Here is a 461373-nt window from a genome sequence, read left to right as displayed (position 1 = left end):
GGCTGGGCCGAGCGCGGCGGCTATGACGCGATGGGCCACGGCAATTCGGTGCCGCGCTTCCATGTCACATGGGGCACCGGCCCCGGCATCGTCGAACCGTTCGAGCGCCGCGCCCGCGACGCCATGAAAAAGGGCCTGCTCACCTTCAAGTTCCGCCATCGCGTCGATGCGCTCGCTATGACGAATGGAACGGTCGACGGTGTCAGTGGCGCCGTTCTCGAGCCCGCGAATAACGAGCGTGGCGAAAGCTCATCGCGCAACGTGGTCGGAGAATTCGCGTTGCAGGCGCAGGCGGTGATCGTTGCCTCCGGCGGCATCGGCGGCAATCACGACCTGGTGCGGCAGAACTGGCCACAGCGTCTGCGCGCGCCACCCAAACGCATGATCTCCGGTGTTCCCGCGCATGTGGACGGCCGCATGATCGGTATCACCGAGGCCGCCGGCGCGCGGCTGATCAATCGCGATCGCATGTGGCACTATGTGGAAGGCATCGAGAACTGGAATCCGATCTGGCCGAAACACGGCATCCGCATTCTGCCGGGGCCGTCATCAATGTGGTTCGATGCGACGGGCGAGCGATTGCCGGCGCCGCTGTTTCCTGGATCGGACACGCTCGGGCAGCTGCAATACATCCAATCGACGGGCTACGACTATTCCTGGTTCGTGTTGACCCAGGCGATCATCAAAAAGGAGTTTGCGCTGTCGGGATCGGAGCAGAATCCGGATCTCACCGGCAAAAGCTGGATGATGACCGCGCGCCGTGCCACCAACAAAGGCGCACCAGCGCCGGTGGAGGCGTTCAAGGACCACGGCATCGACTTCATCGTCCGCGACAATCTGGATGATCTCGTGAAGGCGATGAACGAGCTCACTGGCGATGGCTTGCTGAAGCTCGATCGCATCAGGGAACAGATCGAGGCGCGTGACCGGGCCATCGCCAATCCGTTCGTGAAGGACGCGCAGGTGATGAACCTGCACAATGCGCGAAAATATATCGGTGACAAACTGATCCGCACGGCGAAGCCGCATCGCATTCTCGATGCCGAGAAGGGCCCGTTGATCGCCGTGCGGCTGAACATCCTGACGCGTAAGACATTGGGTGGTTTCGAGACCGATCTCGATGCCCGCGTGTTCGGTGCGGGCCATCAGATCATCCCCGGCCTCTACGCCGTCGGCGAAGCCGCGGGTTTCGGCGGCGGCGGCATGCATGGCTATCGCTCGCTGGAAGGGACGTTTCTTGGCGGCTGCCTTTTTTCGGGCCGGACGGCGGGGCGCGCGGCGGCGAAGGCTGTGTAGCAAAAAGCCGTCCGGGCGTTACGCCGGACGGCCTCTCGATGCGACTGCCGGTCCCCAAGACGTCCGGTTCCGTCGCACCTCCTGAAGGCTGGACCTGCATGGTTAATGCGCGGTTAAGGATTGCATCAAGGCCAGGCGGCATAGGACGGCCCATGGCGGCCCGGGCTGAGCCGCGCCCGGCGCCGATATGTCCCGGGCGATTCGTTCTGATACTTGCGGAAGAAGCGGTTGAAATAGCCGGGGTCGTGAAAACCGAGGCCATAGGCGATCTGCTCCACGGGGAGATCGAGTTGGCGCAGCCGCGCGCAGGCTTCATGGATCAGGCGCTGATGCACCACGGCGCGCGGGCTGATGCCGCGCTCGCGCTTGCAATGAGCATGCAGCCGGTCGTCGGTGACGCCGAGGGCTGCGGCATAGCGGGCGATCGGCCAGCCGTCGCGATAATGTAGTTCGACCATCTGCAGGAAATTGCCGACCAGCCGCGGACCGTCGCCGCGGCGGGAGACGTCGTCCACCGGCTCCTCGGCGATGACAGCGCGCCACAGATGCAGGCAGAGCAGCAGCAGATGCGCGGACAGCAGCGTGGCGCTGCCACGGCCCGGCATTGCCAGCTCATGGGTGAGCATGGTGCTGGCGGCTGACATGGCGGCAAAGCCCTGCGAGGCTTTGGCGTCCTCCAGCAGCACCAGGCGATCCACCGTGCGGCGCAGATGTAGCGCCTCGGCAGAGCCGGCGATGGTTTGTGTCAGGAGATCGTCGGTCACCGTGAGCAGATAACCCTGCGCGCCGGCTTCCACCTGCAAGGTGCCTTCATAGCCGCAGGGCAACCAGAGTAGCGCCGGCGCGCCGAATGCGATGGTGGAATCGCGCATGGTCGCGGTGCCGCGGCGGCTTTCCATCACCAGGAGATGCGCGCGCCGATGCTGCGTCTGGCGGAGCGACCAGCTGCGCGCCGCAAGCCCGGACGTGAAACGTTCGACATGCAGCGCAGCGGATTTTCCGGCGAGGTCGATGGCGTCAGCGAACATTGGGCCGATCTCTTGATGGGACAATCCGTCGCGCGGATTAAAGATCGTTACACGGCCTGGTGCAATCTTTCCCCGGATGCGTCCAATTCACGCGCCCCAGTGCTCAACTAGTGTTCCGCCATCGAGCGTCGTCAAGGCGTCGTCACAACTCACAGGGGAGGATGACATGGGTTCAGCAACCAAACAGCGTGCAGTGGGACTGGCTGCCGGTCTGGCCATGATGGCGGGGGCGGCGACGATCAGTTGGAGCGAGGCGCAGGCGCAGACCTCGGTCAAGATCGGCTACGCGATCTCGCGCACCGGCCCGGCCGCCGGCGGCGCGGCGGTGACGTCGATCCCGAATTACGAATTGTGGGTCAAGGAAGTGAACGCCGCCGGCGGCATCAAGCTCGGCGACAAGCGCGTGCCCATCGAGGTCGTGCAATATGACGACCGTTCGAGCGCCGAGGAAGCGGCCAAGGCGCTGGAGCGCCTGATCAACCAGGACAAGGTGGATTTCATCCTGCCGCCCTGGGGCACCGGCCTCAATCTCGCGGTCGGCCCGATCCTCAACAAAGCTGGCTATCCGCATCTCGCTTCCACCGCCGTCACCGACCGCGCGCCGGAGCTCGCAAAACGCTGGCCGAACAGTTTCTGGCTGCTCGGCACCAGCGCCGATGCCTCGAAGACGCTGGTCGAACTGCTGGTGAAGCTGCGCGGCGAAGGCAAGATCGGTGACACGGTGGCCATGGTCAGCATCGCCGACGGCTTTGGCATCGATCTCTCGGCCGCGGCGCGCCCGGCGCTGGCTGCCGCCAAGTTCAAGCTCGCTTACGACAAGACCTATCCGGTCGGCACGCAGGATCTCGGCCCGATCGTGAATGAGGTGAAGGCGCTCAATCCCGACACCTTCATCGCCTTCAGCTATCCGCCGGACACCATCGCCATCACCGAGCAGGCGCGCATCTCCGGCTTCAATCCGAAGGTTTATTACACCGGCGTCGGCACGGCGTTTCCGCTGTTCAAGGGGAAATTCGGCGCCAATGCGGAAGGCGTGATGGGCATCGGCGGCTGGAGCGGCGACAGCCCGGCCATCAAGGACTATCTCGCCCGCCACAAGGCCTCCGCCGCGAACGGCGCCGAGCCGGATCGCTGGGCCAGCGCCGTCACCTTCGCCAGCCTGCAGATGCTGCAGCAGGCGATCGAGCGGGTCGGCAAGGTGGACCGTGCCGCGGTCATCAAGGACCTGCAGACCGGCAGCTTCGATACGGTGATCGGCAAGGTGAAGTTCGAGAACAACATGCCGACCAACTACTGGTGGGTCGGCCAGTGGCAGGGCGGTGAATTCTACGGCGTCGCGCCGTCGGGCAATGCCGGCGCGCGTCAACCGATCCTGCCGAAGCCGGCCTGGAAGGCGCAGTAACCGCGGCAGGCTATCAACGGCGCATGATCCCACCGGGATCATGCGCCAGCAATCCGGAATATTTGAATGACGAACGCGTTGCTCACCGGCCTCGTGCTGGGCGGAATGTATGCGCTCATCGCCATGGGGCTGACGCTCCAATATGGCGTGGCGCGGATCATGAATCTCGCTTACGGCGAATTCCTGATCGGCTCGGCCTTTGCGTCCTATCTGCTGTTCACCGGCTGGGCGGTGAATCCGCTGGTCGGTCTCGTGGTGGTCGTTCCCGTCAGCTTCGTCGTGAGCCTCTTGCTCTACAAGATTTTCCTGACGCCCTTGGTGCGCCGCGCCCGTACGCGCGACGCGCTGGAGGTGGACAGCATTCTTGCCACCTTCGGCCTGATGTTCATCGTGCAGGGTACTCTGCTCACGATGTTCGGCGGTGCCTATTTCAGCTATTCGTTCCTCGCCATTCCGGTGACCTTGGTCGGCGAGGTGCTGGCGATGAACCGTCTGGTCGCCTTTGCACTCGCTGTCGTGCTAGGCACCGTGCTGTATCTGATTTTGACGCGCACGCGCATCGGCACCTCCATCCGCGCTGTCGCTGTCGATCCCAATGTCGCCCCGCTGGTGGCGATCAATGTCCCGCAGCTGTCGGCGCTGGCCTTTGCCGTCGGTGGCGCGCTGGTCGCTGCGGCCGGCGTGCTGATCAGCATGTTCCTCACCTTCAGCGCCACGTCCGGCGTAGTCTTCACCATGAAGGCGCTGATCGTCGTCGTGATGGGCGGCATCGGCAATCTGATGGGCTGTCTCGTCGCCGGCGTGCTGCTCGGCCTCAGCGAGGCGCTGGTCGCCACCTATATCGATCCCGGCCTGACCATCGCCGTCAATTTCGCGCTGTTCCTCGGTGTTCTCCTTGTGAAGCCCGCCGGCATTTTCGGGAGGGCGCGCCAGTGACCGGATCCCAGCTTCTCATCGGCGGCGCCGGGCTCGCCGCCATTGCTTGCCTCGCAGTGCTGCCATCGCTCGTCGATGCCTATCATCTCGCGCTCGGCATCACGCTGCTGCAATTCACGATCCTCGCCACCGCCTGGGGCATGTTTTCCGGCCCGACGCGCTACGTCTCCCTGGCGACGACAGCCTTCTTCGGCGTCGGCGCCTATACGGTGGCGGTGCTGGGCGAGCAGCTGGCATGGCCGCTTGTGCTGCTGGTCGCCGCGCTGATCGGCGCGGTGACGTCTGCCATCGTCGGTCTCTCGACCTTGCGATTGAGCGGCGTGCATTTTGTCATCTTCACCTTCGGCCTGGCCGAATTGGTGAAGCAGCTCGTGGTGTGGTTCGAGGTCAACAAGAGCCGCGTGCTCGGCCGCTACATCTTCCTCGATATCAGCCAGCAGGACATCTACTGGCAGCTCCTGGCGCTGGCGGTCATCGTGTTCGCCACGGGCTGGCTGATCGCCTGCTCGAGGCTCGGCTTCGCGCTGCGGATCATCGGCGAGGACGAGACGGTGGCGCGGCATTGCGGCATCAACGTCACCTTCGCCAAGGTCGCACTGTTCGTGATCTCGGCGGTGTTCATGACGCTGGTGGGCGCGATCATGGCGCCGCGCTGGACCTATATCGAACCGTCCATTGCCTTCAACGCCACGATCTCGTTCGAGGTCGTGATCATGGCGCTGCTCGGCGGCGCGCATCGCTTCTGGGGCCCGGCGCTCGGCGCCATCCCGCTGACGCTTCTATTCGAATTCCTGTCGGCGCGGTTTCCCAGCACATCGACATTGATCATGGGCGTGGTGTTTCTGCTGATCGTCTATGCCCTGCCGTCCGGCGTGGTTGGGTTGGTCGATCGATTCAAGGGGATGCGAAGCGGCTCCGAAAAAAAGAGGAGCGGCGCATGACCTCCACCAACACACCCGTCCTGAAAATCGAGGGCCTGACCCGCCGCTTCGGCGGTCTCGTCGCGGTCAACGAGATGGGCTTGACCGTTCATGCCGGCGAAATCGTCGGCCTGCTCGGGCCGAACGGATCAGGCAAGACCACGGCAATCAATCTGATCTCCGGCGTGCTGCGGCCCGATGCCGGCAGCGTCATGCTCGGTGATACCGACATTGCGGGATGGCCGACTTTCAAGATCGCTCGGCTTGGCGTGGCGCGCACGTTCCAACTCGTACGCGTGCTCGATGGCATGACCTGCGGCGACAATGTGCGAGCGGGGCTGTCGTTCAATCACCGTGAGGGCGGCGGATCTGTTGAAGACCTCCTCGCTCGCGTCGGCCTTGCCGGTCATAGCGATCGTCCGGCATCCGAGCTCACTTATATCGACCGCAAGCGGCTCGAACTCGCGCGTGCGCTGGCGCTGCGCCCGCGCGTGCTGTTGCTGGATGAGTGGCTAGCCGGGCTCAATCCATCGGAGCTCCTGATCGGCATCGCGCTGATCCGCTCCTTGAAGGATGAAGGCCTCTCCATCCTGATGGTCGAGCATGTGATGGATGCGATCCGTTCACTCTGCAGCCGCTGCGTCGTCATGAGCAGCGGGCGGCGCATCGCCGATGGTCCGACCGATGCCGTGCTGAATGATCCCGCGGTGATCGAAGCCTATCTCGGAGCGCCGCAGCATGCTTGAGGTCTCGGGGATCAATGTCAGTTTCGGCCAGCATCGCGCGCTCAGCGATGCGGCGCTGACCGTGAAGCGCGGCGAGATCGTTGTGATCCTCGGCGCGAATGGTGCCGGCAAATCGTCGCTGCTGAAGGCCATTGCCGGCCTCGTCAAATGCGGGCCGGGCAAGCAGGTGAGACTGGACGGCAGTGACTTGTCCGCGCTGCCTGCGCACCTGATCGTCGAGAGCGGCTTGGCTTTGGTGCCCGAAGGCCGCGGCGTGTTCGGCGAACTGACGGTGGCCGAAAATCTGCTGATGGGCGCCAATCCGAAGCGCGCGCGGGCCATCGAGGCAGCGCAGCGCGACAAGGTGCTGGCGCTGTTTCCGCGCCTTGGCGAGCGCATGAAGCAGGTGGTGCGCACCATGAGCGGCGGCGAGCAGCAGATGGTCGCCATCGGCCGCGCGCTGATGTCCAATCCGGAGATGCTGTTGCTGGACGAACCCTCGCTCGGCCTCTCGCCGCTGCTGGTGAAGGAGCTGTTCGCTGCCATCAGCCGCATTCGCGAGACCGGCATGGGACTCTTGATGGTCGAGCAGAATGCGCGCGAGAGCCTGCTGATCGCCGATCGCGGCTACGTCATCGAGAACGGCAAGGTATCCGGCAGCGGCTCGGCCGCTGAGCTGCAATCCGACGATTCCGTGCGTCGCGCCTATCTCGGCGGGCTCACTTAGAACGCCGTCTTTCATCACCCATCAACCGAGGAGATCGCCATGAACATCATCAACCTCCTGATCGAGAACGAAGACGCGCAAGCCAGCGGCGGCGCCACATTCGACCGCCTCAATCCGATCACCGGCGATGTCGCATCGCGCGGGGCCGCAGCCACGATCGCCGATGCGAAGCGCGCGGCCGATGCTGCTGCGGCGGCTTTCCCGGCCTGGTCGGCAACGGGACCGGGCGCACGGCGGGCGATCCTGCTCAAGGCGGCGGACATCCTCGCCAGCCGGGCGCCTGAATTCATCGCCCTGATGGCTGCCGAGACCGGTGCGACAGCTGGCTGGGCCGGCTTCAACGTGCATCTCGCGTCCGGCATGCTGCGCGAAGCCGCAGCGATGACGACGCAGATCTCCGGCGAGGTGATTCCGTCCGACAAGCCCGGCTGCATTTCTATGGCGGTGCGCCAGCCGGCCGGCGTGGTGCTCAGCATCGCGCCGTGGAATGCGCCGGTGATCCTCGGCGTTCGCGCCGTGGCGTTGCCGCTGGCCTGCGGCAATACGGTGATCCTGAAGGCATCGGAGATCTGCCCCGGCACGCATCGCCTGATCGGCGAATGCCTGCGCGAGGCCGGCCTGCCGCCCGGCGTGATGAATGTCATCACCAACGCGCCGGACGATGCGCCGGCGCTGATCGAAGCCCTGATCGCGCACCCGGCCGTGCGGCGGATCAACTTTACGGGCTCGACCCGCGTCGGCCGACTCATCGCGCAGACGGCGGCGACGCATCTCAAGCCGGTGCTGCTCGAACTCGGTGGCAAAGCGCCGCTGGTCGTGCTGGAGGATGCCGATCTCGATGCAGCCGTTGCCGCGTCAGCCTTCGGCGCTTTCATGAATCAAGGGCAGATCTGCATGTCCACCGAGCGCCTCGTGGTGGATCGCAACGTGGCGGACGCCTTTGTGTCCAAGCTCGCGGTCAAGGCCGAGCAGCTGGTGGCCGGCGATCCCCGCCAGGGCAATGCGCCGCTGGGCTCGCTGATCGATGCGAGTGCAGCCGATCGCATGCAGGCACTGATCAAGGACGCCGTGGGCAAGGGCGCGCGGGTCGTCGCCGGCGGGCGCGTCGAAGGCACGCTGATGTCCGCCACGGTGCTCGATCACGTGACGTCGTCGATGCGTATCTATGGCGAGGAATCGTTCGGCCCGATCGTGAGCGTGGTGCGGGTGGACGGCGTGGACGAAGCCGTGCGCGTCGCCAATGATACCGAATATGGCCTCTCGGCCTCGGTGTTCGGCCGCGACATCGCCCGTGCGCTGACAGTAGCCAAGCGCATCGAATCCGGCATCTGCCACGTCAATGGCGCCACCGTGCATGACGAGGCGCAGATGCCGTTCGGCGGAACCAAGGCGTCAGGCTATGGCCGTTTCGGCGGTAAGGCGGGGATCGCCGAATTCACGGAACTGCGCTGGATCACCATCGAAACGGGGCCGCAGCATTATCCGATCTGAAGGGGCTTGGAGCGGACGGCGGGAATCGAACCCGCGTATGCAGCTTGGGAAGCTGCCGTTCTACCATTGAACTACGCCCGCATGCCCACTGGTCTAGCCGAGGATCGGTGATCCGCCAAGGTATCTCTGCGCCGCCGGGCCGTTGCGGCCGGGGGAAACCCGGTCGCCCCGCAATTTCCGGTTGGCGAAACGCATTGGCCTGCTAACATCCCGGCCGGGATGGCAGGGCTGGGATATACGACCTTCGATACGTCGGTGGGCCGGTGCGGCATCGCATGGAGCCAGGCCGGGATTTTTGGCGTCCAGTTGCCGGAAGCACGCGAACTCGACACACGACGACGCCTGCTGCAACAGTTTCCCGGTGCCCGGGAGTTGCAGCCGCCGCCAGACGTTCATCACGCCATTGACGGCATCACCGCACTGCTGGACGGCTATGCGGTCGATCTCTCTGATATCACGCTCGATACATATGACCTGCCGGACTTCAATTGCCGGGTCTATCACGCGATCCGCCAGATCCCGCGCGGCGAAACCCGGACCTATGCCGAGATCGCGGCGAGCCTTTACACCAGCGGCGCCATCAATGCCGTGACCAACGCCGTCGCGCGCAATCCCTTCGCCATCATCGTCCCCTGCCATCGCGCCATCGTGGCCGCCGGGCAGACATCCGGCTTTGCCGGCAATGCCGGCATCGTCACCAAATCACGGCTTCTCTCGATCGAAGGCGCCATGCCCGGGCGCGCGACGAATCTGTTCGATGCATTGCTGTCGGTTGCCCCGCCGCGTCCGCAGGGTTAGCTTTCACGCATGCAAGCGCACATGCTCTTCGAAGGCAGCGGCATCACCGTGATGGACTATCGTTGCACGGCGGGACCGGACGATGTGCCATTCACCGAACAACATGCCAGTCACTCCATCTCCTATGTGCGCAAGGGCAGTTTTGGCTGTCGCTGCCGCGGGCGGTCGCATGAGCTGATCACCGGCGCCGTGCTGATCGGCGCGCCGGGCGAGGAATATGTGTGCCATCACGAACATCATGCGGGCGGCGATGAGTGCCTTTCATTCTCGTTCGCGCCGGAGGTGATCGATCTGATCGGCGACGACCTGTCGGTATGGCGGCAGGGCAGCGCGGCGCCGCTGGCGGAATTGATGACACTGGGCGAGCTGGCACAGGCGGTGGCGGAGCAACATAGCGATCTCGGACTTGACGAAATCGGGCAGGCCTTTGCGGCGCGGCTGGTTGATGTCGTGTCAGGCAAGGCGCGCAGGCAGGCCACGATCAGCACCCGCGATCGTCGTCGTGCGGTGGAGACGGCCATGTGGATTACCGCACATTCAGCCGAAGAGATCGATCTGGATGCTGCGGCCCAGCAGGCGGGCGTCAGTCCGTTCCATTTCCTGCGCATGTTCCGTGATGCGCTTGGCGTGACGCCGCATCAATATCTGGTGCGCTCGCGGCTGCGCCAAGCGGCACGGCTGCTGGCAGAGACCGACAGCCCCGTCACCGATATTGCCTTCGATGTCGGCTTCGGCGATCTCTCGAACTTCGTGCGCAGTTTCCATCGTGCGGCCGGCGTGTCGCCGCGCGCATTCCGGCAGGCCTCGAAGGGCGACCGCAAGATTTTCCAAGAACGGCTGGCGCTGCACTGATTAGGTCCTGTCCAGCCCCTCAAGGAGATGGACATGGCTGCCATTCACAAGACGGTTTCACTCGACGCACCGGCCGGCGAGGTCTGGGCGGCGGTCGCGGATTTCGGCGCGCTACATACACGGCTAGTGCCGGGTTTCGTTACGGATACCAAAGTCGAGGGCGATGTCCGTGTTGTCACATTCGGCAATGGCACGGTGGTGGAGGAAACGCTGGTCGATTGCGACCATGCGCGGCGGCGCTTCGTCTATGCTGTCAGGAACGAGCGCATTACCCAGCATAGCGCATCGGTGGTGGTGACGGCGGACGGACCGGATCGCTGCCGGCTCGAATGGGCAGCCGACCTGCTGCCCAACGAGGTTGCAGGCTATGTGAGCACGCAGATGGATATCGGGCTCGCTGCGATGGCGAACCACTTCCGGAACGCGTCCCGCTAGGACAGCGCAGGTCTCACCTCGGGCACCGGCCCCGACTTGGGGCCCCAGCGCGTCAGCACCACTGCGAGCACGGAGAGCACGCCGAGCAACACCATGGACGCTGCAGCGAGCCAGAAGAAGCTGGTGGCCGGCGCGTCGATAGACAGCAGATACCAGCCGCCGGCGCAGACGAAGCCGAGACGCGCGGTTTGCGCGAGCACGGGACCGAGCACCTTTGCGGCACCTTGCGATGAGAAATAGCTCACCGTGGCGAGGCCGAGAAACGCGTACATCGGCGCGCAGGTGGCGAGATAGGCGCGGCTGGCCTCGCGCACGCCGGGGTCATTGGTGAACAGATTGACCCAGACATGCGGATAGATCGCGATCAGCGTGCCGAGCAGGCCGACCACGGTGAACGCGATGGCGCAGCCGGTCCAGGCGATACGCCGTGCACGGGCGATGCGGCCGGCGCCGATGGCCATGCCGACAATGGGCACTGAAGCGATACCGACCGCGAAAGCCAACGTGGTCAGCATGAATTCGAGCCGCGCGCCGATGCCGTAGCCGGCCAGCACCTCGGTGCCGTAATGCGCCAGCATATGGGTGAAGATCAGCAGCGTGAGCACGCCCTGCAGCGGATTGAAACAGGCGATGGCGCCGACTTTCAGGATGTCGAAGAACATGCCGCGCTCGATCCGGAAGCCGTTCAGTGTCGGCCGCACCCGCGCGCGGCCGGAAAACACGTACCAGCCCATGACGCCCGCACCGATGGCGAAGGCCGTCAGCGTGCCGGCGGCAACGCCGGGCATGCCGAATTGCGGGATCGGGCCGAGGCCGAGGCCAAGCGTGCCGCCGAGAACGATTTGCAGGCCCGCAGATGACGTCTGCATGGCGGAGGGCATCTTCATATTGCCGGTGCCGCGCAGGATCGCCGCAAAAGTGTTCATCAGCCAGGGGATGACGCCACCGGCAAAGAAGATGGTGATGTAGCCGAGCGCCTGGCTCAGCACATTGCCGCGACCGCCCAGCAGCTGCAGCAGCGCCGAGCCGAAGATCAGCATGCCGACGGTGAAAGTGAGTCCGAAACAGACGCCAATCAGCAATGCATGGCCGGCCAGCGTATCGGCGCGCTGCTGGTCGCCGGCGCCGAGCGCGCGGGCGATGGCGGAGGAAACGCCACCACCCATGGCGCCGCCGGACATGGTCATGGTCAGCATGACAAAGGGGAACACCAACGCCATGGCGGCCAGCGCCTCGGTGCCGAGCCGGCCGATATAGGTGGTCTCGAAGATGACGACGATCGTACCGGCCGAAAGCGCGACCACATTCGGCCAGGCGAGGCGCAGCAAGGTCGGCAGGATCGCGTGATCGAGCAGCGGGTTCTTGGCGGGCGCGGTCAGCTCGGGGAGCGGTGGTTTGTCGCCATCGACCAATGGGCGTTCGGCGAGCACGACCTCGGACATGCAGTCTCCCTGATTATCCGGTCTCGAACGCCGGACACAGTCTTCCTAGCACCGTTCACGGCAGGCGCCATACGCGCGTGATGCATGGGCGCCGGGCGATTTGCACTGCAATATGGGGGAATAGCTCAGGCGCGTAGCTCGGATGGAGCGCAGCGCAATCCGGGACCGGCGTTTCAACATCTCGCCCGTCCCTGCATTACGCTGCGCTTCATGCAGGCTACGGATCAGCGCCTAGCCGATCACCCAGGTGAACGGCCGCGCACCGTTCCGCTCTGCGGTCATGGTGACGGGAATGTTGCGGCCACAGCCCGCAGCGAGGCCTTCGACGAGTCCGCGCAGAAGCTCCGCGCAGGCAGGATGGGCGTCGGTCACGCCATCCATCAGCTTCCAGGTTTTCTGCTGGACAGCGATTGAGCCGGCGGATTTGTCGATGCCGAACTCGTCATCCTGTGCGGCGAGCAGAGCCGTGAAGAACTCCACAAAGGTCGTGGCATCGCCGCGCGCCATGCCGAAGCTGGCAGCAACCTCGTCGTAATACTGCATGCCGATCAGCTTGCCGGTGAGACGCAGCAAATAGCCGGCATCATCGGGACCGAAGAGCTGCACGGCAACCGGCGCAGCGGTGCGGACATATTCCATCGCATAATTGCGATAGGCCTTTTCCAGCCGCGATTTCGGCCAGCTGTCGACGGGAAGTGCTGGCGCCTTGGCGGGATCAAAAGGCGGCGCTTCCAGATGCCGCGCGAAAACGAGGCGCTGGTCGATCTCCAGATCGTGATCGTATTCGCAGTAATAGCCCTCGAGCCCATCCTGTCCATCGACGCTCTGCTTGGTGCAGACAAAGCCGAGACGGAGATTGCCGAGCGCGACACCGTTATTCGCGTGCCAACCGCGCAGCATCGCGCGCGAGACTTCGCCGGGAATGCCGCAGATGGCGGTACCACGCCAGATCCAGCGCGGCGGCGGATAGCGGATCCACGCCTTGCGATCATTCTCGTACATGTATTCGACCGACACACCACCGATCCAGTTGGAGAGATAGTGATACTGTGCGGCGGCGACTGCGGGTGGCAAATGCGACAATCCCAGCTTGCCCAGACCGGCGATAAAGCGCTCCTGCTGCTGGCGGCGGAAGATGCGAAACACGAATTCGGCTGCATCGGGCGTGCCGCGACGTGTCACTGCAGTCAAGACCAGGCCGGTGAAAACGGCATGATAGAGATCAGCGACGCTGCGCCATCGCTTCCATGTGGCTTCGTCGCGCACGTCGTTCATCGCTTCCATCCCCTTGATCGTTGACGATCACCATAACGGCGCCCGGCTGCGGCATCACATGAATTTCATGCAGGGAGATCGAACGCTTCTGCATCGCGTGCATTGAGTTCCGTCACTCGAAGGAAATTCCATGCGCCAAAAACTTCTACTTTCCGCTGCACTTCTCATCGTGGCGCTACCGCTTGCCGGCTGTAACGAGAAGTCGACGATCGCCTCGGGCGAGGATTTCGGACCGACGCCAAAACTGGTCGAGCCGAACAAGACACTGCTGCCGACCGTGAAGGTCTCCAAGGCCGTAGGCTGGCAGGACGGCGCCAAGCCGAAAGCGGCGGAAGGCATGGTCGTCACCGCCTTCGCCAGCGGCCTTGATCATCCACGCACGGTTTACACGCTGCCGAATGGCGACGTGCTGGTGGCGGAGAGCAATGCACCGCCGAAACCGGATTCGGGCTTCAGTATTCGCGGCTTTATCATGACCAAGGTGATGGGTTACGCCGGCGCACGCGCACCTTCGGCCAACCGCATCACGCTGCTGCGCGATGCCGATGGCGACGGCGTGGCGGAGATGAAAGCGCCGTTTCTCGAAGGGCTGAACTCACCGTTCGGCATGGTGCTAGTGGGCGATCGCTTCTATGTCGCCAATGCCGATGCGGTGGTGGCCTTCCCCTATAACGAGGGCGATACGCGAATCACCGCGGCGGCCACCAAGGTCGTCGATCTGCCGGCAGGCATCAATCATCACTGGACCAAGGATCTCACGGCCAGCGCCGATGGCAGCAGGCTATATGCGACCGTGGGCTCGAACAGCAATGTCGGCGAAAACGGCATGGAGATCGAGAAGGACCGCGCCGCGATCCTCGAGATCGATCGCGTCAACGGCACGTCGCGCCTGTTCGCCTCGGGCTTGCGCAATCCCAACGGCCCCGCCTGGAATCCGCAGACCGGCGCGCTATGGGTGGTGGTCAACGAGCGTGATGAAATCGGCAGCGACCTCGTGCCGGATTACATGACATCGGTGAAGGACGGTGGCTTCTATGGCTGGCCTTATAGCTATTACGATCAACATGTGGATGTCCGCGTGCAGCCGCAGAAGCCTGAGCTGGTTGCCAAGGCAATCGCACCGGATTATGCGCTCGGCGCGCATACGGCGTCGCTGGGGCTTGCGTTCAACACCGGCGACCTGTTTCCGGAATCGATGAAGAACGGCGCCTTTATCGGTCAGCACGGCTCGTGGAACCGCAAGCCGCAGAGCGGCTACAAAGTGATCTTCGTGCCGTTCGCCGATGGCAAGCCGTCGGGCAAGCCACAGGATGTGCTGACGGGCTTCCTGAATGAGAAAGGCGAAGCGCAGGGCCGGCCGGTCGGCGTGCGGCTCGACAACAAGGGCGCGCTGCTGGTGGCAGATGACGTCGGCAATGTGATCTGGCGCGTCGCACCGTCAGGTGCGAAGGCGGCGGCGCTGTAGTCGCTTGTAGCCTGCATGGAGCGGAGCGTAATGCAGGGACCGGCGATATGTGGAAACGCTGGTCCCGGATTGCGCTGCGGTCCATCCGGGCTACGCCATCATGTCACCGGTGCCGGATTGAACAGCACCAGATCATTGTGCAGGCCCCATTTGTCCGCCCAGACCTGCTTGCGCCCGCTGGCGACATCGAGGATGAGCTGGAACAGCTCGTAGCCCGCTTCCTCGATGGTCATTTCGCCTGACGCGATACGGCCGGCATCGAAGTCGATCAGATCCGCCCAGCGCTTCGCCAGTTCGGTGCGCGTGGAGACCTTGATCACCGGCGCCTGCGCGAGCCCGTAGGGCGTGCCGCGACCGGTGGTGAAGATCTGCATCTGCATGCCGGCAGCAAGCTGCAGCGTGCCACAGATGAAATCGCTGGCCGGCGTTGCTGCGAACAACAGTCCCTTCGTCGTCGCGCGCTCGCCCGGCCCGATCACGCCGGTGATGGCCGACGATCCCGATTTCACGATGGAGCCAAGCGACTTCTCGACAATATTGGCGAGGCCACCCTTCTTGTTCCCCGGCGTTGTATTGGCGCTGCGGTCGGCGCCGCCGCGGGCGAGATAGGCGTCGTACCAGTCCATCTCACGCACCAGCGCGCGGCCGACATCTTCACTCGCCGCACGGCGCGTCAGCAATTCGATGGCATCGCGCACTTCGGTGACTTCAGAGAACATCACCGTCGCGCCTGCACGCACCAGGAGATCGCTGGCAAAGCCGAGCGCCGGGTTTGCCGTGACGCCGGAGAACGCATCGCTGCCACCGCATTGCAGGCCGATCACGAGTTCGGAGGCCGGCACGGTCTCACGCTTGCGACCATTCAATATCTTGAGACGTGCATCGGCCATGGTGACAATCGTATCCACCATGTCGCCAAAGCTCTGATTGCCCTCATCCTGCAGGCGCATCATGCTGGCGGGATCGTTGGTCGGCAGCAGCCGCTCTGGCGCGAGTTTCTCGCAGCCGAGGCCGACGACCATCACCTCCCCGCCGAAATTCGGATTCTTCGCGATGTTCTGCAGTGTTCGGATCGGGATATAGGCATCGGGCGCGTTGATGGCGACGCCGCAACCATAGCCATGCGTCACCGCGACGACGTCATCGACATTCGGATAGCGCGGCAGCAACTCGGCCTTGATCTTCTTGATCGCGAATTCGAGCGTGCCCGCGACGCATTGCACCGATGTGCTGATCGCAAGAATGTTCTTCACACCAACGGAGCCGTCAGGATTGCGAAAGCCCTCGAATGTGTAACCCGTCAGTGGTTCCTGTGCGGCAGGAACCGCCGTTGCGATATCGAGGCGATCGAGCTCCGGCGCATCGGGCATATGAATGCGCGCTTCCTCGACCCAGTCACCGGCAGCGATCGCATCGATGGCGTAACCGATAATCTCGCCGTAACGAAGGATCGGCTGATCCTTCGCGATATCGACGAGTGCGAGCTTGTGGCCCTGCGGAACAAACTGGCGCAGCGTGATGCCGTCAGCGAGCAAAGTTCCCGCGGGCAATCCAAAATCATTCGCCACGATCGCGACATTGTCGCGCGCATTCAGCTTGATGGTACGCGGCGCATATGCGTCAGCTGCCTTTGGGGTGGCCATCGCCTCGTTCATTTCCTCATATCCTCATTGGCGGCGTCACTATTGGCGGCGTCACTGCGTCACTGCAACAGCAGTAGCACATCTCGTGAGCATGCTGCACAGGTTGAGATTTACCCGATGTTATGCACGTTACGTAACACATTCGAGCACCGCGCGGGCGGAATGAGGCCGGCATGTGTCAGAAGCACGACGCGGTCGAAAAACCCGCCACACTCGTTTGAAGCGCTGTTGCACGGCTGTGACAGACATCGCTGCGCAATCGTCTAGGTTCGCCGCAATCCAGTTTGGGATTGAGAGGATTATCTATGAAGAAGTATCTGCTTTCGACCGCAGCCGTTGCCATGGTCGCGTTGGCTGCTCCCGCGTCTGCAGCCGATCTGGCAGCCCGTCCGTACACCAAGGCACCGGCCTATCAGGCTCCTGCCGCTCCGATCTACAACTGGACCGGTTTCTACATCGGCGGTCACGTCGGCGGCGCCTTCAACGGCAACAACGGCTTCGGCGGCACCTCGGACAACTCCGACGGTCGTTTCCTCGGCGGTGTGCAGGGCGGCGCTGACTACCAGTTCGCCCCTAACTGGGTGCTCGGTATCGAAGGTCAGTACAGCTGGGTTGGCAACAACAACACGACCGTCCTGTTCACCGGCGCTGGCGCAGGTTACGCCTACAACCAGAACCAGAACGGCATCGCTTCGGTGACCGGCCGTCTCGGTTACACCTGGGGTCCCGCACTGCTCTACGTGAAGGGTGGTTGGGCCTATCAGGACGTCAGCGAGACCCTGCTCGTGAGCGCTCCGGCAACCGACGCCTCGTTCGGCACCACCACCAAGTCGAACGGCTACACCGTCGGCGCCGGTCTCGAATACCTGTTCACCCAGAACTGGTCGGGCAAGGTCGAGTACCAGTACTACGACTTCGGCACCACCACCTTCACCGCCCCGGCCCCGCTGGCTGGCGTGTCGTCCAAGAACGATACCCACACCGTCAAGGTCGGCCTGAACTACCGCTTCAATCTGGGCGGCATGGGCGGCGGCTACTAATTAGTAGTTTGACCAGCAGCGTCGACCTCAAGGCCGGCGCTGCGAATTTCTGCTCCAGAAAACCTGGCCCGCACACACTCGTGCGGGCCTTTTTTGTCAGGAGTTTTCTCTCACGGGAACCTGCTTTCGCAACCTCGCCGATTGTTGTATGATGGGGAAGCGAAGGGAAGTGGTGATGGGTATTGCCGTCATGCAAGGCCGGACGAGCCGGCAGATGTCCGCGGAGGAATTCCGTGACTTCCAAAAATATCGCCCGGATCATGAGCGGTGGGAATTGTTGGCGGGCGTCCCGGTCATGATGTCGCCTCCAAGACTCGTTCACAATCGGATTGCAGAAAATCTTGCGCGGTTGCTGGACGATAGCTTTGACCGGCAAGGTCTGCCGCTCATGGCAACCCAGCGATCTGGCTTCAAGAGCTTTATACTCGATGGCAGGGTTTACGAGCCCGAGCCCGACGTGGCCGTCATCGATACGGAATACGAGCTTGAGCAGCGCTATTTCGATGCAGCTTATTTATTGGCTGAAGTCGTGTCGTCTTCGGATCAGATTGGTGTCCCTGGTACCGGACGCGAATGGATCGATGTGAAATGCGAGTTGTACCGCTCGCATGCGGCTTGCGTCGCCTTGCTCGTCATTACGCAGGATCATATGGCGGTTCAGGTGGAATTGCGCACGGACGATGGCTGGACATCGGACGTGCTGACAGGGCCCGACGCCGAAATCGTGATCCCGAAGCTCAATTTCCGATGCCGCGTCGGCGATCTCTATGACCGCACGCCGCTAAAGTCCCAAGTTCGCTCTAAACCTTGAAGTGCTTCGACAGCTTCAGGTTCTGCCCCTGATAATTCGAGCCGATGCGCTGGCCGTAGAGTGAATCCGGGCGATCCAGCATGCGTTCATAGACGAGGCGGCCGACGATCTGGCCGTGTTCGAGGATGAACGGCACTTCGCGCGAGCGCACTTCCAGCACGGCGCGCGAGCCCTTGCCGCCGGCGCCGTCATGGCCGAAGCCAGGATCGAAGAAGCCGGCATAATGGACGCGGAATTCGCCGACCAGCGGATCGAACGGCACCATTTCGGCGGCGTAGTCCGGCGGCACCTGCACGGCTTCCTTGGAAGCGAGAATGTAGAACTCGCCGGGATCGAGGATCAGCGTGCGATCGGCGCGCGCATGGATCGGCTCCCAGAAATCCTCCACCGCATAACCGCCGCGGCGATCGACATCGACCACGCCGGTGTGGCGCTTGGCGCGATAGCCGACGAAGCCCGACGCATTCTCGCCGGACAGATCGACCGAGACAGCAAGCCCGTTGGTCAGGTCGGCATCGTCGATATCGACCAGCGGATCCTGCGCATGCAGGTCCTCCAGCGCCTCGGTGTCGAGCACGGCATCGCCGACGCGAAAGCGGACCTGCGACAGGCGCGAGCCTTCGCGCAGCAGCACCGGGAATGTCTTCGGGCTGATCTCGGCATAGAGCGGGCCATGATAGCCCGCGCCGATCACATCGAACCGACGGGTGCCGTCGGCGATCACGCGGGTGAAGACGTCGAGACGTCCGGTGGAGCTCTTCGGATTCGCGGCGGCGAAGATGTTCGGCGGCAGCGCGAGGCTTTCCAGCAGCGGCACAATGTAGACGCAGTTGGTCTCCAGCACCGCGCCTTCGGAGAGATCGATCTCGTGCAGCTTCAATTCGTCGATGCGCTCGGCGACGGTGACATTCGGGCCGGGCAGGAAGCTGGCGCGGACGCGATAGGCGATGGGGCCGAGGCGCAGGTCGAGGCTGGCCGGCTGGATCTGGCTTTCGACGAAATCATATTCGGGCAGGATCAGGCCGGCCTCGGCCATCGCCTCGATCATGCTGTCGGGCAGAATTCCATCGGCATCGGGGGCGAGGGTGAACGTCACTGGTCTGGTCCTTCAATCGTCATCCAGGGGCAATGCCCTGAAAAACCGTAACTTTACCGGCTATCTCAAGCGCGCCTTGACGGCAAGCGCAAGCGGGAATAGGAAAAGTCCTATCCCGTGGTGATTTGAGCCGGCCGGCTTGCAGCCACGTAAAATAAGTCGCTAAACAGGCCGGGGACACATGTCCTTCCAGCATGCGATCCCGGCCTGAGGACGTCCGTCCAGGCCGGTTTTTTGTGCCCGTTTTGAGCGGTCACGTTGGAGGTCACATGTCTGCCAAGTCTTACCGTCCCGAAACCCGCCTCGTTCATTCCAGCGCGCTGCGCTCGCAATTCAACGAGACGTCCGAAGCCCTCTTCCTGACCCAGGGCTTCATCTATGAGACTGCCGAAGCCTGCGAGGCGCGGTTCAAGGGCGAAGATCCCGGCTTCATCTATTCCCGCTTCTCGAACCCGAACACGTCGATGTTCGAGAACCGCATGATCGACCTCGAAGGCGCCGAAGCTGCACGCTCCACCGCCACCGGCATGGCCGCCGTCACCACCGCCATTCTCGCGCCGCTGCGTCAGGGCGACCATGTCGTCGCCGCAAAGGCGCTGTTCGGCTCCTGCCGTTACGTCATCGAAGAACTGCTGCCGCGCTATGGCATCGAATTCACGCTGGTCGATGGCCTCGATCTCGACCAGTGGCAGAAGGCGATGAAGCCGAACACCAAGTCGCTATTCCTGGAAAGCCCGACCAATCCGACGCTCGACGTGCTCGACATCGGCGCGATCGCGGAGATCGCCCATGCCGGCGGCGCGCGGCTGATCGTCGACAATGTGTTCGCGACACCGATCTGGCAGAGCCCGCTGGCGCTCGGTGCCGACGTCGTCGTCTATTCCGCCACCAAGCATATCGACGGCCAGGGTCGCTGTCTTGGCGGCATCATTCTGTCGTCGAAGGACTTCATCGACGAGCACATTCACAACTATCTGCGCCAGACCGGGCCTTCTATCTCGCCGTTCAATGCGTGGACGCTGGTGAAAGGACTGGAAACGCTGGCGGTGCGCGTCGAGCGGCAGACGCAGAGCGCAGCGGCCATCGCCGATGTGCTGGCACAGCATCCCAAGGTGTCGCGGCTGATCTATCCCGGCCGCGAAGATCATCCGCAAGCGGCGACGGTGAAGAAGCAGATGCGTGCGGGTTCGACGCTGATCGGCTTTGAGGTCAAGGGCGGCAAGGAAGCAGCCTTCCGCGTGCTCAACGAACTCAAGGTCGCGCGCATCTCGAACAATCTTGGCGACGCGAAGAGCCTCGTCACGCATCCAGCGACGACGACGCATCAGCGTCTGCCGCTGGAAGCACGCCTCGAGCTCGGCATCACGGAGGGCTTCATCCGCTTCTCGGCGGGCCTGGAGCATCGCGACGACCTGATCGAGGATCTCGAAGCGGCGCTGGCGAAGGCTTAAAGCGGACCGGCAATAAGCTACACCGTCATCCTGAGGTGCGTGCGCGCTAGCGCACGCCTCGAAGGATGGGCCGCGAGCTCGTCGCCGCATCCTTCGAGGCTCGCGCTATCGCGCGAGCACCTCAGGATGACGATGATGGAGTGCGTGGCGTAGTTAACCTACAGCGGCCGCTGCTGCGCCTGTTGCACGGCCGGCTCGTTGGTGCCCATCTTGATGGCGCCCACCGACTTGATGATGTTGTCGCCGAGCAGCTGCGCGAAGCAGGCATAGCCCCAGTCGTTCATATGCAGGCCATCGGCGATCACGAATGAGCTGAACGCCATCTGCTGGCCTTCGTGCCATTCCTTCATCACCTCGAAGCGCGGAAAGATGCCGACCTTGTGCAGCGCGGCCACCTTGTGCATGAGCGCCAGCATCTTGCTGGTGCCTTCCGGCTTCTCCACGGTCGCCGGCGAATATTGCGGATCGACCAGCACCACGTCGGAGCTCGCAGCCTGAATGCGGCCGACACCGTCTTCGATCATCTTGCCGGTTTCAGCAGGATCGAGATTTCGCAGCACCGCATTGGTGCCGAGCTGCCAGATCACGAGGTCGGGCTTCGAATTGATCACTTCCGCCTGCAGCCGCGCCATCATCTCGGGCGCATCCTCGCCGCCCTTGCCGCGATTGAGGACGGTGATATCGGCGCCGGGATAGGCTCGGCGCAATTGCGCAGCCAGGCGGTTGGGATAGTTGAATTCGGGGGACGTCGAGCCATGGCCCTGGGTCGATGACGACCCGAAGGCGACGATCACCACGGGCTGCCGCGCCGCGAGCTTGCTGGCCACATGCGGCAGCGTGCCCATCGCCTTGGTGCCGCCCTTGGGCGTGCGGCAAGGCACGCGGCTCAGAATGTCCGTGGCTGTCTTGGCAGCTTCCTTGACCCTGTCGATCGCCTTGCCGGCGACGCCGCGCTGTGGGCCATCGCTTGGTGCCTGGCTCTGTCCTTGTGCGCCAGCCTGGGAATCCTCTGCATGCGCCATTGAGGTGAATGCGGGAGTCGTGACGGCAAGTGCGGCGGCGACAAGGACGCGAGACAAGGTAGCTTCGAAACTCATTTTAACGCTGAATCCTCAAATCCGCTGTCTTGATGTGCGCCGTTTCGATCACGAAGGCCGATAGCGCGCGACCGAGACAGTCGTGCACCCGTTTTGCGAGCTCCATTCCGGCGGTGCCGGGGGCGGGGCTGAACAGGTCGAAATCACCATTTTCATTCCACTGCCGCATGATGGCGAAGCGATCGAACAGCGGAGCGTCGTGCTGCTGCGCCACCACACGCATGTTATCTAGGTAGGCCGAGCCCGAAATCATGGACTCCGTGCGCGGACTATACTGCAAGTTCATTAAAATGACGTCAGTTCCGGCCTTTTGCATGGCAGCAACGCCGTCATCCAATGCGTTGCGGAAGTCGTCGCCATCCACCTGGCGCATGGCATCGACGGTTCCGGTTTGCCAAATCACAAGATCGGGTTTGCGATCTTCAACCAGCTTGCCGAGCGTCGGCGCCATCTCCTCGGCGGTCTTCTTCACCTGCAGTTCCAGTGCGACATCCACGGTCACGCCCGGCAGTCGTTCGCTGAGATAGGTCTGCAGGCGGGTGGGATAGGCCGCGGAGTGGTCGGATAGGCCAATGACCGAGGAGCGGCTGCCAACGACCAGAACATTGAGCTTACCGTCCGGCTTCACGGCTGCTTTCACCTTCGGCAGCGAGCTTTCACTGGTCAGAAGATAGGCGGGGACGTCGCAGGATTGCTTGGCCGGATCGGCCTGCGCGGGGCTGGCCATCAGAACGGCCAGCAAAAGCGCGTGTCGCAGCGGCACGCGGTGCAGCAAGGTGATCATGCTCCCCCTCCTGCAAGATCGGCATCGCCTGTCTTCTCAGGCACCTTTTTGGCGCGCGCTCCGCCTTTCGCGGTGACGCGCTTGTACCAGGAGAATACCCACGCAGCGGTGGACATGATGAGGATCCCGATCAGGCTGACCAGGCCGTGCATGATGGCACCGCCCGCGATCTCGCCCAGGAAAAACTGACCTGCAAAAGCCAGAAACACGCCTATGCAGAAAATCTCAAGTGAATGCTGGCCGCAAAGCACCATTGGTCGCAGCCAGACCGACTTCAGCGCCGGCCAGTCCTTCGGCAGGAACCGGACCGTAAGGGCCGCCAGCGCCAGGAAGTGAGCAAAACGCAGCACATCCAGATCGGGCTTGTTGATCGGATACATCCACTGCTCCAGCAGCTTTGGCAGCAGATGATGGATCTGCGGGATGTGCCAGGTCAGCGTCACCCAGAACGCCCCCAACAGATAGGCAACGCAAAGCCAAAGCGTAATGGGCGAATTCAGGATGCGCGTCATTCTGACGGCGCCGCCCAGCGCGCACCACGCCCCGAACACGAACAGCAGCTGCCAGGCGAACGGATTGAATGCCCAGGATCCGTTCGGATAGGCGGTGAGATGCCAGTCGAATTCCCAGGTAAGAGCATAAAGCAGCACCGAGAGGCCCAAAGTGAGATCGGCGCGCCGCCGCATCAGCCACAGGATCAAGGGCAGGAACAGCATCAGCACGATATAGAGCGGCAGCACGTCCATATTGACCGGGCGGAAACGCAACAGCAGCGCCTGCACGATGGTGACGTCGGGCTCCTTGAGGAAGTCGAGGATGCCCATTTCTTCCGTATAGAGCGGGTTCTGGAATCGCGTGGCGACGTAGGAAATTTCCGCGAGGAAGATCGTGAACAGGAATACATGCGCCACATAGATCTGCCAGACGCGCTTGAAGATACGCGCACTGGCGACTACGGTTCCCTGCTCCTGCATCGCGCGGCCATAGACGAAAGCTGCGGTGTAGCCGGAGATGAAGATGAAGATCTCGGTGGCGTCGCTGAAGCCGTAATTGCGGATGGTTGCCCAGGTCAGCAGGTTCTGCGGCAGGTGATCGATAAAGATCAGCCATAGCGCGAGGCCGCGGAACAGATCGAGGCGCAATTCGCGTTCGTTGACGGCAGTGACCTTCGGCGGCGGCTCTGCGCGTGAAGCTGCGCCAGACGACGCATGGGGCGCATCGGCATGTGCGGGTCCGGCAATCGGATCGGCAACAGAGGTCATTCAACACCGCAAAACGAGTATGGACTGAGGAGAAAGAACCGCTTCGCCGCACCGTCGCAAGTCAATTCATGGCGAGGCGATTTTTGTGAGGCGATCCGCCGCGGCAGGCTAACAACCGGGAACGCGATAGGCACGAACTGTGTTCAAACCGGGATGCCGATTTTGCATAACAACGGTATTTTGCCGCTCCCTCGTTTTTCGTTATGTTGCCGGTCCAGCGTCCCCGAGTGATGATCCCATGTACCGCGCCGTAACCCGACAGATCGAAGTGACCGTCGAGCCCAACTTCATGCCGGACCGTTCCTCGGCAGAGAAGCAGCAGTTCTTCTGGTCCTATACGATCGTCATCACCAATGCGGGCAAGGAAACCGTGCAGCTGAAAACGCGGCACTGGGTCATCACCGATGCATCGGGAAAGACGCAGGAAGTGCGCGGCGAAGGCGTCGTAGGCGAGCAGCCCGTGCTCGGGCCTGGCGAGCGCTTCGAATACACGTCGGGTGTGCCGCTGCCGACACCATCAGGCTTCATGGAGGGCACCTATCAGATGGTGACCGACCAGGGCGAACGGTTCGAGATCGATGTGCCGCTGTTTTCGCTGGATGGACCGACCAGGCGGGTGCTGAACTAGTTTAACTCCGTCATTGCAAGCCCTGACGAATTGCAGCGCAGTTCGTTTGGGCGAAGCAATCCAGGGCCAAGAACTGGATTGCTTCGTCGCTACGCTCCTCGCAATGACGGCTGTGAGATCAGCGCTTTATTCGACGCCCGCTTCTTGCGGCGTGAACTCATAGACCGACGAGCAGAACTCGCAGGTCACCACGACCTTGCCGTTCTCCACCATATCCGCGCGATCCTGGGGATCGAACCCCTTCAGCATGCCGGACACCGCTTCGCGCGAGCACGAGCATTTCGCCTGCAGCGGCGTGGGCGCGAAGACGCGAACACCGCGCTCATGGAAAAGGCGGAACAGCAGCCGCTCGCCAGACAGATCGGGATCGATCAGTTCGACATCCTCCACCGTCGAGATCAGCGACTGACCTTCGACCCAGGCGTCATCCTCGGGCACCACGTCGATATCGGCGCCCTCGGGTACGTCGCCGGCATGCATGTCGCGCTGCGCACGGTCGGATGCCTTGGGCAGGAATTGCAGCAGCATGCCGCCGCCGCGCCAGCCATGGGTCGGACCGCCTTCGCCGCCGCGCCACTCCTCGCCGACGGCAAGGCGCACCTTGGTCGGAATCTGCTCGGAGCGCAGGAAATATTCGTGGGCAGCATCTTCCAGCGTACCGCCGTCCAGCGCGACCATGCCCTGATAGCGGCTCATATCCGGCCCTTGATCGACCGTCATCGCAAGATGGCCCTTGCCCAGCAGCTCTGCCGTTGAAAGGCCGTCCTTCAGGCGCTCGGCATCGAAGCGCGCATAGGCGCGCATGCGATCGGGCGCACGGAAATCGACGATCATCAGCGACACCGGACCATCGGTCTGGGTCTGCAGGATGAAACGGCCGTCAAACTTGAGCGCCGAGCCAAGCAGAGTGGTCAGCACGATCGCCTCGCCCAGCAGCTTTGCCACCGGCGTCGGGTAATCGTGCTTGGAAAGCAGTTCGTCGAGCGCCGGCCCCAGCCGCGTCAGCCGACCGCGCAGATCGAGCGGCGCAACGTCGAACGGCAACACGGCGTCATCGACCGGAACGGAGGATGGCGCGCGCATGGGGTGTCGGGCTGGAGATTTTGATCGGAGAATGAGGTCATGGCCGCTATTTAGTGACCATGGAGCGGAAACGGAAGGGCGAGGAACCCGATCCAAATACGGCAGCCCTCTTCCTTCTCCCCAAGCACAGCGAAGCTGTGCAGGGGGAGAGGGAAGAAAGAGTTCCTCACCTCACCGCGTTGAGGCACCAGGCCAAAATACCCTTCTGGGCATGCAGGCGGTTTTCGGCCTCGTCGAACACCACGGACTGCGGACCGTCGATCACCGCGTCCGTGACTTCCTCACCGCGATGCGCGGGCAGGCAGTGCATGAACAGCGCGTCCTTGTGCGCGAGGCCCATCAGGCGTTCGTTGACCTGATACGGGCGCAGCAGGTTGTGGCGCATCTCGCCTTCCTTGTCGCCCATGGAGACCCAGGTGTCAGTGACGACGCAATCGACACCCTTCACCATGGCATCGGCATCGTTGGAGAAGGTGATGTTCGCGCCCGAGCCCTTGGCCCAGTCCTTGAACGCCTTCTTCGGCGAGAGCTGCGGCGGGGTCGCGATGTTCAGCTTGAACTGGAAGCGCTCTGCGGCATGCGCCCAGGACATCAGCACATTGTTGTCGTCGCCGACCCAGGCCACCGTCCGTCCCTTGATCGAGCCGCGATGCTCTTCATAGGTCATCACGTCGGCCATCACCTGGCACGGATGCGAAAAACGCGTCAGGCCGTTGATGACCGGCACGGTTGCGTTGTTTGCCAGCTCCATCAGCGAGTCATGATTGAGGATACGGATCATGATGATATCGACAAAGCGCGACAGCACGCGCGCCGTGTCGGCAATCGTCTCGCCGCGACCGAGCTGCATTTCGGCGCCGGTGAGCATGACGACTTCGCCGCCGAGCTGACGCATGCCGACCTCGAACGACACGCGGGTGCGCGTCGAGGGCTTTTCGAAGATCATCGCCAGCGTCTTGTTCTTCAGCGGGCGATTGTCTTCGAGACCGTTGCTCTTCAGCTTCGCCTTCATGGCGCCGGCTGCGTCGAGAATATTGCGCAACTCACTGGCAGAGACTGCCGTGAGGTCGAGGAAGTGCCGCGGCGTACTCATTATGCCGCTCCCTTCGAAAACACGGTGCAAGCCTGTTCCAGACGCTGCACGGCTTCGTCGATATCGCTTTCGGTGACGATCAGCGGCGGCAAGAAACGCACGACGTTGTCACCAGCACCAACTGTCAGCAACTTGGCATCGCGCAGCGCGCCGACGAGATCCGGCGCCGGGACGACGGCCTTGAGGCCGATCAGCATGCCCTCGCCACGCACTTCCTGCAGCACGGTCGGATAGCGATCGACCACGCCGGCGAGCTTCTGCTTCAGCAGCAGCGTCATTTTGTTGACCTGATCGAAGAAGCCGGGCTTCAGCATCACGTCGAGCACGGAATTCGCAGCCGCCACCGCCAGCGGATTGCCGCCAAAGGTCGAGCCATGCGAGCCGGGCGCCATGCCCTCGGCAGCAGCAGCCGTAACAAGGCACGCGCCGATCGGGAAGCCGCCGCCGAGCGCCTTGGCCAGCGACATCACGTCCGGCGTCACGCCAAGGCGCTCATAGGCGAACAGCGTGCCGGTGCGGCCCATGCCGGTCTGCACTTCGTCGAAGATCAGCAGGATGCCGTGTTTGTCGCACAGCTCGCGTAGCGCCTTGAAAAAGGCGTTCGAAGCCGCGCGCACGCCGCCTTCGCCCTGCAGCGGCTCGATCACGATGCCAGCAGTCTCCGGACCGATAGCGGCCTTCACCGCATCGAGATCGCCGAGCGGCACCTGGTCGAAGCCGTCGAGCGGCTTGCCATAGCCTTCGAGATACTTGGCGGCGCCGGTAGCAGCCAGCGTGCCGAGGGTACGGCCATGGAACGCGCCTTCAAACGTGATGATGCGCGTGCGCTCCGGGTTTCCCTTGGAGAAATGATAGTGGCGCGTGACCTTCAGCGCGCATTCCATCGCCTCGGCGCCGGAATTGGCGAAGAACACGAAGTCGGCAAACGAGTTTTCGCACAGCCGCGCAGCGAGGCGCTCGCCATCCGGGCTCTTGAACAGGTTCGACATGTGCCACAATTTTGTGGCCTGCTCTTGCAGCGCCTGGACCATATGCGGATGCGCGTGGCCGAGCGAATTCACCGCGACGCCGCTGGTAAAATCGAGATAGCGCTCGCCGGTGGTCGAGATCAGCCAGGAACCTTCACCGCGCTCGAAGGCAACATCCGCGCGCGCGAAGACAGGCAGCAGATGCGCCTGAGAAATTTGCGAGGATGGTGCGTTGCTGGTCATAACCGTTCCGATCAATAGCTGTGGTCTTGAGTCCGTGACGTCCGTACGACACCGGACAAAAGACCCTCAAAACGAAACGTGCCGCCCTTCTCGGGCGGCACGCGCGCATTATTCTATGGGCGTTGTGCAGGGTGTCAACCGCGCACTGAGGCCTTGAAGTCACACGAGGTCGTCAAAAAAGCAGATTTTCTTGTTTGGTTGACACAAAGCATGTGGATGTGACTCGCCCGACTCTTGCGCGTGAGTCGCGCCATATTGTAGTTTTTCGCTTGTCGGATACGACATCTCGTGCGGCAGTTGACCCTTTGACACCATAAGTGCGGCGTAAGGCCGGACGCGATAGCGCGCCCGGTGAGCGCTAAGGGATTCTGACCACGAGGTTTTTGAGGTTTCAGATCGCAGCGCGGCGGCCCGTTTTGGTTCTGCGCCTACGAAGGGATTATGCGATGACGGTAATCACATGGACCGACGATCGCGTCGAACAATTGAAGAAACTCTGGGAAGGCGGCCTTTCCGCGAGCCAGATCGCCGCGGAACTCGGTAACGTCACCCGCAACGCCGTCATCGGTAAAGTCCATCGCCTGGGCCTGTCGGGCCGCGCGAAGAGCCCCTCGTCTGCTGCCCCGCGGCCGCGCAAGCCACGTCCCGCCCAGCAGATGGTGCGGATGCCGCGCCCGATCGCCCGCGGCAATACCGCTCTCGCGCACAATTACGAAGTCGAGATGGAGCCGGACCCGATCTCGGTCGATAACGTCATCCCGATCAGCCAGCGCCTGCAGCTGGTCGAGCTCAACGACGCCACCTGTCATTGGCCGGTGGGCGATCCCGCCAGCGCCGACTTCTACTTCTGCGGCGGCAAGTCCGTGGCCGGCGCACCCTATTGCGCGCACCATTCGCGCATCGCCTACCAGCCGGCGAGCGACCGCCGTCGCGCAGCACCGAAGCCGGTGCGCTGATTGCAGCAAACAGCACAAACAAAAAATGCCCGGCGATGAGCCGGGCATTTTTGTTTTTAGATCGTTGAGAAACGCCTGATTTACCGCCGTCATGCCCGGCGTATGCCGGGTATCCACGCCTCGACCAAGGCAAAGACGTAGATGGCCGGGACAAGCCCGGCCATGACGGTGTCTAACAATGCCAGCGGCGCCTTACTCCGCCGCCTTGTCGAAGCGATCATCGAGCGCGTAGCCAGCGCCGCGCACGGTGCGGATCGGGTCGGGTTCGCCGGCCGGATTGAGCAGCTTGCGGAGACGACCGATGTGCACGTCAACGGTGCGCTCGTCGATATAGATGTCGCGGCCCCAGACGCTGTCGAGCAGTTGCTCGCGGCTGAACACGCGGCCGGGATGCTCGAGGAAGAATTCGAGCAACCGGTATTCGGTCGGGCCGAGATCGATCGGACGGGCGGCGCGCACCACACGGCGCTTGTCGCGATCCAGCTCGATATCGCCGAAAGCCAGCACGGTGGCGAGACGCTCCGGCGCCGCGCGACGCAGGAGACCCTTCACGCGGGCGAGCAGCTCAGGCACCGAGAACGGCTTGACGATGTAATCGTCAGCGCCGGTCGCAAGGCCACGAACGCGCTCGCTTTCCTCACCGCGGGCGGTGAGCATGATGATCGGCAATGCCTTGGTTTCCGGCCGGGCCCGCAGGCGACGGCACAGTTCGATGCCGGACAGGCCGGGCAACATCCAGTCGAGGACCACGAGGTCCGGCACGCGCTCTTTCAAGCGGGTGTCGGCATCGTCGCCGCGGGCAACCGTCTCGACGTCGTAACCTTCGGCGTCGAGATTGTAGCGCAGCAGCGTGGTCAGAGCTTCCTCGTCTTCCACTACCAGAATGCGCGCGTTCATATGGCTAGTTTCCTATCTGTCGTGCGGCAAAGGCGAGCAAGTCGCGGCGAGCTCGGCTCGCCGCGAGAAGCCTTAGCTCACCGGAGTCGCGAAGTTGGTCATGTCGCCCTTCGGGCGCTTGTCGACCATCTGCTGACCTTCGATCATGTAGAACACGGTCTCGGCGATATTGGTCGCGTGATCGCCGATCCGCTCGATGTTCTTGGCGCAGAACATCAGATGGATACAGAACGAGATGTTACGCGGATCTTCCATCATATAGGTCAAAAGTTCGCGGAACAGCGAGGTGCAGATCGCGTCGATCTCTTCGTCGCCCTTCCAGACCGTCATCGCTGCCGGCAGGTCGTGGGCGGCATAGGCATCGAGCACAGCCTTGACCTGGGTGTTGACCAGATCAGTCATGTGTTCGAGACCGCGGATCAGCTTCAGCGGGTGGAAATCGCTGTCCAGCGCATTGACGCGCTTGCCGATATTCTTGGAGAGATCGCCGATACGTTCGAGATCGGTGGCAACGCGGAGCGCACCAACGATTTCGCGCAGATCGACGGCCATCGGCTGACGCTTGGCGATCGTCAGGACGGCGCGTTCTTCGATCGCCCGTTGCAGGTGATCGATTTCAGCGTCAGTGGCCACCACGCGTGCGCCGAGGGCGACGTCGCGGCGGATCAAGGCATCGACGGACTCTGCGATCTGACGCTCGGCTAGGCCACCCATCTCGGCGACGAGGCGGGTAAGTTCCTGGAGGTCGTCGTCGAAGGCCTTGGTCGTGTGTTCAAAAGCCATAGCTCAATCCTCTCGCGATAATGTCGCGTCAGCCGAAACGGCCGGTGATGTAATCCTGGGTGCGGCGATCGCTCGGCGAAGTGAAGATCTTGTTGGTCTGATCGAATTCAACCAGCTCGCCGAGATACATGAAGGCGGTGGTGTCGGAGACACGCGCAGCCTGCTGCATGTTGTGGGTCACGATCGCGATCGTGTACTGATCCTTCAATTCGTCGATCAGCTCTTCGACCTTGGCGGTCGAGATCGGATCGAGCGCCGAGCACGGTTCGTCGAACAGGATCACTTCCGGACGCACCGCGATGGTGCGCGCGATGCACAGACGCTGCTGCTGACCGCCCGAGAGCGACAGGCCCGAAGCGTTGAGCTTGTCCTTGACCTCGTTCCAGAGCGCACCGCCACGCAGCGCCTTCTCTACGCGCACGTCCATCTCCGCCTTGGAAATCTTTTCGTAGAGGCGGATGCCGAAGGCGATGTTTTCATAGATCGTCATCGGGAACGGGGTCGGCTTCTGGAACACCATGCCGATGCGGGCACGCAGCAGGTTGAGGTCCAGCTTCGGGTCCAGAATGTTCTGGCTGTCGAGCATGACCTGACCTTCCGCGCGCTGACCCGGATAGAGGTCATACATGCGGTTGAAGATCCGCAGCAGCGTGGACTTGCCGCAACCCGACGGACCGATGAAGGCGGTCACGCGGTTGGTGGCGAGGTTCAGGTTGATCTTCTTCAGGGCGTGGTGTTCGCCGTAATAGAAGTTCAGGTCGCGTACGCTGACCTTGGGGCGGGTATCGCCCTGGATCATGGACGGCGGCATCGAAACGCTGGGATTGGCAGCGGACACAGAGAGATCACTCATTTTGCTTTCCTCTCGGCGCCGAGCAAGCGCGCGCCAATGTTCAGGGCAAGGACGGTCAGGGTGATGATCAGCGCGCCGCTCCAGGCGAGCTGCTTCCAGTATTCGTAGGGGCTCTGGACGAAGTTGTTGATGGTGACCGGGAGGTTGGCCATCGTCTTACCGAGATCCAGGCTGAAGAACTGATTGCTCAGTGCGGTGAACAGCAGCGGTGCCGTTTCACCGGCGACACGGGCGGTCGCCAGCAGCACGCCGGTGATGAGACCGGCACGAGCCGCACGATAGGCGATCCGCTTGATCACCAGCGAGCGCGGCAGGCCGAGCGCCGAGGCTGCTTCACGCAGCGGGTTCGGAACAAGGCCGAGCATGTCTTCCGTGGTGCGGACGACCACCGGGATGACGATCACGGCGAGCGCAAGAGAACCGGCGAAGGCCGAGAAGCCACCCATCGGAACAACCACCGCGCCGTAAACGAACAGGCCGATGATGATCGAAGGCGCCGACAGCAGCACGTCGTTGATGAAGCGGATCACCGAGGTGAGTTTGTCGTGCTTGCCGTATTCCGCCAGATAGGTGCCGGCGAACAGGCCAAGCGGCGCACCGATGCCGACGCCGATCACCGTCATGATGACCGAACCGACGATGGCATTGAGCAGGCCACCTTCGGTGGAGCCGGGGGGCGGCGTGTTCTGGGTGAAGATCTGCACGCTGAGGCCGGCAAGGCCGTTGTAGAACAACGTGAACAGGATCAAAGCGAGCCAGGTGACACCGAAGATGGCGGCACCCATGCACAGACCGCGGACGATCTTGTCGTTGCGACGGCGCGAGACGTAAATCGGGTTCAAGGTTGCCATGACTTACTTTCCTGCCTTCTTTTCAAGGCGCAGCAGCATCAGACGGGCGGCCGACAGCACCAGGAAGGTGAGCACGAACAGCAGCAGGCCGAGCAGGATCAGGCCGGACTGATGCAGACCGTCGGACTCAGCGAATTCCGAAGCGATGGCCGCGGAGATCGTGGTGCCTGGCCCGAAGATCGAACCGGTGATCTTGAACGAGTTGCCGATGATGAATGTCACCGCCATCGTCTCGCCGAGCGCACGGCCGAGCGCCAGCATCACGCCGCCGATCACGCCGACGCGGGTGTAGGGAATGACGACGTTGCGGACGACTTCCCAGGTGGTGCAGCCGACGCCATAGGCTGCTTCCTTCAGCACCGGCGGCACCGTCTTGAACACGTCGACCGAGATCGCCGTGATGAAGGGCAGCACCATGATGGCGAGGATGAGCGACGCGTTGAACAGCGACAGATAGGACGGCGGGCCGGCGAAGATGGTGCCGAGCACGGGTACGCCTTCGAAGACGTCGATCAGGAACGGCTGGAAGTGGTTGGCCAGGAACGGGCCGAGCACGAAGAAGCCCCACATGCCGTAGATGATCGAGGGAATGCCGGCGAGCAGCTCAACCGCCATGCCGATCGGGCGACGCAGCCAGTTCGGGCACAGTTCGGTGAGAAAGATCGCGATGCCGATGCCGACCGGAATGGCGATGGACATGGCGATCAGCGAGGTGACGAGCGTGCCATAGATCGGGCCGAGCGCACCGAGCACCGGCGGTTCGGCCGACGGCGCCCAGCGCTGCGTGAACAGGAAGGAGAAACCGAACTCCTTCAGCGCCGGCCACGCACCTGCGATCAGCGACAGGATGATGCCGCCGAGAATGAAGAGCACCGACAGCGCCGAGATGCGCGTCAGCCAGTAGAAAAACTGGTCACCGGTCTTGAATGCGTTGAGCGCCTTGGCGCGGTCATACGGTCCAGCGGCGTCCATCGAAGAGCTCTGTACGGCCATATCTGCCACGCCCAGTCCCCTGTGTTGTTATTTGATACCCGAAACACGACACCCTGAATGGGCCTGTCAGGGCGTGAAACGCGAAAAGAAAAAGTGAAATCAGCTAGAAAGAAGCGGAGGAGAGATGCCCCTCTCCTCCGCGCAAGAGCGAAAGCTTAGCTCTTGATGTCCGAAGACCAGGTCTTTTCGATCAGCTTGACGACCGAGTCCGGCATCGGGATGTAGTCGAGTTCTTCGGCAGCCTTGCCGCCCTTTTCGAACGACCACTTGAAGAACTTCAGCGCTTCAGCCGACGCCGCCTTGTCGGTCGGGGTCTTGTGCATGAGGATGAAGGTCGCAGCGGTGATCGGCCACGAAGCGTCGCCCGGCTGGTCGGTCAGGATCACGTAGTAACCCGGAGCCTTGGCCCAGTCAGCGTTGGCAGCAGCGGCCTGGAAGGCAGCGATGGTCGGCTGCACCGGCTTGCCGGCCTTGTTGACCATGCCGGTGGAGGTCAGCTTGTTCTGCTTGGCATAGGCGTATTCGACATAACCGATGGCGTTCTTGGTCTGGCCGACGTTGCCAGCAACACCTTCGTTGCCCTTGGCGCCAACGCCAACCGGCCACTCGACGGCGGTACCGGTACCGACCTTGGTCTTCCAGTCAGCCGAAGCCTTGGAGAGATAGTCGGTGAAGTTGAAGGTGGTGCCCGAACCGTCCGAACGACGAACCACGGTGATCGCAGCCGACGGCAGCTTCAGCTTCGGGTTCAGCTTGGCGATCGCGGCGTCGTCCCACTTGTTGACCTTGCCGAGATAGATATCGGCCAGCACTTCGCCCGAGAGGACGAGCTCGCCCGACTTGATGCCTTCAAGGTTCACGACCGGAACGATCGCGCCCATCACCATCGGCCACTGAACCAGGCCGTCCTTTTCGAGCTGCTCAGCCTTGAGCGGCGCGTCGGTGGCACCGAAGGTCACGGTCTTAGCCTGGATCTGCTTGATGCCAGCGCCCGAACCGATCGACTGGTAGTTCAGACCGTTGCCGGTTTCCTTCTTATAGGCGTCAGCCCACTTCGAGTAGACCGGAAACGGGAACGTCGCACCGGCACCAGTGATGTCGGCAGCGAAGGCCGAGGTCGAAGCGGCCACCAGGCCGGCAGCGACGATCGCTTTGAGGAATTTCATGGGTATCTCCAATCTGTCGTGAGCTCCACGCCGAATGCGCCTTGCTGTGCTCACGCCGCCCGTTTAGGGGCGGACGATTGTGCTTTTATGATAGTTCCGTGACACCTAGATGACACGATCAACCCATTGAAATAGCGATAGAATATCGATTCCGACGCTCGATTTTGCGCGCAAAAAAGCCGTTTGCGCGGCCATTCATGACAGCCCCAAGAACGCCCTCAGAGCGGGCGTTCAACGGTTAACAATCTGTTTCCAAAGCGGGATTTCGGCTGACGCCGCGGCGCGCGATACCATCAGGCCGCGGGTGCGGCGTTTTGTGACAGCGCCTTGGGCAGCGGGAACGCGGCCGTGAAAGTCGCGCCCTGCTTGGGCACGCTTTCGATCAGCAAGCGACCGCGGTGACGGTTGAGAATGTGCTTCACCAGCGACAGGCCCAGCCCGGTTCCGCCCTGCGCACGGCTATCGCCGACATCCACCCGATAGAAGCGCTCCGTCAGACGCGGCAGATGCTCGGGCGCGATGCCGGGCCCGAAATCGCGTACGGACACCCGGATCTCGGACACGCCTTCGGTCGTCGAGGCATGCACCAGACTGACCACCACCCGCTCCCCGGAGGCCCCGTATTTCAGCGCGTTCTCGATCAGATTCTCGAAGACCCGCAGCAGCTCTTCCCGGTCGCCAGCGACCATTTCGGGGCCGTCCGGCAACTCCATCTCGATCTTCACGCCACGCTCATTGGCGAGAAGCTCCAGACTATCGCCGACCTGGCGGATAATCGGCGTGATGTCGATCTGGGTATCAGGGCGGACATGCGCCGAAAGCTCCACACGCGACAGCGACAGCAGATCGTCGATCAGCCGTGCCATGCGGGTGGCCTGGATGTGCATGATGCCGAGAAAGCGCTCGCGCGCTTTCGCGTCGTCCTTCGCGGGCCCCTGCAGCGTATCGATGAAGCCCGACAACGCCGCGAGCGGCGTACGCAGCTCGTGGCTGGCATTGGCGACGAAATCGGCGCGCATTTCTTCGACCCGCCGGATCGGCGTCTGGTCGTGGAACGTCATGAGCATGCACGTATCCGTGCCGCCGAATGCAGTCGGTACCGGAACGGGCGTCACCACCAGATCCATCCAGCGATCAACCGGAACGTGATTCACATAGGACGTCCGACGCGGCTCGGTATTGGCAATGGCCTCGCGCAGCGCTGCGATGATTTCGGGCGACCGCAGTGCGAATTGCGCGAGTTCGCCCTTACGCAGCGCCGGCGCCAGCTGGGCGGCGGCGGCATTGAGATGAATGACGCGTCCTGCGCGATCGAGCAGCACGGCAGGATCCGGAATACCACCGACAATGGCGCGCACGGCAGGCTGTTCGACAGGATTGATCATGGCGTCGTCTTGCGTGGCTTCACCATCATGCAGGCGCCACGGCACGAGCGCCGCACCCGCGATGCAGGCGAAGACGATACCGGCGCGAAGCGGCGATAATTCACCGAAAAACACGAGTGCAGCGAGCGCGAGACCTGCGACCAGCAGGACAATCGCGGAATGCCGCAATCGGTCCGGCCACGGCGAGAACATGGTCGAGGGAGAAGCTTCGATAGCCATCTGGGGCAGTGTCTCTTCCTGCTGCCGCTTCTTCGCGTTATCCGGCGCCGGAGCCACCGTGTTTTTTCAGGGACTGGCCAACGCCAGGCTGAGGCTCATCCGCGATCTGCTGCAGCTTCTTTGATCGCGCCCCGACAATAAGCTCCCGAAACGTCAGTAACATGACTGAGATAAAGAAGGGAGCAAGGTAGTAAAGCACCCGGAACAGCAGCATGCCGGCCAGGAGTTGATCCTGGTCCATCATTTCGAGGCCGACCAGCATGGCGGCGTCGAACACCCCAAGCCCGCCCGGGGAATGGCTGGCAAAGCCAAGCAGGGTCGCCGAGACGAACACCACCGCCACGGTGACAAAGTCCACGCCGGGCGTATTCGGCACCAGCATATACATCGCCAGTGCGCAGAAACCGAGATCGACGATGCCGATCACGATCTGCAACAGGGTCAGCGGCCCGCCCGGCAGCACCACCGACCATGGCCCGCGACCGACGCTGCGCGGCTTCATCCACACCCAGATGACATAGCCGACCAGGCCGGCGAGGACGACATAAGCGAGGACGCGATTGACCGCAGGCGGCACCTGGTTGATCGCACTGGCCGCTTCCGGATGATAGGCGATGCCCATGCCCAGCACGGCGAGATTGCCGAGCCAGAACGTCAGGCCGGCGAGAAAGACGATCTTGGCGACATCTACCGCCGACAGATTCCACGCCGAATAGATGCGATAGCGCACCGCGCCGCCGGTAAAGACTGACGCGCCGACATTGTGGCCGATGGAATAGCTGGTGAACGCAGCAAGCGCATTGATGCGATACGGCACGTCCCGACGCCCGATGGTGCGGACGGCAAACCAGTCATAGAAGGTCAGGGTGAAATAGGCTGCGGCCACCGATAGCGCGGACAGTACGATCAGCCGCGGTTCGGTTTCGGCGATGAACTTCAGAACCCGCGCCGTATCGACGTTACGGAGCTTATGGTAGAGCATCCAGCAGGCGATGCCGATGACCGCGATGCTGGCAAGCACACCGAGTTTGTGCAGGATTTGCTTCTCGCGCAGAAACGTGGCCGTCCTGCGTATTGCTTCCAGCATCTCTACCTCGAATGCGACCCCAACCGCTGGGACGTCGGACCAATCCTGTCAGACCCGCTTGGGCGGAACCGCTACCTCATCACTTTCACCGGGCCGTTTCCAGCACATCCGTCGTAGCGCGTTTCGTGCCGAAACGGAATCCGAATGACGAGAATAAACACGAGCCCACTCAGTATATTAGGCGAGGCCTAATAAACTATCAGCGGATCCCGCCGGCCGCTGCGGCAAATTGCAGCCTCGCATGGATCGGCAGAATTGTCGCCGGCTAGACGGACGCTTTGGCGACAAGACGTTGGAAGAATAGAAGATCCAATTCCGGCGCTTTGCCATTGAGACCCGTCAAAATGGCGTGTGCCTGCCCGCGGTGATGGGTCTGGTGGTTGAACCAGTGCGCCAGCAATGGCAGCAACGGCTCCTCGAATTCCTCCGGCGTCGAAACCCGCCGGAATTTGATGGTGCCGGCGATCTTCGCCTCGTCGAGTGCATCGACGAATGTGACGATGCGATCATCCTCAGCCTCGCGCGCGAGACGCAGGGTCGCCAGATCATCATGCAGGATGGCATCGAGCCGATCGGCTGCCTCGCCGGTGCCTGTAAAGCGCTTCAGCCAGATGCGATCCGTGACAAGCAGATGGTTGAGCGTGCCGTGCAGCGACTTGAAGAAAACGCCGCGATCGGCACGATACTGCTCATCGGGCAAGCCCGAGGCTGCATCATAAAGCAGGCCGTTAGCCCATCGGTTGTAGCGGCCAAACGTCTGATACTGCGCAAGGAGCGACATCTACTATTCCCGCTCCCTCAGTGAAACCGCGCCTGCTGCTTTGTCACCACGATATCGCGCAGCCACGAGCCGATGGCGCAGCCGACGATGTAGAAGCCGAACAATGCCAGGCCGAGATCGAGCCAGTAACCGAACCGGCCCGGAACGAGCTTTGCAGCCGCGACGCCGACAATGATGACGGCGAGCACCGACAATCGCTGAATCCAGGCCCGGGGCACGGACCGGCCGCGATAAACCACGGCGACCCAGCCCATACAAAAGCCGATCAGGAGGGCACCGAGAAGCCAGCCCCAAAGAAACGTTGCGAGATAGGTCATGGATTTGGCCTCACCACGAATTCGATCCGGCGGTTCTGGGTCTTGCCATCTTCCGTGTCGTTACCGGCGATGGGCTGGCTGGCACCGTAGCCCGAGGTCTCGAACCGATCCGCAGGCAACCCCGCTTTGACGAGATAGTCTTCAACAGCGGCGGCTCGTTTTTCGGACAGCGTCTGATTGAACGCGGCATCACCGTCCCCGTCGGTGTGACCGACGATATCGAAACGGGTCATCGGGCAGCGCATGGCGATCTCGACCAGCCGATCCAGCAGGCCGGCCGAGTCCGCATTGATGCTGGCGCTCGATGACTCGAAGCGGATGCGACCCTTGGTCAGATTTTGCTTGAACAATTGCTGGCAGACGCTCGCATCCACGGGCGCAGCCGCAGGCTTCACCGAGATCTCCGGTTTCGCCTGCCAGCCTTGCGGCAACTCCTTGCCAAGACCCGCACGGATTTGCTCCGCGGCGGCGTCATAGAGCGCATCACCCGACAGTTTGACCTCGCGGTCGTTGATCACCAGCGTCCCCGTCGACAGGCGCGAGAGCGCCCCGAGCGCCGACGTGGCACCTGCAGCGAAATTGGCGGGCGCGCCGATACTGGCCTTCAGATTGTCAACGATCTTGTCGTTGGTGAATTTGCGCGCCACTGCTGCCACAAGCGCAGCATGAACATTGTTGTCAGGCACATAGCCGCTGAGGGTCAGCGTATTCGCGACAGGGTCTTTGTTGGCCTGGAACACGTAAGGCGGCGCCTTGATGTCATTCGCGGCAACCGCAAAGCCTTCCGGAAGATTCTTCAGCGCGGCAGCGATCGCCTCGCGTCCACCGAGGTCGCGGGCCATGCCCGTCATGCTGATATTGGTATCCATGATGGTCGCCTTGCCTTCCTTCAGCTTGGCAACCTGATCGAGCAGCAGGATCGCTGCCGCATCGAAACGCGGCGGCGCGCCACGCTTCAGACCCGTGCGATCGGACACTTCAGTGCCTGGAAGAGCGGCCTTCGCCGCCTCGGCGATCCGCGCCTTGCTGGCCGGCAGCGGCGCCGTTCCCCACAGCGTCACGCGCACATTGTCGCGCTCGGCAACCCAAACGAACGGCTTGGCCTCCGCGACCAGGCGCGTTCCGTCATTGACCATCCGCACACCCGGCGTCGCTTCCACAGAGCCAACGGCGCTGCGGCGCCCCTCTTCCGAGAATGCTTCCGCAGAGAATGTGACATCGCGGCCGGCGACGGTGATCTGCGATTTATCAAGAACTGTGCTTTTCAGCACTTCGGTACTGCGCGCCGTTAAGTCCGCTTCCAGAGGAAGCGTGCTAAACCAGGCTGCGGCGCCCCAGAGGATGGCGAGTGGAATAAGCCCTGGCCACCATTTGGCACTCCACCTGTAAAAACCGTGCATTCGTCGTCCTGCGGGAATGGGAAACAGAGAGAAAACAAACCCTTGCGGGACTGTCAAACTGAAATCAAGGCTGCCCTACCGGCGCGGCCAAGGGTATTGGAATAACGCTTTGTTCAATCGTTTCTGATCATGTCTTTGGGTCGCATTCCATTGTTCGGCTACAAAATGAAGCAGATTCGCAACACGATCATTCGCGCCGGACTGGATGCCTTGTATTTCAGCGGCGCGCATCGGGTATTACGTTCCTTTTTCGGCGGCGTGGGCACCGTCTTCATGCTGCACAATGTGCGCCCCGCACATTCCGGCACATTCCAGCCCAACCGCCACCTCGAGATCACCCCCGACTTCCTGCGTGCCACGCTGGCTTATCTGCGCGCCACCGATGTCGATATCGTGACCTTGGACGAGATGCAGCGCCGCCTGACCGAACAGGACTTTTCCCGCCGCTTCGTCTGTTTCACCTGTGACGACGGCTACCGAGATAATCGTGACCACGCCTTGCCGGCGATGCGGGATTTCGACGCGCCGTTCTCCGTTTTCGTGACCAGCGACTTCGCCTCGGGAACCGGCCGACTGTGGTGGATCGCGCTGGAGCGCCTCATCGCCAAAGCCGACCGCATCGAAGCGGCCATCAACGGCAACACGGTGCGCCTGAACAGCGCGACGCTGCAGGACAAGGAGATAGCCTTTGGCCGCCTGCATGACTGGTTGCGCGGCCTCTCCGAAGCCGATCTGAGCCAGCAGATGACGACGCTGTGCCGACAACAGGGGATCGACGAAGAAGCGATCAGCCGCGAACTTTGCCTGTCATGGGAAGAGTTGAAGCCGTTCGCCGCAGACCCACTTGTGACCATCGGCGCCCATACGCTGAGCCATTGCAATCTGGCCAAGCAGACCGAAGCCGATGCGATGCGCGAGCTTGCTGCCAGCCGAGCCAATATCGAGAACACGTTGCAGCGCGCCGCGGTACATCTCGCTTACCCCTATGGCGACCGCGCCGCGGCCGGTGCGCGCGAATTTGCACTGGCACAGACGGCCGGCTTCCAGACGGCGGTGACGACAAGGCCTGGTGTGATCTCGGCGGAACACGCGGCATGCCTTACCGCGCTGCCGCGCGTGTCGCTGAACGGCAATTATCAGGACACACGCTATCTGCCGGTTCTCACCTCCGGCGCCGCCACGGCAATGTGGAACGGCTTTCAGCGCGCGGGCCAAGGCTGAGGCAAAAGGCTGAAGTAAAGGCTGAAACGAAACAGCCGCAGCACAAGGCTGCGGCTCTCGTTCCATTAACTGCCAGCGAATGCGCTGAACTCAGACCCCTGTAACGACCTGCTTGGGATCCGGCGGGAAATAGGTCCCGGACATCGGATCGACCCAGCAGAGGTGCTCGTTGACGGACACGACACCGGCGACATTCTCGGCCGCGACCACGATGGCCCGACGGACTTTCTCGTCGGTAATAAAGCCGATGATGTCCACCACGCCATCCTTAACCCGCACTTCCAGGCCCGCTGGCACCCATTCCTGCTGATGCAGCACTGCGAGAACGCGGCGACGGATGAGTGAGTCGCTCGAACTGATATCCGCCGTATTGCGGGTCACGTCAGCGATGGCCACGACGAAATTGTGCCGGCTTACGATGCCGAGCAGCCGCTCACCCTGCACCACAGGCACGCGTTTGATGCGATGGCGCTCCATGATATCGACAATGTCAGCCAGTTCGGCATCAGGGATCACCGAATAGACATTCGGTGTCATGATCTCATGAACCTTGCGCCCGGCTTCGCGTACGAAATCGACCGCCTGACGGCCGGGGCCCCGCAGGAATTCCAACCAGCGCGGGCGCTGTCGTTCGGTGCCGATCTCCTGGCGGCGCAGAAAATCGCGTTCGGTGACGATACCGATCAGCTTGCCCGCGGCATCGACGACCGGAAGACCGCTGACATGATGCTCGATCATCAACTTTGCTGCATCGTGAATGGATGCATCCGGCGCAATGGTAACGACGTTGCGCGTCATGATTTCATGAGCCTTCATGGCAGCCTCCTCGGGCAAACGGACCGCCGGATTGATCCGGCAAGTGAGAGCCTATGCCCAAAGGGGGCGCCAACATTGATGTAGCGCAAGTCGCCGACACATTGACTTAACCGCCATGACGCCGACAATCGGCGCAACGACAGAAAATGGGAGGCGTCATGTTCAAGGATCTGTTTTCGCTTCAAGGCCGCGTCGCATTGGTGACGGGCGGCTCGCGCGGTATCGGCAAGATGATTGCCGCCGGCTTCCTGAGCCATGGCGCTGCAAAAGTTTACATCACCGCACGCAAGGCCGCGGCCTGTGAAGCCACGGCGAAGGAATTGAGCGAAGCCTATTCCGGCGAATGTATCGCTCTTCCGATCGATATCTCGACCATGACCGGCATCGACATGCTCGCGACGGAGATCAAGAAGCGCGAACCGAAGCTCGATATTCTCGTCAATAATGCCGGAGCGGCATGGGGCGCGGAATTCGACGAGTTTCCGGAAAGCGGCTGGGACAAAGTGATGACGCTCAACGTCAAGGCCCCGTTCTTCCTGACCAAGGCCCTGGCCGCACCGCTACGTGCAGCTGCCTCGGCGGATCGCCCCGCTAAGGTGATCAATATCGCCTCGATCGACGGCATTTTCGTCAATCCGCTGGAGACCTACTCTTACGCGGCCAGCAAATCCGGCCTGATCCATCTGACACGGCGCATGGCCGCGAAGCTGATCAAGGACCACGTGGTGGTCACGGCCATCGCCCCTGGCCCGTTCCAGTCCGACATGAACAAGGCCGCACGCGACAATGCCGATGAAGTCGCCACCAAGGTGCCGGCTGGCCGCATCGGCACGGACGAGGATATGGCAGGCACCGCGATTTTCCTCGCCTCCCGCGCGGGCGACTACGTCGTCGGCACCACCCTCGCCGTGGACGGCGGCATCGTCTACGCCAATCCGGGCATCGTCGGTAGTGGCTGGGATTGAACGATCCGGAGCTGAGTTGCGCTCGATCGACCACACTTTGAGCAGAAGGCGCACTGGCGACCTCTGTCTATTTTATGGGCAATTGCCAAACATCGACATAAGCCTATGAAATGAAAGGCTATGTATTTCAGGCCTAAATCGAATCTGCGCATTGTACACAATGGCACGTAGCTTGCTTCGTGATCCCTGAGCGGCACCCGCTCGGGATCACAGGCGATGGCAGATACAGTGCGAGCAACGGTCACGGCGGAGCCCGGCCCTATCGACGTGGACTTCACCAGCACGGCCCTCGTCATCATCGACATGCAGCGTGACTTCATGGAGCCCGGTGGCTTCGGTGAAACGCTCGGCAATGACGTGTCCCAGCTCGGCCGAGCAGTCGCTCCCATCGCGGCCGTTCTGGAAGCGGCGCGCGAGACCGGGATGACGGTCGTGCACACCCGCGAAGGTCATCTACCCGATCTGTCCGACGCACCACCCGCCAAGATCGCGCGCGGGGCGCCATCGCTGCGGATCGGCGATCCCGGACCGATGGGACGCATCCTCATCCGCGGCGAGGCCGGGCACGACATCATCCCCGCGCTTTATCCGGTGGAGGGCGAGATCGTCATCGACAAGCCGGGCAAGGGCGCGTTCTACGCGACCTCGCTAGGTGCCGACCTGAAGGCGCGCGAGATCGATACGCTGCTGGTCTGCGGTGTCACGACAGAAGTCTGCGTCAACACCACCGTCCGCGAGGCAAACGACCGCGGCTATCGCTGCATCGTCATCGCCGATGGCTGCGCCTCCTACTTTCCCGAATTTCACGAAATGGGCCTGAAAATGATCAAGGCCCAGGGCGGCATCTTCGGATGGGTGGCCGACAGCGCGGCCGTCCTCGATGCCATCCATCGTTCTGAAAGCGCCGTGGGGACTTCAAACAAGCGAGCAGCGGGAGCATCACGATGACGACGAGCGTGGGGACTGCAGGCAAGAGCGACTTCAAGCCGGCGCTATGGACGCCCGGTGACTGGAATGCATTGTTCGGCTTCGGCACCAACATCCTCGTCAACATGCTGGTGTTGACCGGCCTGCTGCGCTTCGTCCTGAAAATGCCGGACTCGCTCGTGTTCGGCCGCATCCTGCCGGCCCTCGGCCTGATGATGTGCCTCTCCACGCTGTATTACGCCTATCTCGCCTATCGCCTGGCGCAGAAAACCGGTCGCAATGACGTCTGCGCGCTGCCGTCCGGCGTCAGCGTGCCGCACATGTTCATCGTCACTTTCGTGATCATGCTGCCGATCACCATCAAGACCGGCGATCCGCTGAAAGGCTGGTCGGCAGGCCTCGTCTGGGTGTTCTTCCAGAGTTTCATCCTGATGATCGGCGGCTTCATTGCCCCCTATATCCGCAGGATCACGCCGCGGGCGGCGCTGCTCGGCACGCTGGCCGGTGTGTCCGTGACGTTCATTTCAATGCGCCCGGCGCTCGAAATGTTCATGACGCCTCAGATCGGCCTCGTCTGCTTCGCCATCATCATGCTGAGCTGGTTCGGCGGCGTGACCTATTTCCGCAACCTACCGGCGGGCTTGATCGCCATTGTCGTCGGCATGGCCATCGCCTGGGGCTCCAACCTGTTCGGCCTCGGCATCGGCGGCCTGAGCGTGAAGGGCGTCGGCGACGCCTTCGCCAATTTCGGCTTCTCGGTGCCGATCCCGGCCTTCAACTATGTTTTCTCCGGCTTCGAATTCCTCGGCATCATCCTCGTCACGGCCATACCGTTCGGCATCTACGATCTCGTCGAAGCCATGGACAATGTGGAGTCCGCGGAAGCCGCCGGAGACGACTATCCGACCACGCGCGTCCTCACTGCCGATGGTGTGGTGTCGCTGATCGGATGCCTGATGGGCAACCCGTTCATCAACGCCGTCTATATCGGCCATCCCGGATGGAAGGCGATGGGAGGCCGCATCGGCTATTCGGCAGCCACCGGCTTGATGGTCGTGATCCTGTCCTGGTTCGGCGTCATTGCAGTCCTCCTGGCGCTGGTGCCAGTGGTCGCGATCTCTCCGATCCTGCTCTATATCGGCATGCTGATCGGCGCTCAGGCATTCCAGACCACGCCACTGAAGCACGCGCCAGCGATCGTACTCGCCTTCACGCCGCATCTGGCAGCCTGGGGCAAGCTACAGATCGACACCATGCTCGGTGCGTCCATGTCTGCAGCGCAAGCCGCAGGCCTTGCGGCCGACAAGATCGGCGAGGTCAAGGCCGCGGCGATCGCGTCGCTGCCGCAACAGGGCGTGCTGTATCACGGCCTCGAAGTGATGGGCGGCGGCTCGATCCTCGGCGGCCTCGTGCTAGGCGCCATCGGCGTCTTCATCATCGACCGCGAATTCTCAAAGGCCGCAGCCTTCGCGCTGGCCGGCGCTATCATGACCTGGTTTGGCTTCATGCACGGCGAGGCCGTCGGCTTCGGCGTGACGCCCGGCGTCGCCCTGGCTTATGCTCTGGTCGCAGCCGGCCTCCTGGCTGCCGACAAGTTCGGCGCGCCCAATCTCTCACCTTTCAACAAACCGGAGACTCCACTTGCCGTTCCTGCCGAATAAGACCGTTTCATCGAGCGGGTGGCCCACCCGTGCCACCCGCTCCAGGACGACATCGTGACTGCTGCGCCTGAAACCATTGCCGACATCGTTGCCGCGCATCGCGCCGGCACCATGACGCCCGCCCAAACCATCGCTCGCACCTATCAGCGCATCCGCGACCACAACGATCCCGCGATCTTCATCACGCTACGCAACGAAGCCGAGGCCATCGCCGAAGCGGAGGCACTGGCGGCGAAAGACGCTGCTGCGCTGCCGTTGTACGGCGTGCCCGTTGCCGTGAAGGACAATATCGACGTCGCCGGCCTGCCCACAACAGCAGCCTGTCCGGCTTTCGCCTACAATCCCACCCGCGATGCCAGCGCCGTGGCGCGGCTGCGCGCGGCTGGCGCCATCATTATCGGCAAGACCAATCTCGACCAGTTCGCGACCGGCCTCGTCGGTGTCCGGTCGCCCTATGGCATTCCGAAAAACTCGGTGCGCGCCGATCTCGTGCCCGGAGGTTCAAGTTCAGGATCGGCCGTCGCTGTCGGCGCCGGTCTCGTGCCGCTGACCCTCGGCACCGACACCGCTGGCTCAGGCCGCGTACCGGCGATGCTGAACAACATCGTCGGCCTCAAGCCAAGCCTTGGCCTGATCCCGACCGCCGGCGTCTTGCCGGCCTGCCGCACACTCGATTGCGTATCGATCTTCACGCTCACCGTTGATGATGCGATGACGGCCCTCAGCGTGATGGGCGGCTATGACGCGCAGGATCCGTACTCGCAGCGCCGCGAGGTCGGATCGCTCACCGCGTTTCCACACGGATTGAAGCTTGGCGTACCGCGCAGCGGGCAGCTGATCTTCTTCGGCGATGCACAGTCAGAGAAGGCCTATGCCGACGCGCTCAAGCGCTGGCAGTCGCTCGGCGCCACGCTGGTCGAATTCGACCTCGAGCCGTTCTACGAGACCGCGCGTCTTCTATATGATGGCCCATGGGTCGCCGAACGCCTGCTCGTGATCCGCGACCTGCTGGCTTCCGCTCCCGATGCGGTCCATCCGGTGACGCGCGAGATCACGCTTGCGGGAAATCGCATCAGCGCTGCCGATACATTTGCAGCACTGTATCGCCTGCAGGAGGTCAAGCGGGTTGCGGACGCGACCTTTGCCGGCATCGATGCACTGGTGCTGCCAACCGCGCCGACCGCCTATACGACGGAACAGGTGCTCGCCAATCCGATCGAGCTCAATTCGAGGCTCGGCACCTATACCAATTTCGTCAATCTGCTCGACCTCTGCGGCCTCGCTATCCCGGCAGCCATGCGTGGCGACGGCATTCCGTTCGGCATTACATTGCTGGCGCCGGGCGGAGCTGATGCGAAGCTCGCCAGCATCGGCCGGGTGTTTCATGCAGACACGAAGCTTGCCGTCAGCGGCAAAGCCGTGCCGCAGCCGGAACTTGCACCTGTTGCCGCGCCCCCAAGCGACACGATCGAGATCGCCGTCGTCGGTGCGCATCTAACAGGCATGGCGCTGAACCGCGAATTGCAGGAGCTCGACGGCAAGTTCGTGAAGGAAACCACGACGGCCGCGGACTACAAGTTCTTCGCGCTCAGCGGCACCGTGCCGCCCAAACCCGGACTGTTGCGCGTCGCGGAAGGCAGCGGCGCAGAGATTGTTGTCGAAGTGTGGTCGCTGACGCCTGCTGCTTTCGGAACATTCGTCGCCGGCATTCCGTCGCCCCTGTCCATCGGCACGTTGAAGCTGGCCGACGGATCGCAGGTGAAAGGCTTCCTCGTGGAAGCTGCCGCAACGGAGGGCGCGCGGGATATTTCGAGCTACGGCGGATGGCGCGCTTACATGGCGGACAAGAAGTAGAGATTCGCACCATAAGCTCCGCCCTCATCCTGAGGAGCCGCGCAACGCGCGGCGTCTCGAAGGATGGATGCAGGCTCCGAGCCCAGCCACCTCATGGTTCGAGACGCATCGCTACGCGATGCTCCTCACCATGAGGGCTGTGTTTACGCCGCCCTTATATTTTCCATGAAGCGATCGAGTTCGGCGCGCAAGCGGGTGCTTTCCGCAGACAGCGTCTGCGCCGAGTTCAACACCTGCCCCGACGCCGCACCGGTCTCCGATGCACCACGGTTCACTTCCGTGATGTTGCCGGCAACCTGCTGCGTGCCATGAGCGACGCGCTGGACGTTCTGCGCGATTTCGCGCGTGGCCGCACCCTGCTGTTCCACTGCGCTGGCGATCTCGGACGCAATGCCTGAGATCTCACCGATGGTATTACCGATCTGTTTGATCGCCGCCACCGACTCTTGCGTCGCGCTCTGCATGCCGGCGATCTGCGTCGAGATTTCCTCGGTCGCCTTTGCGGTCTGGCTAGCCAGCGACTTCACTTCCGACGCAACGACCGCAAAGCCACGGCCGGCATCACCTGCGCGGGCAGCCTCGATGGTCGCGTTGAGCGCCAGCAGGTTGGTCTGTTCGGCAATAGCCGTGATGAGATCGACGACATCGCCGATGCGCTGGGCAGCACGCGACAGTTCGCCGATACGGGCGTCCGTCTGGCGTGCCTGATCCACAGCGGAGTCGGCGATGCGGCTGGACGTCTGCACCTGACGGCCGATCTCGTTGACCGAGAGCGACAGTTCTTCCGTCGCCGTGGCCACCGACTGCATGTTGGACGACGCTTCATCCGAGGTCGCCGCGGCCTGGCCGGACAGTTGCTCGGTGGTCTCTGCAGTGCGCGTGAGCGTGTTGGCTGCGGCTTCGAGTTCACCGGATGACACCGACACGCTCGACACGATGGAGCCGACGGCGGACTCGAACTGATCTGCGAAGCGGATCAATTCGCCGCGACGCAGCTGGTCGGCCGCACGGTTCTGTTCTTCCTGTGCTGCAGCATCGCGTTCGGCCTTGGCGATAGCCTGGACCTTGAATTCTTCCACAGCGGAAGCCATGTCGCCGAGTTCGTCGCGGCGGCCGAGGCCCGGCAGCACCACGTCAAAATCGCCGGCCGCGAGCTTACGCATTGCGGCGCACATTTCAGTCATCGGCTTGGCAATGCTGCGACCAAGCAACATCGCGAGGATGGCGCCGATCACGAAGCCACCGAAGCCCAAGATCATCACCAGCTGCTTGGTGTCGGTGACGGTCTTGTCGGATTCGGTCTCCATGCGATGCTGCTCGGACAGCATGTCGGCCTTCATCTCGCTCGAAAGCTTGGTGATTGCCGCAGCCGACTCCGACATCTCCTTGGCGAGACCATCCACCTTCTTGGTGTTCTCGACGAACTTGGTGAAGGCCTCCGCATAAATCTTGGTGTCGGCGACGATCTCTTTCAGCTTGCTGTTGATCTTGTCGTCATTGGCATAGACGGTCGCGAACTGGTTCTGCAGGAACTTGATGCGTGCCGACGCGGCATTCGAGGTCTTGTCCTCGGCCTTGCCGATATAGGTGTTCACCAGTGAGGTCGCGGTGATGAACTGGGTGGTGATTTCCTTCACCTGATCCTGCACCGACGCCATGCCGGCCATGATGGCGGTGTCACCGAGATCATCGATCTTGTTGCGCAGCATCAGGCTGGTGCGCGAGAGCTGATTGGCGGCGATCTGGTCGTTCTCGCTCTTCACTGTGAGAATATCTGCAAAGATCTTGGTGAACGTCGTGAACTCGCGCGCCAGGCGCGTGATCTTGTCGAGGCGCACCGAGTCCGTCGCAGCTTTCATCGACTGGTCGATCGCATCCTTGAGCGCCGCTTCCGCGGTCTTGGCAGCCTTCGCGTCAGCCTCGGAGCTGGTCAGCACGTAGTAGCGTGAAAGCGCCTGATAGGAGGTCAGTTCGCGGTCGATATTACGGGCGAGGCCCGATTCCGCGACGGTGGTGCGATAGGAGACGACACCATTAGCGATGCGCTCGAAGCCGATATAGGCGAGCGCCATGCTGACGGCGGAGATCAGAAGCACCGCGGCGAAGCCGAGCGTCACCTTGGCGCGGAACCTGAGGGTAGGCAGTTTCAAGAAAGCCGGTTTTTTCCGGACAAGCGTCGTCGTTGCCACTTTGGGGCCCCCCGTTTCTCACTCCCAACACCTCATCTCCCGGCGCAGCCCGCACCTGGAGTGAGTGCCTAAAGCTACGGCAGAGAAACTAAGAGCGAGTAAACGGTTACCGGGAGCCTTGGAAGTTGTGCGGCAGGCGGACGGGGCGTGTCGGGTGGGCAAAGCGGCTTGTCCGCCATAGCTCGAAGAGCGACGGCGGAAGCGTGCCCACCTTCAAGTGCACGGCAGGTGAAGGTGGGCACGGCGCAAGGGCGCCTTTGCCCACCCTACATTTTCACGCCGCGATCGCCGGGGGGCTGAGCGCCTGCCAGTTATTCGCCAGTTGCAGCTTCGGCTCGGTGAGTTCCTGCAGCTTTTCCAGCGTCATGCCCTCCACCATCTCGCGCACGAACAAGCCCTGCTCGGTGACATCGATCACCGCCAGATTGGTGTAGATGCGCTTGACGCAACCCGGCGCCGTCAGCGGCAGGCGGCACTTGTTGAGAATGCGCGGCTGACCCGACTTGTCGGTGTGATCCATGATCACCCGGATTTCCTTGGCGCCCACCGCGAGATCCATGGCGCCGCCGACACCGGGCGGGAAGCTCGGATCTTCCGTGGTCCAGTTGGCGAGATCGCCCTGCTCGGAGACCTCGAATGCACCGAGCAGGCTAACGTCCAGATGCTTGCCGCGGATCATCAGGAAGGCATCGGCATGATGCATGAACACGCCGCCCTTGATCAGGGTCGTGTAGTTCTTGCCCGCATCGATCAGGTTTTCGTCTTCCGTGCCTGGCTCCGGCTTCGGGCCAAGGCCCAAAATGCCGTTCTCGCTGTGGAAGATCACCTCGCGACCGTCAGGCACATAGCTCGCCGCACGCGTGGGCATGCCGATGCCGAGATTGACGTAAGCGCCCTCCTGCAGATCCTGCGCGGCGCGCCAGGCCATTTGGTCACGGTTCAGCGGCTTGTAAGTCGTCATGCTTTGGCTCCTACGACTACGATGCGATCGATGAAAATGCTGGGTGTCACCACGGCTTCCGGATCCATGCTGCCGAGTTCGACCATCTCGTCCACCTGGACGATGCTGAGATCGGCGGCCATGGCCATGATCGGATTGAAGTTACGCGCCGACTGATTGTAGACGAGATTGCCCCAGCGATCCGCCTTCATGGCGCGCAGCAAGGCGACATCGCCCTTCAACGGCTTCTCGAACACATGCAGCACGCCGTTGATCTCGCGGGTCTCCTTGCCCTCGGCAAGTTTTGTGTGCGCGGTCACCGGCGAGAAGAAGCCGCCGAGACCGGCAGCGTGGGCATGCATGCGCTCGCTGATGATGCCCTGCGGCACCAGTTCGAGTTCGAGCGTCTTGTTGCGATAGGCGTTGAGGAACGCGCTGTAATCGCCGGAGCGCGGATAGGAGCAGATCACCTTGGTGACACGGCCGGAATTGATCAGCCGAGCCAGGCCCACATCGCCATTGCCGGCATTGTTGTGAACGATGGTGAGATTGGTCGCGCCCTGTTCGTGCAGCGCCTCCAGAAGATCATCGGCAATGCCGACGGTGCCGAATCCGGCCACCAGAACGGTCGCCCCGTCCTTCACCCCAGCCACGGCATCGGCCAGGCTGGCTACGCGCTTGTCGATCACTCCCGAAAACTCCTTGATACGGAATTGTTATGGCCGCCAATGGCTTGCGGCATGTTCGGGCGGAATAGAGCATCGCCGGGGAAGAAGTTGAAGGCACAAATTTGCAGGAGGGGGACGCGTGCGTAGCCCGGATGGAGCGCAGCGCAATCCGGGAATCAGACGTCCCGCATATCTCCGGTCCCCGGATTACGCTGCGCTCCATCCGGGCTACAAGAAACACCCCACCAAATTCCTAGTTGCAAACTCGCACACCCCCGCTTCTAATTAGACCAATTAAAAATCATCGGGAGGTCTGCACGTGTCCACAGTGAAACTGACGGTCAACGGCAAAGCCGTCACCGTCGCGGTCGAAGACCGGACGCTTCTCGTCCATCTCTTGCGCGAGAATCTCAATCTCACCGGCACCCATGTCGGCTGCGACACGTCGCAATGCGGCGCCTGCATTGTGCATATCGACGGCAAGGCCGTGAAATCCTGCACCACGCTGGCCGGACAGGTAGATGGCGCCAACATCACCACCATCGAAGGCATCTCGAAGGGCGACCAGCTGCATCCGATGCAAGCTGCCTTCCGCGACAATCATGGCTTGCAGTGCGGCTACTGCACCCCGGGCATGATCATGTCGGCCATCGATATTGTGCACCGCCACAACGGTGATCTCGATGAGCAGACCGTCCGTCACGAGCTCGAAGGCAATATCTGCCGCTGCACCGGCTATCACAACATCGTCAAATCGGTGCTCGACGCCGCCGGACGCATGAAGGTTGCACAAGCGGCTGAATGAGCCGTTGTGACTTGAATTGAACGAGCCGACCGCGCGCTTTGGTGAAAGCCGCGGACAATCAATAACTCCGGCAGGGAGAGGACCCACAGGATGGGCGTTGAAGGCATCGGCGCACGCGTTGCGCGCAAGGAAGACAAGCGATTTATCACAGGCCGCGGTCGCTATGTGGACGACGTCAAGGTCGTCGGACTGACCCACGCCCATTTCATCCGCAGCCCCCACGCGCATGCGAAAGTGAAGAGCATCGACGCATCCGCGGCGAAAGACATGCCGGGCGTCGTGGACGTGCTCACCGGCCAGCAGCTCGTCGACGACAAGATCGGCAATCTCATCTGCGGCTGGGCCATCACCTCGAAGGACGGCTCGCCCATGAAGATGGGAGCGTGGCCAGCGATGGCGCCGGACACCGTGCGCTTTGTCGGGCAGGCCGTCGCCGTGGTCATCGCCGAGACCAAGAACCAAGCGAAGGACGCAGCGGAAGCCGTCGTCGTCGAATATGAAGAACTCCCCGCCGTCAGCAACATGAAGGCCGCCATCGCGCAAGGCGCGCCGCAGCTGCATCCTGAAGCGCCAGGCAATGTGGTCTATGACTGGTCGATCGGCGACGAAAAGGCGACCAATGATGCCTTCGCCAAGGCGGCGAATGTCGTCTCGCTGGAGCTGACCAACAACCGTCTCGTCCCCAATGCGATGGAGCCGCGTGCGGCGGTCGCCGAATATGACGAGGCCGAAGAACATTTCACGCTCTACACCACATCGCAGAACCCGCATGTAGCGCGGCTCGTTCTTTCCGCCTTCTACAATGTCGCGCAGGAGCACAAGCTGCGCGTCATCGCCCCCGATGTCGGCGGTGGCTTCGGCTCAAAAATCTTCATCTATCCCGAAGAGATGGTGGCGCTGTGGGCCTCGAAGAAGACTGGCCGCCCGGTGAAATGGACCGGTGATCGCTCGGAGGCCTTCCTCACTGACGCCCATGGTCGCGATCACATGTCGCATGCCGAAATGGCCTTCGATGCCAACAACAAGATTCTTGGCCTGCGGGTGAAGACCCACGCGAATTTCGGCGCCTATATGTCGCTGTTCTCATCATCGGTGCCGACCTATCTCTACGCCACGCTGCTATCGGGCCAATACAACATTCCCGCCATCTATGCGGAAGTGATGGGCGTCTATACCAACACCACGCCGGTGGATGCCTATCGCGGCGCCGGCCGCCCCGAAGCGAGCTACCTGCTCGAACGTCTGATGGAAACATCGGCGCGTGAGTTGAAGGTCGATCCCGCCGAGCTGCGACGCACGAACTTCATCACCCAGTTCCCGCATCAGACGCCCGTCATCATGGCCTATGACATTGGCGATTTCGGTGCCGCGCTGGACAAGGCACTCGAAGCCATCGACTACAAGGGCTTCCCGGCCCGCAAGGCGAAGTCGAAAGCCGCCGGCAAGCTGCGTGGCCTCGGCTTCTCCTGCTACATCGAGGCCTGCGGCATCGCGCCGTCAAAAGCTGTCGGCTCGCTCGGCGCCGGCGTCGGCCTGTGGGAATCCGCGGAGGTGCGCGTCAATCCCGTCGGCACCATCGAGATCCTCACGGGCTCGCATAGCCACGGCCAGGGCCATGAGACGACCTTCGCGCAGCTCGTCGCGGATCGTCTCGGCATCTCCATTGATCAGGTCTCCATCGTCCATGGCGACACCGACAAGGTGCAGTTCGGCATGGGCACCTATGGCTCACGCTCCGGCGCCGTTGGCATGAGCGCGATCTTTAAGGCGATGGAGAAGATGGAAGCCAAAGCGAAGAAGATCGCCGCGCATCAGTTAGAGGCCTCCGAAGGCGACATCGTCATCGAGAATGGCGAGTTCAAGGTGGCCGGCACCGACAAGTCCATCGCGCTGCCGATGGTCGCGCTCGCCGCCTACACCGCGCACAACCTGCCCGACGGCATGGAGCCCGGTTTAAAGGAAAGTGCCTTCTACGATCCCACCAACTTCACCTTCCCCGCAGGCACTTACATCTGCGAGGTCGAGATCGATCCCGGCACCGGCAAGACTGACATTATCGACTTTGTCGCCGTGGACGACTTCGGCCGCCTCATCAATCCGATGATCGTCGAAGGCCAGGTGCATGGCGGTCTCGCCCAGGGTATCGGCCAGGCCATGCTGGAAGCCGCCGTCTATGACGACAACGGCCAGCCGGTAACAGCATCCTTCATGGACTACGCCATGCCGCGTGCAGATGACGTGCCCTCCTTCAAGATCTCGCATTCGATCACGCTTTGCCCCGGCAATCCGCTCGGCATCAAGGGCTGCGGTGAAGCCGGCGCGATCGGATCATCGCCCGCGGTGATCAATGCGATCACCGACGCGCTCGGCCACAACAAACTCGAAATGCCGGCCACACCCGGCCGCGTATGGGAAGCGCTGCAGTTGCAACAGGCAGCAGAGTAAGGAGGCGACCATGTACGAGACCACCTATCACCGCGCCGCCACCGTCGATGAAGCCGCAGCACTGCTGTCGAAGCACCCCGAAGCGAAGTGCCTCGCTGGCGGCCATACGCTACTGCCCGTCATGAAGCAGCGTCTCGCCGGCCCATCCGATGTCATCGACATCGCAAAAATCAAGGATCTGATCGGCATCGAGGTCACGTCCGACGCACTGATCATCAAGGCAGCAACGACCTATTACGACATCACGCAAAGCGCCGAGGCGAAGAAGGCGATCCCAGCGATCGTGCATTTGACCGAAGTGCTCGGCGACCCCGCCGTGCGCTATCGCGGCACCATCGGCGGCTCGCTCGCCAACAACGATCCGGCCGCCGACTATCCGGCCGCGGTGCTCGCTCTCAACGCGACGGTGAAAACCAACAAGCGCAGCATCGCCGCGGCAGACTTTTTCCAGGGCCTGTTCACGACGGCGCTGGAAGATGGCGAGATCATCATGGCGGTTTCGTTCCCGATCCCCGCCAAGGCTGGCTACGCCAAGATGCGCCATCCCGCGTCACGCTTCGCCATGACCGGCGTGTTCGTGGCGCAGATGAAGGACGGTGAAATCCGGGTTGCGGCGACAGGTGCCGCGCAGGATGGCGTGATGCGCGTGCCGGCGATCGAGGCTGCGTTGAAACCAAACTGGTCTGCAGGCGCGCTCGACAGCGTGTCGATCTCTGCCGACGGACTGATGGGTGACATCCACGGCTCCGCCGCCTATCGCGCCAATCTGATCAAGGTGATGGCGCAGAGGGCGGTGGACGCGGCGGGATAACATTCCACAGAGCGCACAATGCGCGGATATCGCGCATTGTGCAGCGCCGCAACATGGGCGCATGCAAGATTGCGCCCAAAAGCGTCTTGCTCTCGTCAATCGTCACGTTCACTGTTTTCCCAAAGCAACGATCTCGTTTCGAGATCGTATCAAGACGGGAAACGCACACGTGACGGATACCAGCAAACTCTCAGGCCCGCTGAAGGGCACGCGCATCGTCGAATTCGCCGGCATCGGCCCAGGCCCCTTCGCCTGCATGCTGCTCGCCGACATGGGCGCCGAGGTGATCACGCTGGTGCGGCCGAAGCAGATGCCGAAAGGCGCCGCCGCGCGCGGGCGAAAAATCGTCGAAGTCGATCTTAAGGACAAGGCCGCCATCGCTGGCGTGCTGTCGCTGCTCGACAGTGCCGATGCGCTGGTTGAGGGCTATCGTCCCGGCGTGATGGAGCGCCTCGGCCTCGGGCCCGATGTCGTCCTCGGCCGCAACAAGAAACTCGTCTATGGCCGCATGACCGGCTGGGGCCAGGACGGCCCGCTGGCGCAGGCCGCCGGCCATGACATCAACTACATTTCCATCACCGGGGCGCTGGCCGCCATCGGCGGCGCCGACAAGCCGGTGCCGCCGCTCAACCTCGTTGGCGATTTCGGCGGCGGCTCCATGTATCTGGTGATGGGCATGCTGGCCGCGATGCTGGAAGCCGGCAAATCCGGCCAGGGTCAGGTGGTGGATGCCGCCATGTGCGATGGCGCAGCCTCACTGATCACCATGTTCTTCGACATGACCGCAGCCGGCCGCTGGAAGGAAGAGCGCGAAGCCAACATGCTGGATGGCGGCGCGCATTTCTACGGCGTCTACGAATGCAGCTGCAGCAACTTCATTTCCATCGGCTCCATCGAGCCGCAATTCTATGCACAACTGCGCGAACTGGCCGGGCTCGACGAGGCCTGTTTCGATGCGCAGATGGACCAGAAGCAGTGGGCCGCGCTGAAGGACAAGCTCGTCGCCGTGTTCAAGACCAAGAGCCGCGACGAATGGTGCAAGATCATGGAAGGCACCGATGTGTGCTTCGCGCCGGTGTTGACCATGTCGGAAGCGACGAAGCATCCGCATATGGTGGCACGCGAGGTCTTCATCCAGCAGGACGGCGCGACGCAACCTGGGCCCGCACCGAGATTCTCGCGCACGCCATCAGCGGCGCGAGCGCCGGTGAAAGCGGGGCTGGAGGATGCGGTAAAGGCGTGGGCCGGTTAGAGGCGAGACGCGCCTCTTATCCCTCCCCAAGCGGCGAAGCCGCGCAGCGGGGAGGGTGGCACGAGGCGAGCGTTCAGCGAGCATCGTGACGGGTGGGGTGCTTGCCCCAAACTCCGATGTAACGTGGGGCGGCCCCACCCGACCGGCCCAAGTGGGCCGGCCACCCTCCCCACTGCGCCGCTTCGCGGCTTGGGGGAGGGAAAAGAAAGAGACTACGCCGCGGTCTTGTCTGCGACGCTCAGCACGCCCCTGCGGATCTGGTCTTCCTCAATCGACTCGAACAGCGCCTTGAAATTGCCTTCGCCGAATCCGTCGTCGCCCTTGCGCTGGATGAATTCGAAGAAGATCGGCCCGATCGCATTGGCCGAGAAGAGCTGCAGCAGCACTTTGGTCTCGCCGCCATTCACCACACCCTCGCCGTCGATCAGGATGCCGTTCCTCTGCAGGCGCGCAACGTCCTCGCCGTGTTTCGGCAGGCGGGCGTCGATCTTCTCGAAATAGGTCGCCGGCGGCGACGGCATGAAGGGTAGCCCGTCGGCGCGCAGCTTTTCAATGGTCGTATGGATGTCCTTCACACCGCAGGCGATGTGCTGGATTCCTTCGCCGCGATAGATGTTCAGGTATTCCTCGATCTGCCCGCTGTCGCCGGCATCCTCGTTGATCGGGATACGGATCTTGCCGTCCGGGCTGGTCAGCGCCCGCGAAAACAGGCCGGAGGCGCGGCCTTCGATGTCGAAGAAGCGGATCTGGCGGAAGTTGAACAGTTTTTCGTAGAAGCCGGTCCATACATCCATGCGGCCACGATGGACGTTGTGCGTGAGGTGATCGAGATAGAACAGGCCGGCGCCGGCGGGACGCGGGTTCCTGGCGCCGATCCAGTCGAATTCGAGATCATAGGCCGAGCCCTTGGCGCCGTAGCGATCGACGAAATAAAGCAGGCTGCCGCCGATGCCCTTGATGGCGGGGACGTCGAGAGTCTTCTGCGCGGAAGTCGCATCGGCTGGTTCCGCACCGAGCGCGACGGCACGCTCATAAGCCTGTTTCGCATCGACCACGCGAAAGCCCATGGATGGCGCACACGGACCGTGGGCGGTGACGAAATTGAAGCCGTGGGTGCCCGGCTCCTCATTGACGAGATAGTTGATGTCGCCCTGGCGATAGACCGTGATCTTCTTGGTCTTGTGACGTGCCACGGGCGCGTAGCCCATCAACTTGAACAGCGCATGCAGCTCTTCGGGGTTCGGATGCGCATATTCGACGAATTCAAAGCCGTCGGTGCCCATGGGATTGTCGGCCGAAATTTGAGCAGCCGGCGCGTCATGCGGAAACGGACCCATTGTGTTCTCCCTGTCGCTGCGGACGAATGTCGCTTCAGGACAATGTGAGGCGTCCGGCGCGCAAGGTGCGTGCAATCCGGGTTGCGAAATGTCACAATCATGCACGATCCGTGCATGACAGGAGCATTCCGCGCATGATCGAGGTGGATTTGTTCGATCTGAAGATGCTGGCGGCGCTGCAGGACGACGGCCGGCTGACCAACCAGCAGCTTGCCGACAATGTCGGCCTCTCCGCCTCGCAATGCTCGCGGCGGCGGATGCGGCTAGAGGACGATAAGGTGATCTCGGGCTATCACGCCGACATCTCGCCGGAAGCCCTCGGCTTCGGCGTCGTCGCCTTCATCCAGGTGACGCTGGCCACCCATTCACCCGACAATGCGAAGAAGTTTCGCACGCTGGTGCAGCGGATCGACGAGATCCAGGAGGCCTATTCGCTCACCGGCGATGCCGATTATGTGCTGAAGGCGATCCTGCGCGATCTCAAGGGCCTGTCGAACCTCGTCAATGACGTGCTGATGCCGCATCAGAGCGTCGCCCATGTGCGGTCATCCATCGTGCTGGACCGGCTGAAAGACACCAGCAAGCTGCCGCTCAACACGCTGCGCTAACATCACTCCGCCCCTCATCCTGAGGAGCCGCTCAGCGGCGTCTCGAAGGATGGCGGCAAACTCGGAGCCAAAGCCATCTCATGGTTCGAGACGGCGCTCACGCGCCTCCTCACCATGAGGGACGGAGACATCACTCCGCCGCCGCAATCGTCCCCTCGCATTCGCCGAAGCCGACACGATAGCCCTTGCCCTGGCACCAGCCACGGATCGCCAGCGAATCGCCGTCTTCGAGGAATGACCGTTTGCTGCCATCCGGCAGCTCGAACGGCTCCGAACCGTTCCACGAGATTTCCAGCAGGCTGCCGCGCTGTTCCTTCTCCGGGCCGCTGATGGTGCCGGAGCCGAGCAGATCGCCGATGCTCATCATGCAGCCATTGGAGGCGTGATGGACCAGTTGCTGCACCGACGACCAATACATGTATCTGAAATTGGTGCTGGCGATCCGGGCCGGCTTCGCCGTGCCGGACGTGCGCAGATCGACATCGAGCTGCATGTCGTAATTGTTGGCGCCGCGCTGTTGAAGATAGGGAAGCGGCGCCGGATCCTGCGCCGGCCCCTGCACGCGGAACGGCTCCAGCGCCTCGCGCGTCACGATCCACGGACTAATCGTCGTCGCAAACCCCTTGGCGAGGAAAGGGCCGAGCGGCACATACTCCCATTGCTGGATATCGCGCGCGCTCCAGTCATTGAGCAGCACGAAGCCGAAAATGCTCTCTTCAGCCTGCGCCTCGGTGAGCATGTCGCCCATGGTCGAGGACTGGCCGACGACCACGCCCATCTCCAGTTCGAAATCGAGCCGCTTGCATGGGCCGAAGGACGGCACATCGACGCTTGGCGGCTTGAGCTGCCCGCGCGGGCGCCGCACCTTGGTGCCGCTGACCACCACCGTGGAAGCGCGGCCGTTGTAGCCGATGGGCATATGCAGCCAGTTCGGCTGCAGCGCATTGTCCTTGCCGCGGAACATCACGCCGACATTGGTGGCGTGTTCCTTCGACGAATAGAAATCGGTGAAGCCGGCCACCGTGAGCGGCAGATGCAGCGTCACGTCCTTGCGCGGCAGCAACGCGCGCTGGCGCAGGGCAGCATTGTCGCGCAGCTCCGCATGGTCATGGCGCAGCAGCGTGCTGATGCGTTCGCGCGTCGCCGACCAGACTTTTGGACCGAGCGCCATGAAAGCATTGATCGACGGTTGCGCGAAGATGCCCTTGGCGCCGCCGAGATCAAGCAGACCTTCGGCCTCGATCGCCGCGAGATCCAGCACGGCATCACCGATGGCGACGCCGACGCGCGGCGACGTGCCCGACGTGGAGAACACGCCGTAAGGCAGGTTCTGGATCGGGAAATCCGATGCCGGATCGACAGTGATGAAAGAACGCAGCGCGGGATCGTTGGGATGCATGGGGTGTCCGGACGGTTGATGTGTCACTCGGCGTCGGGCTGGCGGCCCGGCTCGGCGGCAGCAAATGCCTCGACTTTCGCGGCAGCGGCATCGATGGCACGGATGCGGGGATAGGGCGCGAGATCGAGGCCGAAACGGCGCGCATTGAACACCTGCGGCACGATGCAGATATCGGCGAGCGTCGGCTGATCACCAAAGGCAAACGGGCCAGCGTCGAGCTCGGCCAGCCGCGCCTCGATGGCGTCGAAGCCGGTGGCGATCCAATGCTGCGACCACGCGGTGCGCGCGGCGTCATCGACGCCCATCTCGATCAGGCGATTGAGCACGCGCAAATTGCCGATCGGGTGGATGTCGCAGCACACCACCTGCGCCATTTCGCGCGCAATGGCGCGCGCTGCAGCGCCTTTCGGCAGCAGCGGCGGTTCGGGATGGGTCTCGTCCAAATATTCGATGATCGCCAGCGATTGCGCGAGATGCAGATCGCCTTCAGCGAAATACGGCACGAGACCCGCCGGATTGATCTTGCGATAGGCCGGCTGGGTCTGCTCGCCCTTGCGCAGATGTACGTAGCGCTGATCCGCGCCGAGCCCTTTCAGGCCCAGCGCGATGCGGACGCGATAGGCGGCGGTGGAGCGGAAATAGCCGTAGAGGACGGCGTCGGGCTGTGTGCTCATATCACCTCACGGCCTGTTCGGATCGAAGCGTTTCTCGAGCCCGTCCCAGCAAACGGCATAATCGCTCTGCAAAGCCGGCGTGGTCGCAGCATAGTCCGTGACCCGCTGCGGGAAGCGCGTCTCGAACATGAAGGCCATGGTGCCCGTGAGCTTCACCGGCTTGAGCTCGCCATTGCTGGCGTGATCGAAGGCATCGCGATCCGGGCCATGCGACAACATCATATTGTGCAGGCTGATGCCGCCGGGGACGAACCCCTGCGGCTTCGCATCATAGACACCGTAAATGAGGCCCATGAATTCCGACATGATATTCATGTGATACCACGGCGGACGGAAGGTGTTTTCGCCGACCATCCAGCGCTCGGGGAAGATCACGAAATCGATATTCGCGGTGCCGGCCGTTTCCGACGGCGAGGTGAGCACCGTGAAGATCGACGGATCCGGATGATCGAAGCCGATGGCGCCCACCGGCGAGAAGCTGCGCAGGTCGTATTTATAGGGCGCATAATTGCCGTGCCAGGCGACGACGTCGATCGGCGAGTGGCCGAGCTTGGTCACATAGAGCTCGCCGCCCCATTTCACATAGAGTTCGGTCGGCGTGTCCTTGTCTTCATAGGAGGCGACCGGCGTCAGGAAGTCGCGCGCATTGGCGAGGCAATTGGCCCCGATCGGCCCGCGCTCCGGCAGCGTGAAGGCCCCGCCGTAATTTTCACAGAGATAGCCGCGCGCAGGACCATCCGGCAGTTCGACGCGGAACTTGACGCCGCGCGGGATCACGACGATCTCGCCAGGCTCGGCATGGATGCGGCCGAATTCGGTGACCAACAGCAGCTGGCCCTGCTGCAGCACGAACATCAGCTCGCCATCGGCATTGTAGAAGTTCTGGTCCACCATGGACGCCGTGATCAGATAGATATGCGCGGCCATGCCGGCCTGCGTGCCGGCATCACCGGCTGTCGTCATGGTGTGGATGCCGTCGATGAAGGTGAGCTTCTCGCTCGGCATCGGCGCGGGGTCCCATCGCAACTGCGCGATGGGCATATCGTTCTCGTGGCACGGCGCGGTGCGCCAATGCTTGCGATCCACCTTTGTAAAGCGGCCGGAATGCTTCACCGACGGGCGGATGCGGTATAGCCAGGAACGCTCATTGGTGCCACGCGGCGCAGTGAAAGGCGAGCCGGAGAGCTGTTCGGCATAGAGGCCGTAGGCGCAACGTTGCGGCGAATTGCGGCCCATCGGCAGCGCGCCGGGCAGTGCTTCGGTCTCGAACGAATTGCCGAAGCCCGACATATAGCCAGGGGTGACCTGCCCGGAGGCGAGGTGAATTTTATCAGGCGTAGTATTGACGTTCATCTCGCTCTCCTCTCTCCCTCGTCATTGCGAGGAGCCGAAGGCGACGAAGCAATCCAGTTTTTCGCTTGGCTTTCTGGATTGCTTCGTCGCTGCGCTCCTCGCAATGACGACTAACTTAAGATCAATCCTGCAAAGCTGCCCACATCTCGCGGTCGCGCTTGTCGGTCCAGATGACGGGATCGTCGATGCCCGACGCCTCGTCATAGGCACGCGAGACGTTGAATGGCAGGCAGTGTTCGTAGATCGCAAAGCTGCCGAACTTCTTGTCCATGACCTCGCGGGTCGCGGCCATGCTCTCCTTGAGCGTGCGGCCTTTGGCGACAGACAGCTCCGCGGCACCATACAGCGAGGTCACGAAATCGCGGGTCATGGCGATGGCCTCGCGCGTGGTCTCAAGCCCCTTCAGCGCATCGCCGCGGCCCGGCGCAATGGCTTTCGGATTGAAGCTGCGGATCTCGTCCAGCGTTCCCGGCCATTCGCGCAGCCAGGCGTCGCCGCAATAGCAGGCGGAGTGATATTCGATGAGATCCCCGGAAAACATTACTTCGGCATCGGGCACCCAGGCCACGATGTCGCCGGAGGTATGGCCAGCGCCGAGCTGCATCAGCCGCACTTCACGCTTGCCGAGATAGATCGACATCTCGCCTTCGAAGGTCAGCGTCGGCCAGGTCAGCCCCGGGATGCTTTCGGAGCCCTGGAACAGGCGCGGGAAGCGGCCGAATTCCGAGTCCCAATCCTGCTGGCCACGTTCCTGGACCAGGCGATGGGTTTCCTGCGAGGCAACGACGCCCTGCGCATCGAAAGCGGAAGCGCCCAGCACGCGCACGGCGTGGTAATGCGACAGCACCACATATTTGATCGGCTTGTCGGTGACGGTGCGAACGCGTTCGATCACCTTGTTCGCCAGCGCGGGCGTTGCCTGCGCGTCGAACACGATGCAACCGTCATCACCGACGATCACTGCTGAATTCGGATCACCTTCGGCTGTGAAGGCGTAAAGATCAGGGCCGATTTCCGAGAAAGTGATCTTCTTCTCGGCCATGTCGGTGGTGGATGCGAAACCTTTTGCCATCTTCGATATCCTTGTGGCTTGCAGAAATCAGGTCGTGACGTCGGAACGCGCAGCATTGGGCAGCCGGCGCTTCGCCAGTGCGATGGCATCGTCGAGCACAGCGATGTCACCGATGTGATTGGCGAGGATCAGTACTAGGGCGGCATCGAGCGTGGCGCTCTGCTCGTCACCGAGGCCGCGATGTGCCTCGACGATGCGGCGATAGGCAGCGTCGGGATTGGCGAAATTGGATTGCGTGGACAAAGCCATGGTCACTCCTCACGCCCGACCGCTGGCGCGCGCATGGGCTGCCGCGATCGCTTCAGGGGTCGGATGGCGAAAGCGGGCGGCCACGTAGCCGTCGGGGCGAAGCAGATAGGCGTTGCCGAGGTCACCGCCGTAACGCGCCTTGAACAGCCCAGCCTCGTCGCGCAGTGGCGCATCGTCGCCGATGACAATGCGCGCCACGCCTTCAGGCAGTTCAATGGAAGCGCCATTCGTATGCAGCACCGCAAAACCACGACCGGCCTGTGCAAAACGTTCAGACAGAAACACCTGCGCGCCGTGATCGGTGACAACAGGCGCGTCCGGCATATGCGCGCCGGGCGGTGGGCCGCTCGACCAGTCGTCGCTATCGGCGGTCGAGAGCGGTGTCTGATAGACCGACGGCACCGAGAGTCGCCCGCCATTCACCATGCGCTTGGCGAAATCCGCTTCCTTCGCAAGCGACAGCACGGCTTTTCGCAGGCGGCTTTCATGCCGCGAATGCGGCGCGATGAAATCCGTCGCATTGGTAGAGGCACGGATATTCTCGTCGGCAGCGAAGCCACGCTCGGCGTCATAGCTTGCCAGCAGCGACGCGGGCGCATCGCCGCTCAAAATGAGTGCGAGCTTCCAGGCGAGGTTCTCCGCATCCTCCAGCCCGGAATTGGCGCCGCGTGCGCCAAACGGCGACACCTGATGTGCGGCATCGCCGGCAAAGATCACGCGTTCATGCACGAAGCTGCGCATGCGGCGGCACTGGAATTTGTAGACCGAGATCCATTCGAACTCGAAAGCGTCATGGCCGAGCATGCGCGCGATACGCGGGCGCACCTTTTCAGGCCGACGCTCTTCCGCCGGATCCGCATCGGGTCCGAGTTGCAGATCGATGCGCCAGACATCGTCGGGCTGGCGATGCAGCAGGGCCGACTGGCCGGAATGAAACGGCGGATCGAACCAGAACCAGCGTTCGGTGGGGAATTCCGCAGTCATCTTGACGTCGGCGATCAGGAATTGGTCCTCGAACACCTCGCCCTCGAAATCCGCGCCCACCATGCCGCGCAACGCCGAGCGCGCGCCATCACAGGCGACCACATAGGATGCACGTAGTTTGTAGGGGCCGTCCGGCGTCTCGATGGTTAGTTCGGCATAATCATTGCCCTGATTGACGCCCGTGACCTTGTTGCGCCAGCGCAGGTCGATCTCAGACAAATCACGTGCGCGATCGACGAGAAATGCTTCCGCGTAGTATTGCTGCAAATTGATGAAGGCCGGCATCTTGTGGCCGTCTTCGGGCAGCAGGTCGAACTGATACAGCATTTCCGGGCCGAGGAAGATCTTGCCGACGTTCCACACGACACCTTTCTCGGTCATGCGATCGGCAACACCGAGGCGATCCCAGTATTCGAGCGAACGCTTGGAGAAACAGATCGCGCGCGAACCGTCGCCGATCCGGTCCGCATCGTCGAGCAGCACGACCTTTTGCCCGCGCAGCGCCAAATCAATCGCCAGCGACAGCCCGACCGGGCCGGCGCCGACCACCACGACCGGATGCAGCGCCACCTCATGCGGCGCCTGCGCCTGATCGGCATGGCGGACGTAGTTGAACTGGCGGGCCTGTTGCGCCATCCGTCGCTTCCTTGGTCGGTTCCTGTGCGGGTCCAATTGCGCCGGTCTGGTCAACCGGCTTTGCGCCCGCTAAGATAGTTTCACTTGCAACCATCTAAACGCCGACCTGCAGGCGGCGTCAACTGAAGAATTGCAAACCCAATGGCCGAATTCGACCTGTTCCGCTTCGTTCCGTTCCGGCTCAACCGCCTCGCCGCCGAAGTCAGTGCGGCGCTATCGGAGGAATATCAGGTGCGTTACGGGCTCGACATTCCGGAGTGGCGGGTGGTGGCGACGCTCGGATTTCGCGACGACGCGTGCAGCGCACAATTCATCGCGCAATGTACGCGGACGCACAAATCGACCATCAGCCGGGCTGTGACCGGCCTGCTGGAGCGCAAGCTGATCGAGCGGGTGGAAAGCAGCGACGACCGCCGGGCTTTCGAACTGCGGCTCTCGTCAAAAGGCAAAGCGCTCTATGAAGAGCTGATCCCGCGCCTGCTATCGAAAGAGCGGGACATCCTGGCCTGCCTGACGGCTCAGGAGCGTAAGCAGTTTGCGCAGGCCCTCGACAAGATCGAGGAAGCCCTCGACCTCGTTCAGACCCAACATGCGCAGAAAACCAGTCCGTATTGAAATTTAGCTTTCCACGAAGGAACGCGACGGCGGCAGGTGCAGCGCATAGGCATCGGCCTCGCCGGGGATGCGCGGATACAGCTCGCGCACCAGGGGTCGTGGCCGGGAATGATCCGATCGGGGTGGCCGGCAAGACGTTCGCAGGTCAGCCAGCCATCGCACATGTCGCCGATATTGTAGACGATCGGAAACGGGCTTCGGCGCTGGAAATTGCCGTAATAATGCGCGGCGTCCGACGCCAGAACCACCGGCCCGCGTTCGGTTTCGACGCGAACGATCTGCAGGCCGTCCGAATGGCCGCCGACGCGGTGAACGGTGATGCCAGGCGCAATCTCGCCGTCGCCATTATGGAAGGTGACGCGCTCGTTATAGACGTGGCGCACCATCAGCGTGACGTCCTCGGCCGAAAACGGATGCCGCAGCAGACCGTTGCACATGCAGCGGCCCGTCGCATAGGCCATTTCGCGATCCTGCAGATGGAACCGGGCATTCGGCAATCGGTCGAGATTGCCCGCATGGTCGTAATGCAGATGCGTCACGACGACGTCACGGATGGTGTCGGCCGCCACACCGAACTGCGCCAGCGCATCGATCGGATTGATCGCAAGCGCCCGACTGCGCGCTTTAGACGCCGCCTCATTGAAGCCGGTATCAACCAGGATATCGCGCCCGCCACCGCGAACCAGCCAGACGAAATAATCGAGATCGGCGGCCGTCGTCTCATGCGGATCGGGAGACAGATAGTTCATGGCCGGCGTCCGCGGCGTCATGGTTGCATAACGGATCGCGTAGATTTCATAGGCTGGCTTCATGGGGCGTCATCCGGCGTTTCTATTGTTGCCGCCACCAAGCCAGCATCGTCATGAAAAATCAAACCGTTCTCATCGCCGGAACGGCAGTGGCGAGGGCATCGTGACGGCGCGATGAATTGCCGCGCCACAACAGCAGGCCAGTGCGTCCGCAGCCATACCGGTCGCTGTTTGATAATGGGCATGGCGTAGACTAAGCTCATGACGGCGCGGGGCTCGTTGCCGCGCTTTTTGTGCTGGACCGGCTTGTGATGAAAATCCGTACTGCCCTGATCGCTCTCCTGACCCTCTCGCTCACTCCCATCTGGCAGGCCAAAGCCGCCGACGAGCGAGGCCCGCGCATCGCATTGGTGATCGGCAACGCCAAATATCCCGATGCCGAAGCTCCCCTGAAGGAACCGATCAATGATGCCCGCGACATCGCCGCGGAACTCAAGAGCGACGGCTTCGAGGTCGATACAGGCGAAAACCTCGGCGGCGAAGCCATGCGCCGGGCATTGGAGAAGTTTTACGTCAAAGTGAAGCCCGGCTCTGTCGCGCTGGTTTTCTTCAGCGGCTACGGCATCCAGTCGGCCCGCCAGAGCTACATGATCCCTGTCGACGCCCAGATATGGACCGAGCCTGACGTGCGCCGCGATGGCTTCAGCCTGGAGACCGTCCTCAACGAGATCAATGGCCGTGGCGCCGGGGTCAAGATCGCGCTGCTGGATGCGTCGCGACGCAATCCGTTCGAACGCCGTTTCCGCAGCTTCTCGGCCGGACTTGCCCCCGTGATCGCCCCCAGTGGAACGCTGGTGATGTATTCGGCCGCTTTGAGTTCGGTCGTCAGCGACACCGGCTCCGACCGCGGCCTGTTCGTCACCGAACTCCTGAAAGAGATCAAGGTGCCGGATCTGACGGCCGAGCAGACCCTGAACCGCACCCGTGTCAACGTCACTCGCGCGTCGAAGAGCGAGCAGGTTCCGTGGATTTCGTCATCTCTGGCTGAGGACTTCGCTTTCCTGCCGGGAACGCGCCCGTCGTCGTCAGCAGCCGTTGCCGCCAAGCCCGCTCCGGCGCCTGCACCAGCGCCGGCTCCGGCAGCTGCCCCGCGCCCGGAGCCGGTTGCTCCCGCGCCAGCGCAACAAGCCGCCGTCAATCCCACCCCGCAGCCTGCCGCCCCCGCGCCGGCCCCGGCTCCTGTTGCTGCACCGGCGCCCGCTCCCGCCGCGGACGCGCCACGCGATGAAAACAAGATTCTCCTGGCGCTGGCCGAAGATTCCACGGTGAAATCGCTGAACGTCAAGATTACAGAGAATCCCGAAGATGTCGGCGCGCTCTACCGACGCGGCCAGGTCTATGCCAGCAAGGGCGCCTATTCGGCAGCGCTGAAAGACTTCGACGCCACCATCAAGCTGAGCCCGAAGGATGTCGAAGCCTTCAATAATCGCTGCTGGGTCCGCGCGGTCACCAGCGATCTCACGGGGGCGCTGAAGGACTGCAACGAGGCCCTGCGGTTGCGCCCCAATTTCGTGGATGCGCTCGACAGCCGCGGACTGGTCAATCTGAAGAATGGCCAGAGCAAGAATGCGATTGCCGATTTCGACTCGGCCCTGAAGATCAATCCGCAACTGACCTCGTCGCTCTATGGCCGCGGCCTCGCCAAACAGCGCCTCGGCCAGACCGCGGAAGGCGACCTCGACATCACCAATGCCAAGGCGATGGACCCCGATATCGTGAAGGAATTTGCCAGTTACGGGGTTCGCTAACGGCCCCACCGGGCCATGCCTCACCCACCGCACAATTTTGCCCAAATGGATTTGAACCCGCATGGCGCGGGTGGACACTATTGATGACAAGCCGGAAGCCGATCACGCCGCCCGGTGCAGGAACGACCGAGAGTTAGCAAAGGCGATCGACGCCAGCGCAGATTGCGCCATCAGGAAATAAGGGGTGCTTCCATGTTCAAATCATCCGCCCGCTTCGGCCTCACCACGATCCGCGCAGCTGTCATCGCCGGTGCCGCACTCTCCCTGACTGCCGGCGCCGTGATCGCGGCTGACGATGTGACCTCCGACCAGATCCTTCGCGCACTGGCGCCGAAGAAGCCGCTGACCCGCGGCCTCTCGATGGCGCCGCCGGCCGAGCCGGCCGTGAATGCCGCCGAAGGCAAGTTTGTCGACAGCCTTCGCAACCGCAGCACCCGATCACTGTCATTGGGCGAGCGCGAGCAGATCGCCAGCATTGCCGAGACCAAGCCGGCGATCGATCTCGAAATCAACTTCGATTACAATTCTGCGAATATCAGCAAAAAGTCGATGTCGTCCGTTCAGGCGCTTGGCAAGGCGCTGAGCAGCGCGGACCTCAAGGGCTCGACATTCGTCGTTGCCGGCCATACCGACGCGGTCGGTGGCGAAGAGTACAATCAGGACCTGTCCGAGCGCCGCGCCGATGCAATCAAGCGTTATCTCGCCGACAAATACGGCATCGCTGGTGCGGATCTCGTGACTGTCGGCTACGGCAAGACCAAGCCGAAGAGCGGGATCGCCCCGACCGACCCGAGCAATCGCCGCGTCCAGGTCGTGAACATGGCCAATAAGGCAACCGCATCCAACCAGTAATGCGGTGACGTCCATATCGGCCGATATGCACATCGCTGCCGATTGCCGCACTACAGCGTTCCGCACCCCGCGGAGCGCTGTTTGCATTGGTGATCACCGATATCCTGTATAGGATCGAACGACCCTTCCGCCGCGCCGTTGCCATCGCCCGGTGCCTTGCCATGCCAAGTGGACCCATTCCGCAATGAAGGCTTCTGCCCGCTTCACCCCGGCTCTCGCGTCACTGTCGCTGGCTGCTGCGCTGGCCATGACATCGTCAACTGCGCATGCCGCCGACCCCGCGCCCGGCGGCTCCCCGAACGGGGCCATGGTCACCGTCGCCAAGGCAACCAATGCCTGCTTCTCCGACCTCGTCCGCGTCACCGGCTTCGTGGTGCCACGCCGCGAGGCTCACGTCGGCGTCGAGACGGAGGGATCACGCGTCTCCGAAGTGCTGGTAAAGGAAGGTGACGTGGTCACCGAGAACCAGGAACTGGCCCGGCTAATCCCGCCACCCACATCGAACAATGCACGCCCCAATGCGGTGCCGCTCCGCGCACCGGCCGCGGGCCTGATCACATCGGTGCAGACGATCGCAGGCGCTCCGGCCTCGCCACAGGCCGGCCCGATGTTCAAGATCGCCATCAACAACGAGCTGGAACTGAACGCCGAGATCCCGAGCATTCACATCCTCAAGCTCAATCCCGGCGCCACCGCACGCATCAGCCGCGACGATCATGCGGATATCTTCGGCAAGGTCCGGGTGGTGTCGCCGCAGATCGACCGCACCACGCAGCTCGGCCATGTCCGGCTATCTCTGGCGCCCAATCCGTCGATCAAGGTCGGCATGTTCGCGCGCGCCAGCATCGATGCGCGGCGCAGCTGCGGCGTCGCCATTCCGCGCTCGGCGATCGAGCATTTCACCGTGCAGCTGGTGAAAGGCAATGTGATCGAGACCCGCCGCGTCAAAGTCGGCCTCGTGTCCGACAACGCCACGGAAATTCTCGAAGGCGTGGAGGTCGGCGACATCGTCGTCGCTGACGCCGGGACGTCGCTGCATGACGGCGACAAAGTGAAGACCATCTTCGTCGATGACCTCGACCGTTCGCGGGTGCGCTAAATGGCAATGAATATCTCGGCATGGTCGATCCGCCATCCGCTGCCCTCCATCGTATTTTCGATCATCCTGCTGGCGCTGGGCTGGATCAGCTTTACCAAGCTGGCCATCACGCGATTGCCGAGCGCCGACATTCCAGTGATCTCGGTCGCCGTGGCGCAGTTCGGCGCGGCACCTGCCGAACTCGAAGCGCAGGTCACCAAGACCATCGAGGACGGCGTCTCCGGCGTCGAAGGCGTCCGGCATATCTCGTCATCGATCACCGACGGCCTGTCGGTAACGACGGTACAATTCGCGCTCGAAACCAACACCGACCGCGCCCTCAATGACATCAAGGATGCCGTCACCCGCGTCCGCGCCAACCTTCCGCAAAACGTCAACGAACCGCTGATCCAGCGTGTCGACGTGATCGGTCTGCCGATCGTGACCTATGCCGCGATCTCACCAGGGAAGACGCCGGAACAACTCTCCTGGTTTGTCGACGATGTCGTGAAACGTGCGCTGCAGGGCGTCCGCGGCGTGGCGCAGGTAGAGCGCATCGGCGGCGTCGAGCGCGAAATCCTGGTCTCGCTGGATCCTGACCGTCTCCAGGCCGCAGGTCTCACTGCCGTCGATGTCTCCCGCCGCCTGCGCGGCACCAATGTGGACCTCGCTGGCGGTCGTGCCGAAATTGGCAAGAACGACCAGGCGATCCGCACCCTCGCGGGTGCAAAGACACTCAACGAACTCGCGGGCACCATGATCAGCCTGCCCTCCGGCGGCGAGGTGCGGCTGGAAGATCTCGGCACCGTCACCGATACCATCGCCGACCGGCGCACCTTTGCGCGCCTGAACGGCGAGCCCGTAGTGGCTCTGGGCATCAAGCGCTCCAAGGGCGCCAGCGACGTCGTCGTCGCCGAAGCCGTGCAAAAGCGCATCAGCTCGCTGAAAGAATCGTATCCCGACGTCGACCTGAAACTGATCGATACATCGGTGGATTTCACCAAGGGTAATTACGATGCAGCCATGAGCACCTTGTTCGAGGGGGCGACGCTGGCCGTCATCGTGGTGTTCCTGTTCCTGCGCGATCTGCGCGCCACCGTCATCGCCGCGATCTCGCTTCCGCTGTCCATCTTCCCCGCCTTCTGGGTGATGGACATGCTCGGCTTCTCGCTCAATCTCGTGAGCTTTCTCGCGATCACGCTATCGACGGGTATTCTTGTCGATGACGCCATCGTCGAGATCGAGAATATCGTGAGACATATGCGCATGGGCAAATCGCCCTACCGCGCCGCACTGGAAGCCGCCGACGAAATCGGCCTCGCCGTCATCGCCATCAGCCTCACCATCATCGCGATCTTCGCCCCTGCAAGCTTCATGTCGGGCATCGCGGGCCAGTTTTTCAAGCAGTTCGGCATCACGGTGTCGGTGCAGGTCTTCTTCTCGCTGCTAGCAGCGAGATTCGTCACGCCTGTGCTGGCGGCCTATTTCATGAAGGATCACAAGCACGACGATCCTCCGCCCGGGCGCATTCTGCAGGCCTACAACAAGCTCGTGACCCTTTCGGTGAAGCGTTACTATCTCACCGTCCTGTTCGGCCTCGGTGTTTTCGCGCTGTCGATCCTCAGCATCCAGCTGCTCCCACAGGGCTTCTTGCCGGCACAGGATACGGCCCGCTCGCTGCTGGCGATGGAATTGCCGCCGGGTTCGCAGCTCACTTTCACCGAAAAGACGACCGAAGAGATCGTCCAGCGGCTGCGCAAGCGACCGGAGATCAAGAGCGTCTTCGTCGATGGCGGACGCGTGCCGCCGGGGATCAGCGAAGTGCGCCGCGCCTCGCTGATTATCAATTACACGCCGAAGGGAGATCGCAAGATCTCGCAGCGCGAGCTCGAACTGGAGATCGGCAAGGAACTCGAGAACGTCCCGGATATTCGCTACTGGTTCCTCGATGAGAATGGTTTGCGCGCCATCTCGCTGGTGGTGACCGGGCCGGACATCAACATCGTCAGCAACGTTGCCAACGAATTGGCAACGCAGATGAAGCGAATTCCGCTGATCTCCAACGTGATCTCGGAGACGTCGCTGGATCGCCCTGAACTCCGTGTGCAGCCGCGCGCCGATCTCGCAGCCCGTCTCGGCGTCTCCACCGAAGGCCTCTCCGAAACCATTCGCGTCGCGACCATCGGCGACGTCGGCCCGGCACTGGCGAAGTTCGATGCCGGCGACCGACTGGTACCGATCCGCGTGCAGCTCGAAGACTCAGCGCGATCCGATATCCAGGTTCTCGAACAGTTGCGCGTGCCGATCGGCGGCGGGCGCGGCGGCGTGCCATTGTCGGTCGTCGCCGACATCAAGCTCGATCAGGGGCCGACCAGCATCAATCGCTATGATCGCGAACGGCAGGCCACGGTGGCCGCAGATCTCGTCGGCACCGCCGCACTCGGCGATGCCCTGAAGAAGATCTACGAACTGCCGGTGATGAAGAGCCTGCCGAAGAATGTGAGCGTGAAGCAATCAGGCGACGCCGAAAGCCTGAACGAACTCGCTGACGGTTTCGCGACCGCGATCTCTGCCGGCCTGATGATGGTCTATGCAGTGTTGGTGCTGCTGTTCGGCACCTTCCTGCAACCGATCACCATCCTGTTCTCGCTGCCGCTCTCCATCGGAGGCGCGATCATGGCTCTGCTGGTGACCGGCAAGCAGCTCACCACACCGGTCTGGATCGGCATCCTGATGCTGATGGGCATCGTCACCAAGAACGCGATCATGCTGGTGGAATTCGCGGTAGAGGCGATCCGCGAAGGCAAGCCGCGCGAGATCGCTATCATCGATGCCGGCATGAAGCGCGCGCGGCCGATCGTGATGACCACCATCGCCATGGCCGCCGGCATGATGCCTTCGGCACTGGCCTGGGGCGCGGGCGGTGAATTCCGATCTCCGATGGCTCTTGCGGTCATTGGCGGCCTGATCTTCTCGACTTTGCTGTCGCTGATCTTCGTGCCGGCAATGTTCCTGATGATGGACGACATCGGACAACTCTCATGGCGATGGGGCCGCAAGCTGCTCGTCTCGAGCGGCGAAGAAGATCGCGGTCACCCGTCGTCCATCGAACACAAGCAGGTAGACCGATGATCCCGTCATTCGCTTTCGATCCGCGTCGTTCGATGTCCTTCACCAGGACGCTGCTTCTCGCGACAGCCCTCTGCGCCGCTACGACGGCAGGTCGGGCAGCCGACGAACCGGATCTGGCACGCGGCGCCGCTGTCACGGTCATCGCTGCTGCAAAGCAATGCTTCGCTGATACCGTCGATGTGGCCGGACTTCTGCTGCCGCGCGAGGAGGTTTCGATCCGCCCGGATCGCCCCGGGATGAAAGTCGCGGAGGTGATGGTCGATGCCGGTGAGAATGTAACAGCAGGCCAGATCCTCGCCCGGCTGACATCGCCGGAAGGCGGCTCGGTGCAGATCCAGGCCACCGTCGCAGGTCTCGTCAGCGCCTCGTCTGCCGTGGTCGGCACCATCGCATCCGGAAAGGGCGAGGCGCTTTTCAGCATCATATCGCGCAGCGAATTCGATTTCATCGGACAAGTGCCGACGCGCGATCTGCCGAAGCTCAAGGCCAATCAGACCGTGAAGATCAAGGTCATCGGCACCGGCGAGCTCGATGCGAAAGTGCGCCGCGTCGCGTCCTCCGTCGAACCCAACAGCCAGCTTGGCCAGGTCGTCGTCTCGCTGAATGCCGCACGGCGGCTGATGACGAACTCCTATGCGCGGGCAACGATCAAGACCGGCGAAAGCTGCGGCATCGCGCTGCCTCTGACCGCGATCCTTTACAGTTCAGGCGGCACGGTGGTGCAAGTCGTGCGCCGTCATCGCATCGAAACGCGACGGGTCGAGGTGGGCCTGATGGCAACGGGCCGGGTTGAGATCCGCGAAGGCTTGAACGAGGGCGATATCGTCGTTGCGCGGGCGGGTGCACTGCTGCGCGAAGGCGATCCGGTCAGGCCGGTGACCAGCAGCGCGGACAAGCAGTAGTCGCTGGGGTCAGTGCGAAGGCAGTTAGCTGCCGGCGCGAGCCGTCGCCTTGATGCCGAACTGCACGTCCTCGATGAGAGACGAGGACACCGACGGCACCTGTTCGCCGTCCGACGAGCGCGTCACCGCGGTGCGCGTGCTGTTGAACACAGCCTCTGCGCTGGCGGGTTTGGCTTTCAGGCTCTTCAGGAATTCAGCGGCCAGCAGGCTGTTCTGCCCGCTTGCGTCGTCAGCCACCTTGCCGGGCGTCGCTGATGTCAGGATCAGAGCCTTCTCAGGAACATCGATGGGCGCAAGGCCGCGCGAATAGGACCGGAAACGGCGCTCATAAGGATTGCGGCGCGAGGCGTCGAGCACGACCAGTTTGGCCTGTGCGCCGCCTTCCTTCATGACATCGAGCACGGCTTCGACACTGACGCCCTGACGGCGCACATCGCGCTCGCGCCAGATCGCGGCATCGACAGGGATCATATAGCTCTGACGACCGACCTGAACGCCGTAGCCGCCGAAATACAGCATCACGACGCTGTCCGGCTTGATCTTGCCTTTCAGCCGTTCGACCGCGCGGGTCATGTCGTCACGCGTGGCATCCTCGATCACGTCCACATCGAAACCGTCCTGACGCAGCGCATGCGTTACGGCCCGGGCGTCGTTGATCGGCTGCGACAAAGGCGAGGCGGCATCCGGATAGTGACCATTGCCGATGACAAGCGCCAGGCGCGACGAATTGCTGGCAGCCTGCGTGGCCTCATAGCCAGCCGCGGCGCGTGCCGGATCAATCACGTGCTTGTTCAGCGCGGCGTGGGCGCCAATCGCCAGCGAGACCAGGCCGACAAATGCGGCTGTCATGGTAATCGAGCGACGGGATACGCGAAACTGCCGTACGTTCATTACGATCATTCCTGCCTATCGTTCACGCGCAACCATTGGTCGCGTGGACGTCGGATTAGGTTTGAAGGGATGCCAAACCAATGAGCATCAATTGCGCTCAATTTGCGGCGTCGCAGCAAACCGGGTGTTAACCCGTCACGGGCCACCGGGCAACCCGTAAAGCCCGCGATTTAAGACAGGGTTACTGACGCACCGGAACCTTGTAGTGCGCCCCACGCAATTGCCAATCGGATCGATTCGTGCAACTTTTCAATGACTTGCAGTTATCGAGAGACGATTTCGGCGCGATCGGCGGCGAGCGGTTTTCGAGACGTGCGTACAGGCCGCACCAAAGGAAACCCGATGAAAGCGTCGTCCCTTGCCCGAGCCGCTTTTGACGCACTGACTGCCCGGAAGGACGGCCCTACCCTCTATGACCTTTGCGACCCGATCTTCCGCCGTCATACCGGCAGTGGCGACGCCCATATTGTCAAGTTCTACAACACCGCGCTCGGCAACCCCGCATTGCGACCGCTGCTCCGGCGCGCTGGGTTGCCTGAACTACGCGACCCCGCACGTTTCAAGGCGCTTCAGGATGCCCTGATCGCTGCCCGCGACCAGACTGAACCGGACTGGGCGGCCATCGGCCAACCCGTGGCCGACTTGCTCGATACCGTGTCGCTGCAACATCCGAGACCTCCGAAAGCGTCGCATGCTGGTGCCACGCCATCGATCGCCGACATCGACACTGTCATCCGCAGCTGCGCCGCTCACCTTCTCGGCTCCTACAACAAGAACGGCTTTATCCCGACCTATGCCGCCTTCAATCTGATCGGCGATCCCGACATGCATGGTCGCGAATTCCTGATGGCGCTGACCGGGCTGAACGCGCGCGGCTACAAGAACTCCACTTTGTTGTTCACGCTCGCGCGCATCTTCATCGCGCGTTCGCCCGCAGCGAAGCTGATCAATCCGCCATGGGCCGGCATCGCCGAGCCGATGTGGGAGCCGGTGCAGATCCGGCATCGCTCAGCCTATTACGACGCGTTCTTCACTGAAGCCCTGCTGAGCTTTGGCGAAACAGGCCTCGCCTCGCAGGACCAGACCGCGCAGTCACGCCGCGCCATCAACGCGATGATCGAGTTTTGCCTCGTCACCAGCCGCGAAGAGGTGAAGTCGCATGATGGCAGCAGCGTCAATGTGATCACGGCACTGGCGCCGCCGCCGCATCCGCGTTTCAGTCGCTTCTTTGCCCAGATCAAGCAAGACCTCGGCTTCGGCATCTATGTGCCGGATTGCGACACCACGGCCTGCTCATTCTCTGCAGCAACGCAGGCAGGATCGACCGATCCTATCCTGAATCAACCGCTGCTCGACTTTTATGCCGGCTATCAGGTGAATGACGGCGCCAACGAGCCCCTGGTCACGGTGCCGATCAACGACAACATCAACTATGACGGCGCGATCGCTACCTGGATCGACAATCTCGCGGGCCAACGCCCCTACGGCAACGACCTCGATCCGACGCTGAACCTCGACGTACTCGAAGTCTCTTTCCGCAATTGCAGCCGCTGGCAGGTGCTGGAGACGCCGAAGCGGCTCGAAACCGTACATCGGATCATCGGCTTCCAGCGGCGCCTCGTCGAATCCGGCGCCTTCGCAGATCCACGATCGCACATCTATTACCTGCCGGAGCTTTACTGCGCCTATTTCGGCCGTTGCTACGCCGCGCTGCGTGCGCTGCCTGAAGACACCCAACGCAAGCTCGACCCCGACGGCACATTCGAGCTCATCAAGCCGCATGTACTGGCATATGTCGTCAACGAGTTGATCGCGCATGAGATGAACGCTTTCGATGCGGCCCTTGCTCTGATCGCACTCGGCCATCTCGGCGCTGAGGTCTCGCTGTTCATCCCACCGCTGCAGTGCATCATGCGCAGCCGGAGTGAGGGCGGCCGCAAAGGGCCATTCAAGGCCTATGAATGGAACAAGATGAAAACGCCGACGCGGATCCTGGTTGGCGGTCCCGAAGTGACGTCGGCTTTCGTGTTGATGGGGCTCGCCCTCGCCCGCAATGCGATGCAGCAGAGCGGTTGATCTCAGGCTCGCGCGGAGTTGAGGCAATCCAGTGCCGTCACACTGGCGCCTGCGGTGAAATGACGGCACTCTGCAGCATTGTCGTCACGATTCTGGTACTGACGGTTCGATGCGCATGCGACGTTTCATTGGCTTTGCCCTTTTTCTGCTGATCCTTCCGAACGCGGCTCAGGCTGCTGACGTGAGCGGCATTCCGCATATTCGCGACGCCAATCAGGTCACGATCGGCAATACGCGTATCCGGCTCGCCGGCTCCGATGCCCCCGGGCGTGACCAGCTTTGCCTGAATGCGAACGGTGAGCGCTGGAGTTGCGGTGTCGCCGCACATGACGCGCTGGTCGCACGCGCCAGCGACAAGAACTGGACCTGCCGCATCCAGCGTACCGACCGTTTCGGCCGTTCGGTCGCCAAATGTGAAGCGGACGGTGAAGATATCGCCCAGTGGCTGGTGAAAACCGGATGGGCACTGGCCTATGTCCGTTTCTCACGCGTTTATGAGCCCGAGGATCAGGCGGCACGTGCGGCCAAGGTCGGATTGTGGTCCGGCGCATTCATCGCGCCGTGGGAATGGCGCGTCCGGAACAAGAAGGCCGGGACACTTGGCGCCATCAAGCCGACACCTGAAACCTTGCCAATCCTGTTTGCCTCGGCGTCGGGCGCGGTTGCGCCGTCGCCGGCCTGCCGCATCAAGGGAAATGTCAATCGATCCGGCGTCTGCATCTATCACACGCCGGAAAGCCGCTGGTATGCCAAAATCAAGATGCGCGTGAGCAAGGGCACACGCTGGTTTTGCTCTAAAGAAGAAGCCGAAGCCGCCGGATGCCGCGAGACACGGCGCTGATCCGGCAGGCTGGACGATGACTTTATTGACCTGACGTGGCAGGGTCCGCCCGCGATTCCTTATGGGCGAGATCTTGAACGACCCGAACGAACATCCCATCGCAGAACAACAACGCCGCAGCCGGACCTATCGGGCGCTGCGGCTGACGCTGCTTGCCGTGATCATTTATGGCGGCATCGCCTATCTGCTGCTGCCGGAGCTCTGGACTCATTACGAGCATCAGAAGCCTCTTGCCGGTCTCCCGATGACCACCATGACCACGCAAGGAATTCCCGGCGATCCCATCAATGTCGGATTGATCGGCGACAAGAAAGACGTGATCTGCGCGATGCATGCCGCCGGCTGGTATCCGGCCGATCCCATCACGTTGAAGTCATCGATCGAAATCGTCGGCAGCGTTCTCCTCGACCGCCCCTATCGCGACGCTCCCGTCTCGCCCCTGATCTATCTCGGACGACGCGAGGATCTCGCCTTCGAGAAACCGTCAGGCACGAGTGCCGATCATCGCCATCATGTCAGATTGTGGCTGGTGCTCGAGAAGGGACAGGAAGATCGCCCGGTCTGGCTCGGCGACGCCACGTTCGATCGTAGCGTGGGCATCAGCAAATATACGGGCGCGATCACGCACCATATCGCTGCGGACATCGACGCCGAGCGCGCGGTGCTGGCGAATGATCTTGAACAAGCGGGCATGGTGGAAGCCAAGTATCAGGTCACGGGTGTCGGTCCGACCGTCGCCGGCCGGAACGGCGAAGGAGACTTGTACTTCACCGATGGCGAGATATGGATCCAGCGACTGGTCGTCGGCTGTGCCAAGCGAACCGAGCCGCCGGAATCGATCCCAAGCCCGGCCGCCACCGAGATCAAGGACCAAATCTTCCGGGCGGTCGCCAATATCATCGGCCCGACATCCACGCATTGAGCGCAGGCCGCCCTCGCCATTTTGCTTTATCACTTCGCCATGCCACGATGGCTGACACCCTCAACAAGGACAGAAAATGGTCGTTCGCGCAGGTCGTGAGTTTCTCGCTATCCCCGGCCCCACCACCATGCCGGATGAAGTCCTGCGCGCGATGCATCGGCCAGCGCTGGATATCTATTCGGATTCCATGGTGCAGCTGACCTACGGACTGCTGCGCGACATCGGCACCTTGTTCGCCACCAAAGGCAAAACCTACATCTATATCGCCAACGGCCACGGCACCTGGGAGGCCGTGCTCACCAATGTGTTGTCACGCGGCGACAAGATCCTCGTCCTCGAAAGCGGTCGCTTTGCCGTGGGCTGGGGAAATGCCGCACGCAGTATGGGCATCGAGGTGCAGAGCCTGAAGGGAGACTGGAATCGGGCCATCCGTCCCTCTGAAGTCGAGGCTGCCCTACGGCAGGACACGGAGCACAAGATCAAGGCCATCCTGGCCGTGCAGATCGACACCGCATCCGGCGCGTTCAACGACATCGAGGCCATCGGCAAGGCCATCAAGGCCGCGGGTCATCCCGCTCTGTTCCTCGTCGATGCAGTTGCCTCGCTCGGCTGCATGCCATTCGAGATGGACGCATGGGGCATCGATGTCGCCATGTCAGCCTCGCAAAAGGGTCTGATGACACCGCCCGGCCTCGGCTATGTCGCCGCCAGTGACCGCGCCCGCGAGGTGCACAAAACCGCCAATCTGCGCATGCCCTATTTCGACTGGACCGAGCGCGACGGCAACGAACACTACCAGAAGCATTCCGGAACGGCGCCGGTGCATCTGATGTTTGCGCAGCGCCAGGCCATCGACATGCTGTTCGAGGAAAAGCTCGACAACGTCTTCCTGCGTCATCGCCTGCTGGCTGAAGCCGTGCGCCGTGCCGTTGCCGTATGGGCCGAAGGCGGTGTTCTCAGCTTCAACATCATCGAAGCAAAAGAGCGTGGTGACACCGTCACCACCATCAAGATGCCGGACCCTGCGCGGCTGCTCACCTACTGCCGCGAGAAATGCGGCGTTATTCTCGGCGTCGGTATCGGCGATCTGCAGGGCAAAGCGTTTCGCATTGCCCATATGGGTCACGTCAATGCGCCGATGATTTTGGGCACGCTTGGCGTGGTGGAGATGGGACTACAGGCGCTGGGCATTCCGCATGGCAAAGGCGGCGTCACCGCCGCGCTCAACTATCTCGGCGAAAGCGTGAAGCCCTGAGCTTAAGCGTCCGCTTCCTGGCCATGGTCACGCCGGGTTTCCGGCATGACCAGCCAGATCAGCAGAACGCCGAGTGCAGCGACGCCGGCCAGGCCGACAAATGCGACGGGCGCGCCGAGCTTGTCGGCGACATAGCCGGCAGTGACGGTGCTGAGCGACGCACCGATACCCGTCGCCGTGCCGACAATGCCTTGCGCGAGGCTGAACCGACCGCTGCCGAATGCGATATCGGACACGATCAGCGGGATCATGACGGCGAAGACCGCCGCGGTGATGCCGTCGAAAATCTGGACCGCGACCAGCAGGAACGGATCGGTGACGACTGCGAACAGCAATCCACGGACCGCAAGCGACGCAAAGGCGATGAGGAGAAGCGGACGTCGCCCCCATTGCTGCGCCTTGCGGCCGACCGTCGGCGACGTCGCTGCGACGAATGCTTGCGGCACCACGATGCAGAATGCGATCAGCGCCGGCGCCCAATCGGCCGAGCGTGTGGTGACGACGCCCGCCATCAGGGGCAGCATCGCTGCATTGGCTAGCTGCAGCAGCAACACCGCGCAGGCAAATATCAGCAGCGGCTTCTGACGGACGAGATCGCGGAAACGGATCGGCTTGGGGCTTTCGGTCTGCCGTCCCGCATTCCCGTGCGCCTGTGCTGCATCGATCTCTCGATGACGAATGCGCGACAGCGCATAAAGCACGGGTATTGCGAGCAGGAACGTGACGATGAACACGGCCCGGCTGGACAGCAGGTAGCCGATCGTCCCCATGACGGCAGCAGCGACGCCGTTTCCGAGCGAGGCAAAGCGGGCATTCCGTCCCAATCGCTCGCTGATCTTGAGCGGACCGACGAGACCGAGACTGATGGCCGCTATTGCCGGGCCGAGCACGCAGCTTGCCATCGCATGCAATGTCGCAGCAGTGACGACGACTGGAAAGATCGGCAAGGCCGCATAAGCGAGCGCACAACATGCGATCGTGCAGACGGCTGCGCCGGCCACCAGTCGGGTCGAGCGCGCGGCGTCAATAATGGCGCCGCCTGGAATCTGGCCGAGCAGCGCGACAACGCCGCCGATGGAAAGCACGAAGCCGATTTCGACCTGAGTCCATTTCTGTGTCGTGAGATAGACCGCCACGAAGGGACCGAAGCCGGTCTGCACATCGGCAAGAAAGAAGATGAACCAGTCGAGCCCGCGCAGGCTCTCCTTCGAAGGCTCGGGTGCTCGGCGTGGCTCTTGCGGACCGGAGTCCGGCTCGGGTGCAATCCCAGGCGCGCAGGCGACCTCCCGCACCGCCTCTTCGGCGGAGCCGGGACGATCAGGCGCATGTGTGATCGCATGAACGGCCAATTATCGCTCCTGCATCGTGAGCGGAGGAAATTTCAGCGGCGTCAGCGTGCCGGACGCGCCCAACACGACAATCGGCTGATCATCCTTGTATTCAGGCGCCGCGCGCACCTGTTCGCGGGTGAGATCGAGCGTGATGCTCGCCGTCTTGTCGGCCACGTTCCAAAAATGCAGCGCTGCCCAATCGACCACGATCTTCCGTGACCCGACGCCCAGAAAGCCACCGAAGTCGATCACGGCGCCGCGGATCTGGCCGGCGCGATCGACGACCACATCGGAAATACGCCCCATATTCTCGCTTGCCGGGCTGCGTACGTCGCGGCCGAGAATGCCCTTCGCATCAAAAGCATCGATCACCGTCACGGATGGCGGTTTCGCCGATGGCGGCAATGCGGCCGGCGTTGCTGCTTCCGGCTTCGGCGGTGGCGGCGCTGCTTCTTTTGCGGGCGCAGCTTCAGGTGCCGGTTCCGGCGCGCTTGATGGCGTCGATGCCGGCGACTTCGCCGACTCCGGCGCTGGCGGCGCATCTGCCGCGACGGACAACGACACGGCAGTCATCGTCATGATGACGGCAAGGCCCGCGGCGACGCGGATGGCTGGCGAGAATAGTCTGCGACTCATGACCGGCACTCTTCCTGCGTGACGACACGCATCAATGTGTCAGGACGATCGACACCCGGATCTGGCCGCGGCTGCGCAGAACTTCGAGCGAGACATCGTCATTGTGTTTCCGCAAACAGATATCGACGCTGGACTCGCCGAGCCGGACATCGCGCAGGATCACATGCTGCAGGAATGATGGCAGCCGAGGATCGCGGAAGCGAATCTCATTGCGAGCGACATCGAATTCAATGCCGAGCGCCGCCTCCAGCAGCGTGAACGGCGTGGCACTCGCCCAGGCCTGCGGCGCGCAGGCCACAGGATAAAGCGTCGGCCCGCGTCGCTTCTCCCGCTGGAAGCCGCAGAACAGCTCTGGTAAGCGCCGCAGGTCCATATAGGTCGCAGTATCAAAGAGGCCTTTGAAGACTGCCTCGACGGAGTGCTTCAAACCATAGCGCGCGAGACCAAGCGCGATCAGCGCATTGTCGTGCGGCCATATCGATCCGTCGTGATAGGACATCGGATTGTATCGCGCTTCGCCGCGGGCGATGGTGCGGATACCCCACCCCGTGAAGAAATGCGGGCGCATCAAATCGGCGGCCACCATGCGCGCGCGATCTTCGCCGACGATCCCGGTAAACAGCAACTGGCCGGCATTGGACGAACGCACGACGCAGGGCAGCTTGGCGCCATCGAGCGCGAGCGCATAGGTGCCGATCTCCTCGCACCAGAATGCCGCATCGAAGCGATCAGCCAGTGTCCTGGCTTCCGCCTCGAGCTGTTCCGCCCGCTCCGCCATCTCCAACCGCAGTGCCATACGCGCCGCCAGATTCTTGGCGGCATAGACATAGCCCTGCACCTCGGAGAGCGCGATATTGCCTTCCGCAAGTTTGCCGTCCGCATGGAAGATCGCGTCGTATGAATCCTTCCATCCCTGATTCTGCAGGCCCTGCTCGGTGGCGCGCTGATATTCGACGAAACCATCCTGATCGGGATCGCCGGGGCCGTCGATCCATGACAGCGCCGCCTCGATCGCGGGCCACAATTCACGCAAGGTCTCGTCATCGCCCGTGCGCTCTACATAAAGGCCAGCGAGCAGTACGAACAATGGCGTCGAATCCACGCTGCCGTAATATTGCGCGAACGGCACTTCACGGAGCGCCGCCATTTCACCGCCGCGCATTTCGTGAAGAATCTTGCCTGGCTCCGCATCGGCCAGCGGATCGACCTGCTTCGCCTGGAATGCAGCGAGGCGCGACAGCACGCCCTTGGCCACGCGCGGATCGATCCACAGCATCTGCAAAGCAGTGATCAGGCCATCGCGCCCGAATGTGGTCGAATACCAGGGGATGCCTGCATAGGGATATCGCCCCTGCGGCGTATTGGTCATCAGGATGTTCAGGTCACCCATGGCCTGACAGAGAACCTCGTTGAAAATGTCATTCGAGGTTTCGATCGTGGTAGCGCCCTTGCTGAAATTTCGCATTTCGCGGCGGTGCGCGAGCAGCCCTTTCAGAAACGGCACAGGCTTGTGATCGAGCGGCACATTGCAGCTCGCCGCGACGAACAGGGATGTCGTCTCCTGTGCCGCGAGATCGAAATGATACGTCGCCGTATTGGCTGCCAATCGCGTCGGGCGCGGATCAAAGTGCAGCAGCGTGCGCAACGGCTTGTTGTCGAGCCCGGTATATTCCAGCGCAACATGGGTCGGATCGATCAGGCGGCTGGTCGCGATGCCGCGATGCTTGCGCTGCTCTCCCCGCACCTCGAACAGATCGGCAAAGTCATTGTCGAAGGACAGCGTCAGATCGAAACTGGCCCGCTCCCCGCCGTGATTCTGGACGCCGATACGCTGATAGATCGCGCCCCGCCAGAGAAAGAACGTCCGGACAATGTGCAGCATGTCCTTCTGCAGCACGATGCGGCCATCGCGATAGACGTCGGGATTGGTGAGATCCACCGTCAGCGTGGAATTGTCGTCTCGCAGATTCGACCCGAGCAGCAGCGGCTGTACATCGTTGAGCGAAAGCTCCAGACGCGCGAGATAGCGGGTATCGTGATTGAACAACCCGTCTGGCCCGCCGGCGGACGCACCGATATCGCCGTGGCTATCGAGAACCGCGAACGTGTCGTCATGCTTGAGCGCGCGCCGGGGCCGCGACGCCGGGCCCGTCATGGGAATGTAGAACGGCGATTCGACGATCGCCTGATCGGCAAGTGCATCGCGCTTGGCAGCAGCGGCTTCCATGGGCATGAATGACCTCGGCCAGTTGAGTGGACACGACGATACGCATGCGACAACGCTTGGCTAGGATAAGCTCAGACGTCACGCGGCGTGGGCGGCGAGGCGGCTCATTTCCTGGGTCACCAGCTGCCGATATGGCCCCTGACCCTGCATCAGGATGTCGGGCTTGCCGTCCTCGATGATCTTGCCGCTGCGGAGCACGACCACGCGGTCGAAATTGCGCAGCGTGGCGAGACGGTGCGCAATCGCAATCACGGTGCGTCCGCGCATCAGGCGCGCGAGCGCTTCACGGATCGCTTCTTCCGACTCGCTGTCGAGGGCGGCGGTTGCCTCATCCAACAGAAGAATCGGCGCATCCTTGAGGAAGGCGCGCGCGATTGCGATGCGCTGGCGCTGGCCGCCGGACAGCTTGACGCCGCGGTCGCCGACCATGGTGTCGAGGCCTTCCGGCAATTGCTCGATGAAATCACAACGGGCCGCAACGGCCGCCTTCATGACATCCTCATCGCTGGCGTTCGGCCGCCCATATCGGATGTTTTCCATGATGGAACGATGGAACAGCGAGATATCCTGCGGAACGACTGATATCGCATGTCGCAGACTGTGCTGCGTGACGCGCGAAATATCCTGTCCATCGACCGAGATACTGCCGTTCTGAACGTCGTAGAAGCGTTGCAGCAGCACGAAAAGGCTCGACTTGCCGCCGCCGGACTGGCCCACGAGGCCAACCCGCTGGCCTGCATTGAGGCGCAGCGTGAAGTTTTCGAACACCTTCTGGCCGCCGGGATAGGCAAAGGAGATGTCATCGAAGGCAATGGCGGCGCCGCTCTTGATCAGCGGCTCTGCCTCCGGGTGATCGCGCAGCTCATGCGGCACCAGCAGCGTTGCGAGCGCTTCGGACAGGCGGGCGATATGCTGCGTGACATCCACGAGCGCGACAGCGAGATCACGCGTAGCATGAAGGATTGACAGGCCGAGCGTACAGATCAACACGACATCACCCGTAGACGCGCCACCACGCTGCCAGAGCATGATGGCCCAGCCGAGCAGTCCGATGGTCAAGACGACGGTGATAGCCGCATGGGTGAGGCGCAGCCGTTCCAGATAACGCAGGCTGCGGCCGCGCGCATGCAATTCGCGATCGACGGTGTCGTCGAAACGATCATGCTCGAAGCTGAGGCCGCAAAAGGCGCGCACCAATGGAAGATTGTTGATGACATCGACCATCTCGCCATCGACGGCTGCAGCCTTGTCGGCGAAATCGTTGTGCAGTCCCTTGCCTGCCGCCGCCATCTTGAACATCAGCACGACCACAGCGCCCGCCACAACAAGCAGACCAGCCGCCATCGGCAGGCTCACCGTCCCGATCAGCAGAATGGCGGCAAATGTCGCGACGATCGGCGGCAGCACGTTCCAGATGAACATGTTCTCGATAGTAAAGACCGCATTGGACGTGGCCGTGATGCGGCTGGTCAGCATGCCCGGCAGACGATCGGTGAAGTAGCTCGGCGCATGGCCGGTGAGATGGCGAAAGATGTCGCGACGCAGATCGCCGGTAACGCTGACGAATGTGTAGCTCGCGACCCAACTGGCGACGCGCCAGAGGAACATATCGGCGGTGATAAGAAAGATCAGCCCGCCAAACGCCCACCAGATCACGCTGCCAGCATTCGACGGGCCGGCTGACAGTCCATCGACCAGATGCTTGATCCCGTATTGCGTGCCCACGGAACATGCAACGGCGGCCAGAACGGCAGACAAAATGACGAGATGAGATGGCGATCGTCGCCTGATGTAGCGCATCACGAAGGCGAACGGGCGGCGGGCATATCCGGAGAGGCTGTCCATTTGAATCACTAAACCCCTTGAACAGAAACACGATTCTCTACGGACAGCGTTTCCGCCCGCGAACGAAAGCGATGCAATCGCGATTTCCCCACGCTCTTGCCTTCTCGGCGCAACAATCGACCTGCATCACTGGTTCCAAGAACCTGAAAGAGTGTGATGGCAGCACCAAGACGACACTGTGGATGAAACACGCAGATGAGTACGGAACTTCGCAGATGCGAGAACGTTCCCCTGCCTAGCAAAGCCTGCGCCTGAAATGCCGAACGATATCAGTTCATCACTTCCAACATGGGAGATATGTAAATGCGCATCGCGCAAGTGGCTCCACTCACCGAAGCCGTCCCGCCGAAGCTCTATGGCGGCACTGAACGTGTCGTCCACTGGTTGACCGAAGAGCTCGTCGCGCAAGGGCACGATGTGACTCTTTTTGCCAGCGGCGATTCGCGCACTGCTGGAAAACTCGACGCCGGTTGGCCCAAGGCATTGCGTCTTGATGGGTCGGTTCGCGATCCAAACGCACTACATATGGAAATGCTTGAGCGCGTTCGTCAGAAATGTGACGATGACGAGTTCGACATCCTCCACTTCCATCTCGACTATTATCCGTTCTCGCTCTTCTCCCGGCAGCCGACGCCGTTCGTGACGACACTGCACGGACGCCTCGATCTGCCGGAACATCAACCGACCTTCACGACCTTCTCCAAGGCTCCTGTGATCTCGATCTCGGACGCGCAACGTCGTCCGGTTCCGCAGGCTAATTTCATCAAGACGATTTATCACGGGCTGCCAGAAAAGCTTCTGACGCCACAGGACATGAAGCAGAGCTATCTGGCCGTGCTCGGTCGAATTGCGCCGGAGAAAGGCGTCGATCGCGCCATCAAGATCGCGATCCGCGCCGGCATCCCGCTGAAGATTGCCGCCAAGGTCGATCGTGCCGACGAGGAGTATTACGAAGCAGTCGTCAAGCCGCTGATGGACCATCCGCTGGTCGAATTCATCGGCGAGATCGGCGATCATGAGAAGCCGCAATTCCTCAGCGGTGCATTCGGACTGCTGCTGCCGATCGACTGGCCGGAACCATTTGGCCTCGTGATGATCGAATCGATGGCCTGCGGCACGCCCGTCATCGCCTATAATCGTGGCTCGGTCCCGGAGATCATCGATCAGGGCCTCACCGGCTTCATCGTCGAAGACGAGACCAGCGCGGTCAACGCCGTTGGACGCCTGCCGGACATGGACCGCAAAGCGATCCGTCAACAGTTCGAAACGCGTTTCACGGCGCGCCGCATGGCGCAAGACTATGTAGACGCCTATCAGAGCCAGATGGAGCAAAAGACCCGGCTCCGGCTGGTCAGCAGCGCAGAGTAGCGACAGCGTTGTCTTTCACTCATGCAAAAGAGCGGTCCCCATGGGCCGCTCTTTTCGTATCGGGGCCCATTGGCCAGTGCTTTCCATACAGTTCTCTGACGTTCGCGTCGTGGTAGCTTTCCAATTGGAACAGGAAATTCTAACGTCCTCCCCGTATGCGCTCATCCAAAGCGCAATATTGGGAGAAACGACATGAGACTTCAGGGCCTTTCCACCATCGTCACCGGCGGCGCCTCCGGCTTCGGCGCCGAGATCGCGCGCGCCTATGCCCGCGAAGGTGCCAAGGTCGTCATTCTCGATCTCAACGCTGAGGGCGCAAAGAAGGTGGCGAGCGAGATCGGCGCAAGTGCGCTTGCCTATGGCGGCAGCGTCACCAGCAAGGCGGATGTCGATGGCGCGGTGAAGCTTGCCGTGGAGAAATTCGGCAAGCTCGATGTCGTCGTCAACAATGCCGGCTGGACCTTCCGGAACAAGCCGTTGCTTGAGGTCGCCGAGGAAGAGTTCGACAAAGCGTTCGACATCAATGTGAAGTCGATCTTCCTGATGACCAATGCCTGCGTTCCCGTCATGAAGAAGCAGAAGAGCGGCCGCATTATCAATATCGGCTCCACCGCCGGTGTACGCCCCCGCCCCGGCCTCACCTGGTACAACGCGACCAAGGGCGCGGTGAACCTGATGTCCAAATCCATGGCGGTCGAACTTGCGCCCGACGGCATCCGCGTCAATTGCATCGCGCCGGTGATCGGCGAAACGGCGCTGCTGGAATCGTTCATGGGCGTGCCCGACACGCCGGAAAATCGCGCCAAATTCGTATCGACGATCCCGCTCGGCCGCATGTCGCGCCCGTCGGATATCGCCAATGCCTGCGTCTATCTCGCTGGCGAAGAGTCGGAATTCCTGACCGGCGTTATCCTGCCCGTGGACGGCGGCCGAACGATCTAGAGCAGGATCCCGAAAAGTCGGAACCGGTTTTCGGATCAGATCATGTTCCAGAAATCGGGAAATTCATAAACCATCGAATCCGGTCAGATTCGATTCACCATTCGCTTTAAGCAATTCAGCTGCCATTCATGCGATGGTCCCTGCATGATCGAGGGACAAACCTCGGCAGGGAAGGCGTCAGGGTCAGGCCGGTCAACGGCCTGGCCCCGCTCTTTTGGGGATCATCATGGCAGCCAAGAAGAAGACGGCGTCGCGCAAGAAGGCCGCGACTGAGACGGCGCATCCCGCTTTCGCGGTCGCGCGTGTCGCCACCCACAGCCTGATCAATATGATCGTCGTCACAGCGGCCTGTGGCACGACGCTGGCCACGCTGATGACTGTGCTGAAATTCAAGTTCGTCTGAGCAAACTTTATTTCATCTCGTTGAGCAGTGTCGGAATGAGCTCCGAGACGGTCGGATGCACCGGCACCGCCCATTGCAGCTCCGTGTAATCGGCATCGACATTCATGATGTCGAGAATGCCGTGAATTGCCTCGTCACCGCCCGTGCCGAGAATCGCAGCGCCAAGGATCTTCCTGGTTTCTGCATCCACGACGACCTGCATCTTCCCGAAGATCTCGCCTTTTTCGACAGCACGGCCGACATGTGTCATCGGCCGTTCGCCGATCAGCAATTTTCGCCCCGTGGCCTTTGCCTGCGTCACCGTCATCCCGACCCGCCCTAGCGGCGGATCGATGAACAGCGCGTAGCCGGGAATGCGATCGCTGACCTTGCGAGCGGCACCGCCAAGCAAATTGGCCGCAATGATCTCGAAGTCATTGTAAGCCGTATGCGTGAAAGCGCCGCGGCCATTGCAATCGCCCATGGCAAAGATACCCGGCACGCTGCTGGCCAGGCCGTCATCGACCTGAATGTAGCCGCGCGCGTCCACCGCAACACCGGCTGTATCGAGCCCGAGATCGTCCGTATTGGGCCGTCGCCCGACGGCCAGCAATACATCGCTGCCAACGATCTCCGGCGCGCCTTCGGTGCAATCGACACCGACACTGACGCCATCCGGATGCGACTTGAACGTGATGCATTCGGCGCTGGTGCGAATATGAATGCCTTCAGACTCCAGTATCTCACGGATCATGTCGGAAATATCGGGATCCTCGCGCGACACCAGGCGCAGTCCTTTTTCGACCACGGTCACTTCGGCGCCGAAACGGCGAAACATCTGCGCGAATTCAAGGCCGATATAGCTGCCACCGACCACCACCAGATGCTTCGGCACGCGATCGAGCTTCAACATGCCGCTATTCGTGAGATACGGCACCTCATCAACGCCCGGAAAATCCGGGATCACCGGACGTCCACCCACATTGATGAAGATTTTCGATGCCGTGAGCAACTCGTCGCCGACACGCACCGTGTTGGCCGATTCGAAGCGCGCATGGCCATCAAACACCGTGCAGTTCGTCATGTTGCGCAACCAGCCTTCGACGCCGTTGCGTGAGTCCATGATGACCTTGTCGGCGCGCGCCCTCACTTTCGCCATGTCGATCCGCACGGGCGCATCAATCATCACGCCATATTCGGCGCCACGTCTTGCGAGATGCGCGGCATAGGCACTGGCCACCAGCGTCTTGGTCGGTTTGCAGCCGGTATTGACGCAAGTGCCGCCGAACAAATGACGTTCGACAATGGCGACCTGCTGCCCGGCCGCGGCGAGACGGCCGGCGAGCGACGGACCAGCCTGACCGGCACCGATGATGATGGCATCAAAGGCGCGGGTCATTTCAACGCCAGCACGATGAGAATGGCACCGATGATCGCCACAGCGTCTTCGATGAAAGCCGCAGGGGCATCCTTTCCAAAGCTGGCGGCGAGCCGCCCGCGCAGATGGGCGCCGCCGAGCGTACCGATCACCGCACCGATGCCGCCTGCAATCGCCCCCAGCAGCCAGTTGGCAGGACTCGCCACCGCGATCCCCGCAATGATGCCGATTGCGATACGGGTGCCGAACTGCACAGGCACCTTGCGGCTCGGCGTCGATGGCAGTTGATCGGTGACAAGTTCAACAATCGCGAGAATGGAGAATATTGCGACGGCCCACGACGAGCCAAGAAAAGCGAGCCAAGTGCCAGAGACCTTGGCGATGCCGAGATAGGCAGCCCAGCTGGCTGCCGCGGCTCCGGTCATTGCCCGCAAACCGGTGATCGCCCCTAACAACAACCCACACACATAGATCATCGCCAGCCCCCTAAGCGGGCCCGGAGCGCGCCCGTCAACTTAGTAGACTATCCGTACAATTTTAACGCGACAACCAAAAGGTAGCGGGTGCTTCGAAATCAAAGTGGCGCAACGGCAAAGCCAATCCGTGGGAAATGGACCACTGTCCTTCCCGTTTGCGGATCATCCCTGCGCAAAGCGACTCTCAAGGGGTCGGCTATGGCGCAGAGGCCTGTGACCGTGTCGAAGCCCCAATCCGTGGGCGTGACCGCGAGCGGTGTACCGGGCGACCACTCCGAACCACCATCATTGATCTCAACGGGCTCGGCGTCACGCGCCGTCGAAAGTGCAGCTTCAGTGGACATGGCGACGCCCTGGCCGTGGCCGATGGCTGCGATACGATTCATCCAGTCTAGCACGCGCGGATGCCGGGTTAGCCCCTCTGCTTCTCCGAGATTCCCGCGCAGATACCAGAGCGAGTGATAGACGGCGACATCGGCAAGTGACGGCATTGAGCCCAGGATGAAAGGTCCAGCTTCCATGAGACTCGCGTCGATCCAGCGCAGATGATGGGAGAGCTCGCTCCGCAACGACGGCACGTGTGGACGCATCTTCTCGCTATTCCAGCCATCGAATTTCCCCGCCGTAAAGCTGGCGCGATCGGCATGCAGCTCCGCGGGAAATCGGTCACCATTGATGCCGAAAACGAGGCCAAGCGCCGTTGCAAACAAGGCCTGATCTGCCCAGCCGGCGATCATGTCGGCGGCACCGCGCGTGCCTGGCGGATAAAATGAGGGATCAGGAAAGCGGCGTTCGAGCTCGGCGAGAATAAGCCGCGTATCGCAATAGATATCGGCACCGATCTGAAGCACGGGAATGCGCCGGTAACCGCCTGTCAGCGGCACGAGCTGGGGCTTCGGGGCGATACGCGGCTGCTCCACCGAGCACCAGCGCAGCCCCTTCAAGCCAAATGCGACCCGGATTTTCTCTGCGAATGGCGAACGCGGATAGTGATGAAGAATGAGATCCGGCGCAGCCACTCGCGAGACGTTCCGTCAGTCAGTGCTTGGTCGCCGATGGCGCATCCTGAATCGCCTCGAATTCGGCAAGTGGGTACACGTGGCCTTCGGGATTCGTTATCTGGATGTCCCAGCTGCCATCTTCAAGCAGCTCCTTGGCCTTCTTGACGGCGCCCGCAGCGTTGTCGCGGCGCAGTGAAACGGTGCCGGACGTGTCAGTCCCTTTGACGAAGAAAGGCAAGTTATCCTCCTCCTGCAAATCTACTGTTCGCGACGTCATCGCCGCGTCACACCACATCTGATCACAAGCCGATGCGTCGCGCCAGCAACTTGAAGGCGACCGCGGTGGGCCGCCATCACACTTTTGCGCGTACCACCGAGGGGCGAGTCAGTGCAAAAAAGATCAAGCTGCCGACCACCAGACACACCGCCATCACGATCAACACAGCCGGCAATCCCCAATAGGCTGCAACGGGGCTGGTGATCGATTGCATCACCGCGGTGCCCAGGAAGAATGCCAGATTGGATGCGGACAACGCCTTGCCGATATTTTCTGGCGCCACCGCTTGACGAACCATCGCATAGATCAGCGGCTGCATGGAGACGAGAAAGCCGAATGTCACCAGCAAGGCGCTGTCGACGGCAACAGGCAGCAGCGGAACACCGAGTAGCACCGCCAGCGGGTAGCCAGGTGCGCCAAGCGCCATGGCCAGCAGCAGCACAGCAGCGACGAGGTGAAGCGTGAGCAGCACGACGCGGCGATGCGCCAGCCTGCGGTCAAGAATACCGGCCACCGCCGGCGAAACAACAAGTGCAAGGGTGAACAGCAGCAGCACGTGGCCTGCTTCGATTCGCGAGAGACCCTTGACGGTCATCAGCCATGGGCCGGCCCAGAGGCCACGCAGCACGAGCTGCATGGCAAGAGATACAAAGGCCAGAATGACGATGCCGCGCAGCGCACGCGATACGCCGAGATGGAATACCGAGACCATCTCGGCACCCAGCGCTCGCTGCTGACCTTCAGGACGCGCGACCGGCACGATGATCGCGACCAATGCGGCAACCACCACCGCGGCCGCGGCCGCGGTCCAGTAGCCAGCACGCCAACCGAAGCTTTCCACGATGAAAGCCAGCGGGCTTGCCGACAGCAGCAGGCCGGAATTGCCGAACGATAGAATAATGCCTGACCACATGCCGAATTGCGCGGGAGACAGACGTTTCGCAGCGAGAGTCATCGGGCACATCAACATGCCGGATGTCGCCATGCCGATGGTCGCCTGCGACACGAAAAAGGACACCGGCCCGGTCGAGAACGCGGCGATCGCTGCCCCAACGACCGTACCGGCGAAAAGCACCAGGGACACCGAGCGGATGCTGTAACGATCCAGCGCGACGCCGATCGGGATCTGCAGCATCGCGAAGAAGAAATGATAGGTCGAGGTCAGCGCCGCCAGCGTCTGCGGCGTGACACCGAGATCGGGGGCCATCACGTCGATGGCCAGCGCGGGCGTCGTGCGCAGCATGTTCGAAAGCACATGGCCGCAGGTGAGGATTAGCAGCGCCGCGATCAGCGCGGCGCCAACCGGCGTCTCGATGGGTTCGGGCTTGGTGGGCAGGGAAGTTTCAACAGACGTCATGATGCTGCTCGCCTACGCAAAAATGTCGCAGGCGGCAACCGCCACTTAAGCAGTGGCGGTCATGCATCGGTTATGTTGCGCTGCAGCTTAAGCCGCAGCGCTGATTTTCACCGGCACAGATTTGTAAGCGGGCGTCCCCGACCGCGCATCATGTTCTTCAAGCGCGACCAGCACATTGGCCTCGGGATAATAAGCCGCAACCGAGCCCTTCGGGATGTCATATTCCACCGCCGTGAAACCGCGCATCGCTCTCTGCACCCCGCTCTTTCCATCCAGCACGACATCGATCACATCGCCATGGGAAAGACCGCGGCTAGCGAGATCCTCCGGATTGACGAAGACGATATCGCGCCGGCCGGTGATGCCACGATAGCGATCGTCCATGCCGTAGATCGTGGTGTTGTACTGATCATGGCTGCGTAAGGTCGTCAGTGTCAGCGCATGCTTGTCCAAGCCATCCTCATAAACGCCCGGAAAAACCAGGAACTGCGCTTTCCCGCTCGTCGTCAGCCATTCGCGTTCCGACGCAGCATTGCGCAGGCGGAAGCCGCCCGGCTTCTTGATCCGCTCATTATAGTCCTTGAAGGCTGGGAACACGCCTTCGATGGCATCGCGGATCTTGTTATAGTCGGCGACCAGATCGTGCCACTTCACAACGGTGTTCGGCAGCGTCGCCACTGCCATGTCGGCGACGATCATCGCTTCCGACTTCAGATGCTCCGACGCCGGCTTTAGGCCGCCGCGCGAGCCGTGCACCATCGACATCGAATCCTCGACGGTAACGAGCTGCTTGCCGCTGGCCTGCATGTCGATCTCGGTACGACCAAGGCAAGGCAGGATGATCGACTCTTTCGCGAGCAGCAGATGTGAACGATTGAGCTTGGTAGCGATGTGCACAACCAGATCGAGGCTGCGCATCGCTGGATACGTCACTTCTGGATCGGGCATCGCCACCGCAAGATTGCCACCGAGCGCAATCAGCGCCTTGGAGCGCCCGTCGCGAATGGCTTTGACCGCGGCGACGGCGTCATGCCCATGCGCACGCGGCGGATCGAAGCCGAACACGCGCTTGATGCCGTCGAGCAGCGCATCATTGGGCAATTCGGTGATTCCGACGGTGCGATCGCCCTGCACGTTGGAATGTCCGCGTAGCGGAGAGATACCGGCGCCTGGACGGCCGAAATTGCCGCGCAGCAGCAGCAGATTGGCGATGTGCTGCACATTCGCCACGCCGTGGCGATGCTGGGTGATGCCCATGCCGTAATTGATGATGACACTCTTGGCATTGGCATAGATGCGACCGAGATGCTCGATCTCCGCGCGCGTGATACCCGCCGATGCCTCGATGGTCTCCCATGATGTGGCTTGAAGGTCGGCCAGCAGGTCGTCGATCCCCTCGGTATGTTCGGCGATGAAGGCGCGATCGAGCACATCCGGCCCACCGGCCGCGCGGCTTTCGACGTCGAGCGCCACCACGGCCTTCATCATGCCCTTCAACACTGCGAGATCGCCGCCGACCTTGATCTGGTAATAGACCGAGGACAGCTGCGTCGCGTTGCCGGTCAGCATTTCCGACGGATGCTGCGGCGAGATAAAGCGCTCGAGCCCGCGCTCGCGCAGCGGATTGATGGACACGATGGCGGCGCCTCGCTTCGAGCAGGCACGCAATGTGTTGAGCATGCGCGGATGATTGGTGCCGGGATTGTGCCCGATGCAGAAGATCGCATCGGCATGGTCGAAGTCTTCCAGCGTCACCGTGCCCTTGCCGATACCGATGGACTTCGGCAGGCCGACGCTGGTGGCCTCGTGGCACATATTGGAGCAATCGGGGAAATTATTGGTGCCGTATTCGCGCACGAACAACTGATAGAGGAACGCCGCTTCGTTGGAGCATCGGCCCGACGTGTAGAACTCTGCCATGTTCGGATCCGGCAATGCGCGCAGGCCGGCGCCGATCCGCGCCATCGCGTCCTCCCACGCGATCGGGAGGAACTTGTCGCTGGCGGCATCGTAAGCAACCGGATGCGTCAGACGGCCGTGATTTTCCAGATCGTGATCGTGCCATTTCCACAGCTCGCTCACGGTGTGTTCGGCGAAGAACTCCGGCGTCGTGCGCTTGGCTGTGGCTTCCCATGACACGGCTTTCGCGCCGTTCTCACAGAACTCAAAAGATGATGTGTGCTTCGGATCCGGCCAGGCGCAACCGGGGCAATCGAAGCCCGCCGGCTGATTCATGGTGAGCAGGCCACGTGTCTCATCGACCACCGCGAGCTGACTACGCACCGCATCCGCCACCGCACGCAAAGCACCCCAGCCACCAGCTGCGCTGTGATACTCGCCGACGCCCTCGACCTTTTTCTTCACCAGCTCCGTCATCGTAACCACAGTCCTCGTCAATTCGCGGCCCATACGGCCAAAACATTCCGCCTCGTAGCATCATCGCTGCACTGCAGCGACTAGAGTCTTTACAACTTTGATTGACCGACGGTGCTTGCGTATTGGACGATGCGCTTGTCGAAACATAATCTTCGCGCCTATCGCCCGATTGGTTATTTGAATGGAGTTCGGATGTCCTCTTCGCTGTTTACACCGCTGCAGGTTGGCCCTTTCACGCTGAGCCACCGTGTCGCCATGGCACCGCTGACGCGCATGCGCGCCGAGAAGGAAACGCTCGCCGCGCGCAAACTCAATGTCGAGTATTATGCGCAGCGCGCGAGCGAAGGCGGGCTCATCATCGCTGAAGCTTCGCAGGTGATGCCAGAAGGACAAGGCAGCCCGAATACGCCAGGCATCTATTCGAAAGAGCAGGTCGCACGCTGGAAAGAAGTGGTCGATGCCGTGCATGCCAAAGGCGGCATCATCTTCTTGCAGCTGTGGCACGTCGGCCGCGCTTCACATTCCTCACTACAGCCTGGCGGAAAGCTGCCAGTGTCCGCATCCGCCATCGCGATCAACGCCACCACGCGCACGCCTTCTGGCGAAACCGTGCCTTACGAAACGCCGCGCGCGCTGGAGACCGGTGAAATCCCGGGAATCATCGAAGCCTATCGGCAGGCGACGCGGAATGCGCGCGAAGCCGGTTTCGACGGCGTCGAGGTACATGGCGCCAATGGCTATCTGCTCGAACAGTTCCTGCAGACCCGCAGCAATCAACGTACCGATCAATATGGCGGCTCGATCGAGAACCGCGCGCGACTACTGCTTGAGGTGACGAAGGCTGTCGCCGATGCGTGGAGCGCCGATCGTGTTGCCGTGCGCATTTCGCCCTATGGCGTATCCAACGACTCCGGCGAAGCCGATCCGATGCCGCTTTACAGTTATGTGGTGCTCGAACTCGACAAGCTCGGCCTCGCTTATCTCCATCTGGTCGAACCGCGTACCAGCGGTGTGGGCCGCGCCGAGGTGTTCCACGAGAATGTACCGAAGGCCTATGAGCTTTTCCGCCCGCTCTGGAAGGGCGTGCTGGTCACAGCAGGCGGCTTCGATGGCACGGCTGCCGAGGAAGCCGTCGCATCGGGCAATGTGGACGTCATCGCCTTCGGGCGCCCTTTCATCGCCAATCCGGACCTGCCGGAACGGATCAAGCTGAAGGTACCATTTACCCCCTATAACCGCGCCACCTTCTATGGCGGCGAGGAGAAGGGCTACACGGACTACCCGTTCCATCAGGCCGGCTAATTTTAGCACGCCATTTCCGCGACATACGCAGGATCACGGCTTCCCCGCTGTGGTCCTGTGTTAGTTTTCCGGCATGAACGTTCAGTCCAAGATCGCCATCAAGCATTCCACCTGCCCGCATGACTGCCCGTCCGCCTGCGGGCTGGATATCGAGGTGATCGACGGCCAGTCGATCGGCCGGGTGCGCGGTTCCAAGCAGCAGACCTACACCGCCGGCGTCGTCTGCGCGAAAGTCGCGCGCTATGCCGAGCGCATCCATCATCCCGAACGGCTGATGTATCCGATGCGTCGCAGCGGGCCGAAAGGCTCCGGGCAATTCACGCGCATCTCATGGGACGAAGCACTCGATGAACTCGCCTTGAAGTTCAACGAAGCCGAGCGCGACTTCGGCGCGCAATCCGTCTGGCCCTATTACTATGCCGGAACCATGGGTCTGGTGATGCGCGACGGCATCAACCGGCTCTCGCATGAGAAAAAGTATTCGCGCTTCTACGGCACCATCTGCTCCACCATCGCCTGGGCCGGCTTTGCTGCCGGCACCGGCAAGGTCGCGGGCGTCGATCCGCGCGAAATGGTGAAATCGGACCTGATCGTGATCTGGGGCACCAATCCCGTATCGACGCAGGTCAATGTCATGACCCACGCGACGAAAGCGCGAAAAGAGCGCGGCGCCAAGATCGCGGCCATCGATATCTACGACAACGACACCATGAAGCAGGCGGATATCAAGATCCTGCTGCGCCCCGGCACCGATGGCGCCTTTGCTTGCGGCGTAATGCATGTGCTGTTTCGCGACGGCTTTGCCGATCGGGAATATCTCGCAAAATTCACCGATGCCTCCCTTGAGCTCGAGGCGCATCTCGCGACGCGCACGCCGGAATGGGCCTCACATATCTGCGGCGTGCCGGCGGCCGAGATCGAAGCTTTCGCACACCTGATCGGCAACACCCCGCGCAGCTTCTTCCGCCTCGGTTACGGTTTTACCCGCAGCCGCAATGGCGCGGCACAGATGCATGCGGCGCTCTGCATTCCAGCCGTCACCGGCGCCTGGCAGCATCAAGGCGGTGGTGCTTTCTTCAACAATGGCGCGATCTGGAAATTCGACAAGACGCTCATCGAAGGGCTCGACGCCATTGATACCAAGGTGCGCCGCCTCGACCAGTCCAAGATCGGGCGCATTCTCACCGGCGATGCGGAAGCGCTGCAGAACGGTCCGCCTGTGAAGGCGATGCTGATCCAGAACACCAATCCCGTCACCGTCGCGCCCGAACAGGCACTGGTACGGCAGGGTTTTGCGCGCGAAGACCTGTTCGTTGCCGTGCATGAGCAGTTCATGACCGAGACGGCCATGATGGCCGATCTCGTTCTCCCCGCGACCATGTTCATGGAACATGACGATCTCTATTACGGCGGTGGGCATCAGCACATTTCTGTCGGCGCCAAACTGATCGATGCGCCGGAAGAGTGCCGCTCCAATCATGAGGTGCTGCAGGGTCTCGCATCGCGTCTCGGCGCGACGCATCGCGGCTTTGCCATGACACCGAGCGAGATCATCAACGAGACCTTGAAGACCAGCGGCCGCGGCAGCATTGAAGAACTCCAGGCGGACATCTGGCGCGACCTGCAGCCGGATTTCCGCGCGTCGCACTATCTCGACGGCTTCGCCCATGCCGATGGCAAATTTCATTTCAAGGCCGACTGGTCGAAAGTCCCCACCGCCAATGCCGGATTGATGGGCCAGTGGGAGACCATGCCGTCCTTCCCTGACCACTGGGCGGTGATCGAGGCAACCGACGAGGCGCATCCATTCCGCCTCGCCACCAGCCCTCGCGCAGCTTCCTGAATACGAGTTTCAACGAGACGCCGTCATCCCAGGCCCGCGAAGGCGCGCCGACGGTGATGATCCATCCCGTCGATGCATCAAAGCTCGACATTGCCGATGGTGATGCAGTGACGCTCGGCAATCACCGCGGCGAGACAACACTGACCGCCCGCATTTTCGACGGCCTGCGCCGCGGTGTGCTGATCGCGGAATCGATCCATCCCAACAAATCCCATATCGGCGGCCGCGGCATCAATATGCTGACGGGCGGCGAAGCCGTCGCCCCCTATGGCGGCGCAGCGTTCCACGACAACAAGGTGTGGGTGAAGAAGGCTTAAGCCTCAAACTCTCACTGTCAGCGCCCGGCTTGACCGGGCGACCCAGTATACATCGACCTCGGCGATGAACACACCCGCCAATGTCTACTGGATCACCCGCTTTCGCGGGTGATGACAATTGAGAATTTGGCAGGCCTTACCGCGCATCTTCCAAAATCATATCCGATGCTTTTTCCGCGATCATGATCACCGGCGCATTTGTATTGCCCGACATCAGGTCCGGCATGATCGACGCATCGATCACCCGCAGGCCTTCGAGCCCGCGCACGCGTAGCCGCTGATCCACCACCGCCCGCGCATCGCTGCCCATGCGGCATGTCGATGTCGGGTGATACACCGTGCTGCCGCGCTTACGGCAATAGGCCAGCCAATCCTCATCGGTGACCGTGCCTGGGCCAGGCTCGACTTCCCTCGTAATGAACGGCTTCATGGCCGGGGCATTGAGAATGTTGCGCAGGATCTTGAGCCCTTCGACATTCGCGGTGCGATCCGTTTCCGTCGCCAGATAATTGATGCGGATCTCCGGCGGCATCGATGGGTCGGCGCTCTTGATCTTGAGCGAGCCACGGCTTTCCGGCCTGAGCTGGCACACCGAGGCCGAATAGCCTGAGAACGGATGCAGCTTCTCGCCCATCTTGTCCGTAGAGAACGGCAGAAAGTGGATCTGGATATCGGGCGATGCCATGCGCGGATCGGTCTTGAAGAATGCGCCGGTGGTGCCGGCGGCGTAAGTCAACGGCCCCTTGCGGAAAGCTGCGTATTGCAGGCCCATCATCATCCTGCGAACGGGATTGTTGACGAAGTCGTTCAACGTGATCTTCTGCGGGCACTCCATCACCATGCGGACCTGCATGTGATCCTGCAGATCGGCGCCGACACCGGGTGCATCCAGCAGCACGTCGATGCCGTGCTGCCTGAGCAGATCCGCCGGGCCGACACCGGAGAGCTGCAGCAATTGCGGTGAGTTATAAGCGCCGCTCGACACCAGCACTTCCTTGCGCGCGAACGCGGTCTTGACCTGACCATGTTGCTTGAATTGCACGCCCACCGCGCGCTTGCCTTCGAATACCAGCCGCTGCGCCGGCGCATCGGTCTCGACACGCAGATTGCCGTGGCCGTTCTTCAGCGCCGGCCGCAGATAAGCACGCGCGGTGGAGGCGCGGCGACCGCCCTTTGTCGTTGTCTGAAACCAGCCGGCGCCTTCCTGCGTCGCGCCGTTGAAATCGTTGTTCACGGGTAGGCCGGTCTGCGCGGCAGCAGCGATGAAGGCTTCCGACAGCGGATCCGGGCAGCGCGAATCCGACACCGGGAGCGGGCCACCGACACCGTGATAATCATCCGGCCCGCGCGTCTGGTTCTCGGCCTTCTTGAAATAAGGCAGCACATCGTCATAGCCCCAGCCGGCATTGCCGAGCTGACGCCAACGATCGTAGTCCTCGTGCTGGCCGCGCACATAGAGCAGGCCATTGATGGACGAGGAGCCACCAAGCACTTTGCCGCGCGGCTGGAACACCTTGCGATCGTTCAGGCCGGGCTCGGGCTCGGTCTCATACATCCAGTTGACGGATTTTTCCTTGAACAGCTTGCCGTAGCCGAGCGGGACATGGATCCAGATATTGCGATCCTGCGGGCCGGCCTCGAGCAGCAGCACCGAATATTTGCCCGACGCCGACAGACGGTTGGCAAGCACGCAACCGGCCGAGCCGGCACCCACGATGACGTAATCAGCCTCGATGGCATCCGCCGGCGACCGTCGCGCCGACGCAGTTGAATCGCTCATGTTTCCCCCGAATGGTTTTCGCGAAGTGAAAACGGAAATCACCGGGAAGGCAACAGGCGGAGCGACGCGACATGGCGGGCATGCGCGTCCCTCTCCCGCGAAAAACGGGGAGAGGTTAGAGCTCATCTATATCGGGCAATTGCCAATGCGCTGACATCCAGCTCCGACGCCTTGCCGGCGAGCTGGTCGGACAGCACACGCGCGGTGCCGCAGGCCATGGTCCAACCGAGCGTGCCATGGCCAGTGTTGAGATGGAGGTTGCCGAACTTCGTCGGGCCGACGATGGGCGGACCATCGGGTGTCATCGGGCGCAAGCCGCTCCAGAAGGTCGATTGCGCGAGATCGCCCGCTTTCGGGAACAGATCGGTCAGCGACTTGTCCAGCGGCAACCGGCGCGGCGCGGTCGGCTCAGGCGTGTAATTGCCGACCTCCGCCGTACCGCCGACGCGGATGCGATCGCCGAGGCGGGTGATCGCCACCTTGTAGGTCTCATCCATGACCGTCGATTCCGGGGCCACAGTCGCGTCGGTGATCGGCACCGTGAGCGAATAGCCCTTCACCGGATAGACCGGTGCATCGATGCCGAGCGGACGTAGCAGCAGCGGCGAGAAACTGCCGAGCGCCATCACATACTGATCGGCCGTGAACACGCCCTTGTCCGTCCTCACCTGCGCAACGCGGCCACCGCTGACATCCACCGACTTGATCGTCGTCTCGTAGACAAACTTGACGCCAAGACCGGCCGCGATCTTCTCCAGCGCCTGCGTGAACAGATGGCAATCGCCGGTTTCGTCATCGGGCAGGCGAAGCCCGCCGATGAACAGATCCTGCACGCCGGCCAGGCCCGGCTCATATTGCACGCAGCCGGCTTTATCGAGTACCTGATACGGCACGCCATACTGCTTCAGGATCTCGATATCACTGGCCGCACCATCGAGCTGCTTCTGCTTGCGGAACAGCTGCAGCGTGCCCTGGCTGCGCTCGTCATAGGCGATGCCGGTGTCGGCGCGCAGCGCGCGGAGCTGATCGCGGCTGTATTCGGCGATACCGACCATACGCGACTTGTTGAGCGCGTAGCGTTCACTGGTGCAATTGCGCAGCATCTGCAGCATCCAGCGCCACTGATAGGGATCGACCTGCGGACGCACGACCAGCGGACCATACTTGTCCATGATCCAGCCGACCGCCTTTTGCGGCACGCCTGGTCCTGCCCAAGGCGACGCATAGCCCGGCGACACTTCGCCGGCATTGCCGAACGAGGTTTCCAGCGCCGGGCCGGGCTGACGGTCGATCACCGTCACCTCGAAGCCCGCTTTGGCGAGATAATAGGACGTGGTGACGCCGATCACACCGGCGCCGAGAACGAGAACCTTCATAGTGCAGTCATCCCAGCACGACCGCGCCAGCGCGTGTCGATTTCCTCAGCATAAATCCGTTCATAACGGCGACCGAGCGATGTCAGCATCTCATAGCCGATGGTGCCAGCTGCCGATGCGAGATCGTCGATGGTCTGATGGCCGCCGATGATTTCCACTTGCGAACCGCGTGCCAACGCGCCCTCCGGGAGTTCGCTGCAATCGACGATCAGCGAATCCATCGAAACACGCCCTGCCACCGGCAGCCGTTTGCCGCGGAAATAGACCGCGCCATTGGTGCCGAAAGCGCGTTGCAGGCCGTCGGCATAACCGATCGCGAGCGTCGCCAGCCGCGTCGGCCGGACCGTCTCCAGCGTCCAGCCGTAGCCGACATGCGCACCGGCCTCGACATCGCGCACCTGCACCACTTGTGCTGTCAGCCGCAGCACCGGCAGCATCGGATTGACCTGACCCGGTAGGGGATTGATGCCGTACAGCGCAGCACCCGGCCGCACGAGGTCGTGGTGAAAGCCGCCGCCGATAAAGATGCCGGAGGAATTCGCGAGTGATTTGCGGCCCCCTGGAAACCGCTGCGCCAGCGCGGCAAATGTGTTCTGCTGATATTCATTGGCAGGATGCGCGGCTTCGTCGGCACAAGCGAGATGGCTCATCACCAGCGTGACATCGATGCCGGGCAAAGGAGCCTCGACAAACTGCGTGACTTCGCGCGCGGTCATGCCGAGCCGTGACATGCCGCTATCGACCTGCACCACAGCGGCCAGCTTCCGCCCGGATTCCCGCGCCTGCTGCGACCAAGCCTGCGCCTGGTCGAGCGAATTCAGCACCGGCACGATGCCGACCGCGGCGCAGTCGCCCTCGCCGCCGAGCGGCAGACCGTTAAGGACATAGATCGTCACATCGCGCGGCAGCTGTCGGCGCAGATCGAGCGCTTCATCGAGATGGGCGACAAAGAAGGAGCGGCAACCGGCCTGATACAGCGCAGGAGCGACACGGTCGGCACCGAGCCCATAAGCGTCTGCCTTGACCACGCCTGCGCAGGTGACGGTCGGCCCGACCTTGCCGGCGAGCAGGCGATAATTCCGTCCGATCCCTGCGAGATCGATGGTCAGCACCGCGCTGGCGTGCTGCACAACGTCATTCATGTCCACCCGCGCCAGCATGACCGCCAACCTCCATCCGAGGACCAACGAGTCACTATCTCACCCCGTTAGCGGCGCTTTACGGCGATTGTGGCCACTGATACGATCTCAAGCGCCGGATTCCGGCGATTTTATTTGCTGTAGTAGTGAATTTCTGCACTTTGAGGGAACCATGGCCCCCGACCTCGATTCCATCGACCGCAAGATCCTCCGCGAGGTGGTGCAGGATGCACGTATCAGCCAGATGGCACTGGCCGAAAAAGTCGGCCTGTCACCCACCGCCTGCACCCGCCGGCTGGGCGCGCTGGAAAAGAAGGGGATCGTCCGCGGCTATGCCGCCGAGATCGATGCATCCGAGCTCGGCTACATGATGACGGTGCATGTCCACATCACCCTGGACAAGCAGAGCGAGGATGCCCTCTCCGCCTTCGAGCGCGCGATCGCGCAGTGCCCGGATGTGGTGTCCTGCTATCTGATGTCCGGCAATGACGACTATCTCGTCCATGTGCAGGCGCGCGACATGCAGGATTACGAGCGCATCCACAAACAGCATTTGTCGCGCATGCCCGGCGTCTCGCGCCTGCATTCGAGCTTTGCGATGCGGACCGTGGTGAAACGCGGCGTGTCGCTGTCAGCGCTGAAGGGGTAGCTGCTTCTTAACCTCTCCCCGTTCTTTTACGGGGAGAGGTCGTCCGGCGAAGCGTAGCGTAGCCGGGCGGGTGAGGGGCATGGCACACGATATCAACGTGAAGTACTCTATCGGATCGCACCGTTCTTCGATCCGAGAGCACAATCATGTGGCTGGCCTCGTGCCATGCCCCTCATCCGACCGCGCTTCGCGCGGCCACCTTCTCCCCGCGCAAGATGCGGGGAGAAGGAAGCAAGCGCGCTTAGTTCGGATGCAGCCCCGGCGCTTCCTGACCGGTGCGCTCGACATATTCCGTATAGCCGCCGCCATATTGATGAATGCCATCCGGCGTCAGTTCGAGCACGCGGTTCGACAGCGCCGCCAGGAAGTGGCGGTCATGCGACACGAACAGCATGGTGCCTTCGAAATCCGCGAGCGCCTTGATCAGCATTTCCTTGGTGGCCATGTCCAAGTGGTTGGTCGGCTCGTCGAGCACCAGAAAGTTCGGCGGATCGAACAGCATCTTGGCCATCACCAGGCGTGCCTTCTCGCCGCCTGACAGCACGCGGCAGCGCTTCTCCACATCGTCGCCGGAAAAGCCGAAGCAGCCGGCCAGCGCACGCAAGGTGCCCTGCCCCGCCTGCGGAAACGTATCTTCGAGATTCTGGAAGATGGTGCGCTCGCCATCGAGCAGGTCCATCGCGTGCTGGGCGAAATAGCCCATTTTCACGCTGCCACCGATGGTCACCGATCCCGTGTCGGGCTCGGATGCACCCGCCACCAGCTTCAGCAGCGTCGACTTGCCGGCGCCGTTGATGCCCATGATGGCCCAGCGCTCCTTGCGGCGGACCATGAAGTCCAGCCCGTCATAGATCACCTTGCTGCCATAGGCCTTGTTGACGCCTTTCAGCGCAACGACATCTTCACCCGAACGCGGCGCCGGCAGGAAGTCGAAGGCCACGGTCTCGCGGCGCTTCGGCGGCTCCACCCGCTCGATCTTGTCGAGCTTCTTGACCCGGCTCTGCACCTGCGCCGCATGCGACGCGCGCGCCTTGAAGCGCTCGATGAACTTGATTTCCTTGGCGAGCATCGCCTGCTGACGCTCGAACTGCGCCTGCTGCTGCTTCTCGTTCATGGCGCGCTGCGCCTCATAGAACTCGTAGTCGCCGGAATAGGAATTCAGCGAACCACCATCGATCTCCATGATCTTGGTGACGATGCGGTTCATGAATTCGCGGTCATGCGAGGTCATGAGCAGCGCGCCTTCATAACCTTTCAGGAATCCTTCGAGCCAGATCAGGCTTTCGAGATCGAGATGGTTCGACGGTTCGTCGAGCAGCATCACATCCGGGCGCATCAGCAGAATGCGCGCCAGCGCCACGCGCATCTTCCAGCCGCCCGAGAGCTTGCCGACATCGCCGTCCATCATCTCCTGCGAGAAGGACAGGCCGTCCAGCACCTCGCGTGCGCGGCCTTCCAGCGCGTAGCCATCGAGCTCCTCGAAGCGCGCCTGCACCTCACCGTAGCGGGCGATGATCTCGTCCATCTTGTCCATCTGGTCCGGATCGGCCATGGCCGCTTCCAGTTCCTTCAGCTCGGAGGCGACGACACTCACCGGGCCGGCGCCTTCCATCACCTCGGCCACCGCGCTGTGGCCGGACATCTCGCCGACATCCTGACTGAAATAGCCGATGGTGACGCCGCGCTCGACCACCACCTGGCCTTCGTCCGGCAGCTCGCGGCCGGTGACCAGCCGGAACAGCGTGGTCTTGCCGGAGCCATTGGGGCCGACGAGACCGATCTTCTCGCCCTTCAGCAGCGCGCCGGCGGCTTCGATGAAGACGATCTGATGACCGTTCTGCTTGCTGATATTGTCGAGGCGGATCATGGGCAGGCGAACTCGCGGGGCAAATGGGAAGGCCCCGCAATAAGGCATCGGGCCACCCCGCGAAAGGATATTTTGCGCTGCAAACGCCGATTGGGCGGCTATGCTGCGCCGGTAACTCAGGAATGAGGGGGCCATCCATGACGCAGACCATTCAGCCGACACCCGCCACCGTGCATTGGGGCTATTTCGACGCCAAACAGGCGCCGATCGCCACCATCGAGCCTGGCGAGACAGTCGTCATGACCAGCGTCAGCGGCAATCAGGACCACCTCCCGACAGACGCCAGCATGACGCCGCGCCCGGAACTGCTGGCCGTTATCGCCTCCGTAAAACCCGATCTCGGACCGCATATTCTGACGGGCCCGGTGGCCGTGCGCGGCGCCGAACCCGGCGATGCGCTGCGCATCGAGATCCAGGATGTCCAGCTCGCCGATGACTGGGGCTACATGCTGTTCCGCCCGGGCATGGGTACCCTGCCCGACGATTTCGACTATTTCCGCCGCATCCATATCGGGCTCGACCGCACCAACAACATCGTCAAGACGCCATGGGGCATCACGCTGAAGGCGCAGCCCTTCTTCGGCGTGATGGGTACCGCGCCGAAGCCGGAGGTCGGCCGCGCCTCCTCGACCATGCCATCGCATTTCGGCGGCAATATCGACAACAAGGAGCTCGGTGCCGGCAGCGTGCTTTATCTTCCGGTCTGGACCGTAGGCGGGCTGTTCTCCTGCGGTGACGGACACGCCGTGCAAGGCGATGGCGAAGTCTGCGTCACTGCGGTCGAGACCGGCCTCACCGGCACCTTCAAGATCGACCTCGTCAAGAACGCGAAGCTCGAAGCGCCCTATGCCGAGACGAAGGATCACCTGATCACAATGGCCTTCGATCCCGATCTGGACGAAGCCGCCCGCATCGCGCTCCGCCGCATGGTGGCGATGATCGTCGCCCGGACGACGCTGTCGGCAGAAGACGCCTACATGCTCTGTAGCCTCGCCGCCGATGTCCGCGTCACCCAGCTCGTCAATATCGAGAAGAGCATTCACGTGGTGTTGCCGCTGGACGTCATCGCACAAGCGAAGCGGTGACCCACAACTAATGGCAAGTCCGATCCTGGCGCCCGTGCAGCCTGCTATCCCGCCGTCGTTTCAGATCCACTGGTCGCCAGTATCGTCCGACGATGCCAAGGCCATGGCTTTTCCCAACTGCCGCCTATTGGCCGTCTGGCCAGCTCCAGTGAACCACGATGTCTGCTTCAAGGAGGCTGGTTTCACCCTATTTGGAGATAATGACGCTGCGTGGGACCGGGCTGCCGAAGAGCTGTTGAGGCGTGCGATAGAGTATCTTTCCCGGACCGGTGCTGTAACGCTTGTTAGCAAGCCTCTTCGAGATCGCATGCCCTGGTATCGACGACTGTTTCGAACAGGCCGGGAATTGCCTTTGCAGCAACAAGCGCTGCTTCCCATGCATTGGGACTCGCTACCGTGCTTTCACGCACGGTTCGGAGACGACGGGGCTGCCCTACGGACCGGAAACGGGCACTTTCTGCTGTGGATCAGCTTGCCGAAGAGCGCTGCAGACACTGCGGAATTCGTCACGACGATCGCAGGACCGTGGCCGGTGATCGAGACCGAGTTGCGCTGGGCGGCCTTGCTCCCTGCGACGCCCGATGATGCCCGCTCCCACATGCGGCATCGCGAGACCGGTGAACACCAACCGTCCTAGTTGATCGCCTCTTTGAGACGGCATTGGAAATAAGCCTTTGAGCCGGGCTCGGTCCCTTGCAACCGACAGAAGGCATCGTGCCGGTCATTGATCATGCGCGACGTGCAGCCGCCGGTCGATACGATCAGCAGCATCCCCAGCAAGATTCGGGAGATGCACATCATTCCCAGAGCCCGACACGCGCCTGGCGGGCACGCGCCTCGAGCTCCCGATAATCGTCGCGCGCTTTGGCGAGGCCTTCCTTGACCAGCAAGGCACCGACATCGAGGCCGGCAATGCGACACACCTCAAAACCGGGCGCTTTCGGCTGGCAGACGACCACCCCGTCCTGCAAAGCGGACCGAAGCTCGGCATGTGCACGTTGACCACATGGCCAGGAACGTCCGCTTGTCGTGACGCAAACCTCTGTAGCGGGCGGCGCCTCGATCCCCCAAAGCCGAACCGTACGGCCGTTCAGAACGAGCGAGCCACCATCGATGACTTGAACGTCTGCGGCAGCAGTCGGAGCCACGCCAACAAGCCAGCCGAACAGACCGATGGACAGGATGCGAGCGTGCGTCAATTTCATGTCCAGTCCCGCTTCTGCTGGAAAAGCCCATAGCAATTGTGATCCCGCGGCCCCATGGCATGCGCCACGAATGATCTTCGCCACTGCAGATAACCCATCAGAGCCACCACGGAGCGCGTCGAGCTCGATGTGACGCCGAATGACAACTGCTGAAGTGCGTAGCGCGCGCCTTTGACGTCGATCCATGCCTCGTCAACTTCGTCAAGCAGACCGAAGAGGCGCTCTTTTTCAGAATCCACATAATTCATCTGAAATGAATTGAAGACGAACGTATCGTTCTGACGTGCACGCAAACCCTCCGGCACGACGCCTTTCTGAGCCTCGCGCAGCAGCTCCTTATAGCGCCCGCCAAAATCGTGGATCAGCAACGCGCTGACGTCATCGTAGACGAAATCGAGCAATGGCAGATCGCAGAACGGCGACGCATCGACAAGCGACTTGCTGTCGAAATGCGGTTGCGTCACCGCGCGCGGCGCCGAGAAATATCCCCAGTCGTCACAGATAATTCCGTTGCCAGCGAAGGCCGTCTCGTTCTGATGCCGTTCAAGCGAATAATGCGTGAGGCTTCGTCCACATCGCAACCATGGAACGTCGCTGGTCAGCGTACGCTCCATGCTCACGTCGCTCACATCCCACGGATTCCAGCCGCGCGAGAGCCAGCTCTGTTGCAGCGCGCGATGCAATTCAGCTGGAAGCTGGCAAACGAGGCTTTGCCAGGCGACGCTGACCTGCCCTCGCGCCAACAGCCGACTTGCCTCCGGCAAAGCATTCCGGAACGCACGATATTCCTTGCGCTTCAGCAGATAGGGAAGAAACGCCGGGGCGCGGAGAAAAAGCTGATCGGCGCCGAAGCCAGTGAAAACATAGGCATGCGGCTCCGCAAGTTCTGCGACCGCGCGCGAGAAGATGTCACCGAACCAGAAAAAATCACTGGGCTCGTCCGAATAGCAGGGCACGTCCGGCGTCCCGACAGGAAGCGCCTCCGGGGGCAGCACCGTGAGGTCAATGCCGTAGCGGTCTGCGACATCGCGTGCATATCGCTCGCTGACCGCGTGCGACGGCAGGTTCGGCTGCGAGAACATCACGCCACGGATGCCGCTCGATATCTGCTCGCCGAGCAAACATGCAATGAACGACGAATCCAACCCTCCCGAGATCTCGACGCAGATGCGCGCATGGGGGCGCGCCGCGATCCGGGTCTTGATCGCATCACGCAGCAGATGGAGTACTCGCTCCGCCACATCTTCGCGGCGCTGGTCGGGATCAAGGAGATAGGCATAGTTGCGACGCACGAGTTGCTGGCGCGCCATGCTTGCGCCGATCGACACAAGCTCGCCGGGCCGGACACGCAGGACACCTTTGAGAGGTGTATCCTGCGAAAAGAACTGATAGCCCGGCACGATCAGGACATGACGCGCGAAATAGTCCTCGTTCCACTCCGTAGTTGCTGTATCCCAGAAGGCGAACAAACGATTGGCAACCAGCCCGTCGGCTTCCCGGTAGTAAATCTGGAACTGCGATGTAAAGCTCTTGAAGGCATGAAGGGTGTCTCGTCCTCGCACCAACGCGACGAAGTCACCTTCGACACGCGCCAGAGCCGCCGGGCCGTCGCGATCGACGATCTGGACAAGACGCAACAATGCCTCTGGCCCAACGTCTCCTTCTACCCTCTGAACGATACCTTCGATCTGGATCGTCCCCTCACGCCATGCCAGCGATACCGCGATTGATGACGTCGTCGGGTCACCACGCATGCCGATCGGCCGATCCGCCTCGCCAGTGTCTAAAGTGGTCATTGCATCTCCCGGGCGAGGCCAGTTAGCTGTAAAGAATGGATCGGGAAGGGACGCATCGAGATGAGTGCCGTAGTTCTGTCGTTGTCGCATTTTTCAACGAAGCTGTTGGGCATCGACCGCACTGTCCGCATGTTTCACTGGGTGGGCGAACGAATGAGAGCCGGCGCACGCGCTGGTGACCTGAGCGCACAGACGATTGCCGCGCGAGCGCTGCAGGGTCTGAATGTTCTGCCGATGCGCATCGAATGTCTCGATCAGGCAATCGTCGTATGGTTCAGCCTCAACCGTCACGGCCATCCCGCAACCCTCCGGATCGGCATGCGCCTGTCGCCACTATCCGGCCATGCCTGGGTGACCTGCGGCACCGACATGTTCGTGACGACACCGGGAATGGAGGACTTCACCGTCGTAGCCACCTATGATCCATGGCCGGGCCTCAGCCTGCAACAATCCGAGCCAGCTTGACACGCACGAGGTCGCGCGTGAGTTCGTCGATGTCGCTCCGGATCTCTGCGGCGGGCGCGTCATAGTTCTCAGCGAACCACGCGACAGCGTGATCGACGCCACCTTCCAGCCCGCGCTTCAGCATCTCCGCTGCGGTGTCGTTAAGCCCGTAGGACTCCCCCGTCCGGACCGAGAACAGCACGCTTTTTCCTTCGATGGTCGTAAGGCTGGTGCCGGGCGTCAATTCGATGCGCATCAAAATTCCTTTCTGCAAAATGGCTAATTGATTGGCGAGAGCGTCACGTCGTCGTGCGACATCGCAGTCTGCTGACGCCAGAGTCGCGCATAGAGTCCATTCTGTGACAGCAGCCCGCTGTGGGTGCCCTGCTCGATCACGCGGCCCTCGTCGATGACCAGAATGCGGTCCATGCGCACCAATGCCGACAGCCGGTGAGCGATGCTAATCACGGTCTTGTCTGCCAGCAACGTGTCCAGCTCGGCACCGATCGCCTGCTCGGCCTCGCTGTCGAGCGCAGATGTCGCCTCATCGAGGATGACGATGGGCACATCCTTGATCAGCGCCCGAACGAGCATCAGGCGCTGCCTCTGTCCGCCCGAGAGCTTGCCGCCGCGCTCCCCCACGATGGCATCGAGGCCGCCATGGCCGTCCTCATCCTTGATGGCAGCAACGAACGCTGATGCCTGCGCGCGATCCAGCGCATCCAGCAACTCTGCATCCGATGCATCGGGCTTGCCGCAAAGAAGATTGTCGCGGATCGAGCGGTGAAACAGCGAGACATCCTGCGTGACAACGCCAATCCGCGCGCGCAGGCTCTCTGCAGACACCGTCTGAATATCCTGCCCGTCGATACGGATAGTGCCGGACTGTATATCCACGAGCCGCAGGAGTAGCGCCACCAGCGTGGATTTTCCGGCGCCAGATCGGCCAACGATGCCGAGTTTTTCCCCCGGAGCTATGTCGAGACTAAAGTTCTGAAAAACGGGCGGCCGGTTGGCGTATCCGAAGCTGATCCGGTCGAAAGCGACGCGCCCCCGCTTTGCTTCAAGGGATGGTGCCGCGTCGTCGTCTGTCCTGTCATTGGGCGCCGCGATCACCGACATTCCTTGCCGGATTTCACCGAGATTTTGGTAGATGCCGGCGACTTCCCAGGCGACCCAGCCACCGGTATTGGCGACCTGCCAGACCAGCGGTAGCGCCATGGCAACGGCTTCCGCCGAAATCGCCTGATGCAGCCAAAGGAACGCACCGATCGCCGCTGTTCCCAGCAGAAGCATGGTATTGAGAAGCGTGAGCCGCGTCATGAAGCCGGTGACGATTTCCATATGGCGGGCCTGCGCGTCGTCATGCGCCAGCAGTGCCTTGCGAACCGGCCCATCCACCGTCGCCGCCACGCCAAACAGCTTGACGGTCAGAATATTTCCGTAGGCATCGACCAGCTCCGCCATCAGGCGGGAATATCGCTCGGCATTCTCGTCGGCCCTGCTCCGCAAACGCGGCACGAAAGCACGCAGAAGCAGCGCGAATCCGGCGAACCATGCCAGAACCGGCAAGGTCAGACGCCAGTCGGCGCTTCCGAGCAACACCATGCTCATCAGGCCATACATCGACAGATACCAAACGGCACGGATCGTGGCTTCGGCCACTTCGCGTAGCGCCCCGGGTGTCTGCATGACCCAGTGCGCAAGCCGGCCCGGCGAATCTCCCTGAAAGAAGCTCCAGCTCTGACGCGTGACGCGCCAATAGCTGATCCAGCGCATGCGCGAGGTGACACCGGGAATGAGAAAGGCGTTTCTCAGGCGCAGATCGATCCAGATAACGAATGGCCGGACCAAACCGATCACGAGCAGCAGGATGAGCAGGACCGGCCAGCGCTCATGCCAGGCGGCCCAGCGATCGGCCTGCCCGACGAAGCCCACCATCTTCCCGATAAACACGGCCACGAGCGCGTCTGCACAGGCGACGCCGAGGCCACAAAGGAAAAGCCAAAGAAAAATCGTGCGATGCTCGGCGAGAAAATAGTAGCAAAAGCCGAACAATGAGGCCGGCGGGACCGCCGGCGGTGGCGGAGCAGTGATGACCGGACGCCGCAACCAGACCATTAACGGACATCGCGCCGCGTGGGCATCTCGCGATCCCGGAGGGGCGAAAGCCCGGATTTTGAATCATTCACCAACGCAAACATAGTCCATGGCCTCGCCAAAGCAGGCTGTTCGCTAACTACAGTCTTCCAGGGAAAGCGCGACATGCCGCACAAACGGCATGTCGCATTCGGCTACTTACTTGAAAAAGCCGGAATACTTCTTGCCGTCGGTGCTCGGACCGGTCGAATTCGACTTGATCAGATCCATCTTGCCGAGTTGAACAAGAGCGGGCTTCTCATACTTCTTCACAATATTCTCCCTTGAAAAAATAGCGCCTTCGGAGCGCCAACTGAAATTGCCTGCCAAGAAGACCAAAGTAATCCTCAATTTGAAGGAAGCGTTATCTTCGGACAGACGCTAAACTATTGCGCTTCTGGTTTTCCAAGTCCACGGGTCCTGATCCTGAAATCGTGCTGATACACATTCTAGGGTCACTCACGGCTGAACAAAGGCCGGACGATATCAACTGGAGTGCGCGTTTAACAACATCTCAAACATCAAGCGCCACTCGCTCACGCACCAATTTGATGATTGCGACCGCGACCTCGCATCCATCGCACGGACAGAACGGATCGACGCAACGATGCGCACCGTAACGACACCAAAGCTTTTGATGGATTGTTCACTTGTGCGTTCTGGACACCGGCGGAAAACGCGGCAACTCCGTCAAGATGAGGACATGGCACGACGCCTCACGCCATCTGACGCACGGCCTGCGAATGCTGCCCGCGAAGCGTGAAGGACTGCTCTCCGCCACAGCGACCGGGATCCACACCAAGCTTCTACAGCCGCCCCCCGTGGGGTCATACGGCGACCGCAAGTTTTGCTGGCACCGCCCTGCCATCGCGGATGACGTCGCCGCGGAAACAGCCATACAGCGCCACCACGCGTCCAAGCTGGACGCGGATGGCGGCCGATCAGATGATTTTGAAAAATATGAGCTTTTCAGGCTGGCTGGCGGAGAGGGGGGGATTCCTCAATCCGAAACGTCGTCCTAGCGAAAACCCCAAGAAATCCGGCATTCCTGCAAAGGCAGATGACTGTTTGCGACCACCATTGTGTACCACCTTTGCCGGCCGCCGGCCACACGAATAAACGCGGATCACGGGCCGGCGCTCTGCAGATGATCGAGATACCCGTCACAGCCGGTGAAGTAGCCGTCGACGCCCTTCATGACGTCCGAAAGCGCGGTGAGATCCACTCCTTGGCTCGGCAGCAGGATGGGGCGACCCTGGCGGTCGACCGGGTATCGGTAGGAAAACGAGTTCGGATCGACCTTGGCGAATTCGGTGATGATGCTTGCGACAGCCGTATCCGCCTCCTCCTGGGCCCCGTGTCCGTAGTCGGTCAGAACATCGACGAACACCTTCCAAAGGAAATGCAGGTCGTGGCTCTGCCAGTTGGCGGCGATGCCCACCGTTGGACCGTACTGTGAAATCAAGTGCTTCAAGGACAGTTCGATAAACTGACGATAGTTAAACATGATCGGAAAGATGAGCGTGTCGCGGTCGATCCGCTCTTCATTTGCCTTTTCGACCATCAAATCCGCTGCCTTCTTGTATCCCATGATCATCAGGACAAGACGGCCGTGGCCTTGGCGATCGATATAGGCGTTGGCGCTCCAGTCCTTGGATTGAGTGAACGGCAGATCGCCGGCTCTGGGCCATCTGAATTCGCGGTTCAGAATGGCATCGAAGGATTCATGCTGCGCCACACCGGCCTCCTTCTTACCCCGCGCGGGGCCAAATATCGTTTGGTGACACCGAAACCGCTCGCTTGAGCTCGAGGTCGCCGACGAACTCGTCCCATCTGGCACGTCCCAATCTGACCGAACAGTAGCCTCCGGCCATCGCCGCGAATGCCTCCAGCACAACCATAAGATCTTCGACGAAGTCCGTCAGCAACGCTGGAACAGACACCCCGTAGGCGAGAAAGATCGCGTCTCGATAGTTTGCCTTTGTTCGATACCTGGAAGCCTGATGCAGGAAGGCTATGCCATTCTTTGCATAAGCGGCATCCCGGATCTCGCGGGCTGCCTTCGTCCGGAAATCAGCAACTCCTAGTTCCTTGAACTGCCGTCCTGCCTTGATCCGTTCGTCGACATTCCACTGCTGCCACCGTGCGGTGCCGGAAAGATACTCAGTGCAGCAGCCCCCTGCCTCCGAAGGCTCGGTCGGCTTGTTGACCAGAGAATGCACGCCTCTGGATTTCAACGGTGCGAGTTCGGCCTTTATGTTGTCGGAAACCAGGTTCGTGAGGCGATCGGCAAACGGAGCCATCGCCATGCCGTTCGCGGGAAATCGCTCGTCCCACTTGCGTGCCGTCTCTGTGTGATTGTCCTGAAAGGATCCGTCCATTGCGGCGGTCATCGCCGATGCGGCGCTGTAGACGCCGTAGTACCAAGCGATGATGGCGGCTCTGGCGACATCCGCCTTGTTGGGAGCCGCGGACATGGCCCGCAAGGCTGCGATCTGGTTCAGCGCGAACAGGAGCTGCTCCGAAACGGTATTGACTTCGGCTTCCGGCATCTGCCGTGCCTGCGTCTTCACGTAGAAGACTTTCGCTGTCGCGAAATCGACGCCGCGATCCCCGCAAAGAATCGCCAGCGCGCGCATCCAATTGATCGTCGAGGGCAACGCGAAACGGGCGTCTGGCACGTCGCGGGGACTCTCGGTCAGCGTACCATGCGCCTGAATGCGGGCATAAAGCGAAGGTGCTTTAGGATTCACGATGTCATCTCCCCAACGTCGTATCGGCAACCACACCCTTCAAACGCCTGACCGTGCCGATAGACGTATGTCTCGACTTCATTCCCTCCTGCATCATACCGTCCGCCCGGCGATGATCGAAATCACTGCGACCGCCGACGATGTGCCTTCCAGGCATAGGGCCGCCAGTTGGCGTGTCGCGGTGCGACGGTGCTGCAGGTTCAGCGCAAGTGCGAGTGCGGCGCGGGCGTGCCCGCGAACTTCCTTGTAGCTTTCGCCCGGAAAGACGTGCTGCAGGTAGGCCTCCGTCATCCGGTTCGCATCGGTTGCGCTGGGCGCTATGCCGTCTGTCGGTTGATGGACCTCGGGATCGAAAACCGCTTGAGCAAGCGAGATTAAGACCTCGCGGCAAACCAGGCCAACGGCCTGCCATTCTTCTTCCGTCGAAGCCCTGGCGAGCTGGGTTTTGGCGTTGCCCAACGCGCGGTCGACGCGCTCCCAGCCTGTCGGCTCGCGCTCCGATACGGGGCTCGGAGACGCGATCCTTGCGGACGCCGCTGCTATCGGAGCTGCAAACAGTTTGCGAACGTATTCGCGACGTTCGGCATAAGTCGCGAAGTGTGCCTTCCAGAAATTGTACCATTCCCACAGCCCGTTGTGCGGGTTTTCGTACGCAATTCCGGCGGCTGCGCAGGCGTCAGAAATCCACACCTGGCGAGCGACGTAGTAGTCGTCGACATCCTGAATAGTGCGCCCGCCCGTCGCGACCGAAATCATCATGTCGCGGTGAATGATCAGATCGGGCAGGAGGGCGCCATGGCCGTCGATGACGTCCCCCACATGTCTAACGATGATATCCGCAGGCGCGCGCGCACTCGGGCGATTGCTGACGGCCGCCTGGGCAATTCTTTGGCGATCATGCGGGGGCAGGACCTCCAGCGCGTCCGAAAATGGTCGTGGCGATCGTACGACCACGACGAGCGACGTCCCAGTCGTGCCTACGGTGATCTCGGCATGAAATAGCAGCGCGGATAGATCCGATCGCCTTAGCGTCTCAAGGAAACGGACTGCGTTGTGGGTGACGGGATCTTGCATCAGCACAAGTAAGCTTAGCCGAAGTTTCATCCGCAAGTGGCGCGGCCGCTCTATCCACCATATGGCGAATTCTGACTCGACATTTGTTCTTCTTATGTTCTACTCGTGGCCATGAAGGATCATCCCGCGAGCTGGCGCATGCCCACTGAAAAACAAATGGCGAGACTTAGACTGCCCGTCGGTAGAGAGCCGTCTCAGACGCCCCCGGCGGGGACCGCTGACGAGATGCCACCCGAATACTGGAACTCGGTGTTGAACGATCCCTACGCCGACGCCAGGCCGTCCGGCGTGCCTATCCAGCAACGAAGGCTGTCGGATATCCCTCGACACGTGCTGCGCGTCAGTTGCCGACGCTGCGAGCGTGTCGTCGAAATCCAGACGGCTGACGCGGTCCGGCTTTTCGGACGGCACACGACATGGAAAGAGGTCGGGGCCCGGCTTCTGGACGACGGCTGCCGACGACGAACGGGCAGTCGGGACGACGACGGCTGCTGGCCGAATTATGAGACCCCTGAACTTGGGCCGCTGCCGCTCTGAACTACACCGCGCTGGATGTCCCGATGGCTCCCAAGTATCACCCCACGCCCCTCTCAGGAGGAGACCGAAAGGCTTTGAAGAAGGAGCTGAGCGCTGCGCGCGGGATGACGGGTATTCTCGCAGCCCAGTCCGAGGAAATGCGCGCGAAGGGCGACGCCCTGATCAAGCAGGCCGACCGCCTCCTGTGCGAGAGCTGGAACGAGCGGATGTGGGCCGACGGAGAGCCGATCGATCCGTCGCCCGGCGTCGACCAGGCCATCAACGGCGGCTTCCCATGGCTGCAGATCGAATGCAGCCGCTGCAGGACGCCGCGGGACGTTGACCTTGCCGCTCTCCCTCACGCGCCGACGACGTGCGTGCACGATCTGGCGACCCGCCTTCGATGCGAGAAATGCAAGAAGGCGGGCAAGCGGCCCGTTGCGACTCTGTCGCAGCTTGCTCCGAAGCCCCGGCACATGACTACCGAGTGAACGGTTTCGGCTCGGGAGACAAATATAGATGACCCTCGACCGCTCCACGGTGATACGCTCAAGGCATCACCGCACTGCATTTTGGCATCCATCGGTGACTGAGAGTGCGTTTGCTCCCGTCATAACCCGGAGCATCATCATGTCCGATTATCGCGCATACATCATCGGCCAGGACGGCCACTTCCACGACTTCAAGGTCCTCGATGCGGTCGACGACCAGGGTGCGATCAAGGCTGCAAACCAGTTCGTCAACGGACACGACGTCGAGGTGTGGCACCTGGACCGGAAGCTCGGCGTCCTAAAGTCGGTCGAGTGATGGCACGCCTTATCAGCAGCAGGGTCTGGACCGAAGCCGACATCGCAAGGTTGAAAGCACTCGCGTTGCAGGGTGCATCCCTCACGCGCGCGTCTGCGGCGCTAAATCGCCGGATGACCAGCGTCACGAAGATGGCGCGGCTCCATGGGGTCAAGTTTCCGGGCACCCGCGAACTGAAGAAGGCCATCCGCGCGCTCGATCCGAACGCGGCGTTCTCGGTCGGGCGATGACGATCTCCTTCGACGCGTGCAACCATGCGCGCGTCGGCCTGTTGGGCTGACGTCACAGCCCTGTTCTTGGCGTTTATCTGTGATGAGATCTTCTGGTCCCGCCCATCGAGAGGGCGGCTCCCTGAAGTTCACCTTGAAAGTCCGACATCGCACTCCCGGCCCGCGACCGTGGAAGTGGGAGATCCGCATCGACGATCGGCTCGTCACCTCATCCCATGAATCCTTCGCGACGCAGGCGCTGGCGCATCGCGCAGGGCGGATAGCTTTGGCACGCTTGAAACAGAATCCTCCAGCGCCACGGCTTTCGGAGTGAATCGCTCGGCGCCTTGAACCATTCGTTTACATTGCCGTCTATGCTCTGCGGCAAGTGGTGGAGATTAGAGTGAGCGACCTGGAAGAGCTATACCGTCGCCTCACGCAGGCCCGCCGCATGCTCGCGGAGCCCGTGGATCCTCTCACCAAAGAACGCTTGCGAGGATTGGCGGACGACATAGAGACGCAGATCGCCGCTGCGGAGGTGAGGAGTACGGACGCCCCACCCGAGTAGATCGGTGTAGACCACGCCGGGCGCGCCCGGCAGAATGGTCGCGTGTGCAATCTCTACTCAATGACCAAGAACCAGGCCGCGATCCGGCAGCTCTTCGCCGTCACCCATGACCGCATCGGCAACCTGCCGTCCATGCCCGGCATCTTCCCTGACTACCAGGCGCCTATCGTCCGGAACCGCGACGGTGGACGCGAGCTGACCATGGCCCGGTGGGGCATGCCGTCGTCGCAGAAGGCGCTGATGGACGCCACTGCCAAGCGGGCGGCGAAGCTGGAGGCAAAGGGCAAGCAATTCGACTTCAAGGAACTCCTGCGGATGGAGCCCGACAGCGGGACGACCAACATCCGCAACACGTCGAGCAAACATTGGAAGCGATGGCTCGGCGTCGAGAACCGGTGCATCGTTCCGATGTCGTCGTTCAGCGAATTCAACAAGGTCGCCGGCGGCGACGTCTGGTTCGCCCTCGACGAAACCCGGCCCCTCGTCTGCTTCGCCGGCATGTGGACGAATTGGACATCCGTCCGGAAGGTGCGCGAGGGCGAGACCACCAACGATCTGTTCGCCTTTCTGACGACGGACCCCAACGCCGAGCTGAGAGCCATCCATCCCACAGCGATGCCGGTCATCCTGACTAACCCCGCAGAGATCGATTTGTGGATGCGCGCACCCTGGGACGAGGCATGCACATTGCAACGCCCCCTGCCGGACGGGAAGCTGAAGATCGTGGCACGGGGCGGGAAGTCCGACGGACCGCGCGAGGATTAGCCGACAATGGATGAGGATCGAAACGTCTGTGCCCTCTGCCTCACCGATGGAACGCTTCGCGGCTGGATCGAAGAAAACGGCGCTACGGACGATTGCGATTTCGATGCGGACCACCGATCAGTCGCGTGCGTGACGATCGAGGAATTGGCCGAAGAGGCCGATCGGTGGTTTCAGGCGAACTATCAGCCCGGAGGCGAGACGTACCAGGTCGACAGCGATCCCGACAGCGACCGCGTTTATTACGGGACTGAGGGGCAGCCTTTTGAGGAGATCTTCGAGGAGGAACTTGGAGCTTCCGACGACGTGACGGATGCGGTGATTGCGGCACTTCCGGACGTCTCGGACAGGGATATCTCCAAGGGAGCCGAGGCCTACTACACCGACGCGCACAACTTTGAGCTCATCGAGGCGGCGCGGGCCCGAGAGAAGGCCGATCAGGACGAGTATTGGTTCTCTAGGAGATATTTCTTCGAATGGGAGGATTTCTGCAGGCGGGTGCAGTTCTCCTCACGCTTCTTCGGCATCAAGCAGAAGCTCGACGAACTGTTCGGCGAACCCGCGGAGTACGGCGAAGGGCCTGTGAAGCCGCTGTACGAACTCGCGTCTTCCCAGGTCCTGTACCGAGCCCGCCTCATGCGAGACGATCTCACCGAAGAGGCGCTCAATGCGAGCGGAGCGGCGAAGCTCGGGGCGCCCCGGCCGAGCGGACGCAGGGCGGCAGGATGAATGTCGAATTCATTCCGGTGTTCTATGCTGCCTTTTCGAAGGCAACCGTAGTAGCCGAACTTCGACCCAGTATCGGCGACTCGATCGCGATCGGGACTTTCACCACCCGCGTGCCCCTCAAGGTCTTCGACTTCACGGTTTTCGATGAACGAGCGGAAGACCGCCGGCACTTCGTCGAACACAGCCGATACGATTTCATCACCCAACTGCAGACCGAGATCAGCAGGCCCGTCCGTCCGCACGAACGTCAGCGCGAGTACATCGCGACGCAGATCGTCGCGGAGTATCTCAAGTCGTTCTTCGGTTGCGACGCGATCATCTATCGATCGGCCGTACACCGCGACGAAAAGACGGATAACCGCAATATCGCTATCCTCAACCGCGACGGTTTCGTGGGCGATGCGGAGCCATTCGTGCTTTCCTACAAGGGATGGTCTATGGAAGACGTGACGGACGTGCGGTACACCACGGTAGACGGCCTTACCTTCTAGCGTGGCAAACGGCCGGACAAACGCTTCCGACCGCAGCAAAACCTTCAGCGCTGTACCGGACCGTCGCGGGCGACGTCGATCGCGTCGGCATGTGTGTCCGGTCGCTGCGTTACCTGCGCGCCTTTCAGCGATCCGAAGATCGCGGGAATCACGATCAGCGTCAGCAGCGTCGACGAGACCATCCCCCGATCATCGGCACAGCAATGCGCTGCATGATCTCGGAGCCGGTTCCGGTGCTCCACATGATCGGGAGCAGCCCAGCCATGATGGCCACGACGGTCATCATCTTGGGGCGGACGCGCTCGACGGCACCTTCCATGACGACGTCGTACACGTCGTTACGCGTCAGTGGCCGCCCCTCGCGGTCCCGCTGCGCCTGCCGAGCGGCCAAGGCCTGGTTCAGGTACATGAGCATCACGACGCCGGTCTCGGCGGCCACGCCGGCGAGCGCGATGAAGCCGACAGCGACAGCCACCGAAAGATTGAAGCCCAGCCACCACATCAGCCAAAGGCCGCCGACCAGAGCGAACGGCAGCGACAGCATGACGATCAGCGTGTCGGAGATCGATCGGAAGTTCAGATACAACAGCAGGAAGATGATGAGTAGCGTCACCGGGACGACAATCTTGAGGCGTGCGGTGGCACGTTCGAGATATTCGTATTGGCCGCTCCACATCACGTAGTAGCCGGGCGGAAACTGGACGCTGGCTTGGACGGCACGCTGTGCGTCGGCCACGTAGCCGCCCAGGTCGCGATCGCGGATGTCGACGTAGATGTATGTCGCCAACTGACCGTTCTCGGTCCGGATCGACGTCGGTCCTCTGGCCGGCGAGATCTTGGCGACCTCTCCGAGGGGAACGGCTCCTCCCGCGGGCATGGGAACGAGCACGTCGCCGGCGATGGCCTGCGGGCTGTCGCGCAGATCGCGTGGATACCGCATGTTGACGGTGAATCGCTGGCGCCCTTCCACCGTCGTCGTCACGGTCTGTCCTCCCAGAGCCGTCGCGATCACGTCCTGCACGTCCTGGACCATGATGCCGTACCGCGCCAGCTCCTCTCGGTCCGGAGTCACGTCGAGATAGTAGCCGCCGATGCCCCGTTCGGCGTAGGCCGACGACGTTCCGGGGACCGTCTTGAGGATCTGCTCGATCTGCTTTGCAAGCCGGTCGATCTCCACGAGGTCCGTGCCTATGACCTTGACCCCGATCGGCGTCCGGATCCCGGTCGATAGCATGTCGATGCGGGCCTTGATGGGCATCGTCCAAGCGTTGGAGACGCCGGGGAACTGAAGCGCCTTGTCCATCTCCGCTATCAGCGCATCGACGGTCAGGCCCGCCCGCCACGCCTCCTTGGGCTTTAGATTGATGATGGTCTCGAACATTTCGGAAGGTGCCGGATCGGTCGCCGTCGCCGCACGGCCGGCCTTGCCGTAGACCGAGGCGACCTCCGGGAAGGTCTTGATGATCCTGTTCTGGGTCTGCATCAGTTCGGCGGCCTTGGTCACCGAGATGCCGGGTAACGTCGTCGGCATGTACATAAGCGTGCCCTCGTTCAGGCTGGGCATGAACTCGGTGCCGAGCCGGCTCGCAGGCCAGGCGCTGGCTGCGAGAACGGCCACCGCGAGCACGATCACAAACGTCTTGGCGCGCAGCACGCCCTGGATGACGGGCCGATAGATCCAGATCAGGAAGCGGTTGATCGGATTCCTGTGTTCCGGAACGATCCGGCCGCGGACGAAGATGATCATCAGCGCGGGCACCAACGTCACCGACAGGATTGCCGCGGCCGCCATTGCGAACGTCTTGGTGAACGCCAGCGGGCTGAATAAACGCCCCTCCTGGGATTCCAGGGTGAAGATCGGCATGAAGGACACGGTGATGATCAGCAGGCTGAAGAACAACGACGGGCCCACCTCGGACGCGGCCTCGATCAGGACGTCCACACGTGACTTGCCGGTCGCCGCCTTCTCCAGATGCTTGTGCGCGTTCTCGATCATCACGATGGCCGCATCGACCATGGCGCCGATCGCGATGGCGATGCCACCCAAGCTCATGATGTTGGAGCCGAGCCCGAGCAGCTTCATGGCGCCGAAGGCCATCAGGACGCCGACGGGCAGCATGAGTATGGCCACCAAAGCGCTGCGGACGTGCAGCAGGAAGATGATGCAGACGAGGGCAACGACCACGCTTTCCTCGAGCAGCGTGTGCTTGAGGGTCGCGATGGCGGCATTGATGAGCTCGGAGCGGTCGTAGACCGGCACGATCTCCACGGACTTCGGCAGGCTGCTCGCGACCTCCTTGAAGCGCTTCTTGACGTTCTCGATGACATCGAGAGCATTGACGCCGAAACGCTGCAGCACGATGCCGCTGGCGACCTCGCCTTGTCCGTTTAGTTCGGTGATGCCCCGCCGCTCGTCCGGACCTAGTTCGACGCGTGCGACGTCCCGCAGCAGAACGGGCGTACCGTTGTTGGTCTTCAGCACGACGTTGCCGAGGTCGTTGATCGATTTCAGATAGCCCTTGCCGCGGATGACGTATTCGAATTCCGAGAGCTCCACGGTGCGGCCGCCGACGTCGGCGTTGCTGGCACGGATGGCATCGCGCATCTTCTGCATGGTGATGCCGAGGTCGCGCATCCGCAGCGGATCGAGGACGACGTTGTACTGCTTCACGAAGCCGCCGACGCTGGCGACCTCGGCGACGCCTTCGGCCTTGGCCAACGCGAACTTCAGATTCCAGTCCTGGATCGTACGCGTGTCCGCAAGGTTCAGTTCCTTGGACATGACGGCGTATTGGTAGACCCAACCGACGCCGGTGGCATCCGGGCCCATCGTCGGCGTGACGCCGGCAGGCAGGCGCGAGGCGGCACCGTTCAGGAACTCGAGCACCCTCGACCGCGCCCAGTAGATGTCGGTACCGTCCTCGAAGATGACGTAGACGAACGAGACGCCGAAGAACGAGAAGCCGCGCACCACCTTCGACTTGGGAACGGTCAACATCGCCGTGGTCAGCGGATAGGTGACCTGATCTTCGATCACCTGTGGCGCCTGGCCCGGATACTCCGTGTAGACGATCACCTGGGTGTCCGAGAGGTCGGGAATGGCGTCGAGCGGAAGATGGACGAGCGCGTAGATGCCGGCGGCCGCCGCGAAGCCGGTGCCGAACAGCACCAGCAGTAGATTCCGCGCCGACCAGGCGATGATGCGGGCGATCATTGCGGACTTCCTTGCTCGGAAAAGCCCTTGAGAGCGGCCTTGAGGTTGCTTTCCGCGTCGATCAGGAAATTCGCCGACACGACGACCGGTTCGGCCTCGCCGATGCCGTCGCGGATCTCCACGTAGCCGCCGCCGCGGGTACCGAGCTTCACGTCACGGGGCTCGAACCTCCCGTCGCCCTTGTCGACGAGCACGGCCTGTCGGCTGCCGGTGTCCAGCACGGCGCTCTCCGGTACGGAGACCACCGGATCGCCATTGCCTGTGTCGATCGACGCATCGACGTACATGTCCGGAAGCAGCGCCGCGTCGGGGTTTGCGAGTTCGATGCGCACGCGCGTCGTGCGTGTCTCCCGGTTGACCTGCGGATAGATGACGCCGACCACTCCGGAGAACTTTTTACCGACCAGACCCCGCGCCCTGACGGTGACCGGCTGGCCGACGGAGACGGCTCCGATGTCGCGCTCGGCGACGTCGATGATCGCCCATACCGCCGAAAGGTCGGCGATCCGGAACAGCACGTCGCCGGGCTGCGCGCGCATGCCCTCGACCGCGTTTCGCTCGAGGACGATGCCGTCGCGCGGGGCCGACCATGGAATGGAGATCGGCACCGACCGGCCGTTTTCCAGTGCGGCGATGGCAGGCTCCGGAACATCCAGATTCATGATGCGCTGGCGCGACCCGCGTCCGTACGCGCTGTCGCCGCCGGTCGCCTTCGAGGTGATCGTGGCGACGTACTCAGCCGCCGCGGCGGATATGGCGGGACTGTAGATGTCCATCAAAGACTGCCCCTTGCGGACCTTCGAACCGGTCGTGACGTCCGACACCTTCTGAACCCAGCTTTCCGAGCGCATAGAGATGACGGATACGCGGCGCTCATCCAGTTGGATCGTGCCGGGCGCTCGGATCGTCGTCACGATCCGCCGAAGAGTGGCGGGTTCGGTCCTGACGCCGGTGCGCTGGATCTTGACGGGCGAGAGCCTGACCGAGCCGTCGTCCGTATCTTCGCCTTCGTAGACCGGGATGTAGTCCATCCCCATGGAGTCCTTCTTCGGCGTCGGCGAGGTATCGGGAAGGCCCATCGGATTGCGGTAGAATCTGATCTTGCGCTCGGCGCTCGCGCTGGCCTGCCCCTGCTCGGCGACTGGTTCGGCCGGTTCGTCGAAGCTGATGTCGGCGCCGGCAGGCACGGCGCGATAGTCTCGTCCCGCAGCATTCTTCTTCGGCGTCAGCGAGTACGACGGCTTGCCGTCCGGATCCTGATAGTAGATGGGCACTCCCGCGTCCTGCGCGGCGGCGGGAGTAACCACGGCGTGGCCGAGGGGGAGCGTCTGCTGCAGGGACAGCATTCCGGCTCCAGCCGCCGCGATGAGCGCGGCGGCTGTGCATGCGATACGGGCGCGGCTCATTTCTGAGCCGTAATGACGAACTTGTCTTCGACCGAGCCGGTCTCTCCCTGGATCTTGGCGCCGAGGGAGAGCTGCCAACGACCGGCCATGCCGAACGTCGCCTTGAACTTGTACGTCCCCGGTTCAGCCCCCGGCACGGGTGCGATCTTCGTCGCCATCTCCTGCATGCCGTCAGGAGCCATGTCGAGGCGGGTCGCGAAGATAACCGCGTCGGACACCGGCTTGCCGGTCTTCATGTTGGTCAAACGGACGGTGATGACCTTGTCCGGACCTGCCTTGACCGTTTGATCAACCAGTTCGAACTTGTAGTCCTTGATGTCGGCGAAAGCCGCCGTGGCGGTTCCGCCCAATGCGAAGATGGCGAGGGCCATCCGCATCGCCGATGCGAAGTTTGGGGTCTTCATTATGGAATCCTCGAATGATCTGAACTTGCCGCAAGTGGGCATACGTCTGCTCTCCGGCCCTACGGGCGGCGGCAAACGGCGATTAGGCGTGTCAGATCAGGCGCGAGGGGGATGGTCGGGAGGGGGCCGGTCGATGCCCTCGACGAGCAGGTCGTCAAGAACGATATGAGACGTCCGCACGGGGTGCCGGATCGTCAACGGCGAAGCCGAGGCGGGACCGGCCTGGGAGGTCTTCAGCACGCAGATCGCAAGAAGGGGGCAATCCTGGCAATCCTTGTGCTTCTGCTCGGAAGGGCAGCAGGGCATGTCCGCGGACATCGTCGTCATGTCGGCCATTTCGGCGGACCGAGCCATGGCAGCCGCAGGCGTCACCATCGGCGCCATCGAAAGCCCGATGGTGACGCATGTCGCGATGACGAGCCTGAGCAGCTTACGGAAATCCATGCCGTACTATCCCACGGGTGCTTCCGCGTGAAAACCCCGCCCTGATCACGAATACGGAACTACAAGGCCGGATCGGTGCCACCATCTCTCCGGGCCCGCGTATCGGGGCGCCCGGTCTCGGAGAGTGTTTCGATCACGCGGCATTCGCTCACCCTGCCGTGGCTGCACTCGCTGACCATCCGCAGCAGTTCGGCGCGCAGAGCCGAGAGCTGGGAGATACGCCGCTCCACATCGGACAGATGGCGGCGCGTGATGACGTCGATTTCATCGCACGATTGATCCGGCTGCTTGCTGAGCGTCAGGAGTTCGCGGATATCGCCGATCTCGAACCCGAGATCGCGCGCGTGGCGGATGAAGTTCAGCCGCACGATGTCCTCACGCTGATAGCGTCTCTGCTTTCCCTCGCTTCTGGACGGAGGGGGCAGCAGCCCGACTCCTTCGTAGTAGCGGATGGTCGGCACCTTGATGCCGGTCGCCCGCGACGCTTCTCCGATCCCGTAGCTCATTTTTTCCTTGAACCTCTAGTCGCTGGAGGTTGTACGCTTGCGGCGTTTCGAAGGGAAGATCGATGTCCGACACCTGCTGCTCTAGCGATAGCTGCTGCCAACCGCCGCCGATCGACGTCGCCAAAGCCGTTCCGGAGCCGTCCGAGGAGAGCTTGTGCGGATCGAATGCCTGCGGGTGCTCGGGCGGCGTTCCGGTCTTCGACGGCGTGGACCCGCGCTACAAGCGCGTGCTTTGGACCGTGATCGCCATCAACGGCCTCATGTTCCTCGTCGAAATGGCAGCGGGACAGCTTGCCGGCTCCCAAGCATTGAAGGCGGATGCATTGGACTTTCTTGGCGACACGATAACTTACGGTCTCAGCCTCGCCGTCATCGGATCGAGCGTCGCGACGCGGTCGATGGCGGCACTTTTCAAGGGGCTCTCCCTGAGCGTCATGGCGCTGTGGGTCTTCGGATCCACCGTGTACCACACGCTCATCTTGGGCATTCCCAGTGCCGAGGTGATGGGCGGCATTGGTATGTTGGCACTGACCGCCAACCTCGCGTCGGTGCTGCTCCTCATGCGCTACAAGGATGGCGATGCCAACGTCCGCTCGGTCTGGCTTTGCTCGCGCAACGACGCGATAGGGAACGTGATCGTCATGGTCGCCGCGCTCGGCGTGTGGGGCTCTGCCAGTGCTTGGCCTGACTTGGCAGTCGCCGCCGTGATGGCGGGAATCTTTCTGACCTCGTCGGTCCAGATACTGCAGCAAGCCTGGGCTGAATATTCTAGGGATCGGCATTCGATAGCGGCCGCACGCTAGTCGGGATTCGAGGCCCTCGATCAGATAGCAGCATCGCGACGGCCTCAAATCGCATGCAGGAATGGCCATGCTTCATCGATCTTCGGCGTCACGGCGAATGGACGTCTGGCCTGTTCACTTCGAGCTCGCCGGCATGTCCAAAACTGCGCGCGCGTGACCCAGATAGGCGCGGCAAGCAGGTTCACGGACAAGTCGGCGAGGTTTCGAAAGGTCCTATGGGGAGCGGAGCTCGTTTTTAACCGCGAGACCGCATGACGCGCGTGCGCTGCCACGCTATATGTTGGTCATGCATTCAAGGGCACCGAGCTCACGCGACTTATCAGGGTATTCCAGCAGCGAGGCGGACCGACATCAGTGGGTTATCGGCCTTGAGCATTTTGGATACAGGCGAGCGTCTAATTGCGGCGACTTCCCTCGAAACCATTGTCGAGGTTCTGCGTCATACGGCAAGGTCGGCTATCGGCGCCGAAGGTATAGCCGTAGTTCTGAGGGATGGCGACAAGTGTTACTATGTCGCCGAAGACGCGATCGAACCACTTTGGCAGGGACAGAGTTTTCCGGCCGACGATTGCGTATCCGGTTGGGCGATGCAGAATCGCGAAACCGTTTCCATTAGCGACGTCCGATTGGATGACAGGGTACCGCAGGCGGCCTATGCCGCGACGTTCGTGCGGAGCCTGATAATGGTGCCGATCGGACGGCCTGAGCCCATGGCGGCTCTGGGTGCTTATTGGTCTAGCCCGGCGCCACATGACCCCGAAACGATAGCGCGGCTGGAGAGCCTGGCGCGGTTGGCGACCATTGCAGTCGATAACGCGAATCTCGCACAGGCACGTGCAAAAGCTGAGCGAGACCTACGGGAGAGCGAGGAGCGGCTGCGCCTCGCGGTAGAGAATGCCGACGTGGGCTTCTGGGACGTCGATGTCATCAACGATAGGCTGATCTGGCCGTCCCGCACCAAGGCGATGTTCGGTATCTCACCCCATGTCGCAGTCACGATGCACGACTTCTACGATGGGTTGCATCCCGACGATCGATCCCTGACCACGGCCGCCTATCTCGCCGCGGCAGATCCAGAGCTCCGCGCACTCTACGACGTCGAGTACCGGACGATCGGGAAGGAAGACGGCGTCGTCCGCTGGGTGGCCGCGAAGGGCCGCGGTGTTTTCGACGTCTCGGGTCGCTGCCTTCGCGTCGCAGGCACCGCGCTCGAAATCACCGAGCGCAAGACGTCCGAGACAAGGCGCAGCGCGCTGATCGATCTCACTCAGGCGATCCGGAATCTGCATAACCCGTCCGATATCGCCTACGCCGCTGCCGAGGTGCTGGGCCGCACGCTGGGAAGCACCCGCGTGGGATACGCCGCGATCGATCACGATGCCGAGACGCTGCATGTGGATCGCGACTGGACCGCTGCGGGCGTGGAGACCCTAGCGGGCACGTTGCCCTTGCGGGCCTACGGTTCGTTCATCGATAGCCTTAAGGCCGGAGAGTTTACCGTCATCGACGACGTTCGCGCTGATGCGCGGACCGCTGCAGCAGCGGACGCGCTGGAAGCCAAGGATTCGTTTGCTTTCGTCAATGCGCCGGTTCTCGAGCATGGGCGGCTTGTCGCGGTATTCTTCGTCAATCACGGCGAACCACGCAACTGGAGCAGGGGCGACCTAACGCTCATCAGAGAATTCGCAGATCGCACGCGTAACGCTGTCGAGCGAGTGCGGGGCGAGCTCGCATTGCGGGAAAGCGAAAGGCGGCTACGCGAACTGAACGACACCTTGGAAGCCCAGGTTGAGGCGCGCTCGGCGGAGCGCGACCGTTTGTGGAACCTGTCCCAGGACATGTTGGCGCGTGCCGACTACACCGGGATGATGTCGGCGGTCAGTCCGGCCTGGACGCAGGTGCTCGGCTGGACGGAGCATGAACTCCTCGCACGTGGCTATGCCACGTTCATGCATCCCGACGACGCGCCTCCCACGCTCGAAGCGATCGGGCGGATGGCGGCGACGTCCCAGCCCACGCGCTTCGAGAACCGAATCAGCACCAGCGCCGGCGGATGGAAGTCCATCGAGTGGACGGTGTCTCCCGAATCCGACGGCGTGAACTTCATCGCGGTCGGTCGCGATCTTAGCTACGCCAAGGCACGCGAAGTCGAACTCGACAGGGCACGGGAAGCGTTGCGTCAGAGCCAGAAAATGGAGGCGATGGGAAGTCTCACCGGCGGCGTCGCCCACGACTTCAACAACCTCCTGACACCCATCATCGGCTCGCTCGATATGCTGGTGCGCAAAGGCGTTGGCAGCGAACGAGAGCGACGTCTCATCGACGGCGCCCTTCAGTCGGCCGAGCGCGCAAGGATACTGGTTCAACGGCTTCTCGCTTTCGCCCGCCGGCAACCGCTTCAGCCTACCGCCGTCGATGTGGGTCGGCTCGTCGAGAACATGGTCGGACTGTTGAGCTCCACGTTGGGACCTACGATAGATATCCGCGTCGATCTAGCTGCCGATCTACCGCCGGCGGAAGCTGACCCGAACCAGCTCGAGATGGCACTTCTGAATCTGGCCGTGAATGCCCGCGATGCGATGCCGAACGGCGGGGAGCTCGCCATCGTTGCGCGGCGTACAAGCGTCCGCGAACGGAAAACTTCCGGATTGAAGCTCGGTCACTACGTATGCCTGAGCGTCGGTGACACCGGATGCGGCATGGACGAGGAGACTCTCAGGCGCGCCACTGAACCTTTCTTTTCGACAAAGGGAATAGGCAAGGGCACAGGGCTCGGTCTTTCGATGGTCCATGGTCTCGCCGCTCAGCTCGGCGGCGGATTGTTCATAGACAGCGCGGTGGGACGAGGGACGACGACGGAGCTGTGGCTACCTATCAGCGCGATGGCGATCGAGAACGCGGAAGCTGTGCATACCGCTCCGCAAACTGAGCCAATACGCGGGATCGCGCTCCTTGTGGACGACGAGGAGCTTGTCCGCATGAGCACTGCGGACATGCTGGCCGACCTCGGCTACGAGGTGGTCGAGACCGCTTCGGCCGAGCAAGCGCTGTCATTGATCGAGACGGGCCTGATCCCGGATCTCGTCGTGACGGATCACCTCATGCCCGGCATGAACGGCGTCGAGCTGGCGCGTGAGTTGAAGGCCAAGCGGCCCGAGCTGCCGGTGTTGATCGTGTCCGGCTACGCGGAAGCGGAAGGCGTCGATCCCGACATCGCGCGGTTGACCAAGCCTTTCCGGATCGCCGAGCTTGCCGACGGTCTTTCCGCCCTGATGCCCGTGACTTCGCCGTAGCGGACAGCGCGAGCTTCGGTCATTGCGCGCGTTCCGGTACGAAGGGCTTAGTCGCGCCTTCTGGCGACGATCATCTCACCGATGAACGAGACTGCCGGCATCCCGAATGCTCGCGCTGAAGTCGGCCTGTCTGAAGAGCTTGCTCACGCGGGGAAGATCGGCAGCGATCGCCCCGGCATCGGCATAACCGGAAATGAGCCGGACCCACTCCGGACAACCGCTTAAAGTTTCTCGACGCCGCCCTTGCACCGTCCGAAAGATCATCGCGGGAGAAGTTCCGGCGATTACTTGAACTTAGAAAGCCAGCGGAACTCTGTCGCCGTGGCCCTTGAACCAAATCGACTCCTTGATCTCGTCAATTGCCCTTAGAGAATCCGCTCTGCAGAAGTTTCAGCAGCCTTGGGACAACTTGACAGGAGCTGCAAGGCGAAAAGTGCGGTCAGACTCAGCAGCGAGGTGATGATCAGCACCCGCCCGCTCATGATCTCGATCAGCACGCCGAAAGCGACGGGGGCGAGGGCCTGGCAGATGCGCGACGGCGCCCCGAGCAGCCCGAGCCGATAGCCGTAGTTCTCCGGCCCGAAGATCGAGAGAGGCAGGGTGCCTCTGGCGATCGTCAGGATGCCGTTGCCGGCCCCGTGCAGAAGCGCGAATGCCGCAGCCGCTCCCCTCCGAACAGCGCTATGACGCCGGCCCCGATCGGATGCGTGATGCAGGCGAGGCTCGTCGAGAACAGCGGATGAAACCGGTTCAACAGCCCGGCCTCGACGATGCGTGCGGCCACCTGTGCGGGTCCGATCATCATCCCAGCGAAGACGGCCTGGGCGGGAGTTGCTCCGAAGCTCTCGACGATCCGGGGGAGGTGCGCGGCCATCGCAGACGTGACGGTCCAAGCCGCGGCGAAGGCGAAGGACAGCAGGATCATCGTGCCGTCGATCGCGACGTGCGGCTTCGCAGAGGGCGCCTCCGCCTCGCTGAGGACGACACGCTCGGTCTTCGGAAGGAAGAGCATGTTGAGCGACAGCCCGATCACGATGTGGGCGGCCGCCCAGGCGAAGCAGGTGCCCCGCCATCCGATCGTATCGAGGCCCAGCGTGCTCAACGGCCATCCGATCGTGCTGGCGAATCCCGCGAGAAGCGTGATGCCGGTGATGGGGCGTCGGGCCTTGTCTCCGAAGATGCGCCCGAGGGCACCGAACGCCGCATCGTAGAGACCGAGTCCCATTCCGATGCCGAGCAGCAACCAGGCGAGGCCGAGCATCCACAACGAGGATGCCAGCCCGAGCAGCGCGAGGCCGCCGGCAAACAGCAGGTTCGAAGCACATAGGACCTGCCGGCCGCCGACGCGGTCGATCTGTCGGCCGACGCGGGGTCCGAGCAATCCTGAAATGACGAGCGACGCTGAGAATGCCGCGAAGAACCAGTTGCTCGACATGCCGAGATCCCGCGCGATGGGATCGGCGAGGATGGCCGGCAGATAGTAGCTGGATGCCCACGCAAGCGTCTGCGTCGTTCCGAGCGACAGGATGATGGGAAGCTGGCGATCGGTCATTTCACGGTGTCCGGATCGAGAGACGATGTCGTCAGGGTCGGAGCGCCTCGCGACCATTTCAAAGCCAGCGGACCGATGAGGATGCCGGCGGCGAGCACCGCGAATGCCGCGAACCAAGCCGACGGCACGTTGGGACCTCCGGACGCATCGAGTGCGGCTCCGACGCACCAGGCCCCGAGCGCGGACAGACCGAAGCCGACGGTCGAGTGGACCGCCATGGTCGCGCCCCTACTCTCCGGATGAGCTGACATCGCCATGCCTGCGGTCAGCGCGCCGGAATCGGCCGGCACGGTGATCGCGTAGAGCATGAGGAGAGGGATCAGGGCATAGGGCGAAGCTCCAGCAAACGCACCGATCGACAGCCCGACGCACGCCGACGCGACCATGACGACCGAGACCGCTCGGTGACGGCCGAACCGGAGCGCGAGCTCGTTCCCGATGATGCTGGAAGGCATTGCCAGGAGTGAGAATCCGAAGCTCACGGCAACCGGCGTCAGGACGCCGGCGCCGCCGTTGTGAGCGACGACGAACGTCCAGAAGGCGACGAGCCAAGTCCGGATGCCGTAGAGCTCAAAACAGTGCGCGCCGTAGCCAAGCACATAGCCCATGGCGGGCTTGTTCCGCAGCACCGGTCCGAACGTGAGCAGCTTCGTAGTGGTGGCCTTGGGCGTGACGGGCGTCAGCGACAGACAGACGGCCATCATCACCAGAGGCCCGAGAGCGGTGGTGTAGAATGCAGCGCGCCAGCCGAATTGCTCCGCCACGATCTGCGAGACCAGAAACGACAGCCCGACGCCGAGCGAGAAGCTCGACGTGTACAGGGTAACCGCGCGCGACGAGTCGCCGGGTTCAAGCCGGTCTGTCAGAGCCTTCAGGCCGGGCATGTAGGCGCCCGCGAAGCCAATCCCGGCCAAGGCCCAAAGCGCCGCTCCCGACCAGAAGCCGCTCGCGAAGATTCCGAAGGCGACCGTCGCGACCGAGCTCAGCGCCGAGCCGGCGATCAGGATCAGACGGGCGTCGATCCTGTCGGTCAGCGTGGACAATACCGGGACGGCCAGCATGTAGCCGGCCGCGAAGCTTCCGGCGAGCAAGCCCGCGGACGTGCCGGTCAGGCCCCATTCCGGAATCAGAAATTGCGCCAGTATCGATGGCACGGCGACATGCGGCAGCAGGTTGCCCAACTGGCCGATGCACATCGCGAGGATGGCAGGCTTCCCCTGAAGATTGCCGTGCCACCTCATTCGCCGAACGACCGTGAAGGTTCGGTGCCTACGTTGGACGTCCGGACGCCAGTCATGGGCGCGGACCGCAACAACCGGCGGAGGGGGGCGGGGCCGGCGTCCCGCAGCACGACGTTGCCTCGGCGACGCCGCTCTCGACGCCCCCGCGCGTGCAGACGCCGGTCTCGGGTAGCTCGAGTTCGACCCGCTCGGCTGCGGCACGGTCGCCGGCGATGTCCGCGGCGATCGAGCGGACCTGTTCGTAGCCGGTCGCCATGAGGAAGGTCGGTGCCCGGCCGTACGATTTCATGCCGGCGATGTAGAGCCCCGGATCGTCCTGCGCGAGTTCGCGCGCGCCGTGAGGCCTGACCGTTCCGCAAGAGTGCTCGTTGGGATCGATCAACGGCGCGAGCGCGACGGGCGCCTCGATCGCGGGATCCAGGCGGATCCTCAGTTCGCTCAGGAACGACAGGTCCGGACGGAAGCCGGTCGCGACGACGAGTTCGTCCACGACCACGTGCCTGCCGCAGCAGGCGGACCCGGCTCCGATGCGCAGGCGGTCTCCGGACGAGGTCACGTGCGAGACCGCGAATCCTTGCTCAACCTCGATCCGGCCTGACGCGACCAGCGACGCAAAGGTCGTGCCCAGCTCGCCGCGGGCGGCCAGCTTGTCGTTCGCTCCGCCCCGTAGGATTTGGAAGGGTCGTTCCCGCGCAGCAGCCAGATAGCCCGCGTGTCGGGGACGTCCGCGCGGAGATGCGCGAGCTCCGTCAGGGTGCCCATCGCCGAGTGCCCCGCGCCGAGCACCGCCACCGTTTTGCCGGCGTAGCGCCCGCGTGCAGTTCCGCGCACGTCCGGCATTCCGTAGGCGATCCGGTCTGCGAACTCGCGTTCGCCGGCCGCGGGAAGCCCGTTCGCGCCGGCCGGGTTCGGCGACGACCAGGATCCGGATGCGTCGATCACCGCATCGGCGAGGAGGGTCTCCGGCCCTTGCCGCTCCGGTACCTGATCTCGAACGGCGCCGTTTCCCGGCCGGCCGACTTGGCCTTGTCGAAACCGACCCGACCGATGGCCTCGACCCTGCTCGCCGTCCGGATCACGTCCCGCAGCGGGGTCCGCGTGGCGAGGGGCTCGATGTAGCGCTCGATGAGCTCCGCTCCCGTCGGATAGACGCGCGGGTCGGGAGAGTTCCAGCCCTTCGGCTCGAGCAGGCGGGCCGCAGCCTTGTCGATATTGTATTCCCAGGGCGAGAAGAGCTGCACGTGCCCCCACTCGCGCACGGAGGCACCGGCGGCAGGGCCGGCTTCCAACACGATCGGCATCATGCCGCGCTCCATGACGTGAGCCGCGGCCGCCAGTCCCACGGGGCCGGCTCCGATGATCGCTACGGTCTTCGACATGCTGTTCTCCGATCCTTCTAGTATCATCGAAATTATGGGCGAAGCCCGATCAGGCGGCCGACTGCGTATCCGCGCATTTCTCGTCCGCGCAGCACTCGGCGACCAGGAAATCGACCAGCCCCTGCATGTTGGCGTACTGCGCGTGGCAGACGAGCGTCGTCGATTCCCGGACCTGCGAGATCAGATCGACCGCCACCAGCGCCTTGATGTGATGTGAGAGGGTCGAGGCGGGTATCTTGAGCCTCTCCTGCAGACGGCCGACCGGCATTCCGGCTTGGCCGGCGCGAACCAACGCGCGGTAGATCCGGAGGCGGGTTGGGTTGCCCAGCGCTTCGAGCCTCGCCGCTGCATCTTCGATTTTCATGAACGGAGGATTGCTCCTCCAAGCACAACAGTCAACGATATTTCTAGAATATTCGAAATTTACAAGTTCCCCATGAAGTCGCCGGAAGGGTGGAAAGTGTTCACTGATTTCAGTCCAAAATTCCCCACATAAGATGCGGATCCCCACGTAATTGCGCCGTAAAAACCGAAATTCTTCAATGTTTTCGGTCGGGCTTTCCCCCATAAAATTGCGCAAAACACCCATAAGGCCATCGCGTTGGCTGGTTTTCCCACATTAGTTCGACGCGTTTTCAGGGGGCGATTGCCCCCTGATCTCGGCGCTTCAGTTGGGCGCGCAACCCTGGAACTCGTGCATGGGAATGCCGCTTAGAACGAACCCTGGAATCTGTTTGCACAGTTCGACGCCTGTGGCGCGCTTGTCCGTGAGGCCGTTTTTTACAAAGGCGACGAGATCCGCGAATTCATCAGCCTTGAGGTTGATCGGCGCCTTCAGCAGCGGATCGATGGCCGCGGCGACGGGGTCAATTGGACCCATCTGGTCGATATCGGCCGCCACTCCCGCCTTGGCACGGTCGTAACTTCTCAGGCTCTGTTCGGCATTCAGGTGGTGACGAATGGCGTCATCCAGCTTCGTATAGGCGCCGTTGTGGAAGAAGGTCGGCTGGAGCGATACATTGCGTAGAGGGCTAGTTCTGAACTGATACCGGTCAACCTGGCTGTTGGTGATGTCCTCTCGTCCAAAGTCTTCGTTCTTGTTCGGCCCCTTGAAGTTCCCATCCGGCATATTGTGCGTCGAGGACAGCAACGGGGGCACTCCGATGGCATGGTTCCGGAAGTCGCTGAACATCTCCCGCGCGCTGCCTTGCACGGCATGGCACGACACGCATTTTCCGGATCCGAAGAAGATCAGTGCTCCTCGCTTCTCCTCATCCGTCAACGCGTTCCTGTTGCCCCTCGCAAACTGGTCGATGGGAGCGTCTGCAAAGTTGAGGGAAATCTCAAATTCAGCAATTGCCGCACCGACGTGAGCGAAGTTTATATCCGACCTGTCTTTGATTTCAGGGAACGCTTCCTGAAAGGCCCGTCGATATCCTGAACTTTCGTGAAGTCTGCCAAGCACTGCACGTCGCACGGGTTCATTGATCGTGCCTGTTGAGTCTGCGTCCGGGAGCGGACTGGCAACGGCCGGAGCCGAGGAGGAAGCGGTGAAGTTCGTCGCCATTGTCTTCTGCGAGTTCATCACGCGCGCCAGTGCATTTACCTGCTCTGACCTGATCTGCACGGGTGCGCCGTTGAGACGAGAAACCCTGAAGGATTTTCCTTCGGTGTTTCCGAAACCCGCCATCTCCTGAAACTCTGTGGGCGGCATGTGACCTTGGGCCACCAAGAGATGCCGCACATACTCATCAAAGGCGGCGAACTTGTTGGTGTTCTCAGGGTTCGGAAACTCGAAACCCTTCGATCCGTCGAAAGGATCATCCGACAAGGCGTTGAACCGGGTATTCCACATCAAGCGAGGGTAAAACGCGATGTTGAGAAGACCCGGCGTGCGCCGCATGTTTCGAGGTCCAGCTCGATCCGGCCCGACTTTGTTATTATTCTGCACACCGATCGCGATGGACTGGCTGTCGCCAAATGCTTGCAGAGGCGCATGGCAGCCTGAGCAGGTGTTGTCGTTTCCGACTGCTAGAATCTTGTCGAAAAACAGTGATCGGCCAAGTTCAACGCGCTTTGTGTCGAGATCGCGCTCAAGCCGCGCTTGTAGCTTCTGGCCCTCCTTACCCTCGAAACTATGCGTTCGGAGGACGTCGATCAGCCTCTGGTCCAAACTCGCTGTGGACGCGGGGGCTTGAGCGTACGAAGGAGAGAAGAAAGCGGTGACGGAAACGAACAATCCGAAATTCAAAAGGAGCCGCAACATTTCGAGATCCCCAGATACGAAATTAGACTCGCTCTAAGGTTGATCAGTGGTGCGACATTTCGTCAATGAGAAATGATAGCGCGAAAGCCGACGAGCGGTTGTTTCGCCGGAAAAACCTCGCGAGTTCAGCGATAAGAGTGAAATGATGACAGATTGTCGCACGCTATTTGGATCTCGGCGAGGCGATCACGCGCAGCAGTTCGGCGCCGACAGGTCGCTCATGATCACGCACTTCTCGGCAGGACCACCTGAACATTGGGACGCGCATTGCTGCGTAAAGAAGGTCAAGTCGTCTTCAAGTTTACGCAGCTCGCTCATTTTCTCACGAACGACGGCAAGGTGCTGTTCGGCCAGCAACCTCGCGACATCACAGTCCCGAGTAGGGTCGTCTGCCAGAGCAGTAAATTCGCGGATTTGTTCGACGGTGAACTGGAAGTCCCGGCACCGGCGGATGAAGGTCAATCGCTTCAGATCATCGAGGCCGTAGACCCTTTGGCCGCCCGAACCTCGGACTGCCTTGGGGAGCAATCCGATCTCCTCGTAATACCTGACGGTCGGGACACTACAGTCCGCTTCGGATGCAAGCCTTCCTATCGTGAACTTTGACGCAGTCGAGGCCATCTTGCTCTCCTGATCGTGAATTGAACCTCAAGTTACTTGAGGTGCGAGGGTCCGTCCAACGCAAATCAATCGAGCGGACCGAATGGATCATCCCATCAAACTGGCGGCTAGTGCATATGACCAAGCAAGAATGGCGCGATTTTCTCGAAGAACGACAGGTCGCAATCTATTTCAGCACCGTACTGCTCGGTGCTGCGGCGGGCGCTCTGATTCCAGGAACGGACGCTCTCGAATCCACAATCAATCCCGCCTTGGCACTGATGCTGTTCGTGACTTTTCTGCAGGTGCCTTTGGGGGCGTTAGGTGCGGCCCTACGGAATGTCAGATTCCTGGCCTGTCTGTTGACGGTGAACTTCGTCGTTGTTCCCCTTCTCGTCTTCGGGCTTCTTCAATTCGTGCCACCGGATCCGCTGCTCCGGCTGGGCGTCCTGATTGTGCTGCTATGTCCATGCATCGACTACGTCGTGACATTCTCTCATCTCGGAAAATCGGATTCCAAGCTTCTGCTCGCGGCGACGCCCGTCCTGTTGATCGTCCAGATGATAATGTTGCCGATCTATCTCGGTGCCTTCCTCGGACATGATGCGGTTAGCCTCGTTCAGCCTGGACCTTTTCTGCATGCGTTTGTCTGGCTCATCGCGCTGCCGTTGGTGCTGGCCGCAACATGCCAGATCTGGGCAAGTCGAAATCCTTGGGGGCAGAGCATTGTCTCAGGCCTGGTGCTGTTGCCCGTGCCGGCGACGAGCTTGGTCCTGTTTGTCGTGATCGCGTCGGTGCTTCCCCAGTTGGGCGCCGCATCCGGAGCGGCGGTCCGCGTGCTGCCGGTTTATGTGGCTTTCTCAATTATCGCCCCACTCTTAGGATGGTCGACTTCGCGTATGTTCGGACTCAAGGTTGAAGCAGGGCGAAGCATCGCGTTCAGCGCCGCGACCCGAAACTCCCTCGTTGTGCTTCCGTTGGGGCTCGCCGTTCCGGGAGCGGTGCCGATCCTCCCGGCAGTGATTGTCGCGCAAACGCTTGTCGAACTCCTGGCTTCAATTTTCTATATGAAACTCGCGCCTCATCTTGGGCGCTCAGCGAGGCCAGACTAATTCGAAGACGCGCAACGCTGCGAAGTGGTCCAGCGGCGTCCGCTCGAGAGTCGTCGCTAAATTTCCTCGCCTTGCGGGCACAATTCCTTCGATCTTATCGGGGTAGTGCGACTATCCTTATATCGTTAAATGCGAGCTTATTTGGAAATTGAGAAAGTTATAGCCACAACGAGGTTGACGCGCCGCTTTATTTCCATAAGTCTGGATATATGGAAAACGAACAAGCAGTCCTCGCGCTCGCCGCGCTCGCCCAAGGCACCCGGCTTCAAGCGTTCCGCACGCTGGTCCAGCACGAACCGGAGGGTCTCCCGGCCGGCGATCTGGCACGGCTCCTCGAGGTTCCTCAGAACACGCTCTCGGCCCATCTGTCGATCCTGGCGAGGGCCGGGCTCGTCGTGAGCGAGCGCCGCAGCCGCTCGATCGTCTACCGCGCCGAGATCTCCGCGCTGCAGGCGATCATCCTTTTCATGCTCCAGGACTGCTGCGGTGGACGTGCCGAATTCTGCGCGCCCGTGATCGAGCAGCTTACGTCCTGCTGCGCGCCTCCCAAGAAGAAAGCGAAGACCAAGGAGCGATCCCGTGCCTGACTCGACGGCGAGAGGTGATGCATTCGCCCGCCGTCGGCAGCCGAGGCGCTGGAAACGAATTCGACACGCGTAGGCCACAAAGGACGGCCCAAGCCTTCGCTGGCGTCTGTAGCGGCCCGCTGCCGACGAGAGGCGACATCACACCCTCCCCGAACATTCCGAGCTGAAAACGTACATGAGCATCTTCGAACGATATTTGACCCTCTGGGTCATCCTTTGCATCGCCGCAGGCGTCGCATTGGGTCATGCGTTGCCGGGCCTCTTCTCGGCGGTCGCCGGCGCCGAAGTGGCGAAGGTCAACCTGCCCGTCGCCGTCCTCATCTGGCTCATGATCATCCCCATGCTGCTGAAGATCGATTTCGGCGCGCTCGGCAAGGTGACGGAGCACGCACGGGGCGTGGGCGTGACCTTGTTCATCAACTGGGCCGTGAAGCCGTTCTCGATGGCCCTCCTCGGCACCTTCTTCATCGCACACGTGTTCGCGCCGATGCTGCCGGGCGACCAGATCCCTTCCTACATCGCCGGATTGATCCTGCTCGCCGCGGCTCCCTGCACCGCGATGGTGTTCGTCTGGTCCAATCTCGTCGGCGGCGATCCGAACTACACGCTCGGTCAGGTGGCCCTCAACGACGTGCTGATGGTCTTCCTGTTCGCTCCCATCGTCGGGCTGCTTCTGGGCGTCGCGTCGGTATCCGTACCCTGGGCGACGCTCCTCCTGTCCGTCGCGCTCTACATCATCGTGCCGGTGATCGTCGCCCAGTTGTGGCGCCGCTCGCTGCTGGCGTCCGGACAGGGCGCCTTCGACCGCACGATGGCGCGCCTGCAGCCTCTGTCGCTCGTCGCCCTGCTGGCCACGCTGGTCCTGCTCTTCGGCTTCCAGGGCGAGCAGATCATCGCGCAGCCGATCGTCATCGCGATCCTCGCCGTGCCCATCCTCATCCAGGTCTACTTCAACGCCGGACTGGCCTACCTGATGAGCCGCTATCTCGGTGTGGCTTGGTGCGTCGCCGCACCCGCGGCGCTGATCGGCGCGAGCAACTTCTTCGAACTCGCCGTCGCCGCTGCGATCAGTCTGTTCGGCCTCAACTCTGGCGCGGCGCTGGCGACCGTCGTCGGCGTGCTGGTCGAGGTGCCCGTCATGCTGACCGTCGTGAAGATCGTCACGGCATCCAAGGATTGGTACGAAGCCGGCAGCGATCGCGCCGGCGACAAGAGCGTGGAGCTTCACCGATGACCATCACCATCTATCACAATCCGAATTGCGGCACCTCGCGCAACACTTTGGCGATGATCCGGCAAAGCGGCGAGGAGCCGGTCGTGATCGAATATCTGACGACGCCGCCATCCCGGGAGCGGCTCAAGGAGTTGATCGTGGCGATGGGCATCGGCGTCCGCGCCTTGCTGCGAGAGAAGGGAACGCCGTATGCCGCGCTCGGTCTGGCCGACCCCGCGAAGACCGACGACGAACTCATCGACGCCATGCTGGCGCACCCGATTTTGATCAACCGGCCGATCGTCGTCACGCAGATCGGCGTCAAACTGTGCCGTCCGTCCGAGGCCGTGCTGGAGATCTTGCCGGACCCGCATATCGGCCGTTTCGTGAAGGAAGACGGGGAAATCGTCGATGCCTCCTGACTTGCCTTACATCGATCCATCCGCCCTCCGGATTCCGGATGTCGCAGCCTTGCGACCGGCTGCCGACGTCGCGCACAGGCCCCGCATTCTTTTGCTTTACGGATCGCTGCGGCAACGGTCTTTCAGCCGCCTGGCCGTCGAGGAGACGGCGCGCCTTCTCAAGGCGTTCGGTGCCGAGTCTCGGATATTCGATCCGTCCGGCCTGCCTCTTCCCGACGACGCCCCGTCGACGCATCCGAAGGTCGAGGAGCTGCGCGACTTGTCCGCATGGTCGGAAGGCCAGGTTTGGTGCAGCCCCGAGCGGCACGGCGCCATGACCGGCATCATGAAGGCCCAGATCGACTAAATCCCGCTCGCCATCGGCGCCGTCCGTCCGACCCAGGGCAAGACGCTTGCGGTGATGCAGGTCAGCGGCGGCTCCCAATCCTTCAACGCGGTCAACCAGCTTCGGGTGCTAGGACGCTGGATGCGGATGATTACGATCCCCAACCAATCCTCCGTGGCCAAAGCGTATGAACAATTCGACGAGACCGGGCGGATGAAGCCGTCGCCGTACTACGATCGGATCGTCGACGTCGCGGAGGAATTGGTGAAGTTCACTCTCCTGACCCGCGAGGCCTCGGGCTATCTCACCGACCGCTACAGCGAGCGCAAGGAAGCCGCCGAACAACTCGCCGGACGCTTGCGGCTGGACCAAGCAGTATGATCGCGGCTCGGAAGCGATCAAGAAATGAAGAGCTGCCCAGCCACTCCGCATAGCGCGACGACCAGCCAGGGCGGTGCCTTCCAGACGAACAGCAGCACGAAGGCCGCGAGCCCGAGGACGTAGTCGAAACTGTTGGTGATCCCCGCGGTCCAGACCGGGTCATAGAACGCGGCGAGCAGAAGACCGACGACCGCGGAGTTCACGCCCGCAAGCGCCGCCTGGGCCGCAGGTTGTTTCCTCAAGCCGTCCCAGAAAGGCAGAAAGCCTACCACCAGCAGGAATGAAGGCAGGAATATGCCGACGAGGCAGACAACCGCAACCGACCATCCCCCTATGACCGTGCCGAGATAGGCTGCGAAGGTGAAAAGGGGACCGGGAACGGCCTGCGTGGCGCCGTATCCCGCCAAGAATGTATCGTAGTTCACCCATGTCGGCACCATCTCCGCCTTGAGCAGCGGCAGCACCACGTGGCCGCCTCCGAAGACGAACGAGCTCACGCGGTAGAAGGTGTCGAAAAGCCGAAGCAAAGCGCTGTCGGTCATCGAGGCGATCAGGGGTAGACCCAGAAGCAACCCACCGAATACTGCGAGCGAAACGATGCCCGCTCGCCGGCCGACCGGCAGCGGCAGAACGGTCCGATCGACGGCCGGCGCGGCCTTGATCGCTGCCAGTCCTACGATCCCGCCGAGCACGATTCCGCCGATCTGCCCCCAAGCGGATGGAAGCAGGACGGCGACGGTCATGGCGGCGACGGCGATCGACGCGCGGAGACGATTGGGCGTCAAAGTCCGCGCCATGCCGAGGATGGCCAACGCGACGACCGCGACCGCGGCGACCTTCAGTCCGTGAAGCCAGCCGCCACCGAAATTGCTGCCTGCGGCGTTCAGCCCGTAGGCGAACACGACGAGCGCGACGGCTGAGGGCAGAGTGAATGCGGTCCATGCGGCGAGAGCGCCGACGTAACCGGCTCTGGACAGGCCGATCGCGATGCCTACCTGGCTCGATGCCGGACCGGGCAGGAACTGGCAAAGGGCCACCAGATCGGCATAATTGTTTTCGCTCAGCCATCGCCGTCGTTCGACGAATTCTGAACGGAAATAGCCCAGATGCGCTACCGGCCCGCCGAACGACGTCAATCCCAACTTCAGGAAGGCCAGGAAAACCTCCGCGACGCTCCCCTTGACCGATGAACCGCTCATTCCCCGTGGCCCGTTGCTCCGCCTGATCGCCGGCGGAAGTAAGCACTTCTTCATCAAAGGACCGATACCCTGACCGCTCCAGCCGGACGGTGAGATCATGTTAGCGGGCGACGGACAAGCGGCTTCCAGGGTACAGGCCCTCGATTTGCTCCGTCTCGTCGCGGTGGCCGCGGTCGTCTTCTATCACTACGGTTTCTGGGGGCCCTCCCCAACGATGTCCCGCCGGCGGTGGCCCTTCCGGAATTGGCCGGCTTTGCCCAGTACGGCTTCCTCGGCGTTCCGGTGTTCTTCGTCATCAGCGGCTTCGTGATCGCCTATTCGGCGCAGGGGCGCACTGCGACGGGCTTCGCCATTGCCCGCTTCAGCCGCATCTACCCGACCTTCATCATCTGCATGAGCTTGACGTTCCTGGCTCTGCTCACGATGGGCCCACCGCTCTACAGCACATCGCCTGCACAGTGGGCCGCAAACCTTCTGATCGCGGCTCCCGCCTTAGGCTATCCCTACATGGACGGCGCCTATTGGTCGCTCGTCATCGAGGTCGTCTTTTACGCATGGGTCGCCGTCCTGATGGCGGTCGGCATCTTTCCGCGGCGTCTCGATCTCATAATCCTGGTCTGGCTGGGTATCACTTTCGCCAACGAGCTGACGATCGATGCTCCGGTCTTCGAGAAACTCTTCCTGGCGGATGACAGCGGCTTCTTCGCGGTCGGACTGGCTCTCCACGAAATCCACCGCGGTCGGCGCGATCCGAAGCTTTACGCCATCCTCGCCTTGTCGATCGGCACGGCCGTATTTCAGTCCCTTCACAAGTTGATCCGTCTCGGGCCGCACACCGGCGGTTCCTTCGACCACGTGATGGTGGTCGTGATCTGCCTGGCGTCGATCGCGGTCGTCTTCCTGGCGACGCGGCTGCGGCGGCTTCCGTTGCCCGCCGGCCTTGTGATGGCGATCGGAGGATTGACCTATCCGCTCTACCTTCTTCACATGCAGCTTGGCTACGTCGTGCTGCACTTACTGGCGCCGGCGGGCGGTGCATGGGCGGTCGCGGCAGTGGTCTCCGGCATCGCGGTGGTGTCCTGGTTCGTTTGGCGCTTTGTCGAACGTCCGGCCCAGCGGTGGACCAAGGATATGCTGGCCTCACAGGCGGTCAGTCGCGGCTGGCCGCTCTCCACGAAGGCGAGGGCGCACGTGAGTTCGGGCCTGCCTCGGAACACGAACCGCGCTTGATTGGCATGGCTCGTCCGGCCGGACCGGGCAGGCGATGTCGCAAAGGAGGAAAGATTGAGCGCTTCGCACTGGGAACACGTCTACGCGACGAGAGGTGAGCGGACGTGAGCTGGTACCAAGATAGTCCCGAGCCGTCGCTGGAGTTGATGGCCTTGGCAGGGGGTGGCCCGAACGACGCGATCATCGATGTGGGCGGAGGAGCGTCCGGACTGGTCGACGCGCTTGTCGACCGGAAGTATCGCGATCTCACGGTGCTGGACATCTCGGGCGCGGCTCTGTCAATCGTACGGAAGCGGCTCGGACCGGTGGGCGACGGTGTCGCGCTGATCGAGGCGGACATCACCCGGTGGCAGCCGCAGCGCCGCTTCGACATCTGGCACGACCGCGCGGCCTTTCACTTTCTGACCCGTCCGGAAGATCAAGCTGCCTACATAAGGAACCTGCTGGCTGGCCTTCGATCCGGGGGCCATATCGTCTTGGCAACGTTCGCGCCCGACGGCCCGGAAAAGTGCAGCGGTCTGGACACCGTCAGGCACGATGCCGAAAGTCTGGCGAAATTGCTCGGTCCGCGTTTCGATCTGCTGCACTCCCGGAAGCATGATCATGAGACCCCATGGGGTGCGGTGCAGCGCTTCTAGTTTAGCCTATTTCGGCTTGCGTGACTGACGTTGTCTCATTCGAAACGAAGGAATCCCAGCAGCGGATCGAGGACTTCGACGGCACCGAGGCCGGACGCGGCCTAAGTCCTGCAAAAGAGACGTACCTCGGGATTGATCGGGAGGTCGGCGATGCTAGAATTTCGCAAGAACCTTTCCCGCGCCGCTTCACATGCCCAGAACCCGAACACCACCTTGTCCCGAATGCGGAGCCGCGACGCACTGGCTCCGATGCGGCCTGCCCGAAAAAGGATTCGTCGTGCACTCCTATGAGTGCCCGAGATGCCGCTTCATTCACACGGCGGCGGAGCCGGACCCGGCGAAGCAAGCGGAAGGATGGTTGAACGGCGAACTCAAGCGTCCGGAGACTTGATCGTGGCGCGGCGACTGCTGACGCGCCCTTGGCGCCCGGAAGAGGTCGAGCGCCTCGTCGAGCTCGGCAAGGCAGGCGCAACCGTGCTGCGTGCCGCCGTGGCACTCAAAAGATCACCGAGTTCCGTGCGGAAGAAAGCTCTCGCAATCGGCGCGCCCTTGTTGGGCACGCGGGCGGTCAGAGCCGCCCTCCGGGAAGCGGGCGATTAGGCGGATGTACCCCCGAAAACGCGAGGCCTCGGTCCGATACCGGAGCCCTTGCATATTTTGCATCCCGGAACGAGGCCGGCCCGCACGCATTGAGACCTCGAACAGCGAGGTAGCAGCTCATGGCGAACGACATGCACACCGATGGACGCGACACCCGCAGCGGCGCCTACGACGCCGTGACGCCGGTCACGAAGCAGCCTCCCGACCATGCCGCCCACCATGGTGCCGCCGGACACGTGGATATTCCCGAGGGGCTGCTGCGCGAGCGCAAAGGGCCGCTGAATGCCCGAACCGGTCGCAGTGGCAGCGATTGAGGCTCTGATGACCTTCAGTGCCTTAGACGATGGAGATGACGATCCATCCCTGCTCCTGCTGATCGCGGGCACGTTGGTGGGCGGCGCCGGCATCAGACGCGTCGCTGGGATGGGCACGTGCAAGTGCTCTTCATGACGCCACCGGCGTTTGTTGCCGGAACCCGCGGCTAATCACGTGCGTTATTGGCCGCTACCAGGGCGGATGTACCCCTGGCGAAGCGAGGCCTCGGTCCGATACCGGGGCCTTTTCCTGTCGGGGGGTCTAATGGAAGACATTGCTGAACTACGAAAGCTCGCAATGATCGCTCGCGAGATGGCCGCAACTGCCTTCGACACCGGAGCCCGCGAAAGGTTCACGGCGGTAGCGGCTGAATATGAGGAGCGCGCAAGGCTGATCGTCGACATCCAGGTGGCCCCAAGCCTGGTGCCGCTAGGTCCGGAAGAAAACGAACCAAACCACGGCCATCGCCGCCAGCGCGAGGACCACACTGACAATCAGCAGAGTTAGGACCGAAGGTCCTCGTTCGCCCTGGCGGGCTTCCGTAGCTGTTTCGACAATTCGGCTGTCTTCTTTTCTGGGCATGTTTTCCACTCGATAGTGACAAGCAGTCCGGCTGCTGGAGGCGTCGCCGTACCGCGAGGCGAGGGTAGAGGCTGGGGCCATATGCTGCCTTCGCTGCTCTACTACGGGCGAGCAGCGTTTTTGATCCTCGACCATTCGGGCGGATCGCCGTCTTCCGTCGGTGCCTATGACTTCGAGGCGACGATATCGCCGTCGTCAGGATCTGGAGGTGGTCCGGGATTCTTCCTTTTCCACCCGATCCACCGAGAAACCTGATGGGTTCGGGATATGGTCTACCGCGTCCGCAATCGAATCCTTGCGGCCATATTCGTTAGCTGCCCTCCCGCCGCGACTTCAGCAGCATCAGCACCGCCTCCTCCGCGAGTTCGTATGCCGTGGTGTCTTCCGCGATCGCGAGGCTCTTGAGATCCTTGATGATCGGCTCCTTCATGTAGAGCAGGACCTGCAGTCTCTGGTCGGGGCGGCCGCGATCGCCTTTCTTGGGCTTTTTCGCAGGCGGTTCGCTCTTCTTCTTGTCTTGCTTCTTCTTCGCCATGCGTATCTCCCGTCGAACAGGCACGTGGCCGGCCGGGGCATTAAGAGCCAGCGCGGCATTTGACTTAAATTACACCACCGATTCCCGTTCCATGCAATGGCTGCTATCCAGCTATTTGCATTCAGATAGCTAGATAGCTGTTGACTCCCGCGACGATCGGTGGTCTATGCGCCGCCCGTGACCGCACCGCTGGAGAACTGACATGGCCGACGACGACCACACGACGACGACGATCGAAACACTCGCATCCCGTCATCGCGTGGAGTCCCGCCGTCATGATCCAGCCGCCGAACCGAGCCCCAGGCTCGCATCTCGTCACCACCCCTAAGTCCACCCTCTCCATCCCCGTCACGACCGCGCTCGAATACGATGCGGTCATCCAGGCAGCCCTCGATCCGGCCGTCGCCGAGCTTTCCTACATCCGGACCGTCCACCTCGGGGGGCGGCTGCATCCGCTCGATTGCGTTCTCGTCTCGCGCGACGGGGCGCTGTTCGCGCTGGACATCGCCGACGGCAGCAGTGTCCGTCCTCTGGATGCTGAAGGGCTCCGTCTGCTCGCCTTCGACGCACTCGGCGCGTCTCCCTTGCGGCTGACGAGGAACGAGATCGAGGAAGAGCCGCGCTGCTCGAACGCCAGACTCGTCTGGGAGAACGCCCGCCACCGGGTCCGCATGCCGGCACGGCAATCCGTTCTCGACGCGCTCGACATCTCCGGCGCCATACCGCTGAGGGAGTTCGACGTGCGACGCGAAGACGTCTTCGCCCTCGCCTGCGAAAACGTCATCGACATAGACCTCGACGCCAACGACATCGACGCGGCCGAGGTGCGCCGCTCCACCGTGCCCGCCGCTCCGCGGCCGCGGCTGTTCTGAGGAACCGCCATGATGCAGAACACCTGGCGCAGGCGGTTGGTCGACCGCCATCCCGAAATCTTCGTTCGCGACGCCGAAGGCAGCGCGACGGCCCACGGTTATCCCTTCGTGGGGGACGGCTGGGCGGACCTCGTTGAGGTGCTGGCCGAGCGGATCGCGACATTCGCTCCGCGCGGTTCGTACCGTATCGACCGCATCGAGGAGAAGCACGGCACGCTCGTCGTCGGTCTGCAGCGCCGCGTGGAGGGGCTCGACAGCGGCGTGCAGGCGGCCATCGACGAGGCGGTGGCCCTCGCCGAGGCGAGGTCGGCATGCACCTGCCAGATCTGCGGCAATCCGGGCGTGCTGCGCGAGCAGAACGGGTGGTTGGCCACGCTCTGCGACGACCACGCGCGGGGCGAGGTCGTCCAGGTCAGGCCCGGTTGGGAGAACGTGGAGGTGATCTACGTCGTCACGGGCGGGCATCTGCGCGTCTCGCGGGCTCGCCGATACGACCGTGCGTCGGACAGTTTCGTCGACGTGGCCATCGGCGATCTGGGAGATCTTCCATGACCCTTCGCATCTGGACGCTCTCCGATCTTCACCTCGATGCGACGCGCGGCTGGGATCTGCCGCCGCCCGGCGCGCGGCCGGATTCCGACGTGCTGGTGGTCGCCGGCGACACGATGCCGGGCTTTGCGCGCGGCGTCAGGTGGATCGCCGACCGCGTGACCGACCGGCCGGTGATCATGGTCGCCGGGAATCACGAATCCTTCGGCCGCGACATCGACCGCGAGATTGAGAAGGGTCGCGAGGCCGCCCGCGGGACGAACGTGACGGTGCTGCACGACGACGGCTGCATCGTCGGCGATGTGGCGTTCGTGGGCGCGACGTTCTGGGCGGATTTCGAACTGTACGGCACGCGAGAAGCTTCCATGGCCGAGGCAGCCGACCAGCTCAACGACTTCCGCCGCATCCGCGTGCACGGCTACAGCCAGCGGCTGCGCCCGCACCATACTCTCGCGCGCCACCGCTCGTCCCGGACGGCGATCGAACTCGGATTGCTGCTGAATGCCGACTGCCGCCGCCGCGTCGTCGTCACACATCATCCGATCCACGCGTTCGGTGACCGCAGCCGTCCTGCGCTGTCCGGCTACGCCAAGGATCCGCTGGCACCCGCCTACATGAGCGACTGCTCGGCGATGTTCGACCTCGGCGTCGATGCGGCCATCGCGGGACACACGCATGTCAGCCTCGATCTGACCGTGGGGACGACCCGCCTCATCCAGAATCCCAAGGGATACGGCCCTTGGTCGCCCGGCGAGCGCTGGGAGAATCCTGACTTCGATCCGTATTTCACCTTCGACATCTGACCCCGAGGAGAGTGCCGATGGACGACCACGCTCGCACCCCCACAGCGACCGCCGCCATGCCTGCCCGATCGAATCCTGGAGATGCCGCATGCAATCACGACACGCCATCGCCTTCCGCAGCCAGACTTTCCTGGGTGCAAAAGGTCTTCGGCCCATACCGCACCCGGGCGGACTGGTCGGCGATGCGCTCATCCAATGCTCCCTCGATCCGGCGGTTCTCCGGCTCGAATTTCGCCGTGCGGCGCAACAGGAGGCGTCAGGGGTAGCGATGGCCTTCGGGGTCATCTGCGTCGAGCGGCGCGATGGCCCGTATTTCCTCGACGTCGTCCCGGCCCGGCGCGTGCGGTCGCCCCACAGGCAGGCCGCCTTCGACGATACGATGGCGGCTCTCGGCCTGCGACCGCTGACGCTGACAGGCGACGACATCATGCGTGAACCCCGCTTCAGATCGGCGAGGGCCGTCTGGCAGCACCGCCGTTTCCGGACGAGTCTGGACACCCGGTATCGGATCAAGCGGGCCCTCGCGGACGTGGTCGACATGTCGCTCGACGAGCTCTGCTCGATCGTGAGCGGCCCGCAGGATCCGCTGCTCTCGGTGCTCTCCCTGGCTTGTGCCGACATGCTCGAGATCGACCTGGAGACCCAGGTGATCGGTCCGGGTACGCGCGTCCGCTGGCGGGACTGACACCGCGCCCGACGCCCGCGGCGTCCGCCGCGGGCCCTTTCATTCAAATCACCCGGAGAAACGCGAATGGCATGGCCCAAGAAGACCACCGAGCGCGAGGTCGATTTCGACATGACGCTCGACGAGGGGGCGATGCGCCCGTTCCTGTGGTGAATAAGAAGACGCGCCCGACGGCGCTGACGGCGATCCTCGACGCGGCGTTCGAGGCTGCAATGACGCCGAAGCTTCTTCGCCAACTCCATGCAGCAAAGGCCGTCGCCCTGATCGTCCAGGTGCCAACCGCGAACTGGGTCCAGCCCGTGGCGGGCTGGTTCGGCACGACGTTCGGGGAGCGCTGGACACGGGTGGTGCGCGAATCCACGGCGGCGAGCAAGACAGCCGCCGCGGCCGACATAGAGGCGGCACGCGCGCTCGCCCGCGGGCTCTGCGTCGTGGGCATCTCCGCCGACGTGGGCAGTCTGCCCGCCACGCTCGTCGGCGCCGCCGACATTACGATCGTCGTCGCCCCGCCGACGACCTCCGTCGTCCGCGCCGCAATCGCGCAGTACACGGGACGGGCTGCCGGCGAGCTTCCAGCGGGCGCCGGTGACGGTCTCGATCTGCCGGATATCGTGGCGGCGTTCAGGCCGGGTGCCGGTCACCGCAAGATCGGCGAGCGGCTGATCCGTGCGGCGGGCGCGACTTCGGGCGTGGGCGCGGCCACCGACGTGCCGGTCCTCGCGACCGCTTTGGAATACGGCGAGGCGCGAACCTGGGGGATGTCGCTGGCCGCGGATATCGCTTCGTACCGGGCCGGGACCGTGGCGTGGAGCGAACTGCCCCGCGGTATCATTCTCTCCGGTCCGCCCGGTACGGGCAAGACTTTATTCTCACGTTCGCTCGCCGCCGCTTGCGGTCTCCCTCTCGTCGCGACGTCCGTTGCCGACCTCTTCACCCAAGGCTCACGGGGGCACCTCGACGACATCATCCGTGCGTTCGGTGTGTTCATGGATAAGGCCCAGTCTCTCGCTCCGTCGATCGGATTCATCGACGAGATCGACGGAATTCCGAACCGAGCAACGGTATCAGGACACCACAACGGGGATTTTTGGAAGCCTTTTGTTAACTACGTCTTGACCAGGCTCGACAACTCGTTCGCCGACAATAGGAAGGGAATCATAATAATCGGGGCGACGAACGACGCCAGGGATCTGGATCCGGCGCTGACTCGCCCGGGCCGCTTGGAAAGGATCGTCGAGATCGTCCCGCCCGACGCCGAAGGCGTGACAAATATCATCCGTTTCCATGCCCCGGAGCTGGCCGGCGAAGATCTCGGCGATGTCGCGGATATGGCGGAAAGGTCCACGGGCGCAGAGATCATGCTACTCGTCAGGGAGGCCAAACGCATCGCGCGGCTGGCCGGACGTCCGTTGACCGTCGCGGACCTGCGGCTGGTTCTGCTACCGGCGGGGTCTATCCCTCCCGAAGTGTTGCGCCGGATCAGCGCTCATGAAGCGGGCCATGCAACCGCCGCTTTGGCGCTGAACGCGGGCCGGGTCCGGCGCTGCATGGTGACGGCCCGGGGCCGCAGCGGGGGCCACACGCTGATCGAGCCGCTCGACGGCGATCTCGTCACCCGCAGCCGCGTCGAACGCGACGTGATCGTGCTTCTCGCGGGCCGCTCGGCAGAGCGGCTGACCCACGTGGAGATCTCCGGAGGCGCGACGCGGGACCTGGAAGAGAGCACCCGGCTGGTCGCGGCGCTGCATGCGAGCTCCGGGCTCGGCGACACGATCACTTTTCTCGCTCCGTACGGCGCCGCACTGGAGGCGATGCGCTTCGACCGCGACCTGCAGCGCCGCGTGGAGCGCGACCTCCAGGCGCTTCAGTCCCGCGCCGACGAGCTCATCGTGGTGCACCGCCGGGCCGTCGAGGCGATCGCGTCGGCGCTTGGCGTCCGCCGGCATCTGTCGGAACGCGAGATCCGCGCGCACTTCGATGCGAATCCGCCGGCCGTCCGGAGAACGAATCGCAAGCCGGCCGCATAGCGCCGGCCGCTGCCCGCCTCCCTTCAACGTCACCGGAGAACGACCTTGATCAAGGATTTGCATCTGCCCGTCACGCCCTCGACGACGATCATCCATCGACCGTTCGGCGGCGTCACCGCCTACCGCTGCCTCTCGGACCGCGCGAGCCGCGTCTGCGTCCATGCATTCCCGATGAAGGACCTGCCGCAGGTCTCCGCGGCCGGTCTTCTCGGCACGGCCGGGGCTTACGTCATCACCGATCACAGGACCGCCTACGTGGGCGAGAGCGGTCGACCGATCCGTCGCCTCGGCGAACACGCATGCGATCCAGGAAAGTCGGCTTTCGCCCGCGAGGCCTTCGTCGTGACCGGCGTCGACGGCTGCGCATTCGACAAGGGGGTCGCCGTGGACCTCCAGTTCAGGCTGACCAGGGCGGCCATCGATGCCAGTGTGGTCGCCGTCTCTAAGGGGGCTTCCCCTGTCGAACCGGTGCTGACGGCGGCCGACCGCGCGACACACGACAGGATCGTCGACGACGCCCTCCGCCTTCTCAACGACGCGGGGTGCCGCATCTTCCAACCGGGTCCAGGCACGCCGCCGGAAGCCGAGGAGCCGGTCCCGACCGATGAGGGGTCGGACCCGGCGGACAGTGGGCCCATGGAAATCGACGTGGGCACCGTCCCGGCCGGCACCGAGGTCTACGAACTGACCTACGACGACGCCTGGGCGCGGGGCTACTGGTCGGGCAGTCATTTTGTCGTTGCGGCGGGCAGCGAGATGAGGACGACGACCAACGGATCCGTGAACCAGATCACGCGGACGCGCCGCGAGGACCTTTTCCGCGCGGGAGTGCTGTCCGCGATCCCGGGCGTCAGCGGCCGCCGGCGTCTGATGGTGGCCATCGCCTTCTCCACCCAGTCGATCGCAGCGAAGGTGCTTTGCGGCGCGCATACTGCGGGACGATGGACGCCGCTGAAGTCGAAATCGGTCTGGCTCGCGGCATGACGGGGAGCATCATGAACCTGGAAACGCACCGCAGCGGCCTCGATCGGGTGGCCCGTGTCCTGGAATCGACGGGGGAATATCGAATCCTTCGCCGGCTGCTGCCGTTCGCGGCCTTCGCCGAGCCGGACGGGGCGCCCGTCACGCGGGCGGTCTATCTGGACGTCGAGACCACGGGTCTTGATCCCGCCGTCGACGAGATCATCGAGATCGCGATGGTGCCGTTCGACTGCTCGGCCGACGGACGCATCTTCGCGGTCCACGAATCCTTCGACCGCCTCCGCGATCCCGGCCGCCCGATCCCGCCCGCGGTCGCGGCCCTGACCGGCATCGACGACGCGGCCGTCGCCGGCCTGTCGATCGATCCCGCGGAGATCGAATCCTTCCTCGGCGATGCCGGGCTGGTCATCGCGCACAACGCGTCCTTCGACCGGCCGTTCGCCGAGCGGTTCTGCGGCGCGTTCGCGCGGCTTCCCTGGGCGTGTTCGTGGCGCGAGGTCCCATGGGTCGCGGAAGGATTCGCGGAGGGCGCAAAGCTCGGTCAGCTCCTCGCGGCGGCCGGCCTGTTCCACGACGGGCACCGGGCGGTCAACGACTGCCGGGCGGGCCTCGAGCTGCTCTCCCGCACGCTGCCGCGCAGCGGCCGGACCGGCCTCGGACTGCTGCTGGACTCGGCCCGCGCGACCCGCTGGCGGGTACGCGCGGTCGGGGCCCCCTTCGAAATGCGGGAATGCCTCAAGAGGCGAGGCTACCGGTGGGACCCCGGCGCGGTGGGCCGGGCGAAGGCCTGGTCTGTCGATATCGGCGATAACGAGCTCGAAGGCGAGCGGGCGTACCTCCGCAGCGAGGTCTACGGCAGGGACGGCGCTCCGGTGGACGTCCGCCGCATGGATGCCGTCGACAGGTATTCGGACCGCTGCTGAGCCGGGCTGAACCCGAGGCGGACGACAAGGATCCAAAACACGAAAAGGAGAGCCAGCGATGAGAAAGATTCCGCCGCGCGTCGCCGCCCGGCCCGACCCGGCCGCGTGGAGCGAAACCGAAGTCCTCACCCTGGCCGAAGCGGCGGCCTTGTTTTTCCCGCAGGGACCGTTGTCCGAAAGTTCGCTGCGGCATGCCTACCGAAATCGAATCCTTGAAACCACGATGATCGCCCGCAAACTGCTGACCACGAAGCGCGCGATCCTTGCGATGGCGGACGTCGCCCGACAGTCCAGAGAGCCGTCGCCGGGCGATTGAGGTCGCTCGGTCGGCCCAGTATTCGATAGTATTCGCAGTAGGTTGCGTCCGGACGGGCCGCGGCGGCCACGTCGTTTTTTCTGTTGCCAAACGAGCCGGAACCGGCAATCGATTGTTTCACGCCGGCATGTCGCCGGCGAGAATATCCGGAGGAACCTGGGCGGATGAGCCGCTGGGGCAGTCCTCCGGAAAGGCAACGGCCCCGCCGATTTCTCGGCAGGGCCGTCGGTAGGCGCGGACACGCATCAGCGTCCAAGCACAACACGTGTGCGCGCCAGGGAGCTAGAGAATAGCATGACGTTCGTCCAAAGTGAACTGCGTCGCGGGGGACTTTCCGCGGCGGCAGCCTTCCCGCAGGTCGTCGACGGTGAAAAGCCCGACCACTTCAACCTGTTCCAGCGCAAAAGCGGTATCTATGTGATCCGCAACCATTCCGTGTACGTCAAGTCCTGCAAGACCCGCGACAAGCAGAAGGCCGAAGACGCCTTCATGCTCTTCGGGATGCAGACCGAGGCCCGTCAGGAGGGCATCTTCGACCCGCGCCGTACCTTGTGCACGGACATCATGGACTACCACGTGTCGCAGATCTCCGGCGACGCCACCCACGCCCTCAAGAACGATACCGAGCGGCTCGGGCGGCTCCGCCCCCACATCGAGGGCATGAAGCTGGGGGCTCTCACCGGCAAGGTGTTCGCCGCGATCGAGCGCAGGATGCGCAGGACCTACGCCGCAAGCGTGGTCCATGCGTCGCGGAAGGCCATGCGGACCGCGATCCGGACATGGTGCAACGACCACTCCGCCCCGCTGGTCCTTCCCTTCGGCCCCGGCAAGGAGCCGGACGGCCGGGACCGCGTGCTTGAGGGTTTCGAGCGCGACAGGGTCCGGCGCTGGTCGACCGGCACCGAGAACTACGACCCGGAGACCGACACGTGGTCGCCGGGCGGACCGCTCTCCTGCATCGAACGCAACCGCCGGGAGATGGTCTATCGCGTCCTGACGCTAGGCCTCCCGACGGGCACCCGGGGCGGCAAGTTCGCGAAGATGGCCTGGAAGCGGACCGCCAAGTTCGGCCACATCGACGTCGGGACGGGCATCATGCACCGCTGCTCGCCCGGCACGAAGGCGCCCGCGCTCAAGGCGGCGCCGGCCGTGCTGCTCTCCCCGGTCCTCCTGAAGGAGGTCCGCGGCTGGGCCGAGAGGGATGCGGCCGCCCGCGAGCGGTACGTCTTCCGCCGCCACGACGGCGAGCCCGCCGGCGACTGGCTCAGCGACACGTTCTGTCAGGCCATGCGGGATCTGGGCATCGAGGACGTCGTCGTCCACACGTTGCGCCACACCTGCATCACCGCGCTCATCGAACAGGGCGTGTCGGCCTCGGTCATCTCGGCGATCGTCGGCATCTCCGTGCAGAGCCTGCGGACCCGCTACAACCACTCCGACTCGGCCGCGGTGCAGCCCCTCGGTCACGTCCACATGGACGCCGTGCTGACCCGCCACTAGGCCCCGGGCACCCGCCCTCCCCGCCACCACGCCGCCGGCACCCGCCGGCGGCGTTTTTCGTTGGTCGGACGATTTTCGGATTCGGACCCGCGCGGGCAGACCTGATTCATGAGCCTTGTCAGATATTTAATGGATATTTAGATTCTTCCGACGCGGACGCCGGGTAAGTCTCATTGCCATGTTGTTTATCTAGCGAAGGCCGCCGGCGAACGCCAAGACTTCCGCGAAGCGCCGGACACGATCCGCCGAGTATAACTTGAAGAACTGAAAGCGTGGAATGCACATGACGTTGAAGCCGTCCTCGCGCATTTTCACGAGGATGTTCGGTTTGCGTCACCAATCGCTGCCGCGATGTTACCGGGCAGCTCCGGCGTTATCAGTGGCAAGGCCGCCCTTCGGGAATATTGGACAGTCGCCCTGAATCGCGTTCCTGACCTTCGCTTCACCATTGAGAATGTGTTTCAAGGTGTCGGCATCGTGGTCATCGAGTATCGAAATCAGAAAGACGTACTCGTTAGTGAGGTCCTGATATTCGATGGCGAGAAGGTTACGGCCGGCTACGGGACGTATCCACCTTCGGTCGAAAACCCCGCTGGGGCTCAGGTCGATTCGCGACCAGATCGGCCTATAGCTCAAGATAATTGACGGCTTTTGTAAGAGGCGGCAATGAGCGTGGCGCACGCACGCGAACCAGAGCGTGGTTAGCTAGTGAGGCAAGACTTCTGTCGGGAGCGTCAGCACCACCGCAGACGCTTCATCGGCCGCCTGCAAAGCCTCCTCATTCTCGGCGAGTTGTATCCAGGAGAGCGCCTGTCTCATCAGCGCATAGAGATCCTCATGGTCGGGGCTTTCCTGATGATCTGGGCAAGACCAGATGCTTTGAGGCGATAGGCGCGAGATCGAGCCGTGAGCTTCGGCAGGGATGACATCTCAAAAATTCCTGGGAACTGCATTCCCGCGACCACTGCGGTCGCTTCCATGCGAGTTCCACGTGCAGAGCAGTATTGCACACTTACCGCGTGCGGCGCAGCGCGAAATCCGGTATCACCCCTTCCATAGTAGTTATATCGTATAATTAGATACGGGGGCGGTTCTCTCGGATCGAGAGAAGACCCGTGACCAGAATCGTTATCCGAGACGCTCAGTTGAAGTTTCTCACCAATGACCTGACGCTTTGCTGCGATAAGGCCGAGGAACTAGGCCTTCCAATGGTGGCTAAGTTGATCCGCATGGCCTTGCTTTCAATGCCCGCTCCCCAAACGCCGCCCGCACAGAACGACAACTCGCAGTAAGACGCAGCTCCTAAGCTGGTCGTCGTCCGATCCTTGCAATTGAGCGCTAAGAAAGGAAAGGCCAACAGGGTCCGAGGCGTTGAGCGCCTTCATGCCATGGCTTTCGGGAACCAGTACCACCTGTCTGGCCGCAGCAATTCAAAAGCCAGAGTGCAACGCGGGTTTGCCAAAACCTGTGGCTCAACGTTGCCGCAGGTGAGCTCACGCGCGCGTCGAAGTGTGCCAACTTGACACGCAGATTAAAATCCTATATATGATTTTTTGCGGGCCGTACGCCTGCCGACTCGCAGCTTAGCGGTAGTCGAAAAGTCTTCAGCGGCGGCCTTCGGGCCGCCTTCTTCATTTTTGGAGCCAACAGCATGCAGACCGTTTCACTTGAAATTAGCCGGCACGCCCCGATCATCCTGTTTGGGAGAGATGAGCGGGGCCGGCCGCACGGCTCGATATTTGACGGCCTACCGGCTGCTGATGTCGAACGGGCAGCCGGACTGATGGGGATGCGAACCGTTGCAGCGGAAAGCGCAGCGCTTCTGGATTTGAGTGCCGACCTCCCTAAGGGACGGCCATTCAAAAGCGGATCTGGGTTTGCGCCGTGGGTGCCGATCTCGCTCTACCACAAGCTGCTCGCAACCGCCGGCTTGAGCGATGACCCGCCGCCCCTCAAAGCTTCAGCGAAGCCCGCTGAGGGCGGAGCCGGCGACGGGGCAGGCAAAGGCAGCCCGCCCGGCGGAAGTGGCGCTGACGAGCCCCCGGCCCCCAAGGGCGGTGCCAAGCAGCCTGCCAACTTTGCCGACATTCAGATCGGCAGCGTGGTCCTCGCGAAGGGCGATGACGGCGATGACGCCTACTACGCTGCGAAGGTCGTCTCGGTCGATACGAACGACAGGCTGGGCCTCAATTGGACGGGCTACCCCGACCTACCTCGATTTTCACGGCCCCGAAAATCGGTCGCATTACTGCACCCTGAGGCGGCAACGGAAGCAACCTAACGCGCGCCCGGTTTCCGAGGCGGCCGGCCTGAGCGCAACGCAGACGGCCGCTTCGCCCGGCGTGGTGCTTGGCTCGCGCTTACGACGCACAAATTTGATCCCAGGATCGCTGACATGATGATTATGAGATTGAACACTTTCCCGCGCCGGGCGGCTGTCGCGATGCTAGTCACCGCGACGGTTGGGATGGCAGCTTGTTCAAAGTCCGGCCCCAAATGCTCCGACCCAGCCGTCACAGCGACGGTTAAGAAGCTCGTCGCCGAGCAGCTTCAGCAGAATTATGGGCTATCCGTCATCTACGATGTGAAAAACAGCGAATACGACCTGCGCAGCATCCGTACCTCGCGCTCAGAGCCGACACGTTGTGCCTGCCAAGCAGAGCTGGTGCTGCGTTTGAAACTTAGTGCAGAGGTCAAAGCGGGGCTTGAGCAGAAGGCAGCAAACGCGGGCACGCAACAAATTCAGGATACAATGCTCCGCGAACGGGATCAGAAGATAGATCTTCAATATCGCGCCGAGCAAACCGACGATGGCTCCGATACTTACATCACCATTGAGCCATTCCAGTAGCCTCGCGAGGCAAGGGCATCGACGGTCTGACGACCCGGCTTGCAAAACTATCTCTGCTGACGATTGCTCAGGCAAACGCCTATGCGCGTTCTTCCACATTGGGCTACCTCGCCCTAACCCGCTAATGCAAATCTACTCAGAGAGGCTCGCTCCGGCCTGAGGGCTTATTCGAGCTGCATCACAACCAAACGCGCTAAGCGACATCAGCGCGCACGCCCGCTTTGCGCCGATTGTGTTGAAGAAGTCGGCGAGTTGTCTGTCGAGGTGTGCACAGTGGGGCGGCACGCGAGCGTCTGCCCCAGTTCAGATGGGCATTGGAGTTGGCGCCGGGATCAGTTTTGCCAGCTTTCGAAGGTTCTGAGCGGTGGCGGCGAGTTGGAACTCGTCGCGAGCACCGCAAGGACCTCTCAGACGAAGCCGGTCGAGGCGCAGGATACGCTTCAGATGGGCGAACAACATCTCGATCTTCTTGCGTTCGCGCCGCGACTTTACATAGTCTTCTGTCCTTGCAATCCCGCGCGCTAGGTCCCTGGCACTCTCGTAGATCGAGCGCGGCACCTTGCGGGCTGGTTGACCAGCCACCCCAGCATGTCCGCTGAGCCATAAGCGCTGTCGGCAGCCAGACGCTCGGGATGGATGCCGAAGCATTTCTCGGTACGTTCAATCATCGTGCGAGCCGCACCGACCTCGGCCTGTCGAATGGCGCGTGTCGCCTCGACATCGACGATGATCGCAGCCTTCAGATCGATCAGGTAATTGTCGGCGTAGGCAAAGAAGGCGTGGCCTTTGTGAGCCCCGGTCCATTGCGCGGCCGGATCGGATCGGGACACGAACTTCGGCATCGTCTCGCTCGCCGCGCCCCAGGCCGCTTCGTCCAGCGTGTCGAGGTACTCGCGGACGGACCGCCGCGTCCGGGCAAGCGCGTCCCAGTCATGGTCCTCCGACCCTACAGCGGATCGCTGCCTGTTGGCGTCGGCAGCGATCAGGCTGGCATCGACGGCAAAGGCCGTTCCGTCGATCAGCCCTTCTGCCATGCAACGCCGCACTACCGTCTCGAACAGCTTGCGCAGGAGATCGCAATCGCGGAAGCGACCGTGTCTGTTCTTGGAGAAGGTCGAATGGTCCGGCACCTCACCATCGAGGCCAAGACGACAAAACCAGCGATAAGCGAGGTTCAGGTGAACCCCCTCGCACAACCGACGCTCCGACTTGATGCCATAGCAATAACCGACCAGCAGCATCCAGACGAGCAACTCAGGATCAATCGATGGCCGTCCGGTCGAACTGTAGAATGGCGCCAACTCGCTCCGAATGACTGACAGATCGACGAACCGGTCGAGGTTCCGCAGCATGTGAGCGGATGGTACGTGCCGCTCCAGCGAGAACTCGTAGAACAGAGCCGCCTGATCAATCTGCTTCGGACCCATCATCGATTCAGCCTCCGCCGATAGCGGGATTGAATCAGCGATGGCGCCCCACCTCAACAGGGGAGTTTTTCAACACAATCCGCCAAGAGCGGACATCGTCCGCTAGTCCAAAAGCCTTTCCGCCACTCTTTTTGCGGGCCTTCTTAGACAGGTTTGTCGTCAGCGCCCCCATAACTCGCTTCTCGGTAAGTGCTCAGCTGACCGCTCGCAGATCTGCCTCTTCTACCAGCTGTAACGCACCAACCCTTTACCCGCATAGCTGCGCGCGATGTCGGAGAACTCACCTTCGAAGGTCGTGGCGGCCGACCAGCCGTTCATCCACGTCAACTCGGCCGACGCCGTCGTCAGCGCGGCGTTGCGCGCCTGCGCGGCGCCGTTCACGGCAAAGCTGGCGCCGGGCAATGCCTGGAACGTCGCCACAACGGCGCGATCCGTCGAGTAGTCATGCGCCCAGGCGGCACGGCCGCGTAGCGTGAGAACGGCATTGGTCAGTGCGAACGACTTGTCGCTGCGGATGCCGAGTTCGCTGCGCGTCGCCGTGACGGTCTTGCCGCGATAGGCGAGCGCGAATGTCGTCGCCCCGCCGGTTCCGGTTTCGGTTTCGGCATAGGACGGCAGATCGAACGCGGTCACCTGCGCGGCCGCATAGGGCGTGAGACCGACGCCACCCAGCCACGATGCGACCACGCGAGTGCCCGCCTCGATGCGGCCGGAATAGCTGTTGGCATTGAACTGCGCGCGCAGGCGCTCGAATCCTGCAGCAGCCACGGTGCGTTCGGTGGTGACGTCCTGCCAGCCATAGGCCGCGGCCGCGGTGACGTAAGCCGAACCGACGGAGTGACGCACGACGGCGCCGGCCTGGAACAGATCGGAGCGACCGGCGCCACCGCCAGTCACCGAGAAACTGGTGCCGCCGCCGGCCAGCGAGAAGCCCGCAATGGTGTTCGGCGAGAACCAATAATCGGCGCCGACCGCCGTGCCAAAGATGCGCGACGTGGTATCGTTGGATCCGGCAACCGCGCTGCCATCGGTGCCACGCGATCCGCCAAAACCCGCGACCCAGACGTTCCAGCGTTCCTGGAAAACCGGCGCAGGCAGCGGTGCCTTGCGATGCATCAACGCGAAGGCATCGGTCCTGCTCCGCTTGCCGGCATAGGCCATGGCGTCGTCTGCATAGGACGCAGCACCGCTTGAGGCGACATCACGCCCTGCCGTGAAGGGATCGCTCATGACGCCCATGAACAGGTTCATCGCATCGAACGCGGTCTGCTGGCTGCCGGTGCCGAGCTCGCCGGCGGCCTGCGTCAGGCCCGCGGCGTTCAGCCCGGCAAACGCCAGCGGAATGCCGCCGGTGCGATTGAAGACATCCGTCAGCGTCTTCGCGACGGCTTGCTGGTTGCTATTCAGACCGCCACCAAAACCCGGATCGAAACTCAGCGCCAGATTGAGATACGCATTGTTGGTATCGTAAGTCAGGGTCGAACTGAAGTTCGACGGCAGGTCGGTGTTGACCTGCGCGCCGAAGGTCCCGCTGACACCAAGGGTCGCATTCAGGATCGTGTATTGCCGGGCGACATAGCTGCCGGGCGCGAAATGCGCATGGACCGTCGCATTGCCAAGCGTCGCCGTGCCGATGACATCGACGCGATCGGCATTGGTCGGCGAGACCTCCACCATGTAGCTCGATGCCGCCGTCAGCGAGAGATTGCCCTGCACCGTCAGCAGACCGATGGAGTTACCCGGCGACAGCGTGCCGCCATCGATCATGGTGTTGCCGACGGTGCCGTTGCCGCCGAGCGTGCCGCCGGCATTGACGGTCGTCATCGAAGACGAAGCGATGGAACCATTGACGCTGAGCGTACCGGCATTCACGACCGTCGTGTTCGTATAGGTATTCACTCCCGACAAGGTCAGCGTCCCGGTTCCCGACTTTGTCAGGCCGCCTCCACCCGACACAACACCGGACAACATCGACGACGCGTTGTCGCTGCCTGCATTCAGTCGGCCAGTGCCAAGCGAAACTGCGCCAGCACCCGCAACGGAGCCAATATTCTGGTTGTATCCATCGAGATTCAACGTTGCACCTGCGGCTACGTTGAACGCGCTCGCGCTGCTGAATGCCCCTGCGGCGGTGGCTTGTAGGGTACCCGCTGCAACAGAGGTCGCGCCAGCGTAGCTGTTGGGGCCAGACAGCCTCATCGTCCCAGTACCGATCTTCGTTAGCCCGCCGTTGCCAGTGAGATATCCCGTAAGGAACGTGCTGCTATTGTCGCCGCCTGCCGTGAGCGTTGCTGTACCCAACGACACCACGCCGCCGCCGCCGAGAGAGCCGATCGTCTGATTGTATCCGTCCAGCGCCAGTAATGCCCCTGCCGAGACGTTCACAGCGCTTCCAACGCCGAAAGCGTTTGTCGCTGCGGCCTGCAGCGTACCTCCGATAACGTTTGTCGCGCCAGTATAGGTGTTCGCCGCACCTAGGATGAGCGTTCCACCGCCGGTTTTGTTAACCGACCACGTACCGCCTTGGGTCGATATGACACCGGACTGCGTCGCTGTTCCTGTAGAGACATCGAACTGAGTGTCGCTGCCATCCCCGACGACGCTGGCAGCGTTTGTGATTCCATTGCCGTACTGGATGATGGCCGGATTCTGGTTGACGAAGATCGAACCAAAGCCGGCACCCAGACTCGTTTGCAAGCTCAGTAAGTGGGTGATGAGGACTAACCCGCCGGAATAGGCAGACGTGTCCAGCGATGCACCGAGCGTAAGCGAGCCTCCACCAGATTTGGAAAGAGTACTCGATCCGCTGAGACTTCCATTCAGCGTTATCGAGCTGCCGTTGGTGTCAATGCGGCTACTCGATGTGACCGATATCGCGCTGTTCGTTCCAAATGTCCCGACGAGGCGTAGCAGGCCACCATTCAGCGTGAGGCCCCCAACGCCTGCTCCGATGTTGTCGTTGTCTGCGACTATCAGCACACCGCCGTCCAGGCGTACCGAGTTGAAGGAATTTGTCCCAGATAGCGTTAGCGTGCCACCCGACACGACGGCTTCATTGCCGGTCAGATTGTTGGCAATAGAATTGTTTCCGCCATTCTGGGTAAGATTCGTACCACCGCCATTGAAATTGACGGCTTGCCCGGAAACAGTGTAGCCGCCCGAATTGAAGGTCCAGGAATCCGGCGTGATCGGCCCTGTTCCAACAACCACGCTCGGTGTGCCCGTCCCGTTGAATTGGGCGGAGCTTGCAGCTGCGATCGGTGCGACGCCTGGCGGATTGGACCAGTTCGTATCGGTGTTATAGTCCGATGTCGTCGTGTTTGAACCAGTGCCGCCCCAGATGGCTTGGCCCTGGGCGCTGTTTGCGAGCAGGAATGGAAGCGTGACAATGGCGGTGCTGACGAAAAGCGCGTGCCGCGAAACGCGGCCGGTAATGGCAGAAAGCATTTCCATATAACGGCGCGCAAGCCGCCCCATTTCCTCACAGCTGCAATTGCCGTGGCCTGCTCAACGAATCGCTCAACTTGCTGAGTTCTTCACCGTTGCAGGCTTGGGCAATGTTGGTTAACCGAAGGTTAAAAGCACAAGCTTAAGAACGGCGCGGTCCATGCCCTCCGCCCGGAAAACAATTAGCCGGCCGTGTTCAGACGCATCGGCGATCAAAGAAGTTCTGCCCTTCGGCAAACGCACACATTGCGGCATTAAGCTAGGCGACCCGCCCCTAGTGAACGTCCGCTGAGGCGCCCATGCTTTCATGACGCGGTACGCCGGGTCTGCGCCGCAAGGTCCGCTTTGCGCCATGAGCGGCGTAGGGTCCCTTCAGATGCCCCCCTCACTGTAACGTGCGCTGCGGACCTTATTCACCGCAGACTAGTGAACTTATCGGTGTGTTGGCACACCAACAGTGAGCTCCATATTGTAGAAGTTGACCTATGCGCCGTCTCGAAGGCACTGATAACGATGTCCGGGCACTAAAACCCTTTGACCTCAGTCCCCCGACGACGGAACAATGCATCGACAAGGTCTATCGCGCCTTCGATCACTACCCCATTGATTGGGGCTGGTGCTCGCAATGTTTCGGACCGGACGACAAGGCGCGCATGCGCCCGCATGCCAATAGTCGCACAGCGCCGGCCGAGGCCTTCTCGGCGATCTACAATGAACATCCCAACTGCTCGGGCGGCGAAACGACTTTCCTCCATTGGCTGCCGCGCGCGGTCGAGCTGCAGTTCCTCGCCACCAGCATTGATCCAAGCCTGACTATCCAGATGTTCCGCCTTGGCATGATCGCCTGGCCGGACAGCGAGGCTGGCCCGCTGCGCCAGCTTTTCTGTCGCCTCGCGCTTGATTGGTGGACGAACGGCAGCGTTGCGCCCCTCGCGCTGACACCAGCGCATGGGCATCCGATACATGTCAGAACCATCGGGCCTCGTCTCTGCGAGGCCCTGTGCGCGCTGCGCGTGGATATGGGTTCGGTAGCGCGCGCCATGCTTGCCATCGACACACCCACGGCCTGGTGGTCGCTGCTGGACGCGTTCAAGTCGCGAACGATCCTCGACGACCTCGTCTACTACGTTCTTCACGACGGCGAAGATGAAACGACGTTCCGAAATGCCCGCGCGGCTTTGGACCGCAGCGCACGCCTGGGCGTGAGCCGGAGCATCACCCGCGAGATGCTCGTCGCGAAATGGGAACAGGTGCATGCCAGCGCCCCCGCTCTCGCGGACGCGATTAGTGACGCAGAGACGTTTTTCGACGTCTACAATGTTGAGCAAAGCGACGCCGACATCGCTGCCGATCTGAATGCCATCGAACTGGCGCATCAATGCCGATCTCGACATTGATGCCTGCACGTCGGATATCGATGACCGCACTGATGCGCATGATTCTCTACATGCTCGCCGCGTTGATGGTCACGGGTCCCGCTTGTGCTTGGGATCAATCCGTTCTCACGGATGTCCGTTTCTCGCCGGATGGTCGCTATTTCTCCTTCGTCGAATATACCGAGCCTGAGGCAGAAGAACGTGGCTTCGCCTCGCTCTACGTCATCGACGCCGCGTCGGATACCTGGGCTGCAGCGACACCGAGGCGCGTTTCTCTCGAAGGCGAAGGCGCGAGCGGAAAAAAGGCGCTGGCAGAGCTTCAAAATGGAAGCCTCGATCTCATCCAACGGTTCGGTCTCCGCGATGGCGACCCGCCGATCGTTCCGTTTCTCGAAATTGATCGCGGAGCGCCTTATGACCGCCGGCACCAGGTCTTCGTGCCGGCCCTGAAAAGCAAGCTCGTGCTCGTCCAGCGCAAGGCCATGTCCGCGCAACCGTGCGGCAAGGACGTGCCGTCCGCGATCGACTTCCGGCTTGTCCTGTCAGGTCGTGAAACGATCAGGCTGGCCGACTATGCGCGCCGGCTGCCACGCTCGCGGGGCTGCGCGATCGGTTACGATATCGCGGCTGCCTTCCTGCACAAGACAGCCGAACGGACCGTGCTCGCGGTCCTCATCGGCGTGTTCACGCGAGGATGGGAAGGATCGAACCGACAGCTGATCGCAGTCACGAAGGTGCTGCCGCCATCACGCTTTTGACGAGAGGCATTGCCAGTCAGTCGATACCAGCGTCCCAGTCCGGCATCGTCACTGCGGGGCATTCAGCGTCGGGGAGTCGCTGCAATTGAAAGCGATACTCCAACGCCTTCGGCCGAAATCGCAGTTTCTTTCCGGGCTCGCCGCAATATTGCAGCTTGATGCCACCGGATTTCTTGAAATCCACATCAATGGCACCGGCCTGCGCATGGGTCACGACCGCGCTGCCCCCGTCGCATTCCACACCGCAGGTGATGGCATTCGCCCCGTCCGGCAGGCAGTTGCCGAGGGCCCGGCCATGGCGTCCATTCGCGAACGAGATCGCGAGCTCATAATTGTAGAGCGTCCGGCCCTTCGGCCAATCCGCATCCGGCTGGGCGACCGCCGTTTCCATCGACAGCGCGATAGACTTCACCGTCCGGTTCTTGTCTGAGGCCAGTTGCGCGGCGCTGAACTCTGCCCTCCAGCAGGCTCTCGCCCCATGCGTCGGCCGAACAAAACTGGGCAGCGCGCCATCATCACTTGCGGATGGCGCAGTATCTGAGGCTAGCACCGCGTGTGAACCGATAAACGCACCAGCGAGTGTCAGTAGGAAAACAGGGCCTCGTCTCATAGATATTCTCCGGATATCGCGCATACGAGCGTGCGCATGATCAAGCACGGCTGACATCGCTACGGCCTGCCTTTGCCGGAACGGGCCTGTGCCCCGACCGCGCGTCGCCATCAGAATGTCGAGGACACCAGCGGCATCGGGAAGAAAACGGAAGCCGTATCGGCCGGTATAGTCGGTGTCTGGAAGGCTGGTCGGCATCCCCGATGCGAAATTGAGATGCGCAACGCCGTCCGACACACGCAACAGTTCAGGTGCATCGTCCATGCGGACAAAGTCCACCGAATCCGAGCTGTCCCCGCGCCATGCCGCTCTGAGGATCAGAGCGCGGCGATCGGTGATCACGAAAAGCGTCTGCAGATCCCGGAAAGCCATCAGGAACGGCGCCACCACAAGGCAGCCGCCCATCATCGTCAGCGGCACGATAAATTCGCCGAGCCAGTCCCCGGGTGACATCCAGTAGAGGACGGCCAGCCAGAGCACGCCGGCACAGATGCCGTATCGCCAGATCAGGATTGTTGCGACAGCATCGGGTCCGCCGCGCCATACGACGCGCTCGCCACGGCGCAGGCTGCGACCAAGCAGGTTTTCCAGGCGCGCCGAGAACAGCAGCCGCCGAACCGCAGCGAGAGGCATGAGCGTTCGTCCATCATGTGATCGGGTCTGCGTGTCGCTCACGCCCGAAGCGTCACGATCGGCAGAGCAGCAAAGCTGCGGTGCAGGAATATGTCTTCCGGCGACGCCGAAGGTTCGGATCGGACGCAATTTTCCTCGCGTGAACCTCATCACTGCCGACGACCACAAACGCCAGGAACTCATGTTCACTGGACTGCGACTGCGACAATGTTTTCTCGAACCTGGAGGATGGCGATCCCGTACAAACCGGGTGCGACTGTTATCGCTTTCGGTCATACGGTGTTTGCGATTGTGGTCGGCTTCTCCGCGATTTTTCTGCTCGAAGCATCGCTCGCCTTGGAGCCTCCATCCCTGATCGCGCAATGGCGGCGATACGTAGCGACGCTGTGGCAGGCGCTTGCCGATCTGCGCTATCGTCACCTCACAATTGCGCCGATGATCTATGTGGCCCTCCTTCCTTTTCTGACGGCCCTCGCGATGAGCCGATCCGCAGAGCGCAATAACCTCTGGAGTGCATGCCGCTGCCTGATCATTGCCGGCCTGTCGGCCGCGGCGGGGCTCATACTCTACTTTGGAATCTTGAGAGGCCTGATCTATTTCACGCCCTATCGCGTGACGGTGATGGCGCGACTGGTCATCTTCTGGCACTGGTTCCTGATCGTGCTCTGGACGACGCTGACCGTACCGTTGCTGCTCGTCACAAATGCCCTGCTGAAGCCGCGCCGAGAGCACCGCTCATAGCAGGCGTGGTAACTCCAGGGCCAATCCGATCCGCGCCGACAGCGTAGGATTTTCTGGAAGACTGCTTTGCGCCATGACCGGAGATTGCGCGTCACCGCAGTGCGCTGCGCGAAGGATCAGATTCTGAACCAACAGGTCGCCTTATCGGACTGATTATTGGTCAGACTTTCTCATCGAAGATGCGTCTGCGCTCGTATTTAGGAATTAACGCCGATGAGAGCCCTCGTAAGCATCCTCCTTTTGATTGCTTCGCCGGTCGCCTCTCACGGAACGAGTGCTTATCGTAGTGGCACCGTCATAGACATCAAAGCCAATACACTGCTGTTCCAAGATCAGACGACGGCCTCGACATGGCGCAAGTTAAAGGCTGGCCGTGACGAGAGGTTGTTGCTGGATTTCGAGCGCTCCGTGATCGCAACCCGAACGGCTTGGTCCTTCACCAGAACCGTCTCGACCAAGGTGCTCCGCTATGATCCGGCTAAGCCTTATCTTCAAGTGAAGTTGACTAGCGATGGCCGTATGCGCGGATCAGTTTGGATATTGGCTACTGAACAGCTGGGCTCAGAATAGTGAGTACGCATCTGTCAGCCTTGAGCGCTTCGTAAGAGATCGACCGATAGCTGCACAGCCAATTGAACCAAATTGACGGGTGAAGCGGCCAAACATCTCAAGTTGCGGTAAGGAAGACGCGAGATCATGGGCGTGACATCTAGAATATTGGCGACCGCAAACCCCGATTCTGCCCGAGACACGCCAGATCGGGATCGTACATCGCTGAGGTTGAGGCGCTTTGGACTCTTTAGTTGCAAGGTTCTCCTTTTGCCGTGCCTTCTGCTCGCGAGTTCGGCGGAAAGCTCCTTGGCTCAAACATCGCCGCCGCCACTCGACACGCAAGCCCTTGAGAACGTGCAACCGACAGCCGTGACAAGAGTGGCGACCGGCTTCTCGCTGGGTGCGTTTGCTGGTAACTTCGAGCAGACGACGCTCGGAGCGGTGCGCAACGCAGTGGGCTCAGGGACCATCCAAAATCAAGGCGACGCCGGCGGAAGCACTTACTGGCTGTGTTATCGGGACGCGCGGTATCGACTTTGGGTCGTGTCCGGCGGAGAGATAGGTGGTTCCGAACACCTCATCACCGAAATCGTCCAAGAACTGACCGCAGAAAACACTGACACCGCAACCGATTGCGCCACGTTACCGGAAAGGTTTTCATCCGTTGTCCTGGACAAACACCTAAGGCTGGGCATATCGCGTTCGGAGGCGATGGCGGCTCTCGGTCCTCCGTCAAAGTTGGAAGCTACTCAAACGGCATATTTTCGGCAGGATAAACTTGCCAACGGCTTCGAAGAAACAGCATGGCTCATTTTAGAATTTCGTGAGGAATTGCTCGTGTCTATGCGCAGCGGCAAGACGACGACGAATTGAAGTGACGGCTTCTGATGTGCAATCGACATCCTTCACATCAGCTTCGCGAAATCTATGGGTCGATATTCTGATTTTTCGTCCTCTAAAGGACGCGCTCTTTAGCTTGCGGTGTTAGTCTTATCGCCGTTCAAAACCGCTGCGGTCTGTCCATCTTTGCCCGATGAATTGCTGAATACGAGGATCGCTTCGAAAATGCGCACTTCGAACGGATCGACTGGCACGATAGACCTAGCCAACGCCTGAATGGCCGCCGCATTGCTCTGATGCGCAACGTTAAAGGGCGCGCACGATTCTCTTGCTAAAATCGTCTTCAGTTTTCTTTCGCAAGCGCCGTGAGCACGTCCGCCGCACCTTCGACAATTTCCTTGTCGCTAACGTGCGCGATGATGTGCTTCAGCACAGCCATGGTTTGGGATCGGTCTTCTGGATAAAGCGCATTGGCCCAAGTATCTCGCGTATCGCGAACAGCCGCGACCAGCATACGCGCATTCTGTAGCTTCATGTCATTCGCGGCCGCCGCGAGCAGTGCGCCCTGCACGCATTCGGCCGCGCCTTTCCGCAAGCCTCGAAAGCCATCAATGCGAATTTTCGTTACCTGCTCTTTTGGAAGATCTGCCATAAAGAGCGCTGAAGCATTGACCTCCATTGCGACTATGCGGATTAGAAAGCTCATTCCGACAGAGATTTGATCCTCGTAGTCACGCATATTGCGTGCCAAGAGGGTTTGATCGATCCGCTTTCCGGGCTCAAGGCCGAACAGGAACAACTGTTTGTAGCCGCGATTCGCTGCATCAGCCCAGTCCATGAGCCACGGTAGATCCTGCGCCGTCGGCTCGGGTAATGCCAAAAGACGCTCTGAATCGAAGATAACGCGCAGTAAGCCGTCTACCGCTGGCGCTGCAAAGTCTGCGCGAAGCCCTGCCCTACGCCGGTCATTGCCGTACTCTTGCAGCGCATTTGCCGCTACCTTTGCGTTCTTGGAAGCCGCATTGCCTTCGCTCGATCTTGCTGGCGAAATCATCGCAAGCGCCGCCAAAGTGAGTGCGATAAAAGCGACTTGTCTTCTCAGCGAACGGGTCATTCTGGTCTTCCTGCGTTCGAGGCGCACCTCAACGATTAGTCGGACTAAACCGCTTTGGTCTAATCGCAGGTCACGTTCGCGTCGGAGTAAATGATTGGGATGTCTCAGTGCTCGTTCACCGCAGCGCCGAGTTTGATCAAGCTCAGCGCACGGTTGGCGGTCTCCCGCATACGGCAGTAGTTTGCGTCACCCCGGTACATGCCGGGTTCGACTGTGTCGAACACTGCGCAGAAGCGATCACGCGATGCGGCGAACGTCGCTTGCGCGTCCTTGACCGCCTTTATTTTATCGGGAAACCCGCCGTTCTGAACCATCTTTAGCGCCTCATCCATTTTCCGGGTCCAAATGGCGAGTTCAAACGCCGCACAGGATCTCCAAGCGGCGACGTCGTCGCTCACTCCCAGCGCCGCTTTTATGCAAGGGTCGGCAACGAGCCCGACGCACGCGCCACCGAAACCGCCGGTCTCTTCCGATTTTTTAAGGCATGCATCAATCTTGGCGACGTCGGACGAAACCGTGCTTTTTGCGGACGCCATCGATGCGAACGGGAGGCTTGCGACGAGTATCACAGCGGCGAGTTTGAACTTCACTCGAGATCTCCAATCGACGTGTCGAGTAAGAAAAAATGCCACCACAGGCGAATAGTGCTCGGCGAAGCGGATGACCGCGAAGGAGGCAGATGAAGCTTTGGTCATCGAAGCCCCGGCATTGGTTCACCGCAACGCGTATTGGGACCATTGACGCGTAACCTCTTCGCCTTCCTGCGGGTCAAAAAACGTCGGTCGAGACTGCACATTTGTGCTGGCTCGTCGTTTCTAACGGGGCAACGCAACGCTCGGCCTGAGCCAGGATCGCGGTCAAACGATTTTCCCGTAAAGCTCAATAGATGATCGGAATTCTCGCCCCCTGTGCTGGCGACGCCATGCGTTCCGCTCCATTGAAACGATTTATGCGCCGCGACGACATCGCGCTGAAACATCCGAGTAGCAATCTTCCAGCGTGCTCTCCAGAACGATTGGAATTTCTATGAAACTTGTTTGCGCGGCAATTGTGATGACGGCTACCATGGCAGTTTCAGGCACGGCCTATTCCGGCACACTCAAGTTCAATGGCGCTCTCTTCAATCAGCAAGAAGGATCGCAGGACGCGGTGACATTCCGCTTGAAGAAAGATTCCAATGTCGCTGAAACCCTAATGATTAGATCAATCGAACCCAGCGCCAAGGATCACGACGTTTCGGAAGCCTTTATCGCACGAGCAAAAGCAGAAGCGGGTGGAGCGAAGCTATTGGTAATGGATAACGCCAAGAAGCAGGAAGTGATGGTGGCCTATATAAAGGAGTTGGATCCGAAGACGATGCTTTACAAAGTTGAACGGCTTTCGGCTTTAACAGGCTTACCTGCAATTTCGGTAGCATACTCGACGGAGTTTCGGAGTAGCAGGGCCAGCGACAGGACTGATTCGAGAGTGAAGAAGAGCGCGATTCAAGCAATTGCAGGTTTTGACATGAATAAGGCGCGAACGCTTCTGAAACCGGAGCGATGAGATGCGCATCCACTCGCTAAGTATGATCGGGGATGCAGGTTCGCAGGTAGCATTGATAACCGCGCTGATTGTGGGCTTGCAATCAGACAGCCTCGCGCGTGTCTCAGCTTTTCAGTTAGCGTTAGGACACCCTGAGTGGCGCAGCGACACCACTTCGCCTGTGGGGCCAATTTATGTGCCAACGACACCATCGCAGCCAGCAGTTCCGACAAAAACCGCGTAACATTATGGACGAGATCATAGAGTTCTTGATTGAACTGGTTGCCTCGATCTTCTTCGAGCACGCCGTAGTGTCGGCGGTTTTGACGACGATTGGTCTAGGCATCGTTGCATATGCATTTTGGCCACTTGGCGGCGACACCGTCACGGCCAGCAAGATTGTCGGCGTCATATTGATCGTGGGCGGTCTTTTGGCGTTCTACGGCGTGTGGCGAATGAACCGGTCGTCCCGCCGGCCTTAGCCGAGGCACGGTGAACCTTTGTCCAATCAAGGCGTCTACTGTTGTGAGTGCTCCCCCAGCAGGGTTTTGTCTGCATGGGTAGAATGGGTTCGGCAAAGACTGCCGTGAGCGCGTGGATTGTAGCCTCTCAGCCCTCCTGCACGCTCTTTCGGTGACCTCACCCGTTGGCGAATGGCACTAAGAGCCTAAGCTTCGCTCGTAATGAGACGCTCATCCGGCCAACAAGCGCGGTGCCATGTACTTTAGCACCTTTGCCCTCACAACGACCGGAAAAGCCGCAGGTCACTTCACGACCACCAAACATCAGGCTATTGCCCGGCGCGTCGCGCCTCGACTACGGTCCCGCCGTTCCATTGATGTTTGAGACGCTCGATCAAGTCTGATTGGCAGCAAGCAGCGGTTTCGTAGGGGATCGTTTAGAGTTCCGAGCCTAAGGTGCTCGCTCGGCAGAAGCCGTCCTTTAAAAGACATGACTACCTCATGACCGCGGTGCTGACATTGGCAACCTAGTCAGCCATTTTGCTGATTTCACCTTTTCATTTTATGGAGCGGCGCGAATGCCTCTTCCGCTTTGCCCTAAGTGCCGTCATGCGATGAACTTTGACACCAGAAGCAACGATTTCATTTGCTATCGATGCGATTCTGCCGAACGCGACAACCCGCGCGACGGAATCGAGTGTCGCGCTTCGTTCGACAGTTTGAACGACTTCTGTGTGGGATTGATGGTTACACAAGCCGAATCCGGCGCGTGCGTCAGGTCGCCTCACCCAAGTTGGTGATGCGTCGGCTTGTTTCCGCGTCTGTGGTGGCGCGATAACAGTGGAGTGGCGCGCTCGTGCGTCTCGTCGGCATCAGGCGCAATATCAAGTCATGAACCGCATTATGATTGCAATCGTTTACTACGGAACCTTCGTAGCAACGATTTTCGTTTGCTATCTCGCTGTGCTGCCCGCCGTTTGGATTCATAGACTCTATAGGTCTGCACTTCATCCTAAGAGATCGCGGGAGCGTGTTAGTGCACTCGCAACTTTTGCATGCGGCCATGCATGGCCAATCCTTGCCCGCATGATCCGAATTCCTTCTTATGCGAGCATGAAATCATTCGATGTGTTCGGTAGATTTCTTGACGGAAGATTGGTCGAGACGGTTCATAGTCCAGCGGGCCAAACTAGAACGGTAGTTATCGAGGGCGAAGAGGGCCGCTCCGTGGTAAACCGCGAGCCCTTATATGGGAATGTCGAAGGGTCATTGTCGTTGCTTGGCACGATCAACCCTACCCCCTCGAATGGGCAGCAAAGCTAAACTCTCGCGCTGCCCGTTCCAGGGGCCGATACTCGCTACACTTAGCCTTTAAAGGCGGGTCACATAATGCCGAGCTGTCCAAAGCCGCTCTGCGCTTTGAGAAGCCAGCGACACAGCCATCGGGCGTTCGCTTTGCGCCAAAGGTTTGATGGTGAGAGGGAACGACGAATGGTAGGAAACTTCCGCGCTAGAACTGCGCAGGGTGTCGAGTAGCTGCCCTTGAGCCGTCACCGAGCTTAGGGCGTTTTTGCAGCCACTGGGTCAATCGTCATCTTCTTGATGAGCAGCTTCAATCCACCGCTCGCTGACGTCGTTCGTCTCTTTCCAATACGTGCCAATTGCGACGCTCCCACGGTCAACAACCCGGTCAGCGAGCTTAGCCAACGAGGCTAGAGCTTGACGCTCAGCCTTGCCGATCTCGGAATCTGTGTCGGCCGTAGGTTGCTCGGTTGCAAGGCAGTAGACGAGCCGGCGGGCCTGTTCGTCAGGACTATTGACCGCAGTTCTTAGTACCGCGCGGCAGTACCGAGCTTTCAGGAAACTAATTCTGTTAGGCATGGCGACTAGTTAGCAATGCGGTCTGATTCGGATGGCCCGCTATCTGACATTCGACTCAGACATCCACAGCCGAATGCGTAATACTCGCAAGGTGCCGCGCTCGATCTACGAGAACACTCGCGATGTGGCGCGGGATCCTCAGGACGGAACGGGCTAGGTGCGGGTTCAACGTAAAAGTCGAGGACGGCGTCATGAACGACTGAGCGTCAGTCCCGCGGCTGTACATTTGATGTGAATGACGGCCGTCATGTGGATGATCGGTCGTCGTTGCCTGATACGCTTGGTCCAAGCAACTATTGCGATGCAATGCTTCCAATCCGGAGCAACGTAAGTCAGTTTGCGACACCGAAGCGGCTGCGAGCAGCTCCACGAGCTTGGCCCGAGACCGGAGGCAACTAAATGACTTCCGGCTCTTCTCCGCTATGTCGGATTATTTTCAGCGCATCGCGGAACGGACCGCATTAGAGGTAGCAGATCGTAACGATCATCGCGTTGAGATCGTGCAGAGGTACGTGCTGCTGGATGCCGACTATTGCCAGGCGATGTCCTTGGTCGATTCAGACACAAAGTTAGCCGCCCAGCGAGAACGTCGCCCGCTGATGGGTCTCTCCTGGAGCATCCAACGAGGGATCTAGTGCGCTCACTGCACTCGAAGTTAAGGCGCATCGCCCAGATGGCTCTGCCGGTGGCATTGGCGCCGTCGCTCATCACTTTCAACCAAACCGCATCACCCGCAAATTTCCCAAGCTGATGACGAAATTTCTTCATCATTTCAAACAAGTAAACCCCAGAGGGGCATCCTCTGGGGTTTTTGGAGGTTATTCATTGGCTGCGGTGGCGCCGCCAATGAATGGATCATAACATTAGTTACGAAGCTTCGTAAAACAATTTAGTTAGTCAGATTGTTCAGCTTACAAAAATCCCCGGCGGTTTCCCGCCGGGGACTTTTGTTTCAGATACTGATCGCCGTAAGGCGGTCGGTATTAGAACGAGCGCAGGATCTGCACGGTTCCGTCGAACACGTTCTGGTTGGTGACGGCGAAGCCTCCAACTGGGGTCGGACGGCTGGCGACGGTGCCGAGGTAAGAGCCGCCCAGGTTCTGCTCCAGACGCGTGTAGCTGACCATGGCCGACAGGGTCAGGTTACGAACCGGGGTCCAAGCGGTACGGGTACCGACCTGAGCAATACCCAAGTCGAAGTTTCCGGTCGAACCGACGAGAGTTGCGCCGAGGAGCGGGCTGGTGCTCGTGCCACCCGTGCGGGTGAAATTACCGAGGAGAAGCTGGTTACCCGCGTCACCGTACGAGATGTGGCTGTAGTTGCCGAACACCGACGTACGCCAAGCCGGATTCCAGTAGTGCTCGAAGTAAGCACTGACCTGCCAAGCTTCGCTCTGCTCGACCTGACCGCCTGCACCGTAAACGCCGTCGAGGACGTAGCCGAAGCCGATGGTGTTGGCGTCCGCGCGGGCGTATCGACCAGCGCCAGCCGTGTCGATGGTACCGCCGAAGACGTACTTGGCAGCGCCCTTGGCGTAGGTTGCTTCGAGCTTCAAGGTGTCGCCTGCGCCGGTGGGCAGGTTCTTGAACTCGATAGCACCGTTCACAGCGAAGCCATAACGTTCATCCGGATGACCGTTGGCGTTGGTGTTGGTGGCAGTTGTGCCGGGGCCGTAGAAGCCTGGCGTATTGGCATGCATCGCGGCTGCAAAGTGCAGGGTGCCCCATGCCTGGTCGAGGCGAAGATTGCCGACGACGTCAGGGATGTGCGTGCCGCCGTAGGCGTTGCCCAAAAAGCTGTTGCCGGTCGTGCCGTAGGCAGACGTCGCAGCACCGAACGGACCGATCAGCTGGGTATCGGCATTAACGAGGCCAGCATTGCGATACGGGGTCGGATTTTCGACTGCGATGGTTGCCGAGACGCCATTACCGAACGAAGCGGTGTAGGCGAGCTGCGGAATACCGGTCGCGTTGTTCGAACCTGCATAGGTGCCCGACGAGATGATCGGCTTCGAGAGCGCCCACTGCGGATCGAAGTTCGAGACAGCCTTACCGAAGGTGAAGCCGGCGAACTGGATGAAGGCGTAGTCCATTTCCAGGAAGCCGCCAGCGATGTTTTCACGGCCCTGGAAGAAGTCGAACTGGATGTTCGCGTAGGTACGAACGACGCCATATTCGGTTGCGGTGCGCGTATCCGTGGTCATGTTCACGCGCGAACGGGAGTTGATGTAGTCCTGGTTCCAGGCCTGTGCACCACCAGCGCCACCCTGCAGGTAGGCAACTTCGTAGCCGGCCGAGTTGAACGACGTGTCGATACGGATCGCGCCGCCGATCTTGATGCAAGTGTCGGTGCCCGGGATGTAGTAGAAGCCTGCGCCGTAGAGCGAGCAGACCTTCACATACTCAACGGCCTTGGCCTTGACCGGAAGGTCAGCTGCCTGTGCGCCGCCGATGGCAATCAAACCGGCTGCGGAGCCGAGAATGAGGCTCTTAATCTTCGTCATGTTAAACCTCCAAGTTGTTCCTAAGGGAAGGTTCCAGATCTGCTAGGCGCAAGCGCCCGAAGATTAGTTCCCCCGATCCCCAAACTAACCGCTGGAGTACTTCGCGCTTTCGGAAACACCCGCACAACGCGAGGCACTCAAGCGAACTACTTCAACGGAGCGAGTCGGCATATCTGCCCCGTCGCTGGAACGAGAATGCATTAGTAACTCACATTATCAAAACACTTTGCCGCCTTAGTTCGATGGAAATTTAGAACAGTGGCAATCTGGCAACACACGAACATGTGAGCGGCCGCAATAAACCATTGAAAAGATGAGCGTTCTGGGTTTATGCCGGATTCGAACCTTACAGACCCATAACAAGGCCCCGTACGATGTCCTCAGCAGACCCATCACAGGTCGTGATCAGATCGCTTGAGAACATCGGCAAATTACTGTTCGAAACCCAGTCTGTTTGGGCTCAAGCGCTTGGCGTGTCAGTACCGCAGTGGCTCATCCTCGTGGCCATTCAAGAGCTCGACGAGGGCAATGGAGTGTCTGTTGCCGACGTGGCAAGGCGGGTTCGAGTGGACCCATCTTTCGTCACTGCGCAAACGAAACTGCTCGAAAAAGCAGGCTATGTTGTTCGGAAACAGTCAGCAGAAGATGGTCGCGTCGTCCTTATGTTCCTTGCAGATCGCACGGCGACAGCACTCTCCGCCATCGATGCACGACGAAAAGCGTTTAATACTTTCATATTTTCCGATTTTACCTCGAAAGATATTCAGGCCCTAGCCACAGCGTTTGTGCTTCTCGAAAAGCGGTTCACAAAGGCACCTCATCTCCTGGCACTCGACAATTGATTTGGGTGATTAGACTTCGCAAACCTGTGATGCCTGACATTATCGGTGGCACACGATCCCAGCCGACACCGGGCGTATACTGCACAACAATGCTTGCGGACCTGCTCTCCTCGACTGCTCATACGCGGGAAGCCTACGGAAACTCGCGACCTACACGCAATAAGATCAAAATGTTGTTCGCGCATCTGAAGCGTATCCTACGCCTCGACCGGCTTCGTCTGAGAGGTCCTTGCGGTGCTCGCGACGAGTTCCAACTCGCCGCCACCGCTCAGAACCTTGGAAAGCTGGCAAGACTGATCCCGCCATCGGCTCCAATGCCTAACTGAACTGGGGCAGACGCTCGCGTGGCTCCCCACTGTGCCCGCGTCGATAGCCAACTTGCCGGCTTCTTCAACACAATCCGCCAATTGCGGACGTCCACCGTTGGTAGCCAAGGTTTAACCGCCCTCCCGAAAGACCCGATAGACGTGCATTCGCGAGCAACCTACTTCTCTCGCAATAGCGGCTGGCCCTTTGCCGGCGTCACGCAGTTTTATGATGCGTTCGCGATCCAGCCGACGCTTTCCACCTTTATATATGCCACTGGCCTTCGCCCGCTCGATGCCTTCGCGCTGCCGCTCCTTGATGAAACGCCGCTCCATCTGGGCAACCATGCCGAGAACGGTGAGCATGACGTGCCCCATCTCACCGCGCGTCGTGATGTGAGGATCGAGCACCGTCACAAAGGCCCCGCGCTGCTCCACCTCATGCACGAGGTTAAGCACGTCGCGCGTGTCCCTGCCGAGCCGATCCAAACGGGTGACGACAAGTTCGTCGCCGTCTCTTAAAAATTCGATGACGGTCGCCAATTCGTGCCGGCCTTGGCGTGAGCCGCCAGAAACCTTTTCCGAACGAACGATACCACAACCCTCGGCCCTAAGCCGGGCAAGCTGTATGTCGAGATCTTGGTCGAGCGTACTTACACGAGCGTAGCCGATGCGGGCCATATCATCACCTCAGGGTTTAGGCCCGAGGCTACGAGGTCGCAAATAGTCAGTGTCAACCCAGAGGTTACGCCTATTCAAATAGTCGCTGAAGAGAGGGGCTTAGTGTAACTTTGGCATACCATAAGGTGACATCGCGACGGAATTCCGGCGGGCTAAGGGTGGTACGGAGCTGAGAGCTCAGGCCGGCGCACCAATTTGCATATGAACAAATCTTGTCTCGGCGGCAGTAATAGTTGGTACATAATCATAAGCGTGTTCGCGAATTTCCCCTGAGTAAAGGCGGTAAGCCGTATTGTAGAACGCTTTGAGGATGAAATTGACGAACATAAAGGGGCTCAACGGTCCGCTTACAGGGATCCTGCAATTGCGGTACTGACCGATAGTCAAATGCGCCATGGGATGGTGGACCTCGACAAAAGCATCTCGATCAAAGTCGAATCTCAAGGGCGTTGTCACCACATTCCGATGAAGCACGTCCCCATACATTTCGTCGAGTTCGTAGACTTCCGGGTTGTTCTGAAATTCGAGCAGATCAGGGGAGGGAAAGAATGCGAGCCGATGGGTCACGAGTTCGTCGTTCCTGAAACGGTAGAGAAATTGCATCAGGCCGCCATCGATAAGCCGCACGTTATATGCTCTTCCCTCTTTCAGAGTCTCATAAGCGGTCGCGTAGGCAACATTTCGTAGCGTTTGAGAAAGCCCCTCTGAGGGGCCGAATCCTAAGTCTCGAATGCCACCGGCGAAATCTCGCAATGAAGGGAAGTTTTGGTCAACGCTAAGGCCAACTTCTATTAAGTCGGCCGTGAGAATCTTGATCTCACGCGCTATTGCCTCAGGTAACGCCATTCGCCGACCCGCTCGTCAGGAGTTTGCGCAGCCTGTCCAACTCTTTCTTAGGTAGATCTTCAAGCAACACGCGGCCGGCGGCGATGTCATCGGCCAAACTCGATACGCTCGTAACAGCGCCCTTGATTCTCTTTTTTTCTTCCGCCGTTAGGTCTCGATTGAGAACCCTTAAGTGCTTTCGAGTCTCCTCAGTGGGATAGACAAAATTCAGTTCGTAATTGTGCGATTCAACACGCTCGAACTCTTCCTTAAGTCTCCGCATGTCTTCTCCCACTCCGCAAACCTTCACCCAAGCTTTGCTGCGTGTTATCGCAGTGAAGATTTGATTCCTTACGCGCCCCAGACTGCCCCAAGACCTGTAGCAGTCGTGAGCATTCATCACATACACCATTCCCGCTTCGTTACCTTTCGCCCTAAAGATGCCGGTGAAGGCAATCGACTGCTCATCAGCTTTGAAAAAGACGTCAGAGGATGTGTCCACGCCAGCCAAGTGCGATTGAAATCCTTTTTCAAACAGGAGTTTCCGAGGCAGACCGACACTTTTAGCGGTGGTGATAGGGTCAGGATTTATGACGATGATGTCATCAAAATTCAGTTCGTCTATTTTGATATTGCGCTCGATCTGGTCCACTAGCCAAGTCGCCTGATCTTTAGCGCTATCGAATACAAGAAATTCTACCAACCGATCCACATCGTTCGGACGCTCTAGAAAAGCTGGGCTCGTTGAAGGGGGACGCCCAAGTGTTACCTCATGACCGTCTCGAAGCTCTCCGCGCATAACGCGGTACCCAACTTCTTCCCAAAGATGAGCTTGATCGAACATTTGAATTAGACCCGTCCCGGTCTTCGGGTCTGGATCTCGGTATATGCCGAAACCTAGTGCATGCGCTGTCGCTAGAACTGGGCGAGAATTGCGATAGCACTTTTCAAGAATTACGTCTTGGCTAGGCTGCCCCGGCTCCGGCGGCCTAAAGACTACATTTGGCGTGACGCCATCAGCACCCAGACCAAAAAGCTCCTCGGGCGGAGGTAGGTTGCTTTCGGTCAGGGACTGCAGTTCGTCGTAAGCGTAGACAAGTCGCTTCGACTTTCCGAGAGCGAGATAGCAAAGCTTCAGGAAGTTTGGGTGAAAGTCTTGAGCTTCATCAACGAGAATTACGTCAAAGAGCGGCTCTGGGTCCTTCGATCCGCCAAGCGCCAGCGCCAAATCTACGACGCCCTCAAAGGCTTTTGAACTTGAAAACTTGTCTTTTGCGGCTGAAAAATCAAGAAACTCGATGCCATTCGCCTTACAAAACTGATAGTAAACGCCAGTTCGACTGGCGTTTCCGGGAGCACCCCAAGCATTAATTATTTGAAGATTTTCGTTGGGTAGTTCACCTGTTTGTTCAACGACAAAAGTGCCAATCAGCCGTTGGAATTGCGCTTTCAAAGACCGCGTGTTGAATGTAACAGCGATTTTCCAGTCTGGATGCTGAGCATGTAGGTAGGCAGCCTTAAGAGCGAGAATGATCGTTTTGCCCGACCCCGCCAACCCGCGGATACGTTGTACGCCCTCGACTGTTTCGATGACCGCTTTGCTCTGGCGCGAGTCCAGGTTCGCAATCGAATCTTCGAGTATTTTTAATTGAGCGCCGCGAGATTGCTCGTTTGTGAGATTGCGCCGCCTTCTCCCACGTCGGATGCTCGATATTGATTGAAGGACTGAGTGAACTGCCGTGTATAGGTCCGGGCGAGTCCAGTTGATCTCGTTGAGCACTTCAACGAGATTTTGATCATTAACGAGAGCGTGACTATCATCAATTGCGTTGGAATTATTTCGCGGCGCGAAAGTCACAACGACGGGAACCGCAAGAAGATCTCTTCCTCTCATTAACGACTTGTGCGCCCTGAGCCTTGTCTCAAGACTATTCGCCAATTCGTCTTGTCGTTCGTCGTAGCCAACGACCTCAAGTCCCTCCACAAGATCGAAGATTACCACCCCATGTTCTGGACTCACCCACAGGGCGTCGATGGAATTTGTACCCTCAGGCACAGAGAGGACGGGATATCCTATGTAGAGGACGCCTTCTCCTTTGAACGCCCGCTCGATGTGCTCCGCTAAAGCCTGACTTGCGACTGGCTTTTTCGCTGCTCCCCAAATGATCTCTGTCATGGTTCCATCGGCCGATTATTCAAGGATAACGAAATAGCGTCGAGCAAGCCCGATACCGCCACATCCTTACATGCAACGAAGCCCAGTGAAGGTATTTAGTTTCTCGACGGGAAAAATAACGAGAACGGCCCGCGCTGAGGAAGACGTGGCTCGTATTGGCAAATTGGCAATATGTAAGGACGAGGATTGCGAGCCCTGCACCTACGAACTGTGGGACATTATGTGGGGTGAGCGTCTCACAATTTGCGTTTCGATAGCAAATCGAGCGACTTAATTGAGCCGATGGCGGAGAGGGGGGATTCGAACCCCCGATGGGCTTGCACCCATGCCGCATTTCGAGTGCGGTACAATCAACCACTCTGCCACCTCTCCTTGGTGCCGAACTCCGGAGGTCGCGCTCCGGGTGGTTGGCGGTGTTCTAGGCGAGGACGGCCGGACAGACAAGCGTCGGATGAGGAAATTCAGCCGCGAGCCCACCATGACGCCGTGAAATCGGCCCCGCTCAGACCTCCGGCGGCTCGATTCGAGGCACCAAGACCTGGATTTTGGGGTCAAACCGCTCCGGCGCCGCGGTGATCACGAGGACGACGGACCGATTCGCGAAAGCGCCAGGCGTCTTACACCGTCACGTGCCCGAGGTCGCAGAGGCCCCTTTCGCGCCCTCAGTCCTTGGCCTTCTTCGCCTTCTTGTCGTCCTTCTCGTCCTTGTCCTTCTTCCCCTCGCGCTTGCGGTTGGTGAAGCGGGCATTGCCGAGGCCGGTGCCGATGGTGAGGACGCCCCAGCGGTCGAAATCCTGCATGAACGGAACTTCGCTCAGACCCTGTGCCACGCCATCATTATGCATCAGCACCGCGGTGTCGTGATCGCCGATCGTGGGGATGCCTTCGGCGATCAGCGCCGGGAGGTTGAACTTGCTGCTCTCCCAGTTGCCCGGCAGGTTCTGCGCCCCCTTCTCGATGGTGCCGTCTTCGTTGATGACGCCCGGGCACGAGATGCCGATAAAGGGAGCCAGCTTGAAGCCTCCCTTCTCGGCAGCCTTGATCAGATCCTGCAGCATCTTGATCAGGCGCTTCACTGCGCCTTCGCGAGTCGGCTCGTCATCGGCGTGTTTCCAGAGATCCGACTTCCACACTTCGGCCTTGGAGAGATCCTTCGATTTCTTCCAATTGGTCTCCACCACGCCGCAGCGGATATTGGAGCCGCCGATATCGACGGCGAGAATGCTGTCATATCCCTCAAAAATCCATGACGGCGCCAGATGCAGGCATCCGATCAAGCCGGCCTCATCGGGGTGGTACTGGATCGGGATCAGATCGACCTTGAGGCCTTCGGATTTCAGGATGATGTCGGTGCGCGCAATGGCGAGTTCACCGACGCGGCTCTGGCGGAAACCGCCGCCGACCACGATGCATTCGGTGTCTTCCCACACCTTGTTCTTGAAAAAGCGCTGGATCACATAGGCGAATTCCTGCGCAAACTCTTCGATGGCGCCATGCACCAGCGCCGCCGCCTTGACGTCGTCGCTGGTCAGGATCTCGTCGAGCTCGCTCTTGCCGATCTCCTTGACCGGCTTCTTGCCGAGCGGATCTTCGCCATTCTTCTTCAGGGGCTTGCGCAGATCCTCGACGATTTTCTGGAATGCGCGCTTGCTGGCACGATCGCCCAGAAAGCCGTCGCCATCCTTGATCTCGATATTGAATGTATCCACGTCCACCGATGGCAGACGCTTGGCACCGTGAACGCCGATGCCGATGGGTGTCGTTACTACTTCGTCAGCCATGTTGCCCCTGAGCGCGAGAACCGACCGACAACGCCGATGGAACCGAAAGGTTGCATCCGCGAAGGATTGTTGTGTCGTCTATCCCGGCAGGCGGATTGCCGATGACCGGTCAGGATTTTGCTTTGGCCAGGGCACTAAGTTCGGCGCGCAGGCGCTGCAATTCGAGATCACAGCGATGGCGTTCGATCACCAAAGCAACTGTCAGGGTAATAGCCGCGATGGCCTCGAGATCACGCGGCCGTGGCGAGCGCGGAGCGTCGTAATAGACAGCGAAAGTGCCGAGGGTGGAGCCGTCCATCCCCTTGATCGGCGTGGACCAGCATGCACGCAGGCCATGCTGCGTCGCGAGTGCACGATAATCGATCCACAACGGATCAGTGTCGATGTCTGCTACATAGACCGGCGAACCACGATAGGCCGCGGTGCCGCACGATCCGACCCCCTCCCCGACCCGCTCGCCATCGATCTCCTTGTTGTAAGCCGGAGGCAGGCTGGGAGCTGCCAGATGCTGGAGATATCGACCGTCGTCGCTGACAAGGAGAATGGACGCCATCATATGGTTGCCGGACGACGCTTCGACGCTCAACAACAACTCTTCAAGTACGTCCGCCAAACGGCTACCGGCCGCGACCTGCATGAGGACGCGGCGTTCGCGGGAAAGATGCTCACGGAGCGACGGCCCGCTGTTACGTCTCAGGATTTCGGTGCCAGGTAGTTCGAGCTTCACATTCATGTCCGCATCATCCTCAGACACTGCTTGCGGCGACCATTTGCATCGAAACGCGAGCGAGTGTGCGTGAGACGCCATGGCTTGACAAGACTACTCCCAGCTCAAGCTTGGTAAGCGGGCACCAAGCAGGGCTCCAAACTAACAATGCTGCGTGATCGATGCGCGAATTTGCACCATAATCCGCGGCCCTCATATTACCGGCATGCGAGGCGAAGCCGCATGGAAGCAATTTCAAGCATCCGTGAAGGCTTTCACAAGGCGTCATCCCCGCGCTTACGATACTGAGTTTATGAGCGCGATAGCGCATGGAAACAGGCAGATCGGGGTGAAAGACCATGCATCGACTTCAGGCTGCACGGCGTGAGCGCCTAGCGAGCGAACGCAACCGCGATGCCTATCAAGCCGCAGTCTCGAACATCGAAGCGCGCTTCATCACGCTAAGCGAGCGCGAGCGGCAAATTCTACTACATGTGGCATCTGGTCATACCAATAAGCAGATTGCCGGCACGCTCGGCATCGCCGAAGTCACCGTCAAGCTTCACCGCAGCGCAATGATGCGAAAGATGACCGCCACAACGCTGATCGACCTCGTACGTATGTGGGATACCATGGTGCGCCACGGCGACTGATCGCACTCAAAGGCCGGGAAGCGTTGCGCCCCCTACAGATCCCGTGACAGCGCCCGAACGCACCAGCGCGAGCGCCTTCTCGATGTCCGCATGGAAATAGCGGTCGTCATCGAGATGGGCGATATCAGCGCGAATACGCTGTCGCACGGCTTCGAGAGGGGCACTCGAGGTGAGCGGCGCATGGAAGTCGCATCCCTGCGCGGCGGCAAGCAATTCGATGGCGATGACCGCGAAGGCATTTTCCACCATCGGAGAAAGACGCCGCGCCCCATGCGCGGCCATCGAGACGTGGTCTTCCTGATTGGCCGAGGTGGGGATCGAATCGACGCTGGCAGGATAAGCGCGCTGCTTGTTCTCGGAGACCAGCGCCGCCGCCGTCACCTGGGCGATCATGAAGCCTGAATTCAGCCCCGGCCGGGGCGTTAGGAAGGCCGGCACGCCTGACAGAGCGGGATCGACGAGCATGGCGATACGCCGCTCGGCGATCGAGCCGATTTCGCAGACCGCCAGTGCGATCATGTCGGCCGCAAAAGCGACCGGCGCCGCGTGAAAATTGCCGCCGGACATTGCGAGATCTTCGTCGGGGAAGATCAACGGATTGTCCGAGACACCATTGGCTTCGGTGAGCAATGTCGCGGCCGCCTGGCGCAGCACATCGAGCGCTGCGCCCATCACCTGCGGCTGGCAGCGCAGGCAATACGGGTCCTGCACGCGTACATCGCCGAGGCGATGCGACTCGCGGATCGCGCTGCCGGCCATCAACGCCTGCAGCGCTGACGCCACCGCGATCTGGCCGTCATGTTTGCGCAGCTGATGGATGCGCGCATCGAAGGGCGTATCGGAGCCACGCGCAGCATCGGTGGAGAGCGCGCCGGAGACCAGCGCATTCTTGAAAAGAAGCTCCGCCTCGAACAGACCGGCCAGCGCGCAGGCGGTCGAGAACTGTGTGCCATTGAGCAGCGCAAGGCCTTCCTTGGCGCCGAGTTCGATCGGCGTGAGGCCGGCGGATGCGAGTGCTTCGACGGCCGGCATGCGCGTGTTGTTCGCAAAGGCTTCGCCGACGCCGATCATCACCGAGGTCATATGGGCGAGCGGCGCCAGATCGCCGGAGGCGCCCACCGAGCCCTGCGATGGCACCACGGGGATGATGTTCTTCGCGAGCATTGCCTCGAGGAGCTGGATCGTTTCCAGCCGCACGCCGGAAAAGCCCTGCGCCAGTGACGCGATCTTCAGCGCCATCATCAGCCGCGTGATGACTTGTGACAGCGGCTCGCCCACACCGGCGCAATGCGACAGCACGATATTCTTTTGCAGCGCGACCAGATCCTCGGCCGCGATGCCGACACTGGCCAGCTTTCCGAAGCCGGTATTGATGCCATAGACCGGCTCACCCCGCGCCACGATCCGTGCCACCGCATCCGCACTGGCCTGGATGCGCGGATGATGCTGCGCATCCAGCTTCGGTATCACACCACGATAGATTGCGCGCCAATCGGCAAGGGACATCTCACCGGGTTCGAAAGGGGTGGTCATCGCGGCCTCCTCATTTGTCTAGGCATATTAGACCGGCTGCGATCCGCCGTCACGCTTGTCATCACCCGCGAACGCGGGTGATCCAGTACACGGCAGCGGAACGGCTTCATCACCGCTGCCGGTGTTTACTGGATCGCCCCATCAAGCGGGGCGATGACAACAGAGCTTAACTTCACGCTGGTCTGGAGACTTTCCAGCAACAATTGTGCCGGCAGGCTAAGCCCCTTGTTTCGCACCGCGATGACGAATTGCCGCTGCGCCCAGTCATTGTTGAGCGGAATCACCTTCAATCCGAGCGTTTGCTGGATCGCCGATGCCTCTTCCTGCGGCACGATGGCGACCGCAAGCTGCGCCGCGACCACGCGATAGGCGGCATCCACCGTGGAGACCTGGATGCGATAGCGCATCTGCTTGCCGGCTGCCGCGGCCGCGCTCCGCTGCGTCGCCTGCATGATGCTGCGCGCGACGATATCGACATGCTCGTAATCGACGGTCTCTTCGAACGATACGGTTTCACGCAATGCCAGTGCGTGATCGGGATGCACAACCACGGCAAGACGGTCGCGATGATAGGGATGCGTGGTCAGCCCGCGCAGATCGACGGCATCCCAGCACACGCCGATATCGGCGCGCCCTTCCTCGACGCCGCGCACCACTTCCCAGATCTCGCGCTCTTCAAGGCTCACGCGTACATCGCGATATTTCTTGGCGAAGGCACTCACATCCTCGGGCAGCACCTGCGCCACCGCGGACTTGCTCGCAAACACCCGCACATGCCCCTGCACGCCATCGGCAAAGGCGCCGAGTTCGGCCTGCATACGATCGAGCAGTTGCAGACTCTCGCGGGCATAGCGCCACAACACCTCCCCCGCCGCCGTCACCGTGACGCCGCGGCGGCCGCGCTCGAGCAATTGCACACCGGCCTCGTCTTCCATCTGGCTGATGCGCTTGGAGACAGCCGACGGCACGATCGCCTCGCGCTTGGCGGCCGACGCGATGTTGCGCTCCTCGCACACGGCGATGAACAGACGGAGAGAGACGGGATCGAAGCTGCGCATCCAGCCATCTTAGATGGGAATGCCTTATATGAAAAATGACCATTTCAGAGATGGCTGAGATTGGCCTATTGCCTCGGGCCATCCGCAAAATCTGCGCCGCCGTGTCGCCGCACCGAAAGACGCGAAAACGAGGAAAACCATGCGCATTGTCGAAGTCCGGGAGCGCACCGCTCCGATCGCATCCCCTATCGCTAACGCCTTCATCGACTTCAGCAAAATGACGCTGAGCCTGGTCGCCGTGGTCACCGATGTGATCCGCGACGGCAAGCCGGTCATCGGCTACGGCTTCAATTCCAACGGCCGTTACGGCCAGGGCGGTTTGATCCGTGAACGTTTCGCGCCGCGCATCCTCGAAGCCAAGCCAGACGATCTCATTGATTCGACTGGCGAAAACATCGATCCGCACAAGGTGTGGGCGACCATGTTCACCAATGAAAAGCCGGGCGGCCACGGCGAACGTTCGGTCGCCATCGGCACCATCGACATGGCCGTCTGGGACGCTGTCGCCAAGATCGCCGGCAAGCCGCTTTTCCGTTTGCTGTCAGAGCGTTACGGTACCGTCGCGAATCCAAAGGTGTTCGTCTATGCGGCCGGCGGCTACTACTATCCGGGCAAGGGCCTCGAAGGTCTGGCCACGGAAATGAAATCCTATCTCGATCGCGGCTACAATGTCGTGAAGATGAAGATCGGCGGCGCTCCGCTAACCGACGACCTCAAGCGCATCGAACACGTGCTGAAGCTGCTGCCTTCGGGCTGCCAGCTCGCCGTCGACGCCAATGGCCGGTTCGACCTGTCCACCGCGGTGGACTACGCCAAGGCTTTGAGAGAATACGATCTTTTCTGGTACGAGGAAGCCGGCGACCCGCTCGATTACGAGCTGCAGGAGAAGCTTGCCGAGCATTATCCGAAGCCGATGGCCACCGGCGAAAACCTGTTCTCCATGCAGGACGCCCGCAACCTGATCCGCTACGGCGGCATGCGGAAGGACCGCGACTGGCTGCAGTTCGACTGCGCACTTAGCTATGGTCTTGTCGAATATCTCAGGACCTTGGAAATGCTGAAGAATTACGGCTGGTCCTGGACCCGCTGCATCCCCCATGGCGGCCACCAAATGTCCCTGAACATCGCAGCCGGCCTCGGTCTCGGTGGTAATGAGTCGTATCCCGACCTGTTCCAGCCCTATGGCGGCTTCCCGGATGGCGTGAAGGTGGAGAACGGCCATATCGTGATGCCGGAACTGCCGGGCATCGGTTTTGAGGGTAAGTCTGATTTGATCAAGGAAATGAGGAGCTTGGCTTCGTAACGGCCGCTCGGACTCCGTCATGGCCGGGCTTGTCCCGGCCATCCACGTCTTTAGTCATGGAAGCAAGAAGGCGTGGATGCCCGGGACAAGCCCGGGCAAGACGGCTGAGAGAGCGGAGCCACACATCAGCCAAGACTCTGTTTTTGGCTGGTTTTTCGGCCTTCTTTCCTTGACTCCCCGCTCTCCCCCTCTATAAAGCACCCTTCGGCGCAGGCCCTGTCTCGCGCCGATTGTTTTTGCGTGGATCGCAACGTCGATCACAATCGCAAGAATGCAAAACCCTTATCGACTGAACAAAAAGCCGCCCCGGAGCGATTGCTTGTCGCTTGATCCGAGGACGGGATCGAACACGAAGGATTAGAACGATGTTCGCAGTCATCAAAACCGGCGGCCGGCAGTACCGTGTCGTTCCGGATGATGTACTTGAGATTGGCAAGATCGCTGGCGAAGCCGGCACGATCGTGCAGCTTGGTGAAGTGCTCGTGCTCGGCGGCGATACGCCGGTGCTCGGCGTGCCGACCGTTGCTGGCGCCAGCGTTGCGGTTGAAATTCTCGACCACAAGCGCGGCCCCAAGGTCATCGCTTTCAAGAAGCGCCGCCGCAAGCACTCGAAGCGCAAGCGTGGTTATCGTGACGAGCTGACCCTCGTCCGCATCAGCGAGATCCTCGCCGATGGCAAGGCGCCGACCAAGGGCCCGCGCCCGAAGAAGGCTGCTGCCCCGAAGGCCGCTCCGGCCGAAGCGGCCGAGTAAATAGAATCGCTGCAGCAGCGGAATTATCCGCTGCGCAAATTTGAATTTCCGTGAGACAATTCCCGCAAGGAATTGATCTTTGACAAGATCGAGATCGGAGACGAGCTATGGCTCATAAAAAAGCAGGCGGTTCATCCCGCAACGGCCGCGATTCCGCTGGCAAGCGCCTCGGCGTCAAGGCGTTCGGCGGCGAGCGCGTGATTCCCGGCAACATCATTGCGCGTCAGCGCGGCACCACCTGGCACCCCGGCCTTAATGTCGGCATGGGCACAGATCATACCCTGTTCGCCAAGGTCGAAGGTCGCGTGGAGTTTAAAGCCAAAGCCAACGGTCGCACCTTCGTGTCGGTACTCCCGATCACCCAGGCCGCGGCCGAATAAACGGTGGACACTCAAATGGAGTCCGCCGGGTCCTGTTGAACCGGCGGAGCGCCAGAATTGGGCTCCAGAGGGGAGGCGGGAAACCGGCCTCCCCTTTTCGTTTGGTGCGTCGCTTCGGGGCGCACTGCAGGAGCCGACAATGCTGCAGGATATTCCAACACCCCGCCTGAGCGAGAGCAGACCCGCTGTTCTTCAAACCCAGCGCCTGACCTTGCGCAAGCCCGTGATGGCCGATGCCATTGCGGTGACCGAACTTGCAAACGACCGCCGCATTGCCGAGAACACCCGCCGGCTGCCGCATCCCTATTCGCAGAATGATGCGGAACAGTTCGTCGGCTCGCTGCATGACGAAGCCGCGACCGATGCGGTGTTCCTGATCGAACTCGATTATCGCCCCATCGGCATGGTCGGCATCGACTGGCGCGAGCCGGACCTGCCGGAACTCGGCTACTGGCTCGGCGTCGAACACTGGGGCCGCGGCTTCGCCACCGAAGCGGTGCGCGCGGCCATCGACTACACATTCGAGGAGTTCGCCATCGATCAGCTGATCGCCGGCGCGCGCGTGGCCAATCCGGCCTCGCGCAACATTCTCGAAAAGTGCGGTTTCCAGTGGACCGGCGTGCAACTGCATCGCTTCGAGGCGATCGGATCATCGACGCCGGTGGATTGCTTCAAGCTGACGCGCGGCGTGTGGAGCTCGCTGAAGAACTGGGCAAGCTCGACGCGGAGATAGCCGTCATTGCGAGGAGCGTAGCGACGAAGCAATCCAGCCCTTGGCTTTCTGGATTACTTCGCCCAAACGAATTGCTTCGCAATTCGTCAGGGCTCGCAATGACGGAGAAGTCACACGGCCGGCGGCACTTCGTCCGCGATCTTTCCCAGCCTCTGTTCCCGCAGGAAAATATAGAGCCCCGCCGCGATGATGATCGCAGCACCAATCAGCGTGGCCGGCGCCGGTATCTCATCAAAGATCAGCCAGCCGAAAATCACCGCCCAGATGATCATCGTATATTGATACGGCACCACGACACTCGCTGGCGCCAGTTTCAGTGAGCGGTTCACGCACATGAGCGCGCCGATCGACACCACGCCCGCCAGGAAGAACAGGCCGAGATCCGCCGCGCCCGGCGTCACCCAGCCGAACGTCGTCAGCACCGCGCCGAAAGTGAACGTGCCGACGAATTGTGACGTCGCCAGCACCACATCCGGCGCCGACCGCAGCGACCGGGTGATGAGCATCAGCGCCGCAAAGGACAGGCTGCCGCCGAGCGCGATCAGCGCCGGCCAGGTCACCATCTGCGCCGACGGTTTCAGCGCGATGATCACACCCAGGAAGCCGACCCCCACTGCTGTCCAGCGCCGCCATCCCACGGATTCACGCAAGAAGATCGCCGAGCCCGCGGTGACGAAAATCGGACAGGCGAGATAATAGGTAATGACATCAGCCAGCGGCAGATAACCGGCGGCCCAAAAGAAAGCCGCGACCTCCAGCGTAGACAGAATTACGCGCAGGACCTGCAGCCCCGGCCGGTCCAGCCGCAAAAAGTCGCCGCGATGGCGCCAGATCATCGGCGCCAGCAGCGTCAGCGCCGCGATGGCGCGCAGGAACATCAACTGCCCGACCGAATAGGTCGTGACCAGATATTTGCCGATGGCATCGCCGCAGGAGAACATGGCGATGCCAGCCAGCATCAGGCCGATACCAGCAATCCGGGCGGCGCGATTGTCCGCGGCGGTCGAAATGGTCGCAAACATGCCCATATGCGCCTGTAGGGAAGCGGCTGCGCGGATCATGCAGCACGGCATTGGTTAACAGCAATCAAAGACCTTTAGGACGCGATTGAAACCGCAGCAAGGCAGCCATTCGTCGCCTGGCGCGCGGCGATGAGTTGTTGCCGCAAACAGCCCCCTGCGATACGGATACGCCATGAAATTCCTCGATGAAGCAAAAGTTTACATTCGCTCCGGCGACGGTGGTAACGGCTGCGTGGCCTTCCGCCGCGAGAAGTATATTGAATTCGGCGGCCCCTCCGGTGGCAATGGCGGGCGCGGCGGCGACGTGATCGTGGAGGTCGTCGACGGCCTCAACACGTTGATCGACTATCGCTATCAGCAGCACTTCAAGGCGCCGAAAGGCGTCAATGGCATGGGCAAGGACCGCCACGGCGCCAATGGCTCCTCGATCACGCTGAAAGTGCCGGTCGGCACCCAGATCATCGACGAAGACAAAGAGACGCTGATCCACGATTTCACCAAGCTCGGTGAGACATTCGTGCTGGCCGAAGGCGGCAATGGCGGCTTCGGCAATGCCCACTTCAAGTCCTCGACCAACCGCGCACCGCGCAACGCCAATCCCGGCCAGCCCGGCCAGGAGCGCTGGATCTGGCTGCGCCTGAAGCTGATCGCTGATGCCGGCCTGGTCGGCCTGCCCAATGCCGGCAAGTCGACCTTCCTGTCCAAGGTCTCAGCAGCGCGGCCGAAGATCGCCGACTATCCCTTCACCACGCTGCATCCGCAGCTCGGCGTCGTGAACAGCGACGGCCGCGAATTCGTGCTGGCCGACATTCCCGGCCTGATCGAAGGCGCGCATGAAGGCGCGGGCCTCGGCGATCGCTTCCTTGGCCATGTCGAGCGCTGCCGCGTGCTGCTGCATCTGATCGACGCCACCTGCGAACACGCCGGCAAGGCCTATAAGACCGTGCGCGGCGAACTCGAAGCCTATGCCGGCGATCTCTCGGACAAGATCGAGATCGTGGCACTGAACAAGATCGACGCCGTCGAGCCGGACGAGCTGAAGAAGCAGAAGGACCGCGTGAAGCGCGCGTCGAAGAAGACCCCGCTGCTGATCTCCGGCGCCACCGGCGACGGCGTGGCCGATGCGCTGCGCGCGCTGGTCGAGGTGATCGGCGAAGCGCCAGTCTCCGACAAGGCGAAGTCTGCCGCGCAGGCCGAGCCATGGGCGCCGGTGAGTAACTAAGTTTCGATGATCGTATCCGTCTGCAAGGCGCGCGGACCTAACCTCTCCCCGTCCTGCACGGGGAGAGGTCGTCCGGCGAAGCGTAGCGAAGCCGGGCGGGTGAGGGGCAGGCCCCAGTCCTCTCCTCATCTTTCATGCAAGCGGATGGAAAGAGCCCCTCACCCTAACCCTCTCCCGTAAGAACGGAGAGAGGGAATATGAAGCGCCTCCGAGACATCACAGACACCGTCGTCCAAGAAGCATCACCATGTCGTCACCCGATCTCAAAAACTTCCGCCGCATCGTCGTCAAGGTCGGCTCGTCGCTGCTGATCGACCATGCGATCGGCGAGGTGCGCGCGGAGTGGCTGGCGGCGCTGGCCGCGGATATCGCCAAGCTGCATGCCGACGGCCGCGACGTGCTGGTGGTCTCTTCGGGCTCGATCGCACTTGGCCGTCATCGCCTGAAACTCCCGCGTGGCCCGCTGAAGCTGGAAGAGAGCCAGGCCGCTGCCGCTGTCGGGCAGATCGCGCTGGCACGCATCTGGTCGGAAGTTCTCGGCCATCACGGTATCGGCGCCGGGCAGATTCTCGTCACCCTGCAGGACACCGAAGAGCGCCGCCGCTACCTCAATGCGCGCTCGACCATCGGCAAGCTGCTGGAATGGCGCGCGGTGCCCGTGATCAACGAGAACGATACTGTCGCCACCAACGAGATCCGCTACGGCGACAATGATCGCCTCGCCGCGCGTGTTGCGACGATGACGTCGGCGGACCTGCTCGTACTGCTGTCGGATATTGACGGCCTCTACACCGCCCCCCCGGCGCCAATCCCGATGCGAAGCTCATTCCGGTGGTCGAGCACATCACCGCCGATATCGAGAGCATGGCGGGTGCGGCCGAGTCCGAACTGTCGCGCGGTGGCATGTACACCAAGATCGAGGCGGGCAAGATCGCCACCACCGCCGGCACGCATATGATCATCGCCTCCGGCAAGATCGATCATCCGCTGCAGGCGATCGCCGATGGTGGACGCTGCACGTGGTTTCTTACGCCGGCGAATCCCGTCACGGCGCGCAAGCGTTGGATTGCGGGATCGCTGGAGCCCAAGGGCACGCTGACCATCGATGCCGGTGCCGTCGCTGCATTGCGCGCAGGCAAGAGCCTGCTGCCGGCCGGCGTGATCCGCGTCGATGGTGCGTTTTCACGCGGCGATGCGGTGATCGTGCGCGATCCCGACGCGCATGAAATCGGCCGCGGGCTTGTTGCCTATGACGCCGAGCATGCGGAGAAGATCAAGGGACGCTCCTCGCCGGATGCCATGAACATTCTCGGCATCACCGGACGGGTGGAGATGATCCACCGCGATGATCTCGTGCTCGGCGGTTCGCGGAACTAACTCAGTCCCGTAGCCCGGATGAAGCGCAGCGTAATCCGGGGACAGCAGAGATAGTCGAGACGCCGGTTCCCGGATTGCGCTGCGCTCCATCCGGGCTACACCGAGATCGCCATCATTGCGCCACGCCCGCGGTCTTGTCTGCGGCCGCATTCAATATTGACCAATTGATCAGGGAGACATTGCCATGAAACGCCTTTTGATCGTTCCGTTCCTGCTGCTCGCAACACCGGTGCTCGCGCAGCAAGGCAACACGCCCGCCAATCAGAACGCCTGTTCGCGTGACGCATCACGCTTCTGCCGCGCCAAGATGAACGATGGCGACATGGTCGTGCTGAGCTGCCTGAAAGAGCATCGCAGCAAACTCGGCAAAGCCTGCGCGAAAGTGCTCGCCGATAACGGACAGTGATTCAATGACAGCGACGCTCGGACACCTCTCCCCACCGGGGAGAGGTCGGATTGCGAAGCAAGCCGGGTGAGGGGGCGCCCCACGCTCGGCCGGAGTGAAGCCCCCTCACCCGCGCGCAAGAGCGCGCGACCTCTCCCCGGTGGGGAGAGGTGAAGAAAGAGCATCAGCTGCTCCCCGCTGGCGTTGAGGCCGGCAGCACTTCTGTCGCGGCGCGGTCCGGCGTCTCTTCCTTCCAGCGCACCGAGCCGAAGGGCCGCTCCAGCATGCGGCGCACGCGGACGGGATCGGGCCCGAGATGGAAGCCCGCGGCTCGTAGATACAGCGCGCGCTCGGATTGCGTGGTGCGATTGCGCTGACGCAGAAAGTCCATCCAGGTCGGACAGTGATAGCGCTCGGTCCAGAGTTCGGGATCGGCGATGTCGCGCGCGATCGACCAGCCATAGGCGCCATTGCGCTGGCGTGACAGCTGCACGTCCTGCATCACGCCATGGAAGGCGCGGGCCTGTTCCTGATCGACGCGATACTCGATCTCGACCACCAGCGGACCGCTGCGTGCCGTGAGTTGCAACTGCACTTCGGGATCCTCTAACCGTTCCGCATCCTCATCGCGCGCGCCGGTCGGCGGCATCCGCCAGATCAGACCGAACAGTGGGGATGACAACATCGCGACGCCCGACACGATCAGCGCCCATTCGACACCGACCATGTCAGTAAGACGGCCCCATCCCCAGCTGCCGATGGCGACGCCACCAGCAATCGCCGCCTGAAAGGCTGCGAGCGAGCGGCCAGCCACCCAGCGCGGCGCAGAGAGCTGCACACCGATATTGAGCAGCGCGATCGCCGCCATCCAGACCGCACCGGCCACCACCAGTGACGCCGCCGTCAGCACAGGCTCAGTGGAGATGGCGACGCCGATGATCGCCATGCCCATGATCAAGGCGCAGCCGCGGATCGCCGTTTCGCCGGAAAAATGCTTGCGGATCGGGCCGATATTCATCGCGCCGATCACCGCGCCCATGCCGAAGGCCCCGAGCATGATGCCATAAGTTTGCGCACCACCATGCAGCAGGTCGCGCGCCACCAGCGGCATCAGCGCGGAAATCGAGCCGCCGCAGATACCGGTGATCAGCGTACGCGCCAGTGAGATCCTGATCGACGGCGAGTTGGCGATGTAGCGGATACCCGAGACCATCGCCCGATTCAGCCGCTCGCGCGGCAGCCGCGACACTTCGACCGTGCGGCGCCAGAACAGCAGCACCACAAACAGCGGCACATAGAGTAGCGCATTGGCGCCGAACGACGCCACAGCACCCGCGGCCGCCACGATGACGCCACCGATAGCCGGGCCGAAACTGCGCGCGATATTGTAGCTGATGCCGCTCAGCGCCACCGCGGGCGGCAGCACTTCCGGCGGCACCTGTTCGCCGACCGAGGACTGCCAGGCCGGTCCGAACAACGCCATCCCGCTACCGATCACGAAGCAAAAGGCGAGCAGAATGTTCGGCGTAATGTGCCCGGTCCATTCCATCACCGTCAGCGCGCTGGCGCCAACCAGCGACAGCGCCAATGAGGCGAGCGACACCATGCGGCGGTCATACATGTCGGCCCATGCCCCGGCCGGCATGGCCAGGATCATGATCGGCAGCATCAAGGCTGTCTGCACCAACGCGACCTTGTCGGCGGACGCCGTCATCTGCGTCATCGCCCAGGCGGCACCGACGCTCTGGATCATCAGGCCGAGATTCGACAGCAGGCTCGCCAGCCAGATGCGCCGGAATACCGGATAGCGCAGCGGCGCCGCAATTCCGTCGGAGGGCAATGGGGTGGAGGTTGGCTTCAGCGTTTCCGTCATTGTCTGCGTTGATGCCTGCGATTTGCGGTGCCTGTCCAGCCGCCGCGTTACAAATCGATGCTGCATCTGCAAACAACACGCCGTCATGACGCCGGATTCTTCCGGTGATATCATCCGGCTCCCTCACAAGATGCGAGGCCTGTCGTGAGCATTGCCGAGGTCTACGACTTTCCCGCCGCGACACGCCGCGTGGTGCCGCCGGCCCCGCCGCGTGCGCCGGATGACATGACCGCCCGCGCCCGGATGGCCGCGATGCGCCGCAGCGCCATCGAGACCTGGGGCCAGAAGGCCTATGAGGACGACATCATCAAGGGCCGCTTCTTCGGCCATGCCAGTTTCATCCTCAACGACCCCGACGCGGTCCGCCATGTGCTGGTGGACAATTACGAGAACTATACCCGCACCCCGGCCGCCTTCCGGGTGCTACGGCCGCTGCTCGGTGACGGCCTGCTAACCGCCGAAGGCCGCATCTGGAAACATCAACGTCGCACACTGGCGCCGGCCTTCACGCCGCGCGCAGTCGGCACTCTGGTGCCGCATATGCTCTCGGCCATCGACGAGACGGTGGCCGACCTGCAGGGCAAGGCTGGTGAGCCGGTGGATCTTCGCGAGATCATGCAGCACATGACCCTGGAGATCGCGGGGCGCACCATGTTCTCCTACGGCATGGCGAAACACGGCAAAGTGCTGCGCGACTTCGTGATCGAATATGGCGAAACCCTGGCCCGGCCGCATTTCTTCGACCTGCTGCTGCCGCAGGGCTGGCCGACGCCGCAGGACATTCCGCGCTGGCTGTTCCGCCGGCGCTGGACGCGTTTCGTCGCCATGCTGGTGGCCGAACGCCGCATCGCGGGGAAGGCCGACGATGCCCCGCCGCGCGACCTGTTTGAGCTGATGCTGGCGGCCCGCGATCCTGAGACAGGCACCGAATTTACCGACGACCAGCTCGGCGATCAGGTCGCCACCATGATCCTCGCTGGTCATGAGACCACGGCCACGGCGCTGTTCTGGGCGCTGTATTTGCTGACGCTTGATCCCGCCACCCAGGAGCAGGTGGCGGGTGAAGCGCGCACGGCGATGGCCGCCGGCGCGCTCGATCTCGACCGGTTGAAGTTCACCCGCGCCGTCATCGACGAGACCATGCGGCTCTATCCGCCGGCATTCCTGATCGCACGCGCCGCCCGCGCGCCCGACACGATCAGTGGTATGGGTGTGGCGAAGAACGACATCGTCCTCATCGCGCCATGGCTGCTGCACCGGAACGAAAAGCGGTGGTCCGATCCGAACGCCTTTATGCCGCAGCGCTTCATGCCCGGCCATCCACAGCCGGATCGTTTCGCCTATCTCCCCTTCGGTGTCGGCGCCCGCGTCTGTATCGGCGCTCATTTTGCGATCGTCGAGGCCACGCTGGCACTGGCGAAGATCATCGGGAATTTCCGGGTGACGCTGCCCGAGCGCGAGCCGGTGATGCCGGTGGGCGTGGTGACCACACAGCCGGATCGATCGCCGATGTTTCGGATCGTCCTACGCTAAGCCCCTCATGGTGAGGAGCGCGCCCTTGCGCGAGTCTCGAACCATGAGCTGCAGGCGCTCCGAGCTTGTGACCATCCTTCGAGACGCCGCTACGCGGCTCCTCAGGATGAGGGCGGAGTTAGTAGCGTCTTGGAGTTCTGCCCAACCCGCCCTATCTATCCGTCCATGAGCGACATCCTCTCCCAGTTCTCGCGCCTCAGGAAGGTCACCGATCCCGCGGTCGCCGATGCGATCGCGCGTCTGACGCAGGACGGCGCCGACCACGAACTCAACCGCGTCAACCCGCTGGATTTTGCTGCGCGAACGGGCCTCAACGAAGAAAAGACCATCGCCGGCTTCCTGCATGCGTCAAAACTCGGCCTGTTCGACCTCACTTGGAATGTGATGTGTCCGGGCTGCGGTGGGGTGCTGGATGCCCACGGCACGCTGAAATCACTGCGCAGCGACGACTATCAATGCGGCCTCTGTGGCCGTGGCTATGCCGCTTCGGTGGACGAGCAGGTGGAAGTCGCCTTCACCGTTTCTCCTCGTATCCGTCGCATCGCCGCGCATGACCCGAATTCGCTGCCGATCTGGGAATATTTCCGCCAGATCTTCTGGAGCTCAGGCATCGATTTCAATGCCGATGCGCTGGCGACGTTGTCGGAAGACGTCGTACTCGATGCGCGCGAATTGCCCGCGCATCAAAAGGCCGAAGTCACGCTCCAGCTGCCACCGCAATTCATCATCCTGTTCGAGCCGGTCACACATACGGCGCATTTCATCGACGTGCAGGGCGAACCGACCGACGAGATCCGACAGCTCTCGCTCACTTATAGAAGTGAACATGCGCCGACGCTCACCACCACCCTGCAGCCCGGCCCGCTCACCATCGCCTACGACAATCAGACCGGCACCCGCGTACTGCCCTCGATCCTTGTCGCCGCCGACGCGCTCCATCACCTGATCGGCAAGCGCAAACCTTTCGTCACGGCCAAGCGCATTCTCAGCAACCAGACCTTTCGCGATCTCTACAAGGCCGACAATCTCAGTATCGACCAACGCCTGCAGATCACCTCGCTGACATTCCTGTTCACCGATCTCAAGGGCTCCACCGCGCTCTATGAACGCGTCGGCGACCTCAAGGCCTTCGATCTCGTCCGTGCACATTTCCACGCACTGCTCGACATCATCGCGGCTGAGGGCGGCGCTGTGGTGAAAACCATCGGCGACAGCGTAATGGCCACCTTTACCCGCCCCGAACAGGCGCTGCGTGCCGCTATCGACATGCGCAAAGCGATGGAGCGACTGAATGACGAACGCGAAACGCGCGATCTCGTCGTCAAGATCGGCATCCATGAAGGCCCCTGCCTCGCTGTCATGCTCAACGAGCGGCAGGATTATTTTGGCCAGACCGTGAATATCGCCGCCCGCGTCCAGGGTCTCGCCACGTCACAATCCATTCATGTGACGTCGCCAGTGATCTCCTCCAAGGCGGTGGAGGCCATCCTGCAGCAATCCAGCACCGCCCCCATCGAGAAGACTGCCGCTTTACGCGGCATTGCTGACAAAGTTTTGGTCTATGAGATTCCTTGATCCAACCAAGTCACCCTTCGGAAGAAGGCTTACTTAACTGTAATTGCGCGGTGAGGAACCGTCATCACTTGTGCGCGTTTCATTTCCGCAGCACAACGCGTCGGGCCATTCGTCGCATGGTGCGCGCCCCGCCTATCTGGTTCAAAATCTCATGCTCGAAAAATTGCGCCAATTCATTTCAGATGTTGTGGCCCCAGATGCCACGGCCGATCAGAAATTCGACGACACCGGCTTTCGTCTCGCGGCCACCGCGTTGCTGATTCACGTGATATCAATCGACGGCGCACCGTCTAAGATCGAGCAGGATAAGCTGCATAGCCTGATCGAAACGCGTTTTGAGCTCAATCCCGGCACCGCCGATCGCCTGATCGAAGCAGCGACGCTGGTCGAGGGCGAAGCCGTCGATCTCTATCACTTCACCAGCGTCATCATGCGCGTGGTGGACGAACCCGGCCGTATTCGTCTGGTGGAGATGATGTGGGAGCTGGTCTTCGCAGATGGTAAGGTCAGCGAATTCGAGGAAAACGTCGTCTGGCGTGCTGCCGATCTGCTCGGCGTCTCCGCGCGCGATCGCGTCGAACTCAAGCGCCGCGTGGCCGGAGATGCCGCCGAAACCGACGCCATCGCATAGTCCTGTAGGGTGGGCAAAGGCGCCCTTGCGCCGTGCCCACCTTTCCCTGCCGTGCACTTGAATGTGGGCACGTCGCTCTGCTCCTTTGCCCACCCTACAAATACGTCACATTGCGCGATCCGCTATGCCGACCGCCGAACGCTTGCCCATAGCCATTCGCGCTTGCGCATGAATGTTATCTTCATTACGCCTGTTGGTTAGAACTATTCGCCTTCGAGCCATTTTTGCCAGAGAATTTCCGTGACTGAGCGCGTAACCCTGATTACCGGAGCTTCGGCGGGAATTGGCGCCGAGATGGCCCGCGTCTTCGCCGCGAACAAGCATCGGCTGGCACTGGTCGCGCGCCGCGCCGATCGCCTCACCGCTCTCTCCGCCGAAATCGTCGCCTCCGGCGGCCAGGCCCCCATCGTCATTCCCTGCGATCTCGAACAACCAGATGCCTGCGCCAAGATCGAAGACGCGCTGCAAAGCGCCGGCGTCGAAGTTGAGTATCTGATCAACAATGCCGGCTTCGGCATGTTCGGCTTTGCCGTCGATATGGACCGCGATGCGCAGCTGCGCATGATCGATCTGAATGTCCGCACCCTCACTGACCTGTCGCTGCGCCTCGCCCCGCAGGTGATCAAACATAAGGGCGGCATCCTCAATGTGAGCTCGATCGCCGGCCTGATCCCGGGTCCCGGCATGGCGGTCTATTACGCCAGCAAGGCCTATGTGCTGTCCTTCACCGAAGCGCTACGCCAGGAACTCGGCCCCAAAGGCGTGCGCGTCACCGCGCTCTGCCCCGGTCCGGTGCCATCGGAATTCCAGGCGCGCGCGGGGTTCAAGCCGGGGCTGGATTCGGCGATTCTCGGCGTCTCGCCGAAGGATGTGGCGGCGCTGGCTTACAAGAGCCTGATGGCGAACAAGGGCACGGTGTTCCCGGGGCTGGGGATCAAGATCGTGCCGGTGCTGCTGAGATTGTTCCCGCGGAGCTTTATTGCCGGGGCGGTGGCGCGGTTGCAGCTGACAAGGGTGGGGCAGGGTTAGGGGCAGAGTTTCAACTGCGTCCGCTTTCGCCCTGCGGGCTCCAGCGCGACATCCTTCCCTCGCTTCGCGTCCGATGGATGGAGTTTGGCTTGCCGAGCCGTAGCTCGCGAAGCGAGCGAAGGATGGTGGACCCAGGCGGGATCGAACCGCCGACCTCGTCATTGCGAACGACGCGCTCTCCCAGCTGAGCTATGGGCCCGTCGAGAACAGCGCCGCGAAGCAGCGCTGGTCTGGAATGGGCGCCATTTACAATCCCTGTTAACGGCAAGTCAAGAACGACCGGCAAGTCGCGCAAGGTCGCGATTTTCCGGGCTTTTCCAGCCCAACCTTCCCTTGTTTGCGCAGGCTTGAACCGATATTTAGCCGAAGGTCCAATCCGCGACCCAACCTTTGAGCCCTCCCGCCATGCGCGCCGTTCTCGATATCGTGCTGATCGTCCTGGACCTTTACGTCTGGCTGCTGATTGCCTCCGCGATTCTCTCGTGGCTGATCGCCTTCAATGTGGTGAACACCCGCAACCAGTTCATCGCCGCCGTCGGCGAGTTCCTCTATCGCATCACCGAGCCGGTGCTGGCGCCGATCCGCCGGATGCTGCCGAGCCTCGGCGGCCTCGATCTGTCACCGATCGTCGTGATCCTGATCATCATGTTCCTGCAGCGGGTGATCTCTTATTACATTTACCCGAACGTGATCTGAGGCCGTTGGCGGATCCCTGGCGATACGGTGCCGATGGCATCAGCATTGCCGTCCGCGTGACACCGCGCGGCGGCCGGGACGACATCGACGGGATCGAGACCATGGCCAATGGCCGCGCGGTGCTGAAACTCCGTGTTCGCGCCATTGCCGAAGGCGGCGAGGCCAATCGCGCCGTCACCGAGCTGCTTGCGAAAAAGCTCGGCGTACCGAAGCGGGATGTCCGGCTGCTGTCGGGCGCCACCTCCCGCATCAAACAGATCGCCGTCAATGGCGACCCGAAGAAACTGGGGCTCGTCCTGCGCGACCTCGCAGCCGCCCCGTCTGACGACAAGGACACAGCATGACCGCCAGCGTGATCGATGGGAAAGTGATCGCCGCCGAACTCCGCAGCCGCGTCGCCGCTGAAGTGGCGCGGGTGAAAGGGATCACGGCCTGACGCCCGGCCTCGCCGTAGTGCTGGTCGGCAGCGATCCGGCCAGCGAGGTCTATGTGCGCAGCAAGCACAAGCAGACCCAGGAAGCCGGCATGGCCTCCTTCGAGCACGTGCTGCCCGCCGATGTCGCGCAAAGCGATCTGATCGCGCTGGTGCAGAAGCTGAACAATGACGCCTCGGTGCATGGCATCCTCGTGCAGCTGCCGCTGCCGAAGGGCCTCGATACACAGGCGGTGATCAATGCCATCGATCCCGCCAAGGATGTCGACGGCCTGCATCCGGTCAATGCCGGGCGCCTTGCCAGCGGCATGGACGCGCTGTCGCCCTGCACGCCGCTGGGCTGCATCATCCTGGCGAAGAGCGTGCACAAATCACTGGAAGGCATGAATGCCATCGTGATCGGCCGCTCCAATCTCGTCGGCCGTCCGCTGGTGCAATTGCTGCTCAACGAGAACGCCACCGTCACCATCGCGCATTCACGCTCGAAGGAACTGCCGAAGCTGACCGCGCAGGCCGATCTTGTTTTCGCCGCCGTCGGCAAATCCGAAATGGTGCGTGGCGACTGGATCAAGCCGGGCGCGACCGTGATCGATGTCGGCATCAACCGCCTGCCGGCCGCAGATGGCAAATCGAAGCTGGTGGGCGACGTCGCCTATCAGGAAGCGCTGAAAACGGCTGGTGCGATTACGCCAGTGCCGGGCGGCGTCGGCCAGATGACGGTCGCGTGCCTGCTGGTGAATACGCTGCGCGCGGCCTGCGCGATCAACGGGCTGAAGCCGCCGGCGGTTTAATTCCCCTCTGTCATCGCCCGCGAAAGCGGGCGATCCAGTAGACACCGCTTCCTGCGCGTCATCACAACTCCCGCCGCATACTGGATTGCCCGCTTTCGCGGGCAATGACAGTAAGAGTTATTGCGCGACATTCTCCAGCAGCCGCCGATAGAACCGGATCATATCCGCGTAATTCGCGATGCTGAGCCGCTCATTCGTTCCGTGGAAGCGTTTGAGATCTTCTGAGTTCGCGCGCACCGGCGAAAAGCGGAAGATGTTGTCGGTCACCCCGGCATAGTGCCGCGAATCCGTCGCGGCCACCATCAGCCCCGGCGCCACCAGAGCATCGGGAAACACCTCACGGATCGTCGTGTTCAACGCACGATATGACTCGCTCGCGATCCCCGTCACGGGTGGCGGATCGGTATTGCCCGGATACGGCTTGATCTCGATCTTCTCATTCGCAACCACCTTCCGCACATGCTCCGTGACACTCGCCTGCGTATCACCGGGCAACAGCCGGAAATTCACCACCGCTTCGGCATTGCCCGGCAACACATTGTCCTTGTCGCCGGCGTTGAAGATGGTGAGCGCCGTGGTCGTGCGCACCGTCGCTTCCGTGGGGCCGCTCTTTTCAAATTCGCGCAGCAGCAGCGGTTTGAACAGCCAGAGATTCGTCAGCACCACGCGATTGAAACCGCTCATCTCCGGCGCAATAGTCGTAAACATCTCACCCACCGTGCTGCGGATCTGCATCGGCAACCGCGCATTTTCCAGATGCGTCAGTGCCGCGCTCATCATGCCGATCGCAGTCTCGCGCGGCGGCATCGAGGAATGGCCGGGTGTCGCGCGCGCATTCAGCACCAATGTCGCATAGCCCTTCTCGGCCACGCCGATCAGCGCCATCGGCTTCTCCAGCCCCTTCAAAATTCCTTCGGTGATCAGCAGCCCTTCATCGAGCACGAAATCGAGCTTCACGCCGCGCGATTTCAACAGCGCCGCCATCGCCTGCGCGCCGCGGGTGCCGGACACCTCTTCGTCATGGCCGAAGGCAAAATAGACCGTCCGCTTCGGACGGAAGCCGGCCTTGGCCAGCGCTTCTGCAGCCTCCAAGATCGAATAGAGATTGCCCTTGTCGTCCCAGGAGCCTCGGCCCCAGACAAAGCCATCGGCGACGACGCCGTCGAAAGGCGGATATTGCCAGTCCTTCTCGGTGCCGGGCGCCACCGGCACCACGTCCTGATGCGCCAGCAGCGCGATCGGCCCCGCCGCGGGATCGCTGCCCTGCCAGATGAACAACAGGCTGTAGTTGCCAACCACCTCGAGCTTCGTCGCAGCATGGAAGGCCGGGAAACTCGCAGCGAGATGCGCATGCATCGCGCGCAGCGGGCCAGCCGCCTGATCGGGATTGAACGCGTTGGAGATGGTCTGGAAGCGGATCGCCTCGGCGAGGCGTTGTGCGGCGGCCTGTTCGTCCACCGCGGTCTTCGGCGCCGGCGAAACAGCGATCTGCTTCGAGCCCTGCCGGAACGTATTCACCAGAACCACCGCCGCGAGCACCACGACAATGGCGATCGCGACGAGGATGAGATTGCGTAACCCAATCAGCAAGCGGCGCATCGGATGTCCCCCTGCACCGCCGGCTGATCAGCCGTTACTTCTTTTCGGCTTTCGCGCGGTCGATGCCTTCCTGGATCAGCTTATGCGCTTCCGCGGCATCGGCCCAGCGCACCACCTTCACCCATTTGCCGGGTTCGAGGTCCTTGTAGTGCTCGAAGAAGTGCTGGATCTGGTCCAGCGTGATCTGCGGCAGGTCGCTGTAATTCTTCACCTTGTCGTAGCGCTGGGTGAGCTTCGAGGTCGGCACCGCGATGATCTTCTCATCCTGGCCGCCTTCGTCTTCCATCAATAGCACGCCGACCGGACGGCAAGCCATCACGGCGCCGGGCACGATGGCGCGGGTGTTGGCGATCAGCACGTCGCACGGGTCGCCGTCACCCGAAAGGGTGTGCGGGATGAAGCCGTAATTTCCGGGGTAGCGCATCGGCGTGTAGAGGAAACGATCGACGAACAACGCGCCGGAGGCCTTGTCCATCTCGTATTTGATCGGCTCACCGCCGACCGCCACTTCGATGACGACATTCACTTCATGCGGCGCCTTGGCGCCAAGCGGGATTGCGTCAAGACGCATCGAAAGCTCCGGAATTCGCGTGACAGATGCGCGAGAGGTAGCGGAGCGGGACGCCGGATTCAACGCCAAACCGCGCGAAATTGCGCGATTGGTGAAAGACTTAGCAGAAATACCGGAAAGCGGAGTTTGGCCTCACGCGTTCCAGGCGAAGGCCACCTTGTCGAGCGACTTGGCGCCGAAACGTTCCGAGGAGCGGGCTACCATGCGGCCGCCCAAAGCACGGTAGAATTCCGTCGCGCCTTCATTGTCCGACAGGGCCCAGATTACGAGGCTCTTCAGCCCGCTCTGCACCAGATCGCGCTTGGCCGAGGCAAACAGGCGGCGGCCGAAACCGAGGCCCTGGAATTCCGGACGCAGATAGAGCTCGTAGATCTCGCCTTCGAACTGCAGGCTGCGGGCACGGTTGCGGCCGTAATTGGCGTAACCGGCCACCTTGTCGCCGAAGCACAGCACGCTAACGCGGCTACCCTTGCGGATCGCCGAATCCCACCATTGTGGGCCACGGCGGTTGATGAGCTTTTCCAGTTCGGGACCGGGAATCAGGCCCTGATAGGCGGCGCGCCAGGCTTCGTCATGGGTGGACGCCACTTCGACTGCGTCCGCAGTCTTGGCCGGCCGAACATCGATCAGGGTTGTGCTCATGACGCGATCAAAGCAGCACGCCCGGCCGTCTTCAAGGGCATCGTTAATTATCAGTTAATGTGTGGAATTTTTGCATCAGTTCCGCGAAAATCTGTCCCGGAAAAAGACAGATCGTTGCGGGATGGGTCAGCGGCCGATCGGGTTTTCCACCGCGATACCTTCAAATCCGCGATGCAAGAATCCGCTACACGCATGTGTTGTCGCCGCATCATCGACGATCTGATTCGCGCCGACACCACTTGCCCGGCCGCAACGCCATGATACGCAGAGCCGGATACCTGTTTGTTTGGCAGCCTGAGCCGGCGATGACAGTCTACTTCGTTCTCAAATTCCTGCATGTGCTCGGCGCCGTCGTCATCCTCGGCACCGGCGGCGGCATTGCCTTTATGATGTTGCAAGCCCATCGCTCTGGCGACGGCGCTTTCATTGCAGCCACCGCCAACAGCTCCCTTGCCGCAACCGCTTTGCTGACTGGCGGGGCCATGGTGCTGCAGCCGTTCACCGGCGGGCTGCTGATGGAGATGTCATCCACGTCTGCCGCAGAGCCCTGGATGATTGCGTCGCTGATCCTCTATGCTCTGGCCAGCCTGCTCTGGCTGCCGGTGCTGTTCATGCAGATCGAAATTCGCACCATCACGCGGACCGCTGTGGCTGATCGCGCACCTCCGCCGCCGCGCTATCACGCCTTGTTTCGCCGCTCGCTCGTGCTCGGCACGCTGGGTTTTGGCGCGATGCTGGCTACGCTGTGGCTGATGATCGCCAAGCCATGACCGCTGACCAGACCACTCCTTGGCCCGACGACGACATCATTCTCTATGACGGCGTCTGCATCTTCTGCTCGAGCTGGATCATGTTCGTCGCGAAGCGCGATGTGGCAAAACGCTTTCGCTTCACGCCGATCCAGTCGGATTATGGCTCAAGGCTTGCGCACCAATTCGGGATTGACCCGAACAACCCCGACACCAATGCGGTGATCCATGGTGGCATCGCACACTTTAAATCGGACGGAGCGCTGACGACACTTTCGCTGTTGCCGCGATGGAGCTGGGTGCGCGTGTTGCTGGTCGTGCCCGCGGCACTGCGTGATCCTGTCTACAGTCTCATCGCAAACAATCGCTACCGCATCTTCGGTCGCAGCGATGCCTGCATGGTGCCGGATGCATCGCTACGCGATCGGGTGATCGAGTAACTCTCAGCCGTCATTGCGAGGAGCGAAGCGACGAAGCAATCCAGAGAGCCGCAAGCGAAGACTGGATTGCTTCGTCGCAAAGAGGCTTCTCGCAATGACGGCTTTATCGTTTGGCACTTGCCATCACTTCCTTCGCCGCACGCTCGCCACTCTCCCGCGCGCCATGCGCTGTCGAGAAGAAATTCGGGGAGGTGGCCTCGCCCGCAAAGAAGAGACGGCCATTCACCGGCGCGGCCAGCACTGCGCGCGACTCCGCATGACCGGGCTTCGCCGCCGAATAGGCGCCCTGCGCGAAACGATCGTGGCACCAGCGGCTCTCGGCGAGCGGCGTGAGCTTGCTGCGGATATCCGAGCCGAGCAGCTTTACGATTTCCTCGATGCTCTGCGCGGCCAGTGCGCCCTCGCCCGCATCTTCCATCTCGCGTGCAAAGGTACCGCCGAAGAAGCCCGCAATGCAGGGCCGACCGGAAGGACGCAGATGGAAACTGCCGATGCCGGTGGCGATCGACGAACCGCGCAAGCCGACATCGGCCGGCCATTTCTCGGCATCGTCCAGCGCCAGCATCACCTTGTTGTCGGCGCCAAGCGGCAAGCCGGCGGCAGCTTCGACTTTCTCCGGCAGCGGCGGGTGGAAGCGGATGTTTTCATTGGCGAGAAGATTGGTGGGCACGCAGATGACCACCTTCGCCGCGCTCACGGTGCCGCGCGAGGTTTCGATCTTCACCCGCGCGCCGGAGTGATCGATGACCGTCACTTCCGTATTCAGCGCCACCGGACATGGCGCGCCATAAGCGGCAATCAGCGTGCCGTAGCCATCGGGCAGACGCCAGTTCACCTCGGTGTCCTCGTAGGAATCCATGTCGTGCAGCGACACGTCCTTGAGCTCGAAACCGTTGATGTAAGTGGAGACCGCATCGATCATGGGATTCCACGGATTGCCGGGCTCGAGACATGTCGCAGCCGGCGCATCATCGTCATTCTCCGCGGCCTCTTCGGCGCGGTCGTAGAACGCATCCATCGCAGCGAAGAATTCCTGGCGCTGCGCTTTCGAGAAGACTGCATCGTAAGTCTGCTCGCGCCAGGGCGGGCGGTTCTTGTCGACCTTGAAGCCGAGCTGCTTTGCGATGTCGACGAAATCGTTCTTGTCGGCAGAGTGCAGCCATTCGCAGCCGAGATCGAACGGAATGCCTGGCGCCGCCATGATCGTATGGGCGCGGCCACCGATGCGGTCGCGGGCTTCGAGCACGATCACCGAGAGGCCGGAATTCTCAAGCGTGCGTGCGGCACCGAGGCCGGCGGCGCCGGCGCCGATGATGGCGACATCGACGGACGAGGGAAGAGAGGCGGTCATGGAATCATTCATTCCGGATTGTCGTGATCATCGTAGCCCGGATGGAGCGCAGCGCAATCCGGGGACCGGCGATATGTGGCACGTCTGAATCCCGGATTACGCTACGCTCCATCCGGGCTACGGCCCCCAAACAAAAATGCCCGGCTCGCGCCGGGCATTTCGCAACAGTGAAGAGAAACGCCGCCGCTTAGGCGATCGCTTCCTTGCTCTTTTCCGCGCGCTTGCGATCGTTCGGATCGAGGTGCTTCTTGCGCAGGCGGATCGACTTCGGGGTGATTTCCACCAGTTCGTCGCTCTCGATGTAAGCCAGCGCCTTTTCCAGCGTCATGCGGATCGGCGGGGTCAGGCGCACCGCTTCGTCCTTCGACGTGGTGCGGATGTTGGTGAGCTGCTTGCCCTTGAGAACGTTGAGTTCGAGATCGTTCTCGCGGGTGTGCTCGCCGATGATCATGCCGCGATAGACCTTCCAGCCCGGCTCGATCATCATCGGACCGCGATCTTCCAGCTTGAACATGGCGTAAGCCACCGCTTCGCCCTGGTCGTTCGAGATCAGCACGCCATTGCGGCGGCCGGCGATCTCGCCCTTATAGGGCAGGTAATCGTGGAACAGGCGGTTCATGATCGCCGTGCCCTTGGTGTCGGTCATCAACTCGCCCTGATAACCGATCAGGCCGCGGGTCGGCGCGTGGAACACGAGACGCAGGCGATTGCCGCCCGACGGACGCATCTCCATCATCTCGGCCTTGCGCTCGCTCATCTTCTGCACGACGACGCCCGAAAACTCGTCATCGACGTCGATCACGACTTCCTCGATCGGCTCCAGCGTGTTGCCGTTCTCATCCTTGGTGAGCACCACGCGCGGCCGCGACACCGAGAGCTCAAAACCTTCACGGCGCATGTTTTCGATCAGGATCGCGAGCTGCAATTCGCCGCGGCCCGAGACTTCCATCGCGTCCTTGTCAGCGGCCTCGACCACCTTGAGCGCGACATTGCCTTCCGCTTCGCGCAGCAGACGGTCGCGGATCAGGCGGCTGGTGACCTTGTCGCCCTCGGTGCCGGCGAGCGGCGAGTTGTTGACGATGAAGGACATCGACACGGTCGGCGGATCGATCGCCTGCGCCTGGATCGGAGTTTCGACCGTGGGATCGCAGAAGGTGTCGGCCACGGTGCCCTTGGTCATGCCCGCGATGGCGACGATGTCGCCGGCTTCGGCGAAATCCACCGGCTGGCGCTCGAGGCCGCGGAAGGCAAGGATCTTCGAGATACGGCCGGTTTCGACGGTCTTGCCGTCGCGCGACAGAACCTTGAAGGTCTGGTTCGGCTTCACCGAGCCCGAGGCGATGCGGCCGGTGATGATGCGGCCCAAAAAGTTATTCGCTTCGAGAATGGTGCCGAGCAGGCGGAACGGACCTTCTTCGACAACCGGTGCCGGCACATGCTTGAGCACCAGCTCGAACAACGCCTTCATGCCGACATCGTGCGAGGCATCCGGGCTGTTGGCCATCCAGCCATTGCGGCCCGACCCGTACAGGATCGGGAAGTCGAGCTGCTCGTCGGTCGCGTCGAGCGCTGCGAACAGGTCGAACACTTCATTGACGACTTCGTCGATGCGGGCGTCCTGACGATCGACCTTGTTGATGGCGACGATCGGGCGGAGACCGAGCTTGAGTGCCTTGCCGACCACGAACTTGGTCTGCGGCATCGGACCTTCAGCGGCGTCGACGAGAACGATGACGCCATCGACCATCGACAGGATGCGTTCGACTTCGCCGCCGAAGTCGGCGTGGCCTGGGGTGTCGACGATGTTGATCTGGGTATCTTCCCACAGCACCGACGTACACTTGGCGAGAATGGTGATGCCGCGTTCTTTTTCGAGATCGTTGCTATCCATCGCGCGTTCCTGGACGCGCTGATTGTCGCGGAAGGTGCCCGACTGCTGCAGGAGCTTGTCGACGAGCGTTGTCTTGCCGTGGTCGACGTGTGCGATGATGGCGATGTTGCGCAGTTTCATGTGTCTTCTTCTGGTTCGACGAACGGATGCCCTGAGCGGGTTCTGCAAGAGGCTGGACCTGCGCTCCATGCGCGACCAACTCTGTCCTGCCTGAAAACGCGCTGGGGCAATCCCTGCAAAAGCAAACCCGGCCTTGGAGAAAAAGCCGGGTACTCGGGCGCGTTGCGGCGCAATATAGTCAGGAATCCTCCAAAAACAACGTGAATCTGCCCGGCAAATCAGCCCATTTTGGGGTCCAGAACGGTGCTCCAAAGGGCCGTATCGGCCCGATCCCGGAGCGTTACGGTCATCTGGCCGGTTGCCCCCTCGATCTTTACGTGACCGAAGAACTGCATACCGGCCGAGGGCGGCAGGTTCTGCTTCCCTTTGCCCGGCGCTTTCACGAAGCGGACTTCGGGGCCGAAGGTGTTGTCCAGCCCGGCCGGGCCGAAGGTACCGGCATGGAACGGGCCGGAGACAAACTCCCAGAACGGCTCGAAATCCTGGAACTGGGCCTTGTCCGGGTTGTAGTAATGGGCCGCCGTGTAGTGAACATCGGCGGTAAACCACACTGTATTGCGGATGCCGGCCACCTTGATGAAGCGGAGCAGGTCGGCGATCTCCAGCTCGCGCCCGAGCGCCGGACCATCGCCCTGAGCAATCGCCTCGGAGCCCGATTTCGTGGCTGCGTTGTCATAGACCAGCAGGCCGATCGGCATGTCGGAGGCGATCACCTTCCAGGTGGCGCGGGATTCCAGCAAAGCGCGCTTCAGCCAGGCCAGTTGCTCCGGGCCGATGAAATACGCCTCAGGGCCGTAGCTCGTCTGGGTGTTCGGCCCGTTCGGGCTGCGATAGCTGCGCTCGTCCAGCATGAAGACATCGAGATGCGGGCCGTAGTTCAGGGTGCGATAGACGCGGCCGGGTTCGGCCGGATTGATCCGCACAGGATACATCTCGTGAAACGCCCGCGCCCCACGCGCGGCGAGCACGCCGATATCGCGCTCCTTGTAGGCGGCCGGCAATTGCTTCGAGGCCGACCAATTGTTGGTGACCTCGTGATCGTCCCACTGGCCGAAGATCGGCACATCAGCATTGAAGGCGCGCACATTGTCGTCGAGCAGATTGTATTTATGCGCCGCACGGAATTCATCGAGCGTCTCGGCGACTTTTGCTTTCTCCGGCACCAACGTGGTGTTCTTCCAGAGCGCCCCATCCGGAAGCTTTACTTCGGCGACCATCGGCCCGTCGGCATAGATCGTATCGCCATTATGCAGGAGGAAATCCGGATTGTGCTTGCGCATGGTGGCGAAGGTGACCATGCCACCGTCATCGGCATTGATGCCCCAGCCCTGCCCGGCGACGTCGCCGCCCCAGACGAAAGACACATCGCGCCGATCCGCCGGCGCGGTGCGGAAGCGTCCGTTGACGGGCTCGCCGACCACGCTCGTATGCGCGAGATCGCGGAAGCGCACGCGGTAGAAGATGTCCTGCCCCGAAGGCAGATTTTCCAGCAGCAGCTTTGCGGTGAAATCACTCTCCGGCAGCACATTCACCGGCGGCAGAGCACGTGCATGCTTGAAGGAATCGGTGGTCGCCACTTCCACCAGCATCTGCGCAGGGCGATCCGCCCGCGACCAGATCATGCCGCTATCGAGCCCGATATCACCGGACTGCACGCCATGCGACACCACCGGCCGATCCGCCGCACGGCTGAGCGAGGGCATCGCCAACACGCCGGCGCCAGCGGCAGCCGTGGTGAGAAAGCGGCGACGGGACACGCGGATGGCCATTGTGCTCTCCTGGGATCGCGATGGTGACGCAGAGGCTGTAAGCATCTCGCGCGACGACGCTGTGACAGGCTGCCGCAGCGTCCGCACTATGGCAGACTCGCGGCATTGACTCGCTCTGCCATTTCACAGAAACGTGGCGGCGACGGTTCCTAACGGACCAAAAGGGAATGCGGTGAGGCTCGTTCTTCCGACGATCCGATTCCGCGGCTGCCCCCGCAACTGTAAGCGGCGAGCCTGCGCCACATGCCACTGGATTTCCGTCCGGGAAGGCGACGCAAGGCATTGACCCGCGAGCCAGGAGACCTGCCGTCAGTCGTGGTCACACGCGAGCACATTGGGCGGGGTGTCCTGATGGAAGCCGAATTGCCTTCGCTTCGAATGGCAAAACGGTTTGGTTTGCGGTGACGTGCATCGTTATCGCGAGTCCTTCGGATGATCTCCTTCCTGTCCAGCTTCAGCACGGCGCCCCATGCTTGAGGCCATCACCGTCAAGAAGCAGTTCGGTGCCAAATGCGCACTCGACGATGTCTCGCTCAACGTACAGCCCGGCGATATCTATTGCCTGCTCGGCGCCAATGGCGCTGGCAAGACCACGCTGATCAATCTGTTTCTGAATTTCATTCAGCCGACAGCAGGTCGCCTGCTGATTAACAAGCGCGATGTCGCCGCAGAGCCGTTTGAGACCAAGCGGCTGCTCGCTTACATCCCCGAACAGGTCAATCTCTATCCGCAGCTGTCCGGCGTCGAGAATCTCGCTTTCTTTGCGACCCTTGCCATCGGTGAGGAATTACCCCGCGAACGCCTGCTCGAACTCCTGCAGGCCGCCGGCCTGCCGCTGCAAGCGGCCGACGATCGCGTCGGCACCTATTCGAAAGGCATGCGCCAGAAAGTCGGCATCGCCATCGCGCTGGCGAAGAACGCCAAGGCATTGCTGCTGGACGAGCCGACATCGGGCCTCGATCCGTCCGCCGCCAACGAGTTTTCCGAATTGCTGGTCAATGCCAGCCGCAATGGCGTGGCCATCCTGACGACGACCCACGACCTCTTCCACGCCAAACAGACCGGCACCCGTATCGGCATCATGCGCCGAGGCAAGCTCGTGCAGGAACTGAACAGCGCCGATGTCAGCCACGCGGATCTGCAGGCCCTCTATCTCGAACATATGAAAGCCTGACGTGATCCGCACCATCGCCCTCAAGGATCTGCGCGAGATCATCCGCGACGGCCGCATGCTGTGGGCTGCGGCGCTCATCATCCTGCTCTCCATCGTCGCACTGGCGTCGGGATCGATCCGGCAATCGCAGATCAATCACGAGCGCGCTGCCGGCCAGGCGCTGGATTATCAGGCTTGGCTGCAACAGGGCGAGCGGCATCCGCATGATGCCGCCGAACAGGGCATGCATGTGTTCAAGCCGGAGCCGCCGCTGGCGGTGCTCGATCCCGGCATCGAGCCCTTTGTCGGCTCCACCGTCTGGCTGCAGGCGCACCGCCAGAGCGAGTTGAAATTCCGGCCGGCGCAGGATGCCACCGGGCTGCAGCGTTTCGGCCAGCTCTCGCCTGCATGGATTGTGCAGGTACTGGTGCCACTGCTGATCATCGTGATCGGCTTCGGCGCCATCAGCGGCGAGCGCGAACGCGGCACGCTGCGGCAATTGCTGAGCATCGGCGTGCCCGCGCGGCAATTGCTACTCGGCAAGGCGCTCGCGCTCGCCGCCTGCGCTTGCGCGCTGGTGATTCCGGTCTGGCTGGTGTTCTCGGTCGTCGCCACCATCAGCCTGCCCTCCGCCGAGCGGCTCGATGTGGTCTATCGCATGCTCTGGCTGATTGCGGGCTATGGGCTCTATCTCGGCTTCTTCGTCTTCCTCACCATCGCGGTCTCCGCCATGGTGCGCTCGTCGCGCGCTGCCGTCGTGCTCTTGCTTGGCTTCTGGGTCGCAGCGACATTGATCGCCCCGCGCACTGCATCGGAAATTGCCAATGTGATCGATCCCACGCCGTCGCGGCTCGATTTCAACAATCACTTGTCGCACGACATCTCCGAAGCCGCAGGCGAGGCCTGGAAATCGAGTTTCGGCGTCAAGGAGCAATGGGATCCGTCTCTGCCGCTCAGCAAATGGGGCGCAGCGCTCAAGGTCGATGACCATGCAGGCTATGGCGTGCTCGACCAGACCTTCGGCAAATTGTGGGACACGTTCGAGCGCCAGCAGCGCTTCCAGCAATGGATCGGCCTCGTCGCTCCCGTCATCACGCTGCGCGGTTTTTCCATGGGCCTAGCCGGAACCGATTTCGCGCAGCACCGCGATTTCTCCACCGCCGCAGAACTGCAACGCCGCAAGATCCAGGAGATTGTCAGCGACGATCTCGTCGCCCATGCCGACACGCTCGGCAACGCTCATTTCAGCTACAAGGCCGGCTCAAAACTCTGGGCCACCGTGCCGGAATTCAAATATCAGCTGCCGACGATCGGCTTTGCAGCCCGCCGCTACTGGCCCGACCTTTTGCTGCTGGCCGCGATGTTCGCCGCTGCCGCGACGCTCGCTTCCATCGCCGTCTCTCGCAGCCTGAAGCGGATGGCCTGACATGTCGCAGATGAAGCATACATCCACGTTCCAGCTCATCTTCCGGCATGAGCTGACCATCCTCACCCGCGACCGCACGTTGCCGATCGTTGCCATCCTGCTCGCGGCGATGGTGCTGGGCGGCCTGTTCGTCGGCATCACCCAGGCCAAGCAGCGCAGCGCGATGATCGCCGAGGTCATCGAACACAGCGCCAAGCGACAAGCGGCCAACGAAAAGACGCTGCAATCCGTGCTCGACGGCAAGCAGGCGCTGGTCCCGTTCGGCAACCCCGCCAATCCGGCGGCGCTCGCGGGCGGCCTCGCCGGCCGCCACACCACACTGCCGAATCTGCCGCTGGCGGCGCTGGCGATCGGTCAATCCGACATGGTGCCGAACTATTATCGCATCTCGTATCTGAGCAAGGTCCAGTTCATGTACGACACCGAGATCGAGAATCCCTGGAATCTGCTCAGCGGACATTTCGATCTCTCTTTCGTCATCACTTTCGTACTGCCGCTGCTGGTGATCGGCCTGTCCTTCAACATGCTGTCCGCCGAGCGCGAACAGGGCACGCTGCGGATGCTGTTCGCGCAGCCGATGGCACTGACGACGCTGATCGCCGCCAAAGCGAGCGCACGTTATCTCGTCTTCCTGGCCGTGATACTGCCGCTACCGCCGCTCGTGCTGCTGTCGCTGTTTCCGGAAACGCGCAGCATGGATTCGCTGCTGTTCATGGCGCTGTGGGCGCTGGTGGTCGCCGGCTATACGTTGTTCTGGTTCGCGCTGGCAGCACTGGTCAATGCATTCGGCCGTGCGTCCTCGTCGAACGCATTGATCCTGATCTCCGGCTGGACGTTCCTCGTCCTCATCCTGCCCATCGTGATGAATCTCGTCGTCGGCGCCATCAGCCCGGCGCCGTCGCGCACCGAGCTTGCCAGTCGCACACGCGTGGTGACCGCCGATGCGCTGCGCGAGTATGAAGACATGTACAGCACGGACTATCGCTATGCCTCGGATCCCGAGACCTTGGCAGTGAAGGACGGTCGCATTGAGGTCCCGCCCCGCATGCGCGCTTTCTTCCTGGCCAAGCAACGCGTCGACGCACAGGTTGAGCCGTTGTTGAATCAGTTCGACCATCAATTGCTGGAACAGCAGAAACTGGTGGATCTGATTGGCTTCCTGTCACCCGCGATCCTGGTCAATGAGGCGCTGAATCTCGTAGCGGGTAACGATTCCCGCCGTTTCGTCGCTTTCAAGAACCAGACGGAAGCCTTCCACAACGGCTGGCGCGCATTCTTCGCGCCGAAGATCGCAACAGACCGCGCGACGACGCGTGCCGAGATGACTGCGCTGCCAGTGTGGCAGCGGCAGGAGACAGCGACCACGACAACCGCGTGGCGCATCGCGTCCCGCGCGGCGCTACTGCTGCTTGTGAGCTTCATTATCGCAATCTTTGCGATGCGCAGACTACGCCATGGCCAGATCGTGTAACGCGAGCGAGTGGTGCATGATCCACACACCAATGGCCATAAAGGCGCCATCGATCCGCGCGTGCGTTGACACATTCGTCAACATCACCCAAACGTGAGCATGACGGTTCCTTCGGGACCAATAGGGAATGCGGTGAGGCCCGCGCAACGCTTGTTGCGCGAACCGATTCCGCGGCTGCCCCCGCAACTGTAAGCGGCGAGCCTGCGCCAAGAGCCACTGGATTTCGATCCGGGAAGGCGGCGCAAGGCAATGACCCGCGAGCCAGGAGACCTGCCGTCAGTCGTGGTCACACGCGAGCACATTGGGCGGGGTGTCCTGATGGAAGTCGAGTTGCGTTCGTCAGCGGGTGCAGAGCGGCTTGGTTTGCGGTGACGTGCCACGTTATCGCGAGTCCTTTTTTGCAAATGACCTCCGTTTCCTCCGCCGCGTCGTTCCGGCGCCAGTTTCTCCTCTGCACCGTCGCACTGCCGTGCCTCATGTGGTCCGCCGAAGGCACCGCGCAGGATGCAAAGCCGAGCCAGACGCTCGATCCTGTTGTCGTCCAGCCATCCCCCAGCCGCAGCGCGCACGCCGCGCCACCACCGGCAATGCAAGCCGCGCGGCGCGTCCGCAACGCAATGCCGCTGCGACCACGGCAGCGCCCGTTGTGACGCCGACCGGCCCTGCTTTCGCCGCACCGACGCTGAATCTCACCGGCACCGCGCCGACCGGCAGCCGTCTCGGCCTCACCCGCCTGCAGACCCCCGCCAGCGTCGATGTCATCTCCGCGCAGACCATGTCGGAGCGCGGCCAGCAGAACATCAATGACGCCGTGACGCAGAATGCGGTCGGCATCACCGCCAATCCTTCGCTTGGCAATGGCGGCCTCGCTTTCAGCGCACGTGGCTTCACCGGCTCCAGTTCCGTCATGACGATCTATGACGGCACCCAACTCTATGTCGGCCAGGGAACAGCGACTTTCCCCTATGACACGTGGTCCGCAGAGCGCATCGAGGTGCTGCGTGGGCCGGCCTCTGTGCTGTACGGATCCGGCGCCATCGGCGGCGCCATCAATGTGGTGTCGAAACTGCCGACCTGGATACCCACCAACCAGGCCGCGATTTCGTTCGACACCAACATGACCAAGCGTATCGCGGTCGATAGCGGCGGCCCGGTGAGCGAAAACGTCGCCTATCGCATCACTGCCACAGGCAATCTCTCCGACGGCTGGGTCGATCGCGGCAACAATTCAAATGTCTCCGTGCATGCTGCCATCCAGGTGAAGCAGAACGAGGACGTCACCTGGACCTTCCTCAGCGACTATGCCGACGTACAGCCGCAGCGCTATTGGGGAACACCCCTGGTCAATGGACGCATTCTCGATTCCACCCGTTTCAATAACTACAATTTCAGCGACGGCATCGTTCACTACAAGGACAACCTGAACCAGATCCGCACCGAATGGAACGTGACCGACGGCGTATCTGTGCGCAACGTGTTGTACTACATGGATGTCCATCGTCACTGGCGAAACGCGGAAAGCTACGTCGCCAATCCGGTGACCGGCCTCGTCACCCGCAACAACGGCAATACCGAGATTTACCAAGCCCAGCAGCAGATCGGCAACCGCATGGATGCCACCTTCCGTGGGCATTTGTTCGGATTGACCAATCAGTTCGTTGCCGGCTTCGATGTGAACCACATCAAGTTCGGTCGTGACGCCAATTTCCGTGTGGGAAATACCGGCACCTCGACCGTGTCTCTCTACGATCCGATCCCGGGAAGTTTCTTTAGCACACAGCCCACCATTCTCGACTATCGCAGCATCACTAACCAGTATTCGCTTTTCGCCGAGAACAAGCTGGACCTCACAGAGCAGCTGTCATTGATCGCCGGGATTCGTCAGGACGAGCCGACCGTCACGCGCACGGACTTCATCAATCCGGCGAACAGTCTCGTAAAATCTTTCTCCAACACGACGTGGCGCGCCGGAGCCGTCTACACACCGATCAAGGATCTCGCATTCTACGCCCAGTACGCCACCGCGGTGGACCCCGTCACGAGTGGCCTGCTCGCGCTCGATGCAGCGAATGCGAACTACAATCTCACGACCGGCCGGCAGATCGAAGCCGGCGTCAAGCAGTCGCTGCTCGGCGGCCGCTTCGAATGGACGCTGGCGGGCTACGAGATCGTCAAGAAAGACCTTGTCGCACGCGATCCGAATAATGTGAACATCATCATGCAGGTCGGTCAGCAGTCGTCGCGCGGCGTCGAGGCGTCAGTCGGCATGCTGCTGGATTACGGCTGGCGGATCGATGCCAACACAACCTTCCTGCAGGCGCAGTATGATGAGTTCAGACAGCCTAGCGGCGTCAATTTTGCTGGCAATGTCCCGCAGAACGTGCCGCTGAATGTCTCCAATATCTGGGCGACATGGGACTTTGCACCGAACTGGTCGGCCAATGCCGGTATCCAGATCGTCGGCAAGACCTATGCCGATGCGGCCAACACGCTGGCGCGCCCGACTTACAATGTCGTCAATGCGGGCGTGCAGTGGAAGCCCGATACGAACACCACCGTCTCGCTGCGCGTCTACAACCTGTTCGACGAGATCTACGCCGTCTCCGGCGGCACCAATCAGTGGGTGCTCGGCATGCCGCGCACGGCGCAGCTTGCGGTGAATGTGAAGTTCTGATCGCGCCAGCTGTCATCCCCGCCTAGCACGCCGAAGGCGTGCACGGAGCGGGGATCCAGTACACGCTGTCGCGAAAGCTCCATCACGAAAATCCGTGTCTACTGGATCGCCCGGTCCTAGCGCGCAATTGCGCGCACGGCCGGGCGATGACAGTGCGAGTTGTCCCGCAGTGGGAGTGATGCGCCGTTTCAACACCGCGACAACAACTCACCATACCACTCGTCTGCGAATTGACTCATTCCAGATTTTCACCCTAACGTGATCGCGACGGTTCCTTCCGGGGACCAAAAGGGAATGCGGTGAGGCTCTTTGTTGATAGAGCCGATTCCGCGGCTGCCCCCGCAACTGTAAGCGGCGAGCCTTCGCCACATGCCACTGGGCCCCTAGCCTGGGAAGGCGGTGACAGGCACCGACCCGCGAGCCAGGAGACCTGCCGTCAGTCGTGGTCACACGCGAGCACATTGGGCGGGGTGTCCTGGTGGAAGTCGCATCATCGGTCTGAGGACCACGGGCGGCTTTGTTTGCGGTGACGTGCCACGTTATCGCGAGTCTCAAGCCGATGTCGTTCCATCCTTCCGCATCCAGACGATGCCACCTGCTCCTCTCCTCCGTCGCGCTGTCCTGCCTGCTCTGGCCCACTGAAGGCTGGACGCAGACAGCACAACGCAGTCAGACGCTCGATCCTGTCGTCGTGCAGCCGTCGGCCACGCAGCCACGCGCCCGCCGTGCCGCAACCGGCAACGCCGCGCGCAATGTACGCTCGCGCCAGCAGCGCAATGTCGCCGCGACGACTGCTCCGCCGGTTGCGACGCCAACTAGCCCGGTCTTCGCAGCACCGACGCTCAATCTCACCGGCACCACGTCCACCGGCAGCCGCCTCGGCCTGACGCGCCTGCAGACGCCGGCCAGTGTTGAAGTGATTTCGGCGGAGACCATGGCCGAGCGCGGCCAACTGAATGTCGTTGATGCCGTGACCCAGAATGCCACCGGCTTCACCGCCATCGGCGAACCCGGCAATGGCGGCATCGCCTTCTCGACCCGCGGCTTCGCCGGCAGCGGCTCCGTCACTTCTCTCTATGATGGCACCCGCCTCTATGTCGGCGCGGGTACCGTCAATTTCCCGTTCGATACCTGGACCGCCGAGAAGATCGAAGTGCTGCGTGGCCCGGCCTCGGTGATGTATGGCGAAGGCGCCATTGGCGGCGCCGTCAATGTGGTCTCGAAACTGCCGCTCTGGATTCCGCGCAACCAGGCCGAACTCTCCATCGACACCAACATGACACGCCGCATCGCGCTCGATAGCGGCGGGCCGATCAACAAGGACGTCGCCTATCGCATCGCCGTCACCGGCAATGCCAGCGACGGCTGGATTGATCGCGACAACCAGTCGAACATCGCGCTGCATGCCGCCGTACAGATCAAGCAGAACGAGGACGTCACCTGGACGCTGTCCACCGACTATGGCGACCGGCATCCGTCGAAATATTTCGGCACGCCGCTGATCAACGGCCAGCTCGATCCGGCGACCCGCTTCAAGAACTACAATGTCAGCGACAGCACCATCCGCTACCAGGACAGCTGGAGCCAGGTGAAGACCGAATGGCAGGTGGCCGACGGCATCACGCTGCGCAACACGCTCTATTACATGTATGCGAAGCGCCACTGGAAGGAGGTCGAGATCTACGGCTTCAATCCCGGCACCGGTCAGATCGACCGCAGCGACTATCTGGAAATCTTCCACCAGCAGCAGCAAGTCGGCGACCGCATGGACGCCACCTTCACCGGCCACCTGTTCGGCATGGTGAACACCTTCGTGGCCGGCTTCGACGTCAACCGCATCGACTTCAAGCACACCAGCAATTCGCCCTTCGGAGGCTTCTCGTCGGTCGATCCCTATAACTTCAATCCCGGCCTGTTCGAGAGCCCGGACATCACGCGCCCCGGCTACAACGCGACCACCAATCAATATGCGTTCTTTGCCGAAAACCGCCTCGCCGTCACCGAGCAGCTGGCGCTGATCGCCGGCGTGCGGCAGGACCAGCCGAGCGTGACCCGTACCGACTTCCGAAATCCCGCCAACAGCTACACACGGGATTACTCGGCGACGAGCTGGCGCGCCGGCGTCGTCTATACGCCGATCCAGAACCTCGCTTTTTACGGCCAGTATTCGACGGCCGCGGACACGGTGGGCGGCCTGATCTCGGCGAGCAATGCCAATTCCAAATTCGATCTCGCCACCGGCCGGCAGGCCGAGATCGGCGTCAAGCAGTCCTTCTGGGGCGGCCGCGGCGAATGGACCCTCGCCGGCTATGAGATCGTGAAGAACAATCTTCTGTCCGTCATTCCCGGCAGCGGCGGTGTCGTCCAGCAGGTCGGCCAGCAATCTTCGCGTGGCGTCGAGGCCTCGATCGGCCTCGTTCTGGATTACGGCTGGCGCATCGACGCCAACACCGCTTTCCTGCGCGCCAAGTATGACGACTTCCAGCAGGATAGCGGCGTGAACTTCACCGGCAATGTCCCGTTCAACGTCCCGCAGAACGTCTCGAATATCTGGGCGACATGGGGCTTCGCACCGAACTGGTCGGCCAATGCCGGCGTGCAGATCGTCGGCAAGACCTATGCGGACAGCGCCAATACGCTGGAAATGCCGGCTTACACGCTGGTCAGTGCGGGCCTGCAATGGAAGCCGGATGTCAACACGACCGTGTCACTGCGCGTGTGGAACATCTTCGACAAGATCTATGCGACGTCGAGCTACAGCGACAATCAGTGGATCCTCGGCATGCCACGCACGGCGCAATTGGCTGTGAACGTGAAGTTCTGACGCGTGGCACGAGGACTGAAACGAAAACTCCGGCAGTGGCTGTATCTCACCCACCGCTGGATCGGCATCGTCACCTGCCTGTTCTTCGCCATGTGGTTCATCTCGGGCGTGGTGATGATGTATGTCGCGTTCCCCGGCCTCTCCGACAAAGAGAGGCTGGCGGCGCTGCCCGAGATCGCATGGGAGAAGGCAAGGCTTTCTCCTGACGATGCGATGAAGGCTGCGGGCATCACGCGCTATCCGCGCGATCTACGCCTGATGATGCTCGATGGTGAGCCGGTCTATCGGCTGAGCGACTGGAGCGGCAAACGACAGACGATCTCCGCGATTGATGGTCATGCGATCGCTGGGATTTCCGAGCAGCAGGCGCTTGCGATTGCTTCACATCATCCTGCAAGCAAATCGCCGCGTTTCGAAGAGATGATCGACCGCGATCAATGGAGCGTCGTCGCGCGTTACGATGTGCTTCGACCGTTCTATCTGGTCAATCTGGGCGATGATGCCGGCACCAAACTCTACGTCTCCTCAAGAACCGGAGAGGTCGCGCTCGATACGACGCATCACGAACGCGTGTGGAATTGGCTCGGCGCAATCCCGCACTGGATCTATCCCACCATCCTGCGTCAGGATCAGTCGCTGTGGCGATCGGTCGTGCTGTGGATTTCCGGCATCTGCCTGATCGTCGGTATCACCGGAATCTGGATCGGTATTTTGCGCGTGCGGCTGAAGCGGCGCTATTCGGGCGGGACAGTGTCGCCCTATCGCGGCTGGATGAAATGGCATCACATCACCGGCCTAATCGCCGGCTTGTTCGTGCTGACCTGGATGTTCTCCGGCTGGATGTCGCTCGATCCCGGCAGATATTTCGCCGACCGGGGCGGCATGCGCGAAGCGCTGCAGCGCTATGCCGGCCATGACGCGCCGACCATCGCGGCCCAGTTGCCACCGACGCCTGTCGGCGCGGTGGAAGTCCGTTTCGTCTGGTTCGATGGCATGCCGCTGATGATCCTGGCCGCGCGCGATGGGACATTGACGCCGACGGATGCGGCCACCGGGGCGATCGCGCCATTGCAGCCGGATCGTCTCTGGAAGGCCGCCAGTCACCTGGAGCCGCAGGCACGGCTGACGGAACGACAGGTGCTGTCGGATTATGATGCCTATTGGTACGCCAATCACCGCACCCGTGAGTTACCCGTGCTGCGGGCGGTGTTCGACGATGCCCATGGCACCTGGTTTCACATCAGCCCGCTCACCGGCGAGGTCCTCGGCCGCAGCGATGCGAACCGGCGCACCTATCGCTGGCTGTACAATGGACTGCACAGCTTCGACATCCAGCTCTTGCTGAAATACCGCCCGGCCTGGGACATCGTCGTGATCCTGCTGTCGATCCTCGGCACGATCGTCTCAGTCAGCGGCGTTGTGGTGGGATGGCGCTATCTGAAGCGTTAGACCGCCAGCGGCCGCGGCATCTGGCGCGCGGGCTCCGGCGGGATCATGCCGAGCAGTGCCTTTCGATCGGCCACAGCATTGTGGAACTGCTCGAGCGCGATATTGAAGGCGGTCAGCGTGCCTTCCTGGATCGCGCCATGCTCGTAACATGTGAGCGTGTCACGCAGGATGCCGTCGGCCTCTTCCTGCATGCTGTCGAGTTCCGGAAGCGAGTCGCTCTTGCGCGCCAGCGCGATCATGTCGAGCAGGCGATCACGCTGCGAGACGTTGACGTTACGTTCGTCGCGGCGGAAGTAGCTCGCGAACCATGCACCGGCCGAGCCCATGGCCGAGAGGCCCATCAGGCTCCACCAGATATAGTCGCTATAGCGATCGAGGAAGGTTTTCTCTTCACCGTCCACATAGGCGGCAGCGCCGGGATGGGCGGGGATCACCGCATCCTTGTCGGTGTCCGGCGTCTCGATCTTCGCGGCCAACGGGAAGTCATTGATGATCTGCTGGCGGATCGCGAAGAGCTGCCGCGTCAGCGCCGCGACGGTGACTTCCGACAGGCCCTGCCGCGCAACGATATGATGCGCGAAACTGATGGTCTTCACGTCATCATCCGGCCGCGCCGGCGCGCCGCCGAACGTACCAGCTGGAATCTCCGAGGCCTCATAGACCGGATAATTCTGCGCAATCGCGTCCGCCGAATCGATGGCGAGGAATGTCGGCGTGCCGCCGTCGCGCGCCGTCGCCTGCAGCGCATCGGCGGTGATCTTGCTGTTGACGGGGCCTGCCGCAAGGAACGCATCGACCTTTTGGTCCTTCACCGCCTCTGCCACGTCATTGGTCGAGAACTGCGTCACCGCCACCTTGGCGGGATCCACGCCATATTGGCGCAGGATGATGTTGAGCAGATTGACGTTCGCCTGGGTCTTGCCGATCACGCCGACGCGCTTGCCTGCGAGATCGGGAATCTTGGTGATTTTCGCGGCTGCCTTCTTGCCGCGGGCCGTCCTGCCCTTGGTCGGCGGCACCCACATCACCACGACATTCTTGCGCAGCGTCGCCACCGCACGGGCGTTTTTCGGAATGGTGAGATCGCCGCGGATGACGGCGAGATCGACCTTGCCGTCCGCGAGAGCCTGTGCGCTGGCCGTCGCGCCATCGGTGATCTGCGGGCGCAAGCGCACCGAGCGATGATCGCGTGAGAAGGCCTGCACCAATGCCTGCACGACCTTGACGTCGTCGCTGTTCTGCGGACCCACGGCAATACGCAGCGGCACCGGCTTCATCGCGAAATAATAGGCGCCAGCCACCGCAGCGACGATCGCCAGCGTGCCGGCCAGCGTGATCAGCGTCACCTTGCGCCGGATCGAACGCGGCGACGGCAGCCCGATCGGTCCAATGACCTCGGGTCCGTCCGTCATCGATCTCGAAAACAGGCGCTTCAAGTCCATTGTCACCAAAGTGGGTTAGAGCCGCAGTCTAGCAAAGTTCCGGGCTGTCCGCCTGTTCCGCCTCAACCATGGTTACCGGAGGGCGTGGTTACCCAGTTGCGCGCGATTAGCGCCTTATTGTGGCATGGATCGATGATGTGTCATTGCGCGTTGAGGTAAAGTTCAGGTGATGCAGGAGGTTGCCATGGTAAATCGGCTATCGGCGGACGAGCGCAAGGCGGCGCTGAAGGAATTACCCGGCTGGAGCGAAGCCAAGGGGCGGGACGCCATCGCGCGCGTTTTTACCTTCAAGGACTTCAGCGAGGCTTTCGGCTTCATGGCGCGGGTCGCCCTGGTGGCCGAAAAGCACGACCACCATCCGGAATGGCGCAACGTCTACAAGACCGTGGACGTGGTGCTTTCCACCCATGATGCCGATGGTGTTACCCAGAAGGACATCGACCTGGCCAAGGCCATGGACGCCATCGCGAAGCAGCTCGGCGTCTGACGATTTGTTGCGGAGCGCGATCGAAGACACCATCTGAAACAGGTATGACCAGGCAGCGAGGAACATTGCCGATGGCCACCGAACACAGCGTGGGATTTGAGCCTGCCGACCGGCTGGCGCAGGACCGCGAGAGCGTTCGCAAGCAATTCTGGCGCAAGCTGAAGAGACTTGCCGTGAAGCTGCCCTTCATGGAAGACCTGCTCGCGGCCTATTATTGCGCCTTCGACCGGCAGACACCGCGCCATGTGCAGGCGGCGTTGCTCGGCGCGCTTGCCTATTTCATTCTGCCGTTTGATTTCGTGCCGGATGTGCTGCCGATCCTCGGATTTGGCGATGACGCGGCGATCCTCGCCACAGCGCTGCGCATGGTAGCGACGCATATCAATGACGATCATCGCGAGGCCGCGCGACGCGCTATCGCGCGCGGCCTTAACGACGACCCCAACGAAGGCTAATTCGTCTTACGGGTGCAAGATCACCTTGCCCATGGCCTGACGACCACCCAGCACCTTCATGGCTTCCGCGGTCTTCTCGAGCGGGAAGGTGCGATCCACGTGTGCTGAGATCTTGCCCTCGGCGGCCCAGTTCAGCAGCTTCGTGATGCTCGCGCGGTACTTCTCGTGGTTCTGCCGCACCCAGGCGCCCCAGAACACGCCGCGGATATCGCAGCCCTTCAGCAGCGCCAGATTGAGCGGCATCTTCGGAATGTCGCCGGCCGCAAAACCGATCACCATGAAGCGGCCTTCCCATGCAATCGCGCGCAACGCTGCTTCCGCATATTTTCCGCCGACCGGATCGAAGATGATGTCGACGCCCTTGCCGCCGGTGAGCGACTTGAGGCCTTCCTTCAAATCTTCCTTGGCGTAGTTCAGGCCAAGCTCGGCGCCATGCTTCTTGGCGAATTCCAGCTTCTCGTCCGACGATGCGCAAGCGATCACCTTGAGACCGAGCAGCTTGCCGAGTTCGCATGCGGCGAGACCGGTGCCACCGGCGGCGCCGAGCACGGCCAGCGTTTCACCCGGCTTCGGCGACGCACGATCTTCCAGCGCATGAAGCGCGGTGCCGTAGATCACGATAACACCCGCAGCGCGGTCGAAATCAAGATTGTCGGGGATCTTGATCACCGACGCGGCGGCCGCAGCAACCTTCTGCCGGGCACCGTTGTGACCGATGGACGCAACGACGCGATCGCCGACCTTCAGCGACGTGACGCCAGCACCAATGCTCTCGACGACACCAGCGACTTCCGCAGCAGGCGAGAACGGGAATGGCGGCTTGATCTGGTACTTGCCCTGGATCATCAGGATGTCGAAGAAGTTCAGTGCCGCCGACTTGATGGCGATGACCACCTGGCCTTCACCGGCAACGGGATCCTCCACATCGGCAAAAACGAGATCGTCGGGTTCGCAATATTGCGAGCAGAGAATGGCTTTCATCTGATCAACCTGGCCTTCGGCTTGAGACAGTTCGGCGATTCATGAATGAATTAGCGCAAGCCTGCAACCACCATTGACGGGGTGCATTCCGCTTAGCGGATAATGGAGGAAGCGAACAATGTTTGAAAAAAGTCTCCTCGCCCACAAGCGCATTCTCGTGACCGGCGGCGGCTCCGGGCTCGGCGCGGCCATGAGCCACCGCTTTGCCGAACTCGGCGCGGAACTGCTGATTTGCGGCCGACGCAGCGCGACGCTCGACGAAACCGCTGCGCAACTTCGCGCCGCATATAATGCGAAGGTCCACACCTTCGCGTGCGACATTCGCGATGCCAATGCTGTTGCCGACATGATGGCTGCGATCTGGCAGGACGGCCCGCTCGACATTCTCGTCAACAACGCCGCCGCGACATTTATCGCGCAGAGTGAGCATCTCTCGGCACGCGCTGCGGACGCGATCCTCGCCCCGACGCTGCATGGCGCGATGTATTGCACGCTGGAGGCGGGGCGCCGCTGGATCGAATCCGATCACAACGGCGTGGTGCTCAGCATCCTCTCCACATCCACGATTACCGGTCGCGCCTTCACCATGCCGTCGGCGATGGCGAAGTCCGCGTTACTGGCGATGACCAAATCGCTCGCCGTCGAATGGGGACCGAAGGGCGTTCGTCTCGTGGCGATTGCACCGGGACCTTTTCCGACACCGGGCGCGACCGGGCAGCTACATCCTGAAGGACGCGATTCCGGGCCGGCTGCACGCAATCCGCTCGGCCGTGTGGGCGAGCACAGCGAGCTCGCCAATCTCGCCAGCTTCCTGATTTCCGATCAGGCCGGATACATCAACGGCGAGATGGTGGTGCAGGATGGCGGCGCGCATCTGCGCTCATCCGGCGCTGAAGACCTGCTGCACTGGACCGATACGCAATGGGCGGCGCAACGCACGGCGCGCGCGAAAAGCTGAGGACAGCAACGCACGCAGCGCGCGTTATGTGCTTCGCCCTGCTATCTTTCGACGCGATGTACGAGCCTTTCCAAACAAGACCGCACCGTTTATCTGCAAGTCTGTTGGCGCGCGTGATTCCAGGCCATCTTCCAGTCACAAAGATAGAGGATCGACACCTGATGTCCGTGCGGCGAATCCTGACAGTTGTATCCTTGAGCGTGGCGATGATCGGCATTTCCGATCTTGCGCAGGCGCAGACGGCTGCCAAGGGCAAGGCTGCACCGGCCAAGCAGGCGCCGGCGCCCGCTGCCGCAGGCAGTGCCGAGCCGACCTTGCTCGGTCAGTTCGGCCCGTGGGGTGCTTACACCGCGGCCCCCGGCGGCAAGAAAGTCTGCTTCGCGCTCGCCAAGCCGGCGTCGTCGAAAACCAATCCCGCCAACCGTCCGCGCGATCCCGCTTACGCGTTCATCTCGACCCGCCCGGCCGAGAAGGTCAGCAACGAAGTCTCGATCATGATCGGCTATCAGTTGAAGCCCGGCTATGAATCGACCCTTGATGTCGGCGGCGCGAAATTCGCGATGTACACTCAGGGCGATGGGCTCTGGATCAAGAATGCGGCCGAGGAAGAGCGTCTCGTCGAGGCGCTGCGCAAGGCCGGCGACGTGACCGTGAAGGGCCTTTCTGCCAAGGGCACCGAAACCACGGACTCGTTCTCGCTGAAGGGCCTGGCCCAGGCGCTGGACAAGGTTGCCCAGGAGTGCCGCCGGTAATCGCCGGCGGAACTCGCCCTAAATCCTTGTCGCCGTTAATATTGCCGCATTTGGCGCCTTTCCATTCGGGCGCGAAAAGCCTATTTGAGGCTTCAATTCCCGTGACATCAGTGATCGAACGCCATGACCCCCGCTTCTGCCGAGGCCAGCACTGCCGTTGAAACCACCCTCCCGCCGGGTCAGATCCCGCTGGAGAAGGTGGCGACCGAGACCTATGTGCCGCTGGCAAAACCCTCGCTGATCGGCCTGTCCCGCGCTCAGATCGCCGAAAAGCTCGGTTCCATCGGCGTGAAGCCGGCGCAGCAGAAGATGCGTAGCCAGCAGATCTGGCACTGGCTGTATTACCGCGGGGTCCAGAGCTTTGCGGAAATGTCCAGCATCTCCAAGGACATGCGGACCGAGCTGGAGCAGCATTTCACGGTCGACCGGCCGGAAGTGGCGGTCGAGCAGATTTCCAATGACGGCACCCGCAAATGGCTCCTGAAGCTGCCCTCGGGCACCCATGGCGAACGCGCCCATGAGGTCGAGTGCGTCTATATCCCCGAGACCGACCGCGGCACGCTCTGCGTTTCCTCGCAGGTCGGCTGCACGCTGAACTGCTCGTTCTGCCATACGGGAACCCAGCGGCTGGTGCGCAACCTGACCCCGGGCGAGATCGTCGCCCAGATCATGGTGGCGCGCGACCGGCTGAACGACTGGGCCGACCGCGACCAGCCGGGCACCAATCGCCGCATCACCAATATCGTGATGATGGGCATGGGCGAGCCGCTCTACAATTTCGACGCGGTGCGCGACGCGCTGCTGATCGTCTCCGACAATGAAGGCATCGGCATCTCGCGCCGGCGCATCACGCTCTCGACCTCGGGCGTGGTGCCGAACATCAAGCGCACCGGCGAGGAGATCGGCGTGATGCTGGCGATCTCGCTGCATGCGGTGCGCGACGAACTGCGCAACGAGCTGGTGCCTCTCAACAAGAAGTATCCGCTGAAAGAATTGCTGCAGGCGTGCCGCGACTATCCCGGCGCCTCCAATGCACGACGCATCACCTTTGAATATGTGATGCTGAAGGGCATCAACGACTCGCTGGACGATGCGAAGCTCCTGGTGAAGATGCTCAAGGGCATTCACGCCAAGATCAACCTGATCCCGTTCAATCCGTGGCCGGGCACGCGCTATGAGTGCTCGGACTGGGCGCAGATCGAAGCGTTCTCGGAATACGTCTTCAATGCCGGCTATTCCTCGCCGGTGCGCACGCCGCGCGGCCGCGACATTCTCGCGGCCTGCGGGCAGTTGAAGTCGGAGACCGAGAAGCTGTCGGCGCGCGAGCGGCAGGCACTGCGCGCGATGGCGATGACGGACTGACGATGGCGCTGATCGGCCGTCTGTTCGTCATTCTCTTTGCCTTTTGCGTCGCCTGTATGGTCGGCGGCACGATCGTCATCTTTTCGATCCTGTTCCCCGAACTCAGCGCCATGGATACCGGGATCGTGAATGCCGATGCGATCAATGTCCTGATCGGTTTCGGCTTCATCTTCTTCTCGGGCTTCGCGCTGATCCCCGCAATCATCGTCGTCGTGATCACCGAGACGTTCAATATCCGCAGCGTGCTGGCCTATGCGATCGGCGGCGGCGTGGTCGGCGTTGCCTGCTATCTCGGCCTGATCCCCTACGACACCACCACCATGACATTCGACGGCATCGTGCGTCGTCATCTGGAAGTGATGACCGGCGCCGGCATCGTCTCGGGGCTGATCTATTGGGTGATCGCCGGCCGTAAGGCCGGAGCATGGAAACAGCCGCGACAGCTGCCGTCGCAGCCGGATGCCGCGGCAAAGCCTTAGCTTCCGGGCATGATCTGATCCGAAAACCGGCATCCACTTTTCGGGATCATGCCCGAGCGCTTTAACTTTCCTTCCCGCGCCTGCTCGGATAAACCGCCCGCCATGAACCGGACCGGCCTCCTCATTGCGCTCGTGCTGCTTGCAGCAATTCTCGTGATTTTCGGCATCTGGCCCGAACTGGACCTCAAGCTCGCCGCGCTGTTCTACAGCCCCGACGCCGGCGGTTTCGCGTATTCCGGGCTGCCTTACGCCCAATTCGCCCGCCACGCGGCCATGTGGATCGCCTGGGCCTTCGTGGCGCCGTCGATCCTGGCGCTGATCGTCAAGCTGATCTGGCCAAACCGGCCGCTGATGGTGAAGGGCCGCACCATGGCCTTTCTGGTTATCACCATGCTGATGTCGGCGGGCTTCCTCACCAATTTCACCTTCAAAAGCTTCTGGGATCGGCCGCGGCCCGTCTCCGTCACCGAATTCGGCGGCCCCTGGCAGTTCAAGGCCTGGTGGGACCCAAGCGGCGAGTGCCGGCGCAACTGCTCCTTCTTCTCCGGCGAGGGCGCCACGGCGTTCTGGACCTATGCCCCCGCAGCACTGGCGCCGCCGAGCCTGCGTCCCGCGGCTTACGCGGCGGCGACCGTGTTCGGCCTTGCCACCTCGGGCTGGCGGATGGCGTTTGGCGGGCATTTCTTCACCGACGTGACCATCGCCGGCCTCGCCTCGTTTCTCGTGATCTGGCTGGTTCACGGATGGATCTACCGCTGGCCACGGACCCGGATGACGGATGAAGGCATCGATCGCTGGCTGACCAAAATCGCCTGGCCCGGCTATGCCTGGCGGCGCCGGATGCTGTCCGGCCGAAACCCGCCGAAGCCTACGCTGGGCAACCGGATTACCGAGCAGCATCACGACTAAAATTGTCGTTGCCCGGCTTGACCGGGCAACCCAGTACACGCCGGCCGGAGTCTACTGGGTCACCCGGTCCTAGCGCGCAATTGCGCGCACGGCCGGGTGACGACAGTAGCGCGCTCCTTGCGGTTCCCGCGTTGACGCGCTTTGCCCGGCCGCGCTATCGCTGACCCAAAGCGCCGCAGGCGCGGCAAATACAACCGAACTAGCCTCGATTGGACGCCCCATGACCACGATCCTGAAGAGCCTCCCCACCGGCAAGAATGTCGGCATCGCCTTTTCCGGCGGCCTCGATACATCGGCGGCGCTGCTCTGGATGAAGCAGAAGGGCGCCAGGGTCTTCGCCTATACCGCCAATCTCGGCCAGCCCGACGAGGCAGACTACGACGAGATCCCGCGCAAGGCGATGGAGTTCGGCGCCGAGAAGGCCCGCCTCGTCGACTGCCGCCAGCAGCTCGTGCATGAAGGCATCGCCGCGATCCAGGCCGGCGCGTTCCATGTCTCCACCGGCGGCATCACCTATTTCAACACCACGCCGCTCGGGCGCGCAGTGACCGGCACCATGCTGGTTTCGGCCATGAAGGAAGACGGCGTCAATATCTGGGGCGACGGGTCCACCTATAAGGGCAACGACATCGAGCGCTTCTACCGCTACGGCCTGCTGACCAATCCGGAGCTGAAGATCTACAAGCCCTGGCTCGATGACCAGTTCATCGACGAGCTCGGCGGCCGCGCCGAAATGTCGGCCTTCATGACCGCGCATGGCTTCGCCTATAAGATGTCAGCCGAGAAGGCCTATTCCACCGACAGCAACCTGCTCGGCGCGACCCATGAGGCCAAGGATCTCGAACATCTCGACTCCGGCATCACCATCGTCAATCCGATCATGGGCGTGCCGTTCTGGAAGGACGACTGCGCGGTCAAGGCCGAGCGCGTCTCAGTGCGCTTCGTCGATGGCCAGCCCGTCGCACTGAACGGCAAGACCTTTACTGATGCCGTCGCGCTGTTCCTGGAAGCCAATGCCATCGGCGGCCGCCATGGCCTCGGCATGAGCGACCAGATCGAGAACCGCATCATCGAAGCCAAGAGCCGCGGCATTTATGAAGCGCCGGGCATGGCGCTGCTGCACATCGCCTATGAGCGCCTGGTCACCGGCATCCATAACGAAGATACGATCGAGCAGTACCGCATGAACGGCATGAAGCTCGGTCGCCTGCTCTATCAGGGCCGCTGGTTCGACTCGCAGGCGCTGATGCTGCGCGAGACCGCCCAGCGCTGGGTGGCCCGCGCCATCACCGGCGAAGTGACGCTCGAACTGCGCCGCGGCAACGACTATTCGATCGCGAATACCCAGAGCCCGAACCTGACCTATGCGCCGGAACGCCTGAGCATGGAAAAGGTGGAAGACGCGCCGTTCACGCCGGCAGACCGCATCGGCCAGCTGACCATGCGCAATCTCGACATCACCGACACGCGCGCAAAGCTGGATCTGTATGCGAAGACCGGCCTGATCAGCGCCGGCGAAGGCGCGACCATTCCGAAGCTGGGTAAGGAATAATGTCGTAGTCCGGATGGAGCGCAGCGCAATCCTCGGACCGACGTTTCAACTATCTCTGCTGTCCCTGCATTACGCTTCGCTCCATACAGATCACCCATCCGGCCGGATGTCATTGACGTGACATCCGGCCGCTTTATTGATGGAGATCATCTGCGACAGAACGCCACTGGCGAGGATTTCCATGACCAGGACCATTTCGCTGGCCGCATTCGCGGCTTTTTTCATGAGCGCATCGTGCCATGCGCAGGCGATCTACCCGATTGATCGCGCGGAGATCCTCAAAGGCAGCAAATTCGACTTCAAGGTCGAGCTTCCCGAAAAGATCGCGGCCTCCGATATCAAGGTGACGATCAACGGCGCGGATCAAACCGCGGCCTTCGGCAAGAGCGCTGACTATATCGAGCGCGAAGACAACAAGGATCAGTCCGCACTGATGCTGCGCGATGTCGTGCTCGACAAGACTGGCGCTTACAAAATCGACGTAACGGCAGGCAACTTCACCAAGTCCGTGACCTGGAACGTGTACGACACCGGCGCACGCCGTGCGAAGAACGTCATCCTGTTCGTCGGCGACGGCATGTCGTTGTCGCATCGCGTTGGTGCGCGCATCCTTTCCAAGGGCATCAAGGAAGGCAAGAGCAGCGGCAAGCTCGCCGTCGATGACATGCCGAGCATGGCACTGGTCGGCACCGCCGGGACGGATTCGATCATTACCGACAGCGCCAATTCGGCGAGCGCCTACACGACTGGCCACAAGAGCGCGACCAATGCGCTCGGCGTCTATGCGGACCGCACCCGCGACGTGTTCGACGATCCCAAGGTCGAGACCATTACGTCGCTCGTCAAGCGCAAGCTCGATCTCGCTGTCGGCATCGTGACCAACACCGAGATACAGGATGCGACACCGGCGTCAATGATCGCGCATACGCGCCGCCGCTCGGCCTATGACGAGATCGTCGCGCAGATGTTTGCGGCCAAGCCCGATGTCATTCTCGGCGGCGGCGCCGCGAACTTCCTGCCGCGCGCTGTCGATATAGGAAAGCGCGCCGATGAAGTGGACTATCTCGCCAGGTTCAAGGAGGCCGGCTATCCCTATGTGAAGACCGCCGGAGAACTGAAGGCAGAAGCCGACAAGTCGGACACGAAAAAGCTGCTGGGCCTGTTCACGCCTGGCAATATGGACGGCGTGCTCGACCGCAAACTCCTCAAGGGCGGCGGCGTAAAGAAGTATCCGGAACAGCCGGACCTCACCGAACAGGTGCAGGCCGCGCTCAACGTTCTGTCACGCAACGACAAGGGCTTCTTCCTGATGGTGGAATCCGGCATGATCGACAAATATGCGCATATGCTCGACTTCGATCGCGCGGTCTATGACGTGATCATGCTCGACAATGCGGTGAAGCTTGCCAAGGAATGGGCAGCCAAGCGCGGCGAGGACACGTTGATCCTCGTCGTGTCCGATCATAGCCACCCGAACAGCCTGATCGGCACCGTCAACGACGACATGAGCACCGAGACGAACCTGCCGCTGCGCGAGCGGATCGGCGTCTATGACAAGGCTGGCTTCCCGAATTATCCGGCGCCGGATGCGGACGGCTATCCATCACGCGTCGATGTGAGCCGTCGCCTTGCGATCATGTCAGCAAGCGTGCCCGATCATTATGAAACGTTGCGACCGAAGCTCGATGGGCCGAACCAGCCGACGGAAGCAGGTGAGGCGCCGAATACGTTCAAGGCAAACGAGAAATACAAGAACGCGCCGGGCGCGATGCTGCGGCTCGGTAATCTGCCGGCGATGATGAATGCTAGCGTGCATTCGGGCGAAGACGTGATCCTGACGGCGACCGGACCAGGCAGTGATCGCGTGAAGGGCCAGATGGACAATACGGAAGTGTTCCGCGTGATGGTGGATGCGCTGGGTCTGGGGGCGAGCACGAAGTAACGCGCGGTTCTTCTCCCTCCCCCAAGCGACGAAGTCGCGCAGCGGGGTCTGGCGGACGAATTCGTCCGCCATAGGTGGATCGAAGCGAGCGTCCAGCGAGCTTCGAGACGGGCGGGGTGCTTCCACCAACTCCGACGTCACGTGGGGATGGACCCCACCCCCGCCTCCGGCGGACCCTCCCCACTGCGCCGCTGCATGGCTTGAGGGAGGGAGACCATTGGCGCCGCCACTCACAATTCAAAAAACAAAAATGGCCGGGATCGCTCCCGGCCATTGTCATGTCAGTTCACCTCAGCGGCGCGGCGGAGCCGTGCCTGCGGGCGGCGGCGGGAGGGATGCCTGACCACCATTCAGCAGCGGCGTGATGTTGCGCACCGTGACGCGGCGGTTCTGACGCTCCGGACCATCGGTCTGAATCTTCAGATACTGCTCGCCATAGCCTTGCGACGTCAGGTTTTCCGCCGGCACCTGGAATTGCTGCGTGAGCAACTCCGCTGCCGACTGCGCACGACGATCCGACAGCGACAGATTGTCGACATCGGAGCCGACCGCATCGGTATGGCCCTCGATCAGGAACACCGCGCGCGGATTGCGCGAGATGGCGCGATTGAGACCATCTGCGATCACCTGCAGCTTCGAGGCTTGGTCTGGCGAAATATCCCATGAGCCCGTCTCGAAATTGATCGAGTCGAGATCGATCGACGGCATACGTTGACGCACCATCGGGCTGTAGCGGATTTCATCCAGCGTGTAGCGACGCTCGATGCGATCCACCGGCGGGGCGATCAGCGTATCGTAGACAAGATCCGGCGAGGCCTGATCATAGTCCACGATGTAGCGGTTCTGCGGAATGCGGATCATCGGAGGCGGCAGATCGACATAGAAGCCGCCCGGACCGCGAGGCCCACGCGGACCACCGAACGAGTTGTCGATGATGATGATCTCCTGCCCGCCACGATCCCGACGGATGCGGCGCAGCAGCTGGCCATCGCTGCCGACCACCGTGATGATCTGCGAACCGTCCGGCCGCACGACGATGGTGCGATCCTCGTTGCCGACACGCTGGGTGCGAATATCCCGCGCGCCGTAACGGAAGCGATCGACCTCGTTGTGGCGGATGAAGGACTGACCGCTCGGATCCTGCACGATGATACGGCCGGGCTCGGTGATGATCGTGCGTCCGCCTTCGCGGCGCTCACTGCGTTGACCACGGAAATCATCCAGACGACGCGGTCCCTGCGGCGCGGCACCCGGCGCGATCGGCGTCAGCGTCGCTGCGGCAGGCGGCGGCGCGGGCGGGATCGGCGTGGTCACCTGCGGCGCCGGTGGCTGCACGACCTTGATGTTGCCGCCGCCGGGGGCGACGACCACAGGCGCAGCGCTCGGCGTGGGTGGCGGGGCGACGGGCGCTGCCGCAGACGGGGGCACGGCCGGAGCGGCACCTGGCGCAGTTGCGGCAGGCGGCGTGGCAGGTGCGCCCGGTGCAGGACTTCCGTCACCGCGACGTCCCTCACGCCCTTCCGGGCCACCCGGACGGCCAGATGGAGGTGTACCAGCGGCCGGAGGTGTAGCTGATGGCGCTGGCGTTGCCGAAGGCGCGGCCGGCGGCGTTGCAGCAGCCGGAGGCGTTGATGGCGTTGCTGCGGGCGCGGGACGTCCGGACGGCTGAGCCGGCGGCGTCGCGGCGGCGGGCGGAGCTGCCGAGGGCGCCGGAGCTGCAGCTGGGGGTGTGGCGGACGGCGCAGGACGTTCGCCACGTTCACGGCGCTCGCCGCCTGGACGCTCACCACCTGGACGCTCGGCACCGGGTTCGCGGCGTTCAGGACGCGCTGCCGGGGGCGCCGACGGTGCGGGCGCAGCGCTCGGAGCCGGCGCAGCGGGCGGTGCTGCGCGGGGAGCCGGTGGCGGGGCTGGCGGTGTCGGACGGGGCGGCGGAGCTGCCTCGGGCGCAGGACGCGGCGGGGCGGCTGCCGGAGGCGATGCCGGACGTGGCGGGGGCGGCGGGGCGGCGGCGGGCGGCGGAGGCGGAGCCGGGCGCGCGGCCGGCGGCGCTGCGGCGGGAGGCGGGGGCGGAGCTGGTCGTGCGGCCGGTGGAGGCGCTGCGGCCGGCGGTGCCGGGCGTGGTGCAGCAGCCGGCGGTGGGCCCTTCGGAGCACCCTTCGGTTCGCCTTCCGCTGCCGGTGGGGCTGCCTGCGCAAGCAGGATCGGCGCATCAGCGCTCGATGCGAATGATGCAGTCGCTGCAAGCTGCGTCACGCCGAACGCGGTCGTCGCCAGCAACACGAGACGAAGTTTTGTCATGATGAACTCAAGCCCTCGATAAGACGTCTTCAACAAAAACATTTGTCGGCCGAACAAATCGGCACAGCGATGAACGAATAAGCATAGGGCGGCAATGTGGCAGTCCGCAAAGCCACAATTGGATTTATTTCGCACACATCAACGGCCCGAGCGCGCGATGTTCATTGCACGTTCAGGCCGGATGTTTAGTAGCGCTTCTATGCCGCCGTCGGACGTTACATCGTTGCCGGCGGCGGCTGCCCCGGAGCCTCATCCGGATTCGGCACCGGCACCTCCTGCGGGAGATCACCGGGCAATTCGTCCGGACGACCGGGCGGTTCGGGATCACGCACCGGCGGCGGCACTTCAGGCCGCGGATTGCCTGGCGGGCTCTCCTGTGGCGGCTCCTGAGGCTTGCCGGGCGTGATCGGCGGCTCCTCGATCGGGTTACCGGGTGCGGCGGTCATGTCAGATCGCCACCTTGCGATTGGTGCCGATGTCCGGACGCGAACCGGTCACCGCAGCCGTCGCCATTTTCACATAACTGATCACGGTGCCAGGCGAATCCCAGAACTCGGCTTCCTCCGGCGTGAATTTCAGCACGCGAATATTCGGATCTTCCGCACTGTCCCACCATGCCTTGGCCGTGGTCGTGAACAGCTCCTTGATCTTGGCGCGGTCGTTCGACACTGCGGCCGTGCCGCTGACAGAAACGTATTTCTGATCTCCTGCATGTGCGAAGGCCAGATTGACGTTGGGATTCTTCTGAATCTCGTCGTCCTTATGGCGCCTGACGTCGCTGAGGAAATAGACAGCATCGGCCTGCCGATCCACATAGGCCGCCATCGGGCGCGAGCGCAGCTTGTCGCCATCATGGGTCACCAGCATCGCGAAGCCGATCTTCTCCATCAGCTCCCAGGCGCGCTCGGTATCGCGATTGTTGTCATTGGCCATATGCATTCTCCCTTCCGGTTTGCTGCAACAACAAGCGGATGAGAGCGATGTTCCGGACACCGGTCCGGTAGCACTAGATTTGACAGCCGATCGGGAACCACCCATCAAGGCAGCATTCGTGACCAAACCCGGGGGATTCGATGTCGTTCGCCTATTGGAGCATTCTGATCGCGGCACTGCTGCCGCTGGCCATTGCCGCCTATGCCAAATCCGGATCGCGCGACAACAACACGCCACGCGACAGCGCCGAGAAACTTTCCGGCGCCAAGCGCCGCGCTTATGCGGCGCATCAGAATGCCTTCGAGGCCTTTCCGTTCTATGCCGTTGCAGTGCTCGGCGCGCTGACCTTCGGCGCATCGGCGAAGACGGTCGGCGTGCTCGCTGCCGTCTATCTCGCATTCCGGATTGCGCACGCGCTGCTTTACATCGCCGACAAGGCCACACCGCGCTCGCTGGCCTATGCCGGTGGCTTGCTCACCAATATCGCGATCTTCGCGCTGCCGATGCTGCAGATCAATTTCGTCTGACAGCGCCCACCGCCCGCATGACGCGCTGCGCATGCGGGCTACGACACGGCTTCCCGCTGCGACTTGCGCCAGTTTCCGGCCTTGGCCAGCACCTGCGATAGCTGCTCGATGGAATACGGCTTTTGCAGCAGCTCGAAGCCGAACGTTCCGTTCTGCGCCAGCACGTGGCTGTAGCCGGAGGTGAGCACGACCGGCAGATCCGGGTAGAGGTGTCGAACCGCTTGCGCAAGTTCGATACCGCTGGTGCCCGGCATCACGACATCCGAGAACACGACGTCGTAACGACCGGCATGGCGCTTGAGTTCATCGAAGGCAGCGTCGGCGCTGTGCTTGAGTTCTGTCATATAACCGAGCTCGCGCAGAGCATCGGTCGTGAAGGTGCCGACGTCACGATTGTCCTCGACAACCAGCACCGAGAGGCCATTGCCATCGGCCGGCGCACCCTCATCAACGACGAGCGTCGGCCCCGCGCCATCAGCGACACGCGGCAGATACAGCGTGAAGATGCTGCCTTTTCCGACCTCGCTGGTGACCGTGACTTCGCCGCCGGACTGCTTGGCAAAACCGAACACCTGCGAGAGGCCGAGGCCCGTGCCCTGCCCGACTTCCTTGGTCGTAAAGAAAGGCTCGAAAATACGCTCGAACTGATCGGCGGGAATCCCACTGCCGCTATCGGCGATGGCGACGGCTACATAGCCATCTTTGCGGGGCATGGTGGCGGACGGCAACCTTTCGCAAGCAACCACCGTGATGATCAGCCGTCCCTCACCTTTCATCGCATCGCGCGCATTCACGGCAATATTGATCAGCGCGGTCTCGAATTGTCCGAGGTCGGCATCGACGTGGAGCGGCTTGTCCGGCAGATGTGTGATGATCTCTACCGGCGCGCCGGTCAATGTTCCGATAATATCGGTGACGGAGCGCACGCATTGGCCGACATCGAACACTTCAGGCTTCAGTGTCTGCCGGCGCGCGAATGCGAGGAGTTGTGCCGTCAGTTTGGCAGCGCGGTTCACGGTATCGGAGATCGCCGCAATGTAGCGGGCACGCCGCTCGGGCGCGAGATCGGGCCGCTGCAGCAGATCCACGGATGAGCGGATCACCGTCAGCAGATTGTTGAAGTCATGCGCAACGCCGCCGGTGAGCTGCCCAAGCGTTTCAAGTCGCTGGCCGTGCTTCAAGGCTTCTTCCGCTTCGCGGCGCTTCATCGCCTCGAAATTCAGGCGCCGGGTGCGACGCAGCGCGAACAGCAACAGCCCGAACAGCAGCGCTGTCGCGGGCACACCGAAGATCAGGTGATAACTGATAGCTTTCAGCCAGCGATCACGAATGGCCGAGGTTTCCAGGCCGGCGGATACATAGATGGGATAACCCGCGATCCGCTGATAGCCGATGCGACGCTCGATATTGTCTCCGGGGGCGACGATGGTGATGAGATTGCCGCCCGGATGAGCCGCGATACGACGGCCGATCGGGCCACTGGGATCGATTTGCTTCGCCGCACCAGATAGCGGATAGCGTGCCAGAATGGTGCCATTGGACAGGCCCAATGCGAAGAAGCTGCCGGGCGCGCGGCCGATGCGCGCATAGAATTTCTCAAAATACTCGGGAAACACCGATGCCTGCACGACGCCGGTGAAGCTGCCATCAGCACTCGCGCGACGACGGCTGACGCCGAAGAATGGCGCTCCCTGATAAGGCGGCCGCGGCAGCAGGCTTGCACCGATGAAGGTGCCGATATCTTCGGCAATATGGGCGTTGTAATAGTCGCGGTCGGAGAAATCGATATGCGGCAGCGCCAGATTGAGGCTGTTGACCAGCGCACGACCCTTGTTGTCGAAGACCCAGACCGATTTAAGCTGCGGGAGCGCATCGGTGAGCTGCTTCAACCGCGCCGACATCGCATCCGAACTGGCCCGCAGATCATCGTCGCTGCGATTACGGACGATTTCGTTGACCTCCGACAGACTGCGATCGATGGTCTCGAACACTTTCAGGGCGTGCTCGTGCGCCACGTCAAGCGTGCGCTCGATTTCGCGATCGGCGATGTCGTTGGTCGATATCCACGAATTGGCGGCGGCAAACACGAACAGCGCAACGGGAAAGGCCAGCGAGGCGGCCATCATCCATTGCAGTATTCTTAGAGAATTGTGCTGTTCTGTCTTCACAGTTCCCGCCCGGCTGACCGCAGTCTAGCGCATCGGGCGGCTGCGACAACCGCTTAGCCGGCCGCGTTCATCTGCGAACGGAAGGCCCAGCGGGTGCAGCGCTGCTCGGTCCAGGCGAACACGGCATACATAAGCACGCCTTCGAAGGCGAGCAGCAGCAGCGCCGCATAGACATTCGCCATGCGGAAACTGGCGCCTTCCTGCGCGATCAGAAAGCCGAGGCCGGCATTGGCGCCAAGTGTCTCGGAGACAACGGTGCCGACAAAGGCCAGCGTGATGGCGACTTTCAGCGAACCGAAGAAATAAGGCAGCGCACGCGGGATGCCGACTTTCAGCATCACATCCAGCTTGCTGGCGCCAAGCGCGCGCAGCACGTCCTCAAGCTCGGGCTCGGTGGTGGCGAGACCGGTGGCGATATTGACGACGATGGGGAAGAACGAAATCAGGAAGGCCGTGACGATGGCGGGCACTTCGCCGATCCCGAACCACAGGATCAGCAGTGGGACGATGGCGACTTTCGGAATCGTGTTGAAGCCGATCATCACGGGATAGAGCCCGCGATAGATGGCACGCGACCAGCCGACGACGAGACCGAGAAGAACACCGAAGCCGACGGCAAGCGCAAAGCCGACCATGGTGACCCAGAGCGTCACCCAGGAATGATAGAGGAACACCTTCCAGAGCTTGAACATCGCGGCAAAAGCCGCCGAAGGTGGCTGCAGCACGGAAGTGTTGATGTTGAAGGCCGCGCAGGCGCCTTCCCAGATCAGGAAGATCGCGACGGTGAACAGCCATGGCGCGAGTTTTTCTGCGGTTTGCGACGTCATGCGTTGCGTGCCTCCGCGATCTTCAGGCGCAGCTCGTGCACGATGTCGCCGAACTCTTTCTCATAGGTGACTTCGAGATCACGCGGCCGCGCGAAGCTGACCGGCTTGATCTGAACGATATGGCCGGGACGCGCGCTCATGACGTAGATGTTGTCGGCGAGAAATGCCGCTTCACGTAAATCATGGGTGACGAGGATCACCGTGAAGCCGAGACGCTGCCAGAGATCACGCAGCACGCACCACAACTCCTCGCGGGTAAACGCATCGAGGGCCGCGAAGGGCTCGTCCAGCATCAGCAGCGCCGGCTCGTGGATCAGCGAGCGACACAGCGAGACGCGTTGCTGCATGCCACCAGACAACTCCCACGGATAACGGTCGCCGAAACCGGCGAGGCCGACCGTGGCAAGAAGCTGCTCCGCCTTGGCGCGAAACTCTGCCTTCTTCGAGCGGAATTGCGAGCGATAGGGCTCGACGATTTCCAACGGCAGCAGGACATTGTCGATGACCTTGCGCCACGGCAGCAGATTGGCGTGCTGAAACGCCATGCCGGCCATCTTGACCGGACCCTTGACCTCTTTGCCATCGATGCGAATGGTGCCGGCCGATGGCTTGTGCAGGCCGGTGACCAGACGCATCAAGGTGGACTTGCCGCAACCGGACGGGCCGACCACCGCAGCAAATTCGCCGCGCTTCACCTGCAGCGTTGCATCCTGCAACGCCGTGATGTCGCCGGACGCGCCGCGATAATTCAGCGTCACGCCATTGATGTCGACGAATGAGTCCATGCCTGGCAACCGATCGTCCACTCGCAATATCAGAACTTGCGCTGCTCGACCGGCGGCAGATAGTCGGCGGTGAACAGATCCGACGGCTTCGGCTTGGCGTTCTTGAACTCATAGGTGATGGCGATCTGGTCGATCGCATCCGCCATGCGCTTGTCATCGATGGCGCCGATGCCGTTTGCCTTCACCCATGGCGTCACGAAATTGTCCTTAAGCGACATCTTGAGGCGGGCGAGTTCGATCTTCTCGTCGGCAGTCTCGTTGCGCTTCATGACCGATTTGATGGCAGCCTCCGGGTCCTTGTCGGAATCGGCAATACCCTTGATCGTGGCGCGAACGAAGCCGGCAACGGCCTTCGGATTGGCCTTGGCGAATTCCGGATTGACCATCAGGGCGTTGCCATACAGCACGAGGCCGTGGTCAGACATCAGCATCACCTTGATGTCTTTCTCAGCGATGCCGCGCGACAGCATGTTGAAATAGGACGAATAGGCGAAGCCGGTGATCGCATCGACCTTGCCCTCCGCAAGCATCGGCTCACGCACGGGGAAGCCGACATTCTCGATCTTGACCTTGCTGTCGTCGATCTTGTTTTCCTTGACGAAGATTTTCCACTGCGCGAAGGCGCCGTCCGGCGCGGGCGCACCGAGCACCTTGCCTTCGAGATCCTTCGGCACGTTGATGTTCGTCTTGGCGACGCTGACAATGGCGAAAGCCGGACGGTCATAGACCATCATCACCGACTTGACGTCCTTGTCCGGATTCTGGTCGCGGAAACGGGCCAGCGAATTGATGTCGAAGAAGCCGATCGGATAGGTGCCGGCGGCGACGCGCGCGATGCCTGCCACCGATCCGGGGCCGCTATCGATGGTGACGTCGAGCCCCTCGGCTTTGTAATAGCCCTTGTCCAGCGCCACGAAATAGGGGGCGGACGTTCCCTCGAACTTCCAGTCGAGGGCGAATTTCATGGCGGTCTGGGCGCTCGCGGGCACCAGCGACGCCATCAAAGTGGCACCTGCGACCACGCTTAGACCCAGCTTGCGAAACATCGAGCAAATCCCCCTGACCAAATGTCAGGCACAAACTAGCACAAGCCGTGCCAGACATGGCGAGGGAGTTTTGCCGTGAATCACAGCAATATCCTGCTTATCTTTGGATTCCGGAGCTTGCTGCACAGACCTTAGGCAGACGTTTCGGGAACAGCCGGTCGCTACCGCGACAGCAGGATTGGGATGGTCGCCTTTCTCAGCAAAGTACCCGTGGCCGAGCCGAAAACGAATTCGGTGATCTTGGACTGACCGAACGCTCCCATGACGATAAGATCCGCATCGATCTCGGCAGCCTTTGCCAGGATCAGCGCGCCGGCGTCGCTCCCTTTCAGGCTGTCGAGCGTGACGCGCACACCATAGCGTGCCAGATGCTGGGAAATATCCGCACCGGGATCCTCGCCCAGCAAACGGTTGATCTTGCCTTCCGGCACGACGACGACGCGAACCTCCTCAGCCTCGACGAGCAAAGGAATGGCATCCGATATGGCGCGCGCTGCCTCGCGGCTCGCGTTCCAGCCGATCACGACCTTCCGCACCGGCCGTTCGGCGTCCCATTTTGGCGGCACCAGGATCGACGGCACGCCGGATGCGAAGATGACATCTTCGGACAGAGTGAGAGCGCTCTCCTCGCCATCAAGCCCGCGTGACGAGCCCAGCACAGCGAGGCCTGCATGCCTTGCGTGCAGCATCAACGCCTCGCCCATCTCGCCGTCACAATTGCGAAGCTCGCATTCGATCTCATAGATGCGTTCAAACTCGGCGATCATCGACTGGACCGCTTTCAGGCTGGCCTCTTTGCGCTCCTTGTAGAGTTCGAACATCGCGACGACGGCGTCGCCGCGCGCAAAGGCCGAATGACGATTGTAGCTCGGCTGCTGAGGGACGAGCGCGACCACCAGATGCGCGCCCCATTTTTTCGCGAGCACCGCTGCATAGTGCAACCGCACGCGCTGCGCCTCGCACTCGGCGGCATCGAGATAGACGACAATATCTTTCGGGGTCTGCATGGCGTCCTCACATCTTCCGGCATTCGCGCGCGGAAGCTGAGCAATGCGCGCACCGACCTTAACGAAGATAGAGCGACGGCTTCACAAAAGCGGGAGCCGGGTGCGTCATGACGCAGCATCGACGCACGAAGCCTGCACGACAGCATAAACGTCAAAGCGTCGCTTGAGATATCGCATGCACTGCACGAAAAACGCCGGCCTGCGTGAGCAGACCGGCGCTGATATTTCGCAATCGCTTTCGCGCTGAACGTCAGACCTGACGTTCGACCATCTTGAGCTTGAGCTCCGCGATGGCTTCCGACGGATTGAGACCCTTCGGGCACGCCTTGGCGCAGTTCATGATGGTGTGGCAGCGATACAGGCGGAACGGATCTTCGAGATTGTCGAGACGCTCGCCGGTGGCTTCGTCGCGGGAATCCTTGACCCAGCGGGTCGCCTGCAGAAGGGCGGCCGGGCCGAGGAAGCGATCGCTGTTCCACCAGTAGCTCGGGCACGAGGTCGAGCAGCAGGCGCACAGGATGCACTCGTAGAGGCCGTTGAGCTTCTCGCGATCCTCGTGGCTCTGGCGCCATTCCTTCTGCGGCGTCGCCGTGGTGGTCTTCAGCCACGGCTCGATCGACGCATACTGGGCGTAGAAGTTGGTGAGATCCGGCACCAGGTCCTTCACCACCGGCTGATGCGGCAGCGGATTGACCTTGATGGCGCCGTCATCGACTTCGTCCATCGCGCGGGTGCAGGCGAGCGTGTTCTGGCCATCGATATTCATGGCGCAGGAGCCGCACACGCCTTCACGGCAGGAGCGACGGAAGGTCAGGGTCGGATCGATGTTGTTCTTGATCCAGATGAGACCGTCCAGGATCATCGGACCGCAGTCATTGGTATCGACGTGATAGGTATCGACCGACGGGTTCTTGCCGTCATCGGGATTCCAGCGATAGACGCGGAATTCGCGCGTCTGCGTCGCGCCGGCGGGCTTTGGCCATTCCTTGCCGCCAGTGATTTTGGAATTCTTCGGGAGTGCGAACTCAGCCATATTCTCGAGCCTTCGCTTTCTCAGTACACGCGCGCTTTGGGCGGGATGTACTGCACGTCATTCGTCATCGTGTAGTCGTGCACCGGGCGATAATCGATGGTGGTCTTGCCACCCTTCTCGACCCACGCCAGCGTGTGCTTCATCCAGTTCTTGTCGTCACGATCCGCAAAGTCTTCGCGGGCATGCGCGCCGCGGCTTTCGGTGCGGTTCGCAGCGGAGTCCATGGTGACGAGCGCCTGACCGATCAGGTTGTCATATTCCAGGGTCTCCATCAGGTCCGAATTCCACACCAGCGATCGATCGGACACGCCGATATCGTCGATGCCGTCATAGACCTTGTGGATCAGTTCCTTGCCTTCGTTGAGCACGTCGCCGGTGCGGAACACGGCGCAGTTGGTCTGCATGACCTGCTGCATGCTCTCGCGCATCTTCGCCGTGGGCGTACCGCCCTTGGCGTTGCGGAAGTGATCGAGACGGCCGAGCGCCATATCCGCCGAGTTCGACGGCAGGTCCGGCTGCTTGCCATTCGGCGTCAGCTTGTCGGCCAGACGCAGCGCAGCCGCGCGGCCGAACACGACGAGGTCGATCAGCGAGTTGGAGCCGAGACGGTTGGCGCCATGCACCGACACGCAGGCGGCTTCACCGACGGCCATCAGGCCCGGCACCACCGCATTGTCGTCGCCGTCCTTCTTGGTGACGACTTCGCCATGATAATTCGTGGGAATGCCGCCCATGTTGTAGTGCACGGTCGGGATCATCGGGATCGGTTCGCGGGTCACATCGACGCCGGCGAAGATGCGTGCCGATTCCGAAATGCCGGGCAGGCGTTCATGCAGGATCGCCGGATCGAGGTGATCCAGATGCAGGAAGATGTGATCCTTCTTCTTGCCGACGCCGCGGCCTTCGCGGATCTCGATGGTCATCGCGCGCGAAACGACGTCGCGCGAGGCGAGGTCCTTCGCCGACGGCGCGTAACGCTCCATGAAGCGCTCGCCTTCGGAATTGACGAGGTAGCCGCCTTCACCGCGGGCGCCTTCGGTCACCAGACAGCCCGAACCATAGATGCCAGTCGGGTGGAACTGGACGAACTCCATGTCCTGCAGCGGCAGGCCGGCACGCAGCGCCATGCCGCCACCGTCGCCGGTGCAGGTATGGGCTGAGGTGCAGGAGGCGTAGGCACGGCCATAGCCGCCGGTGGCGAGAATGACGGTCTGCGCCTTGAAGCGATGCAGGGTGCCGTCGTCCATCTTCAGCGCGATGACGCCGCGGCAGGTGCCCTGATCGTCCATGATCAGGTCGATGGCGAAATATTCGATGAAGAACTCGGCGGCGTGACGCAGCGCCTGGCCATACATCGTGTGCAGCATGGCGTGACCGGTACGGTCGGCAGCGGCGCAGGTGCGCTGCGCCTGGCCCTTGCCGTAGTCCATGGTCATGCCGCCGAACGGGCGCTGATAGATCTTGCCGTCTTCGGTGCGCGAGAACGGCACGCCCCAGTGTTCGAGTTCGTAAACCGCCTCGGGCGCGTTGCGCACCATGTATTCGATGGAGTCCTGATCGCCCAGCCAGTCTGACCCCTTCACGGTGTCGTACATATGCCAGCGCCAGTTATCCTCGTGCATGTTGCCGAGCGAGGCCGAGATGCCGCCCTGCGCCGCAACCGTGTGCGAGCGGGTCGGGAACACCTTGGTGATGCAGGCTGTGCGGAGGCCTGCCTCGCCGCAGCCGACGGTGGCGCGGAGGCCGGCACCGCCGGCGCCCACGACAACGACGTCATAGGTGTGATCTTCGATGGGATAGGCGTAGCCGTTGGTGGCGGGGCCGCCAACGCCGTTCGCGCCATTGCCGTTCACGGCCATGCGCTACACTCCAGATGAAAGTTTGAAAATGGCGTAGATCGCGGCAAGCGCCACGGCGACCGAGAAGAAGTTGTTGCCGATGACGGCCACGAGCTTCAGCTTCTCGTCATGCACATAGTCTTCGATGGCGATCTGCACGCCGATCTTCATATGCACCGTGCTGGCGACGATGAAGAGCAGCATGATGATGGCGACCAGCGGCGAACCGAGGATCTGGATGGCGCCGGCCTGATTGCTGCGCATCACGGACATCACGACGAAGATGACCGGAATCATCAGCAGCAGCATGGCCACCGCGGTGATGCGCTGACGCCAGTGATCCGACGTGCCGGAATGGGACGAACCGTGGTTGCGGACGCGGCCGAGCGGCGTGCGCATCGAGAAATTGGACTTCGGTGCGTTGCTCATTTGCCGGCTCCCACTGCGTAGCCGATGATCCAGAGCAGGATGGTGACCATGATGCCGCCGATCAGGGCGGCCCAGGTGAGCCATTCACGCTCGGAGGGCTTGAAGCCGTAGCCGAGGTCCCAGATCAGGTAGCGGACACCGCTGAGCGCGTGATGAACCAGCGCCCAGGTGTAGCCGAACGCAATCAGGCGCCCGATAATGCTGCCGGCGAAGGCCTGAACCTGCGCATAGGCCGCGGGACCCGACGCGGCGGCGATCAGCCACCAGACGAGGAGGAGTGTGCCAAAATACAAGGCAATGCCGGTTGCGCGATGCACGATGGACAGCGCCATCGTCAACGTCCAGCGATAGACTTGCAAATGCGGCGAAAGGGGGCGTTCGATCCTGGTGGCCATTCAACAACTTTGACAGGTTAATGGGCAATCTCTGCTCGATATGGGATCGCGTAGAGCAATTCTATTTACGAAGTCGATACGACGAGTGCAATCGCGAAATGACATAATCGGAACGCGTGTTCAGAGTTTGAAACCAGCATTGCGCAGGGCGGGATTGACTGTTGGCATGCCACGGGCGCAGAGCCGATGAAGCGCGATTCAGGCAAACTTCATGGCGCGATAGCAAACACAAATCGGGGCGGGAAATGGCGGGGTTGAATATCACCGAGGTTGTCGAACTGGCAGTCCTTCTGGTGGCGGTGGGTGGACTGAGCGGTTTCCTCGCGGGCGTGTTCGGGATTGGCGGCGGGGCCATCCTAGTGCCCGTATTTTACGAGTGTTTTCGCATTGCCGGCGTCCCCCTGGAGGTGCGGATGCCGCTCTGTATCGGCACATCGCTGGCTATCATCATCCCGACATCGCTGCGCTCGTTCCGCGCTCACCTGGCCCGCGGCGCCGTGGACATGGAGATCCTGCGCAAGTGGTGGCTGCCGATCCTGATCGGCGTGGCCGTAGGCAGCGTGACCGCCCGTTTTGCCCCCGAACGGCTGTTCAAGGTCGTCTTCGTGCTGGTGGCATGGTCCGCTGCTGCACGGCTGCTATTCGCCCGTGAGGGGTGGAAACTCGGCGACGACCTGCCCGGCGGGCCGCTGATGAAGGTCTATGGCTTCTTCGTCGGCCTGCTCTCGACCCTGATGGGTATCGGCGGCGGCCTGTTTTCGAATCTCCTGATGACCTTCTATGGCCGCCCGATCCATCAGGCCGTGGCGACCTCCTCGGCGCTGGCGGTGCTGATCTCGATCCCCGGCGCCCTCGGCTACATCTATGCCGGCTGGCCCGCGGCTGCGACCTATCCGGACGTCGCGCCGCTGCAACTGCCCTTCGCGCTCGGCTATGTCTCGCTGATCGGCGCGCTGCTGGTGATGCCGACGAGCCTCCTCACCGCACCACTCGGCGTGAAAGCAGCGCATGCAATGTCGAAGCGCACACTGGAGATAGCGTTCGGGAGCTATCTGTTCATCGTGGGCAGCAGGTTCGTGGTAGCGCTTTTGTAGCCCGGATGGAGCGAAGCGAAATCCGGGGACCGGCGTTTCCACTGGCTTTCTAGTCCCTGCATTGCGCTGCGCTCCATGCAGGCTACGGCTTCGGCGTAATACTATCCGTAATAGTATCCATGCGCAGCCTTGCTATGGAGAGCAGATGGCTCACGCTCATCACCACGATCATGCGCATGATCACCACGACCATGCCGGACATTCACATGACCCGGGCGGACACGTCCATGCGCCCGCGAGTTTCGGCAAGGCCTTTGCCATCGGCATCACGCTCAACACCGTCTTTGTCGTGGTGGAAGCCGTCTATGGCTATGCTGCAGGCTCGATGGCGCTCGTCGCCGATGCCGGCCACAATCTCTCCGATGTGCTCGGCCTGATCGCCGCATGGACTGCTGCGGTGCTATCCAAGCGCGCCGCGACGCCGCGCTACACTTACGGCCTCAAGGCTTCATCGATCCTCGCCGCGCTATTCAACGCCGTCTTCCTGCTGGTCGCCGTCGGCGCCATCGCATGGGAAGCGGTGCATCGGCTGTTCAATCCCGAGCCGGTCACCGAGATCACCGTGATCGTGGTCGCCACCATCGGCATCGTCATCAATGGCATCACCGCCCTGATGTTCGCCTCGGGCCGCAACAGCGACCTCAATATCCGTGGCGCCTATCTGCACATGGTTGCCGATGCCGCCGTGTCGGTCGGCGTCGTCATCGCCGCCATCGTCATCATCTTCACCGGCTGGATGTGGGTCGATGCCGTCACCAGCCTCTTGATCTGCGTATTGATAGTCTGGGGCACCTGGAGCCTGCTGCGCGACTCCGCTGCCATGTCGCTGGCCGCCGTGCCACGCGGCATCGATCCCGCTGCAGTGCGCAGCTATCTGGAGACGTGCGAAGGCGTCGCGCAGGTGCACGACCTGCATATCTGGCCGATGAGCACGACCGAGGTGGCGCTCACCTGTCATCTGGTGATTCCGACAGGCGCGCCCGGCGATGCCTATCTGATGGATATCGCCGAACGTCTGAAGCACGATTTCGGCATCGAGCACGCAACGATCCAGATCGAGACCGATCCGAATTCTGCATGTGCGCTGGCGCCGGAGCATGTGATTTAACGACACCACACACTCCACCCTCATCTTGAGGAGCGCGCAAAGCGCGCGTCTCGAAGGATGGCGCCGGAGCTCCAGCAACTCATGGTTCGAGACGCACGCCAAGAGGCGCGCTCCTCACCATGAGGGACAGAGTTACTTCTTATAAATATCCTTATACGTCTCGCGCAGCACGTTCTTCTGCACCTTGCCCATCGTGTTGCGTGGCAGATCGTCGACGAAAATCACGCGCTTCGGCATCTTGAATTTTGCGATTTGCCCATCGAGCGCCTTGATCACCGACGCCTCATCCAGCGCCGTCTTCTTGTCGGTCACCACGACCGCCGTGACGCCCTCACCGAAATCCGCATGCGGCACGCCGATCACGGCGCTTTCCACCACGCCCGGCATGGCATCGATCTCGCTCTCGATTTCCTTGGGATAGACGTTGAACCCGCCGGAAATCACCAGATCCTTGCCGCGGCCGAGGATGTGGACATACCCCTTGGCGTCGATCTTGCCGAGATCGCCGGTGATAAAGAAGCCGTCGTCGCGGAATTCGGATTTTGTTTTCTCGGGCATCCGCCAATAGCCCTTGAACACATTCGGGCCCTTGACCTCGATCATGCCGATGGTGTCGCGCTCGAATTCCTTGCCGGTCTCTGGATCGGTGACACGCACCGACACGCCGGGCAACGGGAAGCCGACTGCGCCGGGGACGCGCTCGCCGTCATAGGGGTTCGACGTGTTCATGTTGGTTTCGGTCATGCCGTAGCGTTCGAGCACGGCATGGCCAGTGCGCGCGAACCATTCGCGATGCGTATCGGCCAGCAGCGGCGCCGAGCCGGAAATGAACAGCCGCATATGGCTGCAAGTGTCTTTCGAGAGGTTCGGCGATTGCAGCAGGCGCGTATAGAAGGTCGGCACACCCATCAGCACGGTGGCGCGCGCCATCAGCTGGATGATGCGCTCGGGATCGAGTTTCGGCAGGAAGATCATCGCCGCGCGCGAGAACAGCGTGACATTGCTCGCCACGAACAGGCCATGCGTATGATAGATCGGCAGCGCGTGGATCAGCACGTCGTCCTTGCTGAAGCGCCAGTAATCGACAAGGCTCAGCGAATTCGATGCGAGATTGTCGTGGCTCAGCATCGCGCCCTTGGAGCGGCCGGTCGTGCCCGATGTGTATAGGATCGCGGCAAGATCATCATTTTCGCGCGACACCGTGGCGAAATCCGCCTTTTCCTTCGCGGTCGCATCCGTCAGCGAGCCCTGCCCGTCTGCGCCGAGCGTCTCAACCTTCGCGCTGACCTTGGCGGCGATGGGCTCAAAGCCGTCCTTCTTCGACGGATCGCAAACGATCAACGACGGCTCGGCGTCGGTGATGAAGTAATCAAGTTCGTTGAGCGTGTAGGCCGTGTTGAGTGGCAGATAGACCGCACCTGCACGCACCGTCGCGAGATACAGAACGAGGCCCGGCACCGACTTCTCGGTCTGCGCAGCCACACGGTCGCCCGGCTTGACGCCGCGTGCGACCAGCACATTCGCCATCTGCCCCGCCAGGCCGACCAGATCGCCATAGCTGATGTGCTTGCCTTCCGGCGTCTCGATGGCGAGGCGCGAGGGGTCTTCAAGCTTGTCGAACAGGCGGGAGAACAGATTCATGGCATTCACACGTGGATTGGAGGAGCCAGACAATCGCACCGATAGCACCTGCGCGATTGCGTCAAATTGTCCGCCGTCTTTAGCAAGAACCGGCTACCCAAGGCAACGCGCGCACGAACGCAGCGCGCCCCCGAAAGTTTCATCACGCGCGAAAAATATAGGCTGAAACTGGCCCTGAGACCTCGCGTAGCTCTGCCATCGACGACGAACACCGCCATGCAGGCGACGGCGTCGAGAGGCTTTCAGCACACCGGTGCAGATGCACCGGCCATCAATGAAACTCGGGAGACGATCCATGTCCAAGCGTATTGCACTTCTGTCCGCTGCCGCTATCGGCGCTTTCGCCCTCACCTCGACTGCACTCGTCCCGGCCTACGCCAAGGACAAGATGATGAAGTCCGAGATGTCCGGCGAGAAGACCGTCATGGTCGGCGGCGCGCCGATGTATCCGTCGAAGAACATCGTCGAGAACGCCGTTAACTCCAAGGATCACACCACGCTGGTCGCCGCCGTGAAGGCCGCCGGCCTCGTCGATACGCTGGCTGGCCCCGGCCCGTTCACCGTGTTCGCGCCGACCAATGCCGCATTCGGCAAGCTGCCGAAGGGCACCGTCGAGACCCTGGTGAAGCCGGAGAACAAGGCCACCCTCACCAAGATCCTCACCTATCACGTGGTGCCGGGCAAAATGAACGCCGCGGACCTCCAGGATGGCCAGAAGCTGACCACCGTGGAAGGCGAGCAACTGACGGTGAAGAAGTCGGGCGGCAAGGTGATGCTGACCGACGCTAAGGGCGGCTCGTCCACCATCACGATCCCCGACGTGAACCAGTCGAACGGCGTCATCCACGTCATCGACACTGTCGTGATGCCCAAGGCCTAATTATCTGGGCCTAAGCTGTCCAAGGACTACAATCACGCGCGCATCCTGCACCCCAACCGGGTTGCGTGCGCTGACAGAGAGCGAGCCGGGGCAACTCGGCTCGCTTTTTTGTGATCGGACGGATTAATGGCCTCGGCAATTGGTTTATGCGAGCAGTTGTAACGAACACCGCTTCAGCCCGTAAGGCTGTGAGAGGCAAAGACCACGGATTGTGCCGAAGGACCAAACCATGTCGAGCATCATTGCCGACGCCGATCGCACGGCGCCACCCAAACGCATCACCTCGAAAGTCATCCAACCCGCATGGGTGCGCGTGCTGCATTGGATCAATGCGATCGCCATGGTGATCATGATCATGTCGGGCTGGCAGATCTATAATGCCTCGCCGCTGTTCGGCTTCGTGTTCCCGCCCAGCGTCACGCTTGGCGGCTGGCTTGGCGGCGGCATCATGTGGCATCTCGCCGGCATGTGGCTGCTGGTGATCAACGGCCTGCTCTATGTCACGCTCGGCATCGTGACCGGCCGCTTTCGCCGCAAGCTGTTGCCGATCTCCGCGTCGGGCGTGATCGGCGACACCAAGGCCGCGCTGACCGGCAAGCTCTCGCATGCCGATCTCTCCACCTATAACCAGGTGCAGAAGCTGCTCTATGCCGGCATCCTCATCGTCGGCGTCCTCATCGTGCTGTCCGGTCTCGCGATCTGGAAGCCGGTCCAGTTCCAGTATCTCACCGCAATCTTCGGCGGTTATGATGCAGCGCGCTATGTGCATTTCGTGATGATGGCTTCCATTGTCGGCTTTCTCGTCATCCATGTGGCGCTGGCGCTAATCGTGCCGAAGAGCTTGCGCGCGATGATCATCGGACGCTGAGGAGCCTGTCATGTTGAAGAAAATGCGCTCGCTCATCATTCCCGGCGTCGATAAGCAGTTGCTGGTGAAGGACGCCACCAAGCTGATGCCTGATTTGTCGCGCCGCCGCTTCATTGCATCGGGCGCAAGCTTCGGTGCGCTGACGCTGCTGACCGGCTGCAATGTCTCGGACAGCCTCTCGGCCGACAATCTGCTGACCCATATCTCCAAGTTCAACGACATGGTGCAGGCCAAGATCTTCAATCCGAATGTGCTGGCGCCGACTTATTCGGAAAAGGACGTCCGCCGCCCGTTTCCGTTCAACGGGTTCTATTCGGAAGACGAGGCGCCACAGATCGATGGCAACGACTGGAAGCTGGAAGTTTCGGGCCTCGTCGATAACACAAAATCATGGACGCTCGCGGAGCTGCACAAGCTGCCGGAAGTTTCGCAGATCACGCGCCATATCTGTGTCGAAGGCTGGAGCGCCATCGGCTCGTGGCAGGGCACACCACTGCGCGACTTCCTCAAGCTGATCGGCGCCGACACGAACGCGAAGTGGGTCTATTTCCGCTGCGCCGAGGATTATTCGTCGTCGCTCGACATGCCCACCGCGCTGCATGCGCAGACGCAGATGACGTTCAAGTTCGACAACCAGATCCTGCCGCAGTCGCTCGGCTTTCCCATGAAGATCCGCGTGCCGACCAAACTCGGCTTCAAGAACCCGAAATATGTCACGTCGCTGGAAGTGACGAATGACTACAAGGGCGGATATTGGGAAGATCAGGGATATAATGATTTCAGCGGTAGCTGAGTTCTTTCTGAAACGCCGACAACACCGCGCCGACGCCCAGCGTCGCTGCCGACACCACCAGCGCCGACGTCAAACTCCCGGTCGCGTCCGAGATCGCGCCCACTGCGATCGGTCCCATTGTCTGGCCGATACCGAACACGATGGTCACCACGGCGATGGCCTTCGGCCACGTCTCTCGCGGATAGTTGAAACGTACGAAGGCCGTGGTCGCCGCGACCACCGCGAAGAACGACACGCCGAACACCGCAGCCGATAGGCCGAGCACGAGTGGCGAATGGCCCAGCAACGGCATCGCCGCCCCGACTGCATTGGTGCCGAGAATGATCGCCATCGCGCTGCCGCTCTGGCCGCGCGCCAGCACGCCGCGCCACAGCCAGGGCGAGGCGAATGAACTCGCTCCGATCACGCACCAGAACGCACTCTGCGCGACTGCACTGCCGCCGCCATCGCGGACATAGGCGATCATGAAGGTCATGTAGGCGATGTAGCCGGCGCCGAACATGAAATAGGCGACGAGGAAAATCCACATCGGCCGGATCGCGACTGCGGGCGCGGCGTCCGTCGATGTGCCTTCACTGGCATCCACCAGCTTTCGCAGCAGCGGCAGGCCCATCACCACCGAAACGACGCCGATCACCAGCCACACGATCCACCACGAGCCCGCGCCAAAGCCCTGCAGCACGAAGGGGGCAATCAGGCCGGACACGAGTATGCCGATTCCGGGCCCGGCATAGAACAGGCTGAGCAGATAGGACGACCTTTCCGGATATGCGAGGCCGATGGTCGCCGCCAGCGTGCCGCCGGCCACGAAGGAGATCGCCGCGCCAAACCCGGTGACGAAACGGGCGATGCTGAGCAGCGTGAAATCCGCGGTGACGCCGCACAGCAGCAGCGACGCAATACATGCCACAGTACCGAGCTGGAGCACCGCGAACAGGCCATAGCGTTTGCCAAGGCTTGCTGCCGCCAGTGCGCCGAGCAGATAGCCGGCGGCATTGACGGTATTCATGAAGCCTGCGGCCGAATAGGACCATTGCAGGCTGTCGCGCATATCCGGCAGCACCAGCGAATAGACGAAACGGCCGATGCCGAGCCCGATGGCCGGCGCCAGCGACAGCATGAGGATTAACAACGCCGGATTGCGGCGCGAAAGCGAAGTGTCAGTCAAAGTCAGGCGTCTCCCGGTCGCACTGTCGCAGCTTTCGCGCGCCTTGCAATCGACACGTGCAGCAAGGCTGTCTTGCCAATATGGCAATGACGGCTTAGCACTCGCCCGAAATTCGGCGTTTAGAGAAGGAAACGATCATGGCGACGCATAAATTGCTGGTTCTCCCCGGCGACGGTATCGGCCCGGAAGTGATGGCGGAGGTGATGCGCCTGATCGACTGGCTCAATGCCGAGGGCGTCGCCAAATTCGACACCGAGACCGGCCTTGTCGGCGGCGCGTCCATCGACGCCGACGGCGTGCCGATCACCGATGCCACCATGGCCAAGGCCGATGCGGCCGACGCCATCATCTTCGGCGCCATCGGCGGCCCGAAATGGGATGGCGTGGCTTACGAGAACCGCCCGGAAGCCGGCCTCCTGCGCCTGCGCAAGGACCTCGGCCTGTTCGCCAATCTGCGCCCGGCGGTCTGCTATCCCGCGCTCGCCGACTCCTCGAGCCTGAAGCGCGACGTGGTCGAAGGCCTCGACATCATGATCGTGCGCGAGCTCACCGGCGGCGTCTATTTCGGCGAACCGAAGACAATCACCGATCTCGGCAACGGGCAGAAGCGCGCCATCGATACCCAGGTCTACGACACCTATGAGATCGAGCGCATCGCCCGCGTCGCCTTCGATCTGGCCAAGAAGCGCCAGAACAAAGTGACGTCGATGGAGAAGCGCAACGTCATGAAGTCCGGCGTGCTGTGGAACGAAGTCGTCACGCAGGTGCATGGCCGCGAATACAAGGACGTGACGCTGGATCACCAGCTCGCCGATTCCGGTGGCATGAATCTGGTGAAGTGGCCGAAGCAGTTCGACGTCATCGTCACCGACAACCTGTTCGGTGACATGCTGTCGGATATCGCTGCGATGCTCACCGGCTCGCTCGGCATGCTGCCGTCGGCTTCGCTCGGCGAGGTCGATGCCAAGACCGGCAAGCGCAAGGCGATGTATGAGCCGGTGCATGGTTCGGCGCCTGACATTGCAGGCCAGGGCAAGGCCAATCCGCTGGCGATGATCGCCTCCTTCGGCATGGCGCTGCGCTATTCGCTCGATCTCGGCGACCTCGCCGACAAGGTCGACCAGGCGATCGCCGCCGTGCTCGCCAAGGGCCTGCGCACGGCCGACCTGAAGTCGGAAGGTGCAACGATCATCTCGACGGCGCAGATGGGCGAAGCGGTGCTCGCGGAGCTCCAGGCGCTTCACAAGTAAGACCGCAGCTTAACTCCGCCGTCATCCTGAGGCGCCGTCGCACTTGCGACGGCCTCGAAGGATGGCCGCGGGCGCGGGCGCGGAACATGCATCCTTCGAGGCTCGCAAGAGCTCGCACCTCAGGATGACGGTAGAGTTTGTGGTTCGCCAACAACAAAAAATGCCCGGCGCGAGCCGGGCATTTTCGTAGGTATGGCTGACGCGCCGGTCTCAGTAATACGAGTATGGCGGCAGCGGAATGCGGTTCGGGTAGCCGCCGAGATCGTAATCGCTATACAGCGGCTGACGGTCGATCGGGCGGTTCAGGTTCTGCGTGCCGAAAGACGGGCCGGGCGGATAGGCATAATCCGTGAACTTGCGGTCGCCGGGCAGCACTTCGGTGCCGGCATCGAGCCACGAGCGGCGCGAGACGTAGACGCGGGTGCGCGGACCCTGCTGATACGACACGTTGGGGCCACGCGGGCCGTAATTGTAGCGGCCGCTATCGACGGTGACCTGCTTGCGCTTCTTGGTCTGGGTCTGGGCATCGGCCGGGGTGGCGACGCCGATGGTGATGACGGCAGCCGCCGCGAGCAGTGCACCGGTCAGTTTGGCGGCGGAGAATTTCAAGGTCATCGAGTCCTCTTGGCAGTCTGATTCTTGTCGCAAGAATCGCAATTTCCGAGTTCCCGGCAATTTAGCTGGCCGGGTGGCAGCCCTACAAGGTCTAACCGGCCACACCTTGGGAGAATAATGCGCGGTGTGGCCGAATGTTGCATGCATTCCCAAGGCCTTGCCAAGGTCTTGGTCGCCGCGCTGTCACAGGCTGCCCCGCAACAGCGGATTTTGCGCTCCGGTGACCCAATCCGAGCTGACCGCGGACAGTGCCGGGCCGCTGGCGCAGCCCGTTCGCTTCAATTCGGCATGGGCGAACAGTTCTGCGAGTTTTGGCTCACCCCCGGCGGTCAGGAGCATGAGACGATCGAGCATGCAGGCGACGGCCGCACGGCGCGCCGGCAGGCCTTCGCTTTGGCATGAGAAGCCGGAAATCCGCAGATTGGCGGCCTCGAAGCTGCGGGTGAAGCCGAGGCAGCGTTTGGCGTCTTGCCGACGATCCGCGAAGCCAAACAGCGCCACCGGACCGAATTTGCTGTCGATGATGCCCTCGCCGACCGTTTCGCGCAGACCGCTCGGGTCCATCCGCAAAGCGACGTCGGCGATATCGGCATCTTCCAGCGCCTCGCCACCGAGCCGATACAGTTCGAGCTCGGTCACCGGTCGCCCTTCGGCCATCCAGCGCAGCACGTCCTTGCGACCGCCAGCGGGATGCCGCTGGATTTCATAAGCCGCTGTAATTCCAGCCGTATCTGGATGCCTGACGGCGAAAGCGGGATAGGAGCGATCGGCTACAGTCCAGCCGGGCTTCACCGCTGCAGCCGGCGTCCAGTCGAGTTCCAGATGGTTGAAGGCAGCCACTGCGGCCATGGCAAGCAGCGCCAAACAGCCCATATAGGCAAGCATGCGCCCTGCCACGGCCGTGCATTCGTCGGCGAAGCTGTACACCGCCGGGCGGAAATCGAATTCACGGGCGCGGTTGTAGGGCGCTGGTCTTGAACGCATCAATGCACGGAGGCCGGTTACCACGTTGTGTTTGCGACGTTTCTCGCATAGAAGCGCTCGCGCTTCGGTTTCCGCAGACGGCGGATCGAAGGCATTTTTCTTCGGAGAGTGAACGATGGGTTACAAAGTCGCGCTGGTCGGAGCGACCGGCAATGTCGGGCGTGAAATGCTCAGCATTCTGGACGAACGTAAATTCCCCGCTGACGAGGTCGTGGCGCTTGCGTCCCGCCGCAGCATGGGCGTTGAGGTTTCCTTCGGCGACAAAACCCTGAAATGCAAAGACCTTGAGACCTACGACTTCAGCGACATCGACATCTGCCTGATGTCGGCCGGCGGAGCCGTGTCCAAGGAATGGTCGCCGAAGATCGGCGCTGCCGGTGCCGTCGTCATCGACAATTCGTCGACCTGGCGCATGGATCCCGACGTGCCGCTGGTCGTGCCGGAAGTGAACGCGGCTGCGGTCGATGGCTTCCGCAAGAAGATGATCATCGCAAACCCGAACTGCTCGACGGCGCAGCTCGTGGTGGCGCTGAAGCCGCTGCATGACAAGGCGACCATCAAGCGCGTCGTCGTGGCGACCTATCAGTCGGTGTCGGGCGCCGGCAAGGATGCGATGGACGAGTTGTTCGCGCAGACCAAGGCCGTCTACACCAACAGCGAGATCGTGAATAACAAATTCCCGAAGCGCATCGCCTTCAATGCGATCCCCCATATCGATGTCTTCATGGAGGATGGCTACACGAAGGAAGAGTGGAAGATGATGGCGGAGACCAAGAAGATTCTTGATCCCAAGATCAAACTTTCCGCGACGGCCGTGCGCATTCCGGTGTTTGTCAGCCACTCGGAAGCGGTCAATGTCGAATTCGAGCATCCGATCTCGGCCGACGAAGCCCGCGATATCCTACGCAATGCGCCGGGTTGCCTCGTGATCGACAAGCGCGAACCCGGCGGCTACGTCACGCCCTATGAAGCGGCTGGCGAAGACGCGACTTACATCAGCCGTATCCGCGAGGATGCGACGGTGGAGAACGGTCTCGCTTTCTGGTGCGTCTCGGACAATCTGCGCAAGGGTGCGGCGCTCAATGCCGTGCAGATCGCGGAATGCCTGATCAATCGCAAGCTGATCACCGCGAAGAAGAAAGCGGCGTAACCAAACGATGTCGGAGCCGGATCAAGACAAGACTGAACCGGCTCCGCGTCATCAGCACCCCGTTCTCAAGGGGATCGAGCTGATCATCGAGCATGTGCTGTTCAACAGCCGCTGGCTGATGGCGCCGTTCTATCTCGGCCTCGTCATCGCGCTCGTCGCACTGCTCTATAAATTCGTCGTCTCGCTCGTCGAATTCGTCGTTCACACCCCGACCGCCAAAGAGACCGACACGATCCTCGGCGTGCTCAGCCTGATCGACCTGTCGCTGACCGGCAACCTGATCCTGATCGTGGTGTTTTCCGGCTACGAGAATTTCGTCTCGCGCATCGATCCGCGCAACCATCCGGACTGGCCGGAATGGATGACCAAGGTCGACTTCGCTGGACTGAAGCAGAAACTGCTGGCCTCCATCGTCGCCATCTCGGCGATTCAGGTGTTGAAGGCCTTCATGAACATGGATGGCGTATTCGAGCCGCAGAAGCTCGGCTGGCTCGCCGGCATCCATCTGCTGTTCGTGGTGTCAGCGCTGCTGCTGGCGCTGTCGGATCGCTGGAACACCGACGATCACGACGGCAAGGCGGACAACAAGAAGCGTTGATCACCCCGCCGACTTCGCCTGCCCCACCGGCTTGAACACCTTCTCGACCTTGTCCAACACCGACAGCGAGCCGATGGCGACGCCGAAATAGGCGCCGTGCAGCAAGAGATCGCCGGCATCGACGCGCTTCTTCACAAAGGGGAAGCTCATCAGGTTTTCGAGGCTGCGGAATACGGCGGCCTTCTCGATGCGGGTGACGAAATCCTGCATGGTCTCGTGATCGCGAATTTCTACGGTCTCACCTGGCTTGGTGAACATCGACATCCAGCGGCCGATGAAGTCGCCGGGTGACAGCGGCGCGGCCTTGTCGACGAATGCGCGGATGCCGCCACATTGCGCATGGCCGAGAATGACGATGTGCTTCACCTTCAGCACCTGCACCGCATATTCCAGCGCAGCCGAGACGCCATGCGCATTGCCGTCGGGCTGATAGGGCGGCACCAGATTGGCGATGTTGCGCACCACGAACAATTCGCCCGGCGAGGCATCGAAGATGACCTCCGGCGACACGCGCGAGTCGCAGCAGCCGATCACCATCACTTCGGGGAACTGGCCCTTCTCCGACAATTCGCGGAACCGTGCCTGCTCGGTCGGCAGACGCTCCGACGAGAAGGTCTGGTAGCCGGTGATGAGTTGCTGCGGGAATGTTGCGGTCATGATGTGCCTCGTGGGTCCACACGGATAACCATAGGTCGCAGGCGCGAACAAGCCTTCCGGGTGAGGGATCAAGATGCTAGTTCGGAATGGAACCCATAAGCAGACACCTATCCTGAGGAAATGACGCCATGACACGCCCGCGCCGCAGCCATTTGTTCATGCCAGGCTCCAATCCGCGTGCGCTGGAAAAGGCGCGCACGGTCGCCGCCGATGGCATCATTCTCGACCTCGAAGATGCGGTGGCGCCGGATTCCAAGGGCACCGCGCGCGACGCCATCGCCGAAGCGCTCGGCAAAGGCGGCTTCGGCAAGCGTGAAATGCTGGTGCGCATCAACGCGCTGGATTCGCCGTGGTGGGTCGATGACGTCGCCATGGCCGCCAAGGCCAAGCCCGACGGCATTCTGGTGCCGAAGGTCTCCAGCGTCGAGGATCTCAATGCGGTGGCCGATCGTCTCAGCGATCTCAATGCCGACGCGTCGATCAAGGTCTGGGCGATGATCGAGACCGCGCGTGCGATCCTGCATGTGGAAGAAATCGCCGCTTGCGCGAAGGATACCGAGATTCGTCTGGCCGGCTTCGTCTGGGGCCCCAACGACATCGCCCGCGAGACGCGCATCCGCATGATGCCGGGCCGCGCATCGATGCTCGGCATGATCACCCAGTGCGTGCTGGCGGCGCGCATGTACGGCCTCGACATCCTCGACGGCCCCTACAGCAATTTCAACGACAATGACGGTTTCATCGCCGAGGCCGAACAGGGCCGAGACATCGGCTTCGACGGCAAGACACTGATCCATCCCGCGCAGATCGAAGCCAGCAACAAGGTGTTCACGCCGCCAGCCGAGGAAGTCGCCCAGGCCCGCCGCATCATCGCGGCGTTCGAGCAGCCGGAAAATGCAAGCCGCGGCGCGATCCAGATGGATGGCAAGATGGTCGAGCGCCTGCACGCGGAAATGGCGAAGCGGACCATTGCGATCGCCGATGCCATCGCGGCAATGGGAAGCTGAAGCTAACGAGAAGGGCTATTTCTTTTCCCTCCCCGGAGCGAAGCGACTGGGGAGGGTGGATCGACGGCCCAGCGAAGCTTTGCTTCGCGTGGGCCGGCGAGACGGGCGGGGTGTTTCCGCAAGCTCTGACGTTACGTGGGGAGAAACCCCACCCGGCGCTACGCGCCACCTACGACGGACGAATTCGTCCGTCGGACCCCGCTGCGCCGCTTCGCGGCTGGAGGGAGGGAGGCCATCAGCGCCTCGGCTTACGCCCAGGCGCGTTCGGCCTTCAGCTTGTCTTCGTAGCTGTCGATGGAGGTCTTCTTCTCCATGGTCAGGCCGATATCGTCGAGACCGTTGATCAGGCAGTGCTTGCGGAACGGGTCGATCTCGAATTTCACAGTGCCGCCATCGGGACCACGGATCTCCTGGTTCGGCAGATCGATGGTGATGGTGGCATTGGCGCCGCGCTCGGCATCGTCAAACAGCGCGTCGAGATCCTTCTGCGAGACGCGGATCGGCAGCACGCCGTTCTTGAAGCAGTTATTGTAGAAAATATCGCCGAACGAGGTCGAGATCACGCAGCGGATGCCGAAATCCAGCAGCGCCCAGGGCGCATGCTCGCGCGACGAGCCGCAGCCGAAATTGTCGCCGGCGACCATGATCTTGGCCTGGCGATAAGCGGGCTTGTTCAGCACGAAATCCGGGTTCTCGCTGCCGTCGTCATTGTAGCGGGCATCCGCGAAAAGCCCCTTGCCAAGGCCGGTGCGCTTGATGGTCTTCAGGTACTGCTTTGGGATGATCATGTCGGTATCGACATTGATCACCTTCATCGGTGCAGCGACGCCTTCGAGCGTGGTGAACTTGTCCATGACGTGTCCTCGGGAATTGAGCGCGCTTTTTAGCCCGATCGGGCGGGCGCTCCAAGCGGCATTTCTGCAGCCTCGTCAGTCACCTGAGCCTCGATGGCCTCCATATCGTCGTCGGAGAGGCCGAAATGGTGGCCGATCTCGTGGACCAGCACGTGGCGGACGATATGGCCGAGGGTCTCGTCATGCTCGGCCCAGTAATCCAGGATCGGCCGGCGATACAGCCAGATCATATTGGGCATCTGGCCAGACACCTCCCCCGACTGGAACGGCAGGCCGACGCCCTGAAACAGGCCGAGCAGGTCGAATTCTGTCTCGGCCTGCAGCTCCTCCAGCACCTCATCGGTGGGAAAGTCATCGACCCGGATGATCAAGCCCTCGCAGAGCTTGCGAAAGCCCTCCGGCAGCAGCGCAAACATCTCATGCGCCATGACTTCCATGTCTGCGAGGTCGGGAGCTTTTGCCAGATGCCACATGAGTTCCTGTCTAGCCGATCTCGTTCTGTTGGCAAGGCGGCGCAACGGTTGACGCGACCGCCTCAATCGGAGACTTTGCGGCCGGAAAGAGACATCGGTTCTGGGGCGTCAAATGCGGATCATGACAGCGACATTGGCAGTGGCGGCACTCGCGCTCGGCAGCCTGTCGATCGATGGCGCCATCGCGCAGACCGCGCCCTCCGCCAAGCGCTCCACCGATATCTCGGCCCAGAGCAGCAGCGGGCGCCCGCGTGTGCGCATCTATCGCGACGACGACACCCGCGGCGTGTATCCCCGCTACAATCCCGGCCCGAATGCGGTGCGCGATTGCACGGCGCAGCTGGTGCAGGAGCATCGGCCGAGTGGCACCGTGATCGTGCCGCGCACGCATTGCTACTGGCGCCGCGGATAACGCGAAACGCACCACCTTGATGTGGTGCGCGCCACGCGGCACAACCGTGCAACATGCACCGCGCCAACGCGCATTCGTTCCAATCCTGCGACCAAAAACCGTGCGGCATAACGCGCGGCGCATATTCATTTTGCGTTCACCTCACGAGACCTAGCGTCTGCGCATGGGCAATGAACCCCATGCAGCGTGCATGTTCAGATGCCCGCGGAATCCAGGAGAGTACTCGTGAACTTGAAAAAGCTTTTCGGCCTTGCCGCCGTTGCCGGCCTGATGTTCGTGGCTGCACCGTCGCAGCAGGCGAACGCAGTCTCGCTCAACAATCCCGGCGTGGCCGCAACGGTGCAAGGCGCTGGCGAAGGCCTGAAGACCGACGTGCAGTATCGTCGCCATCATCATCACCGCGGCTATCGCCATCATCACGTGCGTCGCCACCATGGCTGGCATCGTCATCACCATGTCCGCCGCCATCACGGCTGGCATCGCCCGCATTACGGCCACCACCGTCATCGCCACTGGCGCTAACAGAACGCGCGCGATGTGGAGCAATTCCACATCGCGCATTTCACCGCGTCTCCTTGTCGCGGGAAATTGGATCGAACGAACGCGTTGAGTGATCAAGGCGACAAACAGATTTCAGCGAGGACAATCATGAGAACATGGGTAGGCGCAGCTCTGATAGCTGCAACTGTTTCACTCGGCGGTGCATTCGCAGCAGCGCCTGCGCTGGCCGCTTCGCCGGCAAAGGCCGCCGTGCAGGACAAAGCCGCGCAAGACAAGGCGCGCGTGACCGACTTCAGCTCGCAGCACCGGCACTATCGCCATCATCACCGTCATTTCCACGGCCATCGCCACTTCGGCCATCGTCATTGGGGCCATCACCGTCACTGGGGCCACCGTCACTACGGCTACCGGCCATATTACGGACCGCGTTACGGCTATGGCTATCGCCCGGTCTATCGCTCCTACTACGCTCCGACCTATTACAGCGGCTACGGTTATCGGCCCTACGGCTACCGCCCCTACGGCGCCTATGGCTACGGACCGCGCTTCGGTGGCGGTCCGATCAGCGTCGGTTTCTCGTTCGGCCGCTGGTAAGCACTGCACATCGCAGACCATCATAACGGGCGCCTTCGCGGTGCCCGTTTCATTTTGACGCATTCATTCATGATGCGTTCAGATCGACGCTCCTAGCTTTCACCCAAGGGCACACAACACGCGCACGGCCACCGCACGCAGATCACCATCTGCGGCAACGAGAACTGCTGCGCGATCCGCCTCTGGGAGGGTGATAGTCATGACAATCGATCGGGCCTCTGCAATTCGGAATGCCGTCACGCGCGCGCTCGGTATCGCCGCGACGGCGACCGTGATGCTGTCTCTCGCGCCAAGCGCACAAGCGCTGTCATTGAGCAATCCCGGCATGGCGCCGGCCGCGAAGCAGGCACGCGATGCGCTCACCACGCAGGTTCAGCATCGCGGCCGCGGTGGCGGCGGGGGTGGCTTTCGCGGTGGCGGCGGATTCCGCGGTGGCGGACATGCTTTTCATGGCGGCGGCTTTCGCGGCGGCGGATTCCGCGCGGCTGCACCGGCATTCCGTGGCGGAGGGTTTCATCGCCCCACTTTTGCCGGCGGCGGTTTCAGGCGCGGACCCGCATTCCATGGCGGCGGCATTCGATACGGCGGACCGGCCTTCGTCCGGCGCGGCGTTTATGCGCCGGCCTATTACGGCCACCGCCGCCACTTCCATCGCCACCGTTATTTCGGGCCGCGTTATTACGGCTACGCGCCGCGCTATTATGGGCCCCGCTATTATTACGGCCCGCACCGCTTTTGCCGTGTGATCTGGACCTATTACGGCCCGCGAAAAATCTGCCGTTACCGCCCTGGCATCACCGCCACTGGCACTATCGGCATCATCACCGGTTTCATGCGTATTGGTGAGCGCTCCTAAATACTCCGTCATGGCCGGGCTTGATCCGCCTGCGGGGCTGAAGCCCTTCGGCGCGGCGAAAGCCCGGTCACCCATCTTTACTGACCCAAAGGGGAAGATGGGTCCGCGGGTCAAGCCCGCGGACGACATGGGAGAGTGTTGCTACTCTCCTAACTGAAACGCCTCGAAGCGATGCAGCTCATCCTCGATGCGGCGCTTCCATTCTTTTCGCGGCGCTTTCTTCTCGAGCCCCTCGCCGACCCAGCTCCATTGCTGCATCAGGAGCTTCCGGTTCTGTCGATCGGTCTTGAGATCGATCGCAGCAACGATCTTGTCATCGACCAGCACCGGCAATGCGAAATAGCCGAGCTTGCGCTTCTCCTTCGGCACATACGCCTCAAAACGATGGTCGTGGCCGAAGACAAGATGCGTGCGCTTGCGCTGGATGATCAGCGGATCGAAGGGCGACAGCAGATGCACGAGATCGTGCGGCGCATTCTCGGTCGCCTCGATGATCTCCGGCGTCGCCCAATGCTCCTGCTTGCCGGCGCCTTCGAGCGCGACAGGCAGCAACATACCCTTGCGGACTCGCGTCTCGATCAGCTTGCGCACGCCGGCTTTTGAGGGCGCATCGAGATGGCAGATCGAATCGAGACTGACGATGCCTTGCGAGCGCAGCGCACGGTCGAGCAGATAGGCGAAAATCTCACCACCCGTCGCGGCCTTCGGCAAGCGATCCCAGCCGAAATGCCGGAGCAGAAAGTCATAGGTCTTCAGCATCCCCGTGCGTTCGGAAACGGTCAGATGCCCTTCGAAGAAGGCGAGCTGCAGCGCGCGCTTCGACGGCTTGCGGCTGGCCCATTCATGGTCCTTCTCGCGCAGCACGTCGTCCTCGATGTCGCGGATCGACAGCGGACCTGCTTTCGCCAGCCGCATCACCTTGCGTTTCTCCGCCGGCGTCACCGTCGCGCACCAGCCATGGCCATTGGCGCGATAATACTTCATGTCGGGAATGAAGAAGGGCAGATCCGCGCTCGGCACATAAGCAAGCGCATGGGTCCAGTATTCGAACACGCTCTTGTCGATGGACTGAGCCTGTTTGAGATCACCGCGACGATAATTCGGGATGCGCGCAAACAGGATATGATGGTGGCAGCGCTCGATGACGTTGATCGTGTCGATCTGCACATAGCCGAGATGCGCGACGGCACGCGCCACGGCGTCCGGGCCTTCGCCAAACGGCGCGCGCTCATCGAGCCGCTGTGCCCGCAGCCAAATGCGGCGGGCAGCGGAGGTGGAAATAGGTACCGGAGTGGCGGGCGAGCGAGGCATCCGCAGAAAGTAGCCCGGATGGAGCGAAGCGCAATCCGGGAACTCGCGCTTCAACTCGCTGGCCGGTACCTGGATTTCGCGGAGTTTATCATTGGGCCGCCTCGCGCGACCCGTTGGCTCCATCCAGGCTACCGATTATCGCTGGCTCAGTGCCAGTCGCGGATATCCACGAAGTGGCCTGCGATCGCGGCAGCGGCTGCCATCGCCGGCGACACCAGATGGGTGCGGCCCTTGTGGCCCTGGCGGCCTTCAAAGTTGCGGTTCGAGGTGGCGGCGCAGCGCTCTTCCGGCTTCAACTTGTCCGGGTTCATCGCCAGGCACATGGAGCAACCGGGCTCGCGCCATTCGAAGCCGGCCTTGATGAAGATCTTGTCGAGACCTTCGGCTTCCGCTTGCTCCTTCACCAGGCCCGAGCCCGGCACGATCATGCCCGAGACATTGCCGTTGATGGTCTTGCCGTCGATCATCTTGGCCGCAGCGCGCATGTCCTCGATACGGCCATTGGTGCAGGAGCCGATGAAGACGCGATCGATCTTGATATCGGTGATCTTGGTGCCGGCGGTGAGGCCCATATAGGCCAGCGCACGCTCCTTGGAGAGACGCTTGGCTTCGTCGGCGATGTCAGCAGGGTTCGGCACCTTGCCGGCGATCGAGATGACGTCCTCGGGCGACGTGCCCCAGGTGACGATGGGCGGCAGCTTGGCAGCGTCGAGACGGATCTCGTGATCGAAATGCGCGCCTTCATCGGTGCGCAGCGTATTCCAATAGGCGACGGCCTTGTCCCACATCTCGCCTTTCGGCGACATCGGACGGCCTTTCAGGAATTCATAGGCGACTTCGTCCGGCGCGATCAGGCCGGCGCGGGCGCCGCCTTCGATGGACATGTTGCAGACCGTCATGCGGCCTTCCATCGACAGCGAATGGATCGCCTCGCCGGCATATTCCAGCACATAGCCGGTGCCGCCGGCGGTGCCGATCTCGCCGATGATCGCCAGAATGATGTCCTTGGCGGTGACACCGTCGGGCAGCTTGCCATCGACGATGGCACGCATGTTCTTCGCCTTCTTCTGGATCAGCGTTTGCGTCGCCAGAACATGCTCGACCTCCGACGTACCGATGCCGTGCGCGAGCGCGCCGAAGGCACCATGCGTCGAAGTGTGGCTATCACCGCAAACAACGGTCGTGCCCGGCAGCGTAAAACCCTGCTCGGGGCCGATGACATGGACGATGCCCTGGCGCTTGTCGAATTCGTTGTAATATTCGATGCCGAATTCGCGGACATTCTCTTCCAGCGTCCTGATCTGCTCGGCGCTTTCCGGATCGGGATTGGGCAGCGTGCGATCGGTGGTCGGCACGTTGTGATCGACGACGGCGAGCGTCTTGCCCGGCGCATGCACCTTGCGACCGGCGGCGCGCAGACCTTCAAAGGCCTGCGGCGAGGTCACTTCATGCACCAGATGGCGATCGATATAGAGCAGGCAGGTGCCGTCATCGGCTTGCTCGACGACGTGGTCGTCCCAGATCTTGTCGTACAAAGTGGTCGGCTTGGATGTTGTCATTTTGCTTGAGCCTGACTTGGAATTTCTTTTTGAGAATTTCGGACCGGTTGCTGCTGCCAGAATGTGCCGCAGGGGCGACAGAGGCGCGCAACGCGAGGAAGGCTTAACGCGTGAGACTGCTCACGCGCTTCTAAGCGCACCCACGATGGAGGTCGTGAAGCGGCCGAAGAAGCGACCGGGCAGCCGGCTGTGATCGTCGATGACGATGCGCAAAGCGTGCTGGTGCAGGTCTAGAAACATTCCAGTCATATAGCATCGCGGCGTGAAGACGCCAATAAGACCGTCATTGCGAGGAGCCTCTCGGCGACGAAGCAATCCAGAGCCAAACAAAGAAAGACTGGATTGCTTCGCTGCGCTCGCAATGACGGAGGGAGCACAACAAAAAAGCGCGGCTTGCGCCGCGCTTTTCCGAATTCGAAAATCTTCGCGTGACGCGAAAAATTACTCGGCGGCAGCCGCGACCTTGGCCTTGGCCGGACGCTCGGTCTTCTTCTCGGTGATGCGGGCCGACTTGCCGCGCAGATCGCGCAGGTAATACAGCTTGGCGCGACGCACCTTGCCGCGGCGCACGACCTTGATCGAGTCGATCATCGGGGAGAGCAGCGGGAACACGCGCTCGACACCCTCGCCATACGAAATCTTGCGCACGGTGAAGCTCTCATTGATGCCACCGCCGTTGCGGCCGATGCAGACGCCTTCATAGGCCTGCACGCGGGTGCGCTCGCCTTCGACAACCTTCACGTTGACGATGACGGTGTCGCCCGGACCGAATTCCGGAATCGACTTGGTTGCGGACAAGCGGTCGAACTGCTCTTTTTCGAGCGTCTGAATGAGGTTCATCGAAATCTCCATCGGCGGCGCGCCCAGACGTCGGCGCGGGCTGCGCGCGAAACTCTTACCCTGCCAGTGCACGGATGTGGCGCTGCTCTACAGCAAAGCAAAGCCGTTGTCACCCGTCTGTGTCACTCGGGCGTCGTGAATTTTGGCGATTTTCGCTTCCTGCCTGATTCCGGCGCTTTTGGGCGCGCTGCCCATAGGTCGGGCCGCCGTTTTTCCGTCAAAGCCTCGGATTCCGCAAGGCGCCAGGCGGCTACCTTGGCGTGATCGCCAGACAAAAGGACGTCCGGGATCGGCCGGCCCTCGAAAACCTGCGGGCGGGTGTATTGCGGGTACTCCAGTAGGCCATCCGAGAAACTCTCGTCGGAACCGGACTCCAGCTTGCCCATCACGCCCGGCAGCAGCCGTACGCAGGCATCGATCAGGGTCATGGCAGCGATTTCACCGCCCGACAGCACGTAATCGCCGATCGAGACTTCCTCAAGCTGTCGCCCATCGATGACGCGCTGGTCGATGCCCTCAAAGCGACCGCAGACGATCAGCGGCCCCGGCCCGGCCGCAAGTTCCGCCACGCGCGCCTGGGTCAATGGCCGACCACGCGGGCTCATCATCAGCCTGGGCCGCTCGGCGGCGGCATCGACGGCATCGATGGCCGCAGCCAGCACATCGGCGCGCAGCACCATGCCCGGCCCTCCGCCAGCCGGCGTATCATCGACGCTACGATGCTTGTCGGTAGCCGAAGCACGGATATCCCGGGCTTCCAGCGACCACAGGCCGGAAGCCAGCGCACGGCCGGCCAGACTGATGCCCAGCGGCCCCGGAAACATCTCGGGAAACAGCGTGAGGACAGTCGCGCGCCATGGTGTCGGTGAAGCAGTCATGCCTCTCCATCGCGCGTTGCGCGCGGGGCGTCAAACCCTCCCCGTCATGCGCGGGCTTGTCCCGCGTATCCACGCCTTGTTGCAAGCACCGCAAGACGTGGATGGCCGGGACGGGCCCGGCCATGACGGAGTGAATGTCAGTCAAGCCGCCGCCACATGCTCGCTGGTGTCAGCCGCATCGAAGGCTGCGCGGGAGGCCTTGATCTTCGCAAAACTGCGCTCGGCCCAGTCGATCAGGCTTGCCAGCGGCGCCATGGCGGACTGACCGAGCGGCGACAGGCGGTATTCCACCGAAGGTGGCTTGGTCGGAAACACATGGCGGGTGATCAGCCCATCGCGCTGCAGATCGCGCAGTGACTGGGTGAGCATCCGCTTGGAGATATCCGGCACGGCGCGGTGCAACTCGCTAAAGCGGCGCGGCTTGGCGGCCAGCGCCACCAGCAGGAGCGACGTCCATTTGTCGCCGATACGGTCCAGCACATTGCGGACCGGGCAGGCCTCGGCATCAAAACCCTGCGCCTGCCATTCATCGAAACGGGTCGCCAGGGGCGCATCATTCGGCATCGGGGACTCCTTCGGGCCGGAGGGAGGTCACTTCCAAGTAACCTGGGGCGAAAAACCTGCCTCCTTACGGAAACGGGATGCGGTCTCTATTCAAGACCTACTGCCCATCAGAGACCATATAGGAAGCCCGCATGTCGAACCACCGTATTCTTGTCACCGCCGCCAATGGCCAGCTCGGCCGCCTCACCTTGGATGCGCTGCTGAAGCGCGTTCCCGCCAGCCAGATCGTCGCCGGCATGCGCGACCCCGCCAAGGGCGCCGACCTCGCCGCAAAAGGCATCACCGTTGTCGCGGCCGATTACAGCAAGCCAGAGACGCTGGATGCCGCACTGAAGGGCATTGATGAGGTGCTGCTGATCTCGTCCAACGAACTCGGCCAACGCGTGGCGCAGCATCGCAACGTCATCGACGCGGCCAAGCGCGCCGGCGCGAAGCTGCTCGCCTATACGAGCGTGCTGCGTGCGGACACGTCGAAACTATCCGTGGCGCGCGAGCATCTGCCGACGGAAGAGCTGATCCGCGCCTCCGGCGTGCCCTTCGTCCTGCTGCGCAATGGCTGGTACACGGAAAACTACACGGCCTCGATCCCGGCCGCGCTGGCGCATGATGCGCTGGTGAGCAGCGCCAAAGATGGCCGTATCGCATCGGCATCACGTGAGGACTATGCAGCGGCGGCTGCGGCCATACTGGCCGGAGAAGGTCATGCAGGCCACGTCTATGAGCTGGCGGGCGACGAGGCCTTCACGCTGGATGATTTCGCGGCAGAGATCAGCAAGCAGTCGGGCAAGACGATCCCTTACATTCGCCTGCCGGAATCAGAGTTCAAGGCGATCATGCTCAATGCAGGACTGCCGGAAGAACTGGCGGAGCTGATTGCGACGTCGAACACCGCGGCAGCGGACGGCGCGCTGTTCGATGAGGGGCATGCACTGAGCAAACTGATCGGACGACCGACCACGCCATTCGCCGATACGATTGCGGAAGCTCTGAAAGCCTAGTCGTCAGCGGCGGCGGGATCGTCATCGACGATCTCGCCAGGCATCTCGATCACCACCTTGCCACCCGCGATATCCACTGTCGGCACCACGGCATCCGTAAACGGCAGCAGCAGCGTCGGCCCCGAGGGCGGCGCGATCTCGATGATATCGCCGGCGCCGAAGTCATGCATCGCGACGACGCGGCCGATCGCCTCGTCGGCGGCATTCACCGCGGCAAGTCCGATCAGGTCGGCGTGGTAATATTCACCGTCTTCGGTGTCGGGCAGCGCGTCGCGCGCCACATAGAGCTCGACGCCATTGAGGCGGGCGGCGGCATCGCGATCGGTGACGCCTTTCAGCGTCGCCACCAGATGGCCCTTGGCCTCACGCACATTGTCGATCTCGATGGTCCGCTTGCCGTCCTTGGTGGCAAGCGGGCCGTAGTCGCAAACGGCAAAGGGATCTTCGGTGAAGGTCCACAGCCGGACCTGGCCGCGCACCCCATGCGGCGCGCCGATGCGCGCGACGCAGATTTGCGCGGTGGTCATGTCGTCTTACTTGGCTTCAGCAGCCTTGCGCTCCTTGCGGGGCACAGCCTTCTCGGGATTGTTGCGGGCTTCGCGCTTGATGATGCCGGCAGCGTCGAGGAAGCGCGACACGCGGTCCGACGGCTGTGCGCCCTTGGCGAGCCAGGACTTTACCTTCTCGAGGTCGAGCTTCAGGCGCAGCTCGTTGTCCTTGGCGAGCAGCGGGTTGAAGTAGCCGAGACGCTCGATGAAGCGGCCATCGCGCGGGAAGCGCGAGTCGGCGACGACGACGTGATAGACGGGACGCTTCTTGGTGCCTGCGCGGGCGAGACGGATAACGACGGACATGTGTAGCTCCTAGCGTGTGTTCGTTTGAATTCGCGGGTTATTTCTTTTTCCCGAAACCGGGAAAGCCGCCCAAACCAGGCAGCGTTGGTTTGCCCAGACCTGGCAGGCCCGGGAAATCTTTCGGCAATGTGGCCGGCAGCGCGCCCGGCCCCTGCGGCAGCTTCTCGGCCATCGCCTTAACCTGCTCGGGCGACGGCATGCCACTGCCACCAAAGCCCATCGCCTGGGCGAGGCCAGCCATCGGACCGCGCTTGCCGGAGCCCATGGCCTTCATCATGTCGGCCATGTTCCGGTGCATCTTCAGCACCTTGTTGACTTCCTCGACCTTCAGGCCGGCGCCGGCAGCGATGCGCTTCTTGCGGCTGGCCTTGAGGATGTCGGGCGACTTGCGCTCCTGGCGCGTCATGGAATCGATGACGGCGATCTGGCGCTTCACCACGCGGTCGTCGAGACCGGCGGCGGCGATCTGGTTCTTCATCTTGGCGATGCCGGGCATCATGCCCATCAGGCCGGACAGACCGCCCATATTGGTCATCTGGATAAGCTGCTCGCGCATGTCGTTCAGATCGAACTGACCCTTGCGCATGCGCTCGGCGGTGCGCGCGGCCTTTTCTGCATCGATGCTGGCGGCGGCCTTCTCGACCAGCGAGACGACGTCGCCCATGCCGAGAATCCGGCCGGCGATGCGGCTCGGATGGAAGTCTTCCAGCGCATCGGTCTTTTCACCGGTGCCGATCAGCTTGATCGGCTTGCCGGTGACGGCGCGCATCGACAGCGCGGCGCCGCCGCGGCCATCGCCGTCCACGCGGGTGAGCACGATGCCGGTGAGGCCGACGCGCTCGTTGAACGAGCGCGCGAGATTGACGGCGTCCTGACCGGTCAAGGAGTCCGCGACCAGTAGCACTTCATGCGGATTGGCGGTCGACTTGATGGTCGCCGCCTCCGCCATCATGTCTTCGTCGAGCGTGGTGCGGCCGGCAGTGTCCAGCAGCACGACGTCGTAGCCACCGAGCTTGGCCGCCTCGATGGCGCGCTTGGCGATCTGCTCCGGCTGCTGGCCGGCAACGATCGGCAGGGTCGGCACGTCGAGATCGCGGCCGAGCACCGCGAGCTGCTCCATGGCGGCCGGGCGATAGACGTCGAGCGAGGCCATCAGCACCTTGCGCTTGTCGCGCTGGGTGAGGCGGCGGGCGAGCTTTGCGGTGGTGGTGGTCTTACCGGAGCCCTGCAGACCGACCATCATGATGGCGACGGGCGGCACCGCATTGAAGTCGAGACCGCCCTCGCCTTCGCCGCCCAGCGTGGCGACCAGCTCGTCATGGACGATCTTGACGACCATCTGGCCGGGCTTGACCGACTTGACGATGGTGGCGCCGACGGCCTGTTCGCGGACACGATCGGTGAAGGAGCGGACCACGTCGAGCGCGACGTCGGCTTCCAGCAGCGCTCGGCGCACTTCGCGCATCGCGGAATCGACATCGGCCTCCGACAGCGCACCGCGCCCGGTGAGCTTATCGAGAATTCCGCCAAGCCGTTCCGACAGATTGTCGAACATCGCGTACCGCTTCCCAATGCCATCCTGAAATGGCGACGAACAAAACACTTTCGCGCCCGAGGGCGCATCGCGCTGTCGGGCGTTGACCTCCGGACTCTCGGTCCGGTCGGCGGGTCGAAAAGAAGACTTTCCGAGAATTTGGCGGGTTTAATGACGGGGAATGGCCGGGAAGTCAATGACCGGAGATGGAACCGGAGGGTGTAAACGCCCCGGGAGGTGTTATAATGCGTGTATCAGGAGATATCACGCCATGAAGAATGTCAGTTTGTCCGAGGCAAAGGCGAATATCGACGACGTGCTCAGGACGGTCGAAAGCGGTGAGGCCGTGACCATCCAGCCCGACGCCCCTCTAACTCCAGAGGAGGAGGAGGCGCGCGCGGCTCGCATCCGCTGGGCGATCGAAGGCATCAAGGAATTGCGCAAACACACCAAACCGGTTTCGGTCGAAGAGATCATCGCCTGGAAGAATGAAGGGCGCGAATAGTCATGCAGCTCGTCATCGACGTCTCCGTCATGGCGAGCTGGCATTTTGCCGACGAATATCGCATCGAGAGCGTGGCGCTACTCGATTCGCTTGAGCGGCGAATTCTTGATGTTCGCGTCCCTGGCATCTGGTGGTTCGAGATTCATCAGATGCTCTTGCGCGGCGAGCGGCGCAATCGCGCAACACTGCAACAAACCGAGCAATTTTTGCTTTTCGTCGGCGCTTTACCGATCACGATCGTGCAAGGATCTGATCCGGGAACGATCCTCGATCTCGCCCGCCGCCATCAGCTCTCCTTCTACGACGCCGCCTATCTCGAACTCGCGCTGCGCGAAGACATCGCCCTCGCCACACTCGATCACGCTTTGGTGCGTGCGGCCGCGGCCGAGGGTGTGGCCCTGATGGCGGCGTGATAAAGCGCCTATATGTCGATCTCCCGCCGCAAGCTCCTCGCCTCCCTCGGCGCCGTCACCGCCACGGCCGGCATCTCCGCTTTCTGGATTTCCCGTATGCCCAATTATACCGGCCCGGTTTCCGATCATTTCGACGGCAAGGTCTTTTTCGATCCCGATGGGGTGCCGCCGAAGTCGCTCGGCGAGGTGCTGCGCTGGCAGTTCGGCGGCGGCCGCAAGCGGGAGGTCTGGCCGGACTGGGTGGAGAACGAATTCGCCGATACGCCACCGGGCAAAGTCGAGAGTGGTGTACGGCTGACCTATGTCGGCCATGCCTCCTGGCTGATCCAGACGGCTGGCATCAACATTCTGTTCGATCCGGTGTGGTCGGACCGCGTCTCGCCCTTCTCCTTCGCCGGACCGCAGCGGCACAACGCGCCCGGCATCGCATTCGACAAGCTGCCGAAGATCGATGTCGTTCTGGTGTCGCATGGACATTACGACCATCTCGATATTCCCACGCTGTCGAAGCTGCAGGCGAGTTTCGCGCCGCGGGTGATCACGCCCTTGGGCAATGACGTGACGATGAAGAGCGGCGACAGCGCCATCAAGGCCGAAGCCTATGACTGGATCGATCGCGTCGAACTCGGCAACGGGCTTGCGGTGACGCTGGTGCCGACACGGCACTGGTCTGCGCGCGGACTGTTCGATCGCAACCGCTGCCTGTGGGCAAGTTTTGTGCTGGAGACGCCGGCGGGCAAGCTCTACATCGTCGGCGATAGCGGCTATGGCGACGGCGGACACTTCCGCCGCGTGCGCGAGGCGCATGGCGACATCCGGCTCGCGATCCTGCCGATCGGCGCCTATGAGCCGCGCTGGTTCATGAAGGACCAGCACATGAACCCGGAAGACGCTGTGAAAGCGCTGAAGGACTGCGGCGCACAGCAGGCGCTGGCGAGCCATCATTCGACGTTCCAGCTAACGGATGAAGCGATCGATGGGCCGGTGAAGGGGCTGACCGCGGCGTGTGATGCGGCCGAGCTGCCGAAGGACAAATTCGTGGCGCTAAAGCCGGGGCAGGTGTTCGAGATTTAGAGAGCTGTGATCTCTCCCATCGTCATGCGCGGGCTTGTCCCGCGATCCACGTCTAAGCGACGTGCAAAGACGTAGATGGCCGGGACAAGCCCGGCCATAACGGAGTGTGATCACGGCGGTGACAGCACTCACTGCTTCGCCTTGATCTCCCAGCTCACGCTGACATTCACACGCAACGTTTCTTCGCCCTGCGCCACTGGCGCGGAGGCGAAATCGGCGACGGCCTTGCGCAGCATCATCGGGGCGGGCGGCGGATTGGCGCCGTCTTCGGAAATACTGATTGGCGATCCCAGCGTGACACCGGCCGCTTTCGCATAAAGCTCAGCCTTACGGCGTGCATCGGCGACGGCTTGGGTGCGGGCTTCATCCAGCAGTTCGGACGCCTTGGTGACGATGAAATTGATGCCGCCGACTTCATTGGCGCCCGACGTCACCAGCGTGTCGATGGTGCCTGCGACCTTGGTCACGTCACGCACGCGGATGGTCACGCGATTGCTGGCACGATAGCCGGTGACCACGTTCGGACCGCCATTCGGCCGCTGCTGCTGCGCATATTGCGGAAACAGCGACAATCGCGACGTCTGCATGTCCTTCTCGGCGATGCCGGCGGCCTTCAGCGCGGCCAGCACCTTGGCCATGGCGGCATTGTTCGCGTCGGACGCTTCACGCGCCGTCTTCGCGTCGCTGGTCACGCCGCCATCGACGAGGGCGAGATCCGGCGGCACCGAGACGGTGCCTTCACCGGACACGGTGATCATGGGTGGTGTCGGCGCCTGCGCGAAGGCAGGCGTGGCGATAAGCGCAATGCCGAAAGCGGCAAGAGTCAGATGATTTTTCATACCGGGTTTGTCGGAACCGTCCGCGGCTTCTTTATGGCCGCATCACTTCAGCGGCACGAACACGTTGATGACCAGCTTGTCTTCTGCGGTCTTTAGCGGGTCGGTCATGTATTCCTCGATGAAGGTGTCTTTCGCTTCCAGCTTCTTGTCATCGAGGTGATTGGTGATCGCCTCATAGGTGTTGTCCATATTGTCGTAGGAACCGCGATGGACGAATTTCAGCGCCTTGCCGTCCGGCGACTTGCCCATGCTCATATTCTTCGGGAGGTTCTTCAGCTCCTGATCCACCGGCATCTCGGCGAAGAAGGTGAAGCCGGTGTCATCGGTGGAGGTGTAGACGATCAGCGGATTGCCGGATGACTTGACCTTCTGCTTGTCCAGGTAAGTCGAGAGCTGCTTGAACGCATCCATCAGCGTGTCGAAAGCGTTGTCCCAGTTCGCCTTACCGGTGAACATCAGCACCTGCTTCGGCGTCAGCGTGTTTTCCTCACCGAACGGATCGGCGGTCTGCACCGGAGCCGGTGTTACGGCCGCAGCCGGAGGAGCCGGGTTCGCGGGAGTGGCTGGGGTCGCCGGCGCCTGTGCGGCAGCGGGTGGGGTCGCCGGAGCAGCGGGCGCGGCCGGTGTTGCGGGAGCAGGGGTAGCCGCCGGGGCGGGCGGTGTCGGCGTGGTCTCGGCTGGCTTTGCCTCGGCCGGCTTGGTCTCGGCTGGCGGGGTGGCGGGTGGCGACTGCGCCCAGCTTGCAGTGTTCAGCGACAGCGCGGCGGCCGAGGTCAGCGCGGCAGCGGTGGCGAAGCGGGACAAAGAGCGGAACATGCAGGACGTCTCCAATGGCAGCCGGCGCGGCGATACTTACCGATGGTAACATGCGTCGCCAATGGCCGCACTGGCCATTCCTGTCCGTCTCGCCATATAAAGCAGGCAACATCAGGACAAGACATGAGCGCGCTGGCCAACCACTCCTTCGCCAAGATGAATGGCATCGGTAACGAGATCGTCGTGATCGACATGCGGGACACCGCAGCAAAGATCACCCCGGCCGATGCGCGCGCCGTGGCGGCGGCCGAGGGCGGCATCGCCTATGACCAGCTGATGGTGCTGACCAGGCCGCGCCTGCCCGGCACCGAGGCTTTCGTCTCGATCTACAACAATGACGGCTCCGAAGCCGGAGCCTGCGGCAACGGCATGCGCTGCGTGGCGCGGCAGACCTTTGCCGGCAATGACAAGACCGGGCTCACTTTCGAGACGCGGGCCGGCCTGATCAATTGCTGGCGCGGGACGGATGGCGAGACCTTCACCGTCGATATGGGCGTGCCGAAGTTCGGCTGGCAGGACATCCCGCTCGCCGAGGAATTCCGCGATACCCGCGGCATCGAATTGCAGATCGGCCCGATCGATGCGCCGATCCTGCATACGCCGTCGGTGGCCAGCATGGGCAATCCGCACGCGATCTTCTGGGTCGACGACATCCATGCCTACGACCTCGAACGGTTCGGGCCGCTGCTGGAAAACCACCCGATCTTCCCCGAACGCGCCAACATCACCCTCGCCCATATCGTGGATCGCGAGCATATCGTGATGCGGACCTGGGAACGCGGTGCCGGCCTCACCAAGGCCTGCGGCACGGCGGCCTGTGCCACGGCGGTGTCTGCAGCCCGCCTGCGCCGCACCGAACGCAAGGTGCATATGACCCTGCCCGGCGGCGAACTCGTCATCGACTGGCGCGAGAGCGACGACCACGTGCTGATGACCGGCGGCGCGACGTTCGAATATGAGGGGACGCTCGACCCAGCGCTGTTTGAAGCAGTGGCGTGATCTTTCTTCCTTCTCCCCCTGTGGGAGAAGGTGGCGCGAACGTAGTTCGCGACGGATGAGGGGTACTGCTGGGCTCGGAGCTTGTGGCACCCCTCACCCGTCTGCGCTTCGCGCAGCCACCCTCTCCCACAAGGGGAGAGGGAAAGAACACACCTACTCCCCGTTCCACCCGCATGCCCGCATCCGCTGCTGCAGATGCGGCGGCATCGGCGCCACCACGCGCACCGGGTCCTTGTTCTTCGAAATCGGGATTACGATCTCCCGCGCATGCAGATGCAGTGTCGGCTCGCCGAAGCGCGGCCCGTTGCCGTAGATATTGTCACCGACGATCGGATAGCCCGAGGCTGACGTGTGCACGCGGAGCTGGTGCGTGCGGCCGGTGACCGGCTCCAGCGCCAGCCAGGCCATGCCGCCACCGCGACCCAGCACCCTAAAATTCGAGACCGACGGCAGCCCTTCGGGATCCGGCTTCATCCACCAGCCGCGCTCGGCATTGAGCCGCCCGAGCGGCATGTCGATCACGCCCGCATCGGCCTCTGGCCCACCTTCGACCACGGCCCAATAAGTTTTTGAGATGCGGCTATGCTTGAACAGCAGCCCGAGCGAGGCCGTGGCCTTGCGATGGCGGCCCAGCACCAGGCAGCCCGACGTATCGCGATCCAGCCGATGCGCCAGCACCGGCGCGCGCGGCAGGCCATATTGCAGGAACCGAAACGAATTCTCCAAATTCGGCCCACCTTTGGGGCCACGATGCACCGGCAGGCCGGCAGGCTTGTCGATCACCAGCATCAGACCGTCCCGATGCAGCACCCGCGACAGAATGTCGGCTTCGGTCAGATCGCCGACCAGAGCCGGCTCGACGACGGCAATCGGCAGGGCGTCGGTATCACTTTCACTGGCATTGCTTTGATTCATGGCGCGAAACGGCTAACACACCCCCGACATGAACGACACTCCCGAAACGCCAAAAGCGAGCTGGTGGCGACGGCTCTCCGACGGCCTGAAACGCACCTCGAGCTCCATCGGCTCGGCGGTCGCGGATCTCGTGACCAAGCGCAAGCTCGACCGCGCGATGCTCGAGGATATCGAGGACGTGCTGCTGCGCGCCGATCTCGGTTCCGACGTGGCCGCCCGTATCGCCAAGGCGGTCGGCCAGGGCCGCTTCGACAAGGCGATCTCCGCCGATGAAGTGAAGGCCGTCGTGGCCGCGGAGGTCGAGAAGGTGCTGGCGCCTGTCGCCAAGCCGCTCGAGATCGACGGCAGCAAGAAGCCGTTCGTCCTGCTGGTGGTCGGCGTCAACGGGTCCGGCAAGACCACCACCATCGGCAAGCTGACCTCGAAGCTCACCGCCGAAGGCCGCAAGGTGATGCTCGCCGCCGGTGACACGTTTCGCGCTGCGGCTATCGAACAGCTGAAGGTCTGGGGTGACCGCAACAAGGTGCCCGTCATTGCGGGTGCACAGGGCTCCGATTCCGCCAGCCTCGCCTTCAATGCCGTCACCGCCGCACGCGACGACAATCGCGACGTTGTGCTGATCGACACCGCCGGCCGGCTGCAGAACAAGGCCGAGCTGATGAATGAGCTCGAAAAGGTCGTGCGCGTCATCAAGAAGGTGGACGCGACCGCACCGCATGCCGTGCTGCTGGTGCTCGATGCCACGGTGGGACAAAACGCGCTGTCGCAGGTCGAGGCGTTTCATCGTACGGCTGGCGTCACCGGCCTCGTGATGACCAAGCTCGACGGCACCGCGCGCGGCGGCATCCTTGTCGCGCTATCCGAGAAATACAAACTGCCGGTGCATTTCATCGGCGTCGGCGAAGGCATCGACGATCTCGCGCCGTTCACGGCGAGCGATTTCGCCAAGGCCGTTGCAGGAATCGAAAGCTGAAGACCATGAGCAGCAACGTCATCAACAAGAAGCAGCCGCATCCGCTGTTCAAGCTCGCGACCGAGCTTGGCCCGCTGATCATTTTCTTCGTCGCCAATTCGAAGTTCGGCCTGTTCGCGGCCACCGGCGCCTTCATGGTGGCGATCGTGGCGGCGATGATCGCGTCCTACGTGGTCGTCAAGCATGTGCCGATCATGGCCATCGTCACGGCCTTCGTGGTGCTGGTGTTCGGCGGGCTGACGCTGTGGCTGCATGACGAGACCTTCATCAAGGTCAAGCCGACCATCATCTACGGCCTGTTCGCTGTCGTGCTCGGCGGCGGACTTCTGTTCGGCCGCTCCTTCATCGCCATCATGTTCGACCAGGTGTTCAACCTGACACCGGACGGCTGGCGCGCGCTGACATTGCGCTGGGCGCTGTTCTTCGCGGCGATGGGCGTGCTCAACGAAGTGATCTGGCGCACCCAGAGCACCGACTTCTGGGTGACCTTCAAGGCGTTCGGCGTGATCCCGCTGACCATGGCCTTCGCCGTCGCGCAGATGCCGCTGATCAAGCGCTACAGCATCGAACCCGCGTCGCTTGCCGAGAGCGAGCGCGACGCGGGTGATGTGACGAAGTAGCCGCTTCTTTCTTAACCTCGCCCCGTTCTTTACGGGGAGAGGTCGCCGCGTCTTCGCGGCGGGTGAGGGGCATGGCGCACGATCTCAACATATTGCGTTACATCGGATCTCACCATTCATCGACCCGATAGTTTGGTCGTGAAGCTGGCCTTGTGCCCTGCCCCTCATCCGTCCGCGCTACGCGCGGACACCATCTCCCCGCGCAAATTGCGGGGAGAAGGAATCACCTTACACCGTCAGCGTACCGGCCTTCGCGGCGGCATAGCGTTCGCCGATCTTGCTCCAGTTCACCGTGTTCCACCATGCCTTCAGATAGTCCGCACGGCGGTTCTGATAGTTGAGGTAATAGGCGTGCTCCCAAACGTCGTTGCCCATCAGCGCGCGCTTGCCGTCCATGATCGGGTTGTCCTGGTTCGGACGCGTTTCGATCGATAGCTTGCCGGCCTTGTCGACGATCACGAACGCCCAGCCCGAACCGAACTGACGGCCGCCCGCGCCATTGAAGTCGGTCTGGAATTTCTCCAGGCCGCCGAGATCGCGATCGATCGCGGCGAGTACCTCACCCGACGGCTTGCCGCCATTGGGGCCCATGATCTGCCAGAACATGGTGTGGTTGGCGTGGCCGCCGAGATTGTTGCGCACGCCGGTGCGGATCGCCTCGGGCACGCTGTTCAGATTGCCCAGCACCTCCACCAGCGGCTTCTCGCCGAGCATCGGCGTGTCCTTGGCGAAGGTGTTCATGTTGGCGACATAGGTGGAGTGATGCTTGCCGTGATGGATTTCCATCGTCTTGGCATCGATATGCGGCTCCAGCGCATTCACCGGATAGGTCAGCGGCGGCAGGATGAAGGGCGCATTGCCAGCTGCCGGAGCAGCGGCGGGCGCGGCAGCCTGAGCGAAGGCGAAACGGGGGGCGACCGCGGCGGCAGCGATGCCGGTCGCAGCAAACATGAGATGGCGTCGAGACATCGATGACATGGAAGATCTCCCTGAAAAATTTGGCCGGCGTGCCGAGTAAATACGCAACGCATCACTGCCAGTTTCGTATGCGGGCATTGTGACGCATCCGGGCTTAACAGATCACGTATCGGGGAGGTGTGATGCAACGCAACGCGTGCTCCTTGTCCCTCCCCAAGCGGCGAAGCCGCGCCGTGGGGAGGGTGGCCGCGCGAAGCGCGGACGGGTGGGGTGTTTCTACAAACTCTGACTTCACGTGGGGAGAGTCCCCACCCCGGCCTATCGGCCGACCCTCCCCATTCGCTTCGCTCCGGGGAGGGAGACCATGAGTAATTGCGCATCTCACACCCCATAAACAAAAAGGGCGACCTCTCGGCCGCCCTTTTCGTAGTCTATGTCGGAAAGCTTACTCAGCAGCCGGAGCGGCTTCGCCTTCGGCCTTCTGCTTGGCCTCGAGGTCTTCGCCAGTCTCCTGGTCGACGACCTTCATCGACAGACGCGTCTTGCCGCGATCGTCGAAGCCGAGCAGCTTGACCTTGACCTTGTCGCCTTCCTTGATGACGTCCGAGGTCTTCTGCACGCGGCCGGCGGCGAGCTGGCTGATATGCACGAGACCGTCCTTGGCGCCGAAGAAGTTCACGAACGCGCCGAACTCCATCACCTTGACGACGGTGCCCTCGTAGATCTGGCCGACTTCCGGATCGGAAGCGATCGACTTGATCCACTTGATGGCGGCCTTCATGGCCTCGCCGTCCGACGAAGCCACCTTCACGGTGCCGTCGTCTTCGATGTTGACCTTGGCGCCGGTCTTTTCGACGATCTCGCGGATCACCTTGCCGCCGGTGCCGATCACTTCGCGGATCTTGTCGGTGGCGATCTTGAAGGTTTCGATGCGCGGTGCGTATTCGCCGAGCTCGGCGCGGGCATTGGTGAGCGCCTTCGCCATTTCGCCGAGGATGTGCACGCGGCCGTCCTTCGCCTGGGCGAGAGCGACCTTCATGATCTCTTCGGTGATACCGGCGATCTTGATGTCCATCTGCAGCGAGGTGATGCCGACTTCGGTACCGGCCACCTTGAAGTCCATGTCGCCGAGGTGATCTTCATCACCCAGGATGTCCGACAGAACTGCGTAGCGCGAACCTTCGAGGATCAGGCCCATGGCGATACCCGCCGTCGGACGCTTCAACGGCACGCCGGCATCCATCAGCGCGAGCGATGCGCCGCAGACCGAGGCCATCGAGGACGAACCGTTCGACTCGGTGATCTCCGACACCACGCGGATGGTGTAGGGGAATTCGTGGTGGCCCGGGAGCACCGGACGGATCGCGCGCCAGGCGAGCTTGCCGTGGCCGATTTCGCGACGCTTGGTGCCGCCCAGACGACCGGTCTCACCGACCGAGTAGGGAGGGAAGTTGTAGTGCAGCAGGAACGTTTCTTTGTACGTTCCGGCCAGCGAGTCGATGTACTGCTCGTCTTCACCGGTACCGAGGGTGGTGACGACCACGGCCTGGGTTTCACCGCGGGTGAACAGCGCCGAACCGTGGGCGCGCGGCAGCACGCCGACTTCCGACAGGATGCTGCGAACGGTCTTGTTGTCGCGACCATCGATGCGCTTGCCGGTGTCGAGCACGTTCCAGCGCACGATCTTGGATTCCAGCTCCTTGAACACGCCGGCAACGCGCAGCTTGTCGTAAGCGGGCTCCTTCCCTTCCGGGAAGTAGTGATCCATGACCTTCTTCTTCACGACGCCGACGGCGGCGTAGCGATCCTGCTTCACCGGGATGGCGTAAGCAGCGCGCAGCTCCTGCTCGACCATGCCGAGCATTTCCTTTTCGAGCGCGCTGTCGTCGACGACGGTGACTTCGCGCGGCTCCTTGGCGGCCTTCTCGGCGAGCTCGATGATCGCCTTGATCACCGGCTGGAAGTGGCGGTGACCGAACATCACGGCGCCGAGCATGATTTCTTCCGAAAGCTCCTTGGCTTCCGATTCCACCATCAACACGGCGTCCGAGGTGCCGGCGACGACCAGCTCGAGCTGGGTGTCGGTCATCTCGTCGAGGGTCGGGTTGAGGATGTATTCGTCATTGGCGAAAGCGACGCGGGCAGCGCCGATCGGGCCCTTGAACGGTGCGCCCGACAGGGTCAGCGCAGCCGAAGCGGCGACCATGGCCAGCACGTCGGGATCGTTTTCCATGTCGTGCGAGAGCACGGTCACGATCACCTGGGTCTCGTTGCGCCAGCCATCGGCGAACAGCGGACGGATCGGACGGTCGATCAGGCGGGAAACCAGGGTTTCCTTTTCGGTCGGACGGCCTTCGCGCTTGAAGTAGCCACCGGGAATGCGGCCGGCTGCGTAAGCCTTTTCCTGATAGTCGACGGTCAGCGGCAGAAAATCGACGCCTTCGCGCGGCGACTTGGCGGCGACGACGGTCGCGAGAACGATGGTCTCGCCATAGGTGGCCATGACGGCGCCATCAGCCTGACGGGCAATCTTGCCGGTTTCCAACTTGAGCGGACGGCCGCCCCAATCGATCTCGACGGAATGAGGTTTAAACATCTTTGGTATCTTTCATGGGTTCACGGAAGACGTGGCGCCGAAAACAAAAAGGCCATGCGCAAGACGGCAAGAAGCTGTCCGCGAATCCGCGAAAACAGCGTCCGGCGATCCTGCCATGACCTTTGAATTTCGAATGGCGTCCATCCTTCCGATGGTCGCGGTTTGGAGCCTTCTAGCTCCACTCCGCGCGACAGGCTCCTTGCCTGTCATCGCCCAGCTGCCGGATTGCGGCTGGACGCTATCGTGCGGGCCACTCTTGGCCTGCACTACGTGATGGCATGGTTGGGTTGTTTGGGACCTATCCATGCGAAAACGCGCGCAGAAGCTGCGCGCGTTAAATCGCTTAGCGGCGAATGCCGTGCTTTGCGAGCAGGGCCTTGTACCGGGCCTCGTCCTTCTTCTTGATGTAATCGAGAAGCGAACGACGGGTGGACACCAGCTTCAGCAGACCACGACGGGAATGATTATCCTTCGTGTGGGTCTTGAAGTGTTCGGTGAGGTTGGTGATGCGCTCCGAGAGGATGGCAACCTGAACCTCAGGCGAACCGGTATCGCCGGCCTTGAGGGCGCTGTTCTTGATGACTTCCGCTTTGCGTTCTGCGGCAATCGACATCGTCAATGACTTTCTTTCTGGACCGGATTGGCAGTCAATCCGGAGAGGTTGAACACGCGCTTGGGGATGAGTTCACCATTGCTGAGTTCGGCGAGGGCCAGAAGTCGGCCCGACACCGTGACATAAACCGTGCCATTGCAATGAGGCGCATCCCGTCCGCGCAACAAAACGGCCTGACCCCGATGGAGCCTTGCCGCATCTGACCGTGTGACGGCCAGCGCCGGGATGTCGTCCAGCGCGGTCTCAACGGGCAGTAGCGCGTCGGCGAGGCTTCCCTCGCCAGACGCGGCTCTATCGCACAAAGCCTCTAATTCTGCCAGTGGAATCATATCAGCTTCGGCGAAGGGACCGACCAGGGTCCGGCGCAGCGACGAGATATGTCCGTAGCAGCCGAGCAGACGGCCGATGTCACGGGCCAGCGCGCGCACATAGGTGCCCTTGCCGCATTCGGCTTCGAACACCGCATGGTCGTTATCTGGTTGTTCTGTAAGAACTAATTCATGAATCACGACCGGGCGCGGAACTAGCGGGACGGTTTCGCCGTCGCGCGCGAGGTCATAGGCGCGCTCGCCCTGGATCTTGATGGCCGAATATTGCGGCGGGGTCTGCTCGATATTGCCGGTAAATTGCGGCAGCAGCGCGCGGATCTGCTCCGCCGTCGGCCGGGCGTCCGAGGTCTGGGTGACGCGGCCTTCGGTGTCGTCGGTATCGCGCTCGGCGCCCCAGGCGACGGTGAAACGATAGCGCTTGCGGCCATCCATCACGAAAGGAACGGTCTTGGTGGCTTCGCCCAGCGCGATCGGCAGGCCGCCCGAGGCGAGCGGATCGAGAGTGCCGGCATGGCCGGCGCGCTTGGCCTGGAACAGGCGTTTGGCGACAGCGACAGCCTGGGTCGAGGTCATGCCGAGCGGCTTGTCGAGAATGACCCAGCCATGGACGTCGCGTTTGTCGCGGCGAACCTGCCCCTGGCGCTGCTTGCCACCCTGATGGCGCGGATCGTTATTGCCGCGCGGCTCGCGAGCGCCCTGCGGAAGCGGGCTTACCTCAAGGCCGGTTTCGGTCTTGGTCGTCGTCACAGTCATTCGTTTTCGTCCGAATCTTGATTGTCTGAGTCTTGTTTGAGGTCACGCGCCACCGCGGGGGTGCGCAGAAGTTTGTCGATGCGTTCAGCTTCGTCGAAACGTTCGTCGATGCGGAAGCGCAGATCGGGCGCGTATTTCAGGTTCACCCGATGCGCGGCTTCGGTGCGCAGGAAGCTCTTGTTCGCAGCCAGTGCCTTGAGCACGGGCTCGGTGTTCTTGCCGCCGAGCGGCATCACATAGACGGTGGCCAGCTTGAGGTCCGGAGACATCCGCACCTCCGGCACCGTGATGATGTTGGTCTGCAGCACGGGATCGTAGACCCCACCCTGCGAAAGGATATCGGCGATCGCGTGGCGCATCAGTTCGCCGACACGCAATTGACGCTGCGAGCCGCCAGGCGTCGCAGATTTCTGATGATGCTTGGGCATCTTTCCTAGCCAACAATAAACGACGTCATGGCCGGGCAAAGGCGCGAAGCGCTGCTTCGCTGGATGTCCCGGCCATCCACGTCTGTTCTGTGAAAAATAAGACGTGGATGCCCGGCATTACGCCGGGCATGACGTCCTTCTCAAAATCCGGCTCTCTGTAAGACTTGGACTTACAGCGAGCGCTGGATGGTCTCGATGCGATAACACTCGATCACGTCACCGGCACGCATGTCGGAGTAGTTCTCGAACGCCATGCCACATTCCTGGCCTGACGCAACTTCCTTCACTTCGTCCTTGAAGCGCTTCAGCGTCGACAGCTTGCCTTCGTGAACGACGACGTTGTCGCGGATCAGGCGCACATTGGCGCCGCGTTCCACGGTGCCATCGGTGACGCGGCAACCCGCAACCTTGCCGACCTTCGAGATGTTGAACACTTCGAGGATCTGCGCATTGCCCAGCATGGTTTCGCGCAGGGTCGGCGCGAGCAGGCCGGACATGGCCTTCTTCACGTCATCCACGAGGTCGTAGATGATGTTGTAGTAACGGATTTCGATGCCGTTGCGCTTGGCGAGCGCCGTCGCTTCCTTGTTGGCACGAACCGAGAAGCCGATGATGGCGGCGTTGAAGCCTTCCGCCAGCGTGACGTCCGATTCCGAGATGCCGCCGACGCCTGCATGCAGGATGCGGGCTGCGACTTCGTCGGTGCCGAGCTTCTCCAGCGAGCCGAGGATCGCTTCGAGCGAGCCCTGCACGTCGGCCTTGATGACCAACGGGAAGTCCTTGCGGCCCGAGGTCTTCAACTGGCTCATCATCTGCTCGAGCGAACCACGCATGCCCGAGGCCGATGCAGCGAGCTTCTCGCGCTTGGCATGGGTACGGTAGTCGGTGATCTGACGGGCGCGGGCTTCGTTCTCGACCACGGCCATACGATCGCCGGCTTCCGGCGGGCCGTTGAAGCCGAGCACTTCCACCGGCACCGAAGGGCCGGCCTCCTGCAACGTATCGCCCTGATCGGAGATCAGCGCACGGACGCGGCCCATTTCGGCGCCGGCGACGATGATGTCGCCCACGCGCAGGGTGCCGCGCTGAACCAGCACGGTGGCAACCGGACCGCGACCACGATCGAGCTTGGCTTCGATCACGGTGCCTTCGGCCGGACGCTCCGAATTGGTCTTCAGGTCGAGGATTTCGGCCTGCAGCGAGATCATCTCGAGCAGCTTGTCGAGATTGGTCTTGTTCTTCGCCGACACTTCCACATCGACGACGTCGCCGCCGAAGGATTCGACCTGCACGTCATGCTGCAGCAGCTCGGTGCGCACGCGCTCCGGCTTGGAATCAGGCTTGTCGATCTTGTTGATCGCCACGATCATCGGCACACCCGCCGCCTTGGCGTGGTTGATGGCTTCGATCGTCTGCGGCATCACGCCGTCATCGGCCGCCACCACGAGGATGACGATGTCGGTGACCTTGGCACCGCGGGCGCGCATCGCGGTGAACGCGGCGTGGCCCGGCGTATCGATGAAGGTGATCTTGCCGCCGAGCGGCGAAGTGACCTGATAAGCGCCGATATGCTGGGTAATGCCGCCGGCTTCACCCGACACGACATTGGCCTGACGCAGCGCGTCGAGCAGCGACGTCTTACCGTGGTCGACGTGGCCCATGACGGTGACCACCGGCGAGCGCGGCTCGGTATCGGTGGAATCGTCGACGACGTCGAACAGACCTTCTTCAACGTCCGACGCGGCGACGCGCTTGACGGTGTGGCCCAGTTCTTCAGCGATCAGCTGCGCGGTATCGGCATCGATCACATCGGTGATCTTGTGCATCGCGCCCTGCTTCATCAGCATGCGGATGATGTCCACCGCGCGCTCCGCCATGCGGTTCGCGAGTTCCTGAATGGTGATCGCTTCCGGGATCGTCACTTCGCGGACGAGCTTTTCCTTCGGCTCGCTCGACTGATGACCCTTGAGGCGCTGGGTGCGGCGGCGGAACGAGGCGATCGAACGCTCACGGACGTCGCCGGCCGACAGCGCGGTGACGACGGTGAGACGGCCGCGCTCTTTCTGCGGACCGGGCTTGGCCGTCGGCTTCGGCGCGATGACCGGACGTGCCGGGCTGCCGGGACGACGAATGACGCGCGGCGCCTCGTCCTCGTCGCTGCCATCGGCGGCAACGGCCGGACGGCCCGAGGTGGTGGCGATCGGTGCGCGGGCAGTGGTGCTGGTCGAGCGGGCCGCCGCCTTGGCCTTGGCTTCCGCCTCGGCTTCGCGACGCTTGGCTTCGGCTTCCGCCTTGCGCTTGGCTTCTTCCTCCAGACGGTGGCGCTCTTCCTCGGCCTTGCGACGGGCCTCGGCGGCCTCGCGCTCCATCTGTTCCTTGTATTCCTTGGTGTTGCGGCGGGCTGCTTCAGCCTCGGCAAGGCGACGCTCTTCGACCTCGCGGGCGCGCGCATCGGCCAGCGCGCTGGCGCGGGCGTTACGCTCGTCCTCGGTCAGCGTGCGCAACACGACGCCGGAACCGCTGCGCTGCGGCGGCTGCGGACGACCCGAACCACTGCGGGGCGGCGGCGAAGCCGAACGCGAGGGCGCTGCCGGCGCGCGGGACGACGAGCCGGATGAAGAGGTGCGAACCGGAGCTGCGGGCACAGCCGGGCGAACCGGAGCGGCCGGCGCAGCGGCGCGGACGGGCGCAGCCGGCGCAGCTGCAACCGGGGCTGGAGCAGCGGCAGCGACGGGAGCGGCAGGCGCCGGTGCGGGCGCAGCCTGCGCAGCAGCAGGGGCTGCCGGCGCCGGTGCTGGCGTCGGCGCAGACACGGGCGTCGGCGCGGGTGCAGCGGCTTCGGTGCTGGCGGCTTCGCCGGGAATGCGGCGCTTGCCGCGTTTCTCGACGACCACCTGCTTGCTACGGCCCTGGCTGAAGCTCTGGCGCACAGTGCTCTGCTCGACGCGCGGCTTCAGCGTCAAGGTCTTGCTGGGAACGCTCAGAGTCTTGTCGCCAGGCGTTTTCGTATCAACCATTCAGCAGTCCTAGTCCTTTTGCGGTGTGCGCGGTCGCACATTCGTCATCGTTCGAATTTCAATCGGCGAAATCGTCGTCCGGCGGCACCGTGTCCGGCGACGCATGGGTCTTCGATGGTTTGGCGCTTGCGTTGATGTCGGCGTCAGCCATCCGGTATCGGACCAGGTTCTGGCTGCGCGACAGGAACGTTTTGCCCGCCGGGCCTGTGAGCACGGCAGCATGTATCACATTTGACCGCCCCAATGCCAAATCCAATTCGTCACTGCTGAGCAGCGTTATGATCGGAATCTGGTCGGTTTCGTCATGGAAGGCGGCATTTTGCCGGACAATGCCGTCGAGCTTGCGAATTCCGTCGGCGGCACCGTTGGTAGCATGGAGCAAGATTTCGGCGGTATTACGCCGTAATGTGTCTTCGACCTTGGTAAATCCGGAGACGACCTGCCCGGCTTTGGCCACCATGGCCAGAGCATCGGTCACGCCGCGCAACATCAATTTATCGGTTTCATCGGCGATATCAGCCGATACCTTGACGTTTTTCTTGAATCCCCGGGCGAAAAGATTGCGCTTCGCCGCCTCGGCAACCGCTTTATGCGACGCCGAAATCCACAATCCCCGGCCTGGCAGCTTGCGCTTGAGATCGGGAACAGGCTCGCCGGTGGGCGAAAGGACGAAACGGATCAGTTCATCGATCGGACGCACACGCCGCGTGACCACGCACATCCGCTCAGTCCCCGATTTGGTGTCTCGGGGGCCGCGATCAAGATCTGCGGGGTCATCAATGGCGAACATGCGTGGCGCATATCCTTACGCTTCGGCTTCTTCGGACTCAGGCTCGGTGCCCTTGTCGAGATCTTCGCGGGTGATCCAGCCGGCGACGACGCGCGCTTCCATGATCATGCGCTCGGCATCTTCACGCGACATCTCGTTGGCATCGAGGAAACCGGCATGCTTGACCGGCTCGGAGCCTTCCTTGCGCTCGGTCCAGCCGACGATGTCGTCGGTGGCGCAGCCCGCGAGGTCCTCGACGGTCTTGACGTCGTTTTCGCCGAACTTGACCATCATCTGCAGGGTCACGCCGGGGACGTCGCGCATGGCTTCGTCAACGCCGAGCTCCTTGCAGCGGCCGCTCAGTTCGGCCTCGAGCTGCTCGAGATATTCGCGCGCACGGCTCTGCAGTTCTTCGGCAGTCTCGTCATCGAAGCCTTCGATGCTGGCCAGTTCCTTGGCATCGACCAGTGCGAGTTCTTCGACATTCGTAAAGCCTTCCGACGCCAGCAGCTGGCCGACGACTTCGTCGACATTCAGCGCTTCCATGAACACGCGGGTGGCGTTCTCGAAGTCGGCCTGGCGACGCTCGGATTCTTCCTGCTCGGTGAGGATGTCGATGTCCCAGCCAGTGAGCTGCGACGCCAGACGCACGTTCTGACCGCGACGGCCGATGGCCAGCGAGAGCTGGTTGTTGGTATCCGGCACCACGACTTCGATGCGCTCGCGGTCTTCGTCGATGACGACCTTGGAGACTTCCGCCGGTGCCAGCGCATTGACCACGAAGGTCGCGATATCCGGCGACCACGGGATGATGTCGATCTTTTCGCCCTGCAGCTCATTCACCACGGCCTGCACGCGCGAACCGCGCATACCGACGCAGGCGCCGACCGGATCCACCGAGGAATCGCGCGAGATCACGCCGATCTTCGCGCGCGAACCGGGATCACGGGCAACCGCCTTGATCTCGACGATGCCGTCATAGATTTCCGGCACTTCCTGCGCGAACAGCTTCGCCATGAACTGCGGATGGGTGCGCGACAGGAAGATCTGCGGCCCGCGGGTCTCGCGGCGCACGTCGAACACATAGGCGCGCACGCGGTCGCCGTTGCGGAACACTTCGCGCGGCAGCATTTCGTCGCGGCGGACAATGGCTTCGCCACGGCCGAGATCGACGATCACCGAACCGTATTCGACGCGCTTGACGACGCCGTTGACGATCTCGCCGATGCGATCCTTGAATTCCTGGTACTGACGATCACGCTCGGCTTCGCGCACCTTCTGCACGATGACCTGCTTTGCCGACTGCGCGGCGATACGGCCGTATTCCAGCGGCGGCAGCGTATCGGCGATGGTGTCGCCGACCTGGGCGCCCGGATTGGCGCGCTGCGCATCGTTGAGCGAGATCTGGTTCGACGCGTTCTCGACATCCTCGACCACCAGCATGTGGCGGGTCAGCGAGAGCTGGCCGGTCTTCGGATGGATTTCGGCGTGAACATCGGTTTCCGAGCCGTAACGCGCACGCGCTGCCTTCGCGATCGCCTCTTCCATCGCCGAGATGACGATGCTGCGATCAATCGTTTTCTCGCGGGCAACGGCGTCGGCGATCTGCAAGAGTTCAAGTCGGTTGGCGCTGATAGCGGCCATGGCTCAGTCTCCTTCGGGGGAATCGATGTCGCCGCGGCCAGCATTCTTGGCCAGGCGGTGGGCCTTGGTGTTCTTCGGCAGCGGCTTCTTGGCGGTCTTCGCAGCCTTGCCCTTGGGCTTCGGCGCAAAACTCTTCTTCGGATCGCTGCGCTTGGCGTGCGGCGCCGCCGGCGCCTCGATACCAAGCTCGCGCTTGAGATCCTGTTCGGCATGCTTGCCCCGGCGCATGGACTCGGCGACCAGCTCGTCGGTCAGCACCAGATTGGCGCTGCCGATATCTTCCATCGGCAGGCGCGTGATCGGATCTTCGCCGTCGCGCGCGCCTTCGCGGTCGATCAGGACTTCACCGCCCTCGACGCCGGCGATCCAACCGCGAAACCGCTTGCGGCCACCGACGGCCACCGCCATGTCGACCTTCACGAGATGCGTCTGGAAGCGCAGGAAGTCCGAACGGCGCACCAGCGGGCGATCGATGCCCGGCGATGAAATCTCGAGCCGATAGGCGCGCTGGATCGGATCCTCAATATCGAGCACCGGCGACAGCGCATTCGAAATCGCTTCACAATCCTCGACATGCATCGAGCCATCGGGCCGCTCTGCCATGATCTGCACGGTGCAGCCGGCTTCGGCGGAAATCTTGATGCGCACCAGCCGATAGCCCATGCCTTCGAGCACCGGGGCCGCGATGGCCGCCACGCGCGCGCCGGCACCCGGCTCGACGACCAGACGCGGCTCTGCGAGCAGCTCGGCATCATCCATGGTGGGTTCGATCGGGTCAGTCATAGCGGCGTGCAGCAGTCCAGGTTCGAATTGGTGTTCGGGGCCATTCAGGTAATAAAAAAGAGCGGGTCCCCGGGGCCCCACTCTCAAACGATCTGTATGAGAACTGTAAGTTGCGGCCGATATAGACCTTTTTCGACACGACGGCAAGGGAAGGATTCGCGACGAGAAAGCCCGCGTAAAAGCCGGTTCCATCTTAAGCCATTGTAAACTCTGGCATCTATGCCGCCTTAGACTAACCCTTCTTTCACAAAGCGCCATTACGCTGCGCAGGCCTTTGTGTTTGGCGTAGTTGAGTATTCTTTGATGGCAGAGGCCAAATCCCTCATCCCGGGGCTTGAGGACATCGTCCGTAACGGCGATCCCGCTCGCCGCGGCGAGGCAGTCCGGAAGATCGCCGACCTGTTCCTGCAGGGCGCATCCCGGTTCCAGCCGTCCCATGTGGACCTGTTCGACAGCATCCTCACCAGCCTTGTCCCGCAGACCGAGGTTGAAGCGCGCCGCACGCTGGCCGAAAGGCTGGCCGAGCTCGTGAACGCGCCGCCGCAGCTGGTCTCCATGCTGGTGCGCGACGACGAAATCCTGATTGCCGGCCCCCTGCTCCGCCGCTCGCCGCAGATCGATGAGCCTACCCTCCTCGATATCGCGAAGGTGAAGGGTCAGCCGCATTTGCTGGCGATCTCCGACCGGCCGATGCTGGGCCCGCGCCTGACCGATGTCATTATCCGCCGCGGCGATCGCGAGGTGATCCGGCGCGTGGCCGGGAATGCCGGCGCTATCTTCTCGCAGCTCGGCTATCACGGCTTGATCCGCCGCGCCGGCGACGACGGTGCGCTTGCCGTCACTGTCGGCCAGCGCGACGACCTGTCGGCCGAGCAGCTCAAGCACCTGCTCGCCCAATCGGTCGAAGTCGTCCGGCGCAGGCTGTTCGACACCGCGGCCCCGGAACTGCGCGCGGCCATCAACCGCGCCATGCAGGACATTTCGGGCGCCCCGCAACATCTTGGTTTGACGCGCGATTTTGCCAGCGCCCAGCGCACCGTGCGCAAGCTGCAGCAAAGCGCCGAACTCAATGAGGGCGCCTTGCTGCGCTTCGCCCGTGCGCATCAGTATGAGGAAACAGCCGCGGCCCTGGCAGCCATGTCCGGCGTGCGGATCGCGACCATCGACCAGCTGCTAAAGGGCGACCGCGACGACCCCATGCTGATCCTCGGCAAATCAATCGGGATTTCCTGGGCCACCGTGCGCGCCCTGATCGCCCTGCGCGTCGGACCCGGCCGTTCGCCGGCCCCACATGATGTCGAGGAAGCGCGGCAAAACTTCTCGCGGCTGGTTCCGGCCACTGCGCAGCGGGTGCTGACCTTCTGGCAGACCCGCGAGCCAACCTCAGCGATCCCGAGTTAGCGCTTTTTGCTGCAGCATTGCCGCAGCAATTTTGACGGCCACCGACAAGTAGATTGCGCAACAACTCGCTCAACCGCCACGCGTCGCGCCGCATTTGCCGTCGTGCCACCGAAAATCCGCGAGTAATTTCAGTGCTTTCTGGCTTTCGAGCTCAGATTTGCTGCGATGCAGCATCTGATTGTTGCCACACAGATCGAATGTGTGCAGCGCAACAAAATACCTCAGCGATATGCCGACAGATCCACGATGGTCGGCGCCTCGCCATTGAGCGGATTGTCGGGATCGCGCGCATAACGCAGCGTCTCGAACCGCATCGACCTCGCATCGATCATCAGAAGCCGCCCGACCAACCCTTCGCCGAACCCGACGATCTCGCGGATCGCCTCCAGCGCCATCATCGAGCCGATCATCCCCGCCAGCGCGCCCATGACGCCGGCCTCCTGGCAGCTTGGCACCGTGCCGGGCGGGGGCGCTTCCGGGAATAGGCAGCGATAGGTCGGATTGAGCTGGCCTTTATCATTGCGCTCATGCGGACGCAGGGTTGTCAGCGATGCATCGAAGGTGCCGAGCGCAGCAGAGATCAGCGGCTTGCCGGCAAGGCAACATGCATCCGAGACGAGATAGCGCGTGGTGAAGTTATCGGAACCGTCGAGCACCAGATCGTAACCGCCGATCAGCGCCATCGCATTCGCGGCCGTCAATCGCTCGCCATGGCCGATGAAATTCACATGCGGATTGAGCGCCTGGATCTTCGCCGCGGCGCTATCGACTTTCAGCAAGCCGACATCCGGTGTGGCGTGAATGATCTGCCGCTGCAGATTCGACAGCGACACCTCGTCGTCATCGACCACGCCGAGCGTGCCGATGCCTGCCGCCGCGAGATACATCAATGCAGGCGCACCCAGGCCACCGGCGCCGATCACCAGCACCTTTGCCGCGCGGAGCTTCGCCTGGCCGGGACCTCCGACCTCGCGCAGCACGATATGGCGCGCATAACGCTCGAGTTCTTCGCCGCTCAGCATCGTCTCGTCATCTCTCCGTCAGCCGCATCGTGAACCATGGCGCGGCTGTCACCGACCCAGCAGATGTGCTTAATTCCCTCGAAATCAATCGCAGGCTTCACCACCGGGACATGTCATGAGATCGATGCTGTCGGCAACCGCGATGATCATGTTGGCGTCCGCGGCCTATGCGCAAACACCCGCCCCTACGCCCGCGAAGCCGAAGCCTGTCGCCACCGTGCCGGTGCGCCCGGCCATGCAGACGCCCGCCGACACGGCCAAGGACATGACCCAGACCGAGCGTCTGACCATCCAGTCGGACCTCGCATGGAGTGGGCACTATAATGGCGCCATCAATGGCGAAGTTTCCGAGCGCATGGTCAATGCCATCAAGGCTTTCCAGAAAGACAATGGCGGCAAGCAGACCGGCGTGCTGAATCCGCAAGAGCGCGGCGTGCTCGCCGCCACGGCTAAGAAGCCGCGCGACAATGTCGGTTGGAAGATCGTCACCGATATGGTGACGGGCGCGAAGCTCGGCATTCCCGGCAAACTGGTGCCGCAGCAGATCTCCGATGCCAACGGAAGCAAGTGGCAGTCTTCCACCGGCACGATCCAGATCCTGCTCACGCGCCGCAAGGAAGAGGCGCCTTCCACCGCCAAGCTTGCGGAGGCCGAGCGCAAACAACCCGGCCGCAAGCTCGACTACAGCGCGGTGAAGCCGGATTTCTTCGTGCTGTCCGGGCTGCAGAACCAGAAGAAGTTCTATATCCGCGGCCAGCTCAAGGGCGATGAAGTCCGCATGCTCACCATCCTCTACGATCAGGCGACCGAAGGCACCATGGAGCCGGTGGTAATCGCCATGTCCTCGGCCTTCGATGCATTTCCCGCTGGCGTACAAGCCATGGGCCCGCCGCCGCGTAAAAAGGTCGAATATGCATCCGGCATCGTGGTGAGCGCCGATGGCGCCATTGTCACCGATCGTCAGGCCGTGGATGGCTGTCTCTCCATCACCGTGGCCGGCCATGGCAATGCCGACAAGGTCGCAGAGGACAAGGCACGCGACCTCGCATTGCTGCGCATCTACGGCGCCCGCGACCTGAAGCCGCTCGCGCTCGGGACGGGTACGGCGAAGCCTGATCTCACACTCGTCGGGATCGCCGATCCGCAGAACCAGGCCGGGGGATCGGCAGTCAGCACCGTCAGAGCAGCGACCGCACAGGGCGCTGGTAGCGAGACGACATTGTCACCCGCGCCCGGCATCGGCTTTGCCGGCGCTGCGGCGATCGATGGCGATGGTGCGTTTGCCGGTGTCACGCAGTTGAAGCCGGTCGTGGTCGCCGGTCCCACACCCGCAGCGACGCAAGCCGTGCTGGCGTCAGCGGATGCGGTGCGCAATTTCGTGAAAGCGAATGGCGTGGCCACGGAAGCCGGCAAGACCAGCGATGCAAAGGCATCGATGGTCCGCCTGATCTGCGTCAGGAAATAGGCCGCGCGCCGCTCACGCTTCTTCCATCCGGTCCATGCGCTGCGCCAGCGTCGTCTCGTGCCGTCGGCGAGGAGTTGCCATTGGACGGATCACGCGGCGCTCCAGCACGTCGCGCGCCTGTTCTTCGATAAACTTCACGGCAAAGCCGCCATCGAGATGACGGACCACGCGCCCGACACAGGCGCCGACGGCGAGCGGCGTGCCGATCTCCGGGCGCATATCGGCGGATACGGCTGCGCCCGACGGCGACATGTCGATCACGAAACAGCTTTTCACCGTGCCATCGGCGAAGGTCAGCATGGAATGCGGGCTAGCCGGCACGATGCGAGCCTGCTTGCGCCCGTCCTTGATGCTGGGGTCTTTCTGCTTCTTCTCCAGCCAGGTCAGTTGATCCGACATCTTCTGCCGCTGCGGGCGCGTCAGCATCAGTTCGAGCAGGAAGCTGCCCGACACGGTGTCGCTGATCTCGCCTTCCATCTTTCCGAAATCGCCGAAATAGGTGCCGATCCGATCGCCGATACGGCCGATGACGGGCACTTCGACGATCATGCGAAACGGCGACACGCGGCTGGTGCGGCAGGCAAAGCTGCGCGGCCGCCCCTTCGGATCGAGCCAGTTCGACAACGTATACTGGCCGCCGACCACGACATTGACGGCGCGCTGCCTGAGGAATTTTTCGACGGACACGGGACCGGCTCCTACGGTAATAATCCACCACCATAGAAAACGCGGCAAGGCGAGCATTTACGCGCGCCTTGGTTATCTCGTTATTTATATACCCTCTTAAGTTGATAAAATATTGCCGGCGATTTGTCGTATTGGCCCGTCTCAGCCCGGTGCCCGCCCTTTGATGGCATTGGCGAAAGCGTCATAGCTGACAGTCCCGTCCGGCCGCATCGTCACGTGCGCGCGCACGCGGCGCTGCAATTCAGCAAGCACCTCTGGTGTCATCGCAGCCACCGCCGGCTTGACGGTGGAGCCGGACGTAGATGCCGCCCAGAAATCCTCAAAGCTCTCGAAGCGACGGGTGACGTCGATGCGGCGCGTCTCGATATCGACGAGACCGGCGCCCTGCCACAACGCAACGAGGTTCTCGGTCCGCGACGCATCCGGATGGGGCGGCGGTTGCGGCACAGAGCCCATGGCCCGCAATTCGCGCAACACAGGCTGCAGCGGGAAACCACCGCCATCCATATCCCACGCATAGGCGGCGACCTGACCGCCCGGTTTCACGACGCGCGCCATCTCGGCAACGCCGCGCGGCGGCTCCGGCACGAAGAAGATCACCAGTGCCATCACGGCCGCATCGAAGGCGTCATCACCGAATGGCAAGGCCATCGCATCGCCCTGATAATAGGCGGCCATCGCCGTGCCCGGCCGCTTGCGCGCGTAATCGAGCTGGCCGTCGGACGGATCGACGCCATCGACCGCATGAGGCGCACAACGCTGCACGATCAACTCGGTGAACGCGCCATTCCCGCAGCCGACATCGACCCAGGCGAGATTTTGTTTCGGCGCAAGCCAGTCGAGAAACTGCTCGCCGGCAAGCCGGCTCCACACACCCATCATGCGCTCATAGGCAGCGCCATCGTTGAAGCGGACGGAGGGGAGGAGATGTCGGTCATTGCACCAATCCTTCTTGGCGTCATTGCAAGGCGCGTAGCGACGAAGCAATCCAGTTCTTTCTTCTCGTGAAGCGGGGCTACTTCGCTGCGCTCGCATTGACGATTATTTCTGACACTTCGGGCACCAGAAGGTCGATCGCCCGTTCTGCACGAAGCGTTTCACGATGCCGCTGCAGCCATCGGTTTTGCAGGGCTCGCCTTCGCGATCATAGACCTGGAACGAGTGCTGGAAATAGCCGAGTTCACCGGAGGTCTGGCGATGGTCGCGCAATGATGAGCCGCCGGCCTTGATGGCGAGGTTGAGCACATCGTGAATGGCATCGACCAGATGCGTGGCGCGCTCGGTCGGTTCGCCTTTCTTCGTGGAGAGCGTCGCAGCCAGACGGCGCGGCGACAAATGCGAGCGGAATAGCGCCTCGCAGACATAGATATTGCCGAGACCGGCAACCACGGTCTGGTCGAGCAGGGCTGCTTTCAAACTGGTCTTCTTGTTGCGGCAGGCCTCCGCCAGCATCGCGGCATCGAACTCGTTGCCGAGCGGCTCCGGGCCGATGTCCTTGATGAACGGCTCCTGCTCCGCCTCGCTACGTGCAAAGATTTTCATGAAACCGAAGCGGCGGGGATCGTTGTAGATCACCGAGGGCCCCGACGACATGTGGAAGACCACATGATCATGGGCGCGCTCGTCGCTGCGCGGATGATGGAAGGCGCCCGGCATCTCATTCGTCCCGTCGGAGACAACGCGGAACGAGCCGGACATGCCGAGATGCATCAGCAGGACATCGCCGGAATCGAGATCGGCAAGCAGATATTTGGCCCGGCGACCAAGGCTGGTGACCACCCGCCCCTGCAACCGCGCGGCAAAATCGGGCTGAAACGGAAACCTGAGGTCCCCACGACGGAGTTCGAGACGGTCAATTCTGGCGCCCTCCATGGCCGGCTGCAGGCCGCGTCGGACGGTTTCGACTTCGGGGAGCTCGGGCATGAGATGGGTCATTCACCTTGAGGGGCTGACGTGATAGCCCCTTTGCCGCCGGCAGGCTATGGTCCGCCGCAATCGAGGTTTTTTGAGATGAGCAGCATGGATCAGCCGGGCGACACCACGCATTTCGGCTTCCGGGACGTTCCCGTCGGCGAGAAGCAGACGCTGGTGAATGAGGTGTTTCACAGCGTGGCCCAGCGCTACGACCTGATGAACGACCTGATGTCCGGCGGCATGCATCGCGTCTGGAAAGACGTGATGATCAACACGCTGAACCCGCCGCGCTCGGACGCGCCCTTCGCGCTGCTCGACGTCGCCGGCGGTACCGGCGACATCTCGTTCCGCGCTGCCAAGGCCTCGGGCCTCGGCTTCGCGGCCACGGTCTGCGACATCAATACGGGGATGCTCGAGGTCGGCCGCGAGCGCGCCATCAAGCAGCATCTGGAACATCAGGTCTCGTTCATCGAGGGCAATGCCGAGGAGCTGCCATTCGAAGACAAGAGCTTCGACGCTTATACGATCGCCTTCGGCATCCGCAACGTGCCGCGCATCGACCGCGCGCTGAAAGAGGCCTATCGCGTGCTGAAGCCCGGCAGCCGCTTCCTCTGCCTCGAATTCTCGACGGTGGACGTGCCCGGCCTCGACAAGATCTATGACCTGTTCTCGTTCAAGGTGATCCCACCGATGGGCAAGGCGGTCACCGGCGACTCCGAATCCTACCAGTATCTGGTCGAATCCATCCGCAAGTTTCCGCGGCCTCCCGTCTTCACCGACATGATCCGCGATGCCGGATTCAACAGGGTGAAATACGACATGCTCTCCGGCGGCATCGTCGCGCTGCATTCGGGCTGGCGTTTGTGATCTCTGCTCTCTCGCATATCACGCGCCTCGCCCGCGCCGGCATCGTCTTTGCGCGCGAAGGCGTGTTCGGCGCCGTCGATCCCGCACTGATACCGCCGCCGGCGCTGCTGGCGGTGAAAATCGCGCGGCTGATCGAACGCAAGAATGCGCAGACCGGACCAAAGCTCTCCCGCGCGCTGACGCGCCTGGGGCCGGCTTATTTGAAGCTCGGCCAATTTCTGGCGACACGGCCCGACGTGGTCGGCGTCGCCATGGCGCGCGACCTCGAAAACCTGCAGGACCGCCTGCCGCCCTTCTCCAATACCGAAGCCGAGCATGTGGTGGCGGCTTCGCTGGAACGGCCGATGGCGCAGCTCTATGCGAGCTTCTCGCCACCGGTGGCTGCAGCCTCGATCGCGCAGGTGCATCGCGCGGAGATCGTGAAAGACGGCGTACGCAAGACCGTAGCCGTGAAGGTACTGCGCCCGAATGTGTCCGCGCAATTCCGCCGCGACCTCGGCGATTTCTTCTTCGTCGCGCGCAATGCCGAGCAGTATTCCGCCGAAGCGCGCCGTCTGCGCCTGATCGAAATCATCACCGTGATGTCGCGCTCGGTCGCGATGGAGATGGATTTGCGGCTGGAAGCCGCCGCACTCTCGGAGATGGCGGAGAACACGAAGAACGATCCGGATTTCCGCGTCCCCGAAGTCGACTGGGACCGCACGTCGCACAATGTGCTGACGATGGAGTGGATCGACGGCATCGCGCTGAACGATCACAAGCGCCTGGCGGAATCGCATGTCGATCTGCCCGATCTCGGCCGCAAGGTGATCCAGAGCTTCCTGCGCCACGCGTTGCGCGACGGCTTCTTCCATGCCGACATGCATCCGGGAAACCTGTTTCTCGGTAATGACGGCCGCCTTGTTGCGGTGGATTTCGGCATCATGGGCCGGCTCGGCCTGAAGGAGCGAAGATTTCTGGCCGAGATCCTGCTCGGCTTCATCACCCGCAATTATCGTCGCGTGGCCGAAGTGCATTTCGAGGCCGGCTATGTGCCGGCGCATCACTCGGTGGAGAATTTCGCGCAGGCGATCCGGGCGATCGGCGAGCCGATCCATAACCGCACGGCCGAAGAAATCTCCATGGCCAGGCTGTTGACCTTGCTGCTGGAAATCACCGGCCTGTTCGACATGCAGACGCGACCGGAATTGATCCTGCTGCAGAAGACCATGGTGGTGGTCGAAGGCGTCGCCCGCACTTTCGATCCGAAACTGGATATCTGGAAAGTGGCCGATCCCGTCGTCCGCGAGTGGATCGAGCGCAATCTCGGGCCGCTCGGCAAGATCCAGGGCGCGCTGGCGGGGGCCGGTGAACTCGGTAAGGCAGCCTCCGGATTGCCGGCGCTGGCGACGCGCGCGATGACGGTGCTGGAGCAGCTCGAGACCATGACGCGCAATGGCGTCCGGCTCGACGACGAGACCATTGCCGCCATTGGCCGGATCCGGGCCAAGCAGACCAGGTGGCGAACCATCGGCATCTGGGTGATCGCGCTGACCTTTATCGGGATCCTGCTCACTGTCCGCTGATTGCACCGCTAGCATATTGTGCTAGCATTGCTGTCAAATCATGCGAGGCGGTCATGGCCAATCTCTCCATTCGCAATCTCGACGACGCGATCCGGGACGACATCCGGCTCCGGGCCGCACGCAACGGGCGGTCCGTGGAGGACGAAGTCCGGGTCATCCTGCGTGAGGCGGCACAAGGTGGCCGCGCCGGGGCCGCCGGCCTGCCCGCGGACACCGCGCCGATCGCCCCGACGTCGCGCGACACGGCACCGCCGCAGGCCGGCACCCAGCCCAAGGTCACGCTGATCATCGGCGGCGGCATCGCGGCGTACAAGTCGCTCGACCTGATCCGCCGGATCAAGGAGCGCGGCATTCACGTTCGGGTCGTCCTCACCCAGGCCGCGCAGAAATTCGTTACCGCACTGGCGGCAAGCGCCCTCTCCAATGAGCGCGCCTATACCGACCTGTTCGACCCCCAGAGCGAGTTCGATGCCGGGCATATCCGCCTGGCGCGCGAATGCGACCTGATCGTTGTGGCGCCGGCGACGGCGGACCTGATGGCCAAGATGGCAAACGGGCATGCGGATGACCTGGCATCCGCCATCCTTCTCGCCTCCAACAAACCGATCCTGATCGCACCGGCGATGAACCCGCTGATGTGGGGCAATGCCGCAACAAAGCGCAATGTCGCGCAGCTGCAGCGCGATGGCATCCGCATGATCGGGCCCAATGCCGGCGAGATGGCCGAGCGCAATGAAGCCGGCACCGGCCGCATGGCGGAGCCGACGGAGATTGCGGAAGCCGCGAATGCACTGCTGCGGCCGCAGCGTCCGCAGCCCCTGAAAGGCAAGCGCATCCTGATTACCGCGGGGCCAACGCATGAGCCCATCGATCCCGTGCGCTATATCGCCAATCGCTCCTCGGGCAAGCAGGGCTTTGCGATTGCCGATGCCGCGCGGTCCGCGGGCGCTGAGGTGATTCTGGTGTCCGGCCCGGTGGAGCTTGATGAGCCCCGCGGCGTGGACGTGAAGCATGTGGAATCCGCGCGCGACATGCTGAGCGCCGTGGAAGCAGCACTTCCGGTCGACATCGCGATCTTCGCGGCAGCGGTCGCCGACTGGCGCGTCGTCAGCGAGGGCGCGCAGAAGATCAAGAAGAAGGCCGGCGAAGCGATGCCGCCGCTGCAGCTCACCGAAAATCCCGACATTCTCGCGACCATCTCGAAGCGCGGAACGAACCGCCCGCCGCTGGTGATCGGCTTCGCCGCCGAGACCGAGCATCTGATCGACAACGCGACCGCCAAGATAAAGCGCAAGGGCTGCGACTGGATCGTCGCCAATGACGTCTCGCCAGCCACCGGCATCATGGGCGGCGACAGCAACACTGTGAATTTGCTCACGCGCGACAAGGAGAGCGGCGAGATCGCCGTTGATTCATGGGCGCCAATGAGCAAGGAGGACGTTGCCGTGACGCTGGTCGCGCGCATCGCCTCCTCTCTCGCGAAAGAGACATCATGAGCAGCACTGTCAAAGTCGAAGTCCAGCAATTGCCGCATGGCGCAGGCCTGCCGCTGCCGGCCTATCAGACCGCGCATGCGGCGGGGATGGATCTTCTCGCAGCGGTACCGGATTCCGCACCGGTCATCCTGGAGCCCGGCAAGGTCGCGATGGTACCGACGGCACTGAGCATCGCGCTGCCGCCCGGTTATGAGGCGCAGGTGCGCCCGCGCTCCGGCCTCGCCGCCAAGCACGGCATTACCGTGCTGAACTCACCCGGCACCATCGATGCGGATTACCGCGGCGAGATCGCGGTGATCCTGATCAACCACGGCAGCGCCGCCTTCACGATCAAGCGCGGGGAGCGAATCGCGCAGATGGTGATTGCGCCCGTGAGCCAGGCGGAACTCGTGCTGGTGCAAGCTCTCGGCGAAACGGAACGCGGCAGTGGCGGGTTTGGATCGACAGGAAGATAGAACGCGAATCCGTAGCCTGCATGAAGCGCAGCGCAATGCAGGGACAGGCCAACCCAGCTGAAACGCCGGTCCCCGGATTGCGCTTCGCTCCATCCGGGCTACGCAATAGACCGAGTCTTTTCGTCACACTCTGCGCAATTCGATTCAAACGCGGCGGCATTTTTTAAGGCCGCGGTCATCGTTCACGGTCTGGACTCTTACCGGCCGACTCCCGAAGCAGATACTGTCCAACGATTCGTCTGAGGTGGTGTGGGGCCGCCTGAGAATCCGTGCGGCTTTTTGGGGCAATTCATGTCAGGCGTGACCGCAGTGATGCGTCGGACCTGGCTCGCATGCACTGCCATGGTGCGTGACGGGCTTGTCGGCATTGGTGCGTCCACCGCACTCGCCTCCTGCGCGCTTGCGGCGGACGACTCGCCGCTGACGCTTGCCGGCCTGCTCGATCTCGACCGCCAGGAAATCGCCGCGCTCACCACCGGCGGCGCCGTGCTCGGCTTCTCCGTCGTCTGCGCCATCCTGCTGATGCGCAACCGCCAGCGCGCAGCACGCACCGAGACCAAGTTGCGCAACGAACTGCATGCCTTGCAGACCGAAGCGGACCGTTTCCGCGCCTTGCTGTTCACCGAACCGCAGGTGCTGGTTTCCTGGGCGGCCGGCGACAAGCGCCCCGATATTTCCGGCGACACCGCGATCATGATGTCGCAGGACCCACAGACCCACCAGCCGCAACGCATCCTCGCTTTCGGCACATGGCTGCCGCCAGAACCCGCGCTGCGGATGGACCACGCCGTCGATGCGCTGCTCGATGCCGGCGAAGGTTTTGTGCTCAATCTCACCACCTCCACCGGCCGCGCCATCGAAGCGATGGGCCGCGCCATCGGTGGCCAGGCGATCCTGCGCATTCGCGAACTCAGCGGACTGCGCCGCGAGCTGGCCGAGATGACGCTGCGCTACCGGGAACTCAGCGAGGAGAGCGAGACGCTGCGCGGCTTCGCCAATGCCGCGCCATTCCCGATCTGGGCGCGGCATGCCGACGGCAAGCTCAGCTTTGCCAATGTCGCCTATGTGCACGCCACCGAAGCCAGCGACGTGACCGATGCCGTGGCGCGCAATCTCGAACTGCTCGACAGCGATCATCGCGCCAGCCTGACGCGCGTGCTGAACGACAATCAGCCCTTCACGGCCCGCGTTCCCGTGGTGATCTCTGGCGAACGGCGCATCTTTGACGTCCATGCCGCGCGCATCGGCAATGGCAGCGCCGGCATGGCCATCGATGCCAGTGAGGCTGCTGCACTTAAGGCCGCATTGCTGCGCATGGCGGAAGCGCATCGCCGCACGCTGGACCAGCTCTCCTCCGGCGTCGCCGTATTCGACGGCCAGCGCCGGCTCGCCTTCTACAACGACGCCTATCGTCGCCTGTGGGATCTCGACCGCGCATTCCTGGACAGCAATCCCGACGACTCCAGCGTGCTGGACCGCCTGCGTGCGGCGCGCAAGCTGCCGGAACAGCCGAATTTCCGCGCCTGGAAGACGAAGCTGCACGAGGCCTATCACGCCAATGAGGCGCATAAGGATGTCTGGTATCTGCCAGACGGCCGCGCGCTCTCCATCGTCACCACGCCGAATCCCGAAGGCGGCGTCACCTATCTCTATGACGACGTCACCGAGCGGCTGGATCTTGCACGGCGCTTCGATGGGTTGATCCGCGTTCAGCGCGAGACGCTCGACAACCTTGCCGAAGCCGTCGCGGTGTTCGGCAGCAATGGCCGTGCCCAGCTGTTCAACCCGTCCTTCGCCAAGATGTGGCGGCTGTCGGACGAGACGCTGGAGCAAGAGCCCCATATCGAAATGGTCGAGACGCTGTGCCGGCCGCTGTTCGACGATCCCGCCGTCTGGCAGACGATCCGCGGCGCCATTACCTCCATCGACAATCGTGCACCCGTGCCGTTGAAGATGGAGCGCAAGGACGGCAGCGTGCTCGCCTGCATGAGCATGCCGCTGCCCGACGGCGCGACCATGCTGACCTTCCAGGACATTTCGGACGCCGAGAACGTCGAGCGGGCGCTGCGCGAGCGCAACGAGGCGCTGGAAGCCGCCGACCAGATGAAGGTGGATTTCGTCCACCACGTCTCCTACGAGCTGCGCTCCCCGCTCACCACCATCATCGGCTTCGCGCATCTGCTCAGCGACCCGACCACTGGCCCGCTGCTCTCCAAGCAGGCCGAGTATTTAGATTACATCACGACATCGACCAGCGCCTTGCTGGCGATCATCAATAATATCCTGGATCTCGCCACCATCGATGCCGGCGCGATGTCGCTCAATCTCGGTCCGATCGATATCCGCAAGACCATCGATGCCGCGGCCGAAGGCGTGCAGGATCGCCTGGTGCGCGACCGCATCGCGTTGCAGATCGATGCGGATCCCAACATCGGCAGCTTCATCGGCGATGAAAGCCGCGTCGTGCAGGTGCTGTACAATCTGCTCGCCAATGCAGTTGGCTTCGCACCGCATGATTCGGCTGTGACGCTGCGCGCGGCGCGCACCGAACACATGATCATCTTCTCGGTGACCGATCGCGGCCCCGGCATTCCGCCGGACATGCAGGACAAGATGTTCGACTGGTTCGAGAGCCATGCCAACGGCTCGCGCCATCGCGGCGCCGGTCTCGGCCTGTCGCTGGTGCGCTCCTTCGTCGAACTCCATGGCGGCAAGGTGCGGATCGATTCGACGGTCGGAAAGGGCACCACGGTGAGCTGTGAATTCCCTTTGGACCAAACCGCACATCGTAACGCGGCCGAATGAGCGGCCTTTCCTCACACGCCACAATCACGACGGCGCTCGGTCACCTCTCCCCGCCGGGGAGAGGTCGCGCGCCCTTGCGCGCGGGTGAGGGGCAACCGCGGGCGACAGAGTTTGGGGAAGCCCCCTCACCCGCCCGGCTTCGCCGGTCGACCTCTCCCCGGTGGGGAGAGGTGAGCGAGCCCGGCCATGACGGGGCCCTTCGCGTTCTCCCTCGCACTCCCGAACGAAGACGCCACCGCCGCTTTGATGGCCGACCTTGCGCTGCTGATCAGCGCCGGTGACGTCATCACGCTGTCCGGCGATCTCGGCGCCGGCAAGACGTCCGCGGCCCGCGCGATGATCCGCTATCTCGCCGGCGACGACGAGCTCGAAGTGCCGAGCCCCACTTTCACGCTGGCGCAAAGTTACGACCTGCCATCATTCCCGCTGGTGCATGCCGATCTCTATCGCATCACCGATCCCGGCGAGATGGAAGAAATCGGCCTGTCTCCGCTGCCCGAAGGCACGGTGGCGTTGATCGAATGGCCGGAGCGGGCCGACGGCGATCTGCCGGCAGACCGCATCGAAATCACGCTGACGCATCGCCCGGCGCTGGGCTCGCTGGCGCGCGCCGCAGAGATCACCGGGCATGGCAAGGCCGCAGCCATCGTACAGCGACTGCAGGTGCTGCGCGAATTTCTTGACGAAGCACGCTATCTCGATGCCGGACGCCGGCGCATGGCGGGCGACGCCTCGACACGCTCCTACGCACGTCTGATCCGCGACGACGGCGTCTTCATTCTGATGAATGCACCGAAGCGGCCGGACGGCGCGCCGGTCTATGGCGGCAAGTCCTACAGCGCGGCGGTGCATCTCGCCGAGGACGTCAGGCCTTTCGTTGCCATCGCGAACGGGCTGCGCGCGCAGGGCATTTCAGCGCCGGCGATTCATCACGCCGATCTGGATGCCGGCTTCCTGATCACGGAAGACTTTGGCACCGAAGGCGTGATCGAGGGCACACCCTTCGCGCCGATCGTGGAGCGCTATCAGGCCGCGACCGACATGCTGGCGATGCTGCATGGCAAGGCGCTGCCCGAGCGCCTGCCCCTGCTGCCGCATCAGGATTACGCCATTCCCGTCTTCGATACCGAGGCACTGTTGATCGAAGTCGGCCTGATGCCTGAGTGGTATCTTCCGGACCGCGATGCTGCCCCGGGCGAAGTGCTGCAAGCCGAATTCTTCGCCATGTGGCGCGACATGCTGAGCGCCATCGAAGCCGCGCCGAAAACATGGGTGCTGCGCGATTTCCATTCGCCCAACATGATCTGGCTCGGTGACCGCGACGGCATCAATCAGGTCGGCGTCATCGATTTTCAGGACACCGTGCTCGGCCCTGCCGCCTATGACGTGGTGTCGCTGCTGCAGGACGCGCGAATCGACGTGCCCGAACAGATCGAACTGGCGATGCTGACGCGCTACATCAAGGCGCGCCTGGCCGCCGAGCCGGATTTCGATCCGGCGTCATTTGCCGAAATATACGCGATCATGTCCGCACAGCGGAACACACGACTGCTCGGCACTTTCGCACGGCTCAATCGGCGCGACGGCAAGCCGCATTATCTCAAACACCAGCCGCGCATCTGGACCTATCTCAACCGCTCGCTGGCGCATCCGACCCTGGCGGTGTTTCGCGATTGGTATGAACGGCACGTTCCGCCGCCGCAGGGATAGTTCGAACGCGACGAGAGTGCTTTTCCCTCCCCGGAGCGGAGCGAATGGGGAGGGTGGCGCGCAGCGCCGGGTGGGGTCTCTCCCCACGCGACGTCAGAGCTTGTGGAAGCACCCCACCCGTCTCGAAACTCGCTAAACGCTCGCTTCGATCCACCCTCCCCACCGCGCGGCTGCGCCGCTTGGGGGAGGGAAAGGAAATCCTTAACGCAATCTTAGCCCTGATCGACTTACTCTCGGCACCAAGATCGGCCAAGCCTCACCTGTGGGGCTTTCGGTACTGAGTAGGGATCGATCATGGCGACCACTGAACGGCGAACGGATCACAGGGTGGTTTTCGAGCGCGGCTTTCCCGCGCAGATGATGGGCATCGACGGCACCTGGCGGCGTTCCTGCATCCTCGAGGACGTTTCCGAAGTCGGTGCCAAGCTGACCGTCGAGACCTCCGTCGAAGGCCTCAATCTAAAAGAATTCTTTCTGCTGCTCTCATCGACGGGTCTGGCCTATCGCCGCTGTGAGCTTGGCTGGGTGAATGGCGACCAGATCGGTGTGAATTTCCTCAAACCTGGCGACAAGAAGAAGAAAGCTGCACGGCGCACCGAGAATGAGGAAGCAGATGCCTGAGCATGCTCCCATCGCGCGACGACAAGGTTTCAAATCAGTTCGTGTGTAGATCCACACTCAGCGCGTGATGGTGTCGCACCTCCGTCATGTCGCCTCATTATTGCTCGACCAATTTATGCGCGGCCACGCGCGCCGTGCTACACTCTCCGCAATTGATAAGAATCGACGCCGAGACGAAACGACATGTCCGTGAAACCCACCAAAGCCATGGTTCTCGCTGCCGGCCTCGGCCTGCGCATGCGCCCGCTGACCGAGACCATGCCGAAGCCGCTCGTGCCTGTCGCCGGCCAGCCTTTGCTGGATCACGTGCTCGACAAGCTGGCTGCCGCCGATATCAGCGAGGCCGTGGTCAATGTGCACTACCTGCCGGACATGATCATCGATCATGTGAAGTCGCGCAGCGCGCCAAAGATGACGATCTCCGACGAACGCGATCAGGTGCTCGGTACCGGCGGCGGCGTGGTGAAGGCGCTGCCGCTGCTCGGCGATGCGCCGTTCTATCATCTCAATGCCGATACGATGTGGATCGACGGGGCGCGACCGAATCTCGCGCGCCTCGCGGAAAGTTTCGATCCGGCCAAGATGGACATTCTGCTTCTGATGGCGCCGACCGCGAACAGCATCGGCTATTCGGGCAAGGGCGACTACGAGATGCGTACCGACGGCACGCTGCGCCGCCGCAAGGAAAACCAGGTGGTGCCGTTCGTCTATGCCGGCGTCGCGATCATCTCCCCGGCGATTTTCAAGGACGTCCCGGACGGCGAGTTTCCGCTGACACTGCTGTTCGACCGCGCCAATGAAGACGAGCGGCTTTACGGATTGCGCATGGACGGCGTGTGGATGCATGTCGGCACGCCCGACGCCGTCCGCGCCGCAGAAGACGCGTTCCTCGCCAGCGTGGCGTAACTCTTTTCATTCATTCTTGAGATGGCGCTCTGTTCACCTCTCCCCACCGGGGAGAGGTCGGATTGCGTAGCAAGCCGGGTGAGGGGTGCCCCACACGCCGACGTTACGTGTAGCCCCCTCACCCGCGCGCAAGGGCGCGCGACCTCTCCCCGGTGGGGAGAGGTGAACGGAGCTTCGCGACTCCCGCCGCTTCCCTCGTCATGCCATGATGCGCCCGTTCTCCGAATCGGGCCCATCATGCGCGTTTTCACCATTCCATCATCAGTGCCATTCCTGCGCACGCTGATTGCCGCGCTGGTAGATGGCACCCTCGTGCCGGGCTTCGAGGCACGCAGCGATCGCGCAAAACTCGCCACCGTCACGCTCTATCTCCCGACCCGCCGCGCCGGGCGCATGGCGCAGGAGGTGTTCCTCGATGTGCTCGGCGGCGACGCGGTGCTGCTGCCGCGCATCGTGCCGCTCGGCGATGTGGACGAGGAAGAACTCGCTTTCGCACATGCCGCAGCGCCTGACGCACTCGATCTGCCGGATGTGCCGGAAGCGCTCGATGGCTTGCAGCGCCGCTTACTGTTGGCGCAGCTGATCGGCGCCTGGGCAAAGCAGATCAGGCCCGAAGACACCACGCAGGCGCCACTGGTGGCTGGCGGCCCCGCCTCCATGCTCGCGCTCGGCGACGACCTCGCGCGGCTGATGGACGACATGGCGACGCGAAAAGTCGATTGGTCCAATCTCGACGCGCTGGTGCCCGATGCGCATGACCGATACTGGCAACTCACACTCGGCTTTCTCAAAATCGCGCGTGAGTGGTGGCCTGCCGAACTCATAGGCCGCGACCGCATCGAACCGGCGGTGCGGCGCGACCTGCTGATCGATGCGGAAGCCGCGCGGTTGAAGGCGCATACGGGTGGGCCGATCATCGCCGCCGGCTCCACCGGCTCGATGCCGACCACGGCGAAATTCCTGCATGCGGTGGCGCAACTCGCGCAGGGCGCCGTGGTGCTGCCAGGGCTCGACACCGATCTCGACGAAGCCTCATGGACGCTGATCGGCGGCCACCGCGACATGCTCGGTTTTGTCGAGGCTTCCGCATCCAACCATCCGCAATATGCGCTGCATGCGCTGCTGGAGCGCTTTGCAATCAAGCGCAGCGATGTGACCATCCTCGGCACGCCATCCCCGCACGGGCGTGAGTTGCTGGCCTCGGAAGCGATGCGGCCGTCCAATGCGACAGCGCAGTGGCACAAGCGGCTGAGCGATCCCGCGGTGGAGCAGAAGATCGCGGCCGGCATGACGAAACTCTCGGTCATCGCTGCCGCCAATCCCGAAATGGAAGCACTCGCCATCGCGATCGCGATGCGCGAGGCGCATGAACAGAAGAAATCCGCCGCACTGGTGACGCCCGACCGTGCATTGGCACGGCGCGTGATGGCGGCGCTGGGACGCTGGAATCTGCTGTTCGACGATTCCGGCGGCGATGCGCTGACCGAAACATCGGCCGGCATCTTTGCGAGGCTCGTGGCAGAGACTGCGGCCGAGCAACTGGAGCCCGCAACGCTGCTCGCGCTGCTGAAACATCCGCTGTTTCGTCTCGGCGCGCCCGCGCATGGCTGGAAAGACGCCATCGAGACGCTGGAGATCGCGCTGCTGCGCGGGACGCGACCGGCGCCGGGCACGATGGGGCTCAAGCAGGATTTTGCGCGGTTTCGCGAGGAGCTCGGCAAACTGCATCGCCGCGAGCCATCCATGGTGCATGGCGCCGAGCCGCGCGCAAAACTAAAGGGCGACGCGCTCGATCGTGTCGACGACCTGATCTCGGAATTGCAGAAGGCGCTCGCCCCGCTGGAGAGCATTCATCCGGTCCGGCCGATCGATTTCGCTGCGGTGGCGCAGCGCCATCGGCAGGCGATCGAACTGCTATCGACCGACGACAAAGGCGGCATCGTCGCGCTCGGCGGCCGCACCGGCGGCACTGCGCTGGCAAAGGCGTTCGACGATCTCTGCGTGAAGGAAACGCCGGAGGACGGCAGCGAGGATCGTCTCGTCCTCTCCGGCTTGACGCTGCAGCTCCGCGATTACCCCGAAGTATTCCAGACCGCCTTTGCCGATCGCATCGTGCGCCGGCCGGAAGTCGCCGATGCAAAACTGCGCATCTATGGCCAGCTCGAAGCGCGGCTTACGCAATCGGATCGCGTCATTCTCGGCGGCCTCGTCGAAGGCATCTGGCCGCCCTCGCCGCGCACCGATCCCTGGCTCAGCCGTCCCATGCGCAATCAGCTCGGCCTCGATCTGCCTGAGCGCCGCATCGGCCTCACCGCGCATGACTTCGTGCAATTGCTCGGCCATGACGAGGTGATCCTCAGCCATGCGGCGAAAGTCGGCGGCGCGCCGGCGGTGGCCTCGCGCTTCCTGCATCGCATGGAAGCCGTGGCCGGCGACGTGCGCTGGAAGGCGGCGAACAAGGCCGGCGAAAAATATGTGCTCTATGCCGAGATGCTGGATCAGCCGGACGAGGTCAAACCCGTCTCGCAGCCGGAGCCAAAACCGCCGCGCGACTCGCGACCGCTGCGCCTCTCCGTCACCGCCATCGAGACATGGCTGCGCGATCCCTATTCGATCTACGCGCGATATATTCTCGGCCTCGCGCCGCTCGAGCCCGTGGACATGCCACTCTCCGCCGCCGATCGCGGCTCGGCGATCCACAATGCGATCGGCGATTTCACGGTGGAACATAACAAGGCGCTGCCGGACGATCCCGCTGCCGCCCTGCGCGCCATCGGCAAGGTGCATTTCGATCCGCTGATGAACAGGCCCGAAGCGCAGGCGCTGTGGTGGCCGCGCTTCCTGCGTATCGCCTCATGGTTCGCCAATTGGGAAATCGAGCGCCGCATCAATGTGGCCAGCATCGATGCCGAGACGGATGGCCAGATCGACATCCCGCTCGATCACGGCCGCGTCTTCCGCCTCACCGCGCGCGCGGACCGCATCGAGCACCGCACCGACCGCACCTTTGCGCTGCTGGATTACAAGACCGGCAATCCGCCCACCGGCAAGCAGGTGCGCATGGGCTTGTCACCGCAGCTGACATTGGAAGCCGCCATCCTGCGCGAAGGTGGTTTCCGTGGCATCGCTGCAGGATCGTCGGTGAGCGAGCTCACTTATGTTCGCCTCAGCGGTAACAATCCGCCAGGCGAGGAAAGGCCGATCGAATTGCGCATCGAGCGCAAGGACGAGCCACAGCATCCCGACGATGCCGCCATCGAGGCGCGCGCAAAGCTGGAAGCGCTGATCCGCAAATTCGAGAATGAGGACACCGGCTATACATCGCTGGCGCTGTCCATGTGGTCGAACCGCTTCGGCGCCTACGACGATCTTGCCCGCATCAAGGAATGGTCCGCCAATGGCGGCGCGGGAGGCGAGGCATGAGCGGCCCGCGTGTAATCCCTGATGCAGCCACGGCCAAACAGAAGCTGGCGTCCGACCCGACCGCCTCGGTGTTCGTCTCGGCCAATGCCGGCTCGGGCAAGACCTATGTGCTGGTCAATCGCGTTATCCGCCTGCTGCTCAATGACGTGCAGCCGGAGAAAATCCTCTGCGTCACTTTCACCAAGGCCGCTGCCGCCAACATGGCGGAGCGCGTGTTCACACGGCTCGGCCACTGGGTCACGCTCAGCGACGCCGAACTCGACGCAGAAATCAGAAACGCAGGCGTAGCCACACCGAATGCGAAGCTGCGCGCCCGGGCGCGCGAGTTGTTTGCCTCTGCGCTGGAGACGCCGGGCGGGCTGAAGGTGCAGACCATCCACGCGCTGTGCACGCGGCTGCTGCAGCAGTTTCCATTCGAGGCGAATATCCCTGCCCGTTTCAGCGTGCTGGATGACCGCGACCAGAACGAGATGATGGAGCGCGCGTCGCTGGCGGTGCTGCTTGCGGCCGCGGCGGCGCCAAACAGCGCCGAAGGCCGCGCGCTGACTATTGCGATGACATCTGCGGCGGACGTCACCTTCCGCGACGTGGTGCGCGAGGCGAGCCTCAGCCGCGATCAGTTCCTGGCCTGGATCGCACGTGCCGGCTCCACCGAGGTGGCGATGGCGCAGCTTTGCGCGACGCTGGGTGTGTCATCGACCGACACGCGCGAGGCGATCGAGCTGGAGATCGTCGATGGTCCGCATTTGCCACGCAAGGAATGGATCGCGGTCGCCGAGATTCTCGGCACCGGCAGCAAGACCGATGGCGATCAGGCCACGCGGCTGCGCGATGCGCTGGTTCTCTCCGGCACCGAGCAGGTCGAGAAATATCTTGAACTGTTCCTGACCAAGGAACAGTCCCTCCGCAAATCGCTCGCGACCAAGAAGATCGTCGACAACTATCCCGGCGTCATCGCCACGCTTCAGCGTGAGGGCGATCGCATCATCACCCTGCTGGATCGCCGCCGCGGTGTTGCCATGCGCGAGCGCACGGAATCGCTGTTGGTGATCGCAAGCCAGGTGGCCGAAAACTATCGCCGCGAGAAGATCGAGCGCGGACTGCTGGATTACGACGACCTGATCGACCGCACGCTGACGCTGCTGGAATCCGGCGCGGCCGGCTGGGTGCATTACAAGCTCGACCGCGGCGTCGATCACGTGCTGATCGACGAGGCGCAGGATACGAGCCCGCGGCAATGGGACATCCTCACGCATCTGATCGCGGAATTCACCTCCGGCGAAGGCGCGCGCGACGGCGTCAAGCGCACCATTTTCGCGGTGGGCGACGAGAAGCAATCGATCTTCTCGTTCCAGGGCGCGGCGCCGCGCGAATTCGACGAGCGGCGGCGCGCATTGCAGTCGCGTTTCACTAAGGCCGGGCTGCAATTCGATCCGGTCGCCTTCACTTATTCGTTTCGCACCGGTGCCGCGATCCTGCAATCGGTCGATCATGTGTTTCGCGATGAGGCGATCTATCGCAGCATCCACAATGAGAGCGCCTATCCACAGCATGAATCGCTGGACGATGCCGGCCCGAGCCTGATCGACCTGTGGGAGCTGGAACAGCCGGACGAGCGCCCCAGCATCGAAGGCTGGGATGCGCCGTTCGACAAGCGCTCCGAGACCAGCCCGGAAGTGAAGCTGGCGCGGCGCGTGCAGGCCGAGATCAAGGAGCTGATCGCAGCCAAGACGGAGACCGGACCGCTCGGCAAAAGGCGACGGCTGTCTTACGGCGACATGCTGATCCTGGTGCGGCGGCGTGGCGCGGCGTTCGATGCCATCATCCAGGCGCTGAAACATGCCGGCGTGCCCGTGGCCGGCGCCGACCGGCTGAAGCTCACCGAACATATCGCCATCATTGATCTGATGAATCTCGCGGACGCACTGCTGCTGCCGCAAGACGATCTGGCGCTCGCCACGGTGCTGAAGAGCCCGCTGTTCGGGCTTGATGACGACGATCTCTACACCATCGCATGGGAGCGAACGGGATCGCTGCGCGACGCGCTCGGCGTGAAGGCCGCAAGCGATGCGAAGCTGAACAATGCGCTGACGCGGCTGATCGCCTGTGAACGGCGTTTTGCCAGCGAGACGCCATTCGCCTTCTATGCGTGGCTGCTCGGCGGTGATGGCGGGCGGGCGCGCATCCTGAAGCGCCTCGGCTTCGAGGCCAATGATGCGCTCGACGAGTTCCTCGAACTCGCGCTCGGCTATGAACGCAAGGCGCCGGCCTCGTTGCAGGGCTTTGTCGCCTGGCTGCGCGCAGCGGACACCGAAGTGAAGCGCGACATGGAGATCACCCGCGACGAGGTGCGGGTGATGACGGTACATGGCGCCAAGGGCCTCGAGGCGCCCGTGGTGTTCATGATCGACACCACGTCATCGCCATCGGATTCGCAGCGGATGAACCTGATCCATGTGCCGCAGGGCAATGCCGCGCCGGGTCCATCCGGCGTGGTGGTGTGGGCCGGCAAGAAGAGCGACGATCCGGAAGCCGTGGCGCTGGCGCGCGCGGCCATGATCCAGGACACCGAGGACGAGTATCGGCGGCTGCTCTATGTGGCGATGACACGCGCGGCGGACCGGCTGATCGTCGGCGGCTGCATGCCCGGCAACCGCAACGCTGTGCGCGAGCACTCCTGGTATGACCTGATCCAGAAAGGGCTGGAGAATTCCGGCCTGCACATGCAGCAGGTGCCGCCGCCGGATGGCACGGTGAAGCGCTACACCAAGCCGGGCGAGCCTGTGCCGGCGCTGAGCGCTGCGGCGACCGTGGCGACGGCTGCGCCGGTTGAACTGCCCGCCTGGCTGCACGGCACGATCGGCGACCAACCCCGGCGCGAGAGCCTGCTGCGGCCTTCGGACGCCGAGGATGATGACCGCTTCACCGCTCTGCCTGGCGAAGCCGAGCGGCAGCGCAAGATGGCCATGCAGCGCGGCACGCTCGTGCATCGGCTGCTGCAATCGCTGCCGGACGTTGCCGCCGACAAGCGCCGCGATACGGCGATGGGTTTCCTCAACCGCAAGGCGGAGCAGAAGGACGGCTGGACCGACATCGAGCGGGGCACGCTGGCGAAACAGGTGCTGACGCTGCTGGCAGAACCCGGCCTCGCCGCGCTGTTCGCGCCGGGCAGCCGGGCGGAAGTGGCGGTGGCCGGGCGGCTGAGCCGGCTGGACGGCTCGACCTTCCTCGTGTCCGGCCAGATCGACCGGCTGGTGGTGACACCGACGGAGGTGCGGATCGTCGATTACAAGACCAACCACAACCCGCCGCGCAAGCTGGTGGCGGCGCCAAAGGCCTATATCCGGCAGCTCGCGCTGTATCGCGGGGTGCTGGCCAAGCTTTATCCGGACAGGCCGGTGCGCGCGGCGCTGCTCTGGACGGAAACCATTGAGATGATGGAGATTTCCAGCGCCGCGCTGGACGCGGAGCTGGCCGCCATCATCGCTGCGTGAGCATGCCTTGACCCGGCAAGGGGCGTTCATAGGTTGGATGCATCATTCCGGCGCGCGATTCCAATCCGCGCCTTTCATTGGACAGAACGAGGAATAAGACCATGGGTGTTGGCAAGGTTTCAGACGCCGATTTCGAAACCGCAGTGCTCGGCGCGACGGGCCCGGTGGTCGTCGATTTCTGGGCCGAATGGTGCGGCCCCTGCCGCATGATTGCGCCGGCCCTCGACGAGATCTCCGCCGCCATGGGCGAGAAGGTCACCATCGTGAAGCTGAATGTCGACGAGAATCCTAAGACCGCTTCGAAATATGGCGTGATGTCGATCCCGACGCTGATGATCTTCAAGGGCGGCGAAATGGCCTCCCGCCAGGTCGGCGCCGCCCCGAAGGCGAAGCTGCAGCAGTGGATTTCGTCGGCGGTGTAAGCCACGGGTGATATGAGTTTGAAGAACGGCCGGTGAGGTGACTCGCCGGCCGTTTTTATTTGCGGTTTTAACCCCGCTTGTCGTCACCCGGCTTGACCGGGTGACCCAGTAAACTCAGTCACAGCGATGTGTACTGGGTTGCCCGGTCAAGCCGGGCAACGACAGACGGGTATGGACTACCTGATCCACCCCGTCGCCAGCGCATTCGCCCATTCCGCGCGCTCATTCTTGCGCGCCAGCGCGGCCATCTTCTCGTGATCATACGGCACCTGCCGAAACGTCACGTCCCAGCGCCCGTCCCGCTTTTCAACGATCGCATAGCACGCATCGGGCGTGCCGACTTCGAGCGCATGCGGATATGGCACGACATCGCGGTAGCCGGGGCCGCCGACGCTGCCGGGATTGACGATCATGCGACCATCGCGAAGGCGAATCGAGCGCGCGATATGCGTGTGCGCGCAGAGGATCAGCGATTGCGGGATGCCCGCCGCTTTCGCCTCGATGTCCTCGATCGCAGCCATATGCACCACGCCCTCTGGTGTTACGGCTTCCATCCAGTAGGTGTTGTCGTCATCCGGCGTGGCGTGCACGCAATAGACCTCATCGCGATAGATCGCGCTGTGGGGCAATGCGCGCAGCCAGTCCATCTGCGCCGGTGTGAGTTGACTGTGCGCGAGACGATCCGACGGATACATCTCGTCCAACGTCCAGTCGGTGACATAACGATCGTGATTGCCGCGCACGCAGACGGCATTCATGCCCATCATGAGCTCGACCGTGCGATGGGCGTCCATCGGGCCGGAGACCATGTCGCCGAGATTGACGATTTCGGTGACGCCCTGCCTTTTGATGTCAGCAAGCACGGCTTCGAGGGCGAGATAGTTGCCATGAACATCGGCAAGAACAGCGAAACGCATTTTGCCTTCTCCCAAAGATAGTTGGGAACACTACATGCATGGAGCGTGCCGTGGAGCGAGAAATCGTAGCCTGCATGGAGCGCAGCGCAACGCAGGGACCGGCAGCATGTTGAAGCGCCGGTCTCCGGATTGCGCTTCGCTCCATCCGGGCTACGGGAGCTACACCGGCAGCGTGCCGTTCTCCGCAAGCACATGGCCGGCGAGATAGAGCGAGCCTGATATCAGCACGCGTGGCGGCACTTCATAGGCCAGCCGCCGCAGCGACTGCAGCGCGGCGCTGGCGCTCTCCGCCGTCTCCACACGCATGCCGAGCGCGCGGCCGGCATCGACGAGTTTTTCAACCGGCATGACACCCGCGCGATCAGGAATCGGCACTGCGATGATGTGGCGCGTGAGACCCGCGAAATTGGCGAGAAAGCCAGTCGCATCCTTGTTGCCCATCATGCCGACGATCACCACGAGGGGTCGCGGCACGCGCTCTTCGAGATCACCGAGCGCTTCGGCAATGACGCGCCCGCCTTCGGCATTGTGGCCCCCATCGAGCCAGAGCTCGGACTCATCGGGTGCGAGTGATAGCAGTTTGCCGGAGGTGAGCCGCTGCATGCGCGCGGGCCACTCGGCGCTGGCAACGCCGTGCTCATAGACCGCGGGATCGAACTTGAATTGCGGGAGTGCACGCAATGTCGCGATGGCAAGACCGGCATTGCCGAACTGATGATGCCCGAACAGACGCGGCGCGGCGAGATCCATCAACCCGCGATCGTCCTGGTAGACGAGACGGCCACGCTCGACGCTGATGTGCCATTCCTGTCCGGCGCTGTGGGTTGGTGCATGTTGCCTGCGCGCTTCGCCTTCGAGAACGGCGGCCACGTCGGGGATTTGTTCGGCGATGATCACTGGCGCGCGGCGCTTGATGATGCCGGCTTTTTCCGCTGCGATCTTCGCGATGGTGTCGCCCAGAAAATCCGTGTGATCGATAGCGATGGGCGTGATGACGGAGGCGATCGGCGCCTCGATCACATTGGTGGCATCGAGCCGGCCGCCGAGGCCGACTTCGAGCAACAGCACATCGGCAGGATGGCTGGCGAAGATGTGGAACGCCACCGCCGTCTCCGCCTCGAACAGCGTGATCGGCGCGCCGGCATTGACGGCTTCCACATAGGCGAAGGCATCGCGGAGGTCGTCATCGCTCACCAGCATGCCGCCGAGACGGATGCTCTCATTCATGCGGACGAGATGCGGCGAGGTATAGACGTGAACGCCCAGGCCGGCGGCCTCAAGGATCGCGCGCAGATACGCGATGGTCGAGCCCTTGCCATTGGTGCCGGCGACATGGATCACCGGCGGCAATCGGCGCTCGGGATTGCCGAGCTGCGCCATCAGGCGCTGCATCCGCTCCAGCGACAGGTCGATCGTGTTCGGATGCAACGACGACAGTCGCGCCAAAATCTCGCCAAGCGGCGACGATGTCGGCGCGGTCTGGCTCACGCTTGCGGGGCCGGCACCGCGTCGGGCGCCACGGCGATCTGCTCGGGCAGCACGCGCGGAGCTGCTTCCTGAGCCGGTGCCTTCATCAGCAGGCGGCAGAGGCGCGCCAGGGTCGGCTTCAGATCATGGCGATGCACGACCATGTCCACCATGCCGTGATCGCGCAGATATTCGGCGCGCTGGAAACCTTCGGGCAGCTTCTCACGGATGGTCTGTTCGATGACGCGGGCGCCGGCAAAACCGATCAGCGCGCCGGGCTCGGCGATCTGGATGTCACCGAGCATCGCATAGGACGCGGTGACGCCACCGGTGGTCGGATTGGTGAGCACGACGATGTAAGGCAGCTTGGCTTCGCGCAGCATCTGCACGCCCACGGTGGTGCGCGGCAGCTGCATCAGCGACAGAATGCCTTCCTGCATACGCGCGCCGCCGGAGGCCGCGAAGACGATAAAGGGCGATTTCTTTTCGACCGCGAGTTCGAGGCCGCGGACCAGCGCTTCGCCGGCAGCCATGCCGAGCGAGCCACCCATAAAATCGAAGTCCTGCACGGCCACCACGGTGCCCATGCCTTCCATCTTGCCGTAACCGACCTTCACGGAATCGACCATGCCGGTCTTGGTGCGGGCATCCTTGATGCGATCGACATATTTGCGCTCGTCGCGAAACTTGAGCGGATCGGCGACCACGTCGGGCAGCGCCACGTCGTACCAGGTCTCGTTGTCGAACACCGACTTCAGGCGCGCGGTGGCGCCCATGCGCATGTGATAGTTCGAGCCGGGAATGACGAACTGGTTGCTCTCGACGTCCTTGTAGAACACGAGCTGGCCGGTATCCGGACATTTGATCCAGAGATTCTCCGGCGTCTCGCGCCGCAGAATGTTGCGGATTTTCGGACGGACGACATTGGTGAGCCAGTTCATATCAGTCTCCGCGTCGCGTGGATCGAGCGTCGCATTTGGTATTCATATGGCGGCCCGGGCCATGCCCGGCAACCGCGGTTCGTCCCCAATACGGGGAAATTCAGCTTATTCTGCGGCCTGTTTTGCGCCGCGGACGCCTGCGGCCAGCGCTGCAGTGAGGTCTGCGACGGCAGACACCGTCTTTGCCGTCGCCTTGCCGTCCGCGTCCAGCGAGCCCTTGAGGGCGTCGATCAGCGCCGTACCGACCACTGCGCCATTGGCATGGCTGGCGATCGCCTTCGCGGCTTCCGGGGTGCGAATACCGAAGCCGACGCAGACCGGCAGCTTGGTATGGCGCTTGATGCGCGCCACCGCAGTGCCGACCACGGATGCATCGGCAGCGGCCGCGCCAGTGATGCCGGTGACGGAGACGTAATAGACAAAGCCCGAGGTGTTCGCGAGCACGGCCGGCAAGCGCTTGTCGTCCGTGGTCGGCGTCGCGAGGCGGATGAAGTTGAGACCGGCCTTCATCGCGGGGATGCAGAGCTCGTTGTCTTCTTCCGGCGGCAAATCGACGATGATCAGACCATCGACGCCGGCTTCCTTGGCATCGGGCAGGAACTTGTCGACGCCGTAGATATAGATCGGATTGTAGTAGCCCATCAGCACGATGGGCGTCTTGTCGTCGGTCTTGCGGAAGTCGCGCACCAGCTGCAGCGTCTTGCGCAGCGTCATGCCGGCCTGCAGCGCGCGCAAGCCCGCCGCCTGGATCGATGGGCCATCGGCCATCGGATCGGTGAAGGGCATGCCGAGCTCGATGATATCGGCACCAGCCTTCGGCAGCGCCTTGACGATCTCCAGCGCGGTCGCGAGATCGGGATCGCCGGCCATGACGAAAGTCACAAAAGCCGAACGGCCTTCGGCTTTGAGTTCGGCGAAACGGGTATCGATGCGGGTGGTCACGACTGGCGGCCCTTCAAAATATCACCCACCTGCGGGACGTCCTTGTCGCCGCGGCCGGAGAGGTTGACGACCATCAGGTGATCCTTCGGCAGTTTTGGCGCGAGTTCACTGACCTTGGCCAAGGCATGCGCCGGCTCGAGTGCCGGGATGATGCCTTCGAGTTTCGACAGCAGCTGGAATGCCGCCAATGCTTCCTCGTCCGTCGCGGAGAGATATTTCACACGACCGATGGAATGCAGCCAGGAATGCTCCGGGCCGATGCCGGGATAATCGAGACCAGCCGAGATCGAATGGCCTTCCTGGATCTGGCCGTCTTCATCCATCAAGAGATAGGTGCGGTTGCCATGCAGCACGCCGGGACGACCGCCCGCGATCGACGCGGCATGCAGGCCGGTGAGGCCGTGGCCGGCGGCTTCGACACCGTAGATATCGACGGACGTGTCATCAAGGAACGGATGAAACAGGCCCATCGCATTGGAGCCGCCGCCGATGCAGGCGATCAGCGAATCCGGCAGGCGGCCTTCGATCTCCTGCATCTGAACCTTGGTCTCGTCGCCGATGATCGACTGGAAGTCGCGCACCATCATCGGATAGGGATGCGGGCCGGCGACGGTGCCGATGCAATAGAACGTGTTGTGCACATTGGTCACCCAATCGCGCATCGCCTCGTTCATGGCGTCCTTCAGCGTGCGCGCACCGACCTGCACCGGCACCACCTTGGCGCCGAGCATTTCCATGCGGATCACATTGGGTTGCTGCCGTTCGACGTCCACCGCGCCCATATAGACGATGCATTCCAGGCCGAAGCGCGCGCAGAGCGTCGCCGTCGCCACGCCATGCTGGCCGGCGCCGGTTTCGGCGATGATGCGCTTCTTGCCCATGCGGCGCGCGACCATGATCTGGCCGAGCACATTGTTGACCTTGTGCGAACCGGTGTGGTTGAGCTCTTCGCGCTTCAGATAGATTTTTGCGCCACCAAGATGCTCGGTGAGGCGCTCCGCCAGATACAGCGGCGACGGGCGGCCGACATAGGCCTTGAGATAACCGTCCATCTCCTTGCGGAAGGCAGGATCGGCCTTCGCATCTTCATAGGCCTTCTGCAGATCGAGGATTAGCGGCATCAGGGTTTCGGCGACGAAGCGACCGCCGAAGATGCCGAAATGGCCGGTCTCGTCGGGGCCGGTCCGATAGGAGTTTGGGATGGCAGTTGTCATCAGGTCGCCAGCTCTTCCGTTGCGCGCGCGGCGCGGATGAAATTGCGGATCATGTCGGGATCCTTGATGCCCGGCGCGCTTTCCACGCCGGACGAAATATCGACACCGCCGGCGCGCGTGATCCGCACGGCTTCAGCGACATTCTCTTCGTTCAAACCACCCGACACCATGAAGGGCAATTTGAGATCGAGCCCTTCGAGCAAGTGCCAGTCAAAGACTGCACCGAGGCCACCCGGTCGCGTCGCATCCTTCGGGGCCTTCGCGTCGAACAGAATGCGATCGCAGACAGCGGCATAGCCGGGGAGCGCTGCGAGATCGGCTGCGGTCTCGACGGCGATGGCCTTCATCACCGGCAGGCCGAATTTCTGCTTGATGTCCCGAATGCGCGCGACACTTTCCTTGCCATGCAGCTGCAGGATCTGCGGACGCAGCGCCTCGATGCTGTTGGCGAGCAGCGCATCGTCGGCATCCACCGAGAGCGCGACCTTCACGGCCTTCTTGACCTGACGGCCGAGCTTCTCGGCGACATCGAGCGAGACGTGACGGGGCGACGGCGGGAAGAACACGAAGCCGACCATATCGGCGCCAGCGACCAGAGCCGCATCGAGCGTCTCCGGCGTGGACAGGCCGCAAATTTTGACGGTCAGGGGCATGCTCTCAAAAGCCGCTGCGAACGGGAAAAGATGAAACGGTCAGGCCGGCGCCGGCAATGGCGCGCAACCGGGCGGGTTCTACAACGTCGCGCCGGCCTTGTCTCGCTCGCCCGCGGCATAACCGGGTCCAGACAGGGCCAGGGGCGCCCTCTGGGCCGCATTGCGCGTGGTGGCGACTTCGGCCCGCAGATCGGCCAGTTCGGACTTCGCGCGGCGCGCATCGGCCTCATGCTGGCGGGCGGCGCGGCGCCAGTGGCGCTGCCGGATCCAGGTGGCGATGCCACCCGCGAACACGCCGAGAATGGCGACCACGATCAGGACGACGAAGAGCGGCAGCGTCGCACCGATCGAGGGATCGCTGCTGTTGAAAGGATCGAACGAGACCGTCACCAGGTGACGATTGGCGACGGCAAAGACGACCAGGAGAATGGCAAGGGGAATGACGACCAGAGCCGTGAGGAATTTGCGCATCGACATCTCTCACGTAACAGTGAAGCAGAACCGAGGCGAAGCAGTAACGGGACCGCCCCAGTCATCGCGGCAACTCATCCGAAGATCGCGGAACCCGCTTACAATTCGCTGGCTTACGACGCGCTGGCTTCCGAGGCCTGAGCCGGCTCCGGCGCAGACGGATCGCGGTTCAGCCGCTCGCGCATTTCCTTGCCGGTCTTGAAGAACGGAACGCTCTTCTGATCGACCGGGACATGCTCGCCGGTGCGCGGATTGCGTCCCGCACGTGCAGGACGATGCTTCACGGAGAAAGCGCCAAAACCGCGCAGCTCGACACGATCACCGCGCGCGAGCGCTGCGACGATTTCGTCGAGGATCGCATTCACGATGTTCTCCACATCCCGCTGGTACAGATGCGGGTTGTGTTCAGCAATGCGTTGGACGAGTTCGGATTTGATCATCGAGACGTTGGGTTCTGAATTGGAGGATGCATTTCCGTGAAAAAGCCTTGAGCTGTCAAGTCGCTAAATGACTGATGACGGCCCGGAAAGTGCGTGACAATCGCTCTAAAAGACGCTTGGCCGCATCCCCGCAGCGCAGAGCGGCGGGTTGCGACCTCTTGGCGCGACATCTTCTGGATTCAATCTCAGTTCAGCGAGACCGGACGCCATAGCGCCAGCATCCCGTCCAGGCCCATACCATCGATGGCTTGCGCAAAGCCGCCCTGCTCCACCTGGCGCGCGATGGAGGACAGACCCACTGCATTCAGCGTGATCGACGTCGCCGCGCGCAGGAATGTAAGGTCACCCAATTTCGGCGACAGCTTGTAGTCCCGCACCGGCAGGTCGCTCTTGATCTTCTTTTCAGCCACCAGCCAGGCCACCGCGGTTTTCTCGTCGCCGACCTGATCGATCAGCTTGAGGCCGATCGCCTGACGGCCGGTGAAAACGCGGCCATCGGCCACTTTCTCGATCTGCGCTTCATCCATGGCGCGGCGGTTCTGCACGAGGCCGCGGAACCAGGTGTAGTTATCCTTGATCAGCGCCTCCAGCGCGGCACGTGCTTCCGGCGAGGGCTCGTCGATGCCGTTCGGCGCGGCCTTCAGCGGCGAGGATTTCACTTCCTCAAGCCTCACGCCGACAGTCTTCATCAAGCCGCTGAGCACGGGAAACTGCACCAGCACGCCGATGGAGCCGACCATCGAGGTCTGCCGCGCGACGATCTGGTCGGAAGCGAGAGCGGCGATATAGGCGCCGGAGGCGGCGACACCTTCGACCATCACGATCATCGGCTTCTTCGCCTTCAGGCGGACCAGCGCATCGTAAAGCTGCTCGGAACCGGCGACGGTGCCGCCAGGCGAATTGATCTGCACGATGACCGCGGCAGCCGACGACTTCTCCAATCGCTCCAGCGCCTCGATGCGCTCGTTGTTGCTTTGGATCAGCCCCTCGATCTTGATGCGGGCGATGGCGCCGGACGATGTCTGCGTGCCCGAGCGCGTCGCATAGAGGCCGCCGGCGACGATGGCGACCACGGCGACCAGCACCGCGATTGTCCGCCAAAAGGTCAGCTTGCGACGCAGCCTGCGGCGATCGACGATCACATCGGAATCAAGCGACATGCGGGGCTCCTGAACATCAGCGGGGCTGCATCTGTCGTCTGCGCAGCCTTTACTTGGGGTTTCTGGATTACCTCAATTGCGAGGCAATATGAAGAAAACAAGGTGACGCGTAGCCCGGATGGAGCGAAGCGCAATCCGGGGACCGGCGTTTCAACCAACTCGACATCCCCGCATTACGCTGCGCTTCATGCGGGCTACGGCCTGAGCCCAAACAAAAAGGGCCCCGGCAATGCCGGAGCCCCGATTTGTTGCACAGGTAAGTCGAAACTTACTTGTCGCCGCCCTGCTTGAGGGCCTTGCCGAGGATGTCACCCAGGGTCGCGCCCGAATCGGACGAACCATACTGTGCGATCGCTTCCTTCTCTTCGGCCACTTCGAGCGCTTTGATCGACACCTGGACCTTGCGGGCCTTCTTGTCGAACTGGATCACGCGGGCATCGACCTTCTCGCCAACGGCGAAACGCTCAGCGCGCTGGTCGTTGCGGTCACGCGCGAGTTCCGAGCGCTTGATGAAGGTGGTGAAGTCGGTGCCGGCGATCTGGACGTCGATACCCGAGTCCTTCACGTCGATGACTTCGCAGGTCACGACAGCGCCCTTCTTGACGTCGCCCGGCTCTGCGAAGGGGTCGCCTTCGAGCTGCTTGACGCCAAGCGAGATGCGCTCCTTCTCGACATCCACATCGAGGACGATGGCCTTGACCATGTCGCCCTTCTTGAAGTTGTCGATGACCTGTTCACCCGGCTGCTTCCAGTCGAGATCCGACAGATGGACCATGCCGTCCACGTCGCCATCGAGACCCAGGAACAGACCGAATTCGGTCTTGTTCTTGACTTCGCCTTCGACGGTGGCGCCGACCGGGAACTTCTCGACGAACACTTCCCACGGATTGCGCATGGTCTGCTTGAGACCGAGCGAAATACGACGCTTGACGCTGTCGACTTCGAGCACCTGCACTTCGACTTCCTGCGAGGTCGAAACGATCTTGCCGGGGTGCATGTTCTTCTTGGTCCACGACATTTCCGAGACGTGGATCAGGCCTTCGATGCCCGGCTCCAGTTCGACGAATGCGCCGTAGTCGGTGATGTTGGTGACGCGACCCGAGAAACGTGCGTTCAGCGGGTACTTCGCCTCGATGCCCTGCCACGGATCGTCGAGCAGCTGCTTCATGCCGAGCGAGATACGGTGGGTCTCGTGGTTGATCTTGATGATCTTGACCTTGACCGTCTGACCGATGGTGAGCACTTCGGTCGGATGGTTGACGCGACGCCATGCGATGTCGGTGACGTGCAGCAGGCCGTCGATGCCGCCGAGGTCAACGAACGCACCGTAATCGGTGATGTTCTTGACGACGCCGTCAATGACCTGACCCTCTTCGAGGTTCTGGACGAGTTCCTGGCGCTGTTCGGCGCGGGTCTCTTCGAGAACGGTACGACGCGACACGACGATATTGCCGCGGCGACGGTCCATCTTGAGGATCTGGAACGGCTGCGAGTTGTTCATCAGCGGAGCAACGTCGCGGATCGGACGGATGTCGACCTGCGAGCGCGGCAGGAAGGCCACGGCGCCGTCGAGATCGACGGTGAAGCCACCCTTAACCTGGTTGAAGATAACGCCGTTGACCTTCTCGTTGGCGTTGAACGCCTTTTCGAGCTTGCCCCAGCTTTCTTCACGGCGGGCCTTGTCACGCGACAGCACGGCTTCGCCGAGCGCGTTTTCGATCCGGTCGAGGAACACCTCAACTTCGTCGCCGACCTTCAATTCGCTATCACGGCCCGGGCCGGCGAATTCGCGCAGCGCCACACGGCCTTCGGTCTTCAGGCCGACGTCGATGACGGCCATGTCCTTTTCAATCGCAACCACACGGCCCTTGATGACCGAGCTTTCCTGAAGGTTGCCGCCCGAGAAGGACTCGTCGAGCATCGCGGCGAAATCGTCACGCGAGGGATTGTAGGAATCAATCGAAGCCATTTGTTCTCCAGATGCGGTATCTTGCCGGCCGTTCGGGTTAAGGGGCGCAACGAGAGCAAAGGGCCAAAGGTCCGCAACCTCTGGCGACCGCTTTGCATGGAGGTGCAAAAACGGGCCGGCAGGATGCCTTCGCAAATGATGCGTATTGTCAGCTTGGTATCCGGGACCAGAAAAGAGCGTATCGCAGCTCGAGACCGGGAGCGGGCGCTCCTCCAATGACGGCTGCGGTTTCGCCTTGATGCCCCTCGGAAAGAGAGATCGATCAGACCCGCTGCCGGCCCGCTCGGACGGCCTCGACAATGTCGATGGCGGCCCGGACGCCGCCTTCTATATCCAAATTGGAATTATCCAGCAAGTATGCATCTTCTGCAGGCTTTAAAGGCGCCACAGGGCGGTTCTGGTCGCGCTCGTCGCGCTTGAGGATGTCGGCCAGGACTAGCGCCTCATCCGCCGCCTCGCCGCGCCCCTTGGCCTCCAGCGTGCGCCGGCGGGCGCGGACGACGGGATCGGCCACGACATAGATCTTCACGTCGGCATCCGGGCAGATCACGGTTCCGATGTCGCGGCCGTCGAGCACGGCGCCGGGCGGTTCCTCAGCGAAATGGCGCTGGAAGTTGAGCAGGGCTTCGCGGACACGCGGGAAGGCTGAAACGATGGAGGCAGCGTCGCCGGCCTGCTGGGTCTTGAGCGCCGGGTTCCCGAAATGCTCGGGATCGAGGCTCTCGGCGGCATGCACGGCCTCGATCTCGTTGTTGAGATCGATCCCGCGCTCGATCAGCGCAAAACCGACCGCGCGATAAAGCACGCCGGTATCGAGATGACGGTAGCCATAATGCTTCGCCAGGCGCTTGCCGAGCGTGCCTTTTCCAGATGCGGCGGGTCCGTCGATGGCGATGATCATGTCGAAGTGGAACTTTCGTGTGTCAGCTCAGAACGGGCGCGCCGCAGCGGGCGCTCCTCGGTGAAGATGTTGCGGGACGCGAATTCGGCCGGGCTCGCGAAGGTGAGGTATTCGCGCATGGCATCGGTCGAACCGGTTGCCGTGAACCAAGGCTCGTCCAACCGACGCGACGGTCCGGATGCCCAGCTCGGCACCTGTCCGAGGCGATACTGCTTGGCGAGATATTCCGCAATCGCTCCTGCCAATGCGTCAAGCTTCGGGTCGCGGCCGAGCGCCGGCTCATCCGCCAGACTGGCGTAACGCGCATCACTGGTCGTAGCGAGATCGAAATGATCGACGAACTCGGCCAATGCGACGTCCTGTGCCGTTCCGGATCGAATCCGATCGACCGCCTCAGCGAGGGTATTTGGGCGCATCGCTCTTTCCTTCGCGGCTCATGTTTTTCAGCAAGAAGCGCTGCTTTTCCGACGAGGCAGCACTGATCGGAAAATACTTCGCCAGCAATGCGATCGCCTGATCGGCTGCTTCGATGCCGACGACATCCATCAAATTCAAAATGTCGAGGCGTTCTGTATCGCCGCGCAGAACGTCGGTTACCCGCATCGCTTTCAATTTCAATGCCAACAGATATTCAGCCGTCGGAACCGAGACAGCAAGTCCGGGCGCTGAGCCGCCACGCGGAAAAGTCCCGAATTCGAGATGATCGCCAGCATGGGTCGCCAGCGAGCTGAGATGAAACGCAACACCTTCATTCAGCCAATCACGGGACCAGCCGCGTTGAACGGCAATTCGCTCCGCCACCGCGAGCAGCCAATCCGGCCAGACTTTACCAATCTCCGCGATATCGACGTCTTCCGTCGCGAAGCGAAAATTGCTCGCCAGCATTAATGCCGAGCCGCCATACACAGCGATCTGCAGCTTCGTTCCGGCCGCGACCGCTGCCCGCCCAATCTCGTCGAAGGCGTCCAGCAAGGCATCGCGGTCGAAGCCTGTCGTCATGGCGTTACGCGAAATCCGCGCCCAGACGGCGCATCATCGGGATGAAATCGGGGAAGCTGGTGGCGATGAAGGTCGTGTCGTCGATGGTGACGGGCGCGTCCGACGCGCAGCCCATGACGAGGGCCGACATGGCGATGCGGTGATCCATGTGGGTGGATACCGTGCCGCCGCCGGGCACTTTGCCGGTGCCGTGGACGATCAGATCATCGCCGACGATCTCGGCCTTGACGCCATTGACGCGGATCATCGCGGCGGTGGCCTCCAGGCGATCGGATTCCTTGACGCGCAATTCCTGCAACCCGCGCATGATCGTGGTGCCTTCTGCGAAAGACGCGGCCACTGCCAACACCAGATATTCGTCGATCATCGACGGCGCACGTTCCGGCGGCACTTCGACGCCCTTCAACTTCGACGTCTTGACGCGGAATTTGGCCATGGGCTCGCCGGCATCGCCGCGAATGTCCAGCTCTTCGATATCCGCTCCCATCTCGCGCAGCGTCGTGAACAGGCCGGTGCGGAGCGGATTAGTCATCACGTCGGTCAGCTCGATCTCCGAGCCCGGGGTGATCAGCGCCGCCACCATCGGGAAAGCGGCGGAGGACGGATCAGCCGGCACCACGACATCGGCGCCCTTCAGTTCGGGCTGGCCTGTGAGCGTGATCTTGCGGCCATGGGCGCCTTCCTTCTCGGAGACGATCTCGGCGCCGAAATGTTTGAGCATCAGCTCGGTATGGTCACGGCTGGCCTCGGTCTCGATCACCGTGGTGGTACCGGGAGCCGACAGGCCGGCCAGCAGCACGGCTGACTTGATCTGCGCGGAGGCCACCGGCGTCTTGTAGACGATCGGGAGGGGATCGCGGGCGCCCTGCAGGGTCAGCGGCAGCCGGCCGCCCTCCTGGCTGGCAATGACCTTGGCGCCCATCAGCTCCAAGGGATCGACGATGCGGCGCATCGGGCGGCTGCGCAGCGAGGCGTCGCCGTCGAAGGTCACGGTAATCGGACAGCCGGCGACGGCGCCCATCACCAGCCGAGAGCCGGTTCCGGCATTGCCAAAATCCAGTGGCGCCTTCGGCTCGGCGAAGCCCGCCACGCCTACGCCATTGACCTTCCAAGCGAAATCACCCGTCCGCGCGACCTTGGCGCCGAGCGCCTGCATGGCTTTGCCGGTATTCAGCACATCCTCGCCTTCGAGCAGGCCGGTGATCCGGGTTTCGCCGACGGCCAGCGCGCCGAGAATGAGGGCGCGATGCGAAATCGACTTGTCGCCGGGCACACGCGCAGAGCCGTGCAAAGCGCCTGATTTGCGCGATGTGAGAGGCGTCTGCCGGGCTTTGGACGTGTCTTGGGACGTGTCTGGATGGCTCAAAATACTGTTCCCTTGCGCAAGCGGGCTCGTAGCATACGGGCCACGACGCGTCACGCGCCCGTCATTCACGTGCAAAGCGCTATTGACATGCGCGTCTCAACTAGCCAAGTGAAGCACCGTTTTTCAAGAAATCCCCAGGACACCTGCACGTGGCCAAATCCGACCTCGGAACCAAACGCATTTGCCCAACCACGGGCAAGAAGTTCTACGACCTCAACAAGACGCCGGTGATTTCGCCTTATACCGGTGAGGTGGTGCCGATCGCTCCGATTGCGCCGACCCGTGGCCGCGCTGCAGAGCGCGCCTCGGCCGCGAATGCGACGGACGAGAACGAGACCAACGAGAACGAGGAAATGGTGTCCCTCGAGGAGGCCGATGCCGAAGAGACCACCGGCAAGAAGGCTGCCATCCTCGAATCCGAAGACGACATCGAAGCCGACGATTCGGTCGATGATGATGATGACGATTCGACCTTCATCCCCGACGAAGACGAAGGTGATGACGATGTGACCGACATCATCGGCGATCATTCGAACGATGAAGAAGGTTAAGTGACAAGAACCTGACAACAGGACTTGTGATCTGCCCGAACATGTGGTTTGGGTTTGCCCGCGACGCCGCACCCAGTGCGTCGCAGGTTTCGGGGCCATAGCTCAGCTGGGAGAGCGCTTGCATGGCATGCAAGAGGTCGGCGGTTCGATCCCGCCTGGCTCCACCATCCTTCGCTCGCTTCGCGAGCTTCGGCTCGGCAAGCCAATCTCCACACCATCGGACGCGAAGCGAGCGAAGGATGTCACGCTGAAGCCCGCAGGGCGTAAGCGGGCCTCGGCGGTTCAATGTCCGATTCTCGCTCCCGCGCTCCACGCTATCGAGTAAGCTCTTCCCAACAGTCGATGTTCTTCTAGCGCCTGTGGGCGCACGCTGATGAAGTACGTCTACATTCTCGAAAGCCTCGATCTCGCGCACCATTACATCGGCATTGCCGATGATTTGCGGGGACGGCTCAGCAAGCACAATGCCGGCGAGGTGCCGCATACGTCGAAATATCGACCGTGGCGAATCAAGACATACATCGCATTCGATGACGCCAAGCGAGCTTTTGCTTTCGAGCGATACTTGAAGTCTGGCTCCGGCCGCGCCTTCGCAAAGAAGCGCCTTTAGCCGCTGCCTATTCGCCCAGCGCCTTGTTCAATCGATCCCTGAGCGCGACGATCTCGTCCTTCATCGCCACCATCTCTTCCACCGTGCAATCTGCGGCGCGGAGGATCCCCTGAGGCACAGCGTTGGCCTTGTCCCGCAGCGCCTTGCCCTGCGGTGTGAGGGTCACGATCACCGTGCGCTCGTCCTTTTCACCGCGGGTGCGTTTCACGAGGCCTGCTGTCTCCAGCCGCTTCAGCAACGGCGTCAGCGTGCCCGAATCGAGGAACAGCTTCTCGCCGATCTCCTTCACCGGCACGTTGTCGCGCTCCCACAGCACCAGCATCGCCAGGTATTGCGGATAGGTCAGCCCGAGCTTGTCCAGCAATGGCTTGTAGACACGGTTGAATGCATGGCCTGCGGAATAGACCGCAAAGCAAATCTGATTATCGAGCTGCAGGAGGCCTGCCGGGGCCGGTTTCTTCGCCATCATCATCTCCTGAGCCCATCTGGCCACGCGGCGCCAGCCCCGCCAAGCCCGCTCACGATCTGTTGAGCACAATATAATCGCGCGCCTGCGCTTTTGCATTGCGCACAATCTAATTGTACACCATTATTCATCGCATCAACAACGACGCGCAAGCGCCCAACCGAAGGAGACCACCATGTCCGTGAACGTTCTCTACAAGACCAGCGCCAAGGCAACCGGCGGCCGCGACGGCCGCGCTACCACCACCGACGGCTCGCTCGACGTCAAGCTCGTCACCCCGAAGGAACTCGGCGGCGCCGGCGGCGAAGGCAACAATCCCGAGCAGCTGTTCGCCATGGGCTATTCGGCTTGCTTCATCGGCGCGATGAAGTTCGTGGGCTCGCAGGGCGGCCCGAAGGTGCCGGCAGATGTGTCGGTGACGGCGACTGTGGGTATCGGCCCGCGCTCGGCCGGCGGCTTCGGCCTCGATGTGGAGCTCGCGATCTCGTTGCCCGGCCTCGATCGCACTGAGGCAGAAGCGCTGGTCGAGAAGGCGCACCAGGTCTGCCCGTATTCGAATGCCACGCGCGGGAATATCGAGGTGCGGTCGGTCATTTTGTGAGGCGGTAGCCGCAAATGCTGCTGTCATCGCCCGGCTTGACCGGGCGATCCAGTAGACACCGGCGCAGCTGATCGAACGCATAGACCTGTGTTTACTGGATCCCCGCTTTCGCGGGGATGACAGGCGGAGTTGCGTTCGCACTCACGATCATAGCGGCTGCGCGCACACGCCCATTGCCGCATGCACTGATCCCCGGTACCCCTGACAGCCTTCACGATGCTCTCTGGCATAAGAACAACGACACTCAAGAGAAGGCTGATTGAATGAGCTTACCCGTAGCCCCCGGCGCGATTGCCGGCCTGCGCGTGATCGATCTGTCGCGTGTGCTCGGTGGTCCCTACTGCACGCAGATCCTGGGCGACCACGGCGCTGATATCGTCAAGGTCGAACCACCGGCTGGTGATGAGACCCGCGACTGGGGCCCCCCGTTCCACGACGAGGACGCAGCCTATTTCGTCGGCGCCAACCGCAACAAGCGCTCCATCGGCCTCGACCTCGCATCCGAGGGCGGACGCGCGGTGCTGATGCGCATGCTCGACGATGCCGACGTGATGATCGAGAACTTCAAGCCCGGCACGCTCGACAAATGGGGCATCGGCAACGACTTTTTGCGCGAGAAATTCCCGCAATTGATCCATTGCCGCATCTCCGGCTTCGGCGCCGATGGCCCGCATGGCGGCCATCCCGGCTATGACGCCATCATCCAGTCGATGGTCGGCCTGATGGCCTCCACCGGCTCGCAGGACTCAGGCCCGACGCGTATCGGCGTCGCGCTGGTGGACATGTGCACCGGCCTTTATGCCTGTGTCGGCATCCTGATGGCGCTGCAGGAGCGTGCGAAATCCGGCCTCGGGCAGTTCGTGGAAGCGACGCTGTATGAGACCGGCCTCGCGATCATGCATCCGCATACGTCGAACTACTTCTACAATGGCGGCAAGCCGCCCGCCCTCACCGGCAACGAGCATCCGAACCTGGTGCCCTATGCCGTGTTCAAGGCGCGCGACGGCAACATTTTCATGGGCGTCGGCAATGACGGCACCTTCCGAAAACTGTGCCGCGAACTCGGCAAGCCCGACCTCGGAACCGACGAACGCTTTGCGCGCAACCGCGACCGCGTCGTGAATCGCGATGCGTTGCGGGCTGAGCTCGAAGCGATCCTGTCGCAGCATGACTCTGCACCCTTGTGCGAACGCCTGCTCGGCGCCGGCCTTCCCGCTGGTCCCGTGCAATCGATCGACAAGGCGCTTGCCAATGCGCACACAAAACATCGCGGCGATGTCATCGAGAAGGACTGGTACAAGGGCGTTGCCTCACCGGTCCGTTTTGATCGCACCAAAGCAAGCCTGCGTCGCGTGCCGCCAAAGTTCAACGAGCATTTTGACGAGATCCTCACCGAGTTCGGTTACTCGGCGGACGAGATCAAGGACCTCGTTGCGAAGGGCACTGTGAGCGGTTCCGAACGCAAGCGCTAACAAATCCGCGGGGCTGCGTGATCCGCAGCCCCGCCTCTCTCCGACTTTTTGCGGCTTCCCAACGCTGCCCTTTCCCGCCTAGCATCCGCCCTGTCAAAATGTCGCATGCACGTCATCCGGCGCAGCTCTGTTGCGGTAAGACGATGACAGCACCCGGGAGAAACTGAATGAACCGCCATTTCGCGCTCGCTACCTTGTTCGCCTCGACCCTGGCTTTTGCTGCGCCCGCACAGGCGGTGACCGAGATCCAGTGGTGGCACGCGATGAGCGGCGGCAATAATGACATCGTCAACAAACTCGCCGCCGACTTCAACGCCTCGCAGAGCGACTACAAGGTGGTACCGACCTTCAAGGGCGCCTATCCCGATACGATGAATGCCGGCATCGCCGCCTTCCGCGCTGGCACCTCGCCGCATATCCTGCAGGTGTTCGAAGTCGGCACCGCGACCATGATGAGCGCCAAGGGCGCCATCAAGCCGGTCTATCAATTGATGAAGGATGCCGGCGAGCCGTTCGATCCGAATGCCTATCTGCCGGCGATCACCGGTTACTATTCGACATCGAAGGGCGAGATGCTGTCCTTTCCGTTCAACTCGTCGTCGATGGTGATGTGGGTCAATCTCGATGCGCTGAAGAAAGCAGACATCGCCGAGATTCCTAAGACCTGGCCTGAGGTGTTCGACAGCGCCAAGAAGCTCAAGGCGGCCGGCTACACCACCTGCGGCTTCTCCAATGCTTGGGCGACCTGGGCCAATATCGAGCAGTTCTCCGCCTGGCATAATGTGCCGATCGGCAGCAAGGCCAACGGGCTCGACGGTTTCGACACCGTGCTGCAGTTCAACACGCCGCTGCATGTAAAACATCTGCAGACGCTGACCGAGCTGGTGAAGGACAAGACTTACGACTATTCCGGCCGCGCCAATGCCAGCGAAGCGCGCTTCGGCTCCGGCGAGTGCCCGCTGTTCCTGACCTCGTCGGGCTATTACGCCACCGCCAAGAGCACCGCGAAGTTCGCCTTCACCTCGGCGCCGATGCCGTATTACCCGGAGGCGAAGGGCGCACCGCAGAACTCGATCATCGGCGGCGCCTCCCTATGGGTGATGGGTGGCAAGAAGCCGGATGAATACAAGGGCGTCGCAAAATTCTTCGCGTTCCTCTCGGACACCGATCGCCAGGCCAAGCTGCATCAGGAATCCGGCTATCTGCCGATCACCAAGGCGGCCTATGAGAAGACCAAAGCATCGGGCTTCTACGAGAAGAACCCGACGCTGGAGACGCCGCTGAAGGAACTGACCAACAAGGAGCCGACGGAGAATTCCCGCGGTCTTCGCTTCGGCAATATGGTGCAGCTGCGCGATATCTGGTCGGAAGAGATCGAGGCGGCGCTGGGCGGTCAGAAGACGGCACAGCAGGCACTCGATGCCGCGGTCACGCGTGGCAATGCGATGCTGCGGACGTTTGAGAAAACGGTGAAGTAAACTCCTCTGTCATCGCCCGGCCGTGCGCGCAATTGCGCGCTAGGACCGGGCGATCCAGTAGACACTGACGTCCGTGTTTACTGGATCACCCGCTTTCGCGGGTGATGACAAATAGAGTGGCGACTGGGGGCACGACACCACATGGAAAAAACCGCGATCTTCGGTAACAAGGCGCTGCCCTATGCGCTGCTGCTGCCGCAACTCGTCATCACGTTGGTGTTCTTCTACTGGCCGGCCAGCCAGGCCGTCTGGCAAAGCTTTCTGCGCGAAGATGCGTTCGGGCTGAACTCCGATTTCGTCGGGCTGGAGAACTACCAGGCGCTGTTCGCCCAACCCGAATACTACAAGTCGATGATCACCACGCTGGTGTTCTCGTCGCTGGTGGCGGCGCTCTCACTGGCCATCGCGCTGCTCTTCGCAACACAGGCCGACAAGAATCTGAAAGCCGCACCTGTCTTCAAAGTGATGATGATCTGGCCCTATGCGGTGGCGCCCGCGGTGGCTGGCGTGCTGTGGCTGTTCATGTTTCACCCGACGCTCGGCACGCTGGCGCGGCCGATGCGGGTGCTCGGCTTCAACTGGAATCCGCTGCTCGACGGCAATCACGCCATGGCGCTGATCGTGATGGCCGCGGTGTGGAAACAGATCGCGTATAATTTCCTGTTCTTCCTCGCAGGCCTGCAGTCGATCCCGCGCAGCGTGCTCGAAGCCGGCGCCATCGACGGCGCTGGACCATTGCGCCGCTTCTGGACCATCACCTTCCCGCTGCTGTCGCCGACCACCTTCTTCTTGCTGGTCGTCAATGTCGTCTACGTGTTCTTCGATACATTCGGCATCATCGACGCAGTGACCGGTGGCGGCCCCGCTGGGTCGACGACCACCATGGTCTACAAGGTCTATGCCGATGGCCGTCTCGGCGGCGATCTCGGCGGTTCTGCGGCGCAATCCGTGGTGCTGATGGTGATCGTCATCGCTCTCACCGCGATCCAGTTCCGCTATGTCGAACGCAAGGTGCAATACTGATGGTCGAGCACCGCCGCTGGAACGACATCGTTGCCTATCTCATTCTGACGCTCGGCGTGCTGCTGGTCGTATTCCCCGTCTATGTCGCGCTGATCGCCTCGACCCATGACGCGGCCACCGTGGTCAATGGTAACATGCCGATGACGCCGGGCAGCCACACCTGGGAGAACTATTATCGCGCCATTTTCGTCGGCGGATCGCGCGCGAGCCGCGAGCCGGTCGGGCATATGCTGATCAATTCCTTCATCATGGCAATGGGAATTGCGCTCGGAAAAATCTTCATCTCGATTCTGTCCGCCTATGCCGTGGTGTATTTCCGCTTCCCGTTCCGCATGGCCGCGTTCTGGATCATCTTCATCACGCTGATGCTCCCGGTCGAGGTGCGCATCTATCCCACCTACAAGGTGATCGCCGATCTGAAGATGCTGGATAGCTATGCCGGCCTGATCCTGCCGCTGATCGCATCGGCCACCGGCACGCTGCTGTTCCGGCAATTCTTCATGACGATCCCTGACGAATTACTGGAAGCCTCGCGCATCGATGGCGCAGGTCCCTATCGCTTCTTCAAGGATACGCTGCTGCCGCTGTCGGTGACCACGATGGCGGCGCTGTTCGTGATCCAGTTTATCTATGGCTGGAACCAGTATCTGTGGCCGCTGCTGATCACCACGCAGGATTCCATGCAGACCATCGTCACCGGCATCAAGAAGATGCTGACGACGACGGACGAACTCGCGGAGTGGCAGCTGGCCATGGCGACGGCGATTCTGGCCATGCTGCCGCCGGTGGCGGTGGTGATCTTCATGCAGCGGCTGTTCGTGCGCGGCCTGGTCGAGACGGAGAAATAGCATGGCCAGCGTGACGCTGCGTGACGTACGCAAAACCTATCCCGGCGGCTTCGAAGCCATCAAGGGAATCGATTTTGCGATTGCCGACGGCCAGTTCTGCGTGCTGGTCGGTCCCTCCGGCTGCGGCAAGTCCACGCTGCTGCGCATGGTGGCAGGGCTGGAAACGGTAACATCCGGCGATGTCGATATCGGCGGCCGGGTCGTCAACCAGGTCGAGCCCGCGGATCGCGACATCGCGATGGTGTTCCAGAACTATGCGCTCTATCCGCATATGACCGTCTACAACAACATGGCCTATGGGCTGCGCAATCGCGGCATGGCGAAAGACGAGATCGACACGCGCGTGCGCGAAGCCGCGCAGACGCTCGAACTCGCCACCATGCTCGACCGCAAGCCGCGGCAGCTGTCCGGCGGCCAGCGCCAGCGCGTCGCCATGGGCCGCGCCATCGTGCGGCAGCCAAAAGTGTTCCTGTTCGATGAGCCGCTGTCCAATCTCGACGCCAAGCTGCGCGTCGCGATGCGCGTTGAAATTCGCAAATTGCAACGACGGCTGAAGACGACCTCGATCTACGTGACCCATGACCAGCTCGAGGCGATGACGCTGGCAGACATCCTCGTCGTCATGAACGGCGGGGTGGTCGAGCAGATCGGCAGCCCGCTGGACATCTACAGCAAGCCGAAGACGACATTCGTCGCCTCCTTCATCGGCGCGCCGCCGATGAACCTGATCAAGCTGCGCGACGATGCCCTCAGCACCGCTGTGGCGGGCACCGGCGCCGGCATTCTCGGCGTCCGGCCCGAAGACCTCGTGCTTGCCGATGCCGCGCCGGAGGGCGGCATTGCGCTCGACCTGACCGTGGAAACCATCGAGCGCGTCGGTGCCGAAACCTATGTCTACGGCTCCCGCGCGGGCCGCGAGGCGGCGGTCAGCGCCACGCCGGGTGAGTTGCCGGAGGGGGAGATGATCGTCCGCATCCCCGGCCTGGACGCCCCCGCGATCGGCGCCCATATCCGCGCCGTGGCGCCACGAGAGAAACTGCACCTGTTCTCGGCCGACGGCCGGACGCGGATCGAAAACTGATCCATCTCAAGGTGTTGGCAACGTCTACCGTGCAATCCGCAGGTGCTTGAACCCGACCCGGTGATCCCCATATCCTTGGCAGACCGGTTGGCACAGTGCTGATCGGCCAGGGGCGCCGTAAGGGCCCCTCAAAGTCGCTTCGAGAGGGCTTTGTACCGATGTCTCGTGTTCCTTCGTTGTCCAGTCCGTTCCTTTTGGGGTTCGACGAGATCGAGCGTGCGCTCGACCGCGTCGTCAAAGGTGCCGACGGCTATCCTCCCTACAATATCGAGCGGTGTGATCGTGAGAACGGTCATCCCGAAAAGCTGCGGATCACGCTGGCAGTCGCCGGCTTTACCCGCGAGCAACTCGATGTGACCACCGAGGAAAACCAGCTCGTCATCCGTGGCCGCCAGCAGGACGACAAGACCCGGCAATACATCCATCGCGGCATCGCCGCGCGCCACTTCCAGCGCACATTCGTGCTGGCGGAGGGGATGCTGGTGCTGGGTGCGGATCTGAAGAACGGGTTGTTGTCGATCGATCTCGCCAGGCCTGAGCCTGAGCGGGTGATTAAGACAATCGCTATCAATGAGCACGAATAATTGCAGGACCCGGAAAACTGGAATTCAGGTTTTTCGGTCAGGTGCTGCAAAAGAACGGAACTTGTAGCGGACTCGACCGCTTGAATCAGTTGAGGAGTCGAGACGATGACTGAAGTTGAAATTGCTGCCGTTAAGAATCCCGTCGTAACCACTGAAGCGTTGGCACATCTGGGCGAAGGTATGATCGCCTATGTGAAGCCCGTGCGCTCGGAAGACGTGCCCGGCCTGTTCCCGCAGGCGCCGGAAATCGCGCCCGGCCTACAGCTGTTCGCATTGCACGCCGCCGACGGCACACCGATCATGCTCACCGACAGCCGCGAAGCGGCGATCGCGAATGCGTGGAGCCAGGAATTGCAGGCCGTCAGCGTCCACTGACGCTGGCGGACACTTGCCACAGCAATTTGAGATACGCGGGCTCAATGCCTGCGCATCTCAAAGCGCCGCGACCGGAACGAACGCACAATCCGGTATTTATTTAACCGGCTGTCAACGGCGCGGGCTAATCATCCTCACATCTGATTCGGCCAGTCGGCCGACATCGAAAACTTTTATCCCCCATCACATTCGATCTGAACATTGGCTGCGATGCCTTGATCGCTGCTGATCGCATCGTGCTGCCCGCCGAAGCGAATGGTGACCACGCATTCACCATGACCTGAGAAAGTTTGGTCATGACAAGATTCGAGGTCGCCATGACTGGATCGACACAAGCGCAGATTATTCAGGTCGAAGACCTGCTCCATCACTTCCATACGGCGCATGCGAACGACAATGTCGCGCCTGCCACAGCGCGCCGCTTCGATGGACGCCCCCTCGTTGCCGCGTGTCTTGCCTTCTTTGTTTTCGCGCCGGGGTGCGCAGCAGCCGCCGTGTTTCTGATGCGCAATGACAGCGTCGTTCCGCCGCTGATGGCGCCGGATAGCAATCCACCTCAAGTGTCGAAGTCGGACCGCCTTCCGCTCGAACAATGGAGCAGCGAGGCCGTCGATAATCTTCCACCCAAAAACGACATGCGCATCGCCGCAGCGATCATCTCCGAAGATCCGAAGTTTCTCGAGCCCATACTGATTCGCGGCAGCCTCGAGGACACGATCACCCGCTTGATCGATACGGCCAATGATCAGACGGCCATCGAGCCGGCCATCACAGAAGAACCGGTCGCGGCATCCACGAAACCGCGCGCCAAACGACAGGCGCGCCGCACACCACCTGTTCGCGTGGCAGAAGCCCCGCCGACACCAGAGCTTCCAGAACCAAACTTCTTCGAAAAACTCTTCGGGACGCGTTTCAACTAATTCTGCCAACCATCCAAACAAGCGAGCATAAAAATGCAAAACACTGCAGCGATGAACTCGGACGTCAAAGCCCTTCTCACTCTCCTGGCGCTCAAGACCGGCACCAGCTCGCCGGAGATCCACCATGCACTGCAGCTCGCGGCCGCGTCGCGCGTGATGATGGCGGAAGAACATGCAAACCCTGCGCGCGGAACGGCCGATGCCACTGCGAGCAATGTCGCCAGGTTGCGCCCAAGTGCGAACAATGTGCCGGAGACGTCGGCTTCGGTGCGACGCATGAAGCAAAGCGCGGAAGCCATGAACTCCGACATCAAGGCGTTGATCACGCTGATGCTGCTGAAGAATGGCGCAGACGCCAATGAAATTCAGACCGCATTGCGCATGGCCGCGGGATCGCGCGCCGCCGCAGCGGCGGAAGAAGCCGAAGCGCTGCGCGCCGACAACCTGCACAGCGACGACAATCCCGAAATGGTCGCCGAACTCGCATCGCTCGCTGGCGGACGTCAGGCGTCGCGCGGTGAGAAAGAATTCGCGGCTTGAGTTGACGTCAGCGACGAAGGGCTGGGGCTGTAGCCCGGATGGAGCTCAGCGTAATCCGGGGACCGGCAGATTGCTGAAACTGTTGTTCCCGGATTTCGCTACGCTCCATCCGGGCTACAACTAAGCCGCCGTCGCAGGCGGCAGCGCCAGAACCGAATAGATCGCCTGCGCATCGCGCGAGGCACGGAGCTTCTTGGCGACGTCCTGATCGCGCAGCAGGCGGGCAATGCGCGCCAGCGCCTTTAGATGATCGGCCCCGGCACCTTCCGGCGCCAGCAGCAGGAACACGAGATCGACCGGCTGGCCATCCATGGCTTCGAAATCGATCGGACGCTCGAGGCGCGCAAACAGACCGAACAAACGATCGAGCTTCGGGAGTTTGCCGTGCGGGATCGCGACGCCGTAACCCACTGCCGTCGTGCCGAGCTTCTCGCGCTGGAGCAGCACTTCGAAGATGGCGCGATCACCCTGCCCGGTCAGCGCAGACGCGCGCGTCGCAAGCTCCTGCAGAGCCTGCTTCTTGCTATTAACTTTCAACGCCGGGAGGATCGCCTCGGGCGCTACCAGATCGGTAATTGTCATTGACCGTTCCGAGGAAAATTGACCGTCCGCGGTGAGTTTGGACCAAGACCGGCAGCGTCAAGAAATACTGGAAGTGGATATCGTTCCCGGTGACAGGTCACGCACCCGGCGCGAACGCCTGAGCCTTATCCTAGCACCGGAAATCCCCATGCGAAATCCGTTGACGGTATAACCCGTCAAAGGCGGCGGACCATATGCACGGCCCGTCAGGGCGTCAATGGCATCAGGACGGTTTAATCACCGGCGGATCGACCCAACCGACATTCCCGTCGGTCCTGCGATAGACGATGTTCACCCGCCCGTTACTGCCATGCTGGAATACCACCACCGCCGCGCCCGTGAAGTCGAGTTCCTCGACAGCCTGGCTCACCGAAAACCGCTTCAGCGATTTGGTGGATTCCGCAATGATGACGGGCTCGTAGCCATTGGCCACTTCGTCTTCGTGATCGGGCGCCTCGATAATGTAGCTCGGCGCATCCAGCGTCGGCGTTGTGAGTTCGGCGATGGCGACGGCTTCCGCATGCGCCTTGCGCGCAGAGCGATCCTTCAGCCGGCTCTTGTAGCGGCGCAGGCGCTTCTCGATCTGTAGCAAGGCCTGATCGGCGCTCGCATAGGCATCGGTGGCGTTGGACTCTGCTTCGAGGGTGATTCCGGAATCGAGATGCAATGCGCAATCCGTACGAAAACCAAAACCGTCTTTGCTCAATGTGATGTGACCGGAATAGTTGCCGTCAAAATATTTGCGCAGCACTTCATCGGTTCGTTCGGTTACACGACCGCGAAGCGCGTCGCCAACACTGATGCTTTTACCCGAGATGCGAAGAGTCATGACTGATACCTCGATTCTAACCTAGCAGAACCAACAGTATCCCGTTTCTACGGGAGTGCAATCAAGCTGGTGCAGTGTCGCGGGATTTGTCGGATGGATTTGACGACGCCTTGAGAGCATTTCCGAGCATGCTCTGCTTGTCGCGACGGCGCTGCACCGACGACGGAATCCGCATAGCTTCGCGGTATTTCGCCACGGTACGACGGGCAATATCAATGCCCGCTTCGCGCAAACGTTCCACGATCGTATCGTCAGAAAGTATCTGAGAGGGGCTCTCGTTATCAATCAACTGCTTGATGTGATGCCGCACGGCCTCTGCCGAATGCGCTTCGCCGCCATCGGCCGACGCGATCGACGCGGTAAAGAAGTATTTCAATTCAAAAATGCCGCGATTGGTCGCCATGTATTTATTGGCGGTGACGCGCGACACCGTTGATTCATGCATCTGGATCGCGTCGGCAACAGCCTTCAGGTTCAGGGGACGCAGATGCGCTACGCCCTGAGTGAAGAAGCCGTCCTGCTGACGGACGATTTCCGTTGATACTTTGAGAATGGTACGCGCGCGTTGATCCAGCGCACGGACGAGCCATGTCGCATTCTGCAGGCAATCGGAAAAATACGACTTGTCGCCATCCTTGCGGATGGTTTTCGACAGTTGGGAATAATAGGTCTGGTTCACGAGAACGCGCGGCAGTGTGTCGCTGTTGAGCTCGACATGCCAGCCACCGTCAGGCCCCGGCCGCACATAGACATCCGGCACCACGGTCTGTGCACGCGACGCGCCGAATTTCTGACCGGGCTTCGGATCGAGTCTTCGGATTTCACCGATCATGTCGGTGAGGTCTTCATCATCGACGCCGCAGATCTTGCGCAGGCTGACCACGTCGCGCTTCGCAAGCAGATCGAGATTCTCGACCAGCGCCTGCATCGCAGGATCGTAACGATTCTGTTCGCGCAGCTGGATCGCCAGACACTCACTTAGATTGCGCGCGCATACGCCCGGCGGATCGAATGTCTGCAGGGTACCGAGCACCACGGCAACTTCGTCGGCGGATGCGCCGAGCTTGTCGCCGACATCGCCGAGATCGGCCGGCAGATAACCGGCTTCATCGACGAGATCGATCAGGTACTGACCGATCATGCGATGCGCTGGCGCGGTGAAGGCAACGGCAAGCTGCTCGGCAAGGTGATCGCCGAGCGTCACTTCTGCGGCGACGAATGCTTCGAGATTGTAGTCGTCGTCATTGGACGCGCCACCGCCCCACTCTGTGTAAGCGGTCGGCGCTGCATCCTGCGCGTTGCGTGCAGCAGCTTCTGCAGGCTCTTCCGAGAACACATTGTCGAGACCGGTGTCGAAGGTCTGTTCGATATCGGCGCGCGAGCCGAGATCGTTGTTGATCCAGTCTTCGGGAGCCGGCGCATCGAAGCGGCTTTCGCCTCCGCGATCGGCGAAATCGGACGCGTCGCCAGTCTCGGAAGATGAGCCGTAGTCGTCGGAACGTTCGTATTCGGTGCGCTCGGCGCTCTGCTCGCCGGCCACCGGCGGTTCCGGCCCGTCGCTGGCGCGGTCTAGCAGCGGATTACGCTCCAGCTCTTCCTCGACAAAGGTCGATAAATCGAGATTCGACAGCTGCAGAAGCTTGATCGCCTGCATCAGCTGCGGCGTCATCACCAGCGACTGGGTCTGCCGAAATTCGAGTCTCTGCGTCAGCGCCATCGCAGTAAAAAACCGATCCGAGAAAAAACGGCCGAAAATTGGTCCGTTTCTTGCTTAGACCTTTCAGGGCGTGATGTACACGTCTTGACGAACGCGAAATTTGAATAAAGGGCTTTTTGGTTGACGCGTTTTCTTGACGCGAACCGGTCAGACTTCGCTTGAAAACGCTTTAAAGGCGGAATTCCTCGCCAAGGTAAAGACGGCGCACGTCTGGGTCCGCGACGATCTGCTCGGGCGAGCCTTCGGTCAGGATCTCGCCGGCATAGACGATATAGGCGCGGTCGGTGAGGCCCAGCGTTTCACGCACATTATGGTCCGTGATCAAAACGCCGATCCCGCGATTGGTTAGATGGCGCACCAGGTCCTGAATGTCGCCGACAGCAATTGGGTCGATGCCGGCAAACGGTTCGTCGAGCAACATGTAGTTCGGCCGTGTGGCCAGGGCCCGCGCGATTTCGACGCGACGGCGCTCACCGCCCGACAGCGCAATCGATGGCGACTTGCGTAGTTTGGTGACGTTGAATTCCTCGAGCAGCGCATCGAGTTCATATTCACGCTTCTTGCGGCTGGGCTCGATGACCTCGAGCACCGCACGAATATTCTGCTCGACGGTGAGACCGCGAAAAATCGAGGCTTCCTGCGGCAGATAGCCAATGCCGAGGCGCGCCCGCTGATACATCGGCAGCTGCGTGACGTCGTGGCCATCGAGCTCGATGGTGCCGCTATCGGCCTTGATCAGGCCGGTGATCATATAGAACACCGTGGTCTTGCCGGCGCCGTTGGGGCCGAGCAGACCGACGGCCTCGCCGCGGCGGACATAGATGCTGACGCCGCGTACGACCTGGCGCGAACCGTAGCTTTTCTTCACGCCATGAATGGCGAGATAGCCCGATCGCTGCTGGCGCGGCGCTACAGGCGCAGCCGCACGTCGCCGCGGCGGCGGCACATCCGGGCGCGCGGCTGGGGGCTGCACAGGCTGACGCGGTGCTTCGGCACGCGGTTGCGGTATCAGGGGAGGGGCCGACCGCTCGGCCGGGGATGCATCGCGCATGGGCTGGCCAACCAGCCCGCCCATGTCATCGCCGACTGCCGTAATATCGACAGGCGCCCGCGCAAACCCCTGCGGGCTACGTTTCGGCGCGCGCCGACGGAACATGCCGAGGAAATCCACCATACGCGCTTCGATCAGCTTTCAACGGTCGTCGTGTTTGTGACGCCAGAGTATCAAGTTCAACAATGGCGATAGCGGGTTAAGGCGCCGGATACAACGGCGGCCGAAACGAGGAATTCGTCAGCAACGCCATTTATTTCGGCTTTCCGCCGGGGACCGGCAGGATCGAGGTCGGCCCGCCGCTTGGGCCCGAGCCCTGGCTGCCGCTTTGTCCCGATGACTGGAACAGGCCCTGAACACGCCCGCCTTCGACCCGGGATGTTCCGGTCGTCATATCGACCACCAGCCGATCGCCACGCAGCACATTCTTGCCTTGTGTCAGGACGACGCCGCCAAGCATGGTGATGAGATTGCTGCGGGTGTCGAAAACCGCGGATTCACCCGTCACGACCTGGTCTTTCTGGGTCACCACCACATTGCCGCGCGCTTCCAGGCGACGGATCGCCGATGATCCGCCCGGCCCGGGCTGCGCCGCCGGCATCTGCTTCTGCGCAGCTTTGGGTGCCGGCGCATTGCCAGCGGGCTCTTTGCCGGAACTGCCGCCATCGTAAAACACGGTGAGCGTTTTCGACTTCATGGTCGTATCGCCCTGCACGACTTTGACGTCGCCGGAGAACACAGCCTCTTTTTTCTTGTCGCGCACTTCGAGCGAGGCCGCGTCGATCTGGATCGGCTGGTCACGATTTTGCGAGAAGCCCTGCATGGCGTTGGGCACGCCCTGGACGGAGCTTTGCGCAAACGCGTGCCCGACGGCGAAGACGAACAGCGCCGACAGGCCAGCGCCGATCACCCGATGATTCAAAGAGCGGCTTTTCAGGATCATGATCACATTCATCTTGCGTGAGCGCGCTTGCCATCATTGGCGCGCGGCTTCACGGGATCCACAGGCGCGGGATCGGATTGAGGCTTCGTTTCAGCTGGCGCTGCGGCATCCGCTGCGGGCTGCTCCATCATCAGATTCATCGACACGCCGCCTTCGAAGCGCACCACTTCTCCATTGTCCGTAATGCGCATGCGCTGGCCCAGCAAAGTGCCATTGAGCAATTTGACATCGACCGGCGCATTCGATTCGACGACACCCTTGGCGATGTCGATCGTCGCCTGAGTCAGACGGGCCTCGTAGCCGGTCGTCGTTTGCAAGAAAATGTCCTTGGTCAAATCGAGCAGCTGCGTCTTGGAGTTGAACTTCCCGTTGCGCGCATCGAGGGTCAGCGTTGATTTATCTTCCATCATGACCTTGGCACGCAGCACCGCGAGATCGACATTGTCCGGATCGGTGAGATCCTGAGTCGCCGCCTTGGCCCATAGCTCATAAGGACGACCATCCGGGGAATAGCCGGCGAGATGCGGCGTTTCCATGGTGATCTTGGTCCCGGAGACGACGACATTCCCGATATCGATGGGCAGCTTGGTCAGAATCCGGAACGGGTTGAAGATCGAGACCCCGACGATTGCCGCCATGGACAGCAATACGATCGCCGGCACGGCAATCCTGAGCACGCGCACGAAGCGGCTATGGCGGGCCGCGGCCTTGAACCGCGCCTCCATCGTGTCGTCGTAGCTCTGGATCTGAAGTGAACTCACCACCGCTCCAACGGCCCGCACGCATGCGCGTCGCGTCCGATTTCAACACCCTATTCTAAGCCGAAAAGCGCGGATTTGTAGCCCTCCGCGACCCAGACTGAGGAGTTTGACCGAAACGCGGCGAACCGGCAGGCGAGACGCCCGCCGGTGTCAGAACGCCGCAGGGCGTCAGGAATGCGCGAAAATGTCCTCGTTCTCCCAGCCCGACAGGTCGAGCTTGGCCCGAGTCGGCAGGAACTCGAAACAGGCCTGCGCCAGTTCGGTCCGCCCTTCACGGGCCAGCATTACATTCAGCCGTTCCCGCAGGCCGTGGAGATGCAGCACGTCGGATGCGGCATAGGCCAGCTGGGCATCAGAGAGCGTTTCGCCACCCCAGTCGCTCGACTGCTGCTGTTTGGACAGATCGACGCCCAGGACTTCGCGCACCAGGTCCTTGAGCCCATGCCGGTCGGTATAGGTGCGGCACAGGCGCGAGGCGATCTTGGTGCAATAGACCGGCGACGGCATCACGCCGAGCGCATTGTAGAGCGCGGCCAGATCGAAACGCGCGAAATGAAAGATTTTGGCCACCTTGGGATCACCGAGCAGCTTCTTCAGGTTCGGCGCATCGGTATGGCCGAGCGGGATCTGCACCACATCGGCGCTACCATCGCCGGGTGACAGCTGCACCACGCAGAGACGATCGCGATGCGGGTTGAGCCCCATGGTCTCGGTGTCGATCGCTACCGATGAGGTGTAGCGGCTCAAATCCGGCAGGTCGCCGCGATGCAGGCGGATGGTCATGTGTCGTCAAATGCCTCTATCAGCGCCCTCGATTCGAGGGCTTTGGGCCACTTTACCGTGCATTGACCGGGCTGACGAGAGACACCCTTACTCTGGTATATTTCTCCGATCACCAAAAGCTGACAGACTGCCGGCGTATTCTTCCGTCGCTCCAGCGGACAGAGGTTGCAGATGAGCCCTGCACAACAACGACTGCCCCGTTTCGCCGTCCTGATCGACGCCGACAACACCTCGCCGCAAATCGCGGGCGGCCTGTTCGAGGAAATATCCAAATTCGGCGAAGCCAGCGTGCGCCGGATCTATGGCGACTTCTCGAGTTCGCAGCTTCGATCCTGGGCCGACATCCTGCAAAAGCACGCGATCGATCCCTACCAGCAATTCGCCTACACGAAAGGCAAGAACGCGTCGGATATCGCGCTCGTCATCGACGCGATGGACCTGCTGCATAGCGAGCGCTTCGACGGCTTCTGCCTGGTATCGTCCGACAGCGATTTTACCCGCCTCGCGTCGCGACTGCGCGAACAGGGCGCCGATGTCTACGGCTTCGGCACACGTAAGACGCCCGAGAGTTTCCGACAGGCCTGCCGACGCTTCATCTATACGGAAAACCTGATGCCCGAGCGTGCGGTGGCAGCGACCGAGCAGCCACCTGTCACTGCTGCGGCGAAAAATCCCGCCGGGGCAATCCCCATCCTGGAACGGGTGATCGCACAGCTCGGCAGCGAAGATGGATGGGTCAATCTGGACCGGCTGGGCGATCAACTGCCCAACTTCGCGTCCGACTTCGACGCACGGACCTATGGGTTCAGGAAGCTGAGCGATCTCGTCCGCAAGACCGAGACATTCGAGATCGAAAAGACTGAAGCAGGTCGCCTGCGGGTTCGTGTCAGACCCGCATCGGGACCGCCGAAGGCAGCAGCGCCTCCGGCAGAAGCAGCAGCGAAAAAGACACCGCGACCGAGAAGCACAACGCGGCGAAAAGCGAAACCCGCAGGCACGAAGGAGGAAGCCGCCACGAAGACGTGACGGCCTCCCCTCGGGACCGGTCTGTGAGCTCAGGCCGGATCGAAGTAGTGGATTTCCATCAATACGCAGCCGCCGACGGACTTGAATGGGCCGTGGAAGACGCCGGGCGGGCGGACCGCATAGGTGTTCGGCTGGAAGCTCTCACCGCCATTGCCCTGCTTGTCATTGCCGACGATCAGGTCGCCGGTGAACAGGAATACTTCTTCCCAGTATTCATGCACGAACGGCTCGGTGGTGTAGACGCCCGGATCGAAGCGCAGCAGGCGCGTGCGGCTGCCCTGCTTGTTGGGTTCGTCGAGCGCACCCGACAGGATCTTCTGCTGGATGCCCGCGGGATAGCCGGGCGGCGTTTCCCAACCCGACGACATATCGATGGTGCGGAATTCATCGTGAATCTTGTTGACGGCCATGATGGTTGTCCTGATTTCGCAGATTAAGCAACGGCGCGCGGTGAGACGACGGACTTGCCGCCGGTGGTGAGTTCGTCGGCGAGGTCATAGCTCGCCAGCATCTTGTCGAGCAGTGCGGCAGACTTCGCCCAATCATAGGTGCGGAATGCGTGGCCCTTGGTGACGAAGGTCGCACCCGCGAAGAACATCTCATATTGCGAGTGACGCGATGCGAATTCCGAACCGACCGCATCCCAGGCGAGCTTGTAGAACTTCACCTTGTCGATGGCGTTGGCGGCCGGCGACTGCTGGGTCTTGCCGATCAGCGCTGCCAATTCCGGATTCTCGAAATCCTTGACCGAGGACGGCAGCATGATCATGCCGCCGCCGGCCAGTTCGCGCAGCGTGTTGATCACCTTGGCGTAAAGCTGCTGGGTCAGAACCTGGGCGCCATAAAGCAGGCCGCGATCTGGCACGAAATATGGACCACGCTGGCTGCCCTTGGCTTCCATGCCGAGCACGAAGGCTTCGACCATCGACACTTCGGCAGCGAGCTGGCCAAGCATCTCCTTCACCTGCGGGAAGCCGATCACGCCATTGGTCTCAGCCGTGCGATGGGCGATGCCGATCAGGAAGCGCAGCTTCACCGACAGGCGGATCATCGCCTGGTAGTTCTGGTAGGAATGCGCCGGCGTCGCGTGGAACTGCTTCTGGCACATGGCGATGTCCTGATCGATGAACACGCGATCCCACGGCACCTTCACGTCGTCGAAATAGAGAACGGCGTCGTTTTCGTCGAAGCGGCTGGCGAGCGGATTGTCGAACACCGACGTCGCCGAGGCCTCGTAGGACTTGCGCGACAGGATCTTCAAACCCTTGGTGTTCATCGGAATGGCGAAGGACACCGCATATTTCTCGTCGCCGGGCTGCAGCGGCTGAATGCAGGTCACGAACACCTCATTCGCCATGATGCCGCCGGTGGCGAGCATCTTGGCGCCGCGGATCACCAGGCCATCTGCATCGCGCGACAGAACGCCGGCGGACAGATAGGGATCGGCCTGTTGCGCTGCACTCTTGGAGCGGTCGGCCTGCGGATTGATGATCACGTAAGTGAGATAGAGGTCATTGTCGCGGGCGTAGCGATAGTAGTCGGCCAGCGCCTTGGCGCGGTCCGCGTTATAGCCCTCGAACACGTCGAGCCCCATGAACATGCCGGCGATGCAGGATGCCACATGATCGGGTGCGCGGCCCATGAAGCCGGCATGCAGCTCAGTCCACGCTTCCAGGCCCTTGCGGCGCTTCACCAGCGCATCATAGCTGCCGGGCAGTTCCCAGATCCGGTTGGCACGGGTGCCCGTCTCCGTCTCGAAGGTCATCAGATCGCGGTTTTCCGGCGCGCTCTGGAAATCGAACATCTTTCCGATCGACGCCACCGCGCCGCGATAGGCGGGATGCGTCGTGACGTCGGCCACCAACTCGCCATCGAGATAAACCTCGCGGCCGTCGCGGAGGCTCGCAATATGCTGTTCGCCCGTCTTGATCATGTGTCCCTCGATTACTTCCTGAATTCAGTAATGCATCGGCAGCGGCCATTCCGGGCTGCGCTCGGCGCTGGCGAGGCTGCGATAGGCCCCGCGAAAGAAAACCAGTGGCTCATTGGCCAGATAAGTAGAAAATTTTACTACCCGGCCGACAAAGATGACGTGATCGCCCCCGTCGTAATGCGCGTAGGGGACGCATTCGAAATGCGCGAGTGCGCCGGAGATGAGCGGCGCGGCTTCATGGCCGAGCGTGTGTTCCACCGCCTCCCATTTGTCGCCCAGCGCCTTCGCGAACTTGTTCGACAAATGCTCCTGATCGCGGCCCAGGATATTCACCGCGTAGCCTCTGGCGTCGGTCATCGCCTGCAGGCTGAACGCCTTGCGATCGATGGAGAACAGAATCAACGGCGGATCGATCGACACCGAGTTGAAGGAACTCATGGTCAGGCCGATCGGTTGCCCGCCCGCACCCTCGGCGGTGATGACCGCAACGCCGGTGGCAAACTGTCCGAGCGCCTGGCGGAAGGCGCGGGGATCCACGTCCGCAGGTGAGCCCATATGCCGTTCTCCCGAACCAGCGATTAGCTTTGATACAAAGCTATATTATCGAGTGATGACACCCTGTCAAGCATGGCAGTCCTGCTATCAAAACGCGCAACTGAACTTGTTTGCTAGTAAGCCGACCGGTATACGACTCATAGGTGTGCGGGGACCTGATGGCGACAAAGAGCAAATCCAAGAAGATCCGGACCGAACTGACCATTTCGCGGCCACAATTGATGGTCGATGGGTCGGATCGCGCATTTCGACAGTTCCTGCACGATACATTGGCATTTTCCGCCCGGCTGCAAGCCGTGCGCGCGCAGCTCGGCGCGGTGATCGGACTATCCGGCACGCAATATACGGTGCTGATCGCCATTGCCCATCTTGTCGGCACCGATGAGAAGATCGGCGTCAATCAGGTCGCCGAACATCTCCACTTCAGCGGCGCCTTCATCACCATCGAGATCAACAAACTGGTCGCGAGTGGCCTGGTGGAGAAGGAAACCGACGAGGACGACCGCCGCCGCGTCATCCTCACCATCACGCCGAAAGCGCGCGGACTGCTTAATGAATTGGCACCCGTGCAGCGTCCGGTAAACGACATGCTGTTCCGGGCCATGTCGGCAGCGGACTTCGAGCGCAACCGCAAACTGATGTCGGACATGGTGGACGCCGCCGACGAAGCGATCCGGCTGCTGGACTACAATGCGCCGAAAGGGCCAGGGAAACCCGCCAAGTAGCTAATCGGGCGCGCGCAACCGATAGCCGATGCCGGTTTCGGTGAGCACGAATTGGGGGCGCTCGGGATCCAACTCGATCTTCTGGCGCAACTGGCGCACATAGACGCGCAGATACTGCGCGTCGGTCAGCTCGTCCCAGAGTTCCTTCAGCAGAAAGCGATGGGTCAGCACCTTCCCGGCATGCTGCACCAGCACACGCAGCAGGTCATATTCCTTCGGTGACAATTTCACCTCGCGCTCGCCGACCTTAACGATGCGGCGCACCAGATCGACCGATAATTCGCCGGTCCTGAACACCGGCCGCTCGCCATGCACCTGCAGCTGATGCCGCAATGCTGCACGAAGCCGGGCCAACAGCTCATCCATACCGAACGGCTTTGTCAGATAGTCATCGGCGCCGAGATCGAGCGCCTGCACCTTGCCGGCCTCGTCGCCCCGGCTCGACAACACCACGATCGGCACGCTGTCATTGCGGGCGCGGATCATCTGCAGGAGATCGTGGCCCTGGATATCCGGCAGGCCGAGATCGAGGATGATCAATGCCGGCTCCTCGGCCAGCTTCTCCAAAGCGAGCTTACCGTTGCTGGCTTCGATGATGTCGTAGCCCTGGGTGCTCAGCCCCATCCGCAGCAATTTGCGGATCGGCGGCTCGTCATCGATGACCAGAACCTTGATGGCGGAAGCATTCATGCGGCGGTGTCCAGAGCGTCGAGCGCGGGCGGTATCGGCAAGCGGATGGTGAGCATGGCGCCCGAACGATCGGCCCGATTGGCGGCAGTAATGGTACCCTGCATGGCCTCGACAAAACCACGCGAGATGGCGAGACCGAGCCCCGTGCCGGCGCGCACATGGTCGCCTTTGTTGGCGCGATAAAACTTGTCGAAGACCTGTTCGAGATCGGCAGCGGGGATGCCGGCGCCTTCATCCATGACCTGCAGTATCACGGCGTCATCCTGACGCGCGGCCCGGATCGTGATCACCGTATCCGGCGGCGCATATTTGGCGGCGTTGTCGAGCAGATTGAACAGCACCTGCTCGAACAGCACGGCATCGAGCTTGAGCATCGGCAAGTTCGGCGCGAGATCGAGTTCGACGCGATGCTGACCGATTATCTTACCGGCCCGGCGCAACGCGCTGCCGACGATCTCGCCGGGATCGAGCAGCACGGCATTCGGCGTCACGGCGCCGGATTCGAGTTTTGTCATATCGAGCAGATTGGCGATGAAGCGGTTGAGGCGCTCGGATTCGTCGATCACCGTGGCGAGCAGGTCGGCGCGTTCGGCCTCGCCGAGCTTTGGCGAGAGATCGCGCAGGGTCGAGGCAGCGCCGAGCACCGCAGCCAGCGGCGTCTTCAGGTCATGAGAGATCGAGGTGAGCAGCGCCGCGCGCAGGCGATCGGATTCGATGTTGCGCTGGGCGCGGTCCATGTCCTCGACCAGTTGCACACGCTCGATCGCCAGCGCGCTCTGATCCACCAGCGCATCCAGCAGGCGGCGCTGATCTGGCGTCAGCAGCGGCCCGGTGCGATCGTCATCGATCCCAATCACGCCGATCGATCCACGCCCGGTACGCATCGGCAGGAACAAGCGTTTGGCGCCCGGCAATGTATCGGAACCGCGGCCGGCCGGGCGATCATTGCTCCAGGCCCAGTTGGCGGCGGCGAGATCCGCGGGGTCGAGCTGGTCTTCCGGCGGATAGCCGGCCTTCACGGTGATCACACCAGCATCTGGAAGCAACAACACGACGCGCACGCGCAACATCAGCGCGATCTGATAGGCCGAGGCCCAGAGCACATCATCCAGCGTCGCCGTGCCGGCCAACTTGCGGCTGAAAGCGTAGAGGGATTCGGTGGTGCGGACGCGGCCGAAGGCCGACACCGCCTGGCTGCGCACGCGCGCCGCGAGATTCGACACCAGCACGGCCACCAGCATGAAGAAGAAGAAGGCCGCGACATTGGTGGGATCTGTGATGGTGAATGTATAGACCGGCGGCAGAAAGAAGAAATTATAGGCCAACGAACCGATCAGGCTTGCGAGCAACGACGGCCCGAGCCCGAAGCGCACGGCAATGCCGACCACCGCCGTCATGAAGATGAGATCGACATTCTCCACGCCGAAGACGGGATACAGCAGCATGCCGAGGCCGAGGGCGGCGGCAATGATCGCCAGCGAGAATGCATAGGGTTTGGGATCGAACGGCTCCGCGCGGTCCGCCATCTGCGTGCGTTTCGCGGCAGGCTCAGCTGGCAGCGCCTCCCCGGCAATCACATGCACGCTGATATGGCCGGCGAGCCGAACCAGATCATGCACCACCGAACCGCGCAACAGCTCGAACCACCATGACCGCGACGCCTTGCCAATCACGATCTGGGTGACATTGTTGGCGCGGGCATAGTTCAACACGTCATCCGCGATGCGCCGGGCCGCGGCGGGGATGGTCAGGACCTCCGCACCGAGCGCCTCGGCAAGCCGCAGCGTATCGGCCAGCCGGTCGCGCTGCTCTTCGGAGAATTGCAGGCTGCGCCGGGTCTCGATACTCACCGCCGTCCATGGCGCATGCAGGCGATCGGCAAGACGCTTGGTGTAGCGCACGAGCCCGGCCGAGCGCGGGTCCTCGCTGATACAGACGAGAATACGCTCCCCCGCTGCCCACGGGCCGGCGATCGCATTGGCCTGCATATGTGTGAGCAGTTGCTCATCGACCCGATCCGCTGTTCGACGCAAGGCGAGTTCGCGCAGCGCCGTGAGATTGCCCGGCGAGAAATAATGCTCAAGCGCCCGCTCGGCCTGTTTCGGGACGTAAATCTTGCCTTCCTTCAGGCGCTGGATCAGATCGTCCGGCGTGAGATCGATCAGCTCGATGGCATCGGCGCGATCGAACACCGTATCCGGCACGGTCTCGCGCACCCGCACATGGGTGATCTGCGCGACCACGTCGTTGAGGCTCTCGATGTGCTGGATATTGACGGCGGTATAAACGTCGATACCCGCCGCGAGCAGTTCGGCGACATCGAGATGGCGTTTCGGATGCCGCGAACCCGGTGCATTGGTATGCGCGAGTTCATCGACCAGCACGAGTTTTGGACGACGCGCCAGGATCGCATCGAGATCCATCTCGTCGAGGGTCTGGCCCTTATGGGCGATCATCCGCCGCGGAATGACGTCGAGGCCCACCAGCAGCGCCTCGGTCTCGGCGCGGCCATGGGTCTCGACCACGCCGACCACCACATCGATGCCCGCCTTCTTCTTGGCATGGGCGCTCTGCAACATCTCAAACGTCTTGCCGACGCCGGGGGCGGCGCCGACAAAGATTTTCAGCCGCCCGGCCACACCCTCCTCGCGCCTTGCCGTCTCCAGCAAGGCTTCCGGCGAAGGGCGTTGGTCGGGGTCGCGTGCCATCGGGCGATATATAGTCTCCGTAACGGGACCGGCCTAGACGCTTACTTGCTGCCTGCCGCATCCAGCGCCAGATTCAGCGCGAGGACGTTAACGCGCGGTTCGCCCAAGACACCGAGCAGCCGGCCTTCAGTCTTCTCATTCACCAGTGCCTTCACGCGATCCTCTGACAGCCCACGCGCCTTGGCAATCCGCGGCACCTGGAACAGCGCGCCTTCCGGCGAGATGTTCGGATCAAGGCCGCTGCCCGACGTCGTGACGAGATCCACCGGGACCGGCATCGACGCATTCTCCGCTTTCAGTCTCTCGACATCCTCTTTGATGCGATCGCTCAACGCCTTGCTGGTCGGGCCGAGATTGGAGCCCATGGAATTCGCAGCGTTATAGGGCTGCGGCACGGTCTTGGTTGCATCCTGCGGATCGGCGCCCGTGGTCGCCGAGGGCCGGCCATGGAAATAGGTGTCACCCTTGAACTCCTGGCCGATCAGCGATGAGCCGATCACCTTGCCATCCCGTTCGATCAGGCTGCCTTCCGCCTGTGCGGGGAAAAGGACACCGGCGATACCGGTCATCGCGAGCGGGTAAGCGAGGCCCGTGATGGCGGTGAGCAGCACCAGCACGGTGATAGCCGGGCGAATTTCTTTCAACATGATGACACTCCAATGTTTATGTTCGTCATTGCGAGCGCAGCGAAGCAATCCAGTTCTTTCTTCACGTGGCTTTCTGGATTGCTTCGTCGCTACGCTCCTCGCAATGACGGCTGAGAGTTTCAGACCAGACCGAGCGCGGAAACCGCGAGGTCGATTGCCTTGATGCCGATGAACGGAACGATGAGGCCGCCGACGCCATAGATCAGCAGGTTGCGGCCGAGCAGCGCACCGGCGCCGATGGGCTTGTAGGACACGCCGCGCAAAGCCAGCGGGATCAGTGCGATGATGATGATCGCATTGAAGATGATGGCCGACAGGATGGCGCTCTGCGGGCTGGCAAGGCCCATGATGTTGAGCGCGCCGAGCTGCGGATAGAAGGCGATGAACAGCGCTGGGATGATGGCGAAATACTTGGCCACGTCGTTCGCAATCGAGAAAGTGGTCAGCGCACCGCGCGTCATCAGCAGCTGCTTGCCGATCTCCACCACCTCGATCAGTTTTGTCGGATTGCTGTCGAGATCCACCATGTTGCCAGCCTCGCGCGCTGCCTGGGTGCCGGTATTCATGGCAACGCCCACATCCGCTTGCGCCAGCGCCGGCGCATCATTGGTGCCGTCGCCGCACATGGCCACCAGTTTTCCTTTGGCCTGCTCGTCGCGGATCAGCTTGAGTTTATCTTCCGGTGTCGCCTGCGCCAGGAAATCATCGACGCCGGCTTCCGCCGCAATCGCCGCAGCCGTCATCGGATTATCGCCGGTGATCATGATGGTGCGGATGCCCATCTGGCGCAGCTCGGCAAAGCGTTCGCGGATGCCGCCCTTGACGATATCCTTGAGGTGGATGACGCCCAAGAGCTTGCCATTGCGCGCCACCGCAAGCGGCGTGCCGCCAGCCTTGGCGATCTCGTCGGCGATCGCCTGCAATTCGCGCGCGCCCTCGAACAGGCTAACCGGCGCCGTCGCACGCACCGTATTGCCCGAGACCACCTGCCCGCTGCTGCCGCCATAATAAGCGAGGATCGAATCCACCGCGCCCTTGCGCACCGAGATATCCGCCGCATCGATGCCGCTCATGCGCGTTTGCGCGGTGAACGGCACGAAGGTTGCGCCAAGCTCGGCCATGTCGCGGCCGCGAATGCCGTATTTCTCCTTCGCCAGCACGACGATGGATCGCCCTTCCGGCGTTTCATCCGCAAGCGAGGCAAGCTGCGCCGCATCGGCCAGTTCCTGTTCGGTGACGCCACGCAGCGGACGAAATGCCGTCGCCTGGCGGTTGCCGAGCGTGATGGTGCCGGTTTTGTCGAGCAGAAGCGTATCGACATCGCCGGCGGCTTCCACCGCGCGGCCAGACATCGCCAGCACATTGAAGCGCACCAGACGATCCATGCCGGCAATACCGATGGCCGAGAGCAGCGCGCCGATGGTGGTGGGGATCAGCGTGACGAACAGCGCCACCAGCACCACGACAGAAATCGTGCCGCCTGCATAGGCGGCATAGCTCGGGATCGTCACCGTCGCGAACACGAAGATGATGGTGAGGCCGAGCAGCAGGATGTTGAGCGCGATCTCGTTCGGCGTCTTGGCGCGCTCGGCGCCTTCGACGAGCTTGATCATGCGATCGATGAAGGTCGAGCCCTGCGCCGCTGTGATGCGGACACGGATCCAGTCCGACAGCACCTGCGTGCCGCCGGTGACCGCCGAGCGATCGCCACCGGATTCCCGGATCACCGGCGCCGATTCGCCGGTGATAGCGGCTTCGTTCACCGAGGCAACGCCCTCGATCACCTCGCCATCCGACGGAATGAGATCACCGGCCTCGACCAGCACGATATCGCCGACCTTCAGCGTGGTGCCCGCCACCATGCGATAGCTGCGATCGGCCGCATCGCTGCTGGTGAGCAGCTTGGCCTGGCTTTCGGTCCGCGTCTTCTTCAGCGTTTCGGCCTGCGCCTTGCCGCGGCCTTCGGCGACAGCTTCGGCGAAATTGGCGAACAGCACCGTGAACCAGAGCCACATGATGATCTGGAAGGTGAAGGACAGGTCTTCGCCACCGGTCATGACATTCTTGATGAAGATCACCGTGGTAAGCGCGGCCACGATCTCGACCACGAACATCACGGGGTTCTTCACCATCACTCGCGGATCGAGCTTTGTGAAAGACGCCGAGATCGCCGGCAACACGATCCTGGGATCGAGCAGAGCCGATGTCGGCGCGCGCTTTTGCAGTTTGAGGGTTTCCATGGGGATTGCTCCGATCAGAACAGGTTGCCGGACAGCATCGCGAGATGCTCGACGATCGGCCCCAGCGCGAGTGCGGGGAAGAAGGTCAGGCCGCCAATGATGAGGATGACGCCGATGACGAGGCCGATGAACAGGCCGCCAGTGGTGGGCAATGTGCCGGCCGACGCCGCGATCGATTTCTTCGATGCGAGCGAGCCCGCCATCGCCATGGCCGGCACGATCATGAAGAAGCGGCCGACCAGCATCGAGCAGGCCAGCGTCAGATTGTAGAAGAACGTATTGCCGGTGAGGCCGCCGAATGCCGAGCCGTTATTGCCGGTGGCCGACGTGAAGGCATAGAGCACTTCGGTAAAGCCATGCGGGCCGCTATTCGCCATCGACGCCACCGCCGAGGGCAGCACCACGGCAACAGCCGTCCAGCCGAGATACATCAGCGGCAGGACGAGAATGGCGAGCATCGCCATCTTCACTTCGCGCGCCTCGATCTTCTTGCCGACATATTCCGGCGTGCGACCGACCATCAGGCCGGCGACAAAGATCGCCAGCACGACGAACAGCAGCATACCGTAGAGGCCGGCGCCGACGCCACCGATGATCAATTCGCCAAGCTGCATATTGATCAGCGGGATCATGCCGCCGATCGCGGTGAACGAGTCATGCATCGCATTGACCGCGCCGCAGGAAGCTGCAGTGGTGACGACGGCGAATAGCGCCGAGGCGACGATGCCGAAGCGCGTCTCCTTGCCTTCCATATTGCCGCCGGTGAGGCCGAGCGCCTGCAGCGTATGGGTGCCGGACGCTTCTGCCCAATAAGTGATGGCGACACCGGTGATGAACAGCACGCCCATCACGGCGAGGATCGCCCAACCCTGTTTGGGATTGCCGACCATGCGGCCGAACACATTCGTCATCGCCGCACCGATCACGAAGATCGCCAGCATCTGGATGAAATTCGACTGCGCCGTGGGATTCTCGAACGGATGCGCGGCATTGGCATTGAAGAAGCCGCCGCCATTGGTGCCGAGCATTTTGATCGCCACCTGCGAGGCCACTGGACCGACGGCGATGGTCTGCTTGGCGCCTTCCAGCGTGGTCGCATCCACATAGGCGCCGAGCGTCTGCGGCATACCCTGCGAGATCAGGAACAGCGTGATGACCACGCAGATCGGCAGCAGCACGTAGAGCGTCGCGCGGGTGAGATCGACCCAGAAATTGCCGACGGTGCGCATCGACGAGCGGGCAAAACCGCGGATCAGCGCCACGGCGATCGCGATGCCCGTCGCGGCCGACACAAAATTCTGCACCGTGAGGCCGAGCATCTGGGTCAGATAGGACATGGTGCTTTCGCCACCGTAGTTCTGCCAGTTGGTATTTGTGACGAAACTGACGACGGTGTTGAAAGCGAGATCCGGCGCGACGGCCGACTGGCCTTGCGGATTGAACGGCAGCACATCCTGCAGCCGCAGCAGCGCATAGAGCAGCGCGAAGCCAGCGACATGGAACAGCACCATGCCTACCGTATAAGTAAGCCAATGCTGCTCGCGCTTTTCATCCACGCCTGAGAGCCAGTAGATGCCGGCCTCGACCGGCCGCAGCACCGGCGACAGCAGCGTCCGCTCGCCATTGAAGACGCGCGTCATGTAGCCGCCGAGCGGCTTCGTTAGCGCCAGGATCATCGCGCAGAACAGCGCGATCTGTACCCATCCGATGAGTGTCATTGTGTTGGACCTTGTGGCGCGCGATCAGAACCGCTCGGGGCGGAGCAGCGCATAAGTGAGATAGACGAGGAGAAGCGCCGAAACGGTGCCGGCGAGCACATAGTCAAAGACCATGATCCATCTCCTCACAGCCGCTCGCAGGCATAGGCGTAGCCCAGCGTGAGAAGGAAGAAGCCGAGCCCGAGGCCCAGCATGAGTATGTCCAGCATGGAAAGCTCCTGATGCACTGGCACAGGACGCGCATTGCGTCCAATGCTGGCTCAGGTGCCATTCCGGCCGTAGGTTTTCGAGATGAGGGGAACTGCGAGTTTATAGGAATCCTATAAAGACGCGGGGATGCTGGAGCAGCTCGCGCTTATGGCGCAGCTATATCTTCGCGCTTGCGGTCGTCTCGTTTTCAAATGACTGGCTGAGCAAATATCACTGTGCGATCGCCCGACGATCGCGCTGCTCATGGAGTTGCGCCATGCCGCGTTTCTCATTTCTTCCAAATGCCGTTTCGCATGCGACATCGGATGTCGACGTCGCAAGTTTCACCGCCATCTGCCTCGCATCCTGCAAGCGCCTGCCGGCGATGCGGCGCACGGCGGAGGCAAAGCGTCTTGATCGTCTCGTTGAATCCGGAGCCTGGACCGATGCCGCGCTCGCGTTGATCGCCATCGAACTGCCGGACTGGCAGCTCCGCCGCCTCACCTTCGACGACGGCGAATGGCACTGCGCCCTCTCCACCGAGCGCAACATGCCGGACTGGCTCGACGATGCCGTCGAGACCCATCATGCCGATATGGCGACCGCGATCCTCGACGCATTTCGCAGCGCCGTCGCACGCAACGGCAGATCGCATCTCACCGCCGTGCCGGCTTCCAACACGCCGCGCTCCGATTTCATGCCGATGATGTGCGAGAACTACTGCTAAGAACTGCAATTTCGGCTAAGTTCGGCGCTTATTCGTGCCAGCAGAGCCGGGGTAAAATGTGAATGTGAGGAAACCGGCTTTTGTCGCCGTGGACTGGGGCACCAGCAGCTTTCGCGGCTGGTTGATGACCGCCGATGGCAGCGTTCTCGCGGAGACGCGCGGCCCTGAGGGCATGCTGCATTGTGCCAACACCGGCTTTGCCCCGGTCCTCGCCGATCATCTTGCAAAACTTGGCGCAGCACAGGACTTGCCCGTGCTGATCTGCGGCATGGCCGGCGCGAAACAAGGCTGGATCGAAGCACCTTATCTCCGCACACCAACACGGCTCGACGCGCTGCATGACGGCGCGCAGCGTGTCGCTACACCGGGCGATGTGCGCATCCTGCCCGGCATCGCCCAGGCCGATGCTAGCGCGCCCGATGTGATGCGCGGCGAGGAAACGCAACTTCTCGGCGTCACCGAATCCGGTTTCACCGGCCTCGTCTGCATTCCCGGCACCCACAGCAAATGGATTCGCATCGAGAGCGGCAGCTTGGTGTCGTTCACGACGTATATGACCGGCGAATTGTTTTCGGTCATCGCCCAGCACAGCATCTTGAAACACGCGATCGATCCTGATGCAGGATCGCCTGCAGCGAATGATGCATTCCGCGACGGCCTCCAACGCGCGTTGAATGCGCCGGCCGCATTGCCCGCCTCGCTGTTCAGCCTGCGGGCGGCGCAGCTGCTCGGTTTCGAGAAACAAGCGGATGGCACGGCGCGATTATCGGGCCTGTTGATCGGCACCGAGATCGCCGATGCGGCGTCGCGCTATGGCAAACATCCGGTGCGCCTGATCGGCGCTGGTGCGCTGAAGGATCTCTACGCTGCGGCGCTTGCTGCCGCTGGCGTCGAAATCACCATCGTCGATGCCGAACGCGCGTCGCAACAGGGCCTCACCAAGGCGGCCATCCATTTGTGGGGAGCAAAGTTCACATGACCCAGCCCATGCGATGGCCGAACGTCAAACGCCCGCTCGTTGCCATCCTGCGCGGCGTGAAACCTGATGAGGTGGAGGGCATCGTCGAGACCTTGATCGATACCGGCTTCGAGATGATCGAAGTGCCGCTGAACTCCCCGACCCGTTCGACTCCATCGCCCGCATCTGCAAGCGATTCGGCCGCGACACGCTCATTGGCGCCGGCACCGTCCTCACCGCCGACGATTGCGCCCGCGTCGCCGATGTCGGCGGCCGGCTGATGGTGAGCCCGAATGTGGATGTCGATGTGCTGGCGATGGCGGCGAAGCGCGGCATGGTCACGATGCCCGGCGTGTTCTCGCCCACCGAAACCTTTCTCGCGCTTCGCCATGGCGCCTCCGCGCTGAAGTTCTTCCCGGCCTCGATCCTCGGCCCCTCCGGCATCGCCGCCATTCGTGCGGTTTTGCCCCGGGATGCCGTCATCGGCGCGGTTGGTGGCGTGTCCGACAAGAATTTCGGCGATTACATCACCGCCGGCATCCAGGCCTTCGGCCTCGGCAGCAGCCTCTACAAGCCGGGCATGAGCGCCGCCGAGGTCAGGGCGACCGCACAGACCTCGATTGCCGCTTATGACGAAGCCATCTCCCGCGCGCGCGCCATCGGCTGACGGTCAGCTCCCGGCCAACCAAAAACCCGCCGGTGAGGGCGGGTTTCCGTAACGGTGCAGCCGTTTTGACGTGTGGTCGATTACTCGACGCGCAGATTGTCGGCCGAGGACTTGCCCGAACGACGATCAGCGACGATTTCGTAGCTGACCTTCTGATTTTCGTTCAGCGAGCCGAGGCCAGCGCGTTCAACTGCGCTGATGTGAACGAACACATCCGGTCCACCGCCATCTGGCGCGATGAAGCCGTAACCCTTGGTGCTGTTGAACCACTTGACGGTACCGATAGCCATTTTACTTCCTTCATAAAGTTGCGTCAGCGTTATCACGCATATGGGAATATGCAAACGCAAAACGCCCTTGACGCCTTACCAAAAGGTCGGAGCATCGAAAAAAGGCATGCGGCGGAAGGCCCGCTGTCGCGCCAGATCGCCCGAACGTCGACCAGCCACCCACGAATGATCGCGGGCTACGGAAAACCAAGAATTGTCAAGGAGTTGTCGAACAGCCAGTGTCTTAGAAAGACAGTGGTGCCCAGGAAAGGACTCGAACCTTCACGGCCGTTAAGCCACTGGCACCTGAAGCCAGCGCGTCTACCAATTCCGCCACCTGGGCACATGCTGTGAGGCATGTGGCGCGGTGTGTAGGGGCTGTTACGCACTTGTCAAACAGCTTTGTGCGTTTTCATTTCACTGTACAGGCGGTACCGCTTGTCGTATCGCGAAACGGTCTAAACTGCCGCCTTTCCCGCCTGCATTTTCCTAAGGATCTGACCCATGGCTGCCCCCCTCGACACCCTCGTCACGGTTTTCGGCGGATCCGGCTTCGTGGGACGGCATGTGGTCCGCGCGCTGGCCAAGCGCGATTACCGGATTCGCGTTGCGGTGCGTCGGCCCGAGCTCGCCGGCTACCTGCAGCCGCTCGGCCGCGTCGGCCAGATCCACACCGTGCAGGCCAATATCCGTAACCCCGCCTCCATCAAGGCCGCCATGCGCGATGCCTCGATCGTGGTGAACCTGGTCGGCATCCTTGCCGAAGGCGGCAAACAGAGCTTCGACGCCGTGCAGGCGGAAGGCGCCGGCGCCATCGCGCAGGCCGCTGCCGAGATCGGCGCTCGCCTGGTGCATGTCTCGGCCATCGGCGCCGATGCGAATTCCGAATCAGCCTATGGCCGCGCCAAGGCCGCCGGTGAAGCCAATGTGCTCGCCGCCGTGCCGACGGCCTCGATCCTGCGTCCGTCGCTGGTGTTCGGCCCGGAGGACAGCCTCACCAACCGCTTCGCCTCGCTGGCCCGCATGGCGCCGGTGATGCCGGTGTTCGGCGCCGAGACCAGGATGCAGCCGGTGTTCGTCGGCGATGTCGCGCAGGCCGTGGCCGATGCGGCCGAGGGCAAGACCAAGCCCGGCGCTGTCTATGAGCTGGGCGGCCCGGAAGTGCTGACCATGCAGGAGATCGTCGAGATCGTGCTCAAGACCATCGAACGCGAGCGCATGATCCTGCCGGTGCCCATGGGCATCGCCAAGCTGAAATCCTATTTCCTGCAATTCGCCCCGGGCGACTTCAAGCTGACGCCCGATCAGGTGGCCATGCTGAAGGTCGACAATGTCGTCTCCGACGCCGCCAAGGCGGCCGGCCTGACGCTGGAAGGCCTCGGCATCGCGCCGGATTCGCTGGAAACCGTGGCGCCGCAATATCTCTGGCGTTTTCGCGCGACAGGCCAGTTTGCCCATAACGGCGCGAACTAAAGACATTGAAGCCGTAGCCCGGGTGGAGCGCAGCGCAACCCGGGGACCGGCGTTTCAATGATATCTGCTGTACCCGGATTTCGCTGCGCTCCATCCGGGCTACGGCAGTGGGGGCCTCACGCCAGATCGAGCTTCGAAGCCACCGTGGCGTCAGCATTGAGCTTGTAGATGATCGGCGCGCCGGTGCCGAGCTCGCGGGCCAGAATGCCCTCCGGCGACAGCTTTTCCAGCACCATGATCAGCGCGCGCAGCGAATTGCCATGCGCGGCCACCAGCGTGCGTTCACCGCGGAGAACGCCGGGCAGGATCTCCTGCACATAGTAAGGCAGCGTGCGGGCCAGCGTATCCTTGAGGCTCTCACCACCGGGCGGCGGCACGTCGTAGGACCGGCGCCAGATATGCACCTGTTCTTCGCCCCACTTTTCGCGGGCATCGTCCTTGTTGAGGCCGGAGAGATCGCCGTAATCGCGTTCGTTGAGCGCGAGGTTCTTGGTCACCGGAATGCCGGTCTGGCCCATCTCTTCCAGCGCAAGGCGCAGCGTGTGCTGGGCGCGGGTCAGATCCGATGTGAAGGCACGGTCGAAGGTCAGGCCCTGCGCCTTCAGCTTGCGGCCGGCTTCCTTGGCTTCGCTGACGCCCTTCTCGGTCAGGTCCGGATCCTTCCAGCCGGTGAACAGGTTCTTCAGATTCCAGTCGCTCTGGCCGTGGCGGACGAGCACGAGAAGACGGTCAGTCATCGCAGTTTCCTATTCCAGTCTGTTCTTATTTCTCACCGAGGCCGAGAACGTCGGCCATCGAATAGTGCCCGGGCGGCTTGCCATGCGCCCACATGGCCGCCTTCAGCGCACCATGGGCGAAGATCATGCGATCCTCGGCCTTGTGAATGAGTTCGATACGCTCATGCGGGCCGGCGAAGATCACCGTATGCTCACCGGCGACGGTGCCGCCGCGCAGCGAGGCGAAGCCGATATCGCCCGTCTTGCGCGCGCCGGTGATGCCATCACGGCCACGAGCCGAATGTGTGTCGAGCGAGACCCCACGGCCATCGGCAGCGGCCTGGCCGAGCATGAAGGCGGTGCCCGATGGCGCATCGATCTTCGCCTTGTGGTGCATCTCCAGCACTTCGATGTCGAACCCGTCATCGAGCGACTGCGCGACGCGCTTCACCAGTGCGGCCAGCAGATTGACGCCGAGGCTCATATTGCCCGACTGCACCACGATCGCCTGCTTGGTGACGCTCTTGATGACGGCGTCATCGGACGCCGACAGGCCGGTGGTGCCGATCACATGCACGATGCCGCGCTGGGCCGCGATGGCGACATTGGCGATGGTCGCAGCAGGCACGGTGAAATCGAGGATGCCGTCGGCTTCCTTCGACAGGGTCCACAGATCGGCCGAGAGTTTGATGCCGTTTTCCGGCAGGCCAGCTAGCACGCCGGCATCCTGGCCGAGCAGTTCCGAGGTCGGCGCCTCAAGCGCGCCAGCGAGCACGGCGCCCGGCGTGTCATGGATGGTGCGGATCAGCGCGCGGCCCATACGGCCGCCGGCGCCGGCAACGATCAATCTCATATCGGACATCTGGCGTTCCTTCGTATCTCAGGCGGTATAGCGGCGTGATGCGATTATAACAACACGACAGCAACATCGCGCCCCGCCACGTCATTGCGAGGAGCCGAAGGGGACGAAGCAATCCAGGGCCACAAGCAAGGAAGAGTTGGATTGCTTCGCTGCGCTCGCAATGACGGATGATGTTACCCCGGCTGGGGACCGTCATAGCCTTCGATGATCACGAGATCACTCTCGCCATGGGGCTTCCGCATCTCCACGAGGCGCTGGTATTCCGGCGAATTGTAGCAGGCGAGCGCGGTCGCATAATCCTTGAATTCGAGCACGACATTGCGCGTACGCGAGGTGCCTTCCTTGGCTTCGAACTGGCCACCGCGAACCAGAAACTTGGCGCCGTATTTTGCGAAGACGGGGCCGTTCTCGGCGACATACTGCTTGTAGCCGTCCATGTTGTGAACATCGACGCGCGCGACCCAGTAAGCTTTCGGCATTTTGGTTTTCTCCCTTGATCGAAATAACGTTCGCGACGTTAGCTACCTAACACATCGTCATACCCGGCGAATGCCGGGTATCCACGTCTTAGCCCAGACAAAGGCGTGGATGGCCGGGACAAGCCCGGCCATGACGGAGAAGCTCGGTTAGGTCGCGGCCGCAATCTCCGCCACAATCGCCTCTGCCGCCGCCTTCGGATCATCGGCAGCAAGGATCGGACGACCGACGACGAGATAATCCGAGCCTGCCGCAATCGCCTTGGCCGGCGTCATCACGCGCTTCTGGTCGCCGATATCGGCACCCGCAGGGCGCACGCCGGGCGTCACCAGGACCATTTCCGGCTTGATCAGCTTGCGCAGATTGCCGGCTTCTTCCGGCGAGCAGACGAGACCGTCGATACCGAGCGCCTGCGCTTGTTGCGCGCGCGTGGTGACGAGATCGCTGACGCCGAGCTGATAGCCGGCGGCCTTGAGATCTTCGTTGTCGTAGGAGGTCAGCACGGTGACCGCGAGAATGCGCAGATCGGAACCTTTGCTCGCATTGGCTGCAGCCTGCATGGTCTGCGGATAGGCGTGGACCGTGAGGAAGGTCGCCCCGAGCTTGGCGACACTCTCCACGCCCTTGGCCACCGTGTTGCCGATGTCGTGCATCTTCAGATCGGCAAACACTTTCTTGCCGGCATCGGCGAGCTTGCGCACCAGCGGCAGGCCGCCGGCATAACCGAGCTGATAGCCGATCTTGTAGAACGTCACGCTGTCACCGAGCCGTTCGATCATGGCTCCAGCGGAAGCGACATCTGGCACGTCGAGCGCGACGATCAGGCGATCACGGGGATCGAGAATGGCGGTCATGTCAGGCTCACTTCATCTGCTGGGCGACATCGATCAGTTGTCGCACCATGGATTGCATCGCCGCGATATCGGCGGGGTGTTTGAGACGATCCATCTCGTCATAGGCATCATCGGCATGTGACAGCGCAAGCTGGCTCGGGATCACCAGCGCACGGCAGGCGGACAATACAAGCCGCAGCGCTTCGAGACAGCGCGTGCCACCGAGACGGCCATTGGATGCGGCGGCGATGGCGAAGGCACGGCCGCGAAATACGTGTCCCCTGCCCTCCTGCCCGTCCGTCACGCGCGAGACCCAGTCGATGGTGTTCTTCACCAGCGGCGGCAGCGAGGAATTGTATTCGGGCGTGACAATCAGCACGCCGTCCTGAGCCGCCATCATGCGCTTCAGATTGAGCGCATGTTTCGGCACACCGGATGAGGCTTCGAGATCGCCGTCATAGATCGGCAGCGGAAAGTCGCCCAGCGATATCCGAGTGACCTCAGCATCTGCGCGCACGAGTTCATCGACAGCGGCAGCGGCCAGCTTTGCGTTCAACGAGCCAGTGCGCAGCGAGCCGGGAATGACGAGGATTTTTGGTGCTGCCATGTGTCCGATCGCGTTGATGGCGGAGCCGCCGCGCGATCGCGAACGGCCTCAGCCCTTGCGATACACCCAGACGCGGGCGGGCGGAAGGTTCATCCAGATCCGCTCGGACGCCTCGGTGGACACACCGGGCAGCGATTTCGGGATCGGCGGCGCCACCGAATAGGTGAACTGGACGAAGGGCGCATTCGGCGCGAGCGCTGCGAAAGCATCGCGGATCAGCTTCAGGCGGGTCAGCATCGGCTTGGTGACGAGCGGCAGGCCGGAGACCACGGCGGAGGCCGGCTCTTTCAGCACGTCCCAGAGCGTATCGCGGAGTGTGTAGGCATCGCCCTGCACGACGGTCGCCTGCGGATAGCGTTCACGCAGCAAGGCGCAGAAGGTAGGATTGAACTCGACGAGCACCAGACGCTTCTGATCGATGCCATGCGCCACGAGCGCAGTGGTGATCGCGCCGGTGCCGGGGCCAAGTTCGATGACCGGACCGGTCCCCTTCGGATCGACATATTGCGCCATCGTGCGCGCCAGCGCTTTGCCTGACGGCATCACGGCGCCCATATGCAGCGGCTTGTCGATCCATGAACGGATGAAGCGGACTTCGTCATCGAGACGAAGCGGCTTTTTCAACGGACGCGCGGACGATTGCAGAGGCATTGTGCTTCCAAGCAGACCGCGGAACGTGCGGGACGTCAGAATTTCGTCATAAAGAGGTATCGTCAACCGTGGAAACGGTCAAGCATTCTAACATCAGGGCGCGCTTCGTGTTCCGAAGAAGTCCTTGACCTTGGTGAAGAATCCCGCGGCCTCTGGTTGCGTTGCACCAGAGGAAAGCTTCTCGAATTCGCTGAGAAGCTCCTGCTGTTTCTTTGTCAGGTTCTGCGGCGTCTCCACCACAACCTGCACATACATGTCGCCGGACTGACGCGAACGCAGGACAGGCATGCCCTTGCCACCGACGCGGAAACGGCGGCCGGACTGCGTGCCCGACGGCACCTTCACCTTGTTGCGGCCGCCTTCGATGGTCGGCACTTCGAATTCGCCACCGAGCGCTGCCGTGACCATGGAGATCGGCACGCGGCAGTGAAGATCGGCACCATCGCGCTGGAAGAAGTCGTGCGAGGCGAGCGAGAGGAAGATGTAGAGATCGCCAGCGGGACCGCCACGCGTACCAGCCTCGCCTTCATTGGCGAGACGGATGCGGGTGCCGTCCTCGACGCCAGCGGGAATGTTCACGGAGAGCGAGCGCTCGCGCTCGACACGACCGGCGCCGGAGCAACTCGGGCACGGATCTTCGATCATCTGGCCGCGGCCATGGCAGCTCGGGCAGGTGCGCTCCAGCGTGAAGAAGCCCTGGGCCTGGCGGACGCGGCCCTGGCCGGCGCAGGTCGAACAGGTCTTCGGCTTGGTGCCGGCCTTGGCGCCGGTGCCGGAGCAGGCCTCGCAAGTGACGGCGACCGGGATTTCGATCTGCGCCGTCTTGCCGGAGAAAGCCTCCTCCAGCGTGATTTCCATATTGTAGCGTAGGTCCGCGCCACGCTCGCGACCGCCGCTGCGGCCACCGCCGCGCTGGCCGGCCATGCCGAACAGGTCTTCGAAAATATCGGAGAAGGATGAGGCGAAGCCCGATCCGAAGCCCGGACCACCGCCGCCGCCATGGCCCTGCTCGAACGCCGCATGGCCGAAACGATCATAGGCGGCGCGCTTGTCGCCGTCCTTCAGGACGTCATAGGCCTCGGCGATTTCCTTGAACTTCACTTCGGCGGCGGCATCGCCCGGGTTCTTGTCCGGATGCCACTTCATCGCAAGCTTGCGGAACGAGGTCTTGAGCGTCGCATCATTGGCGGTGCGCTCGACTTCCAGCGTCTCGTAGTAACATTGCTTGGTGGACATTCGTCAGATCCGCCCGAAACCGCTCCGCTATGAAGGAGCATCGCAGAAGAACGCTTCAGTGAAGACGCAGCTTCTCAACTAACAAAATTGGCCTAACAAAAAACAACCCCCACCCGTCGAAACGCGCGCTGCGCTGCTCAGGATGAGGGTCATTGTCTTGCTCGCCTATCAGGCCGACTTCTTCGGCTTGTCGTCATCGACTTCGGTGAACTCGGCGTCCACGATGTCGTCCTTGGCCGCATCGCGCTTGGCGTCGGCTTCGGCCTGCTGGGTGTACATCGCCTCGCCGAGCTTCATGGAAGCCTGGGCCAGCGTATTGGTCTTGGTCTTGATCGCCTCGGCGTCGTCGCCCTTCAGCGCTTCCTTGAGATCGCTGATGGCGTCTTCGATGGCGCGGCGCTCGTCTTCGCCGACCTTGTCACCATGTTCGGTGAGGGCCTTCTCGGTCGAGTGGACCAGCGCATCGCCGTGGTTCTTGGCGTCCACTGCCTCGCGACGCTTCTTGTCGTCGGCGGCATTGGCTTCGGCGTCCTTGACCATCTTCTCGATGTCGGCTTCCGACAGACCACCAGATGCCTGAATGCGGATCTGCTGTTCCTTGTTGGTCGCCTTGTCCTTCGCCGACACGTTGACGATGCCGTTGGCGTCGATGTCGAAGGTCACCTCGACCTGCGGCATGCCGCGCGGAGCCGGCGGAATGCCCATCAGGTCGAACTGGCCGAGCGGCTTGTTGTCCGCAGCCATTTCGCGCTCGCCCTGGAAAACCCGGATGGTGACCGCGTTCTGATTGTCTTCGGCGGTCGAGAACACCTGGCTCTTCTTGGTCGGGATCGTGGTGTTGCGATCGATGATGCGGGTGAACACGCCACCCAGCGTCTCGATGCCCAGCGACAGCGGGGTGACGTCGAGCAGCAGCACGTCCTTGACGTCGCCCTGCAACACGCCAGCCTGAATGGCAGCGCCGATGGCCACGACTTCGTCCGGATTGACGCCCTTGTGGGGCTCCTTGCCGAAGAACTGCTTCACGACTTCCTGGATCTTCGGCATGCGGATCATGCCGCCGACCAGAACGACTTCGCCGATTTCACCGGCGGTGAGGCCGGCATCCTTCAGCGCCTTGCGGCAGGGCTCGATGGTCTTCTGCACGAGATCATCGACCAGCGCTTCAAACTTGGCGCGGGTCAGCTTCAGGGTCAGATGCTTCGGACCGGAAGCGTCTGCCGTGATGAAGGGCAGGTTGATTTCGGTCTGGGTCGTGGACGACAGCTCGATCTTGGCCTTTTCAGCGGCTTCCTTCAGGCGCTGCAGGGCCAGCTTGTCGTTGCGCAGGTCGATGCCCTGCTCTTTCTTGAACTCGTCGGCGAGATAGCCGACCAGACGCATGTCGAAGTCTTCACCGCCCAAGAACGTGTCGCCATTGGTGGACTTCACTTCGAACACGCCGTCGCCGATCTCGAGGATCGAGACGTCGAAGGTACCGCCGCCGAGGTCGTACACGGCAATGGTGCCGGACTTCGACTTATCGAGGCCATAGGCCAATGCTGCCGCGGTCGGTTCGTTGATGATGCGCAGCACTTCAAGGCCGGCGATCTTGCCGGCATCCTTGGTGGCCTGGCGCTGGGCGTCGTTGAAATATGCGGGAACGGTGATGACCGCCTGATCGACCGACTGGCCGAGATGGGCCTCCGCAGTTTCCTTCATCTTCTGCAAAGTGAAGGCGGAGATCTGCGACGGCGAATAGGTCTTGCCATCGACTTCGACCCAGGCGTCGCCATTGCCACCCTTGGCAATCTTGTACGGGACGAGCTTCTTGTCCTTCTCGACGGTCGGATCGTCGTAGCGGCGGCCGATCAGGCGCTTCACTGCGAAAATCGTACGCTCGGGATTGGTCACGGCCTGGCGCTTGGCGGGCTGACCGACGAGGCGCTCGCCATCATCGGTGAAAGCGACGATCGATGGCGTCGTCCGCATACCTTCTGCGTTCTCGATCACCTTCGGCGTCTTGCCATCCATGACGGCAACGCACGAATTCGTCGTTCCGAGGTCGATACCGATGACCTTTCCCATGCTCTCACTTCCTTCTTGCTGCGGCAGGTTGGCCGGGCCCAACGGGCGCCCCGCTCAAACCCCCAAATCAATCACATGCTCGCGATATTGCGACGCTGAGCGTCATATAGGAGGGGCTAGGTGGCCGCAAGGCATCCGGGAGGGGCTTCAGCGCGGAAATCATAGGGTATTCAGGAAATTAATTAAGTCTGAATGCGCGCTGAAAGAGGGAGCTGCGCGGCGGATCGGCGCGGGACCGCCCGGGAACGGATTTGTGCCTTGATCTGTTGCTGGAACAGGGCAACCGTATGCCCCTTTCGGTGATCCGCCGCCGAAACGCTTGCACTGCCGAGCAGCCTTGCCGCCAACCAAGTACTTGCCACCAACTAAGTACTTGCCACCAACCAAGTAAGAGCCTGATGAGACACCTCGCGCCCCTGTTCGCCCTGACCGTGTTCCTGGCCGCCTCGACCCCGGTCCATGCGGCCGATCCCGTCTATCCCGCGGGGGTCCGGATCGGGATCACCCCATCGGTGGGGCTGGAGCCGTCCAAGACCTTTACCGGCTTCCAGACGTCGGACCAGGGCGTGAAAATGCTGATGACGGAGCTGCCGGCCTCCGCCTTCACCGAGGTCGAAACGGCGTTCAAGACCAACCCGGCCAGCATGGCGCTGAAGCCCGAGACGATCGAGACCGGCGCCGGCCAGGCCTTCTACACCGTCGAGCCGACCAAGGACGCCGCCGGCACCCCGGTCCGGCGCTACTCGATGATCGTCAATGGCGGCACGTTTTCGGGCTATGTCGCCGTGCAGGTCCCGGAAAACGCGCAGAAAATCTATACGGACGACGCCGTCCGCCAGATGTTCGCCAGCGTCACCGTGCGCAAGGACGTGCCGCTCGCCGAGCAACTGGGCCTGATGCCGTTCAAGATCGTTGAACTCAGCAACTTCAAGACTATTCGCACCCTGGCGCCGGGCGCAGCCATCATGCTGGCCGACTCCGCCGACGAGAATGCCATCGAAAAGAGCCCGTTCATGATCCTCGGCAGCGTCGGCTCGGCCCCCGAAAAGGCCGACGATCGCGGTCGCTTCGCCCAGCAGGCCGCGGGCATGATTCCCGGCCTCCGCGAGGCGCGTATCACGCTGTCCGAGCCGCAGCGGATCGACGGCATGCCGGGCTACGAGACCCGGATCGACGCCATCAGCGGCAAGGACGGCACGCCGGTCAGCGTCGTGCAGTGGCTGCGCTTCGGCTCCGGCAAGACCGCCATGCGCATCATCGCCAGCGCCCCGCGCGATGACTGGTCGAAAGCCTTCCCGCGATTCCGCGCCGTTCGCGACGGTATCGAGCCGCGGTGACGCAACCGACGCTTTACGTTCATCCCCCGGCCTGATTTGCTGATGCCATTCCGGCGGGAGATGTTGCGATGGTCGATCGACGTCAGCTTCTTGTGGGACTTGGTGCGATGGCAGCGACCGGCATGATGCCGAAGGCACTCGAAGCCGCCGGAAAGATCACGGCAGACCGTAATTCGGTTCTGCTCGTCGTGGACGTGCAGAATTGCTTCCTGCCCGGCGGCAGCCTCGCGGTGAAGGACGGCGACAAGGTCGTGCCCGTCATCAACGCCCTCGCGAAGAAATTCATGCATGTCGTGCTGACCCAGGACTGGCACACGCCGGGCCATGTCTCCTTCGCGTCCAGCCACAGTGGCAAGAAACCATTCGAGACCACAGAGGTCACCTATGGCAAGCAGGTGCTGTGGCCGGATCACTGCGTGCAGGGCACCGAAGGCGCTGCGCTGTCGAAGGATCTTGCCATTCCGCATGCGCAGCTCGTCTTGCGCAAAGGTTATGACAAGGCGGTCGATAGCTATTCGGCGTTCACCGAGGCCGACGGCAAAACCACGACAGGTCTCGCCGGCTATCTGAAAGCACGGAAACTACAGCGCCTTTTCGTGGCGGGGTTGGCCACCGATTTCTGCGTGGCCTGGTCGGCACTGGATGCGCGCAAGGCAGGCTTCGAGACCTATGTGATCGAGGATGCCTGCCGCGGCATCGACACGCAGGGCTCGCTCGCCAAAGCCTGGAGCAACATGCAAAAGGCCGGCGTGAAGCGCATCAAATCCGGCGACCTAGCCGCCTGACGTCCGCCGCGTGAAGATGCCGACCTGATTGACGGTATCGACCAGCTGGAAATCGGTCAGCAGGCCGGCGACATCCGGATGCGCCTTCAACCAATCGCTTCCGCTGCCGGTGAGATCGTCCACAATCAGGATCGTCGGCGGCATCCGGCGGATGTCCTCGATCAATCTTTGGCGCTCACGCTCCGCATAGGCTTCGAACGCCGCCGCACGCACGTCATCCAACAGGCCCGTACGGCGCATCACCGTGAGATAGGTGTTGATCCAGAGACCCTGCTGGCGTGACACCCATGTGCCGCCAACCGCGCGGGTGAGCGGATGGCCGATTCCCGGCTCTGCGGTGATGGCAAGAATTGCGGGACGCTTCTGGCCGAGTTGCGCGACACGCTCCTGCAGCGGCCGGGCATCGAAGGCGACGTCGAACCACAGCATCGACCGCACGAACAATGCGAGCAACAACAGGCCGCCACAGCGCCGCCAGATCCGCGATGCGCCCGTTTCTTGAGCCAGCGCGAAGCCGAGAGCGAACAAAGCCAGTGCGATGGCCGGATAGGATTGATAAGGCCAGCCCTTCCCTTGCAGCACGAACGCCGCGGCGAAGCTGGCCGATGTGGCCATGAGCAGGATCAAGGGCGGTGAAAGCCGTTGCTTTCGATGCAAAGCGACGATCGCCAGCAGCGCGATGGCCCACAGCGAGACCGCCGGCTTTTCAAGCAGCGCCATCACCGGCGGCTTGACCGGAACATAGACGTCGCGCAGCAGCGGCAGGATGTCGGTGAAGAATTGCGGCCAAACGATCGCAGTGACAACCACATAGAGAAAGCCGCAAACCGCAACCGTCAGATGCTCGGAAAGCAGCAGCACGCGCCATGACCGCCCCATCACGACGGCGGTGACTGCAAGCGGCACATAGACGGCCAAGGCGAAATGCGGCTTGAACGACAAGGTCACCGCAGCGCCAATGCCCGCCGCTATCGCCAGCCACCGCGGCGGCATGCCACCCGTGATGCGGTCGATCAGCGCTGCCAGAAAAGGCAACAGGGCGATCAACGCGATATGTTCGCGCTGGCCGAATGCCTGCGTCGGCAGGATGGCGAGTGCGGCGAAGGCGAGCAGCACCAGTGGCCAGCCGCGCACGCCCGCAAAACCCGGGTTTCGCCGTAGCAGAAGTGCGCAACAGGCGAGCGATGCGAAAATGCCGATGAACACCAGCGCATCGACCACGACTTCCGCCGTGAAGCCCGACATGCGGGAAAGAACAACGGCCGGCATATAGGCCAGCACCGACATCGGCGGATTGGTTTCGAGGACATCGACATAGAGCCGGCCGCCACCGAGCACACGCTCGCCGGCGGTGAGCAACCAGCTCACATCGGTGCTGGCGGCCAACACATGACGAAGCATGATCGCGATGGCGAACAGGCTCGCCCATGCGAGCCAGCCGACAACAGCGTGCCGCGCGCCCGACATCGCAGGTGCGGCAGGCGTGCCGGTGTCGAGATTGATGGTCATTGCGATCGTCCGCTGATGGCGGCGATCCTAGAGTGCAGGCTTTAATAAGTTGTTTACCGTCAGGGCGCTCAGGCGCCGAGCGCCAGCGCGATCAGGCCGAGCGTGCCGACGATCACGCGCCACCAGGCAAACAGCGCGAAACCGTGACGGGTCACATAATTCAGCAGGCTTTTCACGACGATGATGGCCGTGATGAAGGAGACGGCAAAACCGATGGCAATGATCACGGCGCCGTCCGACGTGATGTCGTTGCGGCTCTTGAACAGATCATAGGTGAAGGCGCCGACCATGGTCGGGATCGCGAGGAAGAACGAGAATTCCGCAGCGGCGCGCTTATCGGCCCCCATCAGCATGGCGCCGACGATCGTGGCGCCGGAGCGCGACACGCCGGGAATCATGGCGACGCACTGGCAGCAGCCGATCTTGAAGTAAGTGAGCAACGGAAACTCGGTCGCATCGGGATGCACCGGCCGCAGATCGAGCTGATCGACCCAGAGCAAAATCGCGCCGCCGACGATCAATGTGAAACACACGACCCACGGATTGAACAGGTAGCCTTTGATGAAGCCGCCAAAGGCTGCGCCAAGCACGGCAGCAGGCAGGAAAGCCACGAGCACGCCGATCACGAAACGGCGAGCGGCAACATCGCCCTTGAACATATCAAGCGCGATTCGCCACAGCTTGCCGAAATAGATGGAGAGAATGGCGAGAATGGCGCCGAGCTGTATCAGGATCGCAAAGCTTTTCCAGAAACCGACTTCATCGAGACCGAGAATACGTTCGACGAGAAGGACATGGCCAGTAGAGGACACTGGCAGGAATTCGGTAGCGCCTTCGACGACACCGAGAATTACCGCCCTCAACGTATCAGACATCATCGGCTTGTCGTCCTCACTGGCGGCCTCAAAAAGCCGGGTTCTTCTCGCCTATTCGCTGCATTGCTGCAATCGCAAAAAGCCTGCAATCGCGCCTTGCCTCTCATGCACGCTTCGCTAGTTTGGCGCGCCTCACGACGCATTTATACCATCACGCCCGAGACGCTTTGTTAACGCCGTTTCCTTAACCAAGGCGCTTCAAGATCAAGGCCCGCATGTACACGCTCTATCATCACGCCTTCTGTCCGCATTCGCGCTTCGTGCGTCTTGTTCTTGGCGAATATGGCCTGGACTTGACGCTGGTGGATGAGCGTCCATGGGATCGGCGTGAAGATTTCTTGAAGCTCAATCCTGCGGGAACCACGCCGGTACTTGTCGCCGAGGACACGCCGCCGATTCCCGGCGCCAGCATCATCGCCGAATATATCGACGAAGTGCATGGTCACGACGTGAAGGACCGGCGGCTGCTGCCGACCTCCATGGCCGAGCGCATCGAAGTGCGCCGCCTGATGGCCTGGTTCAACGAGAAATTCTTCGAGGAGGCCTCTGGCCCTCTCGTCACCGAACGTATCTATAAGCGCTTCATGAGCGAGGATATCGGCGGCGGTGCCCCCTCGATGGACGTGATTCGCGCAGCCAACGCCAATGTGCGCTATCATCTGGCCTATATCGGCTGGCTGGCGCGGACGAGAAACTTCCTGGCCGGCGATCGGCTGAGCTATGCGGATCTGGTCGCGGCAGCGCATCTGTCGGCGATCGACTATCTGGGCGATGTGCCATGGAGCGAGGACGACGCAGCGAAGGCCTGGTACGCACGGATCAAGTCGCGTCCGTCGTTCCGACCGCTGCTGAGCGAGTGGCTGGCGGGCGTGCCGGCCTCGCGGACCTATGTGGATCTCGATTTCTGAGCGCTGACGGCGCAACGCCTCTCCCTGCCGATTTGAAGGACCGGCTCGCGCACGAAGCACGGATGCTCGGCTTCGATTCCATCGGCATTACCGACCCTTCCGCCATCGACGGCGCCCGCGTGAATCTGGAAGCCTTCCTGGAGGCCGGCGCACATGGTGAGATGGAATGGCTGGCCGACAACCCCGGTCGGCGCGCCGATCCGAAAGTGATGTGGCAGGACGTCCGCTCGGTGATCATGCTCGGCATGAATTACGGGCCGGACGAGAATCCGATGGCGATCCTTGCCGAACGATCAAGCGCTGCCATCTCGGTCTATGCCCGCGGCGACGATTATCACGACCTGATCAAGAAGCGCCTCAAGCAGCTCGCCCGCTGGCTGATTGCCGAAGCCGGCGGTGAAGTGAAAGTGTTCGTCGATACGGCAGCGGTGATGGAAAAACCGCTGGCGTCAGCAGCGGGATTGGGCTGGCAGGGCAAGCACACCAATATGGTGTCGCGCGAGTTCGGCTCGTGGCTGTTTCTCGGCGCCATCTTCACGACGCTGGAGCTGCCACGCGACGAGCCGATCACCGATCGATGCGGCTCCTGCCGATCATGCCTCGACAGCTGCCCGACCTCGGCATTCATCGCGCCCTATCGTCTGGATGCACGCCGCTGCATTTCCTATCTCACCATCGAGCACAAAGGGCCGATCCCGCACGAATTCCGCAAACCAATGGGCAACCGCATCTATGGCTGCGACGATTGCCTGGCGGCGTGCCCGTGGAACAAGTTTGCGCAGGAAGGCCGTGAGACAAAACTCGCGGCCCGTGATGAATTGCGGGCGCCAACGCTGGCCGAACTGTCGAAACTGGATGACCCCGCATTTCGCGCGCTATTCACCAAATCGCCAGTGAAGCGCATCGGCCGCAATCGCTTCGTGCGCAATGTGCTGATCGCGATCGGCAATTCGGGGGATGCGGCGCTGATCGACGATGCGAAGCAGCTGCTGGATGACGAGAGCCCGCTGGTGCGTGGAGCAGCAGTTTGGGCGCTGTCACAACTGCAGTCAGTAGAGAGATTCGCCGAGCTCCGTGCCGCCGCGATCGATATAGAAAGCGACGACACCGTTCGCGCTGAGTGGCACGGCCTGTAGGGTGGGCAAAGCGAAGCGTGCCCACCATTTCCCGCAAGGCACTTGATGGTGGGCACGGCGCAAGAGCGCCTTTGCCCACCCTACAGGTGCCGCCGCATCTCTTCCCGCGCTTTAAGCGCAGCGCCCTGCTTGCCGACAATCTTCGCGATCCGCTCCGGCGCGAAATTCAGATCGACAAAGGCCGGCGCCGTGTTTGCGACTTCCTGATAGCTCACGATGAGCCCGTCCCGCAGCGTCATGATGGCGACGCCCTCGAACATTGCCCGCTTGCCATTCGCTTCCGGCAATTTGGAGCGATAGCTGAACGTGTAGCGCGCATAGAGCGTGCTGCCGTTGCTGACGGGATCATGCATGTCCCAGCGGAAATCTTCGGCGGTCTCGTAGAAATGATGGTCGATCATGTCCGCAATTTTCGCGCGACCTGCGAAGGCGCCGTAGAACACGTCGTGATAGACGCCGTCTTCGGTAAAAAGATTGGCGAAAGCCTTGCCGTCGCGTGTTTCGACGGATGTGCAGAACGTCCGCAGCATCGCGGTCGCATCCATGGCGTGTCTCCCTAGTTTTTGTTGGGGTCTTGTAGCCCGGATGGAGCGCAGCGCAATCCGGGGACAGCAGAGCCAGAAACGCCGGTCCCCGGGTTACGCGGAGTTTATCATCGGGCGCGCTTCGCGCGACCCGTTGGCTCCACCCGGGCTACGGCCTCTACGACCGCCTCAGAACTCCGCCACCGTCGCCAGCAGCCGCCCGATATCCTGCGGGCGTGACAGGCGATGATCGCCGTCCTGGATCATGGTCAGCACAACATCCTCGGCTGGCAGCCGTTCGGCCAGCCGGAATGCGTGCTGCCACGGCACATCAGGATCCTGCCGGCCCTGCAGAATCCGCACGGGGCAACCGACATCGATAGAGCCGCCGAGCAGGAGATGGTTGCGGCCTTCCTCGATCAGTCGCCGGGTGATCGGATAGGGATCGCCGTATTCCGACGGCCGCAGCCACTGCCCGGTGGTCTCGATCTCCGCCCGGATATCCGGCGAAAACTGCTTCCACATCAGCTCTTCGGTAAAATCCGGCGCCGGCGCGATCAGCACCAAAGCGCGCAGCGAGGCACGGCCGGCCTTGCCGCGCCCGGCGATGGCCCGCGCCAATAGCAGGGCCATCCAGCCGCCCATGGACGAGCCGACCACGATCTGCGGACCCTGACAGGCGGCGTCGAAGGCGGCGAGGCCATCCTCGAGCCAGTCGCCGATGGTGCCGTCAGCGAAATCGCCGCCGGATTCGCCGTGGCCTGAATAATCGAACCGCACGCAGGCACGGCCGTGCTGCGCGGCCCATTCGTCCAGCGCGACGGCTTTTCCGCCCTGCATGTCGGATTTGAAACCGCTCATCCAGAAAACGCCGGGCGCGGCGCCTTCGCGTACGCGCATGGCGATCTGCCGGCTGGCTTCGCCGCTGCCGACGGTGATGAAACTGGGATCAGGCGCCATCGCCGTGCTCATGGACGATCTCCATCCTGCTGGAACTGCGGCCGTGTTTGCGGGAGCAGATGCGGGGCGTCAACTTTTCAGGGAACGTCGATGCCGGTGCGGCGTTTCCGAACGGAACTGGTGCTTGCGGAACAGGCCGCGGCGCTCTATGTGGGCTGCGTCCGGTTGGCGGACGATTGTCGGGTCCGGCGTGGCGTAAATGCCGCGTATTTAAGCGATCTGGCGCCGCGTTGCGTGAGTTTGCTTGCTCAAAACGCCGTATTCCGACAAAATGCCGCCTTCCATCACAACCTTGGAGAATATCCCATTCGCCGTCCGAACAGAGCCCCGCCCACTGCAGCCAAAGATGGGCCGCGCACCAACGATGAAATCCGTAATGCCCAGATCCAGCTGATCGATCAGGAGGGTACCAACCACGGTACCGTCGAGACGATGGTTGCGATCAAGATGGCAGCCGAAGCCGGCATGGATTTGGTCGAGATTTCGCCGAATGTGAGCCCGCCGGTCTGCAAGATCATGGACTACGGCAAGTTCAAGTATTCGGCGCAGAAGAAGGCTGCCGAAGCTCGCAAGAAGCAGAAGATCGTCGAAATCAAGGAGATCAAGCTCCGCCCGATGATCGACGACCACGACTACGGCGTGAAGATGAAGGCGATGCAGCGGTTCTTCGAGGAAGGCGACAAGGTCAAGATCACCTTGCGCTATCGTGGCCGCGAAATGGCCCACCAGGAGATCGGCACCAAGCTGCTCGACAAGGTGAAGGCGGATGTCGCCGAATTCGCCAAGGTGGAGCAGGACGCAAAGTTCGAAGGCCGCCAGGTGGTGATGGTTCTGGCTCCGCGCTAAACGCGATCAGATCTATTTGAGATTTCGGCCCGTCATTTTGGCGGGCCTTTTCTTTGTTGTAGCCCGGATGAAGCGAAGCGTAATCCGGGGACCGGCGAATTGCGGAATGTCTTGTTCCCGGATTGCGCTGCGCTCCATCCGGGCTACGGGACTCAGCCCAGAACGAAGGACAGCGCCCCGGCGAGCGCCGTCACGGCGGCGAGGCCGGCAGCCACGAACAGCCAGCCGGCTGCGGCTTGCGCGGCGGATTCTTGCTGGATGGCGACCGCGCGAGCGGCGGTACGTCGATTGCGGACCATTTTTGTTGTCCTTTCAATGATCGGATGCTTCGCAGCAGATAGGCATGCATAGCCGAGTCGGCCAGTCTTGAACCGCGTTTTCTCGCCATGGTTCCGCCAAAAGATTGCGACGCGTTAAACGTTGCCAAGCTGTCGCATCTCTGCCATAAGCCCAGCCTTCGTCGACCGGCTGATCAAGGGCTGCCGTGGCGACGTCCGTGACGATCTATTTCATTCCGGAAATAATCGAGCACAATCAACGCTCTAACGAGCATTTTCGGCTGACGCAGCGCCCTCGGGGCGTTTTTGGCGTGGCTAGAGGAGAGCAAAATGCCCAAGTTGAAGACCAAGTCGGGCGCTAAAAAGCGCTTCAAAGTCACCGGCACCGGCAAAGTTGTGTCGGCCCATGCCGGTAAGCGCCACGGTATGATCAAGCGGACGAAGAAGCAGATTCGTCAGCTCCGCGGCACCCGCGTGCTGTTCAAGACCGACGGCGACAATATCAAGCAGTACTTCCTGCCAAACGCCTGATCCCCTGCCACTGCGCCCTGAGCGCGGTGCATTCACCCCCTTTTGTTATTTCAGATGAAGGAGATCAGTCATGGCTCGCGTTAAACGCGGTGTGACGGCTCATGCCAAGCACAAGAAAGTCTACAAGGCCGCCAAGGGTTTCCGCGGTCGTCGCAAGAACACCATCCGCGCCGCAAAGGCCGCCGTCGACAAGGCCGGCCAATATGCGTTCCGCGATCGCAAGCGCAAGAAGCGTACGTTCCGCGCCCTCTGGATCCAGCGCCTCAACGCTGCCGTCCGTCCGCTCGGCATGACCTACAGCGTGTTTATCAACGGTCTTGCCAAGTCCGGCATCACTGTCGACCGCAAGGTTCTGTCTGATCTCGCGATCAACGAACCGGCGGCGTTCAACGCGATCGCTGAGAAGGCCAAGGCTGCTCTGGCTGCCTAAGCTTTCCGCTCCCGCGGATCTATCGACATTGTCATGGCCGGGCAGAAGCGCTTTCAAGCGCTCCTGTTCCGGCCATTGGCGTCTTAAATCCCTGCAAAACCGTGCTGTAGAACCTGCGCACCCGAACTTCTTCGGGGCAAAGGCAGCGAGAAGCGCCCGCTTCTCTGACCGAGGTTGCTGATGTCCGACCTGACGACGCTCCAAACCCAGATCCTGGCCGATATCGCCGGCGCATCCGACGAAGCCGCACTCGAAGCCGTGCGCGTCGGCGCGCTCGGCAAGAAGGGCTCGATCTCCGCGCTGCTCGCGACACTCGGCAAGATGACGCCGGACGAGCGCAAGACCGAGGGTGCTGCGATCAATCTCGCCAAAGAGGCCGTGACGCAGGCGCTGACCGCGCGCCGCGACGTGCTGAAGTCGGCCGCGCTGGATGCGCGCCTCGCTTCCGAGACCATCGATGTCACCCTGCCGCTGCGTGAAAACCCGGCCGAACTTGGCCGCGTGCATCCGCTGAGCCAGACCTGGGACGAGCTGACGACGATCTTCGCCGATATGGGTTTTGCCGTCGCCGAAGGTCCGGACATCGAGACCGACGACTACAACTTCACCAAACTGAATTTCCCGGAAGGGCATCCGGCCCGCGAGATGCACGACACCTTCTACTTCAATCCGAAGGAAGACGGGTCGCGTCTGCTGCTGCGGACCCACACCTCACCGGTGCAGGTGCGCACCATGCTGAGCCAGAAGCCGCCCATTCGCGTGATCTGCCCGGGCCGCACCTATCGCAGCGACTCCGACCAGACGCACACGCCGATGTTCCATCAGGTCGAAGGCCTCGTCATCGACAAGACCTCGCATCTCGGCCACCTCAAATGGATCCTGCAGGAATTCTGCAAGGCGTTCTTTGAGGTCGATCACGTCAATATGCGCTTCCGTCCGTCCTTCTTCCCGTTCACCGAGCCGTCGCTGGAAGTCGATATCCAGTGCCGCCGCGACAAGAACGAGATCCGTTTCGGTGAAGGCGAGGATTGGCTGGAAATTCTCGGCTGCGGCATGGTGCATCCGAATGTGCTGCGCGCCTGCGACATCGATCCCGATGTGTATCAAGGCTTTGCCTGGGGCATGGGCATCGACCGCATCGCGATGCTGAAATACGGCATGGCCGACCTGCGCCAGCTGTTCGAAGGCGACGTGCGCTGGCTGAATCACTATGGCTTCAAGCCGCTTGAAATGCCGACTCTGGCCGGAGGACTGAGCACGTGAAATTCTCCCTCTCCTGGCTGAAGGATCATCTCGACACCGACGCGACGCTGGATCAGCTGAGCGAAAAGCTCACCATGATCGGGCTTGAGGTCGAGCATATCGAGGACAAGGCAAAGCTGCTGGCGCCGTTCACGATCGCCGAGATCGTCGAAGCCGTGCAGCATCCGAATGCCGACCGCCTGCGCGTCTGCACCGTCAATGCCGGTGAGGACAAGCCGCTGCAGATCGTCTGCGGCGCGCCGAATGCGCGCGCGGGTCTGAAGACCGTGCTCGCCCGCCCCGGCACCTACATTCCGGGCAAGGATTTCACCATCGGCCTCGGCAATATCCGCGGCGTCGAGAGCCAGGGCATGCTGTGCTCGGCCGATGAACTCGGCCTGCCCGATGCGATCGACGGCATCATCGAGCTGCCAACTGACGCGCCGGTTGGCGCGGTGTATCCGGACTGGGCCAAGCTCGGCGATCCCGTCATCGAGATCAACCTGACGCCAAACCGCCAGGATTGCACCGGCGTCACCGGCATCGCGCGCGATCTCGCGGCTGCCGATATGGGCACCTTCAAGAATCCCGGCATCAAGCCGATCAAGGGCGAATTCCCTTGCCCGGTGAAGGTGACGGTCGAAGACAGCAAGCTCTGCCCGGGCTTTGCGCTCCGCCTCGTGCGCGGTGTCAAGAACGGCCCGTCGCCGGAATGGCTGCAGAAGAAGCTGACCTCCATCGGCCTGCGCCCGATCAATGCGCTGGTGGACATCACCAACTACCTGACCTTTGACCGCGCACGCCCGCTACACGTGTTCGACGCCGCCAAGGTGAAGGGCGACCTCGTCGTCCGCCGCGCCAGGGATGGCGAGACGCTGCTCGCGCTCGACGGCAAGACCTACAAGCTCGACGACAAGATCTGCGTCATCGCCGATGAGCACGGCGTCGAATCGCTGGCCGGCATCATGGGTGGCGAAGCATCCGGCTGCTCCGACGACACCACCGACGTGCTGATCGAATCCGCGCTGTGGAACGAGATCAACATCGCGCAGACCGGCCGCAAGCTCGGCATCAATTCGGATGCGCGCTATCGCTTCGAGCGCGGCGTCGATCCCGTCTTCATGGTGCCCGGCCTCGAACTCGCAACCAAGCTCGTCATGGAGCTGTGCGGCGGCACGCCGTCGGAAAGCATCGTCGTCGGCAAGAGCTACGGCGACGATCGTCTCATCGATTTCCCGATTGCGGAAGTGAAGCGCCTCGCCGCTATCGACGTGCCGTTTCCGGAAATGCGGATGATCCTCAATCGGCTCGGCTTCTCCGTCGCCGGCAACGGCCCCGTGGTGAAGGTCGCGGTGCCGTCATGGCGTATGGATGTCACGGGCAAAGCCGACATCGTCGAAGAAATCATGCGCATTGTCGGCGTCGATAAGGTGCCGCTGACGCCGTTCCCGCGCGGTGACGCTCAGCGCAAGCCGGTGCTGACCCAGATCCAGCAGCGCACCCGCCGCGCCAAACGCGGGCTCGCAGCCCATGGTCTGGTTGAGGCTGTGACCTGGTCGTTCATCTCGAAGCCACATGCCGAAGTGTTCGGCGGCGGCAAGCCGGAGCTCGCGCTGGCCAATCCCATCGCGGCCGATCTCTCCGACATGCGGCCGAGCCTGCTGCCCGGCCTGATCGCCGTGTCCCAGGCCAATGCGCATCGCGGCTCGTCCGATCTCGCGCTGTTCGAAGTCGGCCAGATCTTCAAAGGCGATCGCCCGCAGGATCAGTTCATGGCAGCGAGCGGCGTCCGCCGTGGTCTCGCATCCTCGCACGGCACCGGGCGTCACTGGACCGGCGCCAGCGCTGCGAACGCGCTCGACGCCAAGGCCGATGCCTTCGCCGTTCTCGCTGCCGCGGGCGCGCCGATGCAGGCGCTGCAGATCGTTCCGGGCGGCGCCGACTGGCTGCATCCCGGCCGATCCGGCACGATCCAGATCGGGCCGCAGAACATTTTGGGCTATTTCGGCGAGTTGCATCCGCGCACGCTGGAAGCACTCGGTGCCGATGGCCCGCTGATGGCGTTCGAAGTGATCCTCGATCGCATTCCGGATGCGAAGCAGAAGGCGACCCGCGCCAAGCCGCTGCTTGAGCTCTCCGCGTTCCAGCCGGTCTCGCGCGACTTCGCCTTCATCGTCGATCGCAAGGTGAAGTCCGGCGATATCGTCAAGGCCGCGGCCGGCGTGGACAAGAAGCTGGTGACATCCGTCACCGTGTTCGACGTCTATGAAGGCAAGGGCATCGACGACGACAAGAAGTCGGTGGCCATCGCCGTGACCATCCAGCCGCGCGAAAAGACGCTGACCGATCAGGAGATCGATGCGGTCGCCACCAAGATCGTGGCTGAGGTGACCAAGAAGACCGGCGGCGTGTTGCGCGCATGATCGACGGACTGGGCCTCGCACAGTACTCGACAGCGTCGCTCACCGTCATCGCCGTTACGGCATTCATCGCCGGGCTGGCCCGCGGATTTTCCGGGTTCGGCTCGGCGCTGATCTTCATCCCGCTGGCCTCCAGCGTGGTCGGCGCGAAAATCGCATCGCCGCTGCTTCTGCTGGTCGATTTCTCGACCACCCTCACGCTTATCCCAGACGCTGCGCGAAAAGCCGACAAACGCGATGTCGGCATCATCTCGCTCGGTGCACTCATCGGCGTGCCGCTCGGCACCATGGCGCTTGCATGGGCCGATCCGCTGGTGGTGCGCTGGGGCATTGTCGTACTGATCGTCGCCTTGCTCGGCCTGCTCATCTCGGGCTGGCGCTATCCCGGCAGGCCCACCATCCCCGTCACGATCGGCGTCGGCGGTCTCGCCGGCTTCTTCGGTGGACTGGCGCAGCTCGGGGGCCGCCCGTGGTGCTGTACTGGCTGCGCGATGCCGCCGTCGCCGCGGTCGTCCGCGCCAACATCATTCTCTATTTCGCGATTGCCGACGTGCTGATCATCATCAGCTACACGATCGGCGGGCTGTGGAGTTCGGCGATCCTCGGACTTGCCGTGATTACCGGTCCACTTTTCGGCCTCGGCCTTTGGCTCGGATCGAAGCTGTTCGGCAAGGCCAGCGATGAGCTGTTTCGCAAGATCTGCTATACGCTGATCGCAATATCCGCGCTGGTCAGCCTGCCGCTGTTCGACGGGATGATTCGCTGACCTCCAAATATCTAGTCGGTCTGAAGGAGCAGGTCCGCCGGCACTTTCAGCACTTTCGCGATGGCAAGAAGCCATACAGCTGTGCCGACGAGCTTGCCGCTCTCGATGTCCGCAATATGCCGCTCACTGATGTCTGTCTTGAGCGATAGATACATCGGCGTGACATCTCGCCATTCGCGCAGGACCCGGACGGGATTTTCGCCATTAGCGAGCCGGTCCACGACGCTCTTGGGCAACAACGGCGCGCCGGACGCAATATCGTCCTTCGCGTGGGCTACCAAGCGCGCGGTGCCGGCATCTTCATCGGCTTCCGATGCTTTCGCGACAAGCGCCTCGTAGTCTTCACGCGGAAGGATGGCGACTTCGCCTTTGGGCGTTTTCTGAAATCTGACGCTCATGGCCTACCTTCAATCATAGATGTCTCGACGATGGCCGACAGCGACTATGATAATCGTGTTTTGCTCTTCGTAGAAGATGACACGCCAGTCGCCGATGCGGAGCCGGGCACCATCGCGTCCCTTGAGTCGCTTCACGTCGCCATGGCCAGTGGATGCAAATTCGTTCAATCGCCCATCGATCCGGCTACGTGTATCTGGCGATAACCGCAGCCATTGTCGTTGGCTCGCCGGGGTGAAGACGATCTGCTTCATGCCTCAATATCGCACGAGGCAAAATCTCGTCAAGGTTGCATAATTCAGAGACGCTCCCTTAGCTAGTTCGCTCCAGACCCGCCAGCATTGCTGGATTGCGGCGCACGGCGCTTCTGCTTCTTAGCGGGCTTCGGCTCGGCCTCGGGATTTTTCACCGCTCCGATCTTCTTCAATGCCGCATCGGCTGCCCGCTCGCCGGTCTCCCAGGCGCCATCGACGGTGCCCCACAGCGTTTCATGCGTCGCTTCACCGGCGATGAAGAGATTGCCCATGGGCTCGGCCAGCACGCGGCGCGAGGCTTGGCCGCCCGGCACTGCGGCTGACATTGCGCCGAGGATGTAGGGCGACGCATCCCAGCGCGTGACCTTGCTGCGCTGGATCGCATTCTTCACATCGCTGCCGAAGAGTTTGGTCAGCCATTCCGTCGCAAAGCCTGTCATCGCGGCTTCGCCTTGCGCCGCGATGCCGCGGCCGAATGAGCCGGCGACATCCACCGTGCAGAGCGACGAGCCGCCGATATTCGCAAACAGCGCGCCGGTACGCGTGTTTGTGCTCTGCTCGATCATCAATTCATCGCGGCCGAGGCCAAGCGGATTGCCTTTCAGCTCCAGCGCGATGCGGTCGTAACTGCCAAGCGTCAATTTCGACGCGGCATCGAGCTGCCGCTTTGGGAGTTCCGGCGAGAACTTGATCGCGCCGGAGTTCAACACATTGCTCGATACGGTGACGATCACCGCACGCGCCGCAACGCGACCTGCCGGCGTTTCGACGCCGATATCGCGACCACTCCAGGCCACACGCGTCGCCGGTGTCGACAGCACCACCGGCACGCTCTCACCGAGCTTCATCATCAACGCGCCAAGGCCTTGTCGCGTGGCGACCGAGATTGCGCGATCTTCCGCGCGTGACTGATCGAGCGCCGAGAGGTCCTTCAAATCCTTGCCGGTCGCATAAGCGCCGAGCGCAAAATCGACCGTACCCGCCCAATCACCGAGGTCCTTTGGCAACACCGAGGCGCAGGACATGTCGCCGCGACGAGCCGCATCGTCGATCGCGCGCGTCGCGCGAACAACGGTTGCAAGCAGATCCTCGGTTTCAGCGGCGCGCGCATTGCGGCGGCCGATGCGCAGCCTCTGGTTCGGCGACGGAGTGACGTCGATACCCACGCCGCGCGCGAGCTTGAACAACGCGTTGGTCTCCGGCGTATGCAGCCAGCGCGCGCCGAGATCGAGCGGCACATCGAAGGTTGAGCTGTCCGTCGCACATCGGCCACCGATCTGGCCCGAAGCCTCCAACACGATGACCTTGCGCCCCGTCGCCTGAACGCGCCGCGCCGCCGCGATACCGGCAGCGCCAGCGCCGATCACCACCACATCGGCATCGCGCGGCAATGTCGCAGCTCGCGCCCTTGCACCGAACCATGATGCTGAAGTGAATGGCGCAAGCGTCAATCCAGCCGACGCCGATAGAAATGCGCGGCGTGAGAAAGTCATGGCATGGTTTCCGAAAGTGTACTGAGCATGAGAACGTCTCGCGAACCTTGCAGTATTCGGCTGCGCACAGCAACCCTCATGGTAAATCGCTCGTGAATGCTTACGTTTGTGCATGAACCAAATTGCAATGGCTGGCGTCCATGATCGAGACAGGGACAAAGCGGTCGATACGAACCGCGACAGGGGCTCACACCATGGGCGTCGTGCTGGATACGGTCGGGAAACTGATCGCCAAATATCTGCAGAAGGAAGTGCCGGGCTACGAACCGTTTACGCCCAGCGATCCCGAACGCCTGCACGACATCATCCGCGAAGGCGACGTGCTGCTGGTCGAAGGCAACAACCGCGTCTCCGGCATCATCAAATATCTCACGCAATCGACCTGGTCGCATGCTGCTCTCTATGTCGGGCCGATCGACGGCGCCGTGGAGCCGAATGGCGAACCGCATGTGCTGATCGAAGCCAATATCGGCGAGGGTGTCACCACGGCGCCGCTGTCGAAATATTACGCGTTTCATACAAGGCTGTGCCGGCCGGTGGGCCTGTCCTATGAAGACCGCACCACGGTTTGCCGTTATGCGATCAATCGCGTCGGCTTCGGCTACGACACCAAGAACATCATCGACCTGATGCGCTTCTTGATCCCGCTGCCGATCCCGCAGCGCTGGCGACGGCGGATGATCGCGATCGGCTCAGGCGATCCAACCAAGATCATCTGTTCGGCCCTGATCGCTCAGGCCTTCGAGGCCGTGCGCTATCCGATCCTGCCCAAGATCACGCGCGCTGGCAGCCGTCAGGCGCGCCGCGAGATCCTGCATATCCGGCATTCATCGCTCTATATGCCGCGCGACTTCGACATCTCGCCCTATTTCGAGGTGGTGAAGCCGACCATCGAACTCGGCTTCGATTACACCGCTCTCCACTGGGCCGACAAACCGAAGCCGCTCCGGGAGGTGGCGGGTTCGGTCGATCCATTTCCTGGGCGGACCGATTTCCCCGGACAGGCCGCGCCCGCGCAGTTCACGCATGAATCCGCTTGGGAAGAAACGCCGCTGGATCAGGAAGGGCTGAGGGCGGTGGCGTAGCTCAGCTACGACTTCACCGCCCCCGCCGTGAGCCCACCCACCATGTAGCGCCGGAACGCGTAGTACACTGCAGCCGGCGGCAGCGCATAGATGAAGCCCGTGGTCATCAGGAGCTCCCATGGCGAGTCATCGGCAGCGAGGAAGTTACCAAGTGCCACCGGCAGCGTGATCTCGGTGTCCTTCGACAGCAGCAGGAATGCGTAGAGATATTCATTCCACGCCAGCAGCAACGCATAGGTGCCGACGGCGACCAGCGACGGCAGCATCAAGGGCACATAGACCATGCGGAACAGCTGCAGCGGCGTGGCGCCGTCCATGATCGCGGCTTCGTCCAACTCGACGGGCAGCTTGTCCGACGCCTGCTTCAGCACCCAGATCGCATAGGGCGAGGCGATGGTGACCATCGCCAGGATCAGCGACCAGTGATTGTTGAGCAGGCCGTAATTGCCCATGGTGCGATACATCGGCACCGCAAGAAATGCCGCGGGGATGAAGTAAGTGAACAGCGCCAGGTTCATCACCGTGCGGCCGCCACGAATACGCAGTCGGGAAATGGCGAAAGCGGCCATGGTCGCGATGATCAGCGTGATCACGCCAGCGGCAATGGCGATCACGACCGAATTGCCGAACTGCACCCAGAAATCGCGCAAGAAGTAATGCTGTTGATTGAAGACGATGCGAAAATTCTGGAGCGTCGGATGGTCGGGCCAGAGCTTGCCGGCGAAGGCATCCTGCTTTGGCGAGATCGCGAACAGGAACATGTGATAGATCGGAATCAGCGTCCAGATCAGCACGGGAATGCCGATCAGCAGCAGCTTTGCTTCATTGCCGATCTCGCGAAGCGTGGGCATGCGCATCGTTGAGGCTTTGATCGCTTGGGCCTTCATCGCGACAGCCTCTTCATCATGAAATAGACCAGCGGCAGCACCAGCGGCATCGCGCAGACGATGGACGCCATCGCCAGATCGAGCTGGTCGAGGCGGAGATAGCGGATGCCGAGCGTGGACAGCACATGGGTGAGGTCGGCGGGGCCGCCACCGGTGAGCAGATAGACGCTGTTGAAGTCACCGAGCGTCCAGATCATCGAGAGCAGGGTGCAGGTGAGATACAGCGTCTGCATCGACGGCCAGGTGATGAAACGAAACTTCTGCCACCAGCTGGCGCCATCCACATCGGCGGCCTCGAACATGTCCGTGGAAATCGCGAGACGGCCGGTCATCAGAATCATGGTCCAGAATGGCAGCGACTTCCAGATATGGACGAGGATCGCCAGCGTGAGGCCGATGGTGGGATCGTTGAGCCAGTTCGGACCGTCTTCTGCCGTGAACTTGAAGATCAGATTATTGATCACGCCCCATTCGGGATTGAACATGAAGCGCACCGACAGGATGGTCGGGATCGACGGCACTGCCCAGGGCAGGATGAACAGCACCGACAGCCAGCGAATCCAGCTACGCGACTGGACGAAGAAGCCGGACAGGAACAGGGCGATCATCATCTTCACATTGATGCCGATGATCAGGAAGATCAGCGTGTTGACCACGGCGCGTGCGAAGACAGGATCGTTATAGAGGGCCACATAGCTCGCGGGATGTCGCGCCAGCCAGAGGCCATAACTGATCGGATAGACCACGAAAGCGAGGAAGACGAGGACATAGGGCGCCAGCATCACGATGCCCCAGACCTGCGGCGTCGAGAGCCGTGCGGAGAGGGAACGGGAAGTGGCGTCAGGATTGGTGTAGGTGATCGCCGTCATTGGATTTACCCGTTATTCCGGGCGGGACCGACGCCAGAGGCGTCGGGGCCGAGCCCGGAATCTCGAAGTGCTGGAGCTCTGTTGGAGCTCCCGCAGGTGATAGAGCCGCATGAGATTCCGGGTTCGCGCTACGCGCGCCCCGGAATGACAAGTTTTGGTATCGTCAGCCCGCGATTTCCTTGATCCTCGCGATCAGCTCATCCACGGCCTTTTCCACTGGCACCTTCTCGCTCACCACGCGGTTCATCGCCTTGGCCCAGACATTCTCGTTGTTGAGAATGGTGAACTTGTAGTTCTTGGTGAAATCGAACGGCGTGGTGCCGCCCATGAACTGGGTGTAGACCGCCTTGCGATGCTTGTCGGCCTGCCAGAAGGCCGAGGCCTGGCCTTCCTTGGTCACCGGGAACCAGCGGCCAAGCGCGCCCTCGACGTAAGGCTTGAGGTTCTCTTCCTCGAGCAGGAATTTGACGAATTCCCGCGCGCCCGCCTTGTTTTTCGATTGGGAGAAGATCATGCCGGTCTTGACGTCCGAGCGATATTTGATCGGCGAGCCGTCCGGCTTCAGCGGGAACGAGGCGGTGATGATCGTGTCTTCATACGCCTTCTTGCCGGCCGCGCGTTGCTCCGGCGTCAGGGTCTGGTTCTGCGAATCCTCATACCACTTGGCCGCGATCGAAATCGTGAAGTTGTGGGTCATGATGATCGAGCGATTATGGAAGGCGACATTGTTGTCGGGATCCTTCCAGGTCGTCGAAGAGGGCGGCGTGCAGCCCTTGATATAGGTGTCCGTGTAGTCGCGCAGCGCGCCAACCAAGCCTTCCTTGACCTTCGGATCGTCCACCGTCAGCTTGCCGTCGTCATCCACCAGCTTGACGTTATAGGCATCGATGAAGGTGTAGAACGACTGCAGCGAGTCCGTGGATTCAACGCCCATCGGCTGGCCGACACCGTAAGCGCGGCTGCCGGACGCCTTGCGATAGGCGGGCTGAACCTTGTCACACCAGAACGACCAATAACCCTTCCAGTCCTTCGGAATATCCTCGACCTTGAAGCCGGCCTGCTGGAGCATGTCGCTCCAGATCTCCACATGCATGGACTGCTGCTTCAGCGGGAAGCCGTAATAGCCCTTTTTCTTGGTCTGGCCGTTCATCAGGAACGCAGTTTCCACCGTGTTCGGCGCGAACTTGTCCATCATCGGCTTGAGAATGTCCGTGATGTCCTCGAGCTTGCCTTCGAAGGCCCATTTGCCGGAGGCTTGCACGTCGTAGGTGTCGGCATAGGCGACGTCCGGCGGCGTGCCGGAATCCAGCGCGGCCACCGTCTTCGGGATCATGTCCTGAATGGCATATTGCGAGAGCTCGACCTTGATCTTGGTCTTTTCTTCGAACTTCTTGATCGCTGCCAGCAGCGACTCATCCTCGGATTTATAGAAACCCTTGCTGAACCAGACAGTGATGCTCTGCTGAGCGAAAGCAGGCGCCGTGGTCAGAAACAGGCCAGAAGCAGCGGTAGCAAAAACGAGCGCACGGGTACCCTTGGTGATCAAGACGTCGTCCTCCCTGGTGATCATTTTTTGGGGGAGACTACGCCTTTCTATTTATCCGTCCAGTGAAGAAGTGGATGTTGCGCTGCACTTGTCTGACAACTTTGGTCTTGTTACCTGTTCGTGATCGCAAGGAGAAATTTTGATGCTCGCCGCTGCCGCCAAGGCGCTCTCACAAATTCTGTCGCCACCGATGCGCAGCATCCTTTGGAAGTCGATCGGCCTTGCACTGGTGATGATCACCGCGCTGGCGATCGGCATGCAACGCTTCCTGAACTGGGCGGCGACGGCCGGCGGCGTCTGGGCCGAAGGCATGGTGGGTTCGGACTATCACAGCATGGTCACGATTCTGACCTGGATTCTCTCGATCGCGGCGGGATTGAGCGTCGTGGCCGGCGCAATTTTCCTGATGCCGGCGATTACATCGCTGGTCGCAAGCTTCTTTGTCGATGACGTCGCCGATATCGTCGAGCGTGAGCATTACCCGGCGGAGCGTCCGGGCACCGCATTGCCGCTCGGTCAGGCCGTATGGGAAGGCGGCAAGACGGCGCTGCTCACCATCGCAGTCTATCTGATCGCGCTGCCATTCGTGCTTTTTGCAGGCATCGGCTTCATCATCTTCTTCATCGCCACAGCATGGCTGCTGGGACGGGAATATTTCGAACTGGCCGCAATGCGCTTCCGCTCACCGGCAGAAGCCAAGGCGATGCGACGGCAGCATGCGCCCACCGTCTTCACCGCCGGCCTGTTCATCGCGGCCTTCGTGTCGATCCCGATCGTCAATCTCGCGACACCGCTATTCGGCATGGCCTTCATGGTTCATATGCACAAGCGACTAAGCGGGCCGCGGCCGGAGCTGATCGAACCGGGACGGGTGAAGGCACCGGTTGTTTGATCGGAGGGCGGGCGCTACTTCGCCGCGACGAAATAAAAATCCTGCCGGCCCGAAATCGAACCATAGCTGAACGGCTTCTGTTTGCGTTTGGTGAGATCCATCACGTCGTCGCGGACATAGTCGAACAGCCGCCTCACCTCCAGGCCCGGCGTCGGCAGGTTCTTCACCAGCGCCGTCGCGAACGGGCTGTTGGCGCCGGCGCCATCCAGCGCGACCTCGCCATCCTTGGCCGCATAGACCACCATGGTCCCTGCCTCGGGCTCGACGGCGGCGAGCCCCTGCGATGCCGAACGCGAGGCCACTTCCAGCGTGCGCTTCATTTTCGCCGTGAACGGATTGTTGCGGCAGGCATCGAGGATCACGAGACGCAGCTTCTTCGCGCGCTCGGCAGCGTTGAGGATCTGTCCCAGCGGCACGGCCTCGAATTCGATATCGCGATCGACGGCGATGCGCGCATCCACCGGGACGAGATAGTTGACGCCGCCAACTTCCATGCCGTGCCCGGCATAATAGACCACAGCCCAGTCCGCCGACTGCGCCTGCACGGCAAAGTCGCGCAGCGCTGCCATCAGCGCATCCTTGCGCAGATCGGTCTGCATGGTGACTGACGTGAAGCCCGTCTTGCGCAGGGTCTCGGCCACAAGCGCAGCGTCGCGTTTCGGATTGGCGAGCACTGAGGCGTTCGTATAGGCGGAATTGCCGATCACAAGCGCGATGCGGCGATCGCCCGCAGCGGATGGCGGCATCGCGGTCGGGGCGACGACAGCAACCACCGGCGCTGCCACAGCGGCGGGTGAAGTGGCTGGCTGAGCATTGACGGGAGGCGATGGCGGCGCTGTTGCGGTCGGCATGCTCGAGGCGATCGACGGAATCTTGATCGAGGATGGCGAGATGCTGGGCGCCGATGGCGCGCTGGACGGCGGCGGCGCCGATGGCTTCGCCGTTGCCACCGCGGCGGACGACACCGACATTGCATTGGCACCATCCAGCGCGGCCAGCCGCTCGCGTGCTTTGTCCTGCGCCCATTTGCCGTTGGCGTATTTTTCCGGGAGCGTCAGCGCGACGGTGAAGTCGTTGCGCGCTGCGGCGGCATTACCCAGCGCCTCCTGCGCGAGACCCCGATTGGCATAGGCCGCGCCGAAAGATGGATCGAGCTTGATCGCTTCGGACAGATCAGTGACTGCGAGCGCGTATTTCGCTGTTTTCAGATAGATGTTACCGCGATTATTGCGCGCCAGCGCATCACGGGGATCGATGCGGATGGCATCAACATAGTCTCGTATCGCACGGTCATTTTCATTCTTCAGACCGTAGACGAAGCCGCGATTGCGATAGGCAAAATTATTCTTCGCATCGAGCCGTATCGCATCACTGAAATCGGCGATTGCGCGGTCGTTATCGCCCTTCATGCGCAGGAGATCGCCGCGGCTATTGAAAGCCTGGACGTTGCGCGGATCGATGCGGATAGCTTCGCTGAAATCAGAAATGGCGAGATCGGGATCGTTCTTCGCCACATAGGCCTTGCCGCGGCTGACATAGGCATCGGCGTAACGCGGGTTCATCTCGATGGCGCGGGAAAAGTCCATCAGCGCCAAGGAGACGTCGGAAGCAGCGTTGCGGCGGCTCCACCGATTCATGAATTTGATTCCGCGATTGCGATAGACGATGGCGCGATCATTGCCACGATAGCGTCCGGACGTGATCTGGCGATCGCAGGCGGCTATCTCGCCGTCTAAATCCTGGCCCGGATAGATGCAGGCGCGCTTGTCGCTTTCAAAATCGGCGTGAGCGGGCGTGGAAGACGGAGCGATCGCGAGCAGCGATGCGAACAGCAGCAAAAAGGCCTTGAACATCCATTTCTCCCAATCGCCGCATTTGGGTGCGGCAATGTGATGAAAATGGGTCGAATCCGAGTTCCATCTCGCCGTCATTGCGAGGAGCGCAGCGACGAAGCAATCCAGCTCTTGGCTTTCTGGATTGCTTCGCTTTGCTCGCAATGACGGCGGAAAGTTACGCCACGGTCTTTTCCGGCCACCGGCAGAGATCATTGATCAGACACACCTCGCAGCGCGGTTTTCGCGCGAGGCAGGTGTAGCGGCCGTGCAGGATCAGCCAGTGATGGGCATGCAGCATGAACTCGTCCGGGATGACACGCTCGAGTTCCAGCTCGACATCGAGCACGTTCTTGCCCGGCGCCATGTTGGTGCGGTTGCCGACGCGAAACACATGGGTGTCCACGGCCATCGTGTGTTCGCCAAAAGCCATGTTGAGCACGACATTGGCGGTCTTGCGCCCAGCGCCCGGCAACGACTCAAGTTCGGCGCGGGTGCGCGGCACCACACCGCCGAAATCGCGGATCAGCTTTTCCGACAGCGCGATGACGTTCTTTGCCTTAGTGCGATAGAGGCCGATGGTCTTGATATATTCGCGGACGGTCTCTTCGCCGAGGTCGATCATCTTTTGCGGCGTATCGGCGATGGGAAACAATGCGCGCGTCGCCTTGTTGACGCCGGCGTCGGTCGCCTGCGCCGACAGCACCACGGCGACCAGCAGCGTGTAGGGATTGAGATGTTCGAGCTCGCCTTTGGGCTCGGGATTGGATTTCTGGAAGCGTGAGAAGGCTTCATGCACCTCGGCAGCAGTCCAGCGCTTCAGCTTGGTGGTCTTCGCTTTGACCGATTTCTTGACCACTTTGGCTTTCGCTACCGTCTTCTTGGCCACCACGGCTTTTGCAACGGAGCTCTTCGCGCTGGCGGCAGGCTGGCGGGTGATTTTCGGCATCAGGGGGATATACTGAGCAGCCATGACCGAGGGCAACGACTTTCACGCCGATGACGAGCCCAAGCTGTTCACCGCGTTGCTGCGTCCGCATCGCGCGCTGAGCCGCAAGGGCTTTCTCGTGCTGATGGCCTGCCTCAGCGTCATCTCGTTCGGTGCCGGCATGGTGTTTCTCTCGATGGGCGCCTGGCCTGTGTTCGGCTTTTTCGGCCTCGACCTGCTGGCGATCTATGTGGCGTTCAAAATCTACGACCGTCGCGCCAAGGCCACCGAAGAGATCACCGTCACGGCCTCGGAAATCCGCGTCCGGCGCGTCAGCCCTGCTGGCGATGTGGTGGAATGGGCGTTCAATCCGCTCTGGGTCCAGGTCGATCGCGTGGAGCATGCCGAATTCGGCATCGAACAGCTGTTCCTGGTCTCGCGGGGCCGTCGGGTGTCCATCGCCCGGTTTCTCGGCGCGGAGGAAAAGGCAAGCTTTCTCAGTGCCTTGCTCGAAGCCCTGCAGGATGCCCGGCGCGGCCCCAGCTATAATCCGGTGACATGATGGCTGATCTGGAATCGGGTGGTTTGTGGGAGCTACCGGGCCTAGATCGGCAGCATGATGAATCTTGCACGAGATATTGCGATGAATGACCATCGCCCCATCAAGCCGGGCCTGCGGGATGCGGCCCTGCGTGATTACGACAGTGTCCGTCGCGCCATCGGCTTCATGCATGGGCAGTGGAAGGACCAGCCGAGCATCGAGGACGTGGCCGACGCGGCCAGCGTGACGCCCGACGAGCTGCATCACCTGTTCCGCCGTTGGGCCGGGCTGACCCCAAAGGCCTTCATGCAGGCGCTGACCCTGGATCATGCCAAAATGCTGCTGCGCGATTCCGCCAGCGTGCTGGATGCAGCGCTGGATTCAGGTCTCTCGGGGCCCGGCCGGCTGCACGATCTGTTCGTGACGCATGAAGCGATGTCGCCGGGTGAATGGAAGACCGGCGGCGCCGGCATGGAGCTGCGCTACGGTTTCCATCCCTCGCCCTTCGGCACCGCCATCGTGATCGCCAGCGACCGCGGTCTCGCAGGCCTCGCTTTCTCCGACCCTGGCGAGGAGCAGGCCGGCTTCGCCGACATGGCGCGCCGCTGGCCTGCCGCAACGCTGATCGAGGACATGGAAGCGACGGCGCCACTGGCTCGGCGCATCTTCGATACGAAACTGTGGCGACCGGACCAGCCGCTACGCGTGGTGCTGATCGGCACAGATTTCGAGGTCCGTGTCTGGGAAACGCTGCTGAAGATCCCGATGGGCCGCGCCGTCAGCTATTCGGACATCGCCTGCAAGATCGAGAAGCCGAAAGCCTCACGCGCAGTCGGCGGCGCCATCGGCCGCAACCCGATCTCCTTCGTGGTGCCGTGCCACCGCGCCATGGGCAAATCCGGCGCGTTGACGGGCTATCACTGGGGCATCACCCGGAAACAGGCGATGATTGGGTGGGAAGCTGGGCAGGTGGGAGGCACTTAGCCAGCAGTGACGCGCGAAAACCTCTCCCCACCGGGGAGAGGTCGGCACGCGAAGCGTGACGGGTGAGGGGGCGCCCCACACACCGTCCGAGCAAGAGCCCTCACCCGCGCGCAAAAGCGCGCGACCTCTCCCCGGTGGGGAGAGGTGAACGAGAACCACTGCAACGACGTCAGTTTATTCCGAAGCAGCCGGCGCAGCCTTGGCGCCACCCTTCGACACGCCGACCAGCGCTGGGCGCAGCACGCGTTCGCCGATGGTGTAGCCGGCCTGCACGACCTGAACCACGGTGCCCGAGGCCACCGATGCATCCGGCACTTCGTACATGGCCTGATGGAAATTCGGATCGAACTTCTCGCCGGTCGGATCGATCTTCTTCACGCCGTGCTTTTCAAGCGCTGACAGCAGCGACCGCTCGGTGAGCTCGACGCCTTCGATCAGCGCCTTCAAGCCCGGATCGGCCGATGCCTTCGCGTCCGCCGGCACCGCATCGATGGCGCGCTGCAGGTTGTCGGCGATATCGACGATGTCGCCGGCGAATTTCGAAACGCCATAGACGCGCGCGTCGGCCACTTCTTTCTGGGTGCGCTTGCGGAGATTTTCCATCTCGGCCAGCGTCCGCAACGTGCGGTCGCGCGCATCCGAGGCTTCCTTCTGCAGGGCCTCGACCGAATTCGGTTCCGGATCGTCCGGCATGATGTAGGGCTTGGACACCACCGGCTCTGCGGCCTCGGCCGTCTTGTCGTGGTTGTCGTTCTGCCCGTTGGACTCAGTCATGACGCCGCCTTCTCGAAACACGCAAAATTGTGGGGTTATTGACCCCGGATATGTTGGTTTGCGGCCGAAAAATCAAGCCGATCCGGGCCTTTTCGGTTGTCTGCGCATGACCTTGCCCGAAAACCGGTACCCACTTTTCGGGGTCATGCGCGTTCAGCCGCCCAGCATGCGGCTGACGATCCGGGCAGCGTAATCCACCATCGGGATCACGCGGGCATAATTCAGCCGGGTCGGCCCGATCACGCCGAGAACACCGACGATATGCCCGGCCCCATCGCTATAGGGCGCGATGATGGTGGAGGAGCCGGACAGCGAGAACAGCTTGTTCTCGGAACCGATGAAGATGCGCACGCCCTCGGCGCTTTCGGCGCGGCCGAGCAGATCGACCACTTCGCGCTTGGACTCCAGATCCTCGAACAGCAAGCGTACGCGCTCGAGATCCTCCAGCGCGTGCAGGTCTTCGAGCAGATTGGCCTGTCCGCGCACGATCAACTGGCGGTCGTCGCCATTGCCGCCGGACCATGAGGCGAGGCCCGCGGCGATCACCTTCTGGGTGAGCTGATCAAGCTCGGCCTGATTCTGCTTCAGCGTGGTTTCAAGTTCGAGACGCGCTTCCGCAAGGGTACGGCCGCGAATCCGGGCATTGAGGAAATTCGAGGCCTCGGTGAGCGCGGACGAGGGCACGCCGGGCTGTAGCGTCAGGACACGGTTCTCGACCTGGCCGTCTTCGGCAACCAGCACCACCAGCGCCTTTTCCGGCTCCAGACGGACGAATTCGATATGTTTCAGCCGCGCATTGGATTTGGCGGTGAGCACCACCGCAGCGGCACGGCTGAGACCAGAGAGATGCGTCAGCGCCTCGCCGATAGCGGTTTCCACCGACTGCGAACGACCGACGGAGGAGAGCTGTTGCTGGATCGACTGCCGCTCCGGCTCGGTGAGATCGCCGACCTGCATCAGCGCATCGACGAAGAAACGCAGGCCGAGTTCGGTCGGCAAACGGCCCGCCGAGGTGTGCGGCGCGTAGATCAGCCCGAGCTGCTCCAGATCCGACATCACATTGCGGACCGAGGCCGGCGAGAGCGGCACGGTGATCAGGCGCGAGATATTGCGCGAGCCGACCGGCTCGCCGGTGGCCAGATAGGATTCGACGATCTGGCGAAAAATCTCGCGCGACCGCTCATTGAGCTGGGCAAGCCCGGCTCGCGGCGAAATCAGGCCGATCGGATCGTGATGCGCCACTCGGACACTCCTTATCGGCCCTAATTTGTCGTCGCGGGCCGCCGGATACAAGCACCTTCGCAGTTGCGGGAACCCCGCTGCCCTTGCCGCTGCCGCCACACGCCCCTAAAAGGCGCGCGAACCAGACCTTATCGGAACATTTGGAAGGATTTTTCTCATGCGGCCAAGCCGTCGTGCGCCCGATGAATTGCGCGCTGTCTCGCTGGAACGCGGCGTCGTGAAATACGCCGAAGGCTCCTGCATGGTGAAATTTGGCGACACCCATGTGCTGGTCACCGCCACGCTGGAAGAGCGCCTGCCGCCATGGCTTAAGGGCCAGGGCCGCGGCTGGGTCACCGCCGAATATGGCATGCTGCCGCGCGCCACGCTGGAACGTACCCGCCGCGAGGCTGCCGCCGGCAAGCAGGGCGGCCGCACCGTCGAGATCCAGCGCCTGATCGGCCGCTCGCTGCGCGCCGCCGTGGACCTCGAAGCGCTCGGCGAGCGCCAGATCACCATCGATTGCGACGTGATCCAGGCCGATGGCGGCACCCGCACCGCCTCGATCACCGGCGCCTGGGTGGCTCTGGCCGACTGCATCGCCTGGATGAAGAGCCGCAACATGTTCAAGAAGGACACGGCGGACAAGGTGCTGCGCACCAATATCGCGGCGATCTCCTGCGGCATCTATCAGGGCACCCCGGTGCTCGATCTCGATTACGCCGAGGATTCCGAGGCAGATACCGATGCGAATTTTGTCATGACCGGCGATGGCCGCATCATCGAGATTCAGGGAACCGCCGAGAAAGAACCGTTCACCCAGGACGAGCTGATGAAGCTGATGGCGCTGGCCCAGCAGGGCGTCGGTAAGCTGGTGGACTTGCAGAAGATGGCGGTGGCGTAAGCCTCCGTCGCGTAGCCCGGGTGAAGCGCAGCGTAACCCGGGAACCAGCGTTTCAACTGTCTCGACATCCCCGGATTGCGCTTCGCTCCATCCGGGCTACGGACTATCATTCCCCATGACTCAACATCGTCGAATCACCGGCAAGCTCATGATCGCTACGCATAATCCCGGCAAGCTTGCCGAGATGCGCGACCTCCTCGCGCCCTATGGCATCGAGGCGGTGTCCGCCGGCGAACTCGGTCTCGCCGAGCCTGACGAGACCGGCGACACCTTCAAGGCCAATGCCGCGATCAAGGCGATCGCCGCCGCCAATGTCGCGCAGCTTCCCGCTTTTGCCGACGATTCCGGCCTCGTCGTCGATGCACTCGACGGCGCGCCCGGCATCTATTCGGCCCGCTGGGCCGGTGAGTCCAAGGACTTCAACGCCGCAATGACGCGGATCGAGCGCCTGTTGCAGGAGCGCGGCGCGACCACGCCTGACAAGCGCACTGCGCATTTCGTCTCAGCCCTCTGCGTCGCCTGGCCCGATGGCCATCTCGAGGAAGTCGAGGCACATGCCCATGGCACGCTGGTCTGGCCGCCGCGCGGCACCGCCGGCTTCGGTTACGATCCGACATTCTTGCCGGACGGCCATGAGCGCACTTACGGCGAGATGACGGCAGTCGAAAAGCACGGCCTGCCGCCGCTCGGCCAGGGCCTGTCGCATCGTGCGAAAGCTTTCGTGAAGCTTGCGGAGATCTGCCTTGAGCAACGCTAACGCACAGCAAGACGCTTTCGGCGTTTATGTGCATTGGCCATTCTGCCTGTCGAAGTGCCCGTATTGCGACTTCAACAGCCATGTGCGGCATCAGCAGATCGATGAAGAGCGCTTCGCACGCGCATTCGCACGCGAGATCGAAACCACGGCGTCGCGCATTCCCGGCCGCACGGTCACGTCGATCTTTCTCGGCGGCGGCACGCCGTCGCTGATGCAGCCACAGACGGTCGGTTCGATCCTAGATTCCATCGCGAAATACTGGAATGTCGATTCCGCCGTCGAAGTCTCGATGGAGGCCAACCCGACATCCGTCGATGCGACGCGCTTCCATGGCTATCGCGCCGCCGGTGTCAATCGCGTGTCCCTCGGTGTGCAAGCGCTCGATGATGCCTCGTTGAAATCGCTGGGACGCCTGCATTCGGCACGTGAAGCACTCGATGCCGTCGCCATCGCACGCAGCGCCTTCGATCGTTATTCGTTCGATCTCATCTATGCACGGCCGGACCAGACGCCGGAGATGTGGACGAGCGAACTCAAGCTCGCCATTTCCGAAGCCGCCGAACACCTGTCGCTCTATCAATTGACCATCGAGGAAGGCACGCCGTTCTTCGGCCTGCATGCCGCCGGCAAATTGAGGACACCGGAAGAAGGCCTCTCGCGCGTGCTGTACGACGTGACGCAGGACGTCTGCGCGCAGCACGGTCTGCCGACCTATGAGATTTCCAATCACGCGCGGCCCGGCGCCGAGTGCAAACACAATCTCGTCTACTGGCGCGGCCAGGAGTATGCCGGCATCGGGCCGGGTGCGCATGGCCGCATCGATATCGACGGCGTCCGCCATGCGACATCGACCGAGAAGCGGCCGGAGACGTGGCTGATGCGCGTCGAGGCCACCGGCCATGGCGTCACGCTGGATGAAAGCCTCAACAGCGAAGAACGCGCCGACGAATATCTGCTGATGGGGCTTCGGCTAGTCGAAGGCATCGATCCCGCGCGCTATGAGGCTCTATCGGGTCGGCCGTTCGATCCCGTGCGCGTGCAGAATCTCTGCGAGGAAGGCGCCATCGTCATCGAGAACGGCCGCCTGCGCGTGACGCAGGAGGGTTTCCCGGTGCTCGATGCGGTGGTGGCGGATCTGGCAGCGTAGACCGGCCACCGCACGCTCTGAGCCCCAGCAGCTCATGGTTCGAGACGGCGCTACGCGCCTCCTCACCATGAGGGGTCGAAGTTACTACGTCCCAAAACTCTTCGGCGAACCCGCGACCGGCTGGCCTCCACCCGATGCCACCTTCATCACCGCCAGTCCGCGATCGTTGCCGCCATCGGCGCGGAAACGGAACAGGCCATCGATGCCAGCGAAACCGGACTGATTGGTCAGGACCTCCTGCGAGAAACGCTGGCCGCCCTGCGTGCGCGCGAGCGCAGCGACCAGCGCGACCGCGTCATAGGCAAGCGTAGCGGTCCGGACGGGGTCGTTGCCGTATTTGGTGCGATAACGGCCTGAAAAGGCGCGGAAACCTGCCGGATCCGGCGCAGCGTAGAGACCACCTTGCATCGACGCGCTGTTGAAGACGCGTGGATTGTCCCACAGACCCGTGCCGAGCAGTTGAACATTGCGCAGATTGGCGCCTGCCGTCGTCAGGGCCTCGGCCGTTGCCACCACTGCATCGCCGTCATCGGCGAGCAGCAATGCATCCGCGCCCGTCAGTTGGGCGGTGACGTTCCTCGCCGCATTGGAGCGATCTGCGCCATAGCGTTCGAACGCAACGATGCGGCCGCCTTTGCGCGCAACGGCCTGTTTGAACGCGACTTCGACGACATTGCCATAGGCATTCTCCGGCAGCATCGCTGCGAAGGAGCGCTTGCCGGTGCCATAGGCATAATCGACGATGCGGTTGACGTCGGACTCCGGGAGGAAGCTGAGCAGATAGACGCCGCGCCCGGCCACGCTCGAATCCGTCGAGAACGCGATGACCGGAATGTTGCGCGCACGCGTGAGCTGCGCCACCGCCGGTACCGAAACAGCGAACAACGGTCCCAGGATGATTTCCGCGCCTTCGCCAAGCAACTGCTGCGCCGCCTGCTGCGCGCCGGCGGCACTCCCCGAATCGTCCTTCACGAGGAGCTGGATGTTGGGGTTCTGGAATTCGGCATAGGCCATCTCGGCCGCATTCTTCATGGACTGCGCGGCGAGGCCGGCATTGCCCGATGCGGATTGCGGCAAAATCAGCCCGACCTTGACGCCGCCGGTGCCGATGGCCTGCGGCTGCTGCGCCGGACCGGCCGGGACCGGCTGTTCAGCCGGGCCGGTGCTGTAATTGTTGGTCAAGGTCTGCTGCAATCCGGAACAGGCAGCCAGCAGCGGCGCACCTAGCAGGAGGCCCAGGCCTGTTTTCACAGCCGTTCGCCGGGTGGTGCCCCGGGGCGTCAATTTTGGATCGAACGGATCGGCCATCGCTTCTCTTCTTCTCGGCCGGAACACCGGCCACCCCCAGCCTATAACGGGAGCAAGGATTCAGACATATTGTTCGGAATTAGTTAACCGCAACAAAAGGTTTATATTTGGCGCCGCAGCCGCCACCACCACTCCGGTAACGGGGAACGACGGCTGAAAAACGACTGTCCCTCTTTGGCGTGTTTCCCTCTAGATTACCCTCATGCGTGCAAACCCGATATCTGCCGAACCCAATGCCCCGAACCGGACCTTCACGGTCTCCGGCCATGTGCTGACCGCGCCGAAAGCGGCGCCGGGCCTGCATCTGGTGGCGACGCCGATCGGCAATCTCGGCGACATCACGTTGCGCGCGCTGGAAGTGCTCGCCGGTGCGGATGTGGTGGCGTGCGAGGATACCCGTATCTCCCGCCGCCTGATGGAGCGTTACGGCATTTCTGCCGATCTCAAGCAATATCATGAGCATAATGCCGAAGCGGCACGGCCGAAGATCCTGGCGAAACTGGCCGAAGGCGGATCGATCGCGCTGGTCTCGGATGCCGGCACGCCGCTGATTTCCGATCCGGGCTTCAAGCTGGTGCGCGAAGTGACCGCCGCGGGTTTTGATGTTTTCGCATTGCCGGGACCATCTTCGGTACTCACCGCGCTCGCGGTGTCGGCGCTGCCGACCGATCGGTTTTTCTTCGAGGGTTTCTTGCCATCGAAACAGATGGCACGCCGCACCCGGCTTGAAGAACTCTCGCATATCGACGCGACCATCGTGATGTTCGAATCCGGCAACCGCGTGCAGGAGATGCTCGGCGATCTCGCTGACATCATGGGACAGCGGGATGCCGCCATTTGCCGCGAACTGACCAAGCTGCATGAAGAAATTTCACGCGGCCCGGTCGCCGAACTGGCGAAGGCCGCAGACGAACTTGAAACCCGCGGCGAATTCGTCGTCGTGCTCGGCCCGCCTGCCGCCGATGCGCAGGTCATGACCGATGACGATCTCGACGCTTTGCTGCGCGCATCCCTGCAGCGCGACAGCGTCAAGGATGCCGTCGCCCATGCGGTCGAACTGTCAGGCCGTCAGCGACGCGCCGTCTATGCCCGCGCTCTCGAACTCGCCAGGGAGAGCGGCGATGGTTAAGCCCCGCGAGCTTTCCGCGCCGGGCCGGAGCAAAGCGCCATCACCTCAGCGCGTTGCAGCCTTTGCCACCGGTCTCTCGGCCGAAAGCCGGGCCGCTGCGCTGCTCCTGGCGAAAGGCTACCGGATTCTCGCCCGCCGCTTCCGCACGCCCCATGGCGAAATCGACATCGTCGCACGCAAACGTAACCTGATCGCCTTTGTCGAGGTGAAGGCGCGCGAAACGCTCGATGATGCCGCTTATGCCGTGACGCCGCAGCAGCAGGTGCGCATCAGCAATGCCGCGCAAGGCTGGCTGATGACGCATCCCGAGCATGCGGATTTCGACATGCGTTTCGACGTCATCCTGATTGCGCCGAAGCATCTGCCACGCCATCTGTTAGCGGCATTCGACGCCGCCAGCTGACTTCATCCTGCCGCCCTACCTCCGGAATGATCCCATGACCCTGAACATCGCCGTCCAGATGGACCCCATCGCCCGCATCAATCACAAGGGCGATTCGACCTTCGCGATGCTGCTCGAAGCACAGAGGCGCGGTCACCGCTTGTCCTACTACACGCCGGATAAGCTGTCGCTGCGTGGCAACGATGTGGTGGCGCCGGTGCAACCGCTGACGGTTCGCGATGTCGAAGGTGACTATTTCACGCTGGGCGATTCGGAGCGTGTGAATATGGAGAGCTTCGATGTCGTGTTGCTGCGGCAGGACCCTCCTTTCGATCTCGCTTACATCACGTCTACGCATCTCCTCGAACGCATCCATCCGAAGACGCTGGTGGTGAACGACCCGGCTTCGGTCCGCAACGCGCCGGAAAAGATCTTTGTGATGGGCTTCAACGACCTGATGCCGCCCACGCTGATCTCGCGCGATAAGGATGAAATCAACGCCTTCCGCGCCGAGCATGGCGCCGTGGTGATGAAGCCGTTGCATGGCCATGGTGGTGCTGCCGTGTTCCGCGTGCTGCCGCAGGACATGAATTTCGGCTCGCTCTATGACCTGTTCTCCGTCACCTTCAAGGAGCAGTGGGTCATCCAGCGCTTCCTTCCCGAAGTGAAGCATGGCGACAAGCGCATCATCCTGGTGGACGGTGAGTTTGCCGGTGCAGTGAACCGCGTCCCGGCGGAAGACGACCTGCGCTCAAACATGGTGCGCGGCGGCGCTGCGAAATCCACCGAGCTTTCCCCGCGCGAACGCGAGATCTGCGAACGTGTCGGCCCGGCGCTGCGCGAGCGCGGCCTGCTCTTCGTCGGCATCGATGTCATCGACGGCAACCTCACCGAGATCAACGTCACCTCGCCCACAGGCATCCGCGCCATCGCCAAACTCGGCGGTCCGGATGTCGCTGCACGGATCTGGGATGTGATCGAGGCCAAACGGAAGTAAGCGACCCCAGCTAGACTGCGACAATCTGTCCTAAAGTCTAGCTATTCTAGAAATCTTTGTCACAAAATCGTCACAAACCGCTTCCGAACGCAATGCTGATCGCCCATAGCCGATGGGGCGCGACAAAACGCGCATGCATTGGTTGGGGCGGACATGAATTTCAGCAGCAAGACTTTCTTGGCGACGACGGCACTCGTATCTCTGGCATTCCCTGCGGCAGCGCAGAATGCCGTTCCACTGAATGAAATTATCGTCCAGGGCACGCTCGCCTCATCAGTTCAAACCGCAAACGACCTGCGACGTGCGGCGCCAAACTCGAAAATTATCATCGAGGCCGAGCAGCTCAATCAATTCAACGACCAGAGCGTCGGCGACGCGATCCGTCGCCTGCCGGGCGTCACCTTCCCGCGCGTCAACCGTTCGCGGGACATCAAGCTGCGCGGGCTGGGCAAGGAATACACGCAGGTTCTGCTCGACGGTCGGCCGATCATCGACGGTGATTCCAGCCGCAACATGGAGGTCGATCGCATTCCGACGATCTTCGTCGAGCGCATCGAAATCACGCGCAGCCCGCTGGCGTCGCAGGACTCGCAAGGCTCTGCGGGCACCATCAATATCATCACCAAGCGCAATTTCGGACCTTCCGGCGGCGGCATTTCGCTGGGTGCCGGACATGTCGAGAATTTCGGCACCGCGGGCGATGCGTCGGGCTGGACCGGCGGCCAGACCGGCCCCGTGAAATACTTCATCGGCGGCGGCTATCAGCGACGCCTGCTGGAAGAGAGCAACAACACCTATAATTACACAGGCGCAGCCGGAACGACGCCAAACCGCGCGACGATCCAGGATCAGAAGCGCACCTTCGACGAATATACGGCGCTCGGTCGCTTCGAATTCAAGGCCAACGACGTCAATACGTTCACGGTGGCGCCAACCTACCTGAAGACCGAGGAACGGCGCGCGCAGAGCGAGAACCGCACCAATACGGCGATGACGTTTGTCGATCGCAACACCACAGAAGTGCGCAACCGCGTCCGTGAAAACTACGGCAGCTATTTCGAATGGGCGCAGACCCACAACAATTTCGTCAGCAGCAAGATCTTTGCGGATGTCCAGCAGGCACGTGAAGACACTGCGCGCGACAGTATACAGACATCCTACAATGCGACAGGAATCGTGACCGGCGTGGTCCCCGGCTACACATTCAATCCCGTCACCCTCACGCGCGTTGCGCCCGGCGCAGCCGTCACCACGCAGTGGGATGGACACACGTTCGAAAGCGGAATGGGCCTCAATCGCCTGACACGCGGCGAGAACGACGGCGGCCGCGCCGACGGCTCACGCACCTACGACATTCGCGAGGACGTCTATTACGGCTATCTGAGCGACAGCTTCTCGATCCTCGGCACCGATAAGCTCACCGCGGCCGTTCGCGTCGAGCACAGCAACACGGCGACCACGGATTTCCGCGGCCTGGAAACCGAGCGCACCGAAACGAACCTCAACCCGTCTCTGAACTACAAGATCGCACTGGCACAGGACACCGATCTGCGCGCCGGCATCGCGCGCACCGTACGTCGCCCGGATCTGCGCGATCTCACGCCGACCGTACGCCGAGGCGGCGGAACGCCCGGCGACCCTGATACGCGTGGCAACCCCAATGCAGTCCCTGAAAAGGTCTGGGGCGCGGATCTCGGCGTCGATCACTATTTCTATCATCGTCTCGGAATCCTGTCAGCCAATGTGTTCGCGCGCAACTTCGAGGACAAGCTGGAGCGCCGACTGACCCAGGGCTACACGGGCGAACCGACGCGCTGGATTTCCGATCTGCGCAACGCCGGCAATGGCAATGCCTATGGCCTCGAACTGGAAGGCCGCATTCCGCTGCGCATGTTGAGCATGCCGAACCTGACCCTGTGGTCGAATGCGACGCTGATCAAGACCGAACTGACCGACCCGCAGACGCTGCAGACACGCCGTTTCGCCGAACAGCCCGACGCCATCGTCAATGTTGGCCTTGACTACTATGTCGAGGCATGGCGAACGACGTTCGGCCTGAACTATAATCGGTCCTTCGCCTATTCGCAGGATATCCTGCAGACCGGCACAACGGTGAACACGCTGTTCAACCAGCGCACGGAATACAATGCACTGAACAGGCTCGACTTCTCCATGAAGATCGCGCTGACGCCGAATGCCAGCATCTCGTTCTCGGCACTGAACCTGACCCGGCCGCTATTCCGCACGCGGCAGACGACCTACTCTCCGGCGGGGGTCATCACCAACGTCGCCAATTACGAGGAGCCATCGCACAGCCTGTATTATGTGCGCACCAGCTTCACCTGGTAAATCGATATCGTGGCATCGTGCTCTCACTGCGCGATGCCGCGATATGGAATAGCTTCGCTGCATCGCGTCAACGATGCGATCGCAATCTCGCCGCGACACGCGATTCTTCATCTACGCTTTTGCTTGCCAGCCCGCGCTGGTAGGCGCAGCATGCCGGCGCACGCGCGATCAATCGTGTGGCCCGTCGTCTGACGGCTAACAAAAGCATAATGTTGGAGGAACGCATGACTTCAGACGTCTCGCGACGTTCGCTGCTCGCACTCGGTGCAGGACTGGGTGCAGGGCTTGGCGCAAACCTCATCGCTCCCGGCCTGATCGGCAGCGCATCGGCGAAAGCGCCGAAGCTCGGCACTCAGGCGCCATACTTCCATCGCTTCAATTTCGGTGACGCTGAAGTGTCCGTCGTGTCCGACGGGCCGCTTCCGCTGGGTGATCCCTCCGGCACCTTTGTCGGTGTGCCCAAGGAAGACGTGCAGAAAATGCTGACGGACAATTTCCTGTCGAGCAGCAACGTCATCCTCGAACAGAACGTGCCGATCATCAACATGAATGACAAACTCATCATGTTCGACACCGGCATGGGCACGTCGAAACTTTTCGGCCCCACCACCGGCCGTCTGATGAAGAGCATCGCCGAAGCCGGCATCAAGCCCGAGCAGATCGACGCCATCGTCTGCTCGCACGCGCATATCGATCATATCGGTGGCATTGTCGGTGCCGACGACAAGCCGCTATTCCCGAATGCGCAGGTCTATATCAGCGAAGAAGATTTCAAGTTCTGGACCGACGAGGGCAAGATGGGCTCGCCGCTCAAGGACTTCATCGTCCATGCGCGCAAGAACCTGATGCCGGTGAAGGACCGCCTCGTCTTCTTCAAGGACAATCAGGAGTTCCTGCCCGGCATCACCGCCATGCATGCGCCCGGCCACACCTTCGGCCACCACATGTTCATGATCACGTCCGCAGGAAAGTCCTTCGCATTCCTGGGCGATCTCACCCACCATCAGGTGCTTTTGCTCGAGAAGCCGCGCATGGAGTTCTCTTATGACTCCGATCCGAAGATGGCGGCCGCCTCGCGCGTGAAGATGCTGGACATGCTCGCGGCGAACAAGATCGCCGTGATGTCCTATCACTTCGCATGGCCGGGCTACGGTCATGTTGTGAAAGCCGGCGATGGCTTCCGCTACATCGCCGAGCCGATGATCATGAACCTGTAAGAGCGCGAAATGTCGATAGCGATCCCGCGGCGCTAGACGTCGCGGCATCGTCCGATGATCGATCCGTGAACGAATTGCCCGCTAGTGCGGAGACACCGGCCTTGTGAATTCGAAACGTATTTCGACCGGCTTTCTTGGCTGCATAGAGCGCCGCGTCAGCCATCACATTGAGCTGTGCGGACGGCGTATGATGGTCCGCTAATGCGATGCCAATGGATGCACCGATCTTCAATTGATAGCCGCGATATTCCATGGGATAGCCCAGATGCGCGATGATCGCACGGGCAGCGTCGGATGCTTCGGCAAGCCGGGCATCGGGGCCCAACAATACGGCAAATTCGTCACCGCCGATTCGCGCGACAAGCTCTGCACTAGGGCAGACATCGCGGATTCGCTCTGCCGCTTGCTTCAGGCATTCGTCACCGGCGGCATGGCCGAGGCTGTCATTCACAGGCTTGAATTCATCAAGGTCGATCAGCAGCAAGGCACCGAACGGGCGGACACGCTGTGGCGATGCATGATCCAGCAACGACAACCGTGACTGAAACTGGCTGCGATTGGCGAGACCCGTCAACACGTCGAATTCGGCGAGATAACGGGTACGATCGGCGAGCAGCTTCTCTTCGGTGATGTCCTGCTTCATGCCGAAGATACGGACGGCAACACCATCGACGGACTCGACCGTTGCCGTGATCCTGATCCAGCGCCGGATACCCTTGAAGCTGATGATTTCAGCATCGAGCGTGAAGCCGGTGCGGTCCTGGATGGCCTTGCTGCGCCGCTTGGTCAATTCGCGGACGGATTCTTCCGGATAGCATTTGAGCGTTGCGCCACGCTCGGGCATCACCCCGCGCGGGAGATCGAAGATGTCATAGACCACATCGGTCCAGGTGAGCGCTTCGCTCGGCAATTCGCATTCCCAGACGCCGATGCGCGCGGCTGCGGAGGCCCGGTCAAAAATCTTCTGGCTATGGGCGAGTTTCGCGGCCTGCCGTTCGAGTTCGGCCTGCTGAGCCGCGAGCTGTGCCCGCAGAGTAGCAATCAGCTCGGCGTCGTCGGAAACGGCGATTTGCCTGGACGGGCAATCTGACATGCGGCGGGGACTCGGACTTTGTCGTCACTTGATTCTTGTCATGCTTCGCATGGCCGAGTTTATGAATTGCTGCAAGCCGATCAATAACGATCGCGACGATGTGCAACAGCCCATCTAACGTTCTTGTCGTCATCGCGATACGCTGCTACCTTTGATTGAATAGCAGAGGTGGCTTGATGCAGCATGTCGCGACGGTCGCATTTGAGGGGATCGAGGCCCGCGCGGTGGACGTGCAGGTTCAGGTCGTGCCGGGCCTGCCGAATTTCATCATTGTCGGACTTCCCGACAAGGCCGTCTCTGAAGCACGCGAGCGGGTGCGTGCAGCTTTGACCGCATCTGGCCTCGCACTGCCCGCTCGGCGCATTATCGTCAATCTCGCGCCGGCCGATCTCCCCAAGGAAGGCAGTCATTACGATCTGCCGATCGCGCTCGGGCTGATGGCAACCATCGGCGCGATCCCGCATGACGCGCTCGCCGGCTTCACCGTGCTCGGCGAACTCGGCCTTGATGGATCGCTGGCCCCGGTGGCCGGCGTATTGCCGGCGGCGATCGGCGCCAATACACGCGATGAAGGACTGATCTGTCCGGCGGTTTGCGGCTCCGAAGCTGCATGGGCAAGCCCGGACATCCAGATCATCGCAGCACAGTCGCTGATCCAGATCGCCAATCACTTCAAAGGCACGCAAGTGCTGTCGCGGCCACAACCGAAGGTCCAGACCCGCGAAAACTCACTGCTCGACCTCAAGGATATCAAAGGGCAGGAGAGCGCAAAGCGGGCGCTGGAGATCGCAGCAGCCGGCGGTCACCACCTGTTGATGATGGGGAGTCCGGGCTCGGGGAAATCCATGCTGGCCGCGCGGCTGCCGTCCATCCTGCCCTCGCTATCGCCCGCGGAATTGCTGGAAGTCTCCATGATTGCCTCCGTTGCCGGGGAAATCCGCGACGGTGCGCTGACGGCCCGCCGGCCATTTCGCGCACCGCATCATTCCGCCAGCATGGCCGCGCTTACCGGCGGTGGGCTGCGTGCGCGGCCGGGCGAAATTTCGCTCGCACATCAAGGCGTGCTGTTTCTGGACGAGCTGCCCGAATTCGACCCCCGCGTACTCGACTCCCTGCGGGCGCCCCTGGAGAATGGCGAGGTTGCGGTCTCGCGCGCCAATCACCGGGTCACCTATCCCGCGCGCTTCATGCTGGTGGCGGCCATGAATCCATGCCGCTGCGGACACGCCTTCGAGCCCGGCTTTTCATGCAAGCGCGGACGGATCGACCGCTGTACGTCGGACTACCAGACCCGCATCTCCGGCCCGCTGATGGACCGTATCGATCTGCGCATCGAGGTGCCGCCCGTCACCGCCGCAGACCTGATCCTGCCGCCGCCGTCGGAGGGCTCTGCCGAGGTGGCCGCGCGCGTTGCCGTAGCCCGCGATATCCAGACCGCGCGCTACGCTGCTACGGGTCTCCCGGGCACGCATACGAATGCCTCCGCGCCGGCATCGGTGCTGGAGACCGTTGCACAGCCTGATGCACAAGGGCTCGCCCTGCTGAAAGATGCCGCCGAGACCATGCGGCTCAGCGCGCGCGGCTATCACCGCATCTTGCGTGTGGCGCGCACTTTGGCTGACCTCGACCGTGCCGAGAGGATCGGCCGGCTCCATCTCGCCGAAGCACTGTCCTACCGAGCTTTGGCGGACGAGGTCCGAAACGCCGCCTGACCGCTGCAACGAATGCGCGTATCGTCAACCTGACGGTAACGAGTTTTGTTTACGCTTCGCTCACCATACCCCGCATTACGGGGATGAGAGCGAGTTGTGTATCATGCTGCGTTTCAAGATTTTGGCTTCGACGATTCCGTTGGCCATTGCGGCCTTCCTCGCCCGCGGCGAGCTGTTTGCCTCGACGCAGCCTTGCATCTCTGCCGGCGACACCACCGTACAACTCGCTGCATTGCCATGGCAGGCACAAAGCCATGTGAGTTTTACCGACGACCCCGCCCGCGCCACCATCCGCGTGCAGATCGTCGATAATGCCGAGAGCGCCGACTTTGCGGTCATCGATGACACGGATACCGACGAGCCCGGTGCATGCTCGGTCAGTGCAGCAACACGTTTCATCGGCATCACGTCATCTGCCGCCAGCACGGATCCGGTGATCTACCTGTCCGACAATGACGGCGCGGATTACAGGATCTACGTGAAGTCACGCAGCTTTTCCGCTCGCGATGCGGCTGCCCTCATTGTCGGCGCGCGCACCAAGGCCCCGGCACGCCTGGCCGAAGCGAACCTGTAATCGCGTTTACGCTTCATCAACCATGACGATAGCGGCGCGGTAACATCCGCTCCGTTGAAATCAGTTGGCAATCTGATCCACCGATCATCGTCCTATCCCCCGATCCAGACCCGCGGACGCACACATCAGCGTCCGTCGCATCGATCAAGCCGGAGTGGCGCGTCGTGAAGAGAGGCATTTTCCGGATCAAGGTCCTCATGCGCCGCTTCGCCCGCCGCTTTCCGTGGCTGGCCTTCCTCATTCGCTCCTTCGTGATGTTTTCGGCCGCCTTTGGCGGCGCCTATGGGTTCATCTCTGCCAGCGCCTCGCCGACCGCGGGCTACGATCCGCACGCTTTTGCCATCGGCGCCAGCTTCCTGTTCGCACTGGCCTGCGTGGCTCTCGTCACCATGAGCATTCGCATGCGCTTCCTGCAGAAGCGGATGCGCAAGGTTTCCGCGCTCAATGAAGCATTGGTCGATCGCAACTGGGAACTGAAGGAGGCCGAGGAACGCGCACGGCATCTGTTCGAGGCGCAGGACGATCTCATCGTCATCCGCGACCAGGCCGGCCGCATCACCTATGTCAACGACGCCTATTGCACGCTGGCGGAGACGCCGCGCGACGCGCTGGTGGGCAGCGCTTTCGAACTCACCGTGCTGGAGCAGGGTGACAGCGCCCATGAGCCGAACGGCACCTCGATCCATGATCAATGCATCGCCAGCGCCACCGGCCCGCGCTGGATCGCGTGGCGCGAGGGCATGGTGCGGATCGATGCCAACCGCCCGGCCGAACTGCAAAGCGTCGGCCGCGACGTCACCGATCGTACCGAGACCGAACGCGCGCTGTCCGATGCGCGCGACCATGCCAATGCCGCGAACCGCGCCAAGTCGCGCTTCCTTGCCATGGCGAGCCACGAAATCCGCACGCCACTGAACGGCATTCTGGGCATGAGCGGACTGCTGCTCGACACCCAGCTTTCGCCGGAGCAGACCACCTATACCCGCGCCGTGAAGACCTCCGGCGAGTCGCTGTTGTCGCTGATCGAGGAACTGCTCGATTACTCCAAGATCGAAGCCGGCAAGATTGATCTCGACTACCGGCCTTTCGCGCTCTCCACGCTGATCGAAGACATCACCGAATTGCTGGCACCTCGTGCACAGGCCCGCGATCTGGAAATCGCCGCCTATATCGATGAGCGACTGCCGCTGGAGGTGATCGGCGATTCCGGGCGTCTGCGGCAGGTGCTGCTCAATCTCACCGGCAACGCCATCAAGTTCACGAACAAAGGCGGCGTCGCCGTCATCGTCGAACCCGGTATCTGGCCGAACGAAATCAGCTTCATCGTGCGCGATACCGGTATCGGCATCGCGTCCGACGCGCAGCAGCGCATCTTCCGCGAATTCGAACAGGCGGATGAGCGAACCGCGCGGCATTTCGGTGGCACCGGGCTCGGACTGTCCATCAGCGAGCGCATCGTCAAGCGCATGAACGGCCGCATTACGCTGCAAAGTGCGCCCGGCATCGGTTCGACCTTTGAAGTCTCGATTCCGCTGGTTGCCTCCAACGACCGTGCCGAGGCCTTCCTGCCACCGGATCTCACCGGCCAATCCGTGATGCTGGTCGCGCCGCAGAGCATCGAGACCTCGTTGATCGCGCGCCGGCTGGAGCGCTGGGGCGCCGCCACCTGCATGGTGTCCGACCCGGAAGTGGCGCTGGCGCTGATGCCGGAACGCACCTGGCGCGCAGTCCTGATCGATCGCGCGCTCGGCGCCGATGCATTTGAGCGGCTGAGCGAGCGTGCGATCCCGCACGCGACGCAACGCATCGGATTGTTCACGCCAGCAATGCGGCACGAATTGCAGCCGACGGCGACGACAGGGCTGACCGGTTATCTGATCAAACCGTTGCGCGCGGCATCCCTCGCGAAGCTGCTCGACATGCCGGCACATGCACAGGCGACCATCGAGGAAACCGAATCTACGGCCAGCGAGATGACAGCGGGCGAGGGACTATCGATCCTCGTTGCCGAAGACAACGAGATCAATGCGCTCCTGATGCGCTCGCTGCTGACGCGGCTGGGGCATCGCACGGTGGTGACGACCAATGGCGAGCAGGCGCTGGAATCCTGGCTTGCCTCGGATGCGGCAGGGACACCGTTCGACCTGGTGCTGATGGACATCCAGATGCCGAAACTCGACGGCATCGAGACCGCAAAGCGCATCCGCGCCCGCGAAGCCGGCCAGCGCGTGCGGCGGACGCCGATCCTGGCGCTCACCGCGAATACGCTGGTGGAAGATCGTTATGCCTGTTTCGAAGCGGGGATGGACGGCTTCCTGCTGAAGCCGCTGGATCGCGAGAAGCTGGAAGAGGCGCTGAAGCATCTGGCCACCGGCCGGCAACTGACGGTGTAGGTAGCGACCACACTCCGCCCTCATGGTGAGGAGGCGCCACTTGGCGCCGTCTCGAACCATGACTGGCCGGGCTCCTGAGCGTGCCGCCATCCTTCGAGACGCACTTCGCGACTCCTCAGGATGAGGGGCGAGCTTGTGACCACCTTTCCCCCGGCTTCCCTGTCATCCCTTCGCAACACACCCGTCACACCTCTGTTGACCACCCGTGATGTCTGGAGCGGATAGGCCGCGTTGATTCGCGTGGGGCTAACCGCGGCCGGGTGAAGTCGGGGATTGGCTATGCACGGCAATGAATTCGTTCGAGCGAAGCCAGCGACTATCAAGCCGGGCGTCATGCAGATGTTGCGGCCGCAGAACATGGCACTGGCGGCGCAAACCGCGATCACCTGGTTCAAGCCGCCATTCCATTTCGATCCCGCCAATTTCAATCTGAATGGCGCGCCCTCGCTCGGCCGGATGGGGCCGCTGGAAGTGCGCCTCGCCCAGGACAAGCGCGACGTGAAGCGCGCGCAGCGCCTGCGTTACAAGGTGTTCTACAAGAACGGCACCGCCATCGCCGACGCCGCCACCATGCTGGCGCGGCGCGACAAGGACGCGTTCGACAAGATCTGCGATCACCTGCTGGTGGTCGATCATGCCGCCAAGCCGACATTGTCGGGTCGGCAGCCGGTGGTCGGCACCTATCGCCTGCTCCGCCACGAAAGCGCGATGAAGCACGGCGGCTTCTATACCCAGAGCGAATTCGATCTCGATGGCGTCCTGCACAGCCATCCCGGCCTGCGCTTCCTAGAGCTCGGTCGTTCTTGCGTGCTGGAGCGGTATCGCACCAAGCGCACCGTCGAGCTGCTCTGGCAGGGCATCTGGAGCTATGTGAAGCAGAACCGCTTCGATGTGATGATCGGCTGCGCCAGCTTCGAAGGCACCGATCCGGACGCGCTGGCGCTTCCGCTGTCATTCCTGCATCACCATGCCCGCGCCCCCGAAGAATGGCGCGCGCGTGCGCATGGTTCGCGCTATGTCGAAATGAACCGGATGCCGAAGGAGGCCATCGATCAGAAAGCCGCCCTTCGCGCGCTGCCGCCGCTGATCAAGGGCTATCTGCGCATCGGCGCGATGATCGGCGATGGTGCCGTCATCGATCACCAGTTCGGCACGACGGATGTGCTGATCGTGATGCCGGTGTCGGCGATCGGCGCCAGATATATCGAGCATTTCGGCGGGGAAGCGAAGGCGGCTTGAGCTTGCCTCGCTTGTCATCGCCCGCGAAAGCGGGCGATCCAGTAACCGCTGCCGTCTATAACGACACGCCAACGCCAGTGTGTACTAGGTTGCCCGGTCGAGCCGGGCAACGACAGCAAAACTAAAGCCGCCGCAGCGCCACGTTTTCGATCACGTGGTCAGCACCCTTCTTCAGGATCAGCGTCGCGCGCGGTCGTGTCGGCAAAATGTTGTCTTCGAGATTCGCTAAGTTGGTGCGTTCCCAGATCGCCAGCGCCGTTGCCGTCGCCTCCTCATCCGACAGCAGCGCATAGCGATTGAAGTAAGATCGCGGATCGTGGAACGCGGTATCACGCAGCGCCAGGAAGCGCTTCACATACCATTCGCGCAGCACCGGCTCGTCGGCATCGATATAGACCGAGAAGTCGAAGAAATCCGAGACGACAGGCACCGCCTTGCCGTCGCGCGGCAGGCGGCCGGCCTGCAACACATTGACGCCTTCGACGATCAGGATGTCGGGTTGATCGATCTCGACGAATCTGTCGGGCACGATGTCGTAAGTGAGATGCGAATAGACGGGCGCGCGCACATTGGTGCGGCCGGCCTTGATGTCGCTGAGGAACTGCAGAAGCAGCGGTAGATCGTAGCTTTCCGGAAAGCCTTTCTTCTGCATGATGCCATTGCGCTCGAGCACCGCATTCGGAAACAGGAAACCGTCGGTCGTGACGAGATCAACCTTCGGCTTCGGCGACCAGCGCGCGAGCAATGCCTGCAACACGCGGGCCGTGGTGGACTTGCCGACCGCGACCGAACCGGCGACGCCGATGATATACGGCATCTTGCGATCTTCGATATGCAGGAATTTGCGCTGCGCGATATAGAGCCGCTGATGCGCGCCGACATACATCGAGAGCAGGCGCGACAGCGGCAGATAGATCTCCTCGACCTCGCGCAGATCGAGACGATCATGCATCGAGCGCAGCGCCGCGATCTCATCGGCATTGAGCGCCATCGGCATGTCGTCGCGCAACTTCGACCACTGTTGGCGTGTGTAGTTGCGATACGGATCGTATTTCTGCTCGGGGGCCCGCATATCCATTAGAGTTTCCTACTTGAAAGGCCGAGTTCTTCAGACTTCTGCCCCTGAAACGTCAGTCGCTCTTGCGTGACGCCTTTTCCTGCAATCCGGATTGATGCGTCCGCGCGCCGAGCGCGGCCTCCACATCCTGAATGGTGATGCCGCGCGACTTCAAAAGCACCAGCAGATGAAACAGCACGTCGGCGCTTTCATTGATCAGGTCGGTGCGATCGTCATCGACCGCGGCGATGACGGCCTCGACGGCTTCCTCGCCGAATTTCTTGGCGCAATGCACCGCGCCCTTGTCGAGTAGCTTCTTCGTATAGGAGGAATCACCATCCGCTGCCGCGGCGCGGGCATCGATGGTGGCGGCCAGATCATGCAGCGTGAAGGACATCGATGAGCCTCTCTACGGGTCGAGCCGCATCGGCAGCCCGGCGCGCACCATGTGGTCCTTGGCCTGACGAATGGTAAATTCACCGAAGTGAAAAATCGAGGCGGCAAGCACGGCCGTAGCGTGGCCGGACCTGATACCTTCGACCAAGTGATCGAGGTTGCCGACGCCGCCCGAGGCGATCACCGGTACGGCGACACTGTCGGCAATGGCGCGGGTCAGTTCGATATCGAAGCCGGTGCGGGTGCCGTCGCGATCCATCGAGGTGAGCAGGATTTCACCTGCGCCCAAGGACACGACTTCCTGGGCGAATTCGATGGCGTCGATCCCGGTCGACTTGCGGCCGCCATGGGTGAAAATTTCCCAGCGCGAACCTGAGCGCTTCGCATCGATGGCGACCACGATGCACTGGTCACCGAATTTCTCCGCGGCTTCCTTGACGAACAGCTTGTTGGCCACCGCGGCCGAATTGATCGACACCTTGTCGGCACCCGCGCGCAGCAGCGCCTTGATGTCATCCACCGTGCGGACACCGCCGCCAACAGTCAGCGGCATGAAGCAGGCCTCCGCCGTGCGGCGAACCACATCCATCATGGTGCCGCGGTTTTCATGCGTGGCGTTGATGTCGAGGAACGTCAGTTCGTCCGCACCGGCCGCGTCATAGGCGATCGCCGCTTCGACGGGATCGCCGGCGTCGCGCAGATCGACGAAATTGACGCCCTTCACCACACGGCCGTCCTTGACGTCGAGGCAGGGGATGACGCGGACCTTGAACATGGTTTTGTCCTATGCGGCCTTGATCAGAGCGAGCGCTTCCGCGGGATCGATACGGCCGTCATAGAGCGCACGGCCGGAAATGGCGCCTTCGAGTTTTTTCGCCCGCGGCGCCAGCATCGCCTTGATGTCAGCGATGGAAGCGAGACCGCCCGATGCAATGACAGGAATCGAGATCGCATCGGCGAGCGCAATCGTCGCGTCCCAGTTGATGCCCTTGAGCATGCCGTCGCGAGCGATGTCGGTGAAGATGATGGCGGCGACGCCGGCATCTTCAAAACGCTGCGCGATGTCCAGCGCGGTGACGGTGGACACGTCCGCCCACCCTTCCACCGCAACCTTGCCGTCGCGCGCATCGAGACCGACGGCGACGCGGCCGGGGAATTTCTTCGCGGCTTCCTTCACCAGCGCGGGATCGCGCACTGCGGCGGTGCCGATAATGACGCGGGCGATGCCCTTGTCGAGCCAGGCCTCAACGGTTGCGAGATCGCGGATGCCACCGCCGAGCTGCACGGGAAACTTCACGCGCTTGAGCATGGCTTCGACCGCCCCGGCATTCACCGGCTTGCCGGCAAAGGCGCCGTCGAGATCGACCACATGGAGATATTCGAACCCCTGATCCTCGAACGACTTCGCTTGCGCGGCAGGGTCGAGATTGAACACGGTGGCGCGCGCCATGTCGCCTTGTTCGAGGCGAACGCACTGGCCGTTTTTCAGGTCGATGGCGGGAAAGAGGATCACGGCTTCCACTTCAGAAAGTTGGAGATCAGAGCCAGGCCAAATCGCTGGCTCTTTTCGGGATGAAACTGCGTGCCGATGGCGGTGTCGCGGCCGACGATGGCGGTGATCGGCCCGCCATAATCGGCGCGCGCGAGCACTTCGCTCTCGTTCACGGCATTGAGTTGATAGGAGTGCACGAAATAAGCGTGGCGGCCTTTCGGACCGAGCGGCAGGCCGTCCAGCACAGGATGCTCGCGCAGCACTTCCAGCGTATTCCAGCCCATATGCGGGATCTTCAGGCTCTCATCGCGCGGCGTGATCTTCTCGACATCGCCGGCGATCCAGTTGAGCCCGTCCGTCGTGACATGCTCCTTGCCGCGCGTCGCCATCAATTGCATGCCAACACAGATGCCGAAGAACGGCCGCGCCTTGTCGCGCACCGCTTCTGTCATGGCATCGACCATGCCGTCGAGCTCGTTCAAACCGCGGCGGCAATCGGCGAAGGCGCCGACGCCGGGCAGCACGATACGATCGGCGCGAAACACCTGATCGGGATCACGGGTCACAACAATCTTGGGCGGCACGTCCATGCCGCGGGTGGCGCGCTCGAAGGCTTTTGCAGCGGAGTGCAGGTTGCCGGAGCCGTAATCGATAATGGCGACGGTCACCGTGTCACTCCCGGTTGCGGAAACAGGCCGATCACGTCATCGGGCCCGCGGGAAAACGGCTGGGCCGGGACGCGCCGGGTCGGCGGCGGGGCGCCGCGATCGGTCGAATAGGAATCGTCACGCTGGCTCGATGCCCAGCGATCGAAGAAGCGACGCTCGGCCGCCTCCGGATTGTCGGCAACGACTACATCGAGCTGCTGCCACTTGCCACGCGAATAAGACCAGCGGCGCAGGCTGGAGGCTTCGAAGCCCATCAGCAGCGCGACCAGAAACATCACGATGCCGCGCAGGCCGGCACCGACGCCAAGCTTCGACAGTGCGATTTCGCCGATGAAGGACAGCACGAGATAACCGATCAGCGCCAGCCAGAGCCGGTGAAACAGCAGCCAGAACGGGCCGGCGATGAAAGCCCAGACGTGAAAACCATCACGCACGAAGACGAACTTGTCCGTCGCCGCCAATGGCGATGTCTCGGCGCTTTTCGGCGCATGAACTGTATAGACCGGCATGCAAACTCCGTCCTCTCAGCCGTCATTGCGAGGAGCATAGCGACGAAGCAATCCAGTTCTTGGCTTTCTGGATTGCTTCGCTGCGCTCGCAATGACGAGCCTATCAACCGCCGAGCTGACCCTTGCTGGAAGGCACTTCGCCGGCATTGCGCGGATCGATGGCAACCGCCGTCCGCAATGCCCGCGCCAGACCCTTGAAGCAGGATTCGGCAATGTGATGGCTATTGTCGCCATATAGGGTTTCGACGTGCAAAGTCACGCCCGCCTGCATGGCGAAGGCGGTGAACCACTCGCGCACCAGCTCGGTGTCGAATTCACCGATCTTGTGGGTCGGGAAGGCGGATTTGAACACCAGAAACGGACGGCCAGAAATATCCAGCGCCACCCGGGTCAGGGTCTCGTCCATGGGCATATAGACCGAGGCATAGCGGGTGATGCCGGCCATGTCGCCAAGCGCCTGCTTCACGGCCTGGCCGAGGGCGATACCGACGTCTTCCGTGGTGTGGTGGAAATCGACATGGAGATCGCCCACCGCCTTGACGGTGATGTCGATCTTCGAATGGCGGGCGAGCAGGTCAAGCATATGGTCGAAGAACCCGATGCCGGTGGTCGAATTCGACACACCGGTACCATCGAGATTCACGGAGACCTCGATCTGGGTCTCCTTGGTGGCGCGCTTGATCGTCGCCTTGCGCATCGAATGGGCCTCTTGCTGGCTGAAAACGCGGTCTTTTAACAGGGGGATGACAGGGACGCCACCGCAGTGCGGCGGATTCGGAAGCGATCTTGCGGCATATGGTGACCGGAATCCGGTCTTTGGGCCGCATTTGCATCCATCCGCCACCGTGCCTAGATCAGACCCTCACGAGGATACCCATGAGCAACCATTCTTCCGCCTCCGGCGATGCATCGTCCCTGATCTGGCACGGCACCACCATTTTGACCGTCCGTAAAAATGGCAAGGTCGTGGTCGGCGGCGACGGGCAGGTCTCCATCGGCCAGACCGTGATCAAGTCCAATGCCAAAAAGGTCCGTAAACTGGGCAAAGGCGACGTGATCGGCGGCTTTGCCGGCGCCACCGCCGACGCTTTCACCCTGTTCGAGCGGCTGGAAGCCAAGCTGGAACAGTATCCCGGCCAGCTCACCCGCGCCGCCGTCGAGCTCGCCAAGGACTGGCGCACCGACCGCTACCTCCGCCGGCTCGAAGCCATGATGATCGTGGCCGACAAGTCGGTCTCACTGGTCCTCACCGGCACCGGCGACGTGCTGGAGCCCGAAGCGGGCGTGATGGCCATCGGTTCCGGCGGCAACTACGCGCTGGCGGCCGCTCGTGCATTGGCCGACACCACCGACCAGGACGCCGAAAGCATCGTCCGCAAGTCGCTGGATATCGCCGCCGATATCTGCGTCTACACCAACCGCAATCTCACCATCGAAACGCTGGATGTCGGCTGATCGATGACCGCGATCGGGGGCGAAACAGGTTCTTCAGCGCGCCCCGCCTTCAGCGCCGGGCGCTTTGTCCTGATCGTCCTCGGCCTCCTGATCGCGCAGGCCGTCATCCTCTACGCGATGGGGCGGCTGCCAATCTGCGCCTGCGGCACGATCAAACTCTGGCACGGCGTGGTGCTCAGCTCCGAGAATTCGCAGCATCTCACCGACTGGTACACGCCATCCCACATCCTGCACGGCTTCATCTTCTATGCACTGACCTGGCTGGTGATGCCGCGCTTTTCCTGGATGGCGCGCCTGATCGTCGCCATGCTGATCGAAGGCGGCTGGGAGCTGCTGGAGAATTCGAGCTGGATCATCGAGCGCTACCGCGCTGGCACCATCTCGCTCGACTATTACGGCGACAGCATCGTCAATTCGATCGCCGACACTGTTTCGATGATCACCGGCTTCCTGCTGGCGCGCAAGCTGCCGGTCGCCCTCACGATCGCCATTGCCCTGTTGTTCGAAATTCTGGTCGGCCTGCACATTCGCGACAATCTCACTTTGAACGTGATCATGCTGATTCATCCGTTCGAAGCGATCCGCACCTGGCAGGCTGGCCCGCCTATCATCTGACCCGCTTGTCCCGGTAACCCTGGAAACCTACGTAAAGCCTATGACCGACTTCTCCCCCCGCGAAATTGTTTCCGAACTCGACCGTTTCATCGTCGGCCAGCACGACGCCAAGCGCGCGGTCTCCATCGCGCTGCGCAATCGCTGGCGCCGGCTGCAGCTCACTGGCTTGCTACGTGAAGAAGTCCTGCCGAAGAATATTCTGATGATCGGACCCACCGGCGTCGGCAAGACCGAGATCGCGCGCCGCCTGGCAAAACTCGCCGGCGCGCCGTTCCTGAAGGTGGAAGCGACAAAATTCACCGAGGTCGGCTATGTCGGCCGCGATGTGGAGCAGATCATCCGCGATCTGCTCGAAGTCGGTATTGCGCAGACCCGCGAGAAGAAGCGCAAGGATGTGCAGGCACGCGCGCAGCTCGCCGCCGAGGATCGCGTCGTCGATGCGCTGGTCGGCGCCAATGCCAGCGCGGCGACCAAGGAATCGTTCCGCAAGAAGCTGCGCAATGGCGAACTCAACGACAAGGAAATCGAGATCGAGGTGGCGTCATCGGGCGGCCCGTCGATGTTCGAGATCCCCGGCATGCCCGGCGCGCAGATGGGCGCCATCTCGCTCGGCGACATTTTTGGCAAGATGGGCAAGCAGACCAAGACGCGGCGGCTGCGCGTGGAAGATGCGCATGAGCCGTTGGTAAGCGAGGAAGCCGACAAGCTGCTCGACAACGACCAGGTGGTGCAGGAAGCAATCTCGGTGGTCGAGAACAACGGCATCGTGTTCCTCGACGAGATCGACAAGATCTGCGTGCGCGATGGGCGCAGCGGCGGCGAAGTCTCGCGTGAAGGCGTGCAGCGTGACTTGCTGCCGCTGATCGAAGGCACCACGGTTTCGACCAAGCATGGCGCGGTGAAAACGGAGCACATCCTGTTCATCGCATCCGGCGCATTCCACATCGCCAAGCCGAGCGACCTGCTGCCGGAATTGCAGGGTCGCCTGCCGATCCGCGTCGAACTGGATGCTCTGACGCGCGACAACATGCGCCGCATCCTCACTGAGCCGGAAGCATCACTGATCAAGCAATATGTGGCGCTGCTGCAGACCGAAGGCGTGACGCTGGAATTCACTGATGATGCCATCGATGCACTGGCAGATGTGGCTGTGGCAGTGAATTCAACCGTCGAGAATATCGGCGCACGGCGTCTGCAGACGGTGATGGAGCGGGTGCTGGACGAGATTTCCTTCACCGCTCCGGACAAGCATGGCGAGACCATCCGCATCGATGCCGATTATGTGCAAAAGCATGTGGGCGATCTGTCGAAGAATACGGATCTGAGCCGGTTTATTTTGTAACCGAACACTCTCACTGTCATCGCCCGGCTCGACCGGGCGATCTAGTAAACGCGATCTCGATGATACACTCTGTCGGTGTTTACTGGATCACCCGCTCCAAGCGCGCAATTGCGCGCCAGGGCGGGTGATGACAATCGGAGCGCAAGCTACCTCGCCCGCCTTACCCTGACATAAAGCGCACCGGCACCGCCGTGCCCGATATGCGCTTCCTCGAATCCCACCACCAACGCGCGAAACTCCGGCAGGCCCAGCCAGATCGGCACCTGACGCCGCAAAATGCCGCGTTCGGATTCGAGGCTGCCGGTGCGGCCCTTGCCGGTGATGATCAGCACGAAGGACATGCCGTCGTAACTCGCACGCTGCAGGAACGTGGCGAGCGCACGATGGGCACGCTCCTGCGTCATGCCGTGCAGGTCGAGCCGCGCATCGATCTCCCTGCGGCCACGTGACAACTGCGAGCGTTCGCGACGACCGAGCACCGCCAATGGGGGCATCGTCGGAGCAACATGCTTCACTACTTTGGCCGGCGGCGCCTCCACCAGTTTGCGCGACATGGGCAGAGCAGGCGGCGGCGGCGCGGCCTCGATCACCACGGGGTCCGGCTTCACGATCCGCGTCCGCTTGCGCAGCGGCTTCACTTGTTTGGCGACACCTTCCCACAACACGCGTTCGTCCTCGCTGAGGGACGATGACGACGGCGGGGCGGATCGATGATCTGTGGCGGACGCGAGCGTTTCATTGCCAGGGGAAGCGGAAGAACGACGACGGCTGCGCCGGCGCGCGGCGATGGACACGACGCTTATACTTGGCACGCTGCGGCTTGGCTTCCTGTTTCGCCTCTGGCGGAGGATTCTTGGCGAGTTGTGGCGCCGATGTCGGCCGCGCCTCCGGCATCGGGATGGCGGCAACGGCAGCCGCCGGAACGGCAATCGCTGCAATCTCGGCCGGCTTCGGCGCGGGCAGTGGCACGGTGGTCGCAGCAGGGATTGCCGGTTTGGCCTCCGATACGGGCTCGGTTTTGGCGGCAGCAGGCTTCTCGGGCGTTGCCGCAGGCGCCTTTGCTGTTTCCGGTTTCGCAGTCTCCGCTTTCGGCGGTTCGGGCTTCACGGCCTCTGTCTTCGGCGGCTCCGCCTTCGCAACTTCGACCTTCGCCGGCTCGGTCACCGGTGTCTGCGGAAACAGTTTTGCGATCTTCGCCGACGGCCTGATATCCGGCAGCGGCATATTGTGGCCACGCGCGGAGGGATCGAGGCTGTTCGGCACCAGCATGACGAATTTCGCGGGATGCTTGATGCGGCCGGCGATCCGGCCCATCTCGGTGCCGGCGCCGAAATAGAGATCGGCGCGGGCCGGGCCGACAATCGCCGAGCCCGTATCCTGCGCCACCATCAGGCGGCGGAATGGCGTCTTCGAGATCTCGGTTTCGATCGGCAATTCGCCTTCGACAAAGAACGGCGTGCCATAGACATGCAGCGCCTTGTCGACGGCGATGGAGCGGCCCGGCGTCAGCGGCACGCCCTGCGCGCCCACCGCCTCATCTTTCTCGGAGAGCTGCACTTCGCGGAAGAACACGAACGCCTTATTCTGCCGGCGCACTTCATTGGCCGCGTCCGGATTTTCCTCAAAATATTGCCGGATGCGCTGCATCGACATCTGCTCGCGCGGAATGATGCCGCGATCGATCAGCACGCGGCCGACCGGCGTATAGCGGTAGCCGTTGTGGGAATCGTAGTTGATACGAACGAAGCTGCCATCTTCCATCCGCACGCGCGCGGAGCCCTGGATCTGCGAGAACAAGAGATCCGTCTGGCTCTTCAGCCAGGCGATCTCCAGTCCGCGACCGGCAATGGCGCCATCCTCGATCTGCGCGCGATCATAATAAGGGACAAGCTTGCGGCGGCCGATCTTGCGGAAGACATCGCCGCTATTGGGCAGGCTGGGTGACGCCTGGCTATATCCGCGCACGAACAGGTTCGACGGCCGGCGATAGACCGGCACCGTATAGACATCGGTTTTCGTCTTCGAGCCATCGACGATGGGCTCATAGTAACCGGTGACAAAACCTTCGGGCTCGCCGAGGCGCGAGATGCGAACAGGCCGGAAATTGGTTTCGAAGAAAACGCGCGTCTTCGCGGCGTCGCTCACATCCGCCGATTTCGCAGCGGCGCAGGCATCACGCAGGGAATCGCCGAGGGTCTTGGAATCGGTGGATGGTTTGCGCTGAGCCGAGATCGGGCGGCAGCTCGCCTGGAATGCCGCAAAGGCCTCGCGCGGATCGTCCTCGCTCCAGCCTGCGATTTCCGACCACGGCACCGGCATATATTGGCTGCCAGGAAACTCGAACGGAGATTCGCGCACCGGATTGTAGCGCGGGACATAAGCCTCGGAATGTCCGCGGCTTTTATATTTGTGATTGAGGCTGCGCGCGTCGGCGGCGCCCGCCAGCAGAGTGACGACGCATGCCGAGGCACACGCAGCAAGCGCCGCGTGTCGCCGTAGCTTATTGGCCGGCGCCGGTGCCAACCAGCTTCCAGTTCGGATCGCGCGAGGACAGATCGCGGGCAAAGGTCCAGACGTCGGTGATGTCAGACACGCTCTCGGCGTTGCCATCGACCACGTTGCCGGCCTTGTCGCGCGTCGCCGAAATCATCTGCGACACGAAGCGGATAGTCAGCTGCGCGGTGCGATCGCGCACTTCCGCGCCGACGATATCCGCTTTGTCGATGGAGACGAAGCGGGTCTCGGTCTTCAGCTCATTGCTCTCGCGATCCTTGATGGCGGCGTCGAAGCTGTCGAACACTTCGCCGGAGAGCAGATCCTTGAGCGCGCGGCGGTCGCCATTGGCGAATGCCAGCACGATCATTTCATAGGCACTCTTGGCGCCGGTCAGGAAGTGACGCGCATCGAAGGACGAATCCTGCTCGACCATGGCATCGAGGCCGGCGGCCAGCGGCGTGCCCGGTTCGGCGATCCCCTTCCAGCGCTCTGCCGGCGAAATTTCGGCCGCCGGGGCAGGCTGGGTCTGGTCAATCGGGCTTCCAGGCATGGACACGACATTGCCATCCTGCGGCAGCGTCTCACGGGCGGCGGTCCGGTCAAACGGCGGACGTTCCTCTCCGGTACGCTGTCCGAGCACATTGCGCAGGCGCAGGAAGATAAAGACCGCCAGTGCCAGGAAGATGATGGTGTAAATGTCCACGACTGTCGCTTTCTGATCGATGCCGGGTTTTGGGGCCCGGGAAGAAGATGCCGCGGAACACGATACATCATTGGCGGCGCAATCTCATCTAGACATGAAACCTAGTCCAGCCAATGGCATGCCCTGTCGGGGGGCCTGCGGCAAAGCGGCCCCGCTCCAGACGGCAATAACGCCGGAGCGGCCGACAAGTTCTCTGGCCCAAACAACAAGCAGGCGCGGAAGGCGCGGCATATCAGCCGGTTAGGACGAATCAACCGCTGTAACGGGTGCCAAAGTCGGCCATTGAACCAGTCCAATCGGGCGTTGCTGTCCTTGTCGAAACCCGCAGCCATATGATAGCCACTCGCCCCCATAGAGGGGCCGCCTGACGCGGCTTTTCGCGGCGAATCGGCCAAAGCCGCCCGGCGGCGCTTCAGGAGATTTTCGACATGGCAAATGGCAACGGCAACGCTCCCGAGGCGTCTCCCCCCAGCTGAACGTACTGGCCCAGTACACCAAGGATCTCTCCTTCGAGAACCCGAATGCCCCGGGCTCGCTGGCTCCCCAGCAGCAGCAGCCGAACATCAATATCCAGATCAATGTCGGCGCCAACAACCTGTCGGACACCGAATATGAAGTGACCCTGTCCATCGAGGGCAAGGCCGACGCCAATGGTTCGGTGCTGTTTTCGTTCGAGCTGGCCTATGCCGGCGTATTCCGCATCGTCAACGTGCCGCAGGAAAACCTGCACCCGCTGATCATGATCGAGTGCCCGCGCCTGCTGTTCCCGTTCGCCCGCGAAATCGTCGCCACCGCCGTGCGCGACGGCGGCTTCCCGCCCTTGATGCTGGACCCGGTCGATTTCGTCGGCCTGTATCGCCAGAACCTCGAGCGTCAGCAGGCTGAAGCCGGCCAGGCGAATTAAGCTTCTTAACCTCTCCCCGCTCTGCGCGGGAGAGGTCGATGCTCGCATGCGAAGCATGAGAGCGTCGGGTGAGGGCGAGGCACTATGTGCAATCGATCTCACATCCATCGGATCGAAGATTTGGGATCCGAGATACCTTTATTGGCTCATCTCCCGAGCATGCCCCTCATCCGACCGCGCTTCGCGCGGCCACCTTCTCCCCGCAAAGAGCGGGGAGAAGGAATTACCCAGCCGCCTTGTCCGGCTCGCCCCAGAATTCCGACCAGATTTGTTTGTCGCCGAGCGTGCCGACAAAGGCACGATGCGTGGCGCGATCATCGTCCGTCACGCGGGGCGCCAGGGCCACCTCACGCTGACGGCGCGGCGCATCACCGACATTGCTGCGGACGAGTATCGGCGCATCATCCGCCAGAATCAGCGACGACTGCCGCGCACCGACCAGATCGATGTAGACCTCGGCCAGAAGCTCGGAATCGAGCAATGCGCCGTGCTTGGTGCGGCGGGAAATATCGATGGAATAGCGGACGCAGAGATCATCGAGCTTGTTCGATACGCCGGGATGCTTGCGGCGGGCGATCAGCAGCGTATCGACCAGACGATCACGCGGCACTGCTGGACGCTTGATGCGATCAAGTTCCATATTGATGAAGCCAAGGTCGAACGAGCCGTTATGCATCACCAGCGGCGAATCACCGATGAAGGCCATGAAGTCGTCGGCCACTTCATGGAAGAGCGGCTTGGTGGACAGGAATTCCGCTGACAGGCCGTGAACGTTGAACGCCTCCTGCGGCATGTCGCGCTCGGGATTGATATAGACGTGAAACGTCTGGCCGGTCGGCAGGCGATTGAAGATTTCGAGACAGCCGATTTCCACCAGACGATCGCCGCGTAGCGGATCGAGGCCGGTGGTTTCCGTATCCATGACGATTTCGCGCATTGGTGTATCGACTCAGCAAATCAGGCAGGAATTTTAAGGGCGACGTCTAGGCAGCTTAGCAGCCTCGACAAGAATTTCAGCGATCCGGGCGCGCACGGGCTCGATCCCGTGTGAGGTATCCACCACGAAGTCGGCGCGTTTGCGCTTTTCCGCATCGGGCAGCTGCCGCGCCAGAATGGCGTCAAGCTTTTCTTCGGTCATGCCGTCACGGGCCAGGATCCGCTCACGCTGGGTCTTCGCATCGGTGGAGACGACGACGATCCCATCGACGCGCTTGTCACCACCGGTCTCGAACAGCAGCGGCACATCAACAACGGCAATGTCAGCGCCGGAAGCTTCGGCATCATCGAGGAATTTCTTGTGATGCTTGGCGAGCAGGGGATGCACGATGCCTTCCAGCTTCTTCATCGCATCCGCGTCGTGCACGACCAGCGGCGAGAGCTTTGTGCGATCGACCTTGCCATCCACCGTGGTGCCGGGAAACGCCGCTTCGATCAGCGGCACCGCTTCATTTTCATAGACCATGTGCACGGTGGCATCGGCGTCATAGACGGGCACGCCGGCTTCCACGAACAGTTTTGCGGTGGTCGATTTCCCCATGCCGATCGAGCCGGTCAGCCCCAAGACGCGCATTCCCATTCCCTCATTTTATGCCGTCATTGCGAGGAGCGCAGCGACGAAGCAATCCAGCTCTTTCTTCACTTGGCTTCTGGATTGCTTCGTCGCCTTCGGCTCCTTGCAATGACGGTGAATTAAATTCCAATCATGCCTTCGCCGCGCAGAAATTTCAAAAGCGGCAGCAGCGGCAGGCCAAGGATCGTAAAATGATCGCCTTCGATCAGCTCGAACAGATGCACGCCCAGGCCTTCGAGCTGATAGGCGCCGACACTGGTCGTCACCCTGTCGCCGGCGGCATCGAGATAGGCGTCGATGGCGGCATCGTCGAGCTGGCGCATGGTCATATGCGCCACCGAGACATGTGAGAACAAGGTCGCGCCGTCGCAGGCCACCGCGATCGCCGAATGCAGTTCATGCGTCTTGCCCGAGAGGTCACGCAATTGCTGCGCCGCCTGGTCGCGGCCGGTCGGCTTGTTGAACAGCCGGTCGCCGACCGACAATGTCTGGTCGGCGCCGACCACATAGCGTCCGGGGTGTCGCAGCGAGACGAAGGCCGCCTTCTGCTCGGCGAGCAAAGCGGCGATGTCGCCAGGCGCGGTCAGATTGGAACGCTGCTGAATGCCGCGTTCGTCGATATCCGCGGGAGCTGCGTCGAAGGTAATGCCGGCACCGGCCAGCAGCATGCGTCGCGCCGCACTTTGCGACGCCAGAATCAGCGGCTGTTCGCCGCGCCAGATGGTCATTCCTGCATCCGTTGTCGCTGGCGGTCCGCCAGCAATTTCATGATCGCCGCAGCGGTCTCTTCGATCGAGCGGCGCGTCACCTCGAGCAGAGCCCAGCCATATTTGGCGCTGAGCTTGCGCGCATAGGTGACTTCATCGGTCACCGCCTGACGGTCGATATAATCGTCATTCGCCGTATCGCTACCGATCGAGAGCAGCCGGTTCTGCCGGATCTGGATCAAACGTTCCGGCGTCGCATGTAGACTGACCACCAGCGGCTTCTTCAGCGACTCGAGCTGCTTCGGAATAGGGATTCCGGGGACGAGCGGAACATTGGCGGTGCGGATGCCACGATTTGCCAGATAGATGGAGGTCGGCGTCTTCGACGTCCGCGACACGCCGACCAGGACCACATCGGCCTCTTCCAGCCCGTCGGTATGCTGCCCGTCATCATGCATCATCGAATAATTCAGCGCGTCGATCCGCTTGAAATATTCCGCGTTGAGAACGTGCTGCGCGCCGACACGGCCGGAGGTGGAGGCACCGAGGTAATTCTGGAACAGCTGCATCACCGGCCCGATGATCGAAAGGCTCGGCGAATTGATCTCCTGGCACTTGGCTTCCAGCCGTTCGACCAAATCCTTCTCAAGCAGCGTGAACAGCACGATGCCCGGCGCTTCCTCGATCTCGGTCAACACGCGGTCGAGCTGCTTCTGGCTGCGCACCAGCGGATAGACATGCTCGACGGGCGTCACGTTCGAATATTGCGCGGCCACGGCGCGGGCGACCGTGATCAGCGTCTCACCGGTGGAATCGGAGACGAGATGAAGGTGAAAAAAGCTGCCGGTGGTATGCACCATAACCCTGTGTGTTCTGTGGATCGCTGTGGAGATTTTCAGCGGAATCGGCGGCGGTGGCGAGGCGGCCGGGATAACCCGGATTCTTCTACACAGGCCTGCCTGCGGGGACACCGTTTGGCGACGTTCACAATGATAATGGGGTTATGTGGATTTGTCTCTCCGGAATCCCGCCCGGACGTCCCGCAAAGCTCGACGCCGCCTATCTTTATGGATCGCAAGAGGACTCGCAGAAGATTCAGATGGCGGTGTGCACAAGCATGGGATGACACGGGGATGACGTTGTGTCCGCCAAATCCACGGTCAAACAGACTCAAACCTTAAGAATCTAATAATAGATTGAGGGAAGAGGTTCGTGCGGATAGAGCACGGATAACCGCGTTGATCGCGCTTGCGGGCAACGGCGATGCGGGTCAGATGTTCCCCAACGATCCCGCGTATCCTCCTGATAGAGGCTAAGGCTTAGCAATGTATGAATGGGCGAAAGCTCTGCACATCGTCGCCGTCATCTCCTGGATGGCGGGCATGCTCTATCTGCCACGGTTGTTCGTCTATCACTGCGATGCCGAGGTTGGCTCCAAGCAGTCCGAGACCTTCAAGGTGATGGAGCGACGGCTGCTCAAGGCCATCATCAATCCAGCGATGATGGTCACCTGGATCCTTGGTCTCTATTTGGCGTGGTCCGGCGGCTGGTTCACATCAGGCTGGTTTCACGCGAAGCTCTTCCTAGTGCTGGTGATGTCCGGCGTTCATGGCTTCCTGACCAGCCGGGTGCGCGACTTCGCGCTTGACCGCAACACGCGAAGCGCGAAATTCTACAAGATTCTCAATGAGGTACCGACCGTCCTGATGATCCTGATCGTGATCCTGGTGGTGGTGAAGCCGTTCTGAGAATAATTTTCGCCGCTCAGATTTCGATCATGCCGGCACTTCCGGCGATCTTGCGCGTTGAGCGGATGTCCCATATGTTCGAGTTCTCCCACCCGACGCAGGCGATGCGGTTCGACCCGGCTTTTAAATCCGCCGGCCGCCACATCAGGCTTGAAGTCTCTTCAGCACCTTAACCGCTCAAGACTTCTCTGCCGGAGACCTGCGGACTTTCGTGACTCTTTTGAGCGTCCGCACCTTCTCCAGCAGCTTGCACTCCCCCTCCGATCTTCCACAGGACCACTCCCAATGCGGGAAATGAAACTTCAAGACCTCAAAGCCAAGACGCCAGCCGAGCTCGTCTCGTTTGCGGAAGAGCTGGGGGTCGAAAATGCCTCGACCATGCGCAAGCAGGAGCTGATGTTTGCCTGCCTCAAGCAACTGGCGCTGCAGGAAACCGACATTATCGGCGAAGGCGTCGTCGAGGTGCTCTCCGACGGCTTCGGCTTCCTCCGCTCGTCGGACGCCAATTACCTGCCGGGCCCGGACGACATCTACGTTTCGCCCTCGCAGATCCGCCGTTTCGGTCTGCGCACCGGCGATACCGTCGAAGGCCATATCCGCAGCCCGAAGGAGGGCGAACGCTATTTCGCGCTGCTCAAGGTCAACACGCTGAACTTCGAGGATCCTGAGAAGTCCAAGCACAAGGTCAATTTCGACAACCTGACCCCGCTGTTCCCGAACGAGCGCTTCCGCCTCGAACTGGAAGATCCGACCCGGAAGGATCTTTCCCCGCGCGTCATCGACATCGTGGCGCCGATCGGCAAGGGCCAGCGCGCGCTGATCGTCGCGCCACCGCGCACGGGTAAAACCGTGCTGATGCAGAACATCGCGCATTCGATCACGGCCAATCATCCGGAATGCTATCTGATCGTTCTTCTGATCGACGAACGCCCGGAAGAAGTCACCGACATGCAGCGCTCGGTGAAGGGCGAGGTCGTCTCCTCGACCTTCGACGAACCCGCCACCCGTCACGTCCAGGTCGCCGAAATGGTGATCGAGAAGGCCAAGCGCCTGGTCGAGCATGGCCGCGACGTGGTCATCCTGCTGGATTCGATCACCCGCCTCGGTCGCGCCTACAACACCGTGGTGCCGTCGTCGGGCAAGGTGCTGACCGGCGGTGTTGACGCCAACGCCCTGCAGCGTCCGAAGCGCTTCTTCGGCGCCGCGCGTAATGTCGAGGAAGGTGGCTCGCTCACCATCATCGCCACCGCGCTGGTCGATACCGGCAGCCGCATGGACGAAGTGATCTTCGAAGAATTCAAGGGCACCGGTAACTCGGAACTCATCCTGGACCGCAAGGTCTCCGACAAGCGCACCTTCCCGGCGATCGATATTTCCCGCTCGGGCACGCGCAAGGAAGAGCTCATCACCGATCCTCAGGTGCTCAAGAAGATGTATGTCCTCCGCCGCATCCTCAATCCGATGGGCACGATGGACGCCATCGACTTCCTGCTCGACAAGCTCCGCAACACGAAGAGCAATTCGGAATTCTTCGATTCGATGAATACGTAAGGGCGAGAAGCTCTGACGATGAAGGCGTCGCTGGAAACAGCGGCGCCTTTTTGTTTTTGGCCACCCACTCCGTTGTCATCGCCCGCGAAAGCGCGCGACCCAGTAAACATTGGCTGTCGCTTTGATCACTGCCGTCAGTGTCTACTGGATCGCCCGCTTTCGCGGGCGATGACAAAAGAGGGGCACGTGAGAATCCCGTTGCACCTCACCCCCACCATCGTCAAATAGGAGATGCATCCGCGCGATCAGACCATTTACGCACTCTCCTCCGGCCGGCCCCCGACCGCGATCGCCATCGTGCGCGTCTCGGGTCCGCGCGCCGGCGCGACGCTTGAACGCCTCGCCAAGAAAATCCCGATACCGCGCATGGCCACCCATGTGCTGCTCGCCGACGACAAGCTCGGTCCCATCGACGACGCCGTAGTGCTTTGGTTTCCCGGACCTGCCAGCGCGACCGGCGAGGACACTGCTGAATTCCACATCCACGGTGGCCGCGCGGTTCTCACCTCCCTCTTCGAAGCGCTGGCGTCCATCGATGGTCTCCGTCCGGCAGAGCCCGGTGAATTCACCCGCCGCGCTTTCGAGAACGGCAAGCTCGATCTCACCGAAGCCGAGGGCCTCGACGATCTCATTCATGCCGACACTGACCGCCAGCGGAGGCAGGCGCTTCGCCAGCTCAAGGGCCTGCTCGGCGACAAGGCCCGCAACTGGCGCCAGCAGATCATCGAAGCTCTTGCGTTGGTCGAAGTCGGAATCGACTTTTCCGACGAGGGCGATGTCTCAACCGAGCTGATGGCGCCCGCGCTCGAAAAGGCCGCAGCGCTCCATCGTGAAATCGAGCAGGTCCTATCGGCGCAGGGTCGCAGCGAAAGACTGCGCGGCGGTCTCGTCGTTGCCATCGCCGGCCAGCCCAATGTCGGCAAGTCCACCTTGATGAACCAGCTTGCCCGTCGCGATGTCGCGATCGTCTCACCGCATGCGGGGACAACGCGCGATGTGATCGAGGTGCAGCTCGATCTCGACGGCTACCCGGTCACCGTGATCGACACCGCCGGTATTCGTGAAACCATCGATCCCGTAGAAGAAGAGGGCGTTCGTCGCGCGCGCGCCCGAGCCGTCGAAGCGGATCTCGTTTTGTGGCTGGTGGATTCAGTTGATGCCGCGCGGCCGGAAGGTTGGCTGACCGAAAGCGATGCGCCGGTCTGGGTCATTAGGACGAAGACCGATGTAGCTACTATTAGCTCGGCAGACGCAACGCTCTCGATTTCGGCCGAGCGCGGCGACGGCATGAGCGAGCTGATGTCCGCACTGGTCGCATTCGCATCCCAATATTTCGGGCAGGGCGAAGCAGGTTTCATCACCCGCGATCGTCAACGCGACCTGCTTCGTCGCACGGCCAATTTGCTGCAGCATGCCGCAAGATCAGCGCAACAAGGTGACGAGCTGGTCGCAGAAGATTTGCGCGCCGCCGCGCATCAGCTCGGGCGATTGCTCGGGCGGGTCGATGTGGAAGATGTGCTCGATAGCATATTTAGGGATTTTTGCATAGGTAAGTAATAAATCCTATCACTGTGTTTCACGTGAAACATTTCTCTGCCCTCATGGTGAGGAGGCGCGTAGCGCCGTCTCGAACCATGAAATCGCTTGGATCCTGCCAAGCCGCCATCCTTCGAGACGCCGCTGCGCGGCTCCTCAGGATGAGGGGTCGGTGGAAAGGAATATGAATTAGTTTCCCTGTTTCACGTGAAACACGGCCCTCTCAGAATCTCCTTCAATCTTGTCCACAGGCGCGGTAGAAGCTGCGCCCATGCAAGACAAGTTCGATGTCATCGTTATCGGTGGTGGACACGCCGGCTGCGAAGCTGCGGCCGCGGCTGCGCGCATGGGCGCCCATACGGCGTTGGTGACCCATCGCTTCGCCACCATTGGGGCCATGTCCTGCAATCCTGCGATAGGTGGTCTGGGTAAGGGCCACCTTGTCCGCGAGGTCGATGCTCTTGATGGGCTGATGGGCCGCGTTGCGGATGCCGGTGGCATCCAGTTCCGCATGCTCAATCGTAAGAAGGGTCCGGCCGTCCGGGGGCCGCGCACCCAGGCCGACCGCAAGCTATACGCCGCCGCCATGCAGGCTGCGATCACCGCAACCGAAAATCTCAGTGTCATTGAAGGCGAGGCCGACGATCTCCTCACGGCCAATGGCCGGGTGACGGGTATCCGCCTGGCCGATGGCCGGGAACTCAGCGCCGGCGCCGTGGTGATCACTACGGGAACTTTCCTCCGCGGCTTGATCCATCTCGGCGAGAAGAACTGGCCCGCCGGTCGCATCGACGAAGCGCCAGCGCTCGGCTTGTCAAAAGCCTTCGAGCGCATCGGCTTTACCCTCGGCCGTCTCAAGACCGGCACTCCGCCGCGCCTCGACGGCAAGACCATCGACTGGTCCGCGGTCGAGATGCAGTCGGCGGATGATCCGCCGGAGCCGTTCTCGGTGATGACCGACCGTATCACCACGCCCCAGATCCAGTGCGGCATCACCCGCACGACGCCGGCCACCCACGAAGTGATCCGCGCCAATGTGCATCGCTCACCGATGTATTCCGGCCAGATCAAGAGCTCCGGCCCGCGCTATTGCCCGTCCATCGAGGACAAGATCGTTCGCTTCGGCGATCGCGATGGTCATCAGATCTTTCTGGAGCCCGAAGGGCTCGATGACGACACCGTCTATCCCAACGGCATTTCCACCTCGCTTCCGGAAGAGGTTCAGGTTTCGATCCTGGCTTCGATCCCCGGTCTCGAGCGTGTGCGGATGATCAAGCCCGGCTATGCTATTGAATACGACCATGTCGATCCCCGTGAACTCGATCCGACTCTTCAGGCGAAGCGGATGCCGGGCCTGTTTATGGCCGGGCAGATCAACGGCACCACAGGCTATGAAGAAGCCGCCGCCCAGGGCCTTGTGGCTGGTCTGAACGCAGCGCTTGCCGCGTCGGGCTCGGCGCCGGCCGTATTTGACCGCGCAGATGGCTATCTCGGTGTGATGATCGACGATCTCGTGACCCGCGGCATCTCAGAGCCCTATCGGATGTTCACGTCCCGGGCCGAATATCGCCTGACTCTTCGCGCTGACAATGCTGATCAGCGCTTGACCGACAAGGGTATTGCTCTTGGCTGTGTCGGCAGCGCCCGTATTGCCCGCCATACGGCGAAGATGGATGCGCTGGCGGCCGGCAAGGCTCTGACCAAGGAGCTGTCGATCACCCCGAACGGGGCGGCGAAGCATGGCCTGTCCCTCAATCACGATGGCCAGCGCCGATCGGCGTTCGATCTTCTCTCTTATCCGGAGAGTGAGTGGTCTACCGTAATCCGAATCTGGCCCGAACTCTCGGCCATTGACCCAGCCATCGGCACCCATATCGAGATCGACGCCAAATATGATGTCTATCTCAAGCGCCAGACGGCCGACGTCGAGGCTTTCCGCCGCGATGAAGGTCTATTGTTGACCGATGTCGATTACGACTTGGTGCCCGGGCTCTCGAACGAGGCCCGTGCGAAGCTCAAGGCGGCTTCGCCGCGGACCGTCGGGCAGGCGGGTCGTCTGGATGGTGTCACACCAGCCGCTTTGGCGATCCTGACCGCTTATCTACGCCGGGATGCCCGCAGGACCGCGACGATCAGCGTCGCTTGATCTGTTTCACGTGAAACGGACGGTTAGATCTCGGTATTGCCGGATTCCCGCCGGGGCCAGAAGGCCAAGGCCGCGACCATCAGGACAAATAGCGCCACCGCGACCATCACCTGAATAACGCCGAAGTTTAGCGCATCGCGGGACACAAAGAGCGCGGTAATAGGCGCTGCCAATACCAGGAATAGCCGAGTAATCAGTTCCATGGTCTCATCCTCCGAGGATGAGATCATCATTGCGGTATTTAGGGACGGGTCATTGATACGGCTCAAGCCGGACGGGCCGATCTGAAGTCGTTTCACGTGAAACAGGCTTATGGCTTCTGCTTTCTGGGAGCTGGCAGCGCATGTTGCCATGCCATCTCCAGCGCTGCTGCCAGTTCGATTGTCTTCAGCTTCGCCAAGGTGCCCACCGTCCAACCCTGCTGGCCCCAAGCATTTGGCACTGGCGAAAATGCGTCAGGCATAACCTCGCACTTCAGGGCTTGTTCGTCCGGGGTGAGTTTGAAGTTCGCGGTGAGCCCGTCCGCGGCCAGAGTCACGAATATCCGCTTCACCTTGAACGCCGTCCGATCGAAATGCGGAGCGGACGTCACGCCATCCAGCGCAAGAGCCAGCTCGCGAAGAGAAGATGCATCGGCCATGGCGGATCGATCCTCTAAAGCTCCGGCGAATTGGAGATGATCTCGGCCAATTCCATCTCCGAGAGCCAGTACAAGGCACGCATCGCTTCATAGGGATCGCCGGGGAGTCCAAGCGCAGTAGCGAAAGCGGGCTCGGTCTTCATGCCCTGGAGCCGCAACGCCATGATCTGGTCCCTTAGAGCGAAACCTGCGAGGTCCAGAAGCTGTCGCTCTACGACGAAATGCTGCCAACCGGACTGTTCAGCAACGAGTTCGGTGCTGGCGAAGATCTCGAACGGCCAGCTCTCGGCTTTGAACTTCGCGATCAAAGGTCGGCCTCTGGCCGACCACCGATACAGAGTGAAATCATCGGCCGAGCTGAAAGCTGTCCATAGCAGGTTGGCGACCACATCAGGGTCCGAGGCTTGGCAAACAATATCGATATCGCTATTGGGCAGGGCGATGCCGAGCGGCAGGGTACCGACGACATGAGGGTCGAACGGCGCGAGGATATCGAGGATGCCGATGCGATCGATGACGGCTTCGTAGGATAGCGACGTCATGTTGTCTCCATGGTTCGAGACGGCGCTTCCGCCTTCGCTCTTCGAGCTTCGGCGGGACAAGTCGCGCCTCTTCGCCATGAGGGCTGGGCAAGAGCTCGACAAGCCAAAGCGTTCCAGCGATGTCGTTACGACACCTTCGCTCACTTTGCTTATCCAGCCATTTACTCCGTCCTCATTCTGAGGTGCGAGCGCAGCGAGCCTCGAAGGATGGCCGCAAGCTCTTAACCGGCTGCATTTCGATAGCCGCCGTCATGGACTCGGAGTAAGACTAATCACTCCCTTCATGATGCACTGATACCGATCCATGGCGCAACGTTCCCAGCCATCTGCTCCCGCTCCGCAACTCGACAGCGACAAAGCCGCAGCACTCCGCCTGACACCTGTTTCACATGAAACAGAAGCGCGGCTCGATCGCTATGTTGCGCTGCTGCTGCAATGGCAGGCCAAGACCAATCTCATTTCACCGACGACATTGCCGCATCTCTGGACGCGCCATATCTCTGACTCGCTGCAGCTGTTGAGGCTGGCGCCGGATGCGCGCATCTGGCTCGACTTCGGCAGCGGCGGTGGTTTTCCCGGTGTGGTGCTGGCCTGTGCCATGGGTGATGTCGGCGGCCACGTTCATCTCGTCGAGCGCAATGCCAAGAAGGCGGCTTTCCTGCGCGAAGCATTACGTGTGACGCAAGCCCCAGGTTCGGTGCACCTCGCGGACATCGGGGATAGTGTGGATAGTTTTCCAAAGCGCGTCGATTGCATCACCGCACGCGCCGTGGCGTCGCTAGATATCATTCTCGGTTTCGCGGCTCCCCACATGAACGGCAGCACCAAGGCGCTGTTTCTAAAGGGTCAAGATGTAGACGCGGAATTGACCGAAGCTACTAAATGTTGGAATATAAGCCCACGCCTGCATGCGAGCCTTACCGGCGGACAAGGCTGGATCGTCGAACTGGACAAGATCGAGCGGCGCGACCCGTCCGCAGATACCATGATGGCCCACGCAAATGACCGTAATTGATCAGGAACATCAAGAGGATAGCACGAAGGCGACCCCTGGCCACCCGCGCATCCTGGCGCTGGCCAATCAGAAGGGCGGCGTCGGCAAGACCACCACCGCGATCAATCTCGGCACCGCACTCGCCGCTATCGGTGAGCGCGTGCTGATCGTCGATCTGGATCCGCAGGGCAATGCCTCCACCGGCCTCGGCATCGATCGCCGCGATCGCGCCTGTTCGACCTATGACGTGCTGACCGGCGACGCGCCGCTGCGCGATGCCGTCGTCGTCACCGCGGTGCCGCGTCTGCATATCGCGGCTTCCACCATGGATCTCTCCGGCCTCGAGCTGGAAATCGGCGGCGCCCGCGATCGCGCCTTCCGTCTGCGCGATGCCATCGGTGAGCTGAACAACAATGTCTCGCCGGGCTCGGACTATACTTATGTGCTGATCGATTGTCCGCCGTCGCTCAATCTTCTCACCGTCAATGCGATGGCCGCGTCGGACGCGATCCTCGTGCCACTGCAGTGCGAATTCTTCGCGCTCGAAGGTCTGTCGCAACTGCTGCAGACGGTGGAGCAGGTGCGCTCGACGCTGAACCCGAGCCTGACCATCCATGGCATCGTCATGACCATGTTCGATGCGCGCAACAACCTGTCGAACCAGGTTGTTGCCGACGTCCGCGAATTCATGGGCAACAAGGTCTATGACACCATGATCCCGCGCAATGTCCGCATTTCGGAAGCGCCGTCCTACGGCAAGCCGGTGCTGGTTTATGATTTGAAGTGCGCCGGCTCCGAGGCCTATCTGCGCCTTGCCACCGAAGTGATCCAGCGCGAGCGTGATATCCGCGCGGCACCGGGCGACGCGGCGTAACGCGCGTGTCGTCCGTAGGATGGGTAGAGCGTAGGCGCATCGCGCCGACGCGAAACCCATCGGCGGAGTTTGCCGCGATGACGGACTGATGGGTTTCGCTGCGCTCGACCCATCCTACGAGTACTGAGTTTCGAGTTTTGGAGTGACCCATGAGTTCAAGGGGATTGGCAATGGCCGATGAAGCGCGTTCGCGGTTGGGCCGGGGCCTGGCAAGTCTGATCGGTGATGTCGGCGGCGAAGCCGCGCAGACCGAGCGTCCGGCGCGTGGCCAACGCAAGGTGCCGATCGAATTCATCAAGCCGAACCCACGCAATCCGCGCCGCACGTTTGCAGATGCGGAGCTGAACGAGCTGGCGTCCTCGATCAAGCAGCACGGCGTGATCCAGCCGATCGTGGTGCGTGCCGTGAAGGGCACCAATGATCGGTTCGAGATCATCGCTGGCGAGCGTCGCTGGCGTGCGTCGCAGCTCGCCGGTCTGCATGAAGTGCCGGTCGTGCCGGTGGATGTCACCGATGCCGCGGCGATGGAAATCGCCATCATCGAAAACATCCAGCGCGAAGACCTCAACGCGATGGAAGAGGCGCAGGGCTATCACGCGCTCGCCGAGACCTACAAACACAGCCAGGACGATATCGCAAAGATCGTCGGCAAGAGCCGCAGCCATGTGGCCAACATGATGCGCCTCACCAAACTGCCGGAAGACGTGCAGGCGCTGATCGCATCGAACCAGCTTTCGAATGGTCACGCCCGCGCGCTGATCTCGCTGCCCGATCCGTCCGCTGCCGCGAAGCGCGTGATTGCAGAAGGCCTGAACGTCCGCCAGACCGAAGCGCTTGCGCATGAAGAAGGCGTGCCGGAGCGCGCGCCGCAAAAGCCGCGCGCGGGTTCGGCGCCGAAGGTCGCGAAGGACGCCGACACCATCGCTCTGGAGAAGCGGGTGAGTGATGTGCTCGGGCTGAAAGTGTCGGTCGATCACCGCGATCCCGGCGGCACCGTGGTGATCAAGTATAGCGATCTCGATCAGCTCGACGAGATTTTGAAGCGGCTGGATAAGTAATTATCCGCGACGCTCGATAACCTCTCCCCGTACTTCACGGGGAGAGGTCGCCGCGACTTCGCGGCGGGTGAGGGGCATGGCACGCACTCACCACGTGCCCGGTCCGTCGGATCTCTCCGACCTGACCGGCACTCAATCTTGCATAAAAACTTTTCGCTTCTATGGTTGTGAGATGGCCTTGTGCCATGCCCCTCACCCGATCGGCTCCGCTGCGCTACGCCGCTCGACCTCTCCCCGCGCAAGATGCGGGGAGAGGTTAAGAGCGCCGCCTTGCATTCACGGCAATCGACATCAATGCCCTCTGTGCGATCACCGCACCGAGGGTGTTTTGTTTGCGGACGTCGAGCGCGGCCACTGCGAGCTGATCGATGATTGCTGCCAGTCGTCGTGTGGTGAAATTGCGGAGCGCGGCTTCCACTGCGCCCTTGCGGGAAAAGTGCAAACGCGGAAATCCGCTCTCGGCGGCAGCCGATGGCGACGTACCAGCCTCCACCAGCAGGCTCGCTTTATGCAGCGCCGCGGCCTGCCGCTGAGCCGCCATCATGATCATGCCGGGATAAGTCCCGGCGATCATCGCCTTGTTGAATTCGGTCTCGACCAGTGTCGGATTGCCGGCGAAGGCGCCGTCCACGATCGGGTCGATCTTCAGCTCGGACGCGTCCGCCACGCAGGCCATCACATCGTCCAACGTTACTTCGCCGGTACCATGCGCATAGAGCATCAGCTTGCGCAGCTCGTTGCGCGAGGCCTGGCGATCGCCACCGAGCAGGGACATCAAGGTCGCGCGCGCGTCGTTGGCCATACGCAGATTGGCAAGCTGCAGCTCGTCATTGATCAGCTTCGTCAGGTCGCGTTCGGTGTCCGGATAGCAGGCAATGGCAACGGCCGTCTTTGCCTTCTCGCACACTTTGCGTAACGGCGATTCCGGCCTGAGCTCGCCGGCCTCGATGACGATGCGGCAATCGCGAACCGCCATCTCGCTGAGCGTATCGACGCCGCTGGAAAAGTTCTTCGAGCCGGCGCGGACGCGGATGGCGCGTCGCCCGCCGAACATCGGGATCGTCATCGCTTCCTCGACCAGGCGCGAGGGTTCGGCGGCGAGGTCGTCGCCATCCATGCGCACCAGCGAGAACGGGTCATTGACGTCATCGACCGCCGATTTCACCAGCGCCTCGGCGCGCTCGCGCACCAGGCCGGCGTCGGGGCCATAAAGCAGGATGATCGGCCGGGTGGAATCCGGTCGGTTCAGGAAGAGGTCGATGTCTTTTCCGCGGAGGGCGACCAAGGTGATGTCCTGGGCTTCAATCGACTCAGTCCCTCATGGTGAGGAGCGCGCATTTGCGCGCGTCTCGAACCATGAGATGTTTGGCACTGGCGCGTGCTGCCATCCTTCGAGACGCCGCTTCGCGGCTCCTCAGGATGAGGGCGGAGTATTTAGCTGCCCTTGTAGAAGAACGACGCCAGACGCGTGTTGATGTTATCGGCGATCTCGCCGGCAGCGCGGTTCTCGGCATCGCGATAGGCGCGGGTGCGGGCGAAGCGCTGCTGGCCGCCGGGGATATCATAGGTGACGCGGGCAAAGGTCGAGCCGGTCATCACCTGCTTGCCAGTGGCGATCTCGATCAGGCCGTAAGTGGCGTCGATGCCATAATTCTCCGATGTCGGCAGTGCCGTATTGGGATCGACGATCAGCGAAGTCCGGTTCGGCGTGAAGCGGATCTTCAGCGTATAGAGCGGCGGCATGCCAGTGGCGGCGCCGTACATCTTGAACATCAGCGCGTTGCGAATTTCGACGCCGACGCGCGCCAGTGGCGACGCGGTGGGATAATCGAGCGGCGGCACCTCGACCGAGGCCAGCTTTTCGCGCAGCGCGGGGGAGCCGTCCGCCGTCTTGGCGGCATACATCGGCTGGAAGCAGCCGGCCGTGAGGGCGCCAAGAGCAATAACGGCCGTGAGCCGGGCAGCGATACGGAACTTAGCCGACAACATTCACGATCCTCTGCGGCACCACGATAATCTTCTTGGGCGGCTTGCCGTCCAGCGCCTGTTTTACAGCATCAAGGGCCAGAGCGGCAGCCTCAATTTCCGAATTGGACGCTTCGCGCGGAACTGTGACTTCTCCGCGCTTCTTGCCATTGACCTGAACGGGAAGGGTCAGCGAGTCCTCAACCAGCAGATCGGCCTCGACCTGCGGCCAGGCGGCCTCGGAGACCAGGCCCGGCTGGCCCAGCACGGTCCAGCATTCCTCCGCCAGATGCGGCATCATGGGAGCGAACAGCTGCGTCAGGATGACGGCGGCCTCGTTCAGCGCCCAGCAAATGTCCGGCGCCGGGGTGCCCGGCTTGGCCAGCGCTTCGCCAAATGCATTGGCGAATTCGCGGATATAAGCGAGGCAAACATTGAACTGCAGCTTTTCGACGCCGGTCGAGACCTTGTCGAGCGCGCCATGGGCGGCCTTGCGCACCGCCAGCGCCTCGGGGCTGAACGCCGCCGGCTTGGCTGATGGCGCGGACTTACCGTGAGCCGCAGCATCGTTGACCATGCGCCACAGGCGCTGGACGAAACGCGATGCGCCCTTGACGCCTTCCTCGCTCCAGATCACGTCGCGATCCGGCGGCGAGTCTGACAGCATGAACCAGCGGGCGGTATCGGCGCCATAGGTGCCGATGATGTCGTCGGGATCGACGGTGTTGCGCTTCGACTTCGACATCTTCTCGATGGAGCCGATCTCAATCGCCGAACCGTCGCTCAGCAGCGTCGCCGACCGGGTCGTGCCATCGCCGGTGATGTTGATCTCGGCCGGCGAAGCGAATGTGCCGTCCTGCTTCTTGTAGGTCTCGTGGACCACCATGCCCTGCGTGAACATGCCGGCAAACGGCTCGTCGATACTGACGTGCCCGGTCGCCTTCATCGCGCGGGTGAAGAAGCGGCTATAGAGCAGATGCAAAATCGCATGCTCGACGCCGCCGATATACTGATCCACCGGCATCATGCGATCGGCCACGGCGCGCGTGGTCGGTGCATCCTCATTCCACGGATCGGTGAAGCGCGCAAAATACCAGGACGAGTCCACGAACGTGTCCATCGTGTCGGTCTCGCGCCGCGCCTTGCCGCCGCATTGCGGGCAGGTCACGTGCTTCCAGGTCGGGTGATGGTCCAGCGCATTGCCCGGCTTGTCGAAGGTCACGTCCTCCGGCAGCACCACGGGCAGGTCTTTCGCCGGCACCGGCACCACATCGCATTTTTCGCAATGGATGACCGGGATCGGGCAGCCCCAATAGCGCTGGCGCGAAATGCCCCAGTCGCGCAGGCGGAAATTCACTTCGCGCTTGCCCCAGCCGTCCTTCTCGAAGATCGCCAGCGACTTCTTCATCGCTTCTTCGCAAGTCATCACGCCGGGTTCGCCGACCCAGCGGATATATTGCACGGTGTCGGTCTTGGCCGGCACAAAGGCCGTGTTGCCGACGCGCTCGTCGCTGCCGACGGGTACGAAAACATCGAGAACGTCGATGCCGTACTTGCGCGCGAAATCGAGGTCGCGCTGGTCATGGGCGGGACAGCCGATGACGGCGCCCGTGCCGTAATCCATCAGCACGAAGTTTGCGATGTAAAGAGGCAGGTGCCAGTTCGCGTCAGCCGGATGCGACGCCTTGATGCCGGTGTCGAAGCCGAGCTTCTCCGCGGTGTCGATCTCGGCCTGCGAGGTGCCGAGCTTGTGGCACTCGTCGATGAAGGCCGCGACTTTCGGATCGCTCTCGGCCAGCTTCTTGGCCAGCGGATGATCCGGCGAGATCGCCGCAAAGGTCGGGCCATACATCGTGTCGGGCCGCGTGGTGAACACCGGCAGCTTCTCGAAGCCGGCGGGTGCGCCGACCAGACCGAATTCGAAATGCAGACCTTCCGAGCGGCCGATCCAGTTGTGCTGCATCAGGCGGACCTTGTCCGGCCAGCGATCCAGCTTCTCCAGCGCGTCGAGCAGGTCCTGCGAGTATTTGGTGATCTTGAAGAACCACTGGGTCAACTCGCGCTGCTCGACGACGGCGCCCGAGCGCCAGCCGCGGCCGTCGATCACCTGCTCATTGGCAAGCACGGTGTGATCCACCGGGTCCCAGTTAACCTTCGACTTCTTGCGCTCCACCAGGCCAGCGGCGAGGAAGTCGGTGAACATCTTCTGCTGATGCTTGTAGTAGCTGGGGTCGCAGGTCGCGAATTCGCGCGCCCAGTCGAGCGACAGACCCATGGTCTGCAACTGCTTCTTCATCGAAGCGATGTTCTCATAGGTCCATGCCTTCGGCGCGACCTTGCGCTCGATGGCGGCGTTTTCCGCCGGCAGGCCGAAGGCATCCCAGCCCATCGGATGGAGGACGTTGAAACCCTTGGCGCGCTTCAGCCGCGCCAGCACGTCGCCCATGGTATAGTTGCGGACATGGCCCATATGGATGCGCCCGGACGGATAGGGGAACATCTCGAGCACGTAATATTTCGGCCGGGGATCTTCGTTTTTGGTGGCGAAGATCGCCTTGTCGTCCCACACGCGCTGCCAGCGCGGTTCGGTCTCGCGGGCGTTGTAACGTTCGTTGCTCATGGTGTTCTTGAAATCCGCAGGCCGGCTCGGGCGCTTGTTCGTTTCTGGACGCGAGGGGCGAGGCCGCAAACCGGTGCAGGCTTGGCCCAAATCGCGCGAAATGCGCGGGGACTAGGCCATAAAAGGCTGCGTTGGGTCAATGGTTTAAGACGGGAAAGACCTTCTGGCGGGAGGCGGCGTCCGGGCTCACGCGCTGAGCGACACGGCGGTCCCGTAGGTTCGCACAAAACCGTGTTCCACCACCGTGTTGCGGCCGCGCCGTTTGGCGGCATAAAGCGCCGCATCTGCCGCCTCGATCAGGTCGCGGGCGGTCTCCAGCGTGGCGGGCGCAGCGGAGGCGACGCCGACGCTGACGGTGACGCGCTGATGGGTGCTCGTGGCATGGGGGACCATCATGCTCCAGATGGCCGCACGCACCATCTCGCCGATCTGGATGGCGCGGTTCGTATCGGTATCCGGCAGCAGCAGGCAGAATTCCTCACCGCCATAGCGGCCGGCAAAGCCGGAAACACGATCGGCCAGTGCCGATAACTCCGCGCCGACTCGGGCCAGACAGGCATCCCCTTCGGGATGGCCATAGCTGTCGTTGAACAGCTTGAAGTGATCGACGTCGATCATCAACAGCGCCAGGTCGTCGCCGGACCGCTGGGCGCGCAGCCATTCGAAGTCGAGCCGCCCCTGGAAGCCGCGGCGATTGGCGAGGCCCGACAGCATGTCCACCGAGGCGAGCACGGTCAGTTGCTCGTTGCTGGCGCGCAACTCGCGTTCGCGCCCCCGCAGCTGTGCCGCCATGCCGTAGAAGGCGCGGGCAAGCGGTACGAATTCCGCCGGCAGCCGATTGCCGGGCATGCGTGCGGACCAGTCGCCGCGGCCGAATCGTTTCGCCATGGTTTCCATGGTGCGGATCGGCTTGATGATCATCCGCTCAGCGACAACGAGCGCGCCGAGCAGAACGAACAGGCAGACGATCGCGAGTTGGATATAGGCCGTGCGGATGTCCTGGTCGGCCACGGCTGACACGCGCGCTTCATCGATACTGACAATGAGTTGTGCGCTGGTGCCGGGGATCATCGCGAACGACACCGCGCGTCGTGCACCGTCGTCTGCCCGGAACGATAGCGAGCCGGATTGTCGCTGCGAATTGCGTAGATTGGTTTCGATCAGCGGCAAGACAGCGAGATCGTCCATTGGACGACCGACCTGGCCGATACTGCCAGGTGGTGCTGCCAGTACGGTGCCGGCGTGATCGACGAGCAGCGCGGTGACGCCCGGCCGTTCGCCAAGATTGCTCATGAGGTTCGACATCCAGTCGAGATTGATGGCAGCAAGTACGACGGCATCATCAGCCTTCGTCTGGCCCGGCGCCAGATAGGCCGCCATGACCGTCGGCAGATTGGTGAGACGGCTGAATACATAGTCGCTGACAGTGAATTCGCCGGTGGCGACGGCGCGCTTGAAATAGGGGCGGTCGCCAAAATTGAGATCGCTTTCAATCAATTCCGGCCAGGTCGAGCATTTCGGGATGCCGTCGATGCCGGCGACGGTGAGGCTGCGCAGCCACGGCATATTGCTGCGCAGGCTGGCGCGCATGATCGCGCAGCTGCGATTGACCTGCGCCGCCGTGGCATAAACATAGGCCGAGGATTTCAGAACGGCTTCGATCGAGGCGAACACTTCGCGCTGGGCATCGGCGCTGTGCTGCGCCAGGCCGGCAAAATCACGCGCAGCTTCGGCAATCTGCTGGGTGCGTGTGACATGCAGCGAGCGGATGCGCTCGGCCATGAGCGGACCGACCAGGATCAACGCAAACAGCACCAAACGGGCGCGGATGCCGAGCGCTCCCCTAAGCCTGGCTTTATTGCGGTTGATACCGATGCGTGACATCTTCGGATCCCTGAGCCCCCGCAGGACATAGGTACCTCAAAGCCTTCATAAATCCTTTCGCAAAGGGCTCAAATTGACGACGACCTCGCTAAAGTTCGCGTCTTGGTTGAAAATAATTCAGTGTACGGTTCCATGACATTAACATCTTCTTCACCAGCCAGCGGACTTGCCGCCGTCGAGACCGAGATTCGCCGTGCTTGCAAAGAAGCCCGTCGTGAGCGGACTTCTGTCAATCTGATCGCGGTGTCGAAGACCTTTGAGGCGGACGCGATCCAGCCGGTGATCGATGCCGGGCAGCGCATGTTTGGCGAGAACCGCGTCCAGGAGGCCAAGGGGAAGTGGCCCGCGCTAACCGAGGCGCAACCCGCGATTGCGCTCCATCTGATCGGGCCGCTGCAGTCCAACAAGGCGAAGGAAGCGGTGGCCTTGTTCGATGCGATCCACTCCGTCGATCGGCCCTCGCTGTGCGATGCGCTGGCCAAGGAGATCGCGGGTCAGGGCAAGAGTCCGCAGCTGTTCGTGCAGATCAACACCGGCGAGGAGCCACAAAAGGCCGGCATCGCGCCGTCCGAGGCCGATGATTTCCTCGCGCGCTGCCGGGATCACTGGGGTTTGGCGATCACCGGCCTGATGTGCATCCCGCCGGTAGAAGAGGCCGTCGCGCCCCATTTCGCGCTGACCGCCAAGATCGCCGCGCGGAATGGGCTGACGCAGCTGTCCATGGGAATGAGCGCGGATTTCGCAACGGCGATTCAGTTCGGCGCGACGCATGTCCGGGTCGGTTCGGCCATTTTCGGGCATCGCTAACTCCATTCCCTCATGGTGAGGAGGCGCGAAGCGCCGTCTCGAACTATGAGCTCGCTGGGCGCGGAGCCTGCGGCCATCCTTCGAGACGCGGCCAAGTGGCCGCTCCTCAGGATGAGGGCTGATGCGTCCTGCCGTTACCCGATCACGATCTCCGTCTCCGTCCCTAGCCGCTCCAGCAATCGCAGCATCGCGCCTTTGCGCATGGCGACACAGCCTGCGGTCGGCCCCCAGTTGTCACGCGCGAGATGTAGAAACACCGCGCTCCCCCGCCCGGCGATCCGCGGTTTCGTGTTCTGGTCGATCTCGATGATGAAATCATAGAGGTGATCTTCCCGCGCCAGCCGATCGCCTTCGACGCCGCGGTCCAGACGCACCGGCTGATTGTAATGCCGGTCCCGCGGGTCCTCGCACCAGCCGTCATGCGGCGAGATCAGCCTGATCGGCAGATGCGTGCGCGGACGCGCATGGCGATCGCCGCGCCACCACAGCCGGATTGGGTGAAACACCCCCTGCGGCGTTGCGCCGTCGCCTTCGCGTTTGTTCGCCTTTATTCCGCCGCGGCCCAGAGCGACGGGTATGGTTGTGTGATCGAAACTCAGCCAACCGCGCTGCGGATTTCCCGCTGCGGCGCGTACTAGCAACCGCTTCACCGGCCGATCACGCAAGCTTGTTCTATAAGTACCTGAATTAACGACGTTTCTCATCAAATCCCGCCGCTTCGCCTTGGCTGTTTACCGCAAATGTTCTATTTCGCGCTGCAAAACCACATTCGCTGAGAATGCTTGGTTTTTTGCGCTAGACTATGCGGTGATGTCGAAACCGTGATGATCTCCACCCCATCATCGCGTTTCACACGTCGAAGCCGCAGCAGCCGTCCAAAGGATTGTCGCAATGCCGAATGCCCGCAAGATCTTGATCGTGGATGACGACACTGATTTGCGCGAGGCGCTGGTCGAACAATTGTCGCTGCACGAGGAATTCGAAGCCTCCGCCGTCGATACCGGCGCCAAGGGCGCGAGTGCTGCCAAGGCCAATTCTCCAGATCTGGTGCTGATGGATGTCGGCCTGCCCGACACCGACGGCCGCGAAGTCGTGCGCAGCCTGCGCAAGGGCGGCTTCAAGGCGCCGATCATCATGCTCACGGGCCATGACACCGACAGCGATACCATTCTTGGCCTCGAATCCGGCGCTAATGACTATGTCGCCAAGCCCTTCCGCTTCGCCGTGCTGCTGGCGCGCATCCGCGCCCAGCTGCGCCAGCATGAAGCGAGCGAGGACGCGGTGTTCACCGTCGGCCCCTACAGCTTCCGTCCGGGCTCGAAGATGCTCACCGGCGCCAATGCCAAGAAGGTGCGCCTCACCGAGAAGGAAACTGCGATCCTGCGCTTCCTCTATCGCGCCGGCCAGATGGCGGTGTCGCGCGAGACGCTGCTGCAGGAAGTCTGGGGCTACAATTCCGGCGTCACCACGCACACGCTGGAAACGCATATCTATCGGCTGCGCCAGAAGATCGAGAAAGATGCGGCCAATCCCGAAATCCTGGTGACGGAAGCCGGTGGCTACAAGTTGGTGCCGTGATACGACTAGTGGACCGATTCGCCAGTAGCTGCCTGTTACGCTTCGCGCGTCCGGTCCACGCGGTTCTTCATGTCGATCGATGATGACGTTTCACTTCTCGAGCGTGTGCCGACCCTGCGCCTGCTGGGTCGCGATGCGCTGCGCGTGATCGCCATTGGTTCGGAGCAGCAGGAGTTTTCCCGCGGCTCAGTTCTGTTTCGCGAGGATGAGCAGGCCGATTGCGGTTATGTTGTGCAGAACGGATCGTTTCGCATCAGCGTCGATGACGGCAGCGATCATGAAGTGATCGCATCGCGCGGCACGCTGATTGGCGAGCTGTCCTTGCTGGTGTCCATGCCGCGACGTTCGACGGCGGTGGCAACGGAATATTCGAGCGTCATCCGGATCACCCGAAGCCTGTTTCAGCGCGTGCTCGACAGCGATCCCGATGCCGCGGTGCGTCTGCGCAACGACATGGCGTCGCGGGTCAACGAACTCGCCAGTGATTTCGCGCAGGTGCGCAAGAAGCTGGGATAGCGACTAAGCTCGCCACTTCTCCCTCCCCCGCAAGAGCGGGAGAGGGGACACCGCTGTCGGCGCCCCTTCAACTACACATCCAGCACGACCGTCACCGGCACATGGTCGGACGGTCGTTCCCAGCCGCGGGCATCGCGCAGCACTTGATAGTCGCTCACCGCATCCTTCAGCGCCGACGATACCCAGATGTGATCCAGTCGCCGGCCGCGATTGGATGCTGCCCAGTCCGCGGCGCGATAGCTCCACCAGGTATAGATCTTCTCCGACAGCGGAATGCGTTCGCGCGCGACATCGATCCAGTTGCCTTCGCTCTGTACCGCCAGCAGCTTCTCGCATTCGATCGGCGTATGCGACACGATCTTCAGCATCTGCTTGTGCGACCACACATCGTTTTCGTGTGGCGCTACGTTGAGGTCGCCGACAAGGATGTGACGGGCATCGCCGCGCGGATGCAGTGGCTCGCAGCTCTTCATCTCGTCGAGAAATGAGAGCTTGTGCGCGAATTTTGGATTGGCTTCGGGATCGGGAATGTCGCCGCCCGCCGGCACGTAGAAATCATGCACGATCAGCGGTGCCGCAAGGCCTGCCTTCGCGCCGAAGGCCACCGAGATGTGGCGCGAATCCAGCTTGTCGCAGAATACGCGGATGTCGGTGGCGTCGAAAGGCAGTTTCGAGACGATGGCGACGCCGTGATAGCCCTTCTGCCCGTTCAGCGCGACATGCTCATAGCCGAGTTGCTTCAAGCGCTTCAGCGGGAAGGCATCGTCGGGGCACTTGGTCTCCTGCAGGCACAGCACGTCAGGCTGCACCGATTGCAGAAAATCAGCCACGAGTTCGATGCGCAGGCGGACGGAATTGATATTCCAGGTGGTGAGGGTCAGACGCATGGGGGACTTGTAGCCCGGATGCAGCCGAGCGCAATCGGGGATCTTTAACCTCTCCCCGTTCTTTACGGGGAGAGGTCGTCCGGCGTAGCGCAGCGAAGCCGGGCGGGTGAGGGGCATGGTTGGGCGGAGCCGCAAGCGCGGTCCATCGGATCGCACGGATGTAGCCTGCGCTGCTATTCGTGGGATTCGATAGGGTGTGAGTGGGGCGGGCTATGTGCCATGCCCCTCACCCGCCGCGAAGGCGCGGCGACCTCTCCCCGCAAAGGGCGGGGAGAGGTTAAGCAGCCCTAATTCGCGCCGCCGCTGGGGTAGCGGGCGAAATCGATCTTGAACAAGCCGGGATCGGGCTTCTTCACCGTATCGAGATTGTAGATCGCGACGGTGGTGTCATAGCCCTGCGGATCCGTGATGGTCCATTGCTTGAGTTGGCCGTCTTTGGTGCCGATCATCAGCATCAGGCGCGACGTGCCCACCACTGCATTGCGCTCCTCGATGATCACCGAGGTGTAGAGATCGTCCGCCGTCACGGCGACGACATTGGTGTCCTTCATCAGATCGATGCGATCGGACAGGAGATAGCGCAGCGGCGTCTGCGACAGCGGGTAGATGTCCTGGGTCGCCAGCTTGGTGTCGCGCACCGCCAGCGACTGGCCGTCGGACACCATCGCGATGGGCGTCGGCGCATCATATTCGAAGCGAACCTTGCCCGGCTTCTGGATGTAGAAGTCGCCGGTGGTGCGATTGCCGTCGGGGCCGACCTGAATGAAGTTGCCGCTCAACGTGCTGAGATTGGAGAGGTAGGAACTGACCTTCGCCGCCGAGGCCTTCTGGTTGGCATCGAAGGTCGTGAAGATACTGGCCGGCTTGTTACGACGCGGATCCGGAATGATCGGGTTTGGCGGCGTGGCCTGTTTTGGCGCCTGCGCCTGCTGCACGGGGGAGACGATGGCCGGCTGCCGGTTCGGCTGCGTTTCCGACGCGGCCATCTGGAAGCTCGCGGCATTGCGCGTCTTCGGCGCCGGGCGCGGCAGCGGTGTCGATTGCGCCTGTGCAGCGGACATCATGATGCCGACAGCAAAAGTCGCAGCAAGGCCCGCAGCGCTGGCGCGCAGGAGAGACTGGTGTGCGGCGTACTGGATGTCGCGTTTCATCAAAACGTCGTCCTGCTCGGCGATGTCAGCAGCGCATTCTAGCGCGCTTTGCGTCGGGGTGGATATCGGGTTTGCGCTGGGGTCGGGTGTCCATGGCGCGTCTGGTGCGACTTCTGCCGCATGCGCTGGCCGTAGCCCTGCGCTGTGGCGATTTCGCGACCCGTCAACGTGTTTGTTCCAAGGTACCGTCACGCGTCAGAAACCGCTCTCTTCTTCCGCAATAAGGATTTCGCGCTTGCCGGCATGGTTTGGCTGGCCCACGACCCCTTCATTTTCCATTCGTTCGATCAGCGACGCCGCACGGTTGTAACCGATCTGCAGGCGGCGCTGGATGTAGCTGGTGGACGCCTTGCGGTCGCGTTTCACGATCGCGACGGCCTGCTGATAGAGGTCGCCGCCGCCATCGCTGCCCATGCCGGTATTGTCGAACACCGCGCCGTCTTCGCCTTCTTCCGGCTCTTCCGCCGTGACCGCTTCGAGATATTCCGGCTCGCCCTGGGTCTTGAGGTGCTTGACGACTTTTTCGACTTCCTCGTCGGACACAAAAGGTCCGTGCACGCGCGAGATGCGACCGCCGCCGGCCATGTAGAGCATATCACCGCGGCCGAGCAGTTGCTCAGCGCCCATCTCACCAAGGATGGTGCGGCTGTCGATCTTCGACGTCACCTGGAAGGAGATACGCGTCGGGAAGTTCGCCTTGATCGTACCGGTGATGACGTCCACCGACGGACGCTGGGTGGCGAGCACGACGTGAAGACCGGCGGCGCGCGCCATCTGCGCGAGGCGCTGCACCAGACCTTCGATGTCCTTGCCGGCCACCATCATCAGGTCGGCCATTTCGTCGACGATGATGACGATATAGGGCAGCGGCGAGAGATCGAGTTTCTCTTCCTCGTAGATCGCCTTGCCGGTTTCCTTGTCGAAGCCGGTGTGAACCGTGCGGGTGAGCTCTTCACCCTTCTTCTGCGCCTCGGCGAGACGCACATTGTAGCCGTCGATATTGCGCACGCCGAGCTTGGCCATGCGCTTGTAACGTTCTTCCATCTCACGCACGGCCCATTTGAGCGCGACCACGGCTTTCTTCGGATCGGTCACGACGGGCGTGAGAAGATGCGGGATGCCGTCATAGACGGACAGTTCGAGCATCTTCGGATCGACCATGATCAGGCGGCACTGATCCGGCCGCAGCCTGTAAACGAGGCTGAGGATCATCGTATTGATCGCCACCGACTTACCCGAACCGGTGGTACCGGCGATCAGCATATGCGGCGTGCGGGCGAGGTCGATGATGATGCTTTCGCCGCCGATATTCTTGCCGAGGCAAAGCGGCAGCTTGATGCCTTCATTGGTGTCCTGCACGGTCAGCAACTCGCGCAGATAGACATTTTCACGATGCTGGTTCGGCAATTCGATGCCGATCGCATTCCGACCGGGCACCACGGCGACACGCGCGGAGAGGGCGCTCATGGAGCGTGCAATATCGTCGGCGAGGCCGATGACGCGCGACGACTTGATGCCCGGTGCGGGCTCGAGTTCGTACAGCGTGACGACGGGCCCCGGATTGGCTTTGACGATTTCGCCGCGCACGCCAAAGTCCTGCAGCACGCCTTCCAGCGCGCGCGAATTGGCTTCGAGTTCGGCCTTGCTGAGCGGCTTGCGATCGGCAGCCTTCGGCGCGGTGAGCATGCCGACGGACGGCAGTTCGAATTTGCCGTTGTTGTTCTTGCGGACCGGCTCTTTCGCGGAAGACTTCTTGCGCGCCTTCGGGGCGGGCTCTTCCTCGATCTCTTCTTCCTCTTCCTCGTATTCCTCTTCGTCTTCCTCCTGCTCTTCGTCATCATGCTCATCATGCGGAGCAATCGGCGGGCTCGCGCGACGGCCGCCGAGATTCGGCTCCTGACGCTCGAAGGCGGCGGCACGAGGTTCGGCACCTGAGGTGACAAACTTGCCGTAGAGGAATGACAGGATACGGCCGATGCGCGCTTTCGTGCTCATCAAGCCGTGCACGAACCAGCCGAGCGAGACCGAGAAGGAACGACGATCCTTTTCTTCATCGACGTCTTCAAAAGGCTCGTCGTCGATATCCTCGATCTCGGGGAACTCTTCCTTGGGCTTGGAGCCATAGCCGCAGGCAATTATGAAACTGACGGTCATCACCGAACAAAAAATGAGACCGAGCACGAAGCGGTAGATGAAGCCGACAGGGCCGAACACGACAGCCGGCGCCCGAAACAGTGCATCACCGACCACGCCACCGACACCGGTCGGCAGCGGCCACGAGCCGCCATGCTGCCAGCAACTGGCAAAGCCTGCGGCGGATACGGTGCAGAGCAGCCAGCAGGTCAGACGCAATGCTTCGCGATCGAAATGCCGATGCGTCATCATTCGCCAGCCCCATACGGCAACGGTGAGGATCATCATGATGGCGCCAAGGCCGAGGATCTGCATCAGCAGATCGGCACCGATGGCGCCGGGATAGCCGACAACGTTCCGAATGGCGCGCGATGTGGCATGCGAGAGGCTCGGGTCCTGCACGGACCAGGTCATCATCGCAGCCGCGGCAAGGCCGGCGACGCCGATCAGGGCAAAGCCCGCGAGTTCGCGCAGCCGCCGACCCAGCGCCTCGCGAAGCGAGACGGGCAGGTGCCCGACCAGAGGAATAACGCGTTCGATCGTGGTGCTCATGCTGCGCCTTCGATCAGCCGAGAATCTTCACGAGGCGATGTAACGCCTCCGCGGTGGTGTCACTGTCTTGAACCATGGCGATCCGGATATAGCCGGCGCCGGGATTGCTGCCATCCGGCTGCGTCCGGGCGAGGTAGCTTCCGGGGACGACACGGACCCCGCCATCTCTGTACAGCCGCACGGTTGCCTCTTCATCGCCTCCACAATTGGAGACATCGAGCCACAAGCAGAAGCCACCGGCCGGCCGCTTGTAACCGTAGCGGTTGCCAAGGATCTGATCCGCAAGGTCGAATTTGAGACCGTAAAGCCTGCGGTTTTCCTCCACATGGCTCTCGTCGGCATAAGCGGCCGTCGCCACGTGCTGCAGCGGCACCGGCACCTGTGGCGCGGCGACATTGCGCAACTCGTGAAACGCGCTGAGGAATTTCCTGTCGCCCGCGACGAAGCCGACGCGCATGCCGGGCAGGTTCGAGCGCTTCGACAGGGACTGGAAGGCGACGACGTTCTGGAAATCAGGGCCTGCGGCCGCGAGCATGCTGCCTGGCGCTTCGCGGGTATAGATTTCGGAATAGCATTCGTCCGACAGCACGATGAAGCCGTGCTTGAGGCTCAGCGCATGCAGCTGCCTGAAATATTCCGGAGTGGCGACGGCGCCCTGCGGGTTCGCAGGCGAGGCGATGTAGATCGCCACGGTTCGCCGCAAGACAGACTCATCGATCGCATTGAGATCGGGGAGAAAGCCGTTTTCAACCGTGGTCGGCAGAAAAACCGCCTCGCACCCCGCCGCCTGGGCGCCTGCGCCATAGGCGGGGTAGAATGGATTGGGCAGCAAGATCGCGGGCTTGCCCTCGCGCGGCCCGACATAGCGCGCCGCCGCGATGCCGGCGAAGAACAGCCCCTCGCGGCTGCCGTTCAGCACCAGAATCTCTGTCTCCGGATCCACGGCCCGCGGCAGCTTGAACCGCTTTTCCATCCAGGTCGCAGCCGCCTTGCGGAACGGCTCGATCCCCTTGGCGATCGGATAGCGTCCGAAATCGTTGATGTGTTTCGCCAAAATCGGCCCGACAAAATCCGGTACCGGATGCTGCGGTTCGCCAAGCGACAGCGTGATGAGCGGCAAGCCGGGCTGATACGGCGCCAGCAGCTCCGTCAGTCGTGCAAATGGCGACCGCCCGCCATCGGCCCCTGCCGAGGTCCGGGATGTGCCATGCAGATGCGGAGGAGTGGTGGAAGCCATCTGAAAAACGCCAGTACTTTCAACGCCGCCGATTGCCCGATGGCATCGGCGGGAATGGGATCAGACCACCATAGATGGGGCGAGGTTAAGGCCCGATTAACCATGGACGGGTGGTGACGCTCAGCCTTAGTATTACTTATGCTTAGATGAGTAATACCGCAGGAGGTTTCGATGACGAAAACGCTCACTAGCAAGGGGCAGGTGACCATCCCGAAAGCGGTGCGAGACCATCTCGGCATCGCGCCGGGAAGCGAGGTGAATTTCAGGCTCGGTGATAACGGGGACGTGGTGATCGAAAGGGCCGATGGTGAAAAGCCAACGGGTCGTTTCGCGAGCCTGCGTGGTAGCGCTGGCCCGGGCATGAGCACAGATGAACTGATGGCTTTGCTACGGGGTGAGCCGGAATGACACTGGTCGATTCCAACATCTTGCTCGACGTCATCACGATTGGGCAACGTTGGGCGGCCTGGTCGGAACATCAGCTCGAACGGGCCGCGCTCAATGGTCCGTTGATGATCAACGATGTCATCTATGCTGAGGTCTCAGCGCGTTACGGTACCTTCGAGACTCTCGATGCGCTGTTGGAAGAAAACGGAATCCTTCTGACGCCGATGCCGCGTGCAGCCCTGTTTCTCGCGGGCAAAACGTTCATTCGCTACCGGCGTGCCGGAGGTCTCCGCACCGGCGTTCTTCCAGACTTCTTCATCGGTGCTCACGCAGCCGTCGAACGCATCCCCCTACTGACACGTGACACTCATCGCTATCGCACTTATTTCCCGACCGTCATCCTGATCGCGCCTGACAAGAACGAAGCCTGATCCTTCCAAAAAGTGAAGGGCCCGCAGCTTGCGCTGGGGCCCTTCGGCGGGTGGGGCATTGCCGGGTATTGCACCACCCGATCCTTGAAACTCCGGCGCCAAGGCGCCGGAGTTTTGCGCTTACATGTTGTAGGCGCGTTCGGTGTGCTCGGTGACGTCGAGGCCTTCGCGCTCGACTTCGACCGTGACGCGCAGGCCGACGATCACATCGACGACCTTGAACAGGATCGCCGAACCGACGCCCGAGAGCACGATGGTCAGGAGCACGCCCTTGCTCTGTGCCAGCATCTGGGTGACGAGATCGTAATCGCCGACCTTGCCGGCGACGTAGTCCATCACGCCGGTGCCGCCGAGGGCGGGGTTGACCAGAATGCCGGTGCCGAGCGCGCCGAGGATGCCGCCAACGCAGTGGACGCCGAACACATCGAGGGAGTCGTCATAGCCGAGCGCATTCTTCACAGTGGTGCAGAAGAACAGGCAGACGAAGCCGGCGACGAAGCCGAGCACCAGGGCGCCCATCGGGCCGGAGAAGCCGGCGGCCGGGGTGACGGCAACAAGGCCGGCAACCGCGCCCGAAGCAGCACCCAGCAGCGACGGATGACCCTTGGTCAGCCATTCCGCGAACATCCAGGCCATCGCAGCAGCAGCAGTGGCGAGGAAGGTGTTGACCATCGCGAGGCCTGCGCCGCCCGATGCTTCGAGGTTCGAACCGACATTGAAGCCGAACCAGCCAACCCAGAGCAGCGAGGCGCCGATCATGGTCATGGTCAGCGAGTGCGGAGCCATCAGCTCCTTGCCGTAGCCGGTGCGCTTGCCGATGATCAGGCAGCCGACGAGACCTGCGATACCGGCATTGATGTGCACCACGGTGCCGCCGGCGAAGTCGAGCGCGCCCCACAGGAAGATCTGGCCGCCGTCGGCCATCACTTCATCAAGCTTGGCCTGCGCCGCAGCCTTCGCATCGGGAGCTGCAGCCGCAACAGCCTTGGCAGCTGCAACGATCGCGTCCGGACCGGCCCAGTACCAGACCATGTGGGCCATCGGGAAGTAGATCAGCGTGACCCAGAGCGGCACGAACAGCGCAACGGCTGCGAATTTGGTGCGTTCTGCGAAGGCGCCGACGATCAGCGACGGGGTGATCGCTGCGAAGGTCATCTGGAAGCAGAAATAGACCATTTCCTGCACGGCGACGTCAGCCGAGAAGGTGCCGGCCATGGATTCCGGCGTGATGCCGGCCATGAAGGCCTTGGAGAAGCCGCCGATGAAAGCGGAGCCACCGGTGAAGGTGATGCTGTAGCCGTAAACGGCCCAGATGATCATGACGATACAGACGGTGTAGAGGATCTGCATCAGCACCGAGAGCATGTTCTTGGAGCGGACGAGGCCGCCATAGAACAGGGCCAGGCCGGGGATGGTCATCAACAGCACGAGGACCGTCGAGGTCATGACCCAGGCATTGTCGCCCTTGTTGATGGTCGGCTCGGCGTAGGCCGCGGTTGCGGCAAACAGGCCGGCGGCAAGTGCCGCCAATCCCGCGCCAGATGGACGCTTGAACGTCATTTTGTGAGACTCCTGATTGAAGAAACTAAATTGATTGCGAGTGGATGAGACTTGGCGGGCATGCGGGCGCTTAGAGCGCCGCGGCATCGGCCTCGCCGGTGCGGATACGAACGGCGTGTTCGAGGCTGATGACGAAGATCTTGCCGTCACCGATCTGGCCGGTCTTGGCGGCCGACGAGATCGCGTCGATGGTCTTGTCCACCTGGTCGGAGGCGACAGCGACTTCGATCTTGATCTTCGGCAGGAAGCTCACGGCGTATTCGGCGCCGCGATAGATTTCGGTGTGGCCCTTTTGGCGGCCGTAGCCTTTGACTTCCGTCACCGTCAAACCGTGAACGCCAATGGCGGTCAGGGCATCACGGACTTCCTCAAGCTTGAATGGCTTGATGATCGCCATAACAATTTTCATGGGTCCTATCCCCGCTAGGCCCGACGAATGGTCGGGCGATCTCGACTGAGGTTCCCACGCGGAGAAATTCACAACGCGGTCGCAGCCTGACCAGATAGAATCAAATGCCGTGCCAACTCGCTGAATGTGGCTAACGGCTTGTGAATGTGCCTCTTTTCCCGCTTTGCAGCATCGGCCTCCGAGTGCGCTATTCGGTCGCGCTCAAACTCTAGCCAATCCTGCCTAAAACGAAAGCATGACAGGTTGCCGACACAATCCTGCTCAGGCGAAAGGCAGGAAAATGGTATTCCGCCACGCAGATTTTCGGCAGACCATTGGGAAATGTCTAAATAGCAGGCCTGTTCAGCCAGTGCGGGCAGGACGGCCTTTATTCAATCGATCGCGAAGGCCGCGGCCCTACAGGGCATCGCTATCCGTTTCGCCGGTGCGGATACGCAATGCTCGGTCGATGGGAGTGACGAAGATTTTTCCGTCACCGATCTGGCCCGTGCGGGCGCTGGACGAAATGACCTCGACGGTCTTCTCAGCGAGATCGGAATCCACCGCGATTTCGAGGCGCAGCTTGGGCAGGAAGTTCACGATATACTCGGCACCGCGATACATCTCGGTATGGCCCTTCTGCCGGCCATAGCCCTTCACTTCGGTCACGGTCATGCCGTGCACGCCGATGGCGGTCAGGGCCTGACGCACCTCGTCGAGCTTGAACGGTTTGATGATCGCGACCACGAGCTTCATGACAGGGTTCCTGTTGGGTCCATCTTACGCCCTGCTTACGCAATCATGCGACACATGACCATAGGGCCTAAGCGAGACGCGCGGGCGGCTATGGCTGGAAGATGTCCTCGATCTTCAATGCGAAGGCAGCGGCAATCGCAAAGGCCAATGGCAGGCTAGGATCGTAGCGGCCGTTCTCGATTGCGTTCACGGTCTGGCGCGAGACCGATAAGGTCTCGGCAAGCTGCCCCTGGCTCCATTGGCGCGCGAGACGCAATTCCTTCAGCCGATTGTTCATCGGTAGCGCAATTGCGCGAGAATGGTGCCGATGCCCCAGAGCGCGGCCATGATCGGCCAGATGGCAAAGGCGCGCAGATGCGGCAAGCCTGCGCCTTCCGCAAAGCCCCAGGCGATGGTGATGAGCGCTGTGCCCAGAAACGACAGGGCAATGGCATCGAATTGAACGCGGCGCTGCAATTCATCCATGCGGCGCAGTGCGCGCATGATGGTCCAGGCCGCTACAATGGCGCCCAGCACCGGCAGGAGATTCATGGCGATCAGCAGTGTCGCGGTTGGCTGGAGCGCCCGCTCGAGCAGATTGGCTGCGAACAACAGAACGACATAGAGCGCCAAGGCGCTTCCGAGTTCGATGTAATAGCGTTTTGGTTTGAACATATGTATCTCCTGTAAAGGTCGCTTTACAGGAGATCGGTGAAATGTAAAGCATGCTTTACATCATGCTTCGGAGCTAACGCTAGCGATCGCAGAATGGCACGGTGGAAACGCGCCTTTGCCTATAAAGCCGCTCACAAATGGCAGACGCCGCCCACATAGGCCCGGCGCTGCCGGACAATGCTCACGCGCTCGAACAGTCCGGCTTTGGTGAAGGGATCGGCGGCGATGAAGGCGTCGGCCTCGGCACGGTCCTCGGTGTCGAGCACATAGATGCCGCCGCCGAGATCGGTGCCGTCGTCATGGAGCTTGGCGCCGCAGGCGAGGAGTTTCTTCGCGTGTTCGGCGAGAAACGCCAGATGTGCCGGCCGATGCTCGGCGCGGATGGCCTGGCTGCCCGGCTTGTCCCAAGTCTCGATCACGTAAGGCATGGTCGCGCTTCCCTTAGCTCTTCGGCTTCTCGCGGCGCTCGCGCACCGAGCCCTCTTGCGCAACGGACGCGACAAGCGTGCCGTCTGGCTTGAAGATCATGCCGCGGGCGAGACCGCGGCCGTTCTGTGCGCTCGGCGAATCCTGGCTGTAGAGCAGCCATTCGTCGGCGCGGAACGGGCGGTGAAACCACATGGCATGATCGAGGCTGGCGGCCATGGCCTGGCCGTCGAACAGCGTGCGGCCATAGCGCGACATGATCGAATCGAGCAGCGAGAAATCCGACGCATAGGC

At 62.1% G+C, this 461373-nt stretch carries 424 protein-coding genes, 5 tRNA genes, 13 pseudogenes and 4 riboswitches (2 of these 446 running past the window's edge); of the genes and pseudogenes, 211 read left to right on the top strand and 231 right to left on the bottom strand.

What is annotated here, in order from left to right; translation table 11 throughout:
• Nucleotides 1-1296 carry the 3' portion of an FAD-binding dehydrogenase gene (locus tag RPMA_RS02995; RefSeq protein WP_211911472.1) on the top strand. It extends 360 nt beyond the left edge of the window, so the window shows 1296 of its 1656 coding nt (coding positions 361-1656); its start codon lies off the left edge, out of view; it ends in the stop codon at nt 1294-1296.
• 125 nt (nt 1297-1421) lie between these two features.
• On the opposite strand, the gene RPMA_RS02990 is transcribed toward RPMA_RS02995, so the two are convergent.
• Nucleotides 1422-2324, bottom strand: a complete 903-nt coding sequence (locus RPMA_RS02990; protein WP_211911471.1) for an AraC family transcriptional regulator — start codon at nt 2322-2324, stop codon at nt 1422-1424.
• 166 nt (nt 2325-2490) lie between these two features.
• On the opposite strand from RPMA_RS02990, the gene RPMA_RS02985 reads away from it, so the two are divergent.
• The 6 genes from RPMA_RS02985 to RPMA_RS02960 all read left to right on the top strand — a co-directional run bounded on the left by RPMA_RS02985 (nt 2491) and on the right by RPMA_RS02960 (nt 8525).
• Complete coding sequence (locus tag RPMA_RS02985; RefSeq protein ID WP_211911470.1) at nt 2491-3726, top strand: amino acid ABC transporter substrate-binding protein; 1236 nt, start codon at nt 2491-2493, stop codon at nt 3724-3726.
• Nucleotides 3727-3792: 66 nt separating this feature from the next.
• Entirely contained in the window at nt 3793-4662 is an 870-nt protein-coding gene (locus RPMA_RS02980) for a branched-chain amino acid ABC transporter permease (RefSeq protein ID WP_211911469.1), read from the top strand.
• Nucleotides 4659-5603 carry a branched-chain amino acid ABC transporter permease gene (locus tag RPMA_RS02975; RefSeq protein WP_211911468.1) on the top strand — a complete coding sequence of 315 codons (945 nt, stop codon included), beginning with the start codon at nt 4659-4661 and terminating at the stop codon, nt 5601-5603. The genes RPMA_RS02980 and RPMA_RS02975 overlap by 4 nt, the downstream gene beginning before the upstream one ends.
• Complete coding sequence (locus tag RPMA_RS02970; RefSeq protein WP_211911467.1) at nt 5600-6328, top strand: ABC transporter ATP-binding protein; 729 nt, start codon at nt 5600-5602, stop codon at nt 6326-6328. Before RPMA_RS02975 ends, RPMA_RS02970 begins: the two co-directional genes overlap by 4 nt.
• The gene (locus RPMA_RS02965) at nt 6321-7034 is read left to right on the top strand and encodes an ABC transporter ATP-binding protein (RefSeq protein WP_211911466.1); all 714 of its coding nucleotides are present in this window, start codon (nt 6321-6323) and stop codon (nt 7032-7034) included. The genes RPMA_RS02970 and RPMA_RS02965 overlap by 8 nt, the downstream gene beginning before the upstream one ends.
• A 39-nt stretch (nt 7035-7073) precedes the next feature.
• On the top strand, nt 7074-8525 hold the full coding sequence (locus RPMA_RS02960; protein WP_211911465.1) for an aldehyde dehydrogenase: 1452 nt from the start codon (nt 7074-7076) through the stop codon (nt 8523-8525).
• A 7-nt stretch (nt 8526-8532) separates the two neighbouring features.
• Here RPMA_RS02960 and RPMA_RS02955 read toward each other — a convergent pair.
• Nucleotides 8533-8606: transfer RNA gene (locus RPMA_RS02955), tRNA-Gly, on the bottom strand.
• 138 nt (nt 8607-8744) lie between these two features.
• Between RPMA_RS02955 and RPMA_RS02950 the strand changes: the two genes are divergently transcribed.
• From RPMA_RS02950 to RPMA_RS02940, 3 genes are read left to right on the top strand one after another with little or no spacing between them, the layout of a single operon-like run.
• Nucleotides 8745-9323: a methylated-DNA--[protein]-cysteine S-methyltransferase gene (locus RPMA_RS02950; RefSeq protein WP_211911464.1), complete on the top strand. Its 579-nt coding sequence runs from the start codon at nt 8745-8747 to the stop codon at nt 9321-9323.
• A gap of 9 nt (nt 9324-9332) precedes the next feature.
• Nucleotides 9333-10175 (top strand): helix-turn-helix domain-containing protein, encoded by an 843-nt coding sequence (locus RPMA_RS02945; protein WP_211911463.1) that lies wholly within the window; start codon nt 9333-9335, stop codon nt 10173-10175.
• A gap of 33 nt (nt 10176-10208) precedes the next feature.
• Nucleotides 10209-10610: an SRPBCC family protein gene (locus tag RPMA_RS02940; protein ID WP_211911462.1), complete on the top strand. Its 402-nt coding sequence runs from the start codon at nt 10209-10211 to the stop codon at nt 10608-10610.
• On the opposite strand, the gene RPMA_RS02935 is transcribed toward RPMA_RS02940, so the two are convergent.
• Nucleotides 10607-12052, bottom strand: coding sequence for an MATE family efflux transporter (locus RPMA_RS02935; RefSeq protein ID WP_211911461.1), 1446 nt, complete (start codon nt 12050-12052; stop codon nt 10607-10609). The two genes, RPMA_RS02940 and RPMA_RS02935, sit on opposite strands and share 4 nt — an antisense overlap.
• A gap of 231 nt (nt 12053-12283) precedes the next feature.
• The gene (locus tag RPMA_RS02930) at nt 12284-13336 is read right to left on the bottom strand and encodes a hypothetical protein (RefSeq protein ID WP_211911460.1); all 1053 of its coding nucleotides are present in this window, start codon (nt 13334-13336) and stop codon (nt 12284-12286) included.
• 121 nt (nt 13337-13457) lie between these two features.
• Here RPMA_RS02930 and RPMA_RS02925 point away from each other — a divergent pair, with 121 nt between their 5' ends.
• A complete protein-coding gene (locus RPMA_RS02925; RefSeq protein WP_211911459.1) occupies nt 13458-14792 on the top strand; it encodes a PQQ-dependent sugar dehydrogenase in 1335 nt (444 codons plus the stop codon).
• Nucleotides 14793-14890: 98 nt separating this feature from the next.
• Here the strand turns inward: RPMA_RS02925 and garD are convergent, their stop codons facing one another.
• Nucleotides 14891-16447, bottom strand: coding sequence for a galactarate dehydratase (gene garD, locus RPMA_RS02920; protein ID WP_211911458.1), 1557 nt, complete (start codon nt 16445-16447; stop codon nt 14891-14893).
• A 293-nt stretch (nt 16448-16740) separates the two neighbouring features.
• Here garD and RPMA_RS02915 point away from each other — a divergent pair, with 293 nt between their 5' ends.
• Both RPMA_RS02915 and RPMA_RS02910 read left to right on the top strand, forming a co-directional pair.
• Nucleotides 16741-17475: an outer membrane protein gene (locus RPMA_RS02915; RefSeq protein WP_211911457.1), complete on the top strand. Its 735-nt coding sequence runs from the start codon at nt 16741-16743 to the stop codon at nt 17473-17475.
• Nucleotides 17476-17650: 175 nt separating this feature from the next.
• The gene (locus tag RPMA_RS02910; protein WP_249225526.1) at nt 17651-18286 is read left to right on the top strand and encodes a Uma2 family endonuclease; all 636 of its coding nucleotides are present in this window, start codon (nt 17651-17653) and stop codon (nt 18284-18286) included.
• Here RPMA_RS02910 and RPMA_RS02905 read toward each other — a convergent pair.
• A complete protein-coding gene (locus tag RPMA_RS02905; protein WP_211911456.1) occupies nt 18276-19382 on the bottom strand; it encodes a 2'-deoxycytidine 5'-triphosphate deaminase in 1107 nt (368 codons plus the stop codon). The genes RPMA_RS02910 and RPMA_RS02905 overlap by 11 nt on opposite strands.
• 107 nt (nt 19383-19489) lie before the next feature.
• Nucleotides 19490-19569, top strand: a riboswitch (SAM riboswitch).
• An 82-nt stretch (nt 19570-19651) separates the two neighbouring features.
• Here RPMA_RS02905 and RPMA_RS02900 point away from each other — a divergent pair.
• A complete protein-coding gene (locus RPMA_RS02900) occupies nt 19652-20833 on the top strand; it encodes an O-succinylhomoserine sulfhydrylase (protein ID WP_211911455.1) in 1182 nt (393 codons plus the stop codon).
• A 158-nt stretch (nt 20834-20991) separates the two neighbouring features.
• On the opposite strand, the gene RPMA_RS02895 is transcribed toward RPMA_RS02900, so the two are convergent.
• From RPMA_RS02895 to RPMA_RS02885, 3 genes are read right to left on the bottom strand one after another with little or no spacing between them, the layout of a single operon-like run.
• Nucleotides 20992-21930, bottom strand: coding sequence for an SGNH/GDSL hydrolase family protein (locus RPMA_RS02895; protein ID WP_211911454.1), 939 nt, complete (start codon nt 21928-21930; stop codon nt 20992-20994).
• A gap of 1 nt (nt 21931) precedes the next feature.
• Nucleotides 21932-22714, bottom strand: a complete 783-nt coding sequence (locus RPMA_RS02890; protein ID WP_211911453.1) for an SGNH/GDSL hydrolase family protein — start codon at nt 22712-22714, stop codon at nt 21932-21934.
• On the bottom strand, nt 22711-23976 hold the full coding sequence (locus tag RPMA_RS02885; RefSeq protein WP_211911452.1) for an OpgC domain-containing protein: 1266 nt from the start codon (nt 23974-23976) through the stop codon (nt 22711-22713). Before RPMA_RS02885 ends, RPMA_RS02890 begins: the two co-directional genes overlap by 4 nt.
• Before the next feature lie 238 nt (nt 23977-24214).
• Here RPMA_RS02885 and apaG point away from each other — a divergent pair, with 238 nt between their 5' ends.
• The gene (gene apaG, locus RPMA_RS02880; protein ID WP_211911451.1) at nt 24215-24604 is read left to right on the top strand and encodes a Co2+/Mg2+ efflux protein ApaG; all 390 of its coding nucleotides are present in this window, start codon (nt 24215-24217) and stop codon (nt 24602-24604) included.
• Between the two features lie 126 nt (nt 24605-24730).
• Here apaG and RPMA_RS02875 read toward each other — a convergent pair whose 3' ends face one another.
• The 3 genes from RPMA_RS02875 to RPMA_RS02865 all read right to left on the bottom strand — a co-directional run bounded on the left by RPMA_RS02875 (nt 24731) and on the right by RPMA_RS02865 (nt 27991).
• Nucleotides 24731-25687 carry an Hsp33 family molecular chaperone gene (locus tag RPMA_RS02875; RefSeq protein ID WP_211911450.1) on the bottom strand — a complete coding sequence of 319 codons (957 nt, stop codon included), beginning with the start codon at nt 25685-25687 and terminating at the stop codon, nt 24731-24733.
• Between the two features lie 166 nt (nt 25688-25853).
• A complete protein-coding gene (gene argF, locus RPMA_RS02870; protein WP_211911449.1) occupies nt 25854-26780 on the bottom strand; it encodes an ornithine carbamoyltransferase in 927 nt (308 codons plus the stop codon).
• Entirely contained in the window at nt 26780-27991 is a 1212-nt protein-coding gene (locus RPMA_RS02865) for an aspartate aminotransferase family protein (RefSeq protein ID WP_211911448.1), read from the bottom strand. Before RPMA_RS02865 ends, argF begins: the two co-directional genes overlap by 1 nt.
• A 446-nt stretch (nt 27992-28437) precedes the next feature.
• Here RPMA_RS02865 and RPMA_RS02860 point away from each other — a divergent pair, with 446 nt between their 5' ends.
• A complete protein-coding gene (locus RPMA_RS02860) occupies nt 28438-28947 on the top strand; it encodes a GcrA family cell cycle regulator (protein WP_211911447.1) in 510 nt (169 codons plus the stop codon).
• A gap of 192 nt (nt 28948-29139) precedes the next feature.
• Here the strand turns inward: RPMA_RS02860 and phoB are convergent, their stop codons facing one another.
• The 11 genes from phoB to RPMA_RS02805 form a co-directional block, all read right to left on the bottom strand.
• Nucleotides 29140-29844 (bottom strand): phosphate regulon transcriptional regulator PhoB, encoded by a 705-nt coding sequence (gene phoB / locus RPMA_RS02855; RefSeq protein WP_211911446.1) that lies wholly within the window; start codon nt 29842-29844, stop codon nt 29140-29142.
• Between the two features lie 72 nt (nt 29845-29916).
• Nucleotides 29917-30627: a phosphate signaling complex protein PhoU gene (gene phoU, locus RPMA_RS02850; protein WP_211911445.1), complete on the bottom strand. Its 711-nt coding sequence runs from the start codon at nt 30625-30627 to the stop codon at nt 29917-29919.
• A 28-nt stretch (nt 30628-30655) separates the two neighbouring features.
• Nucleotides 30656-31480, bottom strand: coding sequence for a phosphate ABC transporter ATP-binding protein PstB (gene pstB, locus RPMA_RS02845; protein WP_211911444.1), 825 nt, complete (start codon nt 31478-31480; stop codon nt 30656-30658).
• Nucleotides 31477-32322 carry a phosphate ABC transporter permease PstA gene (gene pstA, locus RPMA_RS02840; RefSeq protein ID WP_211913403.1) on the bottom strand — a complete coding sequence of 282 codons (846 nt, stop codon included), beginning with the start codon at nt 32320-32322 and terminating at the stop codon, nt 31477-31479. Before pstA ends, pstB begins: the two co-directional genes overlap by 4 nt.
• Before the next feature lie 12 nt (nt 32323-32334).
• Nucleotides 32335-33333, bottom strand: a complete 999-nt coding sequence (gene pstC / locus RPMA_RS02835; protein WP_211911443.1) for a phosphate ABC transporter permease subunit PstC — start codon at nt 33331-33333, stop codon at nt 32335-32337.
• Nucleotides 33334-33479: 146 nt separating this feature from the next.
• Nucleotides 33480-34490, bottom strand: coding sequence for a phosphate ABC transporter substrate-binding protein PstS (gene pstS / locus RPMA_RS02830; protein WP_211911442.1), 1011 nt, complete (start codon nt 34488-34490; stop codon nt 33480-33482).
• Nucleotides 34491-34783: 293 nt separating this feature from the next.
• Nucleotides 34784-36094 (bottom strand): ATP-binding protein, encoded by a 1311-nt coding sequence (locus tag RPMA_RS02825; protein ID WP_211913402.1) that lies wholly within the window; start codon nt 36092-36094, stop codon nt 34784-34786.
• A gap of 37 nt (nt 36095-36131) precedes the next feature.
• Complete coding sequence (locus tag RPMA_RS02820; RefSeq protein WP_211911441.1) at nt 36132-37181, bottom strand: putative bifunctional lysylphosphatidylglycerol flippase/synthetase; 1050 nt, start codon at nt 37179-37181, stop codon at nt 36132-36134.
• Nucleotides 37182-37446: 265 nt separating this feature from the next.
• On the bottom strand, nt 37447-37962 hold the full coding sequence (locus RPMA_RS02815; RefSeq protein WP_211911440.1) for a DinB family protein: 516 nt from the start codon (nt 37960-37962) through the stop codon (nt 37447-37449).
• A gap of 17 nt (nt 37963-37979) precedes the next feature.
• On the bottom strand, nt 37980-38279 hold the full coding sequence (locus RPMA_RS02810; protein ID WP_211911439.1) for a hypothetical protein: 300 nt from the start codon (nt 38277-38279) through the stop codon (nt 37980-37982).
• A complete protein-coding gene (locus RPMA_RS02805) occupies nt 38276-39679 on the bottom strand; it encodes an OmpA family protein (protein ID WP_211911438.1) in 1404 nt (467 codons plus the stop codon). Before RPMA_RS02805 ends, RPMA_RS02810 begins: the two co-directional genes overlap by 4 nt.
• A gap of 165 nt (nt 39680-39844) precedes the next feature.
• Between RPMA_RS02805 and RPMA_RS02800 the strand changes: the two genes are divergently transcribed.
• Nucleotides 39845-40900, top strand: coding sequence for a polysaccharide deacetylase family protein (locus RPMA_RS02800; protein WP_211911437.1), 1056 nt, complete (start codon nt 39845-39847; stop codon nt 40898-40900).
• A gap of 90 nt (nt 40901-40990) precedes the next feature.
• Here the strand turns inward: RPMA_RS02800 and RPMA_RS02795 are convergent, their stop codons facing one another.
• The gene (locus RPMA_RS02795) at nt 40991-41716 is read right to left on the bottom strand and encodes a CBS domain-containing protein (RefSeq protein ID WP_211911436.1); all 726 of its coding nucleotides are present in this window, start codon (nt 41714-41716) and stop codon (nt 40991-40993) included.
• A 158-nt stretch (nt 41717-41874) separates the two neighbouring features.
• Between RPMA_RS02795 and RPMA_RS02790 the strand changes: the two genes are divergently transcribed.
• From RPMA_RS02790 to atzF, 4 genes are all read left to right on the top strand, one after another.
• Nucleotides 41875-42681, top strand: coding sequence for an SDR family NAD(P)-dependent oxidoreductase (locus RPMA_RS02790; RefSeq protein WP_211911435.1), 807 nt, complete (start codon nt 41875-41877; stop codon nt 42679-42681).
• A 216-nt stretch (nt 42682-42897) separates the two neighbouring features.
• A complete protein-coding gene (locus tag RPMA_RS02785; RefSeq protein WP_211911434.1) occupies nt 42898-43629 on the top strand; it encodes a cysteine hydrolase family protein in 732 nt (243 codons plus the stop codon).
• Entirely contained in the window at nt 43626-45269 is a 1644-nt protein-coding gene (locus RPMA_RS02780) for a regulator (protein ID WP_211911433.1), read from the top strand. The genes RPMA_RS02785 and RPMA_RS02780 overlap by 4 nt, the downstream gene beginning before the upstream one ends.
• Before the next feature lie 111 nt (nt 45270-45380).
• Nucleotides 45381-47123, top strand: coding sequence for an allophanate hydrolase (gene atzF, locus RPMA_RS02775; RefSeq protein WP_211913401.1), 1743 nt, complete (start codon nt 45381-45383; stop codon nt 47121-47123).
• 143 nt (nt 47124-47266) lie between these two features.
• Here the strand turns inward: atzF and RPMA_RS02770 are convergent, their stop codons facing one another.
• The 3 genes from RPMA_RS02770 to RPMA_RS02760 all read right to left on the bottom strand — a co-directional run bounded on the left by RPMA_RS02770 (nt 47267) and on the right by RPMA_RS02760 (nt 50941).
• A complete protein-coding gene (locus RPMA_RS02770) occupies nt 47267-49273 on the bottom strand; it encodes a methyl-accepting chemotaxis protein (RefSeq protein ID WP_328516550.1) in 2007 nt (668 codons plus the stop codon).
• Between the two features lie 313 nt (nt 49274-49586).
• Entirely contained in the window at nt 49587-50273 is a 687-nt protein-coding gene (locus RPMA_RS02765; protein ID WP_249225524.1) for a 3-oxoacid CoA-transferase subunit B, read from the bottom strand.
• Nucleotides 50270-50941 (bottom strand): 3-oxoacid CoA-transferase subunit A, encoded by a 672-nt coding sequence (locus RPMA_RS02760; protein ID WP_211911432.1) that lies wholly within the window; start codon nt 50939-50941, stop codon nt 50270-50272. Before RPMA_RS02760 ends, RPMA_RS02765 begins: the two co-directional genes overlap by 4 nt.
• Nucleotides 50942-51239: 298 nt before the next feature.
• On the opposite strand from RPMA_RS02760, the gene RPMA_RS02755 reads away from it, so the two are divergent.
• The 4 genes from RPMA_RS02755 (at nt 51240) to RPMA_RS02740 (ending at nt 56233) form a co-directional block, all read left to right on the top strand.
• Nucleotides 51240-51725: a (2Fe-2S)-binding protein gene (locus RPMA_RS02755; RefSeq protein WP_211911431.1), complete on the top strand. Its 486-nt coding sequence runs from the start codon at nt 51240-51242 to the stop codon at nt 51723-51725.
• A 90-nt stretch (nt 51726-51815) separates the two neighbouring features.
• Entirely contained in the window at nt 51816-54170 is a 2355-nt protein-coding gene (locus RPMA_RS02750) for a xanthine dehydrogenase family protein molybdopterin-binding subunit (protein ID WP_211911430.1), read from the top strand.
• Nucleotides 54171-54180: 10 nt separating this feature from the next.
• The gene (locus RPMA_RS02745; RefSeq protein ID WP_211911429.1) at nt 54181-54981 is read left to right on the top strand and encodes an FAD binding domain-containing protein; all 801 of its coding nucleotides are present in this window, start codon (nt 54181-54183) and stop codon (nt 54979-54981) included.
• Nucleotides 54982-55150: 169 nt separating this feature from the next.
• Complete coding sequence (locus RPMA_RS02740) at nt 55151-56233, top strand: CaiB/BaiF CoA transferase family protein (protein ID WP_249225523.1); 1083 nt, start codon at nt 55151-55153, stop codon at nt 56231-56233.
• A gap of 212 nt (nt 56234-56445) precedes the next feature.
• Here the strand turns inward: RPMA_RS02740 and hppD are convergent, their stop codons facing one another.
• Complete coding sequence (hppD, locus tag RPMA_RS02735; protein ID WP_211911427.1) at nt 56446-57570, bottom strand: 4-hydroxyphenylpyruvate dioxygenase; 1125 nt, start codon at nt 57568-57570, stop codon at nt 56446-56448.
• A gap of 134 nt (nt 57571-57704) precedes the next feature.
• On the opposite strand from hppD, the gene RPMA_RS02730 reads away from it, so the two are divergent.
• Nucleotides 57705-58178 (top strand): Lrp/AsnC family transcriptional regulator, encoded by a 474-nt coding sequence (locus tag RPMA_RS02730; protein ID WP_211911426.1) that lies wholly within the window; start codon nt 57705-57707, stop codon nt 58176-58178.
• A 130-nt stretch (nt 58179-58308) separates the two neighbouring features.
• On the opposite strand, the gene fahA is transcribed toward RPMA_RS02730, so the two are convergent.
• The 6 genes from fahA to RPMA_RS02700 form a co-directional block, all read right to left on the bottom strand.
• Nucleotides 58309-59577, bottom strand: a complete 1269-nt coding sequence (fahA, locus tag RPMA_RS02725; RefSeq protein WP_211911425.1) for a fumarylacetoacetase — start codon at nt 59575-59577, stop codon at nt 58309-58311.
• A 23-nt stretch (nt 59578-59600) separates the two neighbouring features.
• Nucleotides 59601-60251 (bottom strand): maleylacetoacetate isomerase, encoded by a 651-nt coding sequence (gene maiA, locus RPMA_RS02720; RefSeq protein ID WP_211911424.1) that lies wholly within the window; start codon nt 60249-60251, stop codon nt 59601-59603.
• A 6-nt stretch (nt 60252-60257) separates the two neighbouring features.
• The gene (gene hmgA / locus RPMA_RS02715; RefSeq protein WP_211911423.1) at nt 60258-61604 is read right to left on the bottom strand and encodes a homogentisate 1,2-dioxygenase; all 1347 of its coding nucleotides are present in this window, start codon (nt 61602-61604) and stop codon (nt 60258-60260) included.
• A gap of 121 nt (nt 61605-61725) precedes the next feature.
• Entirely contained in the window at nt 61726-62676 is a 951-nt protein-coding gene (locus RPMA_RS02710) for an MBL fold metallo-hydrolase (protein WP_211911422.1), read from the bottom strand.
• Between the two features lie 27 nt (nt 62677-62703).
• Entirely contained in the window at nt 62704-62925 is a 222-nt protein-coding gene (locus RPMA_RS02705; protein WP_211911421.1) for a DUF2783 domain-containing protein, read from the bottom strand.
• A gap of 9 nt (nt 62926-62934) precedes the next feature.
• Complete coding sequence (locus RPMA_RS02700) at nt 62935-64545, bottom strand: FAD-dependent oxidoreductase (RefSeq protein ID WP_211911420.1); 1611 nt, start codon at nt 64543-64545, stop codon at nt 62935-62937.
• Between the two features lie 141 nt (nt 64546-64686).
• On the opposite strand from RPMA_RS02700, the gene RPMA_RS02695 reads away from it, so the two are divergent.
• Nucleotides 64687-65160 (top strand): MarR family winged helix-turn-helix transcriptional regulator, encoded by a 474-nt coding sequence (locus RPMA_RS02695; RefSeq protein ID WP_211911419.1) that lies wholly within the window; start codon nt 64687-64689, stop codon nt 65158-65160.
• Nucleotides 65161-65163: 3 nt separating this feature from the next.
• On the opposite strand, the pseudogene RPMA_RS02690 reads toward RPMA_RS02695, so the two are convergent.
• Nucleotides 65164-65972, bottom strand: a pseudogene (locus RPMA_RS02690) (N-acyl homoserine lactonase family protein).
• A gap of 248 nt (nt 65973-66220) precedes the next feature.
• Between RPMA_RS02690 and RPMA_RS02685 the strand changes: the two are divergent.
• The 5 genes from RPMA_RS02685 to RPMA_RS02665 all read left to right on the top strand — a co-directional run bounded on the left by RPMA_RS02685 (nt 66221) and on the right by RPMA_RS02665 (nt 73681).
• Entirely contained in the window at nt 66221-67717 is a 1497-nt protein-coding gene (locus tag RPMA_RS02685; RefSeq protein ID WP_211911418.1) for a caspase family protein, read from the top strand.
• Between the two features lie 192 nt (nt 67718-67909).
• Nucleotides 67910-68569 (top strand): OmpA family protein, encoded by a 660-nt coding sequence (locus tag RPMA_RS02680; protein ID WP_211911417.1) that lies wholly within the window; start codon nt 67910-67912, stop codon nt 68567-68569.
• 247 nt (nt 68570-68816) lie between these two features.
• Nucleotides 68817-69668, top strand: a complete 852-nt coding sequence (locus tag RPMA_RS02675; RefSeq protein WP_249225677.1) for an efflux RND transporter periplasmic adaptor subunit — start codon at nt 68817-68819, stop codon at nt 69666-69668.
• A complete protein-coding gene (locus RPMA_RS02670) occupies nt 69669-72779 on the top strand; it encodes an efflux RND transporter permease subunit (protein WP_211911415.1) in 3111 nt (1036 codons plus the stop codon). It begins immediately after the preceding gene.
• Nucleotides 72776-73681 carry an efflux RND transporter periplasmic adaptor subunit gene (locus tag RPMA_RS02665; RefSeq protein WP_249225522.1) on the top strand — a complete coding sequence of 302 codons (906 nt, stop codon included), beginning with the start codon at nt 72776-72778 and terminating at the stop codon, nt 73679-73681. Before RPMA_RS02670 ends, RPMA_RS02665 begins: the two co-directional genes overlap by 4 nt.
• A 24-nt stretch (nt 73682-73705) precedes the next feature.
• Here RPMA_RS02665 and RPMA_RS02660 read toward each other — a convergent pair whose 3' ends face one another.
• Complete coding sequence (locus tag RPMA_RS02660) at nt 73706-74572, bottom strand: caspase family protein (RefSeq protein ID WP_211911414.1); 867 nt, start codon at nt 74570-74572, stop codon at nt 73706-73708.
• Between the two features lie 342 nt (nt 74573-74914).
• On the opposite strand from RPMA_RS02660, the gene RPMA_RS02655 reads away from it, so the two are divergent.
• From RPMA_RS02655 to RPMA_RS02640, 4 genes are all read left to right on the top strand, one after another.
• Entirely contained in the window at nt 74915-76648 is a 1734-nt protein-coding gene (locus tag RPMA_RS02655; RefSeq protein ID WP_211911413.1) for a hypothetical protein, read from the top strand.
• Nucleotides 76649-76757: 109 nt separating this feature from the next.
• Entirely contained in the window at nt 76758-77489 is a 732-nt protein-coding gene (locus tag RPMA_RS02650; RefSeq protein ID WP_211911412.1) for a thermonuclease family protein, read from the top strand.
• A gap of 61 nt (nt 77490-77550) precedes the next feature.
• Nucleotides 77551-78411 carry an LssY C-terminal domain-containing protein gene (locus RPMA_RS02645; RefSeq protein ID WP_211911411.1) on the top strand — a complete coding sequence of 287 codons (861 nt, stop codon included), beginning with the start codon at nt 77551-77553 and terminating at the stop codon, nt 78409-78411.
• Nucleotides 78412-78487: 76 nt separating this feature from the next.
• Nucleotides 78488-79666, top strand: a complete 1179-nt coding sequence (locus tag RPMA_RS02640) for a pyridoxal-phosphate-dependent aminotransferase family protein (protein ID WP_211911410.1) — start codon at nt 78488-78490, stop codon at nt 79664-79666.
• A gap of 2 nt (nt 79667-79668) precedes the next feature.
• On the opposite strand, the gene RPMA_RS02635 is transcribed toward RPMA_RS02640, so the two are convergent.
• From RPMA_RS02635 to RPMA_RS02620, 4 genes are all read right to left on the bottom strand, one after another.
• On the bottom strand, nt 79669-80931 hold the full coding sequence (locus RPMA_RS02635) for an MFS transporter (protein ID WP_249225676.1): 1263 nt from the start codon (nt 80929-80931) through the stop codon (nt 79669-79671).
• An 84-nt stretch (nt 80932-81015) separates the two neighbouring features.
• On the bottom strand, nt 81016-81633 hold the full coding sequence (locus tag RPMA_RS02630; protein WP_249225521.1) for a PRC-barrel domain-containing protein: 618 nt from the start codon (nt 81631-81633) through the stop codon (nt 81016-81018).
• Nucleotides 81634-81664: 31 nt separating this feature from the next.
• On the bottom strand, nt 81665-83866 hold the full coding sequence (locus RPMA_RS02625; RefSeq protein WP_211911409.1) for an amylo-alpha-1,6-glucosidase: 2202 nt from the start codon (nt 83864-83866) through the stop codon (nt 81665-81667).
• Nucleotides 83867-83938: 72 nt separating this feature from the next.
• Nucleotides 83939-85705, bottom strand: coding sequence for an ABC transporter ATP-binding protein (locus tag RPMA_RS02620; protein ID WP_211911408.1), 1767 nt, complete (start codon nt 85703-85705; stop codon nt 83939-83941).
• A 303-nt stretch (nt 85706-86008) separates the two neighbouring features.
• Here RPMA_RS02620 and RPMA_RS02615 point away from each other — a divergent pair, with 303 nt between their 5' ends.
• The 3 genes from RPMA_RS02615 to RPMA_RS02605 all read left to right on the top strand — a co-directional run bounded on the left by RPMA_RS02615 (nt 86009) and on the right by RPMA_RS02605 (nt 88418).
• A complete protein-coding gene (locus tag RPMA_RS02615) occupies nt 86009-87073 on the top strand; it encodes a glycosyltransferase family 4 protein (RefSeq protein ID WP_211911407.1) in 1065 nt (354 codons plus the stop codon).
• A 192-nt stretch (nt 87074-87265) separates the two neighbouring features.
• Nucleotides 87266-88015 (top strand): glucose 1-dehydrogenase, encoded by a 750-nt coding sequence (locus tag RPMA_RS02610; protein WP_211911406.1) that lies wholly within the window; start codon nt 87266-87268, stop codon nt 88013-88015.
• A 226-nt stretch (nt 88016-88241) separates the two neighbouring features.
• A complete protein-coding gene (locus tag RPMA_RS02605; protein ID WP_211911405.1) occupies nt 88242-88418 on the top strand; it encodes a hypothetical protein in 177 nt (58 codons plus the stop codon).
• A 7-nt stretch (nt 88419-88425) separates the two neighbouring features.
• On the opposite strand, the gene RPMA_RS02600 is transcribed toward RPMA_RS02605, so the two are convergent.
• The 6 genes from RPMA_RS02600 to RPMA_RS02575 all read right to left on the bottom strand — a co-directional run bounded on the left by RPMA_RS02600 (nt 88426) and on the right by RPMA_RS02575 (nt 95253).
• Nucleotides 88426-89796 (bottom strand): FAD-containing oxidoreductase, encoded by a 1371-nt coding sequence (locus tag RPMA_RS02600; RefSeq protein ID WP_211911404.1) that lies wholly within the window; start codon nt 89794-89796, stop codon nt 88426-88428.
• The gene (locus RPMA_RS02595; protein ID WP_211911403.1) at nt 89793-90251 is read right to left on the bottom strand and encodes a DUF4126 family protein; all 459 of its coding nucleotides are present in this window, start codon (nt 90249-90251) and stop codon (nt 89793-89795) included. The genes RPMA_RS02600 and RPMA_RS02595 overlap by 4 nt, the downstream gene beginning before the upstream one ends.
• A gap of 98 nt (nt 90252-90349) precedes the next feature.
• Nucleotides 90350-91270 (bottom strand): glutathione S-transferase family protein, encoded by a 921-nt coding sequence (locus tag RPMA_RS02590; protein WP_211911402.1) that lies wholly within the window; start codon nt 91268-91270, stop codon nt 90350-90352.
• A gap of 19 nt (nt 91271-91289) precedes the next feature.
• Nucleotides 91290-91490, bottom strand: coding sequence for a hypothetical protein (locus tag RPMA_RS02585; RefSeq protein ID WP_249225520.1), 201 nt, complete (start codon nt 91488-91490; stop codon nt 91290-91292).
• Between the two features lie 115 nt (nt 91491-91605).
• On the bottom strand, nt 91606-92886 hold the full coding sequence (locus RPMA_RS02580; protein WP_211911400.1) for an MFS transporter: 1281 nt from the start codon (nt 92884-92886) through the stop codon (nt 91606-91608).
• 87 nt (nt 92887-92973) lie between these two features.
• A complete protein-coding gene (locus tag RPMA_RS02575; protein WP_305849009.1) occupies nt 92974-95253 on the bottom strand; it encodes an FdhF/YdeP family oxidoreductase in 2280 nt (759 codons plus the stop codon).
• Nucleotides 95254-95454: 201 nt separating this feature from the next.
• Between RPMA_RS02575 and RPMA_RS02570 the strand changes: the two genes are divergently transcribed.
• Both RPMA_RS02570 and RPMA_RS02565 read left to right on the top strand, forming a co-directional pair.
• Nucleotides 95455-96564: an alkene reductase gene (locus tag RPMA_RS02570; RefSeq protein ID WP_211911399.1), complete on the top strand. Its 1110-nt coding sequence runs from the start codon at nt 95455-95457 to the stop codon at nt 96562-96564.
• Between the two features lie 73 nt (nt 96565-96637).
• Nucleotides 96638-98724: pseudogene (locus RPMA_RS02565) on the top strand (molybdopterin oxidoreductase family protein).
• A 136-nt stretch (nt 98725-98860) separates the two neighbouring features.
• Here the strand turns inward: RPMA_RS02565 and RPMA_RS02560 are convergent.
• From RPMA_RS02560 to alr, 3 genes are all read right to left on the bottom strand, one after another.
• Nucleotides 98861-100504 carry a GMC family oxidoreductase gene (locus RPMA_RS02560; protein ID WP_211911398.1) on the bottom strand — a complete coding sequence of 548 codons (1644 nt, stop codon included), beginning with the start codon at nt 100502-100504 and terminating at the stop codon, nt 98861-98863.
• A gap of 122 nt (nt 100505-100626) precedes the next feature.
• The gene (locus tag RPMA_RS02555; RefSeq protein ID WP_211911397.1) at nt 100627-101880 is read right to left on the bottom strand and encodes a D-amino acid dehydrogenase; all 1254 of its coding nucleotides are present in this window, start codon (nt 101878-101880) and stop codon (nt 100627-100629) included.
• Nucleotides 101877-103040, bottom strand: a complete 1164-nt coding sequence (gene alr, locus RPMA_RS02550; protein ID WP_249225519.1) for an alanine racemase — start codon at nt 103038-103040, stop codon at nt 101877-101879. The genes RPMA_RS02555 and alr overlap by 4 nt, the downstream gene beginning before the upstream one ends.
• A gap of 151 nt (nt 103041-103191) precedes the next feature.
• Between alr and RPMA_RS02545 the strand changes: the two genes are divergently transcribed.
• Nucleotides 103192-103668, top strand: coding sequence for an Lrp/AsnC family transcriptional regulator (locus RPMA_RS02545; RefSeq protein ID WP_211911396.1), 477 nt, complete (start codon nt 103192-103194; stop codon nt 103666-103668).
• 241 nt (nt 103669-103909) lie between these two features.
• On the opposite strand, the gene RPMA_RS02540 is transcribed toward RPMA_RS02545, so the two are convergent.
• Entirely contained in the window at nt 103910-105535 is a 1626-nt protein-coding gene (locus tag RPMA_RS02540; RefSeq protein WP_211911395.1) for an ABC-F family ATP-binding cassette domain-containing protein, read from the bottom strand.
• A gap of 137 nt (nt 105536-105672) precedes the next feature.
• Here RPMA_RS02540 and RPMA_RS02535 point away from each other — a divergent pair, with 137 nt between their 5' ends.
• Entirely contained in the window at nt 105673-106620 is a 948-nt protein-coding gene (locus RPMA_RS02535) for an acetamidase/formamidase family protein (protein ID WP_211911394.1), read from the top strand.
• A 797-nt stretch (nt 106621-107417) separates the two neighbouring features.
• Here RPMA_RS02535 and RPMA_RS02530 read toward each other — a convergent pair.
• Together RPMA_RS02530 and RPMA_RS02525 are read right to left on the bottom strand one after the other, a co-directional pair.
• A complete protein-coding gene (locus RPMA_RS02530) occupies nt 107418-107825 on the bottom strand; it encodes a thermonuclease family protein (RefSeq protein WP_211911393.1) in 408 nt (135 codons plus the stop codon).
• Complete coding sequence (locus RPMA_RS02525) at nt 107822-109579, bottom strand: asparagine synthase-related protein (protein ID WP_211911392.1); 1758 nt, start codon at nt 109577-109579, stop codon at nt 107822-107824. The genes RPMA_RS02530 and RPMA_RS02525 overlap by 4 nt, the downstream gene beginning before the upstream one ends.
• Nucleotides 109580-109681: 102 nt before the next feature.
• Between RPMA_RS02525 and RPMA_RS02520 the strand changes: the two genes are divergently transcribed.
• Nucleotides 109682-110086, top strand: coding sequence for a lasso peptide biosynthesis B2 protein (locus RPMA_RS02520; RefSeq protein ID WP_211911391.1), 405 nt, complete (start codon nt 109682-109684; stop codon nt 110084-110086).
• On the opposite strand, the gene RPMA_RS02515 is transcribed toward RPMA_RS02520, so the two are convergent.
• The 5 genes from RPMA_RS02515 to RPMA_RS02495 all read right to left on the bottom strand — a co-directional run bounded on the left by RPMA_RS02515 (nt 110058) and on the right by RPMA_RS02495 (nt 116031).
• Nucleotides 110058-110321, bottom strand: coding sequence for a PqqD family peptide modification chaperone (locus RPMA_RS02515; RefSeq protein ID WP_211911390.1), 264 nt, complete (start codon nt 110319-110321; stop codon nt 110058-110060). The genes RPMA_RS02520 and RPMA_RS02515 overlap by 29 nt on opposite strands.
• Before the next feature lie 23 nt (nt 110322-110344).
• Nucleotides 110345-112027: an ABC transporter ATP-binding protein gene (locus tag RPMA_RS02510; protein WP_249225518.1), complete on the bottom strand. Its 1683-nt coding sequence runs from the start codon at nt 112025-112027 to the stop codon at nt 110345-110347.
• 1303 nt (nt 112028-113330) lie between these two features.
• On the bottom strand, nt 113331-113942 hold the full coding sequence (locus RPMA_RS02505; RefSeq protein ID WP_211911388.1) for a hypothetical protein: 612 nt from the start codon (nt 113940-113942) through the stop codon (nt 113331-113333).
• A 13-nt stretch (nt 113943-113955) separates the two neighbouring features.
• Entirely contained in the window at nt 113956-114957 is a 1002-nt protein-coding gene (locus RPMA_RS02500) for a hypothetical protein (protein WP_211911387.1), read from the bottom strand.
• A gap of 93 nt (nt 114958-115050) precedes the next feature.
• Nucleotides 115051-116031: a hypothetical protein gene (locus RPMA_RS02495; RefSeq protein WP_211911386.1), complete on the bottom strand. Its 981-nt coding sequence runs from the start codon at nt 116029-116031 to the stop codon at nt 115051-115053.
• Nucleotides 116032-116591: 560 nt separating this feature from the next.
• On the opposite strand from RPMA_RS02495, the gene RPMA_RS02490 reads away from it, so the two are divergent.
• From RPMA_RS02490 to RPMA_RS02470, 6 genes are all read left to right on the top strand, one after another.
• Nucleotides 116592-117038, top strand: a complete 447-nt coding sequence (locus RPMA_RS02490; protein WP_211911385.1) for a hypothetical protein — start codon at nt 116592-116594, stop codon at nt 117036-117038.
• A gap of 139 nt (nt 117039-117177) precedes the next feature.
• Entirely contained in the window at nt 117178-117354 is a 177-nt protein-coding gene (locus RPMA_RS02485) for a hypothetical protein (RefSeq protein WP_211911384.1), read from the top strand.
• The gene (locus tag RPMA_RS02480; RefSeq protein ID WP_211911383.1) at nt 117354-117584 is read left to right on the top strand and encodes a hypothetical protein; all 231 of its coding nucleotides are present in this window, start codon (nt 117354-117356) and stop codon (nt 117582-117584) included. Before RPMA_RS02485 ends, RPMA_RS02480 begins: the two co-directional genes overlap by 1 nt.
• A 589-nt stretch (nt 117585-118173) precedes the next feature.
• Entirely contained in the window at nt 118174-118896 is a 723-nt protein-coding gene (locus RPMA_RS02475; RefSeq protein WP_211911382.1) for an SOS response-associated peptidase, read from the top strand.
• A gap of 6 nt (nt 118897-118902) precedes the next feature.
• A complete protein-coding gene (locus RPMA_RS27920; protein ID WP_249225517.1) occupies nt 118903-119622 on the top strand; it encodes a hypothetical protein in 720 nt (239 codons plus the stop codon).
• Entirely contained in the window at nt 119619-120113 is a 495-nt protein-coding gene (locus RPMA_RS02470) for an RES family NAD+ phosphorylase (protein ID WP_249225516.1), read from the top strand. The genes RPMA_RS27920 and RPMA_RS02470 overlap by 4 nt, the downstream gene beginning before the upstream one ends.
• 44 nt (nt 120114-120157) lie before the next feature.
• Here the strand turns inward: RPMA_RS02470 and RPMA_RS02465 are convergent.
• From RPMA_RS02465 to RPMA_RS02445, 5 genes and pseudogenes are all read right to left on the bottom strand, one after another.
• Nucleotides 120158-123327: pseudogene (locus RPMA_RS02465) on the bottom strand (efflux RND transporter permease subunit).
• Nucleotides 123324-124733 (bottom strand): efflux RND transporter periplasmic adaptor subunit, encoded by a 1410-nt coding sequence (locus RPMA_RS02460; protein WP_211911380.1) that lies wholly within the window; start codon nt 124731-124733, stop codon nt 123324-123326. Before RPMA_RS02460 ends, RPMA_RS02465 begins: the two are co-directional and overlap by 4 nt.
• Entirely contained in the window at nt 124730-125137 is a 408-nt protein-coding gene (locus tag RPMA_RS02455) for a FixH family protein (RefSeq protein WP_211911379.1), read from the bottom strand. The genes RPMA_RS02460 and RPMA_RS02455 overlap by 4 nt, the downstream gene beginning before the upstream one ends.
• Before the next feature lie 96 nt (nt 125138-125233).
• A complete protein-coding gene (locus tag RPMA_RS02450; RefSeq protein WP_211911378.1) occupies nt 125234-125581 on the bottom strand; it encodes a hypothetical protein in 348 nt (115 codons plus the stop codon).
• Between the two features lie 59 nt (nt 125582-125640).
• Nucleotides 125641-126087: a MerR family transcriptional regulator gene (locus RPMA_RS02445; RefSeq protein WP_211911377.1), complete on the bottom strand. Its 447-nt coding sequence runs from the start codon at nt 126085-126087 to the stop codon at nt 125641-125643.
• A 62-nt stretch (nt 126088-126149) separates the two neighbouring features.
• Between RPMA_RS02445 and RPMA_RS02440 the strand changes: the two genes are divergently transcribed.
• Both RPMA_RS02440 and RPMA_RS02435 read left to right on the top strand, forming a co-directional pair.
• Nucleotides 126150-126890 (top strand): cation transporter, encoded by a 741-nt coding sequence (locus RPMA_RS02440; protein ID WP_211911376.1) that lies wholly within the window; start codon nt 126150-126152, stop codon nt 126888-126890.
• A gap of 368 nt (nt 126891-127258) precedes the next feature.
• The gene (locus RPMA_RS02435) at nt 127259-130183 is read left to right on the top strand and encodes a PAS domain-containing protein (protein ID WP_211911375.1); all 2925 of its coding nucleotides are present in this window, start codon (nt 127259-127261) and stop codon (nt 130181-130183) included.
• A gap of 365 nt (nt 130184-130548) precedes the next feature.
• On the opposite strand, the pseudogene RPMA_RS02430 reads toward RPMA_RS02435, so the two are convergent.
• The 6 genes and pseudogenes from RPMA_RS02430 to RPMA_RS02405 form a co-directional block, all read right to left on the bottom strand.
• Nucleotides 130549-131735: pseudogene (locus RPMA_RS02430) on the bottom strand (MFS transporter).
• A complete protein-coding gene (locus tag RPMA_RS02425; protein ID WP_211913393.1) occupies nt 131732-132931 on the bottom strand; it encodes an MFS transporter in 1200 nt (399 codons plus the stop codon). Before RPMA_RS02425 ends, RPMA_RS02430 begins: the two are co-directional and overlap by 4 nt.
• Before the next feature lie 97 nt (nt 132932-133028).
• Nucleotides 133029-134355 (bottom strand): annotated as a pseudogene (locus RPMA_RS02420) (FAD-dependent oxidoreductase).
• 49 nt (nt 134356-134404) lie between these two features.
• The gene (locus tag RPMA_RS02415; protein WP_211911374.1) at nt 134405-134719 is read right to left on the bottom strand and encodes an ArsR/SmtB family transcription factor; all 315 of its coding nucleotides are present in this window, start codon (nt 134717-134719) and stop codon (nt 134405-134407) included.
• Between the two features lie 303 nt (nt 134720-135022).
• On the bottom strand, nt 135023-136621 hold the full coding sequence (locus RPMA_RS02410; RefSeq protein WP_211911373.1) for a cytochrome-c peroxidase: 1599 nt from the start codon (nt 136619-136621) through the stop codon (nt 135023-135025).
• 186 nt (nt 136622-136807) lie between these two features.
• Nucleotides 136808-137242 carry a MerR family transcriptional regulator gene (locus RPMA_RS02405; protein ID WP_211911372.1) on the bottom strand — a complete coding sequence of 145 codons (435 nt, stop codon included), beginning with the start codon at nt 137240-137242 and terminating at the stop codon, nt 136808-136810.
• Between the two features lie 116 nt (nt 137243-137358).
• On the opposite strand from RPMA_RS02405, the gene RPMA_RS02400 reads away from it, so the two are divergent.
• The 5 genes and pseudogenes from RPMA_RS02400 (at nt 137359) to arsH (ending at nt 141261) form a co-directional block, all read left to right on the top strand.
• Nucleotides 137359-138333 carry an arsenic resistance protein gene (locus RPMA_RS02400; RefSeq protein ID WP_211911371.1) on the top strand — a complete coding sequence of 325 codons (975 nt, stop codon included), beginning with the start codon at nt 137359-137361 and terminating at the stop codon, nt 138331-138333.
• A 209-nt stretch (nt 138334-138542) separates the two neighbouring features.
• Nucleotides 138543-138920, top strand: a complete 378-nt coding sequence (locus RPMA_RS02395) for an ArsR/SmtB family transcription factor (protein WP_211911370.1) — start codon at nt 138543-138545, stop codon at nt 138918-138920.
• Between the two features lie 175 nt (nt 138921-139095).
• Nucleotides 139096-140154 (top strand): ACR3 family arsenite efflux transporter, encoded by a 1059-nt coding sequence (arsB, locus tag RPMA_RS02390; protein ID WP_211911369.1) that lies wholly within the window; start codon nt 139096-139098, stop codon nt 140152-140154.
• Nucleotides 140151-140555 carry an arsenate reductase (glutaredoxin) gene (gene arsC, locus RPMA_RS02385; protein ID WP_211911368.1) on the top strand — a complete coding sequence of 135 codons (405 nt, stop codon included), beginning with the start codon at nt 140151-140153 and terminating at the stop codon, nt 140553-140555. Before arsB ends, arsC begins: the two co-directional genes overlap by 4 nt.
• Nucleotides 140545-141261: pseudogene (gene arsH, locus RPMA_RS02380) on the top strand (arsenical resistance protein ArsH). Before arsC ends, arsH begins: the two are co-directional and overlap by 11 nt.
• Before the next feature lie 17 nt (nt 141262-141278).
• Here the strand turns inward: arsH and chrA are convergent.
• Nucleotides 141279-142460: a chromate efflux transporter gene (gene chrA / locus RPMA_RS02375; RefSeq protein WP_211911367.1), complete on the bottom strand. Its 1182-nt coding sequence runs from the start codon at nt 142458-142460 to the stop codon at nt 141279-141281.
• 243 nt (nt 142461-142703) lie between these two features.
• On the opposite strand from chrA, the gene RPMA_RS02370 reads away from it, so the two are divergent.
• From RPMA_RS02370 to RPMA_RS02355, 4 genes are all read left to right on the top strand, one after another.
• On the top strand, nt 142704-143690 hold the full coding sequence (locus RPMA_RS02370; RefSeq protein WP_328516549.1) for an acyltransferase family protein: 987 nt from the start codon (nt 142704-142706) through the stop codon (nt 143688-143690).
• A gap of 104 nt (nt 143691-143794) precedes the next feature.
• Nucleotides 143795-144328 carry a class I SAM-dependent methyltransferase gene (locus RPMA_RS02365; protein WP_328516548.1) on the top strand — a complete coding sequence of 178 codons (534 nt, stop codon included), beginning with the start codon at nt 143795-143797 and terminating at the stop codon, nt 144326-144328.
• Between the two features lie 719 nt (nt 144329-145047).
• Nucleotides 145048-145242: a hypothetical protein gene (locus tag RPMA_RS02360; RefSeq protein WP_249225515.1), complete on the top strand. Its 195-nt coding sequence runs from the start codon at nt 145048-145050 to the stop codon at nt 145240-145242.
• Nucleotides 145243-145507: 265 nt separating this feature from the next.
• Entirely contained in the window at nt 145508-145750 is a 243-nt protein-coding gene (locus RPMA_RS02355) for a hypothetical protein (protein ID WP_211911366.1), read from the top strand.
• 385 nt (nt 145751-146135) lie between these two features.
• On the opposite strand, the gene RPMA_RS02350 is transcribed toward RPMA_RS02355, so the two are convergent.
• Nucleotides 146136-146360 (bottom strand): hypothetical protein, encoded by a 225-nt coding sequence (locus RPMA_RS02350; protein WP_211913869.1) that lies wholly within the window; start codon nt 146358-146360, stop codon nt 146136-146138.
• A gap of 275 nt (nt 146361-146635) precedes the next feature.
• Here RPMA_RS02350 and RPMA_RS02345 point away from each other — a divergent pair, with 275 nt between their 5' ends.
• The 12 genes from RPMA_RS02345 to RPMA_RS02290 all read left to right on the top strand — a co-directional run bounded on the left by RPMA_RS02345 (nt 146636) and on the right by RPMA_RS02290 (nt 157867).
• Nucleotides 146636-147232 carry a hypothetical protein gene (locus RPMA_RS02345; protein ID WP_211911365.1) on the top strand — a complete coding sequence of 199 codons (597 nt, stop codon included), beginning with the start codon at nt 146636-146638 and terminating at the stop codon, nt 147230-147232.
• Nucleotides 147233-147241: 9 nt separating this feature from the next.
• The gene (locus RPMA_RS02340) at nt 147242-147784 is read left to right on the top strand and encodes a hypothetical protein (RefSeq protein ID WP_211911364.1); all 543 of its coding nucleotides are present in this window, start codon (nt 147242-147244) and stop codon (nt 147782-147784) included.
• Nucleotides 147781-148584, top strand: coding sequence for a metallophosphoesterase (locus RPMA_RS02335; RefSeq protein ID WP_211911363.1), 804 nt, complete (start codon nt 147781-147783; stop codon nt 148582-148584). Before RPMA_RS02340 ends, RPMA_RS02335 begins: the two co-directional genes overlap by 4 nt.
• A gap of 88 nt (nt 148585-148672) precedes the next feature.
• Nucleotides 148673-149269: a hypothetical protein gene (locus RPMA_RS02330; RefSeq protein WP_211911362.1), complete on the top strand. Its 597-nt coding sequence runs from the start codon at nt 148673-148675 to the stop codon at nt 149267-149269.
• A 149-nt stretch (nt 149270-149418) separates the two neighbouring features.
• Entirely contained in the window at nt 149419-151296 is a 1878-nt protein-coding gene (locus RPMA_RS02325; RefSeq protein WP_211911361.1) for an AAA family ATPase, read from the top strand.
• A gap of 45 nt (nt 151297-151341) precedes the next feature.
• On the top strand, nt 151342-152280 hold the full coding sequence (locus tag RPMA_RS02320; RefSeq protein WP_211911360.1) for a GIY-YIG nuclease family protein: 939 nt from the start codon (nt 151342-151344) through the stop codon (nt 152278-152280).
• Nucleotides 152238-153200 (top strand): 3'-5' exonuclease, encoded by a 963-nt coding sequence (locus RPMA_RS02315; protein WP_328516547.1) that lies wholly within the window; start codon nt 152238-152240, stop codon nt 153198-153200. Before RPMA_RS02320 ends, RPMA_RS02315 begins: the two co-directional genes overlap by 43 nt.
• A gap of 58 nt (nt 153201-153258) precedes the next feature.
• On the top strand, nt 153259-153516 hold the full coding sequence (locus tag RPMA_RS02310; protein ID WP_211911359.1) for a hypothetical protein: 258 nt from the start codon (nt 153259-153261) through the stop codon (nt 153514-153516).
• 294 nt (nt 153517-153810) lie between these two features.
• The gene (locus tag RPMA_RS02305) at nt 153811-155016 is read left to right on the top strand and encodes a tyrosine-type recombinase/integrase (RefSeq protein ID WP_211911358.1); all 1206 of its coding nucleotides are present in this window, start codon (nt 153811-153813) and stop codon (nt 155014-155016) included.
• A 264-nt stretch (nt 155017-155280) separates the two neighbouring features.
• Nucleotides 155281-155661, top strand: coding sequence for a nuclear transport factor 2 family protein (locus tag RPMA_RS02300; RefSeq protein ID WP_211913389.1), 381 nt, complete (start codon nt 155281-155283; stop codon nt 155659-155661).
• A 1006-nt stretch (nt 155662-156667) separates the two neighbouring features.
• Nucleotides 156668-157297, top strand: coding sequence for a tudor domain-containing protein (locus RPMA_RS02295; RefSeq protein WP_211911357.1), 630 nt, complete (start codon nt 156668-156670; stop codon nt 157295-157297).
• A gap of 114 nt (nt 157298-157411) precedes the next feature.
• A complete protein-coding gene (locus RPMA_RS02290; RefSeq protein WP_211911356.1) occupies nt 157412-157867 on the top strand; it encodes a hypothetical protein in 456 nt (151 codons plus the stop codon).
• A gap of 303 nt (nt 157868-158170) precedes the next feature.
• Here RPMA_RS02290 and RPMA_RS02285 read toward each other — a convergent pair.
• Nucleotides 158171-159297, bottom strand: a pseudogene (locus RPMA_RS02285) (transposase).
• A 219-nt stretch (nt 159298-159516) separates the two neighbouring features.
• On the bottom strand, nt 159517-162747 hold the full coding sequence (locus tag RPMA_RS02280) for an autotransporter outer membrane beta-barrel domain-containing protein (RefSeq protein ID WP_211911355.1): 3231 nt from the start codon (nt 162745-162747) through the stop codon (nt 159517-159519).
• 479 nt (nt 162748-163226) lie between these two features.
• Between RPMA_RS02280 and RPMA_RS02275 the strand changes: the two genes are divergently transcribed.
• On the top strand, nt 163227-164138 hold the full coding sequence (locus RPMA_RS02275; RefSeq protein ID WP_211911354.1) for a hypothetical protein: 912 nt from the start codon (nt 163227-163229) through the stop codon (nt 164136-164138).
• Nucleotides 164139-164158: 20 nt separating this feature from the next.
• Nucleotides 164159-164875, top strand: coding sequence for a DUF2259 domain-containing protein (locus tag RPMA_RS02270; protein ID WP_211911353.1), 717 nt, complete (start codon nt 164159-164161; stop codon nt 164873-164875).
• 16 nt (nt 164876-164891) lie between these two features.
• Here the strand turns inward: RPMA_RS02270 and RPMA_RS02265 are convergent, their stop codons facing one another.
• The gene (locus RPMA_RS02265; protein WP_211911352.1) at nt 164892-166118 is read right to left on the bottom strand and encodes a hypothetical protein; all 1227 of its coding nucleotides are present in this window, start codon (nt 166116-166118) and stop codon (nt 164892-164894) included.
• 228 nt (nt 166119-166346) lie between these two features.
• Here RPMA_RS02265 and RPMA_RS02260 point away from each other — a divergent pair, with 228 nt between their 5' ends.
• The 3 genes from RPMA_RS02260 (at nt 166347) to RPMA_RS02250 (ending at nt 168284) form a co-directional block, all read left to right on the top strand.
• The gene (locus tag RPMA_RS02260) at nt 166347-166859 is read left to right on the top strand and encodes a hypothetical protein (RefSeq protein ID WP_211911351.1); all 513 of its coding nucleotides are present in this window, start codon (nt 166347-166349) and stop codon (nt 166857-166859) included.
• Between the two features lie 213 nt (nt 166860-167072).
• Entirely contained in the window at nt 167073-167429 is a 357-nt protein-coding gene (locus RPMA_RS02255) for a hypothetical protein (RefSeq protein WP_211911350.1), read from the top strand.
• A 288-nt stretch (nt 167430-167717) separates the two neighbouring features.
• Nucleotides 167718-168284 (top strand): hypothetical protein, encoded by a 567-nt coding sequence (locus RPMA_RS02250; protein WP_211911349.1) that lies wholly within the window; start codon nt 167718-167720, stop codon nt 168282-168284.
• A gap of 310 nt (nt 168285-168594) precedes the next feature.
• Here the strand turns inward: RPMA_RS02250 and RPMA_RS02245 are convergent, their stop codons facing one another.
• Entirely contained in the window at nt 168595-169365 is a 771-nt protein-coding gene (locus RPMA_RS02245) for a hypothetical protein (protein ID WP_211911348.1), read from the bottom strand.
• A 104-nt stretch (nt 169366-169469) separates the two neighbouring features.
• Complete coding sequence (locus RPMA_RS02240; RefSeq protein ID WP_249225514.1) at nt 169470-170060, bottom strand: lysozyme inhibitor LprI family protein; 591 nt, start codon at nt 170058-170060, stop codon at nt 169470-169472.
• 358 nt (nt 170061-170418) lie between these two features.
• Between RPMA_RS02240 and RPMA_RS02235 the strand changes: the two genes are divergently transcribed.
• Together RPMA_RS02235 and RPMA_RS02230 are read left to right on the top strand one after the other, a co-directional pair.
• Entirely contained in the window at nt 170419-170910 is a 492-nt protein-coding gene (locus RPMA_RS02235) for a hypothetical protein (RefSeq protein WP_211911347.1), read from the top strand.
• Between the two features lie 227 nt (nt 170911-171137).
• The gene (locus tag RPMA_RS02230; protein WP_211911346.1) at nt 171138-171371 is read left to right on the top strand and encodes a hypothetical protein; all 234 of its coding nucleotides are present in this window, start codon (nt 171138-171140) and stop codon (nt 171369-171371) included.
• Nucleotides 171372-174214: 2843 nt separating this feature from the next.
• On the opposite strand, the gene RPMA_RS02225 is transcribed toward RPMA_RS02230, so the two are convergent.
• Nucleotides 174215-175735, bottom strand: a complete 1521-nt coding sequence (locus RPMA_RS02225; protein ID WP_211911345.1) for a porin — start codon at nt 175733-175735, stop codon at nt 174215-174217.
• A 374-nt stretch (nt 175736-176109) separates the two neighbouring features.
• Between RPMA_RS02225 and RPMA_RS02220 the strand changes: the two genes are divergently transcribed.
• Together RPMA_RS02220 and RPMA_RS02215 are read left to right on the top strand one after the other, a co-directional pair.
• Complete coding sequence (locus RPMA_RS02220) at nt 176110-176577, top strand: MarR family winged helix-turn-helix transcriptional regulator (protein WP_211911344.1); 468 nt, start codon at nt 176110-176112, stop codon at nt 176575-176577.
• A 143-nt stretch (nt 176578-176720) separates the two neighbouring features.
• Nucleotides 176721-176903 (top strand): annotated as a pseudogene (locus RPMA_RS02215) (IS5/IS1182 family transposase); the annotation flags it as partial.
• Nucleotides 176904-177014: 111 nt separating this feature from the next.
• On the opposite strand, the gene RPMA_RS02210 reads toward RPMA_RS02215, so the two are convergent.
• From RPMA_RS02210 to RPMA_RS02185, 6 genes are all read right to left on the bottom strand, one after another.
• A complete protein-coding gene (locus RPMA_RS02210) occupies nt 177015-177563 on the bottom strand; it encodes a recombinase family protein (RefSeq protein WP_211911343.1) in 549 nt (182 codons plus the stop codon).
• 177 nt (nt 177564-177740) lie between these two features.
• Entirely contained in the window at nt 177741-178409 is a 669-nt protein-coding gene (locus RPMA_RS02205; RefSeq protein ID WP_211911342.1) for a DUF2290 domain-containing protein, read from the bottom strand.
• Nucleotides 178396-180564 carry a DEAD/DEAH box helicase gene (locus tag RPMA_RS02200; protein WP_211911341.1) on the bottom strand — a complete coding sequence of 723 codons (2169 nt, stop codon included), beginning with the start codon at nt 180562-180564 and terminating at the stop codon, nt 178396-178398. Before RPMA_RS02200 ends, RPMA_RS02205 begins: the two co-directional genes overlap by 14 nt.
• A 283-nt stretch (nt 180565-180847) precedes the next feature.
• Nucleotides 180848-180936 (bottom strand) — tRNA-Ser (locus RPMA_RS02195).
• 290 nt (nt 180937-181226) lie between these two features.
• Nucleotides 181227-182345: an ROK family protein gene (locus RPMA_RS02190; protein WP_211911340.1), complete on the bottom strand. Its 1119-nt coding sequence runs from the start codon at nt 182343-182345 to the stop codon at nt 181227-181229.
• 109 nt (nt 182346-182454) lie between these two features.
• Nucleotides 182455-183078, bottom strand: coding sequence for a GAF domain-containing protein (locus tag RPMA_RS02185; RefSeq protein ID WP_211911339.1), 624 nt, complete (start codon nt 183076-183078; stop codon nt 182455-182457).
• Nucleotides 183079-183410: 332 nt separating this feature from the next.
• Here RPMA_RS02185 and RPMA_RS02180 point away from each other — a divergent pair, with 332 nt between their 5' ends.
• The gene (locus RPMA_RS02180; RefSeq protein WP_211911338.1) at nt 183411-183704 is read left to right on the top strand and encodes a response regulator transcription factor; all 294 of its coding nucleotides are present in this window, start codon (nt 183411-183413) and stop codon (nt 183702-183704) included.
• Between the two features lie 6 nt (nt 183705-183710).
• Here the strand turns inward: RPMA_RS02180 and hutH are convergent, their stop codons facing one another.
• Both hutH and RPMA_RS02170 read right to left on the bottom strand, forming a co-directional pair.
• On the bottom strand, nt 183711-185237 hold the full coding sequence (gene hutH, locus RPMA_RS02175; protein ID WP_211911337.1) for a histidine ammonia-lyase: 1527 nt from the start codon (nt 185235-185237) through the stop codon (nt 183711-183713).
• Between the two features lie 125 nt (nt 185238-185362).
• On the bottom strand, nt 185363-186295 hold the full coding sequence (locus RPMA_RS02170) for a LysR substrate-binding domain-containing protein (protein ID WP_211911336.1): 933 nt from the start codon (nt 186293-186295) through the stop codon (nt 185363-185365).
• Nucleotides 186296-186434: 139 nt separating this feature from the next.
• On the opposite strand from RPMA_RS02170, the gene RPMA_RS02165 reads away from it, so the two are divergent.
• The 4 genes from RPMA_RS02165 (at nt 186435) to RPMA_RS02150 (ending at nt 189463) form a co-directional block, all read left to right on the top strand.
• A complete protein-coding gene (locus tag RPMA_RS02165) occupies nt 186435-187598 on the top strand; it encodes a mandelate racemase/muconate lactonizing enzyme family protein (RefSeq protein WP_211911335.1) in 1164 nt (387 codons plus the stop codon).
• Nucleotides 187599-187963: 365 nt separating this feature from the next.
• Nucleotides 187964-188350, top strand: a complete 387-nt coding sequence (rplU, locus tag RPMA_RS02160; RefSeq protein WP_211911334.1) for a 50S ribosomal protein L21 — start codon at nt 187964-187966, stop codon at nt 188348-188350.
• Between the two features lie 107 nt (nt 188351-188457).
• Entirely contained in the window at nt 188458-188730 is a 273-nt protein-coding gene (gene rpmA / locus RPMA_RS02155) for a 50S ribosomal protein L27 (RefSeq protein WP_211911333.1), read from the top strand.
• Between the two features lie 139 nt (nt 188731-188869).
• Entirely contained in the window at nt 188870-189463 is a 594-nt protein-coding gene (locus tag RPMA_RS02150; protein ID WP_211911332.1) for a GNAT family N-acetyltransferase, read from the top strand.
• 110 nt (nt 189464-189573) lie between these two features.
• Here RPMA_RS02150 and RPMA_RS02145 read toward each other — a convergent pair whose 3' ends face one another.
• The gene (locus tag RPMA_RS02145; protein WP_211913387.1) at nt 189574-190491 is read right to left on the bottom strand and encodes a DMT family transporter; all 918 of its coding nucleotides are present in this window, start codon (nt 190489-190491) and stop codon (nt 189574-189576) included.
• 166 nt (nt 190492-190657) lie between these two features.
• Here RPMA_RS02145 and obgE point away from each other — a divergent pair, with 166 nt between their 5' ends.
• From obgE to RPMA_RS02130, 3 genes and pseudogenes are all read left to right on the top strand, one after another.
• Nucleotides 190658-191707, top strand: a complete 1050-nt coding sequence (gene obgE / locus RPMA_RS02140; RefSeq protein WP_211911331.1) for a GTPase ObgE — start codon at nt 190658-190660, stop codon at nt 191705-191707.
• Nucleotides 191708-191954: 247 nt separating this feature from the next.
• A pseudogene (gene proB, locus RPMA_RS02135) lies at nt 191955-193084 on the top strand (glutamate 5-kinase).
• 184 nt (nt 193085-193268) lie between these two features.
• A complete protein-coding gene (locus tag RPMA_RS02130) occupies nt 193269-193490 on the top strand; it encodes a cysteine rich repeat-containing protein (protein ID WP_211911330.1) in 222 nt (73 codons plus the stop codon).
• 163 nt (nt 193491-193653) lie between these two features.
• Here the strand turns inward: RPMA_RS02130 and RPMA_RS02125 are convergent, their stop codons facing one another.
• Nucleotides 193654-195342 (bottom strand): MFS transporter, encoded by a 1689-nt coding sequence (locus tag RPMA_RS02125; protein ID WP_211911329.1) that lies wholly within the window; start codon nt 195340-195342, stop codon nt 193654-193656.
• A 144-nt stretch (nt 195343-195486) separates the two neighbouring features.
• Between RPMA_RS02125 and RPMA_RS02120 the strand changes: the two genes are divergently transcribed.
• The 4 genes from RPMA_RS02120 (at nt 195487) to RPMA_RS02105 (ending at nt 200110) form a co-directional block, all read left to right on the top strand.
• Nucleotides 195487-196875, top strand: a complete 1389-nt coding sequence (locus tag RPMA_RS02120; protein ID WP_211911328.1) for a cytochrome P450 — start codon at nt 195487-195489, stop codon at nt 196873-196875.
• A gap of 165 nt (nt 196876-197040) precedes the next feature.
• On the top strand, nt 197041-198450 hold the full coding sequence (locus RPMA_RS02115) for an adenylate/guanylate cyclase domain-containing protein (protein WP_211911327.1): 1410 nt from the start codon (nt 197041-197043) through the stop codon (nt 198448-198450).
• Nucleotides 198451-198601: 151 nt separating this feature from the next.
• Nucleotides 198602-199081 (top strand): tellurite resistance TerB family protein, encoded by a 480-nt coding sequence (locus RPMA_RS02110; RefSeq protein WP_211911326.1) that lies wholly within the window; start codon nt 198602-198604, stop codon nt 199079-199081.
• Nucleotides 199082-199321: 240 nt separating this feature from the next.
• Nucleotides 199322-200110: an SDR family NAD(P)-dependent oxidoreductase gene (locus tag RPMA_RS02105; protein WP_211911325.1), complete on the top strand. Its 789-nt coding sequence runs from the start codon at nt 199322-199324 to the stop codon at nt 200108-200110.
• 123 nt (nt 200111-200233) lie between these two features.
• Here the strand turns inward: RPMA_RS02105 and RPMA_RS02100 are convergent.
• Nucleotides 200234-200309 (bottom strand) — tRNA-Ala (locus RPMA_RS02100).
• Nucleotides 200310-200515: 206 nt separating this feature from the next.
• On the opposite strand from RPMA_RS02100, the gene RPMA_RS02095 reads away from it, so the two are divergent.
• The 3 genes and pseudogenes from RPMA_RS02095 (at nt 200516) to folD (ending at nt 202030) form a co-directional block, all read left to right on the top strand.
• Entirely contained in the window at nt 200516-200806 is a 291-nt protein-coding gene (locus tag RPMA_RS02095) for a YggT family protein (protein ID WP_211911324.1), read from the top strand.
• Between the two features lie 5 nt (nt 200807-200811).
• Nucleotides 200812-201150, top strand: a complete 339-nt coding sequence (locus tag RPMA_RS02090) for a DUF167 domain-containing protein (RefSeq protein ID WP_211911322.1) — start codon at nt 200812-200814, stop codon at nt 201148-201150.
• A pseudogene (folD, locus tag RPMA_RS02085) lies at nt 201147-202030 on the top strand (bifunctional methylenetetrahydrofolate dehydrogenase/methenyltetrahydrofolate cyclohydrolase FolD). The gene RPMA_RS02090 and the pseudogene folD overlap by 4 nt, the downstream one beginning before the upstream one ends.
• 117 nt (nt 202031-202147) lie before the next feature.
• On the opposite strand, the gene RPMA_RS02080 reads toward folD, so the two are convergent.
• From RPMA_RS02080 to RPMA_RS02070, 3 genes are all read right to left on the bottom strand, one after another.
• Nucleotides 202148-203629 (bottom strand): M20 family peptidase, encoded by a 1482-nt coding sequence (locus RPMA_RS02080; RefSeq protein WP_211911320.1) that lies wholly within the window; start codon nt 203627-203629, stop codon nt 202148-202150.
• Between the two features lie 34 nt (nt 203630-203663).
• Complete coding sequence (gene ppa, locus RPMA_RS02075; protein WP_211911318.1) at nt 203664-204200, bottom strand: inorganic diphosphatase; 537 nt, start codon at nt 204198-204200, stop codon at nt 203664-203666.
• Nucleotides 204201-204332: 132 nt separating this feature from the next.
• On the bottom strand, nt 204333-204842 hold the full coding sequence (locus tag RPMA_RS02070) for a GNAT family N-acetyltransferase (protein WP_211911316.1): 510 nt from the start codon (nt 204840-204842) through the stop codon (nt 204333-204335).
• Between the two features lie 305 nt (nt 204843-205147).
• Here RPMA_RS02070 and RPMA_RS02065 point away from each other — a divergent pair, with 305 nt between their 5' ends.
• Nucleotides 205148-205612, top strand: coding sequence for a DUF2269 family protein (locus RPMA_RS02065; protein ID WP_211911315.1), 465 nt, complete (start codon nt 205148-205150; stop codon nt 205610-205612).
• Nucleotides 205609-206031: a thiol-disulfide oxidoreductase DCC family protein gene (locus RPMA_RS02060; protein WP_211911313.1), complete on the top strand. Its 423-nt coding sequence runs from the start codon at nt 205609-205611 to the stop codon at nt 206029-206031. The genes RPMA_RS02065 and RPMA_RS02060 overlap by 4 nt, the downstream gene beginning before the upstream one ends.
• A gap of 103 nt (nt 206032-206134) precedes the next feature.
• On the opposite strand, the gene RPMA_RS02055 is transcribed toward RPMA_RS02060, so the two are convergent.
• The 3 genes from RPMA_RS02055 to RPMA_RS02045 all read right to left on the bottom strand — a co-directional run bounded on the left by RPMA_RS02055 (nt 206135) and on the right by RPMA_RS02045 (nt 211162).
• Entirely contained in the window at nt 206135-207382 is a 1248-nt protein-coding gene (locus RPMA_RS02055) for a flavin monoamine oxidase family protein (protein WP_211911311.1), read from the bottom strand.
• A gap of 187 nt (nt 207383-207569) precedes the next feature.
• Entirely contained in the window at nt 207570-209393 is a 1824-nt protein-coding gene (gene typA / locus RPMA_RS02050; protein ID WP_211911309.1) for a translational GTPase TypA, read from the bottom strand.
• A gap of 218 nt (nt 209394-209611) precedes the next feature.
• A complete protein-coding gene (locus tag RPMA_RS02045; protein WP_211911308.1) occupies nt 209612-211162 on the bottom strand; it encodes an alkaline phosphatase D family protein in 1551 nt (516 codons plus the stop codon).
• Nucleotides 211163-211288: 126 nt separating this feature from the next.
• Nucleotides 211289-211487, top strand: a riboswitch (cobalamin riboswitch).
• Nucleotides 211488-211631: 144 nt separating this feature from the next.
• Here RPMA_RS02045 and RPMA_RS02040 point away from each other — a divergent pair.
• From RPMA_RS02040 to RPMA_RS02015, 6 genes are all read left to right on the top strand, one after another.
• Entirely contained in the window at nt 211632-212336 is a 705-nt protein-coding gene (locus tag RPMA_RS02040) for an ABC transporter ATP-binding protein (protein WP_211911306.1), read from the top strand.
• 1 nt (nt 212337) lies between these two features.
• On the top strand, nt 212338-213741 hold the full coding sequence (locus RPMA_RS02035; protein WP_211911304.1) for an ABC transporter permease subunit: 1404 nt from the start codon (nt 212338-212340) through the stop codon (nt 213739-213741).
• Between the two features lies 1 nt (nt 213742).
• The gene (locus RPMA_RS02030) at nt 213743-215212 is read left to right on the top strand and encodes a DUF3526 domain-containing protein (RefSeq protein ID WP_211911302.1); all 1470 of its coding nucleotides are present in this window, start codon (nt 213743-213745) and stop codon (nt 215210-215212) included.
• Between the two features lie 86 nt (nt 215213-215298).
• Nucleotides 215299-215504: riboswitch (cobalamin riboswitch) on the top strand.
• A gap of 354 nt (nt 215505-215858) precedes the next feature.
• Nucleotides 215859-217886: a TonB-dependent receptor gene (locus RPMA_RS02025; RefSeq protein WP_249225513.1), complete on the top strand. Its 2028-nt coding sequence runs from the start codon at nt 215859-215861 to the stop codon at nt 217884-217886.
• Nucleotides 217887-218137: 251 nt separating this feature from the next.
• A riboswitch (cobalamin riboswitch) is annotated at nt 218138-218338 on the top strand.
• Between the two features lie 107 nt (nt 218339-218445).
• The gene (locus RPMA_RS02020) at nt 218446-220710 is read left to right on the top strand and encodes a TonB-dependent receptor (RefSeq protein WP_211911300.1); all 2265 of its coding nucleotides are present in this window, start codon (nt 218446-218448) and stop codon (nt 220708-220710) included.
• Between the two features lie 3 nt (nt 220711-220713).
• Entirely contained in the window at nt 220714-222159 is a 1446-nt protein-coding gene (locus tag RPMA_RS02015; protein ID WP_211911299.1) for a PepSY-associated TM helix domain-containing protein, read from the top strand.
• Here the strand turns inward: RPMA_RS02015 and RPMA_RS02010 are convergent.
• Nucleotides 222156-223571 (bottom strand): TAXI family TRAP transporter solute-binding subunit, encoded by a 1416-nt coding sequence (locus RPMA_RS02010; RefSeq protein WP_211911298.1) that lies wholly within the window; start codon nt 223569-223571, stop codon nt 222156-222158. The genes RPMA_RS02015 and RPMA_RS02010 overlap by 4 nt on opposite strands.
• Before the next feature lie 214 nt (nt 223572-223785).
• Between RPMA_RS02010 and RPMA_RS02005 the strand changes: the two genes are divergently transcribed.
• Nucleotides 223786-224088, top strand: a complete 303-nt coding sequence (locus RPMA_RS02005; protein WP_211911296.1) for a 4a-hydroxytetrahydrobiopterin dehydratase — start codon at nt 223786-223788, stop codon at nt 224086-224088.
• 71 nt (nt 224089-224159) lie between these two features.
• Entirely contained in the window at nt 224160-224543 is a 384-nt protein-coding gene (locus RPMA_RS02000) for a YkvA family protein (protein ID WP_211911294.1), read from the top strand.
• Between the two features lie 6 nt (nt 224544-224549).
• Here the strand turns inward: RPMA_RS02000 and RPMA_RS01995 are convergent, their stop codons facing one another.
• Nucleotides 224550-225524 carry an NADPH:quinone oxidoreductase family protein gene (locus RPMA_RS01995; RefSeq protein WP_211911292.1) on the bottom strand — a complete coding sequence of 325 codons (975 nt, stop codon included), beginning with the start codon at nt 225522-225524 and terminating at the stop codon, nt 224550-224552.
• A gap of 118 nt (nt 225525-225642) precedes the next feature.
• Here RPMA_RS01995 and RPMA_RS01990 point away from each other — a divergent pair, with 118 nt between their 5' ends.
• From RPMA_RS01990 to RPMA_RS01960, 7 genes are all read left to right on the top strand, one after another.
• Nucleotides 225643-226482 carry an SDR family oxidoreductase gene (locus tag RPMA_RS01990; protein WP_211911291.1) on the top strand — a complete coding sequence of 280 codons (840 nt, stop codon included), beginning with the start codon at nt 225643-225645 and terminating at the stop codon, nt 226480-226482.
• A gap of 161 nt (nt 226483-226643) precedes the next feature.
• Complete coding sequence (locus tag RPMA_RS01985) at nt 226644-227234, top strand: invasion associated locus B family protein (protein ID WP_211911289.1); 591 nt, start codon at nt 226644-226646, stop codon at nt 227232-227234.
• Between the two features lie 123 nt (nt 227235-227357).
• Nucleotides 227358-228596: a 23S rRNA (adenine(2503)-C(2))-methyltransferase RlmN gene (rlmN, locus tag RPMA_RS01980; RefSeq protein WP_211911287.1), complete on the top strand. Its 1239-nt coding sequence runs from the start codon at nt 227358-227360 to the stop codon at nt 228594-228596.
• 2 nt (nt 228597-228598) lie between these two features.
• The gene (locus RPMA_RS01975; RefSeq protein ID WP_211911285.1) at nt 228599-229075 is read left to right on the top strand and encodes a hypothetical protein; all 477 of its coding nucleotides are present in this window, start codon (nt 228599-228601) and stop codon (nt 229073-229075) included.
• Between the two features lie 102 nt (nt 229076-229177).
• On the top strand, nt 229178-229984 hold the full coding sequence (locus RPMA_RS01970; RefSeq protein WP_211913386.1) for a phosphatase PAP2 family protein: 807 nt from the start codon (nt 229178-229180) through the stop codon (nt 229982-229984).
• 220 nt (nt 229985-230204) lie between these two features.
• Nucleotides 230205-231536 (top strand): argininosuccinate synthase, encoded by a 1332-nt coding sequence (gene argG / locus RPMA_RS01965; protein WP_211911283.1) that lies wholly within the window; start codon nt 230205-230207, stop codon nt 231534-231536.
• A 181-nt stretch (nt 231537-231717) separates the two neighbouring features.
• Nucleotides 231718-233478, top strand: a complete 1761-nt coding sequence (locus tag RPMA_RS01960) for an alkaline phosphatase (RefSeq protein WP_211911281.1) — start codon at nt 231718-231720, stop codon at nt 233476-233478.
• A 291-nt stretch (nt 233479-233769) separates the two neighbouring features.
• Here RPMA_RS01960 and RPMA_RS28695 read toward each other — a convergent pair whose 3' ends face one another.
• Nucleotides 233770-234906, bottom strand: coding sequence for an OmpA family protein (locus tag RPMA_RS28695; RefSeq protein ID WP_456243455.1), 1137 nt, complete (start codon nt 234904-234906; stop codon nt 233770-233772).
• Nucleotides 234907-235052: 146 nt separating this feature from the next.
• Between RPMA_RS28695 and RPMA_RS28690 the strand changes: the two genes are divergently transcribed.
• Nucleotides 235053-235781, top strand: a complete 729-nt coding sequence (locus RPMA_RS28690; RefSeq protein ID WP_456243454.1) for a hypothetical protein — start codon at nt 235053-235055, stop codon at nt 235779-235781.
• 213 nt (nt 235782-235994) lie between these two features.
• Here RPMA_RS28690 and RPMA_RS01950 read toward each other — a convergent pair whose 3' ends face one another.
• Complete coding sequence (locus tag RPMA_RS01950; RefSeq protein WP_211911278.1) at nt 235995-236225, bottom strand: hypothetical protein; 231 nt, start codon at nt 236223-236225, stop codon at nt 235995-235997.
• Nucleotide 236226: 1 nt separating this feature from the next.
• A complete protein-coding gene (locus RPMA_RS01945) occupies nt 236227-236712 on the bottom strand; it encodes a pyridoxamine 5'-phosphate oxidase family protein (protein WP_211911277.1) in 486 nt (161 codons plus the stop codon).
• 140 nt (nt 236713-236852) lie between these two features.
• Here RPMA_RS01945 and RPMA_RS01940 point away from each other — a divergent pair, with 140 nt between their 5' ends.
• On the top strand, nt 236853-237239 hold the full coding sequence (locus RPMA_RS01940) for an MAPEG family protein (RefSeq protein ID WP_211911276.1): 387 nt from the start codon (nt 236853-236855) through the stop codon (nt 237237-237239).
• Nucleotides 237240-237277: 38 nt separating this feature from the next.
• Here the strand turns inward: RPMA_RS01940 and RPMA_RS01935 are convergent, their stop codons facing one another.
• From RPMA_RS01935 to sdhC, 9 genes are all read right to left on the bottom strand, one after another.
• Entirely contained in the window at nt 237278-239365 is a 2088-nt protein-coding gene (locus RPMA_RS01935) for an ATP-binding protein (protein ID WP_408056501.1), read from the bottom strand.
• 95 nt (nt 239366-239460) lie between these two features.
• Complete coding sequence (locus RPMA_RS01930; RefSeq protein WP_211911272.1) at nt 239461-240234, bottom strand: ABC transporter permease; 774 nt, start codon at nt 240232-240234, stop codon at nt 239461-239463.
• Nucleotides 240231-241019, bottom strand: a complete 789-nt coding sequence (locus RPMA_RS01925) for an ABC transporter ATP-binding protein (RefSeq protein WP_211911271.1) — start codon at nt 241017-241019, stop codon at nt 240231-240233. Before RPMA_RS01925 ends, RPMA_RS01930 begins: the two co-directional genes overlap by 4 nt.
• A 29-nt stretch (nt 241020-241048) precedes the next feature.
• Nucleotides 241049-242065, bottom strand: a complete 1017-nt coding sequence (locus tag RPMA_RS01920; protein ID WP_211911269.1) for an ABC transporter substrate-binding protein — start codon at nt 242063-242065, stop codon at nt 241049-241051.
• A gap of 161 nt (nt 242066-242226) precedes the next feature.
• Nucleotides 242227-243072, bottom strand: coding sequence for a universal stress protein (locus RPMA_RS01915; protein ID WP_211911268.1), 846 nt, complete (start codon nt 243070-243072; stop codon nt 242227-242229).
• A 250-nt stretch (nt 243073-243322) separates the two neighbouring features.
• Entirely contained in the window at nt 243323-244105 is a 783-nt protein-coding gene (locus RPMA_RS01910; RefSeq protein ID WP_211911266.1) for a succinate dehydrogenase iron-sulfur subunit, read from the bottom strand.
• Nucleotides 244106-244125: 20 nt separating this feature from the next.
• Nucleotides 244126-245964: a succinate dehydrogenase flavoprotein subunit gene (gene sdhA, locus RPMA_RS01905; protein ID WP_211911265.1), complete on the bottom strand. Its 1839-nt coding sequence runs from the start codon at nt 245962-245964 to the stop codon at nt 244126-244128.
• Nucleotides 245965-245967: 3 nt separating this feature from the next.
• Nucleotides 245968-246372 (bottom strand): succinate dehydrogenase, hydrophobic membrane anchor protein, encoded by a 405-nt coding sequence (gene sdhD / locus RPMA_RS01900; RefSeq protein WP_249225512.1) that lies wholly within the window; start codon nt 246370-246372, stop codon nt 245968-245970.
• Nucleotides 246369-246767 carry a succinate dehydrogenase, cytochrome b556 subunit gene (gene sdhC, locus RPMA_RS01895; RefSeq protein ID WP_211911263.1) on the bottom strand — a complete coding sequence of 133 codons (399 nt, stop codon included), beginning with the start codon at nt 246765-246767 and terminating at the stop codon, nt 246369-246371. The genes sdhD and sdhC overlap by 4 nt, the downstream gene beginning before the upstream one ends.
• 245 nt (nt 246768-247012) lie before the next feature.
• Between sdhC and RPMA_RS01890 the strand changes: the two genes are divergently transcribed.
• A complete protein-coding gene (locus RPMA_RS01890; RefSeq protein WP_211911262.1) occupies nt 247013-247861 on the top strand; it encodes a sulfite exporter TauE/SafE family protein in 849 nt (282 codons plus the stop codon).
• 145 nt (nt 247862-248006) lie between these two features.
• On the top strand, nt 248007-248969 hold the full coding sequence (locus tag RPMA_RS01885; RefSeq protein ID WP_211911260.1) for a cation diffusion facilitator family transporter: 963 nt from the start codon (nt 248007-248009) through the stop codon (nt 248967-248969).
• A gap of 132 nt (nt 248970-249101) precedes the next feature.
• Here the strand turns inward: RPMA_RS01885 and RPMA_RS01880 are convergent, their stop codons facing one another.
• On the bottom strand, nt 249102-250610 hold the full coding sequence (locus RPMA_RS01880) for a malonate--CoA ligase (protein WP_211911259.1): 1509 nt from the start codon (nt 250608-250610) through the stop codon (nt 249102-249104).
• A gap of 295 nt (nt 250611-250905) precedes the next feature.
• Here RPMA_RS01880 and RPMA_RS01875 point away from each other — a divergent pair, with 295 nt between their 5' ends.
• From RPMA_RS01875 to RPMA_RS01865, 3 genes are all read left to right on the top strand, one after another.
• Entirely contained in the window at nt 250906-251490 is a 585-nt protein-coding gene (locus tag RPMA_RS01875; RefSeq protein ID WP_211911257.1) for a fasciclin domain-containing protein, read from the top strand.
• A 229-nt stretch (nt 251491-251719) separates the two neighbouring features.
• Nucleotides 251720-252358: a cytochrome b/b6 domain-containing protein gene (locus RPMA_RS01870; RefSeq protein WP_211911255.1), complete on the top strand. Its 639-nt coding sequence runs from the start codon at nt 251720-251722 to the stop codon at nt 252356-252358.
• Nucleotides 252359-252368: 10 nt separating this feature from the next.
• On the top strand, nt 252369-253151 hold the full coding sequence (locus RPMA_RS01865) for a molybdopterin-dependent oxidoreductase (protein WP_211911253.1): 783 nt from the start codon (nt 252369-252371) through the stop codon (nt 253149-253151).
• Here RPMA_RS01865 and RPMA_RS01860 read toward each other — a convergent pair.
• Nucleotides 253138-254325 (bottom strand): YbfB/YjiJ family MFS transporter, encoded by a 1188-nt coding sequence (locus RPMA_RS01860; protein WP_211913384.1) that lies wholly within the window; start codon nt 254323-254325, stop codon nt 253138-253140. The genes RPMA_RS01865 and RPMA_RS01860 overlap by 14 nt on opposite strands.
• Before the next feature lie 131 nt (nt 254326-254456).
• On the opposite strand from RPMA_RS01860, the gene leuB reads away from it, so the two are divergent.
• Nucleotides 254457-255569, top strand: a complete 1113-nt coding sequence (leuB, locus tag RPMA_RS01855) for a 3-isopropylmalate dehydrogenase (protein WP_211911252.1) — start codon at nt 254457-254459, stop codon at nt 255567-255569.
• 210 nt (nt 255570-255779) lie between these two features.
• On the opposite strand, the gene RPMA_RS01850 is transcribed toward leuB, so the two are convergent.
• Together RPMA_RS01850 and RPMA_RS01845 are read right to left on the bottom strand one after the other, a co-directional pair.
• Nucleotides 255780-256184 carry a hypothetical protein gene (locus RPMA_RS01850; protein ID WP_211911251.1) on the bottom strand — a complete coding sequence of 135 codons (405 nt, stop codon included), beginning with the start codon at nt 256182-256184 and terminating at the stop codon, nt 255780-255782.
• 183 nt (nt 256185-256367) lie between these two features.
• Entirely contained in the window at nt 256368-257168 is an 801-nt protein-coding gene (locus tag RPMA_RS01845; RefSeq protein ID WP_211911250.1) for a hypothetical protein, read from the bottom strand.
• A 115-nt stretch (nt 257169-257283) separates the two neighbouring features.
• Here RPMA_RS01845 and RPMA_RS01840 point away from each other — a divergent pair, with 115 nt between their 5' ends.
• Together RPMA_RS01840 and RPMA_RS01835 are read left to right on the top strand one after the other, a co-directional pair.
• The gene (locus tag RPMA_RS01840; protein WP_211911248.1) at nt 257284-258318 is read left to right on the top strand and encodes an aspartate-semialdehyde dehydrogenase; all 1035 of its coding nucleotides are present in this window, start codon (nt 257284-257286) and stop codon (nt 258316-258318) included.
• A gap of 7 nt (nt 258319-258325) precedes the next feature.
• Complete coding sequence (locus tag RPMA_RS01835) at nt 258326-258916, top strand: TIGR00645 family protein (RefSeq protein ID WP_211911247.1); 591 nt, start codon at nt 258326-258328, stop codon at nt 258914-258916.
• Here the strand turns inward: RPMA_RS01835 and RPMA_RS01830 are convergent, their stop codons facing one another.
• Nucleotides 258917-259573, bottom strand: a complete 657-nt coding sequence (locus RPMA_RS01830) for a carbonic anhydrase (protein ID WP_211911245.1) — start codon at nt 259571-259573, stop codon at nt 258917-258919.
• Between the two features lie 128 nt (nt 259574-259701).
• Here RPMA_RS01830 and RPMA_RS01825 point away from each other — a divergent pair, with 128 nt between their 5' ends.
• Nucleotides 259702-260580: an HpcH/HpaI aldolase/citrate lyase family protein gene (locus RPMA_RS01825; protein ID WP_211911243.1), complete on the top strand. Its 879-nt coding sequence runs from the start codon at nt 259702-259704 to the stop codon at nt 260578-260580.
• Nucleotides 260581-260828: 248 nt separating this feature from the next.
• On the opposite strand, the gene leuD is transcribed toward RPMA_RS01825, so the two are convergent.
• A complete protein-coding gene (gene leuD, locus RPMA_RS01820) occupies nt 260829-261434 on the bottom strand; it encodes a 3-isopropylmalate dehydratase small subunit (RefSeq protein WP_211911242.1) in 606 nt (201 codons plus the stop codon).
• Nucleotides 261435-261463: 29 nt separating this feature from the next.
• Nucleotides 261464-261907 (bottom strand): metallopeptidase family protein, encoded by a 444-nt coding sequence (locus RPMA_RS01815; RefSeq protein WP_211911240.1) that lies wholly within the window; start codon nt 261905-261907, stop codon nt 261464-261466.
• A gap of 112 nt (nt 261908-262019) precedes the next feature.
• Between RPMA_RS01815 and RPMA_RS01810 the strand changes: the two genes are divergently transcribed.
• The 4 genes from RPMA_RS01810 to RPMA_RS01795 all read left to right on the top strand — a co-directional run bounded on the left by RPMA_RS01810 (nt 262020) and on the right by RPMA_RS01795 (nt 264270).
• The gene (locus tag RPMA_RS01810) at nt 262020-262319 is read left to right on the top strand and encodes a hypothetical protein (RefSeq protein ID WP_211911238.1); all 300 of its coding nucleotides are present in this window, start codon (nt 262020-262022) and stop codon (nt 262317-262319) included.
• Nucleotides 262320-262544: 225 nt separating this feature from the next.
• Nucleotides 262545-262841, top strand: a complete 297-nt coding sequence (locus tag RPMA_RS01805) for a hypothetical protein (RefSeq protein ID WP_211911237.1) — start codon at nt 262545-262547, stop codon at nt 262839-262841.
• Nucleotides 262842-262967: 126 nt separating this feature from the next.
• Nucleotides 262968-263414 (top strand): hypothetical protein, encoded by a 447-nt coding sequence (locus tag RPMA_RS01800; RefSeq protein ID WP_211911236.1) that lies wholly within the window; start codon nt 262968-262970, stop codon nt 263412-263414.
• A 199-nt stretch (nt 263415-263613) separates the two neighbouring features.
• Entirely contained in the window at nt 263614-264270 is a 657-nt protein-coding gene (locus RPMA_RS01795) for a hypothetical protein (RefSeq protein ID WP_211911234.1), read from the top strand.
• Between the two features lie 141 nt (nt 264271-264411).
• On the opposite strand, the gene RPMA_RS01790 is transcribed toward RPMA_RS01795, so the two are convergent.
• From RPMA_RS01790 to RPMA_RS01770, 6 genes are all read right to left on the bottom strand, one after another.
• Complete coding sequence (locus RPMA_RS01790) at nt 264412-265581, bottom strand: winged helix-turn-helix domain-containing protein (protein WP_211911232.1); 1170 nt, start codon at nt 265579-265581, stop codon at nt 264412-264414.
• A gap of 146 nt (nt 265582-265727) precedes the next feature.
• Entirely contained in the window at nt 265728-267140 is a 1413-nt protein-coding gene (leuC, locus tag RPMA_RS01785; RefSeq protein ID WP_211911230.1) for a 3-isopropylmalate dehydratase large subunit, read from the bottom strand.
• 120 nt (nt 267141-267260) lie between these two features.
• Nucleotides 267261-267389: a hypothetical protein gene (locus RPMA_RS28205; RefSeq protein WP_256438178.1), complete on the bottom strand. Its 129-nt coding sequence runs from the start codon at nt 267387-267389 to the stop codon at nt 267261-267263.
• A gap of 192 nt (nt 267390-267581) precedes the next feature.
• Nucleotides 267582-267980, bottom strand: coding sequence for a 50S ribosomal protein L19 (rplS, locus tag RPMA_RS01780; protein ID WP_211911229.1), 399 nt, complete (start codon nt 267978-267980; stop codon nt 267582-267584).
• Nucleotides 267981-268102: 122 nt separating this feature from the next.
• Complete coding sequence (gene trmD / locus RPMA_RS01775; protein ID WP_211911227.1) at nt 268103-268858, bottom strand: tRNA (guanosine(37)-N1)-methyltransferase TrmD; 756 nt, start codon at nt 268856-268858, stop codon at nt 268103-268105.
• 141 nt (nt 268859-268999) lie between these two features.
• Nucleotides 269000-269422: a winged helix-turn-helix transcriptional regulator gene (locus RPMA_RS01770; protein ID WP_211911225.1), complete on the bottom strand. Its 423-nt coding sequence runs from the start codon at nt 269420-269422 to the stop codon at nt 269000-269002.
• A 131-nt stretch (nt 269423-269553) separates the two neighbouring features.
• Here RPMA_RS01770 and RPMA_RS01765 point away from each other — a divergent pair, with 131 nt between their 5' ends.
• The gene (locus tag RPMA_RS01765) at nt 269554-270420 is read left to right on the top strand and encodes an SDR family oxidoreductase (protein ID WP_211911223.1); all 867 of its coding nucleotides are present in this window, start codon (nt 269554-269556) and stop codon (nt 270418-270420) included.
• Here RPMA_RS01765 and rimM read toward each other — a convergent pair.
• From rimM to ffh, 3 genes are read right to left on the bottom strand one after another with little or no spacing between them, the layout of a single operon-like run.
• Nucleotides 270417-270947 carry a ribosome maturation factor RimM gene (gene rimM / locus RPMA_RS01760; RefSeq protein WP_211911222.1) on the bottom strand — a complete coding sequence of 177 codons (531 nt, stop codon included), beginning with the start codon at nt 270945-270947 and terminating at the stop codon, nt 270417-270419. The two genes, RPMA_RS01765 and rimM, sit on opposite strands and share 4 nt — an antisense overlap.
• A gap of 6 nt (nt 270948-270953) precedes the next feature.
• A complete protein-coding gene (rpsP, locus tag RPMA_RS01755) occupies nt 270954-271274 on the bottom strand; it encodes a 30S ribosomal protein S16 (protein WP_211911221.1) in 321 nt (106 codons plus the stop codon).
• A gap of 37 nt (nt 271275-271311) precedes the next feature.
• The gene (gene ffh, locus RPMA_RS01750; RefSeq protein WP_211911220.1) at nt 271312-272829 is read right to left on the bottom strand and encodes a signal recognition particle protein; all 1518 of its coding nucleotides are present in this window, start codon (nt 272827-272829) and stop codon (nt 271312-271314) included.
• A gap of 250 nt (nt 272830-273079) precedes the next feature.
• Between ffh and RPMA_RS01745 the strand changes: the two genes are divergently transcribed.
• From RPMA_RS01745 to RPMA_RS01735, 3 genes are read left to right on the top strand one after another with little or no spacing between them, the layout of a single operon-like run.
• Nucleotides 273080-273313: a type II toxin-antitoxin system Phd/YefM family antitoxin gene (locus tag RPMA_RS01745; protein ID WP_211911219.1), complete on the top strand. Its 234-nt coding sequence runs from the start codon at nt 273080-273082 to the stop codon at nt 273311-273313.
• Nucleotides 273314-273315: 2 nt separating this feature from the next.
• The gene (locus RPMA_RS01740) at nt 273316-273726 is read left to right on the top strand and encodes a type II toxin-antitoxin system VapC family toxin (protein ID WP_211911218.1); all 411 of its coding nucleotides are present in this window, start codon (nt 273316-273318) and stop codon (nt 273724-273726) included.
• A 12-nt stretch (nt 273727-273738) separates the two neighbouring features.
• Nucleotides 273739-274800 carry an MBL fold metallo-hydrolase gene (locus tag RPMA_RS01735; protein ID WP_211911217.1) on the top strand — a complete coding sequence of 354 codons (1062 nt, stop codon included), beginning with the start codon at nt 273739-273741 and terminating at the stop codon, nt 274798-274800.
• A gap of 128 nt (nt 274801-274928) precedes the next feature.
• Here the strand turns inward: RPMA_RS01735 and RPMA_RS01730 are convergent, their stop codons facing one another.
• The gene (locus tag RPMA_RS01730) at nt 274929-275639 is read right to left on the bottom strand and encodes an SIMPL domain-containing protein (protein WP_211911216.1); all 711 of its coding nucleotides are present in this window, start codon (nt 275637-275639) and stop codon (nt 274929-274931) included.
• 42 nt (nt 275640-275681) lie between these two features.
• On the bottom strand, nt 275682-276455 hold the full coding sequence (locus RPMA_RS01725; RefSeq protein ID WP_211911215.1) for a GyrI-like domain-containing protein: 774 nt from the start codon (nt 276453-276455) through the stop codon (nt 275682-275684).
• A gap of 123 nt (nt 276456-276578) precedes the next feature.
• Here RPMA_RS01725 and dapF point away from each other — a divergent pair, with 123 nt between their 5' ends.
• Nucleotides 276579-277454: a diaminopimelate epimerase gene (gene dapF / locus RPMA_RS01720; protein ID WP_211911214.1), complete on the top strand. Its 876-nt coding sequence runs from the start codon at nt 276579-276581 to the stop codon at nt 277452-277454.
• 153 nt (nt 277455-277607) lie between these two features.
• On the opposite strand, the gene RPMA_RS01715 is transcribed toward dapF, so the two are convergent.
• A complete protein-coding gene (locus tag RPMA_RS01715) occupies nt 277608-278243 on the bottom strand; it encodes an RluA family pseudouridine synthase (protein ID WP_249225785.1) in 636 nt (211 codons plus the stop codon).
• Nucleotides 278244-278397: 154 nt separating this feature from the next.
• On the opposite strand from RPMA_RS01715, the gene ftsY reads away from it, so the two are divergent.
• Both ftsY and RPMA_RS01705 read left to right on the top strand, forming a co-directional pair.
• Nucleotides 278398-279342: a signal recognition particle-docking protein FtsY gene (ftsY, locus tag RPMA_RS01710; RefSeq protein ID WP_211911212.1), complete on the top strand. Its 945-nt coding sequence runs from the start codon at nt 278398-278400 to the stop codon at nt 279340-279342.
• 20 nt (nt 279343-279362) lie between these two features.
• Nucleotides 279363-279962, top strand: coding sequence for a septation protein A (locus tag RPMA_RS01705; protein WP_211913383.1), 600 nt, complete (start codon nt 279363-279365; stop codon nt 279960-279962).
• Nucleotides 279963-280190: 228 nt separating this feature from the next.
• Here RPMA_RS01705 and RPMA_RS01700 read toward each other — a convergent pair whose 3' ends face one another.
• The 9 genes from RPMA_RS01700 to rimP all read right to left on the bottom strand — a co-directional run bounded on the left by RPMA_RS01700 (nt 280191) and on the right by rimP (nt 291812).
• On the bottom strand, nt 280191-280940 hold the full coding sequence (locus tag RPMA_RS01700) for a superoxide dismutase (RefSeq protein ID WP_211911211.1): 750 nt from the start codon (nt 280938-280940) through the stop codon (nt 280191-280193).
• Nucleotides 280941-281325: 385 nt separating this feature from the next.
• On the bottom strand, nt 281326-283476 hold the full coding sequence (pnp, locus tag RPMA_RS01695) for a polyribonucleotide nucleotidyltransferase (RefSeq protein WP_211911210.1): 2151 nt from the start codon (nt 283474-283476) through the stop codon (nt 281326-281328).
• A 343-nt stretch (nt 283477-283819) separates the two neighbouring features.
• Nucleotides 283820-284089 carry a 30S ribosomal protein S15 gene (rpsO, locus tag RPMA_RS01690; RefSeq protein ID WP_211911209.1) on the bottom strand — a complete coding sequence of 90 codons (270 nt, stop codon included), beginning with the start codon at nt 284087-284089 and terminating at the stop codon, nt 283820-283822.
• Between the two features lie 2 nt (nt 284090-284091).
• On the bottom strand, nt 284092-285171 hold the full coding sequence (gene truB, locus RPMA_RS01685; protein ID WP_211911208.1) for a tRNA pseudouridine(55) synthase TruB: 1080 nt from the start codon (nt 285169-285171) through the stop codon (nt 284092-284094).
• A complete protein-coding gene (rbfA, locus tag RPMA_RS01680) occupies nt 285168-285599 on the bottom strand; it encodes a 30S ribosome-binding factor RbfA (protein WP_211911207.1) in 432 nt (143 codons plus the stop codon). The genes truB and rbfA overlap by 4 nt, the downstream gene beginning before the upstream one ends.
• A gap of 170 nt (nt 285600-285769) precedes the next feature.
• Nucleotides 285770-288616: a translation initiation factor IF-2 gene (gene infB / locus RPMA_RS01675; protein ID WP_211911206.1), complete on the bottom strand. Its 2847-nt coding sequence runs from the start codon at nt 288614-288616 to the stop codon at nt 285770-285772.
• A 58-nt stretch (nt 288617-288674) separates the two neighbouring features.
• Nucleotides 288675-289406: an RNA-binding protein gene (locus tag RPMA_RS01670; RefSeq protein WP_211911205.1), complete on the bottom strand. Its 732-nt coding sequence runs from the start codon at nt 289404-289406 to the stop codon at nt 288675-288677.
• 15 nt (nt 289407-289421) lie between these two features.
• The gene (gene nusA, locus RPMA_RS01665; protein WP_211911204.1) at nt 289422-291029 is read right to left on the bottom strand and encodes a transcription termination factor NusA; all 1608 of its coding nucleotides are present in this window, start codon (nt 291027-291029) and stop codon (nt 289422-289424) included.
• 3 nt (nt 291030-291032) lie between these two features.
• Entirely contained in the window at nt 291033-291812 is a 780-nt protein-coding gene (rimP, locus tag RPMA_RS01660; protein WP_211911203.1) for a ribosome maturation factor RimP, read from the bottom strand.
• Between the two features lie 303 nt (nt 291813-292115).
• Here rimP and RPMA_RS01655 point away from each other — a divergent pair, with 303 nt between their 5' ends.
• The gene (locus RPMA_RS01655; protein ID WP_211911202.1) at nt 292116-293213 is read left to right on the top strand and encodes a DUF2336 domain-containing protein; all 1098 of its coding nucleotides are present in this window, start codon (nt 292116-292118) and stop codon (nt 293211-293213) included.
• A gap of 221 nt (nt 293214-293434) precedes the next feature.
• Here RPMA_RS01655 and RPMA_RS01650 read toward each other — a convergent pair whose 3' ends face one another.
• Entirely contained in the window at nt 293435-294235 is an 801-nt protein-coding gene (locus RPMA_RS01650; RefSeq protein ID WP_211911201.1) for a HesA/MoeB/ThiF family protein, read from the bottom strand.
• 115 nt (nt 294236-294350) lie between these two features.
• On the opposite strand from RPMA_RS01650, the gene RPMA_RS01645 reads away from it, so the two are divergent.
• The gene (locus RPMA_RS01645) at nt 294351-295700 is read left to right on the top strand and encodes a serine protease (RefSeq protein ID WP_211911200.1); all 1350 of its coding nucleotides are present in this window, start codon (nt 294351-294353) and stop codon (nt 295698-295700) included.
• Nucleotides 295701-295712: 12 nt separating this feature from the next.
• Here RPMA_RS01645 and RPMA_RS01640 read toward each other — a convergent pair whose 3' ends face one another.
• From RPMA_RS01640 to mutM, 3 genes are all read right to left on the bottom strand, one after another.
• Complete coding sequence (locus RPMA_RS01640; RefSeq protein WP_249225511.1) at nt 295713-296387, bottom strand: PilZ domain-containing protein; 675 nt, start codon at nt 296385-296387, stop codon at nt 295713-295715.
• A 141-nt stretch (nt 296388-296528) separates the two neighbouring features.
• Nucleotides 296529-297374, bottom strand: coding sequence for a class I SAM-dependent methyltransferase (locus RPMA_RS01635; RefSeq protein ID WP_211911198.1), 846 nt, complete (start codon nt 297372-297374; stop codon nt 296529-296531).
• A 54-nt stretch (nt 297375-297428) separates the two neighbouring features.
• The gene (gene mutM / locus RPMA_RS01630; RefSeq protein WP_211911197.1) at nt 297429-298310 is read right to left on the bottom strand and encodes a bifunctional DNA-formamidopyrimidine glycosylase/DNA-(apurinic or apyrimidinic site) lyase; all 882 of its coding nucleotides are present in this window, start codon (nt 298308-298310) and stop codon (nt 297429-297431) included.
• A 96-nt stretch (nt 298311-298406) separates the two neighbouring features.
• Here mutM and ubiE point away from each other — a divergent pair, with 96 nt between their 5' ends.
• From ubiE to trxA, 11 genes are all read left to right on the top strand, one after another.
• Nucleotides 298407-299168 (top strand): bifunctional demethylmenaquinone methyltransferase/2-methoxy-6-polyprenyl-1,4-benzoquinol methylase UbiE, encoded by a 762-nt coding sequence (ubiE, locus tag RPMA_RS01625; protein WP_211913382.1) that lies wholly within the window; start codon nt 298407-298409, stop codon nt 299166-299168.
• Nucleotides 299165-300733, top strand: coding sequence for a 2-polyprenylphenol 6-hydroxylase (gene ubiB, locus RPMA_RS01620; RefSeq protein WP_211911196.1), 1569 nt, complete (start codon nt 299165-299167; stop codon nt 300731-300733). The genes ubiE and ubiB overlap by 4 nt, the downstream gene beginning before the upstream one ends.
• Before the next feature lie 53 nt (nt 300734-300786).
• A complete protein-coding gene (coaBC, locus tag RPMA_RS01615; RefSeq protein WP_211911195.1) occupies nt 300787-302229 on the top strand; it encodes a bifunctional phosphopantothenoylcysteine decarboxylase/phosphopantothenate--cysteine ligase CoaBC in 1443 nt (480 codons plus the stop codon).
• On the top strand, nt 302226-302684 hold the full coding sequence (dut, locus tag RPMA_RS01610; protein ID WP_211911194.1) for a dUTP diphosphatase: 459 nt from the start codon (nt 302226-302228) through the stop codon (nt 302682-302684). The genes coaBC and dut overlap by 4 nt, the downstream gene beginning before the upstream one ends.
• 291 nt (nt 302685-302975) lie before the next feature.
• On the top strand, nt 302976-305489 hold the full coding sequence (locus RPMA_RS01605) for a sensor histidine kinase (protein WP_211911193.1): 2514 nt from the start codon (nt 302976-302978) through the stop codon (nt 305487-305489).
• A gap of 186 nt (nt 305490-305675) precedes the next feature.
• Complete coding sequence (gene tsaE / locus RPMA_RS01600) at nt 305676-307199, top strand: tRNA (adenosine(37)-N6)-threonylcarbamoyltransferase complex ATPase subunit type 1 TsaE (protein ID WP_211911192.1); 1524 nt, start codon at nt 305676-305678, stop codon at nt 307197-307199.
• Nucleotides 307200-307493: 294 nt separating this feature from the next.
• On the top strand, nt 307494-307820 hold the full coding sequence (locus RPMA_RS01595) for a PilZ domain-containing protein (RefSeq protein WP_408056500.1): 327 nt from the start codon (nt 307494-307496) through the stop codon (nt 307818-307820).
• Nucleotides 307821-308003: 183 nt separating this feature from the next.
• Nucleotides 308004-308726 carry a nucleotidyltransferase family protein gene (locus RPMA_RS01590; protein WP_211911191.1) on the top strand — a complete coding sequence of 241 codons (723 nt, stop codon included), beginning with the start codon at nt 308004-308006 and terminating at the stop codon, nt 308724-308726.
• 237 nt (nt 308727-308963) lie between these two features.
• Nucleotides 308964-312149 carry a double-strand break repair protein AddB gene (gene addB, locus RPMA_RS01585; protein ID WP_211911190.1) on the top strand — a complete coding sequence of 1062 codons (3186 nt, stop codon included), beginning with the start codon at nt 308964-308966 and terminating at the stop codon, nt 312147-312149.
• Nucleotides 312146-315643, top strand: a complete 3498-nt coding sequence (addA, locus tag RPMA_RS01580) for a double-strand break repair helicase AddA (protein WP_211911189.1) — start codon at nt 312146-312148, stop codon at nt 315641-315643. Before addB ends, addA begins: the two co-directional genes overlap by 4 nt.
• A 101-nt stretch (nt 315644-315744) precedes the next feature.
• A complete protein-coding gene (trxA, locus tag RPMA_RS01575; protein ID WP_211911188.1) occupies nt 315745-316065 on the top strand; it encodes a thioredoxin in 321 nt (106 codons plus the stop codon).
• A 176-nt stretch (nt 316066-316241) separates the two neighbouring features.
• Here trxA and RPMA_RS01570 read toward each other — a convergent pair whose 3' ends face one another.
• The 14 genes from RPMA_RS01570 to aroA all read right to left on the bottom strand — a co-directional run bounded on the left by RPMA_RS01570 (nt 316242) and on the right by aroA (nt 329505).
• On the bottom strand, nt 316242-316982 hold the full coding sequence (locus tag RPMA_RS01570) for a metallophosphoesterase family protein (RefSeq protein WP_211911187.1): 741 nt from the start codon (nt 316980-316982) through the stop codon (nt 316242-316244).
• A 159-nt stretch (nt 316983-317141) separates the two neighbouring features.
• Nucleotides 317142-318470: a bifunctional folylpolyglutamate synthase/dihydrofolate synthase gene (locus tag RPMA_RS01565; protein WP_249225510.1), complete on the bottom strand. Its 1329-nt coding sequence runs from the start codon at nt 318468-318470 to the stop codon at nt 317142-317144.
• Nucleotides 318467-319390, bottom strand: a complete 924-nt coding sequence (gene accD / locus RPMA_RS01560) for an acetyl-CoA carboxylase, carboxyltransferase subunit beta (protein WP_211911186.1) — start codon at nt 319388-319390, stop codon at nt 318467-318469. The genes RPMA_RS01565 and accD overlap by 4 nt, the downstream gene beginning before the upstream one ends.
• Nucleotides 319391-319495: 105 nt before the next feature.
• The gene (gene trpA, locus RPMA_RS01555) at nt 319496-320332 is read right to left on the bottom strand and encodes a tryptophan synthase subunit alpha (protein WP_211911185.1); all 837 of its coding nucleotides are present in this window, start codon (nt 320330-320332) and stop codon (nt 319496-319498) included.
• Complete coding sequence (trpB, locus tag RPMA_RS01550) at nt 320329-321546, bottom strand: tryptophan synthase subunit beta (RefSeq protein ID WP_211911184.1); 1218 nt, start codon at nt 321544-321546, stop codon at nt 320329-320331. Before trpB ends, trpA begins: the two co-directional genes overlap by 4 nt.
• Complete coding sequence (locus tag RPMA_RS01545; protein ID WP_211911183.1) at nt 321546-322199, bottom strand: phosphoribosylanthranilate isomerase; 654 nt, start codon at nt 322197-322199, stop codon at nt 321546-321548. The genes trpB and RPMA_RS01545 overlap by 1 nt, the downstream gene beginning before the upstream one ends.
• A gap of 78 nt (nt 322200-322277) precedes the next feature.
• The gene (locus tag RPMA_RS01540) at nt 322278-322670 is read right to left on the bottom strand and encodes a LapA family protein (protein ID WP_211911182.1); all 393 of its coding nucleotides are present in this window, start codon (nt 322668-322670) and stop codon (nt 322278-322280) included.
• A 113-nt stretch (nt 322671-322783) separates the two neighbouring features.
• Nucleotides 322784-323110: an integration host factor subunit beta gene (locus RPMA_RS01535; RefSeq protein WP_211911181.1), complete on the bottom strand. Its 327-nt coding sequence runs from the start codon at nt 323108-323110 to the stop codon at nt 322784-322786.
• Nucleotides 323111-323295: 185 nt separating this feature from the next.
• Nucleotides 323296-324270 carry a signal peptide peptidase SppA gene (sppA, locus tag RPMA_RS01530; RefSeq protein WP_211911180.1) on the bottom strand — a complete coding sequence of 325 codons (975 nt, stop codon included), beginning with the start codon at nt 324268-324270 and terminating at the stop codon, nt 323296-323298.
• 268 nt (nt 324271-324538) lie between these two features.
• Entirely contained in the window at nt 324539-326239 is a 1701-nt protein-coding gene (gene rpsA, locus RPMA_RS01525; protein ID WP_211911179.1) for a 30S ribosomal protein S1, read from the bottom strand.
• A 262-nt stretch (nt 326240-326501) separates the two neighbouring features.
• Nucleotides 326502-327140 (bottom strand): (d)CMP kinase, encoded by a 639-nt coding sequence (cmk, locus tag RPMA_RS01520; RefSeq protein WP_211911178.1) that lies wholly within the window; start codon nt 327138-327140, stop codon nt 326502-326504.
• Nucleotides 327137-327556 carry a hypothetical protein gene (locus tag RPMA_RS01515; RefSeq protein WP_211911177.1) on the bottom strand — a complete coding sequence of 140 codons (420 nt, stop codon included), beginning with the start codon at nt 327554-327556 and terminating at the stop codon, nt 327137-327139. Before RPMA_RS01515 ends, cmk begins: the two co-directional genes overlap by 4 nt.
• The gene (locus RPMA_RS01510) at nt 327534-328139 is read right to left on the bottom strand and encodes a hypothetical protein (protein WP_211911176.1); all 606 of its coding nucleotides are present in this window, start codon (nt 328137-328139) and stop codon (nt 327534-327536) included. The genes RPMA_RS01515 and RPMA_RS01510 overlap by 23 nt, the downstream gene beginning before the upstream one ends.
• Nucleotides 328140-328143: 4 nt before the next feature.
• Nucleotides 328144-329505, bottom strand: a complete 1362-nt coding sequence (gene aroA, locus RPMA_RS01505; RefSeq protein ID WP_211911175.1) for a 3-phosphoshikimate 1-carboxyvinyltransferase — start codon at nt 329503-329505, stop codon at nt 328144-328146.
• A gap of 149 nt (nt 329506-329654) precedes the next feature.
• On the opposite strand from aroA, the gene RPMA_RS01500 reads away from it, so the two are divergent.
• The 3 genes from RPMA_RS01500 to RPMA_RS01490 all read left to right on the top strand — a co-directional run bounded on the left by RPMA_RS01500 (nt 329655) and on the right by RPMA_RS01490 (nt 330666).
• Nucleotides 329655-330056, top strand: a complete 402-nt coding sequence (locus tag RPMA_RS01500; protein ID WP_211911174.1) for a TIGR02300 family protein — start codon at nt 329655-329657, stop codon at nt 330054-330056.
• A 91-nt stretch (nt 330057-330147) separates the two neighbouring features.
• A tRNA-Ala gene (locus tag RPMA_RS01495) sits at nt 330148-330223 on the top strand.
• A 206-nt stretch (nt 330224-330429) separates the two neighbouring features.
• The gene (locus RPMA_RS01490; protein ID WP_211911173.1) at nt 330430-330666 is read left to right on the top strand and encodes a GIY-YIG nuclease family protein; all 237 of its coding nucleotides are present in this window, start codon (nt 330430-330432) and stop codon (nt 330664-330666) included.
• 7 nt (nt 330667-330673) lie between these two features.
• On the opposite strand, the gene RPMA_RS01485 is transcribed toward RPMA_RS01490, so the two are convergent.
• The gene (locus RPMA_RS01485) at nt 330674-331132 is read right to left on the bottom strand and encodes a MarR family winged helix-turn-helix transcriptional regulator (protein WP_211911172.1); all 459 of its coding nucleotides are present in this window, start codon (nt 331130-331132) and stop codon (nt 330674-330676) included.
• A gap of 175 nt (nt 331133-331307) precedes the next feature.
• On the opposite strand from RPMA_RS01485, the gene RPMA_RS01480 reads away from it, so the two are divergent.
• The 8 genes from RPMA_RS01480 to RPMA_RS01445 all read left to right on the top strand — a co-directional run bounded on the left by RPMA_RS01480 (nt 331308) and on the right by RPMA_RS01445 (nt 338594).
• Entirely contained in the window at nt 331308-331733 is a 426-nt protein-coding gene (locus tag RPMA_RS01480) for an organic hydroperoxide resistance protein (protein WP_211911171.1), read from the top strand.
• 263 nt (nt 331734-331996) lie between these two features.
• On the top strand, nt 331997-333205 hold the full coding sequence (locus RPMA_RS01475; protein WP_211911170.1) for a CaiB/BaiF CoA transferase family protein: 1209 nt from the start codon (nt 331997-331999) through the stop codon (nt 333203-333205).
• Nucleotides 333206-333372: 167 nt separating this feature from the next.
• Nucleotides 333373-334683, top strand: a complete 1311-nt coding sequence (ugpB, locus tag RPMA_RS01470; RefSeq protein ID WP_211911169.1) for a sn-glycerol-3-phosphate ABC transporter substrate-binding protein UgpB — start codon at nt 333373-333375, stop codon at nt 334681-334683.
• 141 nt (nt 334684-334824) lie between these two features.
• The gene (ugpA, locus tag RPMA_RS01465) at nt 334825-335706 is read left to right on the top strand and encodes a sn-glycerol-3-phosphate ABC transporter permease UgpA (protein WP_211911168.1); all 882 of its coding nucleotides are present in this window, start codon (nt 334825-334827) and stop codon (nt 335704-335706) included.
• On the top strand, nt 335706-336554 hold the full coding sequence (gene ugpE / locus RPMA_RS01460) for a sn-glycerol-3-phosphate ABC transporter permease UgpE (RefSeq protein WP_211911167.1): 849 nt from the start codon (nt 335706-335708) through the stop codon (nt 336552-336554). Before ugpA ends, ugpE begins: the two co-directional genes overlap by 1 nt.
• A 1-nt stretch (nt 336555) precedes the next feature.
• Nucleotides 336556-337635: a sn-glycerol-3-phosphate import ATP-binding protein UgpC gene (locus tag RPMA_RS01455; RefSeq protein WP_211911166.1), complete on the top strand. Its 1080-nt coding sequence runs from the start codon at nt 336556-336558 to the stop codon at nt 337633-337635.
• A 158-nt stretch (nt 337636-337793) separates the two neighbouring features.
• On the top strand, nt 337794-338219 hold the full coding sequence (locus RPMA_RS01450) for an Hsp20 family protein (protein ID WP_211913379.1): 426 nt from the start codon (nt 337794-337796) through the stop codon (nt 338217-338219).
• Nucleotides 338220-338324: 105 nt separating this feature from the next.
• Nucleotides 338325-338594 carry a BQ00720 family protein gene (locus RPMA_RS01445; protein WP_211911165.1) on the top strand — a complete coding sequence of 90 codons (270 nt, stop codon included), beginning with the start codon at nt 338325-338327 and terminating at the stop codon, nt 338592-338594.
• A gap of 173 nt (nt 338595-338767) precedes the next feature.
• On the opposite strand, the gene RPMA_RS01440 is transcribed toward RPMA_RS01445, so the two are convergent.
• Nucleotides 338768-338980, bottom strand: coding sequence for a hypothetical protein (locus RPMA_RS01440; protein WP_211911164.1), 213 nt, complete (start codon nt 338978-338980; stop codon nt 338768-338770).
• A 117-nt stretch (nt 338981-339097) separates the two neighbouring features.
• Here RPMA_RS01440 and RPMA_RS01435 point away from each other — a divergent pair, with 117 nt between their 5' ends.
• Complete coding sequence (locus tag RPMA_RS01435; protein WP_211911163.1) at nt 339098-339514, top strand: hypothetical protein; 417 nt, start codon at nt 339098-339100, stop codon at nt 339512-339514.
• A 33-nt stretch (nt 339515-339547) separates the two neighbouring features.
• Entirely contained in the window at nt 339548-340054 is a 507-nt protein-coding gene (locus RPMA_RS01430; RefSeq protein WP_211911162.1) for a hypothetical protein, read from the top strand.
• Nucleotides 340055-340174: 120 nt separating this feature from the next.
• Here RPMA_RS01430 and ptsN read toward each other — a convergent pair whose 3' ends face one another.
• The 7 genes from ptsN to RPMA_RS01395 all read right to left on the bottom strand — a co-directional run bounded on the left by ptsN (nt 340175) and on the right by RPMA_RS01395 (nt 346720).
• A complete protein-coding gene (gene ptsN, locus RPMA_RS01425; protein ID WP_211911161.1) occupies nt 340175-340636 on the bottom strand; it encodes a PTS IIA-like nitrogen regulatory protein PtsN in 462 nt (153 codons plus the stop codon).
• Between the two features lie 223 nt (nt 340637-340859).
• On the bottom strand, nt 340860-341465 hold the full coding sequence (gene hpf, locus RPMA_RS01420; protein WP_211911160.1) for a ribosome hibernation-promoting factor, HPF/YfiA family: 606 nt from the start codon (nt 341463-341465) through the stop codon (nt 340860-340862).
• Nucleotides 341466-341526: 61 nt separating this feature from the next.
• Entirely contained in the window at nt 341527-343182 is a 1656-nt protein-coding gene (rpoN, locus tag RPMA_RS01415; RefSeq protein ID WP_211911159.1) for an RNA polymerase factor sigma-54, read from the bottom strand.
• 169 nt (nt 343183-343351) lie between these two features.
• Nucleotides 343352-344356: an LPS export ABC transporter ATP-binding protein gene (gene lptB, locus RPMA_RS01410; RefSeq protein ID WP_211911158.1), complete on the bottom strand. Its 1005-nt coding sequence runs from the start codon at nt 344354-344356 to the stop codon at nt 343352-343354.
• A gap of 130 nt (nt 344357-344486) precedes the next feature.
• Nucleotides 344487-345176, bottom strand: coding sequence for an LptA/OstA family protein (locus RPMA_RS01405; RefSeq protein WP_211911157.1), 690 nt, complete (start codon nt 345174-345176; stop codon nt 344487-344489).
• Between the two features lie 8 nt (nt 345177-345184).
• Complete coding sequence (gene lptC / locus RPMA_RS01400; protein ID WP_408056499.1) at nt 345185-345937, bottom strand: LPS export ABC transporter periplasmic protein LptC; 753 nt, start codon at nt 345935-345937, stop codon at nt 345185-345187.
• A 168-nt stretch (nt 345938-346105) separates the two neighbouring features.
• Complete coding sequence (locus RPMA_RS01395; protein ID WP_211911156.1) at nt 346106-346720, bottom strand: ribonuclease D; 615 nt, start codon at nt 346718-346720, stop codon at nt 346106-346108.
• A 171-nt stretch (nt 346721-346891) separates the two neighbouring features.
• Between RPMA_RS01395 and RPMA_RS01390 the strand changes: the two genes are divergently transcribed.
• Entirely contained in the window at nt 346892-347746 is an 855-nt protein-coding gene (locus tag RPMA_RS01390; protein WP_211911155.1) for an NYN domain-containing protein, read from the top strand.
• A gap of 29 nt (nt 347747-347775) precedes the next feature.
• On the opposite strand, the gene RPMA_RS01385 is transcribed toward RPMA_RS01390, so the two are convergent.
• The 3 genes from RPMA_RS01385 to RPMA_RS01375 are packed head-to-tail and all read right to left on the bottom strand — an operon-like array spanning nt 347776 to nt 350234.
• Nucleotides 347776-348156: a cupin gene (locus RPMA_RS01385; protein ID WP_211911154.1), complete on the bottom strand. Its 381-nt coding sequence runs from the start codon at nt 348154-348156 to the stop codon at nt 347776-347778.
• Between the two features lie 23 nt (nt 348157-348179).
• A complete protein-coding gene (locus tag RPMA_RS01380) occupies nt 348180-349679 on the bottom strand; it encodes a 4-hydroxyphenylacetate 3-hydroxylase family protein (protein WP_211911153.1) in 1500 nt (499 codons plus the stop codon).
• Between the two features lie 24 nt (nt 349680-349703).
• The gene (locus RPMA_RS01375) at nt 349704-350234 is read right to left on the bottom strand and encodes a flavin reductase family protein (protein WP_249225509.1); all 531 of its coding nucleotides are present in this window, start codon (nt 350232-350234) and stop codon (nt 349704-349706) included.
• A 158-nt stretch (nt 350235-350392) separates the two neighbouring features.
• Between RPMA_RS01375 and RPMA_RS01370 the strand changes: the two genes are divergently transcribed.
• Nucleotides 350393-350959, top strand: coding sequence for a MarR family winged helix-turn-helix transcriptional regulator (locus tag RPMA_RS01370; RefSeq protein ID WP_211911152.1), 567 nt, complete (start codon nt 350393-350395; stop codon nt 350957-350959).
• Here the strand turns inward: RPMA_RS01370 and RPMA_RS01365 are convergent, their stop codons facing one another.
• From RPMA_RS01365 to RPMA_RS01340, 6 genes are all read right to left on the bottom strand, one after another.
• Nucleotides 350960-351649, bottom strand: a complete 690-nt coding sequence (locus RPMA_RS01365) for a response regulator (protein ID WP_211911151.1) — start codon at nt 351647-351649, stop codon at nt 350960-350962.
• Entirely contained in the window at nt 351646-354357 is a 2712-nt protein-coding gene (locus tag RPMA_RS01360) for a sensor histidine kinase (protein WP_211911150.1), read from the bottom strand. Before RPMA_RS01360 ends, RPMA_RS01365 begins: the two co-directional genes overlap by 4 nt.
• Nucleotides 354358-354398: 41 nt before the next feature.
• Nucleotides 354399-355004, bottom strand: coding sequence for a K(+)-transporting ATPase subunit C (locus RPMA_RS01355; protein ID WP_211911149.1), 606 nt, complete (start codon nt 355002-355004; stop codon nt 354399-354401).
• 119 nt (nt 355005-355123) lie between these two features.
• Nucleotides 355124-357244, bottom strand: a complete 2121-nt coding sequence (gene kdpB, locus RPMA_RS01350; protein ID WP_211911148.1) for a potassium-transporting ATPase subunit KdpB — start codon at nt 357242-357244, stop codon at nt 355124-355126.
• A gap of 14 nt (nt 357245-357258) precedes the next feature.
• Nucleotides 357259-358962 carry a potassium-transporting ATPase subunit KdpA gene (gene kdpA, locus RPMA_RS01345; protein ID WP_211911147.1) on the bottom strand — a complete coding sequence of 568 codons (1704 nt, stop codon included), beginning with the start codon at nt 358960-358962 and terminating at the stop codon, nt 357259-357261.
• Nucleotides 358963-358986: 24 nt separating this feature from the next.
• Nucleotides 358987-359076, bottom strand: coding sequence for a K(+)-transporting ATPase subunit F (locus RPMA_RS01340; protein WP_211911146.1), 90 nt, complete (start codon nt 359074-359076; stop codon nt 358987-358989).
• Between the two features lie 352 nt (nt 359077-359428).
• Between RPMA_RS01340 and RPMA_RS01335 the strand changes: the two genes are divergently transcribed.
• From RPMA_RS01335 to RPMA_RS01325, 3 genes and pseudogenes are all read left to right on the top strand, one after another.
• Nucleotides 359429-359878 carry a hypothetical protein gene (locus RPMA_RS01335; RefSeq protein ID WP_211911145.1) on the top strand — a complete coding sequence of 150 codons (450 nt, stop codon included), beginning with the start codon at nt 359429-359431 and terminating at the stop codon, nt 359876-359878.
• A gap of 124 nt (nt 359879-360002) precedes the next feature.
• Nucleotides 360003-360857: a 2-dehydro-3-deoxygalactonokinase gene (locus RPMA_RS01330; protein ID WP_408056577.1), complete on the top strand. Its 855-nt coding sequence runs from the start codon at nt 360003-360005 to the stop codon at nt 360855-360857.
• Nucleotides 360854-361503, top strand: a pseudogene (locus tag RPMA_RS01325) (2-dehydro-3-deoxy-6-phosphogalactonate aldolase). The gene RPMA_RS01330 and the pseudogene RPMA_RS01325 overlap by 4 nt, the downstream one beginning before the upstream one ends.
• A gap of 80 nt (nt 361504-361583) precedes the next feature.
• On the opposite strand, the gene RPMA_RS01320 reads toward RPMA_RS01325, so the two are convergent.
• Both RPMA_RS01320 and RPMA_RS01315 read right to left on the bottom strand, forming a co-directional pair.
• The gene (locus RPMA_RS01320) at nt 361584-361793 is read right to left on the bottom strand and encodes a cold-shock protein (protein WP_211911144.1); all 210 of its coding nucleotides are present in this window, start codon (nt 361791-361793) and stop codon (nt 361584-361586) included.
• Nucleotides 361794-362028: 235 nt separating this feature from the next.
• Nucleotides 362029-362115: transfer RNA gene (locus RPMA_RS01315), tRNA-Leu, on the bottom strand.
• Between the two features lie 161 nt (nt 362116-362276).
• Here RPMA_RS01315 and RPMA_RS01310 point away from each other — a divergent pair.
• A complete protein-coding gene (locus RPMA_RS01310) occupies nt 362277-363245 on the top strand; it encodes a complex I NDUFA9 subunit family protein (protein WP_211911143.1) in 969 nt (322 codons plus the stop codon).
• A 116-nt stretch (nt 363246-363361) separates the two neighbouring features.
• Here the strand turns inward: RPMA_RS01310 and RPMA_RS01305 are convergent, their stop codons facing one another.
• The 8 genes from RPMA_RS01305 to dnaK all read right to left on the bottom strand — a co-directional run bounded on the left by RPMA_RS01305 (nt 363362) and on the right by dnaK (nt 370694).
• The gene (locus tag RPMA_RS01305; RefSeq protein ID WP_211911142.1) at nt 363362-363982 is read right to left on the bottom strand and encodes a 2,3-bisphosphoglycerate-dependent phosphoglycerate mutase; all 621 of its coding nucleotides are present in this window, start codon (nt 363980-363982) and stop codon (nt 363362-363364) included.
• Nucleotides 363983-364007: 25 nt separating this feature from the next.
• Entirely contained in the window at nt 364008-364823 is an 816-nt protein-coding gene (gene dapB / locus RPMA_RS01300) for a 4-hydroxy-tetrahydrodipicolinate reductase (protein ID WP_211911141.1), read from the bottom strand.
• A gap of 173 nt (nt 364824-364996) precedes the next feature.
• Nucleotides 364997-365302 carry a DUF1330 domain-containing protein gene (locus RPMA_RS01295; protein WP_211911140.1) on the bottom strand — a complete coding sequence of 102 codons (306 nt, stop codon included), beginning with the start codon at nt 365300-365302 and terminating at the stop codon, nt 364997-364999.
• Between the two features lie 147 nt (nt 365303-365449).
• Nucleotides 365450-366154: an orotidine-5'-phosphate decarboxylase gene (pyrF, locus tag RPMA_RS01290; RefSeq protein ID WP_211911139.1), complete on the bottom strand. Its 705-nt coding sequence runs from the start codon at nt 366152-366154 to the stop codon at nt 365450-365452.
• 7 nt (nt 366155-366161) lie between these two features.
• On the bottom strand, nt 366162-366740 hold the full coding sequence (locus RPMA_RS01285; protein WP_211911138.1) for an NADPH-dependent FMN reductase: 579 nt from the start codon (nt 366738-366740) through the stop codon (nt 366162-366164).
• Nucleotides 366741-366788: 48 nt separating this feature from the next.
• Complete coding sequence (locus RPMA_RS01280) at nt 366789-367391, bottom strand: class I SAM-dependent methyltransferase (RefSeq protein ID WP_211911137.1); 603 nt, start codon at nt 367389-367391, stop codon at nt 366789-366791.
• 93 nt (nt 367392-367484) lie between these two features.
• A complete protein-coding gene (dnaJ, locus tag RPMA_RS01275) occupies nt 367485-368627 on the bottom strand; it encodes a molecular chaperone DnaJ (protein WP_211911136.1) in 1143 nt (380 codons plus the stop codon).
• Between the two features lie 168 nt (nt 368628-368795).
• Nucleotides 368796-370694 carry a molecular chaperone DnaK gene (gene dnaK, locus RPMA_RS01270; RefSeq protein ID WP_211911135.1) on the bottom strand — a complete coding sequence of 633 codons (1899 nt, stop codon included), beginning with the start codon at nt 370692-370694 and terminating at the stop codon, nt 368796-368798.
• A 398-nt stretch (nt 370695-371092) separates the two neighbouring features.
• Between dnaK and RPMA_RS01265 the strand changes: the two genes are divergently transcribed.
• Nucleotides 371093-372031 (top strand): hypothetical protein, encoded by a 939-nt coding sequence (locus tag RPMA_RS01265; RefSeq protein WP_211911134.1) that lies wholly within the window; start codon nt 371093-371095, stop codon nt 372029-372031.
• Between the two features lie 68 nt (nt 372032-372099).
• Nucleotides 372100-372816 carry a bifunctional nicotinamidase/pyrazinamidase gene (pncA, locus tag RPMA_RS01260; RefSeq protein WP_211911133.1) on the top strand — a complete coding sequence of 239 codons (717 nt, stop codon included), beginning with the start codon at nt 372100-372102 and terminating at the stop codon, nt 372814-372816.
• On the opposite strand, the gene RPMA_RS01255 is transcribed toward pncA, so the two are convergent.
• A complete protein-coding gene (locus RPMA_RS01255) occupies nt 372805-374325 on the bottom strand; it encodes a hypothetical protein (RefSeq protein ID WP_211911132.1) in 1521 nt (506 codons plus the stop codon). The two genes, pncA and RPMA_RS01255, sit on opposite strands and share 12 nt — an antisense overlap.
• A gap of 68 nt (nt 374326-374393) precedes the next feature.
• A complete protein-coding gene (locus tag RPMA_RS01250; protein WP_211911131.1) occupies nt 374394-375203 on the bottom strand; it encodes an undecaprenyl-diphosphate phosphatase in 810 nt (269 codons plus the stop codon).
• A 212-nt stretch (nt 375204-375415) separates the two neighbouring features.
• Between RPMA_RS01250 and RPMA_RS01245 the strand changes: the two genes are divergently transcribed.
• Together RPMA_RS01245 and queG are read left to right on the top strand one after the other, a co-directional pair.
• Complete coding sequence (locus RPMA_RS01245; protein ID WP_211911130.1) at nt 375416-376108, top strand: glutathione S-transferase family protein; 693 nt, start codon at nt 375416-375418, stop codon at nt 376106-376108.
• Nucleotides 376057-377244 carry a tRNA epoxyqueuosine(34) reductase QueG gene (gene queG, locus RPMA_RS01240; protein ID WP_211911129.1) on the top strand — a complete coding sequence of 396 codons (1188 nt, stop codon included), beginning with the start codon at nt 376057-376059 and terminating at the stop codon, nt 377242-377244. The genes RPMA_RS01245 and queG overlap by 52 nt, the downstream gene beginning before the upstream one ends.
• Nucleotides 377245-377324: 80 nt before the next feature.
• Here queG and RPMA_RS01235 read toward each other — a convergent pair whose 3' ends face one another.
• Nucleotides 377325-377789: a nuclear transport factor 2 family protein gene (locus RPMA_RS01235; RefSeq protein WP_211911128.1), complete on the bottom strand. Its 465-nt coding sequence runs from the start codon at nt 377787-377789 to the stop codon at nt 377325-377327.
• A 168-nt stretch (nt 377790-377957) separates the two neighbouring features.
• Nucleotides 377958-378740, bottom strand: coding sequence for an alpha/beta hydrolase (locus RPMA_RS01230; RefSeq protein WP_211911127.1), 783 nt, complete (start codon nt 378738-378740; stop codon nt 377958-377960).
• 294 nt (nt 378741-379034) lie between these two features.
• On the opposite strand from RPMA_RS01230, the gene infC reads away from it, so the two are divergent.
• Nucleotides 379035-379574 (top strand): translation initiation factor IF-3, encoded by a 540-nt coding sequence (infC, locus tag RPMA_RS01225; protein ID WP_211913375.1) that lies wholly within the window; start codon nt 379035-379037, stop codon nt 379572-379574.
• Nucleotides 379575-379726: 152 nt separating this feature from the next.
• Here the strand turns inward: infC and RPMA_RS01220 are convergent, their stop codons facing one another.
• On the bottom strand, nt 379727-379873 hold the full coding sequence (locus RPMA_RS01220) for a hypothetical protein (protein ID WP_211911126.1): 147 nt from the start codon (nt 379871-379873) through the stop codon (nt 379727-379729).
• A 309-nt stretch (nt 379874-380182) separates the two neighbouring features.
• Between RPMA_RS01220 and rpmI the strand changes: the two genes are divergently transcribed.
• From rpmI to RPMA_RS27915, 6 genes are all read left to right on the top strand, one after another.
• Nucleotides 380183-380383, top strand: a complete 201-nt coding sequence (gene rpmI, locus RPMA_RS01215; protein ID WP_002717744.1) for a 50S ribosomal protein L35 — start codon at nt 380183-380185, stop codon at nt 380381-380383.
• A 70-nt stretch (nt 380384-380453) separates the two neighbouring features.
• Nucleotides 380454-380813 (top strand): 50S ribosomal protein L20, encoded by a 360-nt coding sequence (gene rplT, locus RPMA_RS01210; protein ID WP_211911125.1) that lies wholly within the window; start codon nt 380454-380456, stop codon nt 380811-380813.
• A 180-nt stretch (nt 380814-380993) separates the two neighbouring features.
• Nucleotides 380994-382076 (top strand): phenylalanine--tRNA ligase subunit alpha, encoded by a 1083-nt coding sequence (gene pheS, locus RPMA_RS01205; protein WP_211911124.1) that lies wholly within the window; start codon nt 380994-380996, stop codon nt 382074-382076.
• Entirely contained in the window at nt 382073-384478 is a 2406-nt protein-coding gene (pheT, locus tag RPMA_RS01200; RefSeq protein ID WP_211911123.1) for a phenylalanine--tRNA ligase subunit beta, read from the top strand. The genes pheS and pheT overlap by 4 nt, the downstream gene beginning before the upstream one ends.
• Complete coding sequence (locus RPMA_RS01195; RefSeq protein WP_249225508.1) at nt 384475-385032, top strand: sulfite exporter TauE/SafE family protein; 558 nt, start codon at nt 384475-384477, stop codon at nt 385030-385032. The genes pheT and RPMA_RS01195 overlap by 4 nt, the downstream gene beginning before the upstream one ends.
• Nucleotides 385026-385241, top strand: coding sequence for a hypothetical protein (locus RPMA_RS27915; protein WP_249225503.1), 216 nt, complete (start codon nt 385026-385028; stop codon nt 385239-385241). The genes RPMA_RS01195 and RPMA_RS27915 overlap by 7 nt, the downstream gene beginning before the upstream one ends.
• Before the next feature lie 11 nt (nt 385242-385252).
• On the opposite strand, the gene RPMA_RS01190 is transcribed toward RPMA_RS27915, so the two are convergent.
• The 3 genes from RPMA_RS01190 to RPMA_RS01180 all read right to left on the bottom strand — a co-directional run bounded on the left by RPMA_RS01190 (nt 385253) and on the right by RPMA_RS01180 (nt 387384).
• Complete coding sequence (locus tag RPMA_RS01190; RefSeq protein WP_211911122.1) at nt 385253-385639, bottom strand: helix-turn-helix transcriptional regulator; 387 nt, start codon at nt 385637-385639, stop codon at nt 385253-385255.
• 9 nt (nt 385640-385648) lie between these two features.
• Nucleotides 385649-385891 (bottom strand): type II toxin-antitoxin system RelE family toxin, encoded by a 243-nt coding sequence (locus RPMA_RS01185; protein WP_211911121.1) that lies wholly within the window; start codon nt 385889-385891, stop codon nt 385649-385651.
• A gap of 62 nt (nt 385892-385953) precedes the next feature.
• Complete coding sequence (locus RPMA_RS01180) at nt 385954-387384, bottom strand: flavin monoamine oxidase family protein (protein ID WP_211911120.1); 1431 nt, start codon at nt 387382-387384, stop codon at nt 385954-385956.
• A 194-nt stretch (nt 387385-387578) separates the two neighbouring features.
• On the opposite strand from RPMA_RS01180, the gene RPMA_RS01175 reads away from it, so the two are divergent.
• Nucleotides 387579-388469 (top strand): YiiX/YebB-like N1pC/P60 family cysteine hydrolase, encoded by an 891-nt coding sequence (locus RPMA_RS01175; RefSeq protein WP_211911119.1) that lies wholly within the window; start codon nt 387579-387581, stop codon nt 388467-388469.
• 5 nt (nt 388470-388474) lie between these two features.
• On the opposite strand, the gene RPMA_RS01170 is transcribed toward RPMA_RS01175, so the two are convergent.
• The 3 genes from RPMA_RS01170 to RPMA_RS01160 form a co-directional block, all read right to left on the bottom strand.
• A complete protein-coding gene (locus tag RPMA_RS01170) occupies nt 388475-389326 on the bottom strand; it encodes a carbohydrate ABC transporter permease (protein WP_211913374.1) in 852 nt (283 codons plus the stop codon).
• A gap of 26 nt (nt 389327-389352) precedes the next feature.
• Nucleotides 389353-390225, bottom strand: coding sequence for a carbohydrate ABC transporter permease (locus RPMA_RS01165; protein ID WP_211911118.1), 873 nt, complete (start codon nt 390223-390225; stop codon nt 389353-389355).
• Between the two features lie 163 nt (nt 390226-390388).
• Nucleotides 390389-391768, bottom strand: coding sequence for an ABC transporter substrate-binding protein (locus RPMA_RS01160; protein WP_408056576.1), 1380 nt, complete (start codon nt 391766-391768; stop codon nt 390389-390391).
• A 145-nt stretch (nt 391769-391913) separates the two neighbouring features.
• Here RPMA_RS01160 and RPMA_RS01155 point away from each other — a divergent pair, with 145 nt between their 5' ends.
• Nucleotides 391914-392663, top strand: coding sequence for a sulfate transporter family protein (locus tag RPMA_RS01155; RefSeq protein WP_211911116.1), 750 nt, complete (start codon nt 391914-391916; stop codon nt 392661-392663).
• A 14-nt stretch (nt 392664-392677) separates the two neighbouring features.
• Here RPMA_RS01155 and RPMA_RS01150 read toward each other — a convergent pair whose 3' ends face one another.
• Complete coding sequence (locus RPMA_RS01150) at nt 392678-394516, bottom strand: caspase family protein (protein WP_211911115.1); 1839 nt, start codon at nt 394514-394516, stop codon at nt 392678-392680.
• A gap of 157 nt (nt 394517-394673) precedes the next feature.
• Nucleotides 394674-395444, bottom strand: a complete 771-nt coding sequence (gene nth / locus RPMA_RS01145) for an endonuclease III (RefSeq protein ID WP_211913373.1) — start codon at nt 395442-395444, stop codon at nt 394674-394676.
• A 22-nt stretch (nt 395445-395466) separates the two neighbouring features.
• Here nth and RPMA_RS01140 point away from each other — a divergent pair, with 22 nt between their 5' ends.
• Both RPMA_RS01140 and RPMA_RS01135 read left to right on the top strand, forming a co-directional pair.
• Entirely contained in the window at nt 395467-395985 is a 519-nt protein-coding gene (locus RPMA_RS01140) for a DUF2244 domain-containing protein (RefSeq protein WP_211911114.1), read from the top strand.
• 81 nt (nt 395986-396066) lie between these two features.
• The gene (locus RPMA_RS01135) at nt 396067-396948 is read left to right on the top strand and encodes a methylated-DNA--[protein]-cysteine S-methyltransferase (protein ID WP_408056498.1); all 882 of its coding nucleotides are present in this window, start codon (nt 396067-396069) and stop codon (nt 396946-396948) included.
• 174 nt (nt 396949-397122) lie between these two features.
• Here RPMA_RS01135 and grpE read toward each other — a convergent pair whose 3' ends face one another.
• Both grpE and hrcA read right to left on the bottom strand, forming a co-directional pair.
• The gene (gene grpE / locus RPMA_RS01130) at nt 397123-397722 is read right to left on the bottom strand and encodes a nucleotide exchange factor GrpE (RefSeq protein ID WP_211911112.1); all 600 of its coding nucleotides are present in this window, start codon (nt 397720-397722) and stop codon (nt 397123-397125) included.
• Nucleotides 397723-397875: 153 nt separating this feature from the next.
• Complete coding sequence (gene hrcA, locus RPMA_RS01125; protein WP_211911111.1) at nt 397876-398964, bottom strand: heat-inducible transcriptional repressor HrcA; 1089 nt, start codon at nt 398962-398964, stop codon at nt 397876-397878.
• Between the two features lie 157 nt (nt 398965-399121).
• Here hrcA and rph point away from each other — a divergent pair, with 157 nt between their 5' ends.
• The 3 genes from rph (at nt 399122) to hemW (ending at nt 401751) form a co-directional block, all read left to right on the top strand.
• Nucleotides 399122-399847, top strand: coding sequence for a ribonuclease PH (gene rph / locus RPMA_RS01120; protein WP_211911110.1), 726 nt, complete (start codon nt 399122-399124; stop codon nt 399845-399847).
• Nucleotides 399848-399962: 115 nt separating this feature from the next.
• Nucleotides 399963-400604 (top strand): RdgB/HAM1 family non-canonical purine NTP pyrophosphatase, encoded by a 642-nt coding sequence (gene rdgB / locus RPMA_RS01115; RefSeq protein ID WP_211911109.1) that lies wholly within the window; start codon nt 399963-399965, stop codon nt 400602-400604.
• Nucleotides 400591-401751 carry a radical SAM family heme chaperone HemW gene (gene hemW / locus RPMA_RS01110; RefSeq protein ID WP_211911108.1) on the top strand — a complete coding sequence of 387 codons (1161 nt, stop codon included), beginning with the start codon at nt 400591-400593 and terminating at the stop codon, nt 401749-401751. Before rdgB ends, hemW begins: the two co-directional genes overlap by 14 nt.
• Before the next feature lie 84 nt (nt 401752-401835).
• On the opposite strand, the gene RPMA_RS01105 is transcribed toward hemW, so the two are convergent.
• On the bottom strand, nt 401836-403059 hold the full coding sequence (locus RPMA_RS01105) for a penicillin-binding protein activator (protein WP_211911107.1): 1224 nt from the start codon (nt 403057-403059) through the stop codon (nt 401836-401838).
• Between the two features lie 202 nt (nt 403060-403261).
• Here RPMA_RS01105 and rsmI point away from each other — a divergent pair, with 202 nt between their 5' ends.
• The 5 genes from rsmI (at nt 403262) to RPMA_RS01080 (ending at nt 409133) form a co-directional block, all read left to right on the top strand.
• On the top strand, nt 403262-404188 hold the full coding sequence (gene rsmI, locus RPMA_RS01100) for a 16S rRNA (cytidine(1402)-2'-O)-methyltransferase (protein WP_211911106.1): 927 nt from the start codon (nt 403262-403264) through the stop codon (nt 404186-404188).
• Nucleotides 404181-404591 (top strand): YraN family protein, encoded by a 411-nt coding sequence (locus tag RPMA_RS01095; RefSeq protein ID WP_211911105.1) that lies wholly within the window; start codon nt 404181-404183, stop codon nt 404589-404591. The genes rsmI and RPMA_RS01095 overlap by 8 nt, the downstream gene beginning before the upstream one ends.
• A gap of 34 nt (nt 404592-404625) precedes the next feature.
• Nucleotides 404626-405567, top strand: coding sequence for a glutathione synthase (gene gshB / locus RPMA_RS01090; protein WP_211911104.1), 942 nt, complete (start codon nt 404626-404628; stop codon nt 405565-405567).
• A 153-nt stretch (nt 405568-405720) separates the two neighbouring features.
• Nucleotides 405721-407916, top strand: a complete 2196-nt coding sequence (locus RPMA_RS01085) for a TonB-dependent receptor plug domain-containing protein (RefSeq protein ID WP_211911103.1) — start codon at nt 405721-405723, stop codon at nt 407914-407916.
• A gap of 224 nt (nt 407917-408140) precedes the next feature.
• The gene (locus tag RPMA_RS01080) at nt 408141-409133 is read left to right on the top strand and encodes an MBL fold metallo-hydrolase (RefSeq protein ID WP_211911102.1); all 993 of its coding nucleotides are present in this window, start codon (nt 408141-408143) and stop codon (nt 409131-409133) included.
• On the opposite strand, the gene RPMA_RS01075 is transcribed toward RPMA_RS01080, so the two are convergent.
• Nucleotides 409120-410226: a diguanylate cyclase domain-containing protein gene (locus RPMA_RS01075; protein WP_211911101.1), complete on the bottom strand. Its 1107-nt coding sequence runs from the start codon at nt 410224-410226 to the stop codon at nt 409120-409122. The two genes, RPMA_RS01080 and RPMA_RS01075, sit on opposite strands and share 14 nt — an antisense overlap.
• 173 nt (nt 410227-410399) lie before the next feature.
• Between RPMA_RS01075 and RPMA_RS01070 the strand changes: the two genes are divergently transcribed.
• From RPMA_RS01070 to RPMA_RS01055, 4 genes are all read left to right on the top strand, one after another.
• On the top strand, nt 410400-411938 hold the full coding sequence (locus RPMA_RS01070; RefSeq protein ID WP_211911100.1) for a YifB family Mg chelatase-like AAA ATPase: 1539 nt from the start codon (nt 410400-410402) through the stop codon (nt 411936-411938).
• Between the two features lie 103 nt (nt 411939-412041).
• Nucleotides 412042-412512, top strand: a complete 471-nt coding sequence (locus RPMA_RS01065; RefSeq protein WP_211911099.1) for a hypothetical protein — start codon at nt 412042-412044, stop codon at nt 412510-412512.
• A 197-nt stretch (nt 412513-412709) separates the two neighbouring features.
• Complete coding sequence (locus RPMA_RS01060; protein ID WP_211913372.1) at nt 412710-414905, top strand: response regulator; 2196 nt, start codon at nt 412710-412712, stop codon at nt 414903-414905.
• A gap of 279 nt (nt 414906-415184) precedes the next feature.
• A complete protein-coding gene (locus RPMA_RS01055; protein WP_211911098.1) occupies nt 415185-416144 on the top strand; it encodes a GNAT family N-acetyltransferase in 960 nt (319 codons plus the stop codon).
• A gap of 121 nt (nt 416145-416265) precedes the next feature.
• Here RPMA_RS01055 and coaA read toward each other — a convergent pair whose 3' ends face one another.
• From coaA to hisB, 7 genes are all read right to left on the bottom strand, one after another.
• Nucleotides 416266-417222 carry a type I pantothenate kinase gene (coaA, locus tag RPMA_RS01050; protein ID WP_211911097.1) on the bottom strand — a complete coding sequence of 319 codons (957 nt, stop codon included), beginning with the start codon at nt 417220-417222 and terminating at the stop codon, nt 416266-416268.
• A gap of 52 nt (nt 417223-417274) precedes the next feature.
• A complete protein-coding gene (locus RPMA_RS01045) occupies nt 417275-417598 on the bottom strand; it encodes a phosphoribosyl-ATP diphosphatase (protein ID WP_211911096.1) in 324 nt (107 codons plus the stop codon).
• A 12-nt stretch (nt 417599-417610) separates the two neighbouring features.
• On the bottom strand, nt 417611-418372 hold the full coding sequence (gene hisF / locus RPMA_RS01040; RefSeq protein ID WP_211911095.1) for an imidazole glycerol phosphate synthase subunit HisF: 762 nt from the start codon (nt 418370-418372) through the stop codon (nt 417611-417613).
• Nucleotides 418373-418381: 9 nt separating this feature from the next.
• The gene (hisA, locus tag RPMA_RS01035) at nt 418382-419119 is read right to left on the bottom strand and encodes a 1-(5-phosphoribosyl)-5-[(5-phosphoribosylamino)methylideneamino]imidazole-4-carboxamide isomerase (RefSeq protein ID WP_211911094.1); all 738 of its coding nucleotides are present in this window, start codon (nt 419117-419119) and stop codon (nt 418382-418384) included.
• Complete coding sequence (hisH, locus tag RPMA_RS01030; protein WP_211911093.1) at nt 419107-419757, bottom strand: imidazole glycerol phosphate synthase subunit HisH; 651 nt, start codon at nt 419755-419757, stop codon at nt 419107-419109. Before hisH ends, hisA begins: the two co-directional genes overlap by 13 nt.
• Nucleotides 419754-420266, bottom strand: coding sequence for a DUF2628 domain-containing protein (locus RPMA_RS01025; protein ID WP_211911092.1), 513 nt, complete (start codon nt 420264-420266; stop codon nt 419754-419756). Before RPMA_RS01025 ends, hisH begins: the two co-directional genes overlap by 4 nt.
• A gap of 103 nt (nt 420267-420369) precedes the next feature.
• Nucleotides 420370-420963, bottom strand: a complete 594-nt coding sequence (hisB, locus tag RPMA_RS01020; RefSeq protein WP_211911091.1) for an imidazoleglycerol-phosphate dehydratase HisB — start codon at nt 420961-420963, stop codon at nt 420370-420372.
• A 179-nt stretch (nt 420964-421142) separates the two neighbouring features.
• Between hisB and hslV the strand changes: the two genes are divergently transcribed.
• Genes hslV through hslU form a run of 3 tightly spaced genes read left to right on the top strand, consistent with a single transcriptional unit; the run spans nt 421143 to nt 423678 of the window.
• On the top strand, nt 421143-421721 hold the full coding sequence (gene hslV, locus RPMA_RS01015; RefSeq protein ID WP_211911090.1) for an ATP-dependent protease subunit HslV: 579 nt from the start codon (nt 421143-421145) through the stop codon (nt 421719-421721).
• Between the two features lie 3 nt (nt 421722-421724).
• Nucleotides 421725-422336 carry a DUF2585 domain-containing protein gene (locus tag RPMA_RS01010; RefSeq protein ID WP_211911089.1) on the top strand — a complete coding sequence of 204 codons (612 nt, stop codon included), beginning with the start codon at nt 421725-421727 and terminating at the stop codon, nt 422334-422336.
• A gap of 40 nt (nt 422337-422376) precedes the next feature.
• On the top strand, nt 422377-423678 hold the full coding sequence (gene hslU / locus RPMA_RS01005; RefSeq protein ID WP_211911088.1) for an ATP-dependent protease ATPase subunit HslU: 1302 nt from the start codon (nt 422377-422379) through the stop codon (nt 423676-423678).
• A 146-nt stretch (nt 423679-423824) separates the two neighbouring features.
• Here the strand turns inward: hslU and RPMA_RS01000 are convergent.
• The 3 genes and pseudogenes from RPMA_RS01000 to RPMA_RS00990 form a co-directional block, all read right to left on the bottom strand.
• Nucleotides 423825-424417 (bottom strand): annotated as a pseudogene (locus tag RPMA_RS01000) (Smr/MutS family protein).
• Nucleotides 424414-426123, bottom strand: coding sequence for a murein transglycosylase A (locus tag RPMA_RS00995; RefSeq protein WP_408056575.1), 1710 nt, complete (start codon nt 426121-426123; stop codon nt 424414-424416). Before RPMA_RS00995 ends, RPMA_RS01000 begins: the two are co-directional and overlap by 4 nt.
• 55 nt (nt 426124-426178) lie before the next feature.
• On the bottom strand, nt 426179-426877 hold the full coding sequence (locus RPMA_RS00990) for a Tim44/TimA family putative adaptor protein (RefSeq protein ID WP_211911086.1): 699 nt from the start codon (nt 426875-426877) through the stop codon (nt 426179-426181).
• Between the two features lie 428 nt (nt 426878-427305).
• On the opposite strand from RPMA_RS00990, the pseudogene secB reads away from it, so the two are divergent.
• Nucleotides 427306-427781 (top strand): annotated as a pseudogene (gene secB / locus RPMA_RS00985) (protein-export chaperone SecB).
• A 223-nt stretch (nt 427782-428004) separates the two neighbouring features.
• Here the strand turns inward: secB and dnaQ are convergent.
• The 4 genes from dnaQ to RPMA_RS00965 all read right to left on the bottom strand — a co-directional run bounded on the left by dnaQ (nt 428005) and on the right by RPMA_RS00965 (nt 430915).
• Entirely contained in the window at nt 428005-428718 is a 714-nt protein-coding gene (dnaQ, locus tag RPMA_RS00980) for a DNA polymerase III subunit epsilon (protein WP_211911085.1), read from the bottom strand.
• A 33-nt stretch (nt 428719-428751) separates the two neighbouring features.
• On the bottom strand, nt 428752-429351 hold the full coding sequence (gene coaE / locus RPMA_RS00975; protein ID WP_211911084.1) for a dephospho-CoA kinase: 600 nt from the start codon (nt 429349-429351) through the stop codon (nt 428752-428754).
• A 119-nt stretch (nt 429352-429470) separates the two neighbouring features.
• Complete coding sequence (locus RPMA_RS00970; protein WP_211911083.1) at nt 429471-430079, bottom strand: Maf family protein; 609 nt, start codon at nt 430077-430079, stop codon at nt 429471-429473.
• Nucleotides 430076-430915, bottom strand: a complete 840-nt coding sequence (locus RPMA_RS00965; RefSeq protein WP_211913370.1) for a pyruvate, water dikinase regulatory protein — start codon at nt 430913-430915, stop codon at nt 430076-430078. Before RPMA_RS00965 ends, RPMA_RS00970 begins: the two co-directional genes overlap by 4 nt.
• 468 nt (nt 430916-431383) lie before the next feature.
• Here RPMA_RS00965 and hemJ point away from each other — a divergent pair, with 468 nt between their 5' ends.
• The 4 genes from hemJ (at nt 431384) to mnmG (ending at nt 437039) form a co-directional block, all read left to right on the top strand.
• Nucleotides 431384-431806: a protoporphyrinogen oxidase HemJ gene (gene hemJ, locus RPMA_RS00960; protein WP_211911082.1), complete on the top strand. Its 423-nt coding sequence runs from the start codon at nt 431384-431386 to the stop codon at nt 431804-431806.
• 285 nt (nt 431807-432091) lie between these two features.
• Entirely contained in the window at nt 432092-433357 is a 1266-nt protein-coding gene (rho, locus tag RPMA_RS00955) for a transcription termination factor Rho (protein ID WP_211911081.1), read from the top strand.
• A 231-nt stretch (nt 433358-433588) separates the two neighbouring features.
• A complete protein-coding gene (mnmE, locus tag RPMA_RS00950; protein ID WP_211911080.1) occupies nt 433589-434914 on the top strand; it encodes a tRNA uridine-5-carboxymethylaminomethyl(34) synthesis GTPase MnmE in 1326 nt (441 codons plus the stop codon).
• A 250-nt stretch (nt 434915-435164) separates the two neighbouring features.
• Nucleotides 435165-437039 carry a tRNA uridine-5-carboxymethylaminomethyl(34) synthesis enzyme MnmG gene (gene mnmG, locus RPMA_RS00945; protein WP_211911079.1) on the top strand — a complete coding sequence of 625 codons (1875 nt, stop codon included), beginning with the start codon at nt 435165-435167 and terminating at the stop codon, nt 437037-437039.
• A 23-nt stretch (nt 437040-437062) separates the two neighbouring features.
• On the opposite strand, the gene RPMA_RS00940 is transcribed toward mnmG, so the two are convergent.
• From RPMA_RS00940 to RPMA_RS00930, 3 genes are all read right to left on the bottom strand, one after another.
• On the bottom strand, nt 437063-437242 hold the full coding sequence (locus tag RPMA_RS00940) for a hypothetical protein (protein ID WP_211911078.1): 180 nt from the start codon (nt 437240-437242) through the stop codon (nt 437063-437065).
• A 107-nt stretch (nt 437243-437349) separates the two neighbouring features.
• Entirely contained in the window at nt 437350-437679 is a 330-nt protein-coding gene (locus tag RPMA_RS00935) for an MmcQ/YjbR family DNA-binding protein (protein ID WP_211911077.1), read from the bottom strand.
• 14 nt (nt 437680-437693) lie between these two features.
• Complete coding sequence (locus tag RPMA_RS00930; RefSeq protein WP_211911076.1) at nt 437694-438365, bottom strand: DUF4269 domain-containing protein; 672 nt, start codon at nt 438363-438365, stop codon at nt 437694-437696.
• Between the two features lie 160 nt (nt 438366-438525).
• On the opposite strand from RPMA_RS00930, the gene rsmG reads away from it, so the two are divergent.
• The 3 genes from rsmG to RPMA_RS00915 all read left to right on the top strand — a co-directional run bounded on the left by rsmG (nt 438526) and on the right by RPMA_RS00915 (nt 441147).
• Entirely contained in the window at nt 438526-439236 is a 711-nt protein-coding gene (gene rsmG / locus RPMA_RS00925) for a 16S rRNA (guanine(527)-N(7))-methyltransferase RsmG (protein WP_211911075.1), read from the top strand.
• Nucleotides 439223-440089, top strand: a complete 867-nt coding sequence (locus tag RPMA_RS00920) for a ParA family protein (protein ID WP_211911074.1) — start codon at nt 439223-439225, stop codon at nt 440087-440089. Before rsmG ends, RPMA_RS00920 begins: the two co-directional genes overlap by 14 nt.
• A gap of 170 nt (nt 440090-440259) precedes the next feature.
• Nucleotides 440260-441147 (top strand): ParB/RepB/Spo0J family partition protein, encoded by an 888-nt coding sequence (locus tag RPMA_RS00915; protein ID WP_211911073.1) that lies wholly within the window; start codon nt 440260-440262, stop codon nt 441145-441147.
• A gap of 256 nt (nt 441148-441403) precedes the next feature.
• Here RPMA_RS00915 and holA read toward each other — a convergent pair whose 3' ends face one another.
• The 4 genes from holA to RPMA_RS00895 form a co-directional block, all read right to left on the bottom strand.
• Nucleotides 441404-442432: a DNA polymerase III subunit delta gene (gene holA / locus RPMA_RS00910; protein WP_211911072.1), complete on the bottom strand. Its 1029-nt coding sequence runs from the start codon at nt 442430-442432 to the stop codon at nt 441404-441406.
• A 149-nt stretch (nt 442433-442581) separates the two neighbouring features.
• Nucleotides 442582-443136, bottom strand: a complete 555-nt coding sequence (locus RPMA_RS00905) for an LPS assembly lipoprotein LptE (RefSeq protein ID WP_211911071.1) — start codon at nt 443134-443136, stop codon at nt 442582-442584.
• Nucleotides 443123-445732: a leucine--tRNA ligase gene (leuS, locus tag RPMA_RS00900; protein WP_211911070.1), complete on the bottom strand. Its 2610-nt coding sequence runs from the start codon at nt 445730-445732 to the stop codon at nt 443123-443125. The genes RPMA_RS00905 and leuS overlap by 14 nt, the downstream gene beginning before the upstream one ends.
• Before the next feature lie 186 nt (nt 445733-445918).
• Nucleotides 445919-447616 carry a diguanylate cyclase gene (locus RPMA_RS00895; RefSeq protein ID WP_211911069.1) on the bottom strand — a complete coding sequence of 566 codons (1698 nt, stop codon included), beginning with the start codon at nt 447614-447616 and terminating at the stop codon, nt 445919-445921.
• 132 nt (nt 447617-447748) lie between these two features.
• Between RPMA_RS00895 and RPMA_RS00890 the strand changes: the two genes are divergently transcribed.
• Nucleotides 447749-448423: a YggS family pyridoxal phosphate-dependent enzyme gene (locus RPMA_RS00890; protein WP_211911068.1), complete on the top strand. Its 675-nt coding sequence runs from the start codon at nt 447749-447751 to the stop codon at nt 448421-448423.
• Nucleotides 448424-448557: 134 nt separating this feature from the next.
• Here RPMA_RS00890 and RPMA_RS00885 read toward each other — a convergent pair whose 3' ends face one another.
• Nucleotides 448558-449127 (bottom strand): L,D-transpeptidase family protein, encoded by a 570-nt coding sequence (locus RPMA_RS00885; RefSeq protein ID WP_211911067.1) that lies wholly within the window; start codon nt 449125-449127, stop codon nt 448558-448560.
• Between the two features lie 187 nt (nt 449128-449314).
• Between RPMA_RS00885 and RPMA_RS00880 the strand changes: the two genes are divergently transcribed.
• A complete protein-coding gene (locus RPMA_RS00880; RefSeq protein ID WP_211911066.1) occupies nt 449315-450001 on the top strand; it encodes a response regulator transcription factor in 687 nt (228 codons plus the stop codon).
• Nucleotides 450002-450070: 69 nt separating this feature from the next.
• The gene (locus tag RPMA_RS00875) at nt 450071-450517 is read left to right on the top strand and encodes a cyclic nucleotide-binding domain-containing protein (protein WP_211911065.1); all 447 of its coding nucleotides are present in this window, start codon (nt 450071-450073) and stop codon (nt 450515-450517) included.
• Nucleotides 450518-450588: 71 nt separating this feature from the next.
• Here RPMA_RS00875 and RPMA_RS00870 read toward each other — a convergent pair whose 3' ends face one another.
• From RPMA_RS00870 to RPMA_RS00855, 4 genes are all read right to left on the bottom strand, one after another.
• Complete coding sequence (locus RPMA_RS00870; protein ID WP_211911064.1) at nt 450589-451404, bottom strand: exodeoxyribonuclease III; 816 nt, start codon at nt 451402-451404, stop codon at nt 450589-450591.
• 287 nt (nt 451405-451691) lie between these two features.
• Nucleotides 451692-452555 carry an outer membrane lipoprotein carrier protein LolA gene (locus tag RPMA_RS00865; protein WP_211911063.1) on the bottom strand — a complete coding sequence of 288 codons (864 nt, stop codon included), beginning with the start codon at nt 452553-452555 and terminating at the stop codon, nt 451692-451694.
• Between the two features lie 195 nt (nt 452556-452750).
• Nucleotides 452751-455240, bottom strand: coding sequence for a DNA translocase FtsK (locus RPMA_RS00860; RefSeq protein ID WP_211911062.1), 2490 nt, complete (start codon nt 455238-455240; stop codon nt 452751-452753).
• Between the two features lie 13 nt (nt 455241-455253).
• Nucleotides 455254-456477 (bottom strand): aminotransferase class I/II-fold pyridoxal phosphate-dependent enzyme, encoded by a 1224-nt coding sequence (locus RPMA_RS00855; protein WP_211911061.1) that lies wholly within the window; start codon nt 456475-456477, stop codon nt 455254-455256.
• 171 nt (nt 456478-456648) lie between these two features.
• Between RPMA_RS00855 and RPMA_RS00850 the strand changes: the two genes are divergently transcribed.
• Nucleotides 456649-456885, top strand: a complete 237-nt coding sequence (locus tag RPMA_RS00850; RefSeq protein ID WP_211911060.1) for an AbrB/MazE/SpoVT family DNA-binding domain-containing protein — start codon at nt 456649-456651, stop codon at nt 456883-456885.
• The gene (locus RPMA_RS00845; RefSeq protein WP_211911059.1) at nt 456882-457295 is read left to right on the top strand and encodes a type II toxin-antitoxin system VapC family toxin; all 414 of its coding nucleotides are present in this window, start codon (nt 456882-456884) and stop codon (nt 457293-457295) included. Before RPMA_RS00850 ends, RPMA_RS00845 begins: the two co-directional genes overlap by 4 nt.
• 120 nt (nt 457296-457415) lie before the next feature.
• On the opposite strand, the gene RPMA_RS00840 is transcribed toward RPMA_RS00845, so the two are convergent.
• The 7 genes from RPMA_RS00840 to tesB all read right to left on the bottom strand — a co-directional run.
• Nucleotides 457416-458855: an ammonium transporter gene (locus tag RPMA_RS00840; protein WP_211911058.1), complete on the bottom strand. Its 1440-nt coding sequence runs from the start codon at nt 458853-458855 to the stop codon at nt 457416-457418.
• 70 nt (nt 458856-458925) lie between these two features.
• The gene (locus RPMA_RS00835; RefSeq protein WP_211911057.1) at nt 458926-459264 is read right to left on the bottom strand and encodes a P-II family nitrogen regulator; all 339 of its coding nucleotides are present in this window, start codon (nt 459262-459264) and stop codon (nt 458926-458928) included.
• 396 nt (nt 459265-459660) lie between these two features.
• Nucleotides 459661-459999 (bottom strand): P-II family nitrogen regulator, encoded by a 339-nt coding sequence (locus tag RPMA_RS00830; RefSeq protein ID WP_211911056.1) that lies wholly within the window; start codon nt 459997-459999, stop codon nt 459661-459663.
• A gap of 88 nt (nt 460000-460087) precedes the next feature.
• Nucleotides 460088-460276, bottom strand: a complete 189-nt coding sequence (locus RPMA_RS00825) for a helix-turn-helix transcriptional regulator (RefSeq protein WP_211911055.1) — start codon at nt 460274-460276, stop codon at nt 460088-460090.
• On the bottom strand, nt 460273-460653 hold the full coding sequence (locus tag RPMA_RS00820) for a hypothetical protein (protein ID WP_211911054.1): 381 nt from the start codon (nt 460651-460653) through the stop codon (nt 460273-460275). Before RPMA_RS00820 ends, RPMA_RS00825 begins: the two co-directional genes overlap by 4 nt.
• Nucleotides 460654-460784: 131 nt before the next feature.
• Nucleotides 460785-461081 (bottom strand): YciI family protein, encoded by a 297-nt coding sequence (locus RPMA_RS00815; protein ID WP_211911053.1) that lies wholly within the window; start codon nt 461079-461081, stop codon nt 460785-460787.
• 13 nt (nt 461082-461094) lie between these two features.
• Nucleotides 461095-461373, bottom strand: partial view of an acyl-CoA thioesterase II gene (gene tesB / locus RPMA_RS00810; protein ID WP_211911052.1) — the 3' portion only. 597 nt of this gene lie beyond the right edge of the window; only the last 279 of its 876 coding nucleotides appear in the window; its start codon lies off the right edge, out of view — the gene reads right to left on this strand; it ends in the stop codon at nt 461095-461097.

The organism is Tardiphaga alba (genome assembly GCF_018279705.1).
Lineage (GTDB): Bacteria > Pseudomonadota > Alphaproteobacteria > Rhizobiales > Xanthobacteraceae > Tardiphaga > Tardiphaga alba.
The sequence above is the reverse complement of the archived record's forward strand: the minus strand, read 5'-3'. Positions and strand labels throughout refer to the sequence as shown.

Bases quoted from the DNA above. Each gene is read 5' to 3' on its own strand.
- RPMA_RS02990 (WP_211911471.1), bottom strand. From the start codon at position 2,324: ATGTTCGCTGACGCCATCGACCTCGCCGGAAAATCCGCTGCGCTGCAT.
- RPMA_RS02985 (WP_211911470.1), top strand. From the start codon at position 2,491: ATGGGTTCAGCAACCAAACAGCGTGCAGTGGGACTGGCTGCCGGTCTG.
- RPMA_RS02980 (WP_211911469.1), top strand. From the start codon at position 3,793: ATGACGAACGCGTTGCTCACCGGCCTCGTGCTGGGCGGAATGTATGCG.
- RPMA_RS02970 (WP_211911467.1), top strand. From the start codon at position 5,600: ATGACCTCCACCAACACACCCGTCCTGAAAATCGAGGGCCTGACCCGC.
- RPMA_RS02965 (WP_211911466.1), top strand. From the start codon at position 6,321: ATGCTTGAGGTCTCGGGGATCAATGTCAGTTTCGGCCAGCATCGCGCG.
- RPMA_RS02960 (WP_211911465.1), top strand. From the start codon at position 7,074: ATGAACATCATCAACCTCCTGATCGAGAACGAAGACGCGCAAGCCAGC.
- RPMA_RS02950 (WP_211911464.1), top strand. From the start codon at position 8,745: ATGGCAGGGCTGGGATATACGACCTTCGATACGTCGGTGGGCCGGTGC.
- RPMA_RS02945 (WP_211911463.1), top strand. From the start codon at position 9,333: ATGCAAGCGCACATGCTCTTCGAAGGCAGCGGCATCACCGTGATGGAC.
- RPMA_RS02940 (WP_211911462.1), top strand. From the start codon at position 10,209: ATGGCTGCCATTCACAAGACGGTTTCACTCGACGCACCGGCCGGCGAG.
- RPMA_RS02935 (WP_211911461.1), bottom strand. From the start codon at position 12,052: ATGTCCGAGGTCGTGCTCGCCGAACGCCCATTGGTCGATGGCGACAAA.
- RPMA_RS02930 (WP_211911460.1), bottom strand. From the start codon at position 13,336: ATGGAAGCGATGAACGACGTGCGCGACGAAGCCACATGGAAGCGATGG.
- RPMA_RS02925 (WP_211911459.1), top strand. From the start codon at position 13,458: ATGCGCCAAAAACTTCTACTTTCCGCTGCACTTCTCATCGTGGCGCTA.
- garD (WP_211911458.1), bottom strand. From the start codon at position 16,447: ATGAACGAGGCGATGGCCACCCCAAAGGCAGCTGACGCATATGCGCCG.
- RPMA_RS02915 (WP_211911457.1), top strand. From the start codon at position 16,741: ATGAAGAAGTATCTGCTTTCGACCGCAGCCGTTGCCATGGTCGCGTTG.
- RPMA_RS02910 (WP_249225526.1), top strand. From the start codon at position 17,651: ATGGGTATTGCCGTCATGCAAGGCCGGACGAGCCGGCAGATGTCCGCG.
- RPMA_RS02900 (WP_211911455.1), top strand. From the start codon at position 19,652: ATGTCTGCCAAGTCTTACCGTCCCGAAACCCGCCTCGTTCATTCCAGC.
- RPMA_RS02895 (WP_211911454.1), bottom strand. From the start codon at position 21,930: ATGAGTTTCGAAGCTACCTTGTCTCGCGTCCTTGTCGCCGCCGCACTT.
- RPMA_RS02890 (WP_211911453.1), bottom strand. From the start codon at position 22,714: ATGATCACCTTGCTGCACCGCGTGCCGCTGCGACACGCGCTTTTGCTG.
- RPMA_RS02885 (WP_211911452.1), bottom strand. From the start codon at position 23,976: ATGACCTCTGTTGCCGATCCGATTGCCGGACCCGCACATGCCGATGCG.
- apaG (WP_211911451.1), top strand. From the start codon at position 24,215: ATGTACCGCGCCGTAACCCGACAGATCGAAGTGACCGTCGAGCCCAAC.
- RPMA_RS02875 (WP_211911450.1), bottom strand. From the start codon at position 25,687: ATGCGCGCGCCATCCTCCGTTCCGGTCGATGACGCCGTGTTGCCGTTC.
- argF (WP_211911449.1), bottom strand. From the start codon at position 26,780: ATGAGTACGCCGCGGCACTTCCTCGACCTCACGGCAGTCTCTGCCAGT.
- RPMA_RS02865 (WP_211911448.1), bottom strand. From the start codon at position 27,991: ATGACCAGCAACGCACCATCCTCGCAAATTTCTCAGGCGCATCTGCTG.
- RPMA_RS02860 (WP_211911447.1), top strand. From the start codon at position 28,438: ATGACGGTAATCACATGGACCGACGATCGCGTCGAACAATTGAAGAAA.
- phoB (WP_211911446.1), bottom strand. From the start codon at position 29,844: ATGAACGCGCGCATTCTGGTAGTGGAAGACGAGGAAGCTCTGACCACG.
- phoU (WP_211911445.1), bottom strand. From the start codon at position 30,627: ATGGCTTTTGAACACACGACCAAGGCCTTCGACGACGACCTCCAGGAA.
- pstB (WP_211911444.1), bottom strand. From the start codon at position 31,480: ATGAGTGATCTCTCTGTGTCCGCTGCCAATCCCAGCGTTTCGATGCCG.
- pstS (WP_211911442.1), bottom strand. From the start codon at position 34,490: ATGAAATTCCTCAAAGCGATCGTCGCTGCCGGCCTGGTGGCCGCTTCG.
- RPMA_RS02825 (WP_211913402.1), bottom strand. From the start codon at position 36,094: ATGGCTATCGAAGCTTCTCCCTCGACCATGTTCTCGCCGTGGCCGGAC.
- RPMA_RS02820 (WP_211911441.1), bottom strand. From the start codon at position 37,181: ATGCTGGAAGCAATACGCAGGACGGCCACGTTTCTGCGCGAGAAGCAA.
- RPMA_RS02815 (WP_211911440.1), bottom strand. From the start codon at position 37,962: ATGTCGCTCCTTGCGCAGTATCAGACGTTTGGCCGCTACAACCGATGG.
- RPMA_RS02810 (WP_211911439.1), bottom strand. From the start codon at position 38,279: ATGACCTATCTCGCAACGTTTCTTTGGGGCTGGCTTCTCGGTGCCCTC.
- RPMA_RS02805 (WP_211911438.1), bottom strand. From the start codon at position 39,679: ATGCACGGTTTTTACAGGTGGAGTGCCAAATGGTGGCCAGGGCTTATT.
- RPMA_RS02800 (WP_211911437.1), top strand. From the start codon at position 39,845: ATGAAGCAGATTCGCAACACGATCATTCGCGCCGGACTGGATGCCTTG.
- RPMA_RS02795 (WP_211911436.1), bottom strand. From the start codon at position 41,716: ATGAAGGCTCATGAAATCATGACGCGCAACGTCGTTACCATTGCGCCG.
- RPMA_RS02790 (WP_211911435.1), top strand. From the start codon at position 41,875: ATGTTCAAGGATCTGTTTTCGCTTCAAGGCCGCGTCGCATTGGTGACG.
- RPMA_RS02785 (WP_211911434.1), top strand. From the start codon at position 42,898: ATGGCAGATACAGTGCGAGCAACGGTCACGGCGGAGCCCGGCCCTATC.
- RPMA_RS02780 (WP_211911433.1), top strand. From the start codon at position 43,626: ATGACGACGAGCGTGGGGACTGCAGGCAAGAGCGACTTCAAGCCGGCG.
- atzF (WP_211913401.1), top strand. From the start codon at position 45,381: ATGACGCCCGCCCAAACCATCGCTCGCACCTATCAGCGCATCCGCGAC.
- RPMA_RS02765 (WP_249225524.1), bottom strand. From the start codon at position 50,273: ATGACGACTTACAAGCCGCTGAACCGTGACCAAATGGCCTGGCGCGCC.
- RPMA_RS02750 (WP_211911430.1), top strand. From the start codon at position 51,816: ATGGGCGTTGAAGGCATCGGCGCACGCGTTGCGCGCAAGGAAGACAAG.
- RPMA_RS02745 (WP_211911429.1), top strand. From the start codon at position 54,181: ATGTACGAGACCACCTATCACCGCGCCGCCACCGTCGATGAAGCCGCA.
- hppD (WP_211911427.1), bottom strand. From the start codon at position 57,570: ATGGGTCCGTTTCCGCATGACGCGCCGGCTGCTCAAATTTCGGCCGAC.
- RPMA_RS02730 (WP_211911426.1), top strand. From the start codon at position 57,705: ATGATCGAGGTGGATTTGTTCGATCTGAAGATGCTGGCGGCGCTGCAG.
- fahA (WP_211911425.1), bottom strand. From the start codon at position 59,577: ATGCATCCCAACGATCCCGCGCTGCGTTCTTTCATCACTGTCGATCCG.
- maiA (WP_211911424.1), bottom strand. From the start codon at position 60,251: ATGAGCACACAGCCCGACGCCGTCCTCTACGGCTATTTCCGCTCCACC.
- hmgA (WP_211911423.1), bottom strand. From the start codon at position 61,604: ATGAACGTCAATACTACGCCTGATAAAATTCACCTCGCCTCCGGGCAG.
- RPMA_RS02710 (WP_211911422.1), bottom strand. From the start codon at position 62,676: ATGGCAAAAGGTTTCGCATCCACCACCGACATGGCCGAGAAGAAGATC.
- RPMA_RS02705 (WP_211911421.1), bottom strand. From the start codon at position 62,925: ATGGCTTTGTCCACGCAATCCAATTTCGCCAATCCCGACGCTGCCTAT.
- RPMA_RS02700 (WP_211911420.1), bottom strand. From the start codon at position 64,545: ATGGCGCAACAGGCCCGCCAGTTCAACTACGTCCGCCATGCCGATCAG.
- RPMA_RS02695 (WP_211911419.1), top strand. From the start codon at position 64,687: ATGGCCGAATTCGACCTGTTCCGCTTCGTTCCGTTCCGGCTCAACCGC.
- RPMA_RS02685 (WP_211911418.1), top strand. From the start codon at position 66,221: ATGAAAATCCGTACTGCCCTGATCGCTCTCCTGACCCTCTCGCTCACT.
- RPMA_RS02680 (WP_211911417.1), top strand. From the start codon at position 67,910: ATGTTCAAATCATCCGCCCGCTTCGGCCTCACCACGATCCGCGCAGCT.
- RPMA_RS02675 (WP_249225677.1), top strand. From the start codon at position 68,817: ATGACATCGTCAACTGCGCATGCCGCCGACCCCGCGCCCGGCGGCTCC.
- RPMA_RS02670 (WP_211911415.1), top strand. From the start codon at position 69,669: ATGGCAATGAATATCTCGGCATGGTCGATCCGCCATCCGCTGCCCTCC.
- RPMA_RS02665 (WP_249225522.1), top strand. From the start codon at position 72,776: ATGATCCCGTCATTCGCTTTCGATCCGCGTCGTTCGATGTCCTTCACC.
- RPMA_RS02660 (WP_211911414.1), bottom strand. From the start codon at position 74,572: ATGAACGTACGGCAGTTTCGCGTATCCCGTCGCTCGATTACCATGACA.
- RPMA_RS02655 (WP_211911413.1), top strand. From the start codon at position 74,915: ATGAAAGCGTCGTCCCTTGCCCGAGCCGCTTTTGACGCACTGACTGCC.
- RPMA_RS02650 (WP_211911412.1), top strand. From the start codon at position 76,758: ATGCGCATGCGACGTTTCATTGGCTTTGCCCTTTTTCTGCTGATCCTT.
- RPMA_RS02645 (WP_211911411.1), top strand. From the start codon at position 77,551: ATGGGCGAGATCTTGAACGACCCGAACGAACATCCCATCGCAGAACAA.
- RPMA_RS02640 (WP_211911410.1), top strand. From the start codon at position 78,488: ATGGTCGTTCGCGCAGGTCGTGAGTTTCTCGCTATCCCCGGCCCCACC.
- RPMA_RS02630 (WP_249225521.1), bottom strand. From the start codon at position 81,633: ATGAGTCGCAGACTATTCTCGCCAGCCATCCGCGTCGCCGCGGGCCTT.
- RPMA_RS02625 (WP_211911409.1), bottom strand. From the start codon at position 83,866: ATGCCCATGGAAGCCGCTGCTGCCAAGCGCGATGCACTTGCCGATCAG.
- RPMA_RS02620 (WP_211911408.1), bottom strand. From the start codon at position 85,705: ATGGACAGCCTCTCCGGATATGCCCGCCGCCCGTTCGCCTTCGTGATG.
- RPMA_RS02615 (WP_211911407.1), top strand. From the start codon at position 86,009: ATGCGCATCGCGCAAGTGGCTCCACTCACCGAAGCCGTCCCGCCGAAG.
- RPMA_RS02610 (WP_211911406.1), top strand. From the start codon at position 87,266: ATGAGACTTCAGGGCCTTTCCACCATCGTCACCGGCGGCGCCTCCGGC.
- RPMA_RS02605 (WP_211911405.1), top strand. From the start codon at position 88,242: ATGGCAGCCAAGAAGAAGACGGCGTCGCGCAAGAAGGCCGCGACTGAG.
- RPMA_RS02600 (WP_211911404.1), bottom strand. From the start codon at position 89,796: ATGACCCGCGCCTTTGATGCCATCATCATCGGTGCCGGTCAGGCTGGT.
- RPMA_RS02595 (WP_211911403.1), bottom strand. From the start codon at position 90,251: ATGATCTATGTGTGTGGGTTGTTGTTAGGGGCGATCACCGGTTTGCGG.
- RPMA_RS02580 (WP_211911400.1), bottom strand. From the start codon at position 92,886: ATGACGTCTGTTGAAACTTCCCTGCCCACCAAGCCCGAACCCATCGAG.
- RPMA_RS02570 (WP_211911399.1), top strand. From the start codon at position 95,455: ATGTCCTCTTCGCTGTTTACACCGCTGCAGGTTGGCCCTTTCACGCTG.
- RPMA_RS02560 (WP_211911398.1), bottom strand. From the start codon at position 100,504: ATGAGCGATTCAACTGCGTCGGCGCGACGGTCGCCGGCGGATGCCATC.
- RPMA_RS02555 (WP_211911397.1), bottom strand. From the start codon at position 101,880: ATGAAGGTTCTCGTTCTCGGCGCCGGTGTGATCGGCGTCACCACGTCC.
- alr (WP_249225519.1), bottom strand. From the start codon at position 103,040: ATGCTGGCGCGGGTGGACATGAATGACGTTGTGCAGCACGCCAGCGCG.
- RPMA_RS02545 (WP_211911396.1), top strand. From the start codon at position 103,192: ATGGCCCCCGACCTCGATTCCATCGACCGCAAGATCCTCCGCGAGGTG.
- RPMA_RS02540 (WP_211911395.1), bottom strand. From the start codon at position 105,535: ATGATCCGCCTCGACAATATCAGCAAGCAGAACGGTCATCAGATCGTC.
- RPMA_RS02535 (WP_211911394.1), top strand. From the start codon at position 105,673: ATGACGCAGACCATTCAGCCGACACCCGCCACCGTGCATTGGGGCTAT.
- RPMA_RS02530 (WP_211911393.1), bottom strand. From the start codon at position 107,825: ATGAAATTGACGCACGCTCGCATCCTGTCCATCGGTCTGTTCGGCTGG.
- RPMA_RS02525 (WP_211911392.1), bottom strand. From the start codon at position 109,579: ATGCGTGGTGACCCGACGACGTCATCAATCGCGGTATCGCTGGCATGG.
- RPMA_RS02520 (WP_211911391.1), top strand. From the start codon at position 109,682: ATGAGTGCCGTAGTTCTGTCGTTGTCGCATTTTTCAACGAAGCTGTTG.
- RPMA_RS02515 (WP_211911390.1), bottom strand. From the start codon at position 110,321: ATGCGCATCGAATTGACGCCCGGCACCAGCCTTACGACCATCGAAGGA.
- RPMA_RS02495 (WP_211911386.1), bottom strand. From the start codon at position 116,031: ATGCAAGATCCCGTCACCCACAACGCAGTCCGTTTCCTTGAGACGCTA.
- RPMA_RS02490 (WP_211911385.1), top strand. From the start codon at position 116,592: ATGGCTCCCAAGTATCACCCCACGCCCCTCTCAGGAGGAGACCGAAAG.
- RPMA_RS02485 (WP_211911384.1), top strand. From the start codon at position 117,178: ATGTCCGATTATCGCGCATACATCATCGGCCAGGACGGCCACTTCCAC.
- RPMA_RS02480 (WP_211911383.1), top strand. From the start codon at position 117,354: ATGGCACGCCTTATCAGCAGCAGGGTCTGGACCGAAGCCGACATCGCA.
- RPMA_RS27920 (WP_249225517.1), top strand. From the start codon at position 118,903: ATGGATGAGGATCGAAACGTCTGTGCCCTCTGCCTCACCGATGGAACG.
- RPMA_RS02470 (WP_249225516.1), top strand. From the start codon at position 119,619: ATGAATGTCGAATTCATTCCGGTGTTCTATGCTGCCTTTTCGAAGGCA.
- RPMA_RS02460 (WP_211911380.1), bottom strand. From the start codon at position 124,733: ATGAGCCGCGCCCGTATCGCATGCACAGCCGCCGCGCTCATCGCGGCG.
- RPMA_RS02455 (WP_211911379.1), bottom strand. From the start codon at position 125,137: ATGAAGACCCCAAACTTCGCATCGGCGATGCGGATGGCCCTCGCCATC.
- RPMA_RS02450 (WP_211911378.1), bottom strand. From the start codon at position 125,581: ATGGATTTCCGTAAGCTGCTCAGGCTCGTCATCGCGACATGCGTCACC.
- RPMA_RS02445 (WP_211911377.1), bottom strand. From the start codon at position 126,087: ATGAGCTACGGGATCGGAGAAGCGTCGCGGGCGACCGGCATCAAGGTG.
- RPMA_RS02440 (WP_211911376.1), top strand. From the start codon at position 126,150: ATGTCCGACACCTGCTGCTCTAGCGATAGCTGCTGCCAACCGCCGCCG.
- RPMA_RS02425 (WP_211913393.1), bottom strand. From the start codon at position 132,931: ATGTGCATCGGCCAGTTGGGCAACCTGCTGCCGCATGTCGCCGTGCCA.
- RPMA_RS02415 (WP_211911374.1), bottom strand. From the start codon at position 134,719: ATGAAAATCGAAGATGCAGCGGCGAGGCTCGAAGCGCTGGGCAACCCA.
- RPMA_RS02410 (WP_211911373.1), bottom strand. From the start codon at position 136,621: ATGTTGCGGCTCCTTTTGAATTTCGGATTGTTCGTTTCCGTCACCGCT.
- RPMA_RS02405 (WP_211911372.1), bottom strand. From the start codon at position 137,242: ATGGCCTCGACTGCGTCAAAGTTCACGATAGGAAGGCTTGCATCCGAA.
- RPMA_RS02400 (WP_211911371.1), top strand. From the start codon at position 137,359: ATGACCAAGCAAGAATGGCGCGATTTTCTCGAAGAACGACAGGTCGCA.
- RPMA_RS02395 (WP_211911370.1), top strand. From the start codon at position 138,543: ATGGAAAACGAACAAGCAGTCCTCGCGCTCGCCGCGCTCGCCCAAGGC.
- arsB (WP_211911369.1), top strand. From the start codon at position 139,096: ATGAGCATCTTCGAACGATATTTGACCCTCTGGGTCATCCTTTGCATC.
- arsC (WP_211911368.1), top strand. From the start codon at position 140,151: ATGACCATCACCATCTATCACAATCCGAATTGCGGCACCTCGCGCAAC.
- chrA (WP_211911367.1), bottom strand. From the start codon at position 142,460: ATGAGCGGTTCATCGGTCAAGGGGAGCGTCGCGGAGGTTTTCCTGGCC.
- RPMA_RS02360 (WP_249225515.1), top strand. From the start codon at position 145,048: ATGGCGAACGACATGCACACCGATGGACGCGACACCCGCAGCGGCGCC.
- RPMA_RS02355 (WP_211911366.1), top strand. From the start codon at position 145,508: ATGGAAGACATTGCTGAACTACGAAAGCTCGCAATGATCGCTCGCGAG.
- RPMA_RS02350 (WP_211913869.1), bottom strand. From the start codon at position 146,360: ATGGCGAAGAAGAAGCAAGACAAGAAGAAGAGCGAACCGCCTGCGAAA.
- RPMA_RS02345 (WP_211911365.1), top strand. From the start codon at position 146,636: ATGATCCAGCCGCCGAACCGAGCCCCAGGCTCGCATCTCGTCACCACC.
- RPMA_RS02340 (WP_211911364.1), top strand. From the start codon at position 147,242: ATGATGCAGAACACCTGGCGCAGGCGGTTGGTCGACCGCCATCCCGAA.
- RPMA_RS02335 (WP_211911363.1), top strand. From the start codon at position 147,781: ATGACCCTTCGCATCTGGACGCTCTCCGATCTTCACCTCGATGCGACG.
- RPMA_RS02330 (WP_211911362.1), top strand. From the start codon at position 148,673: ATGCAATCACGACACGCCATCGCCTTCCGCAGCCAGACTTTCCTGGGT.
- RPMA_RS02315 (WP_328516547.1), top strand. From the start codon at position 152,238: ATGGACGCCGCTGAAGTCGAAATCGGTCTGGCTCGCGGCATGACGGGG.
- RPMA_RS02310 (WP_211911359.1), top strand. From the start codon at position 153,259: ATGAGAAAGATTCCGCCGCGCGTCGCCGCCCGGCCCGACCCGGCCGCG.
- RPMA_RS02305 (WP_211911358.1), top strand. From the start codon at position 153,811: ATGACGTTCGTCCAAAGTGAACTGCGTCGCGGGGGACTTTCCGCGGCG.
- RPMA_RS02295 (WP_211911357.1), top strand. From the start codon at position 156,668: ATGCAGACCGTTTCACTTGAAATTAGCCGGCACGCCCCGATCATCCTG.
- RPMA_RS02290 (WP_211911356.1), top strand. From the start codon at position 157,412: ATGATGATTATGAGATTGAACACTTTCCCGCGCCGGGCGGCTGTCGCG.
- RPMA_RS02280 (WP_211911355.1), bottom strand. From the start codon at position 162,747: ATGGAAATGCTTTCTGCCATTACCGGCCGCGTTTCGCGGCACGCGCTT.
- RPMA_RS02275 (WP_211911354.1), top strand. From the start codon at position 163,227: ATGCGCCGTCTCGAAGGCACTGATAACGATGTCCGGGCACTAAAACCC.
- RPMA_RS02270 (WP_211911353.1), top strand. From the start codon at position 164,159: ATGACCGCACTGATGCGCATGATTCTCTACATGCTCGCCGCGTTGATG.
- RPMA_RS02265 (WP_211911352.1), bottom strand. From the start codon at position 166,118: ATGCCTCTCGCTGCGGTTCGGCGGCTGCTGTTCTCGGCGCGCCTGGAA.
- RPMA_RS02260 (WP_211911351.1), top strand. From the start codon at position 166,347: ATGGCGATCCCGTACAAACCGGGTGCGACTGTTATCGCTTTCGGTCAT.
- RPMA_RS02255 (WP_211911350.1), top strand. From the start codon at position 167,073: ATGAGAGCCCTCGTAAGCATCCTCCTTTTGATTGCTTCGCCGGTCGCC.
- RPMA_RS02245 (WP_211911348.1), bottom strand. From the start codon at position 169,365: ATGACCCGTTCGCTGAGAAGACAAGTCGCTTTTATCGCACTCACTTTG.
- RPMA_RS02240 (WP_249225514.1), bottom strand. From the start codon at position 170,060: ATGACCAAAGCTTCATCTGCCTCCTTCGCGGTCATCCGCTTCGCCGAG.
- RPMA_RS02235 (WP_211911347.1), top strand. From the start codon at position 170,419: ATGACGGCTACCATGGCAGTTTCAGGCACGGCCTATTCCGGCACACTC.
- RPMA_RS02230 (WP_211911346.1), top strand. From the start codon at position 171,138: ATGGACGAGATCATAGAGTTCTTGATTGAACTGGTTGCCTCGATCTTC.
- RPMA_RS02225 (WP_211911345.1), bottom strand. From the start codon at position 175,735: ATGACGAAGATTAAGAGCCTCATTCTCGGCTCCGCAGCCGGTTTGATT.
- RPMA_RS02220 (WP_211911344.1), top strand. From the start codon at position 176,110: ATGTCCTCAGCAGACCCATCACAGGTCGTGATCAGATCGCTTGAGAAC.
- RPMA_RS02210 (WP_211911343.1), bottom strand. From the start codon at position 177,563: ATGGCCCGCATCGGCTACGCTCGTGTAAGTACGCTCGACCAAGATCTC.
- RPMA_RS02205 (WP_211911342.1), bottom strand. From the start codon at position 178,409: ATGGCGTTACCTGAGGCAATAGCGCGTGAGATCAAGATTCTCACGGCC.
- RPMA_RS02200 (WP_211911341.1), bottom strand. From the start codon at position 180,564: ATGACAGAGATCATTTGGGGAGCAGCGAAAAAGCCAGTCGCAAGTCAG.
- RPMA_RS02190 (WP_211911340.1), bottom strand. From the start codon at position 182,345: ATGGCTGACGAAGTAGTAACGACACCCATCGGCATCGGCGTTCACGGT.
- RPMA_RS02185 (WP_211911339.1), bottom strand. From the start codon at position 183,078: ATGAATGTGAAGCTCGAACTACCTGGCACCGAAATCCTGAGACGTAAC.
- RPMA_RS02180 (WP_211911338.1), top strand. From the start codon at position 183,411: ATGCATCGACTTCAGGCTGCACGGCGTGAGCGCCTAGCGAGCGAACGC.
- hutH (WP_211911337.1), bottom strand. From the start codon at position 185,237: ATGACCACCCCTTTCGAACCCGGTGAGATGTCCCTTGCCGATTGGCGC.
- RPMA_RS02170 (WP_211911336.1), bottom strand. From the start codon at position 186,295: ATGCGCAGCTTCGATCCCGTCTCTCTCCGTCTGTTCATCGCCGTGTGC.
- RPMA_RS02165 (WP_211911335.1), top strand. From the start codon at position 186,435: ATGCGCATTGTCGAAGTCCGGGAGCGCACCGCTCCGATCGCATCCCCT.
- rplU (WP_211911334.1), top strand. From the start codon at position 187,964: ATGTTCGCAGTCATCAAAACCGGCGGCCGGCAGTACCGTGTCGTTCCG.
- rpmA (WP_211911333.1), top strand. From the start codon at position 188,458: ATGGCTCATAAAAAAGCAGGCGGTTCATCCCGCAACGGCCGCGATTCC.
- RPMA_RS02150 (WP_211911332.1), top strand. From the start codon at position 188,870: ATGCTGCAGGATATTCCAACACCCCGCCTGAGCGAGAGCAGACCCGCT.
- RPMA_RS02145 (WP_211913387.1), bottom strand. From the start codon at position 190,491: ATGGGCATGTTTGCGACCATTTCGACCGCCGCGGACAATCGCGCCGCC.
- obgE (WP_211911331.1), top strand. From the start codon at position 190,658: ATGAAATTCCTCGATGAAGCAAAAGTTTACATTCGCTCCGGCGACGGT.
- RPMA_RS02130 (WP_211911330.1), top strand. From the start codon at position 193,269: ATGAAACGCCTTTTGATCGTTCCGTTCCTGCTGCTCGCAACACCGGTG.
- RPMA_RS02125 (WP_211911329.1), bottom strand. From the start codon at position 195,342: ATGACGGAAACGCTGAAGCCAACCTCCACCCCATTGCCCTCCGACGGA.
- RPMA_RS02115 (WP_211911327.1), top strand. From the start codon at position 197,041: ATGAGCGACATCCTCTCCCAGTTCTCGCGCCTCAGGAAGGTCACCGAT.
- RPMA_RS02110 (WP_211911326.1), top strand. From the start codon at position 198,602: ATGCTCGAAAAATTGCGCCAATTCATTTCAGATGTTGTGGCCCCAGAT.
- RPMA_RS02095 (WP_211911324.1), top strand. From the start codon at position 200,516: ATGCGCGCCGTTCTCGATATCGTGCTGATCGTCCTGGACCTTTACGTC.
- RPMA_RS02080 (WP_211911320.1), bottom strand. From the start codon at position 203,629: ATGCGCCGCTTGCTGATTGGGTTACGCAATCTCATCCTCGTCGCGATC.
- ppa (WP_211911318.1), bottom strand. From the start codon at position 204,200: ATGCGTCTTGACGCAATCCCGCTTGGCGCCAAGGCGCCGCATGAAGTG.
- RPMA_RS02070 (WP_211911316.1), bottom strand. From the start codon at position 204,842: ATGAGCACAACCCTGATCGATGTTCGGCCGGCCAAGACTGCGGACGCA.
- RPMA_RS02065 (WP_211911315.1), top strand. From the start codon at position 205,148: ATGACAGTCTACTTCGTTCTCAAATTCCTGCATGTGCTCGGCGCCGTC.
- RPMA_RS02060 (WP_211911313.1), top strand. From the start codon at position 205,609: ATGACCGCTGACCAGACCACTCCTTGGCCCGACGACGACATCATTCTC.
- RPMA_RS02055 (WP_211911311.1), bottom strand. From the start codon at position 207,382: ATGACCGCCTCTCTTCCCTCGTCCGTCGATGTCGCCATCATCGGCGCC.
- typA (WP_211911309.1), bottom strand. From the start codon at position 209,393: ATGAAACTGCGCAACATCGCCATCATCGCACACGTCGACCACGGCAAG.
- RPMA_RS02045 (WP_211911308.1), bottom strand. From the start codon at position 211,162: ATGGCCATCCGCGTGTCCCGTCGCCGCTTTCTCACCACGGCTGCCGCT.
- RPMA_RS02040 (WP_211911306.1), top strand. From the start codon at position 211,632: ATGCTTGAGGCCATCACCGTCAAGAAGCAGTTCGGTGCCAAATGCGCA.
- RPMA_RS02030 (WP_211911302.1), top strand. From the start codon at position 213,743: ATGTCGCAGATGAAGCATACATCCACGTTCCAGCTCATCTTCCGGCAT.
- RPMA_RS02020 (WP_211911300.1), top strand. From the start codon at position 218,446: ATGTCGTTCCATCCTTCCGCATCCAGACGATGCCACCTGCTCCTCTCC.
- RPMA_RS02010 (WP_211911298.1), bottom strand. From the start codon at position 223,571: ATGACGGACGGACCCGAGGTCATTGGACCGATCGGGCTGCCGTCGCCG.
- RPMA_RS02005 (WP_211911296.1), top strand. From the start codon at position 223,786: ATGGTAAATCGGCTATCGGCGGACGAGCGCAAGGCGGCGCTGAAGGAA.
- RPMA_RS02000 (WP_211911294.1), top strand. From the start codon at position 224,160: ATGGCCACCGAACACAGCGTGGGATTTGAGCCTGCCGACCGGCTGGCG.
- RPMA_RS01995 (WP_211911292.1), bottom strand. From the start codon at position 225,524: ATGAAAGCCATTCTCTGCTCGCAATATTGCGAACCCGACGATCTCGTT.
- RPMA_RS01990 (WP_211911291.1), top strand. From the start codon at position 225,643: ATGTTTGAAAAAAGTCTCCTCGCCCACAAGCGCATTCTCGTGACCGGC.
- RPMA_RS01985 (WP_211911289.1), top strand. From the start codon at position 226,644: ATGTCCGTGCGGCGAATCCTGACAGTTGTATCCTTGAGCGTGGCGATG.
- rlmN (WP_211911287.1), top strand. From the start codon at position 227,358: ATGACCCCCGCTTCTGCCGAGGCCAGCACTGCCGTTGAAACCACCCTC.
- RPMA_RS01975 (WP_211911285.1), top strand. From the start codon at position 228,599: ATGGCGCTGATCGGCCGTCTGTTCGTCATTCTCTTTGCCTTTTGCGTC.
- RPMA_RS01970 (WP_211913386.1), top strand. From the start codon at position 229,178: ATGAACCGGACCGGCCTCCTCATTGCGCTCGTGCTGCTTGCAGCAATT.
- argG (WP_211911283.1), top strand. From the start codon at position 230,205: ATGACCACGATCCTGAAGAGCCTCCCCACCGGCAAGAATGTCGGCATC.
- RPMA_RS01960 (WP_211911281.1), top strand. From the start codon at position 231,718: ATGACCAGGACCATTTCGCTGGCCGCATTCGCGGCTTTTTTCATGAGC.
- RPMA_RS28690 (WP_456243454.1), top strand. From the start codon at position 235,053: ATGGCGCTGGCGTTGCCGAAGGCGCGGCCGGCGGCGTTGCAGCAGCCG.
- RPMA_RS01950 (WP_211911278.1), bottom strand. From the start codon at position 236,225: ATGACCGCCGCACCCGGTAACCCGATCGAGGAGCCGCCGATCACGCCC.
- RPMA_RS01945 (WP_211911277.1), bottom strand. From the start codon at position 236,712: ATGGCCAATGACAACAATCGCGATACCGAGCGCGCCTGGGAGCTGATG.
- RPMA_RS01940 (WP_211911276.1), top strand. From the start codon at position 236,853: ATGTCGTTCGCCTATTGGAGCATTCTGATCGCGGCACTGCTGCCGCTG.
- RPMA_RS01935 (WP_408056501.1), bottom strand. From the start codon at position 239,365: ATGATGGCCGCCTCGCTGGCCTTTCCCGTTGCGCTGTTCGTGTTTGCC.
- RPMA_RS01930 (WP_211911272.1), bottom strand. From the start codon at position 240,234: ATGACGTCGCAAACCGCAGAAAAACTCGCGCCATGGCTGTTCACCGTC.
- RPMA_RS01925 (WP_211911271.1), bottom strand. From the start codon at position 241,019: ATGGACTCATTCGTCGACATCAATGGCGTGACGCTGAATTATCGCGGC.
- RPMA_RS01920 (WP_211911269.1), bottom strand. From the start codon at position 242,065: ATGTTTCGCAAGCTGGGTCTAAGCGTGGTCGCAGGTGCCACTTTGATG.
- RPMA_RS01915 (WP_211911268.1), bottom strand. From the start codon at position 243,072: ATGCAGACCCCGAAAGATATTGTCGTCTATCTCGATGCCGCCGAGTGC.
- RPMA_RS01910 (WP_211911266.1), bottom strand. From the start codon at position 244,105: ATGGCTGAGTTCGCACTCCCGAAGAATTCCAAAATCACTGGCGGCAAG.
- sdhA (WP_211911265.1), bottom strand. From the start codon at position 245,964: ATGGCCGTGAACGGCAATGGCGCGAACGGCGTTGGCGGCCCCGCCACC.
- sdhD (WP_249225512.1), bottom strand. From the start codon at position 246,372: ATGAGCAACGCACCGAAGTCCAATTTCTCGATGCGCACGCCGCTCGGC.
- sdhC (WP_211911263.1), bottom strand. From the start codon at position 246,767: ATGGCCACCAGGATCGAACGCCCCCTTTCGCCGCATTTGCAAGTCTAT.
- RPMA_RS01890 (WP_211911262.1), top strand. From the start codon at position 247,013: ATGGCGGGGTTGAATATCACCGAGGTTGTCGAACTGGCAGTCCTTCTG.
- RPMA_RS01885 (WP_211911260.1), top strand. From the start codon at position 248,007: ATGGCTCACGCTCATCACCACGATCATGCGCATGATCACCACGACCAT.
- RPMA_RS01880 (WP_211911259.1), bottom strand. From the start codon at position 250,610: ATGAATCTGTTCTCCCGCCTGTTCGACAAGCTTGAAGACCCCTCGCGC.
- RPMA_RS01875 (WP_211911257.1), top strand. From the start codon at position 250,906: ATGTCCAAGCGTATTGCACTTCTGTCCGCTGCCGCTATCGGCGCTTTC.
- RPMA_RS01870 (WP_211911255.1), top strand. From the start codon at position 251,720: ATGTCGAGCATCATTGCCGACGCCGATCGCACGGCGCCACCCAAACGC.
- RPMA_RS01865 (WP_211911253.1), top strand. From the start codon at position 252,369: ATGTTGAAGAAAATGCGCTCGCTCATCATTCCCGGCGTCGATAAGCAG.
- leuB (WP_211911252.1), top strand. From the start codon at position 254,457: ATGGCGACGCATAAATTGCTGGTTCTCCCCGGCGACGGTATCGGCCCG.
- RPMA_RS01850 (WP_211911251.1), bottom strand. From the start codon at position 256,184: ATGACCTTGAAATTCTCCGCCGCCAAACTGACCGGTGCACTGCTCGCG.
- RPMA_RS01845 (WP_211911250.1), bottom strand. From the start codon at position 257,168: ATGCGTTCAAGACCAGCGCCCTACAACCGCGCCCGTGAATTCGATTTC.
- RPMA_RS01840 (WP_211911248.1), top strand. From the start codon at position 257,284: ATGGGTTACAAAGTCGCGCTGGTCGGAGCGACCGGCAATGTCGGGCGT.
- RPMA_RS01835 (WP_211911247.1), top strand. From the start codon at position 258,326: ATGTCGGAGCCGGATCAAGACAAGACTGAACCGGCTCCGCGTCATCAG.
- RPMA_RS01830 (WP_211911245.1), bottom strand. From the start codon at position 259,573: ATGACCGCAACATTCCCGCAGCAACTCATCACCGGCTACCAGACCTTC.
- RPMA_RS01825 (WP_211911243.1), top strand. From the start codon at position 259,702: ATGACACGCCCGCGCCGCAGCCATTTGTTCATGCCAGGCTCCAATCCG.
- leuD (WP_211911242.1), bottom strand. From the start codon at position 261,434: ATGGACAAGTTCACCACGCTCGAAGGCGTCGCTGCACCGATGAAGGTG.
- RPMA_RS01815 (WP_211911240.1), bottom strand. From the start codon at position 261,907: ATGTGGCATCTGGCAAAAGCTCCCGACCTCGCAGACATGGAAGTCATG.
- RPMA_RS01810 (WP_211911238.1), top strand. From the start codon at position 262,020: ATGCGGATCATGACAGCGACATTGGCAGTGGCGGCACTCGCGCTCGGC.
- RPMA_RS01800 (WP_211911236.1), top strand. From the start codon at position 262,968: ATGAGAACATGGGTAGGCGCAGCTCTGATAGCTGCAACTGTTTCACTC.
- RPMA_RS01795 (WP_211911234.1), top strand. From the start codon at position 263,614: ATGACAATCGATCGGGCCTCTGCAATTCGGAATGCCGTCACGCGCGCG.
- RPMA_RS01790 (WP_211911232.1), bottom strand. From the start codon at position 265,581: ATGCCTCGCTCGCCCGCCACTCCGGTACCTATTTCCACCTCCGCTGCC.
- leuC (WP_211911230.1), bottom strand. From the start codon at position 267,140: ATGACAACATCCAAGCCGACCACTTTGTACGACAAGATCTGGGACGAC.
- RPMA_RS28205 (WP_256438178.1), bottom strand. From the start codon at position 267,389: ATGACTGGAATGTTTCTAGACCTGCACCAGCACGCTTTGCGCATCGTC.
- rplS (WP_211911229.1), bottom strand. From the start codon at position 267,980: ATGAACCTCATTCAGACGCTCGAAAAAGAGCAGTTCGACCGCTTGTCC.
- trmD (WP_211911227.1), bottom strand. From the start codon at position 268,858: ATGACTGCTTCACCGACACCATGGCGCGCGACTGTCCTCACGCTGTTT.
- RPMA_RS01770 (WP_211911225.1), bottom strand. From the start codon at position 269,422: ATGCCGAATGATGCGCCCCTGGCGACCCGTTTCGATGAATGGCAGGCG.
- RPMA_RS01765 (WP_211911223.1), top strand. From the start codon at position 269,554: ATGTCGAACCACCGTATTCTTGTCACCGCCGCCAATGGCCAGCTCGGC.
- rimM (WP_211911222.1), bottom strand. From the start codon at position 270,947: ATGACCACCGCGCAAATCTGCGTCGCGCGCATCGGCGCGCCGCATGGG.
- rpsP (WP_211911221.1), bottom strand. From the start codon at position 271,274: ATGTCCGTCGTTATCCGTCTCGCCCGCGCAGGCACCAAGAAGCGTCCC.
- ffh (WP_211911220.1), bottom strand. From the start codon at position 272,829: ATGTTCGACAATCTGTCGGAACGGCTTGGCGGAATTCTCGATAAGCTC.
- RPMA_RS01745 (WP_211911219.1), top strand. From the start codon at position 273,080: ATGAAGAATGTCAGTTTGTCCGAGGCAAAGGCGAATATCGACGACGTG.
- RPMA_RS01740 (WP_211911218.1), top strand. From the start codon at position 273,316: ATGCAGCTCGTCATCGACGTCTCCGTCATGGCGAGCTGGCATTTTGCC.
- RPMA_RS01735 (WP_211911217.1), top strand. From the start codon at position 273,739: ATGTCGATCTCCCGCCGCAAGCTCCTCGCCTCCCTCGGCGCCGTCACC.
- RPMA_RS01730 (WP_211911216.1), bottom strand. From the start codon at position 275,639: ATGAAAAATCATCTGACTCTTGCCGCTTTCGGCATTGCGCTTATCGCC.
- RPMA_RS01725 (WP_211911215.1), bottom strand. From the start codon at position 276,455: ATGTTCCGCTCTTTGTCCCGCTTCGCCACCGCTGCCGCGCTGACCTCG.
- dapF (WP_211911214.1), top strand. From the start codon at position 276,579: ATGAGCGCGCTGGCCAACCACTCCTTCGCCAAGATGAATGGCATCGGT.
- RPMA_RS01715 (WP_249225785.1), bottom strand. From the start codon at position 278,243: ATGCTGGTGATCGACAAGCCTGCCGGCCTGCCGGTGCATCGTGGCCCC.
- ftsY (WP_211911212.1), top strand. From the start codon at position 278,398: ATGAACGACACTCCCGAAACGCCAAAAGCGAGCTGGTGGCGACGGCTC.
- RPMA_RS01700 (WP_211911211.1), bottom strand. From the start codon at position 280,940: ATGTCATCGATGTCTCGACGCCATCTCATGTTTGCTGCGACCGGCATC.
- pnp (WP_211911210.1), bottom strand. From the start codon at position 283,476: ATGTTTAAACCTCATTCCGTCGAGATCGATTGGGGCGGCCGTCCGCTC.
- rpsO (WP_211911209.1), bottom strand. From the start codon at position 284,089: ATGTCGATTGCCGCAGAACGCAAAGCGGAAGTCATCAAGAACAGCGCC.
- truB (WP_211911208.1), bottom strand. From the start codon at position 285,171: ATGACTGTGACGACGACCAAGACCGAAACCGGCCTTGAGGTAAGCCCG.
- rbfA (WP_211911207.1), bottom strand. From the start codon at position 285,599: ATGCCCAAGCATCATCAGAAATCTGCGACGCCTGGCGGCTCGCAGCGT.
- infB (WP_211911206.1), bottom strand. From the start codon at position 288,616: ATGGTTGATACGAAAACGCCTGGCGACAAGACTCTGAGCGTTCCCAGC.
- RPMA_RS01670 (WP_211911205.1), bottom strand. From the start codon at position 289,406: ATGTTCGCCATTGATGACCCCGCAGATCTTGATCGCGGCCCCCGAGAC.
- nusA (WP_211911204.1), bottom strand. From the start codon at position 291,029: ATGGCCGCTATCAGCGCCAACCGACTTGAACTCTTGCAGATCGCCGAC.
- rimP (WP_211911203.1), bottom strand. From the start codon at position 291,812: ATGACTGACCCGATCGAACCCACCATGGATGATGCCGAGCTGCTCGCA.
- RPMA_RS01655 (WP_211911202.1), top strand. From the start codon at position 292,116: ATGGCAGAGGCCAAATCCCTCATCCCGGGGCTTGAGGACATCGTCCGT.
- RPMA_RS01650 (WP_211911201.1), bottom strand. From the start codon at position 294,235: ATGCTGAGCGGCGAAGAACTCGAGCGTTATGCGCGCCATATCGTGCTG.
- RPMA_RS01645 (WP_211911200.1), top strand. From the start codon at position 294,351: ATGAGATCGATGCTGTCGGCAACCGCGATGATCATGTTGGCGTCCGCG.
- mutM (WP_211911197.1), bottom strand. From the start codon at position 298,310: ATGCCCGAGCTCCCCGAAGTCGAAACCGTCCGACGCGGCCTGCAGCCG.
- ubiE (WP_211913382.1), top strand. From the start codon at position 298,407: ATGGATCAGCCGGGCGACACCACGCATTTCGGCTTCCGGGACGTTCCC.
- coaBC (WP_211911195.1), top strand. From the start codon at position 300,787: ATGGCCAATCTCTCCATTCGCAATCTCGACGACGCGATCCGGGACGAC.
- dut (WP_211911194.1), top strand. From the start codon at position 302,226: ATGAGCAGCACTGTCAAAGTCGAAGTCCAGCAATTGCCGCATGGCGCA.
- RPMA_RS01605 (WP_211911193.1), top strand. From the start codon at position 302,976: ATGTCAGGCGTGACCGCAGTGATGCGTCGGACCTGGCTCGCATGCACT.
- tsaE (WP_211911192.1), top strand. From the start codon at position 305,676: ATGACGGGGCCCTTCGCGTTCTCCCTCGCACTCCCGAACGAAGACGCC.
- RPMA_RS01595 (WP_408056500.1), top strand. From the start codon at position 307,494: ATGGCGACCACTGAACGGCGAACGGATCACAGGGTGGTTTTCGAGCGC.
- RPMA_RS01590 (WP_211911191.1), top strand. From the start codon at position 308,004: ATGTCCGTGAAACCCACCAAAGCCATGGTTCTCGCTGCCGGCCTCGGC.
- addB (WP_211911190.1), top strand. From the start codon at position 308,964: ATGCGCGTTTTCACCATTCCATCATCAGTGCCATTCCTGCGCACGCTG.
- addA (WP_211911189.1), top strand. From the start codon at position 312,146: ATGAGCGGCCCGCGTGTAATCCCTGATGCAGCCACGGCCAAACAGAAG.
- trxA (WP_211911188.1), top strand. From the start codon at position 315,745: ATGGGTGTTGGCAAGGTTTCAGACGCCGATTTCGAAACCGCAGTGCTC.
- RPMA_RS01570 (WP_211911187.1), bottom strand. From the start codon at position 316,982: ATGCGTTTCGCTGTTCTTGCCGATGTTCATGGCAACTATCTCGCCCTC.
- accD (WP_211911186.1), bottom strand. From the start codon at position 319,390: ATGAACTGGCTCACCAATGTCGTCCGTCCGAAAATCCGCAACATTCTG.
- trpB (WP_211911184.1), bottom strand. From the start codon at position 321,546: ATGACAACTGCCATCCCAAACTCCTATCGGACCGGCCCCGACGAGACC.
- RPMA_RS01545 (WP_211911183.1), bottom strand. From the start codon at position 322,199: ATGCCCCTGACCGTCAAAATTTGCGGCCTGTCCACGCCGGAGACGCTC.
- RPMA_RS01540 (WP_211911182.1), bottom strand. From the start codon at position 322,670: ATGCGCAAATTCCTCACGGCTCTGGTCGTCATTCCCCTTGCCATTCTC.
- RPMA_RS01535 (WP_211911181.1), bottom strand. From the start codon at position 323,110: ATGATCAAATCCGAACTCGTCCAACGCATTGCTGAACACAACCCGCAT.
- sppA (WP_211911180.1), bottom strand. From the start codon at position 324,270: ATGTCGCTTGATTCCGATGTGATCGTCGATCGCCGCAGGCTGCGTCGC.
- rpsA (WP_211911179.1), bottom strand. From the start codon at position 326,239: ATGGCTTCGATTGATTCCTACAATCCCTCGCGTGACGATTTCGCCGCG.
- cmk (WP_211911178.1), bottom strand. From the start codon at position 327,140: ATGATCATCGCCATCGACGGACCCGCCGCATCTGGAAAAGGCACGCTC.
- RPMA_RS01515 (WP_211911177.1), bottom strand. From the start codon at position 327,556: ATGCGCCCAAATACCCTCGCTGAGGCGGTCGATCGGATTCGATCCGGA.
- RPMA_RS01510 (WP_211911176.1), bottom strand. From the start codon at position 328,139: ATGACGACAGGCTTCGACCGCGATGCCTTGCTGGACGCCTTCGACGAG.
- RPMA_RS01490 (WP_211911173.1), top strand. From the start codon at position 330,430: ATGAAGTACGTCTACATTCTCGAAAGCCTCGATCTCGCGCACCATTAC.
- RPMA_RS01485 (WP_211911172.1), bottom strand. From the start codon at position 331,132: ATGGCGAAGAAACCGGCCCCGGCAGGCCTCCTGCAGCTCGATAATCAG.
- RPMA_RS01480 (WP_211911171.1), top strand. From the start codon at position 331,308: ATGTCCGTGAACGTTCTCTACAAGACCAGCGCCAAGGCAACCGGCGGC.
- RPMA_RS01475 (WP_211911170.1), top strand. From the start codon at position 331,997: ATGAGCTTACCCGTAGCCCCCGGCGCGATTGCCGGCCTGCGCGTGATC.
- ugpB (WP_211911169.1), top strand. From the start codon at position 333,373: ATGAACCGCCATTTCGCGCTCGCTACCTTGTTCGCCTCGACCCTGGCT.
- ugpA (WP_211911168.1), top strand. From the start codon at position 334,825: ATGGAAAAAACCGCGATCTTCGGTAACAAGGCGCTGCCCTATGCGCTG.
- ugpE (WP_211911167.1), top strand. From the start codon at position 335,706: ATGGTCGAGCACCGCCGCTGGAACGACATCGTTGCCTATCTCATTCTG.
- RPMA_RS01455 (WP_211911166.1), top strand. From the start codon at position 336,556: ATGGCCAGCGTGACGCTGCGTGACGTACGCAAAACCTATCCCGGCGGC.
- RPMA_RS01450 (WP_211913379.1), top strand. From the start codon at position 337,794: ATGTCTCGTGTTCCTTCGTTGTCCAGTCCGTTCCTTTTGGGGTTCGAC.
- RPMA_RS01445 (WP_211911165.1), top strand. From the start codon at position 338,325: ATGACTGAAGTTGAAATTGCTGCCGTTAAGAATCCCGTCGTAACCACT.
- RPMA_RS01440 (WP_211911164.1), bottom strand. From the start codon at position 338,980: ATGCGCCGTATGGAAGTGATGGAGCAGGTCTTCGACCTGAATAATCTG.
- RPMA_RS01435 (WP_211911163.1), top strand. From the start codon at position 339,098: ATGCGCAATGACAGCGTCGTTCCGCCGCTGATGGCGCCGGATAGCAAT.
- RPMA_RS01430 (WP_211911162.1), top strand. From the start codon at position 339,548: ATGCAAAACACTGCAGCGATGAACTCGGACGTCAAAGCCCTTCTCACT.
- ptsN (WP_211911161.1), bottom strand. From the start codon at position 340,636: ATGACAATTACCGATCTGGTAGCGCCCGAGGCGATCCTCCCGGCGTTG.
- hpf (WP_211911160.1), bottom strand. From the start codon at position 341,465: ATGACTCTTCGCATCTCGGGTAAAAGCATCAGTGTTGGCGACGCGCTT.
- rpoN (WP_211911159.1), bottom strand. From the start codon at position 343,182: ATGGCGCTGACGCAGAGACTCGAATTTCGGCAGACCCAGTCGCTGGTG.
- lptB (WP_211911158.1), bottom strand. From the start codon at position 344,356: ATGGTGGATTTCCTCGGCATGTTCCGTCGGCGCGCGCCGAAACGTAGC.
- RPMA_RS01405 (WP_211911157.1), bottom strand. From the start codon at position 345,176: ATGATCCTGAAAAGCCGCTCTTTGAATCATCGGGTGATCGGCGCTGGC.
- RPMA_RS01395 (WP_211911156.1), bottom strand. From the start codon at position 346,720: ATGACCATCCGCCTGCATCGCGGCGACCTGCCGGATTTGAGCCGCTAC.
- RPMA_RS01390 (WP_211911155.1), top strand. From the start codon at position 346,892: ATGAGCCCTGCACAACAACGACTGCCCCGTTTCGCCGTCCTGATCGAC.
- RPMA_RS01385 (WP_211911154.1), bottom strand. From the start codon at position 348,156: ATGGCCGTCAACAAGATTCACGATGAATTCCGCACCATCGATATGTCG.
- RPMA_RS01380 (WP_211911153.1), bottom strand. From the start codon at position 349,679: ATGATCAAGACGGGCGAACAGCATATTGCGAGCCTCCGCGACGGCCGC.
- RPMA_RS01375 (WP_249225509.1), bottom strand. From the start codon at position 350,234: ATGGGCTCACCTGCGGACGTGGATCCCCGCGCCTTCCGCCAGGCGCTC.
- RPMA_RS01370 (WP_211911152.1), top strand. From the start codon at position 350,393: ATGGCGACAAAGAGCAAATCCAAGAAGATCCGGACCGAACTGACCATT.
- RPMA_RS01365 (WP_211911151.1), bottom strand. From the start codon at position 351,649: ATGAATGCTTCCGCCATCAAGGTTCTGGTCATCGATGACGAGCCGCCG.
- RPMA_RS01360 (WP_211911150.1), bottom strand. From the start codon at position 354,357: ATGGCACGCGACCCCGACCAACGCCCTTCGCCGGAAGCCTTGCTGGAG.
- RPMA_RS01355 (WP_211911149.1), bottom strand. From the start codon at position 355,004: ATGTTGAAAGAAATTCGCCCGGCTATCACCGTGCTGGTGCTGCTCACC.
- kdpB (WP_211911148.1), bottom strand. From the start codon at position 357,244: ATGGAAACCCTCAAACTGCAAAAGCGCGCGCCGACATCGGCTCTGCTC.
- kdpA (WP_211911147.1), bottom strand. From the start codon at position 358,962: ATGACACTCATCGGATGGGTACAGATCGCGCTGTTCTGCGCGATGATC.
- RPMA_RS01340 (WP_211911146.1), bottom strand. From the start codon at position 359,076: ATGGTCTTTGACTATGTGCTCGCCGGCACCGTTTCGGCGCTTCTCCTC.
- RPMA_RS01335 (WP_211911145.1), top strand. From the start codon at position 359,429: ATGCCGCGTTTCTCATTTCTTCCAAATGCCGTTTCGCATGCGACATCG.
- RPMA_RS01330 (WP_408056577.1), top strand. From the start codon at position 360,003: ATGACCGCCGATGGCAGCGTTCTCGCGGAGACGCGCGGCCCTGAGGGC.
- RPMA_RS01320 (WP_211911144.1), bottom strand. From the start codon at position 361,793: ATGGCTATCGGTACCGTCAAGTGGTTCAACAGCACCAAGGGTTACGGC.
- RPMA_RS01310 (WP_211911143.1), top strand. From the start codon at position 362,277: ATGGCTGCCCCCCTCGACACCCTCGTCACGGTTTTCGGCGGATCCGGC.
- RPMA_RS01305 (WP_211911142.1), bottom strand. From the start codon at position 363,982: ATGACTGACCGTCTTCTCGTGCTCGTCCGCCACGGCCAGAGCGACTGG.
- dapB (WP_211911141.1), bottom strand. From the start codon at position 364,823: ATGTCCGATATGAGATTGATCGTTGCCGGCGCCGGCGGCCGTATGGGC.
- RPMA_RS01295 (WP_211911140.1), bottom strand. From the start codon at position 365,302: ATGCCGAAAGCTTACTGGGTCGCGCGCGTCGATGTTCACAACATGGAC.
- pyrF (WP_211911139.1), bottom strand. From the start codon at position 366,154: ATGACCGCCATTCTCGATCCCCGTGATCGCCTGATCGTCGCGCTCGAC.
- RPMA_RS01285 (WP_211911138.1), bottom strand. From the start codon at position 366,740: ATGGCAGCACCAAAAATCCTCGTCATTCCCGGCTCGCTGCGCACTGGC.
- RPMA_RS01280 (WP_211911137.1), bottom strand. From the start codon at position 367,391: ATGCCTCTGCAATCGTCCGCGCGTCCGTTGAAAAAGCCGCTTCGTCTC.
- dnaJ (WP_211911136.1), bottom strand. From the start codon at position 368,627: ATGTCCACCAAGCAATGTTACTACGAGACGCTGGAAGTCGAGCGCACC.
- dnaK (WP_211911135.1), bottom strand. From the start codon at position 370,694: ATGGGAAAGGTCATCGGTATCGACCTCGGAACGACGAATTCGTGCGTT.
- RPMA_RS01265 (WP_211911134.1), top strand. From the start codon at position 371,093: ATGAGACACCTCGCGCCCCTGTTCGCCCTGACCGTGTTCCTGGCCGCC.
- pncA (WP_211911133.1), top strand. From the start codon at position 372,100: ATGGTCGATCGACGTCAGCTTCTTGTGGGACTTGGTGCGATGGCAGCG.
- RPMA_RS01255 (WP_211911132.1), bottom strand. From the start codon at position 374,325: ATGACCATCAATCTCGACACCGGCACGCCTGCCGCACCTGCGATGTCG.
- RPMA_RS01250 (WP_211911131.1), bottom strand. From the start codon at position 375,203: ATGATGTCTGATACGTTGAGGGCGGTAATTCTCGGTGTCGTCGAAGGC.
- RPMA_RS01245 (WP_211911130.1), top strand. From the start codon at position 375,416: ATGTACACGCTCTATCATCACGCCTTCTGTCCGCATTCGCGCTTCGTG.
- RPMA_RS01235 (WP_211911128.1), bottom strand. From the start codon at position 377,789: ATGGATGCGACCGCGATGCTGCGGACGTTCTGCACATCCGTCGAAACA.
- RPMA_RS01230 (WP_211911127.1), bottom strand. From the start codon at position 378,740: ATGAGCACGGCGATGGCGCCTGATCCCAGTTTCATCACCGTCGGCAGC.
- RPMA_RS01220 (WP_211911126.1), bottom strand. From the start codon at position 379,873: ATGGTCCGCAATCGACGTACCGCCGCTCGCGCGGTCGCCATCCAGCAA.
- rpmI (WP_002717744.1), top strand. From the start codon at position 380,183: ATGCCCAAGTTGAAGACCAAGTCGGGCGCTAAAAAGCGCTTCAAAGTC.
- rplT (WP_211911125.1), top strand. From the start codon at position 380,454: ATGGCTCGCGTTAAACGCGGTGTGACGGCTCATGCCAAGCACAAGAAA.
- pheS (WP_211911124.1), top strand. From the start codon at position 380,994: ATGTCCGACCTGACGACGCTCCAAACCCAGATCCTGGCCGATATCGCC.
- RPMA_RS01195 (WP_249225508.1), top strand. From the start codon at position 384,475: ATGATCGACGGACTGGGCCTCGCACAGTACTCGACAGCGTCGCTCACC.
- RPMA_RS01190 (WP_211911122.1), bottom strand. From the start codon at position 385,639: ATGAGCGTCAGATTTCAGAAAACGCCCAAAGGCGAAGTCGCCATCCTT.
- RPMA_RS01185 (WP_211911121.1), bottom strand. From the start codon at position 385,891: ATGAAGCAGATCGTCTTCACCCCGGCGAGCCAACGACAATGGCTGCGG.
- RPMA_RS01180 (WP_211911120.1), bottom strand. From the start codon at position 387,384: ATGACTTTCTCACGCCGCGCATTTCTATCGGCGTCGGCTGGATTGACG.
- RPMA_RS01175 (WP_211911119.1), top strand. From the start codon at position 387,579: ATGGGCGTCGTGCTGGATACGGTCGGGAAACTGATCGCCAAATATCTG.
- RPMA_RS01170 (WP_211913374.1), bottom strand. From the start codon at position 389,326: ATGCGCATGCCCACGCTTCGCGAGATCGGCAATGAAGCAAAGCTGCTG.
- RPMA_RS01165 (WP_211911118.1), bottom strand. From the start codon at position 390,225: ATGACGGCGATCACCTACACCAATCCTGACGCCACTTCCCGTTCCCTC.
- RPMA_RS01155 (WP_211911116.1), top strand. From the start codon at position 391,914: ATGCTCGCCGCTGCCGCCAAGGCGCTCTCACAAATTCTGTCGCCACCG.
- RPMA_RS01150 (WP_211911115.1), bottom strand. From the start codon at position 394,516: ATGTTCAAGGCCTTTTTGCTGCTGTTCGCATCGCTGCTCGCGATCGCT.
- nth (WP_211913373.1), bottom strand. From the start codon at position 395,444: ATGCCGAAAATCACCCGCCAGCCTGCCGCCAGCGCGAAGAGCTCCGTT.
- RPMA_RS01140 (WP_211911114.1), top strand. From the start codon at position 395,467: ATGACCGAGGGCAACGACTTTCACGCCGATGACGAGCCCAAGCTGTTC.
- RPMA_RS01135 (WP_408056498.1), top strand. From the start codon at position 396,067: ATGAATGACCATCGCCCCATCAAGCCGGGCCTGCGGGATGCGGCCCTG.
- grpE (WP_211911112.1), bottom strand. From the start codon at position 397,722: ATGACTGAGTCCAACGGGCAGAACGACAACCACGACAAGACGGCCGAG.
- rph (WP_211911110.1), top strand. From the start codon at position 399,122: ATGCGGCCAAGCCGTCGTGCGCCCGATGAATTGCGCGCTGTCTCGCTG.
- rdgB (WP_211911109.1), top strand. From the start codon at position 399,963: ATGACTCAACATCGTCGAATCACCGGCAAGCTCATGATCGCTACGCAT.
- RPMA_RS01105 (WP_211911107.1), bottom strand. From the start codon at position 403,059: ATGGCCGATCCGTTCGATCCAAAATTGACGCCCCGGGGCACCACCCGG.
- rsmI (WP_211911106.1), top strand. From the start codon at position 403,262: ATGCGTGCAAACCCGATATCTGCCGAACCCAATGCCCCGAACCGGACC.
- RPMA_RS01095 (WP_211911105.1), top strand. From the start codon at position 404,181: ATGGTTAAGCCCCGCGAGCTTTCCGCGCCGGGCCGGAGCAAAGCGCCA.
- gshB (WP_211911104.1), top strand. From the start codon at position 404,626: ATGACCCTGAACATCGCCGTCCAGATGGACCCCATCGCCCGCATCAAT.
- RPMA_RS01085 (WP_211911103.1), top strand. From the start codon at position 405,721: ATGAATTTCAGCAGCAAGACTTTCTTGGCGACGACGGCACTCGTATCT.
- RPMA_RS01080 (WP_211911102.1), top strand. From the start codon at position 408,141: ATGACTTCAGACGTCTCGCGACGTTCGCTGCTCGCACTCGGTGCAGGA.
- RPMA_RS01075 (WP_211911101.1), bottom strand. From the start codon at position 410,226: ATGTCAGATTGCCCGTCCAGGCAAATCGCCGTTTCCGACGACGCCGAG.
- RPMA_RS01065 (WP_211911099.1), top strand. From the start codon at position 412,042: ATGCTGCGTTTCAAGATTTTGGCTTCGACGATTCCGTTGGCCATTGCG.
- RPMA_RS01060 (WP_211913372.1), top strand. From the start codon at position 412,710: ATGCGCCGCTTCGCCCGCCGCTTTCCGTGGCTGGCCTTCCTCATTCGC.
- RPMA_RS01055 (WP_211911098.1), top strand. From the start codon at position 415,185: ATGCACGGCAATGAATTCGTTCGAGCGAAGCCAGCGACTATCAAGCCG.
- coaA (WP_211911097.1), bottom strand. From the start codon at position 417,222: ATGGATATGCGGGCCCCCGAGCAGAAATACGATCCGTATCGCAACTAC.
- RPMA_RS01045 (WP_211911096.1), bottom strand. From the start codon at position 417,598: ATGTCCTTCACGCTGCATGATCTGGCCGCCACCATCGATGCCCGCGCC.
- hisF (WP_211911095.1), bottom strand. From the start codon at position 418,372: ATGTTCAAGGTCCGCGTCATCCCCTGCCTCGACGTCAAGGACGGCCGT.
- RPMA_RS01025 (WP_211911092.1), bottom strand. From the start codon at position 420,266: ATGCCGGTCTATACAGTTCATGCGCCGAAAAGCGCCGAGACATCGCCA.
- hisB (WP_211911091.1), bottom strand. From the start codon at position 420,963: ATGCGCAAGGCGACGATCAAGCGCGCCACCAAGGAGACCCAGATCGAG.
- hslV (WP_211911090.1), top strand. From the start codon at position 421,143: ATGAGCAACCATTCTTCCGCCTCCGGCGATGCATCGTCCCTGATCTGG.
- RPMA_RS01010 (WP_211911089.1), top strand. From the start codon at position 421,725: ATGACCGCGATCGGGGGCGAAACAGGTTCTTCAGCGCGCCCCGCCTTC.
- hslU (WP_211911088.1), top strand. From the start codon at position 422,377: ATGACCGACTTCTCCCCCCGCGAAATTGTTTCCGAACTCGACCGTTTC.
- dnaQ (WP_211911085.1), bottom strand. From the start codon at position 428,718: ATGCGCGAAATCGTCATGGATACGGAAACCACCGGCCTCGATCCGCTA.
- coaE (WP_211911084.1), bottom strand. From the start codon at position 429,351: ATGCGCGTCTTGGGGCTGACCGGCTCGATCGGCATGGGGAAATCGACC.
- RPMA_RS00970 (WP_211911083.1), bottom strand. From the start codon at position 430,079: ATGACCATCTGGCGCGGCGAACAGCCGCTGATTCTGGCGTCGCAAAGT.
- hemJ (WP_211911082.1), top strand. From the start codon at position 431,384: ATGTATGAATGGGCGAAAGCTCTGCACATCGTCGCCGTCATCTCCTGG.
- rho (WP_211911081.1), top strand. From the start codon at position 432,092: ATGCGGGAAATGAAACTTCAAGACCTCAAAGCCAAGACGCCAGCCGAG.
- mnmE (WP_211911080.1), top strand. From the start codon at position 433,589: ATGCATCCGCGCGATCAGACCATTTACGCACTCTCCTCCGGCCGGCCC.
- mnmG (WP_211911079.1), top strand. From the start codon at position 435,165: ATGCAAGACAAGTTCGATGTCATCGTTATCGGTGGTGGACACGCCGGC.
- RPMA_RS00940 (WP_211911078.1), bottom strand. From the start codon at position 437,242: ATGGAACTGATTACTCGGCTATTCCTGGTATTGGCAGCGCCTATTACC.
- RPMA_RS00935 (WP_211911077.1), bottom strand. From the start codon at position 437,679: ATGGCCGATGCATCTTCTCTTCGCGAGCTGGCTCTTGCGCTGGATGGC.
- rsmG (WP_211911075.1), top strand. From the start codon at position 438,526: ATGGCGCAACGTTCCCAGCCATCTGCTCCCGCTCCGCAACTCGACAGC.
- RPMA_RS00920 (WP_211911074.1), top strand. From the start codon at position 439,223: ATGACCGTAATTGATCAGGAACATCAAGAGGATAGCACGAAGGCGACC.
- RPMA_RS00915 (WP_211911073.1), top strand. From the start codon at position 440,260: ATGGCCGATGAAGCGCGTTCGCGGTTGGGCCGGGGCCTGGCAAGTCTG.
- RPMA_RS00905 (WP_211911071.1), bottom strand. From the start codon at position 443,136: ATGTTGTCGGCTAAGTTCCGTATCGCTGCCCGGCTCACGGCCGTTATT.
- leuS (WP_211911070.1), bottom strand. From the start codon at position 445,732: ATGAGCAACGAACGTTACAACGCCCGCGAGACCGAACCGCGCTGGCAG.
- RPMA_RS00895 (WP_211911069.1), bottom strand. From the start codon at position 447,616: ATGTCACGCATCGGTATCAACCGCAATAAAGCCAGGCTTAGGGGAGCG.
- RPMA_RS00890 (WP_211911068.1), top strand. From the start codon at position 447,749: ATGACATTAACATCTTCTTCACCAGCCAGCGGACTTGCCGCCGTCGAG.
- RPMA_RS00885 (WP_211911067.1), bottom strand. From the start codon at position 449,127: ATGAGAAACGTCGTTAATTCAGGTACTTATAGAACAAGCTTGCGTGAT.
- RPMA_RS00880 (WP_211911066.1), top strand. From the start codon at position 449,315: ATGCCGAATGCCCGCAAGATCTTGATCGTGGATGACGACACTGATTTG.
- RPMA_RS00875 (WP_211911065.1), top strand. From the start codon at position 450,071: ATGTCGATCGATGATGACGTTTCACTTCTCGAGCGTGTGCCGACCCTG.
- RPMA_RS00870 (WP_211911064.1), bottom strand. From the start codon at position 451,404: ATGCGTCTGACCCTCACCACCTGGAATATCAATTCCGTCCGCCTGCGC.
- RPMA_RS00865 (WP_211911063.1), bottom strand. From the start codon at position 452,555: ATGAAACGCGACATCCAGTACGCCGCACACCAGTCTCTCCTGCGCGCC.
- RPMA_RS00860 (WP_211911062.1), bottom strand. From the start codon at position 455,240: ATGAGCACCACGATCGAACGCGTTATTCCTCTGGTCGGGCACCTGCCC.
- RPMA_RS00855 (WP_211911061.1), bottom strand. From the start codon at position 456,477: ATGGCTTCCACCACTCCTCCGCATCTGCATGGCACATCCCGGACCTCG.
- RPMA_RS00850 (WP_211911060.1), top strand. From the start codon at position 456,649: ATGACGAAAACGCTCACTAGCAAGGGGCAGGTGACCATCCCGAAAGCG.
- RPMA_RS00845 (WP_211911059.1), top strand. From the start codon at position 456,882: ATGACACTGGTCGATTCCAACATCTTGCTCGACGTCATCACGATTGGG.
- RPMA_RS00840 (WP_211911058.1), bottom strand. From the start codon at position 458,855: ATGACGTTCAAGCGTCCATCTGGCGCGGGATTGGCGGCACTTGCCGCC.
- RPMA_RS00835 (WP_211911057.1), bottom strand. From the start codon at position 459,264: ATGAAAATTGTTATGGCGATCATCAAGCCATTCAAGCTTGAGGAAGTC.
- RPMA_RS00830 (WP_211911056.1), bottom strand. From the start codon at position 459,999: ATGAAGCTCGTGGTCGCGATCATCAAACCGTTCAAGCTCGACGAGGTG.
- RPMA_RS00825 (WP_211911055.1), bottom strand. From the start codon at position 460,276: ATGAACAATCGGCTGAAGGAATTGCGTCTCGCGCGCCAATGGAGCCAG.
- RPMA_RS00820 (WP_211911054.1), bottom strand. From the start codon at position 460,653: ATGTTCAAACCAAAACGCTATTACATCGAACTCGGAAGCGCCTTGGCG.
- RPMA_RS00815 (WP_211911053.1), bottom strand. From the start codon at position 461,081: ATGCCTTACGTGATCGAGACTTGGGACAAGCCGGGCAGCCAGGCCATC.